This window comes from Spirillospora sp. CA-128828, from assembly GCF_050945415.1.
Lineage (GTDB): Bacteria > Actinomycetota > Actinomycetes > Streptosporangiales > Streptosporangiaceae > Spirillospora.
The window spans coordinates 7,463,192-7,911,357 of sequence record NZ_CP191986.1 but is presented as its reverse complement, the minus strand read 5'-3'; the positions used below and the strand labels follow the sequence as shown (position 1 = coordinate 7,911,357).

At 70.6% G+C, this 448,166-nt stretch carries 438 protein-coding genes, 2 tRNA genes, 7 pseudogenes, 1 CRISPR repeat array and 2 riboswitches (2 of these 450 running past the window's edge); of the genes and pseudogenes, 211 read left to right on the top strand and 236 right to left on the bottom strand.

Annotation, left to right across the window (positions count from 1 at the left end):
• A protein-coding gene (gene cas1e / locus ACQPXG_RS38095) for a type I-E CRISPR-associated endonuclease Cas1e (RefSeq protein WP_433463998.1) crosses the window boundary here: on the top strand, positions 1-84 show its end. It extends 891 nt beyond the left edge of the window; the window shows 84 of its 975 coding nt (coding positions 892-975); the start codon falls outside the window, past its left edge; its stop codon occupies positions 82-84.
• A 10-nt stretch (positions 85-94) separates the two neighbouring features.
• The gene (cas2e, locus tag ACQPXG_RS38090) at positions 95-430 is read left to right on the top strand and encodes a type I-E CRISPR-associated endoribonuclease Cas2e (protein ID WP_433463997.1); all 336 of its coding nucleotides are present in this window, start codon (positions 95-97) and stop codon (positions 428-430) included.
• Positions 431-548: 118 nt separating this feature from the next.
• Positions 549-5,332: direct repeats of the CRISPR family, unit length 29 nt; unit sequence CGGACCACCCCCGCTCGCGCGGGGAGAAC.
• 515 nt (positions 5,333-5,847) lie between these two features.
• Here cas2e and ACQPXG_RS38085 read toward each other — a convergent pair.
• On the bottom strand, positions 5,848-6,321 hold the full coding sequence (locus tag ACQPXG_RS38085; protein WP_433463996.1) for a hypothetical protein: 474 nt from the start codon (positions 6,319-6,321) through the stop codon (positions 5,848-5,850).
• 106 nt (positions 6,322-6,427) lie between these two features.
• A pseudogene (locus tag ACQPXG_RS38080) lies at positions 6,428-7,327 on the bottom strand (ATP-dependent DNA ligase); the annotation flags it as partial.
• Between the two features lie 55 nt (positions 7,328-7,382).
• Between ACQPXG_RS38080 and ACQPXG_RS38075 the strand changes: the two are divergent.
• Positions 7,383-8,198, top strand: coding sequence for an alpha/beta fold hydrolase (locus ACQPXG_RS38075; RefSeq protein WP_433463995.1), 816 nt, complete (start codon positions 7,383-7,385; stop codon positions 8,196-8,198).
• Positions 8,195-8,338, top strand: a complete 144-nt coding sequence (locus ACQPXG_RS38070; RefSeq protein WP_433463994.1) for an alpha/beta fold hydrolase — start codon at positions 8,195-8,197, stop codon at positions 8,336-8,338. The genes ACQPXG_RS38075 and ACQPXG_RS38070 overlap by 4 nt, the downstream gene beginning before the upstream one ends.
• 184 nt (positions 8,339-8,522) lie before the next feature.
• On the opposite strand, the gene ACQPXG_RS38065 is transcribed toward ACQPXG_RS38070, so the two are convergent.
• Positions 8,523-8,786: a hypothetical protein gene (locus ACQPXG_RS38065; protein ID WP_433463993.1), complete on the bottom strand. Its 264-nt coding sequence runs from the start codon at positions 8,784-8,786 to the stop codon at positions 8,523-8,525.
• Between the two features lie 258 nt (positions 8,787-9,044).
• Between ACQPXG_RS38065 and ACQPXG_RS38060 the strand changes: the two genes are divergently transcribed.
• Positions 9,045-9,350 carry a DUF6207 family protein gene (locus ACQPXG_RS38060; protein ID WP_433463992.1) on the top strand — a complete coding sequence of 102 codons (306 nt, stop codon included), beginning with the start codon at positions 9,045-9,047 and terminating at the stop codon, positions 9,348-9,350.
• Positions 9,245-9,583, top strand: a complete 339-nt coding sequence (locus ACQPXG_RS38055) for a hypothetical protein (protein WP_433470185.1) — start codon at positions 9,245-9,247, stop codon at positions 9,581-9,583. The genes ACQPXG_RS38060 and ACQPXG_RS38055 overlap by 106 nt, the downstream gene beginning before the upstream one ends.
• 688 nt (positions 9,584-10,271) lie before the next feature.
• Here the strand turns inward: ACQPXG_RS38055 and ACQPXG_RS38050 are convergent.
• The gene (locus ACQPXG_RS38050; RefSeq protein ID WP_433463991.1) at positions 10,272-10,379 is read right to left on the bottom strand and encodes a pentapeptide repeat-containing protein; all 108 of its coding nucleotides are present in this window, start codon (positions 10,377-10,379) and stop codon (positions 10,272-10,274) included.
• 46 nt (positions 10,380-10,425) lie between these two features.
• Positions 10,426-11,583, bottom strand: coding sequence for a hypothetical protein (locus ACQPXG_RS38045; RefSeq protein WP_433463990.1), 1,158 nt, complete (start codon positions 11,581-11,583; stop codon positions 10,426-10,428).
• Positions 11,584-11,908: 325 nt separating this feature from the next.
• Between ACQPXG_RS38045 and ACQPXG_RS38040 the strand changes: the two genes are divergently transcribed.
• Positions 11,909-13,948: a methyltransferase gene (locus ACQPXG_RS38040; protein ID WP_433463989.1), complete on the top strand. Its 2,040-nt coding sequence runs from the start codon at positions 11,909-11,911 to the stop codon at positions 13,946-13,948.
• A gap of 624 nt (positions 13,949-14,572) precedes the next feature.
• Here the strand turns inward: ACQPXG_RS38040 and ACQPXG_RS38035 are convergent.
• On the bottom strand, positions 14,573-15,061 hold the full coding sequence (locus tag ACQPXG_RS38035; protein ID WP_433463988.1) for a hypothetical protein: 489 nt from the start codon (positions 15,059-15,061) through the stop codon (positions 14,573-14,575).
• Between the two features lie 334 nt (positions 15,062-15,395).
• Between ACQPXG_RS38035 and ACQPXG_RS38030 the strand changes: the two genes are divergently transcribed.
• The 3 genes from ACQPXG_RS38030 to ACQPXG_RS38020 all read left to right on the top strand — a co-directional run bounded on the left by ACQPXG_RS38030 (position 15,396) and on the right by ACQPXG_RS38020 (position 20,691).
• Positions 15,396-16,250, top strand: a complete 855-nt coding sequence (locus ACQPXG_RS38030) for a hypothetical protein (RefSeq protein WP_433463987.1) — start codon at positions 15,396-15,398, stop codon at positions 16,248-16,250.
• A 587-nt stretch (positions 16,251-16,837) separates the two neighbouring features.
• On the top strand, positions 16,838-17,278 hold the full coding sequence (locus ACQPXG_RS38025; RefSeq protein ID WP_433463986.1) for a hypothetical protein: 441 nt from the start codon (positions 16,838-16,840) through the stop codon (positions 17,276-17,278).
• Between the two features lie 2 nt (positions 17,279-17,280).
• Complete coding sequence (locus tag ACQPXG_RS38020; protein ID WP_433463985.1) at positions 17,281-20,691, top strand: tetratricopeptide repeat protein; 3,411 nt, start codon at positions 17,281-17,283, stop codon at positions 20,689-20,691.
• Here ACQPXG_RS38020 and ACQPXG_RS38015 read toward each other — a convergent pair.
• Complete coding sequence (locus tag ACQPXG_RS38015; protein ID WP_433463984.1) at positions 20,634-21,431, bottom strand: hypothetical protein; 798 nt, start codon at positions 21,429-21,431, stop codon at positions 20,634-20,636. The genes ACQPXG_RS38020 and ACQPXG_RS38015 overlap by 58 nt on opposite strands.
• A 1,209-nt stretch (positions 21,432-22,640) precedes the next feature.
• Between ACQPXG_RS38015 and ACQPXG_RS38010 the strand changes: the two genes are divergently transcribed.
• Positions 22,641-23,492, top strand: a complete 852-nt coding sequence (locus ACQPXG_RS38010) for a hypothetical protein (protein WP_433463983.1) — start codon at positions 22,641-22,643, stop codon at positions 23,490-23,492.
• A 23-nt stretch (positions 23,493-23,515) separates the two neighbouring features.
• Here ACQPXG_RS38010 and ACQPXG_RS38005 read toward each other — a convergent pair whose 3' ends face one another.
• The 4 genes from ACQPXG_RS38005 to ACQPXG_RS37990 all read right to left on the bottom strand — a co-directional run bounded on the left by ACQPXG_RS38005 (position 23,516) and on the right by ACQPXG_RS37990 (position 26,247).
• The gene (locus ACQPXG_RS38005) at positions 23,516-24,235 is read right to left on the bottom strand and encodes a tRNA-dependent cyclodipeptide synthase (RefSeq protein ID WP_433463982.1); all 720 of its coding nucleotides are present in this window, start codon (positions 24,233-24,235) and stop codon (positions 23,516-23,518) included.
• A gap of 133 nt (positions 24,236-24,368) precedes the next feature.
• Positions 24,369-24,647, bottom strand: a complete 279-nt coding sequence (locus ACQPXG_RS38000) for a hypothetical protein (protein ID WP_433463981.1) — start codon at positions 24,645-24,647, stop codon at positions 24,369-24,371.
• Positions 24,648-24,685: 38 nt separating this feature from the next.
• Entirely contained in the window at positions 24,686-25,846 is a 1,161-nt protein-coding gene (locus tag ACQPXG_RS37995) for a type III PLP-dependent enzyme (RefSeq protein ID WP_433463980.1), read from the bottom strand.
• 110 nt (positions 25,847-25,956) lie between these two features.
• On the bottom strand, positions 25,957-26,247 hold the full coding sequence (locus tag ACQPXG_RS37990) for a hypothetical protein (RefSeq protein WP_433463979.1): 291 nt from the start codon (positions 26,245-26,247) through the stop codon (positions 25,957-25,959).
• Positions 26,248-26,954: 707 nt separating this feature from the next.
• Between ACQPXG_RS37990 and ACQPXG_RS37985 the strand changes: the two genes are divergently transcribed.
• Complete coding sequence (locus tag ACQPXG_RS37985; RefSeq protein WP_433463978.1) at positions 26,955-27,323, top strand: hypothetical protein; 369 nt, start codon at positions 26,955-26,957, stop codon at positions 27,321-27,323.
• 68 nt (positions 27,324-27,391) lie between these two features.
• Here the strand turns inward: ACQPXG_RS37985 and ACQPXG_RS37980 are convergent, their stop codons facing one another.
• The gene (locus ACQPXG_RS37980; RefSeq protein ID WP_433463977.1) at positions 27,392-27,991 is read right to left on the bottom strand and encodes a helix-turn-helix domain-containing protein; all 600 of its coding nucleotides are present in this window, start codon (positions 27,989-27,991) and stop codon (positions 27,392-27,394) included.
• A 299-nt stretch (positions 27,992-28,290) separates the two neighbouring features.
• Here ACQPXG_RS37980 and ACQPXG_RS37975 point away from each other — a divergent pair.
• Positions 28,291-29,164: pseudogene (locus ACQPXG_RS37975) on the top strand (IS5 family transposase).
• A 19-nt stretch (positions 29,165-29,183) separates the two neighbouring features.
• Here the strand turns inward: ACQPXG_RS37975 and ACQPXG_RS37970 are convergent.
• The gene (locus ACQPXG_RS37970; protein ID WP_433463976.1) at positions 29,184-30,074 is read right to left on the bottom strand and encodes an NADP-dependent oxidoreductase; all 891 of its coding nucleotides are present in this window, start codon (positions 30,072-30,074) and stop codon (positions 29,184-29,186) included.
• A gap of 118 nt (positions 30,075-30,192) precedes the next feature.
• On the opposite strand from ACQPXG_RS37970, the gene ACQPXG_RS37965 reads away from it, so the two are divergent.
• Entirely contained in the window at positions 30,193-30,594 is a 402-nt protein-coding gene (locus ACQPXG_RS37965) for a winged helix-turn-helix transcriptional regulator (RefSeq protein ID WP_433463975.1), read from the top strand.
• Between the two features lie 138 nt (positions 30,595-30,732).
• On the opposite strand, the gene ACQPXG_RS37960 is transcribed toward ACQPXG_RS37965, so the two are convergent.
• From ACQPXG_RS37960 to ACQPXG_RS37950, 3 genes are read right to left on the bottom strand one after another with little or no spacing between them, the layout of a single operon-like run.
• A complete protein-coding gene (locus ACQPXG_RS37960; protein ID WP_433463974.1) occupies positions 30,733-31,044 on the bottom strand; it encodes a hypothetical protein in 312 nt (103 codons plus the stop codon).
• Between the two features lie 56 nt (positions 31,045-31,100).
• Positions 31,101-31,727 (bottom strand): hypothetical protein, encoded by a 627-nt coding sequence (locus tag ACQPXG_RS37955; RefSeq protein ID WP_433463973.1) that lies wholly within the window; start codon positions 31,725-31,727, stop codon positions 31,101-31,103.
• Complete coding sequence (locus ACQPXG_RS37950) at positions 31,727-32,743, bottom strand: NlpC/P60 family protein (RefSeq protein WP_433463972.1); 1,017 nt, start codon at positions 32,741-32,743, stop codon at positions 31,727-31,729. The genes ACQPXG_RS37955 and ACQPXG_RS37950 overlap by 1 nt, the downstream gene beginning before the upstream one ends.
• Before the next feature lie 673 nt (positions 32,744-33,416).
• On the opposite strand from ACQPXG_RS37950, the gene ACQPXG_RS37945 reads away from it, so the two are divergent.
• The 9 genes from ACQPXG_RS37945 (at position 33,417) to ACQPXG_RS37905 (ending at position 44,212) form a co-directional block, all read left to right on the top strand.
• Positions 33,417-33,857 (top strand): hypothetical protein, encoded by a 441-nt coding sequence (locus ACQPXG_RS37945; protein WP_433463971.1) that lies wholly within the window; start codon positions 33,417-33,419, stop codon positions 33,855-33,857.
• A complete protein-coding gene (locus tag ACQPXG_RS37940) occupies positions 33,850-34,641 on the top strand; it encodes a hypothetical protein (RefSeq protein ID WP_433463970.1) in 792 nt (263 codons plus the stop codon). The genes ACQPXG_RS37945 and ACQPXG_RS37940 overlap by 8 nt, the downstream gene beginning before the upstream one ends.
• Positions 34,642-34,649: 8 nt before the next feature.
• Positions 34,650-36,644 (top strand): hypothetical protein, encoded by a 1,995-nt coding sequence (locus tag ACQPXG_RS37935; RefSeq protein WP_433463969.1) that lies wholly within the window; start codon positions 34,650-34,652, stop codon positions 36,642-36,644.
• A gap of 103 nt (positions 36,645-36,747) precedes the next feature.
• Positions 36,748-38,229 carry an SCO6880 family protein gene (locus ACQPXG_RS37930; RefSeq protein ID WP_433463968.1) on the top strand — a complete coding sequence of 494 codons (1,482 nt, stop codon included), beginning with the start codon at positions 36,748-36,750 and terminating at the stop codon, positions 38,227-38,229.
• The gene (locus ACQPXG_RS37925; RefSeq protein ID WP_433463967.1) at positions 38,229-39,686 is read left to right on the top strand and encodes a hypothetical protein; all 1,458 of its coding nucleotides are present in this window, start codon (positions 38,229-38,231) and stop codon (positions 39,684-39,686) included. The genes ACQPXG_RS37930 and ACQPXG_RS37925 overlap by 1 nt, the downstream gene beginning before the upstream one ends.
• A 23-nt stretch (positions 39,687-39,709) precedes the next feature.
• Complete coding sequence (locus ACQPXG_RS37920) at positions 39,710-41,482, top strand: type IV secretory system conjugative DNA transfer family protein (RefSeq protein ID WP_433463966.1); 1,773 nt, start codon at positions 39,710-39,712, stop codon at positions 41,480-41,482.
• The gene (locus ACQPXG_RS37915) at positions 41,479-42,333 is read left to right on the top strand and encodes a hypothetical protein (RefSeq protein ID WP_433463965.1); all 855 of its coding nucleotides are present in this window, start codon (positions 41,479-41,481) and stop codon (positions 42,331-42,333) included. Before ACQPXG_RS37920 ends, ACQPXG_RS37915 begins: the two co-directional genes overlap by 4 nt.
• Positions 42,320-42,748 carry a hypothetical protein gene (locus ACQPXG_RS37910; protein ID WP_433463964.1) on the top strand — a complete coding sequence of 143 codons (429 nt, stop codon included), beginning with the start codon at positions 42,320-42,322 and terminating at the stop codon, positions 42,746-42,748. Before ACQPXG_RS37915 ends, ACQPXG_RS37910 begins: the two co-directional genes overlap by 14 nt.
• Positions 42,749-42,919: 171 nt before the next feature.
• Positions 42,920-44,212: a DUF1173 family protein gene (locus ACQPXG_RS37905; protein WP_433463963.1), complete on the top strand. Its 1,293-nt coding sequence runs from the start codon at positions 42,920-42,922 to the stop codon at positions 44,210-44,212.
• Positions 44,213-44,411: 199 nt separating this feature from the next.
• Here ACQPXG_RS37905 and mobF read toward each other — a convergent pair whose 3' ends face one another.
• Positions 44,412-48,383 carry a MobF family relaxase gene (gene mobF, locus ACQPXG_RS37900; RefSeq protein WP_433463962.1) on the bottom strand — a complete coding sequence of 1,324 codons (3,972 nt, stop codon included), beginning with the start codon at positions 48,381-48,383 and terminating at the stop codon, positions 44,412-44,414.
• Positions 48,384-49,107: 724 nt separating this feature from the next.
• On the opposite strand from mobF, the gene ACQPXG_RS37895 reads away from it, so the two are divergent.
• Positions 49,108-49,689 carry a hypothetical protein gene (locus ACQPXG_RS37895; protein WP_433463961.1) on the top strand — a complete coding sequence of 194 codons (582 nt, stop codon included), beginning with the start codon at positions 49,108-49,110 and terminating at the stop codon, positions 49,687-49,689.
• 3 nt (positions 49,690-49,692) lie between these two features.
• A complete protein-coding gene (locus ACQPXG_RS37890) occupies positions 49,693-50,040 on the top strand; it encodes a hypothetical protein (RefSeq protein WP_433463960.1) in 348 nt (115 codons plus the stop codon).
• 696 nt (positions 50,041-50,736) lie between these two features.
• Here ACQPXG_RS37890 and ACQPXG_RS37885 read toward each other — a convergent pair.
• From ACQPXG_RS37885 to ACQPXG_RS37845, 9 genes are all read right to left on the bottom strand, one after another.
• Complete coding sequence (locus tag ACQPXG_RS37885) at positions 50,737-51,111, bottom strand: hypothetical protein (protein ID WP_433463959.1); 375 nt, start codon at positions 51,109-51,111, stop codon at positions 50,737-50,739.
• Positions 51,112-51,560: 449 nt separating this feature from the next.
• Positions 51,561-52,367 carry a hypothetical protein gene (locus ACQPXG_RS37880; RefSeq protein ID WP_433463958.1) on the bottom strand — a complete coding sequence of 269 codons (807 nt, stop codon included), beginning with the start codon at positions 52,365-52,367 and terminating at the stop codon, positions 51,561-51,563.
• Between the two features lie 777 nt (positions 52,368-53,144).
• Positions 53,145-54,002, bottom strand: a complete 858-nt coding sequence (locus tag ACQPXG_RS37875) for a hypothetical protein (protein ID WP_433463957.1) — start codon at positions 54,000-54,002, stop codon at positions 53,145-53,147.
• Positions 54,003-54,243: 241 nt separating this feature from the next.
• A complete protein-coding gene (locus ACQPXG_RS37870) occupies positions 54,244-54,666 on the bottom strand; it encodes a hypothetical protein (RefSeq protein ID WP_433463956.1) in 423 nt (140 codons plus the stop codon).
• Positions 54,667-54,895: 229 nt separating this feature from the next.
• Positions 54,896-55,069: a hypothetical protein gene (locus tag ACQPXG_RS37865; RefSeq protein ID WP_433463955.1), complete on the bottom strand. Its 174-nt coding sequence runs from the start codon at positions 55,067-55,069 to the stop codon at positions 54,896-54,898.
• Positions 55,066-55,263: a hypothetical protein gene (locus ACQPXG_RS37860; RefSeq protein ID WP_433463954.1), complete on the bottom strand. Its 198-nt coding sequence runs from the start codon at positions 55,261-55,263 to the stop codon at positions 55,066-55,068. Before ACQPXG_RS37860 ends, ACQPXG_RS37865 begins: the two co-directional genes overlap by 4 nt.
• A gap of 52 nt (positions 55,264-55,315) precedes the next feature.
• Positions 55,316-55,582 carry a WhiB family transcriptional regulator gene (locus ACQPXG_RS37855; protein WP_433463953.1) on the bottom strand — a complete coding sequence of 89 codons (267 nt, stop codon included), beginning with the start codon at positions 55,580-55,582 and terminating at the stop codon, positions 55,316-55,318.
• A 376-nt stretch (positions 55,583-55,958) separates the two neighbouring features.
• Entirely contained in the window at positions 55,959-56,561 is a 603-nt protein-coding gene (locus ACQPXG_RS37850; RefSeq protein WP_433463952.1) for a hypothetical protein, read from the bottom strand.
• 113 nt (positions 56,562-56,674) lie between these two features.
• Complete coding sequence (locus tag ACQPXG_RS37845; RefSeq protein ID WP_433463951.1) at positions 56,675-57,103, bottom strand: hypothetical protein; 429 nt, start codon at positions 57,101-57,103, stop codon at positions 56,675-56,677.
• 364 nt (positions 57,104-57,467) lie between these two features.
• Here ACQPXG_RS37845 and ACQPXG_RS37840 point away from each other — a divergent pair, with 364 nt between their 5' ends.
• The gene (locus ACQPXG_RS37840; protein ID WP_433463950.1) at positions 57,468-58,109 is read left to right on the top strand and encodes an anthrax toxin lethal factor-related metalloendopeptidase; all 642 of its coding nucleotides are present in this window, start codon (positions 57,468-57,470) and stop codon (positions 58,107-58,109) included.
• Positions 58,110-58,433: 324 nt separating this feature from the next.
• Here the strand turns inward: ACQPXG_RS37840 and ACQPXG_RS37835 are convergent, their stop codons facing one another.
• From ACQPXG_RS37835 to ACQPXG_RS37750, 18 genes are all read right to left on the bottom strand, one after another.
• A complete protein-coding gene (locus tag ACQPXG_RS37835; RefSeq protein ID WP_433463949.1) occupies positions 58,434-58,772 on the bottom strand; it encodes a histone-like nucleoid-structuring protein Lsr2 in 339 nt (112 codons plus the stop codon).
• A 261-nt stretch (positions 58,773-59,033) separates the two neighbouring features.
• Positions 59,034-59,165: a hypothetical protein gene (locus ACQPXG_RS37830; protein ID WP_433463948.1), complete on the bottom strand. Its 132-nt coding sequence runs from the start codon at positions 59,163-59,165 to the stop codon at positions 59,034-59,036.
• A gap of 281 nt (positions 59,166-59,446) precedes the next feature.
• On the bottom strand, positions 59,447-59,857 hold the full coding sequence (locus ACQPXG_RS37825; RefSeq protein ID WP_433463947.1) for a hypothetical protein: 411 nt from the start codon (positions 59,855-59,857) through the stop codon (positions 59,447-59,449).
• A gap of 688 nt (positions 59,858-60,545) precedes the next feature.
• Entirely contained in the window at positions 60,546-60,842 is a 297-nt protein-coding gene (locus ACQPXG_RS37820) for a hypothetical protein (RefSeq protein ID WP_433463946.1), read from the bottom strand.
• Positions 60,843-61,495: 653 nt separating this feature from the next.
• Positions 61,496-61,678 carry a hypothetical protein gene (locus tag ACQPXG_RS37815; RefSeq protein WP_433463945.1) on the bottom strand — a complete coding sequence of 61 codons (183 nt, stop codon included), beginning with the start codon at positions 61,676-61,678 and terminating at the stop codon, positions 61,496-61,498.
• 220 nt (positions 61,679-61,898) lie between these two features.
• Positions 61,899-62,390, bottom strand: coding sequence for a hypothetical protein (locus tag ACQPXG_RS37810; protein ID WP_433463944.1), 492 nt, complete (start codon positions 62,388-62,390; stop codon positions 61,899-61,901).
• A 349-nt stretch (positions 62,391-62,739) separates the two neighbouring features.
• Positions 62,740-63,141, bottom strand: coding sequence for a DUF6283 family protein (locus ACQPXG_RS37805; protein ID WP_433463943.1), 402 nt, complete (start codon positions 63,139-63,141; stop codon positions 62,740-62,742).
• A complete protein-coding gene (locus tag ACQPXG_RS37800) occupies positions 63,138-63,479 on the bottom strand; it encodes a hypothetical protein (protein WP_433463942.1) in 342 nt (113 codons plus the stop codon). Before ACQPXG_RS37800 ends, ACQPXG_RS37805 begins: the two co-directional genes overlap by 4 nt.
• Complete coding sequence (locus tag ACQPXG_RS37795; RefSeq protein WP_433463941.1) at positions 63,479-63,937, bottom strand: hypothetical protein; 459 nt, start codon at positions 63,935-63,937, stop codon at positions 63,479-63,481. The genes ACQPXG_RS37800 and ACQPXG_RS37795 overlap by 1 nt, the downstream gene beginning before the upstream one ends.
• Positions 63,938-64,032: 95 nt before the next feature.
• Complete coding sequence (locus ACQPXG_RS37790) at positions 64,033-64,512, bottom strand: hypothetical protein (protein ID WP_433463940.1); 480 nt, start codon at positions 64,510-64,512, stop codon at positions 64,033-64,035.
• Positions 64,509-65,804, bottom strand: coding sequence for a hypothetical protein (locus tag ACQPXG_RS37785; protein ID WP_433463939.1), 1,296 nt, complete (start codon positions 65,802-65,804; stop codon positions 64,509-64,511). Before ACQPXG_RS37785 ends, ACQPXG_RS37790 begins: the two co-directional genes overlap by 4 nt.
• Before the next feature lie 109 nt (positions 65,805-65,913).
• Positions 65,914-66,360, bottom strand: coding sequence for a hypothetical protein (locus tag ACQPXG_RS37780; protein WP_433463938.1), 447 nt, complete (start codon positions 66,358-66,360; stop codon positions 65,914-65,916).
• Positions 66,330-66,497 carry a hypothetical protein gene (locus ACQPXG_RS37775; RefSeq protein ID WP_433463937.1) on the bottom strand — a complete coding sequence of 56 codons (168 nt, stop codon included), beginning with the start codon at positions 66,495-66,497 and terminating at the stop codon, positions 66,330-66,332. The genes ACQPXG_RS37780 and ACQPXG_RS37775 overlap by 31 nt, the downstream gene beginning before the upstream one ends.
• Entirely contained in the window at positions 66,490-66,915 is a 426-nt protein-coding gene (locus tag ACQPXG_RS37770; protein ID WP_433463936.1) for a hypothetical protein, read from the bottom strand. Before ACQPXG_RS37770 ends, ACQPXG_RS37775 begins: the two co-directional genes overlap by 8 nt.
• 234 nt (positions 66,916-67,149) lie before the next feature.
• Positions 67,150-67,821, bottom strand: coding sequence for a hypothetical protein (locus ACQPXG_RS37765; RefSeq protein ID WP_433463935.1), 672 nt, complete (start codon positions 67,819-67,821; stop codon positions 67,150-67,152).
• Between the two features lie 353 nt (positions 67,822-68,174).
• Complete coding sequence (locus tag ACQPXG_RS37760) at positions 68,175-68,414, bottom strand: hypothetical protein (RefSeq protein WP_433463934.1); 240 nt, start codon at positions 68,412-68,414, stop codon at positions 68,175-68,177.
• Between the two features lie 610 nt (positions 68,415-69,024).
• A complete protein-coding gene (locus ACQPXG_RS37755) occupies positions 69,025-69,414 on the bottom strand; it encodes a hypothetical protein (protein WP_433463933.1) in 390 nt (129 codons plus the stop codon).
• Positions 69,415-69,530: 116 nt separating this feature from the next.
• Positions 69,531-70,007 carry a hypothetical protein gene (locus ACQPXG_RS37750; RefSeq protein WP_433463932.1) on the bottom strand — a complete coding sequence of 159 codons (477 nt, stop codon included), beginning with the start codon at positions 70,005-70,007 and terminating at the stop codon, positions 69,531-69,533.
• A gap of 720 nt (positions 70,008-70,727) precedes the next feature.
• On the opposite strand from ACQPXG_RS37750, the gene ACQPXG_RS37745 reads away from it, so the two are divergent.
• Positions 70,728-70,997 carry a helix-turn-helix domain-containing protein gene (locus ACQPXG_RS37745; RefSeq protein WP_433463931.1) on the top strand — a complete coding sequence of 90 codons (270 nt, stop codon included), beginning with the start codon at positions 70,728-70,730 and terminating at the stop codon, positions 70,995-70,997.
• A gap of 25 nt (positions 70,998-71,022) precedes the next feature.
• Here ACQPXG_RS37745 and ACQPXG_RS37740 read toward each other — a convergent pair.
• Positions 71,023-71,322 (bottom strand): annotated as a pseudogene (locus tag ACQPXG_RS37740) (DUF6879 family protein); the annotation flags it as partial.
• Here ACQPXG_RS37740 and ACQPXG_RS37735 point away from each other — a divergent pair.
• Positions 71,203-71,685 (top strand): hypothetical protein, encoded by a 483-nt coding sequence (locus ACQPXG_RS37735; RefSeq protein ID WP_433463930.1) that lies wholly within the window; start codon positions 71,203-71,205, stop codon positions 71,683-71,685. The pseudogene ACQPXG_RS37740 and the gene ACQPXG_RS37735 overlap by 120 nt on opposite strands.
• 37 nt (positions 71,686-71,722) lie before the next feature.
• Here the strand turns inward: ACQPXG_RS37735 and ACQPXG_RS37730 are convergent, their stop codons facing one another.
• From ACQPXG_RS37730 to ACQPXG_RS37590, 29 genes are all read right to left on the bottom strand, one after another.
• A complete protein-coding gene (locus tag ACQPXG_RS37730; RefSeq protein ID WP_433463929.1) occupies positions 71,723-72,766 on the bottom strand; it encodes a DUF7221 family queuine tRNA-ribosyltransferase-like protein in 1,044 nt (347 codons plus the stop codon).
• A gap of 11 nt (positions 72,767-72,777) precedes the next feature.
• Positions 72,778-73,548 (bottom strand): HAD domain-containing protein, encoded by a 771-nt coding sequence (locus ACQPXG_RS37725; protein WP_433463928.1) that lies wholly within the window; start codon positions 73,546-73,548, stop codon positions 72,778-72,780.
• 1,005 nt (positions 73,549-74,553) lie between these two features.
• The gene (locus ACQPXG_RS37720; RefSeq protein ID WP_433463927.1) at positions 74,554-75,732 is read right to left on the bottom strand and encodes a DUF3560 domain-containing protein; all 1,179 of its coding nucleotides are present in this window, start codon (positions 75,730-75,732) and stop codon (positions 74,554-74,556) included.
• Positions 75,733-76,021: 289 nt separating this feature from the next.
• The gene (locus tag ACQPXG_RS37715) at positions 76,022-76,207 is read right to left on the bottom strand and encodes a hypothetical protein (RefSeq protein WP_433463926.1); all 186 of its coding nucleotides are present in this window, start codon (positions 76,205-76,207) and stop codon (positions 76,022-76,024) included.
• Complete coding sequence (locus ACQPXG_RS37710; protein WP_433463925.1) at positions 76,188-76,694, bottom strand: hypothetical protein; 507 nt, start codon at positions 76,692-76,694, stop codon at positions 76,188-76,190. Before ACQPXG_RS37710 ends, ACQPXG_RS37715 begins: the two co-directional genes overlap by 20 nt.
• A 543-nt stretch (positions 76,695-77,237) precedes the next feature.
• Positions 77,238-78,116, bottom strand: coding sequence for an N-6 DNA methylase (locus ACQPXG_RS37705; RefSeq protein ID WP_433463924.1), 879 nt, complete (start codon positions 78,114-78,116; stop codon positions 77,238-77,240).
• 153 nt (positions 78,117-78,269) lie between these two features.
• The gene (locus tag ACQPXG_RS37700) at positions 78,270-78,539 is read right to left on the bottom strand and encodes a hypothetical protein (protein ID WP_433463923.1); all 270 of its coding nucleotides are present in this window, start codon (positions 78,537-78,539) and stop codon (positions 78,270-78,272) included.
• 389 nt (positions 78,540-78,928) lie between these two features.
• On the bottom strand, positions 78,929-79,432 hold the full coding sequence (locus ACQPXG_RS37695) for a DUF4314 domain-containing protein (protein WP_433463922.1): 504 nt from the start codon (positions 79,430-79,432) through the stop codon (positions 78,929-78,931).
• A gap of 11 nt (positions 79,433-79,443) precedes the next feature.
• A complete protein-coding gene (locus ACQPXG_RS37690; RefSeq protein WP_433463921.1) occupies positions 79,444-79,947 on the bottom strand; it encodes a hypothetical protein in 504 nt (167 codons plus the stop codon).
• 159 nt (positions 79,948-80,106) lie between these two features.
• Positions 80,107-80,454: a hypothetical protein gene (locus ACQPXG_RS37685; protein WP_433463920.1), complete on the bottom strand. Its 348-nt coding sequence runs from the start codon at positions 80,452-80,454 to the stop codon at positions 80,107-80,109.
• 494 nt (positions 80,455-80,948) lie between these two features.
• Positions 80,949-81,443, bottom strand: coding sequence for a hypothetical protein (locus ACQPXG_RS37680; protein WP_433463919.1), 495 nt, complete (start codon positions 81,441-81,443; stop codon positions 80,949-80,951).
• Between the two features lie 96 nt (positions 81,444-81,539).
• Entirely contained in the window at positions 81,540-81,983 is a 444-nt protein-coding gene (locus tag ACQPXG_RS37675; protein WP_433463918.1) for a hypothetical protein, read from the bottom strand.
• The gene (locus tag ACQPXG_RS37670) at positions 81,980-82,483 is read right to left on the bottom strand and encodes a hypothetical protein (protein ID WP_433463917.1); all 504 of its coding nucleotides are present in this window, start codon (positions 82,481-82,483) and stop codon (positions 81,980-81,982) included. Before ACQPXG_RS37670 ends, ACQPXG_RS37675 begins: the two co-directional genes overlap by 4 nt.
• Complete coding sequence (locus ACQPXG_RS37665) at positions 82,437-82,613, bottom strand: hypothetical protein (protein WP_433463916.1); 177 nt, start codon at positions 82,611-82,613, stop codon at positions 82,437-82,439. Before ACQPXG_RS37665 ends, ACQPXG_RS37670 begins: the two co-directional genes overlap by 47 nt.
• Positions 82,614-83,007: 394 nt before the next feature.
• On the bottom strand, positions 83,008-83,454 hold the full coding sequence (locus tag ACQPXG_RS37660; RefSeq protein WP_433463915.1) for a hypothetical protein: 447 nt from the start codon (positions 83,452-83,454) through the stop codon (positions 83,008-83,010).
• Positions 83,455-83,571: 117 nt separating this feature from the next.
• On the bottom strand, positions 83,572-84,456 hold the full coding sequence (locus ACQPXG_RS37655; protein WP_433463914.1) for a hypothetical protein: 885 nt from the start codon (positions 84,454-84,456) through the stop codon (positions 83,572-83,574).
• Positions 84,457-84,518: 62 nt separating this feature from the next.
• On the bottom strand, positions 84,519-85,067 hold the full coding sequence (locus ACQPXG_RS37650; RefSeq protein ID WP_433463913.1) for a single-stranded DNA-binding protein: 549 nt from the start codon (positions 85,065-85,067) through the stop codon (positions 84,519-84,521).
• Positions 85,068-85,172: 105 nt separating this feature from the next.
• A complete protein-coding gene (locus tag ACQPXG_RS37645; RefSeq protein WP_433463912.1) occupies positions 85,173-85,760 on the bottom strand; it encodes a hypothetical protein in 588 nt (195 codons plus the stop codon).
• The gene (locus tag ACQPXG_RS37640) at positions 85,760-86,614 is read right to left on the bottom strand and encodes a phosphoadenosine phosphosulfate reductase (protein WP_433463911.1); all 855 of its coding nucleotides are present in this window, start codon (positions 86,612-86,614) and stop codon (positions 85,760-85,762) included. Before ACQPXG_RS37640 ends, ACQPXG_RS37645 begins: the two co-directional genes overlap by 1 nt.
• Before the next feature lie 166 nt (positions 86,615-86,780).
• Entirely contained in the window at positions 86,781-87,920 is a 1,140-nt protein-coding gene (locus ACQPXG_RS37635) for a DUF932 domain-containing protein (protein ID WP_433463910.1), read from the bottom strand.
• A 60-nt stretch (positions 87,921-87,980) separates the two neighbouring features.
• Positions 87,981-89,612: an ATP-binding protein gene (locus ACQPXG_RS37630; RefSeq protein WP_433463909.1), complete on the bottom strand. Its 1,632-nt coding sequence runs from the start codon at positions 89,610-89,612 to the stop codon at positions 87,981-87,983.
• 124 nt (positions 89,613-89,736) lie between these two features.
• On the bottom strand, positions 89,737-90,123 hold the full coding sequence (locus tag ACQPXG_RS37625; protein ID WP_433463908.1) for a hypothetical protein: 387 nt from the start codon (positions 90,121-90,123) through the stop codon (positions 89,737-89,739).
• Between the two features lie 162 nt (positions 90,124-90,285).
• Entirely contained in the window at positions 90,286-91,395 is a 1,110-nt protein-coding gene (locus tag ACQPXG_RS37620; RefSeq protein WP_433463907.1) for a DUF4192 domain-containing protein, read from the bottom strand.
• 93 nt (positions 91,396-91,488) lie between these two features.
• Positions 91,489-92,430 carry a recombinase RecT gene (locus ACQPXG_RS37615; RefSeq protein WP_433463906.1) on the bottom strand — a complete coding sequence of 314 codons (942 nt, stop codon included), beginning with the start codon at positions 92,428-92,430 and terminating at the stop codon, positions 91,489-91,491.
• Positions 92,420-93,418, bottom strand: coding sequence for a YqaJ viral recombinase family protein (locus ACQPXG_RS37610; RefSeq protein WP_433463905.1), 999 nt, complete (start codon positions 93,416-93,418; stop codon positions 92,420-92,422). Before ACQPXG_RS37610 ends, ACQPXG_RS37615 begins: the two co-directional genes overlap by 11 nt.
• Positions 93,415-93,942, bottom strand: a complete 528-nt coding sequence (locus tag ACQPXG_RS37605; RefSeq protein WP_433463904.1) for a hypothetical protein — start codon at positions 93,940-93,942, stop codon at positions 93,415-93,417. The genes ACQPXG_RS37610 and ACQPXG_RS37605 overlap by 4 nt, the downstream gene beginning before the upstream one ends.
• Before the next feature lie 98 nt (positions 93,943-94,040).
• Positions 94,041-96,074 (bottom strand): ParB N-terminal domain-containing protein, encoded by a 2,034-nt coding sequence (locus tag ACQPXG_RS37600; protein WP_433463903.1) that lies wholly within the window; start codon positions 96,072-96,074, stop codon positions 94,041-94,043.
• 305 nt (positions 96,075-96,379) lie between these two features.
• Positions 96,380-96,613 carry a hypothetical protein gene (locus tag ACQPXG_RS37595; protein ID WP_433463902.1) on the bottom strand — a complete coding sequence of 78 codons (234 nt, stop codon included), beginning with the start codon at positions 96,611-96,613 and terminating at the stop codon, positions 96,380-96,382.
• Between the two features lie 1,313 nt (positions 96,614-97,926).
• Positions 97,927-100,089 carry a hypothetical protein gene (locus tag ACQPXG_RS37590; protein WP_433463901.1) on the bottom strand — a complete coding sequence of 721 codons (2,163 nt, stop codon included), beginning with the start codon at positions 100,087-100,089 and terminating at the stop codon, positions 97,927-97,929.
• Positions 100,090-100,657: 568 nt separating this feature from the next.
• Between ACQPXG_RS37590 and ACQPXG_RS37585 the strand changes: the two genes are divergently transcribed.
• Positions 100,658-101,179, top strand: coding sequence for a WhiB family transcriptional regulator (locus ACQPXG_RS37585; RefSeq protein ID WP_433463900.1), 522 nt, complete (start codon positions 100,658-100,660; stop codon positions 101,177-101,179).
• Between the two features lie 166 nt (positions 101,180-101,345).
• Here ACQPXG_RS37585 and ACQPXG_RS37580 read toward each other — a convergent pair whose 3' ends face one another.
• The 5 genes from ACQPXG_RS37580 to ACQPXG_RS37560 all read right to left on the bottom strand — a co-directional run bounded on the left by ACQPXG_RS37580 (position 101,346) and on the right by ACQPXG_RS37560 (position 107,634).
• A complete protein-coding gene (locus ACQPXG_RS37580) occupies positions 101,346-102,545 on the bottom strand; it encodes an MEDS domain-containing protein (RefSeq protein WP_433463899.1) in 1,200 nt (399 codons plus the stop codon).
• A complete protein-coding gene (locus ACQPXG_RS37575) occupies positions 102,542-103,087 on the bottom strand; it encodes an RNA polymerase sigma factor (RefSeq protein ID WP_433463898.1) in 546 nt (181 codons plus the stop codon). Before ACQPXG_RS37575 ends, ACQPXG_RS37580 begins: the two co-directional genes overlap by 4 nt.
• Positions 103,088-103,690: 603 nt before the next feature.
• Positions 103,691-105,496 carry a hypothetical protein gene (locus ACQPXG_RS37570; RefSeq protein ID WP_433463897.1) on the bottom strand — a complete coding sequence of 602 codons (1,806 nt, stop codon included), beginning with the start codon at positions 105,494-105,496 and terminating at the stop codon, positions 103,691-103,693.
• A 247-nt stretch (positions 105,497-105,743) separates the two neighbouring features.
• Positions 105,744-107,132: a hypothetical protein gene (locus tag ACQPXG_RS37565; protein ID WP_433463896.1), complete on the bottom strand. Its 1,389-nt coding sequence runs from the start codon at positions 107,130-107,132 to the stop codon at positions 105,744-105,746.
• Between the two features lie 427 nt (positions 107,133-107,559).
• Positions 107,560-107,634, bottom strand: a tRNA-Arg gene (locus tag ACQPXG_RS37560).
• A gap of 115 nt (positions 107,635-107,749) precedes the next feature.
• On the opposite strand from ACQPXG_RS37560, the gene ACQPXG_RS37555 reads away from it, so the two are divergent.
• The 27 genes from ACQPXG_RS37555 (at position 107,750) to ACQPXG_RS37425 (ending at position 134,619) form a co-directional block, all read left to right on the top strand.
• The gene (locus ACQPXG_RS37555) at positions 107,750-108,112 is read left to right on the top strand and encodes a response regulator transcription factor (protein ID WP_132194489.1); all 363 of its coding nucleotides are present in this window, start codon (positions 107,750-107,752) and stop codon (positions 108,110-108,112) included.
• A 60-nt stretch (positions 108,113-108,172) separates the two neighbouring features.
• Complete coding sequence (locus tag ACQPXG_RS37550; protein ID WP_433463895.1) at positions 108,173-108,826, top strand: DALR anticodon-binding domain-containing protein; 654 nt, start codon at positions 108,173-108,175, stop codon at positions 108,824-108,826.
• Positions 108,823-110,214 carry a diaminopimelate decarboxylase gene (gene lysA, locus ACQPXG_RS37545; RefSeq protein ID WP_433463894.1) on the top strand — a complete coding sequence of 464 codons (1,392 nt, stop codon included), beginning with the start codon at positions 108,823-108,825 and terminating at the stop codon, positions 110,212-110,214. Before ACQPXG_RS37550 ends, lysA begins: the two co-directional genes overlap by 4 nt.
• Positions 110,211-111,515 (top strand): homoserine dehydrogenase, encoded by a 1,305-nt coding sequence (locus ACQPXG_RS37540; RefSeq protein ID WP_433463893.1) that lies wholly within the window; start codon positions 110,211-110,213, stop codon positions 111,513-111,515. Before lysA ends, ACQPXG_RS37540 begins: the two co-directional genes overlap by 4 nt.
• 58 nt (positions 111,516-111,573) lie before the next feature.
• A complete protein-coding gene (gene thrC, locus ACQPXG_RS37535) occupies positions 111,574-112,641 on the top strand; it encodes a threonine synthase (protein ID WP_433463892.1) in 1,068 nt (355 codons plus the stop codon).
• 23 nt (positions 112,642-112,664) lie between these two features.
• A complete protein-coding gene (gene thrB / locus ACQPXG_RS37530; RefSeq protein WP_433463891.1) occupies positions 112,665-113,585 on the top strand; it encodes a homoserine kinase in 921 nt (306 codons plus the stop codon).
• Between the two features lie 471 nt (positions 113,586-114,056).
• Entirely contained in the window at positions 114,057-116,081 is a 2,025-nt protein-coding gene (gene rho / locus ACQPXG_RS37525) for a transcription termination factor Rho (RefSeq protein WP_433463890.1), read from the top strand.
• Between the two features lie 166 nt (positions 116,082-116,247).
• Positions 116,248-117,636 carry a sensor histidine kinase gene (locus tag ACQPXG_RS37520; protein ID WP_433463889.1) on the top strand — a complete coding sequence of 463 codons (1,389 nt, stop codon included), beginning with the start codon at positions 116,248-116,250 and terminating at the stop codon, positions 117,634-117,636.
• A 91-nt stretch (positions 117,637-117,727) separates the two neighbouring features.
• The gene (locus tag ACQPXG_RS37515) at positions 117,728-118,381 is read left to right on the top strand and encodes a response regulator transcription factor (RefSeq protein WP_433463888.1); all 654 of its coding nucleotides are present in this window, start codon (positions 117,728-117,730) and stop codon (positions 118,379-118,381) included.
• A 169-nt stretch (positions 118,382-118,550) separates the two neighbouring features.
• Positions 118,551-118,769, top strand: coding sequence for a 50S ribosomal protein L31 (gene rpmE / locus ACQPXG_RS37510; RefSeq protein WP_021598595.1), 219 nt, complete (start codon positions 118,551-118,553; stop codon positions 118,767-118,769).
• Between the two features lie 152 nt (positions 118,770-118,921).
• A complete protein-coding gene (gene prfA / locus ACQPXG_RS37505; protein WP_433463887.1) occupies positions 118,922-119,986 on the top strand; it encodes a peptide chain release factor 1 in 1,065 nt (354 codons plus the stop codon).
• Between the two features lie 109 nt (positions 119,987-120,095).
• Positions 120,096-120,956, top strand: coding sequence for a peptide chain release factor N(5)-glutamine methyltransferase (prmC, locus tag ACQPXG_RS37500; protein ID WP_433463886.1), 861 nt, complete (start codon positions 120,096-120,098; stop codon positions 120,954-120,956).
• 74 nt (positions 120,957-121,030) lie between these two features.
• On the top strand, positions 121,031-121,846 hold the full coding sequence (locus ACQPXG_RS37495) for an L-threonylcarbamoyladenylate synthase (protein ID WP_433463885.1): 816 nt from the start codon (positions 121,031-121,033) through the stop codon (positions 121,844-121,846).
• A gap of 107 nt (positions 121,847-121,953) precedes the next feature.
• Positions 121,954-123,090: a DUF2207 domain-containing protein gene (locus ACQPXG_RS37490; RefSeq protein WP_433463884.1), complete on the top strand. Its 1,137-nt coding sequence runs from the start codon at positions 121,954-121,956 to the stop codon at positions 123,088-123,090.
• A 33-nt stretch (positions 123,091-123,123) separates the two neighbouring features.
• On the top strand, positions 123,124-124,284 hold the full coding sequence (locus ACQPXG_RS37485) for an MraY family glycosyltransferase (RefSeq protein ID WP_433463883.1): 1,161 nt from the start codon (positions 123,124-123,126) through the stop codon (positions 124,282-124,284).
• A gap of 372 nt (positions 124,285-124,656) precedes the next feature.
• Positions 124,657-125,073, top strand: coding sequence for a hypothetical protein (locus ACQPXG_RS37480; protein ID WP_433463882.1), 417 nt, complete (start codon positions 124,657-124,659; stop codon positions 125,071-125,073).
• 84 nt (positions 125,074-125,157) lie between these two features.
• Positions 125,158-125,382 carry an AtpZ/AtpI family protein gene (locus ACQPXG_RS37475; protein ID WP_433463881.1) on the top strand — a complete coding sequence of 75 codons (225 nt, stop codon included), beginning with the start codon at positions 125,158-125,160 and terminating at the stop codon, positions 125,380-125,382.
• Between the two features lie 61 nt (positions 125,383-125,443).
• Complete coding sequence (gene atpB / locus ACQPXG_RS37470; protein ID WP_433463880.1) at positions 125,444-126,235, top strand: F0F1 ATP synthase subunit A; 792 nt, start codon at positions 125,444-125,446, stop codon at positions 126,233-126,235.
• Between the two features lie 102 nt (positions 126,236-126,337).
• Positions 126,338-126,574 (top strand): ATP synthase F0 subunit C, encoded by a 237-nt coding sequence (gene atpE, locus ACQPXG_RS37465; protein ID WP_433463879.1) that lies wholly within the window; start codon positions 126,338-126,340, stop codon positions 126,572-126,574.
• A 31-nt stretch (positions 126,575-126,605) separates the two neighbouring features.
• On the top strand, positions 126,606-127,163 hold the full coding sequence (locus ACQPXG_RS37460) for a F0F1 ATP synthase subunit B (RefSeq protein ID WP_433463878.1): 558 nt from the start codon (positions 126,606-126,608) through the stop codon (positions 127,161-127,163).
• Complete coding sequence (locus ACQPXG_RS37455; protein ID WP_433463877.1) at positions 127,160-127,981, top strand: F0F1 ATP synthase subunit delta; 822 nt, start codon at positions 127,160-127,162, stop codon at positions 127,979-127,981. The genes ACQPXG_RS37460 and ACQPXG_RS37455 overlap by 4 nt, the downstream gene beginning before the upstream one ends.
• 40 nt (positions 127,982-128,021) lie before the next feature.
• Positions 128,022-129,656 carry a F0F1 ATP synthase subunit alpha gene (atpA, locus tag ACQPXG_RS37450; protein WP_433463876.1) on the top strand — a complete coding sequence of 545 codons (1,635 nt, stop codon included), beginning with the start codon at positions 128,022-128,024 and terminating at the stop codon, positions 129,654-129,656.
• A 5-nt stretch (positions 129,657-129,661) separates the two neighbouring features.
• A complete protein-coding gene (locus ACQPXG_RS37445; RefSeq protein ID WP_433463875.1) occupies positions 129,662-130,561 on the top strand; it encodes a F0F1 ATP synthase subunit gamma in 900 nt (299 codons plus the stop codon).
• Positions 130,562-130,563: 2 nt separating this feature from the next.
• On the top strand, positions 130,564-131,994 hold the full coding sequence (gene atpD, locus ACQPXG_RS37440; protein ID WP_433463874.1) for a F0F1 ATP synthase subunit beta: 1,431 nt from the start codon (positions 130,564-130,566) through the stop codon (positions 131,992-131,994).
• An 82-nt stretch (positions 131,995-132,076) separates the two neighbouring features.
• On the top strand, positions 132,077-132,463 hold the full coding sequence (locus ACQPXG_RS37435; RefSeq protein ID WP_433463873.1) for a F0F1 ATP synthase subunit epsilon: 387 nt from the start codon (positions 132,077-132,079) through the stop codon (positions 132,461-132,463).
• 22 nt (positions 132,464-132,485) lie between these two features.
• A complete protein-coding gene (locus ACQPXG_RS37430; RefSeq protein ID WP_433463872.1) occupies positions 132,486-132,950 on the top strand; it encodes a DUF2550 domain-containing protein in 465 nt (154 codons plus the stop codon).
• A 160-nt stretch (positions 132,951-133,110) separates the two neighbouring features.
• The gene (locus ACQPXG_RS37425) at positions 133,111-134,619 is read left to right on the top strand and encodes a M28 family peptidase (RefSeq protein WP_433463871.1); all 1,509 of its coding nucleotides are present in this window, start codon (positions 133,111-133,113) and stop codon (positions 134,617-134,619) included.
• A 9-nt stretch (positions 134,620-134,628) separates the two neighbouring features.
• Here ACQPXG_RS37425 and ACQPXG_RS37420 read toward each other — a convergent pair whose 3' ends face one another.
• From ACQPXG_RS37420 to ACQPXG_RS37410, 3 genes are all read right to left on the bottom strand, one after another.
• Positions 134,629-135,195, bottom strand: a complete 567-nt coding sequence (locus ACQPXG_RS37420; protein ID WP_433463870.1) for a DUF4913 domain-containing protein — start codon at positions 135,193-135,195, stop codon at positions 134,629-134,631.
• Between the two features lie 84 nt (positions 135,196-135,279).
• Entirely contained in the window at positions 135,280-136,212 is a 933-nt protein-coding gene (locus tag ACQPXG_RS37415) for a DUF4097 family beta strand repeat-containing protein (protein ID WP_433463869.1), read from the bottom strand.
• Between the two features lie 120 nt (positions 136,213-136,332).
• The gene (locus ACQPXG_RS37410; RefSeq protein WP_433463868.1) at positions 136,333-136,947 is read right to left on the bottom strand and encodes a cob(I)yrinic acid a,c-diamide adenosyltransferase; all 615 of its coding nucleotides are present in this window, start codon (positions 136,945-136,947) and stop codon (positions 136,333-136,335) included.
• A gap of 70 nt (positions 136,948-137,017) precedes the next feature.
• On the opposite strand from ACQPXG_RS37410, the gene ACQPXG_RS37405 reads away from it, so the two are divergent.
• Positions 137,018-138,610: a GMC family oxidoreductase gene (locus ACQPXG_RS37405; protein WP_433463867.1), complete on the top strand. Its 1,593-nt coding sequence runs from the start codon at positions 137,018-137,020 to the stop codon at positions 138,608-138,610.
• A 105-nt stretch (positions 138,611-138,715) separates the two neighbouring features.
• On the opposite strand, the gene ACQPXG_RS37400 is transcribed toward ACQPXG_RS37405, so the two are convergent.
• The 7 genes from ACQPXG_RS37400 to ACQPXG_RS37370 form a co-directional block, all read right to left on the bottom strand.
• Positions 138,716-138,895 carry a zinc ribbon domain-containing protein gene (locus ACQPXG_RS37400; protein WP_433463866.1) on the bottom strand — a complete coding sequence of 60 codons (180 nt, stop codon included), beginning with the start codon at positions 138,893-138,895 and terminating at the stop codon, positions 138,716-138,718.
• Positions 138,896-138,905: 10 nt separating this feature from the next.
• Entirely contained in the window at positions 138,906-139,859 is a 954-nt protein-coding gene (locus tag ACQPXG_RS37395; RefSeq protein WP_433463865.1) for an RNA-guided endonuclease InsQ/TnpB family protein, read from the bottom strand.
• Positions 139,860-139,914: 55 nt separating this feature from the next.
• Positions 139,915-140,340 (bottom strand): IS200/IS605 family transposase, encoded by a 426-nt coding sequence (gene tnpA / locus ACQPXG_RS37390; RefSeq protein ID WP_433463864.1) that lies wholly within the window; start codon positions 140,338-140,340, stop codon positions 139,915-139,917.
• Between the two features lie 534 nt (positions 140,341-140,874).
• On the bottom strand, positions 140,875-141,369 hold the full coding sequence (locus ACQPXG_RS37385; RefSeq protein ID WP_433463863.1) for an N-acetyltransferase family protein: 495 nt from the start codon (positions 141,367-141,369) through the stop codon (positions 140,875-140,877).
• A 54-nt stretch (positions 141,370-141,423) separates the two neighbouring features.
• Complete coding sequence (locus tag ACQPXG_RS37380) at positions 141,424-142,923, bottom strand: aldehyde dehydrogenase family protein (protein ID WP_433463862.1); 1,500 nt, start codon at positions 142,921-142,923, stop codon at positions 141,424-141,426.
• Between the two features lie 66 nt (positions 142,924-142,989).
• Complete coding sequence (locus tag ACQPXG_RS37375) at positions 142,990-144,366, bottom strand: carotenoid oxygenase family protein (RefSeq protein WP_433463861.1); 1,377 nt, start codon at positions 144,364-144,366, stop codon at positions 142,990-142,992.
• A 35-nt stretch (positions 144,367-144,401) separates the two neighbouring features.
• A complete protein-coding gene (locus tag ACQPXG_RS37370; protein ID WP_433463860.1) occupies positions 144,402-145,019 on the bottom strand; it encodes a hypothetical protein in 618 nt (205 codons plus the stop codon).
• A 93-nt stretch (positions 145,020-145,112) separates the two neighbouring features.
• On the opposite strand from ACQPXG_RS37370, the gene ACQPXG_RS37365 reads away from it, so the two are divergent.
• On the top strand, positions 145,113-145,646 hold the full coding sequence (locus tag ACQPXG_RS37365; RefSeq protein ID WP_433463859.1) for a PadR family transcriptional regulator: 534 nt from the start codon (positions 145,113-145,115) through the stop codon (positions 145,644-145,646).
• Between the two features lie 40 nt (positions 145,647-145,686).
• Here the strand turns inward: ACQPXG_RS37365 and ACQPXG_RS37360 are convergent, their stop codons facing one another.
• Complete coding sequence (locus tag ACQPXG_RS37360; RefSeq protein WP_433463858.1) at positions 145,687-146,508, bottom strand: NAD(P)H-binding protein; 822 nt, start codon at positions 146,506-146,508, stop codon at positions 145,687-145,689.
• 83 nt (positions 146,509-146,591) lie between these two features.
• On the opposite strand from ACQPXG_RS37360, the gene ACQPXG_RS37355 reads away from it, so the two are divergent.
• Complete coding sequence (locus ACQPXG_RS37355; RefSeq protein WP_433463857.1) at positions 146,592-147,212, top strand: TetR family transcriptional regulator; 621 nt, start codon at positions 146,592-146,594, stop codon at positions 147,210-147,212.
• Between the two features lie 21 nt (positions 147,213-147,233).
• On the opposite strand, the gene ACQPXG_RS37350 is transcribed toward ACQPXG_RS37355, so the two are convergent.
• The gene (locus tag ACQPXG_RS37350; RefSeq protein WP_433463856.1) at positions 147,234-148,067 is read right to left on the bottom strand and encodes a helix-turn-helix transcriptional regulator; all 834 of its coding nucleotides are present in this window, start codon (positions 148,065-148,067) and stop codon (positions 147,234-147,236) included.
• A 117-nt stretch (positions 148,068-148,184) separates the two neighbouring features.
• Here ACQPXG_RS37350 and ACQPXG_RS37345 point away from each other — a divergent pair, with 117 nt between their 5' ends.
• Positions 148,185-149,246 (top strand): aldo/keto reductase, encoded by a 1,062-nt coding sequence (locus ACQPXG_RS37345; protein ID WP_433463855.1) that lies wholly within the window; start codon positions 148,185-148,187, stop codon positions 149,244-149,246.
• Positions 149,247-149,308: 62 nt separating this feature from the next.
• Here ACQPXG_RS37345 and ACQPXG_RS37340 read toward each other — a convergent pair whose 3' ends face one another.
• From ACQPXG_RS37340 to ACQPXG_RS37320, 5 genes are all read right to left on the bottom strand, one after another.
• The gene (locus ACQPXG_RS37340) at positions 149,309-150,130 is read right to left on the bottom strand and encodes a site-2 protease family protein (RefSeq protein ID WP_433463854.1); all 822 of its coding nucleotides are present in this window, start codon (positions 150,128-150,130) and stop codon (positions 149,309-149,311) included.
• An 87-nt stretch (positions 150,131-150,217) separates the two neighbouring features.
• Complete coding sequence (locus tag ACQPXG_RS37335) at positions 150,218-150,799, bottom strand: TetR/AcrR family transcriptional regulator (protein WP_433463853.1); 582 nt, start codon at positions 150,797-150,799, stop codon at positions 150,218-150,220.
• Positions 150,800-150,830: 31 nt separating this feature from the next.
• Complete coding sequence (locus tag ACQPXG_RS37330) at positions 150,831-151,238, bottom strand: DUF3224 domain-containing protein (RefSeq protein ID WP_433463852.1); 408 nt, start codon at positions 151,236-151,238, stop codon at positions 150,831-150,833.
• A gap of 40 nt (positions 151,239-151,278) precedes the next feature.
• A complete protein-coding gene (gene nucS / locus ACQPXG_RS37325; RefSeq protein ID WP_433463851.1) occupies positions 151,279-151,959 on the bottom strand; it encodes an endonuclease NucS in 681 nt (226 codons plus the stop codon).
• A gap of 33 nt (positions 151,960-151,992) precedes the next feature.
• Complete coding sequence (locus ACQPXG_RS37320) at positions 151,993-153,108, bottom strand: HEAT repeat domain-containing protein (RefSeq protein WP_433463850.1); 1,116 nt, start codon at positions 153,106-153,108, stop codon at positions 151,993-151,995.
• Positions 153,109-153,279: 171 nt separating this feature from the next.
• Here ACQPXG_RS37320 and ACQPXG_RS37315 point away from each other — a divergent pair, with 171 nt between their 5' ends.
• Positions 153,280-153,471: a hypothetical protein gene (locus tag ACQPXG_RS37315; protein ID WP_433463849.1), complete on the top strand. Its 192-nt coding sequence runs from the start codon at positions 153,280-153,282 to the stop codon at positions 153,469-153,471.
• A 143-nt stretch (positions 153,472-153,614) separates the two neighbouring features.
• The gene (locus tag ACQPXG_RS37310; RefSeq protein ID WP_433463848.1) at positions 153,615-154,001 is read left to right on the top strand and encodes an SCO5389 family protein; all 387 of its coding nucleotides are present in this window, start codon (positions 153,615-153,617) and stop codon (positions 153,999-154,001) included.
• 42 nt (positions 154,002-154,043) lie between these two features.
• Here the strand turns inward: ACQPXG_RS37310 and ACQPXG_RS37305 are convergent, their stop codons facing one another.
• The gene (locus ACQPXG_RS37305; protein WP_433463847.1) at positions 154,044-155,138 is read right to left on the bottom strand and encodes an LLM class flavin-dependent oxidoreductase; all 1,095 of its coding nucleotides are present in this window, start codon (positions 155,136-155,138) and stop codon (positions 154,044-154,046) included.
• Between ACQPXG_RS37305 and ACQPXG_RS37300 the strand changes: the two genes are divergently transcribed.
• The 4 genes from ACQPXG_RS37300 to ACQPXG_RS37285 all read left to right on the top strand — a co-directional run bounded on the left by ACQPXG_RS37300 (position 155,137) and on the right by ACQPXG_RS37285 (position 158,691).
• Positions 155,137-156,705, top strand: coding sequence for a 3-hydroxyacyl-CoA dehydrogenase family protein (locus ACQPXG_RS37300; RefSeq protein ID WP_433463846.1), 1,569 nt, complete (start codon positions 155,137-155,139; stop codon positions 156,703-156,705). The genes ACQPXG_RS37305 and ACQPXG_RS37300 overlap by 2 nt on opposite strands.
• A gap of 87 nt (positions 156,706-156,792) precedes the next feature.
• Positions 156,793-157,104, top strand: coding sequence for an ATP/GTP-binding protein (locus tag ACQPXG_RS37295; protein WP_433463845.1), 312 nt, complete (start codon positions 156,793-156,795; stop codon positions 157,102-157,104).
• 8 nt (positions 157,105-157,112) lie between these two features.
• Positions 157,113-157,835, top strand: a complete 723-nt coding sequence (locus ACQPXG_RS37290) for an alpha/beta hydrolase (protein WP_433463844.1) — start codon at positions 157,113-157,115, stop codon at positions 157,833-157,835.
• Positions 157,836-157,899: 64 nt separating this feature from the next.
• Entirely contained in the window at positions 157,900-158,691 is a 792-nt protein-coding gene (locus tag ACQPXG_RS37285; RefSeq protein ID WP_433463843.1) for an alpha/beta fold hydrolase, read from the top strand.
• Position 158,692: 1 nt separating this feature from the next.
• On the opposite strand, the gene ACQPXG_RS37280 is transcribed toward ACQPXG_RS37285, so the two are convergent.
• The 3 genes from ACQPXG_RS37280 to mce all read right to left on the bottom strand — a co-directional run bounded on the left by ACQPXG_RS37280 (position 158,693) and on the right by mce (position 162,314).
• Positions 158,693-160,123 carry an AI-2E family transporter gene (locus tag ACQPXG_RS37280; protein ID WP_433463842.1) on the bottom strand — a complete coding sequence of 477 codons (1,431 nt, stop codon included), beginning with the start codon at positions 160,121-160,123 and terminating at the stop codon, positions 158,693-158,695.
• Between the two features lie 101 nt (positions 160,124-160,224).
• Complete coding sequence (locus tag ACQPXG_RS37275; RefSeq protein ID WP_433463841.1) at positions 160,225-161,550, bottom strand: DivIVA domain-containing protein; 1,326 nt, start codon at positions 161,548-161,550, stop codon at positions 160,225-160,227.
• A 329-nt stretch (positions 161,551-161,879) separates the two neighbouring features.
• A complete protein-coding gene (gene mce, locus ACQPXG_RS37270; RefSeq protein WP_433463840.1) occupies positions 161,880-162,314 on the bottom strand; it encodes a methylmalonyl-CoA epimerase in 435 nt (144 codons plus the stop codon).
• A 107-nt stretch (positions 162,315-162,421) separates the two neighbouring features.
• On the opposite strand from mce, the gene ACQPXG_RS37265 reads away from it, so the two are divergent.
• The gene (locus tag ACQPXG_RS37265) at positions 162,422-163,621 is read left to right on the top strand and encodes an acetyl-CoA C-acetyltransferase (RefSeq protein WP_433463839.1); all 1,200 of its coding nucleotides are present in this window, start codon (positions 162,422-162,424) and stop codon (positions 163,619-163,621) included.
• Positions 163,622-163,784: 163 nt separating this feature from the next.
• Here ACQPXG_RS37265 and ACQPXG_RS37260 read toward each other — a convergent pair whose 3' ends face one another.
• Positions 163,785-164,486, bottom strand: coding sequence for a DUF4230 domain-containing protein (locus tag ACQPXG_RS37260; RefSeq protein ID WP_433463838.1), 702 nt, complete (start codon positions 164,484-164,486; stop codon positions 163,785-163,787).
• A gap of 34 nt (positions 164,487-164,520) precedes the next feature.
• The gene (locus ACQPXG_RS37255) at positions 164,521-165,318 is read right to left on the bottom strand and encodes a DUF2127 domain-containing protein (protein ID WP_433463837.1); all 798 of its coding nucleotides are present in this window, start codon (positions 165,316-165,318) and stop codon (positions 164,521-164,523) included.
• Between the two features lie 122 nt (positions 165,319-165,440).
• Between ACQPXG_RS37255 and ACQPXG_RS37250 the strand changes: the two genes are divergently transcribed.
• Complete coding sequence (locus ACQPXG_RS37250; RefSeq protein WP_433463836.1) at positions 165,441-165,752, top strand: DUF3817 domain-containing protein; 312 nt, start codon at positions 165,441-165,443, stop codon at positions 165,750-165,752.
• Here the strand turns inward: ACQPXG_RS37250 and ACQPXG_RS37245 are convergent.
• The gene (locus ACQPXG_RS37245) at positions 165,698-166,999 is read right to left on the bottom strand and encodes a hypothetical protein (RefSeq protein WP_433463835.1); all 1,302 of its coding nucleotides are present in this window, start codon (positions 166,997-166,999) and stop codon (positions 165,698-165,700) included. The genes ACQPXG_RS37250 and ACQPXG_RS37245 overlap by 55 nt on opposite strands.
• Positions 166,992-167,903 (bottom strand): ATP-binding cassette domain-containing protein, encoded by a 912-nt coding sequence (locus tag ACQPXG_RS37240; RefSeq protein WP_433463834.1) that lies wholly within the window; start codon positions 167,901-167,903, stop codon positions 166,992-166,994. Before ACQPXG_RS37240 ends, ACQPXG_RS37245 begins: the two co-directional genes overlap by 8 nt.
• A 410-nt stretch (positions 167,904-168,313) precedes the next feature.
• Here ACQPXG_RS37240 and ACQPXG_RS37235 point away from each other — a divergent pair, with 410 nt between their 5' ends.
• The 3 genes from ACQPXG_RS37235 to ACQPXG_RS37225 all read left to right on the top strand — a co-directional run bounded on the left by ACQPXG_RS37235 (position 168,314) and on the right by ACQPXG_RS37225 (position 171,027).
• A complete protein-coding gene (locus tag ACQPXG_RS37235; RefSeq protein WP_433463833.1) occupies positions 168,314-169,273 on the top strand; it encodes a tetratricopeptide repeat protein in 960 nt (319 codons plus the stop codon).
• Positions 169,274-169,362: 89 nt separating this feature from the next.
• Entirely contained in the window at positions 169,363-169,521 is a 159-nt protein-coding gene (locus ACQPXG_RS37230) for a hypothetical protein (RefSeq protein WP_433463832.1), read from the top strand.
• 102 nt (positions 169,522-169,623) lie between these two features.
• A complete protein-coding gene (locus ACQPXG_RS37225; protein ID WP_433463831.1) occupies positions 169,624-171,027 on the top strand; it encodes an NAD-dependent malic enzyme in 1,404 nt (467 codons plus the stop codon).
• Here the strand turns inward: ACQPXG_RS37225 and ACQPXG_RS37220 are convergent.
• Positions 171,024-171,641, bottom strand: coding sequence for a hypothetical protein (locus ACQPXG_RS37220; protein ID WP_433463830.1), 618 nt, complete (start codon positions 171,639-171,641; stop codon positions 171,024-171,026). The genes ACQPXG_RS37225 and ACQPXG_RS37220 overlap by 4 nt on opposite strands.
• A 161-nt stretch (positions 171,642-171,802) precedes the next feature.
• Between ACQPXG_RS37220 and ACQPXG_RS37215 the strand changes: the two genes are divergently transcribed.
• Both ACQPXG_RS37215 and ACQPXG_RS37210 read left to right on the top strand, forming a co-directional pair.
• Positions 171,803-172,378 (top strand): YqgE/AlgH family protein, encoded by a 576-nt coding sequence (locus tag ACQPXG_RS37215; RefSeq protein ID WP_433463829.1) that lies wholly within the window; start codon positions 171,803-171,805, stop codon positions 172,376-172,378.
• Between the two features lie 10 nt (positions 172,379-172,388).
• On the top strand, positions 172,389-172,649 hold the full coding sequence (locus ACQPXG_RS37210) for a DUF3039 domain-containing protein (protein WP_433463828.1): 261 nt from the start codon (positions 172,389-172,391) through the stop codon (positions 172,647-172,649).
• A gap of 175 nt (positions 172,650-172,824) precedes the next feature.
• Here ACQPXG_RS37210 and ACQPXG_RS37205 read toward each other — a convergent pair whose 3' ends face one another.
• Positions 172,825-172,977 (bottom strand): hypothetical protein, encoded by a 153-nt coding sequence (locus ACQPXG_RS37205; protein WP_433463827.1) that lies wholly within the window; start codon positions 172,975-172,977, stop codon positions 172,825-172,827.
• Here ACQPXG_RS37205 and ACQPXG_RS37200 point away from each other — a divergent pair.
• From ACQPXG_RS37200 to ACQPXG_RS37190, 3 genes and pseudogenes are all read left to right on the top strand, one after another.
• The gene (locus tag ACQPXG_RS37200; RefSeq protein WP_433463826.1) at positions 172,960-173,784 is read left to right on the top strand and encodes a zinc metalloprotease; all 825 of its coding nucleotides are present in this window, start codon (positions 172,960-172,962) and stop codon (positions 173,782-173,784) included. The genes ACQPXG_RS37205 and ACQPXG_RS37200 overlap by 18 nt on opposite strands.
• A 36-nt stretch (positions 173,785-173,820) precedes the next feature.
• Positions 173,821-175,563: a DEAD/DEAH box helicase gene (locus ACQPXG_RS37195; RefSeq protein WP_433470118.1), complete on the top strand. Its 1,743-nt coding sequence runs from the start codon at positions 173,821-173,823 to the stop codon at positions 175,561-175,563.
• A gap of 190 nt (positions 175,564-175,753) precedes the next feature.
• Positions 175,754-175,810, top strand: a pseudogene (locus tag ACQPXG_RS37190) (SEC-C metal-binding domain-containing protein); the annotation flags it as partial.
• 71 nt (positions 175,811-175,881) lie between these two features.
• On the opposite strand, the gene ACQPXG_RS37185 reads toward ACQPXG_RS37190, so the two are convergent.
• The 3 genes from ACQPXG_RS37185 to ACQPXG_RS37175 form a co-directional block, all read right to left on the bottom strand.
• Positions 175,882-176,403, bottom strand: a complete 522-nt coding sequence (locus ACQPXG_RS37185) for a gluconokinase (RefSeq protein WP_433463825.1) — start codon at positions 176,401-176,403, stop codon at positions 175,882-175,884.
• A gap of 2 nt (positions 176,404-176,405) precedes the next feature.
• Positions 176,406-176,987, bottom strand: coding sequence for an isochorismatase family protein (locus ACQPXG_RS37180; RefSeq protein ID WP_433463824.1), 582 nt, complete (start codon positions 176,985-176,987; stop codon positions 176,406-176,408).
• 77 nt (positions 176,988-177,064) lie between these two features.
• Positions 177,065-178,417: a nicotinate phosphoribosyltransferase gene (locus ACQPXG_RS37175; protein ID WP_433463823.1), complete on the bottom strand. Its 1,353-nt coding sequence runs from the start codon at positions 178,415-178,417 to the stop codon at positions 177,065-177,067.
• Positions 178,418-178,513: 96 nt separating this feature from the next.
• Between ACQPXG_RS37175 and clpS the strand changes: the two genes are divergently transcribed.
• The 14 genes from clpS to rdgB all read left to right on the top strand — a co-directional run bounded on the left by clpS (position 178,514) and on the right by rdgB (position 188,493).
• Positions 178,514-178,810 (top strand): ATP-dependent Clp protease adapter ClpS, encoded by a 297-nt coding sequence (clpS, locus tag ACQPXG_RS37170; RefSeq protein ID WP_433470117.1) that lies wholly within the window; start codon positions 178,514-178,516, stop codon positions 178,808-178,810.
• A gap of 4 nt (positions 178,811-178,814) precedes the next feature.
• A complete protein-coding gene (locus ACQPXG_RS37165) occupies positions 178,815-179,354 on the top strand; it encodes a DUF2017 domain-containing protein (RefSeq protein WP_433463822.1) in 540 nt (179 codons plus the stop codon).
• A gap of 135 nt (positions 179,355-179,489) precedes the next feature.
• Positions 179,490-180,416 (top strand): MEDS domain-containing protein, encoded by a 927-nt coding sequence (locus ACQPXG_RS37160; protein ID WP_433463821.1) that lies wholly within the window; start codon positions 179,490-179,492, stop codon positions 180,414-180,416.
• A gap of 50 nt (positions 180,417-180,466) precedes the next feature.
• Entirely contained in the window at positions 180,467-181,315 is an 849-nt protein-coding gene (locus ACQPXG_RS37155) for an MEDS domain-containing protein (protein ID WP_433463820.1), read from the top strand.
• Positions 181,312-182,334, top strand: a complete 1,023-nt coding sequence (locus ACQPXG_RS37150; protein ID WP_433463819.1) for an anti-sigma factor RsbA family regulatory protein — start codon at positions 181,312-181,314, stop codon at positions 182,332-182,334. Before ACQPXG_RS37155 ends, ACQPXG_RS37150 begins: the two co-directional genes overlap by 4 nt.
• 44 nt (positions 182,335-182,378) lie before the next feature.
• On the top strand, positions 182,379-182,798 hold the full coding sequence (locus ACQPXG_RS37145) for a Mov34/MPN/PAD-1 family protein (RefSeq protein ID WP_433463818.1): 420 nt from the start codon (positions 182,379-182,381) through the stop codon (positions 182,796-182,798).
• Positions 182,799-182,841: 43 nt separating this feature from the next.
• Positions 182,842-182,964, top strand: coding sequence for a hypothetical protein (locus ACQPXG_RS37140; protein WP_433463817.1), 123 nt, complete (start codon positions 182,842-182,844; stop codon positions 182,962-182,964).
• 93 nt (positions 182,965-183,057) lie between these two features.
• On the top strand, positions 183,058-183,330 hold the full coding sequence (locus ACQPXG_RS37135; RefSeq protein ID WP_433463816.1) for a MoaD/ThiS family protein: 273 nt from the start codon (positions 183,058-183,060) through the stop codon (positions 183,328-183,330).
• A gap of 12 nt (positions 183,331-183,342) precedes the next feature.
• Positions 183,343-184,290, top strand: coding sequence for a PLP-dependent cysteine synthase family protein (locus ACQPXG_RS37130; protein WP_433463815.1), 948 nt, complete (start codon positions 183,343-183,345; stop codon positions 184,288-184,290).
• Positions 184,291-184,490: 200 nt separating this feature from the next.
• Positions 184,491-185,285, top strand: coding sequence for a thioesterase family protein (locus ACQPXG_RS37125; RefSeq protein WP_433463814.1), 795 nt, complete (start codon positions 184,491-184,493; stop codon positions 185,283-185,285).
• 236 nt (positions 185,286-185,521) lie between these two features.
• Positions 185,522-186,361: a glutamate racemase gene (gene murI / locus ACQPXG_RS37120; protein ID WP_433463813.1), complete on the top strand. Its 840-nt coding sequence runs from the start codon at positions 185,522-185,524 to the stop codon at positions 186,359-186,361.
• Between the two features lie 31 nt (positions 186,362-186,392).
• A complete protein-coding gene (locus tag ACQPXG_RS37115) occupies positions 186,393-187,142 on the top strand; it encodes an MBL fold metallo-hydrolase (RefSeq protein WP_433463812.1) in 750 nt (249 codons plus the stop codon).
• 20 nt (positions 187,143-187,162) lie between these two features.
• The gene (gene rph, locus ACQPXG_RS37110) at positions 187,163-187,882 is read left to right on the top strand and encodes a ribonuclease PH (protein ID WP_433463811.1); all 720 of its coding nucleotides are present in this window, start codon (positions 187,163-187,165) and stop codon (positions 187,880-187,882) included.
• Positions 187,879-188,493 carry an RdgB/HAM1 family non-canonical purine NTP pyrophosphatase gene (gene rdgB, locus ACQPXG_RS37105; protein ID WP_433463810.1) on the top strand — a complete coding sequence of 205 codons (615 nt, stop codon included), beginning with the start codon at positions 187,879-187,881 and terminating at the stop codon, positions 188,491-188,493. Before rph ends, rdgB begins: the two co-directional genes overlap by 4 nt.
• 52 nt (positions 188,494-188,545) lie before the next feature.
• Here the strand turns inward: rdgB and ACQPXG_RS37100 are convergent, their stop codons facing one another.
• Positions 188,546-189,037 (bottom strand): hypothetical protein, encoded by a 492-nt coding sequence (locus tag ACQPXG_RS37100; protein ID WP_433463809.1) that lies wholly within the window; start codon positions 189,035-189,037, stop codon positions 188,546-188,548.
• A gap of 35 nt (positions 189,038-189,072) precedes the next feature.
• Between ACQPXG_RS37100 and ACQPXG_RS37095 the strand changes: the two genes are divergently transcribed.
• Positions 189,073-189,585 (top strand): SigE family RNA polymerase sigma factor, encoded by a 513-nt coding sequence (locus tag ACQPXG_RS37095; RefSeq protein ID WP_433463808.1) that lies wholly within the window; start codon positions 189,073-189,075, stop codon positions 189,583-189,585.
• A complete protein-coding gene (locus tag ACQPXG_RS37090; RefSeq protein WP_433463807.1) occupies positions 189,582-190,049 on the top strand; it encodes a hypothetical protein in 468 nt (155 codons plus the stop codon). Before ACQPXG_RS37095 ends, ACQPXG_RS37090 begins: the two co-directional genes overlap by 4 nt.
• A 7-nt stretch (positions 190,050-190,056) precedes the next feature.
• Here ACQPXG_RS37090 and ACQPXG_RS37085 read toward each other — a convergent pair whose 3' ends face one another.
• The 4 genes from ACQPXG_RS37085 to ACQPXG_RS37070 form a co-directional block, all read right to left on the bottom strand.
• Complete coding sequence (locus ACQPXG_RS37085) at positions 190,057-190,977, bottom strand: anti-sigma factor RsbA family regulatory protein (protein ID WP_433463806.1); 921 nt, start codon at positions 190,975-190,977, stop codon at positions 190,057-190,059.
• Positions 190,977-191,885, bottom strand: a complete 909-nt coding sequence (locus ACQPXG_RS37080; RefSeq protein WP_433463805.1) for an MEDS domain-containing protein — start codon at positions 191,883-191,885, stop codon at positions 190,977-190,979. The genes ACQPXG_RS37085 and ACQPXG_RS37080 overlap by 1 nt, the downstream gene beginning before the upstream one ends.
• An 80-nt stretch (positions 191,886-191,965) precedes the next feature.
• On the bottom strand, positions 191,966-192,964 hold the full coding sequence (locus tag ACQPXG_RS37075; RefSeq protein ID WP_433463804.1) for an anti-sigma factor RsbA family regulatory protein: 999 nt from the start codon (positions 192,962-192,964) through the stop codon (positions 191,966-191,968).
• Positions 192,965-193,149: 185 nt separating this feature from the next.
• Entirely contained in the window at positions 193,150-193,764 is a 615-nt protein-coding gene (locus ACQPXG_RS37070) for a TetR family transcriptional regulator (RefSeq protein WP_433463803.1), read from the bottom strand.
• 41 nt (positions 193,765-193,805) lie between these two features.
• Between ACQPXG_RS37070 and ACQPXG_RS37065 the strand changes: the two genes are divergently transcribed.
• Together ACQPXG_RS37065 and ACQPXG_RS37060 are read left to right on the top strand one after the other, a co-directional pair.
• Positions 193,806-195,365, top strand: coding sequence for an MFS transporter (locus ACQPXG_RS37065; RefSeq protein ID WP_433463802.1), 1,560 nt, complete (start codon positions 193,806-193,808; stop codon positions 195,363-195,365).
• A 29-nt stretch (positions 195,366-195,394) separates the two neighbouring features.
• Positions 195,395-195,479 (top strand) — tRNA-Leu (locus ACQPXG_RS37060).
• 91 nt (positions 195,480-195,570) lie between these two features.
• Here ACQPXG_RS37060 and bcp read toward each other — a convergent pair.
• Entirely contained in the window at positions 195,571-196,038 is a 468-nt protein-coding gene (gene bcp, locus ACQPXG_RS37055) for a thioredoxin-dependent thiol peroxidase (RefSeq protein ID WP_433463801.1), read from the bottom strand.
• Positions 196,039-196,190: 152 nt separating this feature from the next.
• Here bcp and ACQPXG_RS37050 point away from each other — a divergent pair, with 152 nt between their 5' ends.
• On the top strand, positions 196,191-196,520 hold the full coding sequence (locus tag ACQPXG_RS37050; RefSeq protein ID WP_433463800.1) for a DUF3618 domain-containing protein: 330 nt from the start codon (positions 196,191-196,193) through the stop codon (positions 196,518-196,520).
• Here the strand turns inward: ACQPXG_RS37050 and ACQPXG_RS37045 are convergent.
• The 5 genes from ACQPXG_RS37045 to ACQPXG_RS37025 are packed head-to-tail and all read right to left on the bottom strand — an operon-like array spanning position 196,471 to position 200,839.
• The gene (locus ACQPXG_RS37045) at positions 196,471-196,788 is read right to left on the bottom strand and encodes a zf-HC2 domain-containing protein (protein ID WP_433463799.1); all 318 of its coding nucleotides are present in this window, start codon (positions 196,786-196,788) and stop codon (positions 196,471-196,473) included. The genes ACQPXG_RS37050 and ACQPXG_RS37045 overlap by 50 nt on opposite strands.
• A gap of 32 nt (positions 196,789-196,820) precedes the next feature.
• Positions 196,821-197,489, bottom strand: a complete 669-nt coding sequence (locus ACQPXG_RS37040) for an SIMPL domain-containing protein (RefSeq protein WP_433463798.1) — start codon at positions 197,487-197,489, stop codon at positions 196,821-196,823.
• A 28-nt stretch (positions 197,490-197,517) separates the two neighbouring features.
• On the bottom strand, positions 197,518-198,702 hold the full coding sequence (locus ACQPXG_RS37035) for an amino acid deaminase/aldolase (protein ID WP_433470116.1): 1,185 nt from the start codon (positions 198,700-198,702) through the stop codon (positions 197,518-197,520).
• A 42-nt stretch (positions 198,703-198,744) separates the two neighbouring features.
• On the bottom strand, positions 198,745-199,671 hold the full coding sequence (locus tag ACQPXG_RS37030; protein WP_433463797.1) for an alpha/beta hydrolase family esterase: 927 nt from the start codon (positions 199,669-199,671) through the stop codon (positions 198,745-198,747).
• Between the two features lie 34 nt (positions 199,672-199,705).
• Positions 199,706-200,839: a winged helix DNA-binding domain-containing protein gene (locus ACQPXG_RS37025; RefSeq protein WP_433463796.1), complete on the bottom strand. Its 1,134-nt coding sequence runs from the start codon at positions 200,837-200,839 to the stop codon at positions 199,706-199,708.
• A 219-nt stretch (positions 200,840-201,058) separates the two neighbouring features.
• Here ACQPXG_RS37025 and purU point away from each other — a divergent pair, with 219 nt between their 5' ends.
• The 3 genes from purU (at position 201,059) to ACQPXG_RS37010 (ending at position 203,207) form a co-directional block, all read left to right on the top strand.
• Positions 201,059-201,916, top strand: coding sequence for a formyltetrahydrofolate deformylase (gene purU, locus ACQPXG_RS37020; RefSeq protein WP_433463795.1), 858 nt, complete (start codon positions 201,059-201,061; stop codon positions 201,914-201,916).
• 111 nt (positions 201,917-202,027) lie between these two features.
• Positions 202,028-202,642 carry a DUF6286 domain-containing protein gene (locus ACQPXG_RS37015; protein WP_433463794.1) on the top strand — a complete coding sequence of 205 codons (615 nt, stop codon included), beginning with the start codon at positions 202,028-202,030 and terminating at the stop codon, positions 202,640-202,642.
• A 1-nt stretch (position 202,643) separates the two neighbouring features.
• The gene (locus tag ACQPXG_RS37010) at positions 202,644-203,207 is read left to right on the top strand and encodes a hypothetical protein (protein WP_433463793.1); all 564 of its coding nucleotides are present in this window, start codon (positions 202,644-202,646) and stop codon (positions 203,205-203,207) included.
• Positions 203,208-203,284: 77 nt separating this feature from the next.
• Here the strand turns inward: ACQPXG_RS37010 and ACQPXG_RS37005 are convergent, their stop codons facing one another.
• On the bottom strand, positions 203,285-204,670 hold the full coding sequence (locus tag ACQPXG_RS37005; RefSeq protein ID WP_433463792.1) for a cation:dicarboxylate symporter family transporter: 1,386 nt from the start codon (positions 204,668-204,670) through the stop codon (positions 203,285-203,287).
• Between the two features lie 290 nt (positions 204,671-204,960).
• Here ACQPXG_RS37005 and ACQPXG_RS37000 point away from each other — a divergent pair, with 290 nt between their 5' ends.
• The 5 genes from ACQPXG_RS37000 (at position 204,961) to ACQPXG_RS36980 (ending at position 209,786) form a co-directional block, all read left to right on the top strand.
• A complete protein-coding gene (locus tag ACQPXG_RS37000) occupies positions 204,961-206,901 on the top strand; it encodes an ATP-binding protein (protein WP_433463791.1) in 1,941 nt (646 codons plus the stop codon).
• Positions 206,898-207,569, top strand: a complete 672-nt coding sequence (locus ACQPXG_RS36995) for a response regulator (RefSeq protein WP_433463790.1) — start codon at positions 206,898-206,900, stop codon at positions 207,567-207,569. The genes ACQPXG_RS37000 and ACQPXG_RS36995 overlap by 4 nt, the downstream gene beginning before the upstream one ends.
• A gap of 47 nt (positions 207,570-207,616) precedes the next feature.
• Positions 207,617-207,778: a hypothetical protein gene (locus ACQPXG_RS36990; protein WP_433463789.1), complete on the top strand. Its 162-nt coding sequence runs from the start codon at positions 207,617-207,619 to the stop codon at positions 207,776-207,778.
• Positions 207,779-208,146: 368 nt separating this feature from the next.
• Positions 208,147-209,310: a thiolase family protein gene (locus tag ACQPXG_RS36985; RefSeq protein ID WP_433463788.1), complete on the top strand. Its 1,164-nt coding sequence runs from the start codon at positions 208,147-208,149 to the stop codon at positions 209,308-209,310.
• Between the two features lie 29 nt (positions 209,311-209,339).
• On the top strand, positions 209,340-209,786 hold the full coding sequence (locus tag ACQPXG_RS36980) for a winged helix-turn-helix transcriptional regulator (protein ID WP_433463787.1): 447 nt from the start codon (positions 209,340-209,342) through the stop codon (positions 209,784-209,786).
• A 78-nt stretch (positions 209,787-209,864) separates the two neighbouring features.
• On the opposite strand, the gene ACQPXG_RS36975 is transcribed toward ACQPXG_RS36980, so the two are convergent.
• Positions 209,865-212,042, bottom strand: coding sequence for an MMPL family transporter (locus tag ACQPXG_RS36975; protein WP_433463786.1), 2,178 nt, complete (start codon positions 212,040-212,042; stop codon positions 209,865-209,867).
• Positions 212,043-212,137: 95 nt separating this feature from the next.
• On the opposite strand from ACQPXG_RS36975, the gene ACQPXG_RS36970 reads away from it, so the two are divergent.
• The gene (locus tag ACQPXG_RS36970; RefSeq protein ID WP_433463785.1) at positions 212,138-212,746 is read left to right on the top strand and encodes a TetR/AcrR family transcriptional regulator; all 609 of its coding nucleotides are present in this window, start codon (positions 212,138-212,140) and stop codon (positions 212,744-212,746) included.
• Positions 212,747-212,781: 35 nt separating this feature from the next.
• Here the strand turns inward: ACQPXG_RS36970 and ACQPXG_RS36965 are convergent, their stop codons facing one another.
• The 9 genes from ACQPXG_RS36965 to ACQPXG_RS36925 form a co-directional block, all read right to left on the bottom strand.
• A complete protein-coding gene (locus tag ACQPXG_RS36965; RefSeq protein WP_433463784.1) occupies positions 212,782-213,402 on the bottom strand; it encodes a LysE family translocator in 621 nt (206 codons plus the stop codon).
• Positions 213,403-213,469: 67 nt separating this feature from the next.
• Complete coding sequence (locus ACQPXG_RS36960) at positions 213,470-214,843, bottom strand: L-serine ammonia-lyase (protein ID WP_433463783.1); 1,374 nt, start codon at positions 214,841-214,843, stop codon at positions 213,470-213,472.
• A gap of 53 nt (positions 214,844-214,896) precedes the next feature.
• Positions 214,897-216,153 carry a serine hydroxymethyltransferase gene (glyA, locus tag ACQPXG_RS36955; protein ID WP_433463782.1) on the bottom strand — a complete coding sequence of 419 codons (1,257 nt, stop codon included), beginning with the start codon at positions 216,151-216,153 and terminating at the stop codon, positions 214,897-214,899.
• The gene (gcvH, locus tag ACQPXG_RS36950; protein ID WP_433463781.1) at positions 216,150-216,539 is read right to left on the bottom strand and encodes a glycine cleavage system protein GcvH; all 390 of its coding nucleotides are present in this window, start codon (positions 216,537-216,539) and stop codon (positions 216,150-216,152) included. Before gcvH ends, glyA begins: the two co-directional genes overlap by 4 nt.
• A gap of 15 nt (positions 216,540-216,554) precedes the next feature.
• The gene (gcvT, locus tag ACQPXG_RS36945; protein WP_433463780.1) at positions 216,555-217,649 is read right to left on the bottom strand and encodes a glycine cleavage system aminomethyltransferase GcvT; all 1,095 of its coding nucleotides are present in this window, start codon (positions 217,647-217,649) and stop codon (positions 216,555-216,557) included.
• Positions 217,650-217,722: 73 nt separating this feature from the next.
• A riboswitch (glycine riboswitch) is annotated at positions 217,723-217,810 on the bottom strand.
• Between the two features lie 4 nt (positions 217,811-217,814).
• Positions 217,815-217,910, bottom strand: a riboswitch (glycine riboswitch).
• A 93-nt stretch (positions 217,911-218,003) separates the two neighbouring features.
• Positions 218,004-218,768, bottom strand: a complete 765-nt coding sequence (locus tag ACQPXG_RS36940) for a 3-oxoacyl-ACP reductase (RefSeq protein ID WP_433463779.1) — start codon at positions 218,766-218,768, stop codon at positions 218,004-218,006.
• A gap of 14 nt (positions 218,769-218,782) precedes the next feature.
• Entirely contained in the window at positions 218,783-220,156 is a 1,374-nt protein-coding gene (locus tag ACQPXG_RS36935) for an aldehyde dehydrogenase family protein (protein ID WP_433463778.1), read from the bottom strand.
• An 8-nt stretch (positions 220,157-220,164) separates the two neighbouring features.
• The gene (locus ACQPXG_RS36930; protein WP_433463777.1) at positions 220,165-221,520 is read right to left on the bottom strand and encodes a glutamine synthetase family protein; all 1,356 of its coding nucleotides are present in this window, start codon (positions 221,518-221,520) and stop codon (positions 220,165-220,167) included.
• Positions 221,521-221,532: 12 nt separating this feature from the next.
• Positions 221,533-223,068 carry an amino acid permease gene (locus ACQPXG_RS36925; protein ID WP_433463776.1) on the bottom strand — a complete coding sequence of 512 codons (1,536 nt, stop codon included), beginning with the start codon at positions 223,066-223,068 and terminating at the stop codon, positions 221,533-221,535.
• Between the two features lie 152 nt (positions 223,069-223,220).
• Between ACQPXG_RS36925 and ACQPXG_RS36920 the strand changes: the two genes are divergently transcribed.
• Positions 223,221-223,961: a FadR/GntR family transcriptional regulator gene (locus ACQPXG_RS36920; protein WP_433463775.1), complete on the top strand. Its 741-nt coding sequence runs from the start codon at positions 223,221-223,223 to the stop codon at positions 223,959-223,961.
• A gap of 91 nt (positions 223,962-224,052) precedes the next feature.
• Positions 224,053-225,351, top strand: coding sequence for a M50 family metallopeptidase (locus ACQPXG_RS36915; RefSeq protein ID WP_433463774.1), 1,299 nt, complete (start codon positions 224,053-224,055; stop codon positions 225,349-225,351).
• A gap of 19 nt (positions 225,352-225,370) precedes the next feature.
• On the opposite strand, the gene ACQPXG_RS36910 is transcribed toward ACQPXG_RS36915, so the two are convergent.
• Complete coding sequence (locus ACQPXG_RS36910; RefSeq protein WP_433463773.1) at positions 225,371-226,468, bottom strand: PLP-dependent cysteine synthase family protein; 1,098 nt, start codon at positions 226,466-226,468, stop codon at positions 225,371-225,373.
• 86 nt (positions 226,469-226,554) lie between these two features.
• On the opposite strand from ACQPXG_RS36910, the gene ACQPXG_RS36905 reads away from it, so the two are divergent.
• On the top strand, positions 226,555-227,742 hold the full coding sequence (locus tag ACQPXG_RS36905) for a hypothetical protein (RefSeq protein ID WP_433463772.1): 1,188 nt from the start codon (positions 226,555-226,557) through the stop codon (positions 227,740-227,742).
• Here the strand turns inward: ACQPXG_RS36905 and ACQPXG_RS36900 are convergent.
• Complete coding sequence (locus ACQPXG_RS36900) at positions 227,732-229,276, bottom strand: ATP-dependent DNA ligase (RefSeq protein WP_433463771.1); 1,545 nt, start codon at positions 229,274-229,276, stop codon at positions 227,732-227,734. The two genes, ACQPXG_RS36905 and ACQPXG_RS36900, sit on opposite strands and share 11 nt — an antisense overlap.
• Before the next feature lie 120 nt (positions 229,277-229,396).
• On the opposite strand from ACQPXG_RS36900, the gene ACQPXG_RS36895 reads away from it, so the two are divergent.
• Positions 229,397-230,116, top strand: a complete 720-nt coding sequence (locus ACQPXG_RS36895) for a hypothetical protein (protein ID WP_433463770.1) — start codon at positions 229,397-229,399, stop codon at positions 230,114-230,116.
• Between the two features lie 338 nt (positions 230,117-230,454).
• Here the strand turns inward: ACQPXG_RS36895 and ACQPXG_RS36890 are convergent, their stop codons facing one another.
• Both ACQPXG_RS36890 and ACQPXG_RS36885 read right to left on the bottom strand, forming a co-directional pair.
• On the bottom strand, positions 230,455-231,315 hold the full coding sequence (locus ACQPXG_RS36890) for an SDR family NAD(P)-dependent oxidoreductase (RefSeq protein WP_433463769.1): 861 nt from the start codon (positions 231,313-231,315) through the stop codon (positions 230,455-230,457).
• 41 nt (positions 231,316-231,356) lie between these two features.
• Positions 231,357-232,463 carry a ferritin-like domain-containing protein gene (locus ACQPXG_RS36885; RefSeq protein ID WP_433463768.1) on the bottom strand — a complete coding sequence of 369 codons (1,107 nt, stop codon included), beginning with the start codon at positions 232,461-232,463 and terminating at the stop codon, positions 231,357-231,359.
• A gap of 108 nt (positions 232,464-232,571) precedes the next feature.
• Here ACQPXG_RS36885 and ACQPXG_RS36880 point away from each other — a divergent pair, with 108 nt between their 5' ends.
• Positions 232,572-233,243 carry a TetR/AcrR family transcriptional regulator gene (locus ACQPXG_RS36880; RefSeq protein ID WP_433463767.1) on the top strand — a complete coding sequence of 224 codons (672 nt, stop codon included), beginning with the start codon at positions 232,572-232,574 and terminating at the stop codon, positions 233,241-233,243.
• Here the strand turns inward: ACQPXG_RS36880 and ACQPXG_RS36875 are convergent.
• Positions 233,197-233,799 carry a TetR/AcrR family transcriptional regulator gene (locus ACQPXG_RS36875; protein ID WP_433463766.1) on the bottom strand — a complete coding sequence of 201 codons (603 nt, stop codon included), beginning with the start codon at positions 233,797-233,799 and terminating at the stop codon, positions 233,197-233,199. The genes ACQPXG_RS36880 and ACQPXG_RS36875 overlap by 47 nt on opposite strands.
• A 114-nt stretch (positions 233,800-233,913) precedes the next feature.
• Here ACQPXG_RS36875 and ACQPXG_RS36870 point away from each other — a divergent pair, with 114 nt between their 5' ends.
• Both ACQPXG_RS36870 and ACQPXG_RS36865 read left to right on the top strand, forming a co-directional pair.
• Positions 233,914-235,377 carry a flavin-containing monooxygenase gene (locus ACQPXG_RS36870; protein ID WP_433463765.1) on the top strand — a complete coding sequence of 488 codons (1,464 nt, stop codon included), beginning with the start codon at positions 233,914-233,916 and terminating at the stop codon, positions 235,375-235,377.
• 34 nt (positions 235,378-235,411) lie between these two features.
• Entirely contained in the window at positions 235,412-235,789 is a 378-nt protein-coding gene (locus ACQPXG_RS36865; RefSeq protein ID WP_433463764.1) for a nitroreductase family deazaflavin-dependent oxidoreductase, read from the top strand.
• Between the two features lie 10 nt (positions 235,790-235,799).
• Here ACQPXG_RS36865 and ACQPXG_RS36860 read toward each other — a convergent pair whose 3' ends face one another.
• The 5 genes from ACQPXG_RS36860 to ACQPXG_RS36840 form a co-directional block, all read right to left on the bottom strand.
• Positions 235,800-236,447 carry a TetR/AcrR family transcriptional regulator gene (locus tag ACQPXG_RS36860; RefSeq protein WP_433463763.1) on the bottom strand — a complete coding sequence of 216 codons (648 nt, stop codon included), beginning with the start codon at positions 236,445-236,447 and terminating at the stop codon, positions 235,800-235,802.
• Between the two features lie 98 nt (positions 236,448-236,545).
• Entirely contained in the window at positions 236,546-237,316 is a 771-nt protein-coding gene (locus ACQPXG_RS36855; RefSeq protein WP_433463762.1) for an NAD-dependent epimerase/dehydratase family protein, read from the bottom strand.
• Positions 237,316-238,020 (bottom strand): TetR/AcrR family transcriptional regulator, encoded by a 705-nt coding sequence (locus ACQPXG_RS36850; RefSeq protein WP_433463761.1) that lies wholly within the window; start codon positions 238,018-238,020, stop codon positions 237,316-237,318. The genes ACQPXG_RS36855 and ACQPXG_RS36850 overlap by 1 nt, the downstream gene beginning before the upstream one ends.
• A gap of 60 nt (positions 238,021-238,080) precedes the next feature.
• Entirely contained in the window at positions 238,081-238,860 is a 780-nt protein-coding gene (locus tag ACQPXG_RS36845; protein ID WP_433463760.1) for a lytic transglycosylase domain-containing protein, read from the bottom strand.
• 195 nt (positions 238,861-239,055) lie between these two features.
• The gene (locus ACQPXG_RS36840) at positions 239,056-239,634 is read right to left on the bottom strand and encodes a MarR family winged helix-turn-helix transcriptional regulator (protein WP_433463759.1); all 579 of its coding nucleotides are present in this window, start codon (positions 239,632-239,634) and stop codon (positions 239,056-239,058) included.
• Between the two features lie 285 nt (positions 239,635-239,919).
• On the opposite strand from ACQPXG_RS36840, the gene ACQPXG_RS36835 reads away from it, so the two are divergent.
• From ACQPXG_RS36835 to ACQPXG_RS36795, 9 genes are read left to right on the top strand one after another with little or no spacing between them, the layout of a single operon-like run.
• On the top strand, positions 239,920-240,723 hold the full coding sequence (locus ACQPXG_RS36835; protein WP_433463758.1) for an MlaE family ABC transporter permease: 804 nt from the start codon (positions 239,920-239,922) through the stop codon (positions 240,721-240,723).
• Positions 240,723-241,577: an ABC transporter permease gene (locus tag ACQPXG_RS36830; RefSeq protein ID WP_433463757.1), complete on the top strand. Its 855-nt coding sequence runs from the start codon at positions 240,723-240,725 to the stop codon at positions 241,575-241,577. Before ACQPXG_RS36835 ends, ACQPXG_RS36830 begins: the two co-directional genes overlap by 1 nt.
• Positions 241,574-242,677 (top strand): MlaD family protein, encoded by a 1,104-nt coding sequence (locus tag ACQPXG_RS36825; RefSeq protein ID WP_433463756.1) that lies wholly within the window; start codon positions 241,574-241,576, stop codon positions 242,675-242,677. Before ACQPXG_RS36830 ends, ACQPXG_RS36825 begins: the two co-directional genes overlap by 4 nt.
• Positions 242,674-243,753 (top strand): MCE family protein, encoded by a 1,080-nt coding sequence (locus ACQPXG_RS36820; protein WP_433463755.1) that lies wholly within the window; start codon positions 242,674-242,676, stop codon positions 243,751-243,753. Before ACQPXG_RS36825 ends, ACQPXG_RS36820 begins: the two co-directional genes overlap by 4 nt.
• Complete coding sequence (locus ACQPXG_RS36815) at positions 243,753-244,775, top strand: MCE family protein (RefSeq protein WP_433463754.1); 1,023 nt, start codon at positions 243,753-243,755, stop codon at positions 244,773-244,775. The genes ACQPXG_RS36820 and ACQPXG_RS36815 overlap by 1 nt, the downstream gene beginning before the upstream one ends.
• Positions 244,775-245,803, top strand: a complete 1,029-nt coding sequence (locus ACQPXG_RS36810; protein ID WP_433463753.1) for an MCE family protein — start codon at positions 244,775-244,777, stop codon at positions 245,801-245,803. The genes ACQPXG_RS36815 and ACQPXG_RS36810 overlap by 1 nt, the downstream gene beginning before the upstream one ends.
• Positions 245,803-246,873, top strand: a complete 1,071-nt coding sequence (locus ACQPXG_RS36805; RefSeq protein ID WP_433463752.1) for an MCE family protein — start codon at positions 245,803-245,805, stop codon at positions 246,871-246,873. The genes ACQPXG_RS36810 and ACQPXG_RS36805 overlap by 1 nt, the downstream gene beginning before the upstream one ends.
• A complete protein-coding gene (locus tag ACQPXG_RS36800) occupies positions 246,870-248,165 on the top strand; it encodes an MCE family protein (RefSeq protein WP_433463751.1) in 1,296 nt (431 codons plus the stop codon). Before ACQPXG_RS36805 ends, ACQPXG_RS36800 begins: the two co-directional genes overlap by 4 nt.
• A 24-nt stretch (positions 248,166-248,189) precedes the next feature.
• The gene (locus ACQPXG_RS36795) at positions 248,190-249,161 is read left to right on the top strand and encodes a hypothetical protein (RefSeq protein WP_433463750.1); all 972 of its coding nucleotides are present in this window, start codon (positions 248,190-248,192) and stop codon (positions 249,159-249,161) included.
• Between the two features lie 6 nt (positions 249,162-249,167).
• Here the strand turns inward: ACQPXG_RS36795 and rpsD are convergent, their stop codons facing one another.
• Positions 249,168-249,773 carry a 30S ribosomal protein S4 gene (gene rpsD, locus ACQPXG_RS36790; RefSeq protein ID WP_433463749.1) on the bottom strand — a complete coding sequence of 202 codons (606 nt, stop codon included), beginning with the start codon at positions 249,771-249,773 and terminating at the stop codon, positions 249,168-249,170.
• Positions 249,774-249,836: 63 nt separating this feature from the next.
• Here rpsD and ACQPXG_RS36785 point away from each other — a divergent pair, with 63 nt between their 5' ends.
• Positions 249,837-250,622 (top strand): DUF2470 domain-containing protein, encoded by a 786-nt coding sequence (locus ACQPXG_RS36785; protein WP_433463748.1) that lies wholly within the window; start codon positions 249,837-249,839, stop codon positions 250,620-250,622.
• 465 nt (positions 250,623-251,087) lie between these two features.
• Positions 251,088-252,269 carry a trans-sulfuration enzyme family protein gene (locus tag ACQPXG_RS36780; RefSeq protein ID WP_433463747.1) on the top strand — a complete coding sequence of 394 codons (1,182 nt, stop codon included), beginning with the start codon at positions 251,088-251,090 and terminating at the stop codon, positions 252,267-252,269.
• Positions 252,270-252,274: 5 nt separating this feature from the next.
• Here the strand turns inward: ACQPXG_RS36780 and ACQPXG_RS36775 are convergent, their stop codons facing one another.
• Together ACQPXG_RS36775 and ACQPXG_RS36770 are read right to left on the bottom strand one after the other, a co-directional pair.
• Positions 252,275-253,483 (bottom strand): DUF5925 domain-containing protein, encoded by a 1,209-nt coding sequence (locus ACQPXG_RS36775; protein ID WP_433463746.1) that lies wholly within the window; start codon positions 253,481-253,483, stop codon positions 252,275-252,277.
• A 61-nt stretch (positions 253,484-253,544) separates the two neighbouring features.
• Positions 253,545-254,318, bottom strand: a complete 774-nt coding sequence (locus ACQPXG_RS36770) for a lysophospholipid acyltransferase family protein (RefSeq protein WP_433463745.1) — start codon at positions 254,316-254,318, stop codon at positions 253,545-253,547.
• A 132-nt stretch (positions 254,319-254,450) separates the two neighbouring features.
• On the opposite strand from ACQPXG_RS36770, the gene ACQPXG_RS36765 reads away from it, so the two are divergent.
• The gene (locus ACQPXG_RS36765; RefSeq protein ID WP_433463744.1) at positions 254,451-255,311 is read left to right on the top strand and encodes a hypothetical protein; all 861 of its coding nucleotides are present in this window, start codon (positions 254,451-254,453) and stop codon (positions 255,309-255,311) included.
• Here ACQPXG_RS36765 and ACQPXG_RS36760 read toward each other — a convergent pair.
• Positions 255,308-255,985: a uracil-DNA glycosylase gene (locus ACQPXG_RS36760; protein ID WP_433463743.1), complete on the bottom strand. Its 678-nt coding sequence runs from the start codon at positions 255,983-255,985 to the stop codon at positions 255,308-255,310. The genes ACQPXG_RS36765 and ACQPXG_RS36760 overlap by 4 nt on opposite strands.
• 267 nt (positions 255,986-256,252) lie before the next feature.
• Between ACQPXG_RS36760 and ACQPXG_RS36755 the strand changes: the two genes are divergently transcribed.
• Positions 256,253-257,701 carry a WS/DGAT/MGAT family O-acyltransferase gene (locus tag ACQPXG_RS36755; RefSeq protein ID WP_433463742.1) on the top strand — a complete coding sequence of 483 codons (1,449 nt, stop codon included), beginning with the start codon at positions 256,253-256,255 and terminating at the stop codon, positions 257,699-257,701.
• Here ACQPXG_RS36755 and ACQPXG_RS36750 read toward each other — a convergent pair.
• Both ACQPXG_RS36750 and ACQPXG_RS36745 read right to left on the bottom strand, forming a co-directional pair.
• Complete coding sequence (locus tag ACQPXG_RS36750; protein WP_433463741.1) at positions 257,688-258,779, bottom strand: hypothetical protein; 1,092 nt, start codon at positions 258,777-258,779, stop codon at positions 257,688-257,690. The genes ACQPXG_RS36755 and ACQPXG_RS36750 overlap by 14 nt on opposite strands.
• 10 nt (positions 258,780-258,789) lie before the next feature.
• Positions 258,790-259,689, bottom strand: coding sequence for an NAD(P)/FAD-dependent oxidoreductase (locus ACQPXG_RS36745; protein ID WP_433463740.1), 900 nt, complete (start codon positions 259,687-259,689; stop codon positions 258,790-258,792).
• Positions 259,690-259,754: 65 nt separating this feature from the next.
• Here ACQPXG_RS36745 and ACQPXG_RS36740 point away from each other — a divergent pair, with 65 nt between their 5' ends.
• Both ACQPXG_RS36740 and ACQPXG_RS36735 read left to right on the top strand, forming a co-directional pair.
• A complete protein-coding gene (locus ACQPXG_RS36740) occupies positions 259,755-260,327 on the top strand; it encodes a helix-turn-helix domain-containing protein (protein ID WP_433463739.1) in 573 nt (190 codons plus the stop codon).
• 16 nt (positions 260,328-260,343) lie between these two features.
• Positions 260,344-261,621, top strand: coding sequence for an MFS transporter (locus ACQPXG_RS36735; RefSeq protein WP_433463738.1), 1,278 nt, complete (start codon positions 260,344-260,346; stop codon positions 261,619-261,621).
• On the opposite strand, the gene ddaH is transcribed toward ACQPXG_RS36735, so the two are convergent.
• Both ddaH and ACQPXG_RS36725 read right to left on the bottom strand, forming a co-directional pair.
• The gene (ddaH, locus tag ACQPXG_RS36730) at positions 261,618-262,457 is read right to left on the bottom strand and encodes a dimethylargininase (protein ID WP_433463737.1); all 840 of its coding nucleotides are present in this window, start codon (positions 262,455-262,457) and stop codon (positions 261,618-261,620) included. The two genes, ACQPXG_RS36735 and ddaH, sit on opposite strands and share 4 nt — an antisense overlap.
• Positions 262,458-262,583: 126 nt before the next feature.
• The gene (locus ACQPXG_RS36725) at positions 262,584-264,110 is read right to left on the bottom strand and encodes a helix-turn-helix domain-containing protein (RefSeq protein WP_433463736.1); all 1,527 of its coding nucleotides are present in this window, start codon (positions 264,108-264,110) and stop codon (positions 262,584-262,586) included.
• Between the two features lie 120 nt (positions 264,111-264,230).
• On the opposite strand from ACQPXG_RS36725, the gene ACQPXG_RS36720 reads away from it, so the two are divergent.
• Together ACQPXG_RS36720 and ACQPXG_RS36715 are read left to right on the top strand one after the other, a co-directional pair.
• Entirely contained in the window at positions 264,231-265,484 is a 1,254-nt protein-coding gene (locus ACQPXG_RS36720) for an NAD(P)/FAD-dependent oxidoreductase (RefSeq protein WP_433463735.1), read from the top strand.
• A gap of 101 nt (positions 265,485-265,585) precedes the next feature.
• Entirely contained in the window at positions 265,586-266,194 is a 609-nt protein-coding gene (locus ACQPXG_RS36715; RefSeq protein ID WP_433463734.1) for a hemerythrin domain-containing protein, read from the top strand.
• Between the two features lie 79 nt (positions 266,195-266,273).
• Here the strand turns inward: ACQPXG_RS36715 and lpdA are convergent, their stop codons facing one another.
• Positions 266,274-267,677 carry a dihydrolipoyl dehydrogenase gene (gene lpdA / locus ACQPXG_RS36710; RefSeq protein ID WP_433463733.1) on the bottom strand — a complete coding sequence of 468 codons (1,404 nt, stop codon included), beginning with the start codon at positions 267,675-267,677 and terminating at the stop codon, positions 266,274-266,276.
• A gap of 287 nt (positions 267,678-267,964) precedes the next feature.
• Here lpdA and ACQPXG_RS36705 point away from each other — a divergent pair, with 287 nt between their 5' ends.
• The gene (locus ACQPXG_RS36705; protein ID WP_433463732.1) at positions 267,965-268,546 is read left to right on the top strand and encodes a hypothetical protein; all 582 of its coding nucleotides are present in this window, start codon (positions 267,965-267,967) and stop codon (positions 268,544-268,546) included.
• Positions 268,547-268,602: 56 nt separating this feature from the next.
• Here ACQPXG_RS36705 and ACQPXG_RS36700 read toward each other — a convergent pair whose 3' ends face one another.
• A complete protein-coding gene (locus tag ACQPXG_RS36700; RefSeq protein ID WP_433463731.1) occupies positions 268,603-268,908 on the bottom strand; it encodes an ArsR/SmtB family transcription factor in 306 nt (101 codons plus the stop codon).
• A 198-nt stretch (positions 268,909-269,106) separates the two neighbouring features.
• On the opposite strand from ACQPXG_RS36700, the gene ACQPXG_RS36695 reads away from it, so the two are divergent.
• Genes ACQPXG_RS36695 through ACQPXG_RS36675 form a run of 5 tightly spaced genes read left to right on the top strand, consistent with a single transcriptional unit; the run spans position 269,107 to position 274,904 of the window.
• Entirely contained in the window at positions 269,107-270,525 is a 1,419-nt protein-coding gene (locus ACQPXG_RS36695) for a family 2B encapsulin nanocompartment shell protein (protein WP_433463730.1), read from the top strand.
• Positions 270,522-271,892 carry a family 2B encapsulin nanocompartment shell protein gene (locus ACQPXG_RS36690; RefSeq protein ID WP_433463729.1) on the top strand — a complete coding sequence of 457 codons (1,371 nt, stop codon included), beginning with the start codon at positions 270,522-270,524 and terminating at the stop codon, positions 271,890-271,892. The genes ACQPXG_RS36695 and ACQPXG_RS36690 overlap by 4 nt, the downstream gene beginning before the upstream one ends.
• 43 nt (positions 271,893-271,935) lie before the next feature.
• The gene (locus ACQPXG_RS36685) at positions 271,936-273,015 is read left to right on the top strand and encodes a family 2 encapsulin nanocompartment cargo protein polyprenyl transferase (protein WP_433470115.1); all 1,080 of its coding nucleotides are present in this window, start codon (positions 271,936-271,938) and stop codon (positions 273,013-273,015) included.
• A 22-nt stretch (positions 273,016-273,037) separates the two neighbouring features.
• Positions 273,038-274,621: a serine/threonine-protein kinase gene (locus tag ACQPXG_RS36680; RefSeq protein ID WP_433463728.1), complete on the top strand. Its 1,584-nt coding sequence runs from the start codon at positions 273,038-273,040 to the stop codon at positions 274,619-274,621.
• Positions 274,622-274,652: 31 nt separating this feature from the next.
• On the top strand, positions 274,653-274,904 hold the full coding sequence (locus ACQPXG_RS36675; RefSeq protein ID WP_433463727.1) for a hypothetical protein: 252 nt from the start codon (positions 274,653-274,655) through the stop codon (positions 274,902-274,904).
• 45 nt (positions 274,905-274,949) lie between these two features.
• Here the strand turns inward: ACQPXG_RS36675 and ACQPXG_RS36670 are convergent, their stop codons facing one another.
• The gene (locus ACQPXG_RS36670) at positions 274,950-276,167 is read right to left on the bottom strand and encodes an ABC transporter substrate-binding protein (RefSeq protein WP_433470114.1); all 1,218 of its coding nucleotides are present in this window, start codon (positions 276,165-276,167) and stop codon (positions 274,950-274,952) included.
• A 269-nt stretch (positions 276,168-276,436) separates the two neighbouring features.
• On the opposite strand from ACQPXG_RS36670, the gene ACQPXG_RS36665 reads away from it, so the two are divergent.
• The 5 genes from ACQPXG_RS36665 to ACQPXG_RS36645 all read left to right on the top strand — a co-directional run bounded on the left by ACQPXG_RS36665 (position 276,437) and on the right by ACQPXG_RS36645 (position 282,165).
• Complete coding sequence (locus ACQPXG_RS36665; protein ID WP_433463726.1) at positions 276,437-279,085, top strand: nitrate- and nitrite sensing domain-containing protein; 2,649 nt, start codon at positions 276,437-276,439, stop codon at positions 279,083-279,085.
• Between the two features lie 6 nt (positions 279,086-279,091).
• A complete protein-coding gene (locus tag ACQPXG_RS36660; protein ID WP_433463725.1) occupies positions 279,092-279,469 on the top strand; it encodes a DUF742 domain-containing protein in 378 nt (125 codons plus the stop codon).
• Positions 279,450-280,112 carry a GTP-binding protein gene (locus tag ACQPXG_RS36655; RefSeq protein WP_433463724.1) on the top strand — a complete coding sequence of 221 codons (663 nt, stop codon included), beginning with the start codon at positions 279,450-279,452 and terminating at the stop codon, positions 280,110-280,112. The genes ACQPXG_RS36660 and ACQPXG_RS36655 overlap by 20 nt, the downstream gene beginning before the upstream one ends.
• Positions 280,113-280,125: 13 nt before the next feature.
• Positions 280,126-281,178, top strand: a complete 1,053-nt coding sequence (gene galT / locus ACQPXG_RS36650) for a galactose-1-phosphate uridylyltransferase (RefSeq protein WP_433463723.1) — start codon at positions 280,126-280,128, stop codon at positions 281,176-281,178.
• A gap of 78 nt (positions 281,179-281,256) precedes the next feature.
• Entirely contained in the window at positions 281,257-282,165 is a 909-nt protein-coding gene (locus tag ACQPXG_RS36645) for a hypothetical protein (RefSeq protein ID WP_433463722.1), read from the top strand.
• 97 nt (positions 282,166-282,262) lie between these two features.
• Here ACQPXG_RS36645 and ACQPXG_RS36640 read toward each other — a convergent pair whose 3' ends face one another.
• From ACQPXG_RS36640 to ACQPXG_RS36595, 10 genes are all read right to left on the bottom strand, one after another.
• A complete protein-coding gene (locus tag ACQPXG_RS36640; RefSeq protein WP_433463721.1) occupies positions 282,263-282,760 on the bottom strand; it encodes an OsmC family protein in 498 nt (165 codons plus the stop codon).
• Positions 282,761-282,923: 163 nt separating this feature from the next.
• Positions 282,924-283,856 (bottom strand): LamG-like jellyroll fold domain-containing protein, encoded by a 933-nt coding sequence (locus ACQPXG_RS36635; RefSeq protein WP_433463720.1) that lies wholly within the window; start codon positions 283,854-283,856, stop codon positions 282,924-282,926.
• Between the two features lie 69 nt (positions 283,857-283,925).
• Positions 283,926-286,019, bottom strand: coding sequence for a PQQ-dependent sugar dehydrogenase (locus tag ACQPXG_RS36630; protein ID WP_433463719.1), 2,094 nt, complete (start codon positions 286,017-286,019; stop codon positions 283,926-283,928).
• Between the two features lie 126 nt (positions 286,020-286,145).
• Positions 286,146-287,450 carry a hypothetical protein gene (locus ACQPXG_RS36625; protein ID WP_433463718.1) on the bottom strand — a complete coding sequence of 435 codons (1,305 nt, stop codon included), beginning with the start codon at positions 287,448-287,450 and terminating at the stop codon, positions 286,146-286,148.
• Between the two features lie 31 nt (positions 287,451-287,481).
• Positions 287,482-288,282 carry a sugar phosphate isomerase/epimerase family protein gene (locus ACQPXG_RS36620; RefSeq protein ID WP_433463717.1) on the bottom strand — a complete coding sequence of 267 codons (801 nt, stop codon included), beginning with the start codon at positions 288,280-288,282 and terminating at the stop codon, positions 287,482-287,484.
• Positions 288,282-289,361: a dihydrodipicolinate synthase family protein gene (locus ACQPXG_RS36615; protein WP_433470113.1), complete on the bottom strand. Its 1,080-nt coding sequence runs from the start codon at positions 289,359-289,361 to the stop codon at positions 288,282-288,284. The genes ACQPXG_RS36620 and ACQPXG_RS36615 overlap by 1 nt, the downstream gene beginning before the upstream one ends.
• Positions 289,362-289,396: 35 nt before the next feature.
• Positions 289,397-290,542 carry a Gfo/Idh/MocA family protein gene (locus ACQPXG_RS36610; protein WP_433463716.1) on the bottom strand — a complete coding sequence of 382 codons (1,146 nt, stop codon included), beginning with the start codon at positions 290,540-290,542 and terminating at the stop codon, positions 289,397-289,399.
• Positions 290,543-290,665: 123 nt separating this feature from the next.
• A complete protein-coding gene (locus tag ACQPXG_RS36605) occupies positions 290,666-291,475 on the bottom strand; it encodes an ABC transporter ATP-binding protein (protein WP_433463715.1) in 810 nt (269 codons plus the stop codon).
• A gap of 20 nt (positions 291,476-291,495) precedes the next feature.
• A complete protein-coding gene (locus ACQPXG_RS36600) occupies positions 291,496-292,518 on the bottom strand; it encodes an ABC transporter substrate-binding protein (RefSeq protein WP_433463714.1) in 1,023 nt (340 codons plus the stop codon).
• Positions 292,519-292,615: 97 nt separating this feature from the next.
• Positions 292,616-293,485, bottom strand: a complete 870-nt coding sequence (locus ACQPXG_RS36595) for an ABC transporter permease (protein WP_433463713.1) — start codon at positions 293,483-293,485, stop codon at positions 292,616-292,618.
• Between the two features lie 140 nt (positions 293,486-293,625).
• Here ACQPXG_RS36595 and ACQPXG_RS36590 point away from each other — a divergent pair, with 140 nt between their 5' ends.
• Positions 293,626-294,684 carry a LacI family DNA-binding transcriptional regulator gene (locus ACQPXG_RS36590; protein WP_433463712.1) on the top strand — a complete coding sequence of 353 codons (1,059 nt, stop codon included), beginning with the start codon at positions 293,626-293,628 and terminating at the stop codon, positions 294,682-294,684.
• A 68-nt stretch (positions 294,685-294,752) separates the two neighbouring features.
• Positions 294,753-295,877 carry a mandelate racemase/muconate lactonizing enzyme family protein gene (locus tag ACQPXG_RS36585; protein ID WP_433463711.1) on the top strand — a complete coding sequence of 375 codons (1,125 nt, stop codon included), beginning with the start codon at positions 294,753-294,755 and terminating at the stop codon, positions 295,875-295,877.
• Between the two features lie 45 nt (positions 295,878-295,922).
• Here ACQPXG_RS36585 and ACQPXG_RS36580 read toward each other — a convergent pair whose 3' ends face one another.
• Positions 295,923-296,051: a hypothetical protein gene (locus tag ACQPXG_RS36580; protein ID WP_433463710.1), complete on the bottom strand. Its 129-nt coding sequence runs from the start codon at positions 296,049-296,051 to the stop codon at positions 295,923-295,925.
• A 192-nt stretch (positions 296,052-296,243) separates the two neighbouring features.
• Here ACQPXG_RS36580 and ACQPXG_RS36575 point away from each other — a divergent pair, with 192 nt between their 5' ends.
• Positions 296,244-296,771, top strand: coding sequence for an NADAR family protein (locus ACQPXG_RS36575; RefSeq protein WP_433463709.1), 528 nt, complete (start codon positions 296,244-296,246; stop codon positions 296,769-296,771).
• A 72-nt stretch (positions 296,772-296,843) separates the two neighbouring features.
• On the opposite strand, the gene ACQPXG_RS36570 is transcribed toward ACQPXG_RS36575, so the two are convergent.
• From ACQPXG_RS36570 to ACQPXG_RS36555, 4 genes and pseudogenes are all read right to left on the bottom strand, one after another.
• Entirely contained in the window at positions 296,844-297,833 is a 990-nt protein-coding gene (locus ACQPXG_RS36570; RefSeq protein WP_433463708.1) for a hypothetical protein, read from the bottom strand.
• Positions 297,830-298,420: an RNA polymerase sigma factor gene (locus ACQPXG_RS36565; RefSeq protein ID WP_433463707.1), complete on the bottom strand. Its 591-nt coding sequence runs from the start codon at positions 298,418-298,420 to the stop codon at positions 297,830-297,832. Before ACQPXG_RS36565 ends, ACQPXG_RS36570 begins: the two co-directional genes overlap by 4 nt.
• A gap of 133 nt (positions 298,421-298,553) precedes the next feature.
• Complete coding sequence (locus ACQPXG_RS36560) at positions 298,554-299,117, bottom strand: terpene synthase family protein (RefSeq protein ID WP_433470112.1); 564 nt, start codon at positions 299,115-299,117, stop codon at positions 298,554-298,556.
• Positions 299,118-299,166: 49 nt separating this feature from the next.
• Positions 299,167-300,531, bottom strand: a pseudogene (locus ACQPXG_RS36555) (terpene synthase family protein); the annotation flags it as partial.
• Positions 300,532-300,814: 283 nt separating this feature from the next.
• Here ACQPXG_RS36555 and ACQPXG_RS36550 point away from each other — a divergent pair.
• From ACQPXG_RS36550 to ACQPXG_RS36525, 6 genes are all read left to right on the top strand, one after another.
• Positions 300,815-301,186, top strand: coding sequence for a phage holin family protein (locus ACQPXG_RS36550; protein ID WP_433463706.1), 372 nt, complete (start codon positions 300,815-300,817; stop codon positions 301,184-301,186).
• 60 nt (positions 301,187-301,246) lie between these two features.
• Entirely contained in the window at positions 301,247-302,089 is an 843-nt protein-coding gene (locus ACQPXG_RS36545; RefSeq protein WP_433470111.1) for a Cgl0159 family (beta/alpha)8-fold protein, read from the top strand.
• 31 nt (positions 302,090-302,120) lie between these two features.
• Positions 302,121-302,666 carry a 2Fe-2S iron-sulfur cluster-binding protein gene (locus ACQPXG_RS36540; RefSeq protein ID WP_433463705.1) on the top strand — a complete coding sequence of 182 codons (546 nt, stop codon included), beginning with the start codon at positions 302,121-302,123 and terminating at the stop codon, positions 302,664-302,666.
• On the top strand, positions 302,663-303,637 hold the full coding sequence (locus ACQPXG_RS36535; RefSeq protein ID WP_433463704.1) for an FAD binding domain-containing protein: 975 nt from the start codon (positions 302,663-302,665) through the stop codon (positions 303,635-303,637). The genes ACQPXG_RS36540 and ACQPXG_RS36535 overlap by 4 nt, the downstream gene beginning before the upstream one ends.
• Positions 303,634-305,691: a xanthine dehydrogenase family protein molybdopterin-binding subunit gene (locus ACQPXG_RS36530; RefSeq protein WP_433463703.1), complete on the top strand. Its 2,058-nt coding sequence runs from the start codon at positions 303,634-303,636 to the stop codon at positions 305,689-305,691. Before ACQPXG_RS36535 ends, ACQPXG_RS36530 begins: the two co-directional genes overlap by 4 nt.
• Before the next feature lie 94 nt (positions 305,692-305,785).
• A complete protein-coding gene (locus ACQPXG_RS36525; RefSeq protein ID WP_433463702.1) occupies positions 305,786-307,432 on the top strand; it encodes an L-lactate permease in 1,647 nt (548 codons plus the stop codon).
• A 4-nt stretch (positions 307,433-307,436) separates the two neighbouring features.
• Here ACQPXG_RS36525 and ACQPXG_RS36520 read toward each other — a convergent pair whose 3' ends face one another.
• On the bottom strand, positions 307,437-307,682 hold the full coding sequence (locus ACQPXG_RS36520; RefSeq protein ID WP_433463701.1) for a DUF2630 family protein: 246 nt from the start codon (positions 307,680-307,682) through the stop codon (positions 307,437-307,439).
• 99 nt (positions 307,683-307,781) lie between these two features.
• Between ACQPXG_RS36520 and ACQPXG_RS36515 the strand changes: the two genes are divergently transcribed.
• The 3 genes from ACQPXG_RS36515 to ACQPXG_RS36505 all read left to right on the top strand — a co-directional run bounded on the left by ACQPXG_RS36515 (position 307,782) and on the right by ACQPXG_RS36505 (position 309,465).
• Positions 307,782-308,195 carry an STAS domain-containing protein gene (locus ACQPXG_RS36515; protein ID WP_433463700.1) on the top strand — a complete coding sequence of 138 codons (414 nt, stop codon included), beginning with the start codon at positions 307,782-307,784 and terminating at the stop codon, positions 308,193-308,195.
• A 160-nt stretch (positions 308,196-308,355) separates the two neighbouring features.
• The gene (locus ACQPXG_RS36510) at positions 308,356-309,201 is read left to right on the top strand and encodes an acetate uptake transporter family protein (RefSeq protein WP_433463699.1); all 846 of its coding nucleotides are present in this window, start codon (positions 308,356-308,358) and stop codon (positions 309,199-309,201) included.
• A 78-nt stretch (positions 309,202-309,279) separates the two neighbouring features.
• Positions 309,280-309,465, top strand: coding sequence for a hypothetical protein (locus tag ACQPXG_RS36505; protein WP_433463698.1), 186 nt, complete (start codon positions 309,280-309,282; stop codon positions 309,463-309,465).
• 11 nt (positions 309,466-309,476) lie between these two features.
• On the opposite strand, the gene ACQPXG_RS36500 is transcribed toward ACQPXG_RS36505, so the two are convergent.
• The gene (locus ACQPXG_RS36500; protein WP_433463697.1) at positions 309,477-310,436 is read right to left on the bottom strand and encodes an effector-associated domain 2-containing protein; all 960 of its coding nucleotides are present in this window, start codon (positions 310,434-310,436) and stop codon (positions 309,477-309,479) included.
• A gap of 139 nt (positions 310,437-310,575) precedes the next feature.
• Between ACQPXG_RS36500 and fxsA the strand changes: the two genes are divergently transcribed.
• The 3 genes from fxsA to ACQPXG_RS36485 all read left to right on the top strand — a co-directional run bounded on the left by fxsA (position 310,576) and on the right by ACQPXG_RS36485 (position 313,831).
• Complete coding sequence (fxsA, locus tag ACQPXG_RS36495) at positions 310,576-310,770, top strand: FxSxx-COOH cyclophane-containing RiPP peptide (RefSeq protein WP_433463696.1); 195 nt, start codon at positions 310,576-310,578, stop codon at positions 310,768-310,770.
• A 69-nt stretch (positions 310,771-310,839) separates the two neighbouring features.
• Positions 310,840-312,003, top strand: a complete 1,164-nt coding sequence (locus ACQPXG_RS36490) for an FxsB family cyclophane-forming radical SAM/SPASM peptide maturase (RefSeq protein WP_433463695.1) — start codon at positions 310,840-310,842, stop codon at positions 312,001-312,003.
• Between the two features lie 4 nt (positions 312,004-312,007).
• The gene (locus ACQPXG_RS36485) at positions 312,008-313,831 is read left to right on the top strand and encodes an HEXXH motif domain-containing protein (RefSeq protein WP_433463694.1); all 1,824 of its coding nucleotides are present in this window, start codon (positions 312,008-312,010) and stop codon (positions 313,829-313,831) included.
• On the opposite strand, the gene fxsT (ACQPXG_RS36480) is transcribed toward ACQPXG_RS36485, so the two are convergent.
• From fxsT (ACQPXG_RS36480) to ACQPXG_RS36460, 5 genes are all read right to left on the bottom strand, one after another.
• Positions 313,796-317,941 carry an FxSxx-COOH system tetratricopeptide repeat protein gene (gene fxsT / locus ACQPXG_RS36480; protein WP_433463693.1) on the bottom strand — a complete coding sequence of 1,382 codons (4,146 nt, stop codon included), beginning with the start codon at positions 317,939-317,941 and terminating at the stop codon, positions 313,796-313,798. The two genes, ACQPXG_RS36485 and fxsT (ACQPXG_RS36480), sit on opposite strands and share 36 nt — an antisense overlap.
• Positions 317,938-318,963: an AAA family ATPase gene (locus ACQPXG_RS36475; protein ID WP_433463692.1), complete on the bottom strand. Its 1,026-nt coding sequence runs from the start codon at positions 318,961-318,963 to the stop codon at positions 317,938-317,940. Before ACQPXG_RS36475 ends, fxsT (ACQPXG_RS36480) begins: the two co-directional genes overlap by 4 nt.
• A gap of 21 nt (positions 318,964-318,984) precedes the next feature.
• On the bottom strand, positions 318,985-320,424 hold the full coding sequence (locus ACQPXG_RS36470; protein ID WP_433463691.1) for an effector-associated domain 2-containing protein: 1,440 nt from the start codon (positions 320,422-320,424) through the stop codon (positions 318,985-318,987).
• A 107-nt stretch (positions 320,425-320,531) separates the two neighbouring features.
• Positions 320,532-321,944 carry an MFS transporter gene (locus ACQPXG_RS36465; protein WP_433463690.1) on the bottom strand — a complete coding sequence of 471 codons (1,413 nt, stop codon included), beginning with the start codon at positions 321,942-321,944 and terminating at the stop codon, positions 320,532-320,534.
• 483 nt (positions 321,945-322,427) lie between these two features.
• Complete coding sequence (locus ACQPXG_RS36460) at positions 322,428-322,625, bottom strand: hypothetical protein (protein ID WP_433463689.1); 198 nt, start codon at positions 322,623-322,625, stop codon at positions 322,428-322,430.
• A 340-nt stretch (positions 322,626-322,965) separates the two neighbouring features.
• On the opposite strand from ACQPXG_RS36460, the gene fxsT (ACQPXG_RS36455) reads away from it, so the two are divergent.
• Positions 322,966-325,467, top strand: coding sequence for an FxSxx-COOH system tetratricopeptide repeat protein (gene fxsT / locus ACQPXG_RS36455; RefSeq protein WP_433463688.1), 2,502 nt, complete (start codon positions 322,966-322,968; stop codon positions 325,465-325,467).
• On the opposite strand, the gene ACQPXG_RS36450 is transcribed toward fxsT (ACQPXG_RS36455), so the two are convergent.
• A complete protein-coding gene (locus ACQPXG_RS36450) occupies positions 325,464-326,777 on the bottom strand; it encodes an HEXXH motif domain-containing protein (protein ID WP_433463687.1) in 1,314 nt (437 codons plus the stop codon). The two genes, fxsT (ACQPXG_RS36455) and ACQPXG_RS36450, sit on opposite strands and share 4 nt — an antisense overlap.
• Entirely contained in the window at positions 326,774-328,021 is a 1,248-nt protein-coding gene (locus ACQPXG_RS36445; RefSeq protein WP_433463686.1) for an FxsB family cyclophane-forming radical SAM/SPASM peptide maturase, read from the bottom strand. Before ACQPXG_RS36445 ends, ACQPXG_RS36450 begins: the two co-directional genes overlap by 4 nt.
• A 154-nt stretch (positions 328,022-328,175) precedes the next feature.
• Here ACQPXG_RS36445 and ACQPXG_RS36440 point away from each other — a divergent pair, with 154 nt between their 5' ends.
• The gene (locus ACQPXG_RS36440; RefSeq protein ID WP_433463685.1) at positions 328,176-328,973 is read left to right on the top strand and encodes a maleylpyruvate isomerase family mycothiol-dependent enzyme; all 798 of its coding nucleotides are present in this window, start codon (positions 328,176-328,178) and stop codon (positions 328,971-328,973) included.
• Positions 328,974-329,168: 195 nt separating this feature from the next.
• Entirely contained in the window at positions 329,169-330,104 is a 936-nt protein-coding gene (locus ACQPXG_RS36435) for an IclR family transcriptional regulator (protein ID WP_433463684.1), read from the top strand.
• Positions 330,105-330,124: 20 nt separating this feature from the next.
• On the opposite strand, the gene ACQPXG_RS36430 is transcribed toward ACQPXG_RS36435, so the two are convergent.
• Entirely contained in the window at positions 330,125-330,715 is a 591-nt protein-coding gene (locus tag ACQPXG_RS36430; RefSeq protein WP_433463683.1) for a flavin reductase family protein, read from the bottom strand.
• 283 nt (positions 330,716-330,998) lie between these two features.
• Here ACQPXG_RS36430 and ACQPXG_RS36425 point away from each other — a divergent pair, with 283 nt between their 5' ends.
• From ACQPXG_RS36425 to ACQPXG_RS36395, 7 genes are read left to right on the top strand one after another with little or no spacing between them, the layout of a single operon-like run.
• Positions 330,999-331,868, top strand: coding sequence for an alpha/beta fold hydrolase (locus ACQPXG_RS36425; RefSeq protein ID WP_433463682.1), 870 nt, complete (start codon positions 330,999-331,001; stop codon positions 331,866-331,868).
• Positions 331,868-333,532, top strand: a complete 1,665-nt coding sequence (locus ACQPXG_RS36420) for an FAD-binding protein (RefSeq protein ID WP_433463681.1) — start codon at positions 331,868-331,870, stop codon at positions 333,530-333,532. The genes ACQPXG_RS36425 and ACQPXG_RS36420 overlap by 1 nt, the downstream gene beginning before the upstream one ends.
• A complete protein-coding gene (locus ACQPXG_RS36415) occupies positions 333,529-334,548 on the top strand; it encodes a 2Fe-2S iron-sulfur cluster-binding protein (protein ID WP_433463680.1) in 1,020 nt (339 codons plus the stop codon). The genes ACQPXG_RS36420 and ACQPXG_RS36415 overlap by 4 nt, the downstream gene beginning before the upstream one ends.
• A gap of 22 nt (positions 334,549-334,570) precedes the next feature.
• Positions 334,571-335,755: an acyl-CoA dehydrogenase family protein gene (locus tag ACQPXG_RS36410; protein WP_433463679.1), complete on the top strand. Its 1,185-nt coding sequence runs from the start codon at positions 334,571-334,573 to the stop codon at positions 335,753-335,755.
• Positions 335,756-335,791: 36 nt separating this feature from the next.
• Positions 335,792-336,697, top strand: coding sequence for a VOC family protein (locus tag ACQPXG_RS36405; protein WP_433463678.1), 906 nt, complete (start codon positions 335,792-335,794; stop codon positions 336,695-336,697).
• A gap of 2 nt (positions 336,698-336,699) precedes the next feature.
• Positions 336,700-338,178 carry an FAD-dependent oxidoreductase gene (locus ACQPXG_RS36400; protein ID WP_433463677.1) on the top strand — a complete coding sequence of 493 codons (1,479 nt, stop codon included), beginning with the start codon at positions 336,700-336,702 and terminating at the stop codon, positions 338,176-338,178.
• Complete coding sequence (locus ACQPXG_RS36395; RefSeq protein WP_433463676.1) at positions 338,175-339,821, top strand: AMP-binding protein; 1,647 nt, start codon at positions 338,175-338,177, stop codon at positions 339,819-339,821. Before ACQPXG_RS36400 ends, ACQPXG_RS36395 begins: the two co-directional genes overlap by 4 nt.
• A gap of 74 nt (positions 339,822-339,895) precedes the next feature.
• On the opposite strand, the gene ACQPXG_RS36390 is transcribed toward ACQPXG_RS36395, so the two are convergent.
• The 3 genes from ACQPXG_RS36390 to ACQPXG_RS36380 all read right to left on the bottom strand — a co-directional run bounded on the left by ACQPXG_RS36390 (position 339,896) and on the right by ACQPXG_RS36380 (position 342,170).
• Entirely contained in the window at positions 339,896-340,819 is a 924-nt protein-coding gene (locus tag ACQPXG_RS36390) for an NADP-dependent oxidoreductase (protein ID WP_433463675.1), read from the bottom strand.
• 71 nt (positions 340,820-340,890) lie between these two features.
• Positions 340,891-341,313, bottom strand: coding sequence for a nuclear transport factor 2 family protein (locus ACQPXG_RS36385; protein WP_433463674.1), 423 nt, complete (start codon positions 341,311-341,313; stop codon positions 340,891-340,893).
• The gene (locus ACQPXG_RS36380) at positions 341,310-342,170 is read right to left on the bottom strand and encodes an alpha/beta fold hydrolase (protein WP_433463673.1); all 861 of its coding nucleotides are present in this window, start codon (positions 342,168-342,170) and stop codon (positions 341,310-341,312) included. Before ACQPXG_RS36380 ends, ACQPXG_RS36385 begins: the two co-directional genes overlap by 4 nt.
• A 25-nt stretch (positions 342,171-342,195) precedes the next feature.
• Here ACQPXG_RS36380 and ACQPXG_RS36375 point away from each other — a divergent pair, with 25 nt between their 5' ends.
• A complete protein-coding gene (locus tag ACQPXG_RS36375; RefSeq protein ID WP_433463672.1) occupies positions 342,196-342,822 on the top strand; it encodes a TetR/AcrR family transcriptional regulator in 627 nt (208 codons plus the stop codon).
• On the opposite strand, the gene ACQPXG_RS36370 is transcribed toward ACQPXG_RS36375, so the two are convergent.
• Both ACQPXG_RS36370 and ACQPXG_RS36365 read right to left on the bottom strand, forming a co-directional pair.
• Entirely contained in the window at positions 342,806-343,042 is a 237-nt protein-coding gene (locus ACQPXG_RS36370) for a ferredoxin (protein WP_433463671.1), read from the bottom strand. The genes ACQPXG_RS36375 and ACQPXG_RS36370 overlap by 17 nt on opposite strands.
• Complete coding sequence (locus ACQPXG_RS36365; protein ID WP_433463670.1) at positions 343,039-344,196, bottom strand: Rieske 2Fe-2S domain-containing protein; 1,158 nt, start codon at positions 344,194-344,196, stop codon at positions 343,039-343,041. The genes ACQPXG_RS36370 and ACQPXG_RS36365 overlap by 4 nt, the downstream gene beginning before the upstream one ends.
• Positions 344,197-344,339: 143 nt before the next feature.
• Between ACQPXG_RS36365 and hsaA the strand changes: the two genes are divergently transcribed.
• The 3 genes from hsaA to ACQPXG_RS36350 all read left to right on the top strand — a co-directional run bounded on the left by hsaA (position 344,340) and on the right by ACQPXG_RS36350 (position 347,550).
• The gene (gene hsaA, locus ACQPXG_RS36360; protein WP_433463669.1) at positions 344,340-345,506 is read left to right on the top strand and encodes a 3-hydroxy-9,10-secoandrosta-1,3,5(10)-triene-9,17-dione monooxygenase oxygenase subunit; all 1,167 of its coding nucleotides are present in this window, start codon (positions 344,340-344,342) and stop codon (positions 345,504-345,506) included.
• 940 nt (positions 345,507-346,446) lie between these two features.
• Positions 346,447-346,692 (top strand): hypothetical protein, encoded by a 246-nt coding sequence (locus ACQPXG_RS36355; protein WP_433463668.1) that lies wholly within the window; start codon positions 346,447-346,449, stop codon positions 346,690-346,692.
• 276 nt (positions 346,693-346,968) lie between these two features.
• Complete coding sequence (locus ACQPXG_RS36350) at positions 346,969-347,550, top strand: DUF6328 family protein (RefSeq protein ID WP_433463667.1); 582 nt, start codon at positions 346,969-346,971, stop codon at positions 347,548-347,550.
• Positions 347,551-347,880: 330 nt separating this feature from the next.
• Here ACQPXG_RS36350 and ACQPXG_RS36345 read toward each other — a convergent pair whose 3' ends face one another.
• The gene (locus tag ACQPXG_RS36345; RefSeq protein WP_433463666.1) at positions 347,881-349,380 is read right to left on the bottom strand and encodes an FAD-dependent oxidoreductase; all 1,500 of its coding nucleotides are present in this window, start codon (positions 349,378-349,380) and stop codon (positions 347,881-347,883) included.
• A 178-nt stretch (positions 349,381-349,558) separates the two neighbouring features.
• Between ACQPXG_RS36345 and ACQPXG_RS36340 the strand changes: the two genes are divergently transcribed.
• Positions 349,559-350,173, top strand: a complete 615-nt coding sequence (locus ACQPXG_RS36340) for a TetR family transcriptional regulator (RefSeq protein WP_433463665.1) — start codon at positions 349,559-349,561, stop codon at positions 350,171-350,173.
• A 37-nt stretch (positions 350,174-350,210) separates the two neighbouring features.
• Complete coding sequence (locus ACQPXG_RS36335) at positions 350,211-350,987, top strand: SDR family oxidoreductase (RefSeq protein WP_433463664.1); 777 nt, start codon at positions 350,211-350,213, stop codon at positions 350,985-350,987.
• A 26-nt stretch (positions 350,988-351,013) separates the two neighbouring features.
• Here the strand turns inward: ACQPXG_RS36335 and ACQPXG_RS36330 are convergent, their stop codons facing one another.
• Positions 351,014-351,934 (bottom strand): SDR family NAD(P)-dependent oxidoreductase, encoded by a 921-nt coding sequence (locus ACQPXG_RS36330; RefSeq protein ID WP_433463663.1) that lies wholly within the window; start codon positions 351,932-351,934, stop codon positions 351,014-351,016.
• Between the two features lie 172 nt (positions 351,935-352,106).
• Here ACQPXG_RS36330 and ACQPXG_RS36325 point away from each other — a divergent pair, with 172 nt between their 5' ends.
• The gene (locus tag ACQPXG_RS36325; RefSeq protein WP_433463662.1) at positions 352,107-353,528 is read left to right on the top strand and encodes an AAA family ATPase; all 1,422 of its coding nucleotides are present in this window, start codon (positions 352,107-352,109) and stop codon (positions 353,526-353,528) included.
• A 117-nt stretch (positions 353,529-353,645) separates the two neighbouring features.
• On the top strand, positions 353,646-354,440 hold the full coding sequence (locus ACQPXG_RS36320; protein WP_433463661.1) for an SDR family oxidoreductase: 795 nt from the start codon (positions 353,646-353,648) through the stop codon (positions 354,438-354,440).
• Here ACQPXG_RS36320 and ACQPXG_RS36315 read toward each other — a convergent pair.
• Positions 354,399-354,905 (bottom strand): DUF4240 domain-containing protein, encoded by a 507-nt coding sequence (locus ACQPXG_RS36315; protein WP_433463660.1) that lies wholly within the window; start codon positions 354,903-354,905, stop codon positions 354,399-354,401. The two genes, ACQPXG_RS36320 and ACQPXG_RS36315, sit on opposite strands and share 42 nt — an antisense overlap.
• Before the next feature lie 112 nt (positions 354,906-355,017).
• Here ACQPXG_RS36315 and ACQPXG_RS36310 point away from each other — a divergent pair, with 112 nt between their 5' ends.
• Genes ACQPXG_RS36310 through ACQPXG_RS36280 form a run of 7 tightly spaced genes read left to right on the top strand, consistent with a single transcriptional unit; the run spans position 355,018 to position 362,653 of the window.
• Complete coding sequence (locus tag ACQPXG_RS36310) at positions 355,018-356,199, top strand: NADH:flavin oxidoreductase (RefSeq protein WP_433463659.1); 1,182 nt, start codon at positions 355,018-355,020, stop codon at positions 356,197-356,199.
• A gap of 17 nt (positions 356,200-356,216) precedes the next feature.
• Positions 356,217-357,872 carry an AMP-binding protein gene (locus tag ACQPXG_RS36305; RefSeq protein ID WP_433463658.1) on the top strand — a complete coding sequence of 552 codons (1,656 nt, stop codon included), beginning with the start codon at positions 356,217-356,219 and terminating at the stop codon, positions 357,870-357,872.
• A gap of 18 nt (positions 357,873-357,890) precedes the next feature.
• Positions 357,891-359,054, top strand: coding sequence for an acyl-CoA dehydrogenase family protein (locus tag ACQPXG_RS36300; protein ID WP_433463657.1), 1,164 nt, complete (start codon positions 357,891-357,893; stop codon positions 359,052-359,054).
• A complete protein-coding gene (locus ACQPXG_RS36295; protein WP_433463656.1) occupies positions 359,051-359,983 on the top strand; it encodes a bifunctional MaoC family dehydratase N-terminal/OB-fold nucleic acid binding domain-containing protein in 933 nt (310 codons plus the stop codon). Before ACQPXG_RS36300 ends, ACQPXG_RS36295 begins: the two co-directional genes overlap by 4 nt.
• Entirely contained in the window at positions 359,983-361,053 is a 1,071-nt protein-coding gene (locus ACQPXG_RS36290) for an acyl-CoA dehydrogenase family protein (protein WP_433463655.1), read from the top strand. Before ACQPXG_RS36295 ends, ACQPXG_RS36290 begins: the two co-directional genes overlap by 1 nt.
• On the top strand, positions 361,050-361,481 hold the full coding sequence (locus ACQPXG_RS36285; RefSeq protein ID WP_433463654.1) for a MaoC family dehydratase: 432 nt from the start codon (positions 361,050-361,052) through the stop codon (positions 361,479-361,481). The genes ACQPXG_RS36290 and ACQPXG_RS36285 overlap by 4 nt, the downstream gene beginning before the upstream one ends.
• Positions 361,478-362,653 (top strand): lipid-transfer protein, encoded by a 1,176-nt coding sequence (locus ACQPXG_RS36280; RefSeq protein ID WP_433463653.1) that lies wholly within the window; start codon positions 361,478-361,480, stop codon positions 362,651-362,653. The genes ACQPXG_RS36285 and ACQPXG_RS36280 overlap by 4 nt, the downstream gene beginning before the upstream one ends.
• Before the next feature lie 174 nt (positions 362,654-362,827).
• Here the strand turns inward: ACQPXG_RS36280 and ACQPXG_RS36275 are convergent, their stop codons facing one another.
• From ACQPXG_RS36275 to ACQPXG_RS36260, 4 genes and pseudogenes are all read right to left on the bottom strand, one after another.
• Complete coding sequence (locus ACQPXG_RS36275; RefSeq protein WP_433463652.1) at positions 362,828-364,024, bottom strand: RNA-guided endonuclease InsQ/TnpB family protein; 1,197 nt, start codon at positions 364,022-364,024, stop codon at positions 362,828-362,830.
• Between the two features lie 101 nt (positions 364,025-364,125).
• Positions 364,126-364,419 (bottom strand): annotated as a pseudogene (locus ACQPXG_RS36270) (protein kinase domain-containing protein); the annotation flags it as partial.
• A 109-nt stretch (positions 364,420-364,528) separates the two neighbouring features.
• The gene (locus tag ACQPXG_RS36265; protein WP_433463651.1) at positions 364,529-365,653 is read right to left on the bottom strand and encodes an FAD-dependent oxidoreductase; all 1,125 of its coding nucleotides are present in this window, start codon (positions 365,651-365,653) and stop codon (positions 364,529-364,531) included.
• 25 nt (positions 365,654-365,678) lie between these two features.
• Entirely contained in the window at positions 365,679-366,233 is a 555-nt protein-coding gene (locus ACQPXG_RS36260) for a hypothetical protein (RefSeq protein WP_433463650.1), read from the bottom strand.
• 266 nt (positions 366,234-366,499) lie between these two features.
• Between ACQPXG_RS36260 and ACQPXG_RS36255 the strand changes: the two genes are divergently transcribed.
• The gene (locus tag ACQPXG_RS36255; protein ID WP_433463649.1) at positions 366,500-368,062 is read left to right on the top strand and encodes a FadD3 family acyl-CoA ligase; all 1,563 of its coding nucleotides are present in this window, start codon (positions 366,500-366,502) and stop codon (positions 368,060-368,062) included.
• Here ACQPXG_RS36255 and ACQPXG_RS36250 read toward each other — a convergent pair.
• The 10 genes from ACQPXG_RS36250 to ACQPXG_RS36205 form a co-directional block, all read right to left on the bottom strand.
• Positions 368,046-368,945, bottom strand: a complete 900-nt coding sequence (locus ACQPXG_RS36250; protein ID WP_433463648.1) for an acyl-CoA dehydrogenase family protein — start codon at positions 368,943-368,945, stop codon at positions 368,046-368,048. The genes ACQPXG_RS36255 and ACQPXG_RS36250 overlap by 17 nt on opposite strands.
• Entirely contained in the window at positions 368,942-370,072 is a 1,131-nt protein-coding gene (locus ACQPXG_RS36245; protein ID WP_433463647.1) for an acyl-CoA dehydrogenase family protein, read from the bottom strand. Before ACQPXG_RS36245 ends, ACQPXG_RS36250 begins: the two co-directional genes overlap by 4 nt.
• Before the next feature lie 104 nt (positions 370,073-370,176).
• Positions 370,177-371,373 (bottom strand): HesA/MoeB/ThiF family protein, encoded by a 1,197-nt coding sequence (locus ACQPXG_RS36240; protein WP_433463646.1) that lies wholly within the window; start codon positions 371,371-371,373, stop codon positions 370,177-370,179.
• Positions 371,366-371,563 (bottom strand): hypothetical protein, encoded by a 198-nt coding sequence (locus ACQPXG_RS36235; protein ID WP_433463645.1) that lies wholly within the window; start codon positions 371,561-371,563, stop codon positions 371,366-371,368. Before ACQPXG_RS36235 ends, ACQPXG_RS36240 begins: the two co-directional genes overlap by 8 nt.
• A 29-nt stretch (positions 371,564-371,592) precedes the next feature.
• Complete coding sequence (locus ACQPXG_RS36230) at positions 371,593-372,042, bottom strand: hypothetical protein (RefSeq protein ID WP_433463644.1); 450 nt, start codon at positions 372,040-372,042, stop codon at positions 371,593-371,595.
• Positions 372,043-372,069: 27 nt separating this feature from the next.
• Complete coding sequence (locus ACQPXG_RS36225; protein WP_433463643.1) at positions 372,070-373,221, bottom strand: hypothetical protein; 1,152 nt, start codon at positions 373,219-373,221, stop codon at positions 372,070-372,072.
• Positions 373,218-374,306, bottom strand: coding sequence for a hypothetical protein (locus ACQPXG_RS36220; protein WP_433463642.1), 1,089 nt, complete (start codon positions 374,304-374,306; stop codon positions 373,218-373,220). The genes ACQPXG_RS36225 and ACQPXG_RS36220 overlap by 4 nt, the downstream gene beginning before the upstream one ends.
• A gap of 666 nt (positions 374,307-374,972) precedes the next feature.
• A complete protein-coding gene (locus ACQPXG_RS36215; RefSeq protein WP_433463641.1) occupies positions 374,973-376,322 on the bottom strand; it encodes a phosphodiester glycosidase family protein in 1,350 nt (449 codons plus the stop codon).
• Positions 376,323-376,564: 242 nt separating this feature from the next.
• A complete protein-coding gene (locus ACQPXG_RS36210; RefSeq protein ID WP_433463640.1) occupies positions 376,565-376,765 on the bottom strand; it encodes a DUF397 domain-containing protein in 201 nt (66 codons plus the stop codon).
• Positions 376,762-377,574, bottom strand: coding sequence for a helix-turn-helix domain-containing protein (locus ACQPXG_RS36205; protein ID WP_433463639.1), 813 nt, complete (start codon positions 377,572-377,574; stop codon positions 376,762-376,764). The genes ACQPXG_RS36210 and ACQPXG_RS36205 overlap by 4 nt, the downstream gene beginning before the upstream one ends.
• A gap of 255 nt (positions 377,575-377,829) precedes the next feature.
• Here ACQPXG_RS36205 and ACQPXG_RS36200 point away from each other — a divergent pair, with 255 nt between their 5' ends.
• Positions 377,830-378,177, top strand: coding sequence for an ATP-binding protein (locus ACQPXG_RS36200; protein WP_433463638.1), 348 nt, complete (start codon positions 377,830-377,832; stop codon positions 378,175-378,177).
• Positions 378,178-378,337: 160 nt separating this feature from the next.
• On the opposite strand, the gene ACQPXG_RS36195 is transcribed toward ACQPXG_RS36200, so the two are convergent.
• Both ACQPXG_RS36195 and ACQPXG_RS36190 read right to left on the bottom strand, forming a co-directional pair.
• Entirely contained in the window at positions 378,338-378,667 is a 330-nt protein-coding gene (locus ACQPXG_RS36195; RefSeq protein WP_433463637.1) for a helix-turn-helix domain-containing protein, read from the bottom strand.
• Complete coding sequence (locus tag ACQPXG_RS36190; protein WP_433463636.1) at positions 378,664-378,819, bottom strand: type II toxin-antitoxin system RelE/ParE family toxin; 156 nt, start codon at positions 378,817-378,819, stop codon at positions 378,664-378,666. The genes ACQPXG_RS36195 and ACQPXG_RS36190 overlap by 4 nt, the downstream gene beginning before the upstream one ends.
• 179 nt (positions 378,820-378,998) lie before the next feature.
• Here ACQPXG_RS36190 and ACQPXG_RS36185 point away from each other — a divergent pair, with 179 nt between their 5' ends.
• On the top strand, positions 378,999-379,178 hold the full coding sequence (locus ACQPXG_RS36185; RefSeq protein WP_433463635.1) for a hypothetical protein: 180 nt from the start codon (positions 378,999-379,001) through the stop codon (positions 379,176-379,178).
• Between the two features lie 572 nt (positions 379,179-379,750).
• On the opposite strand, the gene ACQPXG_RS36180 is transcribed toward ACQPXG_RS36185, so the two are convergent.
• The 5 genes from ACQPXG_RS36180 to ACQPXG_RS36160 all read right to left on the bottom strand — a co-directional run bounded on the left by ACQPXG_RS36180 (position 379,751) and on the right by ACQPXG_RS36160 (position 385,394).
• Positions 379,751-380,218, bottom strand: a complete 468-nt coding sequence (locus ACQPXG_RS36180; protein WP_433463634.1) for a hypothetical protein — start codon at positions 380,216-380,218, stop codon at positions 379,751-379,753.
• 167 nt (positions 380,219-380,385) lie between these two features.
• A complete protein-coding gene (locus tag ACQPXG_RS36175) occupies positions 380,386-380,919 on the bottom strand; it encodes a hypothetical protein (RefSeq protein ID WP_433463633.1) in 534 nt (177 codons plus the stop codon).
• Positions 380,919-381,164, bottom strand: a complete 246-nt coding sequence (locus ACQPXG_RS36170; RefSeq protein WP_433463632.1) for a hypothetical protein — start codon at positions 381,162-381,164, stop codon at positions 380,919-380,921. Before ACQPXG_RS36170 ends, ACQPXG_RS36175 begins: the two co-directional genes overlap by 1 nt.
• A gap of 195 nt (positions 381,165-381,359) precedes the next feature.
• The gene (locus ACQPXG_RS36165) at positions 381,360-381,563 is read right to left on the bottom strand and encodes a type II toxin-antitoxin system RelE/ParE family toxin (RefSeq protein WP_433463631.1); all 204 of its coding nucleotides are present in this window, start codon (positions 381,561-381,563) and stop codon (positions 381,360-381,362) included.
• A 687-nt stretch (positions 381,564-382,250) separates the two neighbouring features.
• Complete coding sequence (locus tag ACQPXG_RS36160; RefSeq protein WP_433463630.1) at positions 382,251-385,394, bottom strand: AfsR/SARP family transcriptional regulator; 3,144 nt, start codon at positions 385,392-385,394, stop codon at positions 382,251-382,253.
• A gap of 240 nt (positions 385,395-385,634) precedes the next feature.
• Here ACQPXG_RS36160 and ACQPXG_RS36155 point away from each other — a divergent pair, with 240 nt between their 5' ends.
• Genes ACQPXG_RS36155 through ACQPXG_RS36145 form a run of 3 tightly spaced genes read left to right on the top strand, consistent with a single transcriptional unit; the run spans position 385,635 to position 388,484 of the window.
• Entirely contained in the window at positions 385,635-386,756 is a 1,122-nt protein-coding gene (locus ACQPXG_RS36155; protein WP_433463629.1) for a hypothetical protein, read from the top strand.
• 1 nt (position 386,757) lies between these two features.
• Complete coding sequence (locus ACQPXG_RS36150) at positions 386,758-387,993, top strand: hypothetical protein (RefSeq protein WP_433463628.1); 1,236 nt, start codon at positions 386,758-386,760, stop codon at positions 387,991-387,993.
• A complete protein-coding gene (locus tag ACQPXG_RS36145; RefSeq protein ID WP_433463627.1) occupies positions 387,993-388,484 on the top strand; it encodes a hypothetical protein in 492 nt (163 codons plus the stop codon). Before ACQPXG_RS36150 ends, ACQPXG_RS36145 begins: the two co-directional genes overlap by 1 nt.
• On the opposite strand, the gene ACQPXG_RS36140 is transcribed toward ACQPXG_RS36145, so the two are convergent.
• Complete coding sequence (locus tag ACQPXG_RS36140; RefSeq protein WP_433463626.1) at positions 388,429-390,549, bottom strand: ATP-binding protein; 2,121 nt, start codon at positions 390,547-390,549, stop codon at positions 388,429-388,431. The two genes, ACQPXG_RS36145 and ACQPXG_RS36140, sit on opposite strands and share 56 nt — an antisense overlap.
• A gap of 190 nt (positions 390,550-390,739) precedes the next feature.
• Here ACQPXG_RS36140 and ACQPXG_RS36135 point away from each other — a divergent pair, with 190 nt between their 5' ends.
• The gene (locus tag ACQPXG_RS36135) at positions 390,740-391,105 is read left to right on the top strand and encodes a hypothetical protein (protein ID WP_433463625.1); all 366 of its coding nucleotides are present in this window, start codon (positions 390,740-390,742) and stop codon (positions 391,103-391,105) included.
• A 7-nt stretch (positions 391,106-391,112) separates the two neighbouring features.
• Here the strand turns inward: ACQPXG_RS36135 and ACQPXG_RS36130 are convergent, their stop codons facing one another.
• From ACQPXG_RS36130 to ACQPXG_RS36120, 3 genes are all read right to left on the bottom strand, one after another.
• Positions 391,113-392,066, bottom strand: coding sequence for a DUF5954 family protein (locus ACQPXG_RS36130; protein ID WP_433463624.1), 954 nt, complete (start codon positions 392,064-392,066; stop codon positions 391,113-391,115).
• Between the two features lie 181 nt (positions 392,067-392,247).
• Positions 392,248-393,618: an endo-1,4-beta-xylanase gene (locus ACQPXG_RS36125; protein WP_433463623.1), complete on the bottom strand. Its 1,371-nt coding sequence runs from the start codon at positions 393,616-393,618 to the stop codon at positions 392,248-392,250.
• The gene (locus ACQPXG_RS36120) at positions 393,615-396,752 is read right to left on the bottom strand and encodes a glycosyl hydrolase 115 family protein (RefSeq protein ID WP_433463622.1); all 3,138 of its coding nucleotides are present in this window, start codon (positions 396,750-396,752) and stop codon (positions 393,615-393,617) included. The genes ACQPXG_RS36125 and ACQPXG_RS36120 overlap by 4 nt, the downstream gene beginning before the upstream one ends.
• A 293-nt stretch (positions 396,753-397,045) precedes the next feature.
• On the opposite strand from ACQPXG_RS36120, the gene ACQPXG_RS36115 reads away from it, so the two are divergent.
• From ACQPXG_RS36115 to ACQPXG_RS36105, 3 genes are read left to right on the top strand one after another with little or no spacing between them, the layout of a single operon-like run.
• Complete coding sequence (locus tag ACQPXG_RS36115; RefSeq protein ID WP_433463621.1) at positions 397,046-398,047, top strand: patatin-like phospholipase family protein; 1,002 nt, start codon at positions 397,046-397,048, stop codon at positions 398,045-398,047.
• Positions 398,048-398,096: 49 nt separating this feature from the next.
• Complete coding sequence (locus tag ACQPXG_RS36110; protein WP_433463620.1) at positions 398,097-398,597, top strand: ArsR/SmtB family transcription factor; 501 nt, start codon at positions 398,097-398,099, stop codon at positions 398,595-398,597.
• A gap of 19 nt (positions 398,598-398,616) precedes the next feature.
• Positions 398,617-399,432 carry a peptidoglycan DD-metalloendopeptidase family protein gene (locus ACQPXG_RS36105; protein ID WP_433463619.1) on the top strand — a complete coding sequence of 272 codons (816 nt, stop codon included), beginning with the start codon at positions 398,617-398,619 and terminating at the stop codon, positions 399,430-399,432.
• 37 nt (positions 399,433-399,469) lie between these two features.
• Here ACQPXG_RS36105 and ACQPXG_RS36100 read toward each other — a convergent pair whose 3' ends face one another.
• On the bottom strand, positions 399,470-401,026 hold the full coding sequence (locus ACQPXG_RS36100; RefSeq protein ID WP_433463618.1) for an alpha-L-arabinofuranosidase B: 1,557 nt from the start codon (positions 401,024-401,026) through the stop codon (positions 399,470-399,472).
• 449 nt (positions 401,027-401,475) lie between these two features.
• On the opposite strand from ACQPXG_RS36100, the gene ACQPXG_RS36095 reads away from it, so the two are divergent.
• Positions 401,476-401,970 (top strand): discoidin domain-containing protein, encoded by a 495-nt coding sequence (locus ACQPXG_RS36095; RefSeq protein ID WP_433470110.1) that lies wholly within the window; start codon positions 401,476-401,478, stop codon positions 401,968-401,970.
• 23 nt (positions 401,971-401,993) lie between these two features.
• Here the strand turns inward: ACQPXG_RS36095 and ACQPXG_RS36090 are convergent, their stop codons facing one another.
• Both ACQPXG_RS36090 and kdgD read right to left on the bottom strand, forming a co-directional pair.
• On the bottom strand, positions 401,994-402,947 hold the full coding sequence (locus ACQPXG_RS36090) for a 2-hydroxyacid dehydrogenase (RefSeq protein WP_433463617.1): 954 nt from the start codon (positions 402,945-402,947) through the stop codon (positions 401,994-401,996).
• On the bottom strand, positions 402,944-403,861 hold the full coding sequence (gene kdgD, locus ACQPXG_RS36085; RefSeq protein WP_433463616.1) for a 5-dehydro-4-deoxyglucarate dehydratase: 918 nt from the start codon (positions 403,859-403,861) through the stop codon (positions 402,944-402,946). The genes ACQPXG_RS36090 and kdgD overlap by 4 nt, the downstream gene beginning before the upstream one ends.
• Before the next feature lie 265 nt (positions 403,862-404,126).
• On the opposite strand from kdgD, the gene ACQPXG_RS36080 reads away from it, so the two are divergent.
• Genes ACQPXG_RS36080 through ACQPXG_RS36065 form a run of 4 tightly spaced genes read left to right on the top strand, consistent with a single transcriptional unit; the run spans position 404,127 to position 408,598 of the window.
• Entirely contained in the window at positions 404,127-405,689 is a 1,563-nt protein-coding gene (locus tag ACQPXG_RS36080) for an ABC transporter substrate-binding protein (RefSeq protein WP_433463615.1), read from the top strand.
• A 10-nt stretch (positions 405,690-405,699) separates the two neighbouring features.
• Positions 405,700-406,629: an ABC transporter permease gene (locus ACQPXG_RS36075; protein ID WP_433463614.1), complete on the top strand. Its 930-nt coding sequence runs from the start codon at positions 405,700-405,702 to the stop codon at positions 406,627-406,629.
• Positions 406,630-406,643: 14 nt separating this feature from the next.
• Complete coding sequence (locus tag ACQPXG_RS36070; RefSeq protein WP_433463613.1) at positions 406,644-407,618, top strand: ABC transporter permease; 975 nt, start codon at positions 406,644-406,646, stop codon at positions 407,616-407,618.
• The gene (locus ACQPXG_RS36065) at positions 407,615-408,598 is read left to right on the top strand and encodes an ABC transporter ATP-binding protein (protein WP_433463612.1); all 984 of its coding nucleotides are present in this window, start codon (positions 407,615-407,617) and stop codon (positions 408,596-408,598) included. Before ACQPXG_RS36070 ends, ACQPXG_RS36065 begins: the two co-directional genes overlap by 4 nt.
• Positions 408,599-408,619: 21 nt before the next feature.
• On the opposite strand, the gene ACQPXG_RS36060 is transcribed toward ACQPXG_RS36065, so the two are convergent.
• Positions 408,620-409,813: an IS110 family transposase gene (locus tag ACQPXG_RS36060; RefSeq protein ID WP_433463611.1), complete on the bottom strand. Its 1,194-nt coding sequence runs from the start codon at positions 409,811-409,813 to the stop codon at positions 408,620-408,622.
• A gap of 223 nt (positions 409,814-410,036) precedes the next feature.
• Here ACQPXG_RS36060 and ACQPXG_RS36055 point away from each other — a divergent pair, with 223 nt between their 5' ends.
• Positions 410,037-411,050, top strand: coding sequence for an ABC transporter ATP-binding protein (locus tag ACQPXG_RS36055; protein ID WP_433463610.1), 1,014 nt, complete (start codon positions 410,037-410,039; stop codon positions 411,048-411,050).
• Positions 411,051-411,109: 59 nt separating this feature from the next.
• On the opposite strand, the gene ACQPXG_RS36050 is transcribed toward ACQPXG_RS36055, so the two are convergent.
• From ACQPXG_RS36050 to ACQPXG_RS36015, 8 genes are all read right to left on the bottom strand, one after another.
• The gene (locus ACQPXG_RS36050) at positions 411,110-412,081 is read right to left on the bottom strand and encodes a 2-hydroxyacid dehydrogenase (RefSeq protein ID WP_433463609.1); all 972 of its coding nucleotides are present in this window, start codon (positions 412,079-412,081) and stop codon (positions 411,110-411,112) included.
• Position 412,082: 1 nt separating this feature from the next.
• Positions 412,083-412,901, bottom strand: coding sequence for an IclR family transcriptional regulator (locus tag ACQPXG_RS36045; protein ID WP_433463608.1), 819 nt, complete (start codon positions 412,899-412,901; stop codon positions 412,083-412,085).
• Positions 412,902-412,981: 80 nt separating this feature from the next.
• Positions 412,982-414,217: a cytochrome P450 gene (locus ACQPXG_RS36040; protein ID WP_433463607.1), complete on the bottom strand. Its 1,236-nt coding sequence runs from the start codon at positions 414,215-414,217 to the stop codon at positions 412,982-412,984.
• On the bottom strand, positions 414,214-414,855 hold the full coding sequence (locus ACQPXG_RS36035) for a GTP-binding protein (RefSeq protein WP_433463606.1): 642 nt from the start codon (positions 414,853-414,855) through the stop codon (positions 414,214-414,216). The genes ACQPXG_RS36040 and ACQPXG_RS36035 overlap by 4 nt, the downstream gene beginning before the upstream one ends.
• A complete protein-coding gene (locus ACQPXG_RS36030; RefSeq protein ID WP_433463605.1) occupies positions 414,836-415,198 on the bottom strand; it encodes a DUF742 domain-containing protein in 363 nt (120 codons plus the stop codon). Before ACQPXG_RS36030 ends, ACQPXG_RS36035 begins: the two co-directional genes overlap by 20 nt.
• Entirely contained in the window at positions 415,195-415,599 is a 405-nt protein-coding gene (locus ACQPXG_RS36025; protein ID WP_433463604.1) for a roadblock/LC7 domain-containing protein, read from the bottom strand. The genes ACQPXG_RS36030 and ACQPXG_RS36025 overlap by 4 nt, the downstream gene beginning before the upstream one ends.
• 11 nt (positions 415,600-415,610) lie before the next feature.
• Complete coding sequence (locus tag ACQPXG_RS36020) at positions 415,611-417,257, bottom strand: sensor histidine kinase (protein ID WP_433463603.1); 1,647 nt, start codon at positions 417,255-417,257, stop codon at positions 415,611-415,613.
• Positions 417,258-417,468: 211 nt separating this feature from the next.
• Positions 417,469-418,689: a cytochrome P450 family protein gene (locus ACQPXG_RS36015; RefSeq protein WP_433463602.1), complete on the bottom strand. Its 1,221-nt coding sequence runs from the start codon at positions 418,687-418,689 to the stop codon at positions 417,469-417,471.
• 348 nt (positions 418,690-419,037) lie between these two features.
• On the opposite strand from ACQPXG_RS36015, the gene ACQPXG_RS36010 reads away from it, so the two are divergent.
• The 4 genes from ACQPXG_RS36010 to ACQPXG_RS35995 all read left to right on the top strand — a co-directional run bounded on the left by ACQPXG_RS36010 (position 419,038) and on the right by ACQPXG_RS35995 (position 425,343).
• On the top strand, positions 419,038-420,846 hold the full coding sequence (locus ACQPXG_RS36010; protein WP_433463601.1) for a WD40 repeat domain-containing protein: 1,809 nt from the start codon (positions 419,038-419,040) through the stop codon (positions 420,844-420,846).
• 166 nt (positions 420,847-421,012) lie between these two features.
• Positions 421,013-422,704 (top strand): sigma-54-dependent Fis family transcriptional regulator, encoded by a 1,692-nt coding sequence (locus ACQPXG_RS36005; protein ID WP_433463600.1) that lies wholly within the window; start codon positions 421,013-421,015, stop codon positions 422,702-422,704.
• Positions 422,705-422,762: 58 nt separating this feature from the next.
• On the top strand, positions 422,763-424,199 hold the full coding sequence (locus ACQPXG_RS36000; protein WP_433463599.1) for an aldehyde dehydrogenase: 1,437 nt from the start codon (positions 422,763-422,765) through the stop codon (positions 424,197-424,199).
• A gap of 43 nt (positions 424,200-424,242) precedes the next feature.
• Complete coding sequence (locus ACQPXG_RS35995; RefSeq protein ID WP_433463598.1) at positions 424,243-425,343, top strand: NAD(P)-dependent alcohol dehydrogenase; 1,101 nt, start codon at positions 424,243-424,245, stop codon at positions 425,341-425,343.
• 66 nt (positions 425,344-425,409) lie between these two features.
• Here the strand turns inward: ACQPXG_RS35995 and ACQPXG_RS35990 are convergent, their stop codons facing one another.
• The 6 genes and pseudogenes from ACQPXG_RS35990 to ACQPXG_RS35965 all read right to left on the bottom strand — a co-directional run bounded on the left by ACQPXG_RS35990 (position 425,410) and on the right by ACQPXG_RS35965 (position 429,485).
• Complete coding sequence (locus ACQPXG_RS35990; RefSeq protein WP_433463597.1) at positions 425,410-426,429, bottom strand: ABC transporter permease subunit; 1,020 nt, start codon at positions 426,427-426,429, stop codon at positions 425,410-425,412.
• Positions 426,426-427,340 carry an ABC transporter ATP-binding protein gene (locus ACQPXG_RS35985; RefSeq protein ID WP_433463596.1) on the bottom strand — a complete coding sequence of 305 codons (915 nt, stop codon included), beginning with the start codon at positions 427,338-427,340 and terminating at the stop codon, positions 426,426-426,428. Before ACQPXG_RS35985 ends, ACQPXG_RS35990 begins: the two co-directional genes overlap by 4 nt.
• A 49-nt stretch (positions 427,341-427,389) precedes the next feature.
• Positions 427,390-427,829, bottom strand: a pseudogene (locus tag ACQPXG_RS35980) (response regulator); the annotation flags it as partial.
• A complete protein-coding gene (locus tag ACQPXG_RS35975) occupies positions 427,826-428,971 on the bottom strand; it encodes a sensor histidine kinase (RefSeq protein WP_433463595.1) in 1,146 nt (381 codons plus the stop codon). The gene ACQPXG_RS35975 and the pseudogene ACQPXG_RS35980, both read right to left, overlap by 4 nt.
• On the bottom strand, positions 428,968-429,267 hold the full coding sequence (locus ACQPXG_RS35970; RefSeq protein ID WP_433463594.1) for a hypothetical protein: 300 nt from the start codon (positions 429,265-429,267) through the stop codon (positions 428,968-428,970). The genes ACQPXG_RS35975 and ACQPXG_RS35970 overlap by 4 nt, the downstream gene beginning before the upstream one ends.
• Positions 429,268-429,269: 2 nt before the next feature.
• Positions 429,270-429,485, bottom strand: coding sequence for a hypothetical protein (locus tag ACQPXG_RS35965; protein WP_433463593.1), 216 nt, complete (start codon positions 429,483-429,485; stop codon positions 429,270-429,272).
• 244 nt (positions 429,486-429,729) lie between these two features.
• Here ACQPXG_RS35965 and ACQPXG_RS35960 point away from each other — a divergent pair, with 244 nt between their 5' ends.
• Positions 429,730-429,903, top strand: coding sequence for a hypothetical protein (locus ACQPXG_RS35960; RefSeq protein ID WP_433463592.1), 174 nt, complete (start codon positions 429,730-429,732; stop codon positions 429,901-429,903).
• 76 nt (positions 429,904-429,979) lie between these two features.
• On the opposite strand, the gene ACQPXG_RS35955 is transcribed toward ACQPXG_RS35960, so the two are convergent.
• On the bottom strand, positions 429,980-430,891 hold the full coding sequence (locus ACQPXG_RS35955; RefSeq protein WP_433463591.1) for a LysR substrate-binding domain-containing protein: 912 nt from the start codon (positions 430,889-430,891) through the stop codon (positions 429,980-429,982).
• Positions 430,892-430,962: 71 nt separating this feature from the next.
• Between ACQPXG_RS35955 and ACQPXG_RS35950 the strand changes: the two genes are divergently transcribed.
• The 3 genes from ACQPXG_RS35950 (at position 430,963) to ACQPXG_RS35940 (ending at position 432,814) form a co-directional block, all read left to right on the top strand.
• Positions 430,963-432,012 (top strand): threonine aldolase family protein, encoded by a 1,050-nt coding sequence (locus ACQPXG_RS35950; RefSeq protein ID WP_433463590.1) that lies wholly within the window; start codon positions 430,963-430,965, stop codon positions 432,010-432,012.
• 120 nt (positions 432,013-432,132) lie between these two features.
• Positions 432,133-432,369 carry a hypothetical protein gene (locus ACQPXG_RS35945; protein WP_433463589.1) on the top strand — a complete coding sequence of 79 codons (237 nt, stop codon included), beginning with the start codon at positions 432,133-432,135 and terminating at the stop codon, positions 432,367-432,369.
• A gap of 1 nt (position 432,370) precedes the next feature.
• Positions 432,371-432,814: a substrate-binding domain-containing protein gene (locus tag ACQPXG_RS35940; RefSeq protein ID WP_433470109.1), complete on the top strand. Its 444-nt coding sequence runs from the start codon at positions 432,371-432,373 to the stop codon at positions 432,812-432,814.
• Positions 432,815-432,933: 119 nt separating this feature from the next.
• On the opposite strand, the gene ACQPXG_RS35935 is transcribed toward ACQPXG_RS35940, so the two are convergent.
• From ACQPXG_RS35935 to ACQPXG_RS35925, 3 genes are all read right to left on the bottom strand, one after another.
• The gene (locus ACQPXG_RS35935; protein WP_433463588.1) at positions 432,934-433,560 is read right to left on the bottom strand and encodes a hypothetical protein; all 627 of its coding nucleotides are present in this window, start codon (positions 433,558-433,560) and stop codon (positions 432,934-432,936) included.
• Between the two features lie 550 nt (positions 433,561-434,110).
• On the bottom strand, positions 434,111-434,683 hold the full coding sequence (locus ACQPXG_RS35930) for a hypothetical protein (protein ID WP_433463587.1): 573 nt from the start codon (positions 434,681-434,683) through the stop codon (positions 434,111-434,113).
• On the bottom strand, positions 434,680-435,849 hold the full coding sequence (locus ACQPXG_RS35925; RefSeq protein WP_433463586.1) for an FAD-dependent monooxygenase: 1,170 nt from the start codon (positions 435,847-435,849) through the stop codon (positions 434,680-434,682). The genes ACQPXG_RS35930 and ACQPXG_RS35925 overlap by 4 nt, the downstream gene beginning before the upstream one ends.
• A 195-nt stretch (positions 435,850-436,044) precedes the next feature.
• On the opposite strand from ACQPXG_RS35925, the gene ACQPXG_RS35920 reads away from it, so the two are divergent.
• On the top strand, positions 436,045-436,662 hold the full coding sequence (locus tag ACQPXG_RS35920; protein WP_433463585.1) for a dihydrofolate reductase family protein: 618 nt from the start codon (positions 436,045-436,047) through the stop codon (positions 436,660-436,662).
• A 244-nt stretch (positions 436,663-436,906) separates the two neighbouring features.
• Here the strand turns inward: ACQPXG_RS35920 and ACQPXG_RS35915 are convergent, their stop codons facing one another.
• Together ACQPXG_RS35915 and ACQPXG_RS35910 are read right to left on the bottom strand one after the other, a co-directional pair.
• Entirely contained in the window at positions 436,907-437,326 is a 420-nt protein-coding gene (locus ACQPXG_RS35915) for a (R)-mandelonitrile lyase (RefSeq protein ID WP_433463584.1), read from the bottom strand.
• A 161-nt stretch (positions 437,327-437,487) separates the two neighbouring features.
• On the bottom strand, positions 437,488-438,528 hold the full coding sequence (locus tag ACQPXG_RS35910) for an NAD(P)-dependent alcohol dehydrogenase (protein ID WP_433463583.1): 1,041 nt from the start codon (positions 438,526-438,528) through the stop codon (positions 437,488-437,490).
• 164 nt (positions 438,529-438,692) lie between these two features.
• On the opposite strand from ACQPXG_RS35910, the gene ACQPXG_RS35905 reads away from it, so the two are divergent.
• Positions 438,693-439,604: a helix-turn-helix transcriptional regulator gene (locus ACQPXG_RS35905; protein ID WP_433463582.1), complete on the top strand. Its 912-nt coding sequence runs from the start codon at positions 438,693-438,695 to the stop codon at positions 439,602-439,604.
• A 66-nt stretch (positions 439,605-439,670) separates the two neighbouring features.
• Here ACQPXG_RS35905 and ACQPXG_RS35900 read toward each other — a convergent pair whose 3' ends face one another.
• Both ACQPXG_RS35900 and ACQPXG_RS35895 read right to left on the bottom strand, forming a co-directional pair.
• Complete coding sequence (locus ACQPXG_RS35900) at positions 439,671-440,741, bottom strand: hypothetical protein (protein ID WP_433463581.1); 1,071 nt, start codon at positions 440,739-440,741, stop codon at positions 439,671-439,673.
• A 346-nt stretch (positions 440,742-441,087) separates the two neighbouring features.
• Positions 441,088-442,047 carry a helix-turn-helix transcriptional regulator gene (locus ACQPXG_RS35895; RefSeq protein WP_433463580.1) on the bottom strand — a complete coding sequence of 320 codons (960 nt, stop codon included), beginning with the start codon at positions 442,045-442,047 and terminating at the stop codon, positions 441,088-441,090.
• Between the two features lie 231 nt (positions 442,048-442,278).
• On the opposite strand from ACQPXG_RS35895, the gene ACQPXG_RS35890 reads away from it, so the two are divergent.
• The 6 genes from ACQPXG_RS35890 to ACQPXG_RS35865 form a co-directional block, all read left to right on the top strand.
• A complete protein-coding gene (locus ACQPXG_RS35890) occupies positions 442,279-443,499 on the top strand; it encodes a cytochrome P450 family protein (protein WP_433463579.1) in 1,221 nt (406 codons plus the stop codon).
• A 218-nt stretch (positions 443,500-443,717) separates the two neighbouring features.
• Positions 443,718-445,019 (top strand): amidohydrolase, encoded by a 1,302-nt coding sequence (locus tag ACQPXG_RS35885; RefSeq protein ID WP_433463578.1) that lies wholly within the window; start codon positions 443,718-443,720, stop codon positions 445,017-445,019.
• The gene (locus ACQPXG_RS35880; protein ID WP_433463577.1) at positions 445,016-446,233 is read left to right on the top strand and encodes a threonine synthase; all 1,218 of its coding nucleotides are present in this window, start codon (positions 445,016-445,018) and stop codon (positions 446,231-446,233) included. The genes ACQPXG_RS35885 and ACQPXG_RS35880 overlap by 4 nt, the downstream gene beginning before the upstream one ends.
• Positions 446,234-446,347: 114 nt before the next feature.
• On the top strand, positions 446,348-447,130 hold the full coding sequence (locus tag ACQPXG_RS35875; RefSeq protein WP_433463576.1) for an ABC transporter ATP-binding protein: 783 nt from the start codon (positions 446,348-446,350) through the stop codon (positions 447,128-447,130).
• Positions 447,111-447,983, top strand: coding sequence for an ABC transporter permease (locus ACQPXG_RS35870; protein ID WP_433463575.1), 873 nt, complete (start codon positions 447,111-447,113; stop codon positions 447,981-447,983). Before ACQPXG_RS35875 ends, ACQPXG_RS35870 begins: the two co-directional genes overlap by 20 nt.
• Positions 447,980-448,166: the beginning of an ABC transporter substrate-binding protein gene (locus tag ACQPXG_RS35865; protein WP_433463574.1), read on the top strand. It continues 857 nt past the right edge of the window; only the first 187 of its 1,044 coding nucleotides appear in the window; its start codon is at positions 447,980-447,982; its stop codon lies off the right edge, out of view. Before ACQPXG_RS35870 ends, ACQPXG_RS35865 begins: the two co-directional genes overlap by 4 nt.

Genomic DNA, 448,166 nt, shown 5'->3' with positions numbered 1-448,166 from the left:
CAAGACGCCACCGAAGAACTCGTCGACCTCTGGGACCCCGACTTCGGACGCATCGCCGGTGGCACCAACTACGGACACCACTGAGATGGCAACCATGACCGTCATCGCCACCACCGCCATTCCCGACCACCTACGCGGCGCCCTCACCCGCTGGATGACCGAACCCATGCCAGGCCTCTACGTCGGCACTCTCTCCGCCCGCGTCCGCACCGAACTCTGGACCGCTGTCGCCGCGTCCATCGACGACGGAGCCGCCCTCCTCATGCACCCCGACGCCAACGAACAAGGCTTCACACTGCACACCGTCGGCCAACGCCGACGCACCCCCATCGACTTCGACGGCCTCACCCTCATCGCCCTCGACCCCACCGAACCAGCCAACGAACCAGCAGAACCCGAAGCATCAGAGACCCTCGGCATCACTTCATGAAGACTCACTCACCATGGAGAACGAAACAATGCCCTCCACGTACAGGGTCCGCTCGCCGGACGGACCACCCCGCTCGCGCGGAGAACTCCACGACGACGTCCACGATGTCGCTGTATGCCGGACCACCCCCGCTCGCGCGGGGAGAACACTGTCACATCCACGAGCGTCAGGTCGATCCGCGGACCACCCCTGCTTGCGCGGGGAGAACAGGATGATGCTGCGCGCCAAGGCGATCACCCCCGGACCACCCCCGCTCGCGCAGGGAGAACGAACCCAGCTCACCGAGCACCGACTCCAGCGTCGGACCACCCCCGCTCGCGCTGGGAGAACTGGAGACGCCGCGCCGACTTCGCGCCGATCGGCGGACCACCCCCGCTCGCGCGGGGAGAACCGCACCAACGTGCCCGCCGCGTAGATCAGGAACGGACCACCCCCGCTCGCGCGGGGAGAACGAGGTTGCGCGGGTCCTGTCGAACGACGGCGCCGGACCACCCCCGCTCGCGCGGGGAGAACAACGGTGCGGCAACCGAAACCCAGGGCGTTTTCGGACCACCCCCGCTCGCGCGGGGAGAACGGAGGACTCGGCCGAGCAGCGGCGCGCGGACGCGGACCACCCCCGCTCGCGCGGGGAGAACGTCGCCCACCGGTCCGCCAGCTCCTCCAGCGCCGGACCACCCCCGCTCGCGCGGGGAGAACTGCACTGCGGCGCTGCCGGACGGCTCGGCCGACGGACCACCCCCGCTCGCGTGGGGAGAACTCGGACCGCTGGGGCCCGTGCGGCGATCTCGACGGACCACCCCCGCTCGCGCGGGGAGAACGACTCCGGAGGGATGATCCCGGCAGACACGAGCGGACCACCCCCGCTCGCGCGGGGAGAACGCGCCCATCACCTTGGCGTGGATGCTCGAAAGCGGACCACCCCCGCTCGCGCGGGGAGAACGCGTCGATCACGGCCGAGGTCATCCACACCGTCGGACCACCCCCGCTCGCGCGGGGAGAACGGGGCAGACGCACCCGGTGTAGCCCCGGGTGCAGGACCACCCCCGCTCGCGCGGGGAGAACGCTGCTGCGGGCGAAACAGGTTCGCCGGTGGATGGACCACCCCCGCTCGCGCGGGGAGAACGCCCCCATCACCCTGGCGTGGATGCTCGAAAGCGGACCACCCCCGCTCGGGCGGGGAGAACGCGCACGGTGGCGGCCCGCCGCGGCACCTTCGCGGACCACCCCCGCTCGCGCGGGGAGAACGCTGAGCTGAGCATCGTCACCGGCCCACACGACGGACCACCCCCGCTCGCGCGGGGAGAACCCAGCGAGTCCCACGTTCACCCGACCGTCCACCGGACCACCCCCGCTCGCGCGGGGAGAACCCAGCGAGTCCCACGTTCACCCGACCGTCCACCGGACCACCCCCGCTCGCGCGGGGAGAACAACGCAAAAAAGCGGCCCGCACTCGTCTCCGCCGGACCACCCCCGCTCGCGCGGGGAGAACCCGAGTCGTCCCGGCCCCACCGGCCCCGCTGACGGACCACCCCCGCTCGCGCGGGGAGAACGCTGAGCTGAGCATCGTCACCGGCCCACACGACGGACCACCCCCGCTCGCGCGGGGAGAACCCAGCGAGTCCCACGTTCACCCGACCGTCCACCGGACCACCCCCGCTCGCGCGGGGAGAACCCAGCGAGTCCCACGTTCACCCGACCGTCCACCGGACCACCCCCGCTCGCGCGGGGAGAACAACGCAAAAAAGCGGCCCGCACTCGTCTCCGCCGGACCACCCCCGCTCGCGCGGGGAGAACCCGAGTCGTCCCGGCCCCACCGGCCCCGCTGACGGACCACCCCCGCTCGCGCGGGGAGAACGACCCGGCGCGGCGTGAAGGGCAAGAGTCCCGCGGACCACCCCCGCTCGCGCGGGGAGAACAGCTGGCGGTGCGGCTCCCGCGGCTGCCAGCGCGGACCACCCCCGCTCGCGCGGGGAGAACCTGTGAACCCTGTTTGTAGTCGAGCACGACCACGGACCACCCCCGCTCGCGCGGGGAGAACTGGTGAGTGCGTGCCATGCTGGGTGTTCCTGCCGGACCACCCCCGCTCGCGCGGGGAGAACGACGTCGTCCTGATCGACCACGGACAGTTCGTCGGACCACCCCCGCTCGCGCGGGGAGAACACCTTCTTCTTCACCCACTCCAGGACGGTCTTCGGACCACCCCCGCTCGCGCGGGGAGAACGGCAGGTTGTCGACGGAGTACTCCGCTGCGACCGGACCACCCCCGCTCGCGCGGGGAGAACGACGCGTGGCTCCGGGCCCACGTGGTCCCCGACGGACCACCCCCGCTCGCGCGGGGAGAACCTGAACTCGTCCGACTCCGGAGCGGTCGGCCGCGGACCACCCCCGCTCGCGCGGGGAGAACGAGTCAGCAATCCATGGGAGGTGAAATGCCAGCGGACCACCCCCGCTCGCGCGGGGAGAACCGAAAACCCCCGGCGTGTCGCAGGGGCCGGCCCGGACCACCCCCGCTCGCGCGGGGAGAACCCCTCTGCCCCGAGCGGCGTCGCCGGCCCCGACGGACCACCCCCGCTCGCGCGGGGAGAACGCAGCCGCGATCAGCGCCCGGGGCTGGCTCACCGGACCACCCCCGCTCGCGCGGGGAGAACCGGGTCGCCCGGTTCGGGCGCCCCTCGCTCGGCGGACCACCCCCGCTCGCGCGGGGAGAACCTCCACCACGTTCGTAGCGAACGCGCGATTCTCGGACCACCCCCGCTCGCGCGGGGAGAACGGAAATGACGGCCAAGGAACCCCGCGGACCCACGGACCACCCCCGCTCGCGCGGGGAGAACGGCGCCCGCCTGCTGGGCTCTCGTGATGAGCGCGGACCACCCCCGCTCGCGCGGGGAGAACGGCCGACTGAGGTATCGCCTCTCGCCGTACTCGGGACCACCCCCGCTCGCGCGGGGAGAACGCCTCCTGAGCCTGATCGCCTACCGGCGGGAGCGGACCACCCCCGCTCGCGCGGGGAGAACCGGGAGTTGATCGACCTCGGCGCGATCGAGTGCGGACCACCCCCGCTCGCGCGGGGAGAACCAGTCGATCAGTCGCATGGTGTGCTGCATGTCCGGACCACCCCCGCTCGCGCGGGGAGAACGCTCGCACCTGCGGTGACTCAACTGGTTCAGGCGGACCACCCCCGCTCGCGCGGGGAGAACGGCATTCCGACACTCCGCCGAAGCACTCGCTGCGGACCACCCCCGCTCGCGCGGGGAGAACACGAACGAACTGGTGGCCCAGCGGCGGTGCGGCGGACCACCCCCGCTCGCGCGGGGAGAACGACCCGATCGGCAATGAGCCCTGGACCCACGACGGACCACCCCCGCTCGCGCGGGGAGAACGCGGTGGCATCGGTGAGGAACCAGTCGGCGTGCGGACCACCCCCGCTCGCGCGGGGAGAACTGCCGGGGCTGACCAGGGACGATCAATATCCGCGGACCACCCCCGCTCGCGCGGGGAGAACGCGGAGGGTGTGGACACTCACTGGCCCGCTCCCGGACCACCCCCGCTCGCGCGGGGAGAACCCGACAACACCGTCATCGGTGACGCCTCCCCACGGACCACCCCCGCTCGCGCGGGGAGAACGCGAGCACGGCCTTGACCGTGGCCGCCGCCTGCGGACCACCCCCGCTCGCGCGGGGAGAACCTCGTTCAGGACGGCAGCGCGCCGGTACCTTGCGGACCACCCCCGCTCGCGCGGGGAGAACTTGATCGGGTTCCCACGACGGCGGCGTAGAGCGGACCACCCCCGCTCGCGCGGGGAGAACTTGATCGGGTTCCCACGACGGCGGCGTAGAGCGGACCACCCCCGCTCGCGCGGGGAGAACTTGATCGGGTTCCCACGACGGCGGCGTAGAGTGGACCACCCCCGCTCGCGCGGGGAGAACTTGAACTGGGAGCCGGTCAGCACCGGCTCAGGCGGACCACCCCCGCTCGCGCGGGGAGAACGCCGCCGGCGCGGCCGTCGCGTCCGGCACGTTCGGACCACCCCCGCTCGCGCGGGGAGAACGGCGCAAGGTTCTTCAGCGACTCCTCGAACTTCGGACCACCCCCGCTCGCGCGGGGAGAACCTCGTTCAGGACGGCAGCGCGCCGGTACCTTGCGGACCACCCCCGCTCGCGCGGGGAGAACTTGATCGGGTTCCCACGACGGCGGCGTAGAGCGGACCACCCCCGCTCGCGCGGGGAGAACTCCTCGCCCTCGCCGAAGGTCATGGTGCGCGGCGGACCACCCCCGCTCGCGCGGGGAGAACTTGAACTGGGAGCCGGTCAGCACCGGCTCAGGCGGACCACCCCCGCTCGCGCGGGGAGAACGCCGCCGGCGCGGCCGTCGCGTCCGGCACGTTCGGACCACCCCCGCTCGCGCGGGGAGAACGGCGCAAGGTTCTTCAGCGACTCCTCGAACTTCGGACCACCCCCGCTCGCGCGGGGAGAACCTCGTTCAGGACGGCAGCGCGCCGGTACCTTGCGGACCACCCCCGCTCGCGCGGGGAGAACTCGGTCGCCTCGGCCAGCTCGTCAACGAGCCGCGGACCACCCCCGCTCGCGCGGGGAGAACCCGGCGATCCCGGCCAGGCGCGCACCGGCGTCCGGACCACCCCCGCTCGCGCGGGGAGAACTCGATCTCGAACGCCTGGGACAGGCTCAGCGCCGGACCACCCCCGCTCGCGCGGGGAGAACCGCTTCTTGTCGTTTTCGGCCTCGCGTTCCAGCGGACCACCCCCGCTCGCGCGGGGAGAACCCCCCGCTCAACTCGGATGAGCGGGGGCCGACCGGACCACCCCCGCTCGCGCGGGGAGAACTCCGGCCGGTCAGTCCCAGCGGGACGAGCGCTGCGGACCACCCCCGCTCGCGCGGGGAGAACACTTCGCGACCTGGGCCTATGGAGAGGCGTTACCGATCTGAGATGTTCTGGTCGTCTGGCACGACATGGCCCCAAGCCTACGTGGTGAACACGATCGAGTAAGGGGCGGGCGCAGGCACGGGATCCGGAGGGAGACGTCGAACCGTCCAGCTCACGCCGCGGCCAACTGGACGTCTTATGTCTCGTCATGGCGGGCGTCCGAGAGCCGGTGATCGCCGCCTGCACCTGCCCGGCGAAGGGGGGCCGAGGGTGTCCAGTGCGGAGAGTCGCTGCGTCCAGTCCGGCGCCGGTCCCGGGTCGGGCTCCGAATGGAGGGGCCTGCGTGCCCTCGCCAGCTGTTTGGATTGGCTCCTAGCACTGACCGAGATTGCTCTCTCCTCCGTTCGGCGCCTCGGGGAAGGGCGTCCACTTGGTGCAGGCGTTCAGCGTCAGCGTCGTCCGCCAGGTCACGCGCACCGGACGGTCGGCATCGCCCCGAAACCACCACACGGCCCGGAGGAGTCCGTGCACAGCTTCTAGAGCCGCCACGTGACCGGCACCGTATAGCGGGCGGGCCTTGGAATCTCTGGCTGGTAGGTGTGCGCAGGCGTGATCGCGCACGGGTCCGTGGGTCCGATCACCGTGTCGGGTGCACAGGGCTTGCGCGCCTGGATGCCCACGCCAGCGGCGCCCGTGCAGTTCGGAGCCGTCTCGTAGGTGACGGTCCCGAACCTGGACCGCGCCAGAACTTCGTCGGATATGCCGCTGCCGTTGATCAGCACGGGCTCGCCTGACTGCGCGGCCGTGAAGCCCTCGATCCGCACTGGATAGGGGCTCCAGACCATCTGGCACAGCGCGTCCGGTGTCCGGTTCTGAAGGGACGCTCCACTGCCGGTGTTCACACGCGGCGTCGTCCAGGCGCGCGGCGACGGACCCACCGACGGCGGCCCGGATGTGCCGCCGGTCGGCTGACCGGTCGCCGTCCCGGTCGCCGAGGGGGCGAGCGTCACGGGGCCGACCACTGGCCCTTTGCGCGGTGAGCCGCCGCACGCCTTGCCAGTCCACCTGGTTCAACCGACCCGTGACCACGCTGCTGAGGAAGGGGAACGGCACCCGTCACTCCAGGTCGAGCCCTGGCGGCACGTCACCCGTCGTGAGGTCAGTCCGAGCGCGGACGTACCGCACTGCGTGCCTCCAGCGGCCGCCCTCGACGGCGGCATCCGCGCTGATCTCCACGACGATGTCCGGAACGACCCGCGTGTACTGGATCGGCTTGCCGGCGCCGGGCAGCCCGCCGGCCCATCCCGCGGGTAGGACATCCGGCCAGGGATGGTCAGCGCCAGCCGGGGTGAAGATGTCGGCGAGCGCGGTGCGGGCCGGGGCTGGGAGTTGTGTGGATCGGGCGACGACGCCAAGGCGGCCGCTCTGGCTGTACCGGCCGAGGAGCAGCGACCTCGGCTCGGCGATGGTGCCGGTGATCCCGCCGACAATTGCCTCCGTGGTCGTCCTGTGGCGGACTTTCCACCAGCCGCGCCGGCCCTCTCTGTACGCGGCGTTCGCGGCCTTCACGACCAGCCCTTCCACGCCTTGCGCGGCCAAGATCTCGAACCACAGGCGGGCCTCGCCGACGTCGCGGAGCTGCGGGCAGAGCACGACGCGAGAGGTTCCGTGCACGCCGGCGAGGAGTTGCTCCAGTTCGGCGCGGCGCTCGGAGAGCGGCGCGGGTCGCCGGTCCTCCCCTGCGACCTCTAGGAGATCGAACACGACGTAATGACAAGGCTCGCTGAGCGCGAGCTCGGCGCGGCGGCGGCCGGCGACATGGCGCCGCTGCAGGGCGGAGAAGTCGAGGCGGCCGTCTCTCCCCCAGCGGACGATCTCCCCGTCGACGACGGTGCCAGGCGGGAGCGTGTCGAAGACCGCGAGGACGATCTCGGGGAAGGCGTCGTTGAGGCGCTTCTGCCGGCGAGACCACAGGTGCACGCCGCCGTCCTCGTCCACGCGCGCGACACAGCGGAACCCGTCGAACTTCGGTTATGCGCTGTTGAGCTGTCCAGGACTATGGTCCAGCGTCATGTCGATCAAGGGTTGGCGGGTGCACTTCACTCGCCGGGACCCGGCGTGGCCACGTGAAGCGACGCCGTTCATACGGGAGTTCAGCTCCCTGTTCTCCGGACTCGATGAGGGGCTGGACGACCTGGGCGTGCCCGAGGGCCAACCGTTCCTGGTTGATCCGGCGGCGCAGTACGACGTGGCGTTGAACCGCTACTTCTCGGTGTGGCTGGCGTCGTCACCGTGGAACACCCAGGCTGCGCATGCCCGGGACCTGCGCACGTACTTCGACTTCCTGTGGTTCGGGCGAGGCCGGTGCGACTGGCGCGACGCGACCATGGACGATCGGGCAGCGTATGAGTGGTGGCGTCGTCGCGACGAAAGCGGACCCCGTGTGGGGGACACCAGTTGGGACCGCGAGGTCTCCACGGTCAACCAGTTCTACCTGTGGGCGATCGAGCAGGACCTCGTACGGGCCAATCCCAACCAGGCGGCCGGCTTCCGCCAGCACTATGTCGACGAGGGCCCCGAACAGCCCGACCAGACCATCGTCATGCTGCACGGCGAACCCACCTGGGGCTACGAGTGGCGCCACCTGATCGGGCCGCTGTCGCGCCACCACCGCGTGATCGTCCCCGACCACATGGGCTTCGGCAAGAGCGAGACCCCGCAGGACCGCTCGTACGACGCGAGCGAACACATCCTGAATCTCGAATCGTTGCTCGTCGACACGCTCGACCTCACGGACATCACCCTGGTGCTCCGTGACTGGGGCGGCCCCATCGGCACCGGGTTCGCGCTGCGTCACCCCGACCGGATCTTCTGCCCGAGTACGTGATCCCGTCGTTCAGGCTCAGCTACCCCGACGCACCCGTGGTCGAGATTCCGAGCGCCGGCCACTTCCCGACCGAGGACGCGCCCGAGACGCTGCTGGCACTGCTGGAGATGTTCCTGCAGACGACGCCCGCGCGCACCTGAATCCTGAATGTCGAAGGACCGGCTCCGCACGCGCGGAGCCGGCCGTTCGCCGTGCGGCAGAGGTGATGCTCGATGGTCAGGAACAACCGGATCTCGGGATGCATCGAACGGCGCCCTCCGCCCGGACTTGCGGGCCAGTAGATCCGACCCTCGACCATCAGCGCCGCATCAGGGCGGAGATCGTTTATGCGACAGGCCTTAGTCGGTGAATGCGCCCATGGCGCGGTCGAGCAGCACCGCCAGGGGCCTTGCCTTCACAGGCGACCCAGCCGGTCGATGCCGCGTCCGCGCAGGCGAGGGCGGCCGCGACCAGGGCGGTCGGCCTGGGGTCTTCCGGCTGGTCGGGGCCGGTCCCCAGCCGGCGTGCGATCTCCGGGACCATCATTTCCTGCCAGCCCAGCTGCTTCTCGTAGTGCCGGGCCCGCAGGGACGGCGTGTCCTGGAGCATCCGCAGATAGCTGAGAGTGCGCTCGGGTGGTCGACGGCGACGGTGAGCGCCTCATGCCGTGCGGGCGCCGCAGGCAGTTCCTCTTCGAACACTCAGCACCCGGAATGCTCCTCGACACCATCAGCGGCATCAAGACGATCGAACAAGTACTGCCTGACGCCTTCGGCCCGCGCACACTCGACGCGTACCGACGGAACCACACAACGTAGCGCGACGCCCCCGACCCCATCGCGAGTCTCGAGGCTCCATTTACAGGAGATGAGGCTTACATACCTGGAATTCATGCACCTCAGCCGGGCCGCTCTGCTGGCGGCTGATCGTCGACGGGCTTGGTCAACAGCTACTCGGTTGGGTGAAGAGGCTCGCGTGAGTGAGCCCGGCCTCCTTGTCGTCGACGTCGCGGCCGCTGACGACGCCACCGCGTTCGCCTCCCAGCAGCTGCTCGCCGGACGGGGGCAATGGCGAAAGCGGAGCGAACGACGCTGGATGCGGGGGTCAGCCGCGCCAAGGACAGCAGACAGCTGCGCGAGGACTTCACCACCCGCGATCTCGTGCTGCTGCTGATGGCCAACACCGGAGTCCTCGGCGCCACCGCCGATGCCGCCCCGGACGCCTGGCGCCGACTGGTCGCCTGGCTGATCCAGTCCTTCCAGGCCCCGCCCCCGGCCCGCTGCCGAACCCGCCGGAAGATGCGGCGCTGTACGAGGCCATGCGCCGCGCCAGCAAGAGCACCACCGCCCCCGAGCCCGGAAAGCGACGCTGAACCAGCGACCGGTGAGATAGGGCGACCGCGGTGAGGCCGCCGTCGTTTTCAGGACTATCAAGCAGGGCCTGAGTCTGGACACCGGACAGGCTGAAACCCTGTCCATAACTTCGGTTCGTACCTGCAGCCGCCAGAGCACGCCCACTCGGCGGGGATGCGGTCGATGCCTGTCGCGGCCATGGGCGCGACGGGTCTTCGGATATGCATTGCGACTACGCCCCCCGAACACGACTCGTGGTGGACGGTTACCCGGAAAGCGTCCATCGGAGTACACCGCAGTGCACTCTTGGGCAAGTGATGGTGCCCTCAACTGACACTGATCCCGGGTCAGGCCGCGTCCAGGTGCGCTTCTAGAACGCGCTGCCACCGGTGCCGGTCGTCGCTCAACGGGAGTCGCAGCAGAGCCTCGTCCTTCAGGAGTGGTCAGCTGGCCTGCGGGGCCGCTGATCACGGCGTTTATATTGCAAGAGGGCCAAGAACGTCATCGTCGCAGGCCAACAGGGCGCGGACATCCAAAGGACCTGTCGGCCGCCGCCATCGTCATGAGCGCACTGGTCCTCCGGACCTGTCCACGCGCCTCCAGAATCTGATCGGACGCATTGCCGGCCCGGCGAATGTGCGCAGGGCCGGGGCGGTTCGTCCCTCGGGTCACCACTCGGTGTACTTGTCGGTCGTGGCCACCCGGCGGATCGCGTCTGTGCCCGGGGCATAGCGCAAGGTGCTCAGGTCGGTGGCGCGAAGTCGGCGCTGCGAAGGTCCGCACCGTTCAGATCTGTGCCATCTAGGACGGCGCTGGCAAGGTTGGCCTGGTGCAGAACCGCGCGGCGCATGTCCGAGCCGATTAGGCCCGAACCGGTCAGGCCCGAACCGCTCAGATCACCCCAGCCCCAGCCTGCGCCGCCGACCTATCGATAGCGCAGGCCGGAATTGCTCACGGCGGGGTCTGAGCCGTGCGTCAGGAACCTGGGGGACGTCTGGGGGTTCGGTCTGGTGTGTTTGGAGGAGGAGGGCGCGGGCGTTGCGCCGCCCGAATCCTGTAGAGCCCTGACGTTGGATGAGTTCGTAGCGGAGGGTTCCGCGCTGATGCGGTGAGCGTGCGACGATCTGGAAGAGCGGGCCGTCGTTGTCGTGATCGACGAGTACGCCGAGAGCCCGCATCTCGTCCATTCGGGCCCGGACCGGCGGACAGTCGGCCAGTAGCGCCGGGATGTGGTCGTAGTAGCCGGTGGGGGCGGGTATGAGCTCGTCGCCGTTGCGCAGGTGCATTCGGGCTGCGGCCACGATGTCGCCGGTATGGAACGCGATGCGTTGAACTCCGGCCGACGCGTGCGCAGCCAGGAAATCATCGATTGGTCCGCCGGGCTGGGGCTGACGGGCCCGGTCGGCGGCCACCAGGACGAACACCATGCTCGCGGTCGACAAGATGTAGCTGTTGGCCACGGTGGTCCCGGCGGTCGTCTGGTCGTTGCTGGCGATGCGCATTCCGAACGCCTCGCGGTACTGGGTGGTGACGGGTTCCAGGGCTTCGGCCGGCAGGTACCAGGTCAGGTGATCGACCATCTGCGGCCGGATCATGGATGCCCGCGAGGTGACGGGGGCGGGGAAGGTGAGATGCTCGGCTTCCCAGGCGAACCCCGGAGGTAGTCGCAGCTGATGCGAGGTCGTGTCGAGCAGCGTGTGGTGCACTGACCCGGCTCCGGAGATCCGAGCGGTCCGAGTGCCGTCCACTGATAGTGCACGGACTGGTGCGAGGACGTTCAGACCGGCCGCCTGCGCACGTCTCACGAGCTCGTGCAGGTCGGTGTGGTGCAGGGCGACGTCGGCGACACCGTCGCCGTGACGGGCGAGGTAGTCGGCGACCGGCCCGTCCTCGGCTGTCGGTGCGGTGACGATGACCTGAACGGTACTGCTGCGCAGCAGCGTCGACCGCTGCGTCGGGTGACGGGCCACCGCGACCTGATCGAACATGAGGCTCCGGGCGAAATAGGCCACCACCGCGTCGTCGTCAGCCACATACAGTTCCAGATACGCCATTCCAGGCCGGTCCGCAGACACAACTGCCTCTCGAGTCGAGGAGTGCCGTCCGATCGCAGAATCGAATTTTCCTTAACGCTCCACACTCTAGCGCGGGCAATTGTCACAAGGGGTGTCACCTTAGCCGGGCCGCCGAATATATCCTTTCAAGGTCGGGTCGCATCTGGGAATGAGAAGGCTCTATCTGGCGATGCGTGTGGCCCCACAAGCTGGGCCGATGTCCGCTCCCGCTCCCGCATCGGGAAGCCCGTAAGCAGCAAGTTGATCGCCTGCACAAACCGCTCCAGCGAAGACAGACCGGCGCCGATTCAAGTCAGTGTATGCGTTGACGACTCGCGTGACATTTTGTGCTTTAAGGTGGCCACGCCATTCGTCGAGCATGGAGCGCGGTATGAGAAGTAGTCCGAACTCGAAGGCGACCGATCGTGTACAGATCACGGTCGAGGACAGGCGGCGAATCCGCGGAGTCCGCGACTATATCCGTGACTGCGGCATCGCCGACGCGGCCGCGGACGCGCTTCCCTTGCACGCGCCCATCGAGATGATCGAAGCCATCACCAGCCGCTGCTCACTCGATCACGCCGCCGTGCTCATCTTCTGCGCTGATCTGCAGGCCGTATCGAGTTGCCTGCGGGAGGAGGGACTCGACCCCCAAGAGCCGTTTGCCAGCAGCGTGGTCCGCGACCGGCTCGCCGCCCGCTACCACGTTCCGAAGGAGCGTCTGGCGGCCGGACATCTGAACGTCCAGATCATCCGCGCCCCGTTCGCAGGTGGTGATCCGCGCGGCATCGAGGTGTTCTGCATCGACCCCGAGGACGAGCTGACCGCGCTCGCCCTCCGAAACGAACGCCTGGGCAATCACGAAAACCACGTCGCGGTACGGCTCACCCAACCCGGAAGCCGCCGTCTGGAAGACCTCCGCCGCGCCCTCAGCGGCGACGGCGGACCACAGCCCGACGGAGGCGGATACAACCCCGACCACGGTGACGGTGCCACCGTGCTGTACTTCCGCGCGGACGGCCGCACCAAAGCGGGCTGGCCACGCCGCCTGGAGATCATCACCGCAGGTCGCCACATCGCGGTGCTGCAGCGTCACCTGGCCAGCTCTCCGATCAACCAAAGGCGCGGCGCCCAGACTGACGCCGATCGAGCCGCGTACGTCGACGACCGCACCGCGCCCAGCGCCAACGCGCACGGATCCCCTGAGGTCGGTGCCGCCGATGGCAGCGCTGTCGACGCCGACACCTCCGCTGGAGATGCCGGCACGCGGAGCAGCACCCCCGACCACGACCCTGACGATGAGGAGAGCCGACGGCTTCTACGGCTGCTCACCGGCGCCTGGGTCACCCAGGCGCTGCACGCCATGGTGACGCTCGATCTCCCCGACCACCTCGCCGCAGGCCCCCTCACCTGCGCCCAACTGGCCGAACGGACCGAGGCCGTCCCGGATCGGCTGCACCGGTTGCTGCGCGCGCTCAGCCATCCCTGGATCGGCGTCACCGCGCCGGCCGGGCAGACCTACCGGCTGACCAGCCTCGGCCGCCGACTATCCCGCGGCTCCGCCGGATCCATGCGGCACCTGACCATGCTGTACGGGGATCTGTTCTACCTCAGCTTCAGAGCGCTGACCTCGGGTATCCGGGACAGCGGAAACCCCTTCATGACCGTCTACGGGCAGCCTCCCTTCGACTATCTCCGGACCCATCCACGCCAGCGCACCACCTTCACCCGCGCGATGGCCGAGGGGGCCGCCCTCGTCAGCGACGTGGCCACGACCGTGGACTTCGGCGGTGCCCGCACCATCGCCGACATCGGCGGCGGCAACGGGGAACTGCTCGCCGACCTCTGCGACGCCTACCCGAATGTGCAAGGCATGCTGCTGGAGCGGCCAGAGGTCATCGCCGCCGCGCGCGTCAACCTCAGCAACCGCGGGCACCTGGACCGCTGCCGCTTCATCCCCGGCGACTTCACCACCAGCAGCGACCTACCCGCCGCCGCCGATGTCTACATCCTTAGCCGCATTCTGCACGACTGGGACGACCAGACCTGCGCATCCATTCTGCGTGCCGTCCGCAGCGCCGCAGCCGACGACAGCTCCGTGCTGATCATCGAACGGCCCCTCCCCGACGATCCCGCCGACCCATCGATCGCTGCGCTGTGGGACCTCAACATGCTGGTCAACAACATCGGCGGGCAGGAACGCACCCGCGACCAGTACCGGCACCTCCTCGAGGAGGCCGGCTTTCTGGTCGTCGGGGAAAGACCGCTGCCTCTCGACATGTCGGCCATCATCGCCTGCCCCGCCGTCCCCAACCCGGCCCATGAGTCCTTCATCCCGGCCGGCCTCCACAAGTACGCCCGCTAGCCAGGCCCAGAACGGCTTGGCACCGGCGACTTCCGTCGCGGAGCAGCACCTCCGCAATCTGCCGGCTCCACACGAAAGGCACAAGCGTGAAGATTCACAAGGTTTACTCGGCAGCAGCCATCATCCTGCTGGCGACTCTCGGCGCCGCTGGCGCCTGCACCGCCGACAACTCGGGCGATCCACCTTCCAGGGACATCCCCTACGTCGGTGGGTCCTCGCCGGACAGCAGTCCACCCACGTCACCACGCACGACCTCACCGCGGACCACGCCACCGGCCCAGCCCGACTTCGACAAAGACTTCGCGCGTTCCTGCCAGGAGCGGTGCAGCCGAGAGACCGGCACTCAGTCGGCAGGATGAGCACGCGTACGAAGCCGCGTGAAAACTCATCACAGCCCTTTTCCTAAGGGGCCACAAGAGACCCCACCCGACCATGCGCAGCGCAGCACGGGTGGGGCCCTTGCGCCAGTGTCTGAACCAGAGCCTTTTCGGATATCCCGCAGGCACGCCCGATATGCCCACATCCAGCCCGCGGCCGAGCAGTACTTCCGGCGCCGCTGACCTCGCCGCGGCGCCCGGCCCCCCGCACGCCGCGCACCCCTGCCCAAAATCCACCGGCAGTTCGTCAGCGCGTTTCAGGGGGATCAGAGAGTTGTTCTCGCCGTTCATCGAGTTTCCGGCGCAGTCCATCCCGGACAACGTCCGCGGGCAGTGTCACGACCGAGGTCGGCTCGATACCTTCGATCGAAAGGCCGCGCGCATACCCGTGGCTGAGCCGGGTGCCGGGCTCCGGGATGCTCGAGCCAGCGCTGATGCGGTCCGCGTCAGCGACGTCGATGTCCCACACCCGGGCCCGGAGATTGGTGTCCTCGTCATCCTCATAGAGCAAGTACTCGACATACTCTGGCCGGTTCGCGACCAGGTGATCGAGGAAGGCATCGAGTATCTCCCGGGCGAAGTCTCTGGCGTCGCCCTTCACCTCCTGGCGGATCCCGCCGCCCCGGCCGACGTCGTCGGTTTTGGTGTCCTCGCCGCACGTGGACCACCGCTTGTCGAGGTTGTCCTTGTTCTCGATCAGGAAGGCGAACCAGCCATTGCCTGAGTCCCTGTCCACGCTCAAGAGTGTGCCCCTGAACTCCTCTGATGCACACCTCGCCGAGCCGGGGACAGGCGATTTAAGTCACCCGCCAGTCCCAACCCGCATCCGTCCCAGGACCCGATGCGAGATCCCCGAGCACACCGGACATGTACCTTCCGCAGCGGCGGACGTTGGATCATGCCCAAGAGATCACTGCCCGTCCTGATTCGGCCACTGGATCTGCTACTGGCCAGTTATCCGGTATTAGTATCTTTAGCAACGGCATGACTGATGCGGCTGCCTCTAATTGGGTAATTGATCACAACCTGCCCAATCCGGAAATGCTTGCACAAACGCACTTGGGACTCTGATGGCACCTGACCCGCACGTTCCAGACACCTGTTTAAGCTACGACTGGAACCCAATCACCACCGCCGCGAGTTGGGTGCCCTTCCTGGGTGGGCTCGCGGGCTTTGTGTTCGCTGGAATTATCGTAACGCTTAGCGTGCGCACGTCAGGGAAGGCTGAAGCGGCAAACGCACTAAAACTCTTGTTCGTTGCGTTCTTCAGCCTTGTTGTTGCCGCCTACCTTTTTGCGACGGCCGCTGGTGAGCAAACCTGTCCGCGAGCCGAGACGGAACAAGCCTATACAGGCGCGGTCCTTGCTACCGCAATAGTCTGCATGATTACTTCGCTCTCGTGGCTTATTGTCGCATATGAACGCCATCATGACGGCGTTCTGTCGTTTCTCCGCAAGTTGATCTACTTCTCTCTGGTACTTGCTACCGTAATGCTGGCTGTGTCGGCGACCAGTTATGTCGACTCCATCTATCAAGGCACTAATCATCTTACGTTCAACATCACCATTTATATAGTGACGGGGTTGGGGTTGATGATCTCCAGCATCATACTCGTCATCAGGCGAAACAAGGTTGCTTCTACTCGCCAGGCCACATGGGTTAATGCGCTGGCACTTACGTCGCTGAGCTATCTTGCAATCGCTTCGATTGTCACTGGAGTGATTCTGTCAATACCGTCGAAGCATTGGTATCCTGAACCATCACACTGGTTCATCTACACGACGGGATGGGTAGTGTTCGTCCTTCCTGTGGCTGTTCTTGGCGTGTCGCTACCAGCGATCGCCCGAACTCCGATCACTCCTCCCCAGCCCTCAAAGTCCGGCTGGCTAGGGCTCATCAGACGCGCGCAGCGCCGGCAATCGTGAGCCACACCACGACGCGGTGAGAATCCACACCAACGAGGTTGGCCAGAGGACGTGGGTATCAACGTGATTCGGGGCATCCTGGGGCACGCCCAGCTCAGCACGGTGCGCCACTACGTCCGACCGACCGACCGACCCTCTGACGACCGACGCAGCCAGTGCTCTGAAGTCCTGGGACATAGGAAAACGCGAACGAGGAGTTCCAGGTCCGTGGCTGGTGGAATGAGCACTGCCCATCCCTGTGGTAGCGGTCCATCACCGTGGAGCGTTTCGTTGCCCGTCTGCGGTCGTCGAACCGTACGTTATCGGCCTGTCTTGAATAAAGTGCCGGGCAGTCGGCCATGTGGGCCATGTGGCCCGGCACAGAGTGCGGGACCTGCCTTGCTGAACGATCTCCCTCGTGGGGATCACTTCTTGTCCGCTCGCCCGAGCCGTGGCCGGACCGCGAGACGTTTCGTGATCACTGGCGAAGATTCACGGCATCGCGGCGGGCTGCTCGATTAGGATGCACCGGGGGGATTGGTCGATACGTCACGGAGTTCGACATGGATCCTTTGGTGTTGGCGGCGGGGACCGCGCTCATCGGTGCGATGGCGACCGACGGCTGGCAGCAGGCGCGTGCCGGAGCTGTCCGGCTGTGGCGCCGAGCTCGCCCCGAACAGGCGGAGGCGATCGCCGCCGAGTTGGATGAGGTGCGCGCCGAAGTGGTCGCCGCCCGCCAGTCAGGGGATCGGGGCGCCGAACAGGGACTGGCCGCCGACTGGCAACGTAAGCTGCAGCGTTTGGTGGCCGCCGAGCCGCACATCGGACTCGAGCTGAAACAGATCCTGGACGAGGAGCTGACTCCGCTGCTGCCGCCCGGTGAACAGGAACGCGTCAGCGACATCCGGCAGAGCATCACCGCCACCGCGCCCGGAGCGGTCGCCCAGGGTGTCGTGCACGGCAACATCATCAACCACGGTTCGGCGCCGCGGCCGGCGCCGACCGAAGGTCCGCCCGGCGACGCGGAGTCGAGCAGAACGGACAGTTGAGGATGCCTGACGATGGTCAGGCCCCTTCAGTCCGCCAAGAGGTCACCGCGGTCGCGGGTTTCGCATACGGGGCGATCGGCGCCGACATCCACTGCCTCGGCGACGGCACACCGCTGTACGTCCTGGATAACTGGCGGCCGCCACCGGAACCCGCCCCGGACTTCCTGCGGGAACTGCCCAGCAGGATGCTCAACGCGCGGTTCGCGGTGGTCGACTTCACCGGCCGCGAGGGCGAACTGGCCGACCTGGAGCAGTGGCGCGCACAACCAACGCGGCTCGCCACCCGATGGCTGTACGGACCGGCAGGCCAGGGCAAGACCCGGCTGGCGGCGCAGTTCGCACAGGAGTCGATCGAGCAGGGCTGGAAGGTCGTCACCGCGACGCACGGCCCCGGCACGGTGCTGCCCCCGCCCGGCAGCCAGGACCTGCGGCTGGACGAAGCCGCCGGGCTGCTGCTGATCATCGATTACGCCGATCGATGGCCGCTGTCCCACCTGACCTGGCTGCTGAGCAACGCCCTGCTCCACCAGCCCGCCGTACGCACCCGGGTGCTCATGCTGGGACGCGGCATCGACGTCTGGCCCGCGATCCGTGCCGCCCTGGCCAACCAGCAGGCCAGCACCTCCGCTCAGGCCCTGCCGCCGCTCCCCGGCGACGGACGGGACACCGGCGCGCGCGCCACGATGTTCAACGCGGCCCGCGACGGCTTCGCTGACCGCTACGGCACCGAAGCGTCCGCCATTGGCCCGCTGAAGACCTTGGAGCACCCGGATTTCGGTCTGGTCCTGGCCGTGCACATGGCCGCCCTGGTCGCCGTTGACGCCCACGCCACCGGCCGCACCCCGCCCGGGGACATGGAAAGCCTGACGATCTACCTGCTCGACCGCGAGCATCTGCATTGGGCCAACCTCTACAACAGCGTCGCCGCCAAGCTAGACACCGTCTCGCCGACGTACCGCACACCGCCGGAGACGATGAACCAGACCGTGTTCACCGCGGTGCTCACCGGCCCCCAACCCCGGCCGTTGGGTCTGTCTGTCCTGACCGCCCTCCAACCCTCCACGGCGTCCGAGCAGACCCTGACCGATCATGCCCTCTGCTATCCGGCGGCGACCCAGACACAGCAGACCGTGCTGGAGCCGTTGTACCCCGACCGCCTGGCGGAGGACTTCCTAGCGCTGACCCTGCCCGGCCACCAGGCGCACTACCCCGCTCATGACTGGGCGGCCGCCACAGTGAACACCCTGCTGTCGCACCAGGGCATCCTCGCGGGCGCGCCGCCGTCCCGTGCGGTCACCTTCCTCGCCACCGCAGCCAGACGCTGGCCCCATCTCGGTCCGGGATACCTGTACCCGCTGGTACACCGGAACCCCGGCCTGGCGGTCGCCGCGGGCAGCGCGGCGCTGATCGCTCTCGCCGAGATACCCGACGTCGACTGGACCGTCCTCGCAGCCGTCGAAAGAGAGTTCCCGGCCCAGCAGCACGTCGACCTGGACACGGCCATGGCCGTGCTGTCGGCCCGTGTGGCGCACCATCGCCTTCAGGCCGCCCGAGACCCTCTCGAACGCCTCAGCGTCCTGAGCGACCTCGGGGTCCGCCAGAGCAACGCCGGGCTTTACCAGGAGGCTCTGGAAACGACCCTACGGGAGGTGGAGGAATGCCGGCGGGTGGCCTCCGGCACGCCGGGAGGTGCGGTCCGCTACCTGGGGCTGTCACTGCTCAACCTCGGCAAGCGGCTGGCGAGCGTGGGACGCGACCAGGAGGCGCTGAACGCCACCCAGGAAGCCGTGGACCTGCTCCGGCGGGCAGCGGTCGCCGATCCGGAATTCTTCGAGCCTTTCGTCGCCAAAGCCCTCGTCAACATGGGCGCCCAATTCGCCGACCTCGGTCGGCCCGAAGAATCCCTGGCCGTTACGCGGGAGGCGGTCGACCTCCTCCAACGGCTCGCGTCGGCCGACCCCGATGCCCGTGAACCCGATCTCGCCGCGGCGCTGAACAACCTCAGCACCATCCTGGCCAAAGCCGGCGGCCTGGCGGAGGACGCCCTGGCAGTCGCCGAGCAGGCGGCCGGACTTCTCGGGCGTTTCGCCGCGGCGCAGCCCGCCACCTACCAACCGCACCTGGCCGTGGTGCTCACCACCTATGCGCAGGCGCTCAAAGAAGGTGGACGGCCGGAACAATCCCTGTCCGTCGCGCAAGGCGCAGTGGACCTTCTCCGACAACTGGCCGAAGCCAACCCCAATGCCTACCAGGCCCAATTCGCTGACGCGCTGGACCAGCTGGCAGTTTCGCTGGCCGAGTCAGACCGTATGCAAGACGCCCTGGAGGTCTTCCAAGAAGCAGCGAGGGTGCGCCGACGATTGGGCGACGGGTCTGGCATCGCACGGGCGCTGACCAACCTGGGCATCCACCTGAAGAGAATGGGACGGTCCGAAGAAGCCCTCGCCATCGCCATGCCAGCCGTGGACATCGATCCCCAGGTGATCGATCAACACCCGGACGGCTTCGAGCCCCACTTCGAGACGCTGTACTCCCACAGCCTGCAACTGGCACAGGCGGGCAGATACGAAGACGCGCTCGCCGCCACCCAGCAAGCCGTGGACCTGTGCCGGAGGCTGGCCGCCGCAGACCCCGACACCTACGTGCCCGACCTGGCCAAGGCCCTGAACAACCACGGAATCCGGCTGGCCGAGATCGGACGGCACAAAGAGGCCCTGGCCTCAACCCGGCAGGCAGTCGCGATCGACAAACGCCTGGCCGCCGCCGACCCCGCCATCCATGAACCTAGCCTCGCCCTGTCGTTGGACAACCTCGGTATCCGGCTGGCGGACCGGGGCCGCCGGTTCAAAGCGTTGAAGGCCACCCGACAAAGCGTGGACATCCGCCGGCGCCTCGCTCAGGCCGACCCGGCCACCCACGAAGGCGACCTTGCCCTGGCCCTGCACAACCTCGGCATCCGGTACATCAAACTGGGCCGACTCAACAAGGCCGCAGAGGCCACCGGGCAGGCTGTCGACATCCGCCGACGGCTTGTCCGCGACGATCCCGCCCGCCGAGCCGACCTGGCCATGTCGCTGACCAACCTCGGCGCCATCCTCGGAGCGACCACCAGACGGGAGGAAGGCCTGGCAACGTTGCAGGAAGCGGTCGAACTCTACCGTCGGTTGGCTGAAGACGATCCCGCCTACCAGTCCCTGCTGGTCTATGCCCTGCGCGGTCTGGCCAAAGGGCTGATTCAGCTAGGCAGGGCCAAAGAGGCCAACGCCGTCGGCCGCGAAGCCGCAGAACTCTCCCACCACATTGCGGACACCGGCTCTGCGATTACTCCGAGTCGACGGCGGTCCGCAGCACCGACTTACATCCGCCCACTGCCGCAGTCCACACAATCCCCTGATACTCCACCGCTGCATTGACCCCCGACTCGATAGGGTGCGGCGCGCCTAGTGGGCGGGCGGATGGCTGTGGCGCACGGGCCAGGCGGCGAGTCCTGGGCGTCCGCGTGAGGGGCGCCGGGGCGCGGCGTGCGCGGGGTGCCGGGCTGGGCGTGTGCCGTGGTGGGTGTGAGCCACATCCAGGCGGGCGCCCGGGTTTCCTTGTGGGCGATGGTGGTCTGGGTGAAGGCGGCGGGGTCGAGCAGGCCGGGGCTGCTGCGGACGATCTCGTTGTACAGGTAGTCGGAGGTGATCAGTCCCAGGCTGCTGTCGGTGGCCGCCAGGGCGGTCTTGAAGCCGGGGGCGTCGAGCATCCGGAACAGGTGGAGCAGTTCGCGGCCGCCGGCGCCGTGCGCGTCGGTCTGGACGTAGCCGGCGTTGACCGCCAGGCGGAGCCGGAGTTGGACGGCGGGGGCGGAGACCTGGTTGTAGCGGCGCAGTTCGGCGTGCAGATGGTGGGGCAGGTACCCCAGCAGCAGCGCCACGCTGATGTCGGCCGGGGCGATGACCAGGATGCCGTCGCCGCGGTCCTCGTGCCAGCGGGGGTCCAAGGGCACGGCGGTGGCGGCGAAGGACGCGGTGACTATGCGGTAGAGGGCGTCGCGCAGGTGCCGGTGGTCGGCCGGTGCGTAGCGGCCGAAGCCGACGATGTCGACCGCGAGCATCGGGTGGTGGAGCACGCCGCCGTGCGGCGGTGCTGGTGGGGGGAAGCCTTCGGACATGACGTGATTCCTGTCTGAGCCGGTGGATGGTCGTCGGCCCAGAACTCGATGAGTTCGTCGCCGGGGAGATCGTGCAGGAGAGGGCGGACGGGTCGGCCCGGGTGGGGCAGGTGCCGTCCGGTGTGCAGTATCCAGCGCACGGTCAGCGCCATCGCGATGACGATCTCCTCCGCCGACCGGGGGCCGTGGAGCAGTTGGTGCTCGGCGGGCTTGGCCTCGGCCTTGCCGTCGCCCCGTGCCGCCGCAGCGGGGTGTGCTGGGGCGAACGAAAGAGACATGCGGCTCCTCGGGACGGGGAAGGCAGGACCGGGCGATCACCCGCTGGAATCATCGGACTCCGTGGCCCGGCATGTGACCTGGGGAAACGAATCCGTCCAAAGAGGGTGTCATTCGTCCGGCCCTGAACACCGGCCGCGCTGTTCTACGGCTGCACCGCCTGCGGCGGCAGTCTCCGCGGTGTTCAGCACATCGGCTCTGTCCCGGCAGGTCAGAGCGCCAAGGGGTGTCCACGATCGTTCACCGATGTTCACGGTGCCGACCCGCCAGGCATGCGGGGCGGGCTGGCACGCCGGGTGGCATGGGGCGGCGGACCGGCCGGGGCCCTGCCGCCAACAGGATGTGCCGTCCCCGCCGGTCCGCCGTTTCCAGTCAGGGCCGCCCGGTCAGTGGACCGACCCCTTCAAGAAAAATGCCGCAAATGTGTCATACGACGCGGCAGTTCCTCCTCTCATTATTACGTGAAAATCTCACTGCGGACGTCCTGGAACGAAAATGACCACTCTCGGTAAGTGAGTGGACAGCAACCGCCTGTTCAGGGTCGTCCCTGGTCACAGGACACGGCCGCGGCGTAGATACCGGGCGGCGTTCGGTTTCGCACTCTATGTAGTGAGACCGGGCGAACGTCAGTACAGTCCGGATCATAGGAGTCATGATTCCTGTCAGCCGCTGCCTGCCGACCGCCAATCGGCGGGTGGTGGCTCGCTTTTCCAGCTGAAAAGCCCGGTCACCCCAGTGGATCTTCCCCTGAAAGGAAACGCCGATGAACAGCAGCCTCGGCTGCCCTGGCCTGCCCGCATACCTGCTGCTTTCCAGCCCGCCTCCTGGCCTGCCGGCAAGAGAGCCAGGGCGTTCTCCGTACGAGCATTCGCACGCCAGCATGCCCCCGCACCCGCTGGCCGGGCTCGGAATCCGCTGAGGCGAGCGACCACCATGATCAAGATTCCATGGTTCGGCCGCAAGAACCGCTCCCCCCACTCGCGGGAGGAGCTGCTGGACTTCCTGACGCGCGTGTACCCGGGCGAGGGCGGAGACACCGCCAACGACAAGCTGCGGCTCCTCATCCTAGGAGTGCTGATGCAGTTCCCCGCTCATGAGCGGGTGTTCGACTTCGCCCGCCGCCGGAACCTGGGGGCCCACCGAGCCGAGGCATTCCTCCGCGGAGACGTCGAGTTCGGCTTCCGTGAGGACGTCCTCGCCGGCCTGCTCCGCGACTGCGACGCCGATCCGCTGATCATTGAGGTGGCCCTGCTGTTGTTCCAGGAGTTCCCGCGCCGGGAGGGACACCCGACCGTCACCATGCGGCCACAGCGGCACCCGGCCCCCGCGCCCGCGGCTCCCACGCTGGCGACCCCGGACGCGAACGAGCCCGAACCTGCCACGGACACTCTGCCCGTCCCGGTTCCCCCGTCCGCGAAGGCCCCCGCCATCCGAGCCGACGAGGAACCCGTCGGCGTGCCGGCAGCCAAACCCGACCCCAGCGCCGCGCGGACCACGGTCGAGCTGATGAACCTGCTGCAGTCCTACCGGCTGTGGCGGGGGCGACGCAGCTACCGAAAGATGTCCGACGCCATCGGCAACCGCTACGCCCACACCACCCTGTCCCAGCTCCCTCGCCGCACCAAACTGCCCACCCTCGACCTTTTTCTGGCCTTCATCGAAGGATGCGGCGGCGACCAACCCGATATCCAAGCCTGGAAAGAAGCCTGGCAACGCATCGCACTCACAGATCCGAAGCAGCGGCCCTGGCCAGAACCCCCCGACAATGACCACCCCACCAGGTGATCCTCAGCCGCGACGCATACCCCTCAGCGCGCTCGTCTCCTAATATGGAGTTGGGTCAACTCGAACGAAAGCAGCGTCGTTGGCGCCCACGAGATCGATCTCCCAAGGTCACCAAACGCGATTCTCCGCACCATCTCAAGGAGTCGTATCCCACCGGGATAGCATATGGCGGCAGGGATTTCCAGCTCCATGACCGCTATCGCGGAGATCTCCTCCAGCACGTAGCGCTGCACCCGTTCCGTAAACTCCTCACCGGCGGACCTCGCGTTAGGAGGACGTCGAGACAGCCAGTCTTCAGTCATGACATGAAGCGCATTGGCGAACGCCGGATTGGTGACCACAAGATGATTCATCCGGGCATGAATCGCGGGAAATTCCGGATGCTGCAGGAGGTCGTCCCAGCGAACGATTCGATGCGGGATGATCAGCCCCGTCAGTGAACGGCTGTTCCGATTCAGCCAGGAATCCCCCGTCGCTCGCGCCTCGCTCCAGCTATGGGGTCCTTGCAGGTTGTGCCGGTGGAGCGAGTCTGCGAGCACGATCGTGCACTGCCGGAAAGGGCGGCCCGCATGGCGATTCACCCAGTCGACCGTAGCCCGCAGCTTGTCGCCTTCGTGATATGCCTGCCCGATGGACACCGGGAGGCGGCAATGGGACTGTGTACGCCAGTAGTCACCCCGGGCGCGAACCAGATAGGTAAAGGAAAGGCGGGAATCCGCCCCTGCGGGACACGCATCCTTCATGATGCTCGCACCTCCGTTTCAGACATGGGGTCGCCGAGACAGCGGGCCAGGACCACTGCCATCTCCTGCGCCGAAGGACGCCTCGCAAGAGGTGCGGCCGCCCCTTCTGCGCTGTTCACTGCTGGAGCCCAGGTCAGCTGGAGAATGCCGGAGTGGGCGCCGCAGGGTTCGCCGTATCGGTGTGCTGGGAGGAGTTGAAGGTGGCCTTCGTCAGATGGTCGGCGCTGACTTGCTGCCAGGGACCCCAGACGGTCCGGATTCCGCGGACTCCGCGGTGCCGATGTGTTGAGCGGGTGACCAGCTCGGCGCCGGGCCAGCTGGCCACCAGCGCGTGCAAACCACCGTCCGCCCTGGTCAGACTGATGACGCTCGGCAGCAGGGGGTGGCGAACACCGTATTCGGTGACGATCACGTGTGCTCCTACGTGGGGGTAGAGGCGGCTGGGGATGATTACTCCGGGTCCGGGAAAGCGTGGCAGGGGAGTGGGGCGAAGCCGTTGAACCGCGTGGAATAGCTCGCGGTGTAGGCACCGGCACACAGGAAGTCGACGTAATCGCCTTCGCTGAGTTGCATCGGCAGAAAGCGCGGGGTTTGCCTATATGGGATATCGACACCGTCGCACGTTGGGCCCGCGATAACCGCCGGGCCGATGTCGTCGCTGTCGTCATAGGTGGTGGCGAGCGGGTACACGATCGCTTCGCCTTCGGTTTCGGCCAGGCCACCGAACCTGCCGACGTCCAGGTAGATCCAGCGGCGGCGGTCGTCGCCGGTGCCCTTGCGGTCGACAAGCACGACCCGGGATCGCAGCACGCCGGCATCCCCAACGAGGAAACGGCCGGGCTCGGCGATGATCCGCATCTCGTGGTCATCGCCGAAGGAGTCATGGAGGGCGGTGCTGATCGCCTTGCCGTACCGGTCGATGCCAGGGACGTGGGGGGAGTAGTCCGCAGGGAATCCGCCACCCAGATTGATCAGGGCCGGGGCAATACCGACGTCCTGGAGCTGCGTAAAAATCTCGGCCGCTCGGCTAATGGGGGCCTCCCACCGGGTGGGATCCAGTTGCTGGCTACCGACGTGCCAGCTCACACCGAGGGGGCGAAGACCGAGATCGGCGGCGAGAGTGAGCAGGTAGATCGCGGTTTCGTCGGCGCACCCGAATTTGTAGTTGAGGCGCCATAGGGCTGAGTCGCCGCCGTCGACCAGCAAGCGGCAGAAGACGTCTGCGCCGGGCGCAGAGTTGGCGATCTTGCGGAGCTCGGCTTCGCTGTCAAAGGCGAACAGATTCACACCGCGCCGATGGGCGTAGGCGATGTCCTCGGTGCGTTTGATGGTGTTGCCGTAAGAGATCGCCTCGGGGGCCGCCCCCTGATCGAGACAGATGTCGATCTCTGCCCGGCTGGCGACATCGAAATGGGAGCCGAGCCGCGCGAGCAGGGAGACGATGGCGGGATGCGGGTTGGCCTTCACCGCGTAGTAGATCCGGGCCTGCGGCAGGACGGCACGCAGCGCGTGATACCGGGTCGCGATGACGTCCAGGTCGATCGTCAGGCAGGGCGTCGGAAGATGATGGCTGCGCCAAAGGACGGCGTGGCGCTCGTATGTCTCGTTCACAGTGCTTCTTTACGGGGGACGGCGGCTGGGCCGGGTGTGCGGATGGCGGGGGTGACCAGGACGGCGTACCAGCGGGCTCGAATCGAGCGGTCGGGGCGCCAGTACGGGCCCTAGAGGAGCGGGGAAGCCTGGTCGATGACCTCGTCGACGGCCCGGGCCAACTTCACCACCGCTGGCAGCGGCCAGACCGTCACTGTCAGGTCGACGACGAGCCCGGACTCACCGAAACGGACCAGGTCGACCCCCTTCACTGCGGTGTCCCCCACACGCGCGGTGAAGACCAACGCCCGGATGGCAGCGGAAGGATCGAGGTCGTCGGAGTAGCGGAAGCCCTCCATGACCTCCAGCAGGATCCGCAGCACAGGTGTGACCTCAGCCAGGCCGCGGTATGGACGGCGCACGACAGAGCTGTGGAGCTCAACGTCAGGGTGCAGGGATCGCGTGATCGCCTTCAGATCGGCGGATTCGACCGCCCTTCGGAAGTCGGCCTTAGCGACAGGCAGTGGGCTCATAAGAAATCCGTTCGTCTACCTCAATAAACGCGAATGAGTGGGTGGGTGACGCTGCACGCATGGCTAATTTGATCCTCCACGGCACGCGCGGGACTGAGGTGGTGATGGGCCACCATGCATGGCGATGGCCACTCTAGAAGATGTTCTGTCATTAGAACTGTCAATCAAGAAATACGTGATGGCGTTTTCCTTTTCTTCGAGTGCGTGGCTTCTGTCTGGGATTAAGTGACACATCCGTTGACAGTGCTCGTGAGCACTCTGGAGATGACGCGGCGCGCATGAGTCAGATCTCGAGTCGCGAGACGCAGTGGTGAGTTAGTTCGAGACAGGACGTTAGGGAAAACGTGCCTTGGAAGGCCATGGAGTCGGATTGTGCCGCAGCTTCTGATCTCACTTCCGGCGGATAGCGATTCCTTTGAACTCAATGGCAGTGCGGAACGGGCTACGCGAAGCAGGGTCCTGCTCTAGGTGACACCACAATTGACAAAGGATTCGCTAGGCTCGCTCTGCGAGGATGAGCGCGCGCGCCCAACGGCCCTGCCGCCACAGCTGAACCTTCGCGGGCGCGCTGATCACTGGAAGGCCTGGGTTAGTTGATGGCATGGGATCCGACAATCACGGAAACTCAAGGAGAACAGGATGCGGGTGAAACAATGGATGCCGCAGATCTCCAAACGGACGTCCAAGGGGCATGTGGCACGTTGTCATCTACGCCAATGGATGCGTTGCTGCAACTCGCTTTTTCGCTCGCCGCTTGGGGTGTGAGTCCAGTGCTATGTGTATCGCCCGCGGCTGAGTCGTTCGGCCTGCGGGTCGGGACCGAGTTTATCCAGGTGACCACGGTAAGTGGGAGGTGTGTGCTAGTTACCGAGTCTGGAAAGGTCTTGGGGTACATCACCGATACGCAGATCATGGACGAGATTCTCGAGGCGGTGTACTTTTCTGCAGCGAACTCGGTCAGCTGAACTCAAAGTGATGCCGAGAATCGGAAGTCTCCCGTGGCCATGTTCGCAGGGTCAGCGCGGATTCCTGGTCAGGCCGGGTGGTTGATCCGTTCCAGCAGTCTAGTGATTTCCGCCCGCTGGTAGTACATCGTGCGACCCACTTGGAGAATCGGGTCGGGAGCGTCTTCTCGATGCAGCAATGAGTGGACTTGTCGTGGGTCAAGGCGATTCTCTTTAGCGATCAACGCGCGACTGACGAGGTCCCGTCGTCTCACGATGACGGGAGCCGCCTGGGTGAGATAATTCTTGGCGGCTTTGATGCCAATGTCGAAATGTTGAGCAATCAACTCCGGGGTCCCCTTACGGCCCTCGGTGATTGTCTTGTCTAGGAATTCGACAACCTTGGCTTCTTGAGCGCTGGTATCTTGCTGCTTTTTGGCCAACCGTTCGGCGCGGCGTTGCTCGGCATGAGTCATGAGATCGTCTTTGACCTGCGCGTAGGAGTAACGGATGACTCCACCGGTATCCATGTAGCGGATCACACCGTTGTCCCGAAGTCTTTGGATGGTCAGCGGGGTGAGTCTGAGCAGGGCGGCAAGTTCTTGGGTCGTGACGATGTCAGGATCGCGCAGCGAGGATTCGTCCGGTTCCTCGGCATGGGTTTCAGGCCGCTCACCGTCAGATCTCACGCAAGTCCTCTGCTCAAGCCGGGTTCCATCGATGTATCTGGTTATACCAAACCGGGCTGCGCAAGAGAGCGACGTTGCCTTCTGGTCCTGGTTCAGCGCCAGGCATTGCGGCGGCTTCGTGTTCTCCTTGAAGGCTTCTGCGTTGGCTTGGTTGCGCCGTCCTCCGGCGCCGCTGCCTCGGGCGCTGTCCGGGGTCTGGCCAGCTTCCTGGAGGTCCCTACTGCTTCGGCAGCGTTCCTCGGCGTTGGCTGGCTAGGGCGTGTTTCGAAAGTGGATCTTGATGTGTCATGATCCACTTCATGGGGAGGCGCGATCTGACGAAGGCGCAGTGGGCGAAGCTGGAGTCCCTGCTGCCCGTTGGGAAGAAGTCCGGACGGCCGCGGGTACACACCAAGCGGCAGCTGATAGACGGCATACGCTGGCGCACCCGCGCCGGTGCTCCGTGGCGGGACGTGCCCGAGCGGTACGGCCCATGGGAGACGGTGTACGGGCTGTTCCGGCGTTGGCAGCGGGACGGCACCTGGCACCGCATCTTCGAGCAATTGCAGGCCCGGGCCGAGGCCGAGGGGCTGATCACCTGGGACGTCTCGGTGGACTCCACCATCGCCCGCGCCCACCAGCATGCGGCGGGTGCCCGCAAAAAGGGGATCTGCAAGTCGAGCCACCAGGTGGTGTGTTCACCGAGCCCGACGACCACGGGCTCGGACGCTCCCGGGGCGGGCTGACCACCAAGCTCCACCTGGCGGTCGAGCAGGCCCAGAAGCCGATGTCGCTGGTGATCACGGCCGGGCAGCGCGGTGACTCCCCGCAGTTCCAGGTGGTCCTGGGCCACATCCGGGTGCCCCGGCTCGGGCCGGGTCGCCCGCGCACCCGACCGGACAGGGTTCGTGCCGACAGGCGTACGGTTCCCGCGCGAATCGCGCCTACCTGCGCAAGCGCGGTATCCGCTGCACGATCCCCGAGAAGCGCGACCAGATCGCCAACCGCAAGAAGCGCGGATCCCACGGCGGCCGACCACCGAAGTTCGACGCGTCCGACTACAAAGAGCGTCACGCGGTGGAGTGCGGGATCAATCGCCTCAAGCGCCACCGTGCGGTGGCGACGAGGTACGACAAGCTTGCCGTCCGATACGAGGCGACCGCGCTGGTCGCAGCCATCAACGAGTGGCTGTGACCAGCACTTTCGAAACACGCTAGGGCACCAGCACCAGCCGCCCTCGCACTCCGCCCTCGGCCAGGCGGGCGTGCGCCTTCGCGGCCTCCTCCAAGGGGTAGGTCTCGGCGACTCGGAGGGTCAGCACCCCCTCGTCCACCAGGGCGGCCAGCTCCGCGAGCCGGGCGCCGTCCGCGCTGACGGCGACGGAGGTGGTGCGCACCCCGCGCACCGACGCCGGTTCAGTGCCGGGCCGTACGCCCACGTAGGAGCCGCCGTCCCGCACCCACTGAAGGGCCGTCTCCCCGAGCACCGCCGCGTCCAGCACCGCGTCGACGCTGCCCGCGCTGACGGCACCGGAAGTGAAGTGGGCGGCGCCCAGCGACCGTACGAGCTCCTCGTCCCCCTCCCGGGCCAGCGCGGTCACCGACACGCCCCGGTGCGCGGCGAGTTGGATCGCGAAGCCACCGACCGCGCCCGCGGCACCGGTGACCAGCAGGGACTGCCCCTCCTCCAACTCCAGCAGATCCAGGGCCTGTACGGCGGTCAGGGCGTTCAGGGGCAGGGTCGCGGCGTGCACGGCGTCGACCGTGGCCGGCGCCGTCGCGACCGCGTCCGTGTCGACGACGACGTACTCCGCGTGCGTGCCCAGCGGCCGCACCATGCCGGGGTTGAGCGCCACCACCTCGTCGCCGACGCTCCACGCCGTGGCCACGCCCGTCGCGTCCACCGTGCCGGCGACGTCCCAGCCGAATCCGATCTGCTTGCCCGCGCCCCCGACGAGCCCCTCCCGGACCCCCACGTCCGCCGGGTTCAGCGTGGCCGCCGCCACCTTGATCCGCACCTGCCGCGGCCCCGGCTCCGGCAGCCCGGTCTCCACGACCTCCACGGCCTCGGGTCCGCCGAAGGTCCTCACGACTGCAGCACGCATGCCGACCGCCTCACTTCATGGGTATTTGTGTCGCTTTCAGGGTATTGCGACAACCCAAGAGGGGCTATCCTTTAGGAAGTAGTTACCTGAGAGTGCCTATGTCCCCTGGAGGGAAGTCATGGCGACCATGACCGCGACCCAGCGGCGCGAACAGGCACGCGCCGAGTACGACGCCTTCATCAAGGACTGCCCCACCAACGAGCTCCTCGGCCGCCTCAGCGACAAGTGGGTCAGCTTCGTCCTCGCCGCCCTCTCCCCGGGCCCCATGCGCTACAGCGACCTCAGCCGCAAGATCGCCGGCGTCAGCCCCAAGATGCTCACCCAGACCCTGCGCACCCTGGAACGCGACGGCATCCTCTCCCGCACCGTCACCCCGGCCGTCCCGGTCCGCGTCGACTACGAGCTCACCCCGCTCGGCGCCAGCCTCGCCGTCCTGCTGACGGCGGTGAAGGACTGGGCCGAGACCCACATCGAGGAGGTCCGCGAGGCCCGCAGCCGCTACGACACGCAGAACGCCTAGGTGTGCGGTCCCAGCACCTGACCGCCGCCGTCACCTCGAACAGCATCAACGACATCGCCCGCGACTCACCATCTGGCTGGCCGCCCGCCACCACCCCAGACGGCCAGTTAGCCAGATCACCGACTTCTAAAACACGGCCTAGCGCAGCTGGCGTGCGATGAACCGCAAGGTCAGATACCCGAACGCGGTGACGGCCACGCTGATGGCAAGGGGGATCGGCCGCAGATTGACACCAGCGATCACAGTGGAAACCAGGCCAAGGGCAAACATGATGAACGCCAGGAGTCGGACCTGGTGCAGGGACCCGCCCCGACGCTCACGTGGAACGGTGAAGCCGGTTTCGATCGGGTTCGGCTCAGGGCGGCCGGTGAAGTTGGCATGGTTGATCGGCCGGCGGACAAAGGGGCGTGTGAGAGCGTGGGTGTGCGTCAATTTGCCGCGGTACGCCATGGGTGCCCACCTCCTTTCAGCGTTGTTCACCGTACCCTGGCGCGCTGGACTCGCGCTCAGTACGTGGTCGTGTGGCTAATGCGCCAGGGCCGGAGCGGCCCAGGTCTGATGAGGGCAACGTAGACGTGGACGGTGACGGGCCTGCCGCACCAGCCGTCGCGGCCGATGGGGGTGACGGTGACCCTCCAGGTGCGGGATGCGGCTTGGACGGTGTCGGGTTCAGCGTCGTCATGGGGAGCTGGCGCCAGAACGGTGCGGCTGCGGGCGTGGTGGGCGAGGAGCTCGGCGGGCAGCGGGGTGGCGGGCATGCTGGTGGCGACGTGCGCCCGGTAGGTGGGAGTGAGGTACCCGCTGGCGCGCAGGTATGCGGAGCGTTGTCCGGTCCGGGCGTCGGTGCGGGCGTCGTAGGACCACATGATGGTGACGGCGGCCTTGGACACCGCGGTGGGGTCGGTCTGGTCGACGTCGCCCAGGCCTGGGGTCGGCGGGGGTGCGGGTGACTGCGCAGCGGATTTGGTGGGTGCCGAGTCGGCGAACTCGGCACTCGAGTCCGTGACGCAGCCCGCGCACGCGATAAGCCCGATCGAGATCGCCAGTCCGATGGCTGTCGTTCGTGCCGGGCGAAGATTGCGGGTGAACACGGCTGAGGAGTCCGGTACCGGGCGGTGCACGTGGGCGGCCATTATGGTATTCCTTTGCCGAAGCGGCGAGCGCCGATAAATCCCTTGCTGCGTAGCGGGGCGACGCGAACGTGAGATCCGGTAAAGGGCGCTTCGATGATGGTCTCGTTGCCCGCGAAGATCACCACGTGGTCGCCGTCGCTCAAGAAGATCAGGTCGCCGGGTTGGAGTTGGCTCCAGCTGACCTTTTCGCCGCGGTCGTCGTCCAGTTGATCAAAAGTGTAGTGCGGGATGGTGATTTTCCCGCCAGAGGCTTGATATATAGCGTACTGGGTGAGTCCGCTGCAGTCGAAACCGGTGCCGCAGAACCCGTGGCCGCAACCGTGTGTGGGGCCGTGTGTGTTTCCTTGGCCCCATACGTACGGGGTCGGCGGGTCGGTGCGGGCCCATTTTCTGGCGTAGGCGACGACGCGCGCGCCGAAGGGGCCGTTGACGCTGGGGCCGCTTTGGCCTGTGGGGATGCAGGATGTGCCGGCGGTGTTGCTGCCGCTGATGGTGAAGCCGCCTTTGGCGTACTGGTCGGCGTCGCGCAGTACGTTCTTGACGTACCAGTGGGCGTGGTTATAGGCGAAGATCGCATTGTAAAGCTGTTTGCCGCCCTTATCGGCGTGGTTGTGTTTGAGGTAGTTGGCGGCTCCGAAGATCGCGTCAGCGGGGTTGTAGACGTCTTTGGTTCCATTGCCGTCACCGTCGATGCCGTGGGCATCCCAGGTGCTGCGTAGAAACTGCATGGGGCCTTGGGCCCCTGCATAGTTCTGTCCGGAATGGATGCCGGGGCCGTCACCGCGTCCGTGGTCGGATTCTTCTTTTCCGATTCCGGCGAGCACATTCCATGGCACGCCATACCGCTGGCCCGCCTTGCGGTAATGGTTGAGGTAGTTGACCGGGATGGAGTTTTCGGCGCTTTTGGAAGCGCCTGGCTGACTGGGAGCGCCGCCCGAGGCGTCGCCGGCACAGGGGACGGCGCGAGCGGTGGAGGCGTGGACAAGCACACCGAGGACGGCGACGACGGACATCATCGCGGGCACCAGCAGGAGGGCGGCGATGAGCGCCAGGGCTCGACCGGTTCCCCTCATCGGCTCGGCGCGGGAAGGACCAGCGAGTTGGTGTGGGTGCGGATGCGCCGATCAGGCGCGGGGACTGGCACCCGGCTGGACACCGCGCCGAGGGCGGCGTCGGAGGGCGCACCACCGGTCCCATCGCCGGAACCGGTCGACCTGCCCGGCACGGCGGGGCCGTGCACCGAGGCGCTCTCGTTCGGGTGCGCCGACGGCGGCGGCAATGGCGGTCGCCCCGGATGATGACGCACGCCGGTGGCTGCCCTCGGCCCGGGATTGAGCGCCTCGGCGGTCGGCCGTCGACGGCGGTCACCGGGGGCGACGGTCCCGTGAGCTCCGGGCTGAGGGCGGCCGAGTAGCCGGCCAGTGCGCCGCCCCCGATGCGGTCGCGCACGGGCGCGCACCACCTTGCCCCGCTTGACCACGCTCTCCACACCCCCTGAGCCCGAACGTAAGCTACTCTGCTATATCTGAATATAGCCATGTTGTTCCTATCTTCACGATGTGAGGTCTGTACAGCTCGCCTGGCCGCCCGCCACCGTGGCGCAGCAAGGGGCCAGGCGGGCGCGGCCGCGAAAGGAGAGAGCGCGTGTCTGTGGCTGTGCACCTGGTTCCGCACCTCGACTCGCACCTCGTGGCGCACCTGGCCGCTCACCTGGAGGCCCCGCGGCTTCAGTTGCTGGACGTGCTGGCATCGCGTGCCGGCCCGGTTGAGCACGCCCCGGTGATGCGGTTCTTGCTCGACCCATCGGGGGCGCCGAGTCCACAGCCGTCCGGCGGGCCGGGAGATTTGTTCAATGGGCTCAAGCCCGATTGGGGTCCGTTCGCCAAGGTCGGCGTCGCGGCCCGAACGATCATTCAAGTGATCATGGCGGCCGTGCTGTTCATCTGCCTGGGCACCGCGATTCTGGGCGCGGCGAAGATCAGGCTTGGCCAGTCGGAGTTCTCCCACGACGCGATCGCGGTCAAGGACGGCCGAAAGCTGATCATCGGCGGTGCGCTGGGAGCGTTCCTGGTCGCCTCGATGGGCGCGTTGTTCACGATCGTGTACGGGATGGGGATCCCCATTGGCTGAGCAGACCACCACCTTGCTGCCCGATGACGGCGAGGAGCGGCCCCGGCCGGGAGCGTCCCTGCGTGCGGCCGCTCGCCAGTCCCGTCCCCTTCTGATCGCCATCGGGGTCGCGATCGCGCTGCTGCTGGCGTTCGGCATATGGACCGCGGTGAGCCCGCACTCCGGTACAGCGGACGGCCGGTCAACCGAGCGCGGGAGCGGCTCGCCGTCCGCCGAGGCCGGGCCGCGCCGGGTCGTGGACGGCGTCCCAGTCGGCTACGCACACACTCAGCCCGGTGCTGTTGCGGCGGCCGTCCACTACCAGCTGGCCCGCTCCAGGCCGACGTACATCACCGACGCCTCGCTGCGGCACACGGTGCTCGGGCACGTCATGGCCGCCTCGTCGCTGCAGACGCAACGGGCCAGCGACGACGCCAACGCCGACGCTGCGATGAAGGCTCTCGGGCTGACGCCCGCCGGTCAGGGGCCCCAGGGAGCGCGTTGGCTTCAGCACTCGGCGCCGCTCGGTGTCCAGGTCGCCTTCTACTCCGGCCAGGCCGTCACGGTGAACGTGTGGATGGCTGAGAGCGCCGGTGTCGTCGGCGACCCCGCCACGGTGCTGCCGCCGAGCGGGTCCTACACCACCTACGTGCTGACCCTGGTCTGGGAGCGGGGCGATTGGCGGATCGCCTCCATCGCGACCCGGCCCGGGCCCGTGCCCGCGGCCAGTTCCAACCAGCGTCCCAGCAGCCAGCAGGACTGGCAGCAGAGCGGCCGCTTTGCCGCCCCGCCCCCCTTCTCGTGAGGCCTGCGATGAAGCTGACCCGGCCCTCTGCCCAACCGCCGGTCCCCGGCATCAGTACCGCGCCACGGCAGCGTCCGCGCCGTCGGCGATGCTGGACGGCCCGGCCTCGGCTCGTCGCGGTCCTGGCCGCCGCGCTGGCGGTGGGCGGGATCGCCCATACCGGTGCCGGGTGGGCGGCTTCCACGCCGCCGGTGGCATCCGCCCCTTCACCAGCTCCGTCCCCGGGGCTTACGTCCTCGGGGCCCTCCGCGCCGGGTCCCTCGTCTCCGGCCCCCTCTGCAGCACCCTCGTCGGCGCCGTCGGCATCGGCACCCGCGTCACCGCAGCCGACACCGACCGATATCTGCAAGCTCCTGCCGACCCAGTGCCCCTTCCCGCGCCAGCCCCCTCCGGACGCGAAGAAGGCCATCTGCTCGATCAACCCCGACCTGTGCAACCCACCCAAAACCTCTCAGAAACTTCCCCAGAAAAGAAACGGGGACGATGAGGAGACGGGAAGCAAATTCACCTGGTGCGACATCCCCCCTGTCGACTCTATCTGCGTACTCAAGAACATCTGGCAGTTCAGTAACGGCGCCTACAATGACACCACCAAAGCCATCGACTTCACCAAGGACCCCTTCGGATATATCTCCCAGGCGTTGATGTCGGGGTTCGCGTGGCTGCTGGGCGAACTCGGGCAACTGATCAACAACACCACCCAAGTCGACTGGACCAACCCAGGATTTCTTCGCACCTACACCCAGATGTTCGGGCTCGCCACGATCGTCACGTTGTTCCTGTGGCTGCTGGCTGTCGTCAAACGCGTTGTCGCAGGAGTCCCACCGCTGGAGGCCGCGGGAGAGTCGATCGGCTACCTCCTGCTGTCGGTCGTGGTGACCGTTTTCATGCCCGCCGCGGTCTACTCCGTCGACCAGATCTTCGAGCTCGCGTGCGGCGCTGTGTTCTCCTCGGTCCCCGAGGACATGAAGTCGATCACCCAGACGGTGGTGAAGGCATGGGCGGTGATGGCGGCATTGGGTGGCGGCGGCGTGTTCATGACGATGATCGGTTCGTTTCTGCTGTTCGCCATTGTGAGCGTATGGGTGGAATTGACGATCAGGTCCGCGATGATCTATCTGAGCTTGGCGTTCGGGCCTCTGGTGTTCTCCGGTCTGGTCGACAAGGCGCTGTGGGGTCACACCAAGAAGTGGATCGGTTTCACCCTGGCGATCTTGTCGTCCAAACTCGTGACGCTGACCGTGCTTTCCCTGGCGACCGGGATGCTCGCCTCGATCAATGACTGGTCCGCCGACGCCAAGGACCCGCTCAAGGCGATCAGCATCGTCCTCACGGTGCTCGCGCTTTTGTTTCTGGCTTTCCTGGCGCCGGTGATGATCTCCCGGTTCATTCCGGCCTTCGGTGATGAGATCGCGGCGATCGCGGCGGCCCGGCAGGACTCACACGGCACCGTGCGGCAGGGCGGCGGCTCGGACCGGATGCAGGGCCTGGCCGATGGGATAGAGCGCCGCAACGACCAGCTCTCCGGCTGGAAAGACAAGATCGACAACTTTGACCGGGGCAACGGTGAGGGTTCGCAGCCCGGCCGGGGCGCAGCCTCCGGCGCGGGCAACCGAACCGGTCGGCCTACCGGCGGATCAGGCGGCGGGCCAGGCGGTGGTGTAGGCGGCGCCGTTGCGGGTGGCGGAGACCCGACCACGATGGCGATTGCGGGGGGCGCGGCCAAGGGCAAGGACATCGTGGACGGGGCCGCAAGGTCTGGCGCCAGCCGGGCAACCGGTGAGGGCGTGCCCATGAGCGGAGGCGGAGGGGGCGCTGACGCTTCTGGACCCGGCGGCTCTGGGACGGACATGATGCCGCCCACGCTGCCGTCGCCTGCGGAGCCGGGGCCGCAGGCGCCTGGCGATCCGCCGGGTGGCGCACCGGACCCGTCAGGAACCCAGCCGCCCGCATCTCCGCCGCCGGAACCACCTTCCGACGGCGGCGACACCCCCATGAAGTGATCGCAAATGAACTCGGCAACCGGAGGCCGTCGGAGCACGACACCGGCAGGCCACGCATCCGGGTGCACGCACCTGACGTTGACGGGAAAGGAAGGGCGACGGCATGGCGCGCAGCTTCGTGTACCCCAGGCCCCGGCCGCGTGGCCTGGTGGGGCGTCGCCTGGAGCAGCACGAGCAGATCTTCGTCGGCTTGGCCGGCCTGCTGGTCCTGGTGCTGCTGGTGAGCGTTCCGACCTGGCCCTTGAAACTCCTCACCGCCTGCACGGTGGCATTGTTCACGAGCTGGGCGGTGTGGATGCCGTACAAGGGCCGCACCTACCTGCGGTGGTGGGAGATCCGCCGCACCTACAAGCGGGCGTTGCGGCACGGTGACCTGCTGTACCGCTCCCGTGCGCCCCGCGCCGGGCGCCGGATGTCGGGGCAGCCGCGGCCGGTGCCGACGCCCGCGGGGATCCCCGAGCTGGAATGGATGAGCGCACCGACCGCCTTCGGTGAGCTCGCGGTGCTACTGCAAACCACCGAGCGAATGTTCGTGGCCACCCTGGAGGTAGAGGCCGAACGCGACTTCGGCGGTCTGGACGAGCCCGAACGCGAATCGCTGATCGCCGCGTTTGAGCACCTGCTGCGCACCACCGCCGAATCAGGGCGGATCCGTCGCCTGCAGTGGACCCTGCGGGTCGTGCCCACCGACCCCACCGGACACGAACGCGACGTCGCCGAGCGCCGCGACCGCACTACGCCGGACTGGCTGCGGGACTCCTACGACCAACTCCAGCAGCGCGTGGCCATCAGCGCCGAGGACCGCCGCCTGTTCGTCACCCTCGGCATCCCCTACAGCCAGGCCCTGGTCGCCGAGGCCCGCAACTTCAACAGCCTCGCCGAGGGCTTCGCCCGCGTCGTCGGCGCCGAGGCCGAGACCTTCATTCGGTCCCTGCCGCTGTCGCAGCTGCGGCTCGTCCGGACACTGGACGAGGCGACCTTGTGTTCTCTGGTGCACTCGCTGTACGACCCGACCCATCAGATCGACGACAGCCTCGGCCTCAACCGGCAGAACCTGTGGCCGGCCGAAGTCGACGGCCGCAACCCCCGCCACATCAAGACCCGAACCTGGTCCAACCCGCACCCCTGGTTCTCGGCGACCGCATGGTTCCGGGAGCTGCCCGCCACCGCGGTCCGGGTGAATTTCCTGGCGCCTCTGCTGCTGTGGATCGACCATACGATCCGCACCGTCACCATCGTGATGGACCTGGAGGAGTCCGAGCGGGCCCTGTCGCGCGCGCTGTCGGACCTGACCAACGAGATCGGCCAGGGCCCCACCGGGATGGTGCAGAACCCCCGGGAGAAGGCCGCCCGCAGTCACGCCGCGCAGACCGTCGAGGAACTCGGCGAAGGCTACGCCGGGATCACCTTGACCGGATATGTGACGGTGTCGGCCCCCAGCGAGAAGGAGCTCGCCCAGGTCAAGGACACCGTCCGCGGCGCGATCATCAAGTCGCGGATGCGCCCCGAATGGCTGGAGACCGAACACTGGCGGGCGTTCGCCGCCACCCTGCCGCTGGCGCTCGGTCTGATCCGGAGCCGGTGATGGCCGCCGCCTGGAACCCGCTCGGCCCGCTGTTTCGCCAGAACGTCACCCGGCGGCGAGGGCTGGCGACCACCTCCCGGCAGGCATGCGGCATGTACCTGGCGGTCGGCGCGCCCATGCTCGGGCACCGGGGCGTCATCGTGGGCCGTGAACGCTACGCCGGCAAGGCGTTCATCTACGACCCGTTCCTGCTCTACAGCGAGGAGTCCCGGGTCCGGTTGCCCGCCCCGCACATGCTCGTGCTCGGCAAGTCCGGCTACGGCAAGTCCGCGATGGTCAAGACGTACGTGCTGCGCCAGCTGTCCTACCGGGACCGGTCGTTTGTGGTCCTGGACGCCCAGGGCGAGGGCTTGGCCGGGGAGTGGCAGGAGATCGCCGACGCTCTCGACGTCATCCCGATCCGCCTGACCTACGGCGGCGTCCACGACGGCGGCATCCGCATCAACCCGCTCGACCCGGAGATCCCGCTGGCCCACCAGCAGGACCTGCTGACCTCCATGGTGGAGATCGTGGCCGGGGAGGTGCTGACCAGCGACGCCAAATTCGCGATCGAGGTCGCGCTGAACGCGGCGCGCCGCGCGGCCGCCGACCGGCGCCGCGTGCCGGTGCTGTCGGACGTGCTGGCCGCCATCACCGACCCTCAGCCAGCGATGCTCGGCCAGCGTGAATGCGCCAGCAGCGAGCTGCGCGAGTGGGGCATGCCCGCCGGGTTCGCGCTGCACGCCCTGACCTCAGGCAACCTGGCCGGCCTGTTCGACGGCGAAACCGTGAGCGGCACCGCAGGCACTTCGATCGACCTGACGGGCCGGCTGGTGATCTTCGATATGGCGCGGCTTCCCCGGGAAGGCGAGGCGCTCCCGCTGTTCATGGCCGTGATCGGCGCGTGGCTGCGGTTCGGGTGGATCGACCCGGCCTCCACTACCAAATACACCCTGGTCATCGAGGAGGCCTGGCACATCCTGGCACACCGCCCGGTGGCCCGGCTGTTCAACGAGTTCATGCGCTTTGGCCGCAGACTGGGCCTGTCGGTGATCGCCGTCGCCCACCACCTGTCGGACCTGCGCCTGGACGAGGTCCCCGAAGCCGTCTCCATCATCAAACTGTCCGCGACCCGGGTCGTCTACCACATCGAAGGCGACGACGCCGATACCGTCGCCGACTATCTGGAGCTCCCCGCGTGGGCCCGGGAGGCGATCAAGGACCCCGCCAACCTGGCCGCACCCGGCAACGGGATCTGGTCGTTTTCCGGCCTCACCCTGCTCGTCCAGCATCTGCGGACACCGGCGGAGACGGCGCTGACCAACACCAACAAACGCATGTCAGACGGTCCGGCTGCGTCCCCCGACGCCCCCTCCGCCGCACCCTCAGCCGGGCGCCCGGCCGGCCCACGGACCGGACCTGCCGATGAACCCACAGGCGGGCCCGCGGCGGCCGCCACTTGCGAAGGTGAGCGATGAGCGCCCCGCCTCGTCGACGGGGCATGCCCGGCCTACGCTCCCACCTGCAGGACCTACTTTTGGTCTGCACGTGCGTCGCGGCGGTGGGCGCGGCCGTGCTGAGTTGGTGCGCGGCGTGGCTGTCGGGGCTGCTCACCCATACTGCCCCTCCGCACGTCACCCTGTCGATCGCCGCCGCCGCGCTCCCGCACCTGATCGCCCATCCCCTCGACACCACCGGCGCCTACCAGCACGCCGGCGGCCGCGGTGTCGGCGGGCCGCTGGTGTTCTGGCCGATCATGCTGGGCCTCACCGGCGGCGCGGCCTACGGGTCGACGAGGGGCTGGCGGCTCGCACGCGGCTGGCTACACCACGGAGATGACGGCCTGGCCGACCGTTCCGAGCTGGCCGCCGTGCTCGGCGAGCGGCACGCCCTGGCGATGGCCCGCACGCTGCGGCCCGGCTTGAAGGGCCGTCTTCAGGACATCCAGGTCAACCAGGTCGCGGTGTCCTGCGGTGTCGCCGTCCCCTACGAGCTGCCGCTGTGGCTCCCGGTCGAGGAGTCGGTCACGGTCGTTGCGCCGCCACGCAGCGGCAAGACCAGCCAGCTCATCGTCCCCGCCCTCATCGACTGGCCCGGCCCGGCACTGGTCACTAGCGCCCGCAGCGACGTCCTCTTTCAGACCGCCAAGATCCGCGTAGATCGCGGCCACCCGGTCCACGTCATGGACCCCTACGACGTCGCGGGCTGGCCCAGCACCGTCCGCTGGTCCCTCACCGAAGGCTGCGCCGACTACGGCATCGTGCAGCGACGCACCGAAGCGCTGATGGCCGCCACCCGCAGCGAGGAGAACACCAAGAACGGAGGCTACTTCGTCAACAACGCCAAAATCATGATCAACTGCTGGTTGCACGCCGCCGGGCTGGAGAACCTGTCGGCCCGCCACGTCCTGGACTGGATCACCAATCCCGACAACCGGCGCCCCATCGAAATCCTCTCCACCCATCGCAAGACCCAGATGGCCAACATGCTGGGCAGCTTCTACACCGGCGACAGCGAGGAGAAGGCCTCCTCCTGGAAGACCGCGTTCCAACCGTTCGCGGCCCTGCTCAACCCCCGCGTCGCCGACATCTTCGCCGCCGACCCCGCCGACTCGATCCACCTCAACGGCTGGCTGGCGAGCGGCGCCACGATCTACCTCATCGGAGAGGAGGACGACCAGTCGCTGCTGTCCCCACTGCTGGCCGCGTTCGGCCGCGCGGCCATGGACACCGCCAAGCACGGCGCGGCCCGCACCCTGAGCGGCCGGCTCGACCCGCCGCTGGCATTGATTGGTGACGAGTTGGCCAACTGCATGCCGTTGCCGGAGCTTCCGCAGCTGATTTCCCTGGCCGGGGGGTTCAACATCTTCGTTCTGGCCTCGTTGCAGAACCTCGGCCAGGCCGAGCGCCGGTGGGGGCCGCTGGGTGCGCGGCAGATCATCTCCGGCGCCACCGCGAAGATCATCCTGGGCGGGATCTCCGACCCCAAGGAGCTGAAGCTGTTCAGCGACATGATCGGGGAGTACGACGAGCCCCAGACGGCGCTGACCGAAGACCGCGATCGCGTCAGCCTGCAGACCTCGATCCGGCGCCGCCCTGTTCTGGACATGGGCATGATCCGGATGATTCCTGAGCGGTCCGGTGTGGTCGTCCACCGCGCCGCCGCGGCCACCCGGGTCCGGTTCGTCCGCGCCCACGAAGGACCGCACGCGCAAGCGATCGCAGCCGCCAAGCAGTGGGCCGGCCACCAACTGCGGGAACGGGGCGCGGCATGACCGGCACGGAAAGCACCCCCGACGACACCCACGAAGCCGGCGCCGACCAGGACCCGGCCGATCAGCTCACGCAGCGGCTGGCCGAGCTCGAGCAAAGCGTCGAGAGCGACCGGCACGCCCTCCGCGGCGACTTGGCGACCTTGATCGGCAAGATCGAAGAACTCGCAGCACTGGGCACCGGGCTATCCGAGACCCGCACCATCGTCGAGACCATCAACGACGACCTGGACCACATCGTCCATCGCGTGGCCCAACTGGAAGCCGCCGTGGAGGAACGCGCGGCATCCCCCCGCGCCGGCACCCCCATCATCTGGCACAAACTTCAACCCGACCTCGCGGCTGCGCTGTGGGAGCCCTTCACCCAATGGGTGGTCTGGCTCGCCGACACCTACGCCCTCACGGTGCACCAGCTCCCTCGCTGCTGGTACCAGCACGGCGGCGTCATCCAGGAGCTGACCGCCCTGTGGACCTCATGGCTCTCGGCACACGACCGCGACAAAGGAGACGCCGGCGCCGCCGTCTACCTCTGGCAGGACGCCCTCGGCCGCGCCCTGGACCGCTTCTCCAAATGGCTAGGCCAGTGCGTCAACGGCTCCCACAAACCACGTGACCGCGACCCGTGGAGCCAGGACCCCAACTACCTCGCCCACTTCGCCCATCTGCCGGAAAGCCTGCGCCCGGCAGCCCCAGACCCGGCAGCCCCAGACCCGGCAGCCCCAGACCCGGCAGCCCCAGACCCGGCAGCCCCAGACCCGGCGGACCCGGCGGACCCGGACCCGGCAGATCCGGCCTCGGCGGAGACGCCGCCGCCTCCCTCTCACCCTGAAGGCAGCGAACATGACCGGCATTGACCTGGACATCGCTCAGATCGGCCCCGCGTTGATCGGATACCGGCTGGAAGTCACGGATGAGAAGGGCTACCGCGTCGGTATCCGCCTCGCCCACTACGAGATCATCACCGACCATGAAGGAGACCTCTACATCCTCTACAGCGACCCCGCGCACGTCGCCGTCCGCGCCCGGTCCGGCGCCACCGTGCATGTGGCCGCCGCGACCGCCCCCAGCCAGGCGCCCGCGCCCCCTCCAGCCGCTCCTCCTGCGGCTGCTCCCGTCGCCGCTCCGGCCGCGGCGGCCGTACCGCCGTCCGGGCGACCGTACGCCACCTCCACTGGGGCGCGCGGGCCAGCGCCGGGTACTGGAACCGCGTCGACACCGTCACCGGCGGTACCGCCACCACCGTCCACTCAGGCCCGAAAGCGGAACTGACGACGCCACCAACGTCGATCACACTGGATCACCGTGCGTTCGCCATCGCTGTTCTGGCCGCCTGCCGGCCAGAACTCTGCCTGCGCCCTGCCCCTCTCGCCGTGCGAGGCGCGGCCCCACACGCTCGGACGGCATGCGGCCGCCTTCCCGAATCGACCTTGAGGGGACCAGATGCGACCCTCCACGCCCGAAGATGGCCCGCAACGCAACAACACGTTCCTCGATGGCAGCGCGGGGCGCGTACGACTCGCCGACCGCGTAGTGTCGCTGGCCGCCATACGTCACGACCCCACGCGGTTTACCCGCCTGCTGGCCCGAGCCCGTAGCGAAAGCGGGCATGCCGAATGCCTCTGCCAAGCGCCAGCACTGAAACTCGTGATCCGCTCCCGCGGCGGCCGTTTTCACCTTGCTGGGTGGCCGGGAAACGGTAGCCAGCACGCTCTCGACTGCTTGTTCTACAAAACCAGCACTGAGCTATCGGGCCGCTCGCGTTACACGGTTGAAGCTGTCAATGAAACCGTCGACGGCACCGCTCTGCGGCTGGTCGTCCCCTTGGAACTATCCGGAAGCCGGATACTAGAGGAGACTCCCAATGCGCCGCCACGTGACGCCAGCGGCGCGGCTCGCGCCATGACCTTGCTCGGGCTGCTGCACTGGCTGTGGGAGCAGGCCCAGTTGAACCTCTGGCATCCGGCGTGGCGTCGCGGCTGGTCCACCTGCCACGCCCGCCTCACCGAGCAGGCTGGCGACTGCGTCGTCAACGGCCTGGACCTGGGGAACACGCTGTATGTCGTGCCGCCCTACCGCCCCCAGAACGCGGACGCCAATGCCGTGGCCTTCACCACGTTCTGCGGCCGGCTCGGCGGGCTCGGTCGCCGTCAACAGCGTGGTCTGATCCTCGGCGAGCTCAAGAACGAGCGCCTCACCAGGCACGGTACCCGTTTCACATTGCGTCACCATCGCGGCGCGCTTTTCGCCAGCAGCGCGGTGTCGGGTCGGACCCGTCGCTCTTATCCTGCTGCTTTCTCGGCTGCCGCCATCAATGCTGTAAACGGTGCACGCCGCATCGGGCTGTTCGTCGTGGAGAGGACCCAGAGAGACTATCTCGCAATCGTCGAGATGGCCGTCATTCTCACCAACGAATTGTGGATCCCGGGAGAATCCTTCTACGAGGTAGTAATGGCTGACCGCATCATCGCTGCTGGCCGAAGTTTCACCAAGCCCGTCCGTTACGACGGCGATGTGGTGTTCCCCGATTTCGTTCTCACCGACACCAAATCCCCTGTCTACGTCGAAGTCTATGGTGTACGCGGCCGCGCAGAGTATGAACGACGTAAACAGGCCAAGCAAGAGCACTATCGCGCCATCGGCGCCGATGTCATCGAGTGGGATGTCGCAGAGCCCCTTCCCGACGTGCCGCCGTCGGTAAAGGGCTTGCGCGCTGTACGCGCGTGGCAGCGGTAGTCCGAACCGAACGCACTTGGCGGTCGGCGTTGACCGATCCCGCGCCCAGCTCTGTTCGAGCTGCGGATTGACGCCCCGAGTGATGGTGAACCCCTGCAATCGCTGACACCCGTCCGAAGGGTGATGGCCGGGCGAGGGCTTCTCGACGATTGACCGACTTGGGGAGGGCGGCGCGGGGCGTGTTGCCTCATGGTTCGGTTCAGGGGCGAGGGCCGTGGTGGTGGCGGGGCTCGTCGGGATGGAGCTGGTGCGGTTGGCTCTGGGCCGGGTCGTCGGGTGCGCGTGATGGCTGCTCGGGGGCTTGCGGTCGGGTCGGTGGGGGGCTTGTGGCATGGGTGCGGCGCGGCGGGATGGGCACAGCGCCTGGTCGGGCGGTTTGGTCGCTGGTGAGGTGGTCGACGCGGGCCTTGTTGTGGCGGTCGAGGATCTCGCCGAGTTCGCGCCAGTCGGCGAGGCGGAGCGGGTCTTTGGGGCGGGGGCCGAGAGGGTCGTCGCCCCTGATGTTGTGGTCGGCGCGGTAGGCGTTGATGGAGGCGGCCAGGTGGACCCAGGTTTCTCGCTGGTGGGGCAGCGGGGGGAAGGGCCCGAGCGGCCGGAGCCACGGGCCGGTGATCGGTGTCCGGGGCTGCCCGCCGATCCGTGGGGGCGGGGCGTCGGCCACGGGCGGGGGGGCGGGAGTGCGGGCGGCGATGGCGTGCAGTACGTCGGGCAGTTCGGTAGGGCGGCGCAGCACGGAGCGGGCTTGGTGCCGGTCTGGGGCGCTGACCACTCCCAACGCGTGCAGGTGGTCCATGACCGCGTCGGCGTCGTCACGCGGCAGGAGGAGTTTGCGCTGCAGCATCGACGTCGATCCCCACTGCTGGGTGATGACGAGTTCGGCGGCGTTGGCGATGAGGTCGCCGGGGATGTCGCTACGGAGCGGCTGGGGGCCGTCGGTGGTGTTCTCGATGTCGCGCGGATGGGTCGCGGACTGGCTGGTGCGGGCTGGGCGGCCGGTGTCGGGTGCGCGCGGTTCCGGGACGGGGCCGTTGGTCGCGGGGGTTGGCGGTGTTGGCGGGTGGGTGTGCGCGGGCGTTGGCGGCGCGTCGGCGGCGGGGGCGTAGCCGAGTTCCTCGATCGCCGTGGTGGCGGGGTGTTGCTTGTCGAGTTGTCGTGCCATCAGCGCGGTGACTTCGAGTTGCCGGTCGGCGGGGGACATGGCGGCCCATTGTTCGAGGGTGAGGTCGTCGGTGAGTTCGGTGGCGGGTTGGAAGGTTCGGGCGTTGATGATGTCGCGGCTCATGCCGGTGTAGAGCAGGGCCCGGTTGACGCTGATCGATAGCAGGCTGAGGTGGTCGGCTTGCTGGCCTTGGGCTTTGTGAACGGTGAGGCCGTAGCCGTGTTCCAGGCCGCCGGCGGCGATGTAGTCGGCATCGACGGTGGCGGTTTCTGGTTTTCCGTCGGTGGTGCGCCAGGTGACGTCGAGGCGGCGGCCGTGGGGGTCGACGCGGGTGACGATGCCGCGGCGTCCGTTGAGCAGGTCGGGGCCTTGCCGGTTGTTCTGGCGGTTGTTCTGGCGGTTGTTCTGGCGGTAGGCGTTGCGGCGCAGCATGACGATGTCGCCGACGGCGAGGGGGATGGCGGGCTGGCCGGTGCGGGTGAAGTGGACGTCGTCACCGTTCAGGTGGCCGGTGTGGCGGGCCAGCGTGCGGGCGAGGGTGTTGAGTTCGGCGACGTCGTCGTTGCGGTGGGCGAGCATGAGCGCCGAGCTCATCCGCTCGAACGGGTCGTCGTGGCGTTCCCAGTTGGCCCACCAGTCGGTGACGGTTGCCAGGCGGGCTTCGTCGGGGGTGATGGTGGCGACCAGGCGGCCGGTGTCGGACCAGGCGGTGAGGGCGGCGCGGTGGTCGCGTGCACGGTACTGGGCGAGTGCGGCGCGTTCCAGGGGGCTGGTCTGGCGCCGGTTGATGGTGAGTGTGAGCCCGCCGAGCAGGGTGTGCTGCGCTTGGAAGGCGCCGCCGACTCCGGGGGAGGGCAGCTGCTGGGGGTCGCCGATCAGGACGACCTTGGTGCCGGTGTCGGCGGCCTGTTCCAGGAGCACGGCCAGGTCGCGGGTGTCGGTCATGGCGGACTCGTCGATGATGAGCACGTCGATGTCTTGCAGGCCGTCGCCGTAGGCGGCGCGGGTCAGCCAGAACGCCAGTGAGCCGGATTTGGTGAGGCCGGCCTCGTCGCGCAGGTGGTCGGCGGCGAGCGCGGCGGTGGCGGCGCCGGCGACGGTGAGGCCGGCGGCTTCCCAGGCGATGCGGGCGGCGGTCATGACGCTGGTTTTGCCGGATCCGGGGTCGCCGACGACGGCGTCGATGCCGTGCCCGGCGTGGACGAGGCGGTGGTACATCGCGGTCTGCTCGGGGTCGAGCTGGTAGCCGGCGCTGGATTCGAACACCTGGCGGGCCATGTCGGCGACGCGGGTGGGGACGATGGCGCGGTCGGCGCCGATGCCGGTCCGGGTGAGGGCCATGATGCGCTGCTCGGCGTCGATGAGGTCGGTGGTGGTGTACCGGTCGGCGTTGGAGAAGTGCGCGGTGCCCTGGGCGGATGGCAGCTGCTGGGTCTGGCCCGATTCCAGCAGGGCGCGGGTGAGGTCTTGCAGTTGCGGGAGTCCGGAGACGCCGTCGGGGAGGAGTTCGCACAGGCGGGCCATGGCGTCCCGGCGCCGGAAGGCTTTGCTGTGCGCGGTCAGCCCGTCGTCGGGGTCCAGGAGCGCGGTGATGAGCTGCCGCGGGTCGGGTGCGGCGGGTTCGCGGCCGGGCTCCTGCCCGGCGCCGTCGGGTCGGCTCGTGGGCGTGCCGGTGGGGGCGGAGGGGTGCGTGAGGGCGGCCAGGATCTGGTCGGGGTCGTGGCCGTCGGCGAGCGCTTCGGCGCGCCAGCGTTGCCGTAGTTCGGCGTCGGGGGTGCCGGCCAGGTCGGGGTCTTTGGTTTCGCGGGTGCGGTCGGTGGCTTGGCGGCGTTGGGCGGGGGTGGCCTGGTCCCAGTCCACCTTGTGGTCACGGGCGACGCGGTCGCGGATCTCGGTGTCGCGTTTGGAGAACAGCCGCAGGAGCTGGTCGGAGATCCCGGAGATCTCCAGCCGGCCGGTGAGGTCGCTGCGGGTGAAGGTGAACCCGTACCGGTCGGCGAGCAGGTGCCGGGCGCGGGCTTCGGCGAACGCTCCGGCCAGGTGGAGGTGGTTCATCAGGTCGCGGCCGCCGCCAGCGATGGTGGACCATTTGCCGTCTTCGCCTTGGGACATGTTCGCGATGGTGAGGTGGGTGTGCCAGTGCGGGTCGCCTGCGCGGGATGCGCGGTGCACGGTGGCCCATCCGGAGTAGCCGTGGGTGGCGATCCGCTCGGCGGCGCGGCCGTCGCCGTGGCGGCCGCGCATCCCGTAGGCGGTGTAGGTCTCCAGCAGCGCGAAGGCGTCCTGGGTGGCTTGCGTCAGGCATTCTTCGATGCCCTCGGCCAGGTCGGTGTCGGCGAGCGCGGCGGTGACGGAGAAGCTCTTGGGGAAGGTGATGGTGATGTCGTAGCCGCGGTTGCCGGCGGGCTCGCGCTCGCGCGCGTGCGAGAGCGCTTCGATGAACTGGGGCCCGTAGATCTGGTCGGGGTCCAGGTCGAGGGTCTTCATCAGGGTGGCGGCTTGGGCGGCGCTGATGGTGTAGCTGCCGGGGCGCCGGTCGACGCCGTTGGTCAGCCGCTGATAGGCGTCGTGCTGCCGGTTGGTGACGAACACCTTGTGGGCGGGCGTGTCTCGGTTCTGTAGTTCCTGCTCGATGGCCAGCAGGAGTGTGCGGCCGTGCACGCGCGCACGGTCGGGCACGCGTGTCTTGGTGACGATCAGCTGGCGTCCGGTGCGCGGGTGCTGGCCGCGGATCAGGTTGCGCGCCAGCCGGTAATCGTCCGGGGTCATCTGCGTGCCCGCGGTGAGGCCGAACTGCGGCAGGCCCGATCCGATCCACACGTGCGGCCGCTCCACCTGGCCGGGTTGGTGTTCGTGGCTGAGCGCGGGCGCAGGTGCTGGCGGGGGGATGAGGCGCGGGCCGGCGATGTCGTGGTCGATGTCGCTGGTGGGCCGGGGGGCGCAGCCCATCTGTCCGGTGAGCCGGTACTCCATCTGCTCGGCGGAGGCACCGATGGGGGTCACGTATGCCACCGGCTCCTCCTCTCGCCCGTGAAGGGCTTCACCGCCGAGCGGGATGACTGAAAAGTGACGATACCTGAGCCCATCTGGTTTCAAACAGGCCGGTGCGGGAGCTGATGAGGATCAACCACGTTGTCCCGTCCGGGCGAACCTGTCGGTGTCCGCGTTTACCTGTCGGCACTCGTGTCGGTGTCCGCGGACACTTGTCGGAGCGCAGGTCACTCACCGGCCCCGACGGGCGTCTCCGCGCCGCAACTCGTCACCACCGACACCTTCATGCGGACGGCAGCGCCCGGCGCTGTTCACGTCAACCTGTCGGTGCGCAGTTCAGGGCGCATGGCCACCGACGGGTTCATCCGGAACGGACACACGTGTCGGGAGAGCGGTTGGTGAGCGACCTCGGCAGTGCCGCCATGGGCTGGTTGCCGGTGAGCGAGGGCACCCGTGAAGGGGTCCTTCCCGCACACGGCAACCGGTGGGCGTTGGCGAAACGCCGTCAGTGGGATCGGGCGCGGGCCGGTCGATCCCGACTCTGCTGATGGTGCTGGGGGGCCGGCGGTGCCAGCTGCGCGTCGCCTACCGGTCGCGGCTGTGCAAGGCCGAGGCGGCTGGCCCCGTCCAAGAGTCGGAACTTATGTAAAACTCGGCTATAGCCAGATATGTTGTAACCATGTCTCGTAGTGGGAGCGTTGTGAATCGGGCGCGGCGGGACGCTGCGCGTGTGCGGCGGGAGCGGGTGCGCAAGCGGTTCCGCCGGATCGAGAACCACGTCGTGGCGGTCGCAAAGCTTCAAGCCGAGGCTGATGCGCTGCTGGAGGACGCTCACCAGGAGGCGGAGCGGCTCCGTGAGCAGGCAGCGAAGGTGGAGGAGGCCGGCAAGCAGGACGCGAAGCGGAAGCGGACGGAGATCGGCCCGCATCTGGCGGCGCTGGTGAACCTCGGGCAGACCGTGGCCGATGTGGCGGAGTGGTGTGAGGTATCGCGCGCCGAGGTCCGGGCGGCCAAAAGCACGGCGGCCGCTGAGATGGAGACCGATTCGCAGCCCCGACCCGTCGACGCGGCGGGTTCCCCTTCAGCCGCGGAGGTCTCTGGCTTCGCCGGTGAGGGACCGGACGTCGGTGGCTCTGGGACGGTGAAGACGACAACGGCGACGCCTGCCGGTGCCGGTCCAGGGACCGAGCCCGGCACCGGTCTTGAGCCTGGCGCGGAGACCAAGCTGAACGCTGATCGGCGGGCTGGGGACGCGCCCGGCGCACTGGGAGGTTCTGAGGTGCCAGGGCCGGCCCGGAGGTCCGCTGGGGTCGGGTTGGAGGGGTGATCCATGGAGTTGGTGTCGCTGCTGTCGCGAGCGTCGGATCGCGCTCGTCTGGAGGAGGCGATCAAGGTTCTGCTGGCGGATGGCGTGAGAGCGGTTCCGGTGCTGGCAGGGCGTGGTCGGACGGCGGAGTTCGCCTTGGTGTCGCTTCCGCTTCTGGCGGTGGTGAGGGATCGGATTGAAAAAGTCCAGGCCCCGGAACTTGCCGCTTCTCGGCTTGAGCACAGCGCTGACGGCGATGGTGTGATCCAGCTGACGTTGGAAGAGCTCGCCGTGGTGGCGGGAGCGGAGCCGTCGCCGGAGGGCGAGCGTGGAAAGCCTGTCGGGGGTGCGCCGCTGGACGGCGAACCGTGACCGCGCCGGGACAACCACGAGATCGGACTTTTCTGTTCAGCCGGGAGACGCCGGAACGGCTCTTTTGGCGATGCCTCTGGCGCGTCGGCGGGCGCTGTTGGTTGCGTTGGGGGAGCTGCTGCCCGGCGGCGAGGTCGGTGTTCCGATGGTCGCGGGTTGAGGCCGTTGACGGCGGACCGCTCCTTACCCCGGGACCCCCTTACTGGGGTCTCCTTCACGCCCATGCCCGCCCCTTACCCCGCGCCTTGCGGGGGTTGGGCGGTGGGCGGCAGGGTCAAGGGTCGGGCGGAGCCCGATCGCGGAGCGACGCCGGAGGCGCCCTTGACGCTGCCGCCCACCGCCCAGTACCGGCCGGAGGCGGAGCGCTAGCGGAGCCGTAGGCCGGGCCCGCCGTGAGGCGGGTTGGTGCGCCGCGTGAGCGGCGCCCGCCGAGGCTCGGAGCCTTGGGCCGTTCAGGCCCTGGGCTCCGGCCGAAGGCCGGAGGAAGGGTACGGCCGGAGGCCGTGCCGTGAGCTGATGGTGATCGTGGTGCGGGCGGCTTAGGATAGGTGCGTCTCCTGGCTTTACGGAATCGTTCGGTGTTCTGGATCGGGGCTGGGAGCGTGGTCGGCAGGCGTTCCGGTCGCTCCTGATGGGGTGGTTGCCTGCCGGCCTTTTTCGTCTGGGTGGTTGGTGCCGGAGGCAGTCGATGTGGGGTCAGTCGATTTGGTGTTCGGCGGCCAGGTGGTCGTTGAGGGCGCTGTCGGCGATGAGGCGGATGGCGTGTGGGGTGGTCTGGTCGAGTGAGTGGGCTTCGTAGAGGAGCGCGGCGATGATGTTGCCGGCGATCGTGGCGTAGGTCTGGTCGAGGACGGCTTCTTGGTTGCTGTTCGCGCCGGTGCCGGGGCGCTCTTCGACAGTGTGGGTGGCATGGTCGACGATCGCTGTGGTGAGGGCGCCGGGAACATTGTCGGTTGCGGCGATGAGGTCGAGTAGCGCGGTGATGAGGGCGGCGGGTGAAGCGTCGGGGGCAGGGTCGAAGGTGGTGAGCGCGGCGTTGGCGCGGCGCAGTCGCTCAGTGCTGTCGGTCATGGTGTAGATCCTCTTCGATGCGTCGGTGGAGTACGTGCGCGGCGGGGTGTGGCGGTCACGGAAGCCTTACCCCGCGCCTTGCGGGGGTTGGGCGGTGGGCGGCAGGGTCAAGGGTCGGGCGGAGCCCGATCGCGGAGCGACGCCGGAGGCGCCCTTGACGCTGCCGCCCACCGCCCAGTACCGGCCGGAGGCGGAGCGCTAGCGGAGCCGTAGGCCGGGCCCGCCGTGAGGCGGGTTGGTGCGCCGCGTGAGCGGCGCCCGCCGAGGCTCGGAGCCTTGGGCCGTTCAGGCCCTGGGCTCCGGCCGAAGGCCGGAGGAAGGGTACGGCCGGAGGCCGTGCCGTTGGCAGCCGGAGGCTGGCGGGGAGGCCGGGCTCGATGCCCGGTCTTGCCGTTCCGGGCCGGGCCCAGGGGCGGCCGCCGGGTTGCGGTCGCCCCTGGCCGGGGTGGTTAGGCGCGCGACTCGGAGTAGATTTCCCGGCGCAACATGTCCGGGTCAACCTCGGTGGCGGGCTTCGTGGCGGGCTTCGTGGCGGGCTTCGTGGCGGGCTTCTTTCCGCCGGTGCGGGTCTGCTTGCAGTCAGGGCAGTATCCGGCCTTTGTCAACTCCCGCCGCTGGTACGACTTACCACATGTGCCCTTGCACGTGATGACGTCGGTTGGCTGGGGCTTGGCGGCGTTCTTCGCGCTCTTGGCCTTGCGTGCGTTGTTCACTCGTGCCGCCTGGGTGCCTTGCCGCTTCTGACGTTCGCGGTACTGCTCGGGCGTCTCTCCGGGCTGCTTGCCCTCCAACCCCTCAAACCGCGTGGGCTTGCTGGGGTCGTCGTCTTCGGTGCCGGTCCGCTCCTCGCGCATACGGTCACGGGCATCGGCCGCGATGTTCTTTGCCTCTTTCTTGGGGTCGTTTGCCGAGTTGGTTCCTCGGCTCTCACGTGTGGAGATGACCCCGATAGCGGTCGCGGTGCCGAACACGCGGGCCTCGGCGCGACCATCCTGCATGATGGTCGCGCTGACCTCGATGTCGCGGAGTGTCGCGGTGATCTCGTCACCCTCCTGGATTCTGGCGGCGTCGCGCATCTTGCGGACACCGCGCACGCGCACGCCGTAGCAGATTTTCCCGGTGGGGATCCACCTTTTCCGGCCGTCGTAGTATCCGGTGTCCTCGATAACGGCTATTAGCCGGTACGCCGTGCCCCTGGTGGTGGTGAGTTCCTGATTCGTCGCGACAAAGGCGCGTCCGATGTTGATGGTTGCCATGTCGGCATCCCTTCGGTTTGGGTCGGGGCTTCGGGCTGGGGGGTTCCGGTCCCCCGCGCCGTTCTGCCTTACAGGATTGATTCTATCGATTATTGCGCCGAAATTGCAAGCATTAGGGCCAATCTGGGGACCCAATTCGGCGAATGCGCCATATTTGGGCCCCCCTCCTAGCTGAATGCTCTTTTCGTAATGGCATTGCTATATCTCTAGCACCACCGTTTCGGGATACCTTAATCCGCGTGGCCCGATAAGAAACCACCTGCAGGAATTTAGCGATCACCTGACCTCAAGCCGAGAATCCCAGCCCGGGCGTAAGCTCAAGAATTCGCAAGGTTCCCGGTGGTGAGACCGGCGGGGAACGCAGACGCCGCCGGAAGCACGAGCCGCGGTGCCCATCCGCGCGAACGGTCTGCATGCGAGACAGACATTGGCGCGCGGATGGGCACCGCGGGGCCAGGGGGTCTGGGGGGCGGGAGCCCCCCAGATGTGAGCTCGCTTAACCGGCGTCACGTGGGGGTTTGGGGGGCCGGCCCCCCAATGTCACAGCCGCAGCCGTGCTGCGACGGGGCCCTAACCTCAGCCTGCCCGGATGTCGTGCTTCGGCGCTGGCCTGCAGCAGCACGCGGCCAAAGGCCGCCGTGGAAAGGCCATGCGGCCGGCAGGCCGTACCGATCCCGGGACGCCTCTGGCGTCCCGGGTGGGAGGCGGGGGTGAAAGGGCCGCAGGGGTGATCGGGGCTCGATGCCCGGATCACCCCTGTCAACAGCCAAAGCCTCGTCAACCGGTCCCGTGTGACAGTCTTGGGTCGGTCCAGCCTTGGTCGGTGTCGTTCGCCGACGTTCGCGGAGTCGCTGTGGAGCCAGCCATGCGGCGGGCCATCTGCAGCCAGTCCCGGCGTTGCCGCACCGTCACGGGGCTGGGAAACTCCGACCGCAGCAGGTCCGCCAGTTCCGCCTCTCCCTGCAGGGTTTTGCCGTCGGCGGTGTACACGTCGACGCGACGCGCAGACAGCATCCGAGTCGACTGCGCCGCGACCCGCACGCTTCCCACGCCGATGCTGCGCAGGTGCGACCGGACCTCATCGGCCAGCCACACCCCCACCTGAGGGCCGAGGCCCTCGGCGACCGCGCTGAGTGTCACCTGCGACCCGTAGGCGGGCGTCAGCGGCACCAGCGCCCAGCCCTCCCCGTCGCGGGGCGGCCGGTGCAAGGTGCCGCCGGGAACGATGGTGAACACCTCGCCGAATACCGTCGTCACTTCTGCCGAGCCGGAGTGCATCACGGGGTTGTGCGAGTACCGGCGTGTCATCCTGGCGTCGTCCCAGCTCTCAATGCCGCCGTGCTGGCGCCGAACGAACACCCGGTCACCAACCTGCAGCAGCTCGGTGATGTCGTCGGGCGTGCAGGCGACCACGCGTACCTGCTGAACCGGCGGCACCGGCCGGAGCACGCCAACCGGCTCGACGGTCGGCCCGGCTGGGTCGAGGGTTGCTGGCATCAACCCCAAGAGCCGCGCGAGACGCATCGCTATGTGCACGGCGAAGTGCTGCTGCTCGACAAACGCAGCGTCGGTGCCGCCCCGCGAGGCGGCCGCCGCCACCTTGACGAAGCGGGCAGCGAGCGAGCGCAGCTCCATCAGCTGCGCTTCCCCTAGCGGGGCGGCCGGGGCAGTCTGATATTCAGACATGAGCGGATCCCTTCGGGTTGATGGGCGTGGCCATGGGCCTGGAACATGAGCGCGGCCCGAGCCGCCGAACGCCGGTGGCCCGGACGGCGGGCAAGCGTGCCTCGGCCCGGTGGAGTGGGCGGCCCCGGCGCGGGCAGCGGCCCTCCAGGGGCACGCCGCCCGTGCGCCGGATTTCAGCCACCTGGCGGGTTCACTCCGCGGAGGACTCGCGCGCGGTGGTGACATAGTCGTTGAGTGCCGTGTTCAGCCAGCCGATGGCGAAGTCGCTGGTCGGCGAGGGACCGTCAACGTCGTCTTCGTTGGACCTGTCGCGGTTGGCGAAGGCCAGGTGAAGCGCTTCCAGCTGGACCAGGGCATATGCTCCATCGAGCCGGCCGGAACCGCCCTTGTAGGGTTCAACCCGCACGTCCGGGGCGATCTCGGAGATGAGGTCGGTCAAAGCTGCTTTGAACATCGCGTGCGCTGAGGCGCTGCCGTCTCGTGCCCAGTCTTCGTGCGCGGTTATGTAGAGCGCGGCAGTCACGAGCCGGCGCCGGGCTGCGCCGGTGCGCGGACTCAGCCGTGCGGTCCTGCTGGCGAGCTGAAGAGGCTGCCGAGTGACGGTGTGGTCCATTCTGTTGCCTCCAGGTGAGGGGCGTCGTCAGTGAGCTCTGCTCAGCGCGCCGGCGGGCGGGGGTCAAGGGCGCTGTTCCCTTGACCCCCGCCCGCCGGTGTGGTGCCCTCCGGGCACTGACGAAGGCCCCGAGGCTGGTGGCTACGGTGGGGCTTGCGTGTGCTGGCGTTTGATCAGCGCCGCTGGTCGGAGGTGAAGCGCCAGCGCGCGTGTACCGTTGCGTTGCGGCTCATCGCTCCATGTCGTCGCCGGTGAAGACGACCCACACGATGTCTGCGCGGCCGCTGGGGTCTTCGAGTAGTGCTTGCAGGCGCCGGTCATCGTCGGCGACGCATTCGTCCAGCAGTCGGGTGACGGCGGCGAGGTTGCGCCTGGGCAGCCAGTAACGCCCACCAAGGATCACGCCGTCGGCGTCGTACCCATCGACACTCGGGTCGGGGTGGGTGGTGCCGGTTTATCCGCGCGCGTGACGAGTTCGGGCGGATAGCGCTTGAGTGCTTCGGCGCGGGGGCCGTGCCAGATGGACGCGTCCACGATGGTGGACCACTCGACGTAGTAGTCCTCGCTGCGGTCGGGCTTGAGTAGATATTTGCGCATCGTGTTTCCCGGCGGTGACCTGAGGAGGGGCGTGACACGGAAAGCCGGAGTGTCAGGCGACGTGAGCGGAGCGGCGGTGCAGCTTTCGCCGCTCGGCTCGGGTTAGTCCGCCCCAGATGCCGTGCTCATTGTGGTTGAGCGCGTAGTCCAGGCACGCGGCCCGGATGTCGCAGACGGCGCAACCGTCCTTGGCCTCTTGGATCAGTTTGTTGAGACGGTCGGCCTCCACGCGGGCGTGACCCAGGGTGCCATCGTCTACGAACCACAGTTCCGGGTCGTCTGAACAGGGCAGGGCCGGGTCGTCGGGTTTGATGAACATGGAGGTTCTCCGAGGGTGATGGTGGCTCTGCCCGTCGGCGCCAGCTACCGGATGAGGCCAGCGGTAAGCCGCGACGACGAGCCGGGCCTGGTCTTGTTGCGTTGGAACGAGGTGCGACCTGGAGCGCGCCGGTCAGGGCGGCTTCTCGGAGCGCGTCGCACGGCGCGGCGATGAAGGACGGGCCCAAGGCGCGCCCGGACGCTCGGTGGTCGGTGCGCTGTATCGGGCTTGGGTTGGTCGGCTGAGATACGTCAAGAGGCCGACGAAGCAGGGCGGGCTGGGTCAACGCCCAGCCCGCCCTGCGGGACTGCCATTTCAATCCGATGTGCACCGGAGGAGTAGGAATGAGGCCCTATCTGGTGCCTTGCGCGGGATTTCAGATCCTGTAACCGCTGGTGATGCGCTCGATCTCCCTTTGGATGCAGACCGGGCAGACGCGGCCAAGGCCTGGCACCTTCTGCATGTTTTCGATCCTCTCGACCTCGCCGCAGGCGCCGCAATCGTCGTGCAGCTGGCAGTGGCCACAGACCTGTCCGCGGTCATCGACCACTTTGAGTTCGCGGAGTTCGGTGTGGTCGCCACAGTGCGCACAAAGGAAGATGTCGGTGGGCCGATAGCGGACGTCCAGCTTCATGATGGTCTTGTCCTCCCGGGTCGGGCTAGATTGCGCGCCCGAGGCCCCATCACGGTGATTGCCGTGACCGAGCAACCGCGGCGGAGCTTCAGCGGCTGCCGGGATGCTGTGTTGTCGGGAGTCGAGGAGGACGCTGGTGATGCGGCCGCGGCGGTATGGGGTGGTGCGGATCGGGCCATTGGCCGGGCGGTGGACGATCCTGACGACGCCCGGATCGTCGTCGTCGCGGACCGCCAGGGCGAGATTCCATTGAGCGCCGGTCCAGAACCATTGGTAGGGCTGGATCTGGCCGAAGGTGGCTGGCGCCCTGGTCGCGGATCTGCGGCTGGTCGTGATGAGTGACACGGGGGTCTCCTTCGTGTTTCTGTCTGCGGGGCGGCGCCGTCGTCTGGATGGCGCCGGGCCCTGCGCCGCCCCCCGAGCTTCCAGTTCTCCGGAGGCGGCGCTGGACGGGGCGGCTACGAGGTGCAGTCAGCGGGTTGGATCACGTTGTAGTAGGACATGTGCGCCGCGTGCCGTTCCATCACTGCGGAGCTGATCGCGACGGCCGTATAGGCGATCGGCCCGAACCGGCGGGAGGCCTTGTAGTGGCTGTCGCCTGACGTGGTGACACCGAGGATGGAGGCGATCCGGTCGACCTCGGCGCGCCGCTGCTGGTCGGTGTCGGGCGTGGAGTTGCCCAGGTACGGGCCCACAGAGCTGTCGCTGTGCGGGACGGGCAGGTCGGGGTGCGCCTCAATGAATGCAGCGAGCTCGCGCAGGCCCTGCACGAATGCGGTCCGCTTGTCGCGGGGGGTGATCTTCTGGGGGATGAGTTCGGCTGGCGCGGCCTCGAACGCGGGACGCATCCGGGAGGCGGCGCGGCGGTCTCTCTTCAGGGTGGCCATCCGGACCTTGCAGATCAAGACGATCAGCTGCCGTCGAGCGCCAGCGGCTGCCTTTGTCAGCTTCGGGCGGCCGATCGTCGGGCCGGCCTGATTCGAAGTGGTGCTGTGGGAGTTCACCATGAGACCTCCAGGTGAGGGGGTGTCGTCAGTGAGCTCTGCTCAGCGCGCCGGCGGGCGGGGGCCAAGGGCGCTTTCTCCCTTGGCCCCCGCCCGTCGGTGTGGTGCCCTGCGGGCACTGACGACGCCCCCGCCTGGTTCAGTGGTGGATTTGCCACGGTCGAGGGGAACGCGGCGAGCGTGGGGTTCCTCCGACGGCGCGGTTGAGGTGTTAACGAAGGCAAGCGCCGGTAACGTCACCTTGGCCATGAACGAACCCGAGGTCCCCCCGCTGAGTCCCAACGTCCATCCGGTGCCGTCCAACGGCCGTCGCCACACCGGCCCAATTGAGGCCGTTCTGCACCGTTGCTGGCCGCGGGATACCGTTCCGCCGGCCCAGTTGGTGACGGCGGTAGACCGCTTGGCGACCCTGCCCTCGCACCTGGCGGGTCGTCTGGTCGGCGAAATCACGGGAATCTACATCGGACTGGGGATGGTCACCGACTATCCGGCCTTCGCCGATCTTTACGACCACCCGGTCGATCCAAGCAGGCCAGACGGGCCCCGCTGGCAGCACATTCCGGCCGGCTACCGCAACCGTGTGATCGTCATCGGGTCGGGTGGGACACCGCTCACCCGCGATCTGACGATGCACGAGGTCGCGCACGCACTGGACGACATGGACGGGATGATCAGCGATGCGGCTGAGTTCCGCGCTCTGCACTGGACTTGCCGGGAGGCACTGATCGACGATCGCTACGTCCGACAGCGGCAAGAGTTCTTCGCCGAGGCGTTCACTCTGTGCTACCTGCGGGTGTGGGACGTGCTGGAGGCCTGGCTGGGGGGAGCCACCAGCCGGGCTTTTGACGTAGCATCCTGGTACCGGCGTAACTACGACGTGGGGCGGTGACATGACGGCGGTCATGAAGGCGGACGGCACGGTCGACGTGCCAGTCGCCGCTGCGGGCCCAGGGCTGTTCGGCGATGGGGTCACTACGCTGCGGCCAGGCGACCCTGGCTACGACGAGGCGGCCGCGACCGCGGTACCAGCGGATCAGCACCCGCTCCTGCGGACCCACGATCACGTTCGCGCCGCCGCGCTCGAGGAAATGTTCACTGCCTGGGAGCGCCGTATCTCAGCATGACGGGTCAGGCTGCTGATCATGCTGGAGCGAGACGCTCGTGACGGTGCGCTCCCGGTACAGCGGGCGCACACCGCCACTTCCGAGCCCGGTCAGGCGTTTGCCTCGTATTCTTCGATGACGTACGCGGGAATACGACCCCGGTCATTGATGGCCAGTCCGCGCGTTTTGGCCCACTGCCGGATCTCTGCTGACTTCATCCGAGACCGTGCGTGGCGGTGAGTGCGCTGAGGCCCGGTGGTGGCCCTTCGCCCTGGCCACGGCTTCTTCCGACCGTGCTCGAGGTAGGGGCGGAAGATGTCGCGCAGAGCGGCTGCGTTGTCGGCGTTCAGGTCGATCTCGAATGAAACGCCGTCCAGGCTGAACATGATGGTTTCTTCAGCGGGGGAGCCGTCGATGTCGTCGATCACGTTGATCTCGATCTTTTGCATGGTGATCCTTCCTTCCTGTGGATACGGATGGATGAGAAGTGGTGCGCCGGGTGGCGCTCCACTCCTTTGCGAGATTGAAGACAGGGAGTGAATGGCCGCAACAGCCCACCACCTTCTGAGCGCTACTTGATCGTCATCTCAAGCCCTGAGACTTCGATGACGACCAGGACATGCGACTCAGACGACTGCAGGTGGGTGGGAGCGAGACGACGCTGCGGACGGCTGGTGCCCCGGCTACGCCCGGGGCACCAGCAATCGGGATCAATACGGCAGGTCTCCGCAGAAGCCCAGGAAGTGCTCCTCCGTAGGGGCCGGGCCTTCACTCTCGTCAGGCTCGATGATGTCGATGACCTCACCGTTGGCGTAGGGACGGTGGTCGACGATGATCCTCACTAGACAGCCTCCTGCTGTGGATGGTGGCCTTCGTCAGTGAGCTCTGCTCAGCGCGCCGGGGGGCGGGGGTCAAGGGTGCTGTCCCCTTGACCCCCGCCCCCCGGCGTGGTGCCCTCGGGGCGCTGACGAAGGCCACCATCCACACGCAGCGAGCTCGGTGGGCAGGGCGTGCCGGAGGCTTGGCGGGGTTGGTGTATGCGGGCCTGGGCTGGTCCGAGGTGGGCGCTGGGTTCAGGGGCTGAGCGGGTTGCCCACACTGCACCGTCGCGCCCACGTCAGAGCTACCAGTGCTGGTTCACCTCCCGCGCTCTGCGTAGCATCCATACCTCCGCCGACAGGAACACCCGTTCCGCCGCGGCGGGCGCCACCCGAACTGCCGCCGTCTCCCAGCGGGACGCCTCAGCCTCAGCGTCCTCCTGTTGCTCGGCGTCCTGGAGCGCAAGCGCCCGCATGTACGCGTCCCGGAATCGGTTAACGGCCGTCCACCGGGAGGCGACCTGCACATCCCACGGATCCGGCAGGGCCACGTCGAGGGGCTCGGTTTCGCCCAGCATCGCCTCGCCCTTCTCGGTAGCCAGGCGCATCACGGCGAGGACCTCGGAGGTGGTGAACCCGCGGGCCACCAGCATGCTGGCGACCTGTGTCGGGCCTGCGTCCTTCGCGAGCGCCACGTCGGCGGGGCAGACCGACATGGGCCATGAGCACGGTGAATCTGGCGGTCTTGGCGCGAGTCTGGTCGGCAGTCCGTTTGATCAGCAACATCCAAGGGTGCCCTTTCGATCGACAGGGACCCTCGGCTGTTCGGCTGGCTCATCGAGTTGAGGATTTCGAACTCGTCCTGGTCGGGGAGCAAGCCCAGACTGCTGCCGTCGTCCTAGTCGACCAGGGAGGGGTGCCCAGGCTGTCGACGCCGGTGACGATGCCCAGGGCGCCGGGCTGCAGGCGGGTGTGAGGGTCGGAGGTGAATAGGAGCCGGATCCGGCGACCGCGCAGCGCTGCGGAGCCGGCCTCTGATTCTTTAGAGCTGGTGCCGCAGGGTTCGTGGGGCATCGAAGTCTCCTGTCAATGATCGTCGTTGGAGTCGCCGGGCGGGATGCGGATGGTCCCGAGGAGGAGTTGGGCCAAGCGTTCGGCCGGGCCGGCGTTGCGGCGCCGCGCCCAGAACCCGGCGCAGACCACGGGCCGAAGTCGGGGCGCGGGCCGTAAGGCAGGGCGGCGTGGCAGGACAGCAGCGCCCCGGCGCGCAGATTGGCCTCGATCACCTGGCGGGTGTGTGCGGTACCCAGATGCAGCGGATCCCCGGCGCGGATCAACCGCATCGGCGGCGGTGCTCAACATGATCCGGGCGGAGAGCCGCACCATCAGGATCTGCCGAGACGGTCAGGGATCTAGACCGAATCCGCTATTGCGCGGGCCGGGGGTGAACACTTCTTTGCCACTCGGGTCATACCGCAAGCCGTCCAGGGCGTTCTGGCATCCAATGTAGAAGTCGATACCGGCCGCCGATGCCCCGAATCGATTGTTCTGCTCGATGATGCACGCCTGGGGATCATTTACTTTTCCCGTATGCGTTTTGGCCCACGACCATCCTTGGCTATATGGTGAGCTCTTCGTTTGCCCCCCATGGGCCGCGAGTATCACGCCGAGTGCGAGCGTCGCGCTCAATGCGAAGACCATGGCCAAAGTCTGCTTCCTTCGACTCCCGCGCGATATGGGCCAATGCTTTCTACCATCGGTCTTATTGCCTCCAGCCTTGCCGCCAAATGCGGCCCGGGCGAAGCTACTGGGAGCCTGTTCGTATGCGGGCTTGCGAGGAATCATTGCCCCTCCTCATGTTGTTCCTGGTTGGTTAGGGAGTGAGATTTTTCTGCGTGGTGGATCTGCTTGGTGGTCCTGAGCGTTGCTCTTGTCCGGCAGGACGGCGTATTGGCCTGAGCGTTCGATCCACCTCGTCGGTATCGTTCCAAGCGTCGGAGCACAGGCCTGTGGTACTAAGTTCGCGGAGATGGGGCGCCGATCAACGGCTGATAGTGACGTTCAGCGGGAAGACGTGATGCTTCCTATGTGGAGGCGGGGCCGCCGTTGGCGCGCCGCGACCGGGAGGTTCTCGGATCTGGCGCCAGGAGCCGAGTCGTGACCCGGTTGGAGGTGATTCACCCTTGGCTAGCTCCCGCCGACTGAAAAGGCTGTGGGTTCCGGGCCCCTTCGGCGTTTAAGGCTTCTCCCATTATTGGCATGGGGGGGTGCCTTCATGATCTTCTTCTCGTGATCGACTCGGTCACCATGACCGTTGCCGGGGCAAACCGGCAGCGATCACGACGCGCAGTAGATCAGTAGTCGAGTCGCGCGGCGAGAACCCTCACGTGCGCGGCGTAGATCATCGCGCCGAGCGCCCAGCCGTTGCGTCTTGCGTTCCCGTCGCCTACCGAAGTGATCGCTACAGGCTTCCCGGTGATCGGGGACGTCCGGTAGTCGGTCACGCGGTAGATCTTGCCGGGGTCGAGAGTGAACATGATTATGTCCTTCCGTGATCGACTTGGTCGTCATGACCGGCGCCGGACTCTCGCCCCCGGCGCCGGTCATGACGCGCAGTTGATCACCGCTGGTTGCTGCCGCGTTCGGCGTGATCTTCTATTTCGCGACCGCCGCCCGAGCCAAGATCGTGCGTGGCACTTCGAGCTACCTCCGGGCGGTGCGCGGCCCCGGGACCAGGCGAGACCGCGCACCGATCATTCAGCTGCCGGATGCAGCCGCGATGTAGTCGTACAGCGCCTCGTCCAGCTGATCGTCGGCGTAATCCAGGGTCGAGGAAGCCGCTGCGGTCTCCCGGCCGTTGTCCCAGTCGACGTAGGCCAGGTACAGCGCCGCCTTCTGAACGGCGCGGTAGGCCTCGTCCGTCGCGGACTGACCGTAGTCGTAGGGAGTCACCGTCACGTGCGGGGCGACCTCGGCCACGAAGTCACCCAGCGCCTGCTCGAAGCTACGACGCGTCGGGAGGGTGGGCCTGGACTCCCATCCCCAGGCGGCCTGCCGCAGCGTCCAGAACACCAGCTCCTGTCGGGCGATACGGGCCTTCGTCGTAAGTGGCGGCCGCGTGATGTTCATCTGGACAGTCTTGAGGCGATGCTGCTCGGGGCACGGGTCGGCGGTCACGTGCCGTCGGGTGGGCAGGATGGCCACGAGCAGGCTGGAAAACCGGCCGCGGCCAGTGCTGCGTGAGTTCACTGTGTTTCCTCCAGGTGAGGGGGCGTCGTCAGTGAGCTCTGCTCAGCGCGCCGGCGGGCGGGGGTCAAGGGCGCTTTCTCCCTTGACCCCCGCCCGCCGGTGTGGTGCCCTCCGGGCTTGACGACGCCCCCTCACCTGGAGGAGCGTGAGCCCCCCACCTGGTGTGGAACAGCGGGCACCCACAACCGAGTCCGGCTTCGTCTGTTAGAAGCAGCAGCGCCTGTAGGCGAGTCCCAGAGCGCTTGGTGATCAGCTCGTCCCAGGATGTCGGTGGGATTTGTGACACCCCGATGGCGAGGAGGAGGTCGGACCGGTTCGTTTCGCTGTCGACTTTCGGTCGGGGCGCAGATCAGGGTTGGTTGAGGGCATCGGGGCGGTGGCGTAGCAGCTCGTCCAGGTCTTCGTAAAGCGGGGGCCAGTCCTCGTTGGGCACTACCGCGGAGGCAGGCAGGGCGCCGATGGCGATGCGCATGCGTGTGCCTAGATGATGGGGGCCGACCGCGGTGAGCCATCCCGCGCACAAGCGAAGGGGGTGGGGCGTGCCAGGCTGGTCCTTGTGGCAGGCCATGCCCGGTGCCGCCAGGAGGTCGTCGACTTCATTGGGGTCGTTGATGGTCCCGATCACGCCGACATCGGCGGCGCGTAGCTTAGCGAAGTCGTCGTCGGTGAACAGGGATAGGTCCGCGTCGCGCCGCCACGGACACTCGGCGCAGGGAAACGTACGAAACTCAACGCTGTCCACCACGATCACCTCAGGCGTTCTGGATCTGCTGCAGGCACGTATTGCACCACTTCGCTTGGGACGTTTGGCTGCAGATCGGCGGTGCAGTCTCGGTTCGTGACGGGCCAGCCGTGCCAGTCGTCGGGCGCGACCTGGCCGCGCTGCTTCCACCCGAACCCGATCATCCGGCGGCTGGCCACTAGGCCCCGCAACCAGTCTTGGATCAGGTCGCCGCGGGCAATCGAGCGGCGGGTGCCTTTGCTGCACTCGTAGTGGAACAGCGCCCACATGGAGATGGAGCCGATTGGCGCGGATGTCTCGACGACGATGGGCTTCCCCGCAGCCGACAGGGCCTCGATGTCCGGCATCACACACTGCCAGCGGGGATGTAGCGGGCGCCGCCCTCATCCGCGTACGCCTTGGCGGCCGTTTCGAGGTCGCCGCCGCCCCACAGGTCGGTCTGGACGCAGCACACCTTCCGGAAGTGGCCGTCGTGGCGGCGGATCACGGCGGGCTGTCGGATCACGCCGCGCGAGGCGATGCCGATGCGCGGCCAGATGTGGGCGGTGATCCGTTCGATGGTGACGGTTCGGCCCTCCAGCTCTGGGCGCACCATGACGGCGTCCGGGCAGGCGGTGGGCGGGGCGGGCCTCAACTGTCGGGGCTGAACCTCGCGTTCGCGGCCGTCCCAGGTGAGGGCTCGGGCGGTTGCGATGCGGCGGCCCGAGCCGGCCGGGGTGATCCCGACAAACACGACGGGCTCGGCGCTCGGCCCGGCGAGCAAGGGCGCGCCGACGGGCAGGCTGCGCAGTTCGGACAAGTGCATGAAGGTATTCCTCTCTTCTTGCGGGGGCAGCGGGGCTCCCTGCTGATCTGCCGGTCAGGGGGTTGGATGCGGCATGAGCAGGTCGTGCTTTGTGGTCATTTGTGCTGGTGGAACTGTTCGGACAGTTCTCGGCAGGTCGCGCAACCGGCGGCGTCGGCGCTGAAGGGGGTGACCAGGTGGTCGGTCTCGGAGTGATGCTGGTCGCGCCGTTTGCACCATTCGTCGTGGGGGAGGAGCCGTCGGCGGCCGCGGAGGAGGAAGTCGCGGATGCCCTCGATCAGAGCGTCCACGTCGTCGTCCGCGGTGGAGTAGACCGTCCCGAGGTAGTCGAAGACATCGGCGGCGCTGTGGAGGTCGACGCGGTGGCCGTGGAAGCCGTTCTCGCCGAGCGGCCCTTCCTTGTCACCGATCAGAAGCCGCCCACCATCCGGTGTGTACGGGCCGGGCTCCAGAGGCACGACGATCGAATAGCAGCCGCCCGCGAGGTCCTCGATCTCGGCGGTGCCGAATGCTTCCCGCAACGCCGCAAGCTTCTTCTGGACGATCTCCGGCCAGCCCGGCGATGGGCCGGTCACTGGCGGCCGCCGTCCTGCCGCTGGACGGTGCTCGGTAGCCGGTACACCGTGGTGCCGGGTTTCCGAGGCAGGTCCTCCCGGACGGTCGTCGGGCGTATGAACTTGGTCCGACGCGTGAACGTGACGCCCTCGACGGCGCCGTCCTTGTAGACCGGCCCCACCAGCTTGTCGTTCTCGTCTCGGATCCCGAAGCGGATGCCGTGCTTCCAGTGCCCGCGCCGGTCCTGCTGGAATTCCAGTTCCTTGCCCGTCTCCTGGGTCGGCTTCCTCGGGCGGGCCGAGACCGGAGGCGGCTGGTAGTCGAGAACCCGCACCTTGTGCAGCGCGCCCTGGCTTGCCTCCGGGGTCCGCTGGAGTCTCCGCCGGTATGCGCGGTTGCTCTCCCCTCGGTGGCGCTGCGGCAGTCGTGGCGGCGACTTCCAGTCTTCCCAGGACAGCAGCGCGGCGTAGTTCCAGACGATGTTGGTGGCGGGCGCGCCGGTGCCCATCGGGAGCGGCAGTGGTGCCCAGAAGTAGCGGCCGCCGGAACCTCGTGCGGCCACGAGCAGGAATGCCAGGTCATAAAGGGACAGGTCGCCGTTGCCGGCTAAGAGCGCGCCGATCAGGAGAGTGTCCGAGGTCAGCAGCAGCCTCTGGTCGGGGGGGATGTCGTCACCGACGATGTCGGTCAACGGCACACCGTCGTGGAACATCCACGCGTACCGGCCCGGAAGCCGAATCTCCGGGCGTTTGGACGGGGCAGGTGGTGTCGCGGTGACGATCTCGGCCGCGATCTTGGCCGGGATGAAGTGCGGGTCTCCCATGTAGGCGTACGCGGTGGCGAGCGCGTCGTTGGTTCGGTTGTCCAGGGCGGCCGGCGAGAGGCTAGAGGTCGGGGCCATGCCCCTGTGAGCCATAGCCAGGCGGAGAGAACCGGCGTCCGTCGAGACGTAACCGGAGACCCGGTCCGGGGTCTTGCGCCACCTGTTGTCGCGCTGCTCGAACTGGCGGTCAATCGTGTAGGCGTCGCGGAACATGTTCGCCAGCTCGTGGGCGAGGTCCGCCCCGAGACCCACGCCCTTGATGCTGGTGGGTGTCGCGGTGATGACCTTGAGCGCATCGTCAGGGAGATCGTGGGACGAAATGCCGAGAAGGGCGAGCTTGTCGTCCAGGCCCGAGTCGGCGATGGCCCGCTTGAACGACCGTGGGACGACCGTCGCGTCTTCCCGCCGGAACTGCTCGGGCGAGCCAATGAGGAACTCAAGTTCATCGTGGGAAAGGTTCTGCGACTCGTGGTGATCCTGTGAGGTCACGTGGAGGCTCCTCTCTGGGATGAAAATGCGGCCGCCCCCTCCTGGTGGCGGGAGAGGGCGGTGGGGAATGGGGTCTGTCGGCGGCTGCGGCCCGTTGCCGCTGGGGCCGCTAGGGCTGCTCGGCGGGGTCGTGGCCGCGGTACCAGTTCCGGCCGTTGTCGTACTGGCGGCCGTACTCCGAGTAGCCGTTGTTGGCGGGACAGTCGGTGCCGCCGTCCTCGACGTCGCGGTGCAGCCGGTAGGAGCTCCCGTACGCCTCGTCGGTGATGACCGCCTCACAGCGGTGGCAGCGCCGGACGCGGGCGATCAGTCGGAGTGCGTCTTCGGCGCTGGCGCCGGAAGCGAACTCCAGCTCGGCTGCGCCCACGGACAGCCAGACGGCCAGCCGGTTGTTCACCAGCGACGGCACGAGCTCCGCGGCCGCGCGCAGCAGCCCGTCCAGACGGGCGAGGGCCTCGCGGTACTTCGTGTAGTCCCAGGCGCGGCTGGGGCCGACCGTGATGCTGCCGATGTTGTGGAACGCGTTCAGCCGGTATTCGGCCTGGCAGCCGAACAACCGGCGGAGGCTGCGGTACGCCCACCGTGCCCGTCCTGAGCCGTGTTCACCGCGAACACCAGTTCGCGCTTGATGGCCGAGTTCAGCAAGTACGCGGTTCGGCGGCCCGTGGCGATTTCTTCGATCGGGTCAGGCACCGGTGCTGTCCTTCCGGTTCTCGACGATCGAGGCGACTACCCCGTAACGCTCAGCCAGGCTCCACACGGTGCTCGCAGCTTCGCCGTCGCCGATGGCGCGAGCCATAACGTCCAGATCGCTGAGTGCGCGCCGCATCGCCTCCGACTGGGTACCGGACAGGCCTGCGCCGGTCTGGATGGCGTCCAGCTCGTAGGCGGCCTCCACGCGCGTCCTGTACGGCACCGACGGATCCATCAGGACGCGATGGAGCTCGGCGGGGTCGCTCAGGGCGATCAGCATGTCGGTGAGGACCGCCAGGTCTCGGTCGAGCTTCTCGACGTCGCCGCGGCCTTCGGCTCGGTCGGCGCGGATACGGAGCATGGCCTCGGCGAGGATCCGGCCCTGTTCTCCGATGGTGGCAGTCCGGTGGTTACTCATTCCTTCTCCGGTGGCGTGGGGAAATGGAAGGCGCCGCCTCTCCGTCGTGCGGGCGGGGAGGGACGGCGCCGGCCTCTGGTCAGCTCGTCCCAGGCTGCGGTAGGCGTCCTGGTATTTGGAATTGACGGAGCCCGGTGGCCTCTTCGTCAACGACAGCGAGGACAGCCGTCTCAGCGCGGGCGGCAGAGACTGATGAGCAGGGTCCTTGTCCTCAGACGCGGAGGTGGTGAGGTGCTAGGTCTGGGACGGACCAGATTCAGGTGGTTCCGATTCCGACGACTCGGATCGGGGGCTTTTGGTCAGAGCGCCAGTGCGCTGCTCGTCGGTGAACGTGAACGTTCCGGTGCGGCTGCCTTCGGCGATGACGTGTCCCGCTGAGGTCATGCTGTCTTCGATCCGGTTGCGGTCGAAGGGCAGCACGGTGTCGCGATGTATGCCCATCGCGTCCCCCGCGGTGAAGGCGCTCTCGTCGGCGGCCAAGAATACGAACTGCCAGCCCGCCATGCGGGCCGTCGCGACCTGCGCCCGGATGTGGCGGAGCCCATAGTGTCGTGAGGCGTTTTCATATCCGTCAGTGGCGATCACGAAGATCACCTCCTCCGGCCGGTCGGAGGCTGGCAGTTGCAGCAGCCGCATCGGAATCGCCTCCAGACGCCCTCCGACCGCGTCCAGCAACGCAGTGGTTCCTGCCGGGGTCAGCGTGAACGCCGGCACCTGGGCCAGCGGCTGCATCTCGTATTCGACCGTGACCTCGTGATTAAACGTCGTCAGGGATACCGTGGTGTCACCAGGGACCTTCGCTTGGGTCTCCAGGAAGGCACGCAGACCGCCCTCGGCGTCGGAGGCGATGCTGCTCATGGATCCGGAACGGTCGAAGATGATCTCGATGTGACGTCGGGTGGACATCGGTTACTCCTCACTCGTGAACGGAAAAGGGAAGCGCTGGGCCGGGCGTGAATGGACCAGCCAGATAGCGTGCGTATGGATCTGAAGGCGCCCGGCGGGTACTACTGCGTGCGGGTTGCGATTTTTCCGCGGGACGGGCCGCCTCTTCTGCGAGATCGAAGATGTGAGAGTTGAGTGCGTTGGCCGGAGCTGATATCCGTTGCTGCACTTGCCCGGCCATCCGGCTTCTTCATCGGGGAGGCCCCACACCCTTTGCAAGGCCGCATAACGGACCCCTATAACTCGATCTTCGGGACTGGCCACTGCGATAACGCAATGAAAAGTCTTTAGGTTAGACGCTCATTCGTGGATGTCTATACCTCGCTGAAGAGATACACGACCGTTTCATGCGCGAAGACTGCTGTGGTTATTCCGGCGTGCACCTCCGGGTAGTGCACCATGTAGATTGCCGTGACCTCAACCGCGAGAATCGCGGCATTGATTCCCATGTGCATCATCCTGCGCATGTGCGCGTAGGCACGAAGAGCGTTTTGCGCGTTTCGACTGGACTCGCAGATGAACTCACGAGCCAGAACAAAGGCGACGATGATCATTCCGTTCTCCTTCGAGTTTGTGGGATTCTCGCTAGGATTTCGGGAATGAGCGTCTAACCTAAACACCTTTCACTGTGAAATCGGGGCCGGTGTAATGCACGGCGGGTGCCGGGGCTGGCTGGGGACCGCTAAGGCAGATGCGATTATGCGCGCTTGATATTCCAAAGAGGGCGGCGCGATCGCGCTGCAGCCAGATCGGCAAGACGGGAATTGCGCAATGATTTGATCTCAGTTCGACTGGGATTTTGGGCAGACGTGATCGCGCTTCCAGGAGTTGCGATCTGCGCGGGTGCTGTAATGGCGCGGGTCCCACTGGCCGCACCTTCGATGCGTGACGTGCGCGTGTGAGTACCAGGAAAGCGTGTTGTAGTGGATACGGCACTCCCGGCAGTTGAACGGGTACAGTCGCATTCTGAACCGAAACATTTTCCTCCTTCGATCTGATCCTCTTCCACCACGCAAGAACCCGTAGAGTGCTCTTGCGTGATGGGCTCGGATCACATCGGTTACAGAGCGGAGAACAGCGCTACCAGAACCCCGAGGACGGTGAGGACCAACGTCGCTGGGATGACCCAGGGGAAGTCGTGCGTCTCCGTTTTGCGCGGGCGGATCATGCCAGCCCGAATCGCAGGTCCTGCTGCATCGCACCGAAGCGACGCATTCCGTCGGCGCGGTGAGGATGGAAGGGAGCCCACATCGTGGGCTCGACCCGCAGGAACTCCCTCGCTTCGTGTTCCTCGATCTCCATGATGTGTGTCAGCACCAGTCGGTAAAGGCTCACGTCGTCGCAGTCGTCCACGACGACGGGGAAGGTGGCGTACGGCCGGATCTCGTTCGGGTAGCCCTTCGCGGCGTCGGCCCGTTCGGACTGGAACGCCGGGTACTCGATACGTATCGCGATGGCCCCTTCGAACCGGTTGCTGTAGTCCTTGGCCTCGAAGACCCAGCCGGGCTTGTAGATCAGGTTGCCGATGAGTCGAATCGCGGACTCGATCTCCATTGCGTTGTCTCCTCTGTGGGATCGGAGAGGTACGAATGAATGCGCCGATTGGAGCGGTAAGGGGCGGAGATGGGAGAGTCCCGGACCGTGACGGTCCGGGACCCTCGCGGGATGGGCTACTTCTTGGCGCCGGCCAGCGTCTTGGCCTCAGCGGCGGCGGTCGCGTCCCGCGGCGTGTTCTTCTGGGCCTTCTCGGCCATCTTCTCGACCGACTCGTTCCGGAAGCCCCGGGCGGGCAGTTCGATGTGGTCGACGATGAACTTCACCATCGGGGGGCGGGCCTTGCCTTCGTCGTCGGGGGTCCCGCCGAATGCCGTGATCTCGACCACGCGCAGGTGGATCCGTTCGTTGAGCCTCAGGCCCTCGTAGGCTAGGACGACGTCGGCGACTTCCTTTGTCCCCTCGACGTAGACCGTCTTCGGGCGGGCCGCGCGGAAGTCCTCGTCCATCGACGGCTCGCCGCGGAAGTAGGAGCCCTGTTCGATCTGGACCATGAAGCCGACCTGGTTGTAGTCGCGGTTCTTCGGCTGGAAGATCTTCGCCGGCTTGACGACGATGCCGGAGAGGGGGAGCGGGAACTGCAGTGGATTCATGGCGTCCTCCTGGACGTGCCGGGAGGGGGCCGCTCTGAGGGCGGCTTGTGGGGTTGGTCTGTCCCCTGCCCGGCGAAACGGGCGGGGCCGTGCGCCGCGGGAGGGGGCAACCCCTCCGGGCGGTGATTCCAAGATGTTTTCTCCGGAAGTAGGTCGCGCTTTTTGCGACTCCTGGAGAAAAGATCTTGGAATCACTGCATGCATGGCCCGGTTAAGCGACGTGGAAGGGTTTATCGGCGGAGGGGTTGACCACGCCCAGGCGGTGCGCGGCACTGTCTGATTCGCCGGGTCGGGACAGACCGGCCCACGGACGCCGTTCGGTTGTGGACCCCTCCCGGCCCGTCTCAGGGAGGATCGTCGGGTCTGGGCGCGCAGTGGCGCGCTACCTCCGCGGTCGGCGGGGCTGAGGAGCGCAGTGGGGGTGTCGAGACGCCCGGCTGCGCATAGTGCGTTACCCACATGAGGCAGCGCCGCTGATCGTGCTGCTGCTGGCCCGCGTCCAGCAGATCGTGCAACTGACTAGGCTGACTGTCGATCGCGTTCTGAGCACTTACCGAGGCGGGCTGCACAAGACCGAGGTCCAGGACGCATTCGTCACTACCGGCCAGGCCCGCATGCGCCACGACGCAAGCCGCGGCGGCCCGGCGAGGAGACCGCGGTGATCTAAGGAGATCTGCGGTTTCCCCACTTTGACGATCGTTTGAGTGGGATGATCGGGTTGTGGCGAAGAAGGGGCGTAGGTCGACTTACGAGGAGCGTCTTGCCGCGGTGCGGATGCTCGAACAGAAGGTCCCGGTTGATCGGGTCGCGGCAGCGGTGGACGTCGATCGATCGACGTTGCTGACGTGGTGGAAGAATTATCGGCTGATCGGTCCGGAATCGCTGCGGACGAAGAGGACTCGCGGCTCGGACGCCAAGTTGAGCGATGCGCAGATGCGGGAGTTGTACGCGCTGCTGGTCGGTGCCTCTCCCACTGCAGATACGGAGTGACCGGTTTTTCGACGATTCGTAGGCGACGAATCGTTAGCCCGCGTTGAACGTCGTCTGCGCTCTCTTCCCTGACAGCCGGGCGATCCTGTTCTAGGATTCGCAGGGACTTCTTCCATTCTCCTGTTTCGAAGGCACGCCAGCTGGGGTCGTCCGGCTCGCGGAATTGCTGTGATCGTTCAAGCTTCCAGATGGTACCGGTCAGAGCGTGGACTGCTTCGGTGAAGTCGAGGTGGTATTCGGCGTGGGTGAGCCGAGCACCGGGAAGTGCGGTGATGTCGGCCAGGTTGAGGCCGTGGCCTTTGGCGGTGCCGTCGCGGTCGTTCACCTCGGCTACGACCGGCGTGCCCTGTTGCGTGAGCGCCTGGACGCACAGTGTGCACAGATCCCGGGGCTCGGGATCGCCGTCGGCCCGGAACCGGGTGGTGGCGCTCTCAGCAAGGCACAGTTCGCAGAAGGCGTCATCGTCCTGGTTCGAGGGATCGAGGAGGTAGGTGAGCATCGCGCCCTTGGCTTCAAGCTCCGGTGGGCAGAGTTCGCACACACGGTAGGTCTCGGGGTCTCCGCTGATCTTGATGTGCTGCACGGCGACGTTGCCGAGGCACAGGTCGCAGCCGTCTTCGTCGCGTTCCACTGGGCACCTTCCGGAGGTCGTTTTCTGGTCGAAAGGTCGAGCGGGGCGTGGCACTAATCGCCATGTGAGGGCGCCGTGTAGCCGCCGAACTCGTTCACGCCGCTCGGGAGGCCGTCGTGGGCCACGGTGCTCTTGCTTGGTCGCTGTGGACGCGGGAGAAGTCGTCGAGCATGGCCGCCAGCTCCGACTCGGTGTCCTCGGGCAGCAGCACCCGGACGGCGCTGGCGATGCGCTCACCGGTGGTCGGCGGCGCCGTCGCAGGCTCCAGGTCTTCAAACAGCAGCCCGGCGTTGCCGCGGCGCCGGTATGTATGCACCTGGCGCCCCCAAACAGCCGGAATGGTGCGGGCCGCCGCCGTGAGCACGGTGCCGAACCACTGCTGTGCGGCGATCGGGCAGTTGGCCTCCCACCTGACACCTGAGTCGGGGTGCGGGCACCGCTTGACTGTCGCTCGTCCCTGCTTGGACCAGGCCTGAGAATCGGCCGAATACACGGCGGGTGCGATCGCGGCCAGGCCCTGCGCCTTGACGCCGAAGGCATGCAATCTGGTCCTGCCGCCCAGGCGATGGTGCAGCGCTGCGAACAGGTCGACGATCCGTGCGGTCGCCTGCAGCTTGCAGACGCTCCCGACCCCAACCAGCGGTAGCGCGGTCAGATCGATCCCGGCCTGTTCGTACATGTCGACGCAGTGCAGGTGATGGTCGACGGTGAGGGACGCGTCGCCTTGGATGACGGGGAAGATCGGCAAGGTCGGGTCGAGCCACCGCAGCTCCAAATAGCTGATGACGGTCCTGCGCAGGTGCTCAAGAATTTCGAAGCCAGTGTTGGCGCGAACGGGGCCCTCGCATATCCAGTCCATGGAAGAGCGGCTTCCATGCGGCCGATCTGGTCGGCGTAGTCGCGGACGGCCCCGTACGTACTGCTGCGGAGTGATATCCCAGCGGGCGTAGTGGCCGTCGTCCTGTTTGCGGCTCAGGACGGTGAATCCCCGCGAGTCCAGCAGCCATCGGCGGGTGGCGCGCGGCAGTGTTGCGCGGCCGGTGAGGCGGCCCCGGGGGACACACACCGGGATTTTCCCGGGTAGAGGGGAGTCGGGGCCCAGCCAGTGCGGCTGGGCCCCGAGGTAGAAGGTCTCCATGCCCGGGACGGTCAGGCCAGGGTGGTCAGGTCGTTGGCCGCGAGCCAGTTTTTGATCATCGTGAGGTGCTGCTCGGCAAATCCTTGCGTCGGGACGACTGTGACCAGCAGCGTCGGGATACCGTCCGCGGTACGGTCCCGGGCCCACTGGTGATCGACGGGTCCGTGCACATCGTCCAGCCACACCGCTGGTCGGTCTGCGAGCCAGGAGGTGACCGCTTCGGCCTTGGCCGAGCGGCCCTCGAAGACCGCTGCGTCGAACCTCCCGACTTCCAGCACGAACATTTGCCGAAGCCCGAGCACGGGCGCAATGTGGTCGGCTGCCGCGTGCTCCCAGCCGGTGCACCAGACCAGCTCCAGACCGTCGAGAGCGAGCCCGCGAAGCCAGTCGCCGTGCTGCAGGTTCAGCCACGGCGAAAGCTCCCGGCGGTGTGGCGCGGGCAGGGTGAACGTGTGCCGGGTGTAGCCGGTGGCGGCCGCGGTTTCGGTGTCCAGCTTCGGGTTCAATACGCCGTCCACGTCCAGCAGCAGTACCGGCGTCTGGCGGCATTCCGGGTCGGGGCAGCGGTAGGCGGGGGAGTCGTCGGGGATGGCGCCGGCTGACACCAGGTCGGCGCAGAGCTCACCGGCCAGGTGGTTGGCGTCCTGCGTGGCCTGAGCGACCTGTTCGGGATGCCTGTGGTCCAGGTGGTGCAGCCTTTCCCGGGCTCGCGCCCAGGCGGTGAGTTGCTGGGCCGGTGTCTCGGTGGACTGGCTGAACGGGATGTCGAAGTCGATCCGCATGGTTGGTTTACTTCCGAAAGTCGAAGACCCTCTGGTCGAGCGAGGGCAGCGTGTCGATGGGCATGACGAAGGTCCCCGCGCCAAGGCCCGGGGACCTGAGGGTGACGGTCGGGGGACCTCACTGTTCGGCTTGAGGGTCGGGATATTCCCGCAGCTCCCACCTGCGCCTTCTGCGGTTCCAGTTGGCCTGAGCCATAAGGCGGTTCACGTCGGGAACGGCGCCGGGCACGTCAGGGGCCGTTGGTTGCCAGCCGGCACCAGGAATCAGGCTGGCCCACCAGCCAAACCGGATAGCGTCGGCTTCGCCTGGCCAGCGCCCGGTCCACACGTCTTGTCCGCAGTCGTGCTCGGTAAGGAGTGGGTCAAGCCCGAACCATTTACAGGACAAACGCTGAAGGCCGGTCCACAAGCAGCGGGCGACGTCGCAGCGGTTAGCGTGGCGGCCCCTGATCGCGACGCCGCAGTCGGGGCAACGTTCGGTGAGTTCATGTGAGGACGACACGGGTGTTCCTTGTCGGTGGATGCGATGTGCGGGCTGGTCACGGAGTCAGCGTCAGAACCCGGTCGGTGCGGAGCTTCAGCCAGGTGTTGCCGGTGATGTGAGCCAGGGAGACCACCTCGGCGGTCATGGCGTTTCTTCCGAGAGACGGGACGGGCACTGCTACGAGAGGGGCTGGCTCGCGGTGTGGCGCCCGGAATCTCGGGGGAGGAGTCAGGGAGAAGTCCGTCCGGGGAACCAGAAGCACGGGCGGTCGTCCAGCGGGAACACCCGGATCTGATCGGCTTTGATGCGATCGAAGAACGCCTCGGTGCCATCGCTCAAGCAGACCGTCTCGCTAGGAAGAGGCAGCCGCCCGCCAGCCCGGTGTCCTCCTGGGCGCTGAGGACGGCCCCTTCTGGGGTCACCACGCCGAACCTTGCACGCCCTGGCGCGCGGCTGCGGACTCAGGGCAGGGTTGAGCCGTCTGCCTCGTCGCCGCGGTGACGGAGGCGGCCGAGGTCGGTCTAGGCGGGATCGGCAGCAGAGAACGCGTCGGGGAAGCGAGTACGGGCCTCTGCCGCATCCATCTGATCCGTCACCTGGTGATAGGGGAGCTTGTCGGTCCATCCAGGCCCCCCGGTGGCACTGCGGGCGTTGAACCGGGTCACGACCTTTAGGTCGACGCTGTTGACGCCGTTGGCGACCGAGAGAGTCTTGGGGTTGACGCGCACGATTTCGTACCAACGTTGGCCGCCGCATTGGATGAGATCCCCGCGGACGAAGTCGGACTTGCTCCAGACCTTCATGCCCTGGTCAGCTTGGAGCGCGGCGACGTGGTTGCGCCAGTAGTCGACCTCCTCGGTGAGCAGGGTGATCTGCGCCTGGATCTCCGCGCGAGCCTGCGGCCCGACCGCGATCAATACCTCGGCGACGTTGCGGCCCTCATCGAGCGACAGCACGTGTGAACCGGGTGGTCGCCGCGCCAACCGCTCGTCCAGGCTGATCCCGTACTCACCAGTGGACCCGGTGGTGATCGTGATCTCCCAATGTTCGAGCCTTCCGGCCAGAAAACGGTCATGGGCACGGATCTCGGCTTCAAGCCGCTCGATGCGACGCTGCGTGGTGCCGATGGCCTGCCGGCCAGACTGGAACCGTTCGGCAGCGTCAGCACGCTGCCTCCATCGCCTTCCGCGGCGGACATGCTCCAGACCACGCTGTTCCCTGGCGTTGCGCTGCTGCTCCTGGCGCACGGTCTTGTTGTAGGAGTGGTGGCCGATCAGGTGCGGCTGCCCGAGCGGGATCTGCTTGCGGTCCTGGTCGACCTGCTCGATCGCTCTCGTGCCTTGGGCGGCGGCATTGTCGGCGAACGTGGTGAATCTGTCGGCGCGTTCTTCGGCCCGCTCATAGCGTTCTTGCTCCAACTGGGCGAACGAGGTAGTGGGAAGGGTGGTGTTGTCGATCTCGACGCGGATCTGGTGACCGGCGTCCCGGAGCGCGGCGGCGCAGCGGTCGATGTAGTCCGTTTTGGCCCGCCGGCGACGTGTCGAGGCGACGTACCAGTAGGCGCTGCCGTACTCGGGGTGTTCGGCTAGGTTCTGCGATGGGCGAAAGCCCGTCTTCTTGATGATTGGACCAGTGCCGTCGTTTCGGTCAGTTCCATACACGACCGTTCCGGTCTCCAACGTGTGACTAATGACGAGCATCGGGTTCTCCTGGCAATAGAGAGTGCGCCGGTCGCAACGCCGAGCGCTGTGTTCAGCACGGTGGTTGCCCGCTCATGGGGCTTTCTGTGGAATCCCGTCACTGGATCGATCTAGCAGCGGGTGGTGAACTGCCCACGCCACAGAGCCCACAGTTCACTGGAAAAATGGAGGCCGTCCGCGTCGACCTCTTGCTGTCCCGGTCGGGAGGAGCGCGGCAGGACTGCGTATATGGTCGAGGGAAGTGTTGGAAGAGCGTTGGCCCCGGCCGTGGGGGCCGGGGCCAACGCGGTCAGAACGGGATGTCGGGGTCGGTGAGCCCGTAGACGTCGGGAGCCGTGGAGGGCGTCGTGGGCGGCAATGAGTCATCCGGTGGCTCCTCTGATCCCCAGTCCGGGGGGATCACTTCGCCGCCGTACCGCTCGTTGATGTCGTCCCAGGGATCGGCGTCGTCCCAGTCAGGCTGGGCAAACGGCATCGGCGGTGGCGTGAAGGAAAGGCCGGCCGGCTCCTCGCAGGGCATTTGGATACCTCCTGGTGTGCGGGGTGTCGTCATCGCGTCGTTCCTCTGCACGCCGCCGGGACCGGGTCCAGCCGGGGTCCCCAGTGGGGTGGCTGGACCCGGTCCCGGCGGCGTGCTGTTCTCCAAGCGGTGACGATGGCCCGACAGCCAGACCGGTCGGCGCCGATGCCGGGCGCAGACCCGGTCGCTCGTGGTGAAGGTAGTTGTCGATGAACAGCCGCTGGTAGTCGGTGAGGTCGCCGCGGACCCACCGGTTCGTCTCGCACAGGAGCTGCTCCACGTGGGCGCGGATCTTGAAATACTCGCTCTGCTGCTGAACGGCGGCGTGCCCCAGCGCGATCCCCATCTGCCAGGCCGCTGAGGCGACGGCCGCTGCCCGGGTGAAGGTCTTCGTACGCTGGTCGTGGTCGTTCTCATCGCTGCCGCGTGCCTCGATTGCCATCGGTTTCTCCTTATCTGGTCGTGTCACTGCCCGGCGAGCCACCGCGCGTGCGCGTCCGGCCCGAGGTTGTCGAAAATCGCCTTACCGGTGCCGTAGCCAGCAGGCCGCTGCTGATGGCCGCAGCCCTTGGTGCACTCCCACAGGCACGCGTCGCCGTAGGGGTCGGCGGGATCCCTGTTCTACCGGGCGTGGCCAGGCCACTCGGGAGAGCGATGAAAGCCCTCCGCGCACGCCGATACACGCCGCGCCTGCATCTGCTCCTGGTCGCGGGCCAGCCATGGATCCAGGCAGGCCCTCGCGCAGAACTCGAAGGTGTGATCGGGCTAGGGCCCGTTGCTTCGCACGGTGCACGTCACACGGTGAAGGGGTTGAAACGGCCGGTCACACACGTAGCATCCGTAGGTCACGCTCTCCTCCATTTCTGCGGTGCGCCCGCCCCGAGCCATGTAGCGGTTGGTTCGCGATCTTCCGGGCTGTCGTTGTCGGCGGGCAGGGGAAACCCAGGCGTGCGCCCTTGTGCCTGAGCCGCGTACTGCCGAACAGTCACCAGAGGGTTTGGGGTTCGGCGGCCGCCGTCGAGGATCGGTGGACTGAGCGGGGTCGGGCCTGGTCGGCGCGGGCCTGAGGTCCTGCCAGGATCCGGCGGGCACGGATGGTTTGGGACGCGCCGGGGACGGGGGCTCGCTCGCTGAAGTCGCAGCGGACGATCTCGACCGTGGGAGTGACGCCGCGCCACTGGTCGGCGTAATAGGAGGTGTCAATCCCGACGCTGGGCTCCAGCGTGATGCCGGTCTCAGCCTCGAACCGGTCGTACTCGCGGCCGTGGACCTCCCGGTACTGCGGGTGGCCGCTCCACGCGAACGGGGCGCTGGTCTGCGGGATGATGAAGGCGCCGTGGACGCCGATGTCGGCGGCCACGTCGATGACGTGGTACTCCATCAGCGGGTCCCGGTAGCGAGGCCCTGTCCCGTCTCGCCGGACACGCCCAAAGGGCGGGTTCGCGATCACGGTGTCGAACTGGCCAAGGCCCAGACCGGGGACGTCGAACACGTCCGCGCAGATCCAGGTCGCCTCGGGCAGGAGTTTGCGGCCGACCTCGACGTAGGCGGGATTGCGTTCCACACACACCAGCTCGCGCGCCGGCTGTCGAGTCCAGGATCGGATCACGGCCTCCTGGCAGCCGATCGCCAGATGGCCGATCCCCGCGCACAGATCCAACACCCTGTCGCCGTAGACGTGCAGCCGCATCGTCCGGGCCAGGTCGATCGGAGTGAAGAACGCGCCGTCGAGAACGTTGCGGGACGTGGAGGACTCTTGCCAGTGCTCGAGGACGAACTCCCGGTCGTCGTCGGTGAGGTGGTCGTACTCAAGAATCTGGCAGGCTCGCTGATGCGCGGCGCTTTGCGCTCTGGTGAGTTTCATCCCAGGCTCCACACGGTTACGGGGGCAGGTGGTCTGGATAGGGCCGCGCCCGCCGATGGAGCAGACCGCCGGCGGGCGCGTGAATAAAGGGGTGGGCTGCTACCGAAGCGGCGCAGCTTTCGCGGTCACTCTCGAAAGGGCCGGTCGCAGCCGTCAGTCGTTGGGGCCCCATCTCTCGCCGGCGTCCATCGGATCCCAGTCGCTGGGCGGCAGAACGGGGTAGCGGCGTCGTCGTTCCAGCTCGCGCTCCCACGCTTCAGCCATGTGCTTGGCGCACTCGTAGATGATCAAGCCGGTGTCGCCGAAGGACGCTCGGCCGGAAACTTGGCCCTGGCAGCCCTCGGGGCCGCGGAGACACGGCTCAGCGGCGACGTCCTGATCAGAAGCCGCGGGCTCGCCGTCAGCGGGCGCGTGTCGCGACATGACGAAACCTCCAAACGGTAGAGCGTGCAGTGGCGGGCGAGAGACGGCGGTGAGCACGATCAGCGATGCCGACGCCGAGCTCGCATTCCCGGCGGCTCCCCGCGCCTGCTCGGCCGCTCTGCGATGTTGGGCGCAAACGGAGACCGGCTCAGGAGGAAGCGGAAGGAGACGACTAGCTGGGTGGTGCTGATGGGAGGGCGTGGAGCAACCCGCTGGCGACCGCCTGGCCGAGGCGGCGCCTGTCGGTCCAGTGTGGTGAGCGGGCGGTACCGGTCACCGGACACCGCATCGGCCCCACCCAGAGCGGGTGGGGGCCGACGCGTTGCCGGCGGCGTCGCCCTGCTCGATCCTTGGTTCCCTCGCGTCCGCCGGTCGCGTGGCGGTAGTTGTCAGCCCGTGCCGCCTGTGTCCGGTGGTGGCTGGTCGAGGATTTCGAACTCGTCCTGGTCGGGGAGCAGGCCCAGGCGGCTGCCGTCGTCCCAGTCGACCAGGAGGGTGCCCAAGTTGTCGGTGCCGGTGACGGTGCCCAGGGCGCCGGGCTGCAGGCGGGTATGAGGGTCGGGTGTAGAGATCAGCCGGACCCGGCGGCCAAGCAACGCGTCGGTACCAGCCCTCTCTTCTCCCAGGGGCTGTTCGTCAGAGGCTAGGTGGCGCCGTTCAAGCGTTGCCACTGCCTCGGCGAGCCCGACGTCCCCAGGCAGATCCATCTCCCACACGACGGCCCGAACCCAGCCGAGCGTCTCACCAGCAGGAAGCTCGCTTAGCCGTGCATTGAGGATGGCCACTGCCAGGCGCGCGGGGTCGTGCTCCGCCTGCCCGATCATCTCGTCGCCCTCCACGGTCCATGTGCGCCCATCGTCGCTGATCTCGATTGCGAAGGTGTATTGGGTCATGTCGGACTCTCCTAGAACAGATCGCGGTGCTGGCGGGCCAAGGTGGTGCCGAGGAACGCCTTGAGAAACATCTGCGCATCGAGTGCGTCGGCCTCATCTGGGCTGAGCCCAGGGATATAGGCGTCGATATCTAGCCCCAGCGAGGGGAAGTACTCGCACAACAGTTCCACGACGTCGCCGCCGTTCCACCCATCGCTGTCTTCGATCATGGTTCGGATCCTGAACAGCAGTCCGATCAGCAGCGAGGCGTAGGCGGCCTCTGTGTCGGTCTGCGGGATCCACCACAGCCGACGCCCGGTCAACTTGGTGTAGGTATGGGCGGCGGCCAGCACCTCCTGGCGCCATCGCCCGCTGGAGGTACGGCGGCTGGGCAGCATTAGTGCGTTGCTGAAACCGTGTCCCGGACGTAGATACAGGTCGGCGGAAACGGGGGATTGGGCGAACCCCAACGGCAGGAACAGGCTGCTGAAGGAATCGAGATCTAGGACGTTCAGGAAGTCGTCAACGGTGAACATGAGATCTCCGGGAAAGCGGTGGATTTGCGGGCGCCGGGCTCGCCCACCTTTTGCGCCGGCCCGCGTCGAAGCCTCAGGCGGGGCTCGGGAGACTCACGGGGGCGCGGATAGTGGCCGCCGCCGTCCCGGAAGATGGCGGCGGCCACCGCGGAGGGTGGGTTATTCGACCGGGACGCACGTCTTCAGGGGCACGCGTATGAGGTACTCTCTGGCGCCCGGCGGGATGTTCTTGCCCCGCGGGGTGTAGCGCAGGTCCTTGATGGAATTCTCGGTGAGGCTGATGGTGCAGTTCCGGCCGTCGATCTCGGTGACCTTGCCCGTCATACCAGCGAGGTATTTGGGGCTGATGTTGTCCAGCCGTACCGTGGATCCGACCTTGACCGAGGCTGCGCGGAATGAAAGCAGGTCGCCGCGACGGTTACGGATCGCCGCGGCGAGACGATCCAGGTCGCTTTTGTCGGTGACGGCGATGATGTACTGCAGGATGTCGGCCTGTGTGATGGACATCAGGGGCCTTTCGTAGCGGTGTTGGCGGGCCGGCTTCGATCGGGCCGGGCCTCTTTTTTGGTCTGCCGGGGATGGGCCGACTGCGCCGGAGCGGAGGCACAGCTGGCGGCAGGGTGGTGCGCGGTTTCAGACCGGTGTGCGCCGGTGGAGTTGGCGGCGGGGCTGATGAGCAAGGTCGGCGCCGACTTGGCAGACCGGACGCAGTATTTTGAGGGGTTTCGCCGAACAGCAGGGCCCACCGCATTCCACGGTCTTCCGCGCTCCCCATGCGGGCTGGCGGTACATCAAGGCGTCCCAGGAGCACAGCTGTCCGTGGAGGCGGCGCGCGGCAAGGGTGACCCGCGCGCAGGTCTGCAGCAGTTCAGAGACCTGGTCCCCGCGCGTGCCGGTCAGCCAGTACGCGTGACTGTCGGTCATTCCCTCGTCGACGCAGCGGCCGTCGGCGCGAGTGAAGTAGACACGAAAGCGGATAACGGGTGCCGGAGGTTCTCAGGTCACGCGGCGGGCGGAAGCGGGTGGCGGGTGAGCCAGGCGGTGTCGGTGGCCAGCGCCCGCGTCTGCTCGGTGAAGCGGACGGCGAGCTCAGGGGAGGCCCAGCTGGTCTGCTTCACCAGCCGGATGGCTAGGCGACCGGTGCAGGACACGCCTTGCCAGCGGCGCAGCAGCTCGTCCAAGACGAGAGCGCGCAGGCCACGCAGGCACGGGCAGGGGTGCTGGCTCAGGCGGGCCCGGATGAGCGCGGCCGCCGCCTCGGCGTCCTGCAGATCGGCGACGGTCCGGACCGGGGACGGCGGCCACGACGGGATGTGGCGGCACCGTCCGATCATGGTCATTGCGGCCTGGACTTGTTCTGCGCTGCGGGCGGCGGCGTGGAGTACATGGACGTCGACGGGCGCCGACATGATCGCGGCGGTGGAGGAGCGGGTGGCGAGCTCGTCGGGTTGAGAGCTGCGGGGGCGGGAAGCGGAGTTGGATCTGGCGATGGGCATCGCAGGGTGGCCTTTCTCCCGTCGGTGGCGGAGATCGCAGGACAGGGCTCCGCCGACGTGATGCATGTCGGCGGGTCCCTGCGGGAGGAGTTGGGGTCAGATCCAGGCGTAACCGTGCTCGGCGCCGGGATCTGTCTTGGCGAAAACGGCGAGGTCGGCGAAGTGGACTGGTTCCCCGGTCCGGGTGTTCTGGAACTGCGGTGCCCGCCAAGGGTTGTAGGTGACGCGGACCAGTTCACGCAGATCGGGTTTGGCGTTGACGGCGTCGACGACGCCGAAGCACCAGGCGTGGACGTTGCGTTTGCCGCTGCGGCGGCAGCGTTCCCAGCCGGCGCGCGATACCCGGAACTCCACTGGGCCGGTGGTGTCGGCGCGGAGAGTGACGTCAACGAGATGGGCGATTACGCGGCCCTTGTGCTCGCCGGTCAGCGCGGTCACCGACCAAAAGGTGGTCACTAGGTTGAAGTGGACCCGGATCCGGTGGCCGAGGAGCTGGTGGACGTCGTCCAGCAGAGCCGAACCTGGGCGGGTTCGGCTCACGCTGCCCTCCCACCGCGGGGGCCGGGGCTGGGGCCGCGCTCGGCGGCGGCGCGCTCGTGCCGGGCCAGCAGCTCGCAGATCTGCTTCACCAGCGGAAACGGCAGCGCGGCGAGTGTGAGCTCCGCTCGCGAGCCGTCACCGAGCACCTCGATCCGATGCTCTCGAACGGCGACCCCCGGCGTGTACCACTGGATCGTGGTCCACCGGTCACTCCTCATGTGGGCGGGAGTGCGGACGTCACCTGTCAGGGCGCCTGTCAGCTGCCTGACCTTGCGGGCGCGGGCCCGTGCGGTCTGCTCCTTGTCGCGCAGGAACCTCTGGGCGGCCGCCAGGTCCTTGCCGTAGTCAGGGAGCAGCCGGCGAGTGATTTCGGCGGCCAGCACGGCCGGGCCGCGGTCGGCGCGGACGCTGATCTCGTGGCGGATGTCGCGGACGTTGGCGGCATCGGGCAGTTCACCGTGCGCGTAGACCCGCGCGGCGGTCCGGCCGTGCTCCAGCACGAGCCCGGCGCTCGTCGGGATGTTCTACGGTCACCGCCTCGCCCCAGGGGTGGGGGGATGCCTGCCACGAGCCGCCGAGCTCCGCGGCGACGTACTGCCCGAACCGCATCCAGTCCAGGATCGGACTCATCGAACCTCCTTCATCGTCATGGCCAGCTCGTCACGGCCGTCTCGTCCTTGCAGGACCGTTCGACCCGGTGCTCGGGGCGTGGTTCCCGAGCGGGTCAGGCGGCGCGGCCGCGGCCCGCTAGGGCCGTCCGGGGCGCGGCGGGCGGTGGAACCTTCGTGTGTCGCGCCTGCAGCTCGGCGAAGGTGGGGACGCGCTGGCGGCCAAGCGCGCCCAGTCCCGGGCGGATCTCTTCGGGGCCTGGCCGTAGCCGACCTCGCGGCCTGCGGCGAAACCCAGCCGGTATCCCTCGGCGAACGCGGCCCTAGTCGATCCGGCGGTCGCGGTCGCCCTGCGCGGCGATGGACTCCACCAGCCGCGCCTTAGCGAGCAGCTGCTGCTGATGCTCCCCTACCCGTCAGGGCGGTTCATCGGGATCCTTTGGCCAGGGGAGATGGGTGGGGCCCCACTGTTCAGGGCGCGGCGGGCCGAGATCGACGGCCAGAAGAGCGAGGAGCCGGCGAAGACCGGAATGGGTGGTGAAACGGTTGGAGACTGAGGCCGTTCGGTTCCATACCCGGTAGCTGATCAGCTCACCATCGGTGAACATTGATCGCCGTATGATCACGTTCCGGTACGGCTGGTACTCGGTTTCCGGGGCGATATCAGGGCGCCGGATGGTCGCCTTGACCAGCGGCGCCGGCCCGACGCGGATCACCTCCGGGTCGCCGTCGCAGGCCTCCCGCAGCCAGTCGAGCCAGCGGAGCGATCGGCCGGTCCGGGACCGCGGGTAAGGGTGGGCGGCCAGCCACACCGGATCGACCAGGCCGTCGCCGTAATGGCGGCAGGAGGAGTTCCACCACATGGTCGGCGACGAAGTCTTCCCGGTCGCCCATGACCACGTACGGTGTGTGGCCGGCGCGGGGGATCGTGACGATGGCGAGGTAGGTGCTGGAGCCGTCGGCGAGCTGCGGCTCGTCCATCAGCGGACTACTTCTTCTTCCTGGTCGAGCTCGGACGCGGCATCGGGGCCAGCATCGGGGCCGGGGTCGGGATCGGGGTCGTCGCGCCACCGCCGGGCGGCCGGTGACATGTGCTCGTGGATCTCGCCGTCGTTGAGGAGGAACCGTGCGTAAGGCACGCCGTTCTCGTCGTGATCGGCGCCGCCATAGGTCTCCATATCGACGAGGGGCGTGCTGTCCTGCGATCGCGTGAGGATCACCGACCACGACGGCGGGAAGTCGCCATCGACCTGCACGCGCGCTCTGGGGATCGGGGACAGCAATTGGCAGATCTGGACGGCGATGTCGGCCGGGACGCCGACGAGCCGCAGATCGGCCGTCTCGGCGGTATCGCGCAGCTCCACCGCCGCCTCCAACCGCGCGCTGGGCCGCCGCCACTCCACACTGAGGGTGTGCTCGTGCGAGTCAGGGGGAGCTGGCGTGCAGGAGGCTTGCGGCAGCAGCCGCCGGATCTGGTCGGCGACCCGGCCGCGGGCGGCGGACGCCGCCGCCTGCTCCCGCTGGAACCGCCGCACCCGCTCCAGAGCGGGCAGATAGGCGGGGAGCAGACGTCGGGTGATGTCGCCGGCGACGGCGCGCGGCCCCCGGGCGGCGGCCGCCCGGATCCGTACCGTCGGTTGATCAAGCGGCCGATCGTGGAAAGCGCCGGGGAAGATCCCCAGCACCGTCACCGTCCCTTGGCTGTAGGGGATGGCGAAGCGGAGCCGTAGCAGCGCTCCGTCATCGCGCAGTAGCTCGCGGCCGTTGGTGTTGGGGGAGGGGGTGAGCATGACCCAGCCCTCGCCCAGATGCTCGGCGATGCCGCGGGCGAGCTGGGTCAAGTCGATCGTCGGCAGATCGGTCATCAGCGCTCCAGACATGGTCGAGCTGGCTAGAACCCACGGGCCTCGCGGTCCGGGGCAGGCGGTTAGAACGGCGGATCGTCGCTGTAGCTGCCGCCCGCGGCGCCCCAGCCCTGCTCGATGGCGCCACCGACTCCCACGGGCTCGCGGTTTTGGCCGGAGTCGCCCCAGCGGCTCTGGTTGGTTGGGCTGGTGTTCGGGGCTGCGTTCTGGGTGTCGGTGCCGTCGCCGGGGTGCTCGCCGGTCTGCCGCCGGGTCCTGGTGATCTTGGCGCTGGCGTGGCGCAGCGACGGGCTCGCTTCCTCGGCGTCGATCTCGCTCACGGTGCGCTTGTCGCCCTCGCGGGTCTCGTACGAGCGCTGCTTGAGCCGCCCTTGCACGATCACCCGCATGCTTCGCTGCAGGGACTCGGCCACGTTCTCGGCGAGGTCACGCCAGGCGATGCAGTCTAGGAACAGGGTGTCGTTGTCCTTCCAGCCGTCGCTTTGGCGGTCGAACTTCACTGTGGTCGAAGCGATCCGGAAGGTGGAGAACGCCACCCCGGTGCTGGTGAACCGCAAGTCGGGGTCGGCGACGAGGTTCCCCACGAGAGTGATCTTCGTTTCATTGATCAACGCTGCTCCAGACGCAATGCGAACGCCCGCGCACGGTGCGCGGGCGTTGAGGCGATGAGGGTTTCGGTGACAGGGCTGGCGGCGGAACTCCGTCCGGTCGGGGTGTCAGGACGCCAGGTGGATGCGGCCGCGGCGCCACTGCGCGAGCCACTCGGCGTACCTGCGGCGGTACAGCTGTTCGGCTGCGGAGTTCGGGTCGCGGGGACGACGCAGATGCTCGGGGCAGCCGGTCCCGTCGCCCGGCGGATGGTCGTCGGCCCACACGAATCCGCAGACGCACCGGAGGCGCCCGTAGTCGGGGTCGGTGGTGCTGAAGATGGGGCGGCCGCCGGGAGTACGGCCGTAACGCGGTATCTGCCGGCGCACTTCCGCTGCCCAGCGTTGCGCGCCTTCAGGGTCAGCGGCGGGGTCGGGCCCGTAGTGAGCCATCACCGTGTAGCAGCGGTCCGCGAAGGCGATGGTCTCGGCAAGCCATTCGGCAGGGGTCGGCCGGGGCCGATCAGGGTCGAGGTCGATAAAGGTGCGTTCGGTGGCCTGGTCCTGCTTCTCCTGCGCCCACGGGCAGCGCTCGTGAACGCTGTACCAGGTCAGAGTGTTCTGGTAGCAGACGACGCAACCGCACGGCCGGAACACCCAGTTCCGCAGATCCGCCAGAGTCAGCCGGCGCTCGGCGGCATCAGATGGGTTGTTCATCAGGTGAAACACCACCCTCCGTCGCAGGCGCCGTCCCCGTCGTCCAGCGGCAGCGGTGCGTCGGTCGGGACGACGTGGGCCAGGGGAGCGTTGAAGCGGGTCAGCCAAACAGGGTCGCGATCCAGGGCGTGCCGCCGCCGGTTGATGGTCTCCTCCAAGTGGCAAGCCTTGGCGAATAGCTCGGGCTCCTCCCGGCGCATGTCTCGCCACTGCTCCATCCGGTGGTTCGGGCAAAACCAGCACGAGGACGGCGGGGGAAGGGGCAGTCCGGCCTTGGCGATGATGCCGGGGCAGTCGGCGCGGCGGATACCCATGTCCAGCAGCGGGTAGACGATGTTCTCGTAAGGCTCGCAGCGGCGGTTGTTGGCGCGCTCGATTTCGTCGACGGTGATCCCGATCGCCACGGTGGCGGGCGTTTCGGCGCTGGCGCCCTGCTGTTTGAGCCACCGCCCGATCACCTTGATCTTGAAATCGGCGGTGCAGCTACGCGTGCCCGGCGCGCCGTTGGACATCCGTACCGGGATCGGGATGGAACGCGAGCCCTCCTTCATCAGCCGGCCGTAGAGGGTTTCGACGCTGCCGTTGCGCAGCTTCCGGTCGACTTGGATCAGCCGCAGACCGTGCCGGGCCGCGAACGGGGCCGCGTACCGGTGCAGGTAGCGCAGGGTGCCGGGGTTTTCTGAGTCGTCGCCGACGTTGGCGAACACGAAGGTGTCGTAGTCCAGGTCGCCGGCGGCGGCCAGGGTGAGCGCGGCGACAGTCTGCCAGCCGCCGCCGAAGGAGAAGGTTTTGGGCGGTACGCCGGGCGGCCAGAGCCGGACGTCCGGGCTCGGCGGCGCGTGGGTGGAGGCCATGGGGGCTCCTCTCGGTGGGGTCCCGTCGGGCAAGGGCCGGGAAATGGCGACGGGCAGCCGCCCGCCCCGGGGTATCCGGTGGGAACCGGATCCGGGACGGGGCGGCGGCGCGCTCGGACGGCGCTGTGCTGGCGCCGGTCAAGTGGTGCCGGTTAGGTGGTGCGGATCAGCGCTGGGCTGCGGCCAGCGACAGTGCGCGCATGGCCTTGGTCTCCATGTCGTGGGCGGCGTCGGCGTCGGGCAGGGTGTGGGCGACGCTGGTGACGGCGTGCATGACCCCGCCGGCGGTGGTGTCGCCGCCGCGGATGAAGTGGTTGAGGATTTCGGTGCGCTGGGCCTCGGAGAAGGCCAGCTGGTCGCCCAGGACGTGGATGGTCTTCTGCGGGTCGCGGACCGGTGCGCCGGCCTCCCGCTCGATCTCGTCGATCTTGGCCTCCACGTACTCGCGCTGCAGGAAGTGGGCGACGGCGTCGGCGGTCTTGGAGGTGATCAGGTCCAGGTTGCGCTGCTGGGTTTCGGCGCTCCAGGTGACGACGCCCTCCTCCAGGCGGCCGCCCACGTGCACGCTGCGCATCGCGTCGCGGTTCATGGTCATGCCGTTACGGCAGACCTGCACCACCAGCCGCGGGGTGATGGTGAAAGCTCCGTGGCCGACCTCGGAGTTGGTGATGACGAACCCGGCGAACACCACCGGGTTGTCGGCGCCGGCCTCGCCGGTGAAGGGGGATCGGTAGCCGTGCAGCAGTCGCGGCGCCAGCGCCTGGACCTGCTCGCACACGATCCGCACGTACATGCGGCGGTCGGTCAGGTCGCAGCCGTCGATGTCGACCTCCACGCCGGCGCGGCGGACGCCGTCCAGGGTGGCCATCAGCGCGTCGAGGTTGTCGACCCGCTTGTAGCCGTCCGACAGCCACGCGCGGGCGATCCCCTCGCCGCCGTTGTCGCCGCGCAGCGCGCGCAGCAGGTACCGCTTGTCGGCGGGGGCGCGGTGCAGCCACCCGTTGAGGTTGGCGTCGTACAGGTCGACCGCGTGCTCGCGCATCCGCGCCAGGTACTGCCGCGGGACGCCGAACTTCTCCGACAGTCCCTCGTCGGCGACGCCGGTGGGCCGGTAGACGCCGTCGGCGGAGGTGACCCCCGAGGGGGTCAGCATCGGCTCCACGCCGTGGACCACGAGCCGGCCGTGCTCGACGTGGACGGTGCGGGGGCCGACGACCATGTCGACCTTGCGGGTCTGCTGGCGCTCCAGCAGCGCGGCCATGTCCTGCAGGGTGGCGTTACGGGTCGTGGTGAGCAGCTCGGCCACAGTGGTTCCTTCCAGATCAGGTGCGGGTCGGACGGCGGAATCGGGACGGTCTCGGGGCGGTCATCGCTCGGGCTCGGTCGTCCCGGGCTCCGGGGACTGCTGTTCAGGGGCGGTGGATTCGCCGGTGAGCGCGGCGGGCGTGTGGTGCAGGGCGAGGGCCTGGTGGATCTGCTCGGGTCCGGGGAGCGGCAGGCCGGCCAGGTCGGTCAGCGTCCACGCCAGCTGAAGGACCTGTTTGAGGATCGGCACCGACGTCCCGGCGAGGCGGCGGCTCAGCAGCTCCAGGGCCTGGTCGTCGGGCTGGAACCGGCTGAGTATCACCGAGGCGGGTACCTGCGCGTTGGTGGTCCACGGGGTGTCGGCCAGCCGGACCCGGGCCCGGTCGCGGGCGTCCCAGACATGCGTGGTGACCGCTGCGGTGCTGTCCCCGCCGATCTCGACCGGCTCGGTGTCCAGCAGCACTTTTACCGGCAGGTCATCCACCAACGGCGCGATCCTGGCCAGGTAGCGGCGCCGCGCCGCTGGCGCGCAGGAGCACTCGCCCGCGCGGATGTTCTCGCACGGGCACATCGACGCGCCCGCGACCAGCTGGAACCGCGGCTGGATCATCGTCGCGATCGAGCCCCGGGTTATGCGGATCCACCCGCTGGCGAGGGTGCGGTGCAGCTTGTCCACCACCCGGCGCTCCAGTTCGGGAGCATCGCCGATCTCCAGCACCCCGTGCTGGGCCAGCAGCATCGCCCCGGGCGACAGCGCACCCGAAGACGTCATCCGGCCGGCCAGCGCCGTCATCGAGACGGTGTGGTGCACGGTCCTGAACACCGGCGTGGAGGGCATCGGGTCGCCGGGGTCCAGCACCCCGGCGAGCGAGGACATCGTCGCGGCCGCCATTTGCTCGTCGCGGTCCAGCGGCGGCAGCAGCGCCGCGAGCACCTCGGCGACCAGAGCCCGGCCGGGCGCGTACCCCGCCCCGGGGTCGGGGCGGCCGAGCAGCAGCATGTCGTGGCCACCGGCCGCCGCGACCTCGATCGCGCGGCGGGCCACCGCTGGGAGCGGCGCCTGCGCGAGCTCCACCGGCGCCGCCGATTGGCGCGTCCCCCGAAGCTGCCACGGCGGCCTCCAGCCCTCGGCGGGCGCCGGCGGGACGTCCGGATCCTCGTCGGGTCCGGTCAGCCACCCAAAGAGCCGCGCTCGGTAGAACAGCTCGGTCAGCGTCCGCGGCGCCAGGACCCGCACCCCGTCGACCACCGAGGCCTCGGCCGCGTTCTGCGGCGCGACGACCACCGTCGCCGCGCCGCGGTCGGCGGCGGCACGCACCGCGGGCAGCACACCGCGGACCGGGCGCACCGCGCCGTCCTGGCCGAGCTCGGCCAGGAACAGGGTGCTGTCCAGGCCCGCCGCCGGGATCGCGCCTGCGGCCGCGAGCACGCTGACCGCGATCGCCAGCTCCATGGTGTTGCCGGGCTTGGGCAGGCTGGCCGGGTACAGCGAGACGATGAGGTTCCGGGAGGGCCAGCGGATCTCGCTGTTGAGGGCGGCGGCGCGGACCCGGCGGCTGGTGCTCTCGGCCACCTGGTCGGGCAGCCCGATCACATGCAGGGCCGGGGGGCCGGCGTTCATGACGGCCTCGACCTCGACCTCCATTCCCTCCAGGCCGATCACCACGGCGGACAAGGTCTTGGCGATGCTCAACGGTGTTCCTCTCATCGGTCGGCTGACTGGGGGCGGTGCACGGGCGGCCGCGCGCTGCGCTCGGCCGGAAGGGGCCGCGCCCAGTGAGTGCTGGGCACCGGTTGGTGGGTCTCGGGCGGAGTGGTCACTCCTCGAGGGCCGGGTACCGGCCGGCGTCGAACCCGACGACGAACTCGGTCATCGGCGGGGTGAGGGCGCGCTCGTACAGCGGGTCGCTCCACACGTCCAGCCACCACAGCCGCACTCGCTTCTCGTCGACCCGCATCAGGTAGCCGGGCGGCAGGTGAGCGATCAGGTAGCGGCACAGCACGCAGTCGTCGGCGTCGTCGCGGCGGCCGCGGAACCCCAAGCTCCGCAGCGCACGGGTGATCTTTCGGGGCGTGGCGGGCAGGGCGTCGAGCCGCTGATCAACGGCCCGGATCACCGCCTCGTGCGGCGACTGGTCGTTCGGGGCGGACTGCCGTGACGGGACCGGGTGGGGCGGCGGAATCGGGCGGGTGAAAACAGGCATCAGGGGCTCCAAACGAAGGCGGCCCGGTGCCGCCAACAACGGGCGGTACCAGGCCGGAGGTCGAGGTGGTGTTCAGTACGGACCAGGTCCGCCGACGCTGCAGGGCGGGGCCGGGATCCGGCCGGAGATGAGGAGGCGTTCTGCTCGGTGCGCGCGGCCGGGTCAGGACACGCCGTCGTGCCGGGCGTCGCGCCGCAGCTGCCTGATCTCCGCCCTATAGACCTCGTCGAACTCCTCGGGGGTGACGGCCGGTCCCTCATCGGGGTTCGCGCCCACGTCCACCATCTGGCGCAACAGGATCAGCACCGGGTCGTCGGGAGCATCTTCGATGCCGCGCTCAACCGCTGCTTTGGCAATGACGCCCTCGCCGGCGCAGAGCGCGGCTTGCGCGGCCAGGCAGGCCGGTCCCGACACCAGGCTCGGGATCGCCCGCGCGAGCACCTGGCCCCAGAACTCCAGAAACTCGGCGGCGTGGTCGGAGCCGATGCTGATCATCGCCAGGTCCCGGTTGTAGGGCTCCTGGAGGAGGATCAGCAGCCGCGCGATCTCCAGGTGGTCGACCATCTCGAACATGACTCCGCCCCGGACCCGCTCGTAGACCGAATCGATCAGCTCCTCGCCCTGCTCGATCAGATACAGCCGCCAGGCGGCCGGGTTGAGGTTCCGCGTCCGATCGGTGAGGTGGTCGCTGACCTCTCTGATCGCGGCTTTCACACGGTCGGCTTCCTCCCCGGCCACTGGAGCAAGCCGGGCCTGGACGGTGTCGCGGCTGTCGGCGACGCTGAACCCGCGCAGTACCGCCTCGGCCGCCACGACGCTGGTCTGCGAGTTCAGCGGTGTCCCCTCCGGGGGGCAGCACTGTGAATCGAGGCAGGTGAAGGACCAGAATCGGTCGTCCTGAACGCGGATACCCTGGAGGACCTGTATGCCTGCCGCGCGCAGCTCGGTCTCCACGAGCGTGCCGAACGCGGTGACCGGCTCACTGTCGCCGTAACCGACCACAATCACCGTCGTGACCTGGTTCCGAGTCATGACCGAGGCGACCCGTCCGCCCGTCGCGGACGCCACGGCGTCCTTGACCCCGACGGGCTGGTCGGCCGGCGCCAGAGCGACGCGCATCGCCGGTCCGGGCGGGTCCTCGATCCCCACCACAACCAGGCTGTCGGTCGGGGTGAACCCGAGCATGAACGGGATCAGGGTCACGATCTCGGTCAGGGTGGTGACCATCGACGGGCCGGAGTTCTCACCGAAGGCAGATTCAGTGTGCGACATGGCGACCTCCAGAAACGTTGGGTTCAGGCATGCCGATGGCCCGGCCTTCAGGCCGGGCCATCGGAAGGGTGGCGGGCGGCGCCCGTCCGGGGGTTACTGCGCGTCGTGCGCCTGGGGTTCCGCCGTGCTCGGTGGCGGATCGAAGCCCGCCGTGCCCTGGACCACGTTGGCGATGGCGGCAGGGAGCACGGGGTGGTTGGTGACCGCGGCGGCGTTGGTGTGGGGGTCGACGTCGTCGCGCACACCGTCGTCGGCGGCCAGCGCCGTCGCCAGCTCGGTCGACTTGGGCCCGAGCTTGAACGCTCGGCGCAGCATCGTCTTGTGCGCCATGGACTCGAAGTCGGTCCGCCACACCCCGGTGACCTCGCCGCTGCGGCTGGATCGCGGCGCGTACTTGTCCCGGTAGTCCTGCATGTCGGCGTGGCTCATCGGGTCGGTCAGCACGTACCCGCCGCCCTTGATCAGCAGACGGGCGTAGTACGACACCGGCTCACCGCGCGGCCCGGCGTCGTGGGGGATGTGGTGTAGCCGGTCACCGTCCTGGTTGTACTCCAGCCTCCATTCGTCCTCGGAGTAGCGGGTGCGGGCGCTGGCACCGGCCACCAGCCCGGACCGGTAGGCCAGATCCAGGTACCCCTGGTAGCCGATGATCAGCTGGGCCCGGTAGCCGCCTTGGCCGTCGTTGGCGTACCGGTCCCAGAACGGCAACGGCCAGGCGTGCCCGAGCACCGCCGGCCGCAGGCCCAGTTGCGCGCAGGTCATCAGCGATCCCAGTACGCTCAAGGCGTCGCAGGAGGCCAGCTTGGGCTCCAGGCGCAGACACGTCAGCGCGTCGCGAACGAGCTGACGGGCCTCGTTACCGCGCGGCATCGCCAGCTGGAACTGCTCGTGCATGGACTTGATCTGTTCTTCCAGCGTCTTCGGCTTCGTTTTCTCCGCACTGACCCCACCGTCCCCGCTCCGGTCGGGGGACCGGCCGGTGGAAGTCTGCTCGGCACGGCGGGCCGAGACACGCTCACCGAGGTCATGCCCCATCAGTGATCAACTCCTTGGGCAGCTTGTTGAGGAATTTGCGGTGGTGGTTGGTCTGGCGAGCCGCGGCCGCGGCGTCGGGGAACCGTTCCTCCAGCACCTTCTGCTCATACGAGGTCTTGGATGCGTTGTCCCAGGTGGCGACCTCCTTGCCGCGGTAGGTCGCGATCTCGGCCTCGCCCATCAGGTGGGTGAAGTCGGTCTTGGCGCGCCGCTTGCGGGCCTTGGCGACGCTCTCGTCCAGGTGCGCGCGCCGGTAGTCGCGTAGCAGCCGCAGGCCCTGCTCACCGACCTCGACCTTGCGGCCCGTCCTCGCGCGCGGGAACATCCGGCAGACCAGGTCTTCAGCAGCCTTGCCGCCCTCCAGCGGCGGGGGAGTGCGGGCCTGCACCAACTCCCAGAACTCCTCCTCCATCGCCCGCAGGTCAGCGATCAGCGCCTCATCGCGCTCCACCCGCCGGATCAGCGGCGGAGCGCCTCCGACCTGCGCCGCGACCCACGCGTGCGAAAGACCGGTGACGTCCAGGTAGTGCTGGGTCTGGGCCTCGGCGCCGTCGGCGATCTGCCCGTCCTCCCACTCCCCGCGCCGCCAATGCTTGGTGTTCTTGATCTCCAGCAGGCCACCATCGCGCGTGAGCCGGTCCACCGACGCCAACTGCCAGTCCCGGTCGGTGTGCCGCATCAGGCCGCACCGGACGGCTTCGATACCGGTCTGGTGCGTGAAGTACTCGGCGATCGCCGGCTCGACAATCTGGCCCCAGAGCATGTCGTTGGTCTGCGGACGCTCAACCTTCGAGCCGGTCTTGGTGAGGTACACCTCCAGCCGGGTCGTCCAGGGATCCAACCCCGCGACGGCCAGGGCATCGGACCCGCCGATCCCGCTGCGGCGCGCCGCCAGCCACCGCGGCCGCGGCACCTCGCTGGGCAGTACCAGCACACCGGTCGGGGTGACCTGCTCACCCGGGCGCGCGTCCAGTTCATGGGCGGTCATCGGTCGGCCGTCCCTTCCGCCGGGTCGGCTTGGTCCTCTACCTCTGGACTCGTTGCGCCGTCGGACTCCTGGTGGATCCGCAGCCACCTCTCGGCGGCCTCCGGCTTTCCGTAGGCATGCAAGAACTCGGCCACGACCACGACCTCAGAGGCAGTCAGCACCGGCGCGAGGTGCCCCACCTGCATCTCAGCGGCGAACTCGTGGGCCAAGGCTCTGGCAGCGGACTCGCCGGAGTGACCGATGCCGCGGCCGACCCGCTCCTCCAGCCGCACGACGATCCAGCTGCCGGCCGAATCCACGGTGTCCTCGATGTCCGGGGAGTACGCCTGCGCAACGTCCTCCCACGCGGCGGCGTCGATACCGGTCGCCACCTCGAGCGCCTCGGCCAGACCGGCGGCTCGACTATGCCCGGACCACCAGGCAACTTCACGCTGCTCTCGGGCCCTGCAGAACACCAGAAGGTACTTGCCGGCCAGCTTGACGATCATGGTCCGGCCGGCCCGCAGCGTGTTGGGGGTCACCATCCACTCCTTCCTCCGACTTGCCGGGAAAGCGAGCCGGGCCGCCGGGCATCACTGCCCGGCGGCCCGGCTCGGCTACAAAATGTTCGACTCGCCTGCGGTCAGGCGGCTTCGGCGGCCGCGCCGCCGTCACCTTTCTCACCCGACACTTCGTCCGGCGCCTCGTCCGACACTTCGTCCGGCGCCTCGTCCGGCGCCTCGTCCGGCGCCTCGTCCGGCGCCTCGTCCGGCGCCTCGTCCGGCGCCTCGTCCGGCGCCTCGTCCGGCGCCTCGTCCGGGATCTCCACCGGGGTGTCGTCGGGACGCGAGTCGCCATCCCCCTCGCCGCCGTCCGGCTGGCTGGCGTGCTCGTTGGCCGCCGCCGCGACGGACTCGGCAGCGCCGTCAGCCGCCGAGTCCTGGCCGGTACCTGCCTCGACGGCCAGCAGCGCGCTGCCGTCCTCGGCAGCCGCGGGCGCGGTACTGTCCTCGACGGCCTCCTGGTCGGGGTCGGTGCCGGTGTAGCGGATCTTGAGGATGACGGCCTTCTCGATCGCCATCGGCTTGTGTCCGGCCTTGCCCTTCAGGAACCCCAGGTACGCTGACGCCTCGTCGCGAGTGCAGTACGGGTTGGCCCGGTCGGTTCGCCAGGTGCTGCGCCGGTCACCGTCACCGGCGATCTCGTACTCCATCGCGGCCACCAGCTCGGCCAGCACCAGCGTGTGCAGCCGCCCGGTCGTCGCCCGCTCGGCCTCCTCCTTCGCCTCGCTCATCGACTTGCCGGTGAACTCCCGGAAGAGCGACTCGCTGCGCCAGTTCCCCAGGCCCGTCCGCACCGGGCCGGGCATGACCAGCAGCTGACCGGCCAGGAACGCCATCGTCCCCGTAGGGGCGGTACGGCGCCGCAGCATCTGGGCCAGGAACGCCCGCCGCGCCTTGGCCGCGGTTAGCCACTCACGGTTCGCCCTAACCACCAGATCGCGAGGCGGTACGTACCTGGTCTCGGAGCCCTCGGTCCTGGCGGCACGGCCCGTACGGCTGCGGTGCCCGTACTGCTCGGGCGAGATGCAGTAGTACACCGCCCCGGGCGGCCCGTACGCGGCTACGAACACCCGGGCGCCCGGGCACTGGCGGTGGTTCTCTGCGGTCAGCTCCTGACCGTCCTTGTCCTGCAGATGCTCAACCCGCCACCCACCGGCGGGCAGGTTCTCGGTCACGGTCTCGCCCGCCTCGACGAGCTCGGCCCGCATCCGCATCCGCTGCCCGACTCGGGCATCGACGAACCCGTGTCCGTATTGCACCGGGTCGGTGCAGTACTCCACCGGCTCGGTCAGCGAGTAGGGGAAGTGCACGCCGCGCCCCGGGCACTCGCTGTGCAGCTCGGTGTCGTGGAAGTCCCCCTCCTCGTCGCTCCCACCGCCGGCCTCGCGCTCGTCGTGGACGCGGAGCTTGTCCAGCTCCACGGCACCGTCGGGCAGATCGTCGGTGATGGGGACGTCGGCGATGGCGAACGCGGCGAGCAGCCGCTCGTGCTTGGCCTCGTCGGCGCGTACCTGCCGGATGTTCTCGGCGACCGCCTCCATCGGCTCCCCGTACCGCCGCCCGCGCAGCAGCCGCTCGGTCGCCACCTCGTCACCCTCGAACTCCGCGAGGATCACCTGCTCGGGAATCGAAGGCTGGTAACCCTCGAACGCCTGGGTTGCCCTCTGGTAGCCGGAGTCGCTGAGCTTGCCGGCCTTGAGAGCTGCCCTGACGTCCTTGTCCTTCAGGCCAAGCCGCTGGCGGACTTCAGTGCGGGTGGCACCGGCCTTGAGCGCCAGCGTCAGTGCTAGCGTCTGCTGACGCTCGGTGTGGTTGTGCCGCATCTCCGAGTCGTTGGCGAGGTACTGCAGGAGGTGCTGGCTGGCCTCGTTCATGTCCCAGTGCACTAGGCACGGCACGTCGGGACGCCTGGTCTTGCGTGCCGCTTCCCAGCGCTGGCGTCCCTCGATAATCCAGTAGGAGTCGTCGGCTTCGGGGTTCGGTACGACGTCCAGCGCCTCTTCGACACCGCCCGCCGCGACCGAGGCGACAAGCTGCTGGGGTGGCTCGACGTCGGGACGCACGTGCTTGGGATGTGGTTCGAGGTCGTCCACCGAGATGACCTGGAAGGTCACCGGCGGCGTTCCTTCCTGAGGGGCTGGCTCCTTCGGAGAACCGCCAAGTGCGGCCTGGTTCTCCGACAATGAAGTACTGCTCGTGCTCATGCGCTGAGCGCCTCCAGAAAATCTGTGCGGGGGTGACGCCCCCGCTCCCTGTCCGTCGGGCAGCCGGCTCACCTCACCGTTCGTCGATCCGTCAACCCGGCGGCCGCCGGGTTGACGGATCGACGAACGGTGAGGTTGGGTGCGCCGCCGGACAGGGAGCAAGGAGGCGCTCACCTGGTTTAACGAATGGACGCTCAGCGCATTCCAGCGCGGTCTCATGGTCCTTGACGGCCTCGGCTGCGCGCAGCATCCGCTCGTACCGGGGCCAGCGTGCGGGAGTCCCACAGGTGGCGGACAAGCACAGAGACGCCCGTGACGGTGTAGCCGATGTGCCTGCGGGCGGCGGGTGGTAGCTGGTCGGCGGTCTCGTCGACGACCTCCAGCTCAGCGCCGGGGGAGTCCTCGGCGGCGGGGTCGTCGTCGAAGTCCTTGTCCAGGTCGACGCTCACGCGTTCTCCAAGCGGGGATACAGGGCTCGTACGGGCGGGGCCGTACAGCCCCCGTGCGAGGGCGTACGGGTCATGCGCCGACCGGCGTACGGGTGGTGAGGTGGTCACCCGTACGGGGGTGTGCGGCGAGGTCCTTGGAGGCCCGTACGGTCTTCTCGCACCAGCTCTTGCGGTAGCCCGTACGGGCCATGAGGGCGGGGTAGTCCGCCTCCCACGTACGGTCGTTCTCGGCGGCCGTACGGATCTCCTTGGCGAGGATCGGGATCCAGTACTCCTTCGGCTGCTTCTTGCCGCTGGGATCCGGCGGCTCTGGTTCGGGCGCCGTCCGCTCGGGCTCGCCGCAACCTGGCCGCCGCTTCCATTGCCACTTGCCTGTCGCTCCCCGGCACCCGAGGCGGGCGCCGGGTGCCGTACGGGCGGACGCGCGGCTCCGGTTGTACGGTCCTGGCTCGTACGCGGCAGCTCAGCACGGACCGTACGGGCGGGCGGTTCGAGCAGCGCGAGGCCGTACGGCACGGGCCGTATGGGCATCAGCCGTATGGCGCCGTACGAGTGCAGCGGCGGGACCGTACGCGGGGCCGTTCGGCGGCTCGTATGGGCGAGGTGCACGGGCTGTACGAGCGGGGCCGGGTGCGGCGGCTCGGTGTCGTCCGTACAGGGCACCGTACGGATGGTGGGGGCCGTACGGGGTTCGTCCGTACGGCCGTGCGGGAGGGGTTCCTGGTTGGGCCGTATGCCGAGGCGCCGGTCCGTTCGGCGCTGTCGGATCCGCTCGATCAGGCTCCGTGACGTCGGGACGTCCGCTCGGCGGCGCTCGCGGTGGCCGAGGCCGACCTGCAGACCGAATGGGCTGGTGAGCGACGGGCGGGCTTGTTGTACGGCGTGGTTCTGCGGCCGGTGCGCTCCGGCCAGTGAGCTGTGGGTGCCGCATGCCGAGGCTGCGGGCGCGACGGCGCGGGCCCACGATCGTCGTGCTCGGTGCTGACACGCTGTCCGGGATGCCCGCCGACGACGGCATTCGTGACCGTGCCAACGGTCTTCCTGCGGCGGCTCGGCTGAGTGATCGGATCGGACGGCGCCGGGTGCTGCCCGGCGTACCGCACGGACGGGCTAGCTCATGGCCGAGTGAGGCCGGGCATTACGAGCGGCTGGCGGTCCGGTTTGAGGAGAAGTGGGCTCACAGCCCGGCCTTCACCCCCTGGATGACGACCCGGATCCTGGAGCGGCTCGATCCGCGGCCTGGTGTGGGTCCGCCGCAGACGCCGCCCTTGTTCCAGGATCGGTGTCTGCGGCGACTCGTCCCTCTTCGTCTCTTACTCGTCGTCGGCCGCTGCGGCCTGTTCGCCGTATTCGTCACCCGGTTCGTCCAGCGACGGTTCGGTGCGGCTGTCCTGCCGGGCGGCGACCTTCCCCCAGTAGCCGAGCTTGGACTGGGCCTCGACGAGCATGTCGACCGCGTTCTTGGTGTCGCTGTCGGGCCATCCGCGCTGGTCCAGGAGCATGCCACCTCCCGGTGACTCCAGACGGTCGAGCTCATCGAGGTGTTTGGCCATCTGCTCGACGAGGTGGAGGATGTCGTGCTGGAGCCGGGATGCCTTCATCAGCGGGGTGTCGGCCGGCATTGAGGCGGGGCGGATCTGCGGGCCGCCGGTGGGGAATCCGTCGTAGCGAAGCCATCGGTCGGTCAGCGTGACCGCCGGCCCGTCCGGTACGGGCCGGACGTCACCGTCGGCTCCGACCTGGCCGTGGATGATTTGGCCGTCGGTGTCGACCAGGCGGGGGGGCCGGTCGGCACGGCCGTCCACGATGGCCTGTCGGAGTATCCGGAGCCCGCGTTCGTCCTGCAGCATCAGGGCTAGGATCTCCTGGGGGCCGCGGGTATCGGAGCCTCGGCTGCCCATCGGGTCGCGTTTGAGCGCGTCGTAGGCGGTCAGGTGGTACTGCGCGAGCGCCGACAGCTCCAGACGGTTCCCCCACGCGTCGGGGTTGTCTTGCTCGACCTCGGGCTGTTCCAGCTCGGCCAGGGCCCCCTGGAGCAGTTCGTCGGGGTCGCGGCCGGTGACCTGCCAGCGGCGCCCGGTGTAGGCGGGCAGGTGCGTGGCCCGCAGGTAGGCGGCGCGCATGGCGGTGGCCCTCTCCCGCACCGGGTCCCCCGGCCGCAGGGTGGCGGCGGCACTGCGGGTGGGCCGCAGCGCCAGTTCGGCGATGACGTCCATGCGGCGGGGCGCCGTGACCGACTTCTTGGCGGTGACGTCCATGATCCCTCGGTCGATCAGCTCACGCAGCTCGGGATTCAGCAGCGTCGCCAGCACGTGGGCGGCTTGGGCGTCGCGCTGGGTGGGCAGGCCGGCCTCTTCAGCCGCCTCGGGCGTCAGCAGCCCGGCCAGGTAGTCGTGCAGGGTGTCGTCCAGGACGCTGGCCGACCGCAGGACCTCCAGGACGGCCTCGGCCATCGCCTCCAGCTTGCCCGTCGGCGTCCACGGCCGGGGCGGGTCGACGTGCAGCATGCCCACGTAGGCTGCCACCGCCCGCCCGAAGTCGTAGGCCGCAGCCTCGGGCTGCGGAGTGAACCGCAGGAAGATCCGCGCCGGGGTGATCAGCGCGTTGCGCTGCCAGCGCAGCCTGCGCGCCGCGGCCACCCCGAGCGTGGACAGGTCCTTGGAGGAGACCTCGTCCACGAACCGGCGGTAGGAGTCGCGGTTGGCCGGCAGGTTGTAGTGCGTCGTGCGCGGGTCGACCAGGTTCAGCACGGCGTGGGCTCCGATGATCCGGCTGGACCCGTCGGCCGTGCCCAGCAGCGGCATCGCCGACTGCCCGTCACGGTGGCGCAGCTCGAAGTAGACCACCGTCACCGGCATCACGATGCCTCGTGCGGCCACCGAGTCCTTGAGCGGGTTCTTCACCAGAACGTAGTCCTGGGCCTGCTTGGCCTCATCCAGCACGTGCTGCACGCTCTGCGCCTCGATCCACAGCCCGGTGGCCGTGCCGGGCTGGGAGCGGGGTCCAGTCAGCGGGCCGAGGTGGCCAGGTACACCGCCCGCCGGATACACCCGCATGTCCATCGTCCGGTTGTTTGTGGGCAGCGGCACCAGACCGGGGGTGTACAGGTCGACGTCGATGACCTCGATCGTGCCGCCCGCGACATTGATCCTGGTCGGGTTGTTCAGCGCGGCCCTCAGCGCCGCCGGGTCGACGACGCTATGCGAAAGGGCCGAGGCGAACCCCTCCGGCAGCCCGAACTCCGAGGCCACCTTGTAAGCCCGGCCCACCGCCGCCATCTTCGGCAGCGCGGGAAGCGGCCCGTCGCCGAACCGGGACCAGACGGCCGTCTCACTGGACTCGGTTCCGCTGGACTCGATTTCGCCGGTCTCGTCGGCCGGGATGGGTTCGGTCGTGTTTTCCGCCGCGGTGACGCCCGCAGCGGGCTCCGCAGACTCGGTGGTCGCGGAGATGTCCGGTGTATCGTTACTGTTCATCGTGTCGCCTCCGGGCGATCACGAGCGGCGCCGGGCCGCTCACCCTCCCCTCAAGCGGTCGCCCGAAGGGAATGTGGTCAAGGCCCACGCGCCATGCACCACGCCGCGGCGCGTCCTGCCAAAGACAGGCGTGCGCCGTGACGAGCCGAGCGGTGAAACCGAACCGTGAGGACTCCGGTCACTGGGCCGTGGCCCGCTGCCGTGTGTCCGCCGCCAGCAATCGGCGTCGGTCGGTCGTGGTCTCGGCTGCGTCCCACCATTCCAGCACGCCGGAACCCGGAATCCGGGAGAAACCGATCGCCGTGACGACACCGACCCGAATACGTCCCATGTCCCGGCGGCTTTTCCCGATGCGGGGCCGGACCGGGCTATCGTGGTGAGCGGCTTCTTGGGGGTCACTCCCAGGGCATGCGAGCGCCGACGGCGCAGCCACGCGGCGGAACGGGCAACGTCCCCGACCGACCGTTTCGTACGGCCAGAGACCCGGGAACCCGCGACATCATCGACGATCAGCGTGGGCGTGACCCCCTCGCTCGTGACACCGCATCATGCGGGTTCAGGAGCGGCAGTGGACACCCACGAGTTCTGTACGACGACGGCCCCCGAGATCCTCTACCTGGCGCTCGAGCCGATCACCCCGCCGGACGGCACCGGCGCTTGCGCCACCCATAACCCTGGCCTGTTCGGCACGCCGTGGCAGCAGCAGCGCGCCTTCGACGGCGAAGCCCTCAACCCGAAGAGCGACTACCCGGCCGCCCGGGCCATGTGCACGGCCTGCCCACTGCTGGACGCGTGCCGCAGGTACGCCGACGACAGTCGCGAGGAGTACACCTTCCTCGCCGGCATGACCGCCGCCGAGCGGTCTACCCGGCGCATGAAGGAGACCGAGATCGCCAAGCGGCGTCGACAGGTCCAGGAGCTCTACCGAATCGGAGCGACCACCTCGGTCATCGCCGACCTCGTGGGACGCGACCCCAGCCTCATCCGAGGGGACCTGCGCGCCCTCGAGAAGCGGCCCGGAGTGCGTCGCCCGTCCGGCGCCGCGAGTCCGCCGTCGGCGCCGCCGTCGAGCAGCCGCTGCAGGCGCTGATCACCTGGGCCGACCGGGAGAAGGAACACCGCCACTCCCACGCTGCACTGCTGCGCGCGACCGCCGCCCGCGACGACCAGTCGATGTCGACCAGCGCCCCAGGCATACCAGGTCCAGTGAGTCCCATCGAATGTGCGGTCGCAATCCAAGCTCAACGGAGTCGCGGTCAGCCCGTGTCCCAGAGCTGAGCATCCTGATGGCGAGGGCGCCCCCGGGCCAGCCCTGGAAGCCGATGCCAGCCCACCATCTCAATCACATTGATGACGTCGGGTGGGAGGTTGTCCAGCAAGAGCGTCTCGTCCGCTGATAGCTCGGTCGCGTGGTGAGCGAGGAGGCTCAGGCCGCCGAGGTCGATGAAGCCGAGCCCGGAGAAGTCGAGGTGGATGCGCCGCGATTGTTCGATCACCAGCGAGAGCTTCTCGGCGAACACCGCGTGCCTGGCGGCGTCCAGCTCACCTTCGACCCGCAGCCCGTGCGGCTCGAAGGTGCGGACGATCCGGAGGATTCCATCGTCGAACTCTGGGTTCGCTTCCACCAGGACCCCAGGAGCGTCCTGCAGGGTGAGGAGGTCCTCGGGCGGGCAGGCATTCCTGTCCACCTGGCAGACCGCCATCGCCGTGGCGCTAGGCGTCACAGTTTCGCTGATTCGGCGCTGGCAGTCACGCAGTTTGGTCATGCCACGCGGGCCGGGTTCGTTGAGTACCCAGCTGAAATCCGTAGTGAGGCGCACGGCGCGGAACCCCTGGTCGAACGCCTCGCTGACCTCCCGCTCCAGTGTCTTGAGCATCCGGTCCGGATCAAACCGGCCCCAGCCGTTGAGACAGGCGCGCGCGTGGGAGATCACTCGCAGTTGCCCCGTGCCGGTGTGGGCCCTCAGATCGATCCCGGGCCTTGGCCGCACACCAGGCAGCCGTTCAGGCGCGGCATCGGTGACGTAGACGACCTTGTCGTCGGTCGCGAGCCCGTCGTACACAAAGTCCCCGACGACGTGTGCTCGCTCTTCCTCACCCGAGAACACCAGCCAGGCGTGGTCGCCCGGTCGTAGCGCGCTCACCGGCCGACGGATCGGGCTCCCGGGCGTGCCTTCCTGGTCCGGGGTCGCAGCACTGGACTGGTTTATTTCAGCCTGGTTCGAGATGGGCGATGCGGGAGCTGGCCGGCAGCGGGACCGGCTAGCCATGGTCGGTTTGCGGGTGGTGGCGGCCTGCCGGGGTTTTGTGGAGAGCCGGCCGGTGAGCTGGGCAAGCCCGGCCTCCACGTCGTACGGCTCGGTGGCTCGCTCGGCGTGCGCAATGATCTGCTGATACAACTCGGACATGCTGATAGGCCGCGAGCTGCCGGTCTCAGGGTCGTTGCTGCCGTTCATGATGACGTCCCCTTCCTCCCGCAGGCTTGTTCTGAATCCTCGATGAACGGCACTGACGGACCCACCCGCACGACCAGTTCGTCGCGCGCCTTCTTCAGGTGGCCGCGCACCGTACTCTGAGTGATGCCAAGCCACGCGGCCACCTCTTCGGAGGACCATGATTCACCCCAGCACAGGAACGCGACGCGGGCCCGGTCAGCCGGCATCTTGGCGATGACCTGCCAGCACTGCTGAAGCGCTGCCGCGCAGAGCACTCCTTCCCCCAAGTCGCCTGGCGCAGCTTCGTCATCGGGGCAGTCCTCGATCGGGATGATGCGGCGTTCCTTACGCCAGGTGTCGATGCATTTGTATTTCAGTACCCGGTAGAGCCACCGCCGGCGCCCCTCAGGAGTACGACCCTCAAGAGTCGACTCCCAATGCCTGGCCGCAGCCTCGAACACCTGCTGGATGAGATCCTCAGCTTCGGTGCGGTTTCCCTGGGTGAGGCGGGCGCATGCGAAAGCGAACAGATCACTGGCCTCGGCGCGAAACAGGTCACTCACGGCGGCCACGGCGCGCGTAGACAGCGGCCCGCCAGTCATGTCGGCCTGCCGGCCGGCGCCTCACCAGAGTGAGGGCATAGAGGTCGCGAGGGCCAGATCCACAAGCTCCGGCTACCGCCCGTCTCCTGGTACATGACCAATGTTCCGGGCGGTGCGCAGCTGAGCACCTCGCTAACCGTCCATCGGCGCCGCCGCTCTATTGCCAGGTGGACTGTACCGAGGGTGACCACAGCACCCAGGACCATCAGCCCCACCTGCCAGGAGATGGCGAAGGTCGCGTTCGACAGGACTGCGATGAGTGCCTCAGGCCAGAGCTCGCGCAGGTTCCCTGATGTCCTCACACCTCATCGTCGTCTGGCGCCGGTGGAGTGTTTGCGTCGCAGCGCATCCGCTTCCCCAACCTCACCTGAATCAAAATCGACCACAACGTAACAATCGCAACTTCTCGCAGCGCACACACCAGGCGTTACACGACGTGAGCAGGCAGCGGGCCCCGTTGTAGGCCCGCCCTCTCGCTAGGGCGCTGGCCGGATACGGCCACCCAATGGCCACGACCAAGCTGTGGCCTTACGAAGACCAGCACCACGTCGAGCCACGGCGGTGTCACCAAGGTCGGCCAGATGGCCCAGAGGGCCGGCGTTGAACGCCTTTGTCCTCAATCACTTGGCCCCGGGACGAACTGGACGGTCCGTACGGTGCGTGGGCTGTACGGGCCGGGGGTATCAGGTGTAGGGACGGGAGGGGTCCGATGAGCGCGGCGAGTTCGCGTGCGTCGTGTACGACCTTCTCGCACCAGCTTCTGCTGTAGCGCGTACGGTCCATGAGGAAACGGTAATCCGGCTCCCATATACGGTTGTCGGCTACGGCCGTACGGATCTCATCGGCCAGGACCTGGATCCAGTACGACCGGTTCCGGCGTTGGCCGGTTGTGAGGAGCGCGGGCTTGTCGGCGGTGGCGTACGTCGGCGATGTCGTGTCACCGGTCACGAATCGTGCCTGGTCGCGCGGTGGTTGTACGGGCGTACGAGGTGGGTGCGCGGGCGTACTGTCCGCATCCGCCGTACGCCGCGCAGCACGGCTGCCCGGTGAAGATGGCTGTAGGGCCTGTACGGAAAGGACCCGTATGTTGGACCCCTGGCGTGTCCAAGCCCCCTGTCGGTTCCTCGTCCGGACGGACGTCGTAAGAGGAGTCAACGGTGTGTACGGGCTCGTGCGGCCGTTGTGAGGCCCGTACGGGCTCAGCGAGCTCTGGAGGCTGTAGCCGGATGGTACGGCCGTACGGGTTGGGCCTCTGGAGCCCGAGGTCGGCGACGCCTGCCCGATACTCTTGGGGGACGTGTGAGCGTGCGCGTTGCCGGGCGTCTCCGGGCGGCCGAGGCGTCGTGCAGACGCGGAAGCTTGGCCACGAGGGGCTGGGTGCAGAATGCGGAGGCTGCGGCCGGGGCCCCGCAACCGTAGGGGTACCAGCCCTGGCGGGGCCGTGGCGCCGAGACAGATCCGCGGCCGCGATTCGGTGCCTGGTGGCGCCGGCGACCAGTACGGGTGGTGCCGCCGGTGGGCGAAGCCGCGGGCTTGGGTGAGGACGGCGGTCTCGCTGTCCAGCCGCTTCTGCAGGTCAGAGTTGTGGGCGAGGTCGGTATGCCGCAGCGCCTGCAGCAGTGCCCGCTGCAGCCGTGCTTCGGCGCGCCGGAGGGCCTGCCGGCGGCGCCAGCGCTTTGACTGAGCTGCCTGGAATCGTGCGGTCGCGACTGCGATCCGGGTGATGCGAGGCGCGGTCGCGATATCGATCTCGGTTTCGTTGCAGCCGTCGAGGAGACCGAGTCGGATCAGGATCCTGCGAGCAGCGTTGGGCCTGGCGCGGGCTTCGCTGGTGCGGCGGAACCGGCGGATGCGCCGTTCGATGGCCAGCCCGCGTTCCCACAGGAGCGCGGCGAGCGCGGCCATCGCCAGCCGGAACAAGCCCGCGGCGGAGCTGTCGGCGTCCAAGGCGGAGAACGTACCCGAAAGCGCGGCGACGGCCCAGACGATGAGCCCGTCGGTTCCCGCGGCGCCGGTTGTATGCAGAGCTCTGCGGGCCCGCAGAGCACAGATGATGGTCGTCAGTTCCAGAACGCCGCCGAAAGCGATAACGAACGGCAAGGTGAAATCAAGCTTGTCGAGTTGGAACCGGGCCATCCCCTGCGCGCAGATGAGCGAGACGACCGTCGCGGCCAGGAACGTCAGCCGGTCCTCAAGGCGATGGGTGGCGAAAGAATGACCACCGGTTGTCGGTGCGGTTTTTCTGCGTCGCTCATACCGACGTCCCCACCCGAATCCTGCCACCGGCATTGCAAGCAAGATCAGCCCGGTGCCGACAATCCAGACCCAAGCCGGAAGACCGCTCGCCTTATCCATGACGATGCCGGTCACTTCCGCCCCTGCCACAGTGAGGTCGATTGGCGGGGGTGGCGCTGAGTCAGGCACTGGCGGCGGCAACGGCATAGTAGTTGCTCCTGCGAAACCGCCCCGAACCTTACGATGTTAAGGCAGGCGGTGTGGACACGGTTTCCCACTGGACCCTGGCCGCGAGGTCTCGTGTGAGCGAACGGTTGCCTTGGGCGGCCCTTGCGGGGAGTCGAGATGGCTATGGCGAGCATTGGGGGTCTCCTCCATCTGGTCATGCGGATCGGGGTTGCGCCCGGTGGGCGGCGATGAGTGCTTCTCGCTCGGCTGGGTCGCGGACCTGGAGAAGGCGGCGTGCCAAAGTGGCGTGACGGCGAGCGGCGGCGGGATCGGGCCGGTTTCGCGGAGGCGGTGGGTTCGGCTGCCTGAAGCCGGGCTCCTTGGCCGGGGGATCGAACAGTTCGATGCGTGACGAGCCCGGAGTGGGACACACAACTGGCTGCACGTGGTGCTCTTGGCGGTTGCCCGGGGGCAGGGATTGCGCTGTGATCCACGCGCATGCCTTGCACAGTGCGTCCCGATCGAGTTGGTGGCCGTCCTCGCACCGGACGTCCGGGCACCGCAGGCCTCGGCGGCCGATGCGGATCGCGACCGCGACCGGGTCGCGGATCGGCTCGCCCGCGGCCGCGCGGGCCCGCCAGTACTCCCAGTTGCGGGTGACTCGACAGGAGAGTTCGCCAAGGCTGCGGTGCTGCAGTTCCTCGACCAGCGCCGCCAGGACGCGCCGTGATCCGTGCTCGGGGATGGTGCAGGTCAGCTCCGCCGGCAGGATGCGGTAGACCTTCGCGGCGTCGAGCGCCATCTGCCGGGGTGGCCGACGTCGTTCGTGGCGCCTGGAATGCTTGGCGGCCGTGCTGCGGGCGCGCCTCTGGTTGCTGTAGGCGCCTACGGCGGGAAGCGGCGGTGACTCTGTGGAGGAAGCCTCGGTGGTGGGTGCCTGTGGTGGAGTGCCGGAATCTGCCGGGGCTGTGTCCCGGCACTTGAGGGGGGTGAGTGCCGCTTTCTGCGAGGGGCTGTCGCTGGTGCTGATCCGGCGCCGGCCGTGCACAGCGAACGCCGCGGCGGCTGCGGCGGCCTGGTCTGGGGTCAGCGACGCCTGCAAGGACAGCCAACCGCCCTCGCGTTGAGTGATTTCGACGAGACCTGCGGCCTCCAGTTCGGCGAGCCGCCGCCGCCCAGTACAACCCGACACTCCGAACCGTGCAGCCAGCCGTCCGACCGTTGCGTCGACCGTGCTCGACCGGTTACCCCGGGCTGCCTTATCGAGGACGGACGCATAGAGGCGCCACGCTTCGGCTGAAACCATTCCGGGCGGGCGACGGCGCCCGGCCCACACCACATCTAGCGTCCATGCGGGCACCGCAGCGAAACGCTCGCCCGTATCTGCCGGTCGGCGCCGGACCATGTGCAGGACGCTGCGTTTACATCCGCGCGGAGCGGAACGCGCAAGAAAGGCGCCTTCCGGTGCCCTGGCGAGCAATTGGCGGCGGGCATCGTCCAGGGTCGTGGTCGATACTCCGGCACGTTCTGCCAGGAATGCTCGGCGCGCGATTGCGGGGGCTCGTCCGCCCTTGATCTGGCGGGGCATGAGCGTCTCGTACATCGCCCAGGCCCATACCGCCAGCCCGTTGTGGGCGTTTGAGTACAGCAGTGAGCGAGGGAGTTGTACGACGCCGCCGGGCGGCCGCCCGAGAGTCCGGGCGGGTGTCAATCAGACCACTCCCACCACGCGCACGCCGGGCCGGCCGACGGATCGTCGTCCGGTGGGCTGCTCGGTCTCGATGGCTCCGGCAGGTGGTCGGTCGGAGACAACACCGGGTCGACGGGTGCGCCGCTTCCAAGGGGCGGAGCCTCGACGGGCAGGGGCTGAGGATGGCGTGTTTCGTCACCTGTGGGTGGGTTTCCCAGTACCCGCTCAGTACCCAGATGGTCGCCATCAGCCGCATTCGGCGGCTCTTGGCCGCACACGTCGCACCTGGGACCCGGTTGGTGTCCGGGCAGCTCAGCAGGCGTTTCTGCTGGTAGTTCGGTGGTGCCCCCTGCAGGATTCGAACCTGCGCGCACGGCTCCGGAGGCCGTTGCTCTATCCCCTGAGCTAAGGGGGCGTGACGCGGTAGAAGGCTACCAGGGTTGGCGGGGTGACGCGCACGTGGGAGTTCGCCGTGCGTTCTGAGGGTGGAGTGGGCTAACTTCGAGGCCGTGACCGAGCCACTGGGACGCGTGCTGGTCGTCGATGATGACGAGGTGATCCGCCAGCTCATCGCCGTGAACCTGCAACTGGAGGGGTTCGAGGTGTCGACGGCGGTGGACGGTCAGGACTGCCTGGAGAAGGTGGCCGAGGCGAGGCCCGATGTGATCACGCTGGACGTGATGATGCCGCGGCTGGACGGGTGGGTCACGGCGGTCAGGCTGCGGGAGGATCCCGGGACCGCGCACATCAGGGTCGTGATGATCACGGCGCGGGCGCAGGAGCATGATGTGCGGCGGGGGCATGAGATCGGCGTCGATGCGTACGTGACGAAGCCGTTCGACCCGAACCAGCTGATCCAGACGGTGCGGAAGCTCGCCGCGGTGTCCAGATAGTGGTCGGCTAGTCTCACCAGGGTGACTCCAGCCGGTGTGAGCGATGCTCTTGTGCGTGCGGTGCGGGATGCCGTGGCGCACGGGGAGATCGATGTCGCCGTGCCGGAGGAGGTCGTTGTCTTCGGGCGCGGTGGCGGGGTTTTCGAGAGTCCGGTGGCGCTTCGGCTCGGGGTCGATCCGCGGGTGATCGCGCGGCGGGTCGGGGGCGTGGTCACCGGGCCCGGGTTCGTCAGGGTCTTGCTGGCGGCGGGGGAGCTGGTGGACGGGATCCGGCGTGATCCTGGTTACGGGGTCGCCCGGGTGCCGCGGGGAAGCTGGCGTGAGTGGCCGCGGACGTTCGAGAATCCGGGGTTCTCGGTGCGTTATGCCTACGCGCGGGCCTGCTGGGTGGGGCGTTGGGCGGAAGAGCTCGCGGTAAGGGCGGGGCCGTTGGAGGCCGAGCCATTGGAGCTTGAGCTCGTGGGAGCGCTGGGGGACGTGCCGGGGCGGGCGAAGCAGGCGGAGCGGGAACGGGATGCCGGGCCGCTGATGTTCTGCTTGGAGAAGGTTGCCGGGGCGTACCACGAGGTGCATGAGCTGTGTCCCGCGCTGCCCAAGGGGGATGCGGAGCCCGGGGCGGTGCATGCGGGACGGGTCGGCTTGGCGGAGGCCGTCAAGGTCGTCCTCGGCAACGGGCTGAACATGATCGGTGAGACCCCTAGAGAGCGGATATGAGTCGAGTACATCCTGCCGGGCCGCGGCACGCCGATGTTCTGCCGGAGGACCATCCGGCAGGGCCGGCGGACGACCTGAACGCGCTGGAGCCCGCCGTGTGGCCGCGGAGCGCCAAGCGGGAGGACGGTGTGCTCACCGTCGGCGGCGTCGACGTCAGGGACCTGGCGAAGGAGTACGGGACGCCTCTGTACGTCTATGACGAGGAGGACGTCCGGAGCCGGGCCAGGGAGTATGCGGCCGCGTTCCATGACGGGGACGTCCACTACGCGGGCAAGGCGTTTCTCTGTACGGCCGTCGCGCGGTGGCTGAACGAGGAGGGGCTCGGCCTGGACGTGTGCAGTGGGGGTGAGCTTGCCGTGGCTTTGGCCGCGGGCTTCCCCACGGAGCGCATCACTCTGCACGGGAGTAACAAGGCGTCCTGGGAGCTGGAGAAGGCCCTGGAGGTCGGCGTCGGACGGATCGTGCTCGATTCGTTCGAGGAGATCGCCCGGCTGGGGTATCTCGCGCAGGAGATGGGGGCGAGGCCCAAGGTGATGGTGCGTGTCACCACCGGGGTCGAGGCGCACACCCATGAGTTCATCGCGACCGCTCACGACGACCAGAAGTTCGGGTTCTCCAGGAGTTCCGGGGCCGCGCTGGAGGCCGTCCGGCGGGTCCTGGCGCTGAAGCAGCTGGAGCTGGTCGGGCTCCACAGCCACATCGGGTCGCAGATCTTCGAGGTGGACGGGTTCGAGGTGGCCGCGCACCGGCTGGCCGAGCTGCTGGTGGCGATCCGGAACGAGCACGGCGTCCAGCTGCCCGAGCTGGATCTGGGCGGCGGCTACGGCATCGCCTACGTGCCGGGCGAGGAGCCGCACGACCCGAAGTCGATCGCGGACGGGCTGCGGGACATCGTGGCCCGCGAGTGCAGGGCGTACGACCTGGCGATGCCCCGGCTGACCGTGGAGCCGGGACGGGCGGTCATCGGCCCGGGCGGCGTCACCCTGTACGAGGTCGGGACGGTGAAGGACGTCGAGGGCCTGCGCACCTACGTCTCGGTGGACGGCGGCATGAGCGACAACCTCCGCACCGCCCTCTACGGCGCCGAGTACACCGGCGCGCTGGCGAGCCGGTCGTCCGACGCATCACCCATGCTCAGTAGGCTTGTCGGCAAGCACTGCGAAAGCGGCGACATTGTGGTGCGGGACCTGTGGTTCCCCGCAGATCTTGCGGCGGGGGACCTGGTGGCGGTCGCGGCGACCGGTGCGTACTGCCGGTCGATGGCCAGCAACTACAACCATGTCCCGAAGCCCGCCGTGGTGGCGGTGAGGGACGGCAGGTCGCGGGTGATCGTGCGCAGGGAGAGCGCCGAGGACCTGCTGCGGCTCGATGCGGAGGTCGAAGCGTGAAACCCGGACTGCGCGTGGCGCTGCTCGGTTGCGGTGTGGTCGGCACGGAGGTGGTGCGGCTGCTGAACGAGCAGGCGGACGATCTGGCCGCGCGCGTGGGGGCCCCGCTGGAACTGGCCGGGATCGCCGTGCGAAGGCCGGACAGGGTGCGTGCGGGCGTCGACCCGCGGCTGCTGACCACGGACGCGCAGACCCTGGTGACCAGGGACGACGTCGACATCGTCATCGAGGTGATCGGCGGCATCGAGCCGGCCAGGACGCTGATGCTGGAGGCGATGAAGGCCGGCAAGTCCGTCATCACCGCGAACAAGGCGCTGCTGGCCGAGGACGGCGCCACGCTGTTCGCGGCGGCGCGGGAGTACGGCGCCGACCTGTACTACGAGGCGTCCGTGGCGGGGGCGATCCCGCTGCTGCGGCCGCTGAGGGAGTCGCTGGTCGGCGACCATGTGCACCGGGTGCTCGGCATCGTGAACGGCACCACGAACTACATCCTCGACCAGATGGACACGCACGGCGCCGGTTTCAACGACGCCCTGGAAGAGGCCCAGGCGCTCGGGTACGCGGAGGCCGACCCGACGGCCGACGTGGAGGGGTTCGACGCTGCGGCCAAGGCGGCGATCCTCGCGCAGCTCGCGTTCCACACGCCGGTGACGGCGGCCGACGTCCACCGTGAGGGCATCACCGAGGTGAGCGCCGCCGATGTGGCGGGCGCCCAGGGGATGGACTGCGTCGTCAAGCTTCTGGCCATCTGCGAACGCGTTCCCTCCGAGGACGGACGGAACGGCCGCGGCGTATCGGTTCGCGTCTATCCGGCGATGATTCCCAGGACGCACCCACTGGCGAGCGTCCGTGAGGCGTACAACGCGGTCTTCGTAGAGGCGGAGTCGGCGGGTTCGCTGATGTTCTATGGCGCGGGCGCCGGTGGCGCTCCGACGGCGTCCGCCATTCTCGGCGACCTGGTCGCGGTGGCCCGCAACGTGGCCGGCGGTACGCCCGGCCCTGTGGAAGTGACGTACGCGAAGCTTCCAGTGCTTCCGATGGGCGAGACCGTCACGCGCTACTACATTCAGGTGGACGTAACCGACGAGGCCGGTGTCCTTGCCACGGTCGCCGAAGAATTCGCCAGGCACGGGGTGTCGATCCAGGCCGTCCGCCAGGTCGGGCTGGGGGAAGAGGCGCAGCTGGTCGTCGTGACGCACCGGGCGCCGGACGCCGCTCTGTCGGCGACGGTGGAGGGCCTGCGCGGGCTCGACAGCGTCCGCGAAGTGGCGAGCGTCATGCGTGTCGAGGGCGACGAGTGAGGCTCCTCCAGCCCCGGTAGACTCCGGACAACATCCCAGGTCATTCAGGGAGACCGACGTGAACGCGAACGCCCGGGCGTGGCGTGGCCTTATCGAGGAATACCGGGACCGGCTTCCGGTGACGGACGCGACCCCGGTCGTCACGCTGCTGGAGGGCGGCACCCCGCTGGTGCCCGCCGGCAGGCTGTCCCAGCTGACCGGTTGCGAGGTGTTCCTCAAGGTCGAGGGCGCCAACCCGACCGGTTCGTTCAAGGACCGCGGCATGACGATGGCGATCAGCAAGGCGGCCGAGGAGGGCGCCAAAGCCGTCATCTGCGCCTCCACCGGCAACACCTCGGCGTCCGCCGCCGCCTATGCCGTCCGGGCCGGGATGACCTGCGCGGTCCTCGTCCCCAACGGCAAGATCGCGATGGGGAAGCTGGCGCAGGCGCTGGTGCACGGCGCCCGGCTCCTCCAGGTCGACGGGAACTTCGACGACTGCCTCGAACTGGCGAGGAAACTGTCCGTCGACTACCCGGTGGCCCTGGTCAACTCGGTGAACAAGTACCGGCTGCAGGGCCAGAAGACGGCGGCGTTCGAGATCGTGGACGCGCTGGGCGACGCTCCCGACGTCCATTGCCTGCCCGTCGGCAACGCCGGGAACATCTCCGCCTACTGGATGGGCTACAAGGAGTACGCCGCGGACGAGGTCGCGACGCGCACGCCCCGCATGCTGGGTTTCCAGGCGAGCGGCGCCGCGCCGTTCGTCAAGGGCGAGCCCGTCCTGAAGCCGCAGACCATCGCCACCGCGATCCGGATCGGCAACCCCGCGTCCTGGGATCTCGCGATCGCCGCGAGGGACGAGTCCGGCGGCGCCATCGACTCGGTCACCGACCGGCAGATCCTCGCCGCCTACAGGCTTCTCGCCAGGGAAGAGGGCGTCTTCGTGGAGCCCGCGTCCGCGGCGAGCGTCGCGGGCCTGCTGCAGGCGAGCGAGCAGGGCGTGGTCGCGTCCGGCTCCAAGGTCGTCTGCACGGTGACGGGCAACGGGCTCAAGGACCCCGACTGGGCCATCTCCGGCGCGCCCGCGCCCACCACGATCAAGGTGGACGCGCACTCCGCCGCGTCCGAGCTCGGCCTGACCTGAGCGTGGGCTGGACCGAAGGCCCGGTGCTGGTGCGGACCCCCGCGACCAGCGCCAACCTGGGCCCTGGATTCGACTCGCTCGGCCTCGCGCTGACGCTGTACGACGACGTCGAGGTGGAGGTGACCGGCGCCGGGCTGTCCATCGAGGTGGACGGCGAGGGCACCGAGGTCGCGGACCGCGGCGAGCGGCACCTGATCGTGAAGGTGCTCCGGCGGACCTTCGACGTCCTCGATGACCTGGCCGGATCCGGTCCCGCCCGGCCGGACGGGATCCGGCTGCGGTGCCGCAACCGGATCCCGCACAGCCGCGGCCTCGGCTCCTCGTCCGCCGCGATCGTCGCCGCGATCGTCGCGGCCCGCGCGCTGCACCCCGGCGGCGGGCTCCTCGACGACGCGGCCGCGCTCCGCCTCGCGACCGAGATCGAAGGCCATCCCGACAACGTGGCGCCGTGCCTCGCGGGCGGCCTGACCGTCGCCTGGACGACCCCACAAGGCCCCCGGTCGGTACGCCTGGAGTCGCGGATCACGCAGGTCGTGGCCCTCGTCCCCGAGCAGCGGCTCGCGACCGAGCGCGCCCGCGGGCTGCTGCCCGGCACGGTCCCGCACGGGGACGCCGCCGCCAACGCCGGCCGCGCCGCGCTGCTCGTCGCCGCGCTCACCGGCGGGCTGGACGCCGGCGTCCTGTTGGACGCGACCGAGGACCGGCTCCACCAGGACTACCGGGCGCCCGCCATGCCCGAGTCCGCGGCGCTGGTCGGGCGGCTGCGGGACGCGGGCGTGCCGGCGGTGATTTCCGGCGCGGGACCCACTGTCCTGGCCTTCACAACCGCATCACAAGTTGATTCGATAGGCCCTGAAGTGGGTAATGGGTGGCACGAACACCCGTTGGACGTCGCGACCCGCGGCGCATACGTCATGACCGGAGAATCCGAGGTCCGGGCCTGACGGCGCGCCGGGGGGCGGGGCCGTCGCGCCGTTCCGGCCGGTGCAGACCCCGGTTCGATCCCGTCAGGTAACGATCCGCTAGGTAAAATGCGAAGACATCGACCTCTGGGGAATAGCAGTGTGCCCTGGTGATGTTAGGCTGAATGCCGCACCAGATGCCCCGTTCGGGGCAGCGTGCTCGTCAGCCGCGCGTCGCCTGTTCGACCCTCCGGTCGTGTCGGTCCCGCGTACCAGGCTCCCCGACACCGTGACATCCCGTTGTCAGGCATTCCAGCGAAACAACTTCGGACGTGGCGGTACCGGGGACACGCACGAGCGGAACGTCCCGTCCACCATCTGGCTGTGCCCAGAACACGCAGATCCCGGTTCCATCGTGATCAGCGGAGCCCGTCCCGGCGCCCCCGCCGGGCCGCACCACCGGGTCGACTGGCCGAACGCCGGCCAACGCCCGCTCCCTGGGAAGGACCCTTAGTGAGCGAATCCAGCGAACTCCTTACGGACGCAACCAGCACGGGACCCGCCGACGCCGCTCCGGCCGGCGCGGAGCCCGCCACCCCCCGGCGCCGCCGCTCGGGCACCGGCCTGTCGGCCATGGTGCTGCCCGAGCTCAAGGCGCTCGCGTCCAGCCTCGGCATCACCGGCACGACCGGGATGCGCAAGAGCCAGCTCATCGCCGCCATCCAGGAGAAGCAGGGCGGCCAGGAGCAGGGCTCCGCGGGGGGCGAGCAGGGAGCCGCTGCCTCGGCGAAGGCCGAGCGTCCGCGGCGCAGCCGCGCCGCGGCCAAGCGCGAGGTGTCCGACGACCAGGTCACCATCGCCGACGCCGCCCCGGTGGCCGAGCAGAGCCCGTCCGACGGGCAGACCGGCTCGGCCGAGAAGGGCGAGAAGTCCGAGAAGCAGGCCGACCAGGGCGAGCGGCCGGAGAAGGCCGAGCGGCAGGGCGGCCGGCAGCGGGGCGACAGGCAGGACCGCGGGGGTGCCGAGGGGCGCGGCGAGCGGCAGGGCCGGGAGCAGAACACCGAGGAAGGCGAGTCCCAGGGCGGACGCGACGGCAACCGCGACGGGCGCGAGGGCCGTGAGGGCCGCGAGGGCGGCGGCCGCCAGCGGCAGCGCGGTGGCCGGGAACGCGGCGAAGGCCGGGACCGCGGCGACCGCGGCGACCGTGGGGACCGCGGCGACCGCGGAGACCGTGGGGACCGGGGCGACCAGGGCGGTGGCGGCCGGCAGCGCGGCCAGAGCCAGGGCGGCGGCCAGCACGACGATGACGACGGCAGCGGCCGGGGCCGGCGCGGGCGCCGGTTCCGGGAGCGCAACCGGGGCCGTGGCCGCGAGCGCTACGAGGAGCCGGTGATCACCGAGGACGACGTCCTGATCCCGGTCGCGGGCATCCTCGACATCCTCGACAACTACGCCTTCGTCCGGACGACCGGCTACCTGCCCGGTCCGAACGACGTGTACGTGTCGCTCGCGCAGGTCCGCAAGAACGGGCTGCGCAAGGGCGACGTCATCACCGGCGCGGTCCGGCAGGCGCGCGAGGGCGAGCGGCGCGAGAAGTTCAACGCGCTGGTCCGCCTCGACACCGTCAACGGGATGGAGCCCGACCAGGCCAAGGGCCGCGTCGACTTCACCAAGCTGACCCCGCTGTACCCGCAGGAGCGGCTGCGCCTGGAGTCCGACCCGGGCATCCTGACGACCCGGATCATCGACCTGGTGTCGCCGATCGGCAAGGGCCAGCGCGGCCTGATCGTGTCGCCGCCGAAGGCCGGCAAGACGATGGTGCTCCAGGCGATCGCCAACGCGATCACCAAGAACAACCCGGAGTGCCACCTGATGGTCGTCCTGGTGGACGAGCGTCCGGAGGAAGTCACCGACATGCAGCGGACGGTGAAGGGCGAGGTCATCCACTCGACCTTCGACCGTCCCGCCGAGGACCACACCACGGTCGCGGAGCTGGCGATCGAACGTGCCAAGCGGCTCGTCGAGCTCGGCCACGATGTCGTTGTGCTGCTCGACTCGATCACCCGCCTGGGCCGCGCCTACAACCTGGCGGCGCCCGCGTCCGGCCGCATCCTGTCCGGTGGTGTCGACTCGACCGCGCTGTACCCGCCGAAGCGGTTCTTCGGCGCCGCCCGCAACATCGAGAACGGCGGCTCGCTGACCATCCTCGCCACCGCGCTGGTGGAGACCGGGTCCCGCATGGACGAGGTCATCTTCGAGGAGTTCAAGGGCACCGGCAACATGGAGCTGAAGCTCAACCGGAGCCTGGCCGACAAGCGGATCTTCCCGGCGGTGGACGTCGACCAGTCCTCCACCCGCAAGGAGGAGATCCTCATGGCTCCCGAGGAGCTGCGGGTCGTCTGGCAGCTGCGCCGGGTGCTGCACGCGCTGGAGACGCAGCAGGCGCTGGAACTCCTCATCGAGAAGATGAAGGAGACGAAGTCCAACGCCGAGTTCCTGCTCCAGGTGCAGAAGACCACCGTCTCCGACGATCGCTGATCGTCTGCGCACGCCCCCGTCCGGAGGTCCGGGCGGGGGCGTCGCCGTTCCCGCCCCGGGAGGGTGGGGTTAGCCCCACCCCCGAACCGGCGGCGGACGTCATGGTCGCCCGGCCTGCCGCCCGGCACGCTTGGACCGTAGGTTGGAACGGGCATGGAGGGACGACGTGGGCGAGCTGAGCAGAGACCCCGGCGCCCTGGGCGGCGCCGCCGTCCAGTGGGCCGCGGCGCGATGGGCCACGGCGACGCGGACCGGCGCGGACGGGCCGTCCGTCATGACCGGATCCTGGCATCCGCTCGCGATGGCGAAGTCGTCGCTGACCTGGCGTTCGGCGCTGTACCTGGGCGTCAGCCTGGCGTTCGGGATCGGCTGGCTCGTCGCCCTCACCGTCGGGCTGACGCTGTCGGTCGCGCTGCTGATCATCTGGGTCGGGCTCCCGCTGCTGGTGCTGATGATGATCGCGTGGCGGTTCGGTGCGATGCTGGAGCGGCAGTTCGTGCGGGCGGCGTTCGGCGTCCGGATCCCGAGCCCGTACCGGCGGCCGCCCGAGGGCCGCAATCCGCTGGTCAGGCTGAGGCGGATGGCCGCCGACCCGGCGACCTGGAAGGACCTCCTCTACCTCGCCGTGCTGTTCCCCGTCACGCTGGTGGAGTTCGTCGTGTCGGTGGCGACCTGGGCCGGGACGGGCGTGCTGCTGTTCCTGCCGGTGCTGGTGGCGGCGGACGGCGGCACCGAGATCAACTTCGGCTACGTCTCGTACTGGGCGGGCAACCCGGTGGAGGCGCTGCCGATCTCGGTCGTGGGCCTGGCGTTCCTCGTCGTGGCGATGTACGTGACGCGGGTCATGGCGATCGGGCACGCCGCGTGGGCCGTGCTGATGCTCGGCACGAGCCCGTCGCAGGCCGAGAACGCCGAGCTGCGCAAGCGGACCGAGCACCTGCGTGCCAGCCGGGCCCGGGGGGTGGACGCGGCCGAGTTCGAACGCCGCCGCATCGAGCGCGACCTGCACGACGGGGCCCAGCAGCGGCTGCTGGCGGTGGCGATGGACATCGGCCGCGCCCGCGCCAAGCTGGACGACGACCCCGAGGGCGCGCGGGCGCTCATCGAGCAGGCCCACTCGGGGACCAAGGAGGCGATATCCGAGCTGCGCGACCTGGCCCGCGGGATCTACCCGGCGATCCTCACCGACCGCGGCCTGGACCCGGCGCTGTCCGGGCTCGCCGGGCGCGCCCCCGTCCCCGTCGAGGTGGACGTCGACCTGCCGGAGCGTCCGCCGGCGGCGGTCGAGAGCATCGCCTACTTCATCGTCGCCGAGTCGCTGGCGAACATCGCGAAGTACGCCCGCGCGACCCGCGCGTCCGTCCGCGTCGTCCGGGAGGACCGCTGGGTGGTCGTCGAGGTGATCGACGACGGGATGGGCGGCGCGGAGGCGCGGCCGGACGGCGGGCTCGCCGGGCTGGCGGACCGGGCGGCGACCATCGACGGGATGCTCATCGTGGACAGCCCGCCCGGCGGCCCCACGATCATCCGCGCGGACCTGCCCTGCAGCTGGTGACCCCGCGGTCGGCGATACCGGCCCGTGCGCGGCCCGGGCCGGTCGTGGCGATCATCGCCCGGTCCGCCGCCGCGCCCCGGATAATGGGCGGATGCGGGTTGTGATCGCCGAGGATTCGGTGCTGTTGCGCGAAGGGCTCGTCCGGCTGCTCGACGACGCGGGGATCGAGACGGTGGCGACGGTCGGGGACGGGCCCGGGCTGCTCGGCATCGTCGACGAGCACGCCCCCGACCTCGCCATCGTGGACGTCCGGATGCCGCCGTCGTTCACCGACGAGGGGCTGCGCGCGGCCCTCGCGGTGAGGGAGAGGCGGCCGGGCACGCCGATCCTCGTCCTGTCCCAGTACGTGGAGGAGCGGTACGCGACGGACCTGATCGGCGGCGGCGCGGAGGGTGTCGGCTACCTGCTGAAGGAGCGGGTGTCGGACATCGCCGACTTCATCGACGCGGTCCGCCGGATCGCCGCCGGCGGGACCGTCATCGACCCGGAGGTGATCGGCCAACTGCTCGGCCGGCGCCGCACCGGCGACCCGCTGGAGGCGCTGACCCCGCGGGAGCGCGAGGTGCTCGGGCTGATGGCGCAGGGCAGGTCGAACGGCGCCATCGCCGCGGACCTCGTCGTCACCGAGGGCGCGGTGGAGAAGCACATCTCGAACATCTTCATGAAGCTGGATCTGCAGCCGGCTCAGGGCGGGCACCGCCGCGTCATGGCCGTGCTGGCGTATCTCGGCCGCGCGGCCGGCTGACCGGGGACGCCGGTCCGAGATCGGGAATGCCCGGTGACCTCGCCACGTTCGGGTATCTGGCACACTTGGTGTGCAACCGCTGCGGTACCGGTTCACGCCTCCCAGATCTCTCATGGCCCCGCCATGCGAGCACGGGGCGCCCGGCGACCGCCTGAGGCGAGGAGAACTCATGAAGCCCGACATCCACCCGAACTACGTCGTCACGACCGTGACGTGCACGTGCGGCAACACGTTCGAGACCCGCAGCACCGCCGAGAACGGCGTGATCCACGCGGACGTGTGCTCGAACTGCCACCCGTTCTACACGGGCAAGCAGAAGATCCTCGACACCGGTGGCCGGGTGGCGCGCTTCGAGCAGCGCTTCGGCAAGAAGAAGGCCGGCAAGTAGGACGACCGCCGCACACATGCCAGGGACGGCCCGGGGACGCACCAGGTCCCCGGGCCTTCCGAAGTCGGCACCCGGAGGCGGCCGCCGCCGCGCGGGAACCGGTGCGGTCGCCGGGGGTCGTCCCTCCGCACAGAGAACGGCCAGGACACAGCGTGAATCTCGACGATCTGATCAGCGAATACGCGGGCATCGAGGAACGGCTCGCCGACCCGTCGGTCCATGCCGACCAGAACCTGGCGCGCAAGCTCGGCAAGCGCTACGCGGAGCTGCGGCCGATCGTCGAGACGCACCGTGAGCTGTCCTCGACCGAGGACGACCTCGGCACGGCCCGCGAACTCGCCGGGGAGGACGCGGCGTTCGCCGCCGAGGCCGAGGAGCTGGACACCCGCCGCGGCGAGCTCGAAGAGCGGCTGCGGCACCTGCTCGTCCCGCGCGACCCGAACGACGCCAAGGACGTCATCCTCGAGGTCAAGGCCGGCGAGGGCGGTGAGGAGTCGGCGTTGTTCGCCGGCGACCTGCTGCGCATGTACCTGCGGTACGCCGAACGCGTCGGCTGGAAGACCGAGGTCCTCGACTCGCACCCGTCCGACCTCGGCGGGTACAAGGACGTCACCGTCGCCGTGAAGGCGAAGGGCGCCGCCGAGGAGGGGGTCTGGACGCGGCTGAAGTTCGAGGGCGGCGTGCACCGGGTGCAGCGCGTGCCCGCGACCGAGTCGCAGGGACGCATCCACACCAGCGCGGTCGGCGTCCTCGTGACGCCCGAGGCCGAGGACGTCGAGGTCCAGATCGACCAGAACGACCTGCGCATCGACGTGTACCGCTCGTCCGGGCCGGGCGGGCAGAGCGTCAACACGACCGACTCCGCGGTCCGCATCACGCACCTGCCGACCGGCGTCGTCGTCTCCTGCCAGAACGAGAAGAGCCAGCTCCAGAACAAGGAGCAGGCGCTGCGCATCCTGCGGTCCCGGCTGCTGGCGATGGCGCAGGAGGAGGCCGACGCCGCCGCGGCCGCCGAGCGCAAGAGCCAGGTCAGGACGGTCGACCGGTCCGAGCGGGTGCGCACCTACAACTATCCGGAGAACCGGATCTCCGACCACCGGGTCGGCTACAAGGCGTACAACCTCGACCAGGTGCTGGACGGCGACCTCCACAATGTCACGCAGGCGCTCGTCGACGCCGACATGGAACGCCGCCTGGCCGAAGCCCAGAAGTCATGAGCGCAGCGAATCGGGGGGTGTGGGGGGTCGTCCCCCCTCGAAGGGCAGCAGTCATGAGCGCAGCGAAACGGGGGGCGCGGGGGGTCGTCCCCCCTCGAAAGACAGGATCATGAACCTGCTGCTCGACGAGATCGCCAGGGCCACCGCCAGGCTCGCCGACGCGGGCGCCGCCTCCCCCCGCGCCGACGCCGAGGAACTCGCGGCGGCCGTGCACCGGGTGCGGCGCTCGGAACTGCACGGCGTCCCCGACAGCGCGTTCGACGCCCGGTTCTGGGAGTTCGTCGCGCGCCGCGAGGCGGGAGAGCCGCTGCAGCACATCACCGGCCGCGCGTTCTTCCGCTATCTGGAGCTGAAGGTCGGGCCGGGCGTGTTCGTCCCGCGGCCGGAGACCGAGGTGATGGCCGGCTGGGCGCTGGAGACGCTGCGCGACATGGACGTCCGCGACCCCCTCGTCGTCGACCTCGGCACCGGCTCGGCCGCGATCGCGCTGTCGATCGCGCTGGAGGCGCCGCGCGCCCGGGTCCACGCCGTCGAGAAGGACCCGACCGCGTTCGTGCACGCGACCCGCAACGTCGAGGAACTGGACGAGCGGGGCCGTGTCCGGCTGCACCTGGGCGACTTCGGCACCGCCCTCTCCGAGCTGGACGGCACCGTCGACCTCGTCGTCAGCAACCCCCCGTACATCCCCATGAGCGAGTGGGAGTACGTCCCGCGCGACGTGCGCGACCACGACCCCGCCGACGCGCTGTGGGGCGGCGGCGACGACGGCCTGGACGCGATCCGCGTGGTCGAGCGCACCGCCCGCCGGCTGCTGCGTCCCGGCGGCTACGCGGCCGTCGAGCACAGCGACCTGCAGGGCAACGGCGTCTACTGGACCTTCGCGGAGGAGCACGGCTGGCGGGACGTCCGCAACCGCCGCGACCTCACCAACCGCGATCGTTTCGTGACCGCCCGCCTGGCCGCCGACTAGCCGCCCGGACGCCCCGCTATCCTGGGCGATGCCATGGAGGGACGAGCGCTGCGCAGATGGGAAGACGGGCGACCGTGAGCCGACGTTATGACTGCTCTGAGCCGATGGAGCGTACGCGCGGGATCGCCGAGGCCGTCTCCGCCGTCCGGCGCGGCGAACTGATCGTCCTGCCGACCGACACGGTGTACGGCGTCGGCGCGGACGCGTTCACGCCGCCCGCGGTGACCGCGCTCCTGGACGCCAAGGGCCGGGGCCGGGAGATGCCGCCGCCGGTCCTGGTCGGCTCGGTCCGGGCCGCGACGGCGCTGGTGGAGGACCTCGGCACCTACGGGCAGGACCTCATCGACGAGTTCTGGCCGGGCGCGCTGACCCTCGTGTGCCGCGCCAACCCCAACCTCATGTGGGACCTCGGCGAGACCAAGGGCACCGTCGCCGTCCGCATGCCGATGCACGAACTGGCCGTGGAACTACTGAAGGAGACGGGCCCCCTCGCCGTCAGCAGCGCGAACCTCAGCGGCCGGCCCGCCGCAAGGAGCGCGGAGGAGGCCGAGAAGATGCTCGGCGACTCCGTGTCGGTCTACCTGGACGGCGGCACGTCCGGTCACGCCGACCCGTCGACGATCGTCGACCTGACCGGCCCGATCCCGCGCCTTCTCCGCGTCGGCGCCATCCCCGAGGACAAGATCCGCTCCGTGGTGGGCGTCCTGCTGACCGACGAGGACGAACCGGAAGAGCCGGAAGAGGCCGCAGACGCCCCGTCCGCCGCCGACGAGACCAAGCCCTCCCTCACCAAGGCCGAGCCGTCGGAAACCTCCGACACGCCCACTGAGCCCTCGGAAAAGCCGTCCCTGGCCAAGGACGCATCAGACCCTGCCGACAAGGACGCCTAAGCCCCCGATCCGCCCCGCCGGCGGGGGCTCCGGCGGGGGCGCAAGTGCCTGGCCTGGCGGGTGTATCGACCTCGTTACGCCGACACGAGGGCGGCAACGGTGGAAGCATGCCTGACGTGCGTGGCCGTGTCCGGGGGCCCGCGATCGCCGCGGGCGTGCTGCTGCTGACCGCCGTGCTCGGGCTGCTCGCCCGGCCGGCGGGCGCCGAGCCTGCCCCGGGAGTCTCCGGCGCCGGCCGGCCGCCCGGGCTCGCCTACCGCGGCGAGAGCATCCCGGCCTACGACGTCGTCCTCACCATCGGCGTCGACGGCGTGCTGTACGTCCGGGAGACGATCACCTACGACTTCGACGAGACCGGCGAGCACGGGATCGTGCGGCGCCTGCCGTTCCGCCGCGGCGACCGGCTCTACGACGTGCGGAACGTGAGCAGCAGCTCGTCCACCGGCGCCCCCGCCCGGGTGCGGACCACCCGGTTCCTGCACGACGTGCGGATCAGCGTCGGCGACCGGCGCCGCGAGGTCCGCGGACGCCAGGCGTACGTGATCGAGTACGAGGTGGGAAGGGCGTTCACCCCGCGCGCCGACCACGACGACCTGGTCTGGGACGCGATCGGGACGAGCTGGAACGTCCCGATCGGGAACGCGGCCGTCCGGGTGGAGGCGCCGGTCCCGCTGCGGCACGCGAGCTGCCGGGCGGGCGCGCCCGGCGCGACGACGCGTTGCCTGCGCGACCGCGACGGGCCCTACGCCATCGACTTCGTCCAGAACGGGCTCGCCCCGCACGAGGGGATGAAGATCCGGGTCCGCCTCCCCAAACACGCGATCGCCGTCCAGCCGCCGCGGTACGTCCCGCCGCGCTGGACGGGCGGCTGGCCGGGCACCGCCGTGCTCGCCCTCGCGCTCGGCGCCGTCCCGCTGCTCGCCCGGCGGCCGCCGCCGGGCCGGCGGGCCGGGGCCGGCCTTGTCGCGGCCGGGTTGCTGCTCGTCGTCTCCGACGCGGGGGACGACATCGCGGCGCGCGGCCCGTGGGCGTTCTCGCTGGGCGACCGGTTCCTGGCCGGCCTCGCGCTCGTGATCGTCGGGGCCGGGATCATGTGCGTGCACGGGACGCGGGCCGTCCGATCGGCGGCGAACGGTCGCCCGGTGGGTCTACAGTTGGTCGGTCGCGACGTGAACAGATCGTCCCGGCGTGCCGTCTACCAAGGTGGGGACGGAGGTGAACCCCCGCCCGGACGGGGCACGTAAGCACTGGCGACCGGCGAAGGGAGGCGCAGGGGAGTGCGGGAATACCTGCTCACGATCCTCGTCGCCGCTCTCGTCACCTATCTGCTGACCCCCTCGGTGCGCAGGTTCGCCGTCTTGATCGGCGCGCAGGCCGTGCCGCGCGACCGCGACGTGCACGTCATCCCGACGCCCCGGCTGGGCGGCCTCGCGATGTTCGGCGGGATGATCGCGGCGCTGGTGGTGGCGACCGGGCTGCCGGAGATGCGCAAGGTCATCGGGGACGGCGGAGTCAGCGTCAGCAAGGCGCTGCTGCTGTCGGGCGGGCTGATCGTGCTGATCGGGATCGCCGACGACCGCTGGGAAGTGGACGCGCTCACCAAGTTCGCCGGGCAGGTCGCGGCGGGCGGGATCTTCATCATGCAGGGGATCCAGATCTACTCCATCCCGCTGCCGACGGGCGAGCCGTTCTCGCTGCCGCCCGCCTACGGGGTGCCGCTCACGGTGTTCGTGGTCGTCGCGACGATCAACGCGGTCAACTTCATCGACGGGCTGGACGGCCTCGCCGCGGGCGTCGTCGGGATCGCCGCGCTGGCGCTGTTCTCCTACGCCTACCTGCTGTCGAAGTCGAACGGGCTCACCACGCTGACCGCCGCGACCCTCATCGCCGCGATCCTGTTCGGGATGTGCGCGGGCTTCCTGCCGCACAACTTCAGCCCGGCCAAGATCTTCATGGGCGACACCGGCTCGATGCTGATCGGGCTGCTGCTCAGCGCCTCCACGATCATGCTGACCGGCCAGTTCAACCCGGCGGTCCTCGCCAACGGGCTGTTCCCGTTCTTCGTCCCGCTGCTGCTGATCCCGGCGGTCGCGGCGGTCCCGTTCATGGACATGCTGCTCGCGGTGTGGCGGCGCACCAGCCAGGGCCGGTCGCCGTTCTCCCCGGACAAGCAGCACCTGCACCACCGGCTGCTGCAGCTCGGGCACTCCACCCGCCGGGCCGTCCTGATCATGTACTTCTGGGTGGGGCTGCTGGCCTCCGGGCTGGTCGGCCTCGCGAAGTTCGACGCCGCGTGGATCACCCTCGGCGTCACCCTGCTGGTGGCGATCGCCGGTGTCCTGCTGATGTTCCGCATCCCCAGCCGCCGCAAGTCCCCCCGCGCGGACGCCCCGGGTTCCGGCGACCAGCCCGCCGACCGCCCCCCGATGCACGTCTGAACCTCCGAAACCGCCGGTATTCCGGTGAGTTGTCTCACCCCATGGCGCCGCCGCGCGACACTCGGTGAAGATCGGCCCCGTCGCGGTCCCGGGACGGTCTTGCGTCCGCGTGGCCGATGGGAGAGGGTTTGACGTCCCGAGGGTGTCACGGGGAGTGTCCGCCGGGCGGTGTCCAGGCCGGGCGGCGCGTCCCCCGCTTTCCCGCCGGCGCACGGGCTGACCTGGGCTAAAGTCCGTGGTGCGAGCGTCGCTCCGGGCCGGTCCGCGGGCTCGGCGGGGCATTACCTCTAGGGTAATTGTGGACATTCCGGACGCTTGTGATACCTTTCACGAACAACAGACGAACACTTAACGTGACCAGCCGGAGCCCTCATGCATACCTCCGACGCCCGGATGCTCCGCGGCGCCGCGATCCCGACCTCGGTGGTCGGGGTGGGCGCCGTACTGATCGGCCTGCTGGCCGCCGGCGCCAAGGGCGCCCTCGCGGCGGCACTGGCATCCGTCGTGGTGATCGCCTTCTTCTCCGTCAGCGCGCTGGTGGTCTCATGGGCCGCCAAGTACTCCGCGCAGACCATGATGCTGGCCGCCCTCGCGAGCTACATGGTGAAGATCCTCGCGGTGATGGTGCTGGTCACGGCCATGGACGAGGTCTCGATCTGGAACACGAGGGTCTTCGGCTGGACGGTCATCGGGCTCGCGCTGCTCTGGATCGGCGCCGAGTTCCGCGTTGTCATGCAGCGGAGGCCCTACATTGACGACAACGAGAACGTGCTGGACCGGAGTCCGTGATGAAGCGCCCGCGGACGGTGCCGGCACCAACGGACTACTCCAATATGACCACCGCATGGATGGCCTGCTATCGTCCGGAGCGCGATGAGCGAGCAGAAACGTCGGCCGGAGGACGGCCAACGCGAATTCGCCGACGTCGCCTGGTCCGTGCCCAGCTACCTCCTTTCAGGGATGATCATCTGGGGCGGGATCGGGTGGCTGCTGTCCGAATGGACGCACCAGACCTGGCTGATCCCCGTCGGCTTGGTCATCGGAGTCGGGCTCGCCGTCTACCTGGTCTACGTGAAGTACGGTCGCCACTCCTCCTGAGCGGCCCCGCCGCCGAGGAAGCCTTCGTGAAACATCAACACATTGATGAAGGGAACGCCGCGTGAACGCGCTGACGGTCCTCGCCTCCGGGGGAGATGAGTTCGAAGCCCCGGGCCCGGAGCTGTTCGACTTCCCGCCCCTGTTCTCCGGCGGGCCCGAGTGGCTCACTAAGCCGGTCGTGTTCTCGGTCGTCGGCACGCTGGTGGTCTGCGTCCTGTTCTGGAGCGCCTTCGCCAAGCCGAAGCTCGTGCCGAGGGGCATGCAGAACATCGGCGAGATCGGCTACATGTTCGTGCGGGACGAGATCGCCCGCCCGTTCCTCGGCAAGAACACCGACCGGTGGATGCCGATGCTGATGTCGCTGTTCTTCCTGATCTGGTTCTGGAACATCTTCGCGGTCGTCCCGATCATCCAGTTCCCGATCGCGTCGCACATCGCCTTCCCGATCGTCCTGGCGGTCTTCGTCTACGTCGTCAAGGTGTACCTCGGCCTCAAGAACCAGGGGCTCAAGTACTTCACGAACATGATCCCCAGCGGCCTGCCGCTGCCGGTCTACTTCCTGCTGGTGCCGATCGAGTACCTCTCGACCTTCATCCTGGCGCCCTTCACCCACGCTGTCCGGCTCTTCGCCAACATGTTCGCCGGCCACACGATCCTGGCGTTCTTCAGCCTCGTCGGGTTCTGGTTCCTGTTCGAGAAGCCGACCGTCGCCGGCTTCGGCGTGGGCATCGTGGGCGTGCTCGTCACGATCGTCCTCACCGCGCTCGAATTGCTGATCCAGTTCCTGCAGGCGTTCCTGTTCGCAATGCTCGCCGCGATGTACATCCAGAGCGGCCTGGAAGCCGAGCACTGAGCCCCAGGGGTGCACCGCCCCCTCGGCACCGCGCCCCGACCGGAAACATCGTCAGCCAAGACCGGCGGAGACTCCGCCGGCCGACAGAAAAGGAATGAACCCATGACGGGAGAAGTTCTCGCCGCCGTCGAAGGCAACGTCACCTCGATCGGTTACGGTCTCGCGGCCATCGGCCCGGGTATCGGCATCGGCATCATCTTCGGCCAGGGCGTGAACGCCATCGCCCGCCAGCCCGAGCTGACCGGCGTGATCCGCACCAACATGCTGCTGGGCTTCGTCCTCACCGAGGCGCTCGCCCTGATCGGCCTGGTCGCGCCCTTCATCTTCCAGGGCATCTGACCAGGGTCTCATCTGAGGAAGGGCTGCAGACATGATCAGAGCAGCTTCCGTCCTTGCGGCGGAGGAGAACAACCCTCTCGTCCCGCACCCGTACGAGCTGGTCGTCGGCATCTTCTCGTTCGCCGTCGTCCTGATCGTCCTCGGCAAGATCCTCGTCCCGCGGCTGCAGAAGACGCTGGAGGAGCGCACCGAGGCGATCGAGGGCGGGCTGGTGCGGGCCGAGGAGGCGCAGAAGGAAGCCCAGCAGGTCCTGGACCAGTACAAGGCCCAGCAGAAGGCGGCCGCGGTCGAGGCGTCCAACGAGCGGCGCAAGGCCGAGGAGCAGGGCGCGCAGATCATCGCCCAGGCCAAGGAACAGGCCCAGGCCGAGGCGCGCCGGATCGTCGAGAACGCCAAGGCGCAGATCGAGGCGGAGCGGCAGCAGGCGCTGCAGTCGCTGCGGGCCGAGATCGGCGCCATGTCGGTCGAGCTGGCCGGGCGCGTCGTGGGCGAGTCCCTGGAGGACAGCGCCCGGCAGAGCCGGGTCGTCGACCGGTTCCTTGAGGAGCTCGAGGAACGCGCTCGGACCCAGGAGCAGATCACATCATGACCATCACGGGAGCGGTGAGCAGGGCGTCGCTGGCCGAGGCCAAGGAACGGCTGGAGGCCGTCATTCCCTCCGCCGACCTGGCCCGGCTCGGCGCCGACCTGTTCGCGGTGCTGCACCTGATCGACCGCGAGCACGGCGTGCGGCGGGCGGTCTCCGACCCGGCGCGGGACGGTGCCGACAAGGCGCAGCTCGTCCAGATCCTGCTGGAGGGCAAGGTGTCGCCGGCCGCTCTCGGGCTGGTCGCCGACGTCGTCCGGCTGCGCTGGTCGAAGCCGTCGGAGCTGTCGGACGCGGTGGAGACCCTCGCGGTCACCGCCGAGTCCGCCCGCGCCGAGGCCGACGGCCGGATCGACGACCTGGAGGACGAGCTGTTCCGGTTCTCCCGGGTCGTCGAGGGGGAGGCCGCGCTGCGCGGCGCCCTCGCCGGTCCGGGGCTGCCGGGCGACCGCAAGCTCGGCGTTGTGAACGCGCTGCTGGAGGGCAAGGTCACTCCGGCCACGCTGACGCTGGTCACCGAACTGGTGCTGCGCCCGCGAGGACGTAGCCTGGAGGGTGGGCTCGCCGAGTACGGCAAGCTCGTCGCCCAGCGCCGGCAGCGGCTCGTCGCCCTCGTCCGGACGCCCACCGAGCTGTCGGCGGCGCAGCGGACGAGGCTCGCCGCGGTGCTCGCCGCCGCATACGGGCACGAAGTACACCTGAACATCGAGCTCGACCCCACGGCGATCGGCGGACTGTCGATCGAGATCGGGGACGAGATCATCGACGGCACGATCGCCGGACGGCTGGACGACGTCCGCCGGCGGCTCGGCACCGGCTGACGCCGGCAGAGCTGACCCCTAAGGGAGCAAGGAAGGAATCATGGCGGAGCTGACGATCCGTCCGGACGAGATCCGGAACGCGCTGGAGCGCTTCGTCCAGTCGTACGAGCCCGAGGCCGCCGCGCGCGAAGAGGTCGGCACCGTCGTCGATTCCGGCGACGGTATCGCCCACGTCGAGGGCCTGCCCTCCGCGATGGCGAACGAACTCCTTGAGTTCGAGGACGGTACCCGTGGCCTGGCTCTGAACCTGGACGTGCGTGAGATCGGCGCCGTTGTCCTGGGTGACTTCAGCAAGATCGAGGAGGGCCAGAAGGTCCGCCGCACCGGCGAGGTACTGTCGGTGCCGGTCGGAGACGCCTTCCTCGGCCGCGTCGTGGACGCGCTGGGCAACCCGCTGGACGGCAAGGGCGCGATCGAGACGACCGAGCGCCGCGCGCTCGAACTGCAGGCCCCGACGGTCGTGCAGCGGCAGTCGGTGAGCGAGCCGCTGCAGACCGGCATCAAGGCCATCGACGCGATGACGCCGATCGGCCGCGGCCAGCGGCAGCTGATCATCGGTGACCGGCAGACGGGCAAGACGACCGTCGCCGTGGACACCATCATCAACCAGAGGGAGAACTGGGAGTCCGGCGACGAGAAGAAGCAGGTCCGCTGCATCTACGTCGCGATCGGCCAGAAGGGCTCCACGATCGCCAACGTCCGCCGCTCCCTGGAGGAGGCCGGCGCGCTGGAGTACACCACGATCGTGGCGGCCCCCGCGTCCGAGCCGGCGGGCTACAAGTACATCGCGCCCTACACCGGGTCCGCGATCGGCCAGCACTGGATGTACCAGGGCAAGCACGTCCTGATCATCTTCGACGACCTGTCGAAGCAGGCCGAGGCCTACCGCGCGGTGTCGCTGCTGCTGCGCCGCCCGCCGGGCCGTGAGGCGTACCCGGGCGACGTCTTCTACCTGCACTCGCGGCTGCTGGAGCGCTGCGCGAAGCTGTCGGACGACATGGGCGCCGGCTCGATGACGGGTCTGCCGATCATCGAGACCAAGGGCAACGACGTGTCGGCGTACATCCCGACGAACGTCATCTCCATCACCGACGGGCAGTGCTTCCTGGAGACGGACCTGTTCAACCAGGGCGTCCGGCCGGCGATCAACGTCGGCATCTCGGTGTCCCGGGTCGGCGGCGACGCGCAGATCAAGGCGATGAAGACGGTCGCCGGCACCCTGCGTCTCGCGCTGTCGCAGTTCCGCGACCTGGAGGCGTTCGCGGCGTTCGCGTCCGACCTGGACGCCGCGTCCCGCGCGCAGCTGGAGCGCGGCGCCCGCCTGGTCGAGCTGCTGAAGCAGCCGCAGGGCAGCCCGTTCCCGGTCGAGCAGGAGGTCGTGTCCGTGTGGGCGGGCACCTCCGGCGAGCTGGACGAGGTGCCGGTGGCCGACATCCGCCGCTTCGAGCGCGAGTTCCTCGACTACGTCGAGCGCGAGGAGAGCGGCCTGCTGACCTCGATCCGGGAGACCGGCAAGCTCTCCGACGACGGCCTCACCAGCCTCAAGAACGCCATCACGGAGTTCAAGAAGGGCTTCCAGACCAGCGAGGGCGAGCTGCTGGCCGAGGAGCCCGTCGAGGCGATCGAGGACGAGGACGTCAAGCAGGAGACGATCACCCGCGTCAAGAAGGGCTGACGGCCATGGCCGCACAGCTTCGTCAACTCCGGCAGCAGATCAAGACGGTCAAGTCGACCGCCAAGATCACGCGTGCCCAGGAGATGATCGCCACGTCGCGGATCGTCAAGGCCCAGCAGGCGGTGGCGGCCTCCAAGCCGTACGCCGACCAGATCACGCAGGCTCTGACCGCGCTGGTGAGCCACAACGTGGGGATCGACCATCCGCTGCTCGCCGAGCAGCCGGCCGACAACCGCAGCGCCGTCCTGATCGTCACGAGCGATCGCGGGTTCTGCGGCGCCTACAACGCCAACGTCATCCGCGAGGCCGAGGCGCTGATCACGGCGCTGCGGGAGCAGGGCCGCGAGCCCGTCCCGTACGTCATCGGCAACAAGGGCATCACCTGGTACCGGTTCCGGGACCGGGACGTCGCGGAGACCTGGAACGGGTTCAGCGACCGTCCCGACTTCGGGAGCGCGGAACGCGTCGGGCGGCGGCTCACCGAGGACTTCCTCAAGACCGACGCCGAGGGCGGGGTCGGCGAGATCCACGTGGTCTACACCGAGTTCGTCTCGATGCTGACCCAGACCGTCCGGGTCACCCGGCTGGTGCCGCTGGAGATCGTCGAGGAGACCGAGAGCTCCGCGGTCCCGCCGGCGTACGAGTTCGAGCCGTCCGCGCAGGCCGCGCTCGACCTGCTCCTGCCGAACTACATCGAGAGCCGCATCTTCCACATGCTGCTGCAGTCGGCCGCGTCGTTCCAGGCGTCGGTCAGGCGGGCCATGAAGTCGGCGACCGACAATGCCAACGAACTGATCGGTGTCTACACGCGCCAGATGAACCAGGCGCGGCAGGCCGCGATCACCCAGGAAATCAGCGAGATCGTCGGTGGCGCTGACGCGCTCGCCGAGTCTGGCGGGGAGTGATAATGACTGCTCAGGTAGAGACGGCGACCGCCACCGGGCGCGTCGCCCGTGTCATCGGCCCGGTCGTCGACGTGGAGTTCCCCGCCGACGCCATCCCGGACATCTACAACGCCCTCAACGCGCAGGTCACCCTGGGCGGCGAGGAGAAGACCCTGACGTTCGAGGTCGCCCAGCACCTCGGCGACAACATGATCAGGGCGATCTCCATGCAGCCGACGGACGGCCTGGTCCGCGGCGCCCCGGTGACCGACTCCGGCGAGTCGATCGCGGTGCCGGTCGGCGACATCACCAAGGGCCACGTGTGGAACGCCCTCGGCGACGCGCTGGACGTCCCGACCGCCTCGCTGGAGGTCAACGAGCGCTGGGGCATCCACCGCAGCGCTCCGGCGTTCGACCAGCTGGAGTCCAAGACCGAGATGCTGGAGACCGGCATCAAGGTCATCGACCTGCTGTGCCCGTACGTCCAGGGCGGCAAGATCGGCCTGTTCGGCGGCGCCGGTGTGGGCAAGACGGTCCTCATCCAGGAGATGATCCGCCGTGTCGCCCGCAACTTCGGCGGCACCTCGGTGTTCGCCGGCGTCGGCGAGCGCACCCGTGAGGGCAACGACCTCTGGGTGGAGATGGCCGAGGCGGACGTCCTCAAGGACACCGCGATGGTGTTCGGCCAGATGGACGAGCCGCCGGGCACCCGGCTGCGGGTGGCGCTGTCCGCGCTGACGATGGCGGAGTACTTCCGCGACGTCCAGGGCCAGGACGTGCTGCTGTTCATCGACAACATCTTCCGGTTCACGCAGGCCGGCTCGGAGGTCTCCACGCTGCTCGGGCGCATGCCGTCCGCGGTGGGCTACCAGCCGACGCTGGCCGACGAGATGGGCGTGCTCCAGGAGCGGATCACCTCGACGCGCGGTCACTCGATCACCTCGATGCAGGCGATCTACGTGCCCGCCGACGACATCACCGACCCGGCGCCGCACACCACGTTCGCGCACCTGGACGCGACCACGACGCTCGCGCGGAGCATCTCCGAGAAGGGCATCTTCCCGGCGGTCGACCCGCTCGACTCGACCTCGCGGATCATGGACCCGCAGATCCTCGGCAACGAGCACTACGAGGTCGCCCAGGAAGTGATCCGGATCCTGCAGAAGTACAAGGAGCTGCAGGACATCATCGCGATCCTCGGCATCGACGAGCTGTCCGAAGAGGACAAGGTCACCGTCCAGCGGGCGCGGCGCATCGAGCGCTTCCTGTCGCACCCGATGTACGTGGCCGAGCAGTTCACCGGCCAGGAGGGCGTGACGGTGCCGAAGGACGAGACGGTCGCGTCCTTCAAGGCGCTTGCGGAGGGCAAGTACGACCACCTTCCCGAGCAGGCGTTCTTCATGTGCGGTGGCATCGAGGACGTCGAGAAGAAGGCCAAGGAGCTGGAGAAGTAGTCCGCTCCGGCGGGGCCGTCCCCGGGCGTCGCGCCCGGGGACGGCCCCGCCGGAACCGCTCCAGTAGTCGGAGGAGACAGACGTGGCAACCCTGAAGGTCGGGCTGGTCTCGCCGGAGCGCGAGATCTGGTCCGGCGAGGCCAGGACGGTGGTCGCCCAGACCATCGAGGGCTCGCTCGGCATCCTGCCGGGCCACGCTCCGGTGCTGGGCATCCTCCTGGACGGCAGCGTGGTGAAGATCGAGCCTGCCGACGGCGGCGAGCCGGTCCTGGCGGCGGTCGGCAGCGGGTTCTTCTCCGTCGCCGCCGACGAGGTGTCGGTGCTGGCGGAGCAGGTCGAGCGGGGCGACGAGATCGACGTGGACGACGCCAAACGCGCGCTGGACACGGCGCTCACGGGCGCCGCGGAGGACGCGGCGCCGGAGCGGCGGGCCCGGGCGCGGCTGCGCGCGGCGGGCATCGAAGCCTAGAGGCCGACGGACGGCGGGGGATTTGGGCGAGCACCTGGCACTGGACGCGGGCGGGGTGCTCGCCGCGCTCGTCCTCGTGGCGGCGCTGCTGTTCGTGTCCATGTCGGTGCGCCGCTGGTTGTTCACGCGCGGCGGCGGCACCGTGGAGTGCAGCCTGCGTGAACTGTCCCAGGAGGGCGGAGCCCCCGGGGTATGGCGGCTCGGCATCGGCCGCTACAAGGGCGATGTGCTGCAGTGGCACCGCGTGTTCGGTTTCCGGAGAAGGCCCCGGCAGGTGATTCACCGCCGGGGCCTCGTCGTGTCCAACCGGCGCACCCCGGACCCGGGGGAGGCGGACGGCCTGCTGCCGGACGTGACCGTCATCGAGGTCAAGAGCGGCGACGTCACCGTGGAGCTGGCGATGGGCGCGGCGGCGCTCACCGGCTTCCTCGCGTGGCTGGAGGCGGCCCCGCCCGGCTTCCCCGTGGATCTGCATCCGCCGGAATGAGGCGGCCTGCAATGAGCGGGCCTGGAACGAGCGGTCCCGGAATGAGCGGGTAAGGCGCCGGTATCGAATTGGCGTGGCCGTGCCGCCGCTGCTTGAGGCGCACGGGACGGGGAGTGAGGATCGCGCTGGTCCGCTCCCTACTCCGTCCGCAGGAGTGCACGTGCGCAAGCTCCTCACCGGCACCCTCGTGGCGCTGCCCGCCCTCGCTCTGCCGGCCGCCCTGCCCATGGCCGGTGCCGCGCCCGCACGTCCCGACCTCGCGAAGCTGGTGACGCTGAGGGAGATCAAGGCGCACCTGGCGGCTTTCCAGGAGATCGCCGACTACAACGGTGGAAACCGCGCGGCGGGGAGCGCGGGCTACGACGTCTCCGTGAAGTACGTCGTCGGGCAGGTGAAGAAGGCCGGTCTCACGCCGAAGGTACAGAAGTTCACCTACCCGTACTGGCGTGAGCGCTCGCATGCGGTGCTGGCGCGGACGGCGCCGTCCAAGGCGTCCTACAAGCGAGGGGAGGACTTCCTCACGCTTGAATACTCGGGGTCCGGCGATGTGACCGCGCCCGTGGTCGCGGTGGACGTGCCGGCCAAGGGGGAGGGGACGAGCGGGTGCGAGACCAGCGATTTCAAGGGCTTCGCCAAGGGCTCGATCGCGCTCATGCGGCGGGGGAAATGCTCGTTCGCGACGAAGGCGGCGAAGGCGAAGGCGGCCGGCGCCCGGGCCGCGGTGATCTTCAACAAGCCGGGTGAGAAGGGGCCGCTGAACGGGACGGTGACGAGGCCGTCCGCGATCCCGGTCATCGGGCCCACGCATGCTGTGGGCGCCGAGCTGGTGAAGGCCGCGAAGAAGGGCGGCCTGAAGCTGCGCGTGAAGACCGGCACGGTGCAAGGGAAGAGGTCGTCGGCGAACGTCATCGCCGACACCGGGCGCGGGCGGGCCGGGAACGTGGTGCTGGCCGGCGCGCATCTGGACAGCGTTCCCGCGGGACCGGGGGTCAACGACAACGGCACCGGCGCCGCGACGCTCCTCGCCGTCGCCGGCAAGATCAAGGCGTTGCGCAAGGACGATCTTCGCAACCGGGTGCGTTTCGTCTGGTGGGGCGCCGAAGAGGCGGGGCTGCGGGGCTCCGCGCACTACGTGAAGAGCCTGCCGGCCGCCGAGCGCGCGAAGATCGCCCTGAACCTGAACTTCGACATGCTCGGTTCGCCCAACGGCACCCGGGGCGTCTACGACGGCGACCACTCGACCCGCGCCGGCACGAGGGCGCCCGCCGGCTCGGGGGCGATCGAGAAGATGTTCCGGGAGTACTTCAGGAGACGTCATCTGCCGGTGACGGAGAGCACGTTCACCGGGCGGTCCGACTACGGCCCGTTCATCGAGCGGGGCATCCCGTCCGGCGGGATCGACACCGGCGCCGAGGGGCTGAAGACCGCTGCGGAGGCCAAGACGTTCGGCGGCAGGGCGGGCAAGGCGTACGACCCGTGCTACCACTCCAAGTGCGACCGGTTGACGAACGTCAACCTCAAGCTGCTCGACGGCAACGCCGACGGTGTCGCGCACGTCCTCCAGCACCTGGCCCGGACGACCGTCGCCGTCAACGGCGGAGCCCGTCTCGACCTGACCCGGGACCCGTCCTACGACCCGCTCTGGCAAGGTCGGTACCTGCTCCGCTAGCCGCCGGCGTCACGCCGAGGGGAACCCGAAGTCCTCGACCGGGGTGGTGGGGTTCGCGTTGTGGGCGGGGCGCTCGGGATCGTGCATGCACCTCGCGAAGGGACCATCGGGGGCGCGCAGGCGCGCGAGGGCGGGGTCGAGATGGTCGCGGTGCCAGATGCTGGGACCGGTGTGCCCGCACGACGGTGAGTCGGTGAGCGATTGCCAGGCCAGCCAGAGCGCGTGGAGGCGGGCGATCGCCTCGGGATGTTCCCACCAGCGTGTGCACCAGGGTCGGAGCGGGCTCACCTCGTTGACGTAGACGGGGACCAGAAGACCGTTGACCCACGTGGCCAGCGTCTCCAGTTCGAGGGTGTGCTCTGGGCCGTCCAAGTACAGCAGGAAGGCGGGCACAAGCGGATGTTCGCCGTCTGGCCGGCCGGCGGTCTCATCGGCGTCGACGGAAGTGGCCGATCCCAATCGGTCGCGAAGCCCCTTGATGACCTCTGCGTGCCGGGCGAGACCATGTCCGTGGATCTCGACGACCGCACGCAGGTCGGCGAGATCTTCGGCGAGGTCTTCCGGTGAGTCGGTCATGGTGAGTCTCCATCGTGCTACTGGCTGCGAGCACCATGAATGACCGTCCGGAGATCGCCGGGTGGCTCAAGTCCGGCGCGACCGCTAGTTCGGGGCGACCGAGATGGAGCCGTCCCGTGTGCTGAGCTTGATGTGCCGCTTGGACTGCGAGTCCTGGTGAACGGCCGGGTCGATCCGCTTGGCACCGTTGTCGGTGGACGCGTCGATGGCGTAGCCCTCCCCGGACGGCAGGAGGAGGCGGATCGAGCCGTTGTCCGTCGTCGCCTGGACGTTCGAGGGCGGCGCGTCGAGGCTGAGCATGATGCCGCCGTCCCGCGTCTTGGCGGTGATCCGGTCGGCGGTCAGCCCGCGGGCGTCGATCGAGCCGTTGTCGGTGTCGAGGTCGGCGAAGACGACGCGCCCGCCCACCTCGATGCGCCCGTCGCGGGAGCCCGCCTTCAGCAGGTCGGCGGTGAGGCCCGAGGCGTCGATGGAACCGTTGTCGCTGTGCAGGTTCGCGGTCGTGGCACGGCCCGAGACCCGCACCGAGCCGTCGCGGGAGCTGATCGTCACCACGGACGCGCGCAGGTCGTTCGCGGTGACCGAGCCGTTGTCGCTGTGCAGGTTCACCGCCCCGGTCAGCCCGGACGCGACGATCGCGCCGTCCCGGTTGTCGATCTCGACGGGCACGCCGCGCGGAACCCGCACGCGGTAGGAGACCCCGCACGCGGCGAACCCGATCACCTGTCTCGCGCACTTGGACGACAGCGTGAGGGTGCCCCCCTCGGTGACGTGCCGGGCCTCCGGCTTGTTCTTGTCGTTGGACCAGCGCAGCCGTTCCCGGACCGTGATGCCGGGGGAGTCGGACGCGGTGACCTCGACCCGGCTCCCGTTCGTCTTGATCTTCAACGCGGTGACGGCGGCGGGGGCGGTGTAGGAGCGGTCCTCCTGCACCCGGCCGACGCTCACGTTGCCGCAGCCGGCCAGCGCCGCCGCCGCCACCGCCGCCGCGACGGTCGTGACTGTCAGGGTCCTCACGTGGTCTCTCCCGTTGTCGCCGTGCGCCCGTTCATGCCAAAGCCTGCTCCAGGCACGGCGGCGTCACCAGGAGGGGAGCCGGTCATCCGGGGGTGGGGTTAGCCCCACCCCGCCGGCAGCTCAGCGTTCGCCGCCGGGCTTCCACAGGACGTCGCCGTGCTCGGCGTTCGCGACGCGGCAGAGAATGAACAGCAGGTCGGACAGCCGGTTGAGGTACGTGGCCGTCAGCGGGTTCACCCCGCGCTCCGGCGTGACGCCGGCGCTGCCGTGCTCCTCGATCGCGGCCCACGCCGACCGTTCGGCGCGGCGCGTCACCGTCCGGGCGACGTGCAGGAGCGCCCCGCCGGGCGTGCCGCCGGGGAGGATGAAGCTGCGCAGTGCCGGCAGGCCGGCGTTGTGCTCGTCGCAGGCCTCCTCCAGCCGCTCGATGTAGGACGCCTCGACGCGCAGCGGCGGATACTCCGGGTCGGGCACGACGGGCGCGCACAGGTCGGCGCCCACGTCGAAGAGGTCGTTCTGGACGCGGGTCAGCAGCGTGACCAGGTCCTCGGGCAGGGACCCGAGTACGAGGGCCGCGCCGATCGCGGCGTTGGCCTCCTCGACGTCGGCGTACGCGGCGAGACGCGGATCGGTCTTCGACGTCCGGGACGCGTCGCCGAGCGCGGTGGTGCCGTCGTCGCCCGTACGGGTGTAGATCCGGGAGAGCACGACGGGGTTGTCCCTGTTCTTCGCCATGGGGGCAGCCTAGCCCTGCCACCGTCAGAAGCCCGTTCGGTAGGGTTTCGGAAAGACCTCGGAGGCCGCCGTGTACGACTACATCATCGTGGGAGCGGGCAGCGCGGGCTGCGTTCTCGCCGCCCGGCTGACCGAGGATCCCTCGGTGAAGGTCCTGCTGCTGGAGGCCGGCCCGCCCGACGACGTCCCGGAGATCCACATCCCGGCGGCCGTGGCCACCCTGATCAAGGGCCCCTACGACTGGGACTACGCGACCGTCCCGCAGGAGCACGCGGGCGGGCGCAGCGTGTACTGGCCGCGGGGCCGGACGCTCGGCGGCAGCTCGTCCACCAACGCGATGATCTATATCCGCGGCGCCCGGTACGACTACGACACCTGGCGCGACTCCTACGGCTGCGACGGCTGGGGCTACGAGGAGATGCTGCCCTACTTCCGCCGGGCCGAGGACCAGCAGCGCGGCGAGCTCCCCTACCACGGCGTCGGCGGCCCCCTCCGCGTCGAGGACCTGCGCTACAAGCATCCGCTGAGCCGCGCGTGGGTGCAGTCGGCCAAGGCGTACGGGCTCGCCGCGAACCACGACTTCAACGGCGCCGACCAGGACGGCGTGGGCTTCTACCAGGTCACCCACAAGCGCGGCAGGCGCTGGTCGGCCGCCGCCGGCTACCTGCACCCGATCGAGTTCCGCCCGAACCTCACCGTCGTCACCGACGCCCTCGCCACCCGCGTCGTGATCGAGGACGGCCGGGCCACCGGCGTCCGCTACGACGCGCGCGGCGAGACGATGTCGGCCCGCGCCGAAGCCGAGGTCATCCTGTCGGGCGGGGCGGTGAACAGCCCGCAGCTGCTGATGCTGTCGGGCGTCGGCCCGGCGGACCACCTGCGCTCGCTCGGCATCGACGTCCTGGTCGACTCCCCGGTCGGGCAGCGGCTCCAGGACCACCCGTTCGTGAACGTCATGTTCGCGACGCCCCGCACCAAGCCCCTGTGGGAGCTGACGAACGCGCGGTCCTTCGCCCTGTACCAGGCTCTGGCGCGCGGCCCCTACGCGTCGAACATCGCCGAAGCCGGGGGCTTCGTCCGGACGGTGGAGGGCCTTCCCGCCCCCGACCTGCAGTACCACGTCCTTCCCACGCCGTTCGTGAACCAGGGCCTCACCGAGTCGTCCGAGCGGCTCCTGTCGGTCCTGGTCGCCGCGATCGCGGTCGCCGGGCGCGGTTCCCTCACCCTGCGCTCCGCCAGCCCGTACGCCAAGCCGCTGATCGACCCGGCCTACCTCGCCGACAAGGCCGACCTGGACATCCTGGTCGCGGGCGTCCGGCAGGCCCGCGAGATCGCCGCGTCCGGGCCCCTCGCGTCCCTGGTCGGCGGTGAGTGGGCGCCCGGCGAGCAGGTCGAGTCCGACGAGGCCATCACCGACTTCGTCCGCCGCGAGGTCGCGACGCTGTTCCACCCGACGAGCACCTGTGCGATGGGCGGGGACGACTCCGTGTGCGACACCGAGCTGCGGGTCCGCGGTGTCGAGGGCCTGCGCGTGGTGGACGCCTCGGTCATGCCGGCCGTCCCCCGCGGCAACACCAACGCCCCAACCATCGCGATCGCCGAGCGCGCCGCCGACCTGATCCGCGGCCGGGCCGCCCTCACCCCGGCCAACGCCCGGAAGTGACAGCCGCGCGAAAAGAGGTGGACAGGCCCGCTCGCGATCTGCCATCCGGTTCCATGATCTGTGACTCCACCCACGCATGAACGCGCGGGCTTCCCGTGTCGTCGGCTATGCGACGGCGCGGAGGGCCAGCCCGGCCCTGGTGGCGATGTTGAGCGCGCCGACGCGGTCGGCGTGGTCGCCGTGTCCGCATCGGGTGCACTCGAAGACCTCTTGGTCGCGATTCTCCGCTGCCACGTGCCCGCACTCGGTGCGCGGACAGGTGCGGGAGGTGTTGCGGGGGTCCACCGGGATTAGCTCACGACCGGCGCATTCTGCCTTGTGCGTGAGGATGCCCAGGAACACCCCCCCAACCCGCGTCCATGATGCTCTTGTTCAGTCCCGCCTTGGCGGCGGCTCCGTTCGGTTCGAAGGTTCCGTCGTCGGTTTGCCGGGGTTTGGGGCGGTGGACCATGTTCGCCACCCGCAGCGCTTCATGCGCGATGCGGTCCGCGTCGCGGATGAGGAAGCCGGCGGCCTTGTGCGCGAAGTCCAGGCGCTGACGGCGGATCTTGGCGTGAATGCCGGCGACCTTGCGGGCGGCCTGCCGGTGCTTGTTGGTGCGCTTCCTGGCCTTCCTGGGGAAGGTGGCCAGGGCGCGTTGCGCGGCGGTGAGCTTGTCCTCGGCCGTCCTGAGGTGGCGGGGGTTGGCGATGTGCACACCCTCGGAGGTGGTGGCGAAGTGCGTGACGCCCAGGTCCACGCCGATCTCACGGCCGGCGGCGGGAAGAGGGACGGCGGGTACCTCGTCGCAGGACAAGATCACGAACCAGCGGGAGCCCTCCCGCTTGATGCTGATCGTCTTCACGCGGCCCTGGACCGGCCGGTACTGGTGCACGCGGACGTGTCCGACGCCTTGCAGCCGTACGCGGGTCTGCCGGTCAAGCGGAGTGGAGTCCCACTTGCAGCCGTCGCCGTCCTTGGGGAACTCGACGGTGTCGAACCGGTGCCGGGAACGGAAACGCGGATAGCCGGGCTTGTCGCCGGTCTTCACCCTGCGGAAGAACGCTTCGAACGCCCTGTTCAACCGGCGCAGCGTGGCCTGCTGGGAGGAGAAGGACCACCGCCCCTGCCCGTCGGGGTCGAACGCGCGGATGTCTTTGAGCTGGCCGGACTGGTCCCCGTACCGGACACGGGTCTTGGAGGCGTGCGCGTAGGCGTCCCTGCGCTCCTGCAACGCCGCGTTGTACAGCGTGCAGTGATCGGCCAGCATCGCATGCAGCGAACCTGCCTGCCGATTCGTGGGACGCAGCGGGAACTTGTACGACCTACGCACCCTCGCCGCCCTTTTTCCAGGGTCGTTCCCACTGGGTATCGATATACCGGCGCACGGTGTCCTGCGACACCGCGCCGACGGTGGCGACGAAGTACGACGACGACCACAGCGTGGGCAGCCTGGAGCGCAGGTGTGGGAACTCCTCCCGCAACACACGGGAGGTGAACCCCTTGAACTGGTTGGCGATCCGGGAAGGAGAGTCCTTGGTATGCGCCTTGACGGACAGGTGCACGTGATCGGGCATCACCTCAAGCGCGATGATCTCCCAATCGTGCTCAGCGGCCTTGGCCCGGATCAACTCCTCCAGCCGTGCCGCGACCTGGCCGCCCAGCACCGGACGGCGGTACTTGGGGCACCACACCACGTGGTACCTCAGGTCGTACACGCCGCCGGAGAATCGGCGGACCCTACGCGTCATGGACGCGACGATCATTATACATGTAAGGCAAGTCTAACAGTGCCGCACGTGATCACAGGCTCAGCGGTGCTCTGCACTCGGGAAGCGATTCCCCCGGCGCCCAAAGACGTGGGTCCCCTCGCTAGAAGGTTCTGATGGGGCTCGCGCTTCGTCGCGGACTGAACCGCCGGGCGGGCCCGGGGTGAACAAGCCCGGAAATGCGGAACGCCCCCGTCCCTTTCGGGCGGGGGCGTGGCCGTACGCGTGCGGGCCGCGGGCGTCACCGCTTGAGCGCCTTCGCGATGCGGGCGCGGCGGGTGTTCCGGGCCTGGGCCCGCAGTTCGCGGACGCGGTCCTCGATGACGACCCTCATGAACTCCTGGCTGAGCATCTGCTTCTCCTTGCTCCTGCCGGTCCCTCGTGGCCCGACATGTACAAGGTTCGCCCTAAGGCCCCATCCCCTACATCGGGACGACGCCTTATCTAGGCGGCCTTAGGACGCCTTAGAGCGGATGCCGCCTTACCGCCCCGCCTAGGCGGCCGGTGACCGGCGGCCTAGGCGACCTCTACGAAGCCGAGATGGTCGTAGAGGCGGCGGGCGCGGCGGTTGCGGCGGGTCACGGCCAGCGTGAGGGTGTCGTGGCCCTGTTCGGCCAGGGAGTGCATGACGGCCTGGACGAGTCCCCTGCCCAGGCCGTGCCCGGCGTGCGCTGGGGCGGTGAACAGGAACGCGAGCAGTGGAAGGTCGCGGTAGAGGGTGGCCAGGGCGGCTCCCACCGGGCGACGCTCGTGTTCGGCGACGAACGAGGCGTTGCGCAGGAACGTGCCGTACTCGCCGGCCAAGGTGAGATGGACTTCGCGCACTGCGCCTTGGATGTCGCCCACGTCGGCCTCGTCGGGGGTGCCGCGGTAGGCGTCCCACATCAGGGCGGCCAGCGCGGGAACGTCGTCGTCGGTGAACGGCCGGAAACCGGGCGCAGGCGGGGGAGCCGCGCCCAGGGTCGCCTGGAGGCGGCTGCGCACGGGGGCACCGAACGTCCCGGATGTCATGGTTTCGAGTCTAGGTGGGCGCCCCCGCCGGGGGCCGGTGGGGGCGCCGCGGCATCAGCGCTTGTAGCGGCGGCCGTGGATCATGTTGATCAAGCCGAGGACGCGGGCCATCTCCTTCTCGGTGCGGCCGAAGCTGGTGAGGTTCATCGTCGCGAACCGCTGCCGGGTGATGGCCTTCGGCCGGGCGAACTCGCGCAGCCCGTCCGCGCCGTGGATGCGGCCGAACCCCGACTCGCCGACACCCCCGAACGGCAGCGCGGCGACGCTGGCGAACGCCGCGAAGGCGTTGATGGAGGTCATGCCGGAGCGCATCCGGCGGGCGGTCTCCATCGCGCGGGACCTGTCGCCGGAGAAGATCGTCCCGGCCAGGCCGTAGCCGGTCCGGTTGGCCTTCTCGACGGCCTCGTCCATGTCCTTGACCCGGTGGACGGTGATGGTCGGGCCGAACGTCTCCTCGCACACGGCGGCCGAGTCGTCCGGCACGTTGGTCAGGACGACCGGCTCGACGTAGGGCTTGCGGACGGACTCGGCGCCGCCGACGACCGCCTTGCCGCCCTTGGCGAGGGCGTCCTTGATGTGGCGCTCGATGATGTCGAGCTGGGACGGCATCGTGATCGGCCCGTACGCGGCCTCGCGGTCGAACCCGGGACGCAGGTCACGCGCCTTCTCGGTGAGCTTGCCGAGGAACTGGTCGTACGCCTCGTCCACGACGTAGATGCGCTCGACGCCGATGCAGGTCTGGCCCGCGTTCGACATCGCGCCCCACAGCGCGGCGTCGGCGGCGGCGTCGAGGTCGGCGTCGGAGTCGACGATGCAGGCGTCCTTGCCGCCGCACTCGGCGACGATCGGGGTGAGGTTCTCGGCGCAGGCGGCCATGACGCGCTTGGCGGTGCGGGCCGAGCCGGTGAAGGCGATCTTGTCGACGTGCGGGGACGCGGCGAGCGCCGCGCCCGTCTCACCGAGCCCGGTGACCGTCTGCAGGACGGGGTGCTCGGGCACGACCGCGGCGAACAGTTCGGCGAGGTACACGCCGACGCCCGGGGTGAACTCGGACGGCTTGAACACGACGGCGTTGCCGGCGGCGAGCGCGTACGCGATCGAGCCCATCGGGGTGAAGACCGGGTAGTTCCACGGCCCGATGACGCCGACGACGCCGAGCGGCTGGTACTCCAGCACGCAGCGCTGGTTGATCGCCATGAGCCCCGGATAGACGTTGCGCGGCCCGAGGGTCTTCTGCGCGTTGCGGGCGGCCCAGTCCAGATGCGTGATCGCCATGATCGTCTCAAGCTGGGCGTCCTGCACCGGTTTGCCGGTCTCCTGGTGGATGAGCTCGGCCATCCGGTTGAGGTTGCGGGCGAGCGACCCCTTCACGTTCAGCAGCCGCAGCCGGCGCTCCTTCCAGCCGAGGGCGCGCCACCAGGCGGCCGCCTCCCGGGCGCGCTCGACCGCCGCGGTCACGGCGGCGCCGTCCTGGACGGGATGCTCGGCGACGACCTCGCCGGTGGCCGGGTTCAGCGACGCGAAAGTCTCGGTGTTCTCCGTGGCCACGGACATGAGGAACCTCCCGGGAGGAGCCTTGTAAGTGATTGCTTGCGCGGCGGTACCGGCTAGTAAATCACCCTAGGCCCCGATCCGGGCGTCGGGGATCCAGCTTCCGTGGAATCCGGCCGGGACGCGGCGCGGCAGGTGCACGCTCGCGGTGTGCGACAGGTCCGACGCGTCCAGCACCCGCAGCTCGGACGCCGAGCCCTGGGTGACGATCGACAGCAGCCAGCCCTCGTCCTCCGCGCGGGCGCCGGGGGCCGGGACGAAGACCGCCTCGCCGACGTGCGTGCCGGGCTCGCAGACGTGCGCGGAGGAGGAGTCCCCGTGCAGGTCGTACTTCAGGATCGCGGTGCCGGCGGTCGTCCGGTCCCCGCCGACCGTGTACAGGTAGCGGTTCCGCAGGCCGGTCCGGGCGTCGTCGTGGGTCGGGAACTCCACGCCCCTGTCGTCCAGCTGCTCCTCGGCGGCCCTGCCGGTCGCGGGGTCCAGGGTCCAGCGGTGCAGCCGGGCCGTGTCGGACCGCGCCGCCGCCACGGCGGGGTCGGCGCTGCCGCCGATGCCCGTCCACAGGGCGGTGAAGTTCTCGGGACGGTAGCGCACCGCGTCCAGGACGATCCGGCCGGCGGCGTCCTCGTGCGCGTTGCCGACGTGGAAGACGTAGCACGGGTCGACGTCGAACCAGCGGACGTCCCCGGCGCCGTCCCGCCGCATGACGCCGAGCCGGGCGCCGTAGCCGTCGTCCCAGCGGTAGGGCAGGCCCGCCATCCCGGACAGCGCCAGCTCGGCGTCGAACACCACCGGCAGATCGAGCCAGACCACGTGGTTCGCGGTGATCGCGAAGTCGTGCATCATCGTCGGCCCGGGGACGTCGATCACGCGGCTCTCGGCCGGCGTCCCGTCCGCCGACAGGCGGTGGTAGGTGAGGTAGGGCTCGAACACGCCGTAGCCGAAGGACAGCAGGTCCCCGGTGACCGGGTCCTCCTTCGGGTGCGCGGTCATCGCGGTGGTGAGCCGGCCGCCGAAGTCGCAGGGGCCGACGGTCTCCAGCTCCGGCGTCATCTCGTACGGGAAGCCGGCCTCGACGAGGGCCCAGATCTTGCCCGCGTGCGGGATGACGTGCGTGTTGGCCTGCACCGAGCGCCGGTCGAAGGTGAGGTCCTCGCGCAGGAACGGCGTGCCGTTCGTGAACAGGTCCGTCCGGACCCAGCGGTTGCGGTACCACTCGGCGCGGCCGTCCTTCAGGCGGACCCCGTGGATCATCCCGTGGCCGCTGAACCAGTGCCTGCTCGGCTCCCCGGGCCTCGGGTTCGGCCCGTTCCGGAAGTACCGGCCGGTCAGCGCCGGCGGCAGGGTGCCGGTGACCTGCAGGTCGCGGGCGTCGGTCTCGTCGGGGACGGGGGCCAGCTGCCCGTCCAGCCAGGCGGCGGGACGCTCGGCGGTGTTCTCGCTCATCTCGATGCTCCTTTCCGGGGTGCTTCCGCGGGGTGTCAGCGGGGCGAGGGCCCGGACGCGCCGTTGGCCGGCATCTCCGGCAACGGTAGCCCGAGCCGGGCGAAATGGCGCTTGCGCGCGATCTCGGGGTAGCGGGCGGTGAAGACGGCCGGGACCGTGAACCCGGCGATCTTGACGGCGACCAGCAGTGCCGTGGCGTCCGGCGCCCAGTGCTGGACGCAGCCGAGGACGACGGCCATGACGGTGAAGCCCGCGGCCCACACGCCGGTGATCACTCGGTTGATCTTCCCGAAGAGGTCGGTCGCGGCGATCTCCTCGGAGACCTGGCGGCGCGCGATCCCCTCGGTGAACGGGCGGCCGAGCAGGAGCGTCCCCCAGGCCGTGACGCCCAGCCAGCCGATGGCGAGCGAGGCGCCGTAGTCCAGCACCGGCGAGCCGGGGACGGTGAAGGCCAGCCCGGTGAGCGCCGCCATGAACACGGAGGTGGAGACCTCCAGGATCAGGGAGTCGGCCCGGTGGCCCCGGCGAAGGTCCTGGGCGAGGAGCGCCAGTGCCGCGACGAGTCCCGTGACGGCGCCGGCGCGGTCGTCGAAACCGCTGACGACGGCGAGCAGGATCCAGGGGAGGAAGGTTCTGGCGTAGTACTTCAGCATGTCCGCGGGCTCCCGATGACATTCCAACTTTGACATGTCGAACTTAGATGCTCCTCTTTCGACATGTCAATACAGACATGTAGACTCCGGGGCATGAGTTTGCGACATGCGGTGCTCGGGCTCATCGCCGAGATGGACGGTGCCAGCGGCTACGACCTGCTGAAGATGTTCGAGATCTCGCTCGGGAACGTGTGGCCGGCCCGGCAGAGCCAGCTCTACGGCGAGCTCGGCAAGCTCGCCGACGCCGGGCTGATCGAGGTCGCCGAAGAGGGCCCCCGCGGTCGCAAGGCGTACCGGATCACCGAGGCCGGGCGCGCGGAACTGCACCACTGGCTGGTGGACGTCCCGGCCAAGGCGGGTCGGCGGGACGAGGCGCTGCTGCGGGTCTTCTTCCTGGGACTGGCCGAACCGGGCGAAGCCCAGGGCTACCTGCGCAAGCACATGGAGGGCCTGGGGGAGTACCTCGACGAGCTCAAGGTCCTGGAGAAGAACATCGACTGGGGGGACGACGACCTGTCCGTCTACGGGCGGCTCGTCATGGAGTACGGCAAGCGGTTCGCCGCCATGCGCCGGGACTGGTTCGAGTGGGCGCTGCGGGAGGTCGCCGCCCTCGAAGAACGCGAATAGGGCAGGGCCGCGGACGGCCCTGCCCTATGGTGGATCGCGATCAGCGGAAGTCGCCGGCGTGGTCGGCGGCCCACTCCTTGAACGTCCGGCCGGGGCGGCCGGTGATGCGCTCGACCTCCGGGGACGGCTCGTGCGGACGGTCCACCGAGTCGGCACGCATGCGGAGCAGGACGTCCACCAGCCCCTCGCGCATGTAGGGCAGGGCGAGCATCTCCTTCCGCGCCTCCTCCGGAGTGATCTCCTCGAAGCGCGCGGGGCGGCCGATCGCCTCGCCGATGAGCCCGACCATCTCCGGATGAGTGATCAGCTCGGGTCCGGTCAGCACCGGCCTGGCGCCGACCAGGGCGTCGGTGAGCAGGGCCTTCGCGGCGACGGCAGCGATGTCGCGCTCGTGGATCGGCGTGCTGAGCGCCGCCCCGTAGGCCTCGCGGACGGGGTCGTCGGCGCGGATCGCCTCCCGCCAGCCGAGCGCGTTCGACGAGAACTCACCGGGACGCGTGAACGTCCACTCCAGCCCGGACGCCTCGACCGCCCGCTCGATCCTCAGATGCTTCGCGGCGATCTCGTTGGCCGGGTCCTCGTCCAGCGCGGACGCGGACGACAGCACGACGACGCGCTGGACGCCGTGGTCGGCGGCACGGGTCAGCAGGTCGTCCAGGCCGTTCCAGAACACGGCGGGGTTGAGGAAGATCGAGGTGACGCCGTCCAGCGGCATGTCGCCGATGGGGGCGACCTCCGCCTCGCTCGGCAGCCGCGCCGTGGCGGGGTCGCGGGTCAGCGCGCGGACCTTGGCCCCCGCGATCAGCAGTTCGCCGACGAGATGGCGGCCGACGTTTCCGGTGGCTCCTGTAACGAGAATCATGCGGACCAGGTTCAACCAAACAGATGAAGTTGTCAAACAGCCAGATGGTTGACGAGATCAGGCATGCGGCTACCATGGGGACGGTGACGGAGACGACGAAGCGGCCGCGGCGCGCCCCCGCCCCGGACGAGCGCACGCTCGACGCCGAGCGGTCCCGGCGCCTGCTGCTGGACGCCGCGCTCGACGAGTTCTCGGCCAAGGGGTTTGCGGGCGCCCGCGTCCAGGACATCGCCGACCGCGCCGGCGTGAACAAGCAGCTGATCAACTACTACTTCGGCGGCAAAGAGGGCCTGTACTGCGCGATCGGCCAACGCTGGCTGGAGCGGGAGGCCGAGTTCAACGACCCGTCCGTCCCGTTCGACGAGATCGTGATCCGGTACCTGCGGCACGCCCTGGACGACCCGCGCGGAACGCGGCTGAACGCCTGGCGGGGGCTCACCGAGAACCTCGACGACATCGCGACCGGCACAACGGAGGACCTCTCCGACATCGAACGGCGTCAGGCCGAGGGCGAACTCGCCGCCGACCTGGACCCGGCCGCGGTCATGGTCGCCATCATGGCGATGGTGTCGGCGCCCGTCGCCAACCCGCTCGTCGTCCGCCACGTGTTCGGGCTGGACCCGTCCTCACCGGAGTTCCAGGAGCGCTACACCGAGCAGTTGCGCCGCATCGTCCGCCTCATGGCGGGACCCGGACGGGCCTAGGTCTGCAATGGCGATTCGGCATCAACGTGCGCACAACCGGTCCAATGCCGACCGGCTCTCATCGTCCGCGGCGCGGAAGATCACCAACCGCAGATCCGGATCTTGAAGCGGCATGAGCACTTCGAAATCCACCGCGACCACACCGACGTCCGGATGCCGCATCACCTTGTGTCCGCGGGCGTTGATCTTGATGTCCCGCTCGGCCCACAACCGCGCGAATTCCTCGTCACGGGTGATGAATTCGGCAATGAGGTCGGTCAGCGCCCGATCCTCCGGATGAGCGGCCCACGCGGCGCGCAGGTGGGCGATCCCCTCCCGTACGACGCGTTCCCGGTCGACATAGAACTCGCGCATCTCCGGATGCATCAGGCACAGCCACATCGCATTGCGCCGCGACGGAGGCAGGGTGTCGAAATCCAGTAGCAGCCTCGCCATTTCGCGGTTCCAGGCCAGGATGTCGTAGCGGTGGTTCACCAGCATGGCCGGCTGCGGCGACAGGTCTGCGACCAGCCGGGCCAGCGGCGGCGCTGCGGAGGTGGCGGGCTTGCCGGCGTCGCGGGGGCGCTGCCGGGCCAGGTCGAAGAGGTAGGCGCGTTCGACGGGGGCCAGGCGCAGCGCTCGGGCCAGCGCCTCCACCACGTCCGCCGAGGGCCGCGGCCCGCGCCCCTGTTCCAGCCGCACGATGTAGTCGACGCTGACCCCGGCCAGCTCGGCGACCTCTTCGCGGCGCAGTCCCGGGGTCCGCCGGGCCTGCCTGCGCGGTGGCAGACCGAGACGGCGCGGGTCCAGCCGTTCGCGCCGGGCCCGCAGGAACGCGGCCAGCTCCTGTGTCGTGTCCACGGAGTGGGTGATCATGTTCGTTCCAACAGCCAGGGTAGGACCGGCGTTCCCAGGAACCTCCTTCCCTTACCCCCGGCTCGCGGCGGTCACAACCTTGTTCTCGACAACGGATCGCGAGCACAGGAGGACACGATGCCGCTCACCCTCGACACCTACCGGCTGCTGGGCCGCTCCGGGCTGCGGGTCTCACCGCTGGCGCTGGGCGCGGCGACCTTCGGCACCGACTGGGGCTGGGGAGCCGAGCAGGACGAGGCACGCAAGCTGTTCGACCGCTACGTCGAGCGAGGCGGCAACTTCGTCGACACCGCCAACACCTACACCAACGGCAGCTCCGAGCGACTGCTGGGCGAATTCGCCCGTGACAAGCGCGAAAGCCTGGTTCTGGCAACGAAATACACGACGCTGCGCCGGCCCGGTGACCCGAATTCCGGGGGCGGTCATCGCAAGAGCCTGTTCGCTTCGGTGGAAGCCAGTCTGCGACAGCTGAAGACGGACTACATCGATCTGCTCTACCTGCACGTGTGGGATTTCACGACACCGGTCGAGGAGATCCTGCGCGGCATGGACGATCTGGTCCGGCAGGGCAAGATCCTTTACGTGGCGATCTGCAACGCCCCGGCCTGGCAGGTGTCGCGCATGCAGGCCATCGCCGACCTGCGCGGCTGGTCGCCCCTGGTCGCGCTGCAGATCGAGTACAACCTGATCGAGCGCACCGGGGAACGTGATCTGATCCCCATGGCGCGCGAGATGGGGCTGGGGGTGATCCCCTATTCACCCCTGGCCGGCGGGGTGCTCACCGGCAAGTACAGCCGCGACGACCTGACCGCGACGAACGTCGCCGACGACGGCACCCGCAAGGGCTTCAACCTCGCCCTGGGGGCGCTCACCGAACGCAACCTCGCCATTGCCGATGTCGTGAAGGATGTCGCCACGGACTTGGACCGCACCCCCGCCCAGGTCGGGCTGGCCTGGACACTGCGGAATCCGGACGTGACGGCACCGATCATCGGCGCCCGCACCCCCGCGCAACTGGAGGACAATCTGGGCGCTCTGGAGGTCGACTTCACCGCCGCCCAACTGGCCCGTCTCGACGAGGCCAGCGCGATCGGACTCGGCTTCCCGCACGACATGCTCGCCAGTGACCACATCCGCAATGTGACCGCAGGTGACCTGAAGATCGAAACCCGCCGCTGACACCTGGTCGAGCCCGAGGACGGTCCGACCGCCGTCCTCGGGGCAGTTGTGGGACCAGCCGCCTAGTCGTTCCACCACTGGAACAGGTAGTGCCCAAGCTCGATCGGGAAGTGGTCGATCGAGCCGCTCACGCGGAACGGGAACTCGCCCAGGCCGATCGCGTCGGTGATGTAGTAGATGACGTTGAAGAAGCCCTGGTTGATCGGCCCGAGCCACAGCAGGGCGATCAGGATGAGGAACACGTAGCCGCCGTAGGCGTTCGCCTGGTCCGCCCAGCGGCGCGGCAGGTAGGGCTCGATGATCCCGAAGCCGTCCAGCCCCGGGATCGGCAGCAGGTTCAGTACGGCCGCGGTGACCTGCAGGAACGCCAGGAACGCCAGACCCGACCAGAACAGCGCGTGGCCGCTGTCGGCGAAGTTCTTGAAGATCACCGCGAGCATCACGGCGAACAGCGCGTTCGACAGCGGGCCCGCCGCCGAGATCAGGCTGTGCCGCAGCCTGCCCGGGATCACGTGCCGGTCGATCCAGACGGCGCCGCCGGGCAGGCCGATCCCGCCCAGCACGATGAACACGACCGGGATCAGGAAGCTCAGCGTGACGTCGGAGTACTTCAGCGGGTTCAGCGTGAGGTAGCCCTTGTCGACGACGCTGCGGTCGCCCGACCGGAAGGCCATGTACGCGTGCCCGAACTCGTGCAGGGACAGCGACAGGATCCACGCGGCGATCACGAAGCCGAACAGCGCGATGCGGCCCGGCCTCTCCAGGATCGTCCCGTACCGCCAGGCGATCAGGCCGCACAGGACGGTCGCCGCCACGACCGCGAGGAACACCGGGCTCGGCCGGACCGCCGCGCTCCCCCGCATCTCGTGTGCAGTGCCCTTCATCGCTTCCGGCCCCTCTCGCCGCGCCGCTGTTCCCGGCGCCCCGTCCCGCCCGATCTTCCTCTGGACGCTACCTGCTCGCCGGAGTCGTCACGCCGCGATGACCGGAACGACATAGGTGCGCAGGAAGCGGCGCAGCCCGTCGGCGTCCCGGTCCCGGTCCATCACGATCAGCGAGGTGATGATGCGGAAGAGGAACTCGACCGTCCCCTCCACCTCGATGTCGTCCCGCAGCGTGCGCTGCCGCTGCGCCTGCTCGAAGTAGGGCCGCACGTAGTCGCAGCACAGCGCGAGCACGTGCTCGGCCGCCCCCGCCACCGCCGCCTGCATGTGCCCCGCCGCCTCCGGGACGAGGAAGTGCGCGATCGTCGGCTCGTTGCGGACGTACTCGACCGCGTCCAGCGTGCCCTCGACGATCGCCTCGGACACCGACCGCTCCCGGCGCAGCCGCTCGGCGAGCCGGTCCAGGAAACGGTGCAGGTCGCGCACGACGACGGCGAGGATCAGCTCGTCCCGCCCGCCGGTGACGCTGCGGTACACGGTCGCCCGCGACAGCTTCGCGGCGGCCGCGATGTCCTCGACCGTGGTCTTGGCCACGCCGAAGCGGCCGAAGCACTCCTCGGCCGCGTCGATGATGCGCTCGCGCGTCGCGTCGGCGGTGACCGGGGGCATGCCCCGAACACTACCGGCCGCCGCCCAGCCGCTATTCCAGCGTGTACTCCAGCGCCCAGGTGTGGGACCCGTCCTCGGCGACGGTGATCTGGCCGACGCCGCGGATGCCGGCGAGCTCCCCCGCCCCGGACGTGGGGACGATCAGCCACCGCAGCCACTGGGTGTCGGGCGTCCCGTCCTCGCTTCCCGCGCTGTGCTGCAGGACGAACGTCCCCTCGCGCCCGTGCAGGATCCCCTGAACGTTCTCGACCCCCACGTACGCGACCGGCCCCGCCGCCGACTCCACCGTGATCAGCTCGCTGGAGCTCGTCCCCACCAGATCGCCGTGGAAGGTCTTGCCGACGTGCACGCGGGTGAGCTTGTTGCCGCCCTGCTCGTCGTAAGGCTTGTCGGCGTCCCAGGCCTCGATGTCGAAGCTGCCGCTGGCTTGAAAGGTCATGCCCGCCATGATGCCCGCCCCCGTCCGGCGGCGGGAGGGCTCAGAACAGCGTGCCTTCGTGTTCGATGCCGCGTAGGGCGTCGTAGTCGAGGGTCACGCAGTCGATGCCCCGGTCGGTGGCGAGGACGCGGGCCTGGGGCTTGATCTCCTGGGCGGCGAAGACGCCGCGGACGGGGGCCAGGTGCGGGTCGCGGTTGAGCAGTTCCAGGTACCTGGTGAGCTGTTCGACGCCGTCGATCTCGCCCCGGCGTTTGATCTCGATGGCCACCGTGGCGCTGTCGGCGTCCCGGCACAGGATGTCGACCGGGCCGATCGCGGTGGGGAACTCCCGGCGGATCAGCGTGTACCCCTCGCCGAGGGTCGTGATGTGCTCGGCGAGCAGTTCCTGGAGGTGCGCCTCCACGCCGTCCTTCTGGAGGCCCGGGTCGAGGCCCAGCTCGTGGCTGGTGTCGTGCAGGAACTCCTCGATCGTCAGGATGAGGCGCTCGCCCGACTTGCCGTGCGTGACCGTCCAGCGGGCGATGGCGCCGTTCTCCTCGAAGACCTCCTCGCGCAGCGAGCAGGGCGGGTTCATCCAGTTGAGGGGCTTGTAGGCGCGGTCGTCGGCGTGGACGCTCACGCTCCCGTCCGCCTTGATCAGGACCAGGCGGGGAGCCATCGGAAGGTGGGCGGTGAGCTTGCCGGCGTAGTCGACGCTGCACCGGGCGATAACGAGACGCACGGCGACCAACCCTAGTGCGCGTCCCGGAGACGTTCAGCCGATACCGGCGTACCGGCGGCACTCGCCGCGGTCGGTGGGCAGTCCCCAGTCGCCGAGGATCTCCATCAGGTTGATCCACTGCCAGCTTGCGGGCGGAAGTTCGGCGATCGTCCGGACGGTCCGCTGCTGGGCGGTGGTGAGGTCGGCGAACGGGGGCAGGGGGAGGACGGGTGCGCGGAACGTCAGCGTGAGCGCGGCGGCGGCCATCGAAAACGAAGCGTCGTCGGACGTGCGGGACAGCCCTTCCAGGACGGCGTCGACGGCCTCGCGCGGCGGTTCGTCCAAGGCGGCCAGTGTCAGCGCCGAGTAGAGGCGCAGGTCGCCGTCCAGGAAGGCCGCGGGTTCGTCGGGCGGGGACGTGCTGCAGGCCGCCAGTTCGGCGATGACCGGCGCGTCGGCCGCGCCCAGCCGGGCGAGCGCGATCGCGGCGGCCCAGCGCGGCAGCGGCTCCGCGCCGGCCAGGTGCCTTCGGAGCCGGGGGATCAGTGTCCGGCCGTCGAGCAGCCCTCCGGAGACCAGGGCGTGCGCGACGACGTTCGGGTCCTCCTCGACGTCGAGGAGCGCACCCAGCGCGGGGAGCGCGGCCGCCGCCTCCTCGGGGAACCATCCGGCCGCGTACGCGGCGGCGGCCCGCACTTCGGAGTCCTGATCGCCGAGGAGGTCCAGCACGGTGGGCAGCCCGGCGCGGACGGCATCGTAGGCGGCGAGTCCCGCGGCCCATCCGTCCGGCCGGCGCGCCTCCTCGGCGAGGCCGGTCGAACGCGGCCGCGCCACCTCGTCCCGCCAGGCCGTGATGTCGACGCCGGACGGCAGGTGCGACTCGTCGAAGCCGATCGCCAGCGCGACCGCCAGGTAGAGCGGCCAGGTGCGCTCGGGAGTGCCGGGATCGGACGCGAGCGCGAGCAGGAACGGGACCGCCGCGGCCGATGCGCTGTAGCGGTTTCCCTGGTGGTGGATGTTGGTGAACAGCTCGCCCAGCGCCGCGTTCCGCTCGTCCTCGTCGGACGAGGACAGGGCCCGGAGCAGGTCCGGCACGTCCTCTGCTGAGCCGTAGGCGTGGTGGAGGCCCGCCCAGTCGATGTCGTCCAGCCCTGCCGGCGGTTCGGCCATGCCGCGATCATGCCAGCCACGCCTGACGTCCACCCTGAGCATCCCTGAGCATTCCTAAGGCGCACGGAGCGGGTCAGATAAGGCGTGATGCCGATGTGGGTGCGGGCGCCTTAGGACGAGTCTCTTGGATGTCGGGCCGTGTCACGCGGCCCGGGACGTTCAGGAGGGGCCGTGTACCACCACGAGATCATGCAGGACATCGCGAGGCAGCGGGCGCGCGAGATGCGTGCCGAGGCCCGCGCCGCGCGGGACGCCCGGCTGGCGCGCCGGGCCCGCGAGTTCTGGGCCGAGCGCGCCGAGCGGCTGGCCGCACGGCCGGTCCAGCGGCGGCCGCGCAAGCACGGAGCGGCGCCGGCGCGATGACCCCGCCCCCGACCGGCCCGCGCCGGCCGGGGGCGCGACGCATAGCGGAATGAAAATCTTTGTCAAGCCTGGAATTCTCCGGGGGCCGTGATTAGCGTCGGCGGGTGGGTGTTCATCCTCCGTCTGTGAAAGGACCCCCGCACATGTCTCTTGACGTGACACCGGAACTGCTGGAGACGGCGCAGAAGGGCGAGGTCGGCGACGCGGCCTTCGTCGAGTGCATCAGGACGTCCCTCCCGTACGCGTGGGACATGATCAGCGGCCTGGTGGCCCGGCTCCAGGTGGACGGCGGCGACTTCGCCGACAACCTCACGCCCCCGCCGGACGAGAAGGCCCGCGGCCAGCTCCTCAGGGTGCTCGCCAGCGACGCCATGCGCGACGCGCTGGAGCGCTACTTCGGCGTGAAGCTGGCCTTCCAGAACTGCCACCGGGTCGCGGTCTTCCCGACCGGCGACTCCACCGCCTACCGGACGTTCGTGACGGCCCGCGAACAGATCCTCAACCAGTCTCCCGAGCTCCGCGACTGCTGACCCGTCCATGCGGCGTGCCGATTCCCTCGGCACGCCGCATGCTCACATCGCGGCGCGGACCTTGGGGAGGACGTCGGCGCCCAGTCGGGCGATGTTCTCCAGGGTGGCGGCGCGGGAGCCGGCGGCCTCGACCAGCAGGATCAGGTGCCTGATTCCGGTGCGTTCGGCCGTGGTCACGAGGGACTCGACGCAGTCGTCCGGTGAGCCGACGGGATGCAGGTCGCACATGAGGCGCGTGTAGGCGACGGGGTCGCGGGACGGGCGTGGACGGTCGTCCACGGCGACGTATCCCTCCAGGCCGGGGCCGAGCCAGCGCGGCATCTCGTCCATAAGGGTTGCGACGGCCTCTTCCCGTGTGTCGGCGACCTGGGCCACGTGGGTCGAGATGTGGGGGAGAGACGGGTCGCCGTGACGCGCGACGGCGGCGGCCTTCTCATCCGGACCCACATGCATCCCGAGGAGCATCGGCAGGCCGCGTCGCGCAGCCAATGTCTCGGTGGCAGGGGACGTGCACGCGACCGTCACCTGTGGCGGGACAGGCGCACGCGGGACCACCGGCACCTCACGGAAGTCGAAGTGCTCGCCCGACCAGGCGAGCCGGTCCGAACGCAGCCAGGCCAGCAGCAGGTCCAGGGATTCGGCGAAGCCGTGCTCGTAGCGGGGGAGGCCGGTGCCGAAGACCTCCAGGTCGCGCCACGGCCCGCCCCGTCCGACGCCCAGCCGGAACCGGCCGCCCGACAGCAGCGACAGCATCGCGGCCTGCTCCCCCAGCACGACCGGATGCTGGGTGGACAGCACGCTGACCGCCGTCCCGACATGGACGCGGGTGGTCGTGGCCAGGATGTGCCCGGCGAGAACGGTCGCGGACGGGACGACCCCGTACGACATGAAGTGGTGTTCGGCCAGCCAGACGTCGTCGAACCCGGCGCGTTCGGCGGCGACGGCCGCCTCGACGGTGCGGGCGAGGGCGGCGGCGTCGCCCTGGGCGTTCGAGCGGAGCTCGTCGGTTGATCGGTGGTGGGTGGGGGCTGGAGGACGGTCGGGGAAACGGGCGGCGAGGAGGAAGATTCCGAGGCGCACGTCCCGGTCGTACCCGGCCTCGGCGGCGCGTGCTCCCTCTGGGAGACTGCGGGTCATGACTGGTGGTTCGTTCAGCAGGGTCGGGGTCGTCGGACTGGGCACGATGGGCGCGGGCATCGCCGAGGTGCTGGCGCGCGGCGGCCTCGCGGTCGTCGGCATCGAGGTGAACCCGGACGCGCTGGAACGCGGGCGCGGGCACCTGGAGGGCTCCACCGGACGCGCCGTCAAGCGCGGGAGGCTCACCGAGGACGCGCAGCGCGAGATCCTCGGCCGGATCACGCTGTCGACCGACTTCGCCGACCTCGGCGACTGCGACCTTGTGATCGAGGCCGTCCCCGAGCGGCTCGACCTGAAGCGCAAGGTGTTCGCCGAGCTGGACCGCGTGTGCCGGGACGACGCCGTCCTCGCCACCAACACCTCCTCGCTGTCGGTCACCGACATCGCGGCCACCACCGGCCGCCCCACCAAGATCGTCGGGGTGCACTTCTTCAACCCGGCGCCGGTGATGAGGCTGGTCGAGATCATCGGGACGGTGCTGACCGAGCCGGAGGCCGTGACCCGGGTCGCCGAGCTGGTGAAGGGCCTCGGCAAGACGCCGGTCACGATCGGGGACCGCGCCGGGTTCGTCGCGAACCGGCTGCTCTTCGGCTATCTGAACCAGGCCGCGGCCATGCTGGAGTCCGGCCACGCCACCCGCGACGACATCGACACCGCGATGAAGACCGGCGCCGGGCTGCCGATGGGGCCGTTCACCCTCATGGACCTGATCGGGCTCGACACCTGCGTGGAGGTGCTGGACGCGATCTACGCCGAGTCGCGCGACCGCCGCCACGCCGCCTCGCCGCTGCTCCGCGAGCTCGTCACCGCCGGGCTGCTCGGCCGCAAGACCGGCCGCGGCTTCTACACCTACGACCAGTCCGGGGACGCCGAGAAGGAGACGGCCGGCGCGCCGCCGGTCGTGGGCATCGTCGGCGTCGGCCCCCTCGCGGACGCGATCGCCGCGCTGTGCGACCGGGCGGGCGGCGAGATCCGCGACTCCGCCGCCGGACTCGCCGGCTGCGACCTGATCGTGGAGGCCGCGGAGGACACCGAGGCCGCCCGGGCGCTGCTGTCCGCCGCCGTCCAGGCCGCGAAGCCCGGCACGGTCATCGCCGTCACCTCCGTGGACGGCTCGGTGATCGGGCAGGCCATGGCCACCGGACGCCCCGCCGACGTCGTCGGGCTGCACCTGCCCGACCCGGCGGGCGCCCTCGCCGAGATCGCCGCCACGGTCGCGACCGCCCCGGACGTCGCGGACCGCGCCGCCGACCTCATCGGACGCCTCGGCCTGGCCGTCGTCCGCTGCCGCGACCGCGTCGGCTTCGTCGTGGACGCCCTGCGCTTCCCGTACCTGAACGACGCCGCCGCCATGCTCGGCGCCGGATACGCCGACGCCGACTCGATCGACGCCGCGATGACGCTGGGCTGCGGCTACCCGACCGGCCCCATCGCCGACCTCGACCGCCTCGGCCTCGACCGTGCAGTCACCGTCCTGCGCGCCCTGCACGCCGAGACCCGCGAACCGGCCCTCGCGCCGGCCCCGCTCCTTGTCGAGCACGTCACAGCGGGGAAGCCGCTGCGTTAGCCCAGGGGGCGTGTTTGCCAGGGGGCGACCTCCTGGAACCCCCGTTACGGGGAAGAGGGCGTGGCCGAAATTTCATAGGCTGGGGGTATGAGCCCCCGGAAGAATCGCCGTACCGTCACCGGACGTCCCCCCAAGCGCGAAGACGGGCCGTGGGCTCAGGAGACCGAGGACGGGCCGGACGGCGAGTGGATCGTCCGGTCGATCGCCGGGGCCGGCGCGACGAAGCCGTACCGGTGCCCCGGGTGCGACCAGGAGATCCCGCCGGGTGTCGGGCACGTCGTCGCCTGGCGGGCGGGTGACGGCGGCGACGACCGGCGGCACTGGCACCGCCCCTGCTGGCAGGCCCGCACCCGCCGCTCACCCCGCATCCTGCGCGGCCGGAACGCGCCCCGTTACTAAGGAGACTCATGGCGGAGATCAGGGCGGCCAGTGTGCTGCCGGCGCGGCGTGCGGAGATCACGCTGCACACGTCCGACGGGCTGGAGCTGGTCGGGGAGCTGGCGCTGCCGCCGGAGCGTCCGCCGGTGGCGACGCTGGTCTGCCTGCATCCGCTGCCCACGGCCGAGGGGATGATGGACAGCCACGTCCTGCGCAAGGCGTCCTACCGGCTGCCCGCGCTCGCGGACCTGGCGGTGCTGCGGTTCAACACCCGCGGGACGACGTCGGCGCGCGGCACGAGCCAGGGCGAGTTCGGCGACGGCGAGACCGAGCGGTTCGACGTCGCGGCGGCACTGGAGTACACCGAGTACCACGACCTGCCGCGCCCGTGGCTGCTCGGCTGGTCGTTCGGCACCGAGCTGGCGCTGAAGTGGGGACGCGACCCGCTGGTGGAGGGGGCGATCCTGCTGTCGCCGCCGCTGAAGCGCGCGGGCGACGCCGACCTGGACGCGTGGGGCGCCGACGGCCGCCCGGTCGTGGCCCTCGTGCCGGAGTTCGACGACTATCTGCGCCCGGCGGAGGCGCGGGAGCGGTTCAAGCGCGTCCCGCAGGCCGAGGTGATCGGGGTCGACAACGCCAAGCACCTGTGGGTGGGCGAACCGTACGTCCGGATCGTGCTGAACGAGATCGTCAGGCGGGTGGCCCCGGCCGCTCATCCGCTCCCCACCGAATGGGACGAACCGGACAGATAAACGCTTGCGGCCGATCGCGGCCACTCCTGTCCCACCGGGTGCGATCGCGGGTAACCATTGCCCAATGACGGTGCAGCTGTACGCAAGGGACGTCGGAAGCGGCACGCCGCTCGTCCTGCTGCACGCCTTCCCGCTCTCGTCGGCGATGTGGCTCGGCCAGCGCGAGGGCCTGGCGAACCGGTTCCGGGTCATCACCCCGGACCTGCGCGGCTTCGGCGGGTCGGTGCTCGGCGACGACGAGCCGTCGATCGACGCGATGGCCGACGACGTCGCCCGCATGTTCCGGGGCCTCGGCCTCCGGCGGGCCGTCGTCGGCGGGCTGTCCATGGGCGGCTACGTAGCGATGGCGCTGGGCCGGCGGCATCCGGACCTGATCCTTGGTCTCGTGCTCGCCGCCACCCGCGCCGCCGCCGACACCGAACCGGTCCGGGAGAACCGGCTGCGGCAGGCCGAGCGGCTCGAAAGCGAGGACGGCACGCGGGTCCTCGTGGACGAGGTGCTGCCCGGCCTCGTCGGCCCCACCACCTACCGGCAGCGGGCGCTGATCTATGGGCGGGTCCGGGGCCTCGTCCAGGCGACGCCGCCGCGCGCCGCCGCATGGGCGCAGCGTGCCATGGCGGGACGCGCGGCGGCGTTCGGCGCGCTCCGCGACCTGCGGGTGCCCGCACTCGTCATGATCGGCGACGAGGACGCGCTGGCCACCGAGGCCGAGGCCCGCGCCATGGCGGACGCGATGTCCAACGCCGAGCTGCTGGTCATCCCGCGCGCCGGGCACCTGTGCGCGGTCGAGCAGCCGGACCTGTTCAACCAGGCGGTGGCCGAGTTCGCCGCCGCCCTCGCCCGCACGGCCCGCTGAGCTAGAGCGTCTCCTGGCGCGGCATGACGACCTCGCGGATCAGCAGCGAGATCGCGGCCGCGGTCGGGATCGCCAGCAGCGCCCCGACCACGCCGAGCAGCGCCGCGCCGACCAGCGCCGCGACGATCGTCACCGCCGGCTGGACGTCCACGGTCCGCTTCATCACGCGCGGATAGACCACGTAGTTCTCCACCTGCTGGTAGATCACATAGAAGATCACGCAGGCGATGAGGTCGGTCGTGTTCCCGGTGATGAACGCGACCAGGCACACGATCACCGCGCCGATCGTGGCGCCGATGAGCGGGATCAGGTCGGTCACCGCGACGATCAGCGCCAGTGCGAGCGCGTACTTCACCCCGAGGATCGACAGGAAGATGTAGGAGCACACGCCCGCGATGAACGCGATCGTGAACTGCCCCGCGACATAGCCGCCGATCCGGTCGAGGATCTCGTCGCCCAGCAGGGCGACGCGGGCTCTCCGGGTGCGCGGCGCCAGCTTGTAGAAGAACGTCTTGATCTGCGGCAGCGAGCTGAGGAAGTACAGCGTGAGGATCAGGATCGTGATCGTTTGGAAGATGCCGTTGATCGCGACCTTGCCGATGCCGGTGGCGGTGTCGGTGAGGCCCTTCTGGAAGCCGTCGCTGTTCACCGCCTTCTCGGCGCGCTCCAGCAGCCCGTAGCGCTTGTCCCAGTCGGCGAGCGTCCTGTTGTCCTGCAGCTGCTGGACGTACTCGGGGATGTTGTGCCGCAGCTCGGTGACCTGCTCGGACACCGGCTGGACGAGGGACGCGACGAACCCGGCGAAGAACAGGATCACGATCAGGAACACCGTGGCGACCGCGGCGCCGCGCGGGAGCCCGAACCTGCGGAGCCGCTCGACGGCCGGGTTGAGCCCCACCGCGAGGAACATCGCCACGATGATCATCACGATCACGGACTTGGCGTTCGTGGCGGCCTTCACCAGCATCCACGCGGTGATGACGCCGAGCGCCGCAGTGAACCCGAACACGAACGGGTGGGCGCGGCCGAGCGGCTGACCGGGCCGTCCGAACGGGAACAGGTGGTCGACGCCCGCCTCCCGCTTGCGCTGCTCGACGTCGTGCGCCGGGTCGGGCGCGCCCGGCTCGGGCGTCACCTGCTCCGTGGCGGCCGGCAGCGGTGCCGGGAGGGAGACCGGGGCGCCGGTCGCCGGGTCGCGTTCCCCCACGGGCTCCTCGATCTCCTCGGGCCGCAGCGCACCGCTGGGCGCGGTGGCCTCATCGTCCTCGGTCGCGGCCTGCTCGTCGTCAGGGGACCGGCCTCCGGACGCGGGCCCGGCCGGCTCGCCGTCGTCGGCGGGCGGGGCCGGAGCGGGCACCCGGCGGCCGGCCGCGCGCGGGCCCTCGCCGGACGCGGGCTCCGGCCGGTCCTCGTGGGGGGTCTCGTCGGGCACGCCGCTCTCCTCTTCCTTACGCCTACGGGGTGAGACGGCGGAAAGCCCGGAGACGTTTCACCGCCTCCAGGCTTTCCGTCACGTCCTACCGTCTCAGGCGGTCACTCCTGCCACCAGTCCTCGTCGTCCTCCTCGGACTTCTTGGCCTGGGCCTGCTTGGCGGGCGCGGCCTTCGCGGCCGGCTGCTGCTTCGGCTGGGCCTGCTGCGCCGGGGCCGGCTTCGGCTCGGCCGCCGGGATCGCGGCCTTCTCCGGGGGCGCGGCCAGCTCGGCGTCGCCGCCCATCGTCGGCGCGACGCCGCCGATGAGCTGACGCAGCTGGTTGAGGTGGCTGGTGATGCTGTCGCGCTGCCGGGTGAGCTCGTCGACCTGGCGCTGCGCCGCCGTCCGCACGCGGTCGGCCTCGGCCTTGGTCTCGGCGAGCAGCTGCTCGGCCTGCGCCTTGGCCTCGGCGATCACGTTGTCGGAGTTCTTGCGGGCGTTGGCCATCAGCTGCTTGGCGTGCGAGTCGGCCTCGCGCCGGGTCTGCTCGGCCTGCTGGGTCGCCTTGGCGGCCCGCTGCTCGGCGGACGCGGCCCGCTGCTCCGCCTCGGCGACCAGCTTCTGCGTCGCGGCCTGCGCGTTGGCGTGCCGCTCGGCGTCCTGCCGGTCGGCCTCCTCGCGGCGGGCGGCCAGCTGGATCTCGAACTCGGCCTCGGCCTGGGCGCGCTGGGCCTCGCTCTCCTCCAGGATGCGCTGTGCCTGCGCGCGCATCTCGTCGGCCTGCCGCTTGGCCGTGGTGAGGATCTCGTCCCGCTCGCGCTTGGTGGACGCGCGCAGCTGCGCGACCTCGCGCTCGGTCGTGGTGCGCAGCTTGGCGATCTCGCGCTCGGCGCCGGCCCGCTTCTCGGCGACCTCGTGGTCGGCGGTCGCGCGCAGCTTGGCGACCTCGCGCTCGGTCGTGGAGGTCAGCTCGTCGGCCTCGCGGTGGGCGGAGGTGCGCACCTCCTCGGCCTCGCGCTCGGCCGCGTTGCGCATGTCGTCGCCCTCGCGCTGGGCGTTGGCGCGCAGTTCGGCGGCGTCGTTCTCGGCGGTGGCGCGCTGCTCGGCGGCGTCGACCTTGGCCGCGGCCTTGATCTCGTTCGCCTCGGAGCGGGCCGCCTGGACCAGCTCGGTCGCCTGCTCCTCGGCGAGCCGAAGCAGCTGCTCGATGCGGGCGCCTAGACCGGAGTAGGTGGGACGTTCCTGCTCCTGCAGCTGCCGGTGGGCGTCCGACAGCTCCCGCTGCAGGGCCTGGGTCTGCTCGCGGGTCTGCCGCACCTCGTTGTCGAGCGTCTTGATGTGCTCGTCGACCTGGTGCCGGTCGTAGCCGCGAAGCACCACGTCGAACTCGCGCGGGGGCGTGTCTTCAAAGAAGTTGCTGAGCTGGGCGTCGATGTCGGACTGCATGTGGCTCAATCCTGATGTGACGGGGCTACGGGTGGTTCCGGGGACCGGTTGATCGCCTGGCATGAACGGGCGCAGTGCCCCAGACCTCTTCCGGCGAATGAAGCGTACTCCGGACACTGCCGTGTTGGGGGCTCATCTTGACGCGCTGCGTGGAATGTCCCTTTTGTTCGAGCGTGCGGCAAGCCCTCGGGTACCCAGGTGCCGGGGGTGCAAATACACCAGAGGTGTCCGAACGGTCACAGAGCGGCGGTCGGTGCCCGGCCGTCCGCGACCGTGATATCGAACACGTCACGATCCGGTCGCGCCCGCGCCGCGCCCGGCGTACAAGATCATCCGGCGGCCCGGGGCTTCTGCACCAGCTCCGTCAGGACGCCGTGGCAGTCCTTGGGATGCAAAAAGTTGATCAAGGATCCCATGGACCCGTTGCGCGGCGCGTCGTACAGCACCCGCACGCCCTTGCCGGCGATGCCGGCGGCCTCGGCGGCGACCGTCCCGTCCGTGCCGAACGCGATGTGGTGGACGCCCTCGCCGTTCTTCTCCAGCCACTTGGCGACCGCCGAGTCGTCCCGGATCGGCTCGATCAGCTGCAGGTAGCTCGCCGCGCCGTCCCCGGTGTCGTTGATCTTGAGCATGCACTCCCGGACGCCCTGCTCCTCGTTCACCTCGAAGTGGGCGTCGGTGAAGCCGTAGGTCGCCTTGTAGAACTCGACGGTCGCCTCCAGATCGCGACAGGCGATGCCGATGTGGTCGATACGGGTCAGCATGGGCGTTACTCCCTCTCCGACGGCCAGGCGGGGGCGAACGGAACCGGACGGCGGTCCCCTGGGTATGGTGGCAAACGTCGCCGCAGCACCATCCTGGAGGCCCCCACATGACCGCCACGTCCGTGATCGTCGCAGGAGCGCGCACCCCCGTCGGGCGCCTGATGGGCGCGCTGAAGGACTTCTCCGCGGCCGACCTCGGGGCGCACGCGATCAAGGCTGCGCTGGAGCGCGCCGGGGTCTCCGGCGACCAGGTGCAGTACGTGATCCTCGGCCAGGTGCTCCAGGCCGGCGCGGGCCAGATCCCGTCCCGGCAGGCGGCGGTCAAGGCGGGCGTCCCGATGAGCGTCCCGTCGATCACCATCAACAAGGTCTGCCTGTCCGGGCTGGACGCGATCGCGCTCGCCGACCAGCTGATCAGGGCCGGCGAGTTCGACATCGTCGTGGCGGGCGGCATGGAGTCGATGACCCAGGCCCCGCACCTGCTGCCGAAGTCGCGCGGCGGCTACAAGTACGGCTCGGTCGAGGTCCTCGACCACATGGCCTACGACGCGCTCACCGACGCCTTCGACGACATCTCCATGGGCGAGTCGACCGACCGCTACAACGCCAAGCTGGGCATCACCCGCGAAGAGCAGGACGAGTTCTCCGCCCGCTCCCACCAGCGCGCCGCCGAGGCCATCAAGAACGGCGTGTTCGACGACGAGATCGCCCCGGTGGAGATCCCGCAGCGGAAGGGGGAGCCGGTCGTGTTCTCCGCCGACGAGGGCGTGCGCGGCGACACCACCGCGGAGGTCCTCGCCAGGCTGCGTCCCGCGTTCGGCAAGGAGGGGACGATCACCGCCGGCTCGTCCTCGCAGATCTCCGACGGTGCCGCGGCCGTCGTCGTGATGTCCAAGGCCAAGGCCGAGGAGCTGGGCCTGACCTGGCTCGCCGAGATCGGCGCGCACGGCAACGTCGCGGGCCCGGACAACTCGCTGCAGTCCCAGCCGTCCAACGCGATCAAGCACGCGCTCGGCAAGGCGGGCCTGACCGTGGACGACCTCGACCTCATCGAGATCAACGAGGCGTTCGCCTCCGTCGGCATCCAGTCGATGCGCGACCTCGGCGTCGGCCCGGAGAAGGTCAACGTCAACGGCGGCGCCATCGCGGTCGGCCACCCGGTCGGCATGTCCGGCGCCCGCATCGCCCTCCACCTGGCCTACGAGCTGAAGCGCCGCGGCGGCGGCACCGGCGCCGCCGCCCTCTGCGGCGGCGGCGGCCAAGGCGACGCGTTGTTGATTCGTGTTCCGGCCCGGGCGCTCGCCTAGCGGCTCGCGCCCGACCGAAACACGGGCGATCGCTGGCATCGCTCCGGCTCGCCTTGCGGCTCGCTGCGCGATCAGGTTCTCGCAAGCTCGAACCTGCCTTCGGACGCGATCGCGATGGTTCAGGCTGTTGCGTGGCTGGGCCGGTGGCTGATGTCAGTGCGCCTTATTGCGGGGCCGGTGTGATTGTGACGGTCTTGAAGCCCAGGGCCTTGAGCATGTTCTCCAGCATCGACTTGGTGTTGGCGTCGGCGCGTTCCTTCAGGCCGCTCTGGGCGGCGGCCGTCTGGATCTTCTGGGACGCCAGGACGTAGAGCTGCTGCTGGTTGTTCGGGTTGCTGCTGAAGAAGTCGCCGAAGCGGTCGAGCAGGCCGCGTTCGGTGGCGTACACGTAGCTGGTCTTCGAGTCCAGGTTGGTCTTCTCCAGCTCGGCGCGCGGCAGTGTGATGGTCGCGGCCGTCCGGTCGTGGTTGACCTTGACGGCGCCCGAGCCGAGCTTGGAGAAGTCCACGTAGGCGTCGACGGAGCCGTTTCCCACGAACAGCGTCCGCTTGCCGCGCAGGGAGGACGGCAGGAACTTGGCGTCCTTCTCCAGGTCCACGACGACCTGGAAGTTGCCGCTGGCCGCCTCGTAGCGGTGCATGTCGCGGATCGACTTCAGCAGGACGGGTCCGCTGCGGTCCTTCGTCTCCTCCCCGAACGGGTTCAGCCAGCCGGGCAGGCCGCGCAGCACCTGCTGCGCCACCAGCACGAGCGCGATCGTGGCGACGACGAGCACGACGGGGGTGAGCAGGCCGCGCCGGGGGGAGCGGGACCGGCCGGGGGACGACTTGCGGGGTGCGTCGTTCTTCGGTTCCGAGCGAGCCATGTACGGGACATTCCCGGCGAGGGCGCCGGCTACCTCACCCCGTCGGCCCGGGTGCGGCGGGCGACGGGCGCCGCAGGTCGGACTCGTGCGTCGCCTGCTCCACCTCGATCAGCGACTCGCTGCGGAGATGCGCCTCATGGGCGGCCCGGCCGCCGCGGACGCCGAATAGCCGTTTGGTGACGACGATGTAGACGATGAGACCGATATTGAGCACCAGCGCGCCGATGCGCAGCACGGTGACCTTCTCCACCAGCTCGTAGATCTCGATCGGCAGCCCGAAGCACGTGGCGACGACCGCGAAGTACTCGCCCCAGCGCTGCAGCAGCCACAGCCCGACCGCCTCGATCAGCTCGATCGCGCCGTACACGATCAGGCCGACGGCGAGCCAGCGCAGCGTCCGCGCGTCCAGGTCGAAGACGTGCCGGATGGACGTGATCACCTTGGAGTGGTCGAGGTCCCAGCCGATCTGGTCGGCGATCGGGCGCAGCAGCGGGATCTCCTTCTCGAAGATCCGCTCGATCGAGCCGCGGCTGCCGGCGAACCGCCAGACCCCGTACGCGGCGACCAGCACGATCAGGCCCCGGATGCCGCGCTCGACCGCGAAGAACCGCATGATGAACGCGTCCCGCAGCTCCCGGCCGCGCTTCACCAGCGGCGCCCGGTCGGCCGGGCCGGAGCCGTGCGGCTCACCGTGCACGTACGTCCCGCAGCGCAGACAGCGCCACGCATCGCCGACGGGGGACGGGACGACGAGGCGCTCGCGCAGCCTCTCCTCGTCGGGCGCGTAGGTGATGTGCCCCTTGCGTGCGCAGGTCAGCAGGCTCCAGTCCACGCGGACACCCTAGACGTCCGTGATGCCCGGTACATGTCACGGTTCGTGCACAGTCGTGTGATCAACGTCATACGAGGGGGCGAAACCCCGGGCCGAGGGCGATCCGTTGACGCCGCGTGGACATGATTCGTGTTTTCCGGTTCGTCTCCGTCGCCGAGGCGGTCTCGTTCCTTCTCCTGCTGCTGGTCGCGATGCCGCTGAAGTACGGGGCGGACGCCCCGGCCGGCGTCCAGCTGATGGGGCCGGTGCACGGAACCCTGTTCTTGGCGTATGTCGCCCTGGTCTTCCTCGTCCGCGGACAGCTCCGCTGGGACGGCAGGCGCACGGTCCTCGCGCTCGGCGCGGGCGTCCTCCCGGTCGCCCCGTTCTTCGTGGAACGTCACTGGACCCGGCGGGCCGCCGAGCCCACCGCGGAGCCGGCCGGACGGGCCTGAGCCTTCGCCGGGGGGCGGAAGTCGTCCGGGCCGAGCGTGCAGGAGCGGTACTCGGCGAAGTGGAGGCGCAGCCAGGCGCGGCGGCGGTGCTCGGTCCAGGCCGCGAAACGGCGCGCCGCGCGCGTGCCGGGGGGCGAGGGGGGGTCGTCTCCCAGGAGCCACGCATCGACCAGAGCCTGGTAGCCGTTGGGGTTCGTGCAGGCGTCGGGGTCTTTGAGTCCATCGCTGATCTGCCGGACGGCCCGGGCCGCGTATCCGGGGGAGAGGTCCTCGTCGAGGTGGACGGCGGCGACGCCGTTCACCACCGCGACGGCCGCCCACGCGGGGCGCTGCTCCACTTTCGTGAACGCGCCGGGAGTCCCGTTCAGCCGGGCGGCGAGCGGGGTGGCCGCCGCCATCAGCGGGGGCAGCGCCGCCCGCAGGGCCGGATGCACGCAGACGGTCAGCGGCCACCGCCGGCACACCTGTTCGGCCGGGACCGGGGCGACGGTTCCGGCGCCGGAACCGTGCAGGCCGAGCGTGGCCGAGACGGCCGCGGCAATGGCCGCCGTCAGGGGGAGGACGATCAGAAGCCGCCGCGTCACCCACAGCACGTAGCCGAGGATCAGAGCGGTGGTCAGCCCGGCCGCCCAGAGGACCTGGTCGGTGAACACGGCGGGCCGCAGAGTGGTGAACAGCTCGATCCGGGGGAACGCGGCGGGCGGCAGCAGGCTCCACCACGACACGCCGGGGACGCGCAGGGCGGCCCACAGCGACGTCACGGCGAGGACCAGGGCCGCAGTGGTGCGGTGCGGGACGACGCGGCCTGTCAGGTAGCCCGCGACGACATGCAGCACGAGCGCGCCCGCGCCGGCGACGACGCCGAGGGGATGCGGATGCCCTGCCTGCCCCTGCACGACGGTGACCCCGACGACCAGCACCGTGACCGCGGCATAGGAGACCAGCACCGCGGACGACAGGAGCAACAGGTCGAACAGCACGCCGGTGGCGGGTGAGCGGGCCGTGAGGCCGCGCAGGTAGTCGAGCGGCCGTTCCCGGACGGCCGTCCACGCGGCCAGCCCCGCGGCGGCGGGGCCCAGGAACCGGACGGCGTTGACCAGCGCGACGACGGTGTTGTCCCAGTAGGCGACGGACGTGGACAGCGACAGCCCGGCCGCCGCCGTTCCGAGCAGGGTGAGGACCGGCACCGCGATCAGCAGTGCCGTGCGACGGGCGTCCAGCCGGAGCACCCGCCCGAGGTCAGACACCGGTGGCGCTCCCGGCGGGCGGCCGCCCCGCCCTCACCCTCGTCAGCTGCGGCAGCGTGAGCTGCGGCAGGGACACCTGCGGCAGCGCGACGCGGGGCGGCGCCGGCCGTCCGGGGCGGCGCCGGCTAATCGCGTCGGCGGCCTGCGGTTCGAGGGCGGTCTGCGGCCCGCGGACGCCGCGCCGGTCGGCGGCGGAGCGGCCGCGGCGCGCGGCGGCCGAGTGCGTGGGCTGCTCGGTCAGCTTGCCGCGGGTGAGCGTGAACAGGCGGTCGCACCAGCCCGTGAGCGTCTCGGTGGCGTCGGCGGTGACGACCACCGTCGGCGCCAGCGAGCGCAGGACCGGGATCAGCTCGGCCATGGCCGCGGTGAGCGTCAGCCGCCCGGGGCCCTCGAGCCCGGTCGGCCACGGCTCGGCGGCGGCGCACAGCTCGCCGAACGGGTCGTCCAGGAGCACGAGTTCGGGCTCGTGGACGCAGGCGGCGGCGAGCCCGGCGCGCAGCCTGACCTCCGGCGGCAGCAGCGCCAGCTCCGTCCCGGCGGCCTCGGTCAGGTCGAGGCGCCGCACCATGGACCGCGCGGCGGACGTGCTCATCCGCTTGTAGTACGCCGCGTAGGCGACGAACTCGCCGGCCGTCATGTTCTCCGCCCGCGAGAACCGCGCGGGCAGATAGCCGATGCCGGCCCGGGCGGCCCGCTGCCCGGCGGCATTCGTTATGTCGTGTCCGAGAATGTGCAGCGCGCCGGCATTCGGCCGGCGCAAGGTCGCGAACGTGGCCAGCAGAGTGGATTTACCGGCACCAGGTGGACCGGCCAGGCCGACCACGCCTTCGGGCACGCCGAAGGTCACCGGGCGCAGGAGCCACCGCCCCCCGCGGCGGACACCCATTCCTCGGGCCACGATCACGGAATGCTCCGCGATCACAAGTGTTTCCCCCCGTTGCTCGTCATGCGGTCGCGGCGGCCGGACGGTGCGCTCCGGGCGCCGGTGGCCTCGGGTCCCCCAACCCGCCACGCGGCGCCCCCGGGCCGGACCGCCCCCCGGCGGCGCCGGCACCGGTCGCTTTTGCCGGGCCGCGATGCATCGACATCGTGACTATAACCGGGCTTGGTGATGGCTGTCAGCAATCTTTTTGCCTTTACAGCAGGACGTCTGGATTCTTTGCCCGCCACGCCGGACAGGAGAATTCAAGAAAGGCGGATAATTCTCTGGAAATGCCGCGGACCCGGACGGGCCGGGCGGCCGGCGCGGGCGGCGCGCTCCGCTGAGGGCGTACGGGCGTACGGCAGGGCGCGGTCATGGGGCAGGATGGACCCATGCCTTCTCAGGACTTTTCGTTGCACGGGGCCATCGACCTGGGGGCGCGCCAGGCCGCGGCAAGGAAGCAGCAGGAGCGCCGGGCGCAGGGCGGCGCCCCGCCCGCCGGCGCGGCCGGCGCGGCCGGCGGGCCGTACGTCGTGGACGTCACCGACGAGACGTTCAACACCGAGGTCGTGGAGCGGTCGCAGTCCGTTCCCGTCCTCGTGGACTTCTGGGCCGAGTGGTGCGGTCCCTGCAAGCAGCTCGGCCCCATCCTGGAGAAGCTCGCCACCGAGGCGGCCGGCAAGTGGATCCTGGCCAAGGTCGACATCGACGCGAACCCGCAGCTCGGCGCGTACATGCAGCAGATGGGCGTGCGCGGCATCCCGTTCGTGGCGGCGGTCGTCGGCGGCCAGCTGCTGCCTTTCCTCAACGGTGCGGCGCCCGAGCCCCAGGTCCGCCAGGCCATCGACCAGCTCTTCGACGCGCTCCGCAAGGAGGGCATCCTGCCGGACGCCCCCGAGGGCGAACAGCCGGACGCCGGCGCGGCGGACCTCCCCGCGGTGGACCCGGTGTACGCCCAGGCCGAGGACGCCCTGCAGAAGGGCGACCTGGACGCCGCCAAGGCCGCGTTCGAGCGGATCCTCGCCACCGACCCCGGGGACGGTCAGGCCAAGCAGGGGCTCGCCCTGGTCGGCCTCAGCCTGCGCGTCCGGTCCCTGGATCCCGAGCGTGTGCTCCAGGAGGCGGCCGAGAAGCCCGGCGACGTCCAGGCCCAGATCAGCGCATCCGACGTGGAGATGGTGTCCGGGCGCATCGACGAGGCGTTCGAGCGGCTGCTGGGCGCGGTGCGGCGCGGGGCGGGCGACGACCGCGACGCGGCGCGCAAGCACCTGCTCTCGCTGTTCGAGCTGATGCCGCCGGACGACCCGCGCGTCGGCAAGGCCCGCCGCGGCCTGCAGTCCGCCCTGTTCTGACCGGACGGCCGGCCCGCGCCGCCCGCGAAACGGCCGCTGAACGGGAGCGATCTGGGACGACCGGGACACCGGACCCCGATGTTGAGCGTATGCTCGATGACAATGACCGCGCCCGGACGGCCTCCGTGAATCACTTCTACGGGGCCGGCCCCGCCGATCCGCGGCTCTACCACCTCGTGATCGACACCACGAGGCCGCCCGTGCCCGCGACCGTCGAGCTCATCGTCGTCGCGGCCCGGGCTTTTTGAGTCGCGGGGCGGGACCGGGCCGCGGCCCCCGGACGCGCCGTCCACGTCGGGAACGGCGCGCGCGCGGGACCGGACAGACCCGTAACAAAGGGAGCTTTAGTCGTGGCGAGCGTGCCAAGCGTGTCGTACTCCATCACCGTCCGGCTCGAGGTCCCGGCCGGCGGCAGGGCCGTCAGCCAGATCACCCATGTGGTCGAGAACGCCGGCGGCATCGTCACGGCCCTCGACGTCAACACCGCCGGCCACGAGACGCTGCGCATCGACGTCACGATCGCGACCCGCGACACCCAGCACGCCGAGGCGATCGCCGGCGCGCTGGAGAACATCGAGTCGGTCAAGATCCACAAGGTCAGCGACCGGACGTTCCTGATGCACCTCGGCGGCAAGATCGAGATGCAGTCCAAGGTGCCGCTGCGCAACCGCGACGAGCTGTCGATGGCCTACACGCCCGGCGTCGCCCGCGTCTCCCTCGCCATCGCCCGCAACCCCGAGGACGTCCGGCGGCTGACGATCAAACGCAACAGCGTCGCCGTCGTCACCGACGGCTCCGCGGTGCTCGGCCTCGGCAACATCGGCCCGGAGGCCGCGCTGCCCGTCATGGAGGGCAAGGCGGCGCTGTTCAAGCGGTTCGCCGGGATCGACGCGTGGCCGATCTGCCTGGACACCCAGGACACCGACGAGATCGTCCGGACCGTCCAGATCCTCGCGCCCGCGTTCGGCGGGATCAACCTGGAGGACATCTCCGCGCCGCGCTGCTTCGAGGTCGAGGCCCGGCTGCGCGAGCTGCTCGACATCCCCGTCTTCCACGACGACCAGCACGGCACCGCGATCTGCGTCCTCGCCGCGCTGACCAACGCGCTGCGCGTCGTCGGCAAGGACCTCGGCGCGGTCCGCATCACGATGGCGGGCGCGGGCGCCGCCGGCACCGCCATCCTGAAGCTGCTGATGCACGCGGGCGCCCGCAACCTCGTCGTCTGCGACTACCGTGGCGCCGTGCACAAGGGCCGCGACGACCTGGACGACTCGCTCCGCTGGATCGCCGAGCACACCAACGCCGACGGCTACTCGGGCGACCTGCGCGGCGCCGTGAAGGACGCCGACGTCTTCATCGGGGTGTCCGCCCCCGGCATCCTGGACGGCGACGACATCGCCACGATGAGCGACGACGCGATCGTGTTCGCGCTCGCCAACCCCGAGCCCGAGGTGTCGCCGGACGAGGCCCGCGAGCACGCCGCCGTGGTCGCCACCGGCCGCAGCGACTACCCCAACCAGATCAACAACGTGCTGGCGTTCCCGGGCGTGTTCCGCGGGCTGCTGGACGCCCAGGCCGACGGTGTCACCCTCGACATGCTCGCCGCCGCCGCCACGGCCCTCGCCGAGGTCGTCACCCCGGACGAGCTCGGCCCCAACTACATCGTGCCGAGCGTCTTCCACCCGGAGGTCAGCACCCGCGTCGCGGGCGCCGTCCGCGAGGCCGCGGGCGGCCGTCCCCGCACGGAGGCCTAGGAGTCCTTCTCGGCGGCGAACATCCGCTCGCGGCGGCGCGGCCAGATCCCGCCGTACCAGAAGATGATCACACCGGTGAGGATGACGGCGCCGCCGGTCGCGGCGCGCGCCCACAGGACGGCGTCGGGACCGGTGTGCGGCAGCTTGCCCGGCGGCGTCTCGCTCGGCGCGGCGCCGCCCGCCTTCTTGCAGTTCGCCTTGACGGTGTCGCTCTGGATCCGCTTGTTCGCCCAGTTGACGGTCACGCGGGTGCTGCGGTCCTCGCGGAGCTCGACGGCGACCGTCCGGGTGGTGCCGGGCCCGATCTTGCCGGGGATCGCGGCGGTGTCGTCGTTCTTCTCGATCGAGAAGTCCTCGCTCCGCGTCCCGGTGTTGCGGACCCTGACGTTCACGGTGCGGGCCGGGCAGGACACCGACCCGATGGTGGCGGTGACCGGTCGCGCGGACGTGCCGGACGGGCTCGGCTTCGGCGAGGTGCCGGAGGGGCTGGGGCTCGTCGACGAGGTGCTCGACGCCGGTGACGCCGATCCGTCCCCGTCGAACAGCGCCGGGATCGCGATCAGCGCCCCGATGACGATGAACACGGCGGCGATGACGACCCTGGGCAACTGCATCGCTGTCCTCCCGGCGCGCACCGAAGCGGGTGGCCGATGATCCTAGATCATTGTTAACCCAGGACCTTGTGGTGCCGATATCCCCATCGATAGGAATGCGTAACAGGCTAACGAGCGGAGGGGCGTGCCGCCGGAGGTCCGGGCAACGCATCATGGAACCCATGGAAGACGGCATCAGGGTGGGGCTCCTGCTGGTGGCGACCCCTCAGCTGGAGGATCCGAACTTTCGGCGGAGCGTCGTCCTGCTGGTCGAGCACGACATGGACGGGGGCACGCTGGGCGTTGTCCTCAATCGGCCGACCGAGGTTCCGGTCGGCCGAGTGCTGCCGCCGTGGGCCGAGCTCGCCACCGGACCGGCCGTGGTGTTCCAGGGCGGCCCGGTCGCGCTGGAGAACGCGCTCGCCCTGGCCCGCCTTCCCGGTGAGGACGAGCCGCTCGGATGGCGCGCCCTGGACGGCGGCACCGAGGTCGCCAGGGTGGGTCTCGTCGACCTGGAGGCCCCGCCCGGCCTGCTCGCGGCCGAACTGCTGCAGCTGCGGGTGTTCGCCGGATACGCCGGCTGGTCGCCCGGGCAGCTGCGCGCCGAGATCGAGGAGGGCTCGTGGTACCTGGTGCCCGCCGAGGCCGGGGACGTCTTCGCCGGCGACCCGGACCGGCTTTGGCAGGAGGTCCTGCGCCGGCAGGGCGGTGATCTGGCGTTCGTCTCCACTTTTCCCGAGGACCCCACGCTGAACTAAGGTGAACGACGTGAGTACGAAGATCCTTCCCGACAGCGACACCCAGAGCGATGTCAAGCCGGACCTTTCGCACGGTGACGGCGACCACGAGCGGTTCGCCCACTACGTGAAGAAGGCCAAGATCACCGAGAGCGCGGTGACCGGCACGCCGGTGATCGCGCTGTGCGGCAAGGTCTGGGTGCCGAACCGGGATCCGAAGAAGTACCCCGTCTGCCCGGAGTGCAAGGAGATCTACGAGTCCATGAAGCCGGGCGGCGAGGGCGGCGAGTGACCGGCCGCCGAGCGGCGGCCGAGGGCGTGCCGCCCGCTTAGGCGTGCGCGCGCGGAGGTCCTGCGGCATGACCGCGGGGCCTCCGCTCCTGGGGCGTTTCTGACATACGGGGGATGAAATGCGGCGGTTGGCCGGGGTTTCGCTGTGCGCACTGTTGGTTACAGTGTGTAGTACTTCAGGTTCGGTAGGTGAGCGGTCGCAGGTCCGGGCCGTTCCGGTCGCGCGCGACGACGGGTGCGTGCACCCGCCCGCCGCGCGGCGGGTCCGGCAGCACGACCGAGGGGGCCTGGGGCACGACCAGGTCGTCGGCATGCTCGCCGATCTCCACCGGAGGCTCCTCGACCGGTTCGGGACGTCCGACGAGGCCCGCCTCGACTCGACACGGCGGACGGCGCGGCGCCTCGTCGTCCCGGTGCGGTTCCATGTCGTCCACAGCGGACGAACGGGGTGGATCCCCAAGCGCGTCGTCAAGCGGCAGATCTCCACCCTGAACGCCGCATACAGCGGGAAGATGGGAGGCGCGGACACCCGCGTGAGGTTCCGCCTGACCGGCTACGACCACGCCGACAACCCGGGCTGGTTCCGTCACCCCGAGCGCTACGAGACCCCCATGAAGAAGCGCCTGCGCCAGGGCGGCCGCGGCACGCTCAACCTCTTCACCGCGGCAGTGGGGTCGGACGTGCTGGGCTTCTCCACGTTCCCTCAGTGGTATCGGCGTGCACCCGGCAAGGACGGTGTCGTCATCGACTATCGCAGCCTGCCGCACGGGTCGTACGCGCCGTTCAACCACGGGTTCACGGCCGTCCACGAGATCGGGCACTGGCTGGGCCTGATGCACACGTTCGAAGGAGGCTGCGCGCCGCCCGGCGACGGAGTGGCCGACACTCCGTACGAGGCGGAGGCGGCGCAAGGATGCCCGCAGTACCGCGACACCTGCCCGCAGCGGGGCCGCGATCCGGTGCACAATTTCATGGACTACGCCCACGACGCCTGCATGCGGGGCTTCACCGCAGGTCAGGGCCAACTGGTGCGGGCATCCTGGGCGGCGTACCGGGCCCGGCGGCACGGCCGCCACCGTGTGGATCTCGGCACACGTGAGGCGCGTGCGGCACGATCTGTCGGTGGGGCTCGGTAGCCTTCGAGAACCGTGAGTACCTTCGCCGCATCGAGCATGCCTCCCGCGTTCCCCGAGCGCGCCGCCTGGGGGACCGCGTCGTCCCTGCGCGCCTGGCAGCAGCAGGCGCTGGAGGCGTACTTCGGGACGGACGGCACCGAGCCCGGCCCGCGCGACTTCCTCACCGTCGCGACGCCCGGTGCCGGTAAGACGACGTTCGCGCTGCGGCTCGCCCGCGAGCTGATGGAGCGCCGCGTCGTCTCGGCGATCACGATCGTGTGCCCCACCGAGCACCTCAAGCGGCAGTGGGCCGAGTCGGCGGCCCGCGTCGGCATCAGGATCGACCCCGAGTACCAGAACGGCCAGGGGCCCGTCGGCAAGGACTTCCACGGCGTCGCCGTCACCTACGCGACCGTCGCCGCGCGCCCGGCGCTGCACCGCAACCGCACCGAGTCGCGCAAGTCGCTCGTCATCTTCGACGAGGTGCACCACGCGGGCGACGGCCTGTCCTGGGGCGACGCCGTCCGCGAGGCGTTCGAGCCCGCGACGCGCCGGGTGGCCCTCTCCGGCACGCCGTTCCGCACCGACATCAACCCGATCCCGTTCGTCCAGTACGAGGAGGGGCCGGACGGGGTCCGCCGCAGCCGGGCCGACTACACCTACGGCTACGGTCCGGCCCTCGCCGACGGGGTCGTCCGGCCGGTGATCTTCCTGGCGTACGCGGGGGAGATGCGCTGGCGCACCCGCGCCGGCGACGAGATCACCGCGACCCTGGGCGAGCCGCTCACCCAGGACCAGACGGCCCAGGCGTGGCGGGCCGCGCTCGATCCGAAGGGCGACTGGATCAAGCAGGTGCTCGCCGCCGCCGACCGCCGCCTCACCGAGCTGCGCCGCGTCATCCCGGACGCGGGCGGCCTGGTCATCGCCACCGACCACGAGGCCGCCCGCGCCTACGCCAAGATGCTGCGCGCGGTCACCGGCCAGGGCGCCACGATCGTGCTGTCGGACGACCCGGGCGCGTCCAAGAAGATCAAGCAGTTCGGCGAGACCGACGACCGCTGGATGGTCGCGGTCCGCATGGTGTCGGAGGGCGTCGACATCCCGCGCCTGTGCGTCGGCGTCTACGCCACCTCCACCAGCACGCCGCTGTTCTTCGCGCAGGCCATCGGCCGTTTCGTCCGGGCCCGCAAACGCGGCGAGACGGCGTCGGTCTTCCTGCCGTCGGTTCCGACGCTGATGGGCCACGCCGCCGACATGGAGGAGGAGCGCGACCACGTCCTCGACCGTCCCGTCCGCGAGGACGGCCTGGACGACGAGCTGCTCGCCGAGGCCAACCGGCAGCAGGACACGCCCGACGTCGGCGAGGAACTGCCGTTCGAGACGGTCGAGGCGTCCGCGACGTTCGACCGCGTCCTCTACGACGGCGGCGAGTTCGGGATGAACGCCGAGCCGGGCTCCGCCGAGGAGGAGGAGTTCCTCGGCATCCCCGGCCTCCTCGAACCCGACCAGGTGTCGGCCCTGCTCCGCAAGCGGCAGGCCGACCAGATCGCCAACGAGCGCAAGCGCAAGACCGGCGACCCCCGCGCCGACCGCACCGCCGCCGAGGACATCGCCACCCTCCGCCGCGAGCTCAACGGACTCGTCAACGCCTGGAACCACCGCACCGGCCAGCCGCAGGGCGTCATCCACAGCGAGCTGCGCCGCTCCTGCGGGGGCCCGCCCGTCCCCCAGGCCAGCGCCGCCGAGATCCGCGAGCGCATCACCAAGATCCGCGAATGGGCCGCCAGGCGCCGCCACTAATTCGGTGGTGTGCGGCCCGTCCGGGCCCCTACGGTCGGCGGTGCGTCATTTCCGAGCGGAGGAGACCGTCATGTACCGCGACCGCGACACCGAGGCGTCCTTTTGAGCGGACCAGCAAGCGCCGCAGGGGGTTCCCTCTAGCGAGAGCAGGGTCAAGCGCGGCGACCGGACCGTAGGCGTCGACACCGAACTGGTCGAGAAGCTCGGCGGCAACGACCCCTGTCCCTGCGGGTCCGGGCGGCGCTTTCCGGCGGTGCTGCCGGCCCACCGGGCGCTTCGACGGCGTGCTCGGCCACTACTACGTTCGCGACTGAGCGGTCAGCGCGGCCGGGGCGTCACGTCCAGTGCCTTGAGGATGTGGGTGACCGTCTCCTCGGGCGTGCCGGTGATGGGGACGGAGACGATGTTCTCGTCCGGTTCCGGGGGTTCGAGGTCGGCGAACTGCGAGTCGAGGAGAGCGGCGCTGAAGAAGTGGCCCTTGCGGGCTCTCATGCGGGCGGCGATCGTCTCGCGGTCGCCGTCCAGCAGGACGAGGCGGACCTCCGCGTGCCCGCCGGTCAGCAGGTCGCGGTACCGGCGTTTGAGGGCGGAGCAGCTGACGACGCCGGGGCGGCCGACGGCGAGGCGCTCGTCGATCCAGGCGGCGATGGCGCGGAGCCAGGGGAGGCGGTCGGCGTCCGTCAGCGGGTGGCCGGAGCGCATCTTGGCGATGTTGGCCTCGGAGTGGAACGCGTCGGCCTCCGCGTAGTCCCAGCCCAGGCGTTCGGCGAGGAGCGCGCCGATGGTGGACTTGCCGCTGCCGGACACGCCGGCGACCAGGATGACCTCGGGGTCCGTCATGGTCAGGCGGTCACGACCGGCGCGCCGGACAGGACGACGCCCTCCTGCGCGAGCTCGTCGAGGGCCCGGTCGACGGTCGTCTTGCTCACTCCGGCGGTGAGGTCGAGCAGGACGGTCGTGCGGAGGCCCGCGCGGGCGGCGTCCACGGCGGTGGCGCGGACGCAGTGGTCGGTGGCGATGCCGACGATGTCCACGGCGTCCACCCCGCGGGAGGCGAGCCAGTCGGCGAGGGGCGTCTCGTCGTCGGCGGAGCCCTCGAAGCCGCTGTAGGCGGCGGTTTCGCGGCCCTTGCTGAACACGGCCTCGATGGGGGCGAGGGCGAGGTTGGGGTGGAAGTCGGCGCCCGGGGTGCCGATCACGCAGTGCGGCGGCCAGGTGTCGGCGAAGTCGGGCCGGTCGGAGAAATGCGCCCCGGGGTCGAGGTGGAAGTCGCGCGTCGCCACGATGTGCGCGTACTCCTGCCGGTGCTCGGCCACATGCGCGGAGACGGCGGTGGCCACCGCGGCGCCGCCGGCGACGGCGAGCGACCCGCCCTCGCAGAAGTCGTTCTGCACATCCACGATGATCAGAGCCTTCTTGCCCACGACCGCTCCCTCTACCGGTTGCCCCGCCGGTTCTGAACCCGACCGTACCTCAGCGTTGTGCCCGCGCGGAGACGTCGTCAACGGCGCGGGCCGCCGTTGACGAACTCGGTGGGGACGGCGGGTTCTCCCTTGGAGAGCTGGAGCGCCGTCGGGGGCAGTTCCGCGACCGACCGCGCGTGCCGATCCCTGGCCTCGCGCAGCGACTCGCGTCCGACGACCTCGCCGTCCCGCACCAGCGGTACCTGGAGGACGCGGTCGCGGCGGCCGGGGGTCGGCTCGGTGGTGAACACGGTCTCGGCGTAGGCGATGCCGTGGCCGTCCACGCGGCGGACGGCGGTCTTGCGTCCGCCGCGGCTCGGCTTGCCCGGGGAGCGTTTCGCGACCGGACGCATGGGCGCGTCCTCGTCGGGGCTGTCCGACCGCGCGACGAGCTTGTAGACGAGGGAGGCGGTGGGGGCGCCGGAGCCGGTGACGAGGGACGTCCCCACGCCGTAGCCGTCGACCGGCGCCGAGCCCAGGGCGGCGATGCCGTACTCGTCCAGGTCGCCGGTCACCACGACGCGCGTGTCGTGCGCGCCGAGGGAGTCGAGCTGGTCGCGGACGCGGCGCGCCATCACGCCGAGGTCGCCGCTGTCGATCCGGACGGCGCCGAGCGACGGCCCGGCCAGCTCCACCGCCGTCCGGACGGCCCGTTCGACGTCGTAGGTGTCGATCAGCAGCGTCGTGCCGTCGCCGAGCGAGGCGAGCTGCGCCTTGAACGCGTGCCGCTCGCTGTCGTGCAGGAGGGTGAACGAGTGCGCGGAGGTCCCGGCGGTCGGGACCCCGTAGAGCCGGCCCGCCTCCAGGTTGGACGTGGTGGTGAACCCGGCGATGTAGGCGGCGCGGGCGGCGGCCACGGCCGCGCGCTCGTGGGTGCGCCGCGACCCCATCTCGATGATCGGCCGGTCCTGCGCCGCCTGCACCATCCGGGACGCCGCGGACGCGATCGCGCAGTCGTGGTTGAGGATCGACAGCGCGAGCGTCTCCAGCAGGACCGCCTCGCCGAACGTGCCCTCGACCACCAGGATCGGCGATTCCGGGAAATAGCAATCGCCTTCGGCGTATCCCCAGACGTTCCCGGTGAAGCGATACTTCTCCAGCCATTGCGCCGTGGGCTCGTCCACGATCCCGTTGGCGGTGAGGAACTCCAGCTCGGCGGGGCCGAACCGGAACCCCTCGATCGCGTCGAGCAGCCGTCCGATGCCCGCGACCACCCCGTACCGGCGTCCGGCGGGCAGGCTCCGCGCGAACACCTCGAAGACCGCGCGCCGGCCGGCCGTCTCGCTGTGCAGCGCGGCCTGCAGCATCGTCAGCTCGTACTGGTCGGTCAGCAGGGCGGTGCCGTCACCAAGGTCCACAAGTGGCACCTTAAGGCCGACTGCGGGCACCATGGGGGTGCGGGCCGTCACACCCCGGCGGGGCGTGGCACATAACATCGGATGCGGTGGGCTGCGCGTAGAGAGGGGGAGATCCGGCCAATGAGCGCCATGAGCACGGCGCCCGCACCGGTCGAGCTGGAGCGTCCGGACGTAGCGGAGGACGTGAGCGCCGACCGGCCCTGGCTGGCCATCGTCTGGAACGACCCGATCAACCTGATGTCGTACGTCACGTACGTGTTCCAGGCGGTCTTCAGTTATCCCAAGACCAAGGCCGAGAAGCTGATGCTCGACGTGCACCACAAGGGCCGCGCGGTGGTGGCCAACGGCACCCGCGAGGAGATGGAGCGCGACGTGGAGATCCTGCATTCCTACGGCCTGTGGGCCACGGTGAAGCGGGACGACTGAGCCGATGAGCCATGTGAAGAAGACCCGCGAGGGCATCAGGGTGCGGCTTGAGCCCGAGGAGACCGCGCTCCTGCGCGCCCTGATGGAGCAGATGCTCACGCTCCTGGGCGACGCGCCCGGCGCGGATGACGAGCTCGCTTCCCTGGGCATCGCCGAGAACGCCACGACGCCGGACGACCCGGTCCTGGCCCGGCTGTTCCCGGACGCGTACCGCGACGACGGCGAGGCCGCAGGGGAGTTCCGCCGCTACACCGAGATGGGCCTGCGCGACGGCAAGCGCGAGGCCGCCGGGACGGTCCTCGGCGGGCTCGGCGACCCGCACGGCCAGAAGCGGACCGAGACCTTCCTGGACGAGAAGCAGGCGCAGGAGTGGCTGCGGGCGCTGAACGACGTCCGGCTGGCGCTCGGCACCCGGCTGGACATCACCGAGGACTGGTACGAGGAGGCGGAGGGCATGGACCCGCGGGACCCCCGCGCGCCCATGTTCGCGGCCTACGACTGGCTGACCATGCTCCAGGAGAGCCTCGTCCGGGTCCTTTGGTAGGCCGTCCCGGCGTCCGCACCCGGCCAGAGCGGGCATCACCGATCGTCGGGACGCCGGTGCGGAGCGTTGTTAGCGTTGCGTCCCGGGGGGAGTGACGGCCCGCAGCGGCGGGCCACCGACCACTCGGAGGCGTCCATGCCCGCAGCGAGGACCCGCGTCAAGCCGGTCGGCGCGATGGAGCTCGGGGACCATCTGGCCCTCGTCTTCGACAACGAGGAGGAACGCCGGTCGATCATGGCCGGCTACGCCCGCGACGGCGTCGGCGCGGGGCACAAGGTCATCTATATCTCGGACGGCGTCTCGGCGCCCGAGGTCCTCGACTGGCTGCTCGCCGCGCGCGCGGAGATCGCCGGGCCGGCCGCGGACGGTGCTCCGGTCGATCTCGCGGAGGCGATGGAGTCCGGCCACTTCGTCGTCCGCACGGCCGAGGAGACGTTCCTGGCGAGCGGCAGGTTCGACCCCGGCGCGAGCCTCCAGCTGATGGCGACGGAGATCGACCTCGCGCTCGTCCAGGGCTACACCGGGGTGCGGATCGCGGGCGAGGCGAGGTTCTCGCTGCGCCGCTGGCCGGGCACCGAGCAGTTCGGCGACTTCGAGCGGATGCTGGACGAGATCTTCATGACCACCGATCTGCAGGCCATGGCGATCTGCCAGTTCGACCGGCGCTGGTTCGACGAGGTCCGGCTCGCCGAGGTCGAGGCCAGCCACATGGGCCGCGTGCGCGCCGACGACTACTACGACGACGGCTCGCTGCGGATCACGCCGATCTTCAGCCCGCCGGGCGTCGCGCTGGCCGGTGTCGTGGACGCCGCGACCCGCCCCGCCGTCGCGGCCGTCCTGGAGTCGATCAAGACCCGCACCGGCCTGCTCTGCCTCGACCTGGGCGGCCTGACCGCCTGCGACCCCGCCGGCCTGCGGCTGCTGACCGGCGCCGACGGTGCCGGCGGGCCGGGCGGCAGGGGGCTGCTGCTGCGATCCGTGCCCGACGCCCTGCACACCCGGCTCCACGCCGAGGGCCTGGACGACGCGCCCGGCGTCGCCATCGAGCGCAGCTCCGGCTGACCCGAGCGGCAGGCGAGCGACGTCCCGGCACTCTCGACCGAGGAGGTCACGTGGGTTTCGGTCAGGTCCGCGAGGGCGGCGACCCGGCCAGCGCGGTCGGGGGCATGCGGTTCGGTGACCACCTGTGCCTCGCCTACGTCAACGACGCGGAGCGCCGCGCCGTCCTCGCGGCGTTCCTCGGCGCCGGGCTGAGGGCCGGCGACGCCCTGGTCTACCTGGTCGACGACGAGCCGGCCGAGGCCGCCGCCGCGCGGTTGCGGGACCCGTTCGGGGCGGCGCTCGACGATGGCCGCCTGGTCGTCCGGGCCACGGCCGAGACCGATCTCGGCAGGGTGATCGAATCGGCGCTGGACCGAGGCTGCCCGGGGGTCCGCGTGACCGCCGAGGCGTCTCCGTTCCTGCGCGGCTGGCCGGGGACCGAGCGCTTCACGGCGTTCGAGGACGCCGTCCACCGCGCGGTCGGGCCGGGCTGCCGCGCGATGGCGCTGTGCCAGTTCGACCGGCGCTGGTTCGCCGGCGGCCACCTGTGCGAGATCGAGGCGCGCCATGGCGGGCAGGCCCGGGCCGACGCCGTGTTCGACGACGGAGTGCTGACGATCGTGCCGCTGTTCGCGCCGCCCGGCCTGCGGTTGTCCGGGGCGATCGACGAGTCGACCCTCCCCGCGCTGGTCGCGGCGCTGCGCGACGTCGACCCCCGCGCCGCGCACATCTGCCTCGACCTGTCCCGGCTCGACTTCTGCGATCTGGCCGGCCTGCGCGCCCTGATCGACGCCAACGAGACGAGCAGTGTCATCGGCAGGCAGGTGATCCTGCGGTCTATGCCGGACTGCATGGAGCTGATGATGCGGGCCGCGGGCTGGAACACCGTGCCCGGCATCGTCGCGGAGGCCGCGCGGTGAACGCGCCGTCGGGAGGCACGGGCCTTCCCCTCACGGGTGACCGGGCGCTGCCGGGAACCGGCCCGGAGGCCGGCCGGGACGTGCTCGTCCACCGGGCGCTGCTCTACCGCTCCCGGCAGGAGTTCCTTCGGACCGCCGTGCCGTTCTTACGGGCCGGGCTTCATGCGGGCGATGTCGTCGTCGTCATCGTGAAGCCGCCGGTGTCCGCCGAGCTCCGCGAGCGGCTCGGCCCAATCCGCGGGGCGGGGCGGCGCGCCGCCGGAGTCGAGTTCATCGACGCGGCGGAGTGGTTCGGCGGCCCGATGCGGACGCTCGCGTCCAGCCATGACCGGGCGCGTGACGACTGGTGGCCGAACGGGAGGCTGCGGCTGCTCGCCGAGCCCGTCTGGGACGGCCGGACGCCTCTGGAGACGCGGGAGTGGATGCGCCACGAGTGCCTGCTGAACGTGGTGTTCGCCGGCACCCCGACCATGATCGTGTGCTCGTACGACGTGTCGGCGCTGCCGCGGCACGTCCTCGACGGCGCGGCGCGCACCCATCCCGAGCTGGCCGGGCCGGACGGGGCGACCGTGAGCGAGCGGTTCACCGATCCCGCCGAGTTCTACGCCGACTGCGACGCGGCCCCGCTGGCCCCGCCGCCGGCGGACGCCCGCCGGGCGGAGTTCGCGGCCGGCGGGCTGCCGGGGCTGCGGGACCTCCTGACCGCCGAGGCCGCCCGGCACGGCCTGCCCGGCGACCGGACGCTCCAGTTCGTCCTGGCGGTGAACGAGGTCGCGACCGGCATCGTCCGGGACCGCGGTGGCCGCGGCTCGCTCTGGGTGTGGGCGGAGGACGGCGACCTGATCTGCGACGTCACCCACCCGGGGCGCGCCCTGACCGGGCGGTACCCCGGGCACCTGCCACCGGAGATGCAGGACGGCGACGTCGCGATGTGGGCCGTCCGGCGGCTGTGCCACATCGTGGAGATCCGGTCGGGCGTGCGCGGCACGCGGATCAGGATGCGCGTCAGGACCGGCTGAGACCGGGTGCGTTCCCGGCGCCGCGCGGCGGATACCCTTCGGGCATGCTGACGATCGAACGGGCCCTGGTCGACCAGATCATCGCGCACGCGCGCGCGGACCACCCCGACGAGGCCTGCGGCGTCATCGCCGGCCCCGCCGGCTCGGATCGCCCCGTCCGGTACGTCGCCATGGTCAACGCCGAGCGCTCCCCGACCTTCTACCGGTTCGACTCGCAGGAGCAGCTGAAGGTGTGGCGGGAGATGGACGACCGGGACGAGGAGCCGGTGGTGATCTACCACTCGCACACCGCGACCGAGGCGTACCCGTCCCGCACCGACATCTCCTATGCGTCCGAGCCGAACGCGCACTACGTGCTCGTCTCGACGCGTGAGGACGACGCGACCGAGTTCCGGTCGTTCCGGATCGTGGACGGCGAGGTGACCGAGGAAGAGGTCGCTCTTGTGGACTCCTACGAGGGCTGAGGCGGCGGGGAGCGGCGCTGACGCGGCCGGTAAACTGGCCGGCATGTGGACGAGCGGGCATGGGACGGGCGGCGTGCGGCGCCGCGCCGGGTCCGCCGCCGTGCCACCCGTGCAGAGCTTCCTGTTCGGGCACTCTCGCGCCGAGGTCGTCTACGACTGTCGCTGACGCGCTGATCACGCCTGGAATCAACCCGCTGCCCGCCCGGTTGTGACGCGAGAGGGCGGGAAGCCCCGTACGACGTAGAAGGAGATCACCGCGATGGCGATCGAGGTCCGGATCCCGACGATCCTGCGCAACCTCACCGATGGCGCGAAGGCCGTCGAGGGCAAGGGCGGCACGCTCGACGAGCTGTTCGCCGACCTGGACTCCCGGCACGCCGGCCTGCGCGGCCGGCTGGTGGACGACAAGGGTCTGCGCAAGTTCGTCAACGTCTACCTGAACGACGAGGACGTGCGCTTCCTCGGCGGGCTGGAGACGCAGGTCGCCGACGGCGACAACGTCACCATCCTCCCGGCCGTAGCCGGCGGCTGAGCCGGGCCGGACATGCGTTTCGACTCACTGCTGGACTCGCTCGGCCGCACCCCGCTGGTCGGGCTGCCGCGGCTGTCGCCCAGCGAGGACGTGCGGCTCTGGGCGAAGCTGGAGGACCGCAACCCCACCGGCTCGGTGAAGGACCGGCCCGCCTTCTACATGGTCGAGAAGGCGGAGAAGGAGGGGCTGCTGACCCCCGGCTGCACCATCCTGGAGCCGACGTCCGGCAACACCGGCATCTCGCTGGCCATGGTCGCCAAGCTGCGCGGCTACGAGATCGTCTGCGTGATGCCCGAGAACACCTCCGCCGAGCGCCGCCAGCTGCTGGAGATGTGGGGCGCGCGGATCATCTTCTCCCCGGCGGCGGGCGGCTCGAACGAGGCCGTCCGGGTGGCGAAGGGGCTGGCGGAGGAGAACCCCGACTGGGTGATGCTCTACCAGTACGGCAACGAGGCCAACGCGCTCGCGCACTACGAGACGACCGGCCCGGAGATCCTCGCGGACCTGCCGTCGGTGACGCACTTCGTCGCCGGGCTCGGCACGACGGGCACGCTGATGGGCGTCGGCCGGTTCCTGCGCGAGCGGGTGCCCGGCATCCGGATCGTGGCGGCGGAGCCCCGGTACGGGGAGCTGGTGTACGGGCTGCGCAACATCGACGAGGGCTTCATCCCCGAGCTGTACGACGACTCGGTGCTGACCACCCGGTTCTCGGTCGGCTCCCGGGACGCGCTGCGCCGCACCCGCGAGCTGCTGGAGCAGGAGGGCATCTTCGCGGGCATCTCGACGGGCGGCGCGCTGCACGCGGCGATCGGGATGGCGAACAAGGCGGTCAAGGCCGGCGAACGCGCCGACATCGCGTTCGTCGTCGCCGACGGCGGCTGGAAGTACCTGTCCACCGGCGCGTACGGCGGCACCCTCGAAGAGGCCGAGGCCCGCCTCGAAGGCCAGCTCTGGGCCTGACCGGCCGCCGCTGCACCCGACCCGCCTCCCGTACGCCTGCCCTGGCATGTTCGGGGGGCGGTCCGGCACGGTAGAGTTCGTTCTCGAACGTGATTCTAGAATCGTGCCGGTCCTCCGGCCGGCGCGGTCGACGCGGGAGAGCGCGGATGGGCGATGGCGAACCGGGGGGCGTGGGGGCTCGTCCTCCCACAGGAGGAGAGATGAGCGGGTTCGGCGAGGCGACGGCCGTCGAGCGGGTCGGCGAGGGGCGCTACGAGGCCGTCCTGGACGGCGGCTACGGCATCGGCGAGGCGCTCAACGGCGGCTACCTGATGGCCGTGCTCGCCCGCGCCGCCGTGGACGCCTCACCGCACGAGCACCCGGTCTCCACCGCGGCCAACTTCCACCGCGTCGCCAAGGCCGGCCCGGCCCTGCTGCTCGTCGACTCGCGCAAGGAGGGACGCACGGCCGCCTCGTCCTTGGTCACCCTCCTCCAGGACGACCGTCCCGTCGTGGACGCGCTGATCACGACCGGCACCCTCGACCCCGCTGCCGAGCCCGGCTACGCCGCCGGGCCGCCCGCCATGATGCCGCCGCTGGAGGAGTGCACCGACTTCCAGCCGCCGACCGGCGGCCGCGGCTTCGCCGACCGGGTCGACATGCGCTTCGACCGGACCACGATGGGCTGGCTCGACGGGCAGCCGAGCGGGCGTCCCGAGATCCGCGCCTGGTTCCGGCACCGCTGCGGCCACGAGCCCGACGGCTGCTCCCTCGCCCTCGCCGTGGACGCGCTGCCCCCCGTCGCGCTGAACCTCGGCGCGCAGGGCTGGGCCCCGACCGTCGAGCTGACCTGGCACATGCGGGCGGTCCCGGCCCCCGGCTGGCTCGCCGTCCACGGCACCGGACGGCTCCTGTCCGACGGCTGGTTCGACGAGGAGGTCGAGGTCTGGGACACCGCCGGCCGCCTCGTCGCGCAGAGCCGCCAGATCGCCCGCGTCCCCCGCGCCCGCTCCTGAGCCGCGTGACGAGATCCACCGGTCTCCTGTGGGGGACGACCCCCCTCACCCCCCCGCAAGAGCCAGCCGACCCGGCTCCCTCCGCTCCGCTCCGGGGGACCGGTCGGCGTTTCGGCGCGTCAGACGACCGGATCGCGCGTCCCGGGCGTGAGCTGGACGGTTTTCCGGCACGTGACGATGTGATGTCCAACGCATGACGCACCTGGGCGGGGTCCTGTCGCCTAGCCTTGTGCTCCATGTCAGATCCATCCCGGGGGGACGGCCTCCCAGACGCGCCCATCGGGATCTTCGACAGTGGTTTCGGGGGCCTCACGGTGGCCCGCGCCATCCTCGACCAGCTGCCGAACGAGCCGATCGTCTACCTGGGGGACTCCGCCCGCCAGCCGTACGGGCCGCGTCCCATCGCGGAGGTCCGCGCCTACGCCCTGGAGATGCTGGACGAGCTCGTCGACCAGGGCGTGAAGATGCTGGTGATCGCCTGCAACAGCGCCAGCTCGGCGATGCTGCGCGACGCCCGCGAGCGCTACGACGTCCCCGTGGTGGAGGTCATCAACCCGGCGACCCGGCGCGCGGCCCGCGCCACGTCCAACGGGCGGGTCGGCCTGATCGCCACCCAGGCCACCGTGAACAGCCGCGCCTACGACGACGCGTTCGCCGCCGCGCCGCACATCGAGCTGGTCAGCGCCGCCTGCCCGCGCTTCGTCGAGTTCGTCGAGGCGGGCGTCACGATGGGCGCCGAACTGCTGGAGGCCGCCCGCGGGTATCTGCGTCCGATCGTGGACGCGGGATGCGACACCCTCATCCTCGGCTGCACGCACTATCCCCTTTTGACAGGCGTCATCTCGTATGTGGTGGGAGACGGGGTCACACTGGTCTCAAGCGCCGACGAGACCGCCAAGGACGTGTACCGAGTGCTGCACGATCGGGGGCTGGCCCGCGCCGAGGCGAAGCCCCGGCCGCGGCACCGGTTCCGTGCCACCGGGGACCCCGCCGTGTTCGCCGAGCTCGGCCGCCGGTTCCTCGGTCCGGAGATCGGTTCGGTGGAGAACGTGTTGGGCAAGGCTCTGACCACCTGATTCCTCGGGGAGTCCAAGAGGAGGAGTGAGAGTGCGGGTCACTGTGATCGGCTGCTCCGGCAGTTTCCCCGGACCGGACAGCCCCGCGTCCAGCTACCTGATCGAGGCGGACGGCTACGCGCTGGTGCTCGACCTCGGCAACGGCGCGCTCGGGTCGCTGCAGCGGTTCCGCTCGCTGTACGAGATCGACGCCGTATGCATCTCGCACCTGCACGCCGATCACTGCCTGGACCTGTGCGGGTACTGGGTGGCGCGCACCTACCGGCCGAGCGGCCCGGTGCCGCGGATCCCGGTGCACGGCCCGGCCGGCACGGCCGCCCGGATGGCGCGGGCGTACGACCTCGAACCCCATCCGGGCATGTCCGGGACGTTCGACTTCCACACGCTCCGCCGCGGCCCCTACGAGATCGGGCCGTTCCGGGTGACGACCGCGCTGATGCCGCACCCGGTCGAGGCGTACGCGTTCCGCATCGAGCACGAGGGCCGGGCCCTCGCCTACTCGGGCGACACCGGCGCGTCCGAGGACCTGGTCGAGCTGGCGTCCGGCGCCGACCTGTTCCTCTGCGAGGCGTCCTTCCTGGACGGGCCCGGGCTGCCGTCCGAACTGCACCTGACCGCCCGCGAGGCCGCCGAGCACGCCGCCCGCGCCGATGTGGGACGGCTCGTCCTCACCCATCTGGTGCCGTGGAACGACCCGGACCTCTCCATCAAGGAGGCCAAGGCCGCGGGCTACGACGGCCCCATCGACCTGGCCCGCGTGGGCGCCCAGTACACCCTCTGAGTCCCGCTAGGGTTGGGCGCATGGCTCGCCCTGACGATCGTGCACCCGACCAGCTCCGTCCCGTCCGCATCCAGCGGGGGTGGCTCGACCACGCGGAGGGGTCGGTGCTCGTCGAGTTCGGTGCGACCCGGGTGCTGTGCGCCGCGTCCGTCCAGGACTCGGTGCCCCGCTGGCGGCGCGACAGCGGCCTCGGCTGGGTCACCGCCGAGTACGCGATGCTGCCCCGCGCGACCAACACCCGCAACGACCGCGAGTCGGTCAGGGGGCGGATCGGCGGGCGCACCCACGAGATCTCCCGGCTGATCGGCCGGTCCATCCGGGCGTGCGTCGACTTCAAGGCGCTCGGCGAGAACACCGTCCAGCTCGACTGCGACGTCCTGCAGGCCGACGGCGGCACCCGCACCGCCGCGATCACCGGTGCGTACGTCGCGCTCGCCGACGCGGTGAGCTGGATGCGGGGGCGCAGGCTGCTGAGGGGCGACCCGCTCGTCACCTCGGTCGCCGCGGTCAGCGTCGGGGTCGTGGCCGGCGAGCCCCGCCTCGACCTGTGCTACGAGGAGGACGGCGCCGCCAACACCGACATGAACGTGGTGTGCACCGGCGACGGCCGGTTCGCCGAGGTGCAGGGCACCGCCGAGCGCGCCCCGTTCGACCGGGCCGAGCTGGACGCGCTGCTCGACCTCGCGGCGGGCGGCTGCGCCGAGCTGACCCGGCTGCAGAACGAGGCGCTCGGCCGATGACCCGGATCGTGCTCGCGACCCACAACCAGGGCAAGGTCCGTGAGCTGCGCCGGATCCTCGGCGGGCTCGACATCGCCGGGCTCGACGAGTTCCCCGGCGCGCCCGACGTGCCGGAGACCGAGCTCACCTTCGAGGGCAACGCGCTGCTGAAGGCCCGCGCGATCTCCGCGTTCACCGGCCTGCCCGCCGTCGCCGACGACTCCGGCCTGTGCGTGGACGCGCTGAACGGCATGCCCGGCGTCCTGTCCGCCCGCTGGTCGGGGCGGTTCGGCGCCGGCGACCGCGACGCCGCGAACCTGCGGCTGGTGCTCGACCAGATCGCCGACGTCGCCGACGGCCGCCGCGGCGGCTCGTTCGTGTGCGCGGCCGCCCTCGTCGTCCCGGGCGGCGTCGAGCACTGCGTCGAGGGCCGGGTGCACGGCACGATCATCCGCGAGCCCCGCGGCACCGGCGGCTTCGGCTACGACCCGGTCTTCGTCCCGGACGGCGAGACCCGCACCACCGCCGAGATGACGGCGGAGGAGAAGGACGCCATCAGCCACCGCGGCCGCGCCTTCCGCGCCCTGGCGGGCATCGTCCCCGACGCGCTGTCGGCGGCCGGCCTCGCCTGACGTCCGCGAGGAAATCCCGGCGGCGTGACAACCGGACGGGGCCGGGCGGGGGTTATCGGGGGTGTAAGGAAGTCTTCCCCCCGAGGAGCAACATGATCGACAAGGGTCGCATCCGCCGCGGGCCGCTGCTCGCGCTGGCCGGACTGGGCGGTACGGGCCTCGTCGCCGCGGGCGTCTGGCTGGCCGCCGGCTCGGGCTCGTCCGAGGAAGCGGCGCCCGTCGCGGCGCACGAGACGCGGACGGCGACACCGTCGCCGGTGCCCTCGCCGCCGTGCGCCGAGCCGACGCCCACGGCGAGCCCCTCTCCGACGCCCACGGCGAGCGCGGCTCCGACGGCCACGGCGAGCCCCTCTCCGGTGCCGGTCCCCTCCTCCTGTGGGACGCCGCCGGTCGTGACGCCGCCCGCGCCGGAGCCGACCGCGACCGCCAGGCCGTCCGAGCCGCCCGCGACCGTCAGGCCGTCGCCGAGCTCCGTGCGGCCGACGCCCGTCCCGTCCACGAGGCCGCCCCGCCACGACCCGACGGCGCGGCCGGTGCCGTCCAAGCCGTCCCACGGCGGGTAGGTGCGATCTGTCCACGTTGAGCGCCCAGGAGGTCCGCGGGCCGGAGATCACGTTCGACGACTTCGTGGCCGCCACCGCGAGCCGGCTGCTGCGCACCGCCGTGTTCCTGGTCTATGACCGGCACCTCGCGGAGGACCTGCTCCAGGTCGCCTACGAGCGGGTCGCCCGGCGGTGGCGGCGCCTCGCGGACGGCAATCCCGAGGCGTACGCGCGCAGGGTGCTGGTCAACCTCGCGATCGACGAGAACAAGCGGCGGGCCCGCCGGCACGCCACGCCGGTCGGGTCGGCCGCCGACGTCGAGCGTCTCGCCGGCGGGCCCCCGGCGCCGGGGGCCGCCGGGGGCGACCTCGACGAGGTGCTGCGCGCCCTGCCGGCCAAGCAGCGGGCGGTGATCGTGCTGCGGTACTGGTGCGACCTGAGCGAGCAGGAGATCGCCGAGACGCTCGGGATCTCCCGGGGGACGGTGAAGAGCCACACCGCGCGGGCCATGGCGGCACTGCGCGGCCACATGAGGGAGGGCCGGGCGTGAACGACGACCTCGACGCCCTGCTGCGCGACCACTACCGCACGGCCGCCGACGGGATCCGCGCGGACCCCGGTACGGTCCGCCGGTTCCAGGACGCGGGACGGGCCGCCGCGCCCGCCCGGTTCGTCGCCCTGCGGCGCTGGACCTTCCCCGCCCTGGCCGCCGCGGTCACCGCCGCCGTGCTGGTGGCGGTCGCCGTGCTGTTCTGGCCGGGCGTCCGGCATCCGGACCCGCCGCGCCCGCTGGCACCCCCGGCCTCGCCGGCGCCCTCACCCTCTCCGACACCGTCGGCCAGGCCCGGGACCGTAAGGCCCAGCCCGAGCACGAGCCCGAGCACGACGCCGGAGAAGGCGACGCCGACCCCCACGGGGACCACCAGCGTCGTCCCGCCGACGGCGAGCCCGACAGCGGTCCCCGAAGGTCGGCCCTCGGGCCCCGGCGCTCCTCCCGCCACTCCGGCCGGATGAACCCCGGCTAGCGGCAGTGCAGGCGGACGAAGGTGCCGTCCCAGCCTGCGCGGAGTTCCATCAGGTCGACCAGGAGGCGGACGGTCCACAGGCCGAAGCCGCGCTGCAGGGCCGAATCGGGTGGGATGAACCCGGTCAGCGAGTCGGGGCCGGGACGCCAGAAGCCGTTGTCGCCGATCTCGCAGATCAGCTCGGAGCCGTCCTGCCACATCCAGAGGCCGATCGGGGGCGTGCCGTGCTGGAGCGCGTTGGCGGCGACCTCGTTCGCGGCGGTGACGAGGTTCTGGGCCTGCTGCTTGGCGAGGCCGTGCTTGTGGGCGCGCTCGCCGACGAACGACCGCAGCGCGTGCAGGTCCTCGCCGTCGATGGGGAGGTACTCGGCGTCGGCCGGACGGTCGAGGCGGACGCCGCGGTCGCAGCGGGACCCGAACGTCACCGGATCGACGTACTCGGTGTTCGCGCCGCGGTCGCCCTGGGCCTGCAGGAGCGGATGGGTGCGGCGCGCCTCGTTGAGGATGCGGGGCGGCAGCATCTCGGTGTCGTACGGGCACAGCGCCGTCGCACCCGAGTCGGCGAACACCACGTTGATGAGGGACTCGTAGCGGATCCATTCGAGCGTCTGCCGCTCGTCCCATCCGTCCCAGACCGGCTCGGCGAGCGCGCAGAGGGTGCGCGGGGCACTCTGCTCCACGAGGTTCTGGTAGTCCCGCAGGGTGCGGACGGGGTGCCGGTAGAAGTCGGCGGAGTCGAAGTAGCTGATCGCGTCGCCGTACGGTGCGAACGTCTCCCGCAGGGCGGTCAGGTTCGGCTCGCGGACGACGACGACCACGACGCGGTCGCGCTCCATACCGGATCGCAGGTACGGGACGCTGACCGACAGGAAGTCGTCGCTGCCGCCGTACAGGAAGGCCCTGTGTTCCAGACTCATCAGGCGATGCCCTCCGGCTGTGGGAGCCCCCGCCCGCGGGCGAGGCCGGGAAGACGGTGCCAGCCGACCATCTCGATGACGCTCTCCACGTCCGGTGAGAGGTGGTCGAGGACCAGCGACGATTCGGCGGGCAGCCGGGTGGCGTGCTTGGCCAGCAGGTGCAGCCCGCCGAGGTCGATGAAGCCGAGCCGGGAGAGGTCGAGGTGGACGCTGCCGCCGCCCGGCCGTAGCTGCCCCAGCTGCTCGGCGAACACCGTGTGCCGCGCCGCGTCCAGCTCTCCCTCGACGCGCAGCCCGTCGGGTTCGAATGTGCGCACTATCTTCAGGATCCCGTCATCGAATTCGGGGTTCACTTCCACGAGGACCTCGTGTGTGTCGCGGAGGGCGTTGAGCTGGTCGGGCGGGCACGCGCGCCGATCGATCTGGCAGATCGCCATCGCCATCGTGCTCGGCGAGACGGCGTCGCCGACCTGGTGCTCGCAGCCCAGCATCCGGCCGAGGTCGGACCGTCCCGCCTCGTTCAGCAGCCAGCTGTAGTCGGTGGTGAGGCGGACCGCCCGGAAGCCCTGGTCGAACGCCGTGCCGACCTCGTGTCCGAGGGTGTCGACCATCATGGCCGGCTGGAACGCGCCGCTCCGGTCGAGGCAGGCGTCCCGCCGGGAGATGACCCGCAGCCGGCCCGCCGCGATGTGGGCGTGCACGTCGATCCGGTGCGCCGGCCCGAGCCCGGGCAGCCGCTCGGGCGGGGAGTCGGTGACGTACACGACCTTCTCGTCCGTCTCCAGGCCCTCCCGGACGAAGGGCCCGATGACCCGGTCGCGCTCCTCTGGACCGCTGTAGGCCAGCCAGCCGTGATCTCCGGGCCGGACGGCGCTGACGGGGCGTTTGGCGAACCAGGGTGTTTCCATGGCCTGCCCATCGGATGTGAGTCGGACCTGTTCAGCGTACGCCCGTTCGGAATATTTGGAAGCCCAACGCATGGAGTTCCTCACGCTGTGTTCATGTCGGTGGTGACGCCGGCGGGAAGGGCGAGCCGCAGCCGGACGGCGGTGCCGGCCTCGCCCGTCCGGATCTGGACGATGGAGCACAGCAGCCGCACGGCCCACAGCCCGAACCGGCCGCCGGCCGCCGTGCCGTCGCCGGGTGCGCCGCCGTCCGGTTCCGGCGGGACGAGGCCGTACCCGGTGTCCGGCGCCCACCGCCCCGTGTCGGTGACCTCGCAGACCAGCGCGGCGGCGTCCTGCGACGCGTCCGTCCACATGCGCAGGACGATGGGCGGCTCGCCGTGCCGGAGCGCGTTCGTGACGACCTCGGTGACCGCGACCAGGAGCCGCTGGCGGTCCTCCTCCGGCAGAGGGGTGTTGCTCGCGCACTCGGCGACCCACGCCCGGAGCCAGTACAGGTCGGGCCGTTCGATCGTCAGTGTCTCGGCGTCCTCGGGCGGCGCGGGCAGCGGCTCCTCGTCGCACTGGGCGCAGTACGTCCACGGGCTCACGAAGCCGGGGTTGGGCAGGGTGCGGGCGCCGCGCACGGTCTCCGGGTGCGTCTTGCGTCCGGCCGCGACGACGGAGGCGGGGAGCGCGGCCGCGTAGGGGCACATGATCGCGGCACCGGTGCCGCGGAACGCGATGTTGAGGACGGCCTCGGCCCGCTGCCATTCGACGACCTCCAGCGGCGGCCGCGTCGCCCACACCGGTTCGCCGAGGAGGCGCAGCCGCGTGCCCTGCCGTGCGGCCGCGCAGGCGTCGCCCAGGCAGTCCGCCAGCGTGCGGGAGGGGTGCGCGTACCAGCCCGCCGCCTCGGTGAACTCGACGTCCGCCGCGGCGGGGCCGAGGGCGTCGCGCAGCAGCAGCTCCCGTCCCTGCCCGCACACCGCGAGGACGCGGTCGCCGGCCTCGACGCCGGCGCGCAGGAACGGCACGGCGCCGCCGAGGTACTCCTCCACCCCGGCGTAGGGCAGCAGGCGATGCGTCAGATCGTCGCTCACGGCGTTCCCGCCGGTTGTGTGGTCATGATGGTGTCACCGACTGCGCGGGGCGGACGGACCCGACCAGCCTAGGCCGCCCGCCCCCGGCCTGCCGAGACCCTCTTTTCAAATACTGCGGTGGCATGCGCGGCGTCCCGTCCGGAACCTCGCGGGCGGCGCGTCCCTAACCCGGACCGGCCTTCTGATCACCGGATCCGGGGACGGTGCGGTGACCGGTACAGGACGGCGCGGCCCCCGGGGGCGAGCCGGTGGATTAATTCATCGGGCGCCATGGACGCGACGGGTTCCACGGCGAAGAGGTAGCGGGCGAAGATCAGCCCGGCGAGCTGCGTGCCGAACGCGCCGGCCCGGGCCCGGGCGTCGTGGCCCCCCAGGTACTCGGCGATGCGGTCGATCATCTCGCGTTCCAGGATCTCCCGCACCAGCCTGGTCAGCTCCGGGTCCTGCGGCGCGGTGCGCACCATGAAGATCAGCGGCCCGCCCCGTTCGGGATCGTCCCAGGCGGTCAGCAGCGCGTGCAGGACCCGTTCGGGCAGCGTGGCGGGGTCGCCGGGCAGCGCGCTCGCGAGCACCTCGGGCGGGTTGGCGACGAGCCCCAGCACCGCGCCGAACAGACCCTTCTTCGACCCGAAGAAATAGCTGATCAGCGCGGCGTCCACGCCGGCCTCGGCGGCGATGGCCCGCATCGTGACGGGCGCGTAGCCGTCGGCGAGGAAGCGGCGGCGGGCCACGGTGAGGATCGCCTCGCGGGTGTCGGGGCTGCCGCGCCTGCGCCCGCGCGACGTCCCGGATTTATTCATCACAGTTGAAATATAGCTCCGGCAAGGGCCAGAGTCGAAGCATGAAGACCACCGATGAGGGGCCGGGCACCGTCCATCGCGCGGTGCTGCCGGCCGTGATGCTGTCCCTCGCCACGGTCGTGTCGGCCGTGGCGTCCCTCAACACCGCGGTGCCGTCGATCGCCCGCGACACCCACGCCGGCCTGACCGAGCTCGCGTGGATCATCGACGCGTACGCGCTCGCCTTCGCGGCCCTGCTGCTGCTCGGCGGCGCCATCGGCGACCGCTACGGGCGCCGCCGCGCGCTCGCCACCGGGCTGGTCGTCTTCGCGGCGGGCTCGGCCGCCGCCGCGCTGGCCAGCGACCCGGGCTGGCTGATCGCGATGCGCGCCGTCCTCGGCGTCGGCGCGGCGCTGGTGATGCCGGCGACGCTGTCGACGATCACCTCCACGTTCCCGGCCGCGCAGCGCACCCGCGCGGTCGGCGCCTGGGCCGGTGTCGCCGGCGCCAGCGCCATCTTCGGGCTGCTGGTGTCGGGCACCCTGCTGGAGGCGTGGTCGTGGCGGTCGGTGTTCTGGATGAACGTCGTCCTCGCGGTGATCGCGCTGGTCGCGACGCTCGCGGTCGTCCCGGAGTCCGCCGACCCGGACGCGCCGCGGCTGGACCTGGCCGGCGCCGTGATCACCGTCGCCGGGCTGGGCGCCGGCGTCTACTCGATCATCGAGGCGCCGACCGAGGGGTGGGGCAGCGCCCGGACGCTGCTGGGCCTCGCCGCCGCCCTCGTCATCCTCGCGGGCTTCGTCCTCTGGGAGCTGAAGCGGCCGAACCCGCTGCTCGACCCGCGGCTGTTCCGCATCCGGGCGTTCTCCGCGGGCGCCCTCACCATCACCCTGCAGTTCTTCGGCTTCTTCGGCTTCGTCTTCATCATCCTGCAGTACCTGCAGCTGGTGAAGGGGCACAGCGCGCTGGTCGGGGCGCTCAGCCTGGTGCCCATGGCGCTCACGATGATGCCGTTCGCCCGCGGTGTCGCGCCGCGGCTGGCCGCGAAGCTGGGCCCGCGCCGGGTCATCACGGCCGGCCTCGTCTTGGTCGCCGTCGCGATGGTGATCTTCTCCCTGCTGGACGAGCAGAGCACCTACTGGCTGCTGCTCGCGGGCCTGATCCCGTTCGGCGCGGGGATGGGCCTCGCCATGACCCCGTCCACCGCCTCGATCACCGACGCGCTGCCGCCCGAGAAGCAGGGCGTGGGCTCGGCGATGAACGACCTGGCCCGCGAGCTCGGCGGCGCGCTCGGCATCGCCGTCCTCGGCAGCATCCTGCAGTCCGCCTACCGGGCGAACCTCGATGTCGGCAACCTGCCGGGCCCGGCCGCCGAGCAGGCGAAGACGTCCCTGGCGGTGGCGATGCGGCTCGGCCCGCAGGCCGCGGACCAGGCGAGGGCGGCGTTCAGCGACGGCGTCCAGTCCGCGTTCCTCACCGCGTCGGTCGCGCTCGCCGTCACCGCCGTCGTCGTCGCGGCGCTGTACCGTGCGCCCCGCCACTCGGCCGCCGAGCCCGCCGGACGGGACGCCGTGCTCCAGGGCGGGAAAACGGCCCCGACGCCCACCGGTGACAGCCGCTAAGCTGAACGCGCCTCCTGAGGGCGGCACCGGCGGGCGTGGCGAAATCAGGTATACGCGGCAGGTTTAGGTCCTGTTGGTGGCGACACCGTGGGGGTTCGAATCCCCCCGCCCGCACCGGCCCGCGCAGCGCGCGGGCCGGATCGGCGTCTCGTGGGGGGCGACCCCCACACCCCCGAGAGGGGACGCGGGGGCGACCCCCACACCTCTAGAGCCCGAGTTCGCGGCGGAGGCGCTCGACGTGGCCGGTGGCCTTCACGTTGTAGTACGCCTTCTCGATCTTGCCGTCGGCGCCGATGAGGAAGGTCGACCTGATGACGCCGACCACGACCTTGCCGTACAGCTTCTTCTCCCCGTAGGCGCCGTAGGCCTGCAGGACCTCGGCGTCCGGGTCGGACAGGAGCGGGAAGGTGAGCCCCTCCTTCTCCCGGAACTTGGCGAGCTTCGCCGGCTTGTCGGGGGAGACGCCGACGACGGTGACGCCGGCGGCCTCCAACTCGGGCAGGCTGCTCTCGAAGTCGACCGACTCCTTGGTGCACCCGGGCGTCATCGCCGCCGGGTAGAAGTAGAGGATCACGCGCTTGCCGCGCAGCGAGGCCAGCGACACCGGAGCCTCGTCGGCGTCGGGAAGTTCGAAACCGGGGGCGACGTCGCCCGGCTGCAGCCGCTCGGACACCCTGACCCGCCTTTCGCTCGGATGGTGGGTCCAACGGTACCGGCTGGGGTGTGACGGGCGTCCGCCGGGAAGACCTGCGACACTGTTCGGATCATGCTTGGCTCGTCATGGTTTCGCCCCACGCGAGTCCGCCCGACACGATAGGAAACGGCATGGCTGACAGGAGCCGCGACCCGCAGGCGCTGGAACGGGAGATAGAGCGCACCCGCCAGGAGCTGGCCCGCACCATCGACGAGCTCGCCGACCGGGCCAACCCGAAGCACATCGCGCAGCGGGGCGCAGAGCGGCTGAAGGAGGAGGCGGACCATGTCGCCAAGGCCCTCGGCGCGCTGGTCCGCCCGTCCGACGAGGCGAAGGACGACGTGGACGACGAGGAGCGCGAGGGCGGTCAGCTCGACAGGCGGCTGCTGCTCGCGGGCGTCGGGGCGGCCGTCACCGTGACCGCCCTGGTCCTCTGGCGCCGTAGGCGCAAGCGCCGCTGACGCCCCTCCGGAAGGCGCCGGTCCGCGTTCCGCGGCCGGCGTCTTTGCGTCCGGGGACCGTGTCCTTGCGCGCCTGGACGGCGCCGCCCCACAGCCGGGCGGAGTGCGCGAGGAGTTCGGCGACGTCGCGGAGCTCGGCGAGTTCGGCGCGGCACGGCGGGCAGCCGCGCAGATGCGCCGACAGCTCGTCCGCCTCGGCGCCGGCGAGCCGCCCGATCGCGTAGACGCCGAGACCGGCGCGGTAGGTCCAGCAGTCCGTTCCTCCCACACCATGGAGTACGGGGCCGGGCCCGCGGCCGTTCAGCCGAGGTCGGGGGGCGTCGCGGTGAACCGGGCCTCGACGGTGGCGCGGACGATCTGCGTCTCGGGCTCCAGGTCGATCGGCTCGGGCTCCTCGGCGGCGTCGCCCATCCCGCGCCCGTAGGCGGCGAGCGCGACGGGCCCACCCGCGTCCACGTCGCGGCCGAGCCCCTCGTCCGACAGCTCGACCAGGCCGGTGAGCCGGGCGCCGAGCGCCTCGGCGTAGCTGCGGGCGCGCGCGACGGCCTCGTGTGCCGCCTGCCGCGCGGCCCGCCGGTACACCTCGCTGTCGCGCCGCAGCTCCCAGTCCGGCCCGGTGACGGCGGTGCGCTCCAGGTCGCCGAGCCGTGCCACCAGCTCGCCGAGCACCCCGAAGTCGCTGACCGAGATCTTGATCCAGACGGTGCCGCGGTAGGCGCGGATGTCGCCCTCGCGCCGCCGGTACTTCAGCAGGGGCGTGATCGACAGCCCGCCCGTCTCCAGCTTCTCGACGGCCTCGCCATAGGACTTGACCAGCTCGAGGCAGCGCTGGTTCCGCTCGGTGAGCCGGTCGAGGGCGGTGCGCCGGTCGGACTCCTGTGACTGCACGTGCACCGACAGCCGCGCGATCTCCGGCTCGGCCTCCAGCACCGCCTCACCGCGCACACTGATCAAAGGAGCATCGCTCATGCTCCCAACGTAGACCGTCCGGCGGTGCTCACAGGAACGTGTGGCCCTCGCCTCGGTAGGTGGGGACGGTGCGGACGTGGTGGTCGTCTTCGATGAGGTGGAGGGCGGCGAAGCGTTCGCAGAGTTCGCCGGCCTTGGTGTGGCGGAACCAGACGCGGTCGCCGACGGACAGCAGGTCGGCGGCGCGGCCGAGCAGCGGCGTCTGCACCTCGCCCGCGCCCTCGTTGCCGTCGTAGGCCAGCCCGGTCGGCAGGTAGGGCTGGGGGAGGCGGACGGCGTCGGCCGGGCCGGATGCCAGGTAGCCGCCGCCGAGGCAGGTCGCGACGCCGGGGGCCGGGCGGCGGACGACGGGCAGCGCGAACAGCGCGGCGGGCCGCCCGGTGAAGTTGGAGTACTGGTCGAACAGGTGCGGCTGGTAGAGGCCGGAGCCCGCGGCGACCTCGGTGACGGCGCGTTCGGCGGCGGTCTTCTCGACGCTGCCGGTGCCGCCGCCGTTGACGAACTCCAGGTCGGTCAGCTCCCGCACGGCGCGGACGATCGCCGCCCGGCGCCGGGCCAGCTCCGCCCGGGACTGCCGCTGCATGGCGCGGATGACGCGGCCCCGCGCGGGACGGCCGGGCGGGACGTCCCCGACGCCGGCGATCTGCGACTCGTAGGCCATCAGCCCGACGAGGTCGAGCGACGGCCGCTTGAGGATCCGCTCGGCGAGCGCACGGACGTCGGCGGCGGTGCGCAGCGGGGAGCGCAGCGCGCCGATCCGGATCCGCCCGCCGAGCGGACGGTAGGAGGCGTCGATGTCGATGCAGACCCTGATCGTCCGGTCGCCGGCGGCGGCCTCGATCAGGTCGAGGTGCTCGGGGGAGTCGACCATCAGCGTGATGGCGCGGGCCGCCCGGGGGTCGTCCGCCAGCGCGGCGATCGCCGTCCGGTCGGCGGTCGGGTAGGCGACGAGGATGTCGTCGCTGACGCCCTCTCCGGCCAGCCAGAGCGCCTCGGGCAGGGTGAACGCCATGATCCCGGCGAAGCCGTCCATCGCGAGGACGTCCTCCAGGAGCGCCCGGCAGCGCACCGACTTGCTCGCGACCCGGATCGGTTTGCCCGCGGCGCGGCGCACGAGGCCGGCGGCGTTGGCGCGGAAGGCCGCGAGGTCGACGACGGCGAACGGCGCCTCGATTCCGGCCGTCGCGGTGTCATAGCGGTCCCGGAGGTTCATGCTCGTCACACTGCCACTCTACCGGGCAAATATGAAAACTCCTCATGTACGAGGATGGGTGGCGAAGAAGTTCCAGAGCATCGCGCCGGCCTCGTCCGGCCAGCGGTGCGTCCCGCCATTGATCTTGCAGAAGGTCACCGCGACGCCGCGCCCGCTCTTGCCCGTGCTCTCGCAGTTCGTGCCGTCGCTCAGCGCCTTCACCCGCTCATGCGGCTCGGGCAGCCCGGCGACCTTGCGCCAGAAGTCGACCGCCCTGGACACCGGCGGGAACGGACGGCTGTCGTTGAAGTCGCGGTTCCCGCCGCCGTCGTAGGGGACGTTCCGGTCCGCCGTCCCGTGGAAGATCATCGCCGAGACCGGCCGGCCGGGATCGCACTTCGTCACGAGCGCGCCCTCGACGACCCCGATGGCCGCGATCTCGCCCGGCTTCTCGCAGGCCATCCGGTAGGCCATCCCGGCACCGTTGGAGAAGCCGGTGACGTAGACCCGCTTCGGGTCGGCCATCCCGGCGCCGGTGACCTTGTCGATCAGCTTGCCGAGGAAGCCGACGTCGTCGATGTGGCCGATCTTCGCGGCGCCGCAGCAGTCGCCGGCGTTCCAGGTGGTCATGAAGCCGTCGGGGTAGGCGACGAGAAAGCCGTGCTCGTCCGACAGCCTGTCGAACCCGGTCAGCTTCTCCATCTGGCTCATGTCGGCCAGGCCGCCGTGCAGGGCGATGACCAGCGCGGGCGGATCGGCGGGCTTGCCGCTCTGCCACTTGCCGTCCGCCATCTTGGCCGGGACGTGCAGCAGGTACTCGCGGTGCCCGATCGTCCCCACGTCGAGCTTCTGCTTGTGGGTGCCCTGCGAGGTGGGGATGCCGTCCACCTTCTCCGGGCGCCCGCCCTCCTCGCCCTTCTCGCCGGGCTTCTCGGTGCAGCCCGCGAGTGCCAGGGAGACCGCCAGTAACACGAGCGCGATTCGCCGCATGGGGGCAAAGGTAACCCCAACGGAAGCCCGTAAACTACTCGTCAGTAGACAAGGTGGTCACACGGACCGTCCGGGTCTCGGTGCCCGCGGCGGCGAATCCGATGAGCCGGTGCGCCTCGGCCTCCAGTGCCTCCGCGTCGTCCGCCGAGACCTTCTCATACGTCCTGATCGTCAGGACGGCCTCGTCCCGCCCGGTCTCCAGCGTCCATTCCCCCGCGGTGACGCCGTCGAGGAGGACGATGCTGGGCGCGGGCCTTCTGGCGGGATAGTTCTGCGCGCGGTACTGCTCCGTGACGAACCGGCTGCGGTCGGCGTGCGAGAGCAGCAGGTTGTCGAAGTCGTACAGGAGGCGCGGGGGCGCCGGGGTGTCCGGGGCCGGACGCGGCGCGTCCGGAAGGTCGAAGAGTTCGCGCCCGTTCTCGTCCTCGAACGTGACCAGGCGGGGGCGGAGCCTGTCCATCACGGTCTTCAGCCTCGTCAGACCGGACCATGCCTGCACGTCCATCACGGAAGCGGGGCCGAACGCCGCCAGATAGCGCAGGATCATCTCGTCCAGCGTCGCCTCCTCCGCGAGCGGCTCGCCCAGCCAGGCCTCGGCGGTCGTGTGCGCGATCGGGCCGCTCTTCCCCCACACGCCGCGCGGCGGCACCTGCACGAGCGCCATCCGGCAGCGTGCCGCGTAGGCGAGGGAGGCCTCGGCGCGGTCGCCCCAGCCCGCCTCCCGGCCATGCTCGGCGAGCAGCGCGCCGAGCTGCCGTCCGGTCAGCGGTTTCTCCTCCAGAAGCGGCCGGGCGGCGGCGACCAGCTCGTCCATGTCCAGGCCCTGGACGGGCTTGCCGTGCGTGTGGTTCCGGAACAGGTCCCGGTCGAGGACGGGCTGGATCAGCGGTCGCAGCCACAGCGCGTCCCGCGCGCTGACCAGGTGGATCGTCGACCGCATCAGCGCGAGCCGGACGATCCGCCGGCCGGCCAGCAGGTCCGCGACGTCCTCGGGCGTGACGTGGTCGAGCCGGATGCCGAGCCCCGCGTACCAGGAGTGCGGGGTCTGCGCCTGGAGCCCGTCCAGCCGCTCGACGGCCTCGACCACGGGCATCGCCGCCCGGGCGAGAAGGAGCTGCCGGTCCAGCGTGGCGCGGTTCACGGCGCGCCGGGAGAGTCGCTCGCTCATGCGCCTCATTCTGGTGTTTCGTGCTTGAAATGTCTAGAACGGAATGCTCCGTTCTATTACATTGGGACTTCTGCCGCAAGCTCGGCCGACCCGGCGCCCGCGCGGTCGCCCCGGCATGGAATCGCGGGCCCGGTCGGCCGGGGCGGCGGCGGGGCGGGGGCGCCGGCGCGTAAGCTCGGGTGAACATCCTGAGCTGCCGATTCCCGTGCCGACACAAGAGTGAGATCCGTGAACGAATACGTGCTGACCCTGTCCTGTCCCGACCGTCCCGGCATCGTCGCCGCCGTGTCGGGACTGCTGGCCGAGCGCGGGTGCAACATCGTGGAGAGCCAGCAGTTCGGCGACGCGGAGTCCGGCACCTTCTTCATGCGGGTCCAGTTCGCGGCGCCGGCCGACACCGACCCGGACGAGCTGCGCGGCGCGATCGGGTCCCTGGTGCCGGAGCTCGGGCTTGAGTGGCGGCTGCACCCGCTGGCCGAGCGGCCGCGCGTCCTGATCATGGTGTCGAAGGGCGGGCACTGCCTGAACGACCTGCTCTACCGGACGCGGTCCGGGCTGCTCGACATCGACATCGTCGCCGTCGCGTCCAACCATCCCGACCTGCGGCCGCTCACCCAGTCGTACGGGATCGACTACCACCATCTTCCGGCGGGGCCGGGCGGGAAGCCCGCGCAGGAGGCGGAGATCCTGACGCTGGTCGAGCACTACCGCGCCGACCTGGTGGTCCTCGCCCGGTACATGCAGATCCTGTCGGACGACTTCTGCGCCAAGCTGCCCGGTGCGATCATCAACATCCACCACTCGTTCCTGCCGAGCTTCAAGGGCGCCCGTCCCTATCACCAGGCGCACGCGCGCGGGGTGAAGCTGATCGGCGCGACCGCGCACTACGTCACCGCCGACCTGGACGAGGGGCCGATCATCGAGCAGGAGGTCGCGCGCGTCGACCACACCCACAGCCCGGAGGAACTGGTGGCGGTGGGCCGCGACGTGGAGTGCCTCGCCCTCGCCCGCGCCGTCCGCTGGCACGCCGAGCACCGCGTGCTGCTCAACGGTGATCGGACGGTCATCTTCCGCTGACCTGCGGATCTCCGGCCGGCGAACGCGTGAGATGTCGGCATGGCGTGTTTCACTCCGCGTGACATTGGCGCACCATGGGTGACGATGTGCCGACGGCTCACGGGGGTGGCTATGGCCGAGACGCTGGTCAAGGACCTGATCGAGGAGGCGCAGGGCAGGCGGCTGGCGCGGCGGCTCGCCGTCCGCGAGCTGCGGCCCCGCCGGGTGTTCGCCGGATTCGCGGCGGCGCTGCTGGTGACCGCGGCCGGCGGGGTGACCGCGATCGAGCTGCTGGCGGCGGCGCTCGGATCCACCGTCCATCCGGTGCCGGGTGCCGCCCCGATCGTGATCGTCCTGCAGGGCCGTTCCTGGGACGACCCGAACGTGCTGACGCTGGCCGGGGCGGTGGCCTTCCTCGGTGTCGCGTTCCTGCTGGCCGCGCTGCCCGGCCGGCTGCGGGGCGTGCCGCTGGCCGGCGCCGATCCGCGGCTGGCGGGCGTCATCGGACGGGCCGCGCTGCGCCGCACCCTCGCGGACGCGGCGCTGGACGTCCCCGGCATCGAACGCGCCCGCGTCCGCGGCCTCGGCGTCCTGCGCCGCGGGCTCGTCGTCCGGGCGACCACCGGCTACCGCAACCCGGCGAACCTCGCGGAGCTGGTGCACCGCGCGATCGGCGTCCGGCTGGACCGGATCGAGCCGATGCACCGGCCGCCGGTCGACGTCCGGCTCGGCTGGCGGAAGGACTGAGATGAGGATCGCGATCGCGGCGACCGGGACGGTGCTGCTGCTCGCCGGCGGGGCCGCCCTCGCCCTCGGCCTCGGCGTCTTCGACGCGTTCGGCGACCCGTCGGCGAGGCCGCTGCTCGACCCCGCGGTGGCACGGTTCGCCGGAGACAACGGCTGGTTCCTGCCGGTCGCGGCGGGCGCCGCCGAACTGCTGGCGCTCGCGGGTCAGCTCTGGCTGGTCGTCCAGGGCCGGGCCGTGGTCCACCAGTGGTGGCCCGACCTGGACCCGGAGACCCGCGTCCGCGCCCGCGCCGCCGCGGACGACCTGACCCGGGACGTACGCGGGCTGCCCGGCGTCCAGGACACCCGCGTCCGCCTCACCGGGACGGCCGACAGGCCGCGTCTCCGGCTGAACGTGTCCTGCGCGGGCGACACGCTGGTGAGCGAGGTGTACGGGGAGCTCGGCGCGGGTCCGGTGGAGCGGTACCGCCGCGCGGTCGGCATGCCCGACCTTCCGGTGGTGATCCGCTTCCGCCCGGTGCCCGCGCGTCTCCGCAGGCGCCGGCCGGAGCCCGAGACGGCCTGAACAGAAGTGGAAGGCCGCCCGGTGTCGGCCGCAAGGATCGCTGACACCGGGCGGCCGGTCTTCGGGCCGCGGCCCCGCTAGACGGGTGCGCCTTCGGCGGCGGCCTGCTTCGCCTGCACCGGGACCGTTTCGGGCGCCGGCTGCGCGGCGGGCTCGTGGTCGTCCAGCAGGGTCTCCTCGTTGAACGGGTCCTCGCCCGACAGGACGGCGCGGGCCTTCGCGGCGTCGAACTCCTTCGTCCACGAGCCGATCACCACGGTCGCGACGGCGTTGCCCGCGAAGTTCGTCAGCGCGCGGGCCTCGGACATGAACCGGTCGATGCCGACGATGAAGCCGACCCCGTCCACCAGCGCGGGCTTGTGCGACTGCAGGCCGCCCGCGAGGGTCGCGAGACCGGCGCCGGTGACGCCCGCCGCGCCCTTCGACGCGATGATCATGAAGAGCAGCAGCGGGATCTGCGCGCCGATCGACAGCGGCTGGTCCTGCGCGGACGCGATGAACAGCGTGGCCATCGTCAGGTAGATCGCGGTGCCGTCGAGGTTGAAGGAGTAGCCGGTCGGGACGGTGATGCCGACGACCGGGCGGCTCACCCCGAGGTGCTCCATCTTCGCGATCAGCCGCGGCAGCGCCGACTCCGACGACGACGTCGACAGGATCAGCAGGAACTCACGGCCCAGGTAGCGCAGCAGCGAGAACACGCTGATCCGGGTGACCGCCCACAGCACCGCGCCGAGCACCACGAACACGAACACGACGCAGGTCGCGTAGAAGCCCAGCATGATCACGGCGAGGCTCTTCAGCGCCTCCCAGCCGCTCGATCCGACCACCGCCGCGATGGCGCCGAACGCCCCGACGGGCGCCGCCCACATGATCATCCAGAGGATCCGGAACACCAGCTTCTGCACGTGCTCGACGCCGCGCAGGATCGGCGCGCCCGCCCGGCCGAGCCCTTGCAGCGCGAACCCGGTGAGCAGCGCGACGAGCAGCGTCTGCAGCACCTGGCCTTCGGTCAGCGCCGACACCAGCGTGGACGGGATCATCCCGACCAGGAAGTCGACGGTGCCCTCGCCGCCCTCCGCCTGCGACTTGGCCTCCGCTACCGACGACGGGTCCAGGTGCAGCCCGGAGCCCGGGTGCAGGATGTTCCCGACCACCAGCCCGATCGCCAGCGCGAACGTCGACATCACCATGAAGTAGCCGATGGTGACCAGGCCGATCCTGCCGACCTGGGCCGCCTTGGTGACCGAGCCGATGCCGAGCACGATCGTGCAGAAGATGATCGGGGAGATCATCATCTTGATCAGGTTGATGAAGGCCGTGCCGATCGGCTTCAGTTCCTGGGCGAAGTCGGGGGCGACCAGCCCGACGATGGCGCCGGCGACCACGGCGGCGACGACGGCCAGGTACAGATAGTGCACCCGCCCTCGTATCGGACGGCTCGGTGCGACGGTGTCAGGGGACACGGGGATCTCCTCGGCTCAGGCCACCGGGACGAACACGGCGCGGGTGGCGGCGCCCGCCCGGGTGCGGGTCCCGGGCGGGTGCCGGCCTCCCGGCGGGCGCCCATGCTCCGGTGGGGGACCGGTGCATGCACACGGCGGGCGCCCGCACTGCGGATAAGCTCGCAGGTCAGGTGGATGGTCGGCGGCGCTGTGGCTTTGTGCACCTGTGACTATGCGTGGTTCTGTGACGGCGGTCACCTTTGTGTACATTTCGTTTACGGCGATGTCGAAAGAGAGGGTGCGAGGGTCACATGCGGCGTCCGCGATGGGCGGCGCCCGGCCGCTGGAGCCTGGCGCGGCAACTGCTCGTGCTCCAGGCCGCGATCGTCGGGCTGCTCGTGGCGGCCGGCGCCGTCCTGGCCTATCTGGACTCCGGCCGCGCCGCCAACGACAGCGCGACGCAGACGGTGACCGCGGTCGCGGCGAGCATCGCGGACTCCCCGAACGTCCAGGCGGCGCTCACGACCTCGCAGCCGACCCGGCTCCTGCAGCCGTACGCCGAGCGCATCCGGCACGACACCGGCGTCGACTTCATCACGATCATGAACCCGGCGGGGATCCGCTACACGCATCCGAACCCGTCCCGGATCGGCGGGGAGTTCGTCGGCAACACCGCGCGCGCCCTCGCCGGCCACACGTTCACCGAGACCTACACGGGCACGCTCGGCTCGTCGGTCCGGGCCGTCGCGCCCGTCTTCGGCCCCGGCCACCGCGTGGTCGCGATGGTCGCGGTCGGTATCACGGTCAAGGTGATCTCCGCCGAGCTGCGGCAGCGGCTGCTGTCCCTCGCCGTCGTCGCGATGATCGTCCTCGCCGTCGGGGTGACCGGCAGCTACCTCGTCTCGGAGCGGCTGCGCCGCCAGACCCGCGGCGTCGCGCCGCGCGAGCTGCGCGAGATGTTCGAGTACTACCAGGCCATCCTGCACTCGGTCCGCGAGGGCCTCCTGATCCTCGACCGAACGGGCCGCGTGGTCCTCTGCAACGACGCCGCCCACGACCTACTGGACCTGAACACCTCCACAACCCCGCCCCGAACCCCTCCGCCCCTCGCACAGGCTCTCGCCGACTCACCAGACGGGCCCGAGCCCGCCCACCCGGCCGACGAGCCACCCCGGCCACTCCCACCCGAGACGGCCGCGCCGGCCCACTCAGCCGACACCGCGCTCCCCGACCCGCTTGCGGACGCCGTGACCTCCGACCCGCTTGCGGACGCCGTGACCTCCGACCCGCCTGCGGACGCCGTGACCTCCGAGCTGCCTGGGGACGTGGGGACCCGGGACCTGCCTGCGGACCTGCGGGGGCGGGCGGCCGGGGAGCTGGGGCTGCCGCGGGAACTGGTCGCCGCGCTCGTCTCGGCGGAGCCGCGTTCGGACGAGATCCACGTCGGCGACACGCGCGTCCTCGTCGTGAACACCTCGCCCGTCCGGTCTCGGGGGCGGGTGCTGGGCAATGTCGTCACCCTCCGCGACCACACCGAGCTGCAGGGGCTGACCGGTGAGCTCGACACGGTCCGCGGGTTCGCCGAGTCGCTGCGCTCGCAGGCGCACGAGGCGGCGAACCGGCTGCACACGGTGGTGTCGCTGGTCGAGCTCGGCCGGTCCGACCAGGCCGTGGAGTTCGCCACCGCCGAGCTGGAGTCCGCGCAGCGCCTCACCGACCGTGTCGTCGGCTCGGTGAACGAGCCGGTGCTGGCCGCGCTGCTGCTCGGCAAGTCCGCGGAGGCGGGGGAGCGCGGCGTCGAGCTCGTGATCAGCGATGACACCGCGATCGAGGGCGTGATCGAGCCCCGCGACCTGGTCACGATCCTCGGCAACCTGATCGACAACGCGGTCGACGCCGCCATCGAGGGCTCCGGCGCCCGCCCGCCCCGGGTCGTCGTCAGCGCCCGCCAGGACGAAGGCGCGCTCGTGCTGGAGGTGTCCGACAGCGGGCCGGGCGTGGACCCGTCCGCCGTGCCCGACATGTTCCGGCGCGGCTGGACGACCAAGACGTCCGGCGGCCCGGTCGGCCACGGGCTCGGGCTGGCCCTGGTCGGGCAGGCCGTCCGCCGCAACGGCGGCGATGTGCGGGTGGGAACGGCCGATCCCGTCACGCACACCGGCGCGGTCTTCACCGTCCACCTCCCCGCCGGCGGGCCCGGCAAGGGGGAGCCCGGTGGCGAGGGGCTTCGCGGAGGGATCACCGAGACATGATCAGGGTGCTCGTCGTCGAGGACGATCCGGTCGCCGCGGAGGCGCACCGGACGTACGTGGAGCGGGTCGCCGGGTTCACCGTGGCCGGGGTCGTTCACTCGGGCGCGGACGCGCTGCGGTTCTGCGAGCGCACCTCCGTCGACATCGTCCTGCTGGACTTCTACCTGCCGGACACCCACGGGCTCACCGTCTGCCGGGCGCTTCGCGCCGCGGGGCGGGACGTGGACGTCATCGCCGTGACGTCCGCCCGGGACCTCGCGGTGATCCGCACGGCGGTCTCGGTGGGCGTCGTCCAGTACCTGCTGAAGCCGTTCACATTCGCGTCGTTGCGCGACAAGCTCGTCCGGTACGCGCGGTTCCGGGAGCAGGCGGTGGGCAGCGGCGAGGTCACCGGGCAGGCGGACGTGGACACCATGCTCGCCACCCTGCGCACGCCCGACCGTGGGTCGCTGCCGAAGGGCATGAGCGGCGAGACGCTCCAGGCCGTCACCGAGGTGCTGGCGCGCGCCGCGGACGGCCTCTCCGCCGCGGCCGCCGCCGACCTCACCGGCGTCTCGCGTGTCACCGCGCGCCGCTATCTGGAGTACCTGGCGGAGAGCGGCCTGGCCCACCGCAAACCCCACTACGGCCAGGTCGGCCGTCCGGAGGTGCGCTTCTACCCGGGGTAACCGGGGTACCTACGGGACGACAGTGAAACGACATCGGGGGTGTTGTCGTGAAGGAGAAGCCTGGCAAGCCCGGCAAGCCCACGGGCAAGGCGCAGACCGAACCGGAGCACGAGGAGCGGCAGCCCGGCGCCGAGGAGTCCCCGGGCAAGGAGCAGAAGAGGAAACCGGGCGACGCCGCGCGCAAGATGCGCGAGATGTTCAAGGGCTAGGCGGCACGGGACGCTCCGGATGCTTGACGACTCCTTGGGTCGCTATTTGGGACCTATGTCGGCATGCGGGGCTAATGTCCGAAGTGAACGTGACGTCGAGGGGATCGAGGAGGCACGCTTGTCCGACCGTGAACTTTCGGGCGGCTCCACCGAGGGGCTCTTCGACGCATGGAGGGAACAGACGGACCACGGCATGGGCCCCTCCCGCTGAGCGGCCCGATGGCCCGGGGGTCGTGGCGATGCGCCGCGACCCCCGGGTTTCTGTGAAGTTGTGTTGTCGAACTCACCAGGGTCGGCGGGTTGTGTTTTCCAACTCGCTGGCCGGATACTTCGAGGGTTGGTTGGAGAACACAACGGAGGTGGGGGTCATGCGGGACGCGGTGATCGTGGAGGCGTTGCGCACTCCGCTGGGCAAGGGCAGGCCGAACGGCGTCCTGCACGAGGACCATCCGGCCGACCTGCTGGCCCGGACGCTCACGTCGCTGGTCGAGCGGGCGGGTATCGACCCCGCGTCGGTCGACGACGTCATCGGTGGCGTCGTCACCCAGGCCGGCGACCAGGCGCTCAACATCACCCGCACGGCCGTCCTCGCCGCCGGGTTCCCCGAGAGCGTCCCCGCGATGACGGTCGACCGGCAGTGCGGCTCCTCCCAGCAGGCCCTGCACATCGCGGCGCAGGGCGTGCAGAGCGGCGCCTACGACATCGCGATCGCGTGCGGTGTCGAGTCGATGTCGCGGGTGCCGATGGGGTCGAGCGTCCTGCCCGGCAGCGACCCGTTCGGGCCGATGCTCGCCGACCGCTACCCGGACGGCCTCGTCGGACAGGGCATCAGCGCCGAGCTGATCGCCGCCCGCTGGGAATTCACCCGCGAGGAACTCGACGCCTTCGCCTACGAGTCGCACCGCCGCGCCGCCGAGGCATGGAAGAACGGCGAGTTCGACCGGGAGGTCGCCTGGGCGGGGCAGCGCGACGAGACCGTCCGTCCCGGAACCTCGCCCGAGGCCCTCGCCGGGCTCCGGCCCGCCTACTACGACGAGCGCATGGCCGCGCGGTTCCCCGAGATCGGCTGGAAGATCACCGCGGGCAACGCGTCCCCGGTCAACGACGGCGCCGCCGCCGTCCTGGTCATGGGTGCGGACGTCGCCGAGCGCCTCGGCCTGCGCCCCCGGGCGCGTTTCCACGCGTTCGCCGTCGTCGGCGACGATCCGCTGCTGATGCTCACCGCGATCATCCCGGCGACCGAGAAGGTGCTGAAGCGCGGCGGCCTCGCCCTGGACGACATCGACCTGTTCGAGGTGAACGAGGCGTTCTCCCCGGTCGTCCTCGCGTGGCAGCGCGAGACCGGCGCCGACCTCGCCCGCGTCAACGTGCGCGGCGGCGCGATCGCGATCGGCCATCCGCTCGGCGCGAGCGGCGCCCGCATCATGACCACGCTGCTGCACGCGCTCGAAGACCGCGGCGGGCGGTTCGGCCTGCAGACCATGTGCGAGGCGGGCGGCCAGGCCAACGCCACCATTGTCGAGCGGCTTTGACCGACCGTCCGGTGGATAGGCTTCCCGGTATGCCGAAGGACGCCGACCCGCGCGAGTGCTCGATCGCCGACACCCTGGACCTGGTCGGCGAACGCTGGAGCCTGCTGGCGATCCGGGAGCTGAGCTACGGGGTGCGGCGCTTCGACCAGATCGTCTACAACACGGGCGCGTCCCGCGACATCCTCACGTCCCGGCTCCGCAAGCTGGAGGCGAACGGCATCATCCGCCGCGAACGCTACAGCGACCACCCGGTGCGGTACGAGTACCACCTGACGCCCGCCGGGGTGGAGCTGTGCGATGTGCTGATCGTCCTGATGGCGTGGGGTGACCGGCACCTGCACCCGGACGATCCACCCGTCCAGTGGCGGCACTCCTGCGGTGAGCCGGTCAACCCCCTGGTCGTCTGCCGGCACTGCGGCAACGAGGCCCGCCGCGGCGCCCACTCGCCCACCGGCCGAGGCGCCCGGACCGCCTGACGCCGCCGCCATACCGGTGGCCTGTGCGCGGCCGCCGGGCGGGGCGGCGCCGGCGTCCCGCACGCCGGAAGTGCGGGCTCACGGCACCGGATCGGCGACGGCCGCCGTCGCCGGCTCGGACGGTGCGGGCGCCTCCGACACCCCGATGCGCCGGTGGAGGCGTCGCAGGGGGCCCGGCGCCCACCAGTTGAACGGGCCCGCGAGCCGCATGAGGGCCGGGACGAGCACCGCGCGGATCAGCGTGGCGTCGACGGCCACCGCGAGCGCCATCCCGATGCCGAGCTCCTTCAGGAAGACGACCCGGCCGGTGGCGTACGCGGCGAACGAGACGGCGAGAGTGAGCGCCGCGGCGGTGACGAGGGGCGCGCTGCGCGCGATGCCGGCGGGGACCGAGGCCAGGGCGTCGCCGGTCCGGTCGTACTCCTCCTTGATGCGGGCGAGCAGGAACACCTCGTAGTCCATCGACAGGCCGTAGGCGATGCAGAACATCAGGATCGGAATGCTCGGCTCGATGGACCCCGTGGGCGTGAAGCCGAGCACGCCGGACAGATGGCCTTCCTGGAAGACGAAGACGAGCGCGCCGAACATCACCGACAGGCTCAGCAGGTTGAGCGCGGACGCCTTCAGCGGCGCGATCACGCTGCCGGTCATCAGGAAGAGGACGGCGAGCGTGACCGCCACGATGAGCCCGGCCACGAGCGGCAGCCGGGAGGTCACCCCGTCCCGGTAGTCGGCCATCTCGGCGGGGGCGCCGCCGACCAGCACGCCGAACGGTGCGTGGACCGCGCGCACGTCCTTGACCAGGGCGAGCGTGTCGTTCTGCTGCCGGTCGGAGGTGGCGACCAGCGCCAGCCGCGAGCCGGATCCGGCGGTGAGGCGGACCCCGTCCGGCGCCGCGGCGGGCCGGCCGCCGGTGTAGGAACCGGCGGACGAGTCGACCCGGACGACGCCGTCCAGCAGCGACAGGCGGGCGGCGTAGGGGCCGATCTCGGCGGGGTCGGCGGAGCGGGCGACGATGTGGACGGAGTCGGCCTCCTCCTGGGCGAAGCCGTCCCGGATCCGGTCGTACATCTGCCGTGCCGGCGCGGACTGCGGCAGGACGCGGTCGTCGGGCACGCCGAAGCGCACGTCCAGGAATGGAGACCCGAGGACGAGCAGGAGCCCGAGCGCCGTCCCGCCGAACAGCAGCGGACGGCGCATGACCAGCGCGGGAAAGCGGTGCCAGAAGCCTTCGCCGGAGGGGACGGAGCGCCGTTCCACCCGGTGGCCGAGCATCCGCAGCGCCGCGGGCAGCAGCACGGTCGCGCCGAGGACGGCGGCCGCCACCACGGCGACGCCCGCATACGCGAACGAGTTGAGGAAGGGGAAGGGGAACACCAGCAGCACCGACAGGGAAGCGGCCACGGTGACGCCGCTGAACACCACGGTGCGGCCCGCGCCGCGCACCGTACAGGCGACCGCCTCCGGTACCTCGGCACCGGCCCGCAGTTCCTCCCGGAACCGGAAGACGACGAAGAGGCCGTAGTCGACGCCGAGCCCGATGCCCATGACGAGCACGACGTTCGAGGCGAAGGTCGAGATCTCGGTGACGGCCACGGCGGCCCGCAACAGGGCGAGCGCCCCGAGCACGGCGAACAGCCCGGTCCCGAGCGTGACCAGCGCGGCCGCGACCCGCCGGTACACCAGCCACAGCAGCACGAACACCACCGGCAGGATGATCGCCTCGGCGCGCAGGAAGTCCCGCCGGGACTGCTCCATGACCTGCCGGAAGACCTCGTCGCCGCCGCCGACCTGGACGGTGACGTCGGCGCTCCGCCGGTCGAAGTCCGGCGCGAGGCGGGGCAGCAGTTCGCGGCGCACCCGGTCGGCGTCGCCGGGGGCCCAGGCCAGGACGAGGGCCTGCCGCCCGTCCTCGCTGCGCAGCGTCCGGGTGCCATGGGTCCAGTAGGACCAGGCGTCGCCGATTCCGGGCCGGGCGGCGAGTTCCCGGGTGAGCGCCCGTCCCGCCGCGGCGGCCTCGGGCCCGTCGACGGTGCCGTGCCGCGCGGTGACGAGCAGCGCCACGTTCGGGCTGCCGGTCCCGTAGTCGCGGGCCAGCGCGTCGCGCGCTCGCATCGACTCCGACCCAGGCGCCTCGAAGCGGTTCAGCGACAGCGCGCCGAGCGTGCCCGCGCCGGCGAGACCGGCGACGACCGCCACCAGGATCCCCGCGATCACGACCCACCACGACCGGCGCGCGATCAACCTGCCGAGCATGACCCACCCCCGCTAGACTGAAAACACGAGCGATCACTCGCACTCGGCAGATTACGAGTAGTTGCTCGTATTTGCAATCACGGCAGGGAGCCCGGATGGACCAGACACGGCCGCGGCGGCAGGCGCGCGGCGAACGCCGGATCGCCGGCATCCTCACCGCGGCGGCGGACGTCTTCGCGCGCATGGGGTACGAGAAGGCGACCACCAATGCGATCGCTGCGGAGGCCGGCGTCTCACCGGGGTCGCTCTACCAGTTCTTCCCGAACAAGGAGGCCATAGCCGGGGCGCTCGCCGACCGGTTCGTCACCCAGGTGCGCGCCGCTTACGAGGAGGCGTTCGGCTCCACCGGCTCCGCCGGGCTCTCCCTCGACGACGTGCTCGACCGCGCCGTCGACCCGATGATCGAGTTCAACCTCGCCAACCCGGGCTTCAAGGCTCTGTTCGCGCGTCCCGACATGCCCGCCGGCCTGGCGAAGGCGGTCGAGTCCGTGCACACCGAACTGACCGGGCGCGTCGACGGGCTGCTCGCCGCCCGCGCCCCGGACCTGCCGGCCGCCGACCGCGCCCGCACCGCCGAAGTGGCCATCCGGATCTTCCAGGCGATGGTCCCGCTGGTCGTCGGGTCCGCGGCGGAAGACCGCCCGGCCCTGATCCGCGAGCTCAAGAAGGTCCTGCACGGCTATCTGGCCCCGGTCATCGGCTGACCTGCGCCTCTCCGGAGCCCGGATCCCTGCCGGGGTCAGCGCTCCGCGGCCAGGCGGATGCCCAGGCCGATGAACAGGGTCCCCACCGTGGCGTTGAGCCTGCGGCGGGCGGTGTGCCGGCTGCGCAGCCAGTCGCCGATCCGTCCCGCGAGGACGCCGACCGTGCCGTCCACGATGAACTCCAGCACGATCAGGATGGCGCCGAGGATCGCGAACTGCGCCCACACGTGCCCGAGCCCGGGATCGATGAACTGGGGCAGGAACGCGATCGTGAAGGTGACCATCTTCGGGTTCAGCAGATTGGTCACCAGCCCGTTGAGGTAGGCCCGGCGCCCCGAGACGCCGGCCGGTGCCACGTCCTCGTCCCTGCGGTGCCGGAGCGTCTGGACGCCCAGGTAGATCAGGTAGGCGGCCCCGACGATCCGGACCGCCGTGAACGCGACCGGCACCGCCGCGAAGAGCGCGGCCAGCCCCGCCGCGGCCACGGCGACGTGCACGGCCTCGCTCGTCGCGACCCCCGCCGTCGCGAGCAGCCCCGCCCGGGGCCCGCCCCGCATGCCGCACCCGAGGATGAACAGCATGTCGGGGCCGGGGATCACCATCGCGATGAGGGAGGTCACGAAGAAGATGGCGAGCAGATGAGAATCGACCGGCATGTCGCCGATCATCACACGATTCCGCCCGCGCGCGAAACCCGGGGTTCCGAGGCGGGTGCCCAGGTCGTCAGCATTCGATGACGTTGACGGCGAGACCGCCGCGCGACGTCTCCTTGTACTTGTCGAGCATGTCGCGGCCGGTGTCGCGCATCGTCTTGATGGCCTTGTCCAATGAGACGAAGTGGCGGCCGTCGCCGCGGAGGGAGATGCGGGCGGCGCTGATGGCCTTGATGGCGCCGACCGCGTTGCGCTCGATGCACGGGACCTGGACGAGGCCGCCGACCGGGTCGCAGGTGAGGCCGAGATTGTGCTCGATGCCGATCTCCGCGGCGTTCTCGACCTGTTCGGGGGTGCCGCCGAGGACCTCGGTGAGACCGGCGGCGGCCATGGAGCAGGCGGAGCCGACCTCGCCCTGGCAGCCGACCTCGGCGCCGGAGATGGAGGCGTTCTGCTTGAACAGGACGCCCATCGCTCCGGCGGTGAGGAGGAAGCGGACGACGCCGTCGTCATCGCAGCCCGGGACGAAGCGGTCGTAGTAGTGCAGGACGGCCGGGACGATGCCCGCGGCGCCGTTCGTCGGGGCGGTGACGATGCGGCCGCCGGCGGCGTTCTCCTCGTTGACGGCCAAGGCGAAAAGGGTGACCCAGTCCATCGCGTGGAGAGGGTCGGCGGCCTTCTCGGTCGTGAGCTGGCGGTGCAGCTGCGGGGCACGGCGGCGGACCTTCAGCCCGCCGGGCAGCAGGCCCTCGCGGTCGCAGCCCCGGGTGACGCAGGCGCGCATCACATGCCAGAGGTTCAGGAGGCCGTCGTGGATCTCGCGGGACGTGCGGCCGAACGCCTTCTCGTTCTCCAGCATGAGGGCGGAGACCGACAGGCCCGTCTCGCGGCAGCGTTCGAGGAGTTCGGCGGCCGTGTCGAAGGGGTGGGGCAGGACGGTGTCGTCGGGCTTGATGCGGTCGGCTCCGGTGGCGTTCTCGTCCAGGATGAAGCCGCCGCCGACCGAGTAGTACACCTTCGCGCGCAGTTCGCCGCCCGAGGGGTCAAGGGCCGTGAAGCGCATCCCGTTGGGGTGGCCGGGCAGCGACTTCTTGCGTTCGAAATGCAGGTGCTCGTTGACCACGAAGGGAATGTCGTGGTCGTCGAACAGACGTAGCGCGCCGCGCTCGCGGACGGCCCGGAGGCGGTCGTCCACCCGGTCGACGTCGACCAGTTCGGGTTTGTCGCCTTCGAGGCCCAGGATGACGGCCTTGTCGCTGCCGTGGCCCTTCCCGGTGAGGCCGAGCGAGCCGTAGAGAACGACCTGGACCGAGGCGGTCTTCTCCAGCAGCCCGTCTCGTTCGAGGCCGCGGGCGAAACGGTGCGCGGCGGCCATCGGGCCGCCGGTGTGGGAGGACGACGGTCCGATGCCGATCTTGAACAGGTCGAAAACGCTGATGGCCATGCGCTACCCCGTTGTGGCTGTGCCCCCTCCGGGACGGAGGGGGCACGGTGACGTCAGAGGTTCGGGTACAGGGGGTGCTTCTCGGCGAGGGCCGTCACGCGCGCCGCCAGGGCGTCCCGGTCGTAGGACGGCTGGAGGGCCAGCGCGATGACGTCCGCGACCTCGGCGAAGTCCGCGGCGGTGAAGCCGCGGGTGGCGAGGGCGGGCGTGCCGATCCGCAGACCGGACGTGACCATCGGCGGGCGCGGGTCGTTCGGCACCGCGTTGCGGTTGACCGTGATGCCGATCTCGTGCAGGCGGTCCTCGGCGTCCCGTCCGGTGAGCTCGGAGTCCACCAGGTCGACCAGCACGAGGTGCACGTCGGTCCCGCCCGTCAGCACCTTCACGCCGGCCTTGGCGGAGTCCTCGGCGAGGAGACGCTCGGCGAGCAGCCGCGCGCCCTCGACGGTGGCCTCCTGCCGGGCCCTGAACTCGTCCGACGCGGCGATCTTGAGGGCGACCGCCTTCGCGGCGATCACATGCTCCAGCGGGCCGCCCTGCATGCCCGGGAACACCGCGGAGTTGATCTTCTTGCCGTACTCCTCGCGGGCGAGGATCAGGCCGCCGCGCGGTCCGCCGAGCGTCTTGTGCGTCGTGGTCGTGACGATGTCGGCGTACGGGACCGGCGACGGGTGCAGGCCGGCCGCGACCAGGCCCGCGAAGTGCGCCATGTCGACCATGAGCAGCGCTCCGACCGAGTCGGCGATCTCCCGGAACGCCGCGAAGTCGAGCTGCCGCGGGTACGCCGACCAGCCCGCCACGATCATCTTGGGCCGGTGCTCGGCCGCGAGCGAGGCGACCTCGTCCATGTCGACCAGGCCGTCCTCGGCGCGGACGTGGTACGGCACCACGTTCAGCACCTTGCCCGAGTAGTTCAGCCGCATCCCGTGCGTGAGGTGCCCGCCGTGCGCGAGGTCGAGGCCGAGGATGGTGTCGCCGTGCTGGAGCAGCGCGAAGTAGACCGCCGTGTTGGCCTGGGCCCCGCTGTGCGGCTGGACGTTCGCGTGGTCGGCGCCGAACAGCTCCTTGGCCCGGTCGATGGCCAGCTGCTCGGTGACGTCGACGTACTCGCAGCCGCCGTAGTAGCGCCGGCCCGGGTAGCCCTCGGCATACTTGTTGGTGAGGACGGAGCCCTGCGCCTCCAGCACCGAGACCGGCGCGAAGTTCTCCGACGCGATCATTTCGAGGGTGTTCTGCTGCCGCCGCAGCTCGGCGGTGACCGCCTCGGCGACCTCCGGGTCCGCGGTCGCGAGCGAGTCGTACAACGTCATGACTCCTCGATCAGCTTGTCGTAGGCGGCGGAGTCGAGCAGGTCGCCCGGCTCCTCCGAGATGCGGACCTTGAAGATCCAGCCCTCGCCGTACGGGTCGTCGTTGATGACCTTCGGCTCGTCCACCACGGCACCGTTGATCGCGGTGATCTCGCCGCTGACGGGGGAGTAGATGTCGCTGACCGACTTGGTCGACTCCACCTCGCCGCACGGCTCGCCCGCCTCGACGGCGTCGCCCTCGGAGGGCTGCAGCTCGAGGTAGACGATCTCGCCGAGGGCGTCGGCGGCGTGCGCGGTGATGCCGACCGTGACGATGCCGTCCTCGCCGCCGAGGCCCGACACCCACTCGTGCTCCTCGCTGTAGCGGAGCTCCTCAGGAACGCTCACGATCACTTCTCTCTTTCAGGAACGCTTGTAGAACGGCAGCTCGACCACGTCCACCGGCTCGTGCCGGCCGCGGACGTCCACGGCGAGGCCCGTCTCCCCGACGCCGCTGTCGAGGTAGGCCATGGCGATCGGCGTGCCCAGTGTGGGCGACGGGGCGCCGCTCGTCACGACCCCGCACGGCGTGCCGCCGGACGTGACGACCTGGTACCCCTTGCGAGGCGCGCGACGCCCCCGCGCGACCAGCCCCACGAGCCTACGGCCCGGCGGGGTCTGCGCCTGCGCCGCCAGGGCGGTCTTTCCGACGAAGTCGCCCGGCTTGTCCAGCTTCACGACCCGGCCGAGGCCGGCCTCGAACGGGGTGGTCTCCGCGGTCAGCTCGTTCCCGTACAGCGGCATGCCCGCCTCCAGGCGCAGCGTGTCGCGGGCGGACAGCCCGGCCGGGACGACCCCGTCCACCGCGGCGAGCGCCCTCCACAGCGCGACGGCGTCGGACGCGTCCACGAACAGCTCGAAACCGTCCTCGCCGGTGTAGCCGGTGCGGGCGACGAGCGCGTCGACGCCCGCGACCCGCCCGGCGAGGATCGCGTAGTACTTGAGGCCGGCGAGCGGCGCCTCGGTGAAGCCTTCGAGAATCGTCTGCGAACGCGGGCCCTGCAGGGCGATCAGCGCGTACGACGCGGAACGGTCCTCCACGGCGGCCTCGAAGCCCGCGGCCCGCTCGGTCAGCGCCTCCCGGACGACGGCGGCGTTCGCGGCGTTCGCGACGACCATCCAGGTGTCGTCGGCCAGCCGGTAGACGATCAGGTCGTCCAGGACGCCGCCGTCCGGCCCGCAGATCATCGTGTAGCGGGCCTTGCCGACCGGCATCGGCGACAGGTTCCCGACCAGCGCGAAGTCGAGCGCGGCGCCCGCGCCCGGACCGGAGAGGAAGATCTCCCCCATGTGCGACAGGTCGAACAGCCCCGCCCCGGTGCGGACGGCCTGGTGCTCGGCGGTCTCGCTCGCGTAGCGCAGCGGCATCAGATAGCCGGCGAAGTCGACGAGATTCGCGCCGAGGTCCTGGTGGACGTCGTGCAGCGGCGTCTTCTTGGGGATCGGATCGGCGGACATGGGTTCGGCTCCTTCGTCACGGGCGCGCGTGGTCCATCGTCCCACTCGCGCACCGGGCGTCTCGGTGCCTCCCCCTCTGTCATCGGCGCCTGAGAGCTTCACCCGCCTGCCCGGCGGGCTTTCACCTTCGGCGGGGGACCGCGGTCCCCGCTTTCCAGAGGTCGCCTGGCCCGTGCGGTCCGTGGGCCTGAGAGGTTCCGGGGAGGATTTGCTCCTTCGGCGTCCCCGGCCGGCTGCCAGGGACTCTCCCGCACGGGATCATCGGCGGTGTCGATTATTGCATTTCTCTCCCCGCAGACCCAAGGGCCCCTGCTGTGCTCATGGCAGGTTGCCGCGGGGTTGTGGCAGCTCACCTCACAGCGGGGTGACGTAGGCGCCGGAGATGCCGCCGTCCACGAGGAACTCCGAGGCCGTGATGAAGGACGCGTCGTCCGACGCCAGGAACGCGACGGCCGCGGCGATCTCGGACGCCTCGGCGAACCGTCCCACCGGGACGTGGACGAGCCGCCGCGCCGCCCGCTCCGGATCCTTGGCGAACAGTTCCCGCAGGAGGGGAGTGTTGACCGGGCCGGGGCACAGCGCGTTGACCCGGACGCCCTGCCGCGCGAACTGCACGCCCAGCTCCCGCGACATCGCCAGCACGCCGCCCTTGGACGCGGTGTAGGAGATCTGCGACGTCGCCGCGCCCATCTTGGCCACGAACGACGCCGTGTTGATGATCGAGCCCTTGCCCTGGTCGAGCATGTAGGGGATGACGTGCTTGCAGCACAGGTACACGCTCGTGAGGTTGACCTCCTGGACGCGTTTCCACGCGTCCAGGCCCGTCTCCAGGATCGAGTCGTCGTCCGGTGGGGAGATGCCGGCGTTGTTGAACGCCACGTCGATGCGCCCGTAGGCGTCGTGGACGGTCCGGAAGAGCGCCGCGACCTCGTCCTCCACGGTGACGTCCACCTTGACGAAAAGGCCGTCCAGCTCGTCCGCCGCGGTCTTGCCGGCGGTCTCGTCCACGTCGGCGACGACGACCCGGGCGCCCTCCTGTGCGAAGCGGCGCACGGTGGCGAGGCCGATGCCGCCCGCGCCGCCGGTCACGACGGCCACCCGGCCCTCCAGACGCTGCATGGATGTCACTCCTGTCATTGCTCGGTGGAGATGAAGACGTTCTTGGTCTCGGTGAACGCGTCGAGGGCGTCCGGGCCGAGCTCGCGGCCGAGGCCCGACCGCTTGAACCCGCCGAACGGCGTCCAGTAGCGGACGGCCGAGTGCGAGTTCACCGACAGGTTCCCGGCCTCGACGGCCCGGGACGCGCGCAGGGCGCGCCCGACGTCGCGAGTCCAGATCGAGCCGGACAGGCCGTAGGGCGTGTCGTTGGCGAGCCGGATCGCGTCCGCCTCGTCCTCGAACGGGACGACGGTGACGACCGGCCCGAAGACCTCGTCCTGCCAGGACGGAAGCGCCGTGCAGGACGGCCCGGCCAGTACGGTCGGCGGGAACCAGAACCCCGGTCCCTCCGGCGCCGACCCCCGGATCAGCACAGGCGCGTCGTCCGGGACGTACGAGGCGACCTTCTCCCGGTGCGCCGCGCTGATCAGCGGCCCCACCTCGGTCTTCTCATCCCGGGGGTCACCGACCACGACCCCCTGGACGGCGGGCTCCAGGAGTTCGAGGAACCGGTCGTACACCGGCCGCTCCACGAGGATCCGGGAGCGCGAGCAGCAGTCCTGCCCGGCGTTGTCGAACACCGCGGAGGGCGCGGTCGCGGCGGCCTTCTCCAGGTCGGCGTCGGCGAACACGATGTTGGCGTTCTTGCCGCCGAGCTCCAGCGTCAGCCGCTTCACACCCGGCGCGCACGCCGCCATGATCTCCGTGCCGACCCGCGTCGACCCGGTGAACACGATCTTCCGGACGTCCGGGTGCTCCACCAGCCGCCGTCCCGCCACCGGGCCCGCGCCCGGCAGCACCTGCACCACGCCTTCGGGCAGCCCGGCCTCCAGCGCCAGCTCGCCGACCCGCCGCGCGGTCAGCGGTGTCAGCTCGGCCGGTTTGACGATGACGGCGTTGCCCGCCGCCAGCGCCGGCGCCAGCCCCCAGCCCATGATCGGCATCGGGAAGTTCCACGGGACGATCACGCCCACGACACCGAGCGGCTCCGCGAACGTCACGTTCAGACCGCCCGGCACCGGGATCTGCCGTCCGGCGAGCCGTTCCGGCGCCGCCGCGTAGTAGTGCAGGACGTCCCGCAGGTTCCCGGCCTCCCAGCGCGCCTGCCCGATCGGATGCCCGGCGTTGCGCACTTCCAGGGCGGCCAGCTCGTCCGCATGCGCGTCCACGAGATCGGCGAACGCCCGCAACAACCGGGCCCGATCTCCAGGCGCCACGTCCCGCCAGGGAGGAAACGCCCGCCGGGCTCGCGCCACGGCCGCGTCCACGTCCTCGGCCGACGCCAGCGGAACGCGCTCGATGACCTCCTCGGTGGCCGGATTCACGACGTCGAACTCGTCACCCGTCAACAAGAGCCTCACAACCGCTCGAAGCCGCGGAACATCTCCCAGTCGGTGACCGCTCGGTCGTAGGCGTCGAGTTCGACGCGGGCGTAGTTGGCGTAGTGCTCGACGACCTCCTTCCCGAAGGCGTCCAGGGCCAGGGAACTGCGGCCCCAGTCGGCGGCGGCGTCGCGGAGCGTCCCGACGACGGTGTCGGCGTCGGTCGCGTAGGCGTTGCCCACGAACGGCTCTTCCAGCGGAAGCTCGTTCTCGATGCCGTGCAGCCCGGACGCGATCATCGCGGCGACCGCGAGGTACGGGTTGACATCGCCGCCGGGCACCCGGTTCTCGATGCGCAGGGACGGCCCGTGGCCGACGAGCCGCAGCGCGCACGTCCGGTTGTCGACGCCCCACTTGATCGCGGTCGGCGCGAACGAGCCGGGCTGGTAGCGCTTGTAGGAGTTGATGTTCGGCGCGTACAGCAGCGTGAAGTCGCGCAGGCACGCCTGCTGGCCCGCGATGAAGTGCTCGCCGAGCCGGGACAGCCCGTGCGGGCCGTCCCCGGCCAGCACCGGCGACCCGTCCGAGGACCGCAGCGAGAGGTGGACATGGCAGGAGTTGCCCTCCCGCTCGTTCGGCTTGGCCATGAAGGTGATCGACATGCCCTCCTGGGCGGCGATCTCCTTGGCGCCGGTCTTGTAGAGGACGTGGTTGTCGCACGTGCGCAGGGCCTCGTCGAAGCGGAACGCGATCTCATGCTGGCCGAGGTTGCATTCCCCCTTGGCCGACTCCACGTACATCCCCGCGCCGGTCATGCCGTTGCGGATCCGGCGCAGCAGTGGTTCGACGCGGGCGCCCCCGAGCAGCGAGTAGTCCACGTTGTACTGGTTGGCCGGGGTGAGGTCGCGGTACGCCTTCCCCCAGGCGTCCTCGTAGGAGTCCTTGTAGACGATGAACTCCAGTTCCGTCCCGACGTAGGCGCCCCAGCCCCGCTCGGCCAGCCTGTCGAGCTGGCGCCAGAGGATCTGCCGGGGCGAGGGCCCCACGCCGGTGCCGTCCTCCGCGGCGATGTTCGCGTGGACGAGTGCGGCCCCCTCCTGCCAGGGGATCCGCCGGAGGGTGGCGAGGTCGGGACGCATCACGAAGTCGCCGTAGCCGGTGTCCCAGGACGACATGTCGTAGCCGTCCACCGTGTTCATGTCGACGTCCACCGCCAGGAGGTAGTTGCAGCCGTCCGAGCCGTGCCCGACGACCTCCTCCAGGAAGAAGCGGGACGAGAGCCGCTTGCCCTGGAGGCGCCCCTGCATGTCGGTGATCGCGACGATCACGGTGTCGATCCGGCCCGCCGCCGCCTCCTCGCGCAACTCGTCGAGGGTGAGGGATGTGGTCACGTTCTCAGTCTCCTAACCGAGCGACTGGAGTTCCTGCTCGATGGCGGCCAGTTCTTCGGCGCTGCCCTGCACCTTCGGGCCCTTGAACCACTTGCGGGCCGACAGCACCCACCACAGCGCGGCTCCGCCCAGCACCACCAGGATCGCGATCGGCGAGTAGTTGAAGGAGTCCTTGGTGATCGGGTTCGCGGGCGGCAGCATGAACACCACCGAGACGAACACCACCCACACCACCGCGAGCGTGCCGATGGGCCTGCTCCAGCGGCCGAGGTTCCACGGCCCCGCCCGGAAGTCGGCGCCCTGCCGCAGCCGCAGGTACGTCGGGATCACGTAGGCGATGTAGAGGCCGATGACCGCGACGGACGTGACGGCCAGGTACGCGGTGAGGTTCCAGATCGCGGGCAGGGCCAGCACGAACGCGCCCCCGGCGGCCAGCCAGATCGCGTTGGTGGGGGTCCTGCTCCGCTTGTTGATCTGGTGCCAGAACGACGAGAACGGCAGCGCCCCGTCCCGCGAGAACGCGTAGATCATCCGGGAGTTCGCCGTCACCGAGGCCATCCCGCAGAAGAACTGCGCGCCGAACGACACGAGGATCAGCAGCTTGCCGGTCGTCTCGCCGGTGGCCGCGATGAAGATCTCGGCCGGGCCGCCCTCGACCGCCTTGCCGTAGTCCTGGATCGCGAACGTGACGCCGAGCAGCAGGATCCAGCCGGCCACGACCGAGATCAGCACCGAGTTCACGATGCCCTTCGGGCCGGACCGCGCCGCGTCGTGCGTCTCCTCCGTCATGTGGGCCGACGCGTCGTACCCGGTCAGCGTGTACTGCGAGAGCAGCAGGCCGATCAGCGCCGCGTAGGCCCCGTACTGCCAGCCGGTCTCGTTCACGAACTCGGAGAAGACGAACCCGGCCGACTGGTGGTGCGACGGCTTGATCGCCAGCACGCCGACGACGATCGCGACGCCGAGGACGTGCCACCACACGCTGACGCTGTTCAGCAGCGACACGATCTTGACGCCGAACTGGTTGAGCAGCGCGTGCACGACCAGCAGGACCGCGAACAGGAGGAACGTGTGGCCGAGCGACACGTCGAACCCGAACTGGAGGTCCAGCAGGGGATTCAGGAACGCGGCGGAGCCGTAGATGATGGCCGCCGTCACGGCGACCTGGCCGATGAAGTTGAACCAGCCCGTGAACCACGACCACGCGGGGCCGTTCGTCCGGGCCAGCTTGGCGGCCCAGTAGTAGAGGCCGCCCGCGGTCGGGTAGCTGGAGCAGACCTCGGCCATCGCGAGCGCGACCAGCAGCGTCATGGCGCCGACGCCGAGCCAGCCCCAGGTGATGACGGCGGGTCCGCCGCCCTTGAGGCCGATGGTGTAGGACGTCAGGCAGCCGCTCAGCACCGAGATGATGGTGAACGAGACAGCGAAGTTGGAGAAACCGGACATGGACCGGCTGAGCTCCTGGGCGTAGCCCAGTTCGTGCAGCCGTTTCTCGTCGTCGGACATGGGGTCGGGGCCGGCGGAAGCCTTGTGCTCGTCGATGCTCACGAGCACCTCCTCGTCCAGGGGGTCGTGCCGCCCTTAATGGGCTAACAACAGACCATTAATATTTGCGGCGGCGCTCCCGTCAAGACCCTGAGCGCGCCGAAACGCACCTGTAACGTGGAACTTCCCGACCCCCGCGGCCCCGAAGGACGGTCATGCCCGAGCCGGATCCGGCCCTGCCCGACCTCGCCGCGAGCGCTGTGTTCCGTCCCGTCCGGACGGGCAACGCCTTCGAGGAGACCGTCGAGCGGCTGCTTCAGGCGATCAAGCTCGGCGTCGTCGACCGCGGCGAGCGGCTGCCGCCCGAACGGGAGCTGGCGCCGCTGCTCGGCGTCAGCCGCGTCACCCTGCGCGAGGCGATCCGGGCCGTCCAGCAGGAGGGGTACGTGGAGTCCCGCCGGGGACGGTTCGGCGGGACGTTCGTCACCTACGAGCGGCCGAAGCCGCGCCAGTCCGATCTGAAGCGCGCCCTCGCCCAGATGGGCGACGACCTCAACGACACACTCACCTTCCGCATGGCCGTGGAGACCGGCGCCGCCCAGATACTCGCCACGGCCCGGCTCACCGAGGCCCAGCGCGAGCTGCTGCGCACCCGGCTGGCCGAACTGGACGCCGCCGGGCCGGACGCCTACCGTCGCCTCGACACCCTCTTCCACCTGACGATCGCCGAGATGACCGAGTCGGCGCTGCTCTCGGCGGCCTGCGCGGACGCCCGGATGCGGGTGACCGACCTGCTCAACGCCATCCCCGTCCTCGGGCCCAACATCGAGCACGCGTCCTTCCAGCACGCCGCGATCGTCGAGGCCGTCCTCGCCGGCGACCCGGAGGCCGCCCGCCGCGCCGTGGCCGAGCATCTGGAGGGCACCGCCGCCCTCCTGCGCGGCTTCCTCGGATAGCCTCAACCGGATCGGGGCCGGTGACGTACTCTGAGGTGATTGCTGGAGATCACCCCCCGGCGCGGGGTGCACGACCGGAGGGGCATGCCGCATGGTCTACTACCTGGCTGGAGCGTTGATCCTCTTCTTCGGCCTGCTGGTGTCCATCGCGTTGCACGAACTCGGGCACTTCTCGTTCGCCAAGCTCTTCAAGGTGCGGACGACCCAGTTCATGGTCGGCTTCGGGCCGACGATGTGGTCGAAGCAGAAGGGCGAGACGGAGTACGGGGTCAAATGGATCCCGCTCGGCGGCTACATCCGCATGATCGGGATGCTGCCGCCGCGCAAGGGGGACGCCCCCGGGCAGGTCCGGCGGATCAGCACGGGCCCCTGGCAGGGGCTCATCGAGTCCGCCCGCGGCGCGGCGCTGGAGGAGGTCCGCCCCGGTGACGAGGACCGCGTCTTCTACGGCAAGAAGTGGTGGCAGAAGCTGCTCATCATGTTCGGCGGGCCGGCGATGAACCTGCTCCTCTCGGTGTTCTTCTTCTCGATCCTGCTGATGGGCATCGGCACCAGCCAGCCCCAGCCGGTGATCAAGGAGGTCGCCGAGTGCATGGTGCCGGCGAGCGCCAAGGTCACCACGTGCCCGGCGAACGCGGCGCCGACGCCCGCCGGGCAGGTCGGGCTCAGGGCCGGTGACCGGATCGTCGCCTTCGCCGGACACAAGGTCGACGACTACGAGCAGCTGCAGCAGCTGATCCGCGGGGCCGGCGGGCAGACCGTCCCGATGACGGTCCGGCGCGACGGCCAGGACGTGCGGCTGAACGTGCCGATCACCCGCAACCAGATGTACGACCTGAAGGACCCGGACAAGGTCGTCAACGTCGGGTTCCTCGGCATCACGCCGGACAGCGCGATCACGCGCGAGGGCCCCGGCGCGGTCGCGAGCACGATGGGCGACCTCACCGCCCGCACCACGGGCGCCCTGGTGCGGATGCCGCAGAAGATGGTCGGCGTCTGGAACGCGGCGTTCGGCGGCGGGGAACGCGACCCGAACGGCCCGATCGGCGTCGTCGGCGTCAGCCGGATCGGCGGCGAGGTCGCCGCGTCCGACGACTTCACCGGCACGCAGAAGGTCTCCTTCTTCGTGATGCTGCTCGGCTCGCTCAACCTGGCGGTCGGGCTGTTCAACCTCGTCCCGCTGCTGCCGCTGGACGGCGGCCACATCGCCGGCGCCGTGCTGGAGGCGATCAAGAAGCTGTTCGCCCGGATCTTCCGCCGTCCCGACCCCGGCTACGTGGACGTCGCCAAGGCGCTGCCGGTGACATACGTGATGGCGGTGGTCCTGATCGTCATGGGCGGCCTGCTGATCTACGCCGACCTGTTCAACCCGGTACGCGTCACGGGCTAGGGGGCCGTGGCCGGCCGGGTCATGGCATGTCCGGCATCTCGCCGGTCTTCAGGAAGACGTTCAGCGCGGCCAGGTAGGGCGCGATGTCGAGGCCCCGCGCGGCGAGCCACGCGTCCGACCCGTAGGTGCCCGCGTAGCGTTCCGCGCCGTCGCAGATCAGCGTGACGACGCTGCCGCGCTCCCCGCGCGCCCGCATCTGCGCGATCAGCTCCGCCGCGCCCCACATGTTGGTTCCGGTGGAGCCGCCCACGTCCCGTCCGCCGACCTCGCTCGTCCAGCGCATCGCCGCGATCGACGCCGCGTCCGGCACCCGGATCATCCGGTCGATCACCGTCGGCAGGAAGGACGGCTCGACCCGCGGCCGGCCGATGCCCTCGATCCGCGAGCCGGCCGCCGTCCGCTCCGGGTCGCCGTCGGCGAACGAGCCGTGGAACGCCGAACCCTCGGGGTCGACGACCGCGAGCCGCGTCTGGAACATCCGGTAGCGGGCGTACCGGCCGATCGTCGCGGACGTCCCGCCGGTGCCGGCGCCGACCACGATCCAGGACGGCTCTGGAAACCGCTCCAGCCGCATCTGCTCGAAGATCGACTCGGCGATGTTGTTGTTGCCGCGCCAGTCCGTCGCCCGTTCGGCGTAGGTGAACTGGTCCATGAAGTGCCCGCCGCACTCGGCGGCGAGGCGCCGCGACTCGTCGTAGATCGAGGACGGGTCGTCCACCAGATGGCAGCGGCCCCCGTGGAACTCGATCAGCTGGATCTTCTCCGGGCTGGTCGAGGCGGGCATCACCGCGACGAACGGCAGGCCGAGCAGCCGCGCGAAGTACGCCTCCGACACCGCCGTCGACCCGCTGGACGCCTCGATGATCGTCGTGTCCGCGCGGATCCAGCCGTTCGCCAGCCCGTACAGGAACAGCGACCGCGCGAGCCGGTGCTTCAGCGAACCCGTCGGGTGGACGGACTCGTCCTTCAGGTACAGGTCGATGCCCCACTCCGGCGGCAGCGGGAACACGTGCAGGTGCGTGTCGGCGCTGCGGTTGGCGTCGGCGTCGACCCGCCGGATCGCCTCGGCGATCCACGCCCGGTACCCGGGATCGCAGCGGTCCACGATGCGGCTCACAACGGTTTGCTCCTGGATCGTCGATGATCGGCAGGTCCCACGATATCCGCGCATGTCACCGGGCATCATGGAGGCTGCGGGGGGAGATGATCGAGATGTTCGACGAACGCATCGTGGAGGCCGGGCGGCTGCCGCTGTTCGGTTTCTTCGTCGCGTTCCTGGTCACTTTCGTGCTGACGCGGGTGAACGTCCGGCTGATCCGCGCGAACGTGCGCTGGTGGTTCCGCAACGTGACGGCCGGTGACCTGCACATCCACCACGTCGTGTTCGGCGTGGTGCTGATGCTGCTGGGCGGCGTGGGGAGCCTCGCCGTTCCGGACGCCTATGTCGGCCTCAACGTGGCCGCGGCGGTCGTGTTCGGGACCGGCTCCGCGCTCGTCCTGGACGAGTTCGCGCTGATCCTGCATCTGAGCGACGTCTACTGGACGGAGAAGGGCCGCGCGTCCGTCGACGCCGTGTTCGTCGCCATCGCGGTGACCGGGCTGCTGCTGCTCGGTATCCGCCCGCTCGGGTACGAGGGGATCGCGCCCGACCCGGGCACCGGCATCCTGACCCGCGTCTATGTCGCGTCCCTCGTCGTCAACCTCGTCTTCGCCGTGATCACGCTGCTGAAGGGCAAGATCTGGACGGGCCTCATCGGGCTGTTCGTGCCCGCGCTGCTGATCGTCGGCGCGGTGCGGGTGGCGCGGCCGGGCTCGCCCTGGTCGCGCTGGCGGTACGGCCCGGACTCGCGCAAGTACCAGCGGGCCGTCCGGCGGGAGAGGCTGTTCCGGCGGCCGCTCATCCAGGCCAAGATCTGGGTGCAGGAGTTCATCGCGGGACGGCACGACCTCATCCCGCCCGAACTGCTGCAACGCCGCACCGAGGCCGCCGAGCGGGCCCGCCGCCGGCTGGCCCGCGCCGAACGCAAGGCCGCGGCCCGCGCCGAACGCCGGGTCGGACGCCGGTCCGAGCGCCGTGCGGCGCGCAGGGCCGCGACGGACGGCGAGCGCGGAACCGTTCCCCGCGCCCAGCGCACGGCTGCCAAGTGGGCCGAGCGGAGGGCGGAGGCCCGCACGCGGCGCCGAACCCTGTCCCGAACCCGCGGCAGGGCCGCGTCCTCGGCGAGAACGCGCGCCGCGTCCAGGCGGAGGCGGCCGGGTCCAGAGGAGGAACCCCCGCCCGGCCCTCGGCCCGGGGAACGATCCCGGCCGGAGCCAAGGGATCCTGCCGGTCCGGCTCCGCTGAGTGGAACGGCGCCGGTTCGGGACGAGCCCGGCCGGGCTAGTCCATGACGGGGGCGACGGCGCGCACGGTTTCGATCGTGTCGGCCTCCGACGCGGACTTGTCGGGCCGGTACCGCAGGACGCGGGCGAAGCGGAGCGCGATGCCGCCGGGGTAGCGGGGGCTGTGCTGGACGCCGTCGAAGGCGATCTCGACGACCAGTTCGGGACGGACGTGGACCGTCCAGGAGTCCTCCCGCACGGCCAGCTCGCGGAGCTTCTCCGTCTGCCAGGCGAGCAGTTCGTCGGTGAGGCCCTTGAACGTCTTGCCGAGCATGACGAAGCCGCCGGTCTCGGGGTCGCGGGCGCCGAGGTGCAGGTTGGACAGCAGCCCCTCGCGGCGGCCGTGCCCCCACTCGACCGCGAGGACGACGAGGTCGAGGGTGTGCCGCGGCTTGACCTTGATCCAGCCGGCGCCGCGCCGGCCGGCCGTGTACGGGGTGTCGAGCGACTTGATGACGACGCCCTCGTGCCCGCGCGCCACGGCCTCGTCGAACACCTCCTTGGCCCGCTCCTGGTCGCCCGTCACCACCCGCGGCATCCGCAACTCCTCCGGCACCACCCGCGCCAGCGCCGCATTCCGCTCCGCCCCGGGCGCGTCCAGCAGATCACCCCCCGAACCGCCGCCGGCAGGGACGAGGTGAAGCACGTCGAAGAGGAACACGCTGAGGGGGACCGGCTCGGTGTTCTTCGCAGTCCGGGTGGCGGTGCGGGCGGCGGTCACCTGGAAGGGGTGCGGGCGGCCGTCCGGGCGCAGGGCGATGAGCTCGCCGTCGAACACGGCCTCGCGGACGGGCAGGCCGCGCACGGCCTCGACGACCTCGGGGAGCCGCGAGGTGATCTCGTCCAGCGTCCGGGTGAACACCCGCACCTCGCCGCCGGACACGTGCACCTGCGCGCGGATCCCGTCGAGCTTCCACTCGACCGCCGCCTCGGCCTTGAGCTTGCCGAGCGCCTCCTCGACGGACGGTGCCGACGCCGCGAGCATCGGCTTGACGGGCCGTCCGACCTCCAGGCCGAACCCGCGCAGCCCCTCGACGCCGTCGCCGAGGGCGGCCGTGGCCACCGGTCCCAGCGACCCGCGCAGCATGACCGCCCGTCGCACTTCGGCGGCGGGTACCCCGGCCGCCGCCGCGATCGCCTCGGCCATCACCCCGTCCAGCGCACCCTGCCGCAGCTCGCCCGCCAGCAGCCGGATGAGGAATCCCTGCTCGGCGCGGGTGGCGCGGCCCAGCACCGCCGCGACGAGCTCGCGCCGCCGGGCGACCGACCCCGCGCCCGAGACCGCACCGATCTCGGTGAACGACGTGTCGACCTCCAGAACGGTCAGAGACGGCTCCGGTGCCGGCGGCGGAACGTCCCGCAGCGACGCGTACCCGACCCCGATCTGGCGTTGCGGCAGCTCACCGGACAGATAGGCGACCACGATGGCGGCCTCGCCCGGATCGGCCGCGCGCAGGCACTCGGCGAGCGCGGATACCTTGGCCTTGCGGCCGGAGGTCCCGGCGACCGCCTCTGACGTCCGCGTGATGTCCGCTATCAGCACACCCTCATTGTGACCACGGGGTCCGACAAGGGGCATCGGGCGGGGGCCTGGTCAGGGGCGGCGGGGCCGTCCGCGTTGAAACCGGCCGGTGGACCGAGACGGGGGAGTGAGGAGCGGGGCGTGGGCCTTCAACGTCCGATCGAGCCGTTCCACCGGCCGTACGCCGGGCCGGAGCCGCCGGCCCCGGCGCGCAGGCCGAGGAAGACGCTCGCGATGCTCGTGGGAGCCGTCGTGTTCGCCGTCGCGGCGGGGACGGTCTTCCTGCTGGCGCCGGGGCGGCGCGGGCACGAGGCGGCGCCGGTGACGGCCGCGCGGCCGAGCGGGCCGGCGTCTCCCGGACAGGTGATCACCGCTCTGCCCGCGCCGTGCGGGACGGTGTCCGCGGCCACGGTCGAGCGGACGGTCCCGAAGGCGCAGCCGCGGCAGCGCGCGAACTCGACGCTCACCACGTGCACGTACACCACGGCAGGCTCGGCGTCCCGCTGGCTGCGGGTCGAAGCGCACCTGTACGTGCCGGACGGCACCGTGACCCCGGTCCAGGACGCCGAGGGCTACTACGACGCGCAGTGGGCGCAAGCGCACGACGCCTCACCCGCCCGGACGATCAGCCTGGACCGCGAGCCGGGCATCGGGGACGAGGCGTACCACTGGTCCAAGGCCGACGATGGGGAGCAGAACGTCGTCGGGCAGGTCACGGCGAGGACCCGCAACGCGGTCTTCACGGTCAGCTACGGCGAGCGGGCACCGGGCCGGGCCGCGCAGGACGAGCGGGAGCCGGCCTGCCTCGTCACGGCGGCCGCCGTCGCCCGCGAAGTTCTCGGCGTGCTAAATCGTTTCTGACCTGAATCGGCCGATCATGGCATGTTTTCTGTCAACAGCTTCTAAGGTGTTCGAGAAAGGGGAGGGGTGCGCCGATCAAGCTCCCGCGCCAGGCTTGGGATCGGTGTGCTGACAGTGCCTGGGAGGAGGAGGTCGACGACGTGACCGTGCAGTCGTCAGGAGTGTCCTGGGTGAGGTGAGTCCCAGGTCAGCCAGCCCGAACTCGCCGATGGGCCGCGGAGTGGACCCCGCTCCGCGGCCCTTCTGCTGTTCGCCGCCCGGACCAATGACGGCCATTCATGAACCATTTTCTAAAAATCGGTTCGACGTCGAGAGAAAATGGCCGTGCGGCGGAACCCCTAGCCCCCGGCGGGGATCCGGGCCAGGAGGCGCAGGGAGGCGGGGGACACCCTCGACAGGGTGTGCAGGAGGTGGCCCTCGAAGTTGACGGGGACCACCGGCTTGTTCTTGACGATGGCGTGGACGACCCGCTCGGCCACCTTCTCCGGCGGGTAGTTGCGGAGCCTGATCGCCTTGTTGCCGCGGCTGCGGATGCGCTCCCTGGCCTGGGCGTCACCCTCGACGTAGGTGCCGTGCTCGACGATGTCGGTGCTGACGAAGCCGGGGCAGACGGCGGTGACGCCGATGCGGGAGCCGGCCAGCTCGGCGCGCAGGCACTCACTGAGCATGAGGACCGCGGCCTTCGTCGTGCAGTAGGCGGGCAGCGCGCGCGACGGGGTGTACGCGGCGGCGGACGCGATGTTGACGATGTGCCCGCCGAAGTTCGGCTTGTCGGGCTTGTTGGGCAAGGCGTGGACCCGGTCGCGCATCTGCCTGCCGAACAGGCGGCAGCCGTGCACGACGCCCCAGAGGTTCACGCCGAGGATGCGGTCCCAGTCCTCCACGCCGGTGTCGAGGAAGGAGCCGGCGACCGCGATGCCCGCGTTGTTGACGACGATGTCGGGGACCCGGTGGGCCTCCTTCACCTCGGCGGCGAAGGTCTCCATCGCGGCGCGGTCCGCCACGTCCACCTCGTAGGCGGTGCCGCCCGCGCCGAGCGTCTTGGCCAGGGTGGCCGTCCGCTCGGCGGCGGGCAGGTCGATGTCCGCCGCGACGACGCTCGCGCCGCTCTCCGCCAGCGCGAGGGCGATGGCCCGGCCGATCCCGCTGCCGGCTCCGGTGACGACGGCGAGTGCTCCATCGAAATGCGCCAGTGGCATCCAGACCTCCGAGGTGTGCGGATCGACTGATCCAAACGTACTCAGCCCGCCCCGGCGTCCGCGATGACGTCGTCGACCTCGGCCTTGCGGGCCGCCTCCTCGGCCGCGAACCGTTCGGTGTCGAGCTTCTCGGCGATCTCCTCGTCCTGGTTCATGAGGGCTTCGAGGTCGGCCTTGGACATGTCCAGGACCCCCATGTCGTCGTAGGTCTGCTGGATGCGCTCGCTCCAGAGCCCGATGTCCTTCACGCACGGGACGATGCGGCTGAACAGCAGGCTCTGGAACATCCGCATGTACGGCGAGTTCTCGACCATCTCGTCGACCTCCTTGGGGTCGATGCCGAAGTTGGTCCAGATCTCCCGGCCGCGGATGCGGTCGCGCATCAGGTAGCAGCCCTCGATGACGAAGTCCTCGCGCTCGCGCAGCTCGGCCGGCGAGAGCTGCTTGTAGTAGTCGCGGAGGGCCAGCCGGCCGAACGCGACGTGGCGCGCCTCGTCCTGCATGACGTAGGCGAGGATCTGCTTGGGAAGCGGCTTGGTGGTGATGTCGCGGATGACGCCGAACGCGGCGAGCGCGAGACCCTCGATGAGCACCTGCATGCCGAGGTAGGGCATGTCCCAGCGGGAGTCGGTGAGGGTCTCGTTCAGCAGGTCCTGCAGCTTGGTGTTGATCGGGTAGACCATCCCGACCTTCTCGTGCAGGAACCGCGTGAACAGTTCGACGTGGCGAGCCTCGTCCATGGTCTGGGTGGCGGAGTAGAACTTGGAGTCGAGGTCCGGTACCGACTCCACGATCCGGGCGGCGGTGACCATCGCGCCCTGCTCGCCGTGCACGAACTGGGAGAACTGCCACGACGTGGAGTGCCGCCGGAGTTCGCCGCGCTCCTTCTCCGACAGCATGTCCCAGTACTTCGTCCCGTAGATGGCGAGGGACTGGTCGGGGACGCCGAGGGCGTCGTGCGGGTCGACCTCAAGGTCCCAGTCGATGCGCTTGACGGAGTCCCACTGCTTGTCCTTGCCCTTCTGGTAGAGGGCGAGCAGGCGGTCGCGTCCGTCGTCGTACTCCCAGGTGAACCTGGCGTCGCCGGTCATCGGCACCTTCCAGGTCTCGGACGGGACGGGAGCGGTGTACAGGTCATGGGTCGACATTGGGCGTCCTCCCCGAGCCGGAAACGTACAATGTACGTCTCACGTACAATGTACGTACGGTGGCACGCGGCACTCGGCCGTGTCAACGGCGAGAAAGGGCGGAAGCCGATGGCGGAGCGTGTGACCTCCGACACTCCGCGCCCGGGCCTGACCCGCGCGCGCATCGTCCAGGCGGCGGTCGCGCTGATCGAGCGGGAGGGCGCGGACGCACTGTCGATGCGCCGGGTGGCCGCCGAACTGGACGTCGCCGTGATGTCCCTCTACAACCACGTCCCGAACAAGGGCGCGCTGCTCGAGGGCGTCGCCGAGCACGTGGTCGCGGGGCTGGAACTGGAGGACGACCCGGCCGAGCCCTGGCAGGAGCGTGCGCGCGCTCTCGTCCGGGCGTTCCGGAAGGTCGCCCACGACAATCCGCGCTGCATGTCGATCGTCCTCACCCACAAGGTCGACACGCCGGTGGGGCTGCGTCCCGCCGAGCGCGCCCTGGCGCTCGCGGACGCGGCGGGCTTCGACGGCGAGACCGCCGTGCGGATCATGCGGGCACTGATCGCCTACGCGCTCGGCGCGCAGATGCGCGAGCTCGGGGTGGCGAAGATGCTCGGCCACCTGGCCGAGACCGGCGCCGAGTCATGGGCCCGTCTCGACCCGGAGGAGTTCCCGCATGTCATCGCCTACAGGCCCGTGCTGACCGCGCACGATCCCGAGACCGACTTCGAGTTCGGCCTCGACCTGCTCATCGGGGCTCTGGACGCGCTTCCCCGGAGACCAGATAGGGGTTGAGTCCCTTCCAGCAGAAGTCGGTCATGTAGCGGGCCGCGTCCTCCGCCGACACGTCGGGACGGCCGGTCTGCCACAGCGCCAGCCGCTCGCTCGCGCCCATGATGATCTGCGTGTACGCCTCGATCGCCGCGGCGGGCGCGGCCGGCGCGAACGTCGCCAGCACTCCCGCGATCAGCGTGCTCTGCTGCCGCCGGGTCTCCTCCATGGCCGTGATGGCCTCGGCCGACGCGGCCATCGGCTCGCGCAGCAGCATCGCGAACGACCTGCTGTGCTCGTCGATGAACCGGAAGTAGGCGGCCATCCCGCGCCGCAGGATGTCCTCGGGAACGGTGGCGGCGGCCATGGCCTTCTGGGTGACCTCGAACAACTCGGCCTTGGAGCGGCTCACGCACGCCACGAGCAGGCCGTCCTTGGAGCCGAAGTACTCGTACAGCATCGGCTTGGAGACCCCGCAGCGCTCGGCGATCTCGTCCATCGAGGCGGCCTGGTAGCCGCGCTCGCTGAACACCTGCTCCGCCACGTCCAGCATCTGCCGTTCGCGCTCGGCCCGGGACATCCGGCGCCGGCGCGACGGTGGCCGCGGTGTGGCGCCACTCATATCTGTTGGACCTACCGTCAGTAACCTACTCCGGGTAACTTACCCGAAGTAGGTTATCCGAGAGGAGGGGTCATGAGCGAGCGCGCCCCGGCGATCGTCATCATCGGCTCCGGCTTCGCCGGCCTCGGCATGGCGATCCGGCTCAAGCGGTCCGGTTTCCACGACTTCGTCGTGCTGGAGAAGAGCGAAGCGCTCGGAGGGACGTGGCATGACAACACCTACCCCGGATGCGCCTGCGATGTTCCCTCGCACATGTACTCCTTCTCCTTCGAGCTGAACCCCGGCTGGACGCGGATGTTCGCGCCGCAGCCCGAGATCCGCGCCTACCTGGAGCGCACCGCCCGCAAGTACCGGGTGCGCGAGCACATCCGCTTCGGCGCGGCCGTCGACTCCATGGAGTACGACGACGACGCCCGGCGCTGGAACGTGGCGCTCGCGGACGGGACGGTCCTCACCCCGAAGGCCATCGTGTCCGGCGTCGGCGCGCTGCACGTCCCGTCCTATCCGGACCTGCCCGGCATCGAGCGCTTCCGCGGCACGGCGTTCCACTCCGCCGAGTGGGACCACTCCTACGACCTCACCGGCAAGCGCGTCGCCGTCATCGGCACGGGGGCCTCCGCGATCCAGTTCGTTCCGAAGCTGGCCGAGCGGGCGTCCGAGCTCGTCGTCTTCCAGCGGACGCCGCCGTGGGTCCAGCCGAAGCCCGACGTCGCCATCCCGGCGCCCGTCCGCACGGCGTTCGCGAAGATCCCGGGTGCCGCGCGGGCGTTCCGGGACGGCATCTACTGGGCCCTGGAGGCCCGCGCCGTCGGCTTCACCATCGACCCGAGGCTGTCCGCCCCGCAGGAGCGCATCGCCCGCCGGCACATCGAGAAGCACATCGCCGACCCGGAACTGCGCGCCAAGGTCACACCGGACTACACGATCGGCTGCAAGCGGATCCTGTTGTCCAACGACTACTATCCGGCGCTCACCCGCCCGAACGTCGAGGTCGAGACGTCCGGCGTCGCCGAGGTCCGTGAGAATTCCATCGTCACCGAGGACGGGCGTGAGCACGAGGTCGACTGCATCATCTACGGCACCGGTTTCAAGGTGACCGACGCCCTCAACGAGCTGCGCGTCACCGGCCGGAACGGCACCAAGCTCCAGGAGATCTGGGCGGACGGCATCGAGGCGCACCGCGGCACCACGATCCCCGGCATGCCGAACTTCTTCATGCTGCTCGGCCCGAACACCGGCCTCGGCCACAACTCCGTCGTCTTCATGATCGAGGTGCAGATCCAGCACGTGCTGAACTGCCTGCGCCTGCTGCGGGAGTCCGGCGCGGACACCATCGAGCCGAAGGCCGAGGCCGCCCGCCGCTTCAACGACCGCATGCAGAAGCGCCTGCGCCGCGCCGTCTGGAACGAGGGCGGCTGCGACAGCTGGTACCTGGACGACAAGGGCGTGAACCGCACCATCTGGCCGGGCCACACCTTCGAGTTCTGGGCGGGCTCCCGCAGGGCGAGGGCCGAGGAGTTCATCCTCACCCGCTGAGGACCGGCCCGGACGTGCTAACCATGGAGGCATCATGAAACCGCTGATGCCGCGATCGGTCGCCCGTTTCAACAAGGTGGTCACGAACCGGGTGCAGGGCGTCTACGCGCCCTACCTGCCGCCCTTCGCCGTGATCGTGCACCGGGGGCGCCGCTCGGGACGCGAGTACCGGACGCCGGTGACCGCGTTCCGCAGCGGCGACCGGCTCATCGTCGGCCTGCCGTACGGGCGGGACGCCGACTGGGTCCGCAACCTTCTCGCCGAGGGGCGCGGCGGGGTGGAGCGCCTCGGCCGCGCCCGCCGGATCGGCAACCCGCGCGTGCTGACCGCCTCCGACGCCGCCGAGCTCCCGCCGCCCGCCCGCTACGCCGCCCGCCACATGGACGTCCTCGTCGCCGAAATCGAGGACTGACCCGCGCGGGTCACTTGCCGGGGGCGAACATCGGGCGGAAGCCCGCGAGGAGCTGCCGGATCACCGGGCGCTGCTCGGCCGGGGTGCGGCCGCGCAGGTCGTGGATCGGGTCGAGGCCGTCGTAGTAGGGGGCGAGCGCGAGGAAGGGCAGGATCATCATCAGCCAGGTGGCGAGGACTTCGAGGTCGGCGTCCTCGCGGATGCCGCCCTGCGCCTTCCACACCTCCAGCGTCGGGTGGATGACCTGCAGGTAGTGCTGGTTGGCGGTGTCGCGGACGACGGACCGGACGCTGTTGTCGAGCTCGAAGTTCGTGGCCGCGGTGACGCCGCGCTCCAGCGGGTGGTCGGCCATGTACTCGGTCCAGTCGCACAGGACGTCGAACAGCCACTCGTCGATGCTCTGGTCGAAGTCGATCCGTTCGATGCGGCGTTCCATCTCCTCGCGGATGCGGCGGGACGTCTCGTCGCACACGAACGCGAAGAACTCCAGCTTGTCGCTGAAGTACTGGAAGAGCGAGCCCTTGGCGATCCCGGCCTCGCGCGCGATGGTGTTCAGGCTGCCCGTCGAGTACCCGTGTTCCCCGAACTCGCGCATCGCCACTTCGAGCACCCGCTCACGTTTGGCGACGTTGAGGCGGAACCAGGTCGACGTCGGCATGGACCCCTTCGACTTTCCGTCAGGAACCGGTAACCAGAACGTCAGGATAACGGTCCATCGAGTCCCGTGTGACCCAAAACATCACCCGCGCCCGCCGTTCAGCCCAGGTAGGGGAGCGTGAACTCGGCGGACGCGAAATCGCCGCCCTGTGGCACGCCGTCCCTGACAAAAGTGTCCGGGATGTCGTAGGACGCCGCATCGTCGCGCGGTTCGTAGCCCAGCCGCGCATCGAGTTCCCAGAAGCGGCGCGCGTTGGCGGACACCGCGTAGGCGGCGAGGAACCCCGGCGACGGCACGGTCAGCGCGGCAAGGACGAACCCCGCGCAGTCGCGGTGGCTCAGCCAGGTGGCGAGGTGCCGGGGCTCGGAAGGATGCAGTTCGAGGCTGCCGATGCGCAGGCACACCACGTCCAGGCCGAACTTGTCGGCGTAGAGGCGGCCGAGGGCCTCGACGGCGACCTTACTCACCCCGTACAGGCCGTCCGGCCGCGGTGGCATGGCGGGCGACACGGTCTCGGTGGACGGGTAGCAGCCGGTCAGCCGGTTGCTGCTGGCGAGCACGACGCGCGGGACGCCGGTGACCCGCGCGGCCTCCAGGACGCGCTGGGTTCCGAGGATGTTGCCCTCGACCAGGTCGGGGAACCGCGCCTCGTCCGGCACCCCGGCCAGATGGACGATCGCGTCCGCGCCCTCGACGATCCGGGCCGGGTCCGAGAGGTCCGTACGGTGGACGACCTCGTTCGGCGCCTCCACGTGCAGCGGCGCGCGGTCGGCGAGCACGAGCCGTTCCGCCTCGTCGCGCAGCGGCGTCCGCAGCGCGGTGCCGACCCGTCCGGCCGCGCCGGTCAGCACGACCGTCCCGAGTGCCATCAGCGGGCCAGGCGGATCAGGATGCGGCACACCTCGTCGATGATCTCCGCGGACTCCGCCTCGTTCTCCGCGGTGGCGATCTCCCGTCCGGCCTCGCCGATCACCGTGGTGAGCACGAGGCTCAGCACCTGCTCCGGGCGTCCGGCGGGCTCCCCGGCGGACGAGCCGCGCAGCAGCTTGGTGTTCTGCGCGATCCAGTGCTGGGCGCGGCTGCGGCGCATCAGCGACGACCCGGACGGGCCCTCGCCGGCGAGGAACAGCCGGGCCGCCTCCCGCCGCTCCCAGCACACCCGCAGATAGGCGCGGGCGCCCGCGATGAACAGCGCGATCGGGTCGGACTCGCCGTCCTTGCGCGCGGCGGACACGGCCTGCGCGGCGCTCGCCTCCTGCTCGGCGGTGAGCTCCTCCCAGAGCGCCACGTACAGTCCGGCCTTGCCGCCGTAGTGGTGGTAAAGGCTGCCGACGCTGATGCCGGAGCGCTCGACGATCTCGGCGATGCCCGCGTCGGCGTAGCCACGGTCGGCGAAGACCCGCAGAGCCGCGGTCAGCAGCGCCTGCCGGGTCGCGTCGGCGCGTGCCCATTGGCGGCCCTCGCCGTTGCCCCGCGACGCGGGACGGCTCCCGGCGCCCTCCTCCGGAGCGCCTTCGGCGCGGTCCCCGCCCTCACCCGCGCCGTTCGCCTGGCGCGCCCTGCTCGTCCGCATGCCTCCATGGTGCCAGTTCGGGGGCGCCGGGACCCGGCGGCGGCGCGAGTCCGGCGGGGCTCAGTACCAGTTGTGGGCCTGCCACCAGTCCCACGCGCCGCACGGGTCCTTGTAGCGGGCCTTGATGTAGCCGAGGCCCCACGCGATCTGGGTGGGGGAGCTCGTGCGCCAGTCGGCCCCGGCGCTCGCCAGCTTGGAGCCGGGCAGCGCCTGCGGGATGCCGTAGGCGCCGCTGCCCGGGTTCTCGGCCCGCTCGTTCCAGCCGCTCTCGTGGTTCCACAGCGTCAGCAGGGACGGCCAGCAGCGGTCCCATCCCTTGAGCGCGTTCATCTTCTTGCCGTACGCCTTGTTCTGCCCGGCGCTCGGGTTCAGCTTGGCGAGCCGCTCCTTCTCCTGCTCCGCCTTCAGCTTCGCCCGCGCCGCCGCGTCCCGTTTGGCCTTCTCCTTGAGCCGCTTCAGCTCGCGCTGGTGCTCCTCGTAGGCCCGCTTCTTGGCGTTCGCGATGACGTCGGCCGCCACCTTGTCCATGTCGGACGCCGAGGTCAGCTTGGTGAGCATGTCGTTGGTGGACAGGCCGGCGGAGGCGGCCTTCGGCGGCTTGGTCCCGCCGTCCACGAAGCTGCCGAGGTCGACCACCGTCAGCGCCGCGCCCAGCACCCCGATCGCCGCGACAGTGATGGTGACGTTGCTGGTGAGCGCCCGCCGCACCCGCCGCTTCCCGCGCGGGGAGCGGGGCTCCTCCGCCGCGTACGGTTCGCGGGGGTCGTCCGGCCCGTACGGGCCGGACCCGTACGGATCCGGGCCGCCGTGCGCCTCGGGCGCCGTCCTCGGTGGCGGCACCCGTCCGGAGCGGGTGTTCTGCCTGGTGGCGCCGCGTTTCGAGGAGCGACGACCTCGCGCGCCCCCCGGAGCGCCGTCGGCCTTTTCACTGGGACGTCTGCGAGTGCCGTGACTCTGTGGCATAGGAGAAGACTGCCTTATCGCCCGGGTGTCGTGTCGTCGAAGAGCAGATACGTGGACCGTAGGGTACGCGGTTCACCCATCGCGGCGGGACCGTCTCCGTCCCGCACCCGGGTTCAGCAGTTCCACATCGCCGGCGGCGAGGCGCGCCGGTTGGAGCGCCTCGAAGAGGTCGCGGTGCATCCCGTCGAACACCTCCAGGGCGCCGCCCGGCGACTCCAGCGCCAGGCTCACCTCGTTGGCCCGCTCGCGTCCCGCGGCGGTGATCTCGACGAGCGTGGCGCGCCGGTCGCGGGGGTGCCGGGCGCGGCTGACGAGCCCGGCCGCCTCCAGCTGGTCCACGGTGAGCTTCACCGTCGTCGGGTGCATCATCAGGATCCGGCCGAGCGTGCTCAGCCGCGCCCGCCCGTGGACGGTCAGCGCGAGGGTGGTCAGCAGGAAGTACCCCGTCCGGGTGAGGTCCAGCCGCTTCAGCTCGATGTCCAGGGCCTTCTTGAGCAGCTGGTTGAGCCGCCCGACCGAGCAGATCGCCAGGAACGGCCAGGGATCGCCGCGCAGCCCCTGGCCCTCCCACCGGTCCCGCACGCCCATGACCAGCGGGTCCACGCCGTCGTCCATGTCCTCGTCTACGCCTCGTCGCGCCTTCGTCTGCACCGGCTGATCGTAGCTTCGGACAAAACCAGATGTAAGTACTCGCTTCTTAGACCTTCTTCCAATAGAGTGCCTCAAATCACAGGCGGTGCCCGTGTGCTCTGAAGGGTGCGCGGAGCCGGATGTGGTAGCCGGTCTCGGCCGAGACCGCGGTGGCGCGCAAGGAGCACGACAAGGGCGCCGCCGTGGCACGACGGGATCCGGAGTTTCGGATGGGCGCCGACGTCCGAGCACTAAGGAGGCTGGAGTGAACCTTCACCAACCCCCCTTGGGGGAGGTCACCGGCTGATGGCCCTGAGCCTGACGAAGGCCCCGGACCTGGCACGCAGACGCGTCGAGCGGGCGCTCGACGAGACCGGACTGCTGTGCGTGACCCTTCTCGAAGGGCTGCGCCGCACCTGGGACCTGCGCCAGTGGTGGGGCGAGTTCATCGAGCAGTGCTGGTTCCTCGCGCGGGTGACCAGCGTGCCGGTCATGCTCATCGCGGTGCCGCTCGGCGCGACCATCTCCCTCCAGGTGGGCGACATCGCCCGGCAGCTCGGCGCGCAGTCGGGGACCGGCGCGCTGCTGACCGCGGCGATGATCCAGCAGGTGGCGCCGCTGGCGGCCGCGCTGCTGGTCTCCGGCGTCGGCGGCTCGGCCATCACCGCGGACATGGGGGCCCGCAACATCCGCGACGAACTCGCGGCGATGGAGGTCATGGGCATCAACCCGATCCACCGCCTGGTCACCCCCAGGCTGTGGGCGGCGAGCATGGTGTCCGGGCTGCTGTGCTCGGTGGTGATCCTGGCGGGCGTCATCGGCGGCTACTACTTCAACGTCATCCAGCAGGGCGTCAGCCCCGGCGCGTTCTTCGACGGCGCCACCGCCCTGCTGCAGTTCTCGGACCTGGTGATCACCCTGTTCAAGGCGTGGGTGTTCGGGTTCATCGCCGCCGCGGTCGCCTGCTACATGGGCATGAACTGCGACTTCGGGCCGGTCGGCGTCGGCCGCGCGGTCAACCGGGCGGTGGTGGTCACCTCGATCGTGGTGTTCGCGACGAACTACATCCTCACCATGATCTACCAGGTCCTCTTCCCCCCGAGGTTCTGATGGTCGCCATTTCTCCCGTCCGCAAGCTGGGCCGTGCCGTCAAGGGCCGGACCGCGGGCCTCGCCGCGTCGGCCGACCTGCCGGTGTTCCTCGGCCGGGTCCTCTACCACCTCTTCGTCGACATCATCCTGCGCCGCAAGTACGGCAAGACGCTCGCCAAGCAGGTCAGCGACATCACCGTCGGCGTCGGCGCGCTGGTCATCGGCGGCGGCATGATCTTCGTCATCGCGACGATGTCGCTCGCCACCGGCGCGATGGTCGGCCTGCAGGGCTACCCCGGGCTGGAGCGCATCGGCGCGGAGGCGTTCACCGGGCTGGTCGCGAGCTACTCCAACGTCCGCGAGGTCACCCCGATCATCGCGGGCGTCGCGCTGGTCGCGCAGGTCGGCACCGGGTTCACCGCGGAGATCGGCGCGATGCGGATCTCCGAGGAGATCGACGCGCTGGAGGTCATGGGCATCAACTCGCTGGCCTACCTGGTGTGCACCCGGGTCGCGGCCGGCGTGATCGCACTGGTGCCGCTGTACCTGGTGTCGCTGTTCATGGCGTTCTTCGCCACCAGGTTCATCACGATCCAGTACTTCGGGCTTTCGCCCGGCATCTACGACTACTACTTTCACCTCTACCTGCCGCCGATCGACGTGTTCTACAGCGTCATCAAGGTCGCCGTGTTCGCGTTCATCATCATGTTCATCCACTGCTACCGCGGCTACTACGCGGCGGGCGGACCGGTCGGCGTCGGCGTGGCCGCGGGCCGCGCGATCCGGGAGTCGACCATCCTGATGATCCTCATGAACCTGGTCCTGTCGTACATCTTCTGGGGCCACGGCAGCACAGTGAAGTTGACCGGATGAGCGACGAGACGCTCTCCAGCCGCTCCCGGACGCTCTTCGGGCTGGCCGGCGCGGCCGTGATCACCGCCGCGGCGGCGTTCGTCGCGATCGGCTCGACGCCGTCCCACGCGGGCTCCACCTACTTCAACGCGACGTTCGGGCGGGCCGGGCAGGGGCTGGACCCGGGCAAGTCCGAGGTGAAGATCCGCGGCATCGCGGTCGGCGACGTCGACCGCATCAGGCTGGACGACAGCGGCCGGGTCACCGTCCGGTTCCGGATCGACAAGGGTGTCAAGATCGCCGACACCGCGGCCGCGACGGTCGAGCCGGTCTCGGTGTTCGGCCCGAAGGACCTCGCCCTCGACCTCGGCTCGCACGAACTGACCGGCCCCTACCTGAAGGACGGCGGGAAGATCGCGAAGACGCACGACCCGCAGGAACTGTCCGACACGGCGTGGCCCACCTACCGGCTCACCAAGGCGATCAACCCCGACGACGTGGCGACGATCCTGCACACGTTCGGTTCCGGCCTCTCCGGGCAGGGACCCGCGCTCCGCCGGACGATCGACAACGGCGCGATCGTCGTGGACGCGACCTACCGGGACCGGGCGGCGATCCAGTCGCTGCTGAACGACATCAACGGCCTGTCGGGAACGTTCGCGTCCCGCGGCGACACCATCACCCGGTTCGCCGGCGACTTCAACCGGCTCGCGCAGGTGATCAACGAGCGTCCCGACAAGGTCACCCAGCTGCTGGACGAGTCCAGCCGGCTCGGCGAGACGGTCGGCACCAACCTGCAGCAGCACGGCCGCAACCTCGGCAAGATCATCGACACGGGCGGCGATGTCGTGCACGTGCTGAACGGCCAGCGCCGCAACATCCCGGTGCTGCTGGACAGCCTGAACGGCTTCTTCGGCCTGCTGTCGCAGATCATCCGCGTCCCGGGGCCGTCGGGCACGCTGATCGCCCAGGCCCGCGACGACCTCCCGCTGGACATCTGCCAGATCTTCATCGACATCTGCCCGTCCACGCCGCAGGCCACGGCGTTCGACCTGCAACTCCCCGGCAAGACGGGCGGGCAGCGCAAGCGGGGCGGCGCGGCGACGGGAACGCGGCCGTGAGCCCGCGGATGCGCGGCAAGGCCGCGCGCGGGCCCGAGTACTCCACGATCCTCAAGTTCCTGGTGTTCGTGGTGCTGACCGGGATGCTCACGTTCTACATCGGCCAGCAGATCCTCGGCACCAGCTTCGACGCCCGCTACAAGCTGACCGCCACCTTCGACGACGTCACCGGCCTGCTGGAGGGCGACGCCGTGAAGGTCGCCGGGACGCCCGTCGGCCAGGTCAAGAGCATCAAGGTGGTGCGCGGCAAGGCCGTGGTCGGCATGGCGGTCGACAAGGACGTCCGCGTCCCGTCCGACTCCACCGCCGCGATCCGCTGGCGCAACGTGATGGGGCAGCGGGTCGTCTACCTGGAGCCGGGAACGAGCCAGGGCAGGCTCGGCGACGGCGACCGCGTCCCGCACACGAGGTCGGTCGTGGACCTCGGCGACATCGTCAACAGCCTCGGCCCGCTGACCCGCAACCTGGACCCGAACCAGCTCAACAAGATCCTCTTCGCCTTCTCCCAGGCGCTGGACGGCAACGAGCAGAACATCTCGGTGCTGACCGACAACCTGGACATGCTGCTCCAGACCTTCGCGGCCCGGAAGAACACGATCAAGGGGATGATCGACGACTACGAGACGGTGAGCGACGCGATCGCCACCCGGGACCGGCAGATCGCCGCCAGCATCGACAACCTCGAATCGCTCACCAAGGTGTTCGCGGGCAACCGCAAACTGCTGGAGAACGCGGTCGTGGAGATCTCCGGGGTCACCACCAACCTCAACCAGGTGCTCGGCGGCAACGACGCGCAGCTCGCCCGCATCATCGACAACCTCGGCAGGTTCAGCGAGACGTTCCGGCTGAACGTCGACCAGCTGGAGAAGATGGTGCGGCAGCTCCCGCTGACGCTCCGGCAGCTGTTCGCGTCCGCGAACGGCGGCCACTACCTGCGCACCGACGCGCTCTGCCTGAACATCGTGCAGGGTCCGTGCCCGTTCCCGATGTCGCTGCCGAAGTCCCCCGGCGCGGGTTCGCCCAGCAAGGACGACCTCACCAAGCTGAAGAAGATGCTGCTGGGGGGTGGCGGCTGATGGCGCTGAAGTCCCTGCGGGACGTCAACCACAAGATCGTCGCGATCGTCACCCTGACCGCGCTCGCCGCCGGCTGCGTGTTCGCGTTCGCCATCGGCCAGCTGCACCTGCTCGACCGCGGCTACACGATGAGCGGCGAGTTCAGCGACGCCGCCGGGCTCAAGAAGGGCCAGGACGTGCGGGTCGCGGGCGTGAAGTCGGGCCGGATCACCGGGGTCGAGCCGGACTTCCGGCACGGCAGGATCATCGTCACCTGGCACGTGAACGCCGGGATCGACCTCGGCCCGAAGACCCGCGCCGAGATCCAGACGACGACGCTGCTCGGCGGCCGGTACCTGCGGCTGTCCGGCCCCGTCTCCAAGCCCTACCTGGCGGACGTGCCGGAGTCCCGGCGGCGGATCCCGCTGTCGCGCACCAGCGTCCCGTTCACCGTGCCGGACGCCCTGGAGGGCGCGCAGAACATCGTCGGCAAGCTCGACCAGAAGAGCATCGACAAGCTGCTCACCGAGGTCAACAAGATCAAGTCTCCCGGCGCGGCGAAGCTGCACCGGATCCTGGTCAACATCCAGGACCTGTCCCGGATGCTGAACGACTCCTACCCGGAGATCCAGCGGCTGATCGAGAACAGCAAGACGATCACCGGCACGCTGGCCGGCAAGGACGAGGAACTCCGCCAGATCATCAACGCCAGCCAGGTGCTGCTGCAGTCGCTCGTCCGGCGCCGCAACGAGCTCGCCGCGACGATCGGGCAGGGCAACCGCACCGTCCGGACGCTGTCCAACGTGATCTCCAAGAACCAGAAGGAGCTCGACACGCTCCTGGACAACCTGCACCTGCTCACGACACGGCTCGCGCCCAACATGGACGCGCTGAACACCGACTTCTCGCTGCTCGGCCCGACGTTCCAGCAGGTCGCCAACCTGAAGGGCAACGGCGCCTGGATCGAGGGCCTGCTCACCGGGCTCGGCCCGCTGCAGCCGCCCGGCCCCATCTCCACGCGGCGGCCGCAGGGAGGCAACTGATGAGCAGAGGGAAGGGCATCGCCGTCGCGCTCGTCCTCGCCGTGACCGCGTCGCTCGGCGGCTGCTCGCTCGCCCCGTCCGCGAGCGGCGACCGCACCATGGTCGTCTACGTCCCGAAGGCCCGATCCTTCTACGAGAAGTCGAAGGTCAAGGTCATGGGCGCCGACGTGGGCCTGGTCGACAAGGTCGAGAACCAGGGCGACCGGGTCAAGGTGACGTTCCACCTGCGCCGGGACGTCCCGCTGCCGAAGGGCGTGCAGGCGTCGATCGTCCCGCTGAACCTGATCGGCGAGCGCAACCTCGTCCTGCATCCGGCGTGGAAGCCGGGCGAGGCCAAGGAGACCTCGGACGTCATCCCGATCGAGCGCACCCACGTGCCCGTCGAGGTGGACGACGCGCTCAGCTCGTTCACCAACCTCGCGAACGCGCTCGACCCGACCAAGATGCAGAACGCGCTCGGCACCGCCGCCGACACCGTCCAGGGCAACGGCAAGGAGTTCAACGCCACCCTGGAACAGAGCGCCCGGCTCGTCGAGAACGTCGCCGGCCAGGACAAGGAACTGATCGAGGTCGCGCAGAACCTCAGCCGGCTCGCCGGCGTCGTGCGCGGACGCGAGCAGGTCCTCGGCACGGTGATCCGCGACTTCGGCACGGCCAGCCAGGTGCTCAGCTCCGAGCGCGGCGAGCTGCAGCAGCTGATCGGCGGCATCCTGGAGCTGTCCAAGAACGGCGACAAGCTCCTGCAGAAGTACAAGGGGAAGCTGCCGTACGACCTGGCCGTCCTCACCCGGACGGCGCTCGTCCTCAAGGGCAACGCCAAGGAGCTGGCGCAGCTGATCCGCGTGCTGCCCGGCATCAGCGACGCGCTCATCGGCGGCTTCAACCCGAAGAACAAGTCGCTGCAGATCCGGTTCGCCTCGGACGCGTTCCTGCGCACCTGGCTCAAGGGCCTGATGAACAGCGACGAGGTCGACTGCCCGCTGCCCGCGCCCAACTCCAACTGTCCCTGGCAGAACGGAGGCAACTGATGAGCAGGAAGGTGCTGATGCTCATCGTCGCCATGGCGCTGGCCGTCTCGGGCTGCTCCTACAAGACGGCGGGCGCGCCCAAGGGCGACCTGAAGCTCACCGCCACGTTCGACGACGCGCAGGGCCTCGTCGCCGGCCACAGCGTGAAGATGTCCGACATCACGATCGGCACCGTCACCAAGGTCGAGCTCGCCGGCTACAAGGCGAAGGCGACGCTGTCCATCAAGGACGGCATCAAGATCCCGAAGGGGACGCGGGCCGAGATCAAGGTGACGTCGCTGCTCGGCGAGAACTACGTGGACCTGCAGATGCCGCCGGGCGCGAGCATGGACCGCGGCCCCTTCTACGCCACCGGCGCCGCGATCACCGACACCAGCGTCCAGCCCGCGTTCGAGCAGGTCGTCGGGCAGGCCGGCCCGCTCATCCAGGCGCTCGCCGGGGACGACGTCGCCACGGTCGTCAACGCCGGGGCCACCGCCCTGGACGGTCAAGGGCAGAAGCTCAACAAGACGATCGCGCAGGCCGGCGAGCTGCTCAGGATGTTCGCCGAGCAGCGCCGCGAGCTGGGCGAGTCCGTCGACCGGTTCGCGAAGCTCGGCCGGTCGCTCGCCAACGGCAGCGACGCGCTTAGTCAGCTGCCGGGGCAGCTCGAACGCACCACCCGGCTGCTGAACCAGGACAAATACAAGATCATCAAGACGGTCGACCGGCTCACCATGATGGCCCGCGAGCTGAACGACAAGGTGCTGGAGGGGCGCATCCTGCGGTTCCGCGCGCTGCTGCGCGACCTCGACCCCGTCCTGCAGCAGCTCGGCGGCGACCGCAAGCGCCTCACCGCTCTGGTGAACGGGCTGGTCACCTTCACCGACAAGCTCCCGCGGGCCAGCTACGACGGCCAGCTGCTGCTCTACCCGATCGTCCGCCTCGTCTGGCCGGACGGGACGCCGATCTTCCCCGGCCTCAGCGAGAGCCCGAAGAAGAAGCAGAAATCCGCCCGGTCGCCAGAGATCCCGAAGCAGCTCCAAGGCGCGCTGCCGGACCTCGACAAGATCTTGGAGCCGCGCGGATGAACAAGCGACTGACGATCAACCTGGTGGCCTTCGGCGTGCTCGCCGCGGTCATGGTCCTGTGGGCGTTCAACAACGTCATCCGGTTCGACTTCATCGACCGGCCGTACCACATCACCGCGGAGTTCGAGTCCTCGCCCGGTCTGCACCCGAACTTCGAGGTCGACTATCTCGGCCTGCGGGTCGGCAAGATCGACTCGGTGCGGCTGGAGAAGGACCGAGTCGTCGTCAAGCTGGACATGGACCGCGGCGTCAAGATCCCGCAGGGCGTCACCGCGGCCGCTGCCCGCAAGTCCGCGGTCGGCGAGCCGGTGGTCGAGCTGACCCCCGGCCCCGGCAGGTCGGACGCCCCGCCGATGAAGCCCGGCACCGTCATCCCGGTGTCGCAGACCAAGGTCCCGCCCAAGTACGGCGACCTGTTCGGCGCGGTCATCGACACCCTCAAGGCGATCAACCCCGACGACGCCAAGGTGCTCACCCACGAACTGGCCGAGGGCTGGGCCGGACGCGAGGACTCGCTCCGGCAGATCATCAACGGCAGCGACGACCTGACCCAGACGTTCGCGCAGAACACCGAACTCCTCGACGGCCTGACCAAGGACCTCGGCCGCATCACCCACGTGCTGAACCAGAACCGCGGGTCGCTCGGCGCCGGCATCGACAACCTCGCCGCGCTCACCGCGGCGCTCAGCCAGGTCCGCGGGCAGATCGCGGAGCTGCGCGACCGGGGCCCCGACCTGCTGAACACGGTCAACGGCCTGCTGGACAAGACCGCCCCCGACTTCGGCTGCGCCGTGGACATGCTCGGCACTCTGGGCGTGTCGACCTACGACCCGAACTACCTGTACGACCTGAACCGGACGCTCGCGCTGGCGCCGCGCCTGAAGGTCGTCCTGGACAACGTGATCGGGACCGACCAGGGCAAGCCCGTCCTGAACGTGGTCTTCCAGGTCACGACGAAGAAGCTCGCGGCGCTGGAGTACAAGTACCCGCTCGCGCAACCGCAGGTGAACAAGGTCCCGACCTGCCCCGGCGGGCGGACCCCGGCGGTGACCAAGCAGAAGACCTACAAGGCCAAGAACCCGGGCGAGACGATCCCGACCCACGATCCCGCGCTCGACCGGCCGAACGTGCAGGCGAAGAACGCCGCGAACAACAGCGGCTCTTCTGGCGGGCCCCCGGTTTGGCTAGTGTACGTTCCCCCGGTCATCGCCCTGCTGGTGCTGATCAGGGTCATGATGGGCTCGGTGCCCGTGGTGTCCCGCCTGACCCGACGACGTCGGGGCAAGGACTGACCCCAATCCCGAGGAGTGCCCGAAGTGACAGCCAAGACCACCAGGGACGAGGTCGACGAGGTCGAGGCGGTCCCGGCCGAGGAGGAGGCGGCGGCCGAGGAGACCGAGGCCGCGGAGCGGCCGGCGAAGCCCAGGCGCAAGCGCCGGGTGCGGGTCATCGAGGTCATCGACGACGAGGACCTCGACGAGGTCCTGGAGGCGCTCGACGCCGAGGACGAGGAGGAGGAGGAGCCCCCGGCGCGTCCGGCCAAGGCCGCGAAGCCGGCGGCCAAGCCCGCCGCCACGAAGGCGAAGCCGCGTCCCACCCGGCTCGAACCTCCGGAGGAGGAGGCCGAGGAGGAGGAGCCGAAGAAGGCCCCGACCCGCGCCAAGGTCGCCGTGCAGGCGGACGGGCAGGCGGGGCTCTTCGGTCTCAGCGTGGTGCAGACGGTCGTGATCGTCGTCCTGGTCGCTCTGCTGGCGAGCCTGGCCATATGGAAGTGGACGAGCGCGAGCTCCCTGACGTCCAAGCAGGACGAGAGGGCGGCCGTGGGCAAGGTCGCCTCCGCCTACGGCGACGTCGCGCTCAACTACAACGCGCAGAACTACCAGACGCAGATGGACAAGGCGCAGAAGCTCATGGGCGGCGACCTCCTGGACAGCTTCAAGAACACCACGCTGCCCAGCCTCGGCGAGACGTTCAAGAGCAACCCCGAGCTGTCGCTGACGTCCAAGACGAACCAGGTGTTCGTGGGCGGCGTGGACGGCAGGTTCGCCACGGCCGTCGTCATGGTCGACATCGACGTCAGGACGAAGGACGGCGCGACCTCGGCGCCCGCGACGCTGCTCCGGCTGGCCCTCGCCAAGATCGACGGCAAGTGGAAGGTCACCAAGCAGTACGCGTCGGGGACCAACGACCAGAACCAGAACCAGCAGCAGAGCCAGCTCCCGACCGTGCCGAGCGGCGGCACGTCCAAGTCGCCGAAGGCGGAGACGAGCGGCAAGCCGAAGAACTGACCCGCCTTAACGGGAGTAGTGCTCGACGACGAGCTGCTCGTCGCAGATGACGGGGATCTCGCTTCGCTCGGGGAGGCGGGCGAGCCGGGCCGCGAGGGCGTCGTGCCGGACGTCGAGATAGGGCGGGACGTTCTCGGCGTGCCCGCCGGCGGCGGCGACCTGGAAGGGGACCATCGAGCGGCTCCGTTCGGCGACCGTGATCACGTCGCCGGGACGCAGCCGGTACGACGGCCGGTCCACGCGGCGGCCGTTCACCAGGACGTGCCGGTGGACGACGAACTGCCGGGCCTGGTAGATCGTCCGGGCGAAGCCGGCGCGCAGGACGAGCGCGTCCAGCCGGCGTTCGAGGTCTACGAGCAGGGCCTCGCCGGTCTTGCAGCCCGCCCTGCCGGCCTTGGCGAAGGCGTTGCGGAGCTGCGCCTCGCGGATGTTGTACTGCGCGCGGAGCCGCTGCTTCTCGCGGAGCCGGATCTTGTAGTCGGTCTCCTGCTTGCGGGCCCGGCCGTGCACGCCGGGCGGGTAGGGGCGGGCCTCGAAGTACTTCACGCACTTCGGCGTCAACGGAATCCCGAGCGCCCGCGAAAGCCGCACTTTGGGACGGGGGTTGTTCATCCTGCTCCCTGATGGTTAGGTATGCCTAAGTTAGGTAAGCCTAACCTGCTACGTCAAGGAGGCATGGTGCCGCGAGCGGAGACCACGCAGAGCACGCAGACCGCGGAGGGACCGACGCCGGGGGAACGGGCGCGGACCCTCGCCTACGGCATCGCGGACGGTGTGCTCGTCGCCCCGGGTGTTCCCTACGCGCCCGTCCCGGCGCACACGACCGACCGCGACGGCAGGCCGTTGCTGCTCGTCCGCGCGGACGCGCCGATCGTGACGGCGCTGGCCGGTGAGGACGGCGTGCCCGCCACGCTCCGGATCTCCGACGTCGCGCCGGTGCCGCTGCCGGACCGCGTCCGGGGACGGGCCTGGCTGCACGGCTGGCTGAGCGAGATGCCGGACGGGGAACTGCGCGCCGCCGCGCTCCGGCTTTCGCACGCGCACCCGCGCCCGGAACTGCTCGACCTCGGCGCCGAGCGGGACGGCGAACGCGAGTGGACGGTCCTCGCGCTCGAAATCGCGCAGGTCGAGGTCGACGACGCGTGGGGGAGCGCCACCCTCGAACCCGAGGAGTACGCCGCCGCCGCGCCCGACCCGTTCGTGGCCGTCGAGGCGGGTATCCTCACGCATCTGGACGCGTCTCACCGGGGCGAGTTGCCGCGGCTGCTGCCCGAGTCCGTCCCGGGCGGGCCGGTCCGGCCGCTCGCGCTCGACCGGTACGGAATGTGGCTGCGCTGCTCCGCACCGTCGGCGGACGGGCCCGCGTCGTTCGATGTGCGGCTCGGTTTCGCAGAGCCTGTCAGTGATCTCCACGGTCTCCGGTGCGTGTACCGGCGGCTGTTCGCCCGGGCCACCCCGTAGTACGTACGCCTACGAACACGGAGAAATCCGGCAATTTGCCGGTGGTCTCCCGGATACCGGGAACGGGCCCCGCCGGGTGATGCTCGGGTCTCCGGTCGAGGGACGCCGATCGTCACCCCGTCCGGGACGACCCCGGTCGCCGGTTCGCCCTCGCGGGGTGGGTGAGCAGGCGACGGGACCGTACCGGGCGGCCCAGGGAACGGAGGCGCCCCCGGCCGGGCCGGTTCCCGGAACGGAGCGCCAGCGGAGTGGAGGGGGCCGGCCTGGCCCCGTTCTTCCCGGGGGGTGTGGGGGGTCGTCCCCCCACAGGGGACCGGGCCGGCTCTGCCGGGGATGTGGGGGCGTTCCCACCGGAGACCGGGGCCGGTGGTCCGGCGCCGCGGAGCACGATGGCGGGGGCGTGGTCCGGGCCACTGGTCGGAATTGGCCGTTTCCGCCGTCCCGATCCCGCAGCAGGCTGGGGACATGACCGGACACGATCCCCAGACCCGAGCCGTCCACCCGCCCGTGATCACGCCAGCGGGCAGCCGCCCGCTCGGCGTCCCGATCTACCAGGGCCACCTGTTCTCGTTCGACGCGGCCGACGACCTCGCCGCCGCGTTCCGGGGCCCGGACGAGGCGTTCTTCTACGCCCGGATGGGCAACCCGACCGTCCGCTCGCTCGAACGCCTGCTCACCGAGCTGGAGGGCGGCGCCGGCGCGCTCGCCACCGCGTCCGGCATGGGCGCCGTCAACACCGTGTTGATGGGGCTGCTCCAGAGCGGCGACCACGTCATCGCGCAGACCGCCCTCTACGGCGGCACCTACGCGCTGCTCCAGGACCTCGCCGCACGATGGGGCGTCGATGTCACCTTCGTCTCCGGCGACGACCCGGCCGAGGTGCGCGAGGCGCTGCGCCCCACCACCCGGCTCCTCTACCTGGAGACGGTCGCCAACCCCACCACGCACGTGACCGACCTTCCCGCGTTCACCGAGGCCGTCCGCGGGGCGGGCGTGCTCACCGTCGTCGACAACACCTTCGTGCCGCTCCTCTGCAAGCCCATCGAGCATGGCGCCGACATCGTCATCCACTCGATGACGAAGTACATCGCCGGGCACGGCGACGTCATCGGCGGCGCCATCGTCTTCGCCGACTCATCCGTGCACCAGCGCGTCTGGGAGCACGCCACCGAACTGGGTGCCACCGCCGACCCGTTCGCCGCCTGGCTGACCGTGCGCGGCTTCGCGACGATGCCGATGCGGGTGGCCCGGCAGAGCGCGTCCGCCCTGGACATCGCCGGGCGCCTTGCCGCGCACCCGTCCGTCGCTCGCGTCCACTACCCGGGGCTGCCCGGCCACCCGCAACACGAGGTCGCCGAGCGCCTCCTGCCGGACGGCGCCGGCGGCGTCCTCGCCTTCGAACTGACCGGCGGCCGCGAAGCGGGCCGCACGTTCTCCGAGGCGGTCGACCTCATCTCCCTGGGCCCGTCCCTCGGCGCCATCGCGACGCTGGTGATGCACCCGGCGAGCACGTCGCACCGGCAGATGGACGCGGCCTCCCTCGCCGCGGCCGGCATCGGTGAGGGAACCGTGCGCCTCGCCGTCGGCCTCGAACACCCCGACGACCTCTGGCAGGACATCGACCAGGCCCTGCGGAAGGCGACCTGATCCGCTCAGAGGTAGAAGCCGGTCGCGGTGGTCGAACCCTCCTGGGTCTCGGGGCGCTTCTCGCCCTTGCGGAGGGCGGCCAGCTCGGCGAGCGTCGCGCCGTCGGCGCCGATCTCGGCGGGCTGGACGTCCGTGCCGTCCAGCCAGGACAGCGACTCGGCGCGGGTGAGGCGGCCGACCTCGATCTGGGCCAGGCAGCGGCCGGGGCGGACGACCGCCGGGTGGAGCATGGCGAGGTCTTCGTTGGTGGTGATGGCCACCAGCACGTCCCGGCCCTGGCCGAGCATGCCGTCGGTGAGGTTGAGCAGGCGCGACAGGCCCTGGCCCGTCGACTGCTTGGCCTCGCCGCGGATCAGCTCGTCGCAGTCCTCCAGGATGAGCAGCCGCCAGCGGCGGTTCTCGTCCTCGTCGTCGCCGACCGCGACCTCCATGAGGTAGCTCGGCGTGCCGAACAGCGCCTCGGGGTCGAGGACGCAGTCGGCCTGGCACCAGTCGTTCCAGGAGCGGGCGAGGGCGCGCAGCGCGGTGGTCTTGCCGGTGCCGGGCGGCCCGTGCAGGAGCAGCAGCCGGCCCGCGACCTCCTCGCGGGTCAGGCTCATGACCTGGTCGAGCGCCTCGGCGACCGGCGCGGTGTAGTTGCGGCGGATGTCGTCCCAGGAGTCGGCCGTGATCGCGCGCTCGCTGCGGACGGGGCCGTGCGTCCCCATGTGCCAGAAGCCCATCTCGACGCTGGTCTCGTCCACCTTGGGCGGCTCGGTCGCGTCCTTCACCGACGCTTCGAGGACGGTCTCGGCGAGCTCGTCGGTGATGGCGGACACGGCGACGTAGGCGACGCCGCTCTTCCAGCGGTTCGTCAGCAGCGTCCAGCCGTCGCCCTCGGCCAGCACCGACTCCTTGCCCTTCTCGTGCGCGACCCGCACGAGCCGGGCGTCGTCCGGGCGCAGCGGGGCCTCCGACCGGACGTTCTCCAGCCGCGTCGACCGCGACCAGGGCTGCTTGCCGGACGCGAACGGACGCAGCGACAGCACGTCCATCACGTCGGCCGGCGAGTTGTTGTCGCTTAGGTTGAAGACCACGGGCAGCGTGGAGTCAGGCCCGGGCTCCATGACGTTCCGGGGGGTGTGGGGGGTCGTCCCCTCACCAAGATCCGCGACGTTCTCCCGGGGCTCGATGAGATGCAAGACCTCCTGCGGCCTCTCCTGCGACATGGTCATGACATCGATGATCACGCCATTCGGCGGAGCGCGTCCACCGAATTAGACGGGTTCGCCCCGGTCAGGCGCCGCCCTCCTCGGTGTCGCGTGCGGTCTTGCGGGCCTCCGCCTCCTCCAGGTCGAGCTTCTCGGCCTCCTCCGGAGTCGGCGCCGTGCCGCCGAGGTAGGCGGGCTGCCACCACGTCTCGTCCGAGCGGGGGACGTCCGGGTACTCGCGCTGCGCCTTCTCCAGCAGCTCCTCCATCTGGGCGCGCAGGTCCCGGGTGACCTGGTCGTAGTCGTCGCCGCGCTTGGGGTACATCGGCTCGCCGACGAGGATCGTCACCGGCACGTTGCGCTGGAAGAGCCGGCGCTTGCGGCCCTTGGTCCACATCCGCTGCGGGCCCCAGAGAGCGACCGGGATCAGCGGGGTCTTGGAGGCCACCGCCATCCGCACGGCGCCGCTCTTGATGTCCTTGATCGTGAACGAGCGGCTGATCGTCGCCTCCGCGAACACCCCGACGATCTCGCCGCCCTTCAGCGCCTTCAGCGCCGCCGCGTAGGACGAGGCGCCCGCGTCCCGGTCCACGGGGATGTGGTGCATGCCGCGCATCAGCGGCCCGCCGATCCGGTTGTCGAAGATCTGCTTCTTCGCCATGAACCGCACCAGCCGGCCCGCCGGGTGCGCGGCGAGCCCGGCGAAGATGAAGTCGAGGTAGCTGACGTGGTTGCTGACGAGCACCGCGCCACCGGTGCTGGGGATCCGGTCGGTCCCCTCAAGACGGAACTTGATGTTCAGGGCCTTGAACACACCACGAGCCGTCATGATCACCGGTGGGTACACGAGTTCGCGCATGAAGGCACCGTACTTGAGCGGCTCATGATCAGCGAGTGCGAGCCGGGGATCGCGATGCATCGCACAACCGGGCCGAACTCTGAGAAGGTGGGGTGTACCCGATCCGCCGAAGGCTGAGGGAGGATGAGCTCCATGGAACCGTTGGACGCGGCGGCGGACGTGCACGCGCTCATCCGCGACGTGCTGCCCGCCCTGGCGCCCAGCGCCTGGTTCGACCCCGGTACCTCCGAGGTGGTGCTGCCCGTCGGCCGGTCGGAGGCGCGGGCCTCCAGCTGGACGGTGCTGGAGCGGTGCGCCCGCGAGACGCGCTCGGCGTGGCCCAAGGTCGTGGACGAATGGGTCCGCGAGGTCACCGACCGCGCGTTCCTCGCGGTCGGTGAGATGGAGCTGTTCGGCGACGTCCGGGAACTGCTGCGGCTGCGCATCGTGCCGAAGCTCGCGCCCCGCGACCGGGAGGGCCTCGTCGTCGTCCCGGCCGGCGACCACTTCGACGCGATGGTGATGATCGAGCATCCGCGCTACGGGGGTCCGCTCACCAAGGCCCGCGCCGGTCTCCTCGGCCTGCACAAGCTCGGCTACGTGATGACGAACACCCACGACCGCGAACTGGCCGACGTGTCCGTGCACGACCAGCCGCTCCTGCCGGGCCGCAACGTCCGCGTCGTCAGCAAGCCCGGCAGCCGGTACGTGTCGGCACTGCTCAGCGAGGTCGACCAGTTCCTCCCCTGGCCGAACGAGCACGGTGCCCTGGTCGGCGTCCCCTGTCACAGCTCGCTGCTGCTGTACCCGATCTCGTCCAGGTCCGTCCGCGAGGTGCTGCCCGTCTTCGCGGACGTCGTCCGGGAGATGCACGCCGCCGCCGACGATCCGTGCGCCCCCGGCGTCTACTGGAGCCACGGCGAGCGCCGCCTGACCCCCCTCCCCACCGCCGCGTCCCTGGACGGCACCGACGAGTTCGCCGCCCTCCTCCGCCGCCTTCCCGAAGACGCCTAGGGCAGCTTCCACTCGACCGGCGAAGCGCCCTGCTGTTCCAGGAGCTGGTTGGCCCTGGAGAAGGGGCGCGAGCCGAAGAAGCCGCGGTCGGCCGACATCGGGCTCGGGTGCGGGGACTCGATGCACGGGACGTTGCCGAGCATCGGTTTGAGGTTGCGGGCGTCGCGTCCCCACAGGATGGCGACGAGGGGCCGGTTCCGGGCCGAGAGGGCTCGGATGGCCTGCTCGGTGACCTCTTCCCAGCCCTTGTCGCGATGCGAGCCGGGCTTGCCAGGCATGACGGTGAGCGACCTGTTGAGCAGGCAGACGCCCTGCTCCGTCCACGGGGTGAGGTCGCCGTTGGACGGCTCCGGGTGGCCGAGGTCGGCGCAGTACTCGCGGAAGATGTTGACCAGGCTGCCGGGCAGCGGCCGGACTCCGGGGGCGACCGAGAAGCTGAGGCCGACCGGGTGGCCGGGCGTCGGGTAGGGGTCCTGGCCGACGATGAGGACGCGGACGTCGTCGAACGGCTGGGTGAAGGCCCGCAGGATGTGGTTCCCGGCGGGCAGGTAGCGGCGCCCGGCGGCGACCTCGCCGCGCAGCCAGTCGCCGGCCGCGGCGATCGTCCCGGCGACCGGTTCCAGCGCGGTCGCCCACCCCGCCTCGACGATCTCCGAGAGTGGTCGTGCCGTCATGGCGCACCACCCTAGTGCGGTGATCACGCCGCCACCGAAGGAATGCCGCAAGCCTGAGGCCCCCGTCCGGAATGTGAAGTTTTCTGACCGCATGAGGTCGAGGGCAGGGCAAATGTTTTCAAGCCCCGTGGAAAGTGCCCGGTGAACTGGGTGAAACGCCCCGTTAAGTCGCTGTTACTTCCTGGCGGCTCGCGTTGACCTGGGCCCGTGGAGCGCATAACTCCTAGAGAGTAAGGACGGCGCAGGACGAGCGGACGGAACGAGAGCATGAGCCAGCTGACCACCGTGGACGCCACCTTCCTCCATGCCGAGAACGGCACCACCCACGCCCACATCGCCGGGCTGGGCATCGTCGACGCCGGAACGTGCCCCGGCGGCCGGCTCACCGTCCCGCTGGTCGCCGAGCTGATCCGCAACCGCGCGCACCTCGCCCCCCGCCCGCTGCGGCAGCGGCTCGTCCAGGTACCGCTCGGCCTGGACAACCCCTACTGGGAGGACGATCCGGACTTCGAACCCGAGCGGCACATCTCCGAGTTCGGGCTGCCGGAGCCCGGCACCGACCGGCAGCTCGCCGACCTCGTCGCGATGCTGCACGAGCAGCCGCTCGACCGGTCCCGTCCGCTGTGGGAGATGGTGCTCATCCAGGGGCTCGCCGGCGGCCTGACGGCCGTCTACGTGAAGGTGCACCACGCCGCGATCGACGGCGTGATGGCCGCCGAGACGCTCGCCGCGCTGCTCGACCTGTCGCCCGAGCCCCGCGACCTGCCCGCCGACGAGGCCGCCCCCGCCCGCGCGCCCGGCACGGCGAGCATGCTGGGCACGGGACTGCTCAGGGCCGCGACGCATCCGGTCCGGTCCGCCATGTCGGCCGCGCGCACCGCCCCCTACCTGGACGAGATCCCCGGCCTGTCGTCCATCCCGGGCGTCGGGCTCGTGTCGTCGATGGTGCAGGGCGCCCTGCGCCGGCCGGAGCTGCCGAGGGCGCCGCGGGTGAGCGCGCCGCCGACGCCGTTCAACCACCCGATCGGCCGCCGCCGCTCCGTCGCGTGCGGGGAGCTGCCGCTGGCGGAGATCAAGGAGATCCGGCGGGCGCTCGGCGGCAGCGTCAACGACGTGGTCATGGCGCTGTGCGCGACGGCGCTGCGGCAGTGGCTCGACAAGCGCGGCGACCTGCCCGACCGTCCGCTGGTCGCGGCCGTGCCGGTGTCGCTGCGACGGCGTGCCGACGCGGCCGCCGAGCCGGGCAACCAGGTCTCGATCATGACGGCGCCGCTGGCCACGCACGTCCCGGACCCGGCCGAGCGGTACACCTCCGTCCGCCGTGACATGGACGTCGCCAAGCGGCGGTTCACCGGGTCGTCCGGCGGCTGGGTGCGGGACATGAGCGAGCTGCTCCCGGTGCCCATCGCCGGCGCTGTCACGCGGCTCGCGCTGCAGGCGGCGCCGGCGGTCTCGCTGCGCCCGGTCAACCTGGTCATCTCGAACGTTCCGGGCCCGCAGTTCCCGCTGTACCTGTGCGGGGCGAAGGTGCTCGGCTACTACCCGATCTCCGTCATCACGGACGTCAGCGGCGGGCTGAACATCACCGTGTTCTCCTACGACGGGAAGGTGGACGTCGGCATCGTCGCCTGCCGCGACCTCGTCCCCGACCCGTCCGAGATCGTGGACCACCTGGTGGACGCGCTGGACGAGCTGAAGTCGCTCAGCCGCGAGTGAGGCCGAGCGCCGCACGGTGCCGCCACGCCAGGTTCAGCGCGGCGGCGCCGGCCGGCTGCATCGGCCGCGGGACGGTCCCGTCGAACGGCGCCATCGACACCTCCCCTTCGGCGTTGACCGCGACGAGGCCACCGAAGACCTCGGCGAACAGGTCGCCGTCGATGACGACGACCGTCAGGAGGTCGAGCGCGAACGTCAGGGGGTCCACGCCCAGACCAAGGAAGTGCGCCCGGATCCGTCCTTCGTCCCGGGCGGCGGTCAGCGTCCTGTGGAAGGGCCACTCGTCCTGGACGAACCCGTCGCCGTAGCTCTCCTCCGCCCCCAGGAGTTCTTCGGCGTACTCGCGGACCATGCACCACCACAGGTCGGGCGCCTCGTCGCCGAGCGGCTGGAAGACGCCGACCGGCATCACCTGGTAGAGCCCGCCGGCGTGCGCGACCTTCGCGGGGTCGCGCCAGTGCAGGACGTACCTCCCGGACGTCGTCACCGTCACGGTGGTGATCGCGGGCAGCGCCGCCCGCCGGGTGAGGTCGCGCGGGTCGCCGATCCGGTTCCGCAGCGGCAGGCCGCGGACGGCGGCGGCCAGTTCGTGCGCGGCGGACTCGCCCACGTTCACGGCGTCGAAGTAGCGCGCGGGACCGAGCCGCAGTACCGCTGGGCCGGTCTCGTGTGGGGGGACGACCCCCCACGCCCCCCGGCAAGAGCCGCCGGCCCGGCCCCCTCCGCTCCGCTGGAGCTCCGCTCCAGGAACCGGGCCGGCGGCCAGGAGACGGTAGCTCGGGCGGTCCTCGAAGATCCTCGGCGGTGCGAGCGCGGCCAGGGCCTCGGCGTAGGTCCGGTAGCCGTCCGGCAGGCCGTCGGGCGGATCGGCGACGGCGGGCGGGGCGGGGTGGGCGTCCCACTCAAGCCGGACCGACTCCAGCGGGATCGGCGCTTCCGGAACCCACCCGTCCCGGCACAGCAGCGGCGTTCCCGCTACGCGCGGCATGTCCGGATACAGGGCGCTCGCGACCTCGCCGAGCCGCCCGCGTCCGGCGTTCAACGCCGCCCGCGCCTCCTGCCACTCCCGCTGGTCCACCTCGCTCACCCTAGGCGGCGAGCCGCCGCGCGACGTCCTCCTCGACGAGGTCGGCGTTGATCATCGCGGCGGCCATCGAGCCGGCCGCCGCCGCCATGATGACCTGGCCGGCCGGAGTGACGACGTTGCCCGCGGCCCACACGCCGGGGACGCTCGTCCGCCCGGTCGCGTCCACCTTCACGAAGCCGTCGTCGCCGATCTCGCAGCCGAGATCGGTGAGCGGCCCGTCCTTGGCGACCCAGGTGGGCGCGAGGAACACGGCGTCGCAGGCGAGCACCGAGCCGTCGGCGAGTTCGAGCCCGGTCAGCCGGTCGTTCGCTACGACGACGCGCCGAACTTCGTCCGCCACGACCGGGATGTCGCGCGCGTCCAGGCGGGCCGCGTCCTCGCCCTCGGGGGCCCGCGCGGCGACGAACGTCACGTCAGGCGACCACTGCCGGATCAGCGACGCCTGGTGCACCGAGTTCGGGGACGTCCCCAGCACCACGATCTTCTTGTCGCGGACCTCCCACCCATGGCAGTAGGGGCACATCTGCACTTCGCGGCCCCACCTCTCCCGCAGCCCGGGGATGTCGGGAAGGACGTCGGTCACCCCGGTCGTGACCAGCAGGCGCCGCCCCTTCAGCCGGGTCCCGTCGGCCAGCGTGAGGACGAAGCCCTCCTCCGCGCGCGTGACCGCCCCGTCCACGATCTCGCCCCCGTAGCCGCGCACCTCGGTGCGGCCGGTCTCCAGGAGGCGCTCGGGCGGCATGCCGTCGCGCGTGAAGAAGCCGTGCATGTGTCCGACACCCGCGTTGCGGGGCTCGCCCGCGTCGACGACGGTGACGGTGCGGCGTGCCCGGGCGAGGACGAGGGCGCCGCTCAGCCCGGCGGGGCCGCCGCCGATGATCAGTACATCTCGTTCATCCATGCCGCGAGAGTGCGCTGCCGCGAGCGGATTTGACAAACTTCTTTGCCGAAACTGCAATGAACGGCATGGAGACGACCGAGGACGTCCTCGCCGGGGTCGGGCCCAGGCTCCGGCGGCTGCGGCAGGAGAGAAACGTCACACTGACCGCGCTCGCGGAGGCCACCGGCATCTCGGTGAGCACGCTGTCGCGGCTGGAGTCCGGCAAGCGGCGGCCGAGCCTGGAGCTGCTGCTCCCGCTCGCGCAGGCGCACCAGGTCCCGCTGGACGAACTGGTCGGCGCACCCGACGTCGGGGACCCGCGGATCAGGCCGCGCCCGCAGCGCATGCACGACATGGTCGTCCTGCCGCTGACCAGGCGTCCCGGCGGGGTCCAGGCGTTCAAGATGGTCGTCCCGGAGCGGCTGCCGGAGCCGGAGCCGCGGGTCCACGAGGGCTATGACTGGCTGTACGTCCTTAACGGGCGTCTCCGCCTCCATCTGGCCGGACGCGACATGATCCTGGAGCCGGGGGAGGCGGCCGAGTTCGACACCCGGCTGCCGCACTGGTTCGGCGGCGCCGGCGGGCCGGTCGAGGTGCTCAGCCTGTTCGGGCCGCAGGGTGAGCGGATGCACCTGCGCGCGAGGCCCCGACAGTCGTGACATAACGTGTGTACTCGTGCAGACCGCCCAACCTCCCCTTGAATCCCCGCAAAAACAGAAGGCCGCCCCGATCGCATGGGCACTGTGGAGCGTCGGCGTCCTCGCCTACGCCGTGGCGGTACTGCACCGGACGTCCTTCGGCGTCGTCGGCCTAGACGCCGTCCACCGGTTCGACGCGTCCGCCGGGATCCTCGCGTCCTTCACCGTCCTGCAGCTGCTGGTCTACGCGGGCCTGCAGATCCCCGTCGGGCTCCTGCTCGACCGCGTCGGCCCGCGCTGGATGGTCGCCGGCGGCGCGCTGCTCATGGCCGCCGGGCAGGCGCTCATGGCCGTGTCCACCGACGTGGGTACGGCCGTCGCCGCGCGCGTGATGGTCGGCGCGGGCGATGCCATGACGTTCATCAGCGTCCTCGGCATCGTCGCGACCTGGTTCCCCGGCCGGTACGTCCCGGTCGTGACGCAGCTCACCGGGCAGCTCGGCCAGCTCGGCCAGGTGCTCAGCGCCATCCCCCTCGTCGCCTTGCTGCACGGTCCCGGCTGGGGCACCGCGTTCGGTTCGGCGGCCGCGCTCGGCGTCCTCATGGCGGTGCTCGCCGTCGCCTTCCTCCGGAACGGTCCAAGCCGCGCCGACGTCCCGTCGCTGCGGGAGACGGGCACGAACCTGACCGAGGCGTGGCGCCATCCCGGTACCCGCCTCGGGCTCTGGTCGCATTTCGTCACGCAGTTCTCGTCGAACACCTTCGCGCTGATGTGGGGCTACCCGTACCTCGTGTCCGGGCAGGGCATGCGGCCGTCCGCCGCGTCCACACTGCTGACGCTGTTCGTGCTGGTCAACGTCGTGTCCGGCCCGTTCATCGGACGGCTCGTCGCCCGCTACCCGCTGCGCCGGTCCTGGCTCGTCCTCGGCATAGTCGCGCTGAACGTCTCCGCCTGGACGGTCGTCCTCGCCTGGCCGCCGCCCGCGCCGTCCTGGCTGCTGGTGCTGCTGGTGCTGTGCGTCGCCCCCGGCGGCCCCGGCTCGATGATCGGCTTCGACTACGCCCGGACGTTCAACCCGCCCGGCCGGCAGGGCACCGCGACCGGCATCGTCAACGTCGGCGGCTTCTGCGCCTCGCTCGTCACGATCCTGCTGATCGGGCTCGTCCTGGACGCCCTGTCGCCCCCCGGCGAGTTCACGCCCGGAGCGTTCCGGGCGGCCTGGACCGTCCAGATCGGGATCTGGGTGATCGGCGTGGCGGGCGTCCTGCGCACCCGCGCACTCGCCCGCCGCCGCCTGGCCCTCGACCAGCGCTAGGAGCGCAGCTCCAGCGTGCAGCACTTGGGTCCGCCGCCCGCCTTCCGCAACTCCGACAGATCGATCGGGACGGGCTCGTACCCGTGCGCCCTCAGCGTGCCGATCAGCTCGGCGGCCTCGGCGTTGATGACGACGTTGCGGCCGTCGCACACGGCGTTGAGGCCGAGCACCGCCGCGTCCTGCTCACCCGCCAGGATCGCGTCGGGGAACAGCCGCTCCAGCACCGCGCGGCTGCCGGGGGAGAACGCGCCGGGGTAGTAGGCCACGTTGCCGCCGCCGAGGGGGAACAGCGCCGTGTCCAGGTGGTAGAAGCGCGGGTCGACGAGCCGCAGCGTCACCACCGGACGGCCCAGGAACTCCTGCGCCTCCTGGTGCGCGGCGATCTCCGTCCGGAACCCGGTCCCGGCCAGGATCACGTGGTCGAGCGTGAGGAAGTCGCCCTCGCCCTCGTTCGTGTGCTCGGGCTCCAGCACCTCGGAGAACCCGTTCTCCAGCATCCACTTGGCGTACGCGGGGCCTTCCGCCTGCCGCTCCGCGTGGGTGAACTTCGCTCCGTACACCCGCCCCCCGACGACCAGCGCGCCGTTGGCCGCGAACACCATGTCGGGCAGCCCCTCGATCGGGTCGATGAGGCTCACCTCGTGCCCGAGCGCGAGATACGCCGACCGCAGTTCCTCCCATTGCCGCACGGCTCTGCCCGCGTCGGCGCCGGCCGCCGGGTCCATCCACGGATTGATCGCGTAAGTGACGGCGAAGTGCTCCGGGCGGCACATCAGGTAGCGCTTCCGCAGCGAGGTGCGGACGACGCTCGGCTCCATCGCCGGCATGACGGTCATACGTGTCTCCAGGGGACATCCGATGAGGGATCGACTAGCGAAAGCCTAGGAACGAAACCGTCGCAAACCAATGCGCGAACCTTGCGCTGATCAGGCATTTCGTTGCGTCTCTGCGGCCCCTGTGCGCTATTCGTTGCGTGGGTGCAGAGCGCTGAGCTGAAGCCGGAGGGCCAGCCGGACGCGAGGGGACGCGAGGTCCATCGGAGTCACCTCGGACATCCTTCGCAGGCGGTGGCGGAGGGTGTTGGGGTGGACGTCGAGCGCCTGCGCGGTGCCCTTCGTGTCGCCGTAGTGGTCGAGCCAGGCGGCGAGGGTGGGGAGGAACGCCGTTCCATGCCTCTCGTCGTGGGACTGGAGGGCGGGCACGGGGCCGCCCAGTAGGTCGCCGCCGACCGCCTTTCTGGCGCGTTCGACGATGAGCGCGTCCCAGGCGTCCTCCAGGCGCAGGGAACCGGGGGCGAGGCGGCCGGTGGCGATGAGAGTGGCGAGTTCGGCGGCCTCGTCGCGGGAGCGGGGGAGGCCGGCGGGGGAGCGGGCGAGGCCGCCCGCCGCCGCGTACAGGGTGCGGTCGTGCGAGCGCACCTGGGCGAGGACGTGGTGCAGCCAGGGCATCGTCCCGGCGTCGCGGCGCGGGCCGGGCGGGTCGGTCAGGACGGCGAAGAGCGTGTCGTCGACGTCGGTGAGGAGCGGGCGGTGCCAGCCGAAGCGGTGCACGATCGCGTCCCAGAGGTCGAGGCGCTGCCGGACGTCCTCGGTGTCGTCGCCGCTGCCCAGGGCCACGACGCGCCACGGCGGCGGTGCCGGGACGGGGTGGGCGCCGTCCCGGAGTGCGGCGCGCAGCCGGTCCGCCGAGACGCGGCGTGCGACCCCGGCCTCGGCGCGCATGCGCAGCAGGTGCAGGGCGAGGACGGACGCCAGGTCGGCCAGGCGCCGGACGCGGTCCGGAGGAATCGGAGTCCTCGCCACGACCCAGATCGAGCCCAGCCACTCGCCTCCGGCGCGGACCGGGACGACGAGGCGCGGCAGCATGCCGTCCGGGCCCTCGGGGACGAGGACCGGGTCGCTCGACCGCGCCAGCCTGCGGAACACTCCGGAGGCTCGCAGGTGCGCGATGACCTGCGGCGGGACGCGCCGCCCGACGATCGTCGAGACGCGCGCGGGGTCGGTGCTGTCCTGGCGTCCCGAGTAGGCGAGCACGCGCGACCGGGCGTCCTCCAGCGTCACCGGGGCGTCCGCGATCTCCGCCGCGGTGTCGGCGAGGGCGAACAGGTCGTCGTGCGGGCCGGACGGCCCGGGGAGCGGCGCGTGGGCGCGGTCGATGGCGCCGCGCACCAGCCAGATGACGTGCGTCCAGGACGTGTCCGGCTGGAGCTCGACGAGCGCCGGCCGCAGCCGCCGCGCGGCGGCGACGACCTCCGGCGCGCCGGCCAGGGGCGCCTTCAGGACGACACCGGCCGCTCCCGCCGAGCCGGCCCGCTCCAGCAGCGCCACGGCGTCCGCCGGGCCGGTCAGCCCCACGCCGAGGACGAGCTCGCCGGGCTGTCCGGCAGCTTCGCCCGGCTCGGCCAGGACGACGTCGTGCACCGGGGCGTCGCGGCCGTCCTCGACCATCCGCAGCAGCCCGGGGCTCAGCGAGTCGACGAGGTCCGTCAAGCCGATCATTGTGCTTTTCACACTATGTGATCCGCTCGGATTGGCCGAATGCGACAGGGGCATCGGCGGGTGGCCGTACCACCATCGGAGTGACCGGTTTCACGAAGGAGAGGAGTCGCCATGGCTCTGGAGGCGGAGTCGCGGCGGGTGGCCGTGGTCGGCGCGGGAATGGTCGGGCTGTCCACCGCATGGTTCCTGCAGGAGCACGGCGCGGACGTCACCGTGTTCGACCGGCGGGATGTCGCGGCCGGAGCGTCCTGGGGCAACGCGGGGTGGCTGACGCCGGGCCTCGCGACCCCGCTGCCCGAACCGGCCGTCCTTTCCTACGGCGTGCGCGCGGTGCTCAGCCCGTCGTCGCCCGTCTACGTGCCGCCGAGCGCGAACCCGCACCTGCTCAGGTTCCTCGCGGGGTTCGCCCGCAACAGCACCGCGGCCCGGTGGCGGCGCGCGATGGAGTCGCTCGTGCCGATCAACGGCCGGGCGCTGCCGAGCTTCGACGCGCTGCTGGCCGGCGGCGTCCAGGCGGAGACCCGCGATGCCGGGTCCTTCCTCGCCGCGTACCGGACGTCCGGAGAGCGGCGCGTCCTGCTGGAGGAGATCGAGCACATCCGCGCGGCCGGTCAGGAACTGGAGTACGACGTCCTCACCGGCGACGAGGCGCGCGAGGTGGAGCCCGCCCTCTCGGAAGAGGTCGGCGCCGCGATCCTGCTGCGCGGCCAGCGCTTCATCAACCCCGGCGTGTTCGTGCACGCCCTGGCCGACTCCGTCCGCGCCCGCGGCGGCAAGATCCGGGCGGGCGCCGCCGTCACCGGTATCCGCGACGAACCGGGCGGCGCCGCCGTCCGCACGACCGGCAGCGACTTCGAGGCGTTCGACACGGTCGTGATCGCAAGCGGCGTGTGGCTCGGCGAACTCGCCAAGCGGTTCGGTGTCCGCTCCCTCGTCCAGGCGGGCCGCGGCTACAGCTTCAGCGTGCCGATGGACCGCGTCCCGGACGGTCCGGTCTACTTCCCCGCCCAGCGCGTGGCGTGCACGCCCCTGGGCGACCGGCTGCGCGTCGCCGGGATGATGGAGTTCCGCCGCCCGGAGGCCGCGCTCGACCCCCGCCGGATCAAGGCGATCGTCGAGGCGGCCCGTCCGCTGCTGCGCGGCGCCGACCTGGACGCGCGCCGGGACGAGTGGGTCGGGTCCCGCCCCTGCACGCGTGACGGCCTCCCCCTGATCGGCGCGACGCGCTCCCCGCATGTCTTCGCCGCCGGCGGTCACGGCATGTGGGGCATCACCCTCGGCCCGGCCACCGGGAACCTGCTCGCCGAAATGATCGCCACCGGCCGCCGCCCGGTCGAACTGGCCCCTTTCGACCCACTCCGCTGACGACCGAGCCGCGGACGATCGCTGCTTTGGATTGTCAGCACGCCCTGAGCGGTCACGTTCGCTCCTCCCGCTCCGTCAATGCGGTGAACGAAGGAGGAAGCGTGACCAATTTCGACATGACCCTGATGTACGCCATGCACAACGCCCTGCGGCGGGAGCTGGAGCACCTGGCCAAGGCCACCGCACGCGAGGACGACGACCCTCGCCGCGTGCTGGCGGCGGCGGCGGGCTGGGAGCTGTTCAAGATCTCCCTGCACGCCCACCACACCGCCGAGGACGAGGCCCTCTGGCCGGTTCTCCGCGAGACCCTCGCCGACCGTCCCGACGACCTGGCCCTGCTGGACGCGATGGAGGCCGAGCACGCGGCCATCGACCCCCTCATCGAGGCCATCGACACGGGCACCGAGCCCATGGGCGAGCTCGTCGACGCCCTGGCCACCAACCTGACCACACATCTCGCCCACGAGGAGAAGGAGGCGCTCCCCCTGATGGACGTCACCCTGACCCTCGAACAGTTCCAGCACTTCGGTCAGGTCCACGCCGTACGTGTCGGCCCCAACGGCCCGCGTGTGTTCCCGTGGCTTCTCGACGGCGCCGACGGCGCGACGGAGGCGGCCCTGCTGGCCGTCCTGCCCGCGCCCGCCCGCGCCGCCTTCGAGGCGGAATGGCAGCCCGCCTACAAGGCCCTGACCCGCTGGCCGACGCACTGACGACCCCTCCGCGGCGGCGTGCCGCGCCCGGCCGCCGCCGCGGAGCGAGCCGCGGCGGCGGCCCGGAGCCGCGCCGGGATCAGAGGTTGATCATGTGGCCGGCCAGGCCGTGCACGGCCTCCTTCATGGCCTCGCCCAGGGTCGGGTGGGCGTGGACGTTCCGGGCGACCTCGTTGACGGTCAGGTCCCACTGCTGCGCCAGGGTCAGCTCGGGCAGCAGCTCGGTGACCTCCGGGCCGATCATGTGCGCGCCGAGGATCTCGCCGTACCGGGCGTCGCTGATCACCTTGACGAAGCCGTCGCCCTCGCCCATGCCGAGCGCCTTGCCGTTGGCGCTGTAGGGGAACTTGGCGGTCTTGACGTCGAAACCCTGCTCCTTCGCCTGCGCCTCCGTCCAGCCGAACGAGGCGACCTGCGGCTGGCAGTAGGTGGCGCGGGGGATCATCACGTACTCGAGCTCCATCGTCTCGGCGTCCGCGATGGTCTCCGCCGCGACGATGCCCATGGCCTCGGCCGCGTGCGCGAGCATCAGCTTGGCGGTCACGTCACCGATGGCGTAGATGTGCGGGACGGACGTGCGGCAGCGGCCGTCCACGTCGATGGCGCCGCGGTCGGTCAGCGCGACGCCGGTCTTCTCAAGCTCGTAGCCGTCCACGTTCGGCTGGAAACCGATCGCCTGGAGCACCTTGTCGGTCTCGATGACCTGCTGGGCGCCGTCCTTGCCGGTGACGGTCACCTTGACCTTGTCGCCGGAGTCGTCGATCGCGTCCACCCGGGTGGAGGTCAGCACGTCCACGCCGAGCTTGCGGTACCGCTTCGCGAGCTCCTTCGAGACGTCGGCGTCCTCGTTCGGGACCATCCGGTCGAGGAACTCGACGATCGTGACCTTCACCCCGTAGTTGTGCAGGACGTAGGCGAACTCGACGCCGATCGCCCCCGCGCCCGCGATCACGATGCTCTCGGGCAGCTCGGAGCTGAGGATCTGCTCCTCGTAGGTGACGACCCGCTCCGACAGCGACGTGCCCGGCAGCAGCTTGGTGTGCGCCCCCGCGGCGATGATGCAGCTGTCGAACGTCACCGTCTCGCCGGAGCCGTCCGCGCGGGCCACCTGCAGCGTGTTCGGGTCGGTGAAGGTGCCCCGCCCGTCATAGGACGTGATCTTGTTCTTCTTCATCAGGAACTGGACGCCCTTGACGAGCTTGTCCGAGACCTGGCGGCTGCGCTGGTAGGCGACGCCGTAGTCGAAGGACACGCTCCCCTCGACGTTGATCCCGAACGTCTTCTGCTCCTGGGTGAAGATGTGCGCCAGCTCCGCGTTGCGCAGCAGCGCCTTCGAGGGGATGCAGCCGACGTTGAGGCACACCCCGCCCCAGTACCTCTCCTCGATGATCGCCGTCTTCAGCCCGAGCTGTGCCGACCGGATCGCGGCGACATATCCACCCGGGCCCGCGCCCAGGACCACGACGTCAAAGTGTTCGCTCATATCCAAGGACGATATTCGCCCTGAGCTGGTGTTCGCATCCCGGCTGCCGAGCGGGGCGCGCGGAGCGCCTCGTAAGAGGCCGGCGTCACGTCCTGTTAGTGTTTCGAGAGATCTCCCGGCGGTCGCGAATCGCGGGAGGCGGGGCGGCGCGCCTGCGGCGCGAGCCCAGACCCGTCCCGGCCGCGGAGCCCGGCGGCGTCCCCAGGAGCAGCGGTGCGGCGGCGATGGAACACCACGCCGCGGCCCGGTCGTTGTCCCCGTTCCGAACCGAGTGGAGGAGAAGGCGAGTGAGGATCCCCAAGCGCGTCAACACCGTCCTGGACTGGATGGAACAGCACTATCTCGCGCTTGCGGTGGTCCTCGCGCTGGTCGTGGTGGCGCTGGTGGCCACGCTCGCGCCGCCGGCCGCCGGCTTCCCGGCCGCCGGGTTCGTGCTCGGCGGGGCGGCGGGCGGCCTGCTCGTACACGTCCGGTTGAGCCGCCGCATCGCCCGCGCCCGCGCCGACGTCGACAACCTGCTCCGCGAGAACGGCGCGCTGCGGCACCGCAACACCGTCCTCGCCAGCGGGGTGATCACGCGGGAGGCGCAGGAGACGCAGGCCCTCGTCTCGATCCCGGAGGACGACCTGCTGGACGAGCCTGACGCCGGCCCCCAGGCCACCGCCACCCTTGACGAGCTGCTGGACGGCGGCGACCCGCAGACCACCGACGAGCTTCCCGGGCAGGACGGCGAACCCCAGACCACCGACGAGCTGCCCGATCAGGGTGGCGACCCGCAGCGCACCACCGTCCTGCCCGCGTTGCCGGACATCCTCGGCGACGACGCCGAGGACACCGCGAGGGCGCGGCGCAGGTCCCGGAAGGCGTGACCCGGGGCACTTCGCGCCGGGTCACGGCGGTGTCCCATCTCACTCGGTGTCCCGTGTCACTCGGTCGCGTCGAGGTGCTGTTCGAGAGCGTCCAAGCGTGAGCTCCATGCGCGTCTGTACGGGGCCAGCCACGCGTCCACCTCGGCGAGCGGCTCCAGGCGCACCTCGTAGACGCGGCGTTGCGCGTCCTGCCGCGATCGCACGAGTCCGGCGTCGCGCAGCACTCGCAGGTGCTTGGACGTTCCCGGCTGCGTGAGCCCCAGCCGCTCGACGAGTTCGCCCACCGGGCGAGGACGTTCGAGGAGCAGGTCCAGGATGTGGCGGCGGGTCGGCTCTGCGAGCACGGCGAACGCGGACGACATGACCTCATCATAACCGGCCGTTCATATGTCCTATGCGGCATATATGGGCGCACTATCGCGGGCCAGTGCGACTTGTGTGGCGGTTCGGGAGAGCAGAGGTGGTGGACATGGCTTATTGCGATCTGCCGATTACCGTCTGTAGCGTCGCCGTTGGCCGAAGACGGCCGCCTCCTGCCAGACCCACGACGAATCGGTGGTGTGGACGTGACGGAACAACAGCAGCAGCAGTTGAGCCTCGGTACCGCGGCGGCGCGCAACCTGGCGACCACGACCAAGTCCGTCCCGCAGATGCAGGGCATCACGTCGCGGTGGCTGCTGAAGCTGCTGCCCTGGGTGCAGGCGGCCGGCGGCGCCTACCGCGTCAACCGGCGGCTCACCTACACGCTCGGGGACGGCCGGGTGACGTTCGTGACGACCGGTGCCGACGTCCGGGTCATCCCGCGCGAGCTCGGCGAGCTCGCCCCGCTGCGCGGCTACGACGACGACCTGACCTTGGACGCCATCGCGGGGCGGTTCACCCAGCAGGAGTACGAGCCAGGTGACGTCGTCGTGGAGCGCGGACGTCCCATCGACCGCGTCGTCCTCGTCGCGCACGGCAAGCTCAGCAAGATCGGCGCGGGCGAGTACGGCGCCGACGCCGTCCTCGGGACGCTGGCCAACGGCGACTTCTTCGGCGAGCAGGCCCTCCTCGGGACGGACGAGGGCGAGGAGCCGGCCGAGTGGGAGCACACCGTCAAGGCCGTGACCGCCTGCACGATCCTCAGCATGAGCGACGCCGACTTCCAGGAGACGCTCGGCCAGTCCGCGTCCCTCCAGGCACACCTGGAGGAGTACCGGGCCAGCCCGTCGCGCGCGCACAACGCACATGGCGAGGCGGCGATCGAGCTGGCGTCCGGGCACGACGGCGAGCCGGTCCTGCCGGGGACCTTCGTCGACTACGAGGGCTCGCCGCGCGAGTACGAGCTGAGCGTCGCCCAGACCGTCCTGCGTGTCCACACCCGCGTCGCCGACCTCTACAACCAGCCGATGGACCAGGTCGAGCAGCAGCTCAGGCTGACCATCGAGGCGCTGCGCGAGCGGCAGGAGAACGAGCTGGTCAACAACCGCGACTTCGGCCTGCTGCACAACGCCGACCTGTCGCAGCGCATCCACACCCGCTCCGGCCCGCCCACCCCCGACGACATGGACGACCTGCTCACCCTCGTATGGAAGGACCCCGCGTTCTTCCTCGCGCACCCGAAGGCGATCGCCGCGTTCGGACGCGAGTGCAGCGCGCGCGGCATCTACCCCGACAGCGTGGACGTCGGCGGCCACAAGGTGCCCGGCTGGCGGGGCGTGCCCATCTTCCCCTGCAACAAGATCCCGGTCAGCCGGACGCGGACCAGCTCGATCCTGCTGATGCGCACCGGCGAGGCGGCGCAGGGCGTCATCGGCCTCCACCAGGTCGGGCTGCCCGACGAGTACCAGCCGGGACTGTCCGTCCGGTACATGGGCATCGACGAGAAGGCCCTCATCAACTACCTGGTCAGCGCCTACTACTCGGCCGCCGTCCTCGTCCCCGACGCGCTCGGCATGCTGGAGTCCGTCGAGATCGCGCAGGGCGGTACCGGCGCGTGACGGAGGAACGGCTGGCCCTCGGCACGCGGGCCGCGCGCAATCTCGCGACGACGACCAAGTCCGTCCCGCAGATGCGGGGTGTCACCCCGCGGTGGCTGCTGACGCAGCTGCCGTGGGTGCGGGCGGACGCCGGCACCTACCGGGTGAACCGCCGCCTCACCTACCGGCTCGGCGACGGGCTGGTGACGTTCCTCAACGACGGCGCGCGGGTCAGGGTCGTCCCGCCGGAGCTGGCCGAGCTGCCGCCGCTGCGCGGCCTGCCCGACCCCGCGATCCTGGACGGCCTCGCCGCGCGGTTCGAGCAGCGCGAGTACGGACCCGGCGAGGCGATCGCGGAGGCGGGCCGGCCGGCCGACGCGGTCCACCTCATCGCGCACGGCAAGGTCGAGGAGAGCGCGCCGGGCGAGTACGGAGCCGGCAGCCGGATCGGGATCCTCGCAGACGGGCGGTTCTTCGGCGAGGGGGCGCTCCTCGACGCGTCCGGCGCGTGGCCGCACACGTTCCGCGCTCTCACTCCGGCGACCGTCCTGTCCCTGCCGCGGGAGGCGATCGAGGAGCTGACCGACCGGTCCGAGGCGCTGCGCGCGCACCTGGAGGAGTACCGGGACGCGCCCGTCCCGGCGCAGACGAGGCACGGCGAGGCGGCGATCGAGCTGGCGTCCGGGCACGACGGCGAACCCGAGCTGCCCGGCACGTTCGCCGACTACGAGGCGTCGCCGCGCGAGTACGAGCTCGCCGTCACCCAGACGCTCCTGCGGGTTCACACCCGTGTCGCCGACCTCTACAACCAGCCGATGGACCAGGTCGAGCAGCAGCTGAGGATCACGATCGAGGAGATCCGGGAGCGGCAGGAGAACGAGCTGGTCAACAACCGCGACTTCGGCCTGCTGCACAACGCCGACCTGCGGCAGCGGATCCAGACCCGCGGGGGCCCGCCGACCCCGTACGACATGGACGAGCTGCTCGCGCGGCGCCGCAAGACCCGGTTCTTCCTCGCCCATCCGAAGGCGATCGCCGCGATCGGCCGCGAATGCACCCGCCTCGGCGTGTACCCGTCCCCCGTGGAGGTGGACGGACGCCGGGTGCAGGCATGGCGCGGCGTCCCCATCTACCCGTGCGACAAGATCCCGGTCACCCCGCGCGGGACCAGCTCGATCCTCGCGCTGCGCACCGGCGAGGACGACGGGGGCGTCATCGGCCTCCATCGCACGGGCCTGCCGGACGAGGTCCGGCCGGGCCTGTCGGTCCGGTTCACCGGCATCGACGACCGGGGGCTCCTGACCTATCTGGTCAGCGCCTACCACTCGGCCGCCGTGCTGGTGCCCGACGCCCTCGGCGTCCTGGAGAACGTCGAGATCGCCCGCTGACGAGAGGGGACGTGCCGTGCCAGCCTGGAGAGACGACCCGGCCGTGGTCCGCTGCGACCACCGTCCGGGGCCGGAGCACCGACCCCGCCCGGCGGCCGAGGTGCTCACCTGGAGCCGCCGCCTGCTCGACCCCGCGCTGCGGCGCGCGGTCGAGGCCATGCCGGACGCGATGCGCGGCGTCGCCTCGTTCCATTTCGGCTGGTGCGACGAGCGGGGGAGCCGGGCCGGCCGGCCCTACGTCCCCCCAAAGGGGACCGCGGCGGGCGGCAAGGCGATCCGTCCCGCGCTCACGCTGCTCGCCGCGGAGGCGGCCGGGGGGACGGCCGCGGCCGCCCTCCCGGCCGCCGTGGCGGTCGAGCTGGCGCACAACTTCTCGCTCCTGCACGACGACGTGATGGACGGCGACCTCACCCGACGGCACCGTCCGACCGCCTGGACCGTCTTCGGGACGAACGCCGCGGTCCTGGCCGGCGACGCCCTCCTCGCCGCCGCCTACGAGGTGCTCGCCGAGGAGCCGTCCCCGGCCGTCGCCCGAAGCGTCCGCATCCTCGCCCGCGCCGTCCTCGACCTGGTCGAGGGCCAGCACGCCGACCTGGCCTTCGAGGAGCGCGCCGACGTCACGCTCGACGAGTGCCTGGCCATGGCGAGCCGCAAGACCGGCGCGCTCATCGGCGCCGCATGCGCGCTCGGCGCCCTCCACGGAGGCGCCACCGCCGCCCGGACCGACCGCTTCCGCGTCTTCGGTGAGCGCCTCGGCCTCGCCTTCCAGCTCGTGGACGACCTGCTCGGCATCTGGGGCGATCCGGCCGTCACCGGCAAACCCGTCCACTCCGACCTTTGCAGCCGCAAGAAGTCGCTGCCCGTCGTCGCGGCCCTCACCTCCGGCACTCCCGCCGGCGCCGAACTGGCCGGGCTCTACCACCGCGGCGAACCCCTCACCGCCGAGGAGGCGGCACACGCCGCCGCCCTCATCGACGCCTCCGGCGGACGCGACTGGGCCACCGCCCACGCCGGGGAACTCCTCGCCGACGCCCTCACCGACCTCGACGCCGCCGGCGCGGACACAGCCCCCGCCGCCGAACTACAGGCCTTGGCTCACCTCATCACCCATCGCGATCACTGACCCGGCCCCTACACTGCAGGGCGTGCCGCCCCTCGAACCCGCCGACCCGCGACGGCTCGGCGCCTACCGGCTCACCGCCCGGCTGGGCGAGGGCGGTCAGGGCGTCGTCTACCTCGGGCAGGGGGACGACGGCGCCGACGTGGCGGTGAAGGTGTTCCACGGGCAACTGGCCGGCGACGCCGGCGCCGCCGACACGTTCACCCGTGAGCTGGAGGCGGCCAAGCAGGTCGCGCGGTTCTGCATCGCGCAGGTGCTCGACTTCGGGACGGAGGGGGAGCGCCGCTACATCGTCAGCGAGTACGTCGACGGGCCGCCGCTGAGCCGGGTCGTCGCCGAGGACGGTCCCCGCTCGGGCAGCGCGCTGGACCGGCTGGCGATCGGGACCGCCACCGCCCTCGTCGCCCTGCACGACGCCGGCGTGGTGCACCGCGACCTCAAGCCGCACAACGTGCTGATCGGCGCGGACGGCCCGCGCGTCATCGACTTCGGCATCTCCCGCGCGCTGTCCGGGGCGCAGACCATGGTCAGCCGCGCGGTCGGCACCCCCGCCTACATGGCGCCCGAGCAGCTCCGGCCGGGTGAGCTCGGTCCCGCCGTGGACGTCTTCGCGTGGGCGTCCACGATGGTCTTCGCGGCGACCGGGCGCGCGCCGTTCGGGAACGAGTCGATCCCGATCGTCTTCAACCGCATCGCGAACGAGGAACCGCCGCTCGACGCCGTGGAGGAGCCGTTGCGCGGGCTCCTCACGGAATGCTTCGCCAAGGACCCGGCGAGCCGTCCGTCCGCGCAGGAGGTCCTCGACCGTCTCGTCCGCCGGACCGGCCGCGCCCCGGCCTCACCCGCCGCCCTCGCCTCACCCGCCCCGCCCTCATCCACTGGGGCCGCTCCGCCGGCGCCGCCGGTCTCCCTGCCTGCCTCCCCGTCCGCGTCCCCGCCCGTGTCGCTGCCGGTACCGCCACCGGCGCCGCCTCCCGTGCTCCCGCGGGACGCCCCGCCGGCGCCCGCACCCGTGCCCAGGCCCGAAGGGGTGGCGGACGGCGAGGTGACCGTGCCGTCGCAGGGGCGCGGTGTACGAAGGGCGGGCGTCCTGGCCGGTGCGGGCGCGGCGGTGGCCGCCGTCGTCGCCGCCGTGTTCGCGGTCGCCTGGTTCACCGGCGGCGGCTCCGCGGGCGGTGACGACATCGGCGCGGCGTCGCGGCGCTCGGCCGGTGCGGCGGCCACGCCGTCGGCCGACGCCACCCGGGCGGGAAGCGGACGCGCGACCTCGGCGGCGGGACCGGGCGCGACACCGTCCGCCACCTCCAAGCTTCCGTCCACGCCGAAGCCGAGCCCCTCTGCGTCGCCGACCCGGCGCCCGAAACCCGTCCGGGTGGAGTTGGGGCCCGGACACTTCACCGCGTACTGCCAGAAGCTCGGCTGGGAGTGGGTCGAGTACCGGGAGACGCCGACCGCGGGCGCGTACTGCGTCAAGCGCAAGGGCGACACGATGAAGCTGACGCAGGCCCAGCTCGACGCGGGATGCCGGTGGCGGTACAGCGACCCCAGGGCCCGTCACTACTTCAAGGGAAAGTCGAACTACTGCTATGCGATGAAGCCCGCTTCCTGATCGAGCATTTGTTCGACTAGGGTGGTGTGCCGTGCAGGCGAACCGGGCGGGTGTCACCCGTGAACATGTGCCGGTCCTGTGTCCGGCGGGGCACCGGCTCGAACCGGGGCGGGTCATCGTCGGCTGGTCGCCGTGCGTGTGCCCGCCCTGCGAGGGGCGCGGCCGCGGGTTGCGGGGCCACCGCACCTATCTGTGCCTCGACTGCAAGGACGAGCACGTCACGACGAAGTGCTACCTGCCGCACCACGTCCCGTCCGAGAACGCCGTCTACCGCTGGCCCTGAGCCCGGGCGACGGTACGGCCCGGGCTCAGGGCCGGCGGTCAGCGGTCAGCCCTTGATCTGGGTCCAGGCCTGCGCCCAGCGGGAGTATTCGACGCACTTGCTCCCGCGGTCGTCGCCGCAGTCCTTCACTGGGGTCTTCCAGAACGCGAGGCGCCGGTAGAACTCGGGGTCGCCGACGTGGTAGGTCGAGCAGAAGCCCTTGGCGGTGTAGTTGCACGCCTTCGGGTTGGCGGGCGCCTCACCGAACCACTGCGCGACCTCGGCCTGCACCTTCGGCATCGTGATCCAGTTCATCCACTTGTACATGCAGGTCGGATGCTGGGCCTTCGAGGAGATCATCCAGGTGTCGGACCAGCCGGTGGCGCCCTCGTTCGGGATCGTCGTCGCGACCGGCGCCTTGTCCGTCATGGCCAGGTTCGCGGTCACCTGCCAGGCGGTGCCCGCGTAGTTGTAGCCGCTCTTGAACGACTGCAGTTCGTCCAGGTAGTTCGCCCAGTACTGGTTGACGTTCGGGCGCTGCTGCTTCAGCAGGTCGACCGCCGCGGTGAACTGCTTCTCGTCCAGCGCGTACACATCGGTGATCTTCAAGTCGGGGCGGTGCGTCTTCAGGTACAGCGCCGCGTCCGCGATGTAGATGGGGGAGTCGTAGGCGACGACGTGCCCGGCCGCGGGGGAGTCCTTGTCCCACACCACGCTCCAGGACGTCGGGCGTTGCGGGATCTTGTCCGTCCGGTACATCAGCATGTTGGCGCCGTAGCCGTGCGGGGCGCCGTACATCTGGCCGTCGACGGAGTTGTACGGCTGTTTCTTCAGGTACTTGGCGATGTCGTCGTAGTTCGTGAGCAGCCCGGTGTTGATGGGCGAGACCGTCCCGCCGTAGATGAGCCGGAGGCTGGCGTCGCCGGACGCCGACACGCCGTCGTACCGCCCGGTCTGCATGAGCGAGACCATCGAGTCGGAGGTGTCGGCCACCTTCGTGTACACCTTGCAGCCGGTCGCCTTCGTGAACGGCGTGACCCAGTCGACCTTCGGGTCGTTCGACCCGTTCTCGGCGTAACCCGCCCAGGCGACCAGGTCGAGCCGGCCCTCGGGAGTGCCGAGCTCCTGCATCATCGGGACGTCGGGCACCGCCGCCGTCTCGCCGGAGCCGTCGCTGCATCCGCCGGCGAACACCGCCGCGATCAGCGCGCCCGCGGCGAGCAGGATCCGGCCGCGGCGGGCCGGCGGCCGGACGGATGTTGTCGCGAGCGGAGTACGAACCATCACGGTGAGGCATCGTAGGGGTATTTAGGGCAGTCTGTACGCACAAAACGTGATGAGCTGGAAACTGTCGACACACAACGCCGTACAGTCTTAGGCTCTCCTGCGTTCCGCCCGCGCGACCCGTTCCGCGCAGTCGTTTCGCCCGACCGTCCCGAGTGGAAAGTTCAGCCGCAGTGCCAAATCGAGGCCGCACCACGGACTCAGCCGCAGGTCACCGGCGGGCCCCCAAGGCCGCGCGATTCCGATCCATCCGTTTCAAGGTCGTCCTGATGGTCACCGTCTCGGTGGTCTCGCTCGGCGTGCTGTGGGCCTTCGCCGCGAGCATCGCGCTCGGCGAGGGGCTCAACCTCCGGCATGTCAAGACCGTCCAGGAGCACTACGGCTACCCGTCCGGCGCGCTCGGCAGCGCGCTGCAGGCCGAGCGGCGACTGTCGATGGTCTACCTCGGCAGCCGCACGGAGGGCGACCGCGCCTCCATGGAGTCCGGCCGCCTGGTCACCGACCGGCAGACCGACCTGTTCCGCCGGCTCGCGGCGGACGAGGGCGCCCGCGGCGTCGCGCCGGAGAACACCCGGCGGCTCGCTGACAAGATCGTCAAGGAGCTGGACGGGCTGGACGACCGGCGCCGTTCCATCGACACCGGCAGGACGGACCGGGCGCGCGCGTTCGACGACTACACCTCACTGCTCGGCGACGTCGGCTCGCTGCAGGGCTCCCTCTCCACGCTGGACAACTCCGAGGTCGCCAAGGACGCCCGCAACGAGGCGTCGCTGACGCGCGCCCGCGAGGTCCTCGCGCAGGAGGACGCGCTGCTCGCCGGCGCGCTCGCCGCCGGCGGGATGACGGCCACGGAGCACGCCCAGTTCGTCAAGCTCGTCGGCACCCAGCGCAGCCTCTACCAGTACTCGGCGACCGAGCTGCGCCCCTCCGACCAGGACTACTACCAGCGCGTCGTCGGGATGCCCGAATACAGCCGGTTCCGCGTCCTGGAGGACCGTTTCGTCGCGTCCTCCCGGCTGGTCCGGTCCTCCGCCGCCGACGGCGGCGTCCTGTGGAAGACCACCGCGGACTCCAACCTCACCCGGCTCCGCGGCCTCGAACTGGCGGTGTCCGCGGGCGCCGAGAAGCGCGCCGAGCCGATCTCCGAGGGCATCATCACCCGCGTCGTCCTCTCCGGGGCGCTCGGGCTGGTCGCCGTCGTCGCCACCCTCGTCCTCGCGATCTGGGTCGCCCGGTCCATCATCCGCGAGCTCCGCCGGCTGCGCCGCGAGGCGATCGACCTGGCCGACGTCCGGCTGCCCGGGGTGATCCGCCGGCTGCGGCACGGCGAGGAGGTGGACGTCGCCGCCGAGGCGCCGCCGCTCGCCTTCGGTACCCGCGAGATCGACCAGGTCGGGGACGCGTTCAACGCCGCCCGGCGCACCGCGATCCAGAGCGCGGTCGAGGAGGCCACGCTCCGCCGCAACGTCAGCGACGTGTTCGTCAACCTCGCCCGCCGCAGCCAGACGCTGCTGCACCGCCAGCTCAAGCTGCTGGACTCGATGGAGCGCCGCATCGAGACCCCCGACGACCTGGAGGACCTGTTCCGGGTCGACCACCTCGCCACCCGCATGCGCCGGCACGCGGAGGGCCTGATCATCCTGTCCGGGCAGGCGCCCGGCCGCGGCTGGCGCAGCCCGGTCACGATCGTGGACGTCGCCCGCGCCGCGGCGTCCGAGGTCGAGGACTACACCCGGGTCAACGTCGCCCCGATGACCCGGGCCGCGATCGTCGGGCCCGCCGTCGCGGACGTCATCCACCTGCTCGCCGAGCTGATCGAGAATGCCACCGCGTTCTCGCCGCCGCACACGACCGTCCAGGTGCAGGGCCAGGCGGTCTCGCACGGCTTCACGCTGGAGGTCGAGGACCGCGGCCTCAGCATGGACGAGCAGAGCCTCGCCGCCGCCAACGAGCGGCTCGCCACCGCCGCCGAGTTCGACCTGTCCGACAGTGCCCAGCTCGGCCTGTTCGTCGTCGGGCGGCTCGCGCGCCGGCACGGCATCAAGGTCACGCTGCGGACGTCCCCGTACGGCGGCATGACCGCGATCGTGCTGCTGCCCGAGGAACTCGTCGTCCCGGACGAGGGGGACATGCCCCACGTGCCGCCGGCCCTCACCACCCGCCGCGCGGAGGACGCGCTCGTCCCCGTCGGCACGATCCTCGGCGACGTCCGCCACAACGCCCCGCAGCCCGGCCTTGAGCAGGGCTACGACCAGGGCGGTTCCGTGCTGCGGCTGCCGTCCGGACGGCACGCGGCGGCGGCCCCGCCGGAGGACCCGCTCGTCCAGCCCCCGCCGCCCGGCGGCTCGTTCGGGTCACCCGCCGCGCGTCCGCCCACGCCTCCGCCCACGCCCATGGCTCCGCCCACGCCCGTGCCGCCGCCCACGCCCGTGCCGCCGCCCACGCCCGTGCCGCCGCCCACGCCCGTGCCGCCGCCCGCGGCCTCGTCCACATCGCCGCCGGAGGATCCGGACGCGCTGACCGGGCCGATCCCGGTGTTCGAGGAGCCGATGCAGGGACCGGTGCCGGCGCCGCGGCCGGCCCCCTCGCCCTGGGGCGACGCACCGGCCGTGCCCGAGGCCCAGCCGGCGTGGCCCTCCACCGCCCCGCCCGCCTCGCCAGGCGTCCCGCGCTCGCCCCGCGAGGTCCGCCGCCGCCCGCCCAGCGGCTCCGGCGGGGCAGAGCGTCCCCCGTTGCCGAAGCGCGCGCGGCAGGAGAACATGGCCTCGCAACTGCGCGAGGACCAGTCCGCGACGCCCGCGCCCGCTCCCGCGGCGCGCGCCGGCCGGTCGCCCGAGGAGCTGCGGTCGATGATGTCGTCCATTCAGCAGGGCACCCGGCGCGGCCGCGCCGAGTCCCTCGACAACGAGGAATCGTGACGGACCATGACCGGTCCTGGCAGCGAATGGCTCGATGACGAGGCCGGGCCGATCGTCCGGTCGTACGCGCTCACCCGCGGCCGGGCCAGGCCCGCGACCAGCGAGGCCTTCGACATGATCACGATCGTCTCGACCACGGCGCGGCCCCGGTCGGGTTCGCCCGGCATCGGCCCCGAGCACCTGGACATCCTGGAGATGTGCCTCCAGCCGCAGCCGGTCGCCGAGATCGCGGCCCGGATGCGGCTGCCCCTGGTCGTCGTGCGGGTGCTCCTCGGCGACCTCCTGCACCACCGGCTCATCACCGCCGCCCGCCCCCAACAGGAGAGCGCGCTCTCCAAGGAACGTCTGCTGAGGGAAGTGCTCCATGGTCTCCAAGCCCTCTGAGAACCCGGAACCCGGAGGGGTCGCCGGGGGGCGTGGGGGGTCGTCCCCCCACTCGGGACAGGTTCCCGCGGCCCCGGTCGCGGTGAAGATCCTCATCGCCGGGGGGTTCGGGGTCGGCAAGACGACCCTCGTCGGCGCCGTCAGCGAGATCCGCCCGCTGCAGACCGAGGAACTGCTCACCGACCGGGGCGTCGGCGTCGACGACACCGAGGGCGTCGAGCAGAAGACCACCACCACGGTCGCGATGGACTTCGGCCGCATCACGATCCGCGACGGCCTGATCCTCTACCTGTTCGGTACACCCGGCCAGGACCGGTTCTGGTTCATGTGGGACGAGCTGTCCTACGGCGCGCTCGGCGCCGTGGTGCTCGCGGACACGCGGCGGCTCGCGGACTGCTTCCCCGCCGTCGACTACTTCGAGAACCGCGGGCTGCCGTTCCTCATCGCGGTCAACTGCTTCGAAGACGGCTACGACTACACGCCCGACGAGATCCGGGAGGCGCTCGACCTCGCCGACTCGACCCCGGTCGTCCTCTGCGACGTCCGGGAGCGCTCGTCCGGCAAGGAGGTGCTGACCACCCTGGTGAGGCACCTCCTCGCCGTCCACGAGGCCGAGACGCAGGCAGGCGCCCCGGCGCTGTAGGCTGCCGGGCGAGATGAACCGGACACGCGCACGGCTTTCGGACGGCCGCGAGATCATTTACTACGACGAGGCGCCGGGCCGGGTGCCCGTCCCGGACCCGCGCGGGCTGCCGCCCGTCGAGCCGGTGTGCGAGACGCGCCGCGACCCGCTGACCGGCGACCACGTCACGATCACCGCGCACCGCAACACGCGCACGTTCCTGCCGCCCGCCGACCAGTGCCCGCTGTGCCCCGGCGGCCCCGCCTCGGAGATCCCGGACGCCTCCTACGACGTCGCGGTGTTCGAGAACCGCTTCCCGTCGTTCGACGTCCGCACGCCGCCGGTGCCGCCCGCGATCGACGGCGTGGAACGTGCCCGCGGCGCGGGACGCTGCGAGGTCGTATGCTTCACCGACGACCACTCGGCCTCGATGTCGCGGCTGCCGGTCTCCCGGGTCCGGACGGTCATCGACGCGTGGGCCGACCGCACCGCCGACCTGTCCGCCGTCCCCGGCGTGTCACAGGTCTTCGTGTTCGAGAACCGGGGCGTCGAGATCGGCGTGACCCTGCACCACCCGCACGGCCAGATCTACGCCTACCCGTTCGTCACCCCGCGCACCGAGCGCATGCTCGCGATGGCCGCCGCCCGCCCCGGGCTGTTCGGCGACGTCCTGAAGGCGGAGGCCGCGGGCAGCAGGGTGGTGCTCTCGGGCGAGCACTGGACGGCCTACGTCCCGGCCGCCGCCCGGTGGCCGGTCGAGGTGCACCTGATGCCGCACCGGCACGTTCCCGACCTCGCGGCCCTCGACCCAGGCGAACGCGACGAACTGGCCGTCCTCTACCGGGACCTCCTGCGCCGCTGCGACGCCCTCTACGGCACGCCGCTCCCGTACGTCGCGGGCTGGCACCAGGCACCGGTCGGCGAGGGCCGCGACCTGCTCCGCCTGCACCTGGAGCTGTTCTCCGTCCGGCGCGCCCCCGACAAGATCAAGTTCCTGGCCGGCTCGGAGTCGGGCATGGCCGCCTGGATCAACGACGTCCCGCCGGAGGACATCGCCGCGCGGCTCCGCGCCGTCACCGCCGGCTGAGCGGGGATCCGTCACGGGGGGACCGCGTTTTCGCGACTCCGTGGAACGATCTCAGCCGGGTGGCCTACTCTCCCTCGCATGCCGGAAAGCGGGCTGGCGGAACTGCTGGCGCAAGGGTCCTTCGACGGCGTCGCCGCCACCGCGGAGGGGCCGCCGCTGGCCTTCGCCTCCCAGGCGGGCCAGGGCGCGAACACCGGACGGGCATGGGACCCGGCCGCCGGGTCGCCGCTCGGCCCCCCGCTCCCCGACTTCCCCGCCGACCGGGCGGCGTGGGTGTTCGGCGCCCCCGCCGGCTCGCCGACCGTCGCCTGGACGTTCCGCGACCGCCTCCACGTCCACGACCTGCACACGGGCCACGAGCTGGCGCTGGACGGGCAGCCCGACCTCCTCGCCTTCGCCGTCCACCACGGGCGCGCCGCCGTCGTCGCGGTCTTCGGCCCCGCGAACGACGCCCAGGTCGTCGTCCGGGACGCCCTCACCGGTGACGGCCTGGCCGACTTCACCGTCTGGCTCGGCCACCGGACCGCCATCGACCGCTCGGTCCTCCATGCGACGCCCGCGTCCGGCCCCCTCATCGGCCTGCCAGGCGACTCCGCGGTCGGCCTCCTGGACGTGGAGCGCGGAGAGGAGATCGCCGCCCTGCCGTCCACCTGCGCGCTTCTGGCCCCGTCCCCGGACGGCCTGGTCCTCGTCGAGCCGACGTCCACGGCCCTGACCGTCCGCGGCCTGGACGGCGACCGGCTGGCGACACTGCCGACACCCGCCCCCTGCGACCACGTGACCGCCGCCCTGGTGGACGGCCGCCTCCTGGTCGCCGCCGTCCGTCGAGACGACCCCCGCACACTCCTGGCCTGGAACCCTGAGACGCCCGAGCCGTCCCACCACATCGAGCTTCCGGCCCCCGCCAACGACCTGGCCCTGACCCCGGCCGGCACCCTCCTGGCCGCCACCGAATCCGGCCTCTACAAAACCCGGCCATGCCTCTAGGCACCGCCCCGCGTCCAGGCAGCCGGAAGGGCCGGCCGCTCCTCGACCGCCGCCATGTCGACGGTCTCCGCCGGTGGGCAGGGCGGCTGGAGCGGCGCTAGGAGGTGACGGAGAGGTCGGGTGACGAGGCGAGGGTCTGGAGGACCACGCAGTAGCGCTCGGTCAGGCGGAGGAGCGTGGCCATGTCCTCGTCGGTGGCGTCGGTGTCCAGGTCGAAGCTCAGCCGGATCGCGCGGAAACCCACGGGGGTCTGCTTGTCCACGGCCAGGGTGCCGCGGAAGTCCAGGTCGCCCTCCGCCCGGACGGTGCCGCCGCGGACGTCGATCTCCAACGCGGTCGCGACCGAGCGCAAGGTGACTCCGGCGCAGGCGACCAGCGCCTGCAGCAGCATGTCGCCGGAGCACAGGTCGGTGCCGTCGCCGCCGGCCGCCGGGTGCAGCCCGGCCACCGCCAGCGCGCGGCCCGTCTCCACCGAGCATGCGATGCCCTCGTCCAGCCCACCCGACGCGCGCAAGGTCACGAGGGCCGAGCCGGGGTCGTCCCGGTACCGGGCCTTGAGCGGCCCCTGCAGGGTTCTCAGCTCCTGGCTCTTCATCACGCCCCCGTTCGATGTCCGGCACTCTCGATGATGCCCCGTATGCCCGGATCGGCAACGCCCTCAGGGGCGGCCCATTACGTGGGAGGCAATGAACCCGGCCGCCCCATGGACCGGAACGCGTCCTGGTCCATGGGGCGGCCGGGTCGAGCGGCGGCTGGTGTCAGCGCTTCGCGAACTTGTACTGGATGGCCGCCTCCTTGGCGCTGATGGCGCGGTCCAGGAACATAAGGCCGTCCATGCGGCAGTTGCAGGGGTTCCTTTCGACGGTGTTCTGCGGGAAACTGCCGCCGATCTTGATGCCGCGGGGGTCCGTGGCGGACGTGAGGTCGGGTTCGGGGGCGCCTTCGAGCTTCCACGGGTCGCCGGCCACGGTGTAGAAGCCGGGGAGCGGCTCGCCGTCCTTGTAGAGCGCCATCTGCCCGGTGTCGTAGTCGAACGTCGCGGCGAGATGCACCCAGGTGTTCTGGGGGAGGATGCTCTGCCAGTCCTCGTTCGCCGCGAACGTCTGGGAACTCGATCCGTCCACGCGGCGGCCCAGCGCGACGACGTGGAGCGTGCCGCCGACGTCGATGATCTCCAGCAGGGCACGGACGGCGTGCCCGTCGGAGTCACCGGTGAGCAGCCCGGAGAGCCCGATCGCGTTGTACATGTCGGTCGGGTTGGACGTGACGGTGTTGGGGCTCGGGTTCGTCCCGGTCATCTTGAACCAGCCCATGAGGGTGGCGCCCTTGGCGGCGTTGAACGCGCGCAGGGACGGGACGCCGGTCGCGGAGTAGGTCCCCGCCTTCCAGTCGTCGTTCCCCGCCGCGGTCGGGTTCACCTGCTGGAGCTGGATGGCGTGCCGCCGCGCGCCGTCGCGGACCCGCATCGCGGCGCCGCCGTTGATCAGGTCGATCGTGGTCCCGGACCGTCCGCGGTCGGCCTCCCGGGCCGGGTCGCCGGGCACGGGATGCTCGAAGTCGTAGTAGGAGATCAGGTTCTTCTTGAGGGGCGGGAAGACGCCGCCGGTCGAGGCCTGGGCCGGGGCGGCGACGGAGAGGGAGGCTCCCAGCAGCACGGTCACGAGTGCGGCGGGGCCGCGGCGAATGAGCATTTTATCTGTCGACTCCTTGGAGCCCTCCGGGCGGGCGACGGGGGGCCGAAGCCCGCCCGGAGGAGGCCGTTACTTCGCCGGGGTTCCGCGGACCGTGAGGTCGCGGAGCCGGCCGATGTTGTCGAACGAGCCGAAGCCCACCCGGCCGGAGCCGAGCGTCTTGTCGATGGTCGTGAAGACCGGGCGGGACGCCCCGTCCACGTACACGGCCGTCTCGCCGGTGTCCGCGCAGCGCGTCACGCTGACCCGGTGCCAGGCCTCGTCCTTGATGGACGGCGGGGCGCCGTGCGACCGGTTCGCGTTCCACTGCTGGTCGATCCGCAGCCGGTCCGCGCCGTTCACCAGGAAGATCCCGTTGTGCGGGTAGATGGTGTTGTCGCTGGACAGATGGGCGTAGTAGAAGTGTGTGTCGTCCTGGTAGCCGAAGACGACGATCACGTCCCGGTTGCTGACCGACACCGGCGTATCGAGCCGTACCTGGGCGTCGATCCGCGTCGAGGTGAGCGCCGGTCCCTTGTTGAGCACCGCGTACTCGAACGGGCGGCGCGGCCCGGGGCGCTGCTCACCGGCCTCGGCGAGGATGACCTGGTCACCCGGGAACTGCCACTTGGACGGGGTGACCGGCGACCAGTTCTTGCCGTCCATCACGTGGCCGATCCTGACCGGGCCCGCCTTGCAGGACGCGAACCGCTTCGTCCCGACGACCTTCCAGATCTTGCCGTTGGCCTTGGCGAGCAGGTACGGCTCGCCCTGCGCGTCCGACCCGTACCGCAGGTCGACGCGCTTGTCGCCGGCCAGCTCCTGCATCGTGACGGGCTTGCCGGACGTGTCGTACGCCGTCATCGAGTAGATCTGCGCGCGGTTCGTGCCCGTCGCGTCGTGCTTCATCTCCGACTCTTCGGTGTACATGAGCCGGCCGTCCACGATGTCGGTGAACAGGTACTTGCCGCGCAGCGCGGGCAGCTTGGCGCCCCGGTAGACGTAGCCGCCGGAGATGGCGTGGCCGGTGTCGCTGCTGCAGTTCCAGTCGGCGGGCGGGTCGTGGTCGTAGGCCGCGAGCGGGTACTCGTACTTGTTCTTGGCGTCGTCCGCGGGCAGCGGGTACAGGTGGCAGCGGTCGTCCTTGCGGAACGTGAACGCGCCCTCCCGCTCGCTCCACCCGATGTTCGCGCCGGCGTAGAGCTCGTGGATCGACTCGATCTCGTGCTCGCCGATGTGCGCAAGGAACATCCGGTGCGTCCCGCCGGTGTCCCAGCTGAACCGGTGCGGGTCGCGCATGCCGTAGGCGTAGATCTCGCCGACCTTGCCGGCCTGCCCGGCGTACGGGTTGTCGGCGGGGATGCCGTACTTGCCGTTGGCGCTGTTGTTCCCGGCCGGGTCGATCCGCAGGACCTTGCCCTGCGGGACGCCGAGGTTCTGCGGGTCGCCGCCGTTGTCGCCGACGTTGCCGTTGCCGCCGTCGCCGACCGACAGGTAGAGCTTGCCGTAGTCGGCGTCGCCGGGACGGGCGTTGGGGTTGAAGTCGATCTGCTGCAGGTTGTGGATCCGCCCGGCGAACCCGATGCGCAGGAGTTCCCGGTGCGTGCCGGAGAAGGTGTTCGACTTCGGGTCGGACGCCGTCCACTCGTCGATGACGCCGTGGTAGCCGGTCTTCGGCTGCGGCGTGAGGTCGGGGGTCTTCGTCGTCAGCGCGTTCCCCGCCTCGACGTGCGTGGTGTAGAACTTGCCGTTCTTCGCGAAGTCGGGGTGGAACGCGACGAAACCGAAGCCTTGTCCGAGCCCGGCCTGGGAGAAGAAGTCGGGCGCGAAGGTGGCGCCGACGTCGAGGTAGACGCGCTGCTTGCGGGTCTTCTTGTCGAGCAGGTACAGCTTGCCGTTCAGGTCGGGCACGTACAGGCGGCCCGAGTGGTCGGGGACCTCACCGACGTAGTTGATGCGGTTCCACCGCAGCAGCCGCGGGTCGGTCGGGGTGCCGGTCGGCGTCGACTTCGGAAGCTGCGCGACCTCCTGCAGCACGAGGCCGAGGCCGGAGGGGGCGGGGTCGTCGGGGATCGGATCGAGGATCGGCGCGTCGTCCCGCGCCTGCGCCGCCGGCGGTACGGCGAGCAGCGGCAGCAGCAGCGCCGCGATCGTGAGGAGACACCATTTGAGGTTTCTTCGCATTCCGGCCGTCCAAGGGTGGGGGTAGTGGTGGCTGGAAAGCGCTTTCTGGAAGCGCTTTCCCGAAACTACGACCGCCTTCGCCCCACGTCAAGAACGAGTTTGGTCCCGCCACATGTGGACATCGCGTCACGTCCGCATCCGGAGCCCCCACACGTGGACGAGCGTCCCGGCCACCGAGACGACCAGTCCGATGAGCGCGGCGGCCGTGTGCCCGGCCAAGGTCAGCGCCACGGCCACGGCGGCGCCGGGCGCCCAGATCCACGTCGCCACGGGCCGCCCCGGGCGGCCGCGCCGCCGTCGCGCCGCCTCCGCGGCCATCGGCGGCACGAGCGCCGGCAGCGCCGCCGCCAGGACGGTCAGCCACTCGAGCAGCATGCGGTCGATCCGCAAGGCGGCGAGCACCGCGCCCGGCACCGAGATCGCCAGAACGGCGGCGGCCTGCCGCCGGTCGATCCGCGGCCGCCGGAACCGCGCACCACCGCCTGCAGCGACGCGACCCGGAATCCCCGTACCGGCCTCACCCGCCACACCGGACGTGCTCACTCCGGGCAGGAAACGGCGGACCGCGAGGGTGCCGGAATGGACGGCGGCCAAGGTCGGAGCGATGACCGAGGCGGCGACGAACAGGTTCGCGGCCGGCAGGCCGTCCGGGCCCGCCAGCACCGCGACGACGTCGGTGGATCCGCTGGTCGCCGCGACCCCGGCGCCGACGATGGAGGCGCCGAGCGCCGGGCCGACGAGGAGCGCGACGCAGGCCGCGAGGTCGCCGCGTCCGCGCAGGCCGACCGTGAAGTCGGGGGCCCGCACCGAGAACACCGACACGTACCCGACGTAGCCGGCGAGGTCGGCGACCAGGACGCCGGGCGGGCCGTCCCTGGAGAACGTCACCGGCGACGTGGCCGGCGCGAGCCGCACCGCGACGATGCCGATCAGCGCGATCGCAGTGAGAGTGGTGACGACTGCGACCGCGTTCCACCGTCCGCCGCCCGCGATCAGCACCGCGACCAGCGGAACGGTCAGCACCGCGACGCCGGCCGCGTCCGGGACGCCGCCGAGCGCCGCGGCGGCCGCCCCGCCGAGGCCGACGTTGAACCCGAACCAGCCGACCATCGCGACCGCGAGCAGCGCGGTGAACGCGCGCTCGGCGACCGGCGGCAGGTAGCGGGGCGCCAGTTCGGTCATGCCGGCGGCCTCTCCGGCCGGCGGCCGCAGGCCGAGCCGCCCCTGCGCGGCGAGCAGCGCCGCCATGACGCCGCCGCCGACCACGAGGACGACCACGGGCAGCGCGCCGTCGTGCCGCCCGCCGATCTGCGCGCCGAGGACGAGCGCGCCCGGCGCCGTCCCGATCCCGAGCCAGGCGCCTGACGCGGCCCGCCAGGTTCGTCCTGCCTCGGGCGACCCGGACCTGCGGCGAGCCGTCCGGGCGGTCACGGCACGGCGCCGGAGAGCGCGGGCCGGCGCGTCACGCGACGTGCTCGTCGTAACGGGTCAGGGTCAGGGCGAGGGCTTCCGGGCCGGGCATGGCCCAGACGGCGTCGTTGAAGATCTCCACCTCGATCGGCCCGGTGTAGCCGGTGGCGTCGACCGCCTCGCGGAAGCGGCGCAGCTCGACGCAGCCGTCGCCGAGCATGCCGCGCCCGGTGAGGACGCCCTCGGGCAGCGGCGTCACCCAGTCGGCGACCTGGAACAGGGACAGCCGGCCCTCCTCGCCCGCGCGGGCGAGTCCGGTCCAGACGTCCGGGTCCCACCACAGGTGATATGTGTCGATCATGACGCCGACCTGGGAGGACGGGAAGGGCGCCGCCATGTCGAGCGCCTGGCCGAGGGTGGCGACCACGCACCGGTCCGAGCAGTACATCGGGTGCAGCGGTTCGAGCGCGAGCTGGACGCCGTGCTCGCCCGCGTAGGGCGCGAGCTCACCCAGGAGGTCGGCGACACGCGCCCGCGCGCCGTCCAGGTCGCGGGATCCGTCCGGCAGCCCGCCGCTCACCAGGCAGAGGACGCCCGTGCCCAGTTCGGCTGCCTCCTCGATGGCGCGGCGGTTGTTCTCCAGCGCGTCCGGCTCCTGGAAGAAGCCGCCCCGGCACAGGGACGTGACGGTCAGACCGTGGTCGCGCATGAGCTTCCCGGTCCGCGCCAGGCCGTACTCGGCTACGGGCTCGCGCCAGAGGCCGACACCCGTCACGCCGGACGACGCACAGCCCGCGGCAAGGTCGGGCAGCGGCCAGTACCGGGTCGTCCACTGGTTCAGGCTGAACCTCATCAGGCGGCTCCCTGGACGGTCAGCCACGCGCGCATCCGGTCCGCCGCCATGCCGGGGTCGGGGAAGAGGCCGGCGGCGTCGGCGAGCTGGAAGAGGCGGACCATGTGCGGCACGGAACGTGCGGTCTCCAGCCCGCCGACCATGCGGAAATGCCGCTGGTGGCCGGTCAGCCAGGCCAGGAACACCACACCCGTCTTGTAGTAGTAGGTGGGGGCCTCGAAGAGATGGCGGGCCAGCGGCACGGTCGGGGCGAATATCTCCTCGTAGGACGCGGTGTCGCCGCCGTCAAGCGCCCGCAGGGCAGCGGCGGCCGCGGGTGCGATCGGGTCGAAGATGCCGAGCAGCGCGTCGCTGTACCCCTCGGAATCGCCCTGGATCAGCTCCGGGTAGTTGAAGTCGTCCCCGGTGTAGAGCCGGACGCCGGACGGCAGCCGGCGGCGGAAGGCGATCTCCCGCCCCGCGTCCAGCAGCGAGATCTTGACTCCGTCGATCCGGGACGCGTGCTCACCGATCAGGGCGAGGACCGCGTCGGCCGCGGCGTCCAGATCGGGCGAGCCCCAGTAGCCCTCCAGTGCGGGGTCGAACATCGGGCCGAGCCAGTGCAGGACGGCGGGCCGCTCGACCTGCGCCAGCAGCCGCCCGTACACGGCGGCGTAGTCGTCCGGGCCCCGCGCGGCGGCGGCCAGATGGCGGCTGGCCATCAGGACCGGTACCGCGGAGACCGACGCGATGACGGCGAGCTGCTCCTCGTACGCGGCGACGATGTCGTCCAGGGACGCGGGGCCCGGGGGGAGCTGGTCGGTGCCCGCGCCGCAGACGATCCGGCCGCCCTCTGAAAGCGCTTCCTCACCGCTCCGCACGATGAGCTCGCGGGTCGTCGTCCAGTCCAGGCCCATGCCGCGCTGCGCGGTGTCCATCGCCTCCGCGACGCCCAGCCCGTACGACCACAGGTGGCGGCGGAACGCCAGCGTCGTGTCCCAGTCGAGCGAGTCGCCGCCGGGCACCACATGCGCGGCCGCGTACGCGACCCGCGACGAGCTGGGCCCGGGAGGCGGCTCGTAGATGCGCGGCTCGCCCATCGTGTAGGGGGCGAGCGACCCGGGGAGATCTATCTTCACAGCTCCGGAACCTCCAGGCGGCGCCCTTCGCGCCAGGCCCGCAGCCCCAGTTCGGCGAGCTGCACGCCGCGCGCGCCGGCGTAGAAGTCCCACGGGAACGGGCCGTCGTCGGCCACGTGCCGCAGGAACATCTCCCATTGCGCCTTGAACCCGTTGTCGAACTCGACGTTGTCCGGGATCTCCTGCCACTGCGAGCGGAAGTCCTCGGTGGCGGGCAGATCGGGGTTCCACACCGGCTTCGGCGTCATCGACCGGTGCTGGACGCGGCAGCGCCGGAGCCCGGCGACCGCCGAGCCCTCCGTCCCGTCCACCTGGAATTCGACCAGCTCGTCGCGGAACACCCGCGTCGCCCAGGACGAGTTGACCTGCGCGACGATCCCGCCGTCCAGCTCGAAGATCCCGTACGCGGCGTCGTCGGCGGTCGCCTCGTACGGCTTGCCGTCCTCGTCCACCCGCTCGGGGATGTGGGTCGCCCCGAGCGCCTGGACGGACCGCACCGGAGCGATCACCCCGTCCAGCACGTACCGCCAGTGGCAGAACATGTCGAGGATGATCCCGCCGCCGTCCTCGGCCCGGTAGTTCCAGCTCGGACGCTGCGCGTCCTGCCAGTCGCCTTCGAACACCCAGTAGCCGAACTCGCCGCGCACGGACAGGATCCGGCCGAAGAAACCGCCGTCCACCAGGCGCTTCAGCTTCAGCAGGCCCGGCAGGAACAACTTGTCCTGGACGACGCCGTGCTTGACGCCCGCCTCGTCCGCGAGCCGCGCGAGCGACAGCGCGCCCTCAAGGTCCTCGGCCAGCGGTTTCTCGGTGTAGATGTGCTTGCCCGCCGCGACGGCCGCGCGGATCGCGTCGGCCCGCGCGCCGGTGACCTGCGCGTCGAAATAGACGTCGATCTCCGGACGCGCCAGCGCCTCGGCCAGGTCGGTCGTCCAGGCGGTCAGCCCGTGCCGCTCCGCGAGGTCGCGCAGCTTGGCCTCGCTGCGGCCGACGAGCACGGGCTCCGGCCACAGCACGGTGCCGTCGGCCGTTCGGACGCCGCCCTGCTCCCTGATCGCGAGGATCGAGCGAAGGAGATGCTGGCGGTACCCCATGCGGCCGGTGACGCCGTTCATGACGATCCCGATGGACCTGCGTGCCATCCCGTTCCTTCCTAGCCTGTCGTTTAAATCGATGGTCGGCGTGTTGCTCTTAGGGAGGCGACCCCCAGCCCCGGAGGGCTGATCGGTCGCCTTCCTTCCGCTGGGCCCGCTGCGGGCCGCCGGTCAGTCCGCCGCCGCACCCGTGCCGAGGAGTCCCCGGACACGGCCCGTGACGCGGGCGAACTCGGGCTGCGCCATGGTGGCCGCGTAGTCGCGCTCGGCCGGCAGGTCGACGTCGATGATCTCGGCGATCGAGCCGGGCCGGTCGGTCATGACCACGACCCGGTTCGCCAGGTACGCCGCCTCCGCGATCGAGTGCGTGACCAGCAGGACGGTCGTCCCGGTCTCCCTCCAGATCCGGTTCATCTCGATGTTGAGCTGCTCCCGGGTGAGCGCGTCGAGGGCGCCGAACGGCTCGTCCATCAGCAGGACCGGCGGCTCGTGCAGCAGCGCCCGGCACAGCGCGACCCGCTGCTGCATTCCGCCGGACAGCTCGTGCGGCAGCGCGTCCTCGAACCCGGTCAGGCCGGTCATCTCGATCAGCTCGGCGGTCCGCTTCCGGGCCTGCTCGGACGGCATCTTGCGCATCTCCGCCTGGAGCAGGATGTTCTTGCGGGCGCTGCGCCATTCCAGCAGGGCGGCCCGCTGGAACACGTACCCGATGTCGTGGCGCGGGCCGGCGACGTCGTCGCCGCGCAGCCGGACGCTCCCGGACGAGGGCTTGAGCAGCCCCGCGACCAGCTTGAGCAGCGTGGACTTTCCGCAGCCGGACGGCCCGACGATCGCGACGAACTCGCCCATCGGGACGTCCAGCGAGACCTCGCGCAGGGCCGTCACGTCGCGCTTGCGGGTGCGGAACCGGACGGCGACGCCGTCGAGGCTGACGGCGGTCTCCCGCTCGGTCTCGTCCGTTCCGGTGGCTGACTCGCTCATGATCCTCATCGCTCGTCCCGTCATGTCTGCGGCGCGGCGGACGCCTGCCAGTACTCCGACGGCGCCTGCGCCTTCCCGATGACGCCGGCCTGCTGGAAGGTGGCGATCGTGGTCTTCCAGTCGTCCTCGGTGTTGACGCCGGGCGCCTTGCCCTGCGTCGCCGGGGTGTGCAGCAGCGTCAGCGTGGTCTTGAACTGCTCGGCGAGGACCTTGCTCGGCGGGAGCTGCTCGGACGCGCCGGCCATGCTCGCGACGGCGCCCGCCTGGTCGCCCTCCGCCGCCGTCCACGACTCGCTCGTGGCCGCGACCATCTTCTTGACGACGTCGGCGTCGCTCTTCAGCTTCCGCTCGCCGACGATCAGGCCGTTGGAGTAGAAGTTCAGCCCGAAGTCGGAGTACCGCAGGTACGAGATCTCCTTGCCGGACTTGTCGGCCATCGTCGGGCCCTGGTCGTTCGCGAAGCCCATCAGCCCGGCGGTCTTGCCGGACAGCACCGCGGCCATCTTCCCGGCGGGGTCCGTGTTCTGGACCGGGACGTCGCTCTCGCTCAGCCCGTTCTTCTTCAGGAACACCGGGAAGGTGCGCGCCAGCGCGTCCCCGGCCGTCCCGGCGATCTTCTTGCCCTTCAGGTCGGCCGGCTTCTTGATCCCGGCCGAGGCGAACGACTGCACCGACGCGGGCGTGGTCTGCAGGAAGACCCCGACGCTCTTGACCGGCAGCCCCTTGTCGACGGCGGACAGCAGCGCGGGCGTGTCGGCCCAGCCGAAGTCCGTCTGCCCGGCGCCGGCGGCCTGGACGGTCTTCTGCGAGCCCTGGCCCGCCTTGATCTCCAGGTCGATGCCGTGCTTCTCGTAGATGCCCTTCTTCTTGCCGTAGTAGAACGGCGCGTGCTCTCCGTAGGGGTACCAGTTCAGGGTCAGCGTGACCTTGGTCAGCTTCTTGCCCGAGGCGCTGGTGGTCTCGTCGGAGTCCCCGCCGCAGGCGGCGGCGGACAGCGCCACGACCGGAACCAGGGCGGCGATGGCGAGAGTGCGGAGTTTCATTCGGACGGCCCTCCGTAAAAGGGGTGGGTTGTCTCGGCCGTTGGTATGTCGGATGGTCTGCCCGGCGGATTCCGGGCGGACGTTCTGTGAGGCGGGTTCAGTAGGCGGTCGTGACCGCGTCGCCGCGGCGGCTGGCATGCCACGGGAGCAGCAGTTTCTCCGCGACTTCGACGATCACGAACATCACGACGCCGATGGCGGACATGACCAGCAGCCCGGCGAACAGCATCGGGGTGTCGATGTTGCCGTTGGCCTGCAGGATCACGTAGCCGAGCCCCTCGTTCGCGCCGACGAACTCGCCGACGACGGCGCCGGTGACGGCGAGCGTGACCGCGACCTTCAGGCCGGAGAACAGGTGCGGCAGCGAGGCCGGCAGCCGGATCTTGACGAACGTGGCCAGCGGGCCGGCGCCCATCGTGGCGGACAGCTGGAGCATCTCCGGGTCCACCGCCTTCAGCCCGGCGACCATCGAGATCACCACCGGGAAGAACGCGATCAGCACCGCCACGACGATCTTGGGACCGATGCCGAAGCCGAGCCAGACCACGAACAGCGGGGCGATCGCGATCTTCGGGACGACCTGCGCGAACAGCAGGATCGGGTAGAGGGTGCGCTCGACCGTGGTCGAGTACACCATGATCACCGCGGCGGCGACCCCGATGAGCACCGCGAGTGCGAAGCCGATCAGGGTCTCGTACGTGGTGACCCAGGTGTGGTGCCAGATGTAGCCCCACTTGTCGGCCATCACGCGCAGCGTCGCGCCCGGCGAGGGGACGAGGTACGCCTCGACCAGCTTGAACGCGCTCACCGCCCACCAGGCGGCGAAGCAGGCCAGCAGCAGCGCGACGGGCCGCCACGACCGTTCCAGGCCGTCGCGGATCCGCTCGCCCGCGCCGGGCCGGCCGCGTTCGACGACGCCCGCCGCGTCCGCCTGGGGCGTCGCGGTCGTCGTGCCCTGACTCACCATGGGTTCCTCCGGGACGGGTGCCTGTGAAAGCGCGTTCAGAAAGCGCTTTCTGATGTACCGTAAGAAGCGGCGCATGGCGCGGTCAAGAGGGTCTTCGTCAGGAACCCGCCGCGTTGACCCGCGTCGACCTAGGGGGCGTGATGACGGAAGCGGCCGAGGAGGAGCGCGCCGGCGACCGGGCGTACGTGACCCTGCAGGACGTCGCGCGGGCGGCCGGCGTCTCGCTCGCCACCGCGTCCCGCGTCCTGAACGGGACCTCCCAGGTCCGCGCCGACCTGCGGGAACGCGTGCTCGCCTCGGCGGCCGAGCTCAGCTACACGCCGAACGCGCACGCGCAGGCGCTGGCCAGCTCGTCCAGCAAGTCCGTCGGGGTGATCTGCCACGACGTGAGCGACCCCTACTTCGCCGCCGTCGCCCGCGGCGTGATGCGCACCGCCGCCGAGTACGGGATGCTCGTGATGCTCGCCAGCACGTTCCGCGACCCGTCCCGCGAGATCGAGTACGTGGCGATGCTGCGCGCCCAGCGGGCCCGCGCGATCCTGCTCATCGGCTCCGGCTTCGAGGACCGCGACTGGGAGCGCTCGATGGCCGCCGAACTGGACCCCTACCAGCGCACCGGCGGCCGCGTCGCCGTCCTCAGCCGGCACCGCAGCCTGAAGGTGGACGCCGTCCTGCCACAGAACCGGGAGGGCGCCGCCGCCCTCGCCCGCGCGCTGCTCGACCTCGGCCACCGCTCCTTCGGCGTGCTGAGCGGCCCGCGCGAGCTGACAACCGTCTCCGACCGGCTCGGCGGGTTCACCGAGGCCCTTGCCGACGCGGGAGTCCGGGTCGCGCCCGAGCACGTCGTCGAGGCCCCGTTCACCCGTGACGGCGGCTACGCGGCGGCGACCGAGATGCTCCGCCTCAAGAACCGCCCGACCTGCGTGTTCGCCGTCACGGACGTGATGGCGATCGGAGCCCTCGCCGCGTTCCGCGACAACGCCGTCTCCGTCCCGGGCGACATCTCGCTCGCCGGCTTCGACGACATCCCGATCGTCCGCGACCTGACTCCGCCGCTGACCACCGTCGCGCTTCCGCTGAACGTGATGGGCGAGCGCGTCATGGGGCTGGCGCTGCGCGAACCGGCGGCCCGCCGCAGCCGCATCGAGCGCGTCACCGGCGAGGTCGTGCTGCGCGCGAGCACCGCCCCGCCCAACTGACCCGCGGCGCGCCCGCCGTCCCCCCGTCCAGGACGCCGCAGGGCGCGCCGCCCCACCCGGAGGCGCGAATGAAGATCGAACGGGTCGAGACGTTCTGCGTGGCGCTGCCGACGCGGCGGTCGTTCGGCGTGTCCGGCGGTTCGGTCGCCGTGGCCGGACGGCCCAGCCTGCGCGTCCTGGTCAGGGTCGGCGCCGACGGCGTGCACGGCTGGGGCGAGGCGACCCCCATCCCGGCCTGGACGTACGAGACCGCCGAGTCCATCGTCACGACGATCGACCGCTACCTCGCACCCGCGATCATCGGCCGTCCCGCCTGGGACCTGGACGGCGTGACGACCGCCTTCGACCGGGCCGTGAACCGGGGCTTCAGCATCGGCGCGCCGCTGGCCAAGTCGGCCGTGGACGTCGCCCTCAACGACCTGCTGGGCCGTGCCGCCGGAGTTCCCCTGGGCGTCATGTGGGGGCAGCGCCGCCGCGAGGCGATCGATCTCGCCTGGGTCGTGTCGGGCCAGTCCCCGGACGAGGTGGCCGACAGCGTCGCCGAGGGGCGTGACCTGGGGTACCGCGCCTTCAAGGTCAAGGTCGGCCTGCACGCCGACGACGCGGCAGTGGTGGAGGCCGTCCGGGTCCACGCGGGCGACGACGCGGCCCTCTGGGTCGACGCGAACCAGGGCTACACGGTGCATTCGGCGCTGCGGATGGCGCGCCGCCTGGAGGACCTGGGCGTCTCGGCCTTCGAGCAGCCGCTGCCGGCCAACGACATCGCCGGCCTGCGCCGCCTCCGCGACATCTGCCCGATCCCCGTCGCCTTGGACGAGAGCCTCCGCCACCCGTCCGACCTGGCCACGTTCGTCCGGCTGGAAGCGGTCGACATCGCGATCGCGAAGGTTCAGCGCACCGGCGGCCTGACGCTCTCCCGGCGGCTCTGCTCACTCGCCGAGGACTGCGGCGTCCCGCTGATGGGCTCGGGCCTCACCGACTCCGACCTGGGCCTGGCCGCGTCCCTGCACCTCTTCGCCGCCTACGGTCTCGGCACGCCGGTCGACCTGAACGGCCGCCAGTTCATCGAGTCCCCGTATGCGGGCCCGACCGTCCAGGTCTCCAAGGGCACCGCCCATGTTCCGGACGGCCCGGGCCTCGGCGTGGAAGTGGACGAGAAGACCGTCCGCGACCTGGCGGTCAACGTCCTCTAGAGACGAAGAACCCGCCCGGAGATCCGGACGGGCCCTGATCTATCGTCAGCGCGCGGCGAGTTCGTGCTCGGTCGCCTCGGACTCCGCGGGACGCTCGGAGTCCGAATCCGCCGGCCGCCGCTCGGGCCACGCGACGATCTGGGTGCGACGAGGGTTCGCCAGAGCCTTGTCCATTGTTACTGCCGTCCTCCTGTTCGGGCCGGGCCGAATCAGAAGATGGTCCCGATGACCCACCCGGTTTTGCAAAATGGTCTAGACCGCGAGCCCTCACCCGGCCCGCGACATCAGTTTGCAACCCCGCGAAACGATCGATCATTCCGGTAAACCCAGTGGTCTGCGCCACCCTGGGCCTGGCACCCTCTCCGCATGGACGTAGCCGAACTGACCCGCCTCCAGAACCAGGGCACCCGCCTGAAGTTCCTGTTCTTCTGGGGCCACCAGACCCCGGGCCGCGGCTACCTCAGCCAGTGGTGGCCGTCCCCCTTCACCGTGGAAGGCACCGTCTACGCGACCGCCGAGCACTACATGATGGCCGAAAAGGCCCGCCTCTTCGGCGACGAGGAAACGGCCGCGGCCGTCATCGCCGCCACCCATCCCCGCCGCGCCAAAGATCTGGGCCGCCGCGTCCGTGACTTCGACGAGCGGATCTGGCAGGACAATCGCGCGGCGATCGTCACAAGAGGCAACGAGGCCAAGTTCGCCCAGAACAAAGATCTCCGCGACTACCTGCTGGGAACCCGCGACCGCATTCTCGTGGAGGCGAGCCCCCTGGACCGCGTCTGGGGCATCGGCCTGACCGCGGACGACCCCCGCGCCGAAGACGTGACCGCCTGGCGCGGCTTGAACCTCCTGGGCTTCGCCCTGATGACCGCCCGCGACTCACTGTCCTCCTGACCTGACCTTGCGGGTGCCGAAGGCCCGCCGCCGCGGGAGCGGGGCGGGCCGTGGGCAGGGCGGTCGGCGCGGTCAGTTCGTGGGGGGCGTGCTGGGCTCCGCCGCCGGAGGGCTCGACGGGGCCGGGGCTCCCGGGGTCGATGGACTCGGCGGCTGCCCCTGGTCCGCGGTGGGCTTGGGGCCGACGAAGAGCAGGACCTGACCGTCCGCCCACGGGACGGCGTCATGGACGTACCAGTCCCCTGGCACCTGGCCCGGGTAGCGGGCCTGGGATTGGCCGCCCACTTCGACCCGGTACTCGGGCACGGTGACGTTCCGCTTCTTCAGCGCCGCCAGAACCTTCGACAGACGCTGCTTGCGGAACACCATCCCGTGCATGGCCTCTCCGCGCGCTTCCGGCTGGGCGGTGCTCGTGTACTTCTCACCGCGGCGCGCCGCGCGGCCGAAGACGATGCCCGCGGTTCCCTTGTAGCCGATCCGGACCCGCACGCCCACCGTGCAGTCGTTCCCGCCGCTGGGGACCTCGCAGGCGCCCTTGACGCGGATGTCCCTGATGTCGTCCGGGCGAGTGCCCTCGCTGGTGTCCTCCATCACGACGGTCCCCACGATCGAGGGTGAGACGGGCACCAGACTCAGGTCGACGTTCAATCCATGCTTGGCGAACTCCTCCTTGTACCGCTTGGGGTCGGCGTACGGGTCGCGAATCCGCACGTCGAGGTAGCGGCCCTTGCGGGTGAAGCTGAGCGCGGAGGCCAGCTTGAAATCCGGGCCGTGCGTGGCCTGGGTCGGCGTGGACCGTCCCGGGGCCCCGGGGTCGCCGGACTGCGTGACCAGCATGACGGCGACCGCCGCTGCGGCGACTCCCGTGGCGAGCAATGGCAGCCCGATGGTCAGCTTGCGCCCGCCCCGGGCCGGGACGGCGGCGGGTTCGTCGCTCCCGGCCGTCGCGGTGGTGATCCGCCTGGCGAGGTCGTCGGCCGCGTCGTCGGTGAGCAGTTCGGCGGCACGGGCGTCGGTGACCGGGGTGATGCGGCCGATGAGCGTGTCGATGTCGTGGTTCATGCGCGTTCTCCGTTGATGACCGCTGCGGACATTGCGTGGGTACGCGGGTCGTGGGCGCCGTGGCGGTCGAGTCCGCGGGCGAACCGGCGCCGGGCCCGATGCAGCCGGATCCGCACCGCGTTGCGCGAGCAGCCCAGGACGGCGGCGATCTCGCCGTGGTCCAGCCCCTCCCAGCCGACCAGGGACAGCAGCTCCCGGTCGCCCTCGGACAGTTCACCGAACGCCGCCGCGATCGCGGCCAGATCCCCCTCCGGCCGGGGCACACGGTGCGCCGCGAGATCGATCCGCAGCTGCCCGGCCAGATCGGCGGCCAGCGCGGACCGGCGGCGCTCGCCGCGGTGGTGGTTCGCCAGGACGCGGCGGGCCACCCCGTACAGCCACAGCCGGGCCTGATCGCCGGGCGGGACGTCGTCGAGGCGCCGCCAGGCCGTCAGGAACGTCTCGGCCAGGACGTCGGCGGCGTCCTGTGGATCGGCGGTGCGGCGCAGCGCGTACCCGAGGACCCGGGCGCGATGGGCTTTGTAAATCGCCTCGAAACGTCGTCGCCCGTCATCGGGCGGATGGGAGTCCTGCAAGGAGGATGGCAAGCCCGCTCCTCTCGTCGCGCGCCCCTGGGCGCGGCGAATCGACCATACGCAGGGACACATGTCCGCAAGCGGGCCGGCATTTCGCCTCTCGTCCACACCTCGCTGAGCGGCCGGGGAACGCGACGGTGGAGAGTCAGCGACCTGACCGCGTGAACAGGTGGAACGCCGACATGCCGAGTCCTGTGGGCTCGGGTGGTCGCGGAATGGTCTCCCGTGCGTCGTAGCGGTCGGACTCGCGGTGCCATGTAAGGATCCCGGCCATCCAGTCGCGCAGTTCCTCGACATGGTCGGCCAGGGCGGTGCGGGCGGTGGCGTCCAGGCCGAGTTCGTCGCACAGGGCCGGGAGTTCGGCGGAGGCCAGGTGCTCGAACTCGCGGCGGCGTGAGGTGATGAGGTCGTTGACGATGGGCAGCGCCTCGTCGCGCCCGCAGCCGAAGAAGTTCTCGACGGCGAGGACGCCGTTGTTCAGCTCGCCCTCGTACTCGATCTCCTTCTGGTAGGAGAAGCAGTCGTTCAGCAGGCAGCCGACGTCCATCGCGGAGACGCCGATCTCGCGGAGGGTGCGGGTTTCGAAGACGTGCTCGGGGATCTCGTGCGCGTGCCCGATGCGGGAGAGGCTCATCGTCATATCGGACCCGAACGTGTACCGGCGCATCTCGATGTAGTCGACTGGGTCCGGGGATGCGCGCCTGCAGATGGTTGTTCAGCTCCCACAGCCAGCTTTCCACCATGCGCTCGACGCTCGCGCGGAACTCGCGGCGGCCGCGGCCGGACATCGGAGCGGCGGTGCGCCGCCACAGGTCGGCGAGGCCCTTTTCGAAGGCGCTTTCCGGCGGCGGGGTGGCGCCGCAGTCGAGGGGCAGGAAGCCGGGGACGCGGGCGTCGAAGAGTTTCGCGCCCGCCATGTCGCGGTCGCGGTTGAAGACGGCGGGAAAGAAGTCGTCGCCGTAGGTGCCGACGGCCAGCCACTGGGTCGCGAGGTCGAGAGCCTCGGGGCCGGCGTCGGGAGACAGGGAGGCGGCGCAGATCTCCAACGCCATGCCGGTGAGCCGCTCCGCGTTCCAGATCGGGATGGGCAGGCGGGGATGAGGGTCGAACATGCCCATCTCGCGCGCCCAGGCGATGACGTTCCGCCCGGCGCGTTCACGGTGCGGGTTCACCCGGGGCGGGTAAGGGACGTCGAATTCGGGCAGCGGGGTCGGCCCCACTTTCTGGAACGGCACATGGGGGAGGCTGATCCGCGCCGACCTCAGCAGCGCCGGAATGCGGGCGGCGGACATGCCGAGGGACTTCTTGTTCATGTACCGACTGGAGCGCAGGTGCCATTCGTGGCCGCCGGACTGCCAGTCCTGGAGCGCCTTCACATAGGCGGCGACGCTCGCCCGCTCGGCCGGATCCAGCGCGTGGTCCTCGAAGACCTGCGGCAGTTCCGTCAGGGCGGTGTTCTCGAACTGGCGCAGGCGGGAGGTCAGCAGGTCGTTCACCGTGTCGGCGGCGATCTGGGGCGCCACCGACAGGAAGTGCTCCATCACCAGGACGGAGTTGTTCACCTCGCCCTCGGACTCTGTTTCGCGCTGGTAGGAGAAGATGTCGTTCCGCAGGTGCACGGCGTCGGAGAAGGTGTCCTTGAGGACGCGCAACGGCCGTGTCCCGACCACGCGCTCGGGGATCTCGACGCCCGCCGCGTGCTCCGCCAGATCCGCCGACCAGGGTGCCCCGCCGACCTTGCGCCGCATCTCGATGTACTCGACCGGGTTCGGAATGCGCCCGGTCGAGATGTTGGACAACTCCCACAACGACTCGCGCAGCAGATTCAGTGTGCTCACGGCGAAACGGTGCCGCCAGGCGTCCGACTTCGCCGGGACGGTCCGCGCCCACAGGTCGGCCAGCCCCCGCTCGACGGCGTTCACCGGTTCCGGGGGGTCGAGCGCCATGAACAGCGGCAGCCGGTCGAGATAGACCCGTGCGCCCTCCTGGTCATGCGGCTTCTTGAACACCTCCAGGAAATGGTCGTCGAAGTAGAACACCCAGACGTACCAGTCGGTGATGAGGTCGAGTTCCGGGCCGTCGCAGTCGGGGTGCGTGTAGGCGCACAGCAGGGGATAGTCCATCGCTTCGAGTGCGCGTCATCCCAGACGTCCGGGGTGCCGGGGTCGCGGACCTCGTCCAGCATCCTCATCTCGCGCGCCCACGCCATCGTGTGCGTCCGCGCGGCCTCAAGGTGCGGGTTGAGCCGGGCCGGATACGGGACGTAGAAGTCGGGCAGCTCGAACGGTTGCATCGGCCGGCCTCTCTGTCGGGGTCCGGTTCGGCAACTTACAGCACCTGCAAAATTACTTACGGTGAGACATTGTTCGCCCGGTTCCACCCTTCGTCTCCGGGTAAAGCGAGGTCATGACGGAGTCGCGTGAACCGGTGCAGGCCGGCGACCCGCTGGAGCAGAACCTCGCGCTCGTCCGGCGGGTGGCCGAGGCGGCGCAGCAGGAGATGATCGACAAGGCCAGGCAGCGCGTCCCCGCGCTCCGGCTGGGTGCCGTCGCCGGCGCCCTGGGGGTCCTCGCGACGGCCGCCACCTATCGGATGAACGTGCTGCTGCTGGAGAAGAAGCTGCCGCCCGAGCTGGCGTCCTTCGTCGCCGCCGCCGTCTACGGGGGCGGGGCGGGCGCCGCCGCGGTGGCCGCCTCACGCAGGTGGAAGGGGCTGCCGGCGCCACTGCCGACGGAGACGGCCCGGCAGGTCGTGGAGATCGTCTCCGACTCCGGCTGATCGGCAGGCGTGGCGGGGCGTCAGGAGGCTCGGCGGGTGCGCATCAGCGAACTGACCGGCATGCGGGCCGCGCGGCCCGAGGCGGTCGCCGAGGCGGCGGCCGGACGCGAGCGCCGCGAGCGTCCGGTGGGCGCGTCCGGCCGACTGTTGATCATCGCGGCGGACCATCCGGCGCGCGGCGCGGTGAGCGTCGGCGACGACCCGGTGGCGATGGCCGACCGGAGCGAACTGCTCGACCGGCTCTGCGTCGCCCTCGACCGGCCCGGGGTCGACGGCGTGCTCGGCACCCCCGACATCCTGGAAGACCTGATGCTGCTCGGCGTCCTGGACGGCCGGCTCGCGATCGGTTCGATGAACCGGGGCGGCCTCGCCGGGACGTCCTTCGAGATCGACGACCGGTTCACCGCCTACGACGCCGACGCGATCGCCGCCGCGCGGCTGGACGGCGGCAAGATGCTGCTGCGGATCGAGGACGCCGATCCGGCGACCGCCCGGACGCTGGAGGGCTGTGCGCGGGCGGTGTCGGGGCTCGCGCGGCACCGGCTGATGGCGATGGTGGAGCCGTTCGTCGCGCACCGGATCAACGGCCGCGTCCGGAACCTGCTGACGCCGGAGGGGATGATCCGCGCGGTGTCGGTCGCGTCGGGGCTGGGGACCACGTCGGCGTACACATGGCTGAAGATCCCGGTCGTGGCGCAGATGGAACGGGTCGTGGCGGCGACGACGCTGCCCGCCCTGCTGCTCGGCGGTGAGGTCGCCGGCGACACGCGCGCCGTGCTGGACGACTGGCGGCGCGCGATGCGCATCCCGGGTGTGACGGGCCTCGTGGCCGGTCGTTCGCTGCTGTATCCGCCGGACGGCGACGTCCGGAGCGCCGTGGACGCGGCCGTCGACGTCTTGTGACCGACGGCAGATCCGGGGTAGGCACCCGGGCATGGACAGCGAAGCCACTCCGGTGCACGCCGGCATCACCCTGCTCGTGAACGGTACAGAGCACCGGCTCAACGTCGACACCCGCGCGTCTCTGCTGGACGTTCTGCGTGAGGATCTCGGGCTGACGGGTTCGAAGAAGGGGTGCGACCACGGCCAGTGCGGGGCCTGCACCATCCTGATCGGCGGCCGCCGCGCCAACGCGTGCCTGGCGCTGGCCGTCGCCCATGACGGCGCGGAGATCGTCACGGTCGAAGGGCTGGCGCAGAACGGACGGCTCAGTCCCGTACAAGAGGCGTTCATCGAGAACGATGCCTTCCAGTGCGGTTATTGCACTCCAGGCCAGCTCTGCTCCGCGACGGGAGTACTGGACGAGGCCGAACGCGGCTGGCCCAGTGCGGTGACCGACGACCTTGGCTCCGAACCGGCGCTGGACGACGACGAGATCCGTGAGCGGATGAGCGGCAACCTGTGCCGGTGCGGCGCCTACGTCGGCATCGTCGCGGCCCTGAGGCAGGCTTCGCAGCGCAAGGAGGCGGCGGAAGCATGAGGCCCTTCGCCTACGAGCGCGCGACCAGCGCCGAGGACGCCCTACAGAGGCACAACGACGGAGCCGTCTACCTTGGCGGCGGAACCAACCTCGTGGACCTGATGCGGCTTGGAGTGGAGGAGCCGGCCAGGCTCGTGGACGTCGCGCACCTGCCGTACGACCAGATCGAACTGCGCCCGGACGGGAGCCTCATCGTCGGCGCGGCCGTAAGCAACAGTGCGCTTGCCGCAGACCGGACCGTGCGCGAAGGGCATCCCGTCCTGGCCCAGGCCGTCCTCGCGGGGGCATCCGGACAGATCCGCAACCTCGCGACCGTCGGCGGGAACCTGCTCCAGCGCACACGCTGCTCCTACTTCCAGGACGCCTCCAAGCCGTGCAACAAGCGGAGCCCCGGCAGCGGGTGCCCGGCACGGGAAGGCGAGCACCACAACCTGGCGATCCTGGGTCATTCGGAGGCGTGCGCGGCGACGCACCCATCCGACATGGCGGTTGCCCTGGCGGCCCTTGGCGCGTCAATACGGGTCCAGGGGCGCGGTGGCGAGAGAACGATCCCCATTGAGGATTTGTACAGGCTGCCCGACAACGAGCCACAACGCGACACCACGCTGGAATCAGGCGACCTCATCACCGCCGTAGAGGTTCCTCCGCTGGGCATGCCGTCGCGCTACCGGAAGGTCAGGGAACGCGCGTCGTTCGCTTTCGCGCTGGTCTCCATTGCGGCGGCCCTGGACGTGGACGCCGGCCAGGTACGAGACGTGAGGCTGGCCCTGGGCGGCGTAGCCCACAAGCCGTGGCGGGCGTGGCGCGCAGAAGAGATCCTCCGAGGCGCCCAGGCGACACGAGAGTCGTTCCTGCGCGCCGCCGAAGCCGAGCTGGAGGCGGCGGAGCCGCTGCGCGACAACGCCTACAAGGTGCCGCTGGCGCGCAACCTGATCGTCCGGACGCTCACCGAGCTGGGGGAGGGGTCATGACCGACCGGCTGGAGAGCCGCGAGAAGGTCACCGGGGCGGCGCGGTACGCGTTCGAGTATCCAGTGGAGAACGTCGCGTATGTCGCCGCGGTCCAGGCGAGCGTCGGGAAAGGCCGGATCACGGCGGTCGACACCGAGGCCGCGCTGAGGCTCCCGGGGGTGCTCGCCGTCCTGTCCTGCGAGAACGCCCCCGAGCTGAGCGACGTCTCAGACGGCGAGCTGGCGCTGTTCCAGTCGCGGACGGTCTCCTACCGCGGCCAGTTCATCGCGGCCGTGGTCGGCGAGACGCTGGAGACCGCGCGGGAAGCGGCCCGGCTCCTCCACGTCGAGTACTCGGAAGAGGCTCCGGATGTCAGGCTCCGCGCCGACCATCCGGGCCTCTACAAGCCCGACAAGGTGAACCCCGTCTTCCCCGCGGACACCGAGCAGGGCGAACCCGAGGACGCCTTCAGGGACTCGGCGGTGCAAGTGGACGTCACCTACACGACTCCTGCCGAGCACAACAACCCGATGGAACCACACACCACGATCGCCCAGTGGAACGAGGACGGAACCCTCACGCTCTACGACTCGAACCAGGGCGCATCGGCCGTCCAAGCCACGCTCGCCAAGGTGTTCGGTCTTGACCCGATCCAGGTGCATGTCGTGTCGCCGCACGTCGGCGGCGGGTTCGGTTCCAAGGGGCTGCCCAGGCCGAACGCCGTCATCGCGGCGATGGCCGCACGCGCCGCAGGGCGTCCGGTCAAGTTCGCCGTCCCGCGCCAGCAGATGTTCGCCACCACCGGCTACCGGACCCCGACCATCCAGCGCGTCAGGCTCGGCGCCGACGCGGACGGACGGCTGAACGCGATCCTGCACGAGGCCTCCGAGCAGACGTCCACCGTCAAAGAGTTCGCCGAGCAGACCACGACACCCACCCGCGTCCTCTATCAGGCCCCACACCGTCGTACGTCTCACCGTGTGGTGGCCTTGGACGTCCCGTCACCGTCCTGGATGCGTGCCCCAGGCGAGACGCCCGGCGTGTACGCGCTCGAATCGGCGATGGACGAGCTCGCCGCCGCCGCGGGCATCGACCCCATCGAACTGCGCATCCGCAACGACACCGACCGCGACCCGGAGAGCGGCCTGCCGTTCAGCTCGCGCAACCTGGTCGCCTGCCTCAGGGAAGGCGCGGAGCGCTTCGGATGGGCGGGCCGCAACCCAGTACCCGGCATCCGCTGGGAGGGGCGCAAGCTCGTCGGCATGGGCGTGGCGTCGTCCACCTATCCCGCCTACCAGATGCCCAACCAGGCCGTGGCACGTGCGGAGCCCGACGGGACGTTCACCGTCCGGATCGCCGCCGCCGACATCGGAACCGGCGCCCGTACGGCCCTGGCACTGATCGCCGCGGAGACGCTCAAGGAGGACCTCGGAAACATCAACGTCGAGATCGGCGACAGCACGTTCCCCAGGGCGTCCGTCGCGGGCGGCTCCGCCGGGACCGCGAGCTGGGGGACTGCCATCGTCCGAGCCTGCGAGGCCCTTCGCGGAAAGTTGAACGGCGCGGTGCCGCCGGAGGGTGTCGAGGCGTCCGCCGACACCGCCGCGGAGCTCAAGGCGCGGGAGGACTACTCCCGGCACGCGTTCGGCGCGCAGTTCGCCGAGGTCGAGGTGGACGCCGACACCGGTGAGGTCCGCGTCCGCCGGATGCTCGGCGTGTTCGCCGCCGGCCGGATCATCAACCCGAAGACCGCCCGCTCCCAGTTCATCGGCGGGATGACGATGGGCATCGGCATGGCGCTGATGGAGGAGAGCGTCATGGACACCGAGTTCGGCGACTACCTCACCCGCGACCTCGCCCAGTACCACGTCCCGTCCTGCGCGGACGTCCGCGACATCGACGCGATGTGGGTGGAGGAGTCCGACCCGCACCTGAACCCGATGGGCTCCAAGGGCATCGGCGAGATCGGCATCGTCGGCGCGGCGGCCGCCGTCGGCAACGCCGTCCATCACGCGACCGGCGTCCGGGTCCGCGACCTGCCCATCACCCCGTCCAGGCTCCTGCCGGACCTCTGACAGATTGAAAAGTTCACTATCAAGGTGATCCACGTCATGGACGTGGGTATCGATCACGTGCTCGGGGGCGCTTCCTACCCGCGAGGTGATCGCCGTGTACCAGCAGGTCCTCGATCCCGTCGCCGACTCGCTCGGCTGGAGCTCCCTGGTCGCCGCGCTGCCGCTGGCCGTGCTGTTCGTCCTGCTCGGCGGCGTCCGTATGCGCGCGTGGCTGGCGTCCCTGATCGCGCTGGCCGTGTCGCTGGCCGTCGCGATCTGGACGTACGGAATGCCGGCGGACCAGGCGTTCCTGGCCGGCACCGAAGGCGCCGCGTTCGGGTTCTACCCGATCCTGTGGATCGTCATCAACGCGCTCTGGGTCTACAACATCACCGTCACGACCGGCCACTTCGACGTGCTCCGCCGCTCGTTCGCACAGGTCAGTGACGACAACCGGCTGCAGGCGGTGCTGATCGCGTTCTCGTTCGGCGCGCTGCTGGAAGCGCTTGCCGGCTTCGGCACGCCCGTGGCGGTCACGTCCGTCATGCTGATCGCGCTCGGCTTCCAGCCGCTCAAGGCCGCCGTCCTCGCCCTCACCGCCAACACCGCGCCGGTCGCGTTCGGCGCGATGGCCACGCCGATCCTCACGCTCGGCAAGGTCACCGGCGAGTCCAGCGACACGCTCGGCGCCATGGTCGGCCGGCAGACCCCGATCCTCGCCCTGTTCGTCCCGCTCGTCCTCGTCTACATCGTGGACGGGCGGCGCGGCTTCCGCGAGACCTGGCCCACCGCCCTGTTCTGCGGCGCCGCGTTCGGCGTCGCCCAGTACGTCACAGCGAACTTCATCTCCGTGCCGCTCGCCGACGTCGTCGCGTCCCTGGTCTCGGCCGCCGCCGTCGTCCTGGTCGTCCGGCTGCGGCCCTCCGCGGCCCCGGCGAGGCCCGCGCCGGTCGCCGGTGGCGCCGCCGACGAGCCCACCCCCGAGTTCGCCGCCCGCGTCGAGGGCGGCGACACCAGGGACCCGCGCGCGGAGGTCGCCCGCGCCTACGCCCCCTACGCGATCATCATCGCGGTCTTCGTCGTCTGCCAGATCGACCAGGTCAAGGACTTCCTGGACAAGGCCACACGGACGTTCTCCTGGCCCGGACTGGACCTCACCGGCCCGACCGGCAAGCCGCTGACCCTGCCCACCTTCAACTTCAACTACCTGACGACGCCCGGCACGCAGATGCTCGTCGCGGGGCTGATCACCATGGCCGTCCTCGGCGTCGGCTTCGGCAGGGCCCTGCGCGCCTACTGGACGACCCTCGTCCAGCTCAGGTGGGCGATCATCACCGTGATGGCCGTGCTCGCGCTCGCGTTCGTGATGAACGCGTCCGGGCAGACCGTCACGCTCGGCACGTGGATGGCCGGGGCGGGCGGCGGCTTCGCGCTGCTGTCCCCGATCCTCGGCTGGCTCGGCACCGCCGTCACCGGCTCGGACACCTCGTCCAACTCGCTGTTCGGCGCGCTGCAGGTCACCGCCGCCAACAAGGCCGACCTGTCGACGGTGCTGATGGCCGCGACCAACAGCTCCGGCGGCGTCCTCGGCAAGATGGTGTCCCCGCAGAACCTCGCCATCGCGGCCGCGGCCGTCGGCCTGGACGGACGCGAGGGCGACATCTTCCGCCGCGTCGTTCTCTGGAGCCTGCTGTTCCTCGCCGGAATGTGCCTGCTGTCGGGCCTCCAGGCCACCGGCGTCCTCGGCTGGATGGTCCCGTGACGGCCTACTGCCGGTAGTTCTCCACCTCGGCGGCGGGACGGACCTGGGCCTCGTCCGGGTTCTGTCCCGCCGCGACGCGGGCCCGCCGCTGCCGGAGCAGATCCCAGCACTGGTCCAGTGCGACCTCGAGCCGGCGGAGCCGCTCCTGGGCATCGGCGTTCGTCGTTTCTGACCGCTCATGCGCCTGCCGGAGGGCGTGTTCCTCTTCGATGAACTCGTTGATACGTTCCAGGATCGACTTCTCGTCCATGAAATCCGTCCGGTGGGGTTCAGAAGGTGCCGACAGGTGAGAGCCTGGCATATACGGGGCCGCGCACGGTAGCGGCGCCCCGTCGAGGGCGAGGAGCAGATGACGGTCTGGCGGATCACCGACGGCGAGGGCGGCCTCGAATCCGGTGCGCGGGCGGAGCCCTGCTACGACATCGTCGAGCACGAGACCGTGCTGCTGCGCATCGCCGCGGCGTCGGCCTCGCCCCGGTTGCTGCTGTCCGGTGAGATCGACGTGTCCAACGCCTCCGACGTCGCCCACGCGCTGCACGCCGTCCAGGCCCGCCAGCGCGGCGACCTGCACGTCGACCTGGCCGCGGTCGAGTTCATGGACGTCGCCGGCCTGCGCGCGTTCACGAAGGCCGCGCGCGACCTGCACGACCACGACCGCCTCCTCGTCCTGCACGCGGTCTCGCCGCACATCGACCGGCTCTTCACGCTGATCGGCTGGAACACGTCCCCCGGCCTGGAGATCCACTGCCGCCCCCGCCGCTGACCGCGGCCGCGGGCGCCGATGGTCATCGGTTCATCATGTTCGCCTGATTTCCCCGCAAATGTTCCGATTTGCTCCCGTACAACGCGTCTGTCCGATTGTTTGACACCCCAAACCCGGGTTAGGAGCCACTGAAAGCTCTCCGATCCAAAGGGGGGATCTCATGGCAAGGCGTAGAGAGCATGCGGCTTCGCCGTCGTCGGGCGAGCAGTCCCGGTCCGCGATGGGCGGTCAGGGCGCGGCCATGCCGGCGGAAGGCGCGGCCACGGCCGTTCCCGGCAGAGGGGACGGCGGCACGGCCGAGCATGCGCTGTGGGAGGACCGGACCCGCGTCTTCCTGCAGCCGATCGCGGCGCCGTCCATTCTCGGGCTCTTCGGGTTGGCGGGGGCGACCATGATGGTGGGCGCCTGGCAGGCGGACTGGTACGGCGGGGTCGGCACCCCGCTGATCCTCTGGCCGTTCGTGCTGACCTTCGGCGGCATCGCGCAGTTCCTGGCCGGCATGTGGGCCTACCGCGCCCGTGACGGCCTCGCCACCGTGATGCACGGCATGTGGGGCGCGTTCTGGATCGGCTGGGGGCTGTTCTTCATGCTGGTCAGCATCGGCGCGGTGCCGCTGGCGCTGGTGCCCGCCCTCGGCACCCTCCGCGAGGGTTACGCGTTCTGGTTCGTGGCCCTGGCGGCGATCACCGCCATCGGCGCGATGGCCGCGCTCGGCGAGAGCATGGCGCTGTCGCTCATGCTCCTCTGCCTGGCCGGCGCCGCGGGGTTCACCTCCGGCGGCTTCTTCTCGCCGTCCGACTGGGCGCTGAAGACCGGCGGCTGGCTGTTCGTCGTGGCCGCGGTGCTCTGTCTCTACATCGCCGCCGCGCTGATGTTCCAGAACAGCTTCGGTCGCACGATCCTGCCCCTCTTCAAGACGCGCAGGGGCGCCGCCGCCGCGGGCGGCCGGGCGACCTGGCCGCTGGAGTACCCGATGGGGGAGCCCGGCGTGAAGATCGGGCAATGATCTTCGGCGTGTCGCCTTGACATTCCCGTTGCCTTATCCTGGTCCGATCGGGAACGACCGGCTCGGGAGGGAGCGGGAATGTCATCGGCGGTCCGGCGGACGTGGCGGCGCCTCGTCCAGACCTACACCCTGCTCTGCGCGCGCGACGACGCGGCCGCGCGCGGTTTCACCGTGCCCAGCGGCGTCTGGGCCTGTGCCCGTTGCCACCAGCCGCACCTCGAACTGGCCACCCTCAACCACCATCTCCGCACCGAGCACGCCTGACGCCCGTCCCCTCAGAGGAACCGGGCGATGGCCTGTTCCAGGCGGTGGACGGAGAGGGCGTCTCCGGCGAGCCCCTTGGTGACGTCGACCAGTTCCTTCAGCGCGCCGGGGTAGTCCAGGCAGGTGTTGAGGATGGAGACGCAGTCCATGCGCGCCTCCGGCTGCCGGGAGATGGCGCCGGCGACGTCCCGGCGGAGGAGGCCGACGACCTGGTCGCGGCCCCGCGGGGACGACAGCAGCGGTATCTCCAGCATACGGTCGACGAGATCGAAGATCGTCGGCCGGTCCGCCCCGGCATGGACCGCCGGCGGGCTCGTGGCCGCCAGTTCCCCCGCGGACACCGGACCGCCGTCCGGGCCTTGGACCCGTGCGCCCTGGACCCGGACCCAGGCCGGTCCGCCGGTCTCCTTGACCGACACGTCGATCCGCAGGTAGTCGTCCGGGACGATCCGTCCCGCCGCGTGCTGGACGACGTCCTCGTAGACCTGCTGAGACACGATCAGCGCGAACCACGCGCCGGACTCCCGCAGCGACTCCTTGAAGGCGGGTGCCTCAAGGATCCGGAACGCGTGGTTCACGGCCGTCCCGACCAGGCCGCGGCCGTCGAACTCGGCTTCCCCGGTGTGCACCGAGACGCGCAGCCGGATCCGCGCGATCTCGGCGGCGGTCTTGTTGTAGCGGCTCAGCTCGGCCCGCAGCATGTCGGCGACGTCGACCAGGAGCGGCTCGACGGGGACGCCGGGCGGGACGGCGATCATGGCGCCGTCGCCGCGGTCCTCCCAGTAGCAGCCGGCCAGGGTGATCCCCCCGGCCGCGAGGCTCACGTCCAGCCGCCGGTACAGCGCGTCGCGCATGTGCCGCCGCACGTCGTCGGTGCGGGCCCTGTCGCCGAACCCCGCGATGTCGCAGGCGACGATGACGCAATGCCCGGAAGGGTGCCAGCGCGGACCTTCGACCCCGGCATCCGGCATATGACCGAAGCCCCTCCCGTGAGCGCCCCACGACCCGGTTTCACTCTGCCCCGTCCCGGTCGTCCCGGCAAGCGTTCCGCCGGACTACCGTAGGCACCAGGATGTTCATCGGGTGATCGGCCAGAGAGGAGGGCGCTCCGTGGCCTGTGCGGACGACCCGATCAAGACGGAGACCCTCGATGTCAGCGGCCTCAGCCTGACGCGGCTGCGCGCGTACGAGGGGACGGTGCTGGGCGAGGCCGTGCGGCGGGTACGGGAGGAGAGCGCAGGCCGCGGCGAGGTGGTGGCGGGCTTCGACTCCAACATGCCACCGGCGGACCGGGTGCCGGAATAAACTGCACGCGTGGCTGAAAACGGTCAGGCAATCGGTTTCCAGGCCGGTAATGAATGGCCGGAAAATGGGTTGGACGTCGCCGCTCTGACGGCCTTCGGCTGGCGTCCGGTGCCGTTCCGCGAATTTATTCTCAAAATCAGCAGCCGGTGCAACCTGGCCTGTGACTACTGCTACGTCTATGAGGCCGCCGACCAGAGCTGGCGATCCCAGCCGAAGCGAATGCCGGCGGAGGTCCTTCGCGGCGCGGTGGCCCGCATCGCACGGCACGCCGAGACTCATCGCCTCAAGGAGATCGAAGTCGTCCTGCACGGCGGTGAACCGCTCCTCGCCGGCGTCGACTACATCGATTTCGCCGCTCGGGAGATCCGCGCCGCGATCCCGTGCGCCGTCCGCATCGGCATGGTGACGAACGGGGTCCTGCTGACCGACCGGGCGCTGCCGGTGCTGGACGCGCATGACATCGGCGTCTCGGTCAGCGTGGACGGGGACCGGGAAGGGCATGACCGGCATCGCCGGTACGCCGACGGACGCGGCAGCCACGCCGTGGTGGCGCGCGGGCTCGACCGCCTGGCCGGGCGTTACCGGCACCTCTACCGCGGCGTGCTGTGCACGGTCGACACGGCCAACGATCCCGTCGCCGTCTACGAGGACCTGCTGAGGACCGGCCCGCCGAAGATCAACTTCCTGCTTCCGCACGGGACGTGGTCCGCCCCGCCGCCCGGCCGGGACCCCGGCAGCGACGACACCCCCTACGCGGACTGGCTCATCGACGTCTTCGACCGCTGGTACGGCAGCCCCGCGCGGGAGACCGGCATCCGGTTCTTCGAGGAGATCATGCACCTGATCCTCGGCGGGCAGAGCCGCAGCGAGAGCATCGGCCTCTCTCCGGTGGCCCTGGTCGTGGTCGACACCGACGGGACGATCCAGCAGGTCGACACGCTCAAGAGTTCCTTCTCCGGGGCTCCGCGGACCGGGTTCACGGTGACCGGCCACGATTTCGACGAGGTGCTCGGGCATCCCGGCATCGTGGCGCGGCAGATCGGGCGGTCCGCGCTGTGCGTGGAATGTCTCGCGTGCCCCGTCCGCGATATCTGCGGCGCGGGCCACTACCCGCACCGCTACCGGGCCGGCCGCGGCTTTCACAATCCCTCGGTGTACTGCCGTGACCTCATGAAGATCATCGATCACATCGGAGGCCGGATGCGGGCCGATCTCTCCCGTCCCGCGCGGTGACCGGATGATGCGGAACCACGAGATCCCCCTCGCGCACTTCGAGGCGCTGGCGGCGGGCGACGGCGACGACTCGACCGTGCGGCTGCTGTGGAAGGCGGAGTACAGCACGCAGCTGCTCCGGCTCCGCGCCCTGCTCGACTCGGGGCCCTCACTCGATCGGGACGCCTATGATCTGCTGGCCGCCGCGCAGGCCAGGGCGCCGCGCCAGGTCGAGGAGCTCATGCTGTACCCGCATGTGACCGCCTGGTCGGCCGCGTGCCTCCGGCGGCTGCGCGAGGGGGGCGCCGCCGCCCGCGCCGATCTCGCGCACTTCGCGAACGTGGCGGTCGCCGCGGCCATCCGGTCCGGCCTCACCTTCACCGCGACCGCCGTGGTCCGGGACGGCATGGTGAACCTGCCCTCGCTCGGCCGTGCGGAGGTGGCGCGGCCCGGTCACGACGGCGCCGCGGCGGTCCGGTGCGATGGCGGGGAGGCAGAGGTCTCGGCGGGGGACCGGCGGGTCGCCCTCCCGGCCGACCCGCACGCGGACGCGCCCGGGTGGCGGGGAGTGCACCGGCTCCGCGTCTCGCACGCCGGCCGCGCCCTCGACGTCCATCTCGACGATCTCGACCCGTACCGGGACAACCACCGGCTCGGGCCCGCGGGCCGGCTGGACGCGGCGGCCGCCGAGGGGTGGCGGCGCACCCTGGACGGGGCGTGGTCCTTCCTCGTCCGGAACGACCCCGGCCGGGTCGCCGCGATGACCGCGGGCCTGAACGCGCTCGTGCCCCTGACGACCCGGGGAGGCCGGCGCGGGCTGAGCGCCACCAGCGCGGACGCGCTCGGCGCCGTGGCGATCACGCAGCCCGAGGACGCGCTGCTGTTCGCCGAGTCCCTGGTCCACGAGTTCCAGCACGTCAAGCTCTGCTCGCTGCTCGACCGTGTCCCGCTCTACGCGGACCGCCACGGCGAGCGCCACTACTCGCCGTGGCGCAACGATCCGCGACCGATCGGAGGTCTCCTGCAGGGCGCCTACGCCTATCTCGGCGTGACCGGCTTCTGGGGGCGGCAGCTTGAGACACTGACGGGCGGCGACGCAGCGTACGGCGAGTACGCCTTCGGCCTCTGGCGCGACCAGACCTCGTATGCGATCCGGCGGCTCGAAGCGTCGCGGTGCCTCACCGAAGCGGGGGAACGGTTCGTCGCGGGGATGCGCACCGCCCTGGACCGCTGGACGGACGTCCCGCTCGCCCCCGAAGCCCGGAGGCAGGCGAGGAGCAGCGCCGCGGACCACGCCCTCATCTGGCGCCTGCGCAACCTCCGGCCGGACCCGGAGGAGGTGCGGATGGTCGCCGGCCGCTGGCGCTCGGAGCCACCGGGTGCGCTGCACAAGGCCCCCGTTCTGCGGCCCGCCGACGTGAAGCCCGGCATCCCTGACACGCGCGCGGATCTGCGGTGCCTGTCACTGCGCGATCCGGCCGCCTTCGCGCGCCTCTGCGAGCGGGAGGGGGCGGGCGCCTCAGTGGAGCTGACCGCCGACCTCGCCCAGGTGACGGAACGACAGGACGCGGCCCTGGCCTCGTACCGCGCCCTCATCGCGGCGGAGCCGGCGCGTCCCGAACACTGGGCGGGGCTCGTCCTGTCGCTCAGGGGCAGCCGGGGGCACACGGCGGCGCGGTCGCTCTCGGAGTTCCCCGAAATCGTGGCCGCCGTGTACCGGCACATCGTCCAGGATCAGGCGGACGCGCCCGATCCCGTGGAACTCGCCGAATGGCTGGCACCGGCCCTGCAGAGCGTGAGAGCAACCGGAACCTCAGAGTGGGGTCGGCGCGATATCGCAGTCGAGTAGCCGTCCCTCCACGGCCTGCTTCACGTCGGGATGCCCGGCGCCGAGCGCGCTCGCCAGGGACCGGACCGCGTCCGAGCCCGGGGTGTCCAGGCCGAGGGCATTACAGATCACCTCGTGATTGTGCTCGCACGCCACGGTGTAGACGTGACCGGCTCCGTAGCGACTCCTGAACCGCTCCAAGGTCTCGGTGGACCGCATGCGAGCCGCCTCCAGCCTCCCCATGTGGAAGAGGTCCTGGATGAGGCCGACCGAGCAGCACAACGAGAAGTAATGGTCGGCGCCCAGGGCGTCGCGCAGTTCATGCACCGAGTTGTCATCGAGGACGAGTGCCGCCTCATGGTCGCCCAGCCGCCGCAGCGCCATCGCGAGGTCGGCCGCGCAGGCATGGGTGAACGGATGCTCCACGCCCATGACCCGGCGGTGTCCTGCCAGGGCCGTCTCGCCAAGCCCGCGCGCCTTGTCCGCGTCGCCGGTCGCCAGGCACGCCGTGACCAGGACCCGCTGGGCCGCGAGGGTGTCCGGATGGTTCTCGCCGTACCGCTGCCGGTGCAGCCGCAGCGTGTCCTCGGCGAGGGTCCGCGCCGCGGTGCGGGCTCCGAGCTTGCGCAGGGTTCCGGCATGGCTCATCTCCGTGTGCAGCACGAACGCGTGGTCGGGCGCGAGCGCCTCCCGCATGATCGACAGAACGTCCCGTTGCAGGCTCGCGGCCTCCCGGTACTCGCCCAGCCCGTGGAGATCGCGGGCGAGCTGGCTCATGGCCAGCAGGCAGTTGCGGTTTCGCGGCCCGAGGGTCGCCCGGAGCTGTTCGAGGGCGTCGGCGTCGATCGCGCGGGCCTTCTCGAAGTCGCCCAGAAGGCGCAGGTCGATGCCCACGTTGTTGGCGACGCGGAGCGTCTCGACGTGACCGTTCCCGAACAGCCGGGCCATCCGGAGCAGCGTGTCCTGGTCGAGGTCGAGCGCGGCCCTGAAATCGCCCTGGAGGCGCCGGTCGGCCGCCACGTTCCGGGCGGCGCGCATGGTGATCGAGTGGCCGGGCCCGAAACGCTCGGTCGTCCGCCGGTAGATGTCGGCGTTCTGCGCGTTCGCCGCGGCCACGTCCCCGAGGGCGCGCAGCACGGTGCCGAGTTCGCGGCCCGCGATGAGGACCGACTCGTCGTAGGGGCCGAGCTCCCGCTGCCAGTGCTCCAGGGCGATCTCGGCGAGCACCCGGCTGCCCTCGAAGTCCCCGAGCAGGTACAGGTAGCGCATCTGGTCGAGGGCGACCCGCCGGACCTCGGTGGACGCGCCGCCGATGACCCCCGCCGGCACCACGTGGGGCGCGATCTCCGCGCGGACGTCCCAGGTCGTCTCGTCGTCCGGCGCGGCCTCCGGCGTCGCGGCGGCGAGAATCCGGTGCACCCGGTCCTGGACGATGCCGCGGTCGCTCTCGGACAGCCTGTTCTGCAGCATCGTCCGGACGAGCCGGTGGACCTGGAGGCTGCACAGGCCCGGATCGTGCCGGCCCAGCGCATGCCGATCGATGTCGGCCATCGCCGTCCGGAGCAGGCCGGTGTCCGCCAGGGTCTCTTCGAGTTCCGGCGGAAGCCCGTCGACGGCACCGGCAGACAGCAGCCCCCGGGCGACGGGCTCGGGGCCGAAGAAGGCCCACAGCTCCAGCAGCCGGCCGGCCGCGGGGGCGTCCTCCAGGAGACGCTCGAAGGCCAGGCTCAGCGTGGCGGCCAGCTCCGCCGGATAGTCGAGGGGGAGGCTCGTGCCGGCCTCCTCCCGGAGCCGGCGGTCCAGCAGCCGCAGATACTCCCCGGACGTCCGGCCGGTGACGGCCTGCCACGCGGCGGCCTGCTCGACCGCCAGCGGCAGGTCGCCGATCCGCTTGGCGAGCCGGTCTGCGTCCCCCGGGGTGAGGCCGGGCACGCGGCGGCACAGCAGCGCGATGCTCTCCCGGCGCTCGAACACGCCGACGTCCTCGGCGACCGTGTGCTCCGCCCAGCGGCGGTCCCGGGAGGTGACCAGCACATGCCCGCCGGGGGCCGCCGTCGTCAGCGGCCCGTCCGGTGCCTCGGGACGGACCGGCATGAGCGGCGCGATCTCGTCCGGGTCGGTGGCGTTGTCGTAGATGAGCAGCCAGCGCCGGTACTCCCGGCCCCGGCGCAGCGCGTCCAGCAGCCGCTCGACGGTGCGGTTGACGTCGTCGCTCAACGGCGTGCCGAGCCGCCGGGCCAGCTCCGCGAGCGACGACCTGGCCAGGGTGATCTGCTCGGCGGGAACCCACCAGATGAGGTCGTAGTCGCCGGCGTACCGGTGTGCGTACTCCACGGCGAGCTGCGATTTGCCCTGTCCGCCGAGCCCTCGCGACTCCGCAGGAAGGAGCGAGATCACCGCGCCGGACAGCTTCGACCGGATGTCGTGGAGCAACCGGTCACGGCCGGTGAAGTGCGGGTTGCGCGTCGGAAGCCCGCCGCCCTGCAGGAGCGTCGGCGCCTCCTCCTCGGATTCCTCCCCCGTGGTGTCCTCGTCGGCCGCCGGTCCGGGGTCGTCCGGAGCCGGCTCCCCCGGGCGGTCCGCGGCCGCCTCCGCCAGCCGTTCGGCGATCTGCGCGTACCGTCCGCCGAGCCGGGCCAGCACCCGCGCCGCGACCTGCGCGAACGGCGGGTCCTGCCGCAGGTCCTCGGTTCCCTGCTGGACGGCGCGCAGCAGCGCCGGGAAGTCCTGGGGCGACCCCCAGCGCCCGCGGACGACCTCCCAGACGTTCCGCAGGACGCTCATCGCCTCCGCGCGGCCGAGCCCGCCGATCAGGACGTCCCGCACCCCGTCGTGGAACTCGTACTCGATCCCGTCCGGGTCGGTGGCCCGCCGGGCCCGGCGCAGCAGGCCGCCGAGGAACACCTCGGCCAGGTGCGCCGAGTTCGACTCCGGCAGCATGGCCTGCTGGACCAGCGACATGACCTCCAGCCGCAGCGGGGCGGCCGCGAGATAGCCGGCCAGCCGGAACGCCGTCGGCGAGGAGGCGGCCCGGAACCGCATCACCCGCTCCGCGGGCGCCGGGTCGCCGTCGCCGTCCCGCCGGATCTCGCGGGACGGCGAGCCGGTGAAGACGGCCTTGGCGGCGATCCGCTCGGCCCCGCCGCCGACGAGTTCGGCCCACGGCCGCAGCCAGCGCGGCTCCAGCTCCATCACGGGAATCGCGATGCCTGGAGGCGTGCGGGGCTCGTCCCGGGACCGGACGTCGAGCCGGTCGTTGGGCAGCCCCGCCTGGTCCGCGCCGATCCACACGGGTTCCGCCGGCGTCGCGCACCGCCCCCACAGCCGCTGGGGGAGCGGCTGGAGGATCGCCACCGGGGCGGACCGCGCCCAGCGTTCGAGGAGCGCGGCGGCCCGCCCGTCGCCCCAGGCCGGGCCGATGCAGTCGGAGAAGACGAGGACCACGCGGCGGCGGGTGGGGTCGATCAGCTCGTCCGGACTGCGTCCAGGGCCGGCCGAGGCCGTTCCGGTGCGCAGGACGAGCGAGTCGTCGTCGGCGTTCAGCCGCCACACGCGCACGTCGCGGAAGGCGCCCAGCTGCTCCATGAGCGTCCGCAGCTCGGCGGCCTGCCGGGTCCAGACGATCATGGACGCGCTGCCGTCGACCACGAGCGCGAGGTCCAGCCACCGTTCCGGGGCGGGCTCCATCACCGGTTCCCAGATGCCCGTCTCCGCGATCCGCTGCGCCGTCGCCTCCTCGACGAGGTTCTCGACCGTCCGGGAGGAGAACCGCCCGCGCAGCGGCCGCAAGGCGCGGGCGAGGCTCAGCGCGTGCGGGATCGCCGGCGCCGCCGGAGCGCGGACGGGGTCGCCCGCCCCCGGCTCCGGCGCCGCGAGGTGCAGGCCCGCCTGCGGGGAGGCCGCCGCCGGGCGGACGGGCCGGTGCGGTGCCCGGCCGGTGACCGCGGGCTCCGGGGTGACCGGTTCGGGCGGCGAGTCCCGCGCCGGCTCCCTGCCGGGCCGCGGCGGGGCCGCCGCGGCGGCCGGCTCCGGGGCCGGCAGCGACCGCGCCAGCCAGAGGGCGTCCGCGACCTCCTCCGCGGTGGGCTGGGGATCGAGTGCCTCCAGCGCCTCGATCAGCCGCCGGATCATCCCGATCCGGCGGCGCCCAGCGGGCGCAGGATCGCGGTGACCAGGTCGTGCAGCGTGGCCTCGGGCGGCCGGGAACCGGTCGTGCACAGGTAGACCGCGTTGAGGAGCTGGTCCGTGGCGAGGTCGCCCTGCTCGCGGCGGTCCAGGAACTCCTGGATGAGGTCCGCGCTCGCCGTGCGCGCCGCCCCGCCGAGATGGGCCTCGACGATCTCGGCGAGCTGCTCGGGGCTCGGCGGCTCGATCACCAGCCGGACGCAGCGGCGCAGAAACGCCGGGGGGAACTCCCGCTCGCCGTTGCTCGTGATGACGACCAGGGGGAAGGCGGTGCACTGGACCCTGCCGTGCCCGACCGGCACCCGGTCGGGCCCCTTGGCCGGCATGACGTGCACGACCGGCTGGTCCTCGGGGAGGCGTTCGAGTTCCGGAATCGTGTACCCGCCCTCCTCGAACACGTTGAGCAGGTCGTTGGGCAGGTCGATGTCGCTCTTGTCGAGTTCGTCGATGAGCAGCACCCGGGGGCGCGGCTGCGGCAGCAGCGCCGTCCCGAGCGGCCCGAGCCGGATGTAACGGCCGATGTCGGGGGCCTCGGTCGCGGCGCCCTGCGCCACCGCCTGGCGCAGGCTCGTCTCGTGCAGGCGGCCGATGGCGTCGTAGCGGTACAGCCCTTCCTGCAGGGTCGCCCGGCTGGTGATCGGCCAGTCCAGGACGGGGCCGAGGCCCAGCTCGTGGGCCACGTTGTAGGCGAGCGTCGATTTGCCCGTTCCCGGCTTCCCGGTGACCAGCAGGGGCCGCCTGAGGTGGAGGGCGACGTTCACCATGGTGACCACGTTCGGGCCCGGACGATACGACAGGGCCCGCTCCAGGCCGCCTCCGTGGAGCCGCGCCGGACCGTCGTCCACGTCGAACCGCCGCCAGGGCGGCGGATCGGGCAGGCGCGCGAGGCCGTCGTGCGGCGTGCCGTCACCCCGGTAGATGAGCCAGTCGCCGGACCCTTCGCCCGGAGGCGTGTCCGTCGTCGCCACAGGAACCTCCCAGGAAAGAGCTCAGGCCGGCGCCTTCAGCCGAACGTAGGGTTCGGGCAGCCGGTCCGCGTCATCGAAGATCAACGTCAGTTCGAGGCCGAGATGGTCGCCCCCGGGATCCTCGTCGAGCGCGCGCAGTGCCTGCCGGCGCAGCGTCAGCACGGTGTCGGGCAGCGCCAGGGCCCCCATGTCCAGCAGGTCCTGGAACTCCTGGACGAACCGCCCCGGATCGCGTCCCCGCCTGCACCAGGCCACGATCGGTGCCCCCGCCTGGAGCGCGGCGCGGAGCTCGTCGGAGGAGTCCGGGCCGTCCGGCCGGGGCGGGAACGCCATGGCCAGGCACACGGACGACGGCTCTGACAACAGCATGTTGTAGAGGCTTTCACCGCCGTACTGCCCGGGCTGTGTCACCCAGCACACCTTCGCGCCGCGCGGATTGTCCCGGAGCCAGTGCCACTTGCGGCGCCAGGGGTGGTGGTACGCCTGCCGCCGCATCCGGTCGAGGCTCCGGACGACCACCGGATGCTCGATGCCGAGCCGCCGCTCCAGCCCGTCCACGGTGATCCGCAACTGGTCGAGGGGCGTCCCGAGCAGGTCGACCGGCAGGACGAACTCCAGCGTCAGCTCGGGCGTCGGCCGGTTGACGACCTGCTGGTTCTCGCTCAGCAGCTCCTTGACGAGGACGGGCAGCCGGTCGAAGGGGAGGGGGTCGTCGTCGCAGTGGAGCATGAGTCCGTGCTCGCCCTCGACCTGCAGCCAGGCGGAGGTCAGGTACCGGTCGGGGACGGCCCCGTCCGGGCGGAACTCGATGATCAGATAGCTGCGCGGCTGCCTGCGCTGGGACGCCTGCGCGGCGCGCCGCCGCGCCGCGGGGAGGCTGCGTGCCAGCCCGAGCCGGTGCGCGAGGCCGCCGGCCCAGCTCTGGAGGTCGACGGCGGGGCGGCCGTTCGCGCTGGCGGCGAGCTCCTCGACGAAGGCCAGCAGCGGCGGGACGCTGTCGACGCTGACCGTGAGGTCCTCCAGCCGGGCCAGGACGCCGCGCAGATCGTCCGGGTCGGCGTTCAGGGCGGGGCCGGACGGACCGGTGACCTCCCAGTAGAGGGCCCGGATCACGTCGGGTGCCACGAGCTCGGGGGCGCGGGCGGCCAGGGTTCTGAGGAGCCCGTCGAGCTCCCTCCGCTCCCGCGGATGGAGCAGCGGTTCGGGCAGGAGCTCGTCCACCAGGTTCCGGAGTTCCTCCATGGGGATGCTGCCGCGATGGAACTCCTCGACGACCGTCATCAGGGCGTGGAACGCGCCCGCATAGGAGAGACACGAATCGACGAGCTGCCAGACGTCGTTGATGTCGCTGTCGTCGCGCGTCAGGGGCAGCGGATGGCCGAGCTGCCGTTCGAGCAGGGAGACGCACAGGTCGCGGGCGTTGCGCTTGCGTATCGCCTCAAGCCGCCACAGGGCCTTCACCAGGCGAGACTGATCCTCGAATGACAGTGACCAGGCCACGTCCGACATTCATCCCCTCCGACATCGAACCGCACCGGCACCCCCATCGGTGGGCACATCGTACGCGTTCAGCGCGGGCCTATCGTCTGGGGTATTTCCGGTTGCGCGGAAGTGTCATAAAGGGCCGTGTCGCGTTCGGCGGGAGCGAGGGGCCGGCTCAGTTTCAGGTAGGCCCGATCCCAGGCCGGGCATCGGGGGAGCCGCGGTATCAGCGCCTGCGCCAACGCGCTGCGCATCTTCCGCAGGATCCGCCCGAGAACGATCCCTGGCCATTTGAGCGGGAACCAAAGAAGGCATGTGCTGGTCACGGCGACGCACAGGGTCACCGCCATGACGACCGCGGTCACGATCCTGGTGCTCGACACGAGCGACAACAGGTAGCCGGAGAAGAGCGACCCCAGCGGCACCGCGCTCTGGGTGACGAGGTTGTTGATGCTGGCCACCCTCGCCAGCATCTCGTTGGGGACCCAGATCGCCTGGTAGACCGTCAGCGTCACGTTGATGTGCGCGCCGATGAAGCTGATCCCGCCCCACGCGGCCAGCCCGGTCAGCGGATGGTCGCCGATCGTCACGATGGAGGTCATGGCGGACCACCCCCACACGCAGCAGAACAGGACGAGCATCGGCCGGTTGCCGTGGGCCAGCCTGAAGCGCCGGAAGAGGCGCGGGGCGACGATGGCGCCCAGCGTGCCTCCCAGCCCGGACGCCGCGAAGAGGATGCCGATCATCGAGGTGGAGTCGAATTCCCGGTCCGCCTGCACGACGAGCATGAGGAAGACGGTCTGGAACGCGAAATTCGTCACCGCGCAGATGACGAGCACCATGCGCAGAAAGGGATCTCGCCTGAGAAACTCCAGGCACTTGCGGAAGTCGGCGGTCGGCACATCGTCTCGTTCTCTGGCTTTGAACTCCTTGTTCTTCATGCAATGCAGGGTCAATGCGGAGAAAAGTGAGGACAGTGCGTCCGCGGTGAAGGGAAGTGCGCGATTGACGCCGTACAGAAAACCGCCGAGTGGGCGACCGAGAAGGAGCGCGATGTGGCTGCGCGCCTCGTTTCTCGCCATGGCCTCGGGGAGGGCGTCGTAGCTGACGACCCGGCGCACGACGGCCACCTCGGCCAGGTTGTACAGGGCGGCCAGCGCGCCGTCCGCAGCGGCGGCACCGACCAGCAGATGGCCGGGATGGAAGTGCAGGACGAGTCCGATGGCCAGCAGCACCGACACCGTGAACCGGGTGTACTGGCAGGTCAGCATGATCCGGCGCCGGTCGAACCGGTCGACGAGCATCCCGGCGGGCAGGTAGAGCAGCAGGCGGGGGCCCGTGCCCGCGGCGGCGACCCAGCCCGCGAAGACGGGAGAGCGGGTGAGCGACAGGGCCAGCAGTGGAAGCGCGATGGCCGCGTTCATGGTGCCGAGCTGGGATGCCGCGGATCCACTCCACAGGAAGGTGAAATCCCGCGGCAAGGAAGCCCGCGGTTTCACGCGGACCTGCTTGCACCATCCGTAGCGGCCACCTACTGTATCCTCCTCACGACTTATGGTGGCCGGTTTCGCCGTGCTGAAACTCGGTCGCCCGCCAGCGGCCGGCAGGCGGCCCCGGAAAGCTCCCGCTCAGCGACTTCGGCGCCTAACGCAAAATCGCCCACAATGACACGAAAGACACGTTGTGTGGAGAGCGGAAACCTACGGCACCGTAGCCTCGGGCCGTAGGCAGACTCTAGTGGAGATCGCGACAGAATCGGGCTGATTGTCGAGAAAGGGCTTACGCCCAGCGAGTCTCGTGCGATTCTTGACCGCCGTATGTCGCCCGCTGGGCTGTGCGTGAGGCTCGCCTCGGCCGCCCATCAGGGCGGGAGGCATCTCGGCAGTCATTGCCGGCCGCCCCGCCCTGTGGCGCGAAGAGCACCGGTGATGCCCGCCGGTCCGGTCTCGGGCGAGGGGGTCTCCCTGCGCCGGTCAGGCGGCTCAGCGTCCGGCGGATATGGGGTCTTCGGCCAGATCGCTGCTGAAGCTGGCGGCCACGAAGTCGCCGCGAGCCGGGTCGAGGGCCTCGCGGAGGGCCTGCTCGATGGCCGACTCCCCGAGCAGGTCGTCCAGCTGGCGAAGCGAGAGGTCCGACACATCGATGAGGTCGTTGTGAAGGGTGATTTCCTGCTTCTGCATGAAGTCTCCTCAAGCGCGGTCCCGCTCGCCGGCCGCAGTCCTGCACACGAGTCAGGTAAGGCTGAGCATTGACAGCAACAATATCAATGAAGTCAGAAAAATCCTAGTTCGGCCGTCGAGGCTCCGGCCGGGCGTCGAATTCCGGCGCGGCGTTTTACGGCGCAGTCGAAACTGCTTCGGGCGTTGACCGAAATCCACGGCCTTAACGCCATCCGATCGCGCATCTGTGTCGCGTGACCTGTTCCGCCACTCACTCTAATGCGATATTACGGTAACTGAGTACAGGTGAGAGATGAACCGTCTGGTCATGTGATGATCGGCGAAATGCGGAGGTGGACGCATGACGCTCCCGGTGACGGCCCCGGCGATCTGGGGGAGGATCCCGCCGCGGAACAAGAACTTCACCGGACGTGAGGAGTTGCTCACCAAGCTCAAGGCCGGTATTTCGGACCAGGTCACCGCCGTGCTTCCGCACGCCCTGCACGGCCTGGGCGGGGTGGGCAAGACCCAGATGGCGGTGGAGTTCGCGCACCGGTTCCGGTTCGACTACGACCTGGTCTGGTGGGTGCCGGCCGACCAGCCGTCCCTCGTGCGGCCGACGCTCGCGGCACTCGCGCCCTCGCTCGGGCTGCCGCCCGCCACCACGCTGGGGGTCGAGGACGCCGCCAACGCGGTGCTCGACGCGTTGCGGCGGGGGGATCCGTACCGCCGCTGGCTGCTCATCTTCGACAACGCCGACCAGCCGGAGGACCTCCAGGACCTGCTGCCCCAGGGCGGACATGTGCTCGTCACCTCGCGCAACCCGCGGTGGGACGGGGTCGGCCACACGGTCCAGGTCGACGTGTTCGCCCGCGAGGAGAGCATCGCGTTCCTCAACAAGAGGCTCCCGCGGGCCATCAGCGAGGACGAGGCCGACCGGCTCGCGCATGAGCTGGGGGACCTGCCGCTCGCCCTGGAGCAGGCGGGCGCCCTTCAGGCCGAGACCGGCATGTCGGTCGCGGAGTATCTGCGACTGCTGGCGGAGTGCACCAGCCAGCTGCTCGCCGAGGGCAAGCCGAGCGAGTATCCGGTCTCGATGACGGCGGCCTGGAGGCTGTCGGTGAACAGCCTCGCAGAGAAGGTGCCGGAAGCGGTCGAGCTGCTCCGCTGCTGCGCGTTCTTCGGCCCCGAGCCGATCCCCCGCGAGGTGTTCTCCCGGACCCCGCCCGGAATGGGGCAGCCGCTGGGCGGGCTGCTGCGCAATCCGATCCGGCTCGCGCGGGCGTTCGGCGAGGTGGGCCGGTACGCGCTGGCGAAGATCGACCCGCCGAGCCGGACCATCCAGGTGCACCGGCTGATCCAGGCGCTGCTGCGCGACGAGCTGTCCCCGGCCGACCAGGCGCGCTTCCGCGGCGAGGTGCACATGCTCCTCGTGGCGGCGATGCCGGCGGAGGACGCGGAGTCCCCGTCGAGCTGGCGCCGCTACTCGGAGCTGATCGGCCACGTGGGGCCTGCAGCCGTTGCCGAGAGCCACGACCCCGAGGTCCGCAAGTTCGCCGTCAACATCGTCCGCTACCTGCGTCTGTCCGGCGACTTCGCGTTCGCGCAGCACCTGATCGAGCGTCTCGTCGACCAGTGGACGGCCGACTCGGGGGAGAACGACCTCGATCTCCTGGAGGCCAAGCGGCAGTTCGGCAACATCCTCCGCGACCGCGGCGAGTACGGCGCCGCGTACGAGTCGAACCTCAACGCCATGGAGCGGACGGAGGCACTGGTTGGCCCGAGACACCGGATGACGTTGCAGCTCCTGAACTCGCTCGGCGCCGACCTCCGGGCGCGGGGGGACTTCGCGGACGCCCGGGATCACGATCTCCGTTCGCTGGAGCGGCATCGGGAGGCGTTCGGCGAGACGTCGATCGACACGCTGCGGGCCATGCACAACCTGGCGCTGGACCACGGCCTGAACAGCGACTACACGAAGTCCAAGGATCTCCACGAAGCCGTCTACCTGCTGTTCGGGGAGTCCCCGGAGGCCAACGCGACCCACATCACCAACGCGCTCGGCGGGCTGGCGCGCGCGGTCCGGCTCTGCGGAGACTACGGAGAGGCGTGCGACCTCGGCGAGGAGGCGTACGCCAAGGCCGTGGACGAGCTGGGCGCCGAACATCCGCTGACGCTGCTCGTGGCCAAGGACCTGGCCATCGCCCTGCGCAGGGCCGGCGAACTGGAGCGGTCGCTCGAACAGGCGCAGGAGGTCAACGCGCGCTCCGTCCGGCTCTTCGGGCTGGACCACCCCGACACCCTGGCCGCGGCGATGTGCCTCGCCAACGGCCTGCGGAGCACCGGTGATCTGGACTCGGCCCTGGAACTGGCCGCCGACACCGTCGTCCGGTATCCGAAGGTCTACGGTTCCGAGCATCCCTACAACCACGGATGCGGCGGGAACCTGGCGCTGCTGCGCCGCGTGTTCGGCGATGCGGAGTCCGCGCGCAGGCTCAACGAGAAGGCGCTCGCGGGTCTGGAGGTCAAGCTGGGCCGCGATCACCACTACTCGCTCACCGTGGCCACCAATCTGGCCAGCGACCTGAAGGAGCTCGGAGAGGTGGAGTCGGCGTGCAAGCTCGGCCGCGGGACGCTGCGGCGGCTGCGCGCGACCGTCGGGGACGAGCATCCGATGACGCTGGCCTGTGCCGCCAACCTGTCGGTCTCCCTCCGGGAACTCGGTGAGGAGGAAGAGGCGAACGGGCTGTACAAGGAGACGATGGACGTCTACGCCAGGACGGTCGGCCTGGAGCATCCGGACGCCGTCGTCGCCGCTGAGTCGCGCCATCTCGACTGCGACTTCGACCCGCCGCCCATCTAGGCGGTGCCCGGGAGCGAGGGGTGCGCGCCGTATCGGCGCCGCCAGGCGACCACGTGCCGTCCGGCCGTGTCCCGGCTGCGGCGCAGCGCTTCGTCCCGGACCGGTTCGTCCAGCCAGGCCCGGACCGTGCGGCCCATCTCGCCGACGAATACCTCGCCCTCGGGGGTGAGGCGTCCGGTTCCGGCGAGGGTGCGGATCACGAGGTCCGTGGCGGCGCGCCAGCGCGCGAACTCGCTGTCCGCCTCCAGCGCGGCCGCGCCCGTCTCGTGATGGCGCTGGGTGCGCCAGAAGGCGGCGATGCCGAGGTGGGCGTAGGCGCCCTGCAGCAGCCCGGCGACGGGCCTCGGGTCGTCCCGCCAGGGCGCGTAGTAGGTGGCGCCGTCGTCGGGTTCGGTCAGGTGGACGACGTCCAGCAGCCCGGTGAGCTTGGTGTGCTGGACCTCATGGGCCAGCGTGACGGCGAGGAAGCGGGCGTCAGGCGGGCTGGAGAGGCCGATGCTGCCGAAGGCGTGCCTGGGGGTGGCGCTCGCCTGCCGGTACACCGGTGACACGAGCGGGGTCAGGACGGAGATGAAGGCGGCGACGTCCTCGGCGACGCTCGGGTGGTGCCGGGTCAGAATGCGCCAGGCGTCGTCGAGGGCCGACCGCCAGTGCTCCAGTTCGGATCTTCCCAGCCGGTGCGGGAGCCAGTCGGCGCCGGGCATGCGGTCCGGGTCGTGCTCGTCCAGGAGGAAGACGCCGTCCGCTCCGCGGTGCTCCACCGTCAGTCGGCGTATCGCCTCCCAGCCGGGCGCGTCCCGGTGGACGTCGCGGGGGAGGCGCGTCCGGGCGTCCCCGGCCACCACCTCCGCGCCGCCTGGCCCGGACCGGACGAGCGCGCTCGCCCGGCCGGGGACGAGGGCGCGCCCCAGCCCCGGGAGGACGATCGCGCCCGAGCGCGCCGGCACCTCGATCTCGCAGCGGAACCCGGCCTTGATCGCCGCGCCCGCGGCGAGGGCCGCGAACTCTCCCGGACGGGCGGATCCGTCCTCCTTGCCGGACAGGACGACGAGGGTGCGCCGGGTCCATTCGCCGACGGTCGGATAGCGGAGCACGGCCTCGACCGCCTCGGGGGCGTCCTCCTGGATGCGTGCGAGCAGGTCATAGGCGCGGGCGGTCTCCGGGCCGCCCGCGTTCCGCACGCCGCGCAGCAGCAGGAGGCGCTTGCTGTACTGGGCTCTGCGGAGGAGTTCGACGGCGGTCGTACCGCCGCCGCCCGCGGCGAGCGCCAGGAAGACCTTTTCGGGGATCCGGTGCACGCCGAGGTTCATCCACTCCGCTCCCTGGAAGACGCCTTGCGCTTGTAGTCGGCCACGTCCTTGGAGACCGCGTCCCGGATGTGGGTGATGAGGTGAAGGAGGTCGCGGCAGTAGACGGACGGGTTGGCGAAGCCGGTGCCGGAGCGGTACCGGTGCGTGTAGAGACCGCCGCCGCAGACGCGGTGGACGGGGCAGGCCGCGCATCCGGGGGCCAGCGCCCGGCGGCCGATCTGGCGGGCGGCCATCGCGGGAAGCATCAGCGCCGCGTCGAACGGGTCCCGGCTGACGTGCAGCGCCGTCCGCGTCGCGCCCTCGTAGGCGGACTTGAGCGTGTCGACCTGTTCGATGCTTCCGTCCGTCTCCACGACGGTGACGGCGACCGGTGACAGCCCGATCGACTCGCTGTGCGAGGGGCGGCCGAGGAGGAGCCGGATGATCTCGGAGAACAGCCGGACGCGGGTCTCGCGGGCGGGTGCGCGGTACCAGCGGTCGAAGACCGCGACGAGCCAGTCGCCGTACGGAGTCGTGTCGCCGTCGTCGCGGCCCGGTGGAGGGGTGTCCCAGTTCCCGTGCGGGAGCAGGAAGTCCACGGCCGGCGGGCGGTGGGCGATCAGCGCCTCGTAGGTGGCGATCGGGTCGTTCTCCAGGTCGATCGTGCTGAGCAGCCCGCTGAACAGCCGCCGGTACGCGGGCGTCGTCAGGCCGTGCAGCCCGGTCATGACGTCCCGGTGGCTTCCGGTGCCGTTGGTGCGGCGGCGATGACGGTCATGGCCGTCCTCGTCGCCGTCCAGGCTGACGCTGACGAAAATGTCGAGTTCGTCGAAGAGTTTCAGGTAGACCGAATCCAGCAGGACGCCATTGGTCTGCACATGGAAACTCACCGACGTCGGGGAATCGACCGCCGAATTCACGGCGTCCACCGCGTACCTGATGTGTTCCGCGCCCGCCAGCAGGGGTTCGCCGCCGTGCAGGATGATCCCGATCCAGGGCAGGTCGTTGGACCGCGCGTGCTCTGCGATCCGGGCGGCCGTCCGGTCGATGGTGGCGCGCGACATCCGCCGCGGCTGCCGGCGCCAGCTCTGGTCCGCCATCTCGTACATGTAGCAGTAGTCGCAGGCCAGATTGCAGCGGCTGTGGATTTTCAGTACGAATTGGCGGAACGGAGTCGGCCGCCACCCCTGCTCGAGCAGCGCCTGGACGCTCAGCGTGGCCGGCCATTCGTTTTCGGTGGCCGGCCGTGCCGCGTCGACGCTCACACCGATCATCTCCCAAGCCGGGTTCTGCCGCGGCACCGCGTGATACCTCAATACATTTATATACGCAATGTCTTGATCATCAAATGCCGTTCCGAGTCCGGCCGGGCGCGCCGGCCGGGACGGTCGTAGGCTCGGGGGCGATGGAGGGGCTGACATGAACGAGCAGATGCGCGCGAACACCGCCGCCTTCGAACAGACGGTCCGCTCGGCCCTCGCGCTCGCCGGGACGCTCGGCGATGCAGACTGGGCCCGGCCGACCGATTGCCCCGGCTGGACGGTCAAGGACCAGTTCGCGCACCTCGCCGGGGTGGAACGCGACCTCCTCGGCGACCCGGGGCCCGAGGTCGAGGTTCCCGAGCTCGACCACATCCGCAACGACTTCGGCCGCTACCTCGAGATCGCGGTCCACGCGCGGCGTCCCGTCCCGGGCCCGGACGTCGCCGCGGAGCTGGCGGACGTCCTGGAACGCAGGCTGGCCCAGCTCCCCACCCTGGACCCCGACCGCGTCGTCATGTGCCCGGACGGCAAGGAGGGCCCCTACTCGCGGCTCATGAAGTTCCGCGCCATGGACTGCTGGACGCACGAGCAGGACGTCCGCCGCGCGGCCGGCCGTCCCGGCAACCTGGACGCCCCGGCGGCGCGCTGCTTCTGGGAGCTGCTGAGCCGCGGCCTCCCCCTCGTCGTCGCCCGCCGCGCGAAGGCCGCCCCCGGCGAGTCCGTGGCCTTCGCGATCGCCGGCCCGCCCGACTTCCACGTGACCGTCGGCGTGGACGCGAACGGCAGGGGCCACTTGTCCGAAGCGGCGGCCCCCACCGCCGAGCTGGCCATGGACTGGGAGACCTACGTCCGCCTCACCGCGGGCCGCTGCACGCCCGGCGACGCCGTCGTTGGGACCACGGGCGACCGGGCGCTGAGCGGCAGAGTCCTGGCCGCCATGGCCATCACCCCCTAGCGCGGACTCGCCGGGGCCGTGGATCCGGCGCCGGTGGAAACACGTTCTATCGCGGCACCCGGTGCGACCTGGGACGTCGCCCTGATCGCGCATGCTCGTGCTGACCTGGGCTTACTCACCCCCTTCCGTTGTGACCAAGCGGTTGCTACATTCCAGGTAACAAGAATTCATTTCAGTCTGGTTCCAGGAGGTGCGATGACCGAGGCCATGACGCCGGAGGCAGCGACGCCGGAGACCATGACGGCGGCGTCGGCGCGCCGGGAGTCCCCGCCGTCGATGATCGAGCGGATGACCCTGATCCTCGACGCGTTCAACGGGCCGACCGCCCGGCTGACCCTGGAGGACGTCGCCCGCCGCACCCGGCTGCCGCGTTCCACCGCGCACCGGATCCTCGACCAGCTCGTGAAGCAGCGCTGGCTCGCGCACCACTCGTTCGGCTACGGGCTCGGCCAGCGCGCCCTCGGCCTCGGCGGGCAGGACGGCGGGCACGGCAAGATCCGCGAGGCGGCCGCGCCGCTGCTGCACGAGCTGCAGGTCACCACCGGGCTGGTCGCGCACCTGGCCGTCCTGGACGGCGCCGAGGTCCTCTACCTGGACAAGCTCGGCGGGCGGCTCGCCACGTCCGTCCCGTCGCGGGTCGGCGGGCGCGCCCCCGCGCACTGCACGGCGCTCGGCAAGGCGATGCTGGCGTGGCTGGAGCCGGAGCAGGTGGACGCGCTGCTCGGCGCCGGCATCAGCCGGTTCACCAGCCGCACGATCGGCGAGCTGGGCACGCTCCACCAGGAGTTGCACCGGGTCCGGCAGCGCCGCGGGCTGGCGTTCGAGCGCGGCGAGTCCTACCCCGGCATCGCCTGCGTGGCGGCGGCGATCCGCGGCGCGGAGGGCCCGGTCGCGGGCATCTCCCTGGTCGGCGACATCCGCGCGCCGCTGGAGAACGTCGCGCCGCTGGTGGTCACCGCGGCACGCGAGGCGTCACAGATCCTGTTCCCCGGCTCGGCGCCCCGCGGGCGCGCGGGACGCGCGGGCGTGCGCGCCCGGCGCGGCGCCACCCGGACGGGCGAGGAGACGACCTGGTCGCCGGAGACGATGAACCGGCTGCTCGCGGTCGACGGGCGCGGCGACTGGATGTGAAGCCGGTGCCGGACGTGCCGTCAGCCCCAGCCCCACCGGTCGCCGATGCCCCACGGGTCGGGGGCGATCGGCGCGTCCGGCTCCCCGACGCCGAACCGGCTGCGGAAGAACACCATCGGACGCCGCCAGGCGCCGTTCACCACCTCGTGCCGCTCCACCGCGAGCACCCGGCCGATCACCACCTCGTGGTCACCGGCCTCGCGGATGTCGTGGACGACGGCGTGCACGGCGAGCAGGACGTCCGGCAGCGCCGGGGTGCCCCACTCGGACACGCCCCACTCCAGGCCCTCGAACTTGGCGCCCCGGCTCGATCCGAAGCGCTCGCAGAGCTCGCGCTGCTCCTCACCGAGCACGTTGACGCAGAACCGCCCCGCCGACCGGATCCGCGGCCACGACCGGCCGCGCTTGTCGGCGCAGAACAGGATCAGCGGCGGTTCCAGCGACACGGACGTGAACGACTGGCAGGCGAAGCCGACCGGCTCGCCGCGGTCCAGGGCGGTGACCACGGTGACGCCGGTGGCGAACTCCGCCATGGCCTTCCGGAAGTCCGCCGGCTCCGGCGCGGCCGCGGCGGCCTCGGAGACGGGCGTGAGCGCTGGCTCGGCTGGCATCTGTTCACCTCGGGGCTGCGAACGGTTGTGCGGTCATATCCAATATGCGACATGTCCAATAAGCGGCACGGACGCGGTACCGGTCAAGGGCGGCCGGTGAGCCCGAACGTAGGCACGCCCGGTGCCGCCCGGGCACCCCGATCCCGATGAGTGGAAGGGGAGACAGGGACGGCGGCGGGAGATCGCCGTGAGACCCGCGTCCCGCTGATCGGGATCCGCCGCGTGACCGTGCCGCCCCGCCGTTTACGTTCCGGACAAGCCATCGTCGAAGGACTGGGAGATCATGCCTGCGGAGCTGACCTACGAGTCGACGTTGCGCGAGCTCGCCACCGACCGCGGCGTCCTGCGCTACCACGAGGCCGGCGAGGGACCGCCCCTGCTGATGCTGCACGGGTCGGGTCCGGGCGTGACCGGCTGGCGGAACTACCGCGGCAACCTCGCCGGGTTCGCCGAGCACTTCCGGTGCCTGGTCCTGGAGTTCCCCGGGTTCGGGGTCAGCGACCCGACCGACGAGCACCCGATGATGGCGGCCGGCGGCGCCGTCGTCCGGTTCCTGGACGGCCTGGGCCTCGGCCAGGTCGACGTGATCGGCAACTCGATGGGCGGCGTCATCGCGACGCAGGTGGCGCTGCGGCATCCCGACCGGATCCGGCGGCTGGTCAGCATCGGGGGCATCGGGACGAACGTCTTCAGCCCGGCGCCCGGCGAGGGCATCAGGCTGCTGGCGGAGTTCACGGACAACCCGACCCGCGAGGGCCTCGTGCGGTGGCTGAACTCGATGGTCTTCGACCCGCGGACGGTCACCGAGGAGATGATCGAGGAGCGCTGGCGGCAGGCCACCGACCCCGGCACGCTCGCCTCCGCCCGCCGCATGTACGGGTCCAGGGCGATGGCCGCCCGCGCGAAGGCGATGGCGGCCTCCGACGAGCCGCCCTACTGGGCGATGCTGCACAGGCTCAAGGCGAAGACGCTCATCACCTGGGGACGGGACGACCGGGTCAGCCCGGTCGACATGGTGCTCGTGCCGATGCGCACGATCCCGGACGTCCAGGTGAACATCTTCCCGAACTGCGGGCACTGGGTGATGATCGAGCAGAAGTCCGCCTGGGAGAGCGCCGTGCTGGCCTTCCTGACCAGGAAGGACGACCTCTGATGAGCGAGTGGGATCACGAGTTCGACCTCGTCGTCGTGGGCAGCGGCGGCGGTGGGATGACGGCCGCGCTGACCGCGCACGACGCGGGCCTGAGCGCGCTGGTCGTGGAGAAGGGCAAGAAGTTCGGCGGCTCCACCGCGCTCTCCGGCGGCGGCATCTGGATCCCCAACAACCCGACGCTGAAGGAGCGCGGCCACGACGACAGCCGCGAGTCGATCCGCCGCTACCTGGACCTGCTCACCGAGGGACGCGTCCCGGCGGCGCGGCTCGACGCCTACGTCGACAACGGCCCCGCCGCGATGGAGCTGATCTGCAAGAGCAGGTGGATGCGGTTCTTCTGGACGAAGGGCTACGCCGACTACCACCCCGAGCTGGAGGGCGGGCGCGCGCTGGGCCGGTCCATCGAGGCCGAGCCGTTCGACACCCGCAAGCTCGGCGAGGACGAGAAGTACCAGCGGCCGAACAACATGAAGGGCCCGCTCGGCCTGTGGGTGACGGCCAAGGACTACCACGACCTCGCGATGGCCAAGCGCACGTGGGCGGGACGCCGCGCGTCGCTGGTCGCGGCGTGGCGCGTCTCGTCCAACATGGTCCGCCGCCGCCACATGTCGACCGGCGGCCGGGCACTCGTCGCCCGCCTGCGGATGGCGTTGAAGGACGCCGGCCTCCCGCTCTGGCTGCGGACCACCATGACCGGCCTGGTCACGGACGAGGACGGCCGCGTCACCGGCGTCGTCGCCGCACGGCCGGACGGCACGACCCTGCGCATCAGAGCCCGCAAGGGGGTGCTCCTGGCGAGCGGTGGTTTCGACCACAACCAGGAGATGCGCGACAAGTACCTCCCGAAGGGCGGGCAGGAGGACTTCGCGATGGGCGCCCGTGAGAACACCGGCGACGGCATCCGCGCGGGCGAGGCCCTCGGCGCGGCGCTCGACCTGATGGACGACGCGTGGTGGATGCCCGCCGTCCGCCACCCGGCCGGGGCGACGATCCCGCTGGTGTCGGAGCGCGCCATCCCCCGGCAGGTCATCGTGTCGCAGGACGGGACGCGCTTCACCAACGAGGCGGCCCCCTACGTCAACTTCGTCCACGACCAGCTGGCGGGCGGGCACGTCCCGGCCTGGTTCGTGATGGACGCCAAGGCCCGCGCCCGCTACCCGTTCGCGCAGATCCTCCCCGGAGCCCCGATCCCGGAGGGGTTCTACGAGAAGGGCGTCGTGTTCAAGGCGGACACGCTCGCCGAGCTCGCCGGCCGGATCGGCGTCCCGGCGGACGCGCTGGCCGGGACCGTCGAGAAGTTCAACGGGTACGCCCGCACGGGCAAGGACCCCGACTTCGGCCGCGGCGACTCCGCCTACGACCGCTACTACGGCGACCCGAACCTGAAGAACCCCAACCTGGACGTCATCGACACGGCCCCGTACTACGCGTTCCGGCTGGAGGTCGGCGACCTCGGCACCAAGGGCGGCCTGGTCTCCGACGAGCACGCCCGCGTCCTGCGCGGGGACGGCACGGCCATCGAGGGCCTGTACGTGACGGGCAACGCGTCGTCGTCGGTGATGGGCAACGAGTACGCGGGGCCCGGCGCCACGATCGGCCCGTCCATCGTGTTCGGCTACATCGCGGCCCGGCACGCGGCCGGAAAGGCCACAGGACGGTCATGACGGCACTCAAGGCGCGGGTGGTGGAGGTCGTCCACGAGACGGCCGACGCGCACTCGCTCGTCCTCGAACCGGCCGAGGGCGACCGCGACCGGTTCACCTACCGGCCCGGGCAGTTCCTCACCGTCCGGGTCCCGGCCGCGGACGGCTGGGCGGCGCGCTGCTACTCGCTCTGCAGCTCGCCGCACACCGACGACCGGCCGAAGGTGACCGTGAAGCGGGTCGAGGGCGGCCTCGGATCCAACTGGATCTGCGACAACGTCACGGCCGGCGACGTCCTTGAGGTGCTGCGCCCGGCGGGCACGTTCACCCCGTCCTCGCTGGACGACGACCTGCTGCTCGTCGCGGGCGGCAGCGGCATCACCCCGGTGATGTCGATCCTCAAGTCGTGCCTGGCCGGCGGGCGCGGGAAGGTCGCGCTCCTCTACGCCAACCGGGACGAGCGGTCGGTGATCTTCGCGGACGAGTTGCGGGAGCTCACCGAGCGGCACCCTGGCCGGCTCACCGTCGTCCACCTGCTGGAAACGGTGCAGGGCCTGCCGACGGCCGCCGCCGTCAGGTCGCTGGCCGGCCCCTACACCGGGCGTCCCGCGTACGTGTGCGGGCCCGAGATCTTCATGGACCTGGTCACGGAGACGCTCACCGGCCTCGGCGTGCGGGTGCACGTCGAGCGCTTCTTCTCGCTGGAGGGCGACCCGTTCGAGGAACCGGAGGCCCGGGGCGAGGAGGCCGGCGACGGCGACGCCGGCGAGATCGAGGTCGAGATGGACGGCGAGACGCGCACGGTGCCCTGGCCGAAGTCCGAACGGCTTCTCGATGCGCTGCTGCGCGCCGGGGTGGACGCCCCTTTTTCCTGCCGGGAGGGCAACTGCTCGGCCTGCGCCTGCGTGCGGCTGGAGGGCGAGGTCACCCTCGACGCCAACTCGGTCCTCGACGAGCAGGATCTCGCCGACGGCCTCATCCTCGCCTGTCAGGCGAGGCCGGTCACCGACCGGCTGAAGATCACCTACGACGGCTGACGACACCCACGGGAGACAGGCGATGGCGAACCGCGTGCTCGACACGATCATGGAACGGGCGGAGCAGATCCGCGAGCTCGGCCCCGCCAACGAGGCCCTCGGCAGGCTCGACGACAAGGCCGCGCGGATCCTGCGCGACGCCGGCGTCATCCGGCTGCTGCAGCCGGAGGCGCACGGCGGCCTGGAGGTGCACCCCCGCGAGTTCGCCGAGACGGTGCTGGGGATCGCCTCCCTCGACGGCTCCACCGGCTGGATCGCGGGCATCGTCGGCGTCCACCCGTGGGAGATGGCCTACGCCGACCCGAAGGTCCGCGAGGAGATCTGGGGCGAGGACCCCGACACGTGGATCGCGTCCCCGTACGCGCCGATGGGCATCGCCCGGCCGGTGGACGGCGGGTACGTCTTCAACGGCCGCTGGCAGTTCTCCTCCGGCACCGACCACTGCGACTGGATCTTCCTCGGCGGGATGCTCGGCGACGACGACGGCAAGATGGCGATGCCGCCCCGGTCGCTGCACCTCATCCTGCCCCGCTCCGACTACGAGATCGTCGAGGACTCCTGGGACGTCGCCGGGCTGAAGGGCACCGGCAGCAAGGACATCATCGTCAGGGACGCGTTCGTCCCCGCCTACCGGACGCTGGAGTACACCAAGGTCGTGGACGGCTCGGCGCCCCGCGAGGCCGGGCTGACCAACCCGTCCTACCTGATGCCGTTCTCCTGCGTGTTCCCGCTCGGCATCTCCGCCGCCGTGATCGGCATCGCCGAGGGCGCCCTGTACCACCACATGGCCTACCAGCGGAACCGCGTCCAGATCACCGGCACCAAGATCAAGGACGACCCGTACGTGCTGTACGCGATCAGCGAGGCCGCCGAGGAGATCAAGGCGTCCCGCACCGCGCTGCTCGACAACTGCTCGCGGATGTACGACATGGTCGCCGCCGGGCACGTCCCGACCTTCGCCGAGCGCGCCGCCGGGCGCCGCACCCAGGTCCGCGCGGCGTGGCGGGCGGTGCAGGCGATGAACGAGATCGTCGTCCGGTCCGGCGGGAACGCGATGCGCACCGACAACCCGATCCAGCGGTTCTGGCGGGACGCGCACGTCGGCCTCGCGCACGCCATCCACGTCCCGGGCGCCGTCTACCACGTCTCCGCCCTGACGGACCTGGACATCGAGCCCCCGCAGGGCCCGATGCGCTCGATGATCTGACCGTCCTCCCCCCCGCATAGCGAAAGGACCGAGAAGGTGACACAGATCCGAGGGCTGGGATATCTCAGGGTCCAGACCCGGCACATCGACCGGTGGCGCGAGTTCGCCCTCGACGGGCTCGGCTTCGCCGAGGGGAGCGGCCCCGACCCCGAGGGCCTGTACCTGCGCATGGACGAGCGGCGGTCACGCCTGCAGTTGGTGCCCGGCGACAGTGACCGGGTGCTGGCCGTCGGCTGGGAGGTGCGCGACCAGTACGCGCTGGCCGCCGTCCGCGAGGCCGTGGAGAAGTCCGGGACGGCCGTGACGACGCTGAAGCCCAAGGAGGCCGCGGAGCGCGACGCCGAGGAGGTCGTCGCGTTCACCGACCCGGGCGGCACTCCGGTCGAGGTGTTCTTCGGCCCGGTGCTCGACCACAGCCCGGTCCGCACCGGCTTCGCGCAGAAGTTCGTCACCGGTCCGATGGGCATGGGGCACGTCGTCCTGCCCACACCGAAGTTCGCCGAGACGGCCGCGTTCTACAACGAGGTCCTCGGATTCCTGCCGCGCGGCGCGATGAAGGTCGGCGGGCCCGTCCGGATCCGCTTCATGGGCGTCAACCAGCGGCACCACAGCCTGGCGATCTGCCCGGCGCCGCATGACGGCGACCCGGGCCTGGTCCACCTGATGGTGGAGGTCGACACCCTCGACGCGGTCGGCATCGCGCTGGACACGGTCAAGGAGAAGGGCTTCTCCATCTCCTCCACGCTCGGCCGGCACACCAACGACAAGATGGTGTCGTTCTACGTCCGGGCGCCGGGCGGCTGGGACGTCGAGTACGGCTGCGAGGGTCTGCTCGTGGACGAGACGTACTACACCGCCGAGGAGATCACCAAGGACAGCTACTGGGGCCACGACTGGTCGGGGTCCGAGCCGCTGGCCGCGTTCACCCCACCCGGGAAGTGATCGTGTCGACCTCTGTCGAGCCGGTCGCGTTGAGCGACATCGGCGAGTTCGACCACGAATGCGACGTGCTCGTCGTCGGCTTCGGCTGCGCGGGCGCGGCGGCGGCGTTCGAGGCGGCCCGCGCCGGGGCGGACGTCCTGGTGCTGGAGCGCGCGAGCGGCGCCGGCGGGTCGTCGGCGCAGTCCGGCGGCGAGCTGTACCTGGGCGGCGGCACCGAGGTGCAGAAGGCCTGCGGGTTCGACGACGACCCCGACACCATGTACGCGTACCTGGAGGCGGCGCTCGGCCCGAACGCCGACACCGCGAAGCTGCGGCTGTACTGCGACGGCAGCGTGGAGCACTTCGAGTGGTTCCGCGAGTGCGGGGTCGCGTTCAACCCGAGCTTCTACGACTCGCCGACGTGGATGCCCATGTCGGAGGACGGGCTGATGTGGCTGGGGGAGAACTCCTGGCCGTACAACACGATCGCTAGGGCCGTGCCGCGCGGGCACCGTCCGGCGGCGCGCGGGTTCGGCGGCGGGGTGCTGATGGAGAAGCTGTCCGGCGCCGCGACCGGGGCGGGTGCCGTCACGCACGTCGACACACAGGCCACGAACCTCGTGCTGGACGACGACGGTCGAATCGCGGGCGTCGTGGCGCGCAAGTACGGCAAGCCGGTCACCTACCGTGCGCGGACGGCGGTGATCCTCACGACGGGCGGGTTCGTCGACAACGAGGAGATGCTCGCCCACCACGCCCCGGTGCTGCTCGGGCACGACAAGGTGAGCGACGGCCTGGACGACGGCTCCGGCATCCGGATGGCGACCGCGATCGGCGCCGCGACCCGGCGCATGTCGGTGGTGGAGATCGCCCTCACCGCGCTGCCCGCGATGGTGTGCCGCGGCATGCTCGTGGACGGCATGGGCCGCCGCTTCATCAACGAGGACGTCTATCCCGGCCACTACAGCGTGCACGCCGTCAGGCACCAGCCCGGCCCCTACTGGACGATCATCGACGAGGAGGGGTACGAGTCCGTCCCCGAGGCGGATCGGTGGGGCGTCCTTCCCAAGTACGCGGCCGAGACCCTCGCCGAGCTGGAGGAGTCGCTCGGCATGCCCGCCGGGTCCCTGGAGACCACGGTCGAGACCTACAACCGGCACGCCGAGAAGGGCGAGGACCCGTACTTCCACAAGGACCCGAAGTGGCTGCGTCCGCTGAGGTCCCCGTTCGCGGCGATCGACCCCGGGGCGGGCTTCTTCGGCGGCGGCGCGGGCCGGGGCACCGGCGCGGCCGGGTTCACACTGGGCGGGCTGCACACGACCGTCGACGGCGAGGTCCTGAACAACTCGGGTGTTCCCGTGCCCGGCCTGTACGCGGCGGGACGGGCCGCGTCCGGCATGCACGGCGAGGGCTACGTCAGCGGGACGTCCCTCGGCGACGGCACGTTCTTCGGCCGCCGCGCCGGCCGGGCCGCCTCGGCGCTGAAGAGGGGCTCTGCGTGAAGCACGCCGTCCTGGGCGACGACCGTCCGGCGCGTGAGACGGCGTTCGCGGAGCTGGTCGCGGCGCGCGGTGACGACGACCGGGCCGGCCTGTGCTTCGAGGACCACTCCTGGACGTGGCGCGAGGTCGTGGAAGAGTCCCGGCGCCGGGCCTCGTTCGTCCGCGACCTGGACGGTCATGTCGGCCTGTTCCTGGAGAACGGCCCCGAGCACCTGTTCTGGCTGCTGGGCGCGGCGCTCGCAGGCGTCCCGGTCGTGGAGCTGAACCCGACGCGCCGGGGCGCCGAACTGGCCCGCGACATCACCCACACCGACTGCGCGCTGCTGGTCACCGAGACGTCCCGGGCGCCGCTGCTCGAAGGACTTGCGGACGTCCCGGTGCTGACCGTGGACACCCGCGCCTACGCACGGCGCCTGGCCGGGGCACGTCCGGCGGAGACCGTGCCGGCCGACCCGGCGAGGATCTTCTCGCTGGTCTTCACGTCCGGGACCACGTCCGCGCCCAAGGCGGTGATCTGCACTCAGGGCAGGCTGGGCCGGATCGCCGTCCAGCAGCGCGACCGGCGCGGTCTCACCCGCGACGACGTCTTCTACGTGGTCATGCCGATGTTCCACTCGAACGCCCTGATGGCCGGGATCGCGCCCGCGGTCGCGACGGGCGGCCGCATCGTCCTCCGCCGCAGGTTCTCGGCCTCCGGCTTCCTCCCGGATGTCCGCCGCCATGGCGTCACGTTCTTCAACTACGTGGGCAAGCCGCTCAGCTACATCCTGGCCACCCCGGAGAAGCCGGACGACGCCGGAAACCCGCTCCGCATCGCGTTCGGCAACGAGGCGAACGAACGCGACATCGCCGAGTTCGCCCGCCGCTTCGGCTGCACGGTCATCGACTCCTACGGGTCGAGCGAGGGCGAGATCCGCCTCAACCGCGTCCCTGGCACACCACCCGGCTCGCTGGGCGTCGCAGAGCCGGGCACGATCGTGATCGACCCGGACACGCTCCAGGAGTGCCCGCCCGCGCGATTCGACGAGCACGGCGTGCTCCTCAACGCCGACGAGGCCATCGGCGAGATCGTCGACACGATGGGCGCCGCGAAGTTCGAGGGCTACTACGACAACCCCGAGGCGACGGCGAAGCGCGTCCGCAACGGCTGGACATGGTCCGGTGACCTCGCCTACCGCGATGCCGACGGTTACTGGTACTTCGCCGGCCGCGACGACGACTGGCTGCGCGTGGACGGCGAGAACTTCGCGGCGGCCCCCGTCGAACGCCTCCTGGCCCGCTTCGAACCCTTCGCGGACGTCGCCGTCTACGCCGTCCCGGACGAGCACGCCGGCGACCAGGTGATGGCGGCGGCCGCGCTGGCCCCGGACCGCACCTTCGACCCGCCCGCCTTCGCCGCCTTCCTGGCCGCCCAGCCGGACCTCGGGACGAAGTGGGCGCCGCGCTACGTCCGCATCGTCGCCGAGCTTCCGCGCACGCCCACCAACAAGGTGATCAAGCGCCCCCTACGCGCCGAGGCAACCGACACCACCGATCCCGTCTACGCACACCACAACGGCGCCTACGAACGCCGGCCCCCTGACAGAACAACGCATCAGCCGAGGGCGCACGGCGGTCACCGGACGACCACACGGTGCGGCTGAGAAGCCCGCACCCGCGCCCTTCCGCGAACCGCGCCGCCGGCCGGGCGAGCCGTACCGCCCCGGCGTCCAGGCGATCAGGCCGCGTCGCCGCCCACGTCCAGCACGACCTTGCCGCGGCCGTGGCCGGTCGCTACCTCGCGGTGGGCGTCGGCCGCGCGGTCGAGCGGGAACACGCCGCGCACATGGACGCGCAGTCGTCCCTCGTCGTAGAAGCGGGCGGCCTCGGCGATCCGGGCGGCCGACCGCTTGTCCGGTGTGGTGCGCACGCCGAGTTCGGCGGCGCGCCCGTGGTCGACCAGGGTGATGATCCGGTTCCGGTCCTGGACGAGGTCGATGGACACGTCCAGGGCGTGGCCGCCGGCGCCGTCGAGGGCGGCGTCCACGCCGTCCGGCGCGAGGGCCCGCACGCGCTCTTCCAGGCCGTCGCCGTAGGCGACCGGTGTCGCGCCGATCGACCGGAGGTAGTCGTGGTTGCCTTCGCTCGCGGTGCCGATGACCGTGGCTCCGGCGATTCGGGCGAGCTGGACGGCGACCGTTCCGACCGCGCCCGCCGCCGCGTGGACGAGCAGCGTGTCACCCGGCCCGACCCGCATCTCCTCAAGCGCGATGTGCGGGGTCATCACCGCGGCGGGGAAGCCGCCCGCCACGTCCCACGGCATGCTCGCGGGCTTGGCCGCCAGCACCCCGGCCGGGACGACGACGTACTCGGCATAGGCGTTCAGGCGGCAGTTGCCGATCACCTCGTCGCCCGCCTTCACCTCCGTGACCCCCGCGCCGGCCTGGTCGGCCACGCCGGCGAACTCGTTGCCGGGCACACGCGGGAAGCCCTCGGGAGTCCCCGGCGGCGACCACCCTTCGCGGATGGCCAGGTCGTACGGCTGCACCCCGGCCGTTCGCACCCGGACCCGGACCTCGCCCGGCCCGGCCTCCGGCGCCGGAACCTCAATCGTCCGCAGCACGTCCGGCCCGCCCGGCTCATGGAAACCCGAGACCCTCATCAGCGTCCTCCTTCATCGTCGATCGGGAGGAACGCTAGGACCTCGACCAATCTTGAGGTCAAGCCGGGCGATCAGCGGAACCGTGCGCGGAGCAGGCGCGGCCAGCCGGACGGGCGGCGGAGCCCGGTGAACAGCACGGGGAGCGGATCCGAGAAGGACCGGCGCGCCCGGATCGTCCCGCCGGCGATGACGAACCGGTCACAGACCGGGAAGGCGACGGGCCCCCGGCCGAGGGTCGCGGTGCAGTCGGACTCGATGAAGACGGTGTCCCCGTCGACCGCGCTGCGCCGGACGGTGAGGGTCAGGTCCGGGAAGAGGACGAACAGGCGCCGGAACATGTCGTCGACCGCCGCGATGCCGTGCGCGTCCGGGAACATCGGCTGGGTGAAGACCGCCTCGCTGTGGATGAGCGGGAGGAAGTGGTCGAGGAACGCGCCGGGTTTCGGCAGGGCCCAGCCCGCGGCGAAGACCGCGGGGAACTCGTGCGGCGTCATCGGTCCTGACCTGCGAGGAAGGTTCCGAGCAGTTCGGCGAGCCGTTCCGGCCGGTCGTGCGGGACGAACGTGCCGGAGCCCTCCACCACCTCAAGCCGGCCGTCCGGGAAGGCGGCGGCCAGCCGGCGGCCGAGCGAGCGGGGGAACAGGCGGTCCCGGTCCGCCCACACCACGAGGACGGGACGGTCGAACCCGCCGAAGGTCCGCGCGGCGGCGAGCGTCTGGGTGCGGGAGGAGCCGGTCATGAGCTTGGCGATGTCGCGGCGCACGCCGGGGTCGGCGGCGAGCGGGGCGGCCCAGTGGCGCACCGAGCCGGGATCGCGCTCGATGACGGCGCCGAAGCCCAGCCGCGAGGCGGCGAAGGCCGGGACGTTCATGGCCGCCGCCATCAGCCGCACGAACCCGGGGACGGCCGCGAGCCGGAACAGCAGCCGGTAGGCGCCCGGCGGGAACGTCTCGAACGCGTCGCAGGCCACCAGCGCCAGCGCGGCGACCCGCTCGGGACGTGCGGCCGCGACCAGCTGCGCGACGACTCCGCCGCTGTCGTTGCCGACCAGCACGGCCCGCCGCTCGTCCAGCCCGTCCAGGACCTCGACGACGAGCTCGGCCAGGCCCGGCGGGGACAGGTCGGCGTCCGCGCGCATGGGACCGCGGTGCGCGCCGAACGGCCAGTCGACCGTGACGCACCGGTGCGAGCCGGCGAGCCCGTCGATCACCTCGGACCACACGTCCGGGCCGGCGAGGAACCCCTGGAGGAACACCACGGCGGGCCCCGGCCCGTCGCCGTGCCGCCGGAAACGGATGGTGCCGCGGCTCGTCTCCAGCTCTTCATGACCAACAGTCGAAAACTGACTCACAGTCAAAGACTGTAACCTGGTCGGCATGTCCGTCAAGAGCCGCCGTGCCGAATACAAGGAACTCACCAGGGACGCGGTGCTCCAGGCGGCGCGACGCCTGTTCACCGAGCGGGGCTTCGCGGCGACCACCATCGACGACGTCGCCCAGGCGGCGCGCGTCAGCAAGGGGTCGGTCTACTACCACTTCACCGACAAGGCCCGGCTGTTCGAGGCGGTGTTCACCGACCGCCAGGCCAGGCTGGTGGAGGCCGTCGCCGCCGCGGCCGGACGGCACGACGACCCCTGGGAGCGGCTCGTCGCCGCGCTTGAGGCGTACCTGGACGGGACCGTCGCGGACGCCGCCCACCGGTCCCTGCTCCAGCAGGCCCCCGCGGCCCTGGGCGTCGAACGCTGCCGGGAACTCGACGCGGAGATGGGCCTCCCCGCCGTCCGCGCGCTGCTGGACGACCTGTCGGCCACCGGCGAACTCGCGGTGGACTCGAACGCGATGCTCACGCGCCTGATGTTCAGCGCCCTCTGCGAGGCGGCGATGACCGCCGGCGCCGCCCCGGACCCCGCCCGTGCCCGGGACGAGGCGGCCACCGTCCTCAAAGCGATCACGGCCGGTCTCCGCCGCCCCCAAAACCGAGCGGGCGCTACTCGACGACCGTGATGGCGCCGTTCAGCGCCGCCTCCTGGATCGCCGAACGGAGCGCCGGGCAGGTCGCGTGCGGATCGTCCAGGCCCACGCACGCGCCCCTCGCCTCGGCGTTCCACTGAATGCTCGTCTGCTCCCAGCTCGACTTGCGCACCAGCACCTCGGCCGCACAGCGGCGGCACCGGACCGGAAGCAGCGGGCCGTCCAGGTGGCGTTCGTCCTGCCGGGTCGTCATGTCGAGGCTCCCTGGGCCTGCCGGCGCGCGAGGTTGTCCTCGACCTCCTTCTCCCACGATTCGACCGGGCGGGTCGTGTCGATCTCGAACTCGAACCGGTCGGTCATCTCCGGCCTGACGTCCGCGACGTCCACGTAGAACTGCTCGTACCAGCGGCGCAGCTGGTAGACGGGCCCGTCCTCCTCGCACAGGAGCGGGTTGTCGATGCGGGCCTTGCGCCGCCAGATCGCGATGTCCTGCTCGAAGCCGGTCAGGATGAAGTCCGACAGCTTCTGCGCGGTCGCCTCGGCCGCCTCGGGCGGCAGCGCGTCGCTGTGCCGGACGATGATGCCCGAGTGCAGCGAGAACGAGTTCTCGTCGATCGGGTAGTGGCAGTTGATCAGGACGGAGTTCAGGTCGTACCCCTCGTAGTGGTACGTCAGCTCGTCGATCATGAAGGAGGGGCCGTGGTAGGACGCGACGGAGGTGTTGCCGAGCATCCGCGGCCCGCCGCCCCCGCCCTCCCGGCGGGCGTCCTCCCGGGTGCGGCCCTTCATGATCTGCGTGGCGACCTGGCCCTCGAAGACGTTCTTGAAGTACGTCGGGAACGACTTGTGGATGTAGAAGAAATGCGCCATGTCGACGACGTTGTCGATGATCTCGCGGCAGTTGGCGTTGACGATCGTCTCCGTCCAGCGCCAGTCGGTCCAGTCGTCGCGGGAGACGCCCTCGATCACCGGGATCGTGACGTCCTCCGGAGGCCTGCCCCCCTCCGGGTCGTTCCAGACGAAGAGCATCTTGTCCTGCTCCATCGTCGGCCACGCGGCGGTCCGGGCCCGCAGCGGCACGCGGCGCGAGTACGGGATCTTCTTGCAGCGGCCGTCGCCGCCCCAGCGCCAGTCATGGAACGGGCAGGCGATCTCGTTGCCCTTGACGGTGCCGTCGGAAAGGTCGCCGCCCATGTGCCGGCAGTAGCCGTCCAGGACGTTCGTCCTGCCGTCCTCACCGGTGAAGACCACGAGCTTCTGCCCGAACGCGTCGACCGTGTGGGGCTTGCCGTCCCGGAACTTCTCGGCCAGCCCGAGACAGTGCCACCCCCGGGCGAATCGGCGGGAGATCGCCTCCGCCTCGATGGCGCGGACGGCGTCCGACTCGGTTGCGGTCACGTGGATCATCCCTTCGGCGATGCATGGGTGATTCGAACATTAGGTCGCAGACCACCGGCCTGATCGGTGAGTCCCGGTGGCCGGGACGCCCGTGCCCGCGCGGACACGCGAGCATGGTCTCCTGCAAGGGCCGTACGAGGGAAGGAACGGGGATGAGCAACGAGGTCCTGGACGCCGTTCGGGAGCTGCTGCCGGGCATCGCGGAGCGTGCCCGGTCCGTGGACGAGAAGGGGCGCATCCCCGCCGAGACGATCCGCGAGCTGACCTCCGCCGGGGTGTTCCGGATGCTCCAGCCGACCCGCCACGGCGGCGCCGAGGACGACCCGGTCGAGTTCTACGAGGTGATCCGCGCGGTCTCCGCCGCCTGCGGCTCGACCGGCTGGGTCGCGGCCGTGCTCGGCGTGCACTCCTGGCACCTCGGCCTTTTCGCCGACGAGGCGCAGCGCGAGGTGTGGGGCGCCGGCCCGGACACCCTCATCGCCTCGTCCTACGCCCCGATCGGCCGCCTCACCCCGGTCGACGGCGGCTACGAGCTCACCGGCCGCTGGTCGTTCTCGTCCGGCTGCGAGTTCGCCTCCTGGGCCCTGCTCGGCGCCCTCGTCGTCGGCGCCGAGGGCCGCCCGGTCGACTTCATGACCGTCCTCGTCCCCAGGCGGGACTACGAGATCGCCGAGGTCTGGGACTCGATGGGCCTGCGCGGCACCGCCAGCGACGACATCGTCGTCGAGGGGGCCTTCGTCCCGTCGCACCGCGCGATGCGCAACTTCGAGCAGGCCCAGCTCCGCAACCCCGGCCGCAAGGTCAACACGGGCCCGCTCTACCGCATGCCGTTCGGGACGATCTTCACCAGCACCGTCGCCGCCAGCGTCATCGGCATGGCCGCCGGCTGCCACGACCTCTACGTGGCGAGGATGCGCGACCGGATCCGCCTCAGCCTCGGCGGCGGCCGCTTCGTCGAGGACCAGTTCGCCCAGGTCGCCGTCGCCCGCGCCGCATCCGAGATCGACGCCGCGATCCTGCAGACCGACCGCAACGTCCGCGAGATCCACGACTACGCCGTCCGCAACGAGAAGATCCCGATGGAACTCCGCCTGCGCGCCCGCCGCGACCAGGTCCGCGGCACCGAACGCGCCATCGAGGCCATCGACATCCTCTTCAAGACCGCCGGCGGCAACTCCCTCCACCGCGGCAACGTCATCGAACGCGCCTGGCGCGACGCCCACGCCGGCAGCGTCCACGTGGCCAACGACGTGGAACACGCCCTGTCCATGTACGGCCGAGGCGAATTCGGCCTGAAGGTAGAAGACAACCTGGTCTGACCAGAATCCGCGGAGGGGTGTGCGACCGGCCCGGTTAGTCCATTCTGAAAACCCCGGGGGTCTCGCAAAGGCTGTCGAAGGTGGGGTTGGCACCCGTGAAGGAAGACCGGGAACTGGGCATCGCCGGGGAAACGGCCACCTTGACCACACGGGTCGACCGATGGCTGAATCTCGGATTTTTCTCGTTCCTGGTTCTGGTCGTCTGACGGTCACCGACTGGACCGGGACACGGCACTGCGATCTGGCCGCGGCGAAGGACATGACGTTGAGGGGGGTGGTGTTCGGCCTCTCGGGATGGGACGGGGATCAGGCGGTGCCGGTCCTGGTCGTCCGGGGGCCGAGCGGGGGAGGGGCCGTCCGGCTGACGCTGCGCAATCGGCGCGGCGGCCCGATGTCGTCCCCGACCTGCTGTTGCTCGCGGACGCCATCGAGAGCGGGCCCCGAAGTGCCGCCGGCGACCCCCAGGCGAGCTGTGTCGTGCGCGACCTGCGCGGCGGCCCCGGCTCATGGGCGGACCACCAGGACTGGACTCATCGGACCGGCGGTCGCCCCTGAATCTGCACGAAACGGCTCATGCCGAAGTCGGAATTCCCGGAAATTTGCGATCGACGTGATCGCAGCCAGGCATGCGCTTGCCGGTCCTCCGCGGTTGTGATGGTGGACGCCGTCATGCGGAAAACGACGGGTCGGCCTCCTGAAGCCCGTGGAGACCTTCCCGTCGTTCCGCGCGCCTCTGTCGACGGGTGACTAGGCCGCCGCATGGAACGAGAGGCTTACGCGTTGAGTAAGTCTAGTCGCCATCGGCGAGCCCGGAATTAACTTGCGATGCAATTGACAACCGAGAGCCCTCCCAGGCCTCGGTGTCGCGATCATCCGATTGCGCACGAGTCCTGGGGCCCACTACCCCGGAGCTCGTGTGCCCTCTGTGGAGAGGAACACAATGCAGCTCGTGAACGGGGCCCTGGCTCCCAAGCCCTACGAGGCGACCCCGGCGGAGAAAGTCGAGGCGGCCGAGCTCGGGATCTCCAGCGCGGACTACCACCGCACCCGCGGCGGAGGCGCTTCTCACAGCGAGGAGATCACCTTCGTGAAGAGCACTCCGACGCCCCGGACCTCGGCGACGCCCTCTGAGGCTTGGCCGAGCCCTGAGCTCGCCCAAGTGACGGCGTGTCGTTCGACGCGCTGACGATCCGCCGGCCCGCTCTCGAAAGAGGCGGGCCATCGCGTCAAGGGGCGTTCGTGGCATGCAAATATAGAGCAAAGTCCCTGACTTGATCATTTTCTTGAATTAACCTCGAAGGTCGACGCGCTGGGGTCACTGCGAAACTTTGAGGGAGTCATGCCGCGATCTCCGTCCGGGAAAAATTCGAACACGGCCTTTATGGGCCGGTGCTTGAGGAGGTGGATCGGCGGGAATTCCAGAGTTCCGGCACCGCGCGGCTCCGCTCACGATGAAACGGTCGTGGTGACCATTGACGCGGCACACCACGACACCAGCCCCATCGATGAGAGCCCGGCCGAGCGGACCATACGCAACTTCCTCGAACTCCTGCAGGGCTTCCGGGTCGCGGTCACCGGGGTGCAGGTCCTCTTCGCCTTCCTTCTGACCGTCCCGTTCGCCCCGGGCTACGACCGGCTCGACGTCGCGGAGCGCTGGCTGTGGTACGTCGCACTGGTCGCGGCCGCCGTTGCCTCGATCTTCTTCATCGCCCCGGTGGCCCAGCACCGGGTCCTCTTCCGCCGAGGGGGTAAGGAGGCGCTGGTACGGCGGTCGAACCTTTACGGCATCGTCGGGACGCTGGCGCTGGCCGTGACGATGACCGCCTCGACCATGGTGGTGGTCGGCTACCTGTTCGCCGGCCCGCTCGCGCTCATCACCACCGCCTGCCTGGCCATCCTCGCGGGCTGGCTCTGGTTCGGTAGACCGATGCTCACCAGGCGGAAACACTGGCCGGCGCCGGGTCCCTGTGGTGAGGCCCGAGCAGACGGGAAGGCGAAGGCGGATTCCGGACGCACCGACGATGAGCCCGACCGGTGGGCGTGAACCCCAGCCACGGCTTCCGTTCGGGCCGCGCCGCCCTGGCCCGCTCAGCAGTAGTAGAGCCGAGCCCGCCACCGTTTCCGGCGTTTCACATCGGAATGGCCACTGGCGTCCTCGTTTCGGCCGCCAGGACGGATCTCCGAGCGCGGAAGGCCGGTCGGCCCTTTCACAACGAGGTTCGGCGGCATACGCGATACGCCCGCACGAAGGTCCATCGGTTCCCCCGGAATCGGTGTGCGGCATTCGACAAGTTCATGCTCCACAGCGCTCCTGAAGCGAGGCTGAACAATCCTGAACACCCCTTCAGGATTTGCCGATCGAGTCGGACGGCGGTCACGTCGAGATGTGCTGGGCGGCGCGGTAGGCGAAGGCCATCGCCGATCCGATCGGAACGCCGGGCCCCGGGTAGACGGGTCCGGTGAAGGAGGCGCTCGTGTTGCCGGCGGCGTAGAGCCCGGGGATCGGACGGTCCGAGCCGTCCAGGACGCGGCCGTCAGGGTCGATGCGCAGGCCGCCTTTCGTCCCGAGGTCGCTCAGCACGACGGCGGCCGCGAAGTACGGCGGCCGGTCGACGGCGACGACGCATGACCTGCCGCCGGAGAAGTACAGGTCGTAGGGGTCTTCGCCGCGGTGGAAGTCCTCGTCCGCGCCCTTGCCGGCGAAGCCGTTGAAGCGCTCGACCGTGGCGGCCAGGGCCTCCGCCGGGAGGCCGAGCCTCCCGGCCAGCTCGTCCAGCGTGTCCGCCTGGACCCACGCGCCTGACGCCAGTTGCTCGTCCGGCGTCAACGGCGGGACGGAGATCGCCGGGAGCCCGTCGAACCGCGTGTCCCAGACCAAGTGGAACGGGGCCCGCGCGTCCGCCATCCGCCGACCCATCCGGTCGTACGGGAGAGACTCGTTGGCGAACCGGCGCCCCGACCCGTCCACGATGAGCCCGCCCCGGAACCCGAGCGTGAACGCGGGACGTCCGTCCGGAGTGAGAACGCCGGGGCAGAACCACGCCTGATCCAGGAGACCGGTGGACGCGCCGACCCGGACGGCGGCCGCGATGGCGTCACCAGTGTTCGCGCCGTCCGGAGCCATCGTCAGGTGCGCGCCGCCCGGCACGCCGCGCTCCGCCCGGAGGGAGGCCGACGCCTCGAAACCTCCGGCGGCCAGCAGCACGCCACGCGACGCCCGCAGCCGGAGACCTCCGGCCTCCACGCCGGCGACCCGGCCGTCCTCCATGATCAGCCCGGTCAGCGGGGTCTCGGTGCGGATCTCGCCGTTGCCGGTCGCGACGATCGCCAGCAGCAGCCGCCCGATCAGCGAGCGCCCCTGCGCCATCGGCCTGGAGGCCGAGTGCCCGCGGCCCGCCCGGTCGCGATCCACCGGCGGGCGGACGAGCCCGGCCAGCAACCCGAGCCGCTCCACGGGCAGGTCCGGCGGAACGAACGACCGGCCCATCTCCAGGCGTCCGGGCGCCGCGTAGTAGTCGGGAAAAGCACGCCATTCGAACTCGATCGCCGGGTTCTTTTCCAGGAATTCCACCAGCTCCGGAGCGGTCGAAAGGAACGCCTCCCGGTGCGCGGCGGCCTCGTCGCCGAGCAGCGCACGCAGATACGCCCGGGCCCCTTCGGCCGAGTCGCCGATATCGGCGCGCTCCTGCACCCGCGTCCCCGGCAGCCAGATGGCCGAGCCCGAGTAGGCGGACGTCCCGCCCAGCAGGCCCGTCTTCTCCAGGACGACGGTCCGGAGCCCGTTCGACGCCGCGGCCAGCGCGCCCGTCATGGCGCCGGCGCCGGAACCGGCGACCACCATCTCGTATTCGTCGTCCCACGCGGCTCGTCCCACGTGACTTCCCTCCGAGCTCGGGATTCCGGCGCGCGCACAACGTAAACGCGCCGGTCGCCGCGGCGGGACGACCCGTCCCACTGACCGGTATCGAGGTTCGCGGGGACGGCTTCGGCCCCGGATATTGGTCCCTGTCGGTACGGGAATGGTCAGGACACGAACGGACCGGGGGAGGACCGTGGCGAGGATCGCATCCGCCAGGCTGTCCGCCGAGCCCAGCTCGCCGGAGCAGCACGACCGGCGCCAGCGCATTCTCCGCGCCGCGTCGCGCATCGGCGCCGAGAAGTCTCTCGAACGCGTCCAGATGCACGAGGTGGCGAAGGCGGCCGGGGTGGCGATCGGTACCCTTTACCGGTACTTCCCGTCAAAGGTTCATTTGTTCACCGCGGTCATGGCCGCGCAGGTCGACCGGCTCCGCGAACAGGTCTCCGAGCCGGAGCCCGGCACCAGCCCCGAGGACGCGGTCGCCGACCTGCTGGTGGAGGCCAGCCGGTACCTGATGGCGCAGCCCGTCCTGTCCACGTCGATGCTGCACGCCTCGAACACCGCCCACGTCGCGACCGTCGCCGACACCGTCCACATCGACAACACGTTCCGGGAGGTCCTGCTGCGGGCCGTGGGCATCGAGGTGCCCACCGCACAGGACGTCACCCTCGTCCGGCTGGTCATGCAGTGCTGGTACGGCGTGCTGCAGTCCAGCCTGAACGGCCGCGCGTCCATGGCGGACGTCGAGGGCGACATCCGGCTGGCCTGCCGGCTCCTGCTGGCCCCCCGATCCAACGCCTCCCGGTGATGGGGAGCGTCACCGACCTCCACACCTGGGAGAAGCCATGGCACGCACCATCGCCGTCAGCGGGTCGGCGTCCGGCATCGGCAGGACCCTGGCCGGGCTGCTGCGCGAGCAGGGCGACGAGGTCGTCGGCGTCGACCTTCGCGACGCCGACGTGTGCGCCGACCTCGGCGGACCCGAGGGCCGGACGCGGGCGGTCGCCGAAGTCCTCGACCTGTGCGGCGGGACGCTCGACGCCGTCGTGGCCTGCGCCGGCGTCTCGCACTTCACCGAACTCCCCGTCAAGGTCAACTTCTTCGGCGCCGTCGCCCTGCTGGACGGCCTTCGCGCGGCGCTGGCCGCCGCCGAGGCGCCGCGCGCCGCCGTGGTCGGCTCGATCGCCGGTACGCAGCCGGTGGACGACGCCATCGTCCGCGCCTGCCTGGACGGCGACGAGACCGCCGCGCTCGAAGCCGCGGCCAAGGTCGTCCAGGCCGGGGACGGGTACAAGACGTACCCGTCCTCGAAGTCGGCGCTGGCGCAGTGGATGCGCCGCGTGTGCGTCACCGCCGGATGGGCGGGTGCGGGCATCCCCCTCAACGCGATCGCGCCCGGCGTCGTCAAGACGCCGATGACCGCGCCGCTGTTCGGGGACGAGGCGATGTTCAAGGCGATGAACGAGGCCGTCCCGATGCCGCTGAACGGGTACGCCGACCCCGAGGTGATCGCCGAGGCGCTGCGCTGGCTGGTCTCCCCGGCCAACACCCACATGACCGGCCAGGTCATCTACGTGGACGGCGGCGCCGAGGCGACCCTCCGCGGCCCGGACGTCTTCTGAGCCGGCGAGGCCGCCAACGGACCGGGTCAGTATTTGCTGGTGCCCGTGTCGTCGAGCGCCGCGACGCTGTAGGCGGCGTAGGTCCTGTGCGCGTCCCGGCCCTCGAAGTACGGGGTGATCTGCTCGCCGAGCTCCTCGACGGAGAAGACGCCGTCCGCCGCGGTGAACTTCTGCTCCACGGTCGGCGCGGCCATCAACGCGACCATGTCGCCGTACACGATGAACACCTGGCCGCTGATCTTCTCGGACGCGGGGGAGGCGAGGTAGCCGACGAACGTCCCGACGCGTTCGGGCGCCATGACGTCCAGCCCGCCGGGCGCGGTGCCCTCGGTGAACGTCGCCGCGGTCATCGCCGTCCGTGCGCGGGGGCAGATCGCGTTGGCGCGCACCCCGTACCGGCCGAGCCCCGCGGACGTCGACAGCGTGAGCGCCACGATGCCGGCCTTCGCCGCCGAGTAGTTCGGCTGGCCCGCCGACCCGAACAGGAACGCCTCCGACGCGGTGTTGACCACACGCCCGTAGACCGGGCCGCCCGCCGCCTTGCTCGCCGCGCGCCAGTGCACGGCCGCGGCGCGGGACACGGCCGCGTGCCCCTTCAGATGGACGCGGACGACGTCGTCCCAGTCCGGCTCGGACAGGTTGAACAGCATCTTGTCGCGCAGCACGCCCGCGTTGTTGACGAGGACGTCCAGCGAGCCGAACGTGTCGACGGCTGCCGACACCAGCGTGTCGCCCATCGACCAGTCGCCGACGTCCCCGGTCACCGCGACGGCCTGGCCGCCCGCCTCCTTGATCTCGGCGACCACCTCGTCGGCGGCCGGCCCCACGTCGTTGACGACGACATTGGCGCCCTGTGCGGCCAGGGCGAGGGCCTCGCAGCGGCCGAGCCCGGCGCCCGCGCCGGTGACTACGGCGGTGCGGCCCGCCAGGGAGAGGTCAGCGTTCATCGGAGCCTCCGGTCGGTGTTCACGATCGCACGCCGGAGGCTAGTGCGAATTCTCCTTCTGCCCGGGACGCCGTCCCGCTCACCGGGTGTCCGCGCTCCCGGTTCTTTCAGTAGCCTGCGTCTATGTAGACTGTATCTATGTAGATTGAAGCTACATAAAATGGGAGGGCGAGGTGTTCATCGGAAGGAAGGCCGAGCTGGCGTTGCTGGGCAAGCGTCTGGAGCGGGTCGCGGCCACGGGGGCCGGGACGGCGGTCGCCTTGCGCGGCCGCCGCCAGGTCGGCAAGTCGCGGCTCGTCCAGGAGTTCTGCGACCGCGCCGGGGTGCCGTACCTCTTCTCGGCCGCCACCAAGGGGGCGTCGCCCGTCGAGGCGGTGGCCTCGTTCGCGCGCGACCTCAGGGAATCAACGCTGCCGAGCGACCCCGACCTCGTCCCCCGGCTGGACGGCGGCAGCTGGGCCGACGTGTTCAGGGTGCTGGCGTCAACGCTTCGGGACACCCCCTCGATCGTCGTGCTGGACGAACTGCCGTGGCTCGCGGAGCAGGACCCCGTGTTCGACGGCGCACTGCAGACCGGGTGGGATCGGCTGCTGTCGTCCAAGCCCATCCTGCTCCTGCTCCTGGGCAGCGACCTGCACATGATGGAACGCCTCACCGCGTACGACCGCCCGTTCTACGGGCGGGCCGACAACCTGGTGCTCGGTCCGCTGAATCCGGCCGACCTGGGTCAGGCGCTCGGACTCGACGCCGCCGATGCCATCGACGCGCACCTCGTCTCCGGAGGGCTGCCGGGCATCGTCCGGACCTGGCCCCATGCCACGCCCGCGCTGGACTTCATACGGGACGAGTGCGCCGACCCGGCCGCGGCCCTGTTCAGTGTCCCGGAGGCGTCCCTCCTGGCGGAGTTCCCCAACCCCGACACGTCACGGCGCGTGCTGGAGGCCGTCGGTTCCGGCGACCGGACGCACGCCAACATCGCAGCGGCGGCCGGTGGCCGCGGCGAGGCGCTCCCGTCCGGGACCCTGTCGCCCCTCCTACGCCGGCTGACCCGGGAGAAGCACGTCCTCGCCGAGGACCAGCCCCTCTCTGCGAAGCCCAGCAAACCCGCTCTGTACCGGATCGCCGACAGCAACATGCGCCTCTACCTGGCGGTCCTCCGGGCGGCCCACGAGCAGGCCCGCAGGGGACGGCCCGAAGCGGGCTTCCGCCTGGTCGAACGCCGCTGGACGTCCTGGCGCGGCCGGGCCGTGGAACCGCTCGTCCGGCAGGCACTGGAGCTGTCGGACCTGCCCTGGCCGGACGTCGGCGCGGTCGGCGGCTGGTGGAACCGCCGCTTCGACCCGGAGATCGACCTCGTCGGCGCCGACCGCGCCCCCGTGGCGAACCGGATCCATTTCGCCGGCTCGATCAAATGGCTGAACGGCCCGTTCGACGACCGCGACCTGGCGGACCTCCGCCGAGCCGCAACCGAGGTGCCCGGCCTGGACCCGGCGACCGTGGGTCTCGCCGTGGTGTCGCTTTCCGGCACGGACTTCACTGGCGATGTCGCCCTGAACTGGGGCCCGGACGATGTGATGGGCGCCTGGCATCGGTGACGCCAAGGGCAATGATCACGGGCCGCATGGTGAACACGACCACACCGTTCAGGTAGGCACGTCACATTCCGGAGCACTGGGCACGTCTTGGGGGCAGATTCGTAAAAAGGAGGAACCATGACGTCGACGATCCTGGTCACCGGGGGTACGGGCACTCTCGGAAGCCACGCCGTGCCGTTGCTGCGGGCCGCCGGGCAGGACGTGCGGGTGCTCAGCCGCCGCACGCGCGAACCCGCGGACGGCATCGAGTACGTGACCGGTGATCTGCTCAAGGACGAGGGGATCGAAGCCGCGGTGGAGGGCGTCGATGTCGTCCTGCACCTGGCGGGCGGTAAGAAGGGCGATGAGGCCGCCGCCCGGAACCTGATGCGGGCCGCGTCCGAGGCCGGTGTGAAGCACCTGGTGCTCATCTCGGTCATCGGCGCCGACCGGGTGCCGGTGGCCTGGGTGCGGTCCCAGCTGGACGTGGAGCGGGCCGTGATCGATTCGGGTGTGCCCTACACGATCCTGCGGGCGGCCCAGTTCCATGACCTGGTGCTGAAGGCGGTGCGGAGCATGGCGAAGCTGCCGGTCGTCCCCAAGCCGGGCGGGCTCCGGTTCCAGCCGGTCGACTCCCGGGACGTCGCCGGGCGGCTGGTGGAACTGGCGCTCGGAGCGCCGTCCGGGCGCGTCTCCGACCTGGCCGGGCCCAAGGTCTACGGGCTGGACGACCTCGTTCGCGGCTACCTGGACGCACACGGCAAGCGGCGCCCGATGCTGCCCGTCCGCATCCCCGGGAAGGCGGGACGCGCCTACCGCGCCGGCGACAACCTGACCCTGGACGGCGCCGACCACGGCACCCGCACCTGGGAGGAGTTCGTGGCCGAACCGTCAGACGGCCCAGCCGGCCGGGTTCGAGCAGGACTCGCGTGAGATGCCCGAACCGGTGTCCGGGAACGTCCCGAATCGTTCGCGGTGCAGGTGGGCGAAGAAGTAGCACATCGACTCGCATTCGCCGTCCAGCACGGCGATGCGCGGGTCGGCGGCCACCGCGGTGTAGAAGTCGCGGCCAAGCGCGACGATGAAGCCGCGCGCGTAGAGGAAGCCGTCGTCGGAGCCGTCCGTCACCGCCTGGACGTCGGCCCGGTCGATGTCGTGGAGCATCCGCTCGCACACCCGGTCGAGATCGGTCAGTTCGTCGGCGGGCAGGTCGCGGGCGGCGGTGGCGAGGTTGCCGAGGAACGCGTCCAGGGCCTTGTCGACCACGGAGAGCTCGGGCATCTCCCAGACGTCGGAATCGGGGTCGCGGGTGGTGAGCGCCCGCCGCGCCGCACCGGCCTCGGCGCCCAGTGGCGCCCACGCCGCCTCGATCAGGTCCCAGAAGCGCTCTTCGTTCATGCCGGAAAGCCAACCAGCGCCCTCCGACAATCTGGACGCTCCCGGTCAGCGGGATGTCCGGACTGCTCGGGCATCCCGCTGATTAACGTCTAGTCCGGATGGAGGACGCCGAATGAACGACCCGATGCCCGACGTGTTCGCTCCGGCGAAGCTCGGTCCGGTCATGTTGCGGAACCGCGTCATCAAGGCGGCGACGTACGAGGGGCTCAGCAGGAAGGGCCTCGTCACCGACGAGCTGATCGACTTCCATGTGCGGCACGCCGCCGGCGGTGCCGGCATGACGACGGTCGCGTACTGCGCGGTCGCCCCCGACGGGCGCACCGACCGCAGGCAGATCCTCTGGACGGACGAGGCGCTCCCCGGCCTGCGGAGGCTGACCGAGGCCGTGCACCACGAGGGCGCCGCCGTCGCCGCGCAGATCGGGCACGCGGGGCCGGTCGCCGACCCCAGGAGCAACGGCCACCCGGCGATCGCGCCCAGCCGCCGTTTCCACGCGGCGACCGCCAGCCTCGCCAAGGCCGCGACCCACGCGGACCTGGACCGGGTCGTCAAGGGGCACGCCCATGCCGGGAAGGCGGCCATCGAGGCGGGTTTCGACGCCGTCGAGATCCACCTCGGCCACAACTACCTGGCCAGTTCGTTCCTCAGCCCGAAGGTGAACCGCCGCAAGGACGAGTACGGCGGCTCGCTGGAGAACCGGGCCCGGTTGTCCCGCGACATCGCCCGCGCCGTCCGCGACGCCGTCGGCGACCGCATCGCCATCACCGCCAAGCTGAACATGGACGACGGCGTCCCCGGCGGCTTCCGGCCGGACGAGGCGGTCCAGGTGGCGCGGTGGCTGGAGGCCGACGGGTCGCTCGACGCGCTCGAACTCACCGCCGGAAGCTCCCTGCTGAACCCGATGTACCTGTTCAAGGGGGACGCGCCGCTCCGCGAGTTCGCCGCCGTCATGCCGCGGCCGATCAGGCTCGGCGTGCGGCTGGCCGGCCGCCGTTTCCTGCGCGAGTACCCCTACGAGGACCTCTATCTGCTGAAGGACGCCCGCCGGATCCGCGCCGCGGTGAAGATGCCGCTGATCCTGCTCGGCGGGGTCACCGACAAGGCCGGCATGGACACCGCCATGGCGGAGGGCTTCCAGTTCGTCGCGATGGCGCGGGCGCTGCTCCGCGAACCCGACCTGATCAACCGGATCAAGGACGAGCCGGGCACGAGGTCGCTCTGCGTCCACTGCAACAAGTGCATGACGTCGATCTACAGCGGGACGCGCTGCGTCCTCGTCGAGCAGCCCGCCTGAACGGGGAGGGAGCGGGAGTGCGAGACGAGACGATCGCGGCGATGCTGCTGGCCAGGCTGGGCGACGAGCGTCCCGGCCTGCGCAGCCGCGAACGGACCTGGCCGTGGGACGAGGTGGTCCGGGAGAGCGCGGCCCGCGCGTCGCTGGCCCGTGAGCTGCGGCGGGACGGGCCGTTCCACATCGGCGTCCTCCTGGAGAACATCCCTGAGTACATCCTGTGGCTCGGGGCGGCGGCGCTGGGCGGTGCGACGATCGTCGGCATCAACCCGACCCGGACCGGCGCCCATCTGGAGCAGGAGGTCCGGCACACCGACCTTCAGCTGCTCGTCACCGATGAGGCCGGGCTGAAGCTGCTGGACGGTCTCGACATCGGCGTCCCGCGCGACCGCTTCCTCCTGATCGACGGCGACGGCTACGAGGCGGCCGTCGCGGCACACGCGTGCGAACCGGAGCACGACGGGTCGATCACCCCGCTGACGCAGATCCTGCTGCTGTTCACGTCCGGGACGACCGGGGCCTCGAAGGCGGCGCGCTGCTCGCAGGGACGGCTCGCCGAACTGGGCCGCGCCAACAGCGCCAAGTACGACGTCAAGCGCGACGACATCAGCTACTGCTCGATGCCGCTGTTCCACGGGAACGCCCTGATGGCGTTGTGGGCGCCGTCCCTGGCCGTCGGCGCGACCGTCGTCCTCGCGCGGAAGTTCTCCGCGTCCGGGTTCCTGCCGGACGTCCGCTACTACGGGGCGACGTTCTTCACCTACGTCGGCAAGGCGATCGGCTATGTCCTCGCCACGCCCGAGCGGCCGGACGACGGTGGCAACACGCTCACCCACGGGTTCGGGACGGAGGCGTCGCCCGAGGACAAGGCCGAGTTCCTGCGCCGCTTCGGCGCGAGGCTGGTCGAGGGGTACGGCTCCAGCGAGAGCGCCGGCATGATCAAGCAGGTGCCGGGCGCGCCGCCGGCGGCGCTCGGGCGTCCCGCGCACGACGGCGTCCGGATCGTCCACCCGGAGACCCGCGAGACCTGCGCCCCGGCGACCCTGGACGAGCACGGCCGCGTCACCAACGCCGAGGCCGCCGTCGGCGAGATCGTCGACGTGCACGGCGCCGCCAGGTTCGAGGGCTACTACAAGAACCCGGAGGCCGACGCGGAACGGGTCCGGCAAGGCTGGTACTGGACGGGCGACCTCGGCTACGTCGACGACGACGGGTTCCTGTACTTCGGCGGGCGGTCGGGCGACTGGATCCGGGTCGACTCGGAGAACATCTCCGCTCTGCTCACCCAGAACGTCGTCCGCCGCCACCCGAAGATCGTGGACGCGGTCGCGTTCGGCGTCCCCGACCCGCGCTCCGGCGACCAGGTGATGGCGGCGATCGAGATCCCCGAAGGCGTCGAGTTCGAGGACCTCGACCTTCCCGGGTTCCTCGCCGTCCAGGACGACCTCGGCACCAAGGGCGCGCCGCGGTTCGTCCGCGTCTCGCACGCGCTGCCGACGACCGGCTCGGGCAAGCTCAGGAAGAAGGAACTGCAGCTCGACGGCTGGCGCACCGGCGACGCCGTGTACCGGTGGGCGGGCCGGGACGCGCCCGAGTACGTCCCGATGACCGAGGCGGACAAGTCGGCGCTGCGGAAGGAGTTCGCCGCCGCCGGACGCCGGCGCTTCCTCCCGTGAACCCGAGAAAGGGCAGGTATGGATCTGCGTGAGTCCGAGGCGCATCGCGAGCTGCGTGCGGAACTGAGGGCGTACTTCGCGGGCCTGCTGCCCGCGGACGTCCGGCGCCGCGCCGGCGAGCAGGGCGCGGGCGGCGAACGGTTCCGCGAGATCGTCAAGATGCTCGGCAACGACGGCTGGCTCGGCTACGGCTGGCCGACCGAGTACGGCGGCCAGGGCAGGTCGGTCGCCGAGCAGTACGTGTTCTTCGACGAGGTGCAGCGCGCCGGGCTGCCGTTCCCGTTCGTCACCGTCAACACGGTCGGGCCGACGCTCATGCGGTTCGGGACGGACGAGCAGAAGAAGCGCTTCCTGCCCGGCATCCTGTCCGGCGACATCGTCTTCGCGATCGGCTACACCGAGCCCGACGCGGGCACCGACCTCGCGTCGCTGCGCACGAAGGCGGTCCGGGACGGCGACCGGTTCGTCATCGACGGCAGCAAGGTGTTCACGAGCGGCGCCAACACCGCCGACCACATCTGGCTGGCGGCCCGGACGAACCCGGACGCGCCGAAGCACAAGGGCATCTCGATCCTCACCGTGCCGACCGACGCCGACGGGTTCTCCTGGAGCCCGATCCGGACGGTCGGCGGGATGGTCGTGACGGCGACGTACTACAACGGCGTCCGGGTGCCCGCGTCGTCGGTCGTCGGGGACGTCGACGGCGGCTGGAGCCTGATCACCACCCAGCTCAACCACGAGCGCATCGGGCTGGCCGCGCTCGGCGGCCGGATGATCCGGCTGTGGGAGGACGTCCGGGACTGGGCCCGCGAGAACGGCGTGCTCGACCTGCCCTGGGTGCGCGCCGACCTCGCCCGGACGCACGCCAGGCTCGAAGCCATGCGGCTGATGAACTGGAAGATGACCATGGCGGTGGAGGCGGGGACGCTGACGGGCGCCCAGGCCGGGGCCGCCAAGTCGTACGGGACGGAGACGCACATCGACGTCCAGCGGACGCTGACCGGCGTGCTCGGCGCCGCCGGGCGGATCCGCCCCGAATCGCCGGGCGCCGTGCTGTACGGGCAGATCGAGCAGCTGTCCCGGCAGGGCATCGTCAACACGTTCGGCGGCGGCGTGAACGAGGTGCTGCGCGACATGGTCGCCGTCCAGGGGCTGGGTCTGCCGAGGTCGAGGCGGTCATGAGCGATTACGAGGGGCGCCTTCAGGCGTGGGTCGGACGTCAGGTCGGAGTGCGCCGCGTCGGGCAGGACCCGGTGAACGTCCCCATGATCCGGCATTGGGTCGAGGCGATGGAGGACGGCAACCCCGTCTACCTGGACGACGCCGCCGCCCGCGAGACCGGGCGCGAGGGCGTCGTGGCGCCCGCGTCGATGATCCAGGCGTGGACGATGCGCGGCTACGCGGCGTCCGTCCGCGAGGACCCGGCCGGCCCGGACGAGCTGACCGAGCTGCTCGCCGAGGGCGGGTACACCTCCGTCGTCGCGACCGATTCGGAGTTCGAGTTCCACCGCGAGCTGGTGCCGGGCGACCACGTCAGCGTCGAGGAGACCGTCGAGTCGATCTCCCCGGAGAAGAACACCGCCCTCGGCGCCGGACGTTTCGTCAGCACGGTGAAGACGTACCGGGACGCGTCCGGCGAGGTCGTCGCCACGCAGCGCTGGCGGCTTCTCCGCTTCCGTCCCGCCGCGAAGCCCGAGCCGAAGCCGCTGCGCCCGCGGCCCGCGATCAACCTCGACAACGCGTTCTGGTTCGAGGCGGCCCGCGAGCACCGGCTCGTCATCCAGCGCTGCGCCGACTGCAAGTCGCTGCGGCACCCGCCCGGCCCGTGCTGCCCGCAGTGCGGCTCGTTCGACTGGGACACCGTCGAGGCTCAGGGCGAGGGCCACGTCCACAGCTACGTGGTCAACCACCACCCGCGCCATCCCGCCTTCGACTATCCGCTGGTCGTCGCCGTGATCGAGCTGGCCGAGGGCACCCGCCTCATTACGAACATGACCGGGGTAGCGCCGGAGGACGTCGAGGTCGGCATGCCCGTCGTCCTCGACTGGATCGACCCGGACCCCGACCTGTCCCTGCCGGCGTTCCGCCCGGCCGAACCAAAGGAGCGCTAGTGGACTTCACGCTTGGCGAAGAGTTGGAGGCGGTCAGGGACCTTGCCCGGCAGATCTTCACCGACCGGGCCACCCAGGTGCGGATCAGGGCCGCCGAAGAGTCCGGGCACGGTTTCGACGAGGGCCTGTGGAAGGAACTGGGCGACACCGGCCTGCTCGGTGTCGCACTCCCCGAGCCGGCGGGCGGAGCCGGGCTGGGCGTCGCCGGGCTGGCCGTCCTGCTGGAGGAGCAGGGCCGCGTCGTCGCACCCGTCCCGATCTTGCCGGCCGTCGTCGCCGCCCTGACGCTCGCCTCGCACGGGACGGCTTCGCAGCAGGAGGTCCTCCCGGACGTCCTGGTCGGGACGGTCCGGCTGACCCTCGCGCTGGAGGAGTTCGGCGCCGCGGATCCTGCGTCGCCGGGGTGCGTTGCCGTCCGCGACGGTTCCGGCTGGCTGCTGTCCGGCACGAAGGCCGTTGTCCCGACGCCGTTCGGCACGCGTCATGTCCTGGTCTCGGCCTCCTCGCCGGAAGGGCCCGGCCTCTTCATGGTCGAGACGTCCGCCGGTTCCTGGGAGCGTGCCGAGACCACGAGCCGGGACGCCGCCGGTCATCTCACCCTCGACGGTGCCCCGGCGCAAGCCCTGGGCGACGGCGCTCTGGCCGTGGTGTTGCGGCTCGCGCGCGTCTCCCTGGCGGCCGTCCAGGTCGGCGTGGCCGATGGTGCGTTGCGTATGGCCGCCGACTATCTGGCCGGACGTGAGCAGTTCGGCCGTCCGCTCGCCACGTTCCAGGCCGCCCAGCATCAGCTCGCCGACTGCTACATCGAGATCGACGCGCTCCGTGTCTGCCTCTGGCACGCGCTCTCGCTCATCGCCGCCGGGGAGGACGCCGAGACGGCCGTCCTCGTCGCCAAATGGTGGTCGGACCAGGGCGGGCTGAACGTCGTCCACCGCGTCCAGCACCTGCACGGCGGCATCGGCGTGGACGTCGACTATCCGGTGCACCGCCACTTCCTGTGGGGCAAGCAGATCTCCGGGACGCTCGGCGGCGCGTCCGCCGACCTCGAACTGCTGGGGGCCGCATTGTGAGCAGGAGCTATGCGGACGTGGCGGTGGGCGAGGAACTCCCCGAGCTGAGCATCCCGCTGACCCGCACGATGATCGTCGCGACGGCCATCGCGAGCCGCGACTACCAGGACGTCCACCACGACCCGTCGCTCGCCGTCGAGCGCGGCTCCAAGGACGTCTTCATGAACATCCTGACGACGAACGGGCTCGTCGACCGCTACGTGACGGAATGGGGCGGGCCGGCCGCCGTGGTGAAGGCCATCAGGATCCGGCTGGGCGCGCCGAACTATCCGGGCGACACGATGGTGCTGACCGGCACGGTCTCGGCCAAGGAGGCCGGGGACAGGGTCGAGATCAAGGTGCGCGGCGTGAACGCCATCGGCCCGCACGTCACCGGAACGGTGGTCCTCCAGCTGCCCGTCATTCAGAAGCGGGGGAGCGGCGCATGAGCGTGCTGCCAGGGGCGGCCGCGATCGCCGGGATCGGCGCCACCGAGTTCTCCAAGGAGTCCGGCCGCAGCGAACTGCGGCTGGCCTGCGAGGCGGTGCTCGCCGCCATCACCGACGCGGGGCTCCAGCCGTCCGACGTGGACGGCATGGTGACCTTCACCGCCGACACCAGCTCGGAGATCCACATCGCCCGGAACCTCGGCATCGGCGAGCTGAGGTTCTTCTCCCGCATCGGGCACGGCGGCGGCGCCGCCTGCGGCACCGTCCAGCAGGCCGCGATGGCCGTCGCGACCGGCGTCGCCGACGTGGTCGTCTGCTACCGGGCGTTCAACGAGCGCTCCGGCACCCGCTACGGTCTCGGCCAGGCGGACCGGCCCGCGGACGTCAGCGCCGACAGCGCCGCCTACGCGTGGATGAACCCGTTCGGGCTCTCGACCCCCGCCCAGTGGGTCGCGATGTTCGCCCGCCGGTACATGTACGAGTACGGCGCCACCAGCGAGGACTTCGGGCGCATCGCCGTCGTCGACCGCAAGCACGCGGCCGGGAACCCGGCCGCGTGGTTCCACGGGCGTCCCATCACGCTGGAGGACCATCAGGCGTCCCGCTGGATCGCCGAGCCGCTCCGCCTCCTGGACTGCTGCCAGGAGAGCGACGGCGGCCAGGCCCTCGTCGTCGTGTCCGCCGAACGCGCCCGCGACCTCCCGCACCGTCCCGCGGTGATCTGGGGCGCCGCGCAGGGATCGGGCAACGACCAGCACATGATGACGAGCTACTACCGCTCCGAGATCACCGGCATCCCGGAAATGGGCCTCGTCGGACGGCAGCTGTACGCCCAGTCGCGTCTGACCCCGGCCGACGTCCAGGCCGCGATCCTTTACGACCATTTCACGCCACTGGTGCTGCCGCAGCTCGAAGAACTCGGTTTCTGCTCCAAGGGCGAAGCCAAGGACTTCGTCGCGGACGGCAATCTGGAGATCGGCGGCAGGCTCCCGTTCAACACCCACGGCGGCCAGCTCGGCGAGGCCTACATCCATGGCATGAACGGCATCGCGGAGGCCGTCCGGCTCGTCCGGGGAACGTCGGCGAACCAGCCGGGGGACGTCCACAACGTCCTGGTCACCGCCGGGACCGGCGTCCCGACGAGCGGCCTGGTCCTGGGGGCGGACGAATGATCGGGGTCAGCAGACGACGATGCGGTCCCCGTCGCTCTGGGTGATCGTGCGGCAGCCCGAGGGTTTGCGCGTGGCGGGCGGAGACGACGGGCCGGGCAGGATCGTGATCACCGGCAGGGTTCCCTCGGTTTGACATCCTCCCCCGTGAACGAAGGGGATTCCAACAACGACCAACTACCCCGTGAGGGGCAGGTCGTGTTGAGGTTCACGGTTCGCAGGCCCGCCCAGCGGCGGGCCTCCCCGTGCAGCGACCGCATGCCCTGCGGCCGTATCACGAATGTTCATTGCCGCGTTCACATCGGCGTTGACCCGGAACCCGCAGGCCACGCACGAGAAGACCGCTTGACTCTCACGGCTCTCCCCGGCGACGTGCCCGCAGGCGCTACAGGTCCGCGACGTGTTACGCGGATCGATCTTGATAACGCGCCCGGGCGCCTTGTCCTCCAGCCGCCGTACCAGAGCGCCCCAGCCGCTTGCCAGGATGCCTCGGTTCAGCCCGGCCTTCTGAGCCACGTTGCGGCCCGGCGCCTCTACCGTGCCGCGCGCCGATCGCGTCATACCTCGGATGTTGAGATCCTCGATGGCGATCATGTCGAACCGGCGGGCCAGATCGGTGGAGGTCTTCTCGATCCAGTCCTTGCGGCGGTCGGTCTCCCGGGCCCGCAGCCGCGCGATGGCGGCCTTTACTCGGGCGCGCCGCTTGGAGCCGCGCTGGGCGCGGGCGAGTCTGCGCAGCAGCCGCGCCAGCCTGGCCCGTTCGATATCCCGCAGGCCAGGTGCGTGCAGCAGGTCACCGGTCGACAACGCGGCACTGACCGCCACGCCCCGATCCACCCCCACGACCTCACCGCTGCCGGGTGCGGGGATGGGATCGGGGATCGCAGCGAACGCAACATGCCAGCGCCCCGCCCGGTCCCGGGTGACTCGGAAGGATTTGGCGGTGTCGGGGACGGGCCGGGACCAGCGGAACCGGATCCACCCCACCTTGGGCACCTTCACATGACCCACCCGCCGTGACACCCGCCGCACATCGGCGGGTTTGACCGCCACGATCCGGAACCCCTCGTGGCGCCCGGCCTTGCGCCAGGTGGGGCGTCGGTGGGTGCCGGCGAAGAAGTTGCTCATGGCCTGGGTGAAATCTTTGAGCGCCTGCTGTTGCACCGTCGCCGACCCGCCGCGCAGCCACCCGTACTCCGCCCTGGCCTGAGTGAGTTGGCGGCACTGCTCGCCGAACCCCGGCGCCGAACCGCGCCCCGGTCGCCACCACGCGTGCTGCTCCACGGCCAGGTTCCAGACGAACCGGGCGTGCCCGCAATGCTCCAGCAGCGCCCGCTCCTGGGCGGGCGTCGGCTGCAGACGGTAACGGGACATGCCCGGAAAGCTACCGGACCCCACCGACAAAACCTGGAGAGCATCGTGCAGCACCGTGCAGCGTTACCTCCCCGCCCCGAAGGATGAGGCAGGGACGCGTCGTCCACGGCCTCCATGACGATCGCGGCGCCCCGCTGCTCCTCCACGTACCGGTAGAGCCGGGCCACGTGCGGGTCGGCGACCCTGGCGAGGGTCTCGGCCTCCCTCCGGAAGACCGCGAGGCTCCGCTCGTCGGCGAGCATCGCGGGCGCCAGGTATTTGATCGCCACCCGCCCTCGCCCGCCGGGCGGGACGGCGAGCACGACGCGCCCCTGGGCGCCCGCTCCGAGTTCGCTGATCTCGCTGAATCCGTCGACCTGCCACCCGTTCACCGGCGCCTCCGGCCCATGCGTCATTCCCCGGTTGGAACGGTAGAGGGAAGGTGCGAAAAAAGCCACAAGATCGGCGTCCGGCGTTATTCCTTGATCATTGACGATGAATTCCACCGCCGTCCGGATCGCGTGGTCAGCGGAGTCCGTCGGTGAGGCGGTTACTGAAGCGGGTGAGGAGGGTGGTCTGGGACGTCTCCGGGAGGTGCCGGCCGATCAGCGGCGGGACGCGCCAGTTGGCGGGGTTGCGCTTGGCCATCCGGGAGACCCGCGAGATGTGCCGGTAGCGGGCCTTTTCGTAGGCACGTAGCCCCGCGACCGGGTCCCGGCCCTCCCTGCCGAGCTCGCGGCCGAGCACCCACGCGTCCTCAAGGGTCTGGTTGGCGCCCTGCCCGAGGGTCGGCGGCATCGTGTGGGCGGCGTCGCCGACCAGGGTGACGCGGCCCTCTCCCCACGCCCGGCGGACCTTGTTCCAGTGGTGCCCGAAGAATTCGAGGTCGTCGTCGGTGGCGGCGGCGAGCACCTCGGAGACGGGCGACGCCCAGTGGCCGAAGCGGCTGCGCAGCTCGTCCAGCGGGGAGGCGGGACGCGGGTCCGCGGGCGACCAGCGGATGTCGAACCACCATTGCAGCAGGCCGCCGCCCGCGGGCATCAGCCCGCACGCGCCCTCCCGCCCGGAGACCATGAGATGGCGGTGCGTGTCGGTGATCTCGATGTCGACGGAGCTGAGGCCCTGCCAGGTGCCGAAGGTCGCCGGCCGGACGCCGCTCTCGCCCCACAGCAGGCGCCGCACCACCGAGTGGTGGCCGTCGGCCCCGACGAGCAGGTCCGCGGTGTCGGTCGTCCCGTCGGCGAAGACGGCCGTGACCCGGTCGGCGTCCTGGGTCACGCTCCGGCACTCCATGCCGAACCGGATCAGGTCGTCGGGCAGCCCGCCGGCCAGGCGTTCCAGCAGGTGCCGGCGGGCGATCGCCTGGGTGGCGAAGCCGAAGCGCGCGGCGGCGTGGGCGATGTCCTGGCCGATGCGCAGCCGGCCGTCCGGGGTCAGCGAGTCGATCCGGTCGATGCGGTTGCCGGCGCCGTCCAGGCTGATGCCGAGATCGTTCAGGACGGCGTTCCCGTTGCTCCAGACGAGCAGCGCCTTGCCGCCCGTCCGCCGGGCCGGGGCCTGCTCGTAGACCCGCACCCGGTGGCCGGCGGCCAGCAGCACCTGCGCGGTGGCCAGGCCGCCCACCCCCGCGCCGATGACGAGGACGTCCATGTCGCCTCCAAACCGAAGTCCATGATCACCGGTCGGGCCGCCGGTTCCGGATGCGGCCCCATGGCTTGGCCACACCGAGGACGGTCGCGAAGGTCAGCGCCGTCAGCGACACGGCAGGCGGGAAGAACAGGGTCGAGATGAAGTCCGGCTCGGGCGCCCCCGAGGCCAGGGTCCGGCCGTAGTCGCCCACGTCGTCCATGCCCGGCTGCAGGAGGACCAGGATGAGCGTGCACAGGACGAGGTTGAGGACGAGCTTGGTCGCGACCCACCAGTACCGCATCAGTCCCCACCGCGTGCCGAGCCCCAGAAGCACGCCGGTCACGAGGCAGATGAGCCCGGACGTCAGCATCGGCCACACCACGAACGTCGCCAGCGCCTGATAGGCGAGGCCGCGCACCTCGCCGGAGGTGCCGAAGCGTCCCGTCAGGACCAGGACCGCCACCATGACGTCGATCCCGATCCACGCGCCGGCGGACACGATGTGGACGATCAGTGTCGTCTTGCGCCACTTCCTGCCCAGGCGGAGGCGGGCATCCGGCCGGGCACGGGCACGGACGCGGTCCTGTTCCTGTATCGCCATGTCTCCAGGTCCCTTCTGGACGTCATCCCTCTGGAAGCGACGATGCTGGGCAGGTTGGGCACATGTCGTCCCGTGCCCGGCGACATCCCGCGTACCACGCGCGGCGCAGCCGCACGCGGCGGATACCACGCGCGGAGTACCGGATCCGGCCGTGGTCATGTGTTGCAGAATCCATAGGGTCATCCACTTTCAGGCGACGAGCTGGTCGTACCGCTCACCGGGACCGCGGGGTCTCCGGCGGGTGCGGATCGGGAAGATGGGCTTTCATGAGCGAGCTGACGATTCCGGGGCTGGTGGCGCGGGCCGCGACGGAGTTTCCGGACGCGGAGGCGGTCGTGGACGGCGACGTCCGGGTCACCTATGTCGACCTGCGCGAACGGGTCCGGGAGGCGGCGGGCGCGTTCATCGGCGCCGGCATCGCGCCGGGGGACCGGATCGCGATCTGGGCGCCCAACGGCCTGTCCTGGATCGTGACCGTGCTCGGCGCCCTGGGCGCGGGCGCGACGCTCGTGCCGCTCAACACGCGCTTCAAGGGCGACGAGGCCCGGTGGCCGCTCGACAGGGCGGGTGTGAAGGTCCTCTTCGTCGAGGACGGCTTCCTCGGCATCGACTATCCCGGCATGCTCGGGCTGGACGGGTCGGGCACCATCCCCGGGCTGCCCGCGCTGGAGACCGTCGTCACGTTCAACGGGACGGCGCGTCCGGGCGTCGTCACCTGGAACGAGTTCCTCTCCAAGGCCGTGCCGGGCGAGGAGGCCGACGCGCGGGCCGCGGCCGTCCGGCCGGACGACATCGCCGACATCCTGTTCACGTCCGGGACGACCGGCAAGCCCAAGGGCGTCATGTGCACGCATGAGCAGAACGTCCGGACGTATCAGGCGTGGACGGGACGCACCGGCGTGCGGGCCGGGGACCGGTACCTCATCGTCAACCCGATGTTCCACTCGTTCGGCTACAAGGCGGGCGTGCTGGCGTGCGTGCTGAAGGGCGCCACGATGGTGCTCCAGCGCACGTTCGACGTCCCGGAGACGCTGCGGCTGATCGAGCAGGAGAAGATCACCGTGCTGCCCGGGCCGCCCACCATCTACACCTCGCTGCTGGACGCGCCGGGCAGGGAGGAACGCGACCTTTCGTCTCTCCGGCTGGCCGTGACGGGCGCGGCGGACGTCCCGGTCGCGCTGGTGCGGCGCATCAGGGCCGAACTGTTCCCGCAGGTCGTCACCGCCTACGGGCTGACGGAGTCGTCAGGCACCGTGTCCGCCTGCTCGGTGGACGACGATGACGAGACGATCGCGACCACCTGCGGCAGGGCCATCGCCGATGTCGAGATCGCCATCGTCGGCGAGAAGGGCGAGCGGGTCGCGGCGGGCACTGACGGCGAGGTCCTGGTCCGCGGCTACAACGTGATGAAGGGCTACCTCGGCGATCCCGAGGAGACCGCGAAGACCATCCGCGACGGATGGCTCGACACCGGCGACCGGGGGCGTCTCGACGAGCGCGGCAACCTCACCATCACCGGGCGGACGAAGGAGATGTTCGTCGTCGGCGGCTTCAACGTGTACCCGGCCGAGGTCGAGGACGTCCTCGCCCGCCACGAGGCCGTCGCCGAATCGGGCGTCGTCGGCGTCCCGGACGCGCGCATGGGCGAGGTCGGGCGCGCCTACGTCCGGCTGCGCCCCGGCAGGACGGCCACGGCGGACGAGCTGGTCGCGCACTGCCGTGAGCGGCTCGCGAACTTCAAGGTCCCCCGGGAGGTCGTCTTCGTGGACGACCTCCCGAAGACCGCGTCCGGCAAGGTCCGCCGCGTCGACCTCAAAGCGCGGACATGACCCGGGCCCTGTGCTCGGCCACGGAGCCCCACGCCGAGTACAGCGCGCGCGCCTTGCGGATCCACAGTGACGGGTCGTACTCGTCGGTGTAGCCGATCGCGCCGTGCACCTGGAGGGCGGTCTTGGCGAGCCCGTAGGACGCCTCGGACGCGGCGACCTTGGCGGCGGACACGTCCCGCGCGAAGTCCGGCGTCCCGTACGACAGCGCCGCCCCGTACAGCAGCGGGCGGGCGAACTCCAGCTCGACCATCGCGTTCGCCAGGTGGTGCTTGACCGCCTGGTACTCGCCGATCGCACGGCCGAACTGCCGCCGCGTCCTGGCGTACTCGACGGACACCTCCAGCAGTGCCTGTCCGAGCCCGACCTGCTGGGCCGCGCACAGCAGCACGCCGAGGTCGGTGCGGCCGGACGCGCCGCCGACGCGGAACAGCCGCCGCGCCGGGTCGAGCGACGCGACCGCCTCGCCGGCCTGCCGCTCGGTCCCGTCCACGGTCAGGACGAGGTCGGCGACGTCGGCGTCCAGCGCGTACGGGACGGCCAGCGACACGATCGCCTCCCCCTCGGCGATCCGGGACGGCCACGGCGGCCCGGCCGGCAGTTCGGCGGCGGCGAGCGTCTCCACGTAGGGCCCGGGCGCGGCGGCGCGGCCCAGCTCCTCCATCGCGACGACCAGCTCGACCGGCAGCAGCCCGGCGCCGCCGGACTCCTCCGGCACGGCCACCGCGAACACCCCGGCCTCGGCGACGGACGACCACAGCGCCCGCCCGGGCCCCGTGTCCCCGGCGGCCCAGGCCCGGACGATCTTCGCGGTGCCCGCGTCGGCCAGCAGCCCGCGCAGCGACTCGCGGAACATCCGCTGCTCGGCGGAGAGAACGAACTTCACCGCGACCCCCTCGGCAGGCCGAGCAGCCGCTCGGCGATCACGTTGCGCTGGATCTCGTTGGTGCCCGCGTAGATCGGGCCCGCGAGCGAGAACACGTAGTTCTCCAGCCACTCCGACTCCAGCTCGCCGTCCGGGCCGAGCAGGTCGAGCGCGGTCTCGTGCAGCGCGACGTCCAGCTCCGACCAGAAGACCTTGTTGAGGCTGGACTCCGCGCCGATGTCGTCGTCCCGCGAGATCGTCTCGAACCCCTTGAGCCGGTAGGCCCGCGACCTGATCCAGGCGTCCGCGACCCGGTCCCGCAGCGCCGTGCCGGAGGTGTCGGCGCGCTCCTTCCACAGCGCGACGAGCCGCTCGGCCGCCGCCGTGAACCGTCCGGGGGAGCGCAGCGTGAGCCCGCGCTCGTTGCCGGCCGTGGCCATCGCGACCCGCCAGCCCTCGCCCGGCGCGCCGATGACGTCCTCGTCCGGGACGAAGACCTTGTCGAGGAACAGTTCGGCGAACGCGGGCTTGCCGTCCAGCCGCCCGATCGGGCGGACGGTCACCCCCTCCGCGTCCAGCGGGAACATCAGGTACGTCAGCCCCTGGTGGCGGGACGCCTCAGGATCGGACCGGAACAGCCCGAACCCCCGGTCGGCGAACGCCGCCCGCGAGCTCCAGGTCTTCTGCCCGTCGAGCAGCCAGCCGCCGTCCGTCCGCGTCGCCGTGGACCGCAGCGCCGCGAGATCGCTGCCCGCGCCCGGCTCCGACCACGCCTGCGCCCAGATCACCTCGCCGGCCGCCATCGGCGGCAGGATCCGGGCGAGCTGCCCGGGCGTCCCGTGTTTCATCAGCGTCGGAGCCAGCAGGTTGATGCCGTTCTGGCTGACCCGTCCCGGCGCGCCCGCCGCGTAGTACTCCTCCTCGAAGACGAGCCACCGCAGCACGGAGACGCCGCGCCCGCCGTACTCCTCGGGCCACGACACCACCCCCAGCCGTGCCGCGCCGAGCGTCCGCTCCCACTCCCGGTGCGCCGCGAAGCCCTCCTCGGTCTCCAGCGACGGCAGCGGCTCCGCCGGGACGTGCTCGCGCAGCCACGCCCGCACCTCGGCGCGGAACTCCTCGTCCGCCGCCCCGAACTCAAGATCCATGCCCGACCTCTTTCTAACAACTGTTTGGTAGAGTAACGCCTCCCGGCTCCTCTACCCGCGCACCCTCCCGTCCAGTGAGATCTCCGGAACGCCGATCGCCGTGCTCAGCCCGCGAACGCGGCGGCGTCCTCCTCGCCGACCTCGCGGGGCGCGGCGCAGTGGGCGCAGTCGTCCAGCGGATGGAGCAGCGCGCCGTACCAGCGCAGGACGCTCTGCTCGTCGATGGAGACCCCCAGCGGCTGCAAGCCGGCGTGCGCGAACTCCCGCCGGTTGATCCACTGGTGGATCGGCGCGACGAGGTCGGCCGCGAGCGAGGCGAAGGTGGGCGACTCCCCGCCGAGCAGCTCCAGCAGCGCGAGTTTGGCCATGTGCAGGGCGATCGGGACGATGTCGGACGACAGGCCGGGCTGCGGGGCCACCTGCCGGTCGGTGTAGGAGACCTGCGCCGCGTCGCCGGCACTGCTGATCTCGTTGTCGCCGGCCTGGGCCGGCAGCGCCTGCACGAAACACTGGTAGCACGGCGTCAGCCCGGGGATCACGCGCTGCACGATGCCGCCGTACGCGCGCCGGTAGACGCCGCCGAGGATCAGCGGCAGGTCCTCCTCGACGCAGAGGCGGTTGACCAGCAGGCGGCTCTCCCGGTTGTCGGTCGCGCAGACGACGAGGTCGACGTCCACCTGGTGCAGCAGGTCGCGCAGTTCGTGCCGGGTCGTACCGCTGATCCGCAGATCGCTGGTGTGCACGCGGGCGGCGGGATGGTGGTCGCGGACGAGGTCGCGCATGGCGTTGGCCTTGAGCCGGCCGACGTCGGAGAGTCCGCACTCGTGCCGCGAGACGTTGCCGACCTCCAGCCGGTCATGGTCGAGGAGGAGGAAGCGGCCCACTCCCGCCCTGGCCAGTTCCCGGGCGATGAAGCTCCCGCCGGAACCGAGACCGAGGACGGCCACCGACCTGCGGCTCAGCACGTCGGTCTCCAGGATGCCCTGGACCCGCTCCATCGCGTCGGCCTCGGCGGGGACGCACATCGTCCCGATCCGCTCGCCGAGCGTCCCGGTCGTGATCCGGTGCGCGCGCACGCCGGGGCCGTCCGGCCAGCAGGCGATCAGCGCCCCCGGCTCCGTGAGGTCCCGGCCGTCCTGCGGCTCCTCGGGCAGTGCGAGGACGTCATGGCCCGCCGTCCCGTCGACGACACCGAGGTCGCCCCGGTCGCGCAGGGTGAGCGCGAGCCGGACGGGGGCGTGCCCGGCCATGGCGGCGCCGGCGCCCGTGAACACAAGCTGCCGCGGCCACCGGTCACCCACGGCCGAACGCCTTCATGTCCTCGACGTCGAACTGCGGGATGTCGTCGCCGAGCCGCTCACCGACCGACCGGACCTCGAACTTGCCGGTCTGCGGGTTCTGCACGAGCCGCTTTCCGGCCGGCGGGCGGCCGCCCTGCTTGCGCGTCTCTTCCATGAACTGCCGGATGTCGTCGTGCTTGTCACTGGCCATGGGGGCTCCCGTGGTGTCGATCGTGGCCGTCAGGCGTCCAGGAGGAAGTTCTGCAGGGGCTGCCCGTCCTGCAGATGGCACTCGTAGGCGAAGATCCATAGCTCCGCCTTGCGGATGACCTTGAGCATCGAGTGGGCGGCCGACCACCGCGTGGGCTGGTAGGTGCAGATCTTCGGCCAGCCGGGCCGGTCGGACTTCCACACGTGCATGGCGTGGCTGGTCCCGTACGACTCGATGGTCCTGGTCCCGGTCCGGTCCATGAGCGGGCTCGGGGACACGATGTAGGTGCTCGGGCACTCGTCCGGATACCCGGGAGGCACGTCGATCCGCACGCCGTAGACGCGGTCGGTGTTGCTCGTCCAGTACCCGGAGACATAGGTCTTGCCGAGCGTGTCGTAGAAGCTGAACGACGGGCAGTACTCACGCAGGCCCGCGCGTTCGTGGGCGAGCCGCATCTGCTGGTAGCCGTCCCAGGCCAAGGTGTTCTCCTCTTCCCCGTCTTCCGCTCAGTACAGGCGCTCGAGCTGCCGGATCCCCCAGTAGAGCGGTTCTCCCAGCTCGAACGTCAGGCGTCCGCCCTGGCCGGGCGGCCAGTCCAGGTAGCTGCGGCGGTCTTCGACCCTGCATTGCGTGGCGACGGCCCGGTCGCCGTCCCAGCCGGCACGGATCATGAGCCTCGCGTGCCCGCCCTTGAGCGAGACGATGACGAAGAGCTCGTCCCGCCCGCCCGGTTGCAGCTCCACCTCGAACTTGCCGCCCAGCCGCCGCGTCACCGGCTCGACGTGATTCACGATGTACTCGGTGAGGTCGGGGATCGGCCGCAGCGTCGGGTGCGCCGGGCCGGCCCCGTCCTGCTCGGCCGGTCCGTCCTGCTTGCCCGCCCCCTCCGGTTCGCTCGCCTTGTCCTGCTCGTCCGGCGTCTTCTCCTCCGGCGGCGGCGTGTCCTCCGGACGGTCGTCCGCCACCTCGTCGAAGTCCTCGGCGGGCGCGTCGCCGGCATGCTGGCCGGGCAGGAACCGCCGCCAGCCGGAGAGACCGGGGGAAGAGGGCGTCCCCCGGGACGCCGCCAGCCGGTAGGCGTTCTCCGGAAGCCGTTCGGGGGGACGGAGCGCCTCGCGGAGAAGCGGCTCCACCTTGACGTCGCCGAGCGCCCGGCGGAGCGGGCTCATCCCGGGCAGCACCTGGATGACGGTCTCGGCGCGGGTCAGCTGCCGTGCGTCCAGGTACCAGAAGGGGGTGAGTTGGACGGCCGTGCTCTTTCGATCCCCCCGCGTGCCGACGAAGTTCGCGAGGATCTCGGTGTACTGGGGGCGGTGGTGCCGCTCGGCGTACCGGCGGGTGCGCTCCCGGTCGCCGCTGCTCGGCTCCATCAGGCCGATCCAGTGGTGGGAGTGCCACATGCCGATGAACTGGACGCCGAACCGGCCCCAGGCGAGTTCCTCCAGCGGTCGCGTCACTTCCGGATCGAGGCTCATCGACGTCGCGGTCTTGTGGACGTCGCCCGCGGGCCGGGTGGCGAGGAACACCGTCGGCCCGCCGCCGTGGCTGAACAGGCCGAAGAGGTTCCCGCCGGTCTCCAGCTCCTGATGGCCGAGCGTCTCATGGGTGATCAGGTCGAGTTCGGACTCGAAGACTCGGACGATGTAGTGCTCGCTCACCGGAGCGCCTCCACGATTTCGGCCAGGGTGTGCTCTGGCGACCAGACCGACGGGTCGAGTGCGACGTGTTCGCGGGCCCCGGCATCGACGTAGAAGACCTCGGGCGGGCTCGCGGGGAAGTCCGGGTCGAGGACGAAGGAGACGGCGAGGTCGTCGCGCGACGCGATGAGCGCCACCTGGTCCGGTCCGTACTCCACGGTCTCGATCGGCTGGAATCCCAGGTTCAGCAGTGCCAGCGCCTCCGTCTCGACACGGTGGCCGAACACCGAGCCGGTGTCGGTGACGCGGTCGATGAGCGCCCTCCGGCGCGGAGCGGAGGACGGCAGCGCGGGGATCGTCCCGAGCCTCAGATCGCGGACGCCCTGCAGGCTCCAGTACGCCTCCACGCAGCTGACCACGAAGGAGGCGACGAGCGCCGCGATCACCAGTTCGTCCGGGTGGTCGAGTTCGCTCAGGTTGACGTGCGGCCAGACGGGCAGGGAGCCGCCCGCCCTGGTCGTGGTCCCGCCGCCCCGGCTGAAACTGGCGATCCGGACGGGGAACCCGGCCGGGCCGTCCGCCGCGGGGAAGACCGATCCGAGGTAGGCGAACGCGTTGAGCCGGTCGCCGTCGGCCTCGAAGTACACCAGGATCGCCGGACGGCCGGAGAACTCCAGCGCGCTGATCTCGGCCGCACCGACCGATCCCTCGATGGCCCGGCTGACCCCGCCGTCGCTCACGAACCCGCCGGTGTGCAGCGCGGCGTACCGGACGAAGTCGTTCACGTCGTGCAGCGCGTCGTGCACCAGCCCCGGAATCCTCAGCCGGACGGTGTCGCTCGCGCGGACCGGCGGGGAGACGAGCACCGCCGGCCGGTGGTCGTCTCCGGCGAGGTCCCGCAGCCGCCCGATCTCGCCCAGCGGATAGCGCGCGGTCTGGTACCGGTAGCGTTCCAGTAACTCCCGGCGCCTGTGCTCCTCTTCCAGATAGGCCAGCTGCGCGGCATTCCTGCGGCGGTCGGCGATCTCGCTGAGCCGCGCCTCTTCCCGCTGCCGGCGCAGCACTCCCCGCGTCCGGAGCTCTTCGGTGAGCGCTTCCGGAATCATGCTTATCAGACCGGTGATCAGAGATCCGCCGATCAGCGTCCAGAACTCCACCCGCCGCAGCCCCCTGTGTTCCGCCCCCCGGACCTTCGCCGTAATCGCTATTAATAGCACTCGCCCGGGAGCCCTATCCTTTCGCTGAGGCCACATTTCCGGCAGGTTCGCGAGCTCGTCCAACGCCTCGGCATACCTGCCACCAGAAGGGGTAAGCGCGCCTTTCCGCAGGTTATGAGGGTTGCTGTGCGCTGGTCAGGGCGTCGTCACCCGATGATCGCATGGTCCGGGCTGATGGCCAGATCAGGCCGCACCGCCGATCACTTTTCGAAAAGCAGGTTCGCTGATTCCACTGAATGGCCCGATAGCGATCTCCGTCCCGCCGGGACGTACTGCCGGGTAAATGCGGGACATTGTCCCTGAAAGGCCGGGACACATGTCCCGAATGGCTTCCGGGTTTTCACCGGTCCTGGTGACCTCGCGCCCGCGGCGAGCGAGGAGAACCCGCTCGGCCTGCATCAGCAGCAGAAGGTGGGCCTTGGCCGGGTCCGGCCCTGCCTCGACCGCCGGCCCCGCCGACCGCAGGACGCCGTGCGGGCTGCCGCAACGGACGATGACCGGCTTGATGCCCTTTGGCCCAGGCTGGTCGGCGATACTTGTCGTGGTCGGCCGGGTTCAGGCGGGCCTTCCGGCGCCCGAACGACGAAGTGGCCGAACTGCCCTCTGGTGATTGCCCGGAGCACCCGCTCTGAACACGCCGAGGCCGTTGGCCACCGCGCGTTCCGTCCCGCCCGAGGGAGTGTTGCGGACGGTCGCCGATGTCTCGCCGGAGCCGCGCGTCACCAATGCCGAGGAGCCGCCGCCGTCGAGGTTCACCCCGTCGTCGGCGCCGACCTTGCCGAGGAGTGACGCCACTTCGGCGACGGTGAGGCCGCCGCTCTGCAGCGACCGGCCGTCCGCGACGACGAGGAACAGGTGCCGCCCGTCGCGGCTGACGCCGGCGGCGGTGCGCGGCGCCGGGCCTTTGGGGCTCAGGCCGGACAGCGGCTCGCGGTTCCGCAGGATCGGGAACCCGCCCACGGCGAACCGGAACCGGACCGGGCCGGTGAAACGGTAGGAGACGCGCACCCGGTGACCGGGCCGGAGCCGGCGCAGCGCGTCGGCCCCCTTCTCCCGTCCGACCAGCACGGTCGTCCCCTGCGGGATCACGCCCGCGCCTACCGCGTTCGACACCGTCGTGACCTTGCCCTGCCGGATGGTCACTTCAGCGGTGTTCGCGCTGCACGGGGCGTTGCGCACCTCGTCCGTCCCGCACACCGCACGCTGCCGCGAGACGTCGCCCCAGCGCGCGTCGAACGCGCCGACGCCACCGACCGGCAGCGCGTACTGGTTGAGCCCGCGGAGGGCGAGGGACGTCCGCCCGGACCGGACGGTCCCGGACATGTGCAGCCGTGCGACGTGCCCGCGCCGGTCGGTCCCGAGACCGATGACGTCCTCTGCGGACGTGCCGGGCGGCAACGCCGGTCCGAACCGCTGCCCGTCCGGCACCGCTCCCTTGAGCGGACGTCCGCCGTCGACCTCGGGACCGGACGACGACCCGGTCGGCACCACCCCGGGATGCGTCTCGCTGATGTTGAAGAAGTCACCGTTCACCCCGGCCACCGCGTTCTGCGTGTCCGCCATGTCCGACACCGTCCGACGCGCGGCGACCACCGGAGGATGCAGCAGGCCGACCGAGACCTTCGGGTGGCGCAGGTCGACGTCCAGCAGGTCGCCCCGCACCCGGCCGCCGATTCCGGACGTCTCGAACGCTCGGAAGATCACACCGGGCGCCGTCCGCTCCACCGAGGTGAACCGCACCTCTCCGACCCCGGCGGAGGACGGCAGGGCACGCGACCGCGCGTCCGGCCGCTCGCCCGACCCGGCCCCGTCCACCCCCGGCGGCGGCGCCGTCTCCGCGAGGGCAGGCACGGCCCAGGCCGCCGCCATTCCGATCGTGATCAACCCGGCCACGAGCCCGCGCATCGACGCCCCTCTCAGCGGAAACCGGCCCGATGATCATGACGCGCCCCCGGTGAAACCCTCACCGCCTGGACGTCAACGCTCGCGCAAGACCGCGTAATGAGTCGCAGAACGGAAGAAGAGGCCGCCTGAGCGACCTCTCCAGAACCTCAGCCGGGCCGACGGCCCTGCCTACAGATGCCCCGGACATGCCAGCGGCCCCGCCAAAAGGCGAGGCCGTTGCGCTACTCGTAGGGGGTTGGTTGTTACAGGTGCAGCTCTCCCCGCTTCGCAGCGGTGATGAGCTGGGCAAAGCTCTCCGAGGAGAGCGTGAGGTGTCCGGCGTCGGGGGCCTTGCTGTCCCTGATTCCACACCCCTCGGTGAGGGCGGCAACTTCGACGCAGTCTTGGCCTCCGCCAGCACCCGAACCGCTTCGGCTCGACTTGCGCCATACGGGTGGGTTCACGTCATGGCCTCCATCAGCTCACGCAGGAGACTCCGGGTCGAGTCTCGGGCCAGGGCATCGTCCCCTATGAGGTTCCACCGTATCCGGTAGTCCCTGATCTTCGCTGGGTCGGAGACGAGCCGCCCGCCGTGAACAGCGGGCGACCAACCGTGTTCCGTCTGGCCGATCCTCAAGATCGTAAAGGAGCCGTCAACCCCGGGATGCGCGGCCGTGGCCTTCGGGAGAGCCCTCACGACGACCCCCTTGCGCTGGCTCAAGTCCAGCAAGTGGCCAAGCTGTGCGCGCATAACGTCGGGGCCGCCCACCGGGTCTTCAAGGGCAGATTGCCGCACGAACAGCCGTAAGTCGGGGACTTCGCGGGCGTTCAGGATCTGCTGCCGTGCCATGCGGGCAGCAAGGGTGCCCTCAACGTCGTCAACAATCTGCGCGCCCTCGATGAGCGCCCGCGCGTAGTCCTCGGTTTGGAAGAGGGCATGTATGACGAGCGCCGAGTAGGCGCTGATCGCGTCGGCCCGCTCCTCGTACTGCGTGTACTGGTCGAACCAGTTCGGATCGTGGGCGGACTCTGCTAGCCGACGAAGTCGGGCGAAATGCCCTTTAGTCTTCCAGACCCGGTCAAGAGTTTCGGCGTGTGTCTGCGGTAGTTTCGCGCTGGCCGATTCCCAGTTGGCAACCCGAGAATTATCGACGCCGCAGAAACGGCCCACTTCGGCCTGCGAAAGATTCTCTCGGATGCGCCATACCCGCAGGTCAACAGCCAGCCAATGCCAGGGGTTGTTGTCCGGGTCGAGGGTGTCCGCCCTTGCCATTCAAGATCTCCTAGATTGTGATCTTCAAACGCAATGGGACAACCATACTCGCTGAGGTCAGTCTGTGGGCAGAAAACGCAGACCGTGAGAGGCCAACAGATGTCCGCGACACCCACAATGGACATAGACCCGCAAAATATATTCAGCGAGACTTTCCGGGGCCGCCCCGAGACCGTCTGTCTCACACGCGAACTTGTGCGCGGTGCGCTCGCCTCCTGGGGGCTTGGTGCCTTTGAGGGGGACGCCTGTCAGATCATGTCCGAACTCGCGTCCAACGTGGCCCGGCTCTGCGAGGGCAGGAGCATCCGCGCATGGGTCAGCCGAATCGACCAAGGTGTCGAGATGTGCGTGTGGGACGACCACCCCGGCCGGCCCGTGATCCAGCAGCCCCACCCGTACGGCACGTCCGGGCGTGGCCTGATCCTCGTCCAGGCGTTCGCGTCCGGCGGCTGCGGATGGTTCGAACTGGGCGAAGGCAAAGCCGTCTGGGCGCGGATCGCGATCGACTACGGCTACATGCTGGGCGCCGCTCGCAGGGCGGGCTGCCCGATCGTCAGGCCCCTGCGTCACGTGGACCGGCCGCACATCCCGCTGCACTCATGAACTGCCCCCGCCCTGCGGAGCAGATCCCCACCGGTTCCGCCAGCCTGGTGGGTTCCCCTCAACGCCCGCAGGGCGGGCGGCCGCTGTGCCGCCACTCCGTCTACCAAGGTCAGACGGTGTCCGACACGCACCCATGGCGCCGTCGTTGCCGTCCTTGCTTTCAGGCGACCTTGATCGAGTGGGGGCCGACGCTGACGGTGCTGTCCACGTGTCCGCCGAGCGCGGCGGCGTAGGCGCGGAGCGTCTCCAGTTCCATGGCTTCGATGTCGCCGTTCTCGATCTGAGATACGCGGGACTGGGAGACTCCGAGGATCTGGGCGACCTCGGCTTGCGTCTTGCCGATGGCTTTGCGGAGTTCCTTGAGGTGGTGGCCGGCGACGGAGGCGTCAAGTTCGGCGCGTGCCTGGGCCTGGCGCTCGGGGTCCGCCAGTTCGGGGTTGCGGCGGTGTGCTTCGGCCTTGATGTCCTGCCACCGGCGTCCGGTGCTCATCGCCCGGCCTCCTTGTCCTTCGCGGCCCGGTACTCGGCATAGCGGGCTTCGGCCAGTGGGATCGCCTCGTCGTACCAACGTGACCACTGTCCAGCCTTGTCTCCGGCCACCAGAAAGATCGCGACGCGGTCCGGATCGAAGATGAACAGCATGCGGGTCTCCAAGCGGCCGTCCCAGCGTCGGCCCGACCTCGGCCAGCCTGTCGATGGCCTGCTCGATCAGGAGCCGATGGCTCATACCGGTGGGACGGTCGTCCGCTTCTTGACGACGCACGTTGCCGTCGACAACAGCGCCCCCGGGCCGCGTGGCTCCAGGGGCATTTTGCTCAACAATGTCTTCAGCGGATAGCGACGGGCGGCACCTGTACCTGCTCGTGCCGGATGGCCGATTGCTGTGGAGCGTTGGCAAGACTGCGGCCGAGCTGGCGTCGCTCCTGGACAAGGCCGAGGTCGGCGACGCGTGGGACCTGCACGGCGACGGTGGCCGACGGCACGCTCCACTTCGTCGATGAGGCGGACCACACAGATCACGGTGCGCCACCAGCCGCTGCCGGACAACGCTGAACTCAGCAACGACGTGGAGCCAGAAGCCGTTCGTGATCGAGCCTTCCCCAGGAGTCCCGCCTGGGGCCAGAACTCGCGCGAACATGGGGTCATTTCTCATGCTTGGAACCAGGTGCCCAACATGCGCCCGTGGTGGCGGTTGGTCGGCTCCGTTGCCGTCAGGGTTGCCGTCAGTGGTCGGTGTCTTTGGGATGGCGGGGGGATGCGTAAACGATCCAGACTGTGCGGTCATCGTTGATCACGTAGCGGACGCGTCCGCCGCTTGTGACCTCGTACTCCCATTGTTCGAGGTCTCGACCGTTGTGCCGGTGCGTTGCGAGATCTCCGCGGAGCCGGTGCTGGCGCTCGTGGTTGGCGCGGCAACGCGGCTCGGCGCGTAGGGCCTCCAGGCATCGGCGGGTGTTCGACAGAGCGAGACGGCAGAGCTCTTCCCAGCCGCGTACCGCCTCGCTGGTGCCGAACCTGACATCCCATTCGTCGTCTGGCGGTGGGACGGTGACCCTATCCCCTCGTTTGGGGCTCAAGGCGTTACCTCAACTGGGCCGAAGTCGCCAGACGTCGGCCGAAGTGCTTCCTCATGCTCGGTAGGGTCTGCCTTGATCCGTGCTGTGGCGCGCCAGCCGGTGATGACCTCTTGAGCATTGGTGTCGAGAGCGAGTTCGGCGGCGTCGGACAAGGCGTCGACCAACTCAACGGTGAAGGCGCGAACCTCCTCAGTGCTCAGGTGGCGTATCCAGGGGAACACGTCCGGCATGGCGAGGAGCAGTGCCCGGGCGCTCGGATCGTGTTTCATGAGCGCCAGAAAGATCCGCGAGGCGGTGGTCAGGCTCTCATCGCGCTGCTCTTCCCGGTCGGCAGCCGTGAGGTAGAAGTCGGGAGCATCGCGGTGGGTGACACGCAGCCGGCCAAGACGCGCGGCGCGCTCGGCCACGGACTTGGGGTTACGGGACAGGTCGGAGAAGGTCACTGCGTCCGCGGTGGTGCTCATGCCGCCATTATACTCAGATCGTGTTCTGAAGTTAGAGTCTCGGGTTCGCTCTGGCGCAGGCCCTGGGCCCTTGGTCTCGTCGAGCACAGGGCGACCGACCCGGCACCGGCACAGCAGAACTGGGCTGCGGTCATGGACCCGGGCGAGCCCGCATTACTAAGGACCGCTTACGCCCCTACCAGCTTCGCAAGGGCTTCTCGCTTGCCGGAAGGAGCGTCACGTAGTACCTGCCGAGCACGCAGAAGTGCATCCACGTCAGCGGTGGCAGCGGCGACCTCCGCGGCAACCGAGTCGATCTTCCCTAGTCCAGCATCGGCAAGCCAGCGAGACGCCTGAGCCCAGGAGTACAGCTTGACGCGACTGCCGCGATGAATGACCGGAGCGGGAAAACCTCCAGGCCCGCGTTCACCGGTCGTCCAGTGTCCGACCGCTGCGGCAGACCTGCCGGTCTTCTCAGCGATGTCGTCGATGGTCACCAGGTCCTCCATGACGCCGGTCACCGCCAGTCCACTGCGCTCGCTGTCGTCGATGGCCGACAGGATCGCCCCGATCGCGTTGGGCGCCTCGCGCGAGAACAGGATCGTGCCACTCTGCTCGTCGCCGGAGAGTTGACCGTCACCGCAACGTGAGTACAGCCGCTCTGCGGCCTGCTCAAGGTCGCTGACCGGGCCGACCTCAAGTTCGAACCAGTAGGTGCTCATCAATCTTCCCCTTCATGCAGTGCGGCCACCTTGGCGTCGTGCTGGCGCATCCGCCTCCGAATCTTCTGTGCCTCGTGTTCGTCAACGTCGGGAGTTCCGTTGATCGAGAAGGGAGGGGCGCGGCAGCCGGGGCCGCCAGGGCAGGAGGCCCTCGCATAGGTGTGAGCCCGTCCGCTGGTGTAGGTGATCTTCCACCCGGCTTCCTCTAACTCTTTGATGGCCGCCCGCGTATGCTTGCCTGGCATGTAGTGATAGTACTACGCATGTAGGGCAAGGCTAACACTCGGCTTCGATGGCATCCAACGCCGTTAATCTCACCGAGCTGCACGGCCCAGGCGATCGCAGCAGTGCGCACCGACCGAGGTCGGCCCAGGGCCGCCAGCAGGCATCGTGTCGCACGAGCGCCAGTCGGATGGCCTCGTCGTACCAGCGCGTGACCACTACCCGGCCTTGTCTCCGGCAGCCAGGAAGATCGCGGCGCGGTCCGGGTCGAAGACGAACAGCATGTGAGTCTCCGATCGGCCTCGGCTGCCGGGTCGCAGTTCCTTGAGGTTGCGTAGCTCGCTGTGTTCCAGGGTGTCGACGAGCGGCCGTCCCAGCGTCGGCCCGACCTCGGCCAGCCTGTCGATGACCTGCTCGATCAAGGCCGATGGGTCATATCGGTGGGACGGTCGTCCGCTTCTTGACGACGCACGTTGCCGTCGACAACAGCGCCCCGGGCCGCGTGGCTCCAGGGGGTCTCCTACCGCTGCACCGTCGGTGCGGTTCCGGTTCGCCCCGTTCACGTCAACGGAAGGAGCCGGGTGGGGCTGCTCCCTCCGTCCCACCCGGCGCCTCTGCGAGTAGTGGGCCGGGTCGGCCTCCCCGCAACTCCACCCGGCCCTCCAACCAGACATCTCAGACCTTGGTGTGGCCTATCAGGTCATATGCACCTGAGAACTCTGAGTCTGGGACGGCGACGCCGTCGTGGTGTTCGCGCTTTCGGGCACGGTCGCCGATGCGGTGCCCGAGGCCCATATGGCCAGTGCACCGACCACCACTACGAGATATCTCGTCATTGAGACCTCATTCATGTGCGGTGAAATCACCAGAGTTGTCCGGATTTCTGGTGAGGGAGCTTACCAAGCCCGAAGGGTCCGTGTAGTGACTTTCGCGACTCTCGTAGCCGACAGACCGAGATGCCGCTTTGTGTGAGGCTATCAGGGTAGTCCTGCCTTCTGAAGAAGGCTCACGTTTCGCCGTTCTGTCCGGACCGCGTCCAGATGGTTCCTGGCCTTCGTGGGGCATACGCGCGGTGTGCGTTGCGAGTTGGAATGGGCTTCTAATGCGCGTCAGGTACCGGCGGCATGATCCAGCGACCGGAGGCGGGCTCGGAGATGCCGCGCTTCCGGGAGGTTCAGCCTGGTGAACAGGTGGAGGGCCTGTTGCCAGGGGTCGCGGGCGGCTTCGGCGCCCTGGACGTGCAGGAGAGCCGTGCCCAGGCTTTCCAGGGCCTTGGCCGTTTCGTCGGGGACGCCTATATCGGTGGATAAGGCATAAGCTTTCTGGAGATGGTCCACGGCGGCGGGATAACGGCCGGAGGCGGTGAGGGTTTCACCCAGGTGGCGGAGGGCGAGTGTTTCCTCATAACGCTCACTGATAGCGCGTGAAATGGCCAGGGCGCGCTCGTGGTGGATGATCGCCTCGCCGTAGCGTCCGGCGTTGTGGAATGTTGCGCCGATACCGATGAGGGTCTCGACCTGGTTTCGCCGGTCGCCCAATTCCAGCGCTATCGCGAGCGCCGCACGGTAATTGGCCAGCGCCGTTTCGTGGGCTCCGGTGCGGCGGTGGACGCCGGCCATGTTGATGAGCGCGATGGCCTCGTGCTGGCGGCTCAGCTCGGCGGCGTCGGCGGTCTGTGCGTAGTACTCCGCGGCGCGGTCGACGTCGCCCATGCGGATCATCAGGTCGCCCATGTTGTTGAGCGCCATCATTCGGCGGTGCGTGTCGTCGATCTCGGTGAAGATCGTGAGGGCTTCGAGGCGGAGCCGTTCGGCCTCGGGGTAGTCTCCGGTGAATTCCAGGAAGATCGCGGCGTGGTCGAGGCTTTCGGCCTCCCCGTGCCGGTCGCCGAGTGAGCGGTGGATTTCCAGCGCCTCCTGGCAGCGGGCCAATGCCTCGGGGAAACGGGACTGGTGCCAATGGATGAGGCTTATGTGGCCGAGAACATCGGCTTCTCTGTGCCGGGCACCGGTCGAACGGTGGATTGTCAGCGCCTTTTCCGCATTTTCCATTGCGGTGTCGTAGTCGCCGACGCGGAAGCGGATGTGGCTCAGGTCGGCCAGGGCGCGGGCGGTGCCCGGGTCGTCGTCCAGGCCCTGGAGTGCTTCGACCGCCCGTGCGTGCAGGCGTGCGGCGGCGTCCCAGTGGCCGCGCGACTCCAGGTGCCCGGCGAGCACGCGGGCGAAGCGGGCGACATGCGCCGGTGAGCCGATGCGGTGGGCCTCGGCGGCTGCGTTCAGGAGGCAGGCGTGCTCGGTGGCGAACCACTCGGCCGCCTCCGCCTCGTCCGCCAGGGGTGGCAGGCCCGGTGGCCGGGCACCGTCCGGGCGGTGCGGGGACAGCAGGCGGTTCGCGCGGTCGGCCGCCGCGAGGTGGAAGTCGAGGATCCGGAGGACGGTCCGGCGCCGCTCCTCGTCGGAGTCGGTCTCACGGGCCACGCGGCGGGCGTAGTCCTGGACAAGGTCGTGGAAGCGGTAGCGTCCGCGGGCGGGCTCGGTGATCAGGTGACGGTCGAGCAGTTCCTCCAGGATCCGCTCGGCCTCCCGCACCGGGCATGCCAGCGCCGCCGCGGCCGCGTGCGCCGTCAGGTCGGGGCCGGGGTGGAGCCCGAACGCGCGGAACGCGTCCCGCAGCGGGGGCGGGAGCGCGCGGTAGGAGTCCTCGAACACGGTAGTGATCTCGCGGTCCTCGTCGCGGAGTTCGTCCAGCCGCCGGTCGTCCGGGGTCAGCCGGGCCAGCAGGTCGCCGGTGACCCAGGCGCGGCGGTGGCGCAGCCGGCTCGCCGCCATGCTCAGCGCGAGCGGCAGGCGTCCGCACAGTTCCGCGACTTCGGCGACGTCGGTGCCCGGCTCCGCACGCCCGGTCCCCGCGATGGCGGTGAACAGGGCCATCGCATCCTGAACGGGCAGAATCTCCAGCGGCAGCGCCCAGGCGTCGTGCAGCCCGGTGAGCCGGCGCCGGCTCGTCACGATCACCAGGCACCCCGCGGACCCGGGCAGCAGCGGCTCGACCTGGTCGCGTCCGGCGGCGTCGTCCAGCACGATGATCGCGCGGCTGCCCGCCAGCTCGGACCGCCAGAGCGCGGCGCGCTCGTCCAGCGCGGCCGGAACCCGCGTCGCCGGGACGCCGATCATCCGGAGCAGAGTGTCGAGCGCGTCCGCAGGGGCGACCGGCTTCTGCCGGGCGTCGTGCGCGTGCAGCGAGAGGAACATCTGGCCGTCCGGGAAGTGCGCGGCCAGCCGGTGCGCGAGACGGACGGCGAGCATCGATTTGCCGACCCCCGCCATGCCGTCCAAGGCGATTACGGTAACGGCGGATCCGCCCGGCGAGCCGCCGGCGGTCGGATTCCGCGCGATCGGCACCATCTCCATCAGCTGTCGCAGCTCCGCGTCACGCCCGACGAACACTCGTGCGTCGTGCGGCAGCGTGTGCGGGCGCCGGTCGACGCTCAGCTGGGTACCGGGCACCCGCAGCAGTTCCGGGTCCCCCCGAAGGATCTGCTGCTGGAGCTGCCGCAGTCCGGGACCCGGGTCGGTCCCCGACTCCGCCACGAGGAGGTCGTGGGTGCGCCGGTAGGCCTCCAGGGCCTCGGCCGGCCGCCCGCAACGGTAGAGGGCGAGCATCAGCCGCTCCACCGGCCACTGGTGCTGAGGGTGGCGTTCTGTGAGGTCGTAGAGTTCGCGGACGAGGTCGGTGTGGTTTCCGCGTTGCAGTTCCAGGTCGATACGGAGAAACGCGGCGGCCAGCAATTCCTGTTCGAGATTGTGTCGGGTGCGGTCGGCCCATCCTCCGGTCAGGTCGGCGAGCGGTTCGGCCCGCCACAGCTCCGCCGCCCTGCGATGGTGGTCGAGGGCGTACTCGTCGTCGCCGCTCTCGGCGATCGCGCGGGCCTGGTCGCGCAGCCGCCGGAATCGGTGCAGGTCGATCGATTGGTCGTCGACATCGATCAGATAGGACCCCTGCCGGGACACCAGCGTGGCGCCCTCCACCCCGTCGAGCCGGTGCCGCAGCCGCGTCATGTAGGAATAGAGACTCTGCCGCGCCTTGGCCGGGGGTGCGTCGTCCCACACCCGGCGGATGAGGGTCTCGGCGGGCACCGGCTGCCGCGGACTGAGCAGCAGCACGGCCAGGACGCATCGTTCCTTGGTCGAGCCGAGGTCGCGACGCCGGCCGTCAATCCACAGCTCAACGGGCCCTATGACGCGGAACTCCACCGGTTCCCCTTTGTGGAAATCTCCTCCTGAGCCGATTTTGGCATCGTGCGTACCGAATGGCCAGAGTGGAGACGTGTTTCACCCGGCCGCCCCCTGATCTCACTTCTCACAAAGTCAGGACGATTGCAAGTTTTCGTCAAGCTCCCCGATCGACACTCGATTCCGGAGGGCAGGTCCATTCGACCTGCGACGGAGGAACGGATGTCCGCATCCAAGGTCAAAGGGGGTTCGTTGACAAGGATGACCGGCTTCGAATGGCGTCGGGCCCTGACCGGGTTCGACCCTGGCTGGTGGGAGCGCCTGGGGGACCGGCGCACCTTGCTGGTGGTGGTGGGCTCGCCCGTACCGGGGCAGCCCGCACTGGACGCGGCGCGGCTCGCGGGAACCGACCCGCGGCTTCGCGTGCTCTTCACGGCGGCCCCTGGGCCGTCCTCGGACGCCGTGGAGGTGATGCTCAAAGACGCGGGCGCAGCACCGCTGCCCTGGTCTGAACTTGAGGACGGTGACGTCGGCCTGGTCGTCACCGCTTCCCGGGTCCCGGCGCGCCTTCCGAACGCGCCGCTCATCGTCCTGCCGGGAGCGATCCCGGAGGACGTCGCGCACCGGCGTGCACGGACCGTGCTCACCTACGCCCACCGCCTGGACCGTCCCCCCGATACCGAGGACGACCATGGGACGGTGGTCGGTGACTCCGACCACGATCGGCTGGTGGCGAGCCTGCCGCTGCGCGACTTCTACCGGCGCGCCCTGGGCGTGGACGGGCGGCGCGGGCTCGTCGTGGTGTCCATGCCCCCGGCCGCTGCGTGCATCCGCTGCCGGTCACTGGACGTCGTGGGCCGGCTGCTCGCCGACCTGCCATCCGATCGCTACCTCGTCCTCGGTCTCCCGGAACCGGGCGGATGCCCGGGCGGGCCTGGACTCGCCGTCCATCTGCGGGACGGCCTGAGCCTCATGCCGCCGGAGGCGGACTGGCGTGCCGCACTCGTCGCCGCCGACTGGATCGTCGGGCCCCCGGGAGCGGTCACCCGCTACGGGACGATCACCGGTGTACCGGTGCTCGTCACCGGCCCGGCGCCGGGTGACGCGCTGCGCCTCCTCGCCGTCCGGCTCGCGGCGCATCGTCCCGTCCGGCCGCAGCTGACGGAGGCCGCGGCGCGATGGCGGCCGGAGCGGGTCCGGCCGGTGCTCGGCCGGATCACGTCCGAGCCCGGACGGTTCGACCGCAACATGCGCAGCCTGATGTACGGGCTGCTGCGGCTGCCGCAGCCCGCCACGATCCCCGTGGCGGACCCGGTGTCGCCGCCCTTCCGCATCGGCTCCCGGAACGGGGAGCCGCTCGGCTTCGTCCCCCAGGGAGGCTGAGATGGACTTCTCGGCGGACGCGTGGGTGCCGGGCCCGTTCGGCCTGGACGCCCTGAAGGGTTCGACGGTGCAGGCGGGTCGGGCGGTCCTCGCCGTCGCGCACCATGTGACGGCGGCGACCCGGCTCGCCGACGTCATGCCGCTACTGGAGACCGACCGGCGGGTCGCGGTCGCGTATACGGCCGCGCCGGCGTCGGCCAACACCGGCGGCCTGGACGCGCATCTGCGGGGCCTCGGCGGGCTGGTGCTGCCCTGGCGTCAAGCGATCAGCACCAGATGGGATCTCGTTGTGGCGGCGGGTCACGGGATGCTGGAGAAGCTTCACGGGCCGGTCATGACCGTGTCGCACGGCATCGGTCCGGGCAAGCTCCACCCTCGCAACGTCGGCTCCGGACCGCCCGCCGCGCGTCCGGTCAGCGACCTGATCAGGGAGCGGCTGGTCGTCGGGGGACGGGTCGTGCCGTCGTCGATCGTCCTGGCACACGACCGGCATCTGGAGATGCTCGAACGGGAGTGCCCCGAGGCGCGCCCGGTGGCGTTCGCCGGCGGTGACCCCTGCCTGGACCGGCTGGTGGCGAGCCTGCCGTACCGGAGGGAGTACCGCCGGGCGCTCGGCGTGCCGCCCGGCCGAAGGCTCGTGTTCGTCAGCTCCACCTGGAACGAGGACTCCCTGTTCGGCCGCCACCCCGATCTGCTGCTGCGCGTCGCGGCCCGGCTCCCGCGCGACGAATATCAGGTCGTCGCCGCCCTGCACCCGAATGTGTGGTCCTTCTACGGGAGACGCCAGATCATGGCATGGCACGCGGACTGCCTGCGGCTCGGCGTCCGGCTGTTCCCGCCGGAGGAGGGGTGGCGGGCGGGCCTGGTCGCCGCCGACGTGCTCGTCGGCGATCATGGGTCCGTCACCTGCTATGGGGCCGCGATCGGGGTTCCGGTGCTGCTCGGCACCTTCCCGGAGGACGCCGTGGCGCCCGGGACCCATGTCGCCGGGCTCGGTGCTTTCGCGCCGCGTGTCGACTGGGAGCGGCCGCTGGCCCCGCAGTTGGAGGAGGCGGCGCACGCCTTCTCTGGACGGATCCATGCCGCGATGCGGGGTGCCATCAGTTCCCGGCCGGGTGAGGCGGCCCGCCTCATCCGCGGGGAAATGTACCGGCTGCTGCGGCTGCCCGACCGGGACCGCCCGCCGGACGTCGAGCCCGTCCCGCTTCCGGTCCCCGGCCTCCCGCGGGCGGCGTGATGGTCACGCTGGTGAAGGTCTGGGACGACCTGCCGGGCACGGAGCGCGTGCTCATCGGCGGGCGGACGCTGACGCTGCGGCGCTCACCCGCCGATGCCGCTTCGCCGCCCTGCGACGAGCACCTCGTGGCCGGGCCCGGTGAGACGTCCAGGGCCTGGCTGGCCTGCGCGGACGTCATCGTCGGCCGGGCCGAGGACCCGGCGCGGCTCCTCGGGGCCTACCCGGGGTGCCTCGTCGTGGTGGCGGTCACCCGGCGGGGCTGCCTGGTGGCCGCCGGCGATCTGGAGGCGCGGCTCGACCCGGTCCTCGGCGGGACGTGCACGGCCGGCGATGCCGCCATGGCCGCGTCCGCCCTGCACACCTGGCTCGTGACGGGCGGGCCGCCCGGCGCGCTCACCCGGCTCACCCTTGTTCGCGGCAACACGATCACGATGGTCAGGATGCGGGATCGCCGGGTGGCACGGCCGGGAACTCGGAGAGTCGCTCTCTGACCGGCGACGCCTGGGGAGAACCCAACTCCGTATAGATGGCCAGCGCCTGTTCCAGAAACAGGCGCTCGGCCGCCGGATCGCCCTGGTGCGCGGCGACCCGGGCGAGCTCGTGCAGTGCGCCGGCCGCTACGTGCGGCGCGTCCATTTCCCGAGCGATGTCGCGGGCCTCGTGGAGGGCGGCGGCGGCCTCGTCCGGGTGGCCGGCCCGCAGCCGGGCCTGGCCGAGGCACGTGAGCGTCCGCGCGACGTGGTACGGCTCGTCCAGTCGCCGGAAGATCTCCAGGGCGCCGGTCAGTGTCACCTCGGCCTCGGCGTGCCGGTCCACCGCGCTGAGCGCCTCGCCGATGTGCCGGTCCATCAGCGCGATCCCGCGCGGACGTCCCTGGTCGACGTGCACGTCCCGCGCCTGGGCGAACAACTCGACCGCGCGGGACGGGGCGCCGGTGGCGAGCGCCACGACGCCGAGTCCTTCGAGCGCCGACCCCTCGCCGAGCCGGTGACCGGACTGACGCTCCAGGGTGAGGGCTGACTCGTACAGGCCGTTCGCCGTGCGGAAGTCCTGCAGGTTGAGGTGAGCGATCCCGAGCCCTTCGAGCATCCGCGCCTCGGCTTTGAGGTCGCCGCAGGATGCGGCGGCGGCGGCCCCCAGCTCGTACATCCGGATCCAGGACGGGTAGTGCTTGCGCTGCAGGAACAGCGGCCACATCGCCTCTGCGAGCTGCCAGGCCATGGCGTGCAGCCCGGTCTCGTGGGCTTTCTGCGCGACCGCTGCCAGGTTCGGCCGCTCCTGTTCGAGCCATTCCAGTGCCGCGGCACGGGACGTGAACAGCTCGTCCGGCGGGTCCGCGTACCGGTCGCCGAGGTGCCATCGGCCCGGCATCAGGGTGAGGTCGGCGGCCACGGCGGCCGTCAGGCACCAGTCGGCGAGCCGGGCGAACGCCGCCTCGCGGTCCGAGATGTTGCCGAAGGACGCGTCCCGCGCGTGCAGGCGCACCAAGTCATGGAAGCCGTACCGGTCGCCGGGGCCTTCCAGCAGCAGGTTGGCGTCGGCCAGGCCGTGCAGCAGGTCCGCGGCGCGGTCCTCGCCCGTCCCGATGAGGGCGGCGGCTGCGGCGACGCCGAAATCGGACCCCGGATGGACGCCGAGCAGCCGGTAGGCCGCGGCGTGCTCCTCGTCGAGCGCCTGGTAGGAGGTGTTGAAGACGGCGCTCACCGAGATGTCGCCCTCGCCCGTGCGCAGCGCGGCGAGCCGCCGCGCCTCGTCGCCGAGCTCCGCCACCGCGCGGGCGATCGGCCAGCGCCGCCGTGCCGCGAGGCGGGCACCGGACGCGCAGACCGCCAGCGGCAGCGTCCCGCACAGCGTCACCAGCGACCGGGCGTGGTCGCTCTCCGCATCGATCCGGTCCGCGCCGATCAGGTGTCCCAGCAGTTCGAGCGCTCCCGGTACTCCGAGCGGATCGACGTCCAGGAAGCGCGCCCCGTTCACGACCAGGCCGGTGAGGCGGTGCCGTGAGGTGACCACGACCAGGGATGGCCCGGCCCCGGGCAGCAGCGGACGGACCTGCGCCGCCGAGACGGCGTTGTCGAGCATGAGGATCAGGCGGCGTCCGGTGGTCATGGATCTGAACAGCGCGGACTGCTCGTCGACGCCGGGCGGGACGCCCTCCGGGGACGCGCCGAGGGCCCGCAGGAAGCGTTCCAGCGGCTCGTCGGGCGGGAGCGGCTCCGTCCCGGAGAAGCCGCGCAGGTCGACGAACAGCTGGCCCTCGTATCCGTCCTTGATCCGGTGCAGCCAGTGCAGCGCCAGCGTCGTCTTCCCGACGCCGCCGGGACCGGTGATGACCACGAGCCCGGCGTTCTCAGCCAGCGCCTCCAGTTCCTCCAGCTCGTTGAGCCGGTTGGCGAACAAGCCGGGCAGCGGCAGTTGTGCGGGGGCGGGAAGGGGCGTCGCGCCGGGCGCGGTGATGTGCACCCCTCCGGTGATGGATCCGGCCTGGACGCTGGAACCCGCTATCCTCCCCGTCAGTTCGTTGGTCCACCGGTCCCGTTCGTCGGGAGACTGCACGATCGATCCATCCCATTGGTTCGGTGGCGTGTTGATCGCCCGTTTTACGGTAAACCTACCTGGGCGCCCGGTTCTCTCAATAACAACCGACATTTATTTGCAATTTTGGTCTTGCCAATTATCAAGGGTAGTCAGAATGGCGTTTGGCTTCGCTGTCAGGGCGTGATGAACTGTGACGGTGACAGATCCGATGACAGTCGCCATCGCCACCGCCATGGCGGGGAAGGCCGTGGAAGTCGCGGGGGAACCCGTCCGGGCCGCCGTGGCCGAGCTGTCGCGGCGGGTCCGTGAGCGCTTCCGGGGCCGTCCGTCGGCCGAGGAGGCCCTGGTGCGAGCGGCCGGTGACCCGGCGCCCGACAGGATCGCCACCCTCGCCTCCGCCATCGAGTACCTCATGGCCGAGGACACCGAGTTCGGGGCGGAGGCGCGGAACCTCTGGAACCAGGCCCAGACCAACGCCGCCGCGACGAACGACGGCGTGGTCAACGTCCTCAACGGTCAGGCGGGGAAGATGATTCAGCTCCGGGACGTGCACGGGGATCTGAACATCGGGTGAGGCGGGGTCAGGCGCCGGTGGGGAGGCCGTAGCGTTCCTGGTCGGAGGGGCGGGGAGACTCGGGGCCGTCGCGGCCCAGGCGGAGCATGCGGCAGACGCGGACGGTCCGGAACTCGCGGCCGCGGACGCTGAAGGAGTGGCCCGGCGTCGCCCTGATGCCGTCGGCGATCGCGGCCCATTCGGCGAGTTCGGCGGCGGACGCGGGGTCGCCCTGGAAGTCGCGGAACCGGGGGAGCAGGTCGGTGAAGTGGCGGGCCAGCCGGTCGCGGGTCTCCTCCGGGTCGTCTCCGCCGGTGAGGGGGCCCCAGGCGTCGTCCTCGATCTCCAGCGCGAGGAAGGTGGGCGGGAGCAGCACCACCCCGGGGTGGGTGCGGATCGCGTGCCGCGCCTCGGTCCGGATGATGTCCGGGACGGTGCCGGGCACCGGCATCCGGCCGACGAGGTTCAGCCGGAGTTGCGCCTCCCACTGGCCGCACGGCGCCGCCGGGTCGAGGGGGTGGTCGCGCAGCAGCCCGTCGGGACCGAGGTCGGCGTCGGTGGAGCGGGGCGGCTCCATCACGCGGTCACCGATCAGGATGAACTTCTCGATGCGGATGATCCGGTATCGGCGGTCGCCGGTCTCCCACTCGTCCTTGGCGAGTTGCTCGCCGTCCTCGGGGTCGAGCCGGGCGGCCGCCGCCAGCATGGCCCGGGCGGTCGCGGGGTCGGTCTCCTCCGCCGCCGTCCGCAGATCGATGGCGAGGCTGTAGCGGGCCGAGGAGGGGTCGTCCGCGCCGAGGGATCCGATTCGCCATTCGTTTCCGAACTGCACCGCGTGACCGAAATCCGGGGAGCCGGCGGGGAAGATCTTCGGATATCGCTGAATCCGCTCGCCGAGTTCCCGGTCGCGTACGGCCGCGACCGGATCGAGGCGGGCCGCCACATTGATGTGGTCGAACCCGCGCATCAACGGGAAGTTCATGCCCGCATCCTGGCCGGGCGGCCCGGGTCCGCGCATGGTTTTCCGTGGAGTCGACGGCCCGGAAAAAACCGGCTTGCCAGGAATTGAGGCGATTATTCGACCGGGTTTTCGGTCCGCTTCATTCGTCCGGCACGGCGGCCTGGGAGCTGCCGCCGTGCCAGACGTCCGGGGTGGAGCGAGGTCAGGGACTGCCACAGGTGACGGAAGGGGCGGTCGCGTTCCCGCCCGGCGCGTTCACCGTGAAACCGAACGACGCGGACGCGCCCGCGGCCAGCCTGGCGTTCCAGCTCACCGGCTTGACCGTGACGACGCTGCCGTTCGTGCTCGGCGTGCCGTTCCAGAGTGCGGTGATCTGCTGGCCGGAGCCCATGGTCATGACGGCCGTCCAGGAGCCGACCGCGCTGCTGCCGGCGGTGACGGTGACCTGGCCGTTGAAGCCGTTGCTCCACTGCGCGGTGCGCGTGTAGGCGCAGGTGACGGCACCGGGATCGCCTGGGTCGCCAGGATCTCCGGGGTCCCCTCCGCCGAGGGCTTCCAAGGCCGCGGTGTACGCGGGCTTCTTGTTGTAGTTGTCGTCGAACAGCAGCGCCGCGCCCTCACCCGGGAAGGTATCGGGGACCCACGAGTACTTGTCGGTGATGCCCCACACGGTCATGACCGTGCAGCGCGACACGGCCAGGCACGCGGAGACGACCTTGCGGTAGTCGTTCGCCTGGGTGGCGAGCTTCGAACCGTCCGCCGGAGTGTTCATGCGGATGTCGAGTTCGGTGATGTGGACGTCCACGCCCAGGTTCGCCAACCGCTGCATGTTGGCCTGCATGTCCGACGGGACGTTCCCCAGGATCAGGTGCGCTTGGAGGCCGACGCAGTCGATCGGGACGCCGCGGCGCTTGAAGTCCTGGACCATGGTGTAGACGGCATTGCTCTTCGCGTTCTGGCCGTCGATGTTGTAGTCGTTGTAGCAGAGCTTGGCGGTGGGGTCGGCGGCACGGGCCGCCCTGAACGCCTCCTCGATGTAGCCGTCGCCGATGACGCGCTGGAAGACCGAGTCGCGCCGCGCGCCCGACCCGTCCTGGAACGCCTCGTTCACCACGTCCCAGTAGGCGATCTTGCCGGCGAAGTGCCCCGCCTCGTTCGAGATGTGGTTCCGCATGACGCTCAGGAGCTCGTCCCGCGAGGAGATGCCGCCGACCCAGCCCGGCAACTGGCTGTGCCAGACGAGCGTGTGCCCGCGGATCTTCATGCCCTGCGCCTGCGCATGGCTCACGAGCTGGTCGGCGGCGCCGTAGTTGAACGAGTTCCGGGACGGTTCGGTCGTGTCCCACTTCATCTCGTTCTCGGGTGTGAGCTGGTTGAACTCACGGTCGAGCGTCGAGGCGTACGCCGACTCGCCCATGTGGCCCTGGGCGGCGGCGGCGCCGAACACCCGGCCCTTCGCCGCGGCGGCCTCCTTCAGCGTGCCGGGCGCCGCCGACGCCGGCGGCGCGACGGCCACCAGCATCGCCAGGAGCAGTGCACCCGCTCCGAGCACCGCGGTGAGTACCCTTCTCATGGTCTCGTTCCTCCTTGCAGAGTGGGGGTCGAGCGAAACCCGGCCCGCCGGCTTTCCGGGGGCCCGAGATAAGAGGTCCTGAGTCCGCCTGTGTCGACCACGATCTTCTGCACGACGACGGTCGGGTCGACCATCCAGAACTTCAGGGTGTGCGTCCCTGATTTCGTGACCGTATGCGTGGTCATCGTGCGTTTCACGTTGTCGGACGTGTTCCGCTCCCATTGCTTGTTCATGGTGGTGTCGTTCGCGCCGGTCGCCGTGGTGGCGTTCACGACCTGCGGCTGTTCGCCATCGATCGAAACGGCGTACCTGAGGCCCTCGGTCGACAGGACGCTGTTCCTCGGTGAGAGGTAGGCCCAGACCTTTACCGGGCCGGTGGTCGTCAGCGTCATGTCGTATTCGAGCCGCGGGGCCGTACCGGGCTCCTGGCTGGACGCGGTGACGGGGGACGGTTCCATTCCGGCGTCCGTCCGGCCGATTCCCGGGATGCGATTCCATTGGGCCTGGGCGGTGCCGGTCGCGCGGGTGTAATGGTCGGCGTTCATGGAGACATAGCCGCCGGCCTCCACGAACCCGTGCGCGTTGGAGGATGCCGGATTCTTCACGACGGCCTGGACGGTCACGGTGCGGCCGTTCGGCCCGGTTACCTCGATGGGAACGCGGCTCGTGCCCTTGGGTGCGCGTGACCAGTCGATCGACACGGTGGCCCGTATCTGCTTGTCGACGCGACCGTGGGCGCGGTTGACCTTCACCCAGGGCTGGGCCGGTGAGATGCGGTAGGTGAAAGGATCGGAACCGCGGTTGAACACCTCGATGTACTGCGCGGGCGCACTCTGGTAGGGGCTGAACTCCGGCAGGACGGCCTCGGATTTCGCCTCGGGCCACCATTCGTCCGAGCCGTCGATGGCCACGCCCATGTCGGAGCCGTCCGGGACGTCGATGCGCCTGAGCTTGGGGAAGATCTCGTCCGGCAGGGCCTCGTTATTGAGTTCGGGCTGCTGCCAGGGCGCGTTCGGCCCGTAGCGTTCGACGTCGCCGTAACCGATGTGCGGCTGGGTCTGGAACCCGTCCCATTTCCCGCCGGCGAGCCGGGTGTTGTAGTGGTTCGACATCGCCTGGTCGTCGGCGAACCGCGCCTCGGCGAGGTCGGCGTAGTCGTTGGTGGCGGCCCGTCCTTGCTTCGCGTAGAGGATGTTGGTGAACTCGGCGTCACGCAGTTCGTACAGATTCGCGGTCGCCTTCACCTGGTAGTAGACGAGCTGGTAGTAGGCGTTCCGGTACGCCGCCGGAAGCCGCCTGCCTATACGTTCGGCGTCGGCGGCCAATTGCTTCCATCGCGCGGTGACGCCGTCCATCTCCCGGTACTGGTTCAGGTAGAACGGCGTCTGCTGGTCGTCGTACACGACCGCGCTGGAGTCCGTCGGCAGGTCCTTGGCGGGATCGACGGTGATGCGCCGGTTCAGCAACTCCGGCTTGCGGAGCGCCTGGAGGTTCCCGTAGCCGTCGAGCACATCGGCGATCTCGGTCGCGTGCTCGGGGCCGAAGCTCTGCGCGGCGTACCGCCGCTCCCATTCCTTCAGCCTGCTCAGCGGCCAGCGGCCGGGATTCCACGCGTAGTCGAGGAAGAACTGGAGCGGCAGCTCGTTGTTCTTCATGTCACCGACGTTCGCGACCCACAGATTGCGGATGCCGTACTGGTAGGACTGGTTCAGCTGCTCCCAGGTGCTGCCGAGCTGCGCGGTGTCGACCCACTTGTAGTTGCGGCCGCCGCCCACGTAGTCGAAGTGGTAGTAGAGCCCGTAGCCGCCGGTCCGCGCTGGCAGGTTCCGGCCGGGCATCTTGCGCATGTTCCCCCAGTTGTCGTCGGTGAAGACGACCGTCACATCGTCGGGAACACGCAGACCCCGGTCCCAGTACCGCTGCACCTCCTTGTAAAGGGTCCACACCTGCGGAGTGGCGGACGGGTCCTTGCCGGTGGCGTCGCCCAGGATCCGCCGCTCATTGGCGATGATGTTCTGCATTAGCTCGATGCCATCGCCGTCCGGCAGGCTCGTGTCGCCGTTTCCGCGCATTCCGAGGGTGACGACGCCTTCGAAGTCCTCGCGGACCATCCGCTCGATGCCGTCTTTCCAGTACTTCTCGATGGCCTCGGCGTTGCGGCGGTAACTCCACTCGCCCGTCCCGCCGTACGGATCGTGGCCGGGCTCGGCGTGCCGGTTCCACTCCTCGATGCCCCGCATCATCGGTGCCTCATGGGACGTGCCCATGACCACGCCGTACCGTTTCGCCGTCGCGTGGTTCTGCGGATCGTCCTCGGCGAACGCCCGGCCCCACACCGCCGGCCACAGGTAGTTGGCCTTCAGGCGCAGCATCGTCTCGAAGACCCTGGCGTAGAACCCGGCGTTGAAGCCTCCTGGATGTCCCGCGGCCTTTCCGGGCCCGAACTGCTTCGGCGCCCACCGGCCGAGCGCCGGGTTCTCGTCATTGATGAAGAAGCCCCGGTATTTCACCGCCGGAGTGCCCTGCGTGTGCCGTCCGGGCTTCACGTAGACCGCGCCCCGGTGCCGGGACGGGACGTCGTCCCACCAGTACCAGGGGGAGACGCCGATGTTCTTCGAGACGTCGTAGGCGCCGTAGACGGTGCCGCGCTGATCACTGCCGGCGATCACGAACGCGCGGCGGACGCCCGGCATCGGGTGGTCCACCACCTGTTCGAGCGTCGTCTCCCACTTGCCCGCGATGCCCTGCACATCCAGCTTGCCGGACTTGACGAGGCTGTCGATGAGCGGGCTCGCGCCGATCGTGCCGACGATGACGAGGTCCTGTCCGGACGGCGCCCTGTCCCGCGCGACGGCCGGCCTGACGCCGGTCACGCGCTCGATGTCGGACTGGAGATCGCCGACGACGCGGACGACCCCGGCGTGGTCGGCCGCGCTGACCACCAGTGGAGCGGCCTTCCCCTTCTCGACCAGCGGGAAGTACCCGCGCCCGTCTCGGAACGAGATGTAGGACGCGGGGTCCTGGCCCTGTCCCGGCCGGGCGGGCGCCCGCGCGGCGGCGGGCGCGGCGGTGAAGGCGACGACGGTGGGGACCAGGGTCAGGAGAACTTTCCACATCCGCGGGGATCCGCCCATCGGCTGTCTCCTCTGCAGGGAGGCGGTCTTCGAAATATTTCGCTAGCTTTTCGATGGCCGACAGGAAAGTATCCTCATGGATCCCCTTCGTCAACTACTTGCACGGGCTTTCAGTGGTCAGGATGGAGATAGTCGATCGGTCAATCTTGATCATCCTTCGAAATCTTTCGAGCCCGTCTAAAGGGCCGCCCGCCCGGGCATCTACCAGGAAGGCAAGCGGAACGCGCTTCCGGGGGCTTCCCGTTCCTCTGCCGAATGCGGACCGCGCCCTCGGCGGCGGAGGGAGATCGACCATGAACGGTTATGCGGACCTTGTCCTTGAGGGCGGCGGCGTCAAGGGAATCGCTCTCGTCGGCGCGATCGCGGAGATGGAGGCGCGGGGATACCGGCTCGGCGCGCCCGCCCGCGTCGCGGGGACGTCCGCCGGCGCGATCGTCGGGTCGATGCTGGCCGCCGGCATGCCGGTCCCGGACATGGTCCGCGTCATGCGCGAGCTCGACTACCGGTCGTTCCAGGACGGTTCGCGGTTCGCCCTCGTCCGGGGGCTGTCCCTGCTGACCACGCTCGGCATGCACAGGGGCGACGCGCTGCACCGCTGGATCTCCGCTCGCCTGAAGGAGTGCGGTATCGAGACGTGGGGGCAGCTGAAACTGCGCGATCCGGACTCCGCGCTGCCGCCCGGTCACGCCTACCGGCTGGTCGTCGTGGTCTCGGACATCAGCAGCGGGCGGATGGTGTGCCTGCCATGGGACTACGAGCGCTACGGCCTGAACGCCGACGACCAGTCCGTGGCGGACGCCGTGCGCGCCTCGGCGTCCATTCCGGTCTTCTTCCGGCCGTGCCGGATCGGCCGCGGCGACGGCCGCAAGTGCGTGCAGGTGGACGGCGGCATGCTGTCCAACTACCCGATCACCATCTTCGACCGGGAGGACCGCGCACCCCGCTGGCCGACGTTCGGCGTGAAGCTGTCCGCGCGTCCCCCGGCCGGCGGCGTGTTCCGGCAGTGGCGCGGCGTCCGCGGGCCCATCGGCTACGGGCGGGCACTGGTCCAGACGATGGCCGAGGCGCATGATCGGGTGCAGATGGACGAGCCGTCCATCGTGGCCCGCACGATCTTCGCCCACACCGGCGGTGTCCTCGCGACCGACTTCGACCTCGACGCGGCGACCCGCGACCGCCTCTACGCCGCCGGGCGGAAGGCGGCCGGGGAGTTCCTCGACCGCTGGAACCACCACGACTACCTGGACACGTACCGCCGCCGAGGCCCGCTGGAAAGGCCGGTCACCTCCGGCTAGCCCGCGACCTCGTTTGAAAGAACTACGTAGTTACGTAATACTGGATGTCGTGGGTGAGGAGACGCTGGCGGAGCGGGTCGCGCGGTTGGAGGAGCGCGTGGCCGTGCTGGAGGGCACGGCACCCGGCGCCGGACGCCCGGCGCCGGACGACACGTTCTGGGCGCTGAACGCGCTCAAGGACCGTGTCGCCGACCCGGGTGCGGTGCTGTTCACCGGCTCGGTGACGCTCCCGGGCGGCGAGCACTACGAGTGGCAGCAGGGGCACACGGCTGAGGATCTGCTGCAGGACGACTGGTCGCAGGCCGCCGAGGCGCTGTCGGCGCTCGCGCACCCCGTGCGGCTCTTCCTGCTCCGGGAGATCCTGCATGGCGCCCGCACCACCGCCGAACTGGCCGCCCACGAGCGTCTCGGTACGACAGGGCAGCTCTACCACCATCTGCGCCAGCTGGTCGCGGCCGGCTGGCTGCGCACCACCGGGCGAGGGCAGTACAGCGTTCCCGGCGAGCGGGTGGTGCCGATTCTCACCGTGCTCGCGGCGGCCCGCCGCTGACCGACCCATCGGAGGGGAGATGCACAGGACGATCGCACGCTTCAGGACGTTGTTCATCCTGCTCGGCCTGGTGCTGGCACTGACCGATCCCCTGCACGGCATCGGCGTGCTCTCGATCGTCGGAATCGTCTTGATCGGCGCTGGGGCCGTGCTGTTCTTCGTGCCCGGCGGTACGCCGGGCCGGGAACCGGTCGTGCTGCGCAGCCCGGTGGAGGGACGCTGGGTTCCCGTCAACAGTCCCGCCGACCGGGTACCCAGCCACGGAACCCACGAGCTGGGCCAGACGTACGCGATCGACCTCGTCCACGTCCCGAGCGGCGAATGGCGTCCTACGCGCCGCTGGCCGCTCGCGTCCCGGCCGGACGCGTTCTCCGCGTTCGGCCGGGACGTCCTCGCGCCCGCCGACGGGGTCGTCGTCCAGGCGAGCGGCCGGCAGCGCGACCACTGGAGCCGGAACTCCTGGCCCGGCGTCCTCTACCTGCTGGTGGAAGGGATGGTGTTCCGCCAGTTGCTGTCGCTGATGACTCTGTCGGCGGGCCGGTTCGTCGTCGGCAACTCCGTGGTGCTGGACCTCGGCGACGGCGTCTACGCCGTGTTCGCCCACCTGCGCCGCGGCTCGCTGCGCGTCAGGAAAGGCGACCGGGTCCGGGCGGGGGACGTGCTCGGGGAGGTCGGCAATTCCGGCAACACGTCCGAACCGCACCTGCACTTCCACCTCATGGACCGTCCCCGCCCGCTGGCCGCCGCCGGACTGCCGTTCGCCTTCCCCTACGAGAGCGACGGGCGGACCCGCACGGGCGTGCCCGGCTCCCGGGCCCCCTTCACGGCCCCGTGATGTGTCACGGGGCCGTGCCGGAGCAGGCGGCGCGGAGTCAGGACACCCAGGGAGAGGTGACGGCCCAGCTGACATCGGCCGCCCAGTTCGCCGAGGCGTCGAAGGTGTGCGAGCCGCCGTTGCCGGCGATGTACAGCGTGTTGTCGTAATGGCGGAGGAACCGGTCCGGGTAGTTGTAGGAGGCGAAGGACGTCCCGCTGCCGCTCTGGCCGGTCTGGGGGCAGAACGTGGCGTCGGCGCGGAACTGCGAGGTGCCGTCCATCGGCTGCCGGTAGAGCTGGAAGTTGTAGTGCCGCAGGAAGTCACCGGGGTAGTTGCGGGATTCGAACGACACGCAGGAGTCCTTCGCCAGCCCTCGGCGCACGATCCAGGTCGCATCGTTCTTGTCGAGCGATGAACTGCCCGACGAGATTGCCGAGGTCACGGCACCGTCGTTCTGGTGGCGGACATACCGCGTGGTGCAGCAGGCTGTCGTCGCGCGCAGGGAGATGGTCGAGCCGGGAGTGAGCGTCCCGGCCGCGACCGGGCTCGGGCCGCCGTAGCCGACGGACACGATGTTGGCCTGCACGGCGTTCTCGGCCGCGTCGGTGGGCAGCCCCGACGTCATCACGCCCTCGAAGAACGAGCCGATGGCGGTATTGCTGTTGTCGCCGCCGATGCCGAGGATGATCGCGCCCTCCTTGCGCATCGGTGAATAGCCCGAGGGGGAGGTCGGCAGCGCGCCTGAGTAGCGAGTGGAAAGGCCGCCCGACTGGCCGTTGCCGTCCTTGATGGCGAAGAAGTTCGTCCCGTTGTTCTTCAGCATCGCTGTCGCGAACGGACTGCGGTTGCCGGTGTACGCGGAGTTCTGGCTGCCGCCGGTGTTGGACTGGAACAGGCCGTTCTCCAGATCGGCCATCACCCATGGTCCCGAGCCGTTGCACGGCGAGAACCAGCACAACGTGCCGAAGTAGATGGCGTCCATGTGGCCGTTGCCGTTGTCCAGGTTGTTGGTCTCGGCGTTGCCGTAGTCGAAACAGCAGCTGCTGTTGAAGTGCGTACCGGAGGCGACCATGTACATGCCCTCGGGCCTGCTGCCGGTCGCCACGCCGGACGTGGAGTTGTCGCGGTACCCCATGCGGCCTGAGAACGACGCGCCGTAGACGGTGTGGCCGCCGGCGGTGACCGGCAGCGCGTCCGCGGGCACCGGGTCGTCCTGGCCGCCGACGCCGCCCGGTGGCGCCGGGGTCAGATCGTTGTGGCGGGACGACTGGTCGTAGATGATCGTGATCACGCACGTCGTGCCGGCGCAGAACGCGTCCTGCGCCGCCGCGTCGGCGTACCCGCCGGCACCGAGCACGCCGATGTCACGGGTCGCGCCGTTCGATGCGCGGCGCACCTGGTAGAGGCGGCCGCCGTACGAGGCGAACAGTGCCCGCGTCGTGCTGTGCGCGGCGACGCAGGGCGTGCCCGCGGAGGCGTAGATGTCGCACGGGAGCGACCCGGCCGCCTGCGATTCGCCCGGCGTCCCGACGACGTTCCCCAAGACGAGCGCGACGAGCGCCGCCGCGCACAGCAGTGTCCTTTTCCAGCGCGCGAGTCGTGACCGATTCATCGTGTGCACCTTTCGTTCCTGCTGGTGAACTCTGATGACAGCCGGGGGCGCGGCGACCGTCGCCGCTCAGGCATGAACGACCGAACCGAGTTAGCGCTCACAGAGAAACAGCGAGGCCGGACACGGCTCTGAGATCGAGATCGGGAGCTTCTTCGCCCCTCAGGCGAGAATAGGTTTTGTTATCGCTAACATTCGTCGACCAGTGGGAGCCCTCCCTTATCGGGTGGTGGTCCGGGACGGTGCTGTGAGCGAATACCAAGCCGCGAGCCCTGTCAAGACCGGATTGCGAAGTCGCACTTTCCGGTTGTCGCCGGCGGACGGTTGTGTCCCGGCTCGCGCGGGCTTACCAATCCCGGTGTCGAATCGCTTCGACGTCGCCGCGGCGGCGGCCCGGACCCGTGGAGGGACACCGTGATCAGAAGGTGCACGGGCGACATGGAGGTGCGGTGATGGACCGGCGCGCGTTCCTGGCGGCGTCCGCCGCGACGGCGGGCCTGACCGCGTTCCCGCTTACCCCGGTGTCGGCGACCGAGCCGGCGGCGGTGGACGGGCACAGCGACTACGGCTGGAACGGGCAGGCCGACCAGACCCTCGCGACACTGGACCCGTCGGTCACGCTCGACCTCGGGCGCGCCTTCACGGACATCGACACGCTGACCTACCTGCCTCGCCAGGACACGGAGACGCCCTACTCGTTCGAACGCTTCATCACCGAGGGCACCATCACCGAGTACCGCGTCTCCGCCGGCGTGGACGGCGCCTCGTTCCGCACGGTCGCCGAGGGGCGCTGGGCCCCCGACCACACGCTCAAGCAGGCGCGCTTCCGCACACCGACGACGGCCCGGTACATCCGGCTGGAGGCACTCGCGGCAGTGGGCGACGGCCCCGGCATCGCGAGCGAGGTCGGCTGCGGTGCGGCGCGCACCCGCCCACGTCCCTTGTAGACCGTCCAGCCGAGAACGGCCGATCAGGCTTCGACGGGAGTGATGAGTGTCCCGTCGGCCAGGAAGCGCTGCAGGTTGCGGAACACGAGGTCTCCCATGGCCTCGCGGGTCTCGTGCGTGGCGCTGGCGATGTGGGGCAGCAGCAGGACGTTGCCGAGAGGGAGCAGTCCGGCGGGGACGTCCGGCTCGTCGGCGAAGACGTCCAGGGCCGCGCCCGCGATACGGCGGTTCACCAGGGCGTCGACCAGGGCGGGTTCGTCGACGACGCTGCCGCGGGCGATGTTCACCAGGTGGCCCGCCGGCCCGAGCGCCTCCAGCGTGGAGGCCGAGACGAGGCCCCGGGTGCCCTCGCCGCCGGAGGCCGCGACGACGAGGGCGTCGCTCCAGGCCGCGAGCCCGTCCACCGAGTCGACATAGACGTAGGGGACGTCGTCCACGGGGCGCCGCGAGTGGTAGGCGATCTCGATGTCGAACCCTTCGAGCCGGCGGGCGATGGCCCGGCCGATGCGGCCGAGGCCGAGGACGCCCACGCGCTTGCCGCTGACCTTGGTGGCCAGCGGGTAGGCGGCCTTCCGCCACTCGCCGCGCCGGACGTAGCGGTCGGCGTCGGTCATGCGGCGCATCACGTCGATCAGCCCGCCCACGGCGAGGTCGGCGACACAGTCGTTCAGGACGTCGGGGGTGTTGCTGACCTTGACACCGCGGGCGGCGGCGGCCGCGACGTCGATGGTGTCGTAGCCGACGCCGAAGCTGGTGATCACGCGGAGGCGGGGGAGCCGGTCGATCAGCTCCTTTCCCACCCCGACCGCGGCCCTGGTCGCGATGGCGGTGAACTCCGCGCCGTGGCCGTCGAGGTAGTCCTCGTCCTGGTCGTCGAGCAGGACGACGTCATAGTGGTCGCGGAGCCGCTGGTGGAGGGAGGGCAGCAGCGCACCCACCTGCAACACCTTGGATGCCGCCTCGCCAGGGCCTGTCATCGGGCCACCTTCTTGACCAGGTCGGTCAGTTCCGCGAGTTCGGCTTCGGTGAGGTCGGTCAGGGGAGGCCGCACCGGACCCGCCGGGCGGCCGACGGCGGTCATGCCCGCCTTGACGATCGACACCGCGTATCCCGCGCGCCGGTTCCGGATCTCGAGGTAGGGCAGGACGAACTCGCTGAGCCTGGCGTACACGCCCGCCCGGTCCTGGGCGCGCACCGCGTCGTAGAACGCGACCGCGAACTCCGGGATGAAGTTGAACAATGCGGAGGAGTAGGTGGTGACGCCGAGTTCCAGGTAGGGGAGGGCGTAGACCTCGGCGGTGGGAAGCCCGCCGACGTACAGCAGCCGGTCCCCGAGGGTGGCGTACAGCCGGGACATCAGCTCGATGTCGCCGACGCCGTCCTTGAAGCCGACCAGGTTCGGGCAGGCGTCCAGCAGGGCGGCCACCGCCCTCGCCGTGTAGGCGGCGTTGGCCCGGTGGTAGACGATCACGCCGAGCGAGGTGGCCGCGCACACGGCCTTGACGTGCGCGATCAGGCCGTCCTGGCTCGCCTCGGTGAGGTACGGCGGCAGCAGCAGGATCCCGTCCGCGCCCGCCGCCTCGGCGTCCTTCGCCATCTCCACCGCCAGCGCGGTGCCGTATCCCGCGGGGGCGAGGACCGGGACGCGCCCGGCCGTCTCGGCGACAGCCGCCCGCGTCACAAGTCCCACCTCGGCGGGGGTCAGCGAGAAGAACTCGCCGGTGCCGCCGGCCGCGAACAGCCCGGCTGCCGGGTGCTCGCCCAGCCACGCGAGATGGTCGCGGTACGCGGGCTCGTCGAAACCGAGATCGGCGCCGAAGCAGGTCACCGGGAAGGCGAGCGGCCCGGCGCCGAGCACGGCCCTCAGCTCTTCGGGGGCGAAACGCGTCATGGTGCACCGGCTCCAGAGGTCGAGAGGTCACGGGGATTCGCGCTCAGGCTAGGTCGTGATCGTCATACCTGTCCAAAACGGAAATCGCATGCATTGATACCTTTCGCGCATCATTAACGCCCTTGACGCTCACCGGGCCGCCGCTTAGGGTCCGTCTACCCATAGAGATGAAATCCACCTTGGTGCACAACCCACCCCCACCGCGGGCCGTGCGACACGGCCGTCCGATCAACCGCGCTCTCGACATGCCCTGTCTGGAGAGACCATGCCCTTGCTGTCCCCCCGTGCCGGATGGCGGCCGCCCCGCCTGGCGACCGCGCTGCTGCTGGCCGGGGCGCTCCCGGCGGCCGGCTGCGCGGTCGCCAACAGCGACTCGCTCACCGGCGGCGCCGACGGCGCCCTGCGGATCGCCCTGCCGCAGGAGCCGCCCACGCTCGAACCCTGCGAGTCCTCGCTGACCTCGACCGGCATCGTCGTGCGGTCGAACATCACCGAGCCGCTGATCGAACGGGACCCGACCACCGGCGCGCTGAAACCGCTGCTCGCGACCGGGTGGAAGTCCAGCGATGACAAGACCTGGACGTTCACACTGCGGAAGGGCGTCGCGTTCCAGGACGGGACGCCGTTCGACGCCGACGACGTCGCCTTCACGATCAAGCGCGCCGTCGGCTCGAAGCTCGGCTGCAACGTCGACGGCTACGTGTTCGCCGACAGCAAGCTCGACGTCAAGGTGGTCGACGCCTCCACGGTGACCGTCACCAGCGCCCGCCCCGACCCGATCCTCCCGCTGCGCATGTCGTTCCTGGAGATCGTCCCGACCGGCACCGACGACAAGGCCAAGGTGCGCGAGCCGATCGGCACCGGCCCGTACAAGATCGCCAAGTGGGACACGGGCATCAGCCTCCAGCTCGACCGCAACCCCGGCTACTGGGGCGCGAAGCCCGCCTATCCGGCGGTCCGCTACGTATGGCGCTCGGAGAACAGCATCCGTGCCGCGATGGTCACCAGCGGCGAGGCCGGCATCGCGGTCGGGCTCGGTCCCGAGGACGGCGCCGGCGACCTCGGCGTGGACTACCCCAACAACGAGACCACGGCGCTGCGGATGGACGCGGGGACTCCGCCGCTGAACGACATCCGGGTGCGCCGCGCGATCAACTACGCGATCGACAAGAAGGGCATCGTGCGGTCGCTCTTCCTCAACCTCGGGCAGCCCGCCGGGCAGCTCGTCCCGAAGGGCGTCGTCGGCCACGACCCGGCGATCCAGGCATGGCCGTACGACCCGGCCAAGGCCAAGGCGCTCGTCGACGAGGCGCGCACGGCCGGAACGCCGGTGGGCACGCGGATCACTCTCGTCGCGCGCACCGCGCAGTTCCCCAAGGTGTCCGAGACCGCCGAGGTGATCCAGAACGAGCTCGCCGAGGCCGGCCTCAACGTGAAGATCAAGATGCTGGACACCGCGGCGCACCTGGAGTACCAGCTCAAGCCGTTTGTCACCGACGCCGGCCCGGTCCTGCTGCTGATCATGCACGGCAACCAGGCCGGCGACGCCTCGTTCACGACCAGTCAGTACATGGTGAGCGACGGTCCGCAGAGCCGGTTCGGCACACCCGAACTGGACGCGCGGATCGCCGTGGCGGACGAGACCGCGGGCGCGGAACGGCAGAGCGGCTTCGCCAAGGTGCTGCAGTACCAGAACGAGAACGTCGTCCAGTACGCGCACATCGCGCACATGCGGGGTCTCCTCGGGATCGCGCCGTCCGTTGAGTACAGGCCGAACTCGGCGACCGGCGACGAGCTGCGGCTCGCCGAGGTCCGTCCGGCCAGGTGAGGGGACCAGGATGCTGACCTTCGTGCGCAGGCGCCTCGTCTCCAGCGCCATCCCGCTCTTCGTGGTGGTCGTGGGCGTGTTCGTCCTGTCCCGGCTCACCGGCGACCCCAGCAAGCTCTACCTGCCGCTCAGCGCGACGCCCCAGATGCGGGACGAGTTCCTCGCCCGCAACGGCTTCGACCGGCCGGTCCTCGTGCAGCTCCTCGACTACCTCGGCGGGGTGTTCACGCTCGACTTCGGCGAGTCGCTGCGGACCGGGCAGTCCGCGGGCGAGATGGCGCTGCGGGCGTTCCCCGCGACGCTCCAGCTCGCCGGGACGACCATGCTGCTCGCCATCGTCGGGGCCGTGGTCATCGGCAGCTGGGCCGCCTACCGGCCCAACTCGATCGCCGATCGGCTCACGAGCTTCCTGTCCATGACGGCGGCCAGCGTCCCGGACTTCTGGTTCGCCATCATGGGCGTGCTCGTGTTCGCCGTCACGCTCGGCTGGCTGCCGACCTCCGGCGTCGTCGGCGGCCCCGAGGTCTGGGTGCTGCCGCTGGTCACGCTGCTGATCCGGCCCTTCGGGGTGCTGGTGCAGGTGGTGCGCGGCGCGATGGTGTCGGCGCTGTCGGCACCGTATGTGAAGGTCGCGCGCAGCAAGGGCGCGAGCGAGCCGCGCGTGGTCTTCGGGCACGCGCTGCGCAACGCCGCCCCGCCGGTGCTGACGGTGGCGGGCGACCTGACCGTCGGGCTGGTCAACGGCGCCGTCGTGGTCGAGACCATCTTCGGCTGGCCCGGCATCGGCAAGCTGATGATCGACTCGATCCTGCAGCGCGACTTCGCGGTCCTGCAGGCGGCCGTCCTGGTGACGGCCGTGACGATCTTCGCCCTCAACATCCTCATCGATCTCTGCCACGCCCTGCTGGACGCGCGGGTGCGGCAGGCGGTCACGGCGTGACGAACGGAGCCCCGATGACGGCGACCATCGACGACACCGGAACGGGCGGCGTCGCGAAGCCGGGGGAGCGGTCTCCCCGGACCCGGATCCGCTGGTGGCGGCTGCTGCTGCGGGACCCGGCGGCCACCGCGGCCGCGGCCGTGCTGCTGGCGGTGGTGCTGGCCGCGACGCTCGGCCGCCTCCTGATCGGCGACCTGGACACGCGGCAGAACCTCGACGCGGTCAACACCCCGCCCTTCCACTTCGGCGAGGGCTGGGAGTTCGCGCTCGGCAGCGACGCGCTCGGCCGCAGCGTGCTGGCCCGGCTGATCGTCGCGGGTGGCACGACGCTGTCCGTCGCGGTCCCCGCCGTGCTGATCTCACTGGTCGTCGGCGGCGCCTGGGGGATGTGGGCCGGCTACCACCGGGGCTGGCGCGAGAACGTGTCGATGCGCGTCGCCGACGTCATCCTCAGCTTCCCGTCGCTGCTTCTCGCGGTCGTCGTGCTGTACGTCTTCTCGCCCGGCGCCGCCAACATCGTGCTCGTCCTCGCCATCGCGCGGATCCCGGTCTACCTGCGCACGGCCCGTGCCGAGGCGGCGGAGCTGCGCGGGCGGCTGTTCGTGGACGCGGCCCGCACGTTCGGCGCCGGCAGCGGCGCGATCATCGTCCGGCACATCGCGCCGGTCGTCGCGCCGACGCTGCTGACCGTCGCGGCCGTCGACTTCTGCTTCGTGATGCTGGCCGAGTCGTCGCTGAGCTTCCTCGGCATCGGCATCCAGCCGCCCGACGTGAGCTGGGGCCTCATGGTCGCGCAGGGCCGCCAGTACCTGCAGACCGCCTGGTGGACGGCCGTCCTCCCGGGCGTCGCCATCGTCATCACCACGGTCTCGGCGACCGTCCTCGCGGCGTGGTTCCGCCTCGCCACCGACCCGGACCAGCGCTGGCGGCTGACGCTCCCGCGCCGCCGCCGCGGCGGCCGGTCCGCACTCCCGGAGGTGCACCAGTGAGTTCCACCGCCGCCCTTGAGGTCGAGGGCCTGGCCGTCGACCTGCGCACCCCCGAGGGCACTTTGCGGGCCGTCGAGGGGGTCGGCTTCTCCGTACGGTCCGGACGGACCATCGCGCTGCTCGGCGAGTCCGGCTGCGGCAAGAGCATGACCGCGCGGGCGATCGCCGGTCTGCTCGACCCGGTCGCGCACGTCTCCGGCGGATCGGCCCGGCTGGCCGGAAAGGACGTGCTGAAGCTGGACCGGGCCGCCCGCCGCAAGATCGCGGGGCCCGGGCTGTCCATCGTCTTCCAGGACGCGCTCACCGCGCTCAACCCGGTGCAGACCGTCGGGGCCCAGCTCGCCGAGCCGTTCCGCATCCACCGGAAGCTGTCCCGGCGCGAGGCGGCCTCCCGCGCCGCCGAGCTGATGGAACGGGTCGGCATCCCCGACCCCAAGGCCCGTATGAAGGCCTACCCGCACCAGTTCTCCGGCGGCATGCGGCAGCGGCTGCTGATCGCGATGGCGGTCGCGCTCGACCCGGCCGTGCTGCTGGCCGACGAGCCGACCACCGCGCTGGACGTCACCGTCCAGGCGCAGATCATGGAGCTGCTGCGCGAGCTGCGCGCCGAACGGGACATGGCGGTGGTGCTCATCACCCATGACCTCGCCGTCGTCGCCGAGCACGCCGACCACGTCGCGGTGATGTACGCCGGACGGGTCGTCGAGACCGGCCCGGTCGGCGAGGTCTTCGCCGCGCCCCGGCATCCCTACACGCGGGCGCTGCTGGAGTCGGTGCCGGCGCGGGTGAGCCGCGGCACCGAGCTCCGCTCGATCAAGGGCGGCCCGCCCGACCTTCGCTCGATCCCGGAGGGCTGCGTGTTCCAGGCGCGCTGCCCGAAGGCGCAGGACGCCTGCCGCACCACGCGTCCCGAACTCGTCCAGGCCGGGGACCGCGCCGCGGCCTGCCACTTCCCGGAGGAGCCCGCCGATTCTCAATGACCTTTGTCAAGCGTGATCTTGCTATGCCGCCTGAACTTGAGGAGGTGTGAGTTGGTAGCTGCGTCGGTCTCGGATGAGGGCCCACAGCACGTTGACGCGGCGTCTGGCCAGGGCCAGGACGGCCTGGGTGTGACGTTTCCCCTCGGATCTCTTGCGGTCGTAGAACCGCCGGGATTCGGGGTTGTGCTGGATGCTGACCAGCGCGGATGTGTAGAACACCCGGTTGAGCGCGCGGTTGTAGCGGCGTGGCCGGTGCAGGTTGCCGCTGACGCGGCCGGAGTCGTGCGGAACCGGTGCCAGCCCGGCGTAGCCAGCCAGGTGGTCGGCGGAGGCGAACTGGTCGAGGCTGCCGCCGGTGGCCGCCAGGAACTCCGCGCCCAGCACGACGCCGATGCCGGGCATGCTCTCGATCACCTCGGCGAGTTCGTGGCGGTGAAACCGGTCCTCGATGAGCTGCTCGATGGTCTTGATCTGTTCGTTGAGGGTCATCACCCCCTCGGCGAGCTGGGCGACCAGCAGCGCGGCCATCTGCTCGCCCGGCAGGGTCGTGCTCTGGGACCGTGCCGCCTGGACCGCGGTGACGGCCAGGGCTTGGGCGCCCTTGACCTTGCGGGCCCGCAGCCATTCCTCCAGCCGAGCCGGCCCCAGACGGCGCAGGTCAGCTGGTCGCTGGTAGCCGGTCAGCAGCACCAGCGGCCCCTTGTTGGTGACGTCCAGGGTCCGTTCCAGCGCGGGGCACAGGGCCAGGAGCTGCTCGCGCAGGCGGTTGACCATGCGGGTGCGGTCGGCGACCAGGTCCCGGCGGCGGGCCACCAGCATCTGCAACTCGACGATGAGTTCTTCATCGACGCGCAACGCGGTCAGCCCGCGGCGCATGCGGGCCTGATCGGCGATGACGATGGCGTCGCGGGCATCGGTCTTGCCCGCGCCGCGGTAGCCGCCGGCGGCCCGGTTGACCATGGTGCTGGAGATGTAGAGGACCTGCTGCCGGTGCGCGACCAGCAGCGCCAGCAGCAGCGTGGCGCCGCCGGTGCAGATGTCGACCGCCCAGGTCACCTCGTCGGCCAGGTCCAGCACCTGGGCGATCAGGTTGAGCAGTTCGTCTTCACTGTTGGCGACCCGCCGCGACAGCAGCCGGTTTCCCTCGCTGTCGATCACGACGGCGTGGTGGTGGCCTTTGCCGATGTCGATCCCGGCCCATGCCTGCTGCAACATCGCCTCCCGGCGTCGTGGCCTGTGTGGTCCCGCAGACGACCTCGCCGGCTCATCCCTACGCAGCGATGTGTTCGCAATTCTCAATCAGCGGCCGAGTCGCCTCGGGGCGCCGGGCGGCCAATCAACGGAAGCCACATGCGGCAGATGCCTGAAAGCCATACCCGGCGCCCCTGGGTGCCAGAACCCTACGACCGGCCCGAACGACCCATGAAAGAAGGTAGGGATGCCTGAGACCGCCGAAGCGACGCCGATCATCGAGGCGGCGGGGCTCGCCAAGACCTTCCGGGTGCAGAAGAACGCCGACGGCAAGGACCGGCTGCGCGCCCTCGACGGGATCGACCTCACCCTCGGCCGGGGCGAGACGCTCGGCCTCGTCGGCGAGTCCGGCTGCGGGAAGTCGACGCTGGCCCGCGTGCTGCTCATGCTGGAGCGGCCGGACGAGGGCACGCTGCGGTTCGACGGCGTCGACCCGTTCGGCCTCAGGGGAAAGGAGCTGCTGGCCTGGCGGCGGCGCGTCCAGATGGTCTTCCAGGACCCCTTCGGCTCGCTCAACCCGCGGATGACCGCGGGCGAGATCATCGCCGAGCCGTGGCGGACGCACCGCGACGTCATGCCGTCCCGGTCCGGCCGGGAGACCCGTGTCCGGGAACTGCTGGACATGGTCGGCCTGCGCGCCTCCGACGCGTCCCGACATCCGCAGGAGTTCTCCGGCGGCCAGCGGCAGCGCATCGGCATCGCCCGCGCGCTGGCGCTGAACCCCGAGGTCATCGTGTGCGACGAGCCGGTCTCGGCGCTCGACCTGTCGGTGCGGGCGCAGGTGCTCAACCTGCTGGACGAGCTGCAGCGGCGCCTCGGGGTGTCGTACGTGTTCATCTCGCACGACCTGTCGGTCGTCCGGCACGTCGCGGACCGGGTGGCGGTGATGTACCTCGGCAGGATCGCCGAGTCGGGCCCGGCCGAGGAGGTGTTCGAACACCCCCGGCACCCGTACACGGCCGCCCTGCTCTCGGCCGCGCCCGAGCCGGACACGCGGGGACGCGAGCGGGACCGCCGGATCATCCTGGAGGGCGAGGTGCCCTCACCGCTCGACCCGCCGTCGGGGTGCCGCTTCCGCACGCGCTGCTGGAAGGCCGCCGACATCTGCGCGACCGAGGCGCCCGAGGAGCTCGCCGCCCCCGGCTCCGGCCACCGGGCCGCGTGCCACTTCCCCCTCGAACCGGTCGTCCCCCTTCCGTAACACGGCGTCCTGACCTGCCGTGTGGCCGTCTCCGTCCCGCGGAGGCGGCCACACGCGGTTCAGCGGGCGGGCCGGACGACGTTGCGGAGCGGGCGGCCTTCGGCCAGGGCGGCGACGTTCGCGGCGATGTCGTGCGCGCGGTTCTCGAAGGTGTCGCGGGTGTGCCCGGAGTTGTGCGGGGTCAGGACGGTGTTCTCCAGGTCGCCGAACGGGAGCGTGGCGCCTCCCCGGGCGACGCCGTCGGCCGGCCACCACACGTCGATGCCCGCGCCCGCGATCCGGCCTTCCACGAGGGCGTCGTAGAGGGCGCGCTCGTCCACGACCGGGCCGCGCGCGACATTGACCAGGAACGCGGAGCGCCGCATCGCGGCCAGCTCGGCGGCCCCGATCAGGCCGCGGGTGCGGGCGCTCAGCGGCACCGTCACGACGACGACGTCCGAGGTCGCGAGCAGTTCCGGCAGCTCCCCGGCGGGCAGGACGCGGTCCAGCGCCAGGCCGGCGTCGAGCGGCGCCCCGGGGTCGCGGCGCACGGCCTGGACGCGCATCCCGAGCGCGGCGGTCAGCCGGGCGACCTGCCGGCCCGTCTCGCCCAGCCCGAGCAGCCCGACCGTCCGTCCCGCCAGCGCGTCGGCCAGCGGCAGTTCCGGATCGACGGAGACCGACTCCCAGATCCCGCGCCGGACCAGCCGATCGGTCCGCCGGACCTTGCGGGACAGCATGAGGGTCACCATCACCACGTGCTCGGCGATGGAACGTCCGTGGTGGAAGGTGTTGGCCACGACCGTGGAGGGCGCCAGTTCGTCGATCGGGACGCGCTCGAAGCCGGCGCCGGTGACCTGGACGAGCCTGAGCCCGCCCCCGGCCCGCGCCATGGCGGAGGTCATCCGGGAGCAGACCAGCACGTCGGCCCCGGGCAGCGCTTGGACGATCTCCTCGTCCGGACGTCCGGTGAGGATCTGCCAGTCATGGCCCCCGGCGACCAGGAGATCGCTGAACCGCGCCGCGATGGGGTCGGTGAGAACGATCTTCACGTTACAACCAGGAGTCCTCGCCGTGCCGCGGTGCCGCGTCCTCGATCCGGTCACGGGCCCGCCGCATCGCCTCGACGATCTCCCGCTCCCGCTCCGGGGTGAGCCGCGCCAGCGGCACCGAGCAGCTGATCGCGTCCCGCGGCGGGGAGCCGTAGCGCAGCGCGAGCGCGAAGCAGTGCAGGCCGAGGCTGTTCTCCTCCCGGTCGACGGCGTAGCCGCGCTCGCGCGTCCGGGCGAGATCGGCCTCCAGCTCCGTCCGGTCGGTGATGGTGCGCGGCGTGAACGACGGCCGCTCGGCGGGGATGTGCCGGTCGACGTCCTCGCCCACCCGCGCCGCGAGGAGCGCCTTGCCGAGAGACGTGCTGTACGCGGGTAGCCGCCGCCCCACCCTGCTGTAAGGGCGCAGGTACTGGCTCGACTCCCGGGTCGCGAGGTAGACCACGTCGAAGCCGTCCAGCCGGCCGAGGTGGAACGTCTCGTCCAGCGTCTCCCCGAGCTGGTCGAGCACTGGTTTGACGATCCGCAGATGCGGGTCGGTGTCCAGGTAGCTGGTGCCGACCAGCAACGCCCGGATGCCGATCCCGTACAGCGTCCCGGACGCGTCGGTGCGCACCCAGCCGTGCTTGGTCAGCGTACGGAGCAGCGCATACAGGCTGCTCCGCGGGACGTCCAGCGCCTCGGTCAGCTCCCGCAGCCGGGCCGGGCGGTTCTGCCGGGAGGCCAGCAGCTCCAGCAGTTCCAGCGTGCGCGCCGCCGACTTGACCTCCCGCACACCGGAGACCTTGCCGTCGATCGCCGGTTCCTCCGAGGGTGCGGCCATGCGTGCCTCCTGAACGCGGTGGAACGGACGTCCAGCCTAATAGATGGGGAGGCACTAGCTACATACAGAGATTCCGGTTGTCAGTAAGGCACCATGGCCGGGCTGAACGTCACCGGCAGCGAGGCCAGGCGGCGGACCCAGAACGACGGGAGCCACATGAGCTCGTCGGGGTCGACCGCGAGCTCGATGTCGGGCAGCCGGTCGAGCAGCACCTCGACCGCCGTCCGGGCGACGACCTCGGCGAGCTCCGGGGCGGGGAAGGGGCATCCGTGGTCGCCGTGCCCGAACGACAGGTGGGCGCGGTTGCCCGCGCCGGCGCCCTGCGCGGGCGGCTGCACCTGGGGGTCGGCGTTCGCCGCGGCCCACCCCAGGATCAGCATGTCGCCCGGACGGATCCTGCGCCCGGCCAGCTCGCAGGCGTGCACGGCGAAGCGGCCGATGTTGTTCTGGGACGGCGTGTCCTCCCACAGCACCTGGTTGAGCGCCTGCGAGACACTGCCGCGGCCGCCCTGGAGCGTCACGGCGAACTGGTCGTCGACCAGCATCAGCCGCAGCGTGTTGCCGATCCAGTGGCCGGTGGGCAGGTGCCCGGCGCTGATCATGGGGATCAGGTCGCTGACCATCTCGTCGACGGTGTAGTTCGCGGAGTGCTGGAGCAGGCGGGACGTGACGTCCGGCCCGGGATGCGCCCTGCGTGACTCGGCCAGCCTGCCCATGCTCTCCTGGAGCCGCTGGTACGCCGCGACGGCGTTCTCGTCGGAGCCCGCCACGTTCTGGATGTCCCGGATCATGTCGGGCGCTTCGGCCTCGGGAACGCCGAAGAGCCCCATCATGACCAGCGGCGGGAGCCGGTCGGCGAACTGGCTGCCGAGGTCGGCCTCGCCGTCCCCGGCGAACTCGTCGATCAGCTGGTCGGCGATGCGCTCGCAGTCGTTGCTCAGCTCGGTGCGGTCGACAGCGTCCAGCGCGTCGCTGATCGCCGCGCTGCGCCGCTTGTGGTCCTCGCCCTCGGCGAGCATCACCGACGGGTTCCAGCCCACGAACGGCAGCAGGGACCAGTTCTCGGGCACCATGTCCCAGGCGTTCCAGCGGCGGGTGTCGCGGGCGAACAGGCCGGGGTTGGAGGTGACGTGGTTGACCTCCCGGTACCCGATCACGTACCAGGCGGGGATGTCGCCTTCGAGCAGGACGGGCACGACCGGGCCGTGCTCGCGCCGCATCCGCTCGAAGAAGTCCCTGGGCCGCTGGTCGAACTCCGGCCCGTACAGGCGGACGGCGTTCGCGTCGGCAGGCGGCCGGACGGTCTCGTCGGTCACTGCGCGGCCTCCTGGAGTGCGGCGGGATCGTGGAGCGTGGTGAGGTGCCGGACGAGCGTGATCAGCACGCTCTTGCAGGAATCCCGGACCCGGGCGTCGCAGTCGACCAGGGGAACGTCGTCGGCCAGTGACAGCGCGTCGCGCACCTGTTCGAGCGAGGGCTGCGGGCCGGGGCCGTCGAACCGGTTGACCGCCACCACGAACGGCATCTTGTGGTGCTCCAGCCGGTCGAGCGGGTAGAAGGAGTCCTCCAGCCGGCGCGTGTCCACCAGCACCACCGCGCCCAGGCTGCCGGAGAACAGCTGGTCCCAGATGAACCAGAACCGCTTCTGGCCGGGGGCGCCGAAGAGGTAGAGCACGCGGTGGTCGTCCAGGGAGATGCGGCCGAAGTCGAAGGCGACCGTGGTGGTCCGCTTGTCGGCGACGCGGCTCGGGTCGTCGATGCCGACCCCGGCCTGCGTCATGACCTCCTCGGTGCTCAGCGGCCGGATCTCGGAGATCGAGCCGACCATGGTGGTCTTCCCGACGCCGAACCCGCCCACGACCACGATCTTCAACGCGTCCCGCGCGGTGCTGCGCAGCGGCACGCCGCCGGCGGGTCCGGGCCCCGCCGCCTGGTCAGAGTTCTTCGAGTCCAACGAGCACCTGCTTCAACGTTTCCAGGTCGGCCAGGTGAGTCGTCGCGGTGGCCGACGTCGGATGACGGACGGTGATATGGCCGGTGTCGCGCAGATCGAGCAGCAGGATCTTCACCACGCTCACCGGCAGTCTCAGATGGGAGGACAGCTCGACCACCGCCACCGGCTCGCTGCGGCACAGCCGCAGGATCGCGACGTGCTCGGACTGCATGCCGGGCGCCGGGTCGTTCTCGGCGACGACCAGGGTGACGAGGTCGAGGGCCTCGTCGCCGACCCGGCTGCGGCCACCGGTCACGGTGTAGAGCCGGTCGGGATCATCGAGGTCCAGGGGACGCGGGTTCATCTCGACGCGGCGGTGCGCGGCGCCGCGGTCAGGTAGCCGCCGATCTGCTCCACCAGTTCGTTCATGCTGTGCCCGACCAGGCCGACGTCGGCGTTGTCGTGGGCCACGACGGCCAGGTGCGCCCCCTCGCCGGCCGGGATGATCAGCAGCAGCCCGCCGGCGAACTCCACCATCGACTGGCCGGCGCCGACGCCGGAGCCGAACTCGTGGGAGGCGGTCAGGGACAGGCTCTGGATTCCCGAGGCGATGGCCGCGAGCTGGTCGGCCCGGTCGTTGTCCAGTCCGTGGGTATGGCAGATCTTCAGGCCGTCCCTGGACAGCACCAGGACGTGCTGGATGCCGGGGGCCCGGTCCACAAGGGAGGCCAGAAGCCAGTCGAGTTGGCGCTCATCGGTGCTCATCGGGATCAGCCCTACTCATCGGTGTCTTCGGTGGACGGGGTCTCGTGCTGCCCGGATCCGCCCGCGGTGTCGTCGGCCGGCCGGTGGCGCCCCGAGGCGGACTGGCGGAACGCGGCGAACCGCGCCCCCGGGTCGCGGGGCTTGGGGGCCGGCGCCGCCTGCTGCTGGACCGTCCCGGCGAGGGTGGCGCCGCGGCGGCGTTTGGGCAGGTACGCCGACTCGTCGGAGCCGCCCGCGCCCGGCGCCGCCGCGGCCATGGCGGCGGCGGGTTCGCGGGCGACCACGGGGGTGCCCCTCGGCGCGCTCAGGATGGACTCCGACAGGGTCCCCCGCGAGGCGTCGCCGGAAGGATGGGTGATGAGCTGGCGCGGGATCAGCACGACCACGCCGACGCCGCCGCGCGACGACGGCCGGAAACTGACCTTCAGGCCGTGCTTGCCCGCCAGCCGTCCGACCACCGCGAGCCCCAGCCGGGTCCCGGGCAGCGACGTCAGGTCGGCGGCCTCGGAGACCAGCCGCTCGGCGCGCTCCCGCTCGCGCTGCCGCATCCCGAGGCCGCTGTCCTCGACGGTGACGACGACCCCGGCGTCCTCCTCCTCGGCGTAGACGTGCACGGCGGTGCCGTGCGGGGAGAAGTTGGCGGCGTTGTCCATCAGCTCGCCCAGCGCGTGCATGACGCCTTCGGCGGCGAACCCGGCGACGGCGGCGGTGCTGGTCGAGTGGTACTGGACGCGCTGGTAGGAGGCGATCCGGCCCATGGCGCCCCGGATGATGCTCTCCAGCACGATGGGCTTGGTCCAGCGCCGCCCCGAACGTCCGCCGCTGAGCAGCGCGATGCTGTCGGCCAGGCGTCCCATCTGGGAGACGTGGTGGTCGAGGTCGAGCAGATCGCCGAAGACCTCGTCCTCGTTGTACCGGTCCTCCAGGTCACGCAGCTGGGCGAGCATGCGGGTGGTCTGCGCCTGGATCCGCGCCGCCGCGCTCGCGGACGCCGCCATGGCCGACGCTCTGGTGCGCTCGCCCCCGGCCAGGGCGTCGGCGAGTTCGCGCAGGAGCCGTTCCAGTGCCGCGTACGGGGGTGTCGGGAGCTCGGCCAGCACGGACGCGGCCGAGGCGCGGTCGCCGCGGATCCGCTCGATCAGGACGGGCAGCGTCGAGTCGGCCAACCGCGTGACCTGGCCCTCCAGGGCGGCCAGCTCGGCCCTGGCCAGGGCGCCACCGCGCTCGCTCGCCGCGACGCCCTCGGCCACCATGCGCACCAGACGGCCCAGCAGGTGGTCCGGTACGGTCCGCAGCTCGGCCAGGGTCTCGTCCGGCGACGCCCCTTGGTGGAGCCGCTCGATCAGCGCGGGCAGCGGCCCGTCGACCAGTTCCTGGAGCCTGCGAGCCAGCCGGTCGTCCTCGCCTTCCACCCGGGTCAGCCGGTGGCGGAAGCCCCGCGCGCACTCGGCGTAGTAGGCCGCGCCCCCGATGGCCAGGCTGACCGCCAGCGCCGCGATTCCGCCGCCCACCGCGACCAGCGTGCGCGACCCTCCGTCAACCGCGAGGAGCGTGCCCAGCCAGGCGCCGCCCGTGACGATCGCCGCGACCAGCCAGATCCAGAACGCGCGTTCCAGCGCGACGCGCTCGATGCGTGCCCGATCTGCTCGTGTTGCCATCCATCGTGTCCTTGTGAGCGTTGGCGACTGGCACGCAGGAGTCCCTCGGCCCGTCGCAAGGCGGCCATAACGGAATAAGGCAAGATCAGGATGCACCATAACGCTCGTGCGCACAGGTATTTGCAAAAATCCCGATCTTTCCCAGACGCGGGCCGGACACCTGTGGGGGTACGACCCGCCACACCCCCGGGAGGAGCCGGAATACCGTCTCTCAGGGCTTGACGGTGCCGAGGGTGACCGGGATGGAGAGCGGGCCGATCGTGAAGAACGACGGCGAGTAGGGGATGTCGTCCGGGTCGATGGCGAGGGCGAGCTCGGGCAGCCGCCGGTAGAGCGCGGCGAGCGCCGCCCGGCCCTCCAGCCGGGCCAGGGACGCGCCGATGCAGTACCGGGGGCCGTGGCCGAAGCTGAGACGTCCGCCCTGTTCCCGAGTGATGTCGAACCGGTCCGCGGTCTCGCCGTACTCCGCCGGGTCGAGCCCGCTCGCCTGGTAGAGCACGCCGACGGCCTGCCCCTTGGGTATGGGCACGCCGGCGATGGTCACGTCCTCCGCGGTGAAACGGAAGCTGGTCATCATCACCGAGTGGCGGTAGCGCAGGGTCTCCTCGACCACGTCGGCCCACCGGCCCCCGGCCATGGCCAGTTCGCGCTGGCCGGGGTTCTGATGCAGCGCCACCACGGCGTTGCCGAGCAGGTGGACGGTGGTCTCGTGACCGGCGACGAGCATCAGCCACAGCACGCCGACCAGCTCGTCGGTGGTGAGCCTGTCGCCTTCGTCGCGGGCCTGGACCAGGCTGGAGGTGAGATCGTCGCTGGGTGTCCGCTGCCTGCGCTCCGCCAGTTCGTGCAGGTACGCCTGAAGGGCGTTCTGCGTCGCGAACGCCTCCTCCGGCGGAGTGGTGTGCGCCAGCAATGCGGCGGTCCACCTGCGCATCCGCGGCCGGTCCTCGGCGGGCACGCCGAACAGTTCGCAGATGACCCACATCGGCAGCGCCTCGGTGAAGGCGGGGACCAGGTCGACACCGTCGCCGGCGGCCACCACGTCGTCGAGCAGGCCCTCCACGATCTGCTGGATGCGCGGCTGCAGCGCCTGCACCCGCGCGGGCGTGAACGCCTTGCCGACCAGGCCGCGCAGCCGCCGGTGGTCGTCACCGTCCTTCGTGGACAGGTGGCCGCCCTGGACGATGGCGCGCAGCGGCCAGTCCTCGGGGATCGAGCCGTCGTGCAGGGCGGGCCAGTGCGCCGGCTCCCGCAGGAAGGTCCTGTTGTCCCCGGCGAGGATCTCCCGTACCGCGTTGTGGGTCAGCGCCAGGTAGGCGGGGACGCCTCCGGGGAACTCCACTTCGACCACGGGGGCGATCTCCCGCAGCCGGATGCAGGTGTCGAGAGGTGCTTCGCCCGCGGCGGGGAAGGAGGGCAGGCTCGTAGTCATTCGATCCCATTGAGAGGTGAGGAAGGCGGTAATGACGGACCGTCCATGAATATCCTCTTGATCGCCCCGAGACAAGGCATTCGAAAAGATCAATGATGTGACGAATGTGGTGTATAGAACTTCCCGAATCGGGCTTACGCTAAGTGACCGGTGTCGGCGCGCTGATATCCGGCCGTTCGGCTTCACTCCGGCGACCGCATCCCGTTGACCACGGCCGACGGGATGTGGCCGGCCCGGCTCGCCGGCCCTTGCCACCTCGCGCCGGACTGGCGGACAGTGTTCATCGCCACTTGTGGAAAAAACCGAAATAGGGGATCCGGTCGGTCTCCACTCCCTAGGATCTCGGCCATGGCGAAGATCATCGACTACGGGCGGTTCGCGGAACGGCTCGCCGAGGACCGGCCTGTTCTGAAGTTGCTCGGCGAGGTGCAGCGCGAGTGGGGCTACGAGGATCCGGGCGGCGAGCCCCTCGTGACCCGGGAGGGCGAGGCCCCCGGATACGAGCCGGACGAGTCCGACCCCGTCCCCGCGGCGCTGGTCGAGTGGTGGGACTCCCCGGTCAACTCCTTCGCCTTCCGGCCGAGGCTCTACTGGACGCACTCGGTGTGGCCGCCGTCCGGGCCGGACTCGGTCGACGACCCGCCCGGTGACGAGATCCGGATGTTCATGGCCGAGTACGAGTACGTCAACCAGTGGGGATACCTCGCCTCCGAGGCCCGTCTGCCCGATCCGAAGGTCCTGGTCAACTCCTCCGAGGGCTGGGTCGTGCAGAGCCGGTCGATCTCGGAGTTCTTCCTGCAACTGGCGATGGAGCGGCTGCCCGGGACCTTCGGCTGGTCCTTCCGGGTGAGCCGGGAAGATGTCGAGGCCGACCCCGCGATCGTCGAGCGCCTCCAGGAGACGTACCGCGACATCGGCCTGCTGCCCTGGCAGGAGGCCGGCACCGACGCCCTCACCTACGGCGGCCCGGACGTGCTCATCCGGCACGGCCGCGGGCCCGGAGCCGGCTACGCCGTCGTGGTCCACGGCCGGACCCGCGAGGCGCTCGTCCAGGCGCTGGACACCCTCGGGATCACGTGGACGGACAAGGAGATCTCCGCCCCGAGCGAGGTGCCCCTCCCGACCGAGGACCTGGAACCGGCGTCGTTCACCGAGGGAGACGCCGACGACCGGCAGCGCTGGACGGTGGCCTCGGCCGCCGCCGCGTCGGGCGTCCCCGCCGTGCCGGACGTCCCGGCGCTGCGCGGGCTCGCGGACCGGACGGCCGCCGCCGCCGACCGGGAGGCGACGACGGTCGTCGCGGGCGACTCGGTCGGCCGCGTGCACGTCTGGGCGGCCGACGGCGAGGAGTTCGCCGTCCAGAAGCCGCACCGCGCTCCGGTGACCGCCGTCACCTGTCACCGGGGGAGCGACGGCGCCCGGATGGTCGTCAGCGGCGACGCCGCCGGAGTGGTCCGGCGGTGGGCCGCGCAGGAGGGGCTCCCGCGGGTGCCGCTCGACCGGCGGAGGTCGCCCGTCGCGGCGCTGGCCGCCGCGTCCCTGGAGACCGGCCCGGCCCTGGCCGCGGCCTGGGCGGACGGGCTGGTACGCGTCTGGGACCTGGTCTCCGGCGAGATCGCCGATCTCCGGATCGGCACCGGGATCGAGGCCCTGGCCCTGCGGAAGGAGGGCTCGCTGCACGTGTCCACCGCGCACGGCAGCGCCGAACTGCGGCTCGACCTGGAGCGGCTGTGGCCCGCCCGGCCGCTGCGGCTGCGCCTCCGCGAGATCGACTGGGGGTCGCTCTGGGCGGCGCGCGGCCCGGCCCACGAGGTTCCCGGCCTGATCGCCAAGGTGGCGTCCGACGACGAGGACACGGCGCAGGCCGCCGTCAAGAGGCTGTACGAACTGCTCGCCTACCGGGGCGACGCCTCTCCGAGCGCGGCCGTCGAGGCGGTGCCGTTCCTGGTCGAACGGATGCTCATCCCGACGAACCGGGCGCGCAACACCCTGCTGCTCCTCATCGCGGACATCGCCGACGGCCACGGCAAGGCGCACGACGCGGTCAAGGAGGCCCTTCCCTCTCTGCTGCATCTGCAGGACGACGAGAACAAGTCCATCCGGTGGGCCGCAGCGGAACTCGTACGCAACTGCGGGGTCGCGACCGGCACCTCATGACGGCACCTCATGTCGGCCCGCGCCGGAAGGTCAACGTGCTACTTATTTCTTACGCGAGGCTTATTAACAGTTGACATACGGTGGTCCGGAGCGCACCCTGTGGGGAGCCGGGTGTGACGCGTGACACACCGTCGCGTGGTGCGACCTCTGCGGACGGGAGGTCATCGTGGTCGACCTGCGGGATCTGGACGACAAGATACGTGATCCCCTGCGCCCGGAGATCGCCTCGTCGTGGCGGCGTTCCCAGCTGAGCGGGCTGGACCCCGGCGACCCGGTGGGCCGGCTGACCTTCGAAGAGGTGAACGACCGCTGCCGGCTGGTGGTCGCCGCCGATCCGGTGCTGGACGACATGGAGCGCACCCTCGACCGCACCGGCTTCGCGGTGATCCTGGCCGACCGGCAGTCGCGGATCCTCGACATGCGCTGCGGCGACCGTCCGGTGCGCACGGCGCTGGAGCGCACCGGCGGGATGCGGGGACGGCTGTTCAGCGAGGAGAACACCGGCACCAACTCGATCGCCACCGCCTACGAGCTGCGCCGCGGCATCGCCGTGCACGGCACCGAGCACTACCTGGAGGCGTTCAAGAAGTTCTCCTGCTACGGGCACCCGATCCTGCACCCGGTCACGCACCGGCTTGAGGGCGTGCTGGACATCACCTGCCTCGCCGTCGACGACAGCCCGCTGCTGGCGCCGTTCCTGATCCGCGCCGCCCGCGACATCCAGGCGCGGCTGCTGGAAGGGTCGCGGCACGCCGAGCAGCGGATGCTCGCCCGCTACCAGGAGGCCGCCACGCAGCACCCCGACCGGCCCGTGCTGGTCCTGGGCGACGGCGTCGTGCTGGCCAACCCCGCCGCGGTGGACCTGCTGCAGGCGTCCGACCACGCCCTGCTGCGCGCGTTGACCGGCGATCTGCGCGACGACCGCGGCCGTCTCCGCGACATCGAGCTGGCCTGCGGCCGGACGGCGCGGGTGAGATTCGAGCGCATCCCCGGCACGGGCGGCGGCGCGCTGTTCGAGCTGGACGCCCCGGACGACCGGCCGCGGCGATCCCTGCCGGTCCCGCGCGGCCGGGCCGCGAGCGTCCGGCGCCCCGGCCGTGCCGGCGAGCTGAACCGAATCCGCACGCACCGCCTGCCCGTGCTGATCACAGGAGAGCCGGGGACGGGACGCACCACCACCGCCCGTGAGCTGGCCGGCGACGCGCCGGTGCTGCTGGTGGCCGCGGCCCGGCTGGACGAGGAGGGCGACTCGGCCTGGCTGGCCCGCCTGGCCGAGTCGCTGCACGCCCCGGACGGCCTCACCGTGCTGGACGACGTCCACCTTCTCCCGGCGGACACCGCCGCGCGTGCCGGCCGGCTGCTGGAGGGACGACCGGGATGGTTCGCGATGACCGGCGCCCCCGCCGACGGCCTCGGCGCCGAGCAGCGCGCCCTGGCGGCCCGCTGCGTCGAGCGGATCGACCTGCCCCCGCTGCGCCGCCGGATCGACGAGCTGCCCCAGCTGGTCGCGGCGGCGCTGGCGGAGGCGGGCGCCGCCGGCAACGTCCGCTTCACCGCGGCCGCCCTGGAGGCCCTGGCCAGCCACTCCTGGCCGGGCAACCTGCGGGAGCTGGACGCGGTGGTGCGCACGGTGCTGGAGCACCGGTCGGGCGGCGACATCACCGTGCGCGACCTGCCCGGGCCGTACCGGATCAGCGCCCGGACGAGGCGACTCGGCGACCTGGAGCGGGCCGAGCGGGACGCGATCCTCACTGCGCTGCGCGCCTGCGGCGGCAACAAGGTGCACACCGCCGAACGGCTGGGCATCAGCCGCACCACCCTGTACAACCGCATCCGCGCCCTGGGGATCGTCGCCTGATTGCCGGCTGTCCAGAAGTTGAACAGTTGGGCGGGCGCGCCGGGGTGACGATTCCCCCATGGAGCGACACGACGCGCTGTTCATCGGCGGCGGCTGGGCAGAACCGCAGGGCGACGACCACATCACGGTCGTCTCGGCGAGCACCGAGGAGGTGATCGGGCGGGTGCCCGAGGCGTCCGAGGCGGACGTGGACGCCGCGGTCGCGGCGGCCCGCGGCGCCTTCGACGACCCCGGCGGCTGGCCGGACTGGGAACCGGCCCGCCGGGCGGACGCTATGGAGCGGCTGGCCGACGCGCTGGACCGCCGCAAGGACCGGATCGCGCGGCTGGTCAGCGCCCAGAACGGCATGCCCGTCGCGATCGCCGAGCAGCTGGAGGGCGTGTTCCCCTCGGTGGTGCTCCGCTACTACGCGGACCTGGTCAGGACGGCGGCGCTGGAGGAGCGCCGTCCCGGGCTGATGGGCGGCACCACGCTGGTGCGCCGCCGCCCCGCCGGCGTGGTCGCGGCGATCGTGCCGTGGAACTACCCGCAGACCCTGGCCTCGTTCAAGATCGCGCCCGCGCTGGCCGCCGGCTGCACAATGGTCGTCAAACCGTCCCCGGAGACCGTGCTGGACGCCTACGCGCTGGCCGAGGCGGTCATGGAGGCCGAGCTGCCGCCGGGCGTGCTCAACATCGTTCCCGGCGGCCGGGAGGTCGGCCGCTACATGATCACGCATCCGCGGATCGACAAGGTCGCCTTCACCGGCTCGACGGCGGCGGGGCGTGAGATCGCCGAGACCTGCGGCCGGCTGCTGCGCCCGGTGACGCTGGAGCTGGGCGGCAAGTCGGCGGCGATCGTGCTCGACGACGCCGACCTCGGCGCCACCATGGAGAACATCTTCGGCGCCACGCTGCTCAACAACGGGCAGACCTGCTACCTGGGCACCCGCGTGCTGGCCCCGCGCAGCCGGTACGCCGAGGTGGTGGAGGCGTTCAGCGCCTTCGCCGGGTCGCTGCAGGTCGGCGACGCCCTCGACGCGGCGACGCAGATCGGGCCCATGGCCAGCGCGAGGCAGCGCGACCGGGTCGAGTCCTACATCGGCAAGGGCCGCAGCGAGGGCGCCCGCGTCACCGTGGGCGGCGGGCGGCCCTCCGGGCTCGACAAGGGCTGGTTCGTGGAGCCGACCGTCTTCGCCGACGTGGACAACGCCTTCACCATCGCCCAGGAGGAGATCTTCGGCCCGGTGCTGTCGGTCATCCCCTACGGCGACGTGGACGAGGCGGTCGCCATCGCCAACGACACCGACTACGGCCTCGGCGGCAGCGTGTGGACCAGCGACCACGAGCGCGGCGTCCAGGTGGCCTGCCGGGTGCACACCGGCACGATCGGCATCAACGGCTACCTGCCCGACCCGACCGCCCCGTTCGGCGGCGTGAAGGCCAGCGGAATCGGCCGCGAGCTGGGCCCCGAAGGACTGGCCGCCTATCAGCAGAACCAGTCCGTCTACCTGTGACCGGCCCCCGGAAGAGAACACATCGAACGAAGAGGTAACCGCCATGGTCTCCATCAGAGCGGCCGTCGTCCGCGACAAGGGCGCCCCATTCGCCATCGAGGAGCTCTCGCTGGCCGAGCCGCGGCCCGACGAGGTGCTGGTGCGCACCGTCGCCACCGGCGTCTGCCACACCGACCTGCTCACCCGCGACCAGATCCTCCCGCCGGGGCCGCCGGCCGTCCTCGGCCACGAGGGCTCGGGCGTCGTCGAGGCGGTCGGGCCGGCCGTCACCTCGGTGGCGGTGGGCGACACGGTGGTGCTCGGCCCGATCAGCTGCGGCGGCTGCCGCAACTGCCTGCGGGGCCACCCGATGAGCTGCGAGACGTTCATGCCCATGAACTTCGGCGGCCGCCGCGCCGACGGCTCGACCGGCTGCACCGACGCCACCGGCGCCGAGGTCAACGCGCACTACTTCGGGCAGTCGTCGTTCGGCTCGCACATGCTGACCCATCAGCGGTGCGTGGTGAAGGTGCCCGCCGGGGCGCCGCTGGAACTGCTCGGGCCGCTGGGCTGCGGGCTGCAGACCGGCGCGGGCGCCGTGCTCAACTCGCTGAACCCGCCGGCGGGCAGCAGCATCGCGGTGTTCGGCGCGGGCGGCGTCGGCCTGGCCGCGGTGATGGCCGCGGCGCTGACGGGGTGCTCCACGATCATCGTGGTGGACCTCCAGGACTCCCGCCTGGCGCTCGCCCGCGAGCTGGGCGCCACCCACACGGTCAACGCGGGCGCGGAGGACGCGGTGGCGCGCATCCAGGAGATCACCGGCGGCGGCGCCGACTTCTCCCTGGACGCGGTGGGCCTGCCGCTCACCGCGCGCCAGGCGGTCGACGCGGTCAACATCGGCGGCACCGCCGGGATCGTGGGCGCCGCCGGGTTCGGCTCGGAGATCCCGATCGACCTGGCGACGCTGCTGACCAGCCGCACGGTCAAGGGCATCGTCGAGGGCGACAGCGTGCCGCAGCTGTTCGTCCCCACCCTGATCGAGCTGTACCTGGCCGGCCGGTTCCCGTTCGACCGGCTCGTGCGGACCTACGCGTTCGACGAGATCAACAAGGCGGTCGAGGACGCCGAGTCCGGCGAGACGATCAAGCCGGTCCTGGTCTTCTGAGACCGTCCCGCGAGGCAGGGCGCCGCCGGGTGGTCCCGGCGGCGCCCGGACGGTGTCGGCCGGGGTTCAGGCGCGCCGGACACGGCGCAGGCCGAACGCGATGAGCACCCCGCTGAGCGCCACATAGAGCGCGGTCTCGCCCGACTGGAACGCCCAGTAGCGGTCGCTCGGCTGGTACTCGACGTCGACGTGGAGGTCGAGCTTGGACAGGCACACCGCGGCATCGCCGAACGTGCCGCGGGCACCGGTCTTCGGCGGCGTGTTGAGGCACGCGTTGAACGTGGTCTCGCTGAGCGTCCGCCCGTCCGCGGTGCGCATGGGGCTGACGTCGCTGATCCACGCGTCGGGGGAGCCCGGCACCTCCAGGCCGCCGATGGCGGGGCCACCGGTGATGCTGCCGAGGTTCCTGGCCCCGTTGATGGTCTCCGCCGTCATCGGCAGGGTCGCCTTCTCGGACGGCATGAGATGCGGACGCACCAGGTTCGGCACGGCGAACTGCAGGACGAGGAAGACCACGCCGGTGACGGCCATCGCGGGGAGGGTCCGGCGCACGAGCAGTCCGATGACGGTGCCGAGCGTGAAGGCGAGGACCGCGTAGCCGATGGGGGCGATGTCGCGGGCGCCGAACTCCACGGTGCCGAACCGGTCCCCGGTGACCTCGTCGAACGGCGAGGCCGCCCACGTGAGCAGGAGGCTCGCCAAGCCCGTGAAGACGATCGCGGCCACGCCGACGAACGCCATCCTGCCGAGCAGCCAGCGGCGGCGGGCCACGCTCTGGTTCCACACGAGCCGGTGGGTGCCGGTCTCCAGCTCCCGCGCGACGAGCGGCGCGCCCCAGAACACGCCGACGACGACGGGAATCAGGCCGAGCCCGGCGGCAAGGAAGAGCAGCGTGTTCTGGTAGGCGCTCTGGAACTGGCTCCTGGCCTGGGCGCAGTCGCCGGGATCGCCGCAGCGGGACCGGTAGGCGTCGTAACCGTCCCGGATGTCCCCGCCCAGGTAGAGCATGTAGACGGCGATCAGGGCCAGCGCGATCGCGGCGACGAGCGCCTGGAGGCGGAACTGCCGCCAGTTCAACCAGATCATCGCAGACCTCCCATGGCCGCGGCGCCGAGCTGGGCGGCGGGCGCATTCGCCCTGGACATGTATCCGAGCACGAGCTCTTCGAGCGTGACGGGTTCGACCGTGCATGGAATCGACGACGGCGGAACGTCGGTGCGCACGACCGCGCTGCTGTACTGGGCGTCGTGCTCCATCCGGATGACCTCGACCCCGGCGGGCAGCCGGTCGAGCCCACCGCGGGGCGCGACCACCCGGCGATGGCCGGCCAGCAGGTCCCGGACCTCGCCGGCCACCTGGATCCGCGAGTCGCACAGCACGATGAGGTAGTCACAGACCCGCTCGATGTCACCGAGCAGGTGGGACGACAGCACGGCGCTGGCACCGAGCTCGGCGACGAACTCCATCAGGTTCGCCAGGAACCCCTGGCGGGCCAGCGGGTCCAGCGCGGCGGCCGGCTCGTCGAAGATCAGCAGTTCGGGGCGTTTGGCGGCGGCGATGGTCAGCGCCAGCTGCGCGCGCTGGCCGCCGGACAGCCGTCCCGCCTTCTGGGCCGGGTTCAGCCCGACCTGCGCGATGCGCCGCTCGGCCAGGCCCCGGTCCCACGACGGGTTCAGCCGCGCGCCCAGGCGCAGATGGTCGGCCACGCTGAACGACGCGTACACCGGCGTGTCCTGCGCCACGAACCCGACCCGTGCCAGATGCGCGGCGCTCTCCGCCGGGCGGGACCCGAGGACGCGCAGCGAGCCCGACGTCGGCTCCAGCAGCCCGCAGGCCAGGTGCAGCAGCGTCGACTTGCCGGCCGCGTTCGGGCCGACCAGGCCGATGACGCGGCCGGACGGAACGGTGAGGTCGACGGCGCTCAACGCCACGCGGCGGCCGTACCGCTTCGTCAGACCCTCCGCCTGAAGAACCAGGGGGGAACTCTCATTCGACATGGTTCCCATCCTGGAAACCGGTGCCGCGCCGGGCATCGGTCCAAGGCATGCGGGGCTTCGCGGTGGCCGTCATGTGGCGCAGCAGCCGGAGGGTGATCGACGGCGAGACCAGCGCCTCGCCGTTGTGGGCGGCGCGGACCGCCTCCACGAGCAGCGCGGGCCCGGCGTCCTTGAGGACGAACCCCACCGCACCGCCGTGCAGCGCGCCGTACACGTACTCGTCGAGGTCGAACGTGGTGACCACGATGACCCGCATCGGGTCGCGCACTCCTGGGCCGGCCAGCGCGCGGGTCACCTCGATGCCGTCGAGCAGGGGCATCCTGATGTCCACCACGCAGACGTCGGGGCGCAGCCGCCGGGCCATGGCGACCGCCTCGGCCCGTCCGCGGCCTCCCCGACGACGCCGATGTCGGGCTGGTCCTCCAGGAGCAGCCGCAGGCCCCGGCGGATCATCGCCTGGTCGTCGGCGAGCAGGACCGAGATGGTCATCCGGGCTCCCTGGTCGGGGCGGGCAGGGTCGCCCGCACGGACCAGCCGCCGCCGGTCCGCGGCCCGGCGGACAGCGAGCCGCCGAGCGTCTCGACGCGTTCGCGCATGCCGATCAAACCGTATCCGCCGCGGTGGTGCCGCCCGGAGCCCGCCGGGCCGTCGTCGACGACCTCGACCGTGACACCTCGCCGGTCCCGGCCGACGGTGACGCCGACCGACCGGGCGTGCGGCGCGTGCCGCAGCACGTTCGTCAGCGCCTCCTGGACGATGCGGTAGACGGTGCTGGTCACCTCCGGCGGCCAGGTCGCCTCCTCGTCCGCGACGCTCAGCAGCACCGGGGGACCCTGCCGGCCGAAACGCTCGACCAGCGCGCCGAGCCGCTCCGGGCCGGGAGACGCCGGAGCCGCGTCGTCGGCGTCCCGCAGCAGCCCGACGACCCGCCGCATCGCGGCCAGGGCGTCGGTCCCGGCGTCCTCGATCTCGACGAGGGAGCCGGTCACCTCTCCGGGGTTCCGCCGCGCGACCACCTGGGCCGCCTGCGCCTGGATCAGCATGCCGGTGATGTGGTGCGCCACGACGTCGTGCAGTTCTCTGGCGAGCTCCAGCCGCTCGGCCCGGCGCACCCGCTCGGCGGTGGCCCGCGCCCGGGCGTCGAGCAGCCGCAGCGACACCCCGGCCGCCACGGCGGCCAGCCAGACCACGCCGTCCAGCGCCGGCACCGACGAGTCTCCGGAGGACGGCGGCCCGGCGGCGAGCTGACCGGCGGCGATCACCACGAGCCCGCCGCCCGCGACGGCACCGGCCGGCACGGGCGGAAGGGCCCGGAGCGCGGAGCCGACCAGCACCGCCAGGCCCAGGGCCATGGCCGGACTGGGCTCGGCGGGAAGGTCCGGGCCGGCCAGGCGAGTGGCCACGATCGTGGTCGCCGCGACGCCGAGCCCCGTGACCGCCGTCCAGGCGGGCGAGCGCCGCCGAAGCAGGGCCGGCGCGCCCACCGCCACGGCGGCGGCACAGCCCGGGATCCAGTACCAGCCGCCCCAGGTCTGTGCGACGGCGACGGCCTGGACGGCGATCGCCGCGAGGAGCGCGGTGCCGAGCCCGGCGGCCCAGGCGACCCTGACCCACCGGTCCGGAATGGTCACGTCGGCCAGGCTACTGACCCGCGGGCGCGCCGGCCCTTGTCGTAAAGACGCAGCGCCGGCCCGAGGACGAGACCCCCGGCCAGGGCCGCGGTGGCCAAGGCCGTCACACCGTTCGGCCCGGAGAGCCAGGCCAGCATGATCACCATGACGCCGCCCGCGGTGATGGCGGCGGCCGGCCACGCCGGCAGCGTCCGGAGCGAGGAGCCGACGAGCACGGCCAGGGCCAGGGCCGTCACGGGTGCGGGCTCCTGCGGCCAGTCCGCGACCAAGGACACCACGGTGGCGGCGGCCGTCACGGTCACACCTGCGGGCGCGGTCCACACCTTCCGCCGCTCGCGCAGCAGCGCAAGCGCACCACCACGACCGCGACGGCGGAGTCATAGGCCCAGTAGGCCTTCCCCCAGCTGGTGCTGAGCATGTACGCCGTGAAGGCGATGCCCAGAGCGAACACCACGCCCAGCCCAATGTCGGCCACCATCGCGCCCGGCCTCATCGGCCGTTCCACAGGGTTCATGGTGCTGAGGCTAGGAAGATGCGCTCCCGGCGGAACCGGCCGAAAGTACGGTACTGGGCCCTGCCGGCCGCCCTTTGGACCGATTCCGGTGGTCAGCCCTCGGCGCCGCTTTCAGAGACGGTCGAAGACCGGTAGCGGCTGGGTCGCCTTCGCCCCATATGATCATCGCTGCCGGCCCGACCGGGGCCGGCCGCCCGTCGGCACAGCACACGAGCGGGCGCAAAACCACGGGAAGGAGTCGGCCGTGACAGCGGCAGGCAACTCGGAATCACGGTTCAAACGCCAGGAGGCGGCTGGACAACGGCGTCACGCGCAGATCATGCATGAGCTCGGCGACTACGGGGCCGAGGAAGACGCCGGCGAGCGGGCCAGGCGCCTGGTCGCGGATGCCGTTCGCATCGAGCGCCGGACCCTGTAACCCAACCCGTCCACGCCCTCAGCGTGGATGACAACCGACCGGTCCGTCTCCGAGAGGCGGACCGGTCCTTCGGCGGTCAGCGGGGCTCCGCGTCGGCAGCGGCACGCAGGGCATTGAGGGCGGCCGCGATGGAGGGGCGGTGGGCGGTGCCGCGGCGGGTGGCGGCGAAGACTCGCCGGCATCCGGCAGGGTGCTGGAGTGGCCTGACGGCGGCGCCCGCGAGGTTCTGCCGGACGGCGAGTTCGGGGACGAGCGCGACGCCGAGCCCCGCCGCGACGAGGGCGAAGACCAGCGGGTGGGTGTAGGCGTGCGACCCCGGTACGGGCTCGAACCCGGCGGAGCCGCACAGGCGGTGCAGCTCGTCCAGGCAGGTGAGGCCGTCGGGCGGGGCGATCCAGCGCTCGTCGGCCAGGGCGGCGAGATCCACGCCGGCGGCGTCGGCGAGCGGGTGGCCCGGCGGCAGGGCGACGCGCAGTGGCTCGGTGTGAAGCTCGACGCGGTGCAGGGCCGGGTCGGCGCGGCGCGGCACCAGGTCGTATTCGTGGGCGACCGCCAGGTCGAGGTTGCCGCTCTTCAGCAGGTCCAGGGCGCGTTCAGGTTCGAGTTCCTCGACGTGCACGCGAACCATGGGCAGGCGCGGAGCGAGTTCCGCCAAGGCCACGGCGACGAAGGAGGCCGCGGCGGTGGGAAAGGCGCCGATGCGCAGGCTGCCGCCGTAGCGCCCCTCCATCGCGGCGATGTCGGCGGCGGCCGCTTCGAGCTGGGCCAGGATCGTCTCGGTGTGCGCGACGAGCGTGTGCGCGGCCTCGGTGAGGGCGACCTTGCGCCCCTCACGTTCGAGCAGCCGCACATCGGCTTCCCGTTCGAGCGCGGCGAGCTGCTGGGAGACGGCGGGCGGGGTGAGGTGCAGCGCACGGGCGGCCGCCGCGATCGTCCCCTGACGTGCGACTTCCCGCAGCACACGGAGACGCCGTACATCGAGCGTCATAAGCTCAGCTTACGTCCATGCGAAAAAAGAACAACTTGTCCTTTCGACGTACGCGCCTTGAGACTCGCCGTGTGACAGACCTCCGCAGCGACACCTTGACCAGACCCACGGCCGCCATGCGCGCCGCCATCGCCGCCGCGGAGGTGGGCGACGAGCAGCGCGGCGAAGACCCCACCGTCAACCTCCTGCTTGAACGAGTCCGCGCGCTGCTGGGCAAGGAGGCGGCGCTGTTCCTGCCGGGCGGCACCATGTGCAACAACATCGCCATCGCGGCGCACACTCGCCCCGGCGACGCGATCCTCGCCCACCGTTCCGCGCACATTCTGCGCTCCGAGAGCGCCGGTGCCGCCAGGCTCGCCCAAGTCCAGACCGAGGCTCTCGATGGCGCCCATGGCCGCATCACCGCGCGGCAGGTCGAGGACGCGGTGACCGCCGGGTCGCGCTACGAACCGGCGACCCGGCTGCTGTGCGTTGAGCAGACCCACAATTTCGGCGGTGGCGCCGTATGGCCGCTGGCAGAGCTGGGCGAGGTCTGCGCCGCCGCCCACGCACACGGCCTCGCCGTCCATATGGACGGTGCCCGCCTGCTCAACGCCGCCGTCGCCACCGGCGTCCCCGCCCACGACTTCGCCGCGCATGTGGACTCGGTGTGGATCTGCTTCACCAAAGGCCTCGGTGCACCCATCGGCGCCGTGCTGGCCGGCACCGAAGAGTTCATCGCCTGCGCCGGCCGGCTGAAGCACGCCTTCGGCGGGGCGCTGCGCCAGGCCGGGATCGCGGCCGCCGGTTGCCTGTACGCGCTCGACCACCACGTCCAGCGCCTCGCCGACGACCACGCGCTGGCCCGGCGCCTCGCCGACGGCCTGCGGCCCATCGAGGCCGTACGGCTGCACACTCCTCGGCCCGACACCAACATGGTCTTCTTCGACGTGGACGGCCGGAACCACGCCGCGTTCCTGGACGTGCTGGCCACCTACCAGGTCAGGCTCGGGGCCGTGGGCCCACACCTGCGGGCGGTCACCCACCTCGACGTCACCGCCGATGACATCGACCGGGCTCTCGAAGCGATCGAGGACGCCCTTGGGGTGGACTGTTGCTCCTCCTCTTCAGGACGGCCCTGACGGCACTCCCGCACCGGCGATCCAGCGCCATCCGCCGCCCACCACGGGCGACGGCGGGACGTGACCCGCAGGGTGGTCGATCAGCCGACGGTGTCGCGAGTGCTCAACGACTAGCCGCGGGTGCGCGAGGACACGCGGCATCAGGTGCTCGCGGCCATGGAGCGGCTGGGTTACCGGCCGAATCGCGCGGTGCAGGCCCTGGGGCTGGGCCGGGCGCGCGCGGTGACCGTGGTGACGTCGAACACGACGCTCTACGGCTACGCGGCCACTTTGCAGGGCATCGAGGAGATGGCGCGCGGGCAGGGGCTGGCGGTGGGCGTCCGCGTGATCAAGTCGGTGACACGGGCCGGACGATGATCTGCCTGGACGAGCGGCCCGCCGCGGCGGACGCGAGGCCGGGTGGCGGCAGGCCCTCACCGAGACCGCCGCGCCGATTCCCGAGGTCGTGCACGCCGGATGGGACGCACGGTCGGCCTACGAGGCGGGCCGCGTCCTGGCGGAGGACGGCGACGTCACGGCGATTCTCTGCGGCAACGACGACACCGCGCTGGCGGTGCGCCGGGCGCTGTACGACGCCGGCCGCGACGTCCCGGGGGAGGTGAGCCTGGTCGGTTTCGACGACGTGCCCGGCTCCGCGTACTGGACGCCGGCGCTTCACGGCCGTCCGGATCGACTTCGCGGACCTCGGGCGCGCGTGCCTGTCGGCCCTGATGGCCGAACTGGACGGCGGCCCGGCTCCGGAGATCGGGCTGGCGACGCCCCGCCTGGTCCTTCGCGAGTCACCAGCGGCGCGGTGAAGTAAGAGTCCGCCGACTCACGATCTGCTGGACAGGAGAGGGGACCGTTCGTGCCGACCCGGGTCGGTGCGAACGGCCCCATCGAGCGCTCAGCGTCAGTGGTGAGCGGAGGTGCGGCCGGGGGTCAGCTCGACGCCCAGAGCTGCTCGCCGTTGGCGCCGACGAGCTGGTAGGTGGCGTTGACCGTCGCGGTGGCCGGGCAGAGGCCGGATCCGCTCTTCTTGTTCACGGTGCCATTGCTGATCTGGGCCTGCGCCTGGGCGACCGTGTTGGGCCGGTTGGGGTTGTCGGGGTTGTACCCGTTTCCGGTGAGGGTTCCGGAGTAGACGCAGCTGATGCCGAAGACCGTCGCGCCGACGGTGAAGTTGCCGACGGTGATGGTGCCGTCCCGGCCACCGGAGACCGGGGCGTAGACCACCGAGCCACCCGTCCAGGGCAGGCTCTGGGCGGTCACGGTCACGCTGCCCAGGCTGCTGGTGCAGCCGCTGAAGGACGCGGATGTGACGTTCAGGTTGGTGCCGTCCGAGTTGACCGTGCCCGACTGGACGGCGGAGGTGCAGGTGGCGTTGCTCAGCGAGGTCGTCACGGTGACGTTGCCCAGGTTCGTGGCGGTGACGCCGCCGGAGTAGAGGGGGCCGCTGATGCTGCCGCTGTGGATGCTCGTCCCGGCGGCGGACGCCGGCGAGATCATCAGGGCGAGGGCGGAGGCGGATGCGGCTCCTACCACGGCGAGGGTGCGGATGCGTGACACCTGTGGCTCCTTTCGGGAGGTGCCAAAATGGGGTGGTGACGAAACTTATTTCATTTTTGACACGCAAATTCAAGTGCGTTACCGGATTGAGACACTTGCACGTGTCCAAAGTGTTGACGGAAATTGAATTTGGGCATGCGGAGTCGCACGCGTCGAAATCGACACGTGTTCGGGTTGGGTGTGGGTTCTAGCCGGGGAGCGGTTTTCGAGCCATTTCGTTCAGCGTGAACGACAGGGCGCTCGGCGGGATTCCGAGGCGTCACCACTGCTCGATCCGGGATCGCCGCGGCTCGGCGACACCCGTGTCCGGTCGACGTCGCGTGCGGTCGCCCGTCCGGTACCGTGCGGCGCGGCCGCGCCCGCACAGGCGTCCGTGGCCGTCGTGATCGGTCTTCTCCAGTGCACGCGTGCTCCCACGGGTCCCGGGTACGTGGCAGGAACCAGTACGAGGCACGCGCCGTTCGACGCTGGAAATCACGGCCGGGATACGGCCGGGATGCAGCGAAGATGCCTCACGTGATGACCACAATGAAGCGCGAAGTCGAACCGGTCAAGACCGGACCTCATTTTTCGTCAAAGGTCCGCAGAATGTGGTCGCACATGTTCGCTGTGCACACGGGTCCGTCATACCGACTTCCAGCGGATTGATCTGCGGAAAGGCCCCTGTTCCCGGCGCGGCCGGCGGGTGCGTCAATGCGGCGGAGTCAGAAACCTGCAAGAACTTCTTGGTTCCGTTGAGTAGACGCGTCGACAGGAGTGCGGGCCACTGCTCATGCACCCCACTTGAGGCGACGGGCTGCGCTCGGTCGTCCGGGATTCCCTTTCCGCTGAGCGCCGGCACGGTCTGCTCGTTGCGGGTGAGCGACGTCGCGGCCTGGCGGAACTGGGTGAGCTTGTCGATGACGGTCTGCCCCACGGGCGTGTGGCCCCAGAGGCTGATGCCGCGGTGCGTGCCCGGCTCCCAGGTGGTCTCGTCGATGACGAGGGGATTCCAGCCGACCTCCCATTCGAAGCCGGACGGCGTCACGGCGTAGTAGGAGAGCTCCCGGTCGTTCGTGTGCTGTCCGACCGACAGGGCCATCCGGAACCCGAGTTCTTTGACGCGCTGGTAGGAGCGTGTCATGTCGTCGATTTCGGCGACCTGGACGTTGAGGTGCTGGACGCGGGTGCGGATCGGATCCAGGCGCAGGCCGCGGGTGGCGGCGATCGCGATGGAGTGATGGCGGCGGTTGACCCGCAGGAAACGGATCTGAGCTTGACGCCGCTGATGGTCTCGTCGATGTAGTCGGTGAGGCGGGCGTCGAAGACCGTGGTGAAGTAGCCGCGGAGCCGGGCGGGTCTGGTGGAGGTGAGCGCGATGTGACCCATGCCGTCCTCGCCGGTCACGAAGCCGCCGGTGCGCAGGGCAGGTGGTCCGGACGCCAGGCGCGGGCGCGTGAAGATTTCCTGGGTGATCCCCTTGGGGCCGGGGAAGCGCCAGAGGCGTTCGACCCCGCGCAGGACCGACACGTGTTCGCCGGTGATGCCCTGCCGGTCGAGCAGCCGCCAGACGGCCGCGTCGGTCACCAGTTCCTTCTCGTCCTCGCCCGGCAGAACCGGGAACTCCCAGCGATGGTGTCCGAGCGGTGTCGGGCAGTCGACCGCCGGACGGTCCGGGTCGCAGTGGAAGCGCAGCCGGTCGTGGCCGGGCCATTCCTTGACGAGCTCGGTGTCGATGACCGGCCAGCGGTCCTCGTAGGTACGTCCCTCGAAGCCGACGCCCAGTTGGCCCCGGGTGGGGCTGGAACCACCGTCGGCCGCGATGACATAGGACGCCCGCACCCGGGTCAGCCGGTCCTGACCCGACCGGGCGATCAGCAACTCGACGCCCTGGTCGTCCTGGCTCACCCGCAGGCACTCGTGCTCCAGTTGCACGTCGACGTTCGGGTAACGCTCGACGCCCTCGCGAAGCGTGCGCTCCAACGCCGGCTGGTAGATGAACATCTGCGGCGGATGCCCCTGACCGCGCGGCGTGGGGACGGCGCTGATGAACGACCGGCCGCCGGCGTCGACGAAGTCGATCGGCCTGTCGGGCAGCATGTCCCGCTTCAACCGTTCCGCGAGCCCGATCTCCTGCCAGACGCGCATCACCTCCTCGTCGGTCGAGATCGTCCTCGCGCGGCCGTAGACGGACGCGTCGCGCTCCACGACCACGACGGACACGCCCAGCGCGCCGAGCAGGTTCGCGGCCGTCACGCCGGTGGGGCCGTAGCCGATCACGGCCACGTCGTACTGCGGACATTCGGACACGACGGTGCGCCTCCCTGCGGTGTCGCCGGCATCCGGCAGCCTGGAACGATCAGTACAGTCCGGAACGATAGTTCCAGAGAGTAGGTGCCCGCGAAGATGACGTCAACAGCCCGACAGGCGGCCCGATGAGTTCTGGTGACGGCGCTGGTCGAATCCGGTGAGCACTGTTCGTCGCGATGTCCAAGGAGCATCAGGATGCGGAAGATCACTGCAGGGCTGTTCATCTCGCTCGACGGAGTCGTCGAAGACCCGCAGGACTGGCATTTCCCGTACTTCAACGAGGAGATGGGCCAGGCCGTCGACGCCCAGCTGGGGTCGGCCGACACCCTCCTGCTCGGCCGCAGGACCTACGACAGCTTCGCGGGGGCGTGGCCGGACCGGGAGAAGGCGGGCGGCGAGGACGCCGACTTCGCCAAGAAGCTCGGGGACGCTCGCAAGATCGTGGTATCCGGCCAGGAACTCCACTTCACCTGGCGCAACTCCGAGCAGCTCCAAGGCGACCTCATCGAGGCCGTGACCGCGTTGAAGAAGGAACCGTCCACGTCGGACATCGGGATGAGCGGGTCGGTCTCGGTCGTCCGCCGGCTCCTGGCGGCGGGCCTCCTCGACGAGCTGCACCTGCTGGTCCATCCGATCGCCGTGCGCAAGGGAATGCGGCTGTTCGAGGACGCCGACGCGCCGCTGCCGCTGAAGCTCATCTCCTCCAAGACCTTCGCGACCGGCGTCGTCCACCTGGTCTATCGCCTGGACGACGACGCTCCGGCCGGCGACTACGAGAAGGCCAAGGCGAGCCTTCCGCAGTCCGGCGAGTAGGGCGTGCCGCCCCGACGCTGAGCCAGAACTCCAGGTACTCGTCCGCGGCGGCGTGCCGAATCCGGAAAAGTCCTCCGCCGGGACGCGTTCTTCGACCCGCTCCCATTCGCGCAACTGGTACTGCGGCAACCCTCCGCCTGGCTGCCTTGGTGGCGATCCGGCCTTGAGCCACTGGCCGGCCGCCGCCGCTTCCGCGCCAATCGCGGGGCGTCAGCGTAGGGCGACCCAGGCCGTGTGGACGGGGTCAGCCGCGGGTGGTGGAGCGTGGGCGCTTGTATTCGGTGTCGGTGACCTTTTCGCCCCAGATTGTGTCGGGTGCGTCCGGGTCGCCGCTGCCTTCCCACAGGGCCAGGTGCTCCATGAAGGCGTCGGGGGCGGCGCCGTGCCAGTGCTCCTGACCGGGCGGGGTATAGATCGTGTCTCCCGGGTGGGCCTCGATGAGCTGCCCGCCGCGCTCCTGCACCAGCGCGACCCCCGACACGATGTGCAGGGTCTGCCCCAAGACGTGTGAATGCCAGTCGGTGCGGGCGCCGGGAGCGAAGCGGACCCGGTTCAGACGGGCCCGGGACGGCTCCTCCCCGGCGTAGATCACATCCAACCAGGCCTCGCCGGTGAACCACTCGGCGGGCACTCTGCCGGTCGGCCGTCGCTTCAAGATCTCCATGGTCGTCTCCTCCTCGGCCGGGCTGGGCGGTCGCGCTGACGGATCTGCCGAACCCCTACCCGCGGTGCACGCCCCTCTGCTCCTTACCGGTGATGACCTGCGACGTCCTTGTCCAGGTCTTGGCCGGGGCGTGCACCACGCGCCGGGGAGCGCCCCGCACGTCAGCCGAGGCCGGCGGTGTCGATGACGAACCGGTAGCGGACGTCGGAGGCCAGGACACGCTCGTAGGCCTCGTTGATCTGGTCCGCCGAGATCAGCTCGATGTCGGCGCCGATGCGGTGCTCGGCGCAGAAGTCCAGCATCTGCTGCGTCTCGGCGATGCCGCCGATCATCGACCCGGCGTAGGAGCGCCGGGCAGTGATGAGGGAGAACACGTCGAGGCTCAGCGGCTCGCCCGGGGCGCCGACGTTGACCAGGGTGCCGTCGACCGCGAGCAGGCCCAGGTAGGCGTCGACGTCGACGGTGGCGCTGACCGTGTTGACGATCAGGTCGAACCGGCCGGCGAGCTGCTCGAAGGTGTCGGGGTCGCTGGTGGCGTGGTAGTGGTCGGCCCCCAGCCGCAGGCCGTCCTCCTGCTTCTTCAGTGACTGCGAGAGCACGGTGACCTCGGCGCCGAGCGCGTGGGCGATCTTGACCGCCATGTGCCCGAGTCCGCCGAGGCCGACGACGGCGACCTTCTTGCCTGGGCCGGCCCCCCAGCGGCGCAGCGGCGAGTAGGTGGTGATGCCGGCGCACAGCAGCGGCGCAGCGGCCGCCAGGTCGATGCCTTCGGGCACCGACAGGACGAAGTCGGCGTCGACGACGACGTGGGTCGAGTAACCGCCTTGGGTGGTCGTGCCGTCCCGGTCCACGCCCGCGTAGGTGGGCACCATCCCGTTGAGGCAGTACTGTTCGTCGCCGTTGCGGCAGTTGGTGCACTGACCGCAGGAGCCGACCATGCAGCCGACCCCGACGCGGTCGCCCACCTGGTGGCGCGTGACGTCGGCACCGGTCTCGGCGACGATGCCGACGATCTCGTGGCCGGGGACCACCGGATAGGGCTGGGGGCCCCAGTCGCCGTTGACGGTGTGGATGTCGGAGTGGCAGATGCCGGCGTACTTGATCTCGATGAGCACGTCGTCGGGACCGACGTCGCGCCGCTCGATGATCGTGGGCTCCAGCGGCGCTGCGGCGGCCGGTGCGGCGTAGGCGTGAACGCGCATGAAGAACTGCTCCTCTCGTCATGGGCCTCGCCGTCCAAGGCCGGGGGCCGGGCGAGGTGGCCATCACCCATCGAAAGCGCTGATCAGGGGAGGAGGAAGGCACTGGTGAAAGGTGTACTGGCAGGGCACCCCTCGCGGGCGGGGGGCCGCCTAGCCTGGGGAGGGTGGATCACCGCAGCCAAGTCCGTGAGTTCCTGACCTCGCGCCGGGCCAAGATCAGCCCACAGCAGGCCGGGCTGCCCTCCTACGGCACCCGCCGGGTCCCCGGGCTGCGCCGCGCGGAGGTCGCCCAGCTCGCGGGCGTCAGCGTCGAGTACTACTCCCGTCTGGAACGCGGCGACCTGTCCGGAGTCTCCGACCACGTCCTGGACGCTCTGGCCCGCGCCCTCCGGCTCAACGACGAGGAACGGACCCACCTGGAGGACCTGGCCCGCACGGCCGGCCCCGGACCGCGCCGCCGGCGCCGCTCGGCCCCGCAGCAGGTGCGGCCGACCGTGCAGCGGATGCTGGAATCCATGACCGACGCACCCGCGTTCGTGATGAACGGCCGCGGCGACGTCCTGGCCACCAACCTCCTCGGCCGCGCGCTGTACGCCCCCATGATCGACGCCGCCCGCGGCGCCGCCCCCAACCATGCCCGTTTCATCTTCCTGGATCCCCGGTCCCAGCAGTTCTGGGGTGACTGGAACCGCGCCGCCGACGACACCGTCGCCCTCCTGCACGCCCAGGCCGGCCGCGATCCCTACGACAAGGCCCTCACCGACCTCGTCGGCGAGCTGTCCACCCGCAGTGACGACTTCCGCGCCCGCTGGTCCCGCCACGACGTCCGGCAGCACCACATCGGAAGCAAGCCCTTCCACCACCCCGTCGTCGGTGACCTGCACCTCAGCTACGAGTCACTGGACCTGGCCGCCGACAACCTGACCCTGGTCGTCTACGGCGCCGAACCCGGCAGCGACTCCGAAGACAAACTCCGCCTGCTGGCCAGCTGGGCCACCACGCTCGACACCCCGTCCGGCCAAGACGACCGCCGCGAGCCCCGGGACCGTGCCGCGGGTCCAGGCGGTGACCTGTAGCGCGACGCGTTCGACGGCAGGCCTCGCTCGCATGGAGCGTGGCCTGCCGTCGGCGCCCGGCGTGCTCTACTCGCAGTCGCCCCTCGTCCACGGCCAGTTGCGGACGGGGGTGTCATGTGTCATGGCGCAGATGATGGTGTTGCCCTTCGCCTCGCCGTATCGGGCCTTGATCTCGTCGCGCATCGCCGCCCACTGACGCCGGGTGTCAGTGATCGCCCACTGGACGGCGCGTTCCTCGTTGTCGAGGATGGACCCGCGAGCGCTGGTCCCGTCCCTGGTGACCTTGCCGGTGCGCGGGTCGATCTGCGCGACGTCCTTGTTCAGTTCCTCGTCGTGGCGGATCCGGCCATTGCATTCGTCCGACGGGTAGCAGCCGGTGGCCAGCTGCTCGGGAACGTCGGACGGCGGCGACAGCGGCAGCCGGAAGCTCATCAGCGGGAACACCTCGCTCCGGTGCATGCCGGGCGGGTTGCCGACGCTCGTCGGCTTGGAGGGGTCGGAGGAGTCGACCCAGTTGGAGTGGGAGTAGAAGTCCTGGACGCCGTGCAGGGTGCGGCCGAACAGGTCGACGAACCGGCACTTGGCGCGCGCCCGCTGTCCCGGCGGCCCGTAGTCGGCGCAGCTCGAAAGGGTCTCGTAGCGGGACAGGTCACCGTCGCCGTCGAAGACGGTCCCGGCCTGCTGGGCGGCGCCGTGGAACCGGCCGCGCAGGTGCCGCAGGCAGGCGACCAGCTGGTCGGAGGCCTGCGCCCGGGTGCGCACGTACGTCTGGCCGCCGTTGTCCTCCGGCCGGATGTAGTCGGCGTTGTCGCAGTGGGCCGACGGGTCGTCCAGCTCGCCGCCGCTCGCCCACGAGTCGGGGGCCCCGACCCCGCCCAGGTAGGTGCGGTATCCCGCGAGAATGTCCATTGAGTCCGGTTCGAAACAGGTGCCGTCGGACGGCTGGTCCTCCGGGCATTCCAGCGCGGCCCGCGTTATCTTCTCGTGCTCCCCGTGCCCCGAGGAGAACCAGTAATAGGTGGCGAACGCCTCCGCTTTCGGAGGACGAACGACCTGGACCGCCACGGCGACCCCCAGGACCGTCATGATCACCATGACGGCCGCCAGGCTGCCGCGCAGCGAGTACCCCCGTGTCACTTTGTGCCCCTTTCCCTCATTGAGGGTACACCGGCGGCGAACGCCGTCCCGCACACCCTCGTTCGGCGATCTCTCCCGGGGAACGATCCATGAGGCACAGAGGACGTACAAGAGCATTGACTGGCGTGACCGATTAAGGTCAAGTTCGCTGTGAGACGTTTCCCGTTGGAATGGGTCCGACTTAATGGGTTCCTGTGCGGATGTCACCGCAGGTCAACAGGGCACGGGACCTGATCTTGGCGCCACCGGCCGAGCGTGCCCCCTGATAGACGAGTCGCCAGTGGTTCCACAATGAGGCCCACGGGATTTCGCGCCGGTGATGAGGCTGCCTGTACCTGAGCGGGATCTACGGGGAGGCTGGTGGGGAACCCGGGTCGCAGGACGCTGTTTCGCTGAGTCTGCGGCGCCGGAATTCTCGGGGGCTTTCGCCGTAGCGTGCCTTGAACGCCGAGGAGAACCAGGTGGGGGTGAGGCCGGCGCGGGCGGCGATCTCACTCACGCTGAGGTGGGTGCCGGCCGGGTCCTGGAGCAGGTCCCGGGCGGCTCGCAGTGTCTCCTCATTGCGTAGGTCGCGGTAGGTGGTACCGGTTTCGTGGAGGGCTTTGCGCAGCTGGCGTGGTGACCAGCCGAGTGCCTGCGCGACGGTGGCGAGCGGCAGTTTGCCGGCGCCGAGCTGCTGCCGGACGTATCGCCGGACGACTTGGGCGACCTCGGTGAGATGAGTTTCCTGCGGACGCGTGTCGTTGAGTGCGAGCATGCAGAACAGTTCGGTTATCCGGTCGCACACCGCGTGGAACTCGTGGTCGGAAAGATTGTACTGTTCGACATGGGTGCTGCTTATGAGTGTGCTGAGGATACGGCCGAGCCCGGTGTTCAGGTCGAGGACGAGACGTAACGGCCTGGGTGAATTGATGTGGTTGTCTATTTCGGAGCGCGGCACCTGGAAAGCGTATGCCTGTGAAGCCGGAACGGAGAGCCGGCAGGATTCGTCCATGCTCATGGCGGAGGCGTACCCGGGCAAGGTTCGGGTTTCGTCCTGGTCATGCCTGACGGTGTACACACCGTGTTGCGGCACGACGATCCAGTAGTGCTCGTCGGGAACTTTGCGAATGTGCGACGGCGTGCGGAGGGCGATCCGGTCTCCGTGCTGATCCCAGTGGAGCAGCCGGTAGTTGCCGCTTTCCTGGGCGGTGAGGTCCGCACGCCAACTGCCGGGGGTCGGGAACCGGTGGTCCATCGGGAGGATGCTGTTGCTGAGATCGCGCCAGGCGTCGGTGTCGTCGGTGGTCCAGGACTGATACCTCATGGGCTTACCTCCGCCGCGAGCACACCCGTCGCTGGTGGCCACCGTGCCTGTCCACGACGCACGTCAAGTTTCGCACGCCGGCCCGGTCGAACCTTCGTTTTGTGACGTCCGACTTGTGGTTCGGGGCAGGATCGCCGGCCGGACCTACCCGGCGGGGCCGAGCCGGGCGAGACTCGGTGCCGGCCCACCCCAACGAGAGCCGCTGACAGGCGAGACACGAAGGGGCATCCGATGACGACAAGCCTTCCCGCGTTCCCTGCCGCAGGCGAGAGTCCACTCGACACCTGCATCCGGCTCCGGGAGATCGCCCCCGTGGTCGAGGTGGCGTTCCCCGGTGGCGTGCCGGCCTACCTGGCGCTGACCCACAACGCCGTGCGCGAGATCCTCGCCGGGGACAACAAGACCTTCGCGCGGGACCCGAGACACTGGCCCGCCTTGTACGACGGATCGATCCCGCAGGACTGGCCGCTGCGCACCATCGTCCAGGGCGACCATCTGTCCACCAAGGACGGTGACGACCACCGGCGGTTGCGCGGCCTGGTCGGCAAGGCGTTCACCCCCGGCCGGGTGCAGGCGATGCAGCCGCGCATCCAGGAGATCGTCGACCGGTTGCTGGACGGCGTCGTGGTCACCGGCGACGGCGTGGATCTGGTGCCCGCTTTCACCGAAGCGCTGCCGATGGCGGTGATCTGCGAGCTGTTCGGCGTGCCGGAGTCGGAACGGGCCCGGCTGCGGAAATGGACGGCCACCCTGCTGGCGCACACCACCCCGCCGGAGGAGGCGTTCGCGACCCAGAACGCGCTCATGGCGTACCTGCACGAACTGGCGGAGCGCAAGCGGCGGGAACCCGGCGACGACCTCACCTCCGGCCTGGTCCAGGCCCGCGACCGGGACGACAGGCTCACGTCGGACGAGCTGGTCGCCGTGCTGTGGCTGATGCTGGTCGCCGGTCATGAGACCACGGTCCACCTGCTGGGGCACGCCATCCTGGCGTTGTCGGCGCATCCCGACCAGCTGGCACTGGCCAAGGCCGAGGACCGCTGGGCCGATGTGGTCGAGGAAACCCTGCGGTATCGCCACTCGGTGATGATGACCAGCTTCCGCTTCACGCTCACCGACGTGGAGATCGCGGGCGTGACCATCCCCAAAGGCAACGCGGTCGGCGTGATGTACCAGGCGAGCGGGATCGATCCGGAAGAGTACGGCGAGACCGCGAGCCGGTTCGACATCACGCGCGAGCAGACCGGTGGCCTCGGTTTCGGCCACGGCCCGCGCTACTGCATCGGCGCCCCGCTGGCCCGCCTGGAGAGCAGGCTCGCGCTCGCCTCGCTGTACCGGCGACTGCCGGATCTCAGCCTCACGATCGACCGGGGGGACGTCCCCTACTCGCCGTCGTTCTTCACTGTCGGCCCGCTGTCGCTGCCCGTCCGCCTCGGCACCGGCCGGCCCTGAACGGCCGAACCAACGACGGAGCGATGGAGGCCCCGCCCCTGCTGTGTGACCGGCGAGGGGCGGGGCGGCCACCGGAACCCCGCTCCCACAGGGGGTGACCATCGGCGGCCGTGCAGCCAGCGGGGAGACCGCCGATATCCCCTCAGCGCCACCGATGCCGGACATGTCACATCGCCGCCAAAAACCTACTAATTTGATCGACAAGGTACGGTACGGGGATGGCGGATGTACCCGGCAGAGGCGGCCGCTACCTCGTCGACAAGCGCAGGCTGTTTCACGCGCACCCTGAGACGGCCTTCACGGAGTTCTGGACGGTGACCACGATCGCGGCGGAACTGCGTCGCCTCGGCCTGCGCACGCTGACCGGCCTTGACGCGATCGACCTGTCGCGAGCCCCGGCCCTGCCCGTCCAGGCGGAGCTGGACGCGGCGGCCGAGCGTGCCCGAGCCTGGGGAGCGACCGACGCCGACCTCGTCCCCGTCCGGGAGGGACACACGGCGGCGGTCGCGGACATCGAGGGCACCGGGAAGGGGACGGGCCCCACGGTCGCGGTGCGGGTCGACATCGACGCGCTGCCGCTGGCCGAGTCGGCCGACCCCCGGCACCGGCCCGCCCGTGAAGGGTTCGCCTCGGCCGACCCGGCGACCATGCACGCTTGCGGCCATGACGGGCACATCGCGGTCGGTCTCGAACTGGCGCGCCGACTGTCGTCCGGCGATTTCACCGGGCGGGTCCGGCTGCTCTTCCAGCCCGCCGAGGAGGGCGGACGGGGCGCGCGGGCGATGCTGGACGCGGGCGTCCTGGAGGGCGTCGACCGGCTGTACGCCCTGCATCTCGGGCTCGGCCTGCCGGTCGGCGAGGTCGCGGCCGGTACGCACGGCTTCTTCGCCAACGCCAAGCTGCGGGCGGTCTTCACCGGGCGCCAGTCCCATGCCGCCGCGGCGCCCGAAGAGGGACGCAACGCTCTGCTCGCCGCGGCACAGGCGACCGTCGGCCTGCACGCGCTGCCACGGTTCGCCACCGCCGACACGCGCGTGAACGTGGGGGTGCTGCGCGCGGGCACCGCGCCCAATATCGTCGCGGGCCGCGCCGAACTGGCGCTGGAGCTGCGCGCGTCCGAGGGCGACGTCTGCGATGAGCTGGAGCGCCGCGCCCGGACCGTGCTGGACGCGGCCGGCGCCGCCGGCGAGGTCGAGGTGCGCATCGACAGGATCGGCGCGGCCACGACCGCCGTCTGCGACCCCGCCGCCGTCCGGGCCGTCGCCGGCGCCGCCCGGTCGCTGCCCGCCGTCACCTCGGTCCACGACGACCACCGGTTCGGCGCCAGCGACGACGCGACCCTGATGATGCGCGAGGTCCAGGCCCACGGCGGGACGGCGACCTATGTCGTCGTCGGCGCGTCCAGTCCCGCACCGCACCACAGCCCCGGGTTCGACATCGACGAGTCGTGCCTCGGCATGGCCGCGGACGTCCTGGAAAGGGCCGTCCGCGACGCACTACGCGACAAGGAGGACGCATGACCTACAGCCGGTTGTCCCACCTGGAGTGCGGGCGGTGCGGCGCCCGGCATGACGCCGACGTCCCGCAGAACCTGTGCACCGAGTGCGGAAAGCCGCTGCTCGCGCGCTACGACCTGGACGCGGTGCGTTCCTCGGTGCGGCCGGAGGACTTCGCCGGACGCGCGCCCGACCTGTGGCGCTACCACGAGCTGCTGCCGGTCAGGAACCGGAAGTCGGTGGCGGGCCTCGGTGAGGGCATGACGCCGCTGCTGCCGCTCACCCGCTACGGCGCGCGCATCGGGCTGCCCCGGCTGCTGATGAAGGACGAGGGCCTCGTCCCGACCGGCTCGTTCAAGGCCCGCGGCGCCGCGGTCGGGGTGTCACGGGCGGCGGAGCTCGGGGTGCGGCGGCTGGCGATGCCCACCAACGGCAACGCGGGCGCCGCCTGGGCCCTCTACGGCGCCCGGGCCGGGCTGACCGCCACCATCGTCATGCCGGTGGACGCGCCGCGCATCACCCGCCACGAGTGCGCGGCGGCGGGCGCCGACCTGCACCTGGTGGACGGGCTGATCAGCGATGCGGGACGGATCGTCGGTGACCTGGTGGCGTCCTCGGGCGGCGCGGTCTTCGACGCCTCGACGCTCAAGGAGCCCTATCGGATCGAGGGCAAGAAGACCATGGGCATCGAGATCGCCGAGCAGCTCGGCTGGGAGTGGCCCGATGTGATCCTCTACCCGACCGGCGGCGGCGTGGGCCTGATCGGCATTCACAAGGCCATGCTCGAACTGCGGGAGCTGGGCTGGGTCTCCGGTCCGCCGCCCCGGCTGGTCGCCGTCCAGGCCGAGGGGTGCGCGCCGGTCGTCCGGGCGTTCGAGCGCGGCGACCGGGAAACGCGGTACTGGGAGGACGCGACGACGGCGGCGTTCGGGATCAATGTGCCCAAGCCGCTCGGCGACTTCCTCATCCTGGAGGCGCTGGCCGAGACCTCCGGGACGGCGATCGCGGTCTCCGACGCCGAGCTGCTGGCCGAGCTGCGGCAGGTCGCGGCCCTTGAAGGCGCATTCGTATGCCCAGAAGGCGCCGCCGCCTTCGCCGCCGCCCGAAGGCTCCGCGCGGACGGCTGGATCGGCGCGGACGAGCGGGTCGTGGTGCTGAACACCGGGGCCGGCCTGAAATACCCCGAGACCGTCGGGGCCGCCGCGGCCGTCCTGGCGGCCGGCGATCGCATCGGCTGAGGCGGCGGGCCTCCAAGGGCGATTGTGGTATTTCATGGTTTTTTGGTAGATATAGTCTGTTATTACATCCCCGCCAGAGGAGTTGCACGTGCGAGAACGGCGAAGGGCGCCGCGGTGACACCCCGCGAACGAGCGCTGCTGGTCGACCGGGTCGCGATCGGCTACCAGCGGCGCGGCCGGCCGGTGCCCGCCGTGGCGGAGGCGAGCTTCGAGGTGCGGCGCGGCGAGAAGATCATGCTGCTCGGCCCGTCCGGATCGGGGAAGTCGACCCTCCTCAAGGCCGTCGCGGGGTTCCTGCGCCCTTCGTCCGGGCGCATCGTCGTCGGCGACCGGGAGAACCCGGGGCCCGGTCCGGACCGCGCCTGCGTCTTCCAGGAGTTCGACCAGCTCTTCCCCTGGCGCACCGTGCTGGGCAACGTCGTCCACGCGCTGCGGGTCACCGGCGTGGACCGTTCCACCGCGCGGCGGCGGGCCGTCGAGCATCTGGAGCTCATGGGGCTCAAGGAAGCCCTCGACAGCCATCCCCACCAGCTGTCGGGCGGGATGAAGCAGCGGGTGGCGATCGCCCGGGCGCTGGCCGTGGACCCGCTCATGCTGCTGATGGACGAGCCGTTCGGCGCCCTGGACGCACAGACGCGAGGACGGCTCCAAGGCGAGCTCGCCGGGATCACCCGGCGCACCAACGCGACCCTGCTGTTCGTCACCCACAGCATCGACGAGGCCGTGCTGCTCGGCGACCGCGTCGTCGTCCTCGCCGGACGCCCCTCGCGCGTCGCGGAGATCGTCGACGTCTCCGGCCTGGACGGCCCGGACGCGTCCGGCTTCGCCGAGGCGCGGCACCGGCTCCGGTCCCTGCTCGCAGAGGACGGTGAGGTCCTTGACGGCGTCTACGAATAGCCCCGATGTCCTCGACTCGTCCGGTGAGACGCCGCCCTTGGCGGTGGCCGCGCGGACGGGCGGCCCTTGGTCGCGACTGCCGACCTGGCTGCGGCGCACGGTGGTGTTCGCCGCGCTGATCGGGCTCTGGCAGCTCTACGCGTCCGCGTCCGGGGTCAGCTCGTTCGTGTTCTCCGGGCCCTGGGAGGTGGCCAAGGCCCTCGCCGAGGGCGTCGCCAGTGGCGAGATCGTCACCTCCACGCTGACGACACTGCGGCTGCTGGGCGCCGGCATGGGCATCGGAATCCTGCTCACGCTCGTGCTGACCGTGCTGGCGACGACCACCACGCTCGGGGACGACGTCCTCACCCTGGTCTCGTCCATGGTCAACCCGCTGCCGTCGGTGGCGATCCTGCCGCTGGCCATGCTGTGGTTCGGCCTGACCGACACCGCGCTGATCTTCGTGACCGCCAACGCGGTGCTGTGGCCGATGACCGTCAGCGTCGGCATGGGCCTGCGCACCACCCCCGCCACGCTGGTCATGGTCGGCCGCAACCTCGGCCTGTCGGGCCGGCGGCTGACCCGCGAGGTCATGATGCCGGCCGCCCTCCCGCACGCCATCGCCGGGCTGAAGACCGGCTGGGCGTTCGGCTGGCGCACCATCATCGCCGCGGAACTGGTGTTCGGCGCCGCGGGCTCGGAGGGCGGGCTCGGTTTCTTCATCAACAACGCGCGCTACTACGCCCTGATCCCGGACGTGTTCGCCGGGCTCGTGGTGATCGCCCTGATCGGCGTAGCCCTCGACCTCGTCTTCAACCTGATCGAACGGCGGACCGTCGTCCGCTGGGGAATGAAAGAAGGAACGTCCGCATGAGCCGGCCCCCCGCCCTGTCTCCCTTCCGTGGAACCCCCGCCGCCGCCACGGAGCCGTCCTACCGCCGGCGTGACGTGTTGCGCCTCGGCGCGACCGGGGTGGGCGCGCTCGCGCTGACCGCCGCGTGCGGCGGCTCGGGCGGATCCGGCTCCGGAAAAGAGATCATCATCTCCCAGGGATCCG

Excerpts from the sequence above, each read along its gene's own strand:
- ACQPXG_RS36180 (WP_433463634.1), bottom strand. The coding sequence starts at position 380,218 with ATGAGCACCACCGCGGACGCAGTGACCTTCTCCGACCTGTCCCGTAAC.
- ACQPXG_RS38025 (WP_433463986.1), top strand. The coding sequence starts at position 16,838 with ATGGCGACCGACGGCTGGCAGCAGGCGCGTGCCGGAGCTGTCCGGCTG.
- ACQPXG_RS36660 (WP_433463725.1), top strand. The coding sequence starts at position 279,092 with ATGACCGGTCCTGGCAGCGAATGGCTCGATGACGAGGCCGGGCCGATC.
- ACQPXG_RS36120 (WP_433463622.1), bottom strand. The coding sequence starts at position 396,752 with ATGGGCGGATCCCCGCGGATGTGGAAAGTTCTCCTGACCCTGGTCCCC.
- ACQPXG_RS36640 (WP_433463721.1), bottom strand. The coding sequence starts at position 282,760 with ATGAAGAGCCAGGAGCTGAGAACCCTGCAGGGGCCGCTCAAGGCCCGG.
- ACQPXG_RS36390 (WP_433463675.1), bottom strand. The coding sequence starts at position 340,819 with ATGAGGGTCTCGGGTTTCCATGAGCCGGGCGGGCCGGACGTGCTGCGG.
- ACQPXG_RS37705 (WP_433463924.1), bottom strand. The coding sequence starts at position 78,116 with ATGAAACTCACCAGAGCGCAAAGCGCCGCGCATCAGCGAGCCTGCCAG.
- ACQPXG_RS36800 (WP_433463751.1), top strand. The coding sequence starts at position 246,870 with ATGAACAAGCGACTGACGATCAACCTGGTGGCCTTCGGCGTGCTCGCC.
- ACQPXG_RS36135 (WP_433463625.1), top strand. The coding sequence starts at position 390,740 with ATGACAGTCGCCATCGCCACCGCCATGGCGGGGAAGGCCGTGGAAGTC.
- ACQPXG_RS37760 (WP_433463934.1), bottom strand. The coding sequence starts at position 68,414 with ATGATCATCGTCGCCTTTGTTCTGGCTCGTGAGTTCATCTGCGAGTCC.
- ACQPXG_RS37920 (WP_433463966.1), top strand. The coding sequence starts at position 39,710 with ATGCCCGGCCTACGCTCCCACCTGCAGGACCTACTTTTGGTCTGCACG.
- ACQPXG_RS35915 (WP_433463584.1), bottom strand. The coding sequence starts at position 437,326 with ATGGAGATCTTGAAGCGACGGCCGACCGGCAGAGTGCCCGCCGAGTGG.
- ACQPXG_RS37305 (WP_433463847.1), bottom strand. The coding sequence starts at position 155,138 with ATGACCCGCAGTCTCCCAGAGGGAGCACGCGCCGCCGAGGCCGGGTAC.
- ACQPXG_RS36905 (WP_433463772.1), top strand. The coding sequence starts at position 226,555 with ATGATCGAGATGTTCGACGAACGCATCGTGGAGGCCGGGCGGCTGCCG.
- ACQPXG_RS36430 (WP_433463683.1), bottom strand. The coding sequence starts at position 330,715 with ATGCCAGCCGAGCCAGCGCTCACGCCCGTCTCCGAGGCCGCCGCGGCC.
- ACQPXG_RS36245 (WP_433463647.1), bottom strand. The coding sequence starts at position 370,072 with ATGGATCTTGAGTTCGGGGCGGCGGACGAGGAGTTCCGCGCCGAGGTG.
- ACQPXG_RS36890 (WP_433463769.1), bottom strand. The coding sequence starts at position 231,315 with ATGCCACTGGCGCATTTCGATGGAGCACTCGCCGTCGTCACCGGAGCC.
- ACQPXG_RS37730 (WP_433463929.1), bottom strand. The coding sequence starts at position 72,766 with ATGGAGACCTTCTACCTCGGGGCCCAGCCGCACTGGCTGGGCCCCGAC.
- ACQPXG_RS37350 (WP_433463856.1), bottom strand. The coding sequence starts at position 148,067 with ATGATCACCCACTCCGTGGACACGACACAGGAGCTGGCCGCGTTCCTG.
- gcvT (WP_433463780.1), bottom strand. The coding sequence starts at position 217,649 with ATGTCCGCCGATCCGATCCCCAAGAAGACGCCGCTGCACGACGTCCAC.
- ACQPXG_RS38050 (WP_433463991.1), bottom strand. The coding sequence starts at position 10,379 with ATGCGCCGCGCGGTTCTGCACCAGGCCAACCTTGCCAGCGCCGTCCTA.
- ACQPXG_RS36255 (WP_433463649.1), top strand. The coding sequence starts at position 366,500 with ATGAGCGAGCTGACGATTCCGGGGCTGGTGGCGCGGGCCGCGACGGAG.
- ACQPXG_RS36545 (WP_433470111.1), top strand. The coding sequence starts at position 301,247 with ATGCGGGCCGCGCGGCCCGAGGCGGTCGCCGAGGCGGCGGCCGGACGC.
- ACQPXG_RS37795 (WP_433463941.1), bottom strand. The coding sequence starts at position 63,937 with ATGCACTTGTCCGAACTGCGCAGCCTGCCCGTCGGCGCGCCCTTGCTC.
- ACQPXG_RS37645 (WP_433463912.1), bottom strand. The coding sequence starts at position 85,760 with ATGAACAACCCATCTGATGCCGCCGAGCGCCGGCTGACTCTGGCGGAT.
- ACQPXG_RS36960 (WP_433463783.1), bottom strand. The coding sequence starts at position 214,843 with ATGGCCATCAGCGTTTTCGACCTGTTCAAGATCGGCATCGGACCGTCG.
- ACQPXG_RS37220 (WP_433463830.1), bottom strand. The coding sequence starts at position 171,641 with ATGCAGTTGCCCAGGGTCGTCATCGCCGCCGTGTTCATCGTCATCGGG.
- ACQPXG_RS37960 (WP_433463974.1), bottom strand. The coding sequence starts at position 31,044 with ATGGCGTACCGCGGCAAATTGACGCACACCCACGCTCTCACACGCCCC.
- ACQPXG_RS37290 (WP_433463844.1), top strand. The coding sequence starts at position 157,113 with ATGGCGGAGATCAGGGCGGCCAGTGTGCTGCCGGCGCGGCGTGCGGAG.
- ACQPXG_RS36855 (WP_433463762.1), bottom strand. The coding sequence starts at position 237,316 with ATGGCACTCGGGACGGTCGTGCTGACCGGCGCGGCCGGACGGGTCGGC.
- ACQPXG_RS36940 (WP_433463779.1), bottom strand. The coding sequence starts at position 218,768 with ATGCAGCGTCTGGAGGGCCGGGTGGCCGTCGTGACCGGCGGCGCGGGC.
- ACQPXG_RS37720 (WP_433463927.1), bottom strand. The coding sequence starts at position 75,732 with ATGCTCGTCATTAGTCACACGTTGGAGACCGGAACGGTCGTGTATGGA.
- ACQPXG_RS36195 (WP_433463637.1), bottom strand. The coding sequence starts at position 378,667 with ATGAGCACCGGACGCCGGTGGCAGGACATCAAGGCCGAAGCACACCGC.
- ACQPXG_RS36870 (WP_433463765.1), top strand. The coding sequence starts at position 233,914 with ATGAGCGAGCGCGCCCCGGCGATCGTCATCATCGGCTCCGGCTTCGCC.
- ACQPXG_RS37080 (WP_433463805.1), bottom strand. The coding sequence starts at position 191,885 with ATGGAAACACCCTGGTTCGCCAAACGCCCCGTCAGCGCCGTCCGGCCC.
- ACQPXG_RS37130 (WP_433463815.1), top strand. The coding sequence starts at position 183,343 with ATGCGTTTCGACTCACTGCTGGACTCGCTCGGCCGCACCCCGCTGGTC.
- ACQPXG_RS36970 (WP_433463785.1), top strand. The coding sequence starts at position 212,138 with ATGGACCAGACACGGCCGCGGCGGCAGGCGCGCGGCGAACGCCGGATC.
- ACQPXG_RS37655 (WP_433463914.1), bottom strand. The coding sequence starts at position 84,456 with ATGACCGATCTGCCGACGATCGACTTGACCCAGCTCGCCCGCGGCATC.
- ACQPXG_RS36175 (WP_433463633.1), bottom strand. The coding sequence starts at position 380,919 with ATGAGCACCTACTGGTTCGAACTTGAGGTCGGCCCGGTCAGCGACCTT.
- ACQPXG_RS36575 (WP_433463709.1), top strand. The coding sequence starts at position 296,244 with ATGGACGTAGCCGAACTGACCCGCCTCCAGAACCAGGGCACCCGCCTG.
- ACQPXG_RS37085 (WP_433463806.1), bottom strand. The coding sequence starts at position 190,977 with ATGAGTCTGGAACACAGGGCCTTCCTGTACGGCGGCAGCGACGACTTC.
- ACQPXG_RS36485 (WP_433463694.1), top strand. The coding sequence starts at position 312,008 with ATGATGCGGAACCACGAGATCCCCCTCGCGCACTTCGAGGCGCTGGCG.
- ACQPXG_RS36440 (WP_433463685.1), top strand. The coding sequence starts at position 328,176 with ATGAACGAGCAGATGCGCGCGAACACCGCCGCCTTCGAACAGACGGTC.
- ACQPXG_RS36670 (WP_433470114.1), bottom strand. The coding sequence starts at position 276,167 with ATGGTTCGTACTCCGCTCGCGACAACATCCGTCCGGCCGCCGGCCCGC.
- ACQPXG_RS37915 (WP_433463965.1), top strand. The coding sequence starts at position 41,479 with ATGACCGGCACGGAAAGCACCCCCGACGACACCCACGAAGCCGGCGCC.
- ACQPXG_RS36130 (WP_433463624.1), bottom strand. The coding sequence starts at position 392,066 with ATGAACTTCCCGTTGATGCGCGGGTTCGACCACATCAATGTGGCGGCC.
- ACQPXG_RS36275 (WP_433463652.1), bottom strand. The coding sequence starts at position 364,024 with ATGTCCCGTTACCGTCTGCAGCCGACGCCCGCCCAGGAGCGGGCGCTG.
- ACQPXG_RS36510 (WP_433463699.1), top strand. The coding sequence starts at position 308,356 with ATGGCAAGGCGTAGAGAGCATGCGGCTTCGCCGTCGTCGGGCGAGCAG.
- ACQPXG_RS37710 (WP_433463925.1), bottom strand. The coding sequence starts at position 76,694 with ATGGCAATCGAGGCACGCGGCAGCGATGAGAACGACCACGACCAGCGT.
- ACQPXG_RS36375 (WP_433463672.1), top strand. The coding sequence starts at position 342,196 with ATGTCCGTCAAGAGCCGCCGTGCCGAATACAAGGAACTCACCAGGGAC.
- ACQPXG_RS36860 (WP_433463763.1), bottom strand. The coding sequence starts at position 236,447 with ATGCCGACGTCGACCTGGTTCCGCCTCAACGTCGCCAAACGTGAGCGG.
- ACQPXG_RS37615 (WP_433463906.1), bottom strand. The coding sequence starts at position 92,430 with ATGGGGCATGACCTCGGTGAGCGTGTCTCGGCCCGCCGTGCCGAGCAG.
- ACQPXG_RS37860 (WP_433463954.1), bottom strand. The coding sequence starts at position 55,263 with ATGCGCAAATATCTACTCAAGCCCGACCGCAGCGAGGACTACTACGTC.
- ACQPXG_RS36620 (WP_433463717.1), bottom strand. The coding sequence starts at position 288,282 with ATGAGGTTCAGCCTGAACCAGTGGACGACCCGGTACTGGCCGCTGCCC.
- ACQPXG_RS37770 (WP_433463936.1), bottom strand. The coding sequence starts at position 66,915 with ATGAGTAACCACCGGACTGCCACCATCGGAGAACAGGGCCGGATCCTC.
- ACQPXG_RS37175 (WP_433463823.1), bottom strand. The coding sequence starts at position 178,417 with ATGGTGCCCGCAGTCGGCCTTAAGGTGCCACTTGTGGACCTTGGTGAC.
- ACQPXG_RS36780 (WP_433463747.1), top strand. The coding sequence starts at position 251,088 with ATGACCGGACACGATCCCCAGACCCGAGCCGTCCACCCGCCCGTGATC.
- ACQPXG_RS37445 (WP_433463875.1), top strand. The coding sequence starts at position 129,662 with ATGGCCGCACAGCTTCGTCAACTCCGGCAGCAGATCAAGACGGTCAAG.
- ACQPXG_RS36460 (WP_433463689.1), bottom strand. The coding sequence starts at position 322,625 with ATGCAGAAGCAGGAAATCACCCTTCACAACGACCTCATCGATGTGTCG.
- ACQPXG_RS36585 (WP_433463711.1), top strand. The coding sequence starts at position 294,753 with ATGAAGATCGAACGGGTCGAGACGTTCTGCGTGGCGCTGCCGACGCGG.
- rpmE (WP_021598595.1), top strand. The coding sequence starts at position 118,551 with ATGAAGCCCGACATCCACCCGAACTACGTCGTCACGACCGTGACGTGC.
- ACQPXG_RS37455 (WP_433463877.1), top strand. The coding sequence starts at position 127,160 with ATGACCATCACGGGAGCGGTGAGCAGGGCGTCGCTGGCCGAGGCCAAG.
- ACQPXG_RS36765 (WP_433463744.1), top strand. The coding sequence starts at position 254,451 with ATGGAACCGTTGGACGCGGCGGCGGACGTGCACGCGCTCATCCGCGAC.
- ACQPXG_RS36315 (WP_433463660.1), bottom strand. The coding sequence starts at position 354,905 with ATGAACGAAGAGCGCTTCTGGGACCTGATCGAGGCGGCGTGGGCGCCA.
- ACQPXG_RS38060 (WP_433463992.1), top strand. The coding sequence starts at position 9,045 with ATGAGGCTTACATACCTGGAATTCATGCACCTCAGCCGGGCCGCTCTG.
- ACQPXG_RS37065 (WP_433463802.1), top strand. The coding sequence starts at position 193,806 with ATGAAGACCACCGATGAGGGGCCGGGCACCGTCCATCGCGCGGTGCTG.
- ACQPXG_RS36835 (WP_433463758.1), top strand. The coding sequence starts at position 239,920 with ATGGCCCTGAGCCTGACGAAGGCCCCGGACCTGGCACGCAGACGCGTC.
- ACQPXG_RS38005 (WP_433463982.1), bottom strand. The coding sequence starts at position 24,235 with ATGAAGGATGCGTGTCCCGCAGGGGCGGATTCCCGCCTTTCCTTTACC.
- ACQPXG_RS37300 (WP_433463846.1), top strand. The coding sequence starts at position 155,137 with ATGACTGGTGGTTCGTTCAGCAGGGTCGGGGTCGTCGGACTGGGCACG.
- ACQPXG_RS37620 (WP_433463907.1), bottom strand. The coding sequence starts at position 91,395 with ATGTCGCACACTGAATCTGCCTTCGGTGAGAACTCCGGCCCGTCGATG.
- hsaA (WP_433463669.1), top strand. The coding sequence starts at position 344,340 with ATGAGCAACGAGGTCCTGGACGCCGTTCGGGAGCTGCTGCCGGGCATC.
- ACQPXG_RS36150 (WP_433463628.1), top strand. The coding sequence starts at position 386,758 with ATGGACTTCTCGGCGGACGCGTGGGTGCCGGGCCCGTTCGGCCTGGAC.
- ACQPXG_RS36570 (WP_433463708.1), bottom strand. The coding sequence starts at position 297,833 with ATGAACCACGACATCGACACGCTCATCGGCCGCATCACCCCGGTCACC.
- ACQPXG_RS35920 (WP_433463585.1), top strand. The coding sequence starts at position 436,045 with ATGCGGAAGATCACTGCAGGGCTGTTCATCTCGCTCGACGGAGTCGTC.
- atpA (WP_433463876.1), top strand. The coding sequence starts at position 128,022 with ATGGCGGAGCTGACGATCCGTCCGGACGAGATCCGGAACGCGCTGGAG.
- ACQPXG_RS37320 (WP_433463850.1), bottom strand. The coding sequence starts at position 153,108 with ATGGCCGAACCGCCGGCAGGGCTGGACGACATCGACTGGGCGGGCCTC.
- ACQPXG_RS37755 (WP_433463933.1), bottom strand. The coding sequence starts at position 69,414 with ATGGAGATCGAGTCCGCGATTCGACTCATCGGCAACCTGATCTACAAG.
- ACQPXG_RS38065 (WP_433463993.1), bottom strand. The coding sequence starts at position 8,786 with ATGCTCCAGGACACGCCGTCCCTGCGGGCCCGGCACTACGAGAAGCAG.
- ACQPXG_RS36300 (WP_433463657.1), top strand. The coding sequence starts at position 357,891 with ATGGATCTGCGTGAGTCCGAGGCGCATCGCGAGCTGCGTGCGGAACTG.
- ACQPXG_RS36170 (WP_433463632.1), bottom strand. The coding sequence starts at position 381,164 with ATGCCAGGCAAGCATACGCGGGCGGCCATCAAAGAGTTAGAGGAAGCC.
- ACQPXG_RS37870 (WP_433463956.1), bottom strand. The coding sequence starts at position 54,666 with ATGGACCACACCGTCACTCGGCAGCCTCTTCAGCTCGCCAGCAGGACC.
- ACQPXG_RS37840 (WP_433463950.1), top strand. The coding sequence starts at position 57,468 with ATGAACGAACCCGAGGTCCCCCCGCTGAGTCCCAACGTCCATCCGGTG.
- ACQPXG_RS37000 (WP_433463791.1), top strand. The coding sequence starts at position 204,961 with ATGCGGCGTCCGCGATGGGCGGCGCCCGGCCGCTGGAGCCTGGCGCGG.
- ACQPXG_RS37725 (WP_433463928.1), bottom strand. The coding sequence starts at position 73,548 with ATGCGGATCGACTTCGACATCCCGTTCAGCCAGTCCACCGAGACACCG.
- ACQPXG_RS36070 (WP_433463613.1), top strand. The coding sequence starts at position 406,644 with ATGACGGCGACCATCGACGACACCGGAACGGGCGGCGTCGCGAAGCCG.
- ACQPXG_RS36090 (WP_433463617.1), bottom strand. The coding sequence starts at position 402,947 with ATGACAGGCCCTGGCGAGGCGGCATCCAAGGTGTTGCAGGTGGGTGCG.
- ACQPXG_RS37250 (WP_433463836.1), top strand. The coding sequence starts at position 165,441 with ATGATTCGTGTTTTCCGGTTCGTCTCCGTCGCCGAGGCGGTCTCGTTC.
- glyA (WP_433463782.1), bottom strand. The coding sequence starts at position 216,153 with ATGACGTTGTACGACTCGCTCGCGACCGCGGACCCGGAGGTCGCCGAG.
- ACQPXG_RS37215 (WP_433463829.1), top strand. The coding sequence starts at position 171,803 with ATGGAAGACGGCATCAGGGTGGGGCTCCTGCTGGTGGCGACCCCTCAG.
- ACQPXG_RS37605 (WP_433463904.1), bottom strand. The coding sequence starts at position 93,942 with ATGGTGACCCCCAACACGCTGCGGGCCGGCCGGACCATGATCGTCAAG.
- ACQPXG_RS37360 (WP_433463858.1), bottom strand. The coding sequence starts at position 146,508 with ATGATTCTCGTTACAGGAGCCACCGGAAACGTCGGCCGCCATCTCGTC.
- mce (WP_433463840.1), bottom strand. The coding sequence starts at position 162,314 with ATGCTGACCCGTATCGACCACATCGGCATCGCCTGTCGCGATCTGGAG.
- ACQPXG_RS36865 (WP_433463764.1), top strand. The coding sequence starts at position 235,412 with ATGAAACCGCTGATGCCGCGATCGGTCGCCCGTTTCAACAAGGTGGTC.
- rpsD (WP_433463749.1), bottom strand. The coding sequence starts at position 249,773 with ATGAACAACCCCCGTCCCAAAGTGCGGCTTTCGCGGGCGCTCGGGATT.
- fxsT (WP_433463693.1), bottom strand. The coding sequence starts at position 317,941 with ATGATCCGGCGGCTGATCGAGGCGCTGGAGGCACTCGATCCCCAGCCC.
- ACQPXG_RS37925 (WP_433463967.1), top strand. The coding sequence starts at position 38,229 with ATGGCCGCCGCCTGGAACCCGCTCGGCCCGCTGTTTCGCCAGAACGTC.
- ACQPXG_RS36295 (WP_433463656.1), top strand. The coding sequence starts at position 359,051 with ATGAGCGATTACGAGGGGCGCCTTCAGGCGTGGGTCGGACGTCAGGTC.
- ddaH (WP_433463737.1), bottom strand. The coding sequence starts at position 262,457 with ATGACCGTCATGCCGGCGATGGAGCCGAGCGTCGTCCGCACCTCGCTG.
- ACQPXG_RS38010 (WP_433463983.1), top strand. The coding sequence starts at position 22,641 with ATGATCAAGATTCCATGGTTCGGCCGCAAGAACCGCTCCCCCCACTCG.
- ACQPXG_RS37750 (WP_433463932.1), bottom strand. The coding sequence starts at position 70,007 with ATGAATCCACTGCAGTTCCCGCTCCCCCTCTCCGGCATCGTCGTCAAG.
- ACQPXG_RS37715 (WP_433463926.1), bottom strand. The coding sequence starts at position 76,207 with ATGCCGTTTGCCCAGCCTGACTGGGACGACGCCGATCCCTGGGACGAC.
- ACQPXG_RS37010 (WP_433463793.1), top strand. The coding sequence starts at position 202,644 with ATGAGGATCGCGATCGCGGCGACCGGGACGGTGCTGCTGCTCGCCGGC.
- ACQPXG_RS37165 (WP_433463822.1), top strand. The coding sequence starts at position 178,815 with ATGAGCCATGTGAAGAAGACCCGCGAGGGCATCAGGGTGCGGCTTGAG.
- ACQPXG_RS37395 (WP_433463865.1), bottom strand. The coding sequence starts at position 139,859 with ATGCTGGCCGATCACTGCACGCTGTACAACGCGGCGTTGCAGGAGCGC.
- ACQPXG_RS36055 (WP_433463610.1), top strand. The coding sequence starts at position 410,037 with ATGCCTGAGACCGCCGAAGCGACGCCGATCATCGAGGCGGCGGGGCTC.
- ACQPXG_RS37690 (WP_433463921.1), bottom strand. The coding sequence starts at position 79,947 with ATGTTCACCGTTGACGACTTCCTGAACGTCCTAGATCTCGATTCCTTC.
- ACQPXG_RS37875 (WP_433463957.1), bottom strand. The coding sequence starts at position 54,002 with ATGGAGCTGCGCTCGCTCGCTGCCCGCTTCGTCAAGGTGGCGGCGGCC.
- ACQPXG_RS36980 (WP_433463787.1), top strand. The coding sequence starts at position 209,340 with ATGCCGAAGGACGCCGACCCGCGCGAGTGCTCGATCGCCGACACCCTG.
- ACQPXG_RS36260 (WP_433463650.1), bottom strand. The coding sequence starts at position 366,233 with ATGGCGATACAGGAACAGGACCGCGTCCGTGCCCGTGCCCGGCCGGAT.
- ACQPXG_RS38020 (WP_433463985.1), top strand. The coding sequence starts at position 17,281 with ATGCCTGACGATGGTCAGGCCCCTTCAGTCCGCCAAGAGGTCACCGCG.
- ACQPXG_RS38045 (WP_433463990.1), bottom strand. The coding sequence starts at position 11,583 with ATGGCGTATCTGGAACTGTATGTGGCTGACGACGACGCGGTGGTGGCC.
- ACQPXG_RS37365 (WP_433463859.1), top strand. The coding sequence starts at position 145,113 with ATGAGTTTGCGACATGCGGTGCTCGGGCTCATCGCCGAGATGGACGGT.
- lpdA (WP_433463733.1), bottom strand. The coding sequence starts at position 267,677 with ATGAGCGAACACTTTGACGTCGTGGTCCTGGGCGCGGGCCCGGGTGGA.
- ACQPXG_RS36530 (WP_433463703.1), top strand. The coding sequence starts at position 303,634 with ATGACCGACCGGCTGGAGAGCCGCGAGAAGGTCACCGGGGCGGCGCGG.
- ACQPXG_RS37345 (WP_433463855.1), top strand. The coding sequence starts at position 148,185 with ATGCCGCTCACCCTCGACACCTACCGGCTGCTGGGCCGCTCCGGGCTG.
- ACQPXG_RS38015 (WP_433463984.1), bottom strand. The coding sequence starts at position 21,431 with ATGTCCGAAGGCTTCCCCCCACCAGCACCGCCGCACGGCGGCGTGCTC.
- ACQPXG_RS36630 (WP_433463719.1), bottom strand. The coding sequence starts at position 286,019 with ATGCGAAGAAACCTCAAATGGTGTCTCCTCACGATCGCGGCGCTGCTG.
- ACQPXG_RS37590 (WP_433463901.1), bottom strand. The coding sequence starts at position 100,089 with ATGAACAGTAACGATACACCGGACATCTCCGCGACCACCGAGTCTGCG.
- ACQPXG_RS36590 (WP_433463712.1), top strand. The coding sequence starts at position 293,626 with ATGACGGAAGCGGCCGAGGAGGAGCGCGCCGGCGACCGGGCGTACGTG.
- ACQPXG_RS36985 (WP_433463788.1), top strand. The coding sequence starts at position 208,147 with ATGCGGGACGCGGTGATCGTGGAGGCGTTGCGCACTCCGCTGGGCAAG.
- ACQPXG_RS38055 (WP_433470185.1), top strand. The coding sequence starts at position 9,245 with ATGGCGAAAGCGGAGCGAACGACGCTGGATGCGGGGGTCAGCCGCGCC.
- ACQPXG_RS37070 (WP_433463803.1), bottom strand. The coding sequence starts at position 193,764 with ATGAATAAATCCGGGACGTCGCGCGGGCGCAGGCGCGGCAGCCCCGAC.
- ACQPXG_RS37855 (WP_433463953.1), bottom strand. The coding sequence starts at position 55,582 with ATGTTCATCAAACCCGACGACCCGGCCCTGCCCTGTTCAGACGACCCG.
- ACQPXG_RS36435 (WP_433463684.1), top strand. The coding sequence starts at position 329,169 with ATGACCGAGGCCATGACGCCGGAGGCAGCGACGCCGGAGACCATGACG.
- ACQPXG_RS36740 (WP_433463739.1), top strand. The coding sequence starts at position 259,755 with ATGGAGACGACCGAGGACGTCCTCGCCGGGGTCGGGCCCAGGCTCCGG.
- rdgB (WP_433463810.1), top strand. The coding sequence starts at position 187,879 with ATGACCCGGATCGTGCTCGCGACCCACAACCAGGGCAAGGTCCGTGAG.
- ACQPXG_RS36045 (WP_433463608.1), bottom strand. The coding sequence starts at position 412,901 with ATGGCCGCACCCTCGGAGGAACCGGCGATCGACGGCAAGGTCTCCGGT.
- ACQPXG_RS37370 (WP_433463860.1), bottom strand. The coding sequence starts at position 145,019 with ATGCTGAAGTACTACGCCAGAACCTTCCTCCCCTGGATCCTGCTCGCC.
- ACQPXG_RS37580 (WP_433463899.1), bottom strand. The coding sequence starts at position 102,545 with ATGAACGGCAGCAACGACCCTGAGACCGGCAGCTCGCGGCCTATCAGC.
- ACQPXG_RS36885 (WP_433463768.1), bottom strand. The coding sequence starts at position 232,463 with ATGTCGACCCATGACCTGTACACCGCTCCCGTCCCGTCCGAGACCTGG.
- ACQPXG_RS36060 (WP_433463611.1), bottom strand. The coding sequence starts at position 409,813 with ATGTTGCAGCAGGCATGGGCCGGGATCGACATCGGCAAAGGCCACCAC.
- ACQPXG_RS36280 (WP_433463653.1), top strand. The coding sequence starts at position 361,478 with ATGAGCGTGCTGCCAGGGGCGGCCGCGATCGCCGGGATCGGCGCCACC.
- ACQPXG_RS36700 (WP_433463731.1), bottom strand. The coding sequence starts at position 268,908 with ATGTCGTCCGCGTTCGCCGTGCTCGCAGAGCCGACCCGCCGCCACATC.
- ACQPXG_RS36600 (WP_433463714.1), bottom strand. The coding sequence starts at position 292,518 with ATGAAACTCCGCACTCTCGCCATCGCCGCCCTGGTTCCGGTCGTGGCG.
- ACQPXG_RS37765 (WP_433463935.1), bottom strand. The coding sequence starts at position 67,821 with ATGTCCACCCGACGTCACATCGAGATCATCTTCGACCGTTCCGGATCC.
- ACQPXG_RS35895 (WP_433463580.1), bottom strand. The coding sequence starts at position 442,047 with ATGAGGTATCAGTCCTGGACCACCGACGACACCGACGCCTGGCGCGAT.
- ACQPXG_RS36775 (WP_433463746.1), bottom strand. The coding sequence starts at position 253,483 with ATGACCATGTCGCAGGAGAGGCCGCAGGAGGTCTTGCATCTCATCGAG.
- ACQPXG_RS36810 (WP_433463753.1), top strand. The coding sequence starts at position 244,775 with ATGAGCAGAGGGAAGGGCATCGCCGTCGCGCTCGTCCTCGCCGTGACC.
- ACQPXG_RS35955 (WP_433463591.1), bottom strand. The coding sequence starts at position 430,891 with ATGACGCTCGATGTACGGCGTCTCCGTGTGCTGCGGGAAGTCGCACGT.
- ACQPXG_RS36915 (WP_433463774.1), top strand. The coding sequence starts at position 224,053 with ATGGTCTACTACCTGGCTGGAGCGTTGATCCTCTTCTTCGGCCTGCTG.
- ACQPXG_RS37275 (WP_433463841.1), bottom strand. The coding sequence starts at position 161,550 with ATGCAGTCCGACATCGACGCCCAGCTCAGCAACTTCTTTGAAGACACG.
- ACQPXG_RS37330 (WP_433463852.1), bottom strand. The coding sequence starts at position 151,238 with ATGACCTTTCAAGCCAGCGGCAGCTTCGACATCGAGGCCTGGGACGCC.
- ACQPXG_RS37820 (WP_433463946.1), bottom strand. The coding sequence starts at position 60,842 with ATGGTCTTCGCATTGAGCGCGACGCTCGCACTCGGCGTGATACTCGCG.
- ACQPXG_RS36610 (WP_433463716.1), bottom strand. The coding sequence starts at position 290,542 with ATGGCACGCAGGTCCATCGGGATCGTCATGAACGGCGTCACCGGCCGC.
- ACQPXG_RS36645 (WP_433463722.1), top strand. The coding sequence starts at position 281,257 with ATGCCGGAAAGCGGGCTGGCGGAACTGCTGGCGCAAGGGTCCTTCGAC.
- ACQPXG_RS37340 (WP_433463854.1), bottom strand. The coding sequence starts at position 150,130 with ATGAAGGGCACTGCACACGAGATGCGGGGGAGCGCGGCGGTCCGGCCG.
- tnpA (WP_433463864.1), bottom strand. The coding sequence starts at position 140,340 with ATGACGCGTAGGGTCCGCCGATTCTCCGGCGGCGTGTACGACCTGAGG.
- ACQPXG_RS37260 (WP_433463838.1), bottom strand. The coding sequence starts at position 164,486 with ATGGCTCGCTCGGAACCGAAGAACGACGCACCCCGCAAGTCGTCCCCC.
- ACQPXG_RS36760 (WP_433463743.1), bottom strand. The coding sequence starts at position 255,985 with ATGACGGCACGACCACTCTCGGAGATCGTCGAGGCGGGGTGGGCGACC.
- ACQPXG_RS36265 (WP_433463651.1), bottom strand. The coding sequence starts at position 365,653 with ATGGACGTCCTCGTCATCGGCGCGGGGGTGGGCGGCCTGGCCACCGCG.
- ACQPXG_RS36615 (WP_433470113.1), bottom strand. The coding sequence starts at position 289,361 with ATGGGCGAGCCGCGCATCTACGAGCCGCCTCCCGGGCCCAGCTCGTCG.
- ACQPXG_RS37800 (WP_433463942.1), bottom strand. The coding sequence starts at position 63,479 with ATGCCGGACATCGAGGCCCTGTCGGCTGCGGGGAAGCCCATCGTCGTC.
- ACQPXG_RS36365 (WP_433463670.1), bottom strand. The coding sequence starts at position 344,196 with ATGATCCACGTGACCGCAACCGAGTCGGACGCCGTCCGCGCCATCGAG.
- ACQPXG_RS37825 (WP_433463947.1), bottom strand. The coding sequence starts at position 59,857 with ATGTCGGTCTGCCCCGCCGACGTGGCGCTCGCGAAGGACGCAGGCCCG.
- ACQPXG_RS36410 (WP_433463679.1), top strand. The coding sequence starts at position 334,571 with ATGGCGAACCGCGTGCTCGACACGATCATGGAACGGGCGGAGCAGATC.
- ACQPXG_RS37295 (WP_433463845.1), top strand. The coding sequence starts at position 156,793 with ATGAGCCCCCGGAAGAATCGCCGTACCGTCACCGGACGTCCCCCCAAG.
- kdgD (WP_433463616.1), bottom strand. The coding sequence starts at position 403,861 with ATGACGCGTTTCGCCCCCGAAGAGCTGAGGGCCGTGCTCGGCGCCGGG.
- ACQPXG_RS36020 (WP_433463603.1), bottom strand. The coding sequence starts at position 417,257 with ATGGCAACACGAGCAGATCGGGCACGCATCGAGCGCGTCGCGCTGGAA.
- ACQPXG_RS38030 (WP_433463987.1), top strand. The coding sequence starts at position 15,396 with ATGGCACCTGACCCGCACGTTCCAGACACCTGTTTAAGCTACGACTGG.
- ACQPXG_RS37385 (WP_433463863.1), bottom strand. The coding sequence starts at position 141,369 with ATGACATCCGGGACGTTCGGTGCCCCCGTGCGCAGCCGCCTCCAGGCG.
- ACQPXG_RS36505 (WP_433463698.1), top strand. The coding sequence starts at position 309,280 with ATGTCATCGGCGGTCCGGCGGACGTGGCGGCGCCTCGTCCAGACCTAC.
- ACQPXG_RS36335 (WP_433463664.1), top strand. The coding sequence starts at position 350,211 with ATGGCACGCACCATCGCCGTCAGCGGGTCGGCGTCCGGCATCGGCAGG.
- ACQPXG_RS37660 (WP_433463915.1), bottom strand. The coding sequence starts at position 83,454 with ATGTGGTGGAACTCCTCCTGCCGCCATTACGGCGACGGCCTGGTCGAT.
- ACQPXG_RS36755 (WP_433463742.1), top strand. The coding sequence starts at position 256,253 with ATGAGCCAGCTGACCACCGTGGACGCCACCTTCCTCCATGCCGAGAAC.
- ACQPXG_RS37695 (WP_433463922.1), bottom strand. The coding sequence starts at position 79,432 with ATGACCCAATACACCTTCGCAATCGAGATCAGCGACGATGGGCGCACA.
- ACQPXG_RS37125 (WP_433463814.1), top strand. The coding sequence starts at position 184,491 with ATGAGCGGGTTCGGCGAGGCGACGGCCGTCGAGCGGGTCGGCGAGGGG.
- ACQPXG_RS36030 (WP_433463605.1), bottom strand. The coding sequence starts at position 415,198 with ATGAACCCGCGTCCCCTGGACCTCGATGATCCCGACCGGCTCTACACC.
- ACQPXG_RS36785 (WP_433463748.1), top strand. The coding sequence starts at position 249,837 with ATGGTGCCGCGAGCGGAGACCACGCAGAGCACGCAGACCGCGGAGGGA.
- ACQPXG_RS37680 (WP_433463919.1), bottom strand. The coding sequence starts at position 81,443 with ATGCCCATCGCCAGATCCAACTCCGCTTCCCGCCCCCGCAGCTCTCAA.
- ACQPXG_RS36515 (WP_433463700.1), top strand. The coding sequence starts at position 307,782 with ATGACGGTCTGGCGGATCACCGACGGCGAGGGCGGCCTCGAATCCGGT.
- ACQPXG_RS36520 (WP_433463701.1), bottom strand. The coding sequence starts at position 307,682 with ATGGACGAGAAGTCGATCCTGGAACGTATCAACGAGTTCATCGAAGAG.
- ACQPXG_RS35995 (WP_433463598.1), top strand. The coding sequence starts at position 424,243 with ATGGTCTCCATCAGAGCGGCCGTCGTCCGCGACAAGGGCGCCCCATTC.
- ACQPXG_RS36015 (WP_433463602.1), bottom strand. The coding sequence starts at position 418,689 with ATGACTACGAGCCTGCCCTCCTTCCCCGCCGCGGGCGAAGCACCTCTC.
- ACQPXG_RS37950 (WP_433463972.1), bottom strand. The coding sequence starts at position 32,743 with ATGATGTCCGTCGTCGCCGTCCTCGGTGTGCTTGTCCACGCCTCCACC.
- ACQPXG_RS36635 (WP_433463720.1), bottom strand. The coding sequence starts at position 283,856 with ATGCTCATTCGCCGCGGCCCCGCCGCACTCGTGACCGTGCTGCTGGGA.
- ACQPXG_RS36535 (WP_433463704.1), top strand. The coding sequence starts at position 302,663 with ATGAGGCCCTTCGCCTACGAGCGCGCGACCAGCGCCGAGGACGCCCTA.
- ACQPXG_RS37160 (WP_433463821.1), top strand. The coding sequence starts at position 179,490 with ATGCCCGCAGCGAGGACCCGCGTCAAGCCGGTCGGCGCGATGGAGCTC.
- ACQPXG_RS37235 (WP_433463833.1), top strand. The coding sequence starts at position 168,314 with ATGCCTTCTCAGGACTTTTCGTTGCACGGGGCCATCGACCTGGGGGCG.
- ACQPXG_RS37015 (WP_433463794.1), top strand. The coding sequence starts at position 202,028 with ATGGCCGAGACGCTGGTCAAGGACCTGATCGAGGAGGCGCAGGGCAGG.
- ACQPXG_RS37285 (WP_433463843.1), top strand. The coding sequence starts at position 157,900 with ATGACGGTGCAGCTGTACGCAAGGGACGTCGGAAGCGGCACGCCGCTC.
- ACQPXG_RS35880 (WP_433463577.1), top strand. The coding sequence starts at position 445,016 with ATGACCTACAGCCGGTTGTCCCACCTGGAGTGCGGGCGGTGCGGCGCC.
- ACQPXG_RS35965 (WP_433463593.1), bottom strand. The coding sequence starts at position 429,485 with ATGAACCCTGTGGAACGGCCGATGAGGCCGGGCGCGATGGTGGCCGAC.
- ACQPXG_RS37265 (WP_433463839.1), top strand. The coding sequence starts at position 162,422 with ATGACCGCCACGTCCGTGATCGTCGCAGGAGCGCGCACCCCCGTCGGG.
- ACQPXG_RS36995 (WP_433463790.1), top strand. The coding sequence starts at position 206,898 with ATGATCAGGGTGCTCGTCGTCGAGGACGATCCGGTCGCCGCGGAGGCG.
- ACQPXG_RS36185 (WP_433463635.1), top strand. The coding sequence starts at position 378,999 with ATGTCTTCAGCGGATAGCGACGGGCGGCACCTGTACCTGCTCGTGCCG.
- ACQPXG_RS37200 (WP_433463826.1), top strand. The coding sequence starts at position 172,960 with ATGCTCGCCGATCTCCACCGGAGGCTCCTCGACCGGTTCGGGACGTCC.
- ACQPXG_RS37845 (WP_433463951.1), bottom strand. The coding sequence starts at position 57,103 with ATGGCCACCCTGAAGAGAGACCGCCGCGCCGCCTCCCGGATGCGTCCC.
- ACQPXG_RS37035 (WP_433470116.1), bottom strand. The coding sequence starts at position 198,702 with ATGAACCTCCGGGACCGCTATGACACCGCGACGGCCGGAATCGAGGCG.
- ACQPXG_RS36105 (WP_433463619.1), top strand. The coding sequence starts at position 398,617 with ATGCACAGGACGATCGCACGCTTCAGGACGTTGTTCATCCTGCTCGGC.
- ACQPXG_RS37565 (WP_433463896.1), bottom strand. The coding sequence starts at position 107,132 with ATGTACGAGACGCTCATGCCCCGCCAGATCAAGGGCGGACGAGCCCCC.
- atpD (WP_433463874.1), top strand. The coding sequence starts at position 130,564 with ATGACTGCTCAGGTAGAGACGGCGACCGCCACCGGGCGCGTCGCCCGT.
- ACQPXG_RS36500 (WP_433463697.1), bottom strand. The coding sequence starts at position 310,436 with ATGCCGGATGCCGGGGTCGAAGGTCCGCGCTGGCACCCTTCCGGGCAT.
- ACQPXG_RS36310 (WP_433463659.1), top strand. The coding sequence starts at position 355,018 with ATGAACGACCCGATGCCCGACGTGTTCGCTCCGGCGAAGCTCGGTCCG.
- ACQPXG_RS37335 (WP_433463853.1), bottom strand. The coding sequence starts at position 150,799 with ATGCCCCCGGTCACCGCCGACGCGACGCGCGAGCGCATCATCGACGCG.
- ACQPXG_RS36025 (WP_433463604.1), bottom strand. The coding sequence starts at position 415,599 with ATGAGCACCGATGAGCGCCAACTCGACTGGCTTCTGGCCTCCCTTGTG.
- atpE (WP_433463879.1), top strand. The coding sequence starts at position 126,338 with ATGACGGGAGAAGTTCTCGCCGCCGTCGAAGGCAACGTCACCTCGATC.
- ACQPXG_RS37955 (WP_433463973.1), bottom strand. The coding sequence starts at position 31,727 with ATGGCCGCCCACGTGCACCGCCCGGTACCGGACTCCTCAGCCGTGTTC.
- galT (WP_433463723.1), top strand. The coding sequence starts at position 280,126 with ATGAACCGGACACGCGCACGGCTTTCGGACGGCCGCGAGATCATTTAC.
- fxsT (WP_433463688.1), top strand. The coding sequence starts at position 322,966 with ATGACGCTCCCGGTGACGGCCCCGGCGATCTGGGGGAGGATCCCGCCG.
- ACQPXG_RS36830 (WP_433463757.1), top strand. The coding sequence starts at position 240,723 with ATGGTCGCCATTTCTCCCGTCCGCAAGCTGGGCCGTGCCGTCAAGGGC.
- ACQPXG_RS36355 (WP_433463668.1), top strand. The coding sequence starts at position 346,447 with ATGCAGCTCGTGAACGGGGCCCTGGCTCCCAAGCCCTACGAGGCGACC.
- ACQPXG_RS36320 (WP_433463661.1), top strand. The coding sequence starts at position 353,646 with ATGACGTCGACGATCCTGGTCACCGGGGGTACGGGCACTCTCGGAAGC.
- ACQPXG_RS35885 (WP_433463578.1), top strand. The coding sequence starts at position 443,718 with ATGGCGGATGTACCCGGCAGAGGCGGCCGCTACCTCGTCGACAAGCGC.
- ACQPXG_RS37965 (WP_433463975.1), top strand. The coding sequence starts at position 30,193 with ATGGCGACCATGACCGCGACCCAGCGGCGCGAACAGGCACGCGCCGAG.
- cas2e (WP_433463997.1), top strand. The coding sequence starts at position 95 with ATGACCGTCATCGCCACCACCGCCATTCCCGACCACCTACGCGGCGCC.
- ACQPXG_RS37970 (WP_433463976.1), bottom strand. The coding sequence starts at position 30,074 with ATGCGTGCTGCAGTCGTGAGGACCTTCGGCGGACCCGAGGCCGTGGAG.
- ACQPXG_RS36805 (WP_433463752.1), top strand. The coding sequence starts at position 245,803 with ATGAGCAGGAAGGTGCTGATGCTCATCGTCGCCATGGCGCTGGCCGTC.
- ACQPXG_RS37475 (WP_433463881.1), top strand. The coding sequence starts at position 125,158 with ATGAGCGAGCAGAAACGTCGGCCGGAGGACGGCCAACGCGAATTCGCC.
- ACQPXG_RS36880 (WP_433463767.1), top strand. The coding sequence starts at position 232,572 with ATGGCGGAGCGTGTGACCTCCGACACTCCGCGCCCGGGCCTGACCCGC.
- ACQPXG_RS36665 (WP_433463726.1), top strand. The coding sequence starts at position 276,437 with ATGGTCACCGTCTCGGTGGTCTCGCTCGGCGTGCTGTGGGCCTTCGCC.
- ACQPXG_RS37815 (WP_433463945.1), bottom strand. The coding sequence starts at position 61,678 with ATGTTCACTCTCGACCCCGGCAAGATCTACCGCGTGACCGACTACCGG.
- ACQPXG_RS36330 (WP_433463663.1), bottom strand. The coding sequence starts at position 351,934 with ATGAACGCTGACCTCTCCCTGGCGGGCCGCACCGCCGTAGTCACCGGC.
- ACQPXG_RS37625 (WP_433463908.1), bottom strand. The coding sequence starts at position 90,123 with ATGCCTGTTTTCACCCGCCCGATTCCGCCGCCCCACCCGGTCCCGTCA.
- lysA (WP_433463894.1), top strand. The coding sequence starts at position 108,823 with ATGAGTCGAGTACATCCTGCCGGGCCGCGGCACGCCGATGTTCTGCCG.
- ACQPXG_RS36095 (WP_433470110.1), top strand. The coding sequence starts at position 401,476 with ATGGACCGGCGCGCGTTCCTGGCGGCGTCCGCCGCGACGGCGGGCCTG.
- ACQPXG_RS37310 (WP_433463848.1), top strand. The coding sequence starts at position 153,615 with ATGTCTCTTGACGTGACACCGGAACTGCTGGAGACGGCGCAGAAGGGC.
- ACQPXG_RS36875 (WP_433463766.1), bottom strand. The coding sequence starts at position 233,799 with ATGTCCCGGGCCGAGCGCGAACGGCAGATGCTGGACGTGGCGGAGCAG.
- ACQPXG_RS37195 (WP_433470118.1), top strand. The coding sequence starts at position 173,821 with ATGCCTCCCGCGTTCCCCGAGCGCGCCGCCTGGGGGACCGCGTCGTCC.
- ACQPXG_RS36010 (WP_433463601.1), top strand. The coding sequence starts at position 419,038 with ATGGCGAAGATCATCGACTACGGGCGGTTCGCGGAACGGCTCGCCGAG.
- ACQPXG_RS36125 (WP_433463623.1), bottom strand. The coding sequence starts at position 393,618 with ATGAGAAGGGTACTCACCGCGGTGCTCGGAGCGGGTGCACTGCTCCTG.
- ACQPXG_RS36425 (WP_433463682.1), top strand. The coding sequence starts at position 330,999 with ATGCCTGCGGAGCTGACCTACGAGTCGACGTTGCGCGAGCTCGCCACC.
- ACQPXG_RS36205 (WP_433463639.1), bottom strand. The coding sequence starts at position 377,574 with ATGGCAAGGGCGGACACCCTCGACCCGGACAACAACCCCTGGCATTGG.
- ACQPXG_RS36965 (WP_433463784.1), bottom strand. The coding sequence starts at position 213,402 with ATGCCGGTCGATTCTCATCTGCTCGCCATCTTCTTCGTGACCTCCCTC.
- ACQPXG_RS36000 (WP_433463599.1), top strand. The coding sequence starts at position 422,763 with ATGGAGCGACACGACGCGCTGTTCATCGGCGGCGGCTGGGCAGAACCG.
- ACQPXG_RS36075 (WP_433463614.1), top strand. The coding sequence starts at position 405,700 with ATGCTGACCTTCGTGCGCAGGCGCCTCGTCTCCAGCGCCATCCCGCTC.
- ACQPXG_RS36595 (WP_433463713.1), bottom strand. The coding sequence starts at position 293,485 with ATGGTGAGTCAGGGCACGACGACCGCGACGCCCCAGGCGGACGCGGCG.
- ACQPXG_RS36450 (WP_433463687.1), bottom strand. The coding sequence starts at position 326,777 with ATGAACCTCGGCGTGCACCGGATCCCCGAAAAGGTCTTCCTGGCGCTC.
- ACQPXG_RS37685 (WP_433463920.1), bottom strand. The coding sequence starts at position 80,454 with ATGTCCATCACACAGGCCGACATCCTGCAGTACATCATCGCCGTCACC.
- murI (WP_433463813.1), top strand. The coding sequence starts at position 185,522 with ATGTCAGATCCATCCCGGGGGGACGGCCTCCCAGACGCGCCCATCGGG.
- ACQPXG_RS38075 (WP_433463995.1), top strand. The coding sequence starts at position 7,383 with ATGTCGATCAAGGGTTGGCGGGTGCACTTCACTCGCCGGGACCCGGCG.
- ACQPXG_RS37890 (WP_433463960.1), top strand. The coding sequence starts at position 49,693 with ATGGAGTTGGTGTCGCTGCTGTCGCGAGCGTCGGATCGCGCTCGTCTG.
- ACQPXG_RS36200 (WP_433463638.1), top strand. The coding sequence starts at position 377,830 with ATGTCCGAACTCGCGTCCAACGTGGCCCGGCTCTGCGAGGGCAGGAGC.
- ACQPXG_RS37040 (WP_433463798.1), bottom strand. The coding sequence starts at position 197,489 with ATGAGCGATGCTCCTTTGATCAGTGTGCGCGGTGAGGCGGTGCTGGAG.
- ACQPXG_RS35985 (WP_433463596.1), bottom strand. The coding sequence starts at position 427,340 with ATGTCGAATGAGAGTTCCCCCCTGGTTCTTCAGGCGGAGGGTCTGACG.
- ACQPXG_RS37835 (WP_433463949.1), bottom strand. The coding sequence starts at position 58,772 with ATGCAAAAGATCGAGATCAACGTGATCGACGACATCGACGGCTCCCCC.
- ACQPXG_RS36550 (WP_433463706.1), top strand. The coding sequence starts at position 300,815 with ATGACGGAGTCGCGTGAACCGGTGCAGGCCGGCGACCCGCTGGAGCAG.
- ACQPXG_RS37050 (WP_433463800.1), top strand. The coding sequence starts at position 196,191 with ATGGCTGACAGGAGCCGCGACCCGCAGGCGCTGGAACGGGAGATAGAG.
- ACQPXG_RS37910 (WP_433463964.1), top strand. The coding sequence starts at position 42,320 with ATGACCGGCATTGACCTGGACATCGCTCAGATCGGCCCCGCGTTGATC.
- ACQPXG_RS37185 (WP_433463825.1), bottom strand. The coding sequence starts at position 176,403 with ATGACGGACCCCGAGGTCATCCTGGTCGCCGGCGTGTCCGGCAGCGGC.
- ACQPXG_RS37460 (WP_433463878.1), top strand. The coding sequence starts at position 126,606 with ATGATCAGAGCAGCTTCCGTCCTTGCGGCGGAGGAGAACAACCCTCTC.
- ACQPXG_RS36655 (WP_433463724.1), top strand. The coding sequence starts at position 279,450 with ATGGTCTCCAAGCCCTCTGAGAACCCGGAACCCGGAGGGGTCGCCGGG.
- ACQPXG_RS36975 (WP_433463786.1), bottom strand. The coding sequence starts at position 212,042 with ATGCTCGGCAGGTTGATCGCGCGCCGGTCGTGGTGGGTCGTGATCGCG.
- ACQPXG_RS35930 (WP_433463587.1), bottom strand. The coding sequence starts at position 434,683 with ATGACACGCTCCTACCAGCGCGTCAAAGAACTCGGGTTCCGGATGGCC.
- ACQPXG_RS36190 (WP_433463636.1), bottom strand. The coding sequence starts at position 378,819 with ATGCTGTTCATCTTCGATCCGGACCGCGTCGCGATCTTTCTGGTGGCC.
- ACQPXG_RS36370 (WP_433463671.1), bottom strand. The coding sequence starts at position 343,042 with ATGACGACCCGGCAGGACGAACGCCACCTGGACGGCCCGCTGCTTCCG.
- ACQPXG_RS37410 (WP_433463868.1), bottom strand. The coding sequence starts at position 136,947 with ATGGCGAAGAACAGGGACAACCCCGTCGTGCTCTCCCGGATCTACACC.
- ACQPXG_RS35990 (WP_433463597.1), bottom strand. The coding sequence starts at position 426,429 with ATGATCTGGTTGAACTGGCGGCAGTTCCGCCTCCAGGCGCTCGTCGCC.
- ACQPXG_RS37935 (WP_433463969.1), top strand. The coding sequence starts at position 34,650 with ATGAAGCTGACCCGGCCCTCTGCCCAACCGCCGGTCCCCGGCATCAGT.
- ACQPXG_RS36745 (WP_433463740.1), bottom strand. The coding sequence starts at position 259,689 with ATGGATGAACGAGATGTACTGATCATCGGCGGCGGCCCCGCCGGGCTG.
- ACQPXG_RS37640 (WP_433463911.1), bottom strand. The coding sequence starts at position 86,614 with ATGGCCTCCACCCACGCGCCGCCGAGCCCGGACGTCCGGCTCTGGCCG.
- ACQPXG_RS36605 (WP_433463715.1), bottom strand. The coding sequence starts at position 291,475 with ATGAGCGAGTCAGCCACCGGAACGGACGAGACCGAGCGGGAGACCGCC.
- ACQPXG_RS37140 (WP_433463817.1), top strand. The coding sequence starts at position 182,842 with ATGTGGACGAGCGGGCATGGGACGGGCGGCGTGCGGCGCCGCGCCGGG.
- ACQPXG_RS36825 (WP_433463756.1), top strand. The coding sequence starts at position 241,574 with ATGAGCGACGAGACGCTCTCCAGCCGCTCCCGGACGCTCTTCGGGCTG.
- prmC (WP_433463886.1), top strand. The coding sequence starts at position 120,096 with ATGAACCTGCTGCTCGACGAGATCGCCAGGGCCACCGCCAGGCTCGCC.
- ACQPXG_RS35890 (WP_433463579.1), top strand. The coding sequence starts at position 442,279 with ATGACGACAAGCCTTCCCGCGTTCCCTGCCGCAGGCGAGAGTCCACTC.
- ACQPXG_RS36220 (WP_433463642.1), bottom strand. The coding sequence starts at position 374,306 with ATGATTCCGGAAGCGCTCACCGAAGAGCTCCGGACGCGGGGAGTGCTG.
- ACQPXG_RS37135 (WP_433463816.1), top strand. The coding sequence starts at position 183,058 with ATGGCGATCGAGGTCCGGATCCCGACGATCCTGCGCAACCTCACCGAT.
- ACQPXG_RS37905 (WP_433463963.1), top strand. The coding sequence starts at position 42,920 with ATGCGACCCTCCACGCCCGAAGATGGCCCGCAACGCAACAACACGTTC.
- ACQPXG_RS36235 (WP_433463645.1), bottom strand. The coding sequence starts at position 371,563 with ATGGCCAGTGACAAGCACGACGACATCCGGCAGTTCATGGAAGAGACG.
- ACQPXG_RS36155 (WP_433463629.1), top strand. The coding sequence starts at position 385,635 with ATGACCGGCTTCGAATGGCGTCGGGCCCTGACCGGGTTCGACCCTGGC.
- ACQPXG_RS36415 (WP_433463680.1), top strand. The coding sequence starts at position 333,529 with ATGACGGCACTCAAGGCGCGGGTGGTGGAGGTCGTCCACGAGACGGCC.
- ACQPXG_RS37490 (WP_433463884.1), top strand. The coding sequence starts at position 121,954 with ATGCCTGACGTGCGTGGCCGTGTCCGGGGGCCCGCGATCGCCGCGGGC.
- rph (WP_433463811.1), top strand. The coding sequence starts at position 187,163 with ATGGCTCGCCCTGACGATCGTGCACCCGACCAGCTCCGTCCCGTCCGC.
- ACQPXG_RS36920 (WP_433463775.1), top strand. The coding sequence starts at position 223,221 with ATGCCCGAGCCGGATCCGGCCCTGCCCGACCTCGCCGCGAGCGCTGTG.
- ACQPXG_RS37380 (WP_433463862.1), bottom strand. The coding sequence starts at position 142,923 with ATGTCCGTGGCCACGGAGAACACCGAGACTTTCGCGTCGCTGAACCCG.
- ACQPXG_RS36145 (WP_433463627.1), top strand. The coding sequence starts at position 387,993 with ATGGTCACGCTGGTGAAGGTCTGGGACGACCTGCCGGGCACGGAGCGC.
- ACQPXG_RS37025 (WP_433463796.1), bottom strand. The coding sequence starts at position 200,839 with ATGAGCGAGCGACTCTCCCGGCGCGCCGTGAACCGCGCCACGCTGGAC.
- ACQPXG_RS37420 (WP_433463870.1), bottom strand. The coding sequence starts at position 135,195 with ATGACCGACTCACCGGAAGACCTCGCCGAAGATCTCGCCGACCTGCGT.
- ACQPXG_RS37480 (WP_433463882.1), top strand. The coding sequence starts at position 124,657 with ATGCATACCTCCGACGCCCGGATGCTCCGCGGCGCCGCGATCCCGACC.
- ACQPXG_RS37515 (WP_433463888.1), top strand. The coding sequence starts at position 117,728 with ATGCGGGTTGTGATCGCCGAGGATTCGGTGCTGTTGCGCGAAGGGCTC.
- ACQPXG_RS36770 (WP_433463745.1), bottom strand. The coding sequence starts at position 254,318 with ATGCGCGAACTCGTGTACCCACCGGTGATCATGACGGCTCGTGGTGTG.
- ACQPXG_RS36540 (WP_433463705.1), top strand. The coding sequence starts at position 302,121 with ATGGACAGCGAAGCCACTCCGGTGCACGCCGGCATCACCCTGCTCGTG.
- ACQPXG_RS36720 (WP_433463735.1), top strand. The coding sequence starts at position 264,231 with ATGGCTCTGGAGGCGGAGTCGCGGCGGGTGGCCGTGGTCGGCGCGGGA.
- ACQPXG_RS36080 (WP_433463615.1), top strand. The coding sequence starts at position 404,127 with ATGCCCTTGCTGTCCCCCCGTGCCGGATGGCGGCCGCCCCGCCTGGCG.
- ACQPXG_RS36815 (WP_433463754.1), top strand. The coding sequence starts at position 243,753 with ATGGCGCTGAAGTCCCTGCGGGACGTCAACCACAAGATCGTCGCGATC.
- ACQPXG_RS37930 (WP_433463968.1), top strand. The coding sequence starts at position 36,748 with ATGGCGCGCAGCTTCGTGTACCCCAGGCCCCGGCCGCGTGGCCTGGTG.
- ACQPXG_RS37375 (WP_433463861.1), bottom strand. The coding sequence starts at position 144,366 with ATGAGCGAGAACACCGCCGAGCGTCCCGCCGCCTGGCTGGACGGGCAG.
- ACQPXG_RS37610 (WP_433463905.1), bottom strand. The coding sequence starts at position 93,418 with ATGACCGCCCATGAACTGGACGCGCGCCCGGGTGAGCAGGTCACCCCG.
- clpS (WP_433470117.1), top strand. The coding sequence starts at position 178,514 with ATGAGCACGGCGCCCGCACCGGTCGAGCTGGAGCGTCCGGACGTAGCG.
- ACQPXG_RS37030 (WP_433463797.1), bottom strand. The coding sequence starts at position 199,671 with ATGCGGCGAATCGCGCTCGTGTTACTGGCGGTCTCCCTGGCACTCGCG.
- ACQPXG_RS36115 (WP_433463621.1), top strand. The coding sequence starts at position 397,046 with ATGAACGGTTATGCGGACCTTGTCCTTGAGGGCGGCGGCGTCAAGGGA.
- ACQPXG_RS36215 (WP_433463641.1), bottom strand. The coding sequence starts at position 376,322 with ATGCGCGGGCTCGTGGCCGGGTTGATCACGATCGGAATGGCGGCGGCC.
- ACQPXG_RS37665 (WP_433463916.1), bottom strand. The coding sequence starts at position 82,613 with ATGAGTCCGATCCTGGACTGGATGCGGTTCGGGCAGTACGTCGCCGCG.
- ACQPXG_RS37230 (WP_433463832.1), top strand. The coding sequence starts at position 169,363 with ATGCTCGATGACAATGACCGCGCCCGGACGGCCTCCGTGAATCACTTC.
- ACQPXG_RS37145 (WP_433463818.1), top strand. The coding sequence starts at position 182,379 with ATGCTGACGATCGAACGGGCCCTGGTCGACCAGATCATCGCGCACGCG.
- ACQPXG_RS36580 (WP_433463710.1), bottom strand. The coding sequence starts at position 296,051 with ATGGACAAGGCTCTGGCGAACCCTCGTCGCACCCAGATCGTCGCGTGG.
- ACQPXG_RS36420 (WP_433463681.1), top strand. The coding sequence starts at position 331,868 with ATGAGCGAGTGGGATCACGAGTTCGACCTCGTCGTCGTGGGCAGCGGC.
- ACQPXG_RS36385 (WP_433463674.1), bottom strand. The coding sequence starts at position 341,313 with ATGACGCCGCACGAGTTCCCCGCGGTCTTCGCCGCGGGCTGGGCCCTG.
- ACQPXG_RS37885 (WP_433463959.1), bottom strand. The coding sequence starts at position 51,111 with ATGACCGACAGCACTGAGCGACTGCGCCGCGCCAACGCCGCGCTCACC.
- ACQPXG_RS35910 (WP_433463583.1), bottom strand. The coding sequence starts at position 438,528 with ATGCGCGTTCACGCCTACGCCGCACCGGCCGCCGCAGCGCCGCTGGAG.
- ACQPXG_RS37700 (WP_433463923.1), bottom strand. The coding sequence starts at position 78,539 with ATGTCGCGACACGCGCCCGCTGACGGCGAGCCCGCGGCTTCTGATCAG.
- ACQPXG_RS36850 (WP_433463761.1), bottom strand. The coding sequence starts at position 238,020 with ATGCGGACGAGCAGGGCGCGCCAGGCGAACGGCGCGGGTGAGGGCGGG.
- ACQPXG_RS37985 (WP_433463978.1), top strand. The coding sequence starts at position 26,955 with ATGGCATGGGATCCGACAATCACGGAAACTCAAGGAGAACAGGATGCG.
- ACQPXG_RS37880 (WP_433463958.1), bottom strand. The coding sequence starts at position 52,367 with ATGGCAACCATCAACATCGGACGCGCCTTTGTCGCGACGAATCAGGAA.
- ACQPXG_RS36100 (WP_433463618.1), bottom strand. The coding sequence starts at position 401,026 with ATGAATCGGTCACGACTCGCGCGCTGGAAAAGGACACTGCTGTGCGCG.